General features: G+C 65.9%; 413 protein-coding genes, 4 tRNA genes, 1 other RNA gene, 4 pseudogenes and 1 riboswitch (2 of these 423 only partly in view). Of the genes and pseudogenes, 177 read left to right on the top strand and 245 right to left on the bottom strand.

Annotation, left to right across the window (positions count from 1 at the left end; genetic code table 11):
* The 7 genes from nusA to HTY51_RS07620 form a co-directional block, all read left to right on the top strand.
* Positions 1-640, top strand: partial view of a transcription termination factor NusA gene (nusA, locus tag HTY51_RS07650; RefSeq protein WP_174252186.1) — the final stretch only. The gene continues 866 nt to the left of window position 1, outside the view; the window shows 640 of its 1,506 coding nt (coding positions 867-1,506); its start codon lies off the left edge, out of view; the stop codon is at positions 638-640.
* Between the two features lie 72 nt (positions 641-712).
* A complete protein-coding gene (gene infB, locus HTY51_RS07645; protein ID WP_174252185.1) occupies positions 713-3,574 on the top strand; it encodes a translation initiation factor IF-2 in 2,862 nt (953 codons plus the stop codon).
* A gap of 3 nt (positions 3,575-3,577) precedes the next feature.
* Complete coding sequence (rbfA, locus tag HTY51_RS07640) at positions 3,578-3,952, top strand: 30S ribosome-binding factor RbfA (protein ID WP_174252184.1); 375 nt, start codon at positions 3,578-3,580, stop codon at positions 3,950-3,952.
* Between the two features lie 2 nt (positions 3,953-3,954).
* On the top strand, positions 3,955-4,905 hold the full coding sequence (gene truB, locus HTY51_RS07635) for a tRNA pseudouridine(55) synthase TruB (RefSeq protein WP_174252183.1): 951 nt from the start codon (positions 3,955-3,957) through the stop codon (positions 4,903-4,905).
* The gene (typA, locus tag HTY51_RS07630; RefSeq protein WP_174252182.1) at positions 4,902-6,731 is read left to right on the top strand and encodes a translational GTPase TypA; all 1,830 of its coding nucleotides are present in this window, start codon (positions 4,902-4,904) and stop codon (positions 6,729-6,731) included. Before truB ends, typA begins: the two co-directional genes overlap by 4 nt.
* Before the next feature lie 133 nt (positions 6,732-6,864).
* A complete protein-coding gene (locus HTY51_RS07625; protein WP_174252181.1) occupies positions 6,865-7,737 on the top strand; it encodes a DMT family transporter in 873 nt (290 codons plus the stop codon).
* Positions 7,734-8,921: an enoyl-CoA hydratase/isomerase family protein gene (locus tag HTY51_RS07620; protein WP_174252180.1), complete on the top strand. Its 1,188-nt coding sequence runs from the start codon at positions 7,734-7,736 to the stop codon at positions 8,919-8,921. Before HTY51_RS07625 ends, HTY51_RS07620 begins: the two co-directional genes overlap by 4 nt.
* A 79-nt stretch (positions 8,922-9,000) precedes the next feature.
* Here the strand turns inward: HTY51_RS07620 and HTY51_RS07615 are convergent, their stop codons facing one another.
* A complete protein-coding gene (locus tag HTY51_RS07615) occupies positions 9,001-9,390 on the bottom strand; it encodes an ATP-binding protein (RefSeq protein WP_174252179.1) in 390 nt (129 codons plus the stop codon).
* Positions 9,391-9,473: 83 nt separating this feature from the next.
* Positions 9,474-9,947: an SsrA-binding protein SmpB gene (gene smpB, locus HTY51_RS07610; RefSeq protein ID WP_174252178.1), complete on the bottom strand. Its 474-nt coding sequence runs from the start codon at positions 9,945-9,947 to the stop codon at positions 9,474-9,476.
* A gap of 63 nt (positions 9,948-10,010) precedes the next feature.
* Between smpB and HTY51_RS07605 the strand changes: the two genes are divergently transcribed.
* A complete protein-coding gene (locus HTY51_RS07605; protein WP_174252177.1) occupies positions 10,011-10,454 on the top strand; it encodes a type II toxin-antitoxin system RatA family toxin in 444 nt (147 codons plus the stop codon).
* On the top strand, positions 10,444-10,791 hold the full coding sequence (locus tag HTY51_RS07600; RefSeq protein ID WP_174252176.1) for an RnfH family protein: 348 nt from the start codon (positions 10,444-10,446) through the stop codon (positions 10,789-10,791). The genes HTY51_RS07605 and HTY51_RS07600 overlap by 11 nt, the downstream gene beginning before the upstream one ends.
* Here HTY51_RS07600 and HTY51_RS07595 read toward each other — a convergent pair whose 3' ends face one another.
* Positions 10,792-11,286: a DUF4124 domain-containing protein gene (locus HTY51_RS07595; RefSeq protein WP_174252175.1), complete on the bottom strand. Its 495-nt coding sequence runs from the start codon at positions 11,284-11,286 to the stop codon at positions 10,792-10,794.
* Between the two features lie 124 nt (positions 11,287-11,410).
* Here HTY51_RS07595 and guaB point away from each other — a divergent pair, with 124 nt between their 5' ends.
* Together guaB and guaA are read left to right on the top strand one after the other, a co-directional pair.
* Positions 11,411-12,880: an IMP dehydrogenase gene (gene guaB, locus HTY51_RS07590; RefSeq protein WP_174252174.1), complete on the top strand. Its 1,470-nt coding sequence runs from the start codon at positions 11,411-11,413 to the stop codon at positions 12,878-12,880.
* 84 nt (positions 12,881-12,964) lie between these two features.
* Complete coding sequence (gene guaA / locus HTY51_RS07585; protein WP_174252173.1) at positions 12,965-14,578, top strand: glutamine-hydrolyzing GMP synthase; 1,614 nt, start codon at positions 12,965-12,967, stop codon at positions 14,576-14,578.
* A gap of 40 nt (positions 14,579-14,618) precedes the next feature.
* Here the strand turns inward: guaA and HTY51_RS07580 are convergent, their stop codons facing one another.
* Positions 14,619-16,457, bottom strand: a complete 1,839-nt coding sequence (locus HTY51_RS07580) for a PcfJ domain-containing protein (RefSeq protein WP_174252172.1) — start codon at positions 16,455-16,457, stop codon at positions 14,619-14,621.
* Positions 16,458-16,591: 134 nt separating this feature from the next.
* Between HTY51_RS07580 and HTY51_RS07575 the strand changes: the two genes are divergently transcribed.
* From HTY51_RS07575 to HTY51_RS07560, 4 genes are read left to right on the top strand one after another with little or no spacing between them, the layout of a single operon-like run.
* A complete protein-coding gene (locus HTY51_RS07575) occupies positions 16,592-18,085 on the top strand; it encodes a diguanylate cyclase (protein WP_254607015.1) in 1,494 nt (497 codons plus the stop codon).
* Positions 18,086-18,126: 41 nt separating this feature from the next.
* Complete coding sequence (locus HTY51_RS07570; RefSeq protein WP_174252171.1) at positions 18,127-18,747, top strand: FMN-binding negative transcriptional regulator; 621 nt, start codon at positions 18,127-18,129, stop codon at positions 18,745-18,747.
* Complete coding sequence (gene tadA / locus HTY51_RS07565) at positions 18,737-20,116, top strand: tRNA adenosine(34) deaminase TadA (RefSeq protein WP_254607014.1); 1,380 nt, start codon at positions 18,737-18,739, stop codon at positions 20,114-20,116. The genes HTY51_RS07570 and tadA overlap by 11 nt, the downstream gene beginning before the upstream one ends.
* An 11-nt stretch (positions 20,117-20,127) precedes the next feature.
* Entirely contained in the window at positions 20,128-21,138 is a 1,011-nt protein-coding gene (locus tag HTY51_RS07560; protein WP_174252170.1) for an LD-carboxypeptidase, read from the top strand.
* Positions 21,139-21,156: 18 nt separating this feature from the next.
* On the opposite strand, the gene HTY51_RS07555 is transcribed toward HTY51_RS07560, so the two are convergent.
* Entirely contained in the window at positions 21,157-21,498 is a 342-nt protein-coding gene (locus HTY51_RS07555) for a hypothetical protein (protein WP_174252169.1), read from the bottom strand.
* 253 nt (positions 21,499-21,751) lie between these two features.
* Between HTY51_RS07555 and HTY51_RS07550 the strand changes: the two genes are divergently transcribed.
* Complete coding sequence (locus HTY51_RS07550) at positions 21,752-22,666, top strand: adenylate/guanylate cyclase domain-containing protein (RefSeq protein WP_174252168.1); 915 nt, start codon at positions 21,752-21,754, stop codon at positions 22,664-22,666.
* Positions 22,667-22,678: 12 nt separating this feature from the next.
* Here HTY51_RS07550 and HTY51_RS07545 read toward each other — a convergent pair whose 3' ends face one another.
* Together HTY51_RS07545 and HTY51_RS07540 are read right to left on the bottom strand one after the other, a co-directional pair.
* Positions 22,679-25,096 carry a GspE/PulE family protein gene (locus HTY51_RS07545; RefSeq protein WP_174252167.1) on the bottom strand — a complete coding sequence of 806 codons (2,418 nt, stop codon included), beginning with the start codon at positions 25,094-25,096 and terminating at the stop codon, positions 22,679-22,681.
* Positions 25,093-26,217 carry a PilT/PilU family type 4a pilus ATPase gene (locus tag HTY51_RS07540; protein ID WP_217448253.1) on the bottom strand — a complete coding sequence of 375 codons (1,125 nt, stop codon included), beginning with the start codon at positions 26,215-26,217 and terminating at the stop codon, positions 25,093-25,095. Before HTY51_RS07540 ends, HTY51_RS07545 begins: the two co-directional genes overlap by 4 nt.
* Before the next feature lie 243 nt (positions 26,218-26,460).
* Between HTY51_RS07540 and HTY51_RS07535 the strand changes: the two genes are divergently transcribed.
* Both HTY51_RS07535 and HTY51_RS07530 read left to right on the top strand, forming a co-directional pair.
* A complete protein-coding gene (locus HTY51_RS07535; RefSeq protein ID WP_174252166.1) occupies positions 26,461-27,345 on the top strand; it encodes a VC1465 family Xer recombination activation factor in 885 nt (294 codons plus the stop codon).
* Complete coding sequence (locus HTY51_RS07530) at positions 27,342-27,539, top strand: hypothetical protein (RefSeq protein ID WP_174252165.1); 198 nt, start codon at positions 27,342-27,344, stop codon at positions 27,537-27,539. The genes HTY51_RS07535 and HTY51_RS07530 overlap by 4 nt, the downstream gene beginning before the upstream one ends.
* Before the next feature lie 459 nt (positions 27,540-27,998).
* On the opposite strand, the gene HTY51_RS07525 is transcribed toward HTY51_RS07530, so the two are convergent.
* From HTY51_RS07525 to mltG, 5 genes are read right to left on the bottom strand one after another with little or no spacing between them, the layout of a single operon-like run.
* Positions 27,999-28,799, bottom strand: a complete 801-nt coding sequence (locus HTY51_RS07525; RefSeq protein WP_174252164.1) for a TatD family hydrolase — start codon at positions 28,797-28,799, stop codon at positions 27,999-28,001.
* Between the two features lie 56 nt (positions 28,800-28,855).
* Positions 28,856-29,221: a PilZ domain-containing protein gene (locus HTY51_RS07520; RefSeq protein ID WP_174252163.1), complete on the bottom strand. Its 366-nt coding sequence runs from the start codon at positions 29,219-29,221 to the stop codon at positions 28,856-28,858.
* A gap of 21 nt (positions 29,222-29,242) precedes the next feature.
* Positions 29,243-30,229: a DNA polymerase III subunit delta' gene (locus HTY51_RS07515; RefSeq protein ID WP_174252162.1), complete on the bottom strand. Its 987-nt coding sequence runs from the start codon at positions 30,227-30,229 to the stop codon at positions 29,243-29,245.
* Positions 30,226-30,861 (bottom strand): dTMP kinase, encoded by a 636-nt coding sequence (gene tmk, locus HTY51_RS07510; protein ID WP_174252161.1) that lies wholly within the window; start codon positions 30,859-30,861, stop codon positions 30,226-30,228. Before tmk ends, HTY51_RS07515 begins: the two co-directional genes overlap by 4 nt.
* Complete coding sequence (gene mltG / locus HTY51_RS07505) at positions 30,862-31,848, bottom strand: endolytic transglycosylase MltG (RefSeq protein ID WP_174252160.1); 987 nt, start codon at positions 31,846-31,848, stop codon at positions 30,862-30,864. It lies immediately after the preceding gene.
* A 47-nt stretch (positions 31,849-31,895) separates the two neighbouring features.
* On the opposite strand from mltG, the gene HTY51_RS07500 reads away from it, so the two are divergent.
* Positions 31,896-32,810, top strand: a complete 915-nt coding sequence (locus HTY51_RS07500; RefSeq protein WP_174252159.1) for a folate-binding protein YgfZ — start codon at positions 31,896-31,898, stop codon at positions 32,808-32,810.
* A gap of 7 nt (positions 32,811-32,817) precedes the next feature.
* Here HTY51_RS07500 and HTY51_RS07495 read toward each other — a convergent pair whose 3' ends face one another.
* The 3 genes from HTY51_RS07495 to HTY51_RS07485 are packed head-to-tail and all read right to left on the bottom strand — an operon-like array spanning position 32,818 to position 36,829.
* Positions 32,818-34,989 carry an O-antigen ligase family protein gene (locus HTY51_RS07495; RefSeq protein ID WP_174252158.1) on the bottom strand — a complete coding sequence of 724 codons (2,172 nt, stop codon included), beginning with the start codon at positions 34,987-34,989 and terminating at the stop codon, positions 32,818-32,820.
* Entirely contained in the window at positions 34,986-35,873 is an 888-nt protein-coding gene (locus HTY51_RS07490; protein WP_174252157.1) for a YbgC/FadM family acyl-CoA thioesterase, read from the bottom strand. The genes HTY51_RS07495 and HTY51_RS07490 overlap by 4 nt, the downstream gene beginning before the upstream one ends.
* A complete protein-coding gene (locus HTY51_RS07485; protein WP_174252156.1) occupies positions 35,870-36,829 on the bottom strand; it encodes an alpha/beta hydrolase in 960 nt (319 codons plus the stop codon). The genes HTY51_RS07490 and HTY51_RS07485 overlap by 4 nt, the downstream gene beginning before the upstream one ends.
* A gap of 70 nt (positions 36,830-36,899) precedes the next feature.
* Between HTY51_RS07485 and HTY51_RS07480 the strand changes: the two genes are divergently transcribed.
* Positions 36,900-38,036: an iron-containing alcohol dehydrogenase gene (locus tag HTY51_RS07480; protein ID WP_174252155.1), complete on the top strand. Its 1,137-nt coding sequence runs from the start codon at positions 36,900-36,902 to the stop codon at positions 38,034-38,036.
* A gap of 5 nt (positions 38,037-38,041) precedes the next feature.
* Here the strand turns inward: HTY51_RS07480 and HTY51_RS07475 are convergent, their stop codons facing one another.
* The 4 genes from HTY51_RS07475 to HTY51_RS07460 all read right to left on the bottom strand — a co-directional run bounded on the left by HTY51_RS07475 (position 38,042) and on the right by HTY51_RS07460 (position 42,647).
* Positions 38,042-38,203, bottom strand: a complete 162-nt coding sequence (locus tag HTY51_RS07475) for a DUF3012 domain-containing protein (RefSeq protein ID WP_174252154.1) — start codon at positions 38,201-38,203, stop codon at positions 38,042-38,044.
* A 23-nt stretch (positions 38,204-38,226) separates the two neighbouring features.
* Entirely contained in the window at positions 38,227-39,339 is a 1,113-nt protein-coding gene (locus tag HTY51_RS07470) for a patatin-like phospholipase family protein (RefSeq protein ID WP_174252153.1), read from the bottom strand.
* 34 nt (positions 39,340-39,373) lie between these two features.
* Positions 39,374-40,180 (bottom strand): HDOD domain-containing protein, encoded by an 807-nt coding sequence (locus HTY51_RS07465; RefSeq protein ID WP_174252152.1) that lies wholly within the window; start codon positions 40,178-40,180, stop codon positions 39,374-39,376.
* Positions 40,181-40,316: 136 nt separating this feature from the next.
* Positions 40,317-42,647 (bottom strand): Tex family protein, encoded by a 2,331-nt coding sequence (locus HTY51_RS07460; RefSeq protein WP_174252151.1) that lies wholly within the window; start codon positions 42,645-42,647, stop codon positions 40,317-40,319.
* A gap of 217 nt (positions 42,648-42,864) precedes the next feature.
* Between HTY51_RS07460 and HTY51_RS07455 the strand changes: the two genes are divergently transcribed.
* Positions 42,865-43,656, top strand: coding sequence for a hypothetical protein (locus HTY51_RS07455; RefSeq protein ID WP_174252150.1), 792 nt, complete (start codon positions 42,865-42,867; stop codon positions 43,654-43,656).
* 107 nt (positions 43,657-43,763) lie between these two features.
* Positions 43,764-46,784 (top strand): putative bifunctional diguanylate cyclase/phosphodiesterase, encoded by a 3,021-nt coding sequence (locus tag HTY51_RS07450; protein WP_371733866.1) that lies wholly within the window; start codon positions 43,764-43,766, stop codon positions 46,782-46,784.
* Between the two features lie 225 nt (positions 46,785-47,009).
* Here HTY51_RS07450 and HTY51_RS07445 read toward each other — a convergent pair whose 3' ends face one another.
* The 15 genes from HTY51_RS07445 to HTY51_RS07375 all read right to left on the bottom strand — a co-directional run bounded on the left by HTY51_RS07445 (position 47,010) and on the right by HTY51_RS07375 (position 63,894).
* Positions 47,010-47,921 (bottom strand): SDR family oxidoreductase, encoded by a 912-nt coding sequence (locus HTY51_RS07445; protein ID WP_174252148.1) that lies wholly within the window; start codon positions 47,919-47,921, stop codon positions 47,010-47,012.
* 13 nt (positions 47,922-47,934) lie between these two features.
* Positions 47,935-49,038 (bottom strand): fatty acid desaturase family protein, encoded by a 1,104-nt coding sequence (locus tag HTY51_RS07440; RefSeq protein WP_174252147.1) that lies wholly within the window; start codon positions 49,036-49,038, stop codon positions 47,935-47,937.
* Between the two features lie 14 nt (positions 49,039-49,052).
* Entirely contained in the window at positions 49,053-50,069 is a 1,017-nt protein-coding gene (locus tag HTY51_RS07435) for an NADP-dependent oxidoreductase (protein ID WP_174252146.1), read from the bottom strand.
* An 18-nt stretch (positions 50,070-50,087) separates the two neighbouring features.
* The gene (locus HTY51_RS07430) at positions 50,088-50,522 is read right to left on the bottom strand and encodes a PaaI family thioesterase (RefSeq protein ID WP_174252145.1); all 435 of its coding nucleotides are present in this window, start codon (positions 50,520-50,522) and stop codon (positions 50,088-50,090) included.
* 11 nt (positions 50,523-50,533) lie between these two features.
* On the bottom strand, positions 50,534-51,325 hold the full coding sequence (locus HTY51_RS07425; RefSeq protein ID WP_174252144.1) for an SDR family oxidoreductase: 792 nt from the start codon (positions 51,323-51,325) through the stop codon (positions 50,534-50,536).
* A gap of 26 nt (positions 51,326-51,351) precedes the next feature.
* The gene (locus HTY51_RS07420; protein WP_174252143.1) at positions 51,352-51,546 is read right to left on the bottom strand and encodes a hypothetical protein; all 195 of its coding nucleotides are present in this window, start codon (positions 51,544-51,546) and stop codon (positions 51,352-51,354) included.
* Positions 51,546-53,369: an acyl-CoA dehydrogenase gene (locus HTY51_RS07415; protein ID WP_174252142.1), complete on the bottom strand. Its 1,824-nt coding sequence runs from the start codon at positions 53,367-53,369 to the stop codon at positions 51,546-51,548. The genes HTY51_RS07420 and HTY51_RS07415 overlap by 1 nt, the downstream gene beginning before the upstream one ends.
* A gap of 16 nt (positions 53,370-53,385) precedes the next feature.
* The gene (locus tag HTY51_RS07410; RefSeq protein ID WP_174252141.1) at positions 53,386-54,561 is read right to left on the bottom strand and encodes an acetyl-CoA C-acyltransferase; all 1,176 of its coding nucleotides are present in this window, start codon (positions 54,559-54,561) and stop codon (positions 53,386-53,388) included.
* A gap of 18 nt (positions 54,562-54,579) precedes the next feature.
* Positions 54,580-56,682, bottom strand: a complete 2,103-nt coding sequence (locus HTY51_RS07405; RefSeq protein ID WP_174252140.1) for a 3-hydroxyacyl-CoA dehydrogenase NAD-binding domain-containing protein — start codon at positions 56,680-56,682, stop codon at positions 54,580-54,582.
* A 275-nt stretch (positions 56,683-56,957) separates the two neighbouring features.
* On the bottom strand, positions 56,958-57,653 hold the full coding sequence (locus HTY51_RS07400; RefSeq protein ID WP_174254200.1) for an ABC transporter ATP-binding protein: 696 nt from the start codon (positions 57,651-57,653) through the stop codon (positions 56,958-56,960).
* A gap of 10 nt (positions 57,654-57,663) precedes the next feature.
* Positions 57,664-58,437, bottom strand: a complete 774-nt coding sequence (locus HTY51_RS07395) for an ABC transporter ATP-binding protein (RefSeq protein WP_174252139.1) — start codon at positions 58,435-58,437, stop codon at positions 57,664-57,666.
* 14 nt (positions 58,438-58,451) lie between these two features.
* A complete protein-coding gene (locus HTY51_RS07390; RefSeq protein ID WP_174252138.1) occupies positions 58,452-59,744 on the bottom strand; it encodes a branched-chain amino acid ABC transporter permease in 1,293 nt (430 codons plus the stop codon).
* A gap of 3 nt (positions 59,745-59,747) precedes the next feature.
* Entirely contained in the window at positions 59,748-60,764 is a 1,017-nt protein-coding gene (locus tag HTY51_RS07385) for a branched-chain amino acid ABC transporter permease (protein WP_174252137.1), read from the bottom strand.
* A 114-nt stretch (positions 60,765-60,878) separates the two neighbouring features.
* Entirely contained in the window at positions 60,879-62,108 is a 1,230-nt protein-coding gene (locus HTY51_RS07380) for a branched-chain amino acid ABC transporter substrate-binding protein (RefSeq protein WP_174252136.1), read from the bottom strand.
* A 154-nt stretch (positions 62,109-62,262) separates the two neighbouring features.
* On the bottom strand, positions 62,263-63,894 hold the full coding sequence (locus HTY51_RS07375) for a 3-(methylthio)propionyl-CoA ligase (protein WP_174252135.1): 1,632 nt from the start codon (positions 63,892-63,894) through the stop codon (positions 62,263-62,265).
* A 123-nt stretch (positions 63,895-64,017) separates the two neighbouring features.
* Between HTY51_RS07375 and HTY51_RS07370 the strand changes: the two genes are divergently transcribed.
* The 7 genes from HTY51_RS07370 to HTY51_RS07340 all read left to right on the top strand — a co-directional run bounded on the left by HTY51_RS07370 (position 64,018) and on the right by HTY51_RS07340 (position 70,705).
* Positions 64,018-65,511, top strand: coding sequence for a YdiU family protein (locus HTY51_RS07370; RefSeq protein ID WP_174252134.1), 1,494 nt, complete (start codon positions 64,018-64,020; stop codon positions 65,509-65,511).
* A gap of 10 nt (positions 65,512-65,521) precedes the next feature.
* Positions 65,522-65,929 carry a peptide-methionine (R)-S-oxide reductase MsrB gene (gene msrB, locus HTY51_RS07365; RefSeq protein ID WP_174252133.1) on the top strand — a complete coding sequence of 136 codons (408 nt, stop codon included), beginning with the start codon at positions 65,522-65,524 and terminating at the stop codon, positions 65,927-65,929.
* Between the two features lie 42 nt (positions 65,930-65,971).
* Complete coding sequence (locus HTY51_RS07360) at positions 65,972-66,505, top strand: septation protein A (RefSeq protein ID WP_174252132.1); 534 nt, start codon at positions 65,972-65,974, stop codon at positions 66,503-66,505.
* A gap of 38 nt (positions 66,506-66,543) precedes the next feature.
* Positions 66,544-66,783 carry a BolA family protein gene (locus HTY51_RS07355; RefSeq protein ID WP_371733870.1) on the top strand — a complete coding sequence of 80 codons (240 nt, stop codon included), beginning with the start codon at positions 66,544-66,546 and terminating at the stop codon, positions 66,781-66,783.
* Between the two features lie 56 nt (positions 66,784-66,839).
* On the top strand, positions 66,840-67,625 hold the full coding sequence (locus HTY51_RS07350; protein WP_174252130.1) for a peptidylprolyl isomerase: 786 nt from the start codon (positions 66,840-66,842) through the stop codon (positions 67,623-67,625).
* A gap of 160 nt (positions 67,626-67,785) precedes the next feature.
* Entirely contained in the window at positions 67,786-68,622 is an 837-nt protein-coding gene (locus HTY51_RS07345) for a metal-dependent hydrolase (RefSeq protein WP_174252129.1), read from the top strand.
* Positions 68,623-68,707: 85 nt separating this feature from the next.
* The gene (locus tag HTY51_RS07340; protein ID WP_174252128.1) at positions 68,708-70,705 is read left to right on the top strand and encodes a U32 family peptidase; all 1,998 of its coding nucleotides are present in this window, start codon (positions 68,708-68,710) and stop codon (positions 70,703-70,705) included.
* A 19-nt stretch (positions 70,706-70,724) separates the two neighbouring features.
* On the opposite strand, the gene HTY51_RS07335 is transcribed toward HTY51_RS07340, so the two are convergent.
* The 3 genes from HTY51_RS07335 to HTY51_RS07325 all read right to left on the bottom strand — a co-directional run bounded on the left by HTY51_RS07335 (position 70,725) and on the right by HTY51_RS07325 (position 72,568).
* Positions 70,725-71,288: a hypothetical protein gene (locus tag HTY51_RS07335; RefSeq protein ID WP_174252127.1), complete on the bottom strand. Its 564-nt coding sequence runs from the start codon at positions 71,286-71,288 to the stop codon at positions 70,725-70,727.
* Positions 71,289-71,425: 137 nt separating this feature from the next.
* Complete coding sequence (locus tag HTY51_RS07330; protein ID WP_174252126.1) at positions 71,426-71,650, bottom strand: DUF1161 domain-containing protein; 225 nt, start codon at positions 71,648-71,650, stop codon at positions 71,426-71,428.
* A gap of 135 nt (positions 71,651-71,785) precedes the next feature.
* The gene (locus tag HTY51_RS07325; protein WP_174252125.1) at positions 71,786-72,568 is read right to left on the bottom strand and encodes an IclR family transcriptional regulator C-terminal domain-containing protein; all 783 of its coding nucleotides are present in this window, start codon (positions 72,566-72,568) and stop codon (positions 71,786-71,788) included.
* A gap of 131 nt (positions 72,569-72,699) precedes the next feature.
* Between HTY51_RS07325 and pobA the strand changes: the two genes are divergently transcribed.
* The 7 genes from pobA (at position 72,700) to HTY51_RS07290 (ending at position 81,100) form a co-directional block, all read left to right on the top strand.
* Positions 72,700-73,884 (top strand): 4-hydroxybenzoate 3-monooxygenase, encoded by a 1,185-nt coding sequence (gene pobA, locus HTY51_RS07320; protein WP_174252124.1) that lies wholly within the window; start codon positions 72,700-72,702, stop codon positions 73,882-73,884.
* A 286-nt stretch (positions 73,885-74,170) separates the two neighbouring features.
* Positions 74,171-75,136: a sensor histidine kinase KdpD gene (locus HTY51_RS07315; RefSeq protein WP_174252123.1), complete on the top strand. Its 966-nt coding sequence runs from the start codon at positions 74,171-74,173 to the stop codon at positions 75,134-75,136.
* Positions 75,133-75,507, top strand: a complete 375-nt coding sequence (locus tag HTY51_RS07310) for a response regulator transcription factor (protein WP_174252122.1) — start codon at positions 75,133-75,135, stop codon at positions 75,505-75,507. Before HTY51_RS07315 ends, HTY51_RS07310 begins: the two co-directional genes overlap by 4 nt.
* Positions 75,504-76,361, top strand: coding sequence for a phosphate/phosphite/phosphonate ABC transporter substrate-binding protein (locus HTY51_RS07305; RefSeq protein WP_174252121.1), 858 nt, complete (start codon positions 75,504-75,506; stop codon positions 76,359-76,361). The genes HTY51_RS07310 and HTY51_RS07305 overlap by 4 nt, the downstream gene beginning before the upstream one ends.
* A 2-nt stretch (positions 76,362-76,363) precedes the next feature.
* Positions 76,364-78,925 (top strand): PAS domain S-box protein, encoded by a 2,562-nt coding sequence (locus tag HTY51_RS07300; RefSeq protein WP_174252120.1) that lies wholly within the window; start codon positions 76,364-76,366, stop codon positions 78,923-78,925.
* Positions 78,926-78,977: 52 nt separating this feature from the next.
* The gene (locus HTY51_RS07295; RefSeq protein ID WP_174252119.1) at positions 78,978-79,550 is read left to right on the top strand and encodes a heme NO-binding domain-containing protein; all 573 of its coding nucleotides are present in this window, start codon (positions 78,978-78,980) and stop codon (positions 79,548-79,550) included.
* Complete coding sequence (locus HTY51_RS07290) at positions 79,547-81,100, top strand: ATP-binding protein (protein ID WP_371733865.1); 1,554 nt, start codon at positions 79,547-79,549, stop codon at positions 81,098-81,100. The genes HTY51_RS07295 and HTY51_RS07290 overlap by 4 nt, the downstream gene beginning before the upstream one ends.
* Before the next feature lie 12 nt (positions 81,101-81,112).
* On the opposite strand, the gene HTY51_RS07285 is transcribed toward HTY51_RS07290, so the two are convergent.
* From HTY51_RS07285 to HTY51_RS07275, 3 genes are all read right to left on the bottom strand, one after another.
* Positions 81,113-81,736, bottom strand: coding sequence for a response regulator (locus HTY51_RS07285; protein WP_174252117.1), 624 nt, complete (start codon positions 81,734-81,736; stop codon positions 81,113-81,115).
* A gap of 115 nt (positions 81,737-81,851) precedes the next feature.
* Positions 81,852-83,429 carry an ATP-binding protein gene (locus tag HTY51_RS07280; protein WP_174252116.1) on the bottom strand — a complete coding sequence of 526 codons (1,578 nt, stop codon included), beginning with the start codon at positions 83,427-83,429 and terminating at the stop codon, positions 81,852-81,854.
* Positions 83,429-84,247: an HD-GYP domain-containing protein gene (locus HTY51_RS07275; RefSeq protein WP_174252115.1), complete on the bottom strand. Its 819-nt coding sequence runs from the start codon at positions 84,245-84,247 to the stop codon at positions 83,429-83,431. Before HTY51_RS07275 ends, HTY51_RS07280 begins: the two co-directional genes overlap by 1 nt.
* 153 nt (positions 84,248-84,400) lie before the next feature.
* On the opposite strand from HTY51_RS07275, the gene HTY51_RS07270 reads away from it, so the two are divergent.
* Entirely contained in the window at positions 84,401-85,252 is an 852-nt protein-coding gene (locus HTY51_RS07270) for a CoA transferase (protein ID WP_174252114.1), read from the top strand.
* A gap of 1 nt (position 85,253) precedes the next feature.
* On the opposite strand, the gene HTY51_RS07265 is transcribed toward HTY51_RS07270, so the two are convergent.
* The 3 genes from HTY51_RS07265 to HTY51_RS07255 all read right to left on the bottom strand — a co-directional run bounded on the left by HTY51_RS07265 (position 85,254) and on the right by HTY51_RS07255 (position 91,343).
* Entirely contained in the window at positions 85,254-87,575 is a 2,322-nt protein-coding gene (locus HTY51_RS07265) for a YgiQ family radical SAM protein (protein ID WP_174252113.1), read from the bottom strand.
* An 85-nt stretch (positions 87,576-87,660) separates the two neighbouring features.
* Positions 87,661-90,486: an EAL domain-containing protein gene (locus HTY51_RS07260; protein WP_174252112.1), complete on the bottom strand. Its 2,826-nt coding sequence runs from the start codon at positions 90,484-90,486 to the stop codon at positions 87,661-87,663.
* A complete protein-coding gene (locus tag HTY51_RS07255; RefSeq protein WP_174252111.1) occupies positions 90,483-91,343 on the bottom strand; it encodes a phosphate/phosphite/phosphonate ABC transporter substrate-binding protein in 861 nt (286 codons plus the stop codon). The genes HTY51_RS07260 and HTY51_RS07255 overlap by 4 nt, the downstream gene beginning before the upstream one ends.
* 186 nt (positions 91,344-91,529) lie before the next feature.
* On the opposite strand from HTY51_RS07255, the gene HTY51_RS07250 reads away from it, so the two are divergent.
* Positions 91,530-92,312, top strand: a complete 783-nt coding sequence (locus HTY51_RS07250) for an MgtC/SapB family protein (protein WP_371733864.1) — start codon at positions 91,530-91,532, stop codon at positions 92,310-92,312.
* Between the two features lie 10 nt (positions 92,313-92,322).
* Here the strand turns inward: HTY51_RS07250 and HTY51_RS18510 are convergent, their stop codons facing one another.
* Positions 92,323-95,358: an EAL domain-containing protein gene (locus HTY51_RS18510; protein WP_217448252.1), complete on the bottom strand. Its 3,036-nt coding sequence runs from the start codon at positions 95,356-95,358 to the stop codon at positions 92,323-92,325.
* Between the two features lie 200 nt (positions 95,359-95,558).
* Between HTY51_RS18510 and HTY51_RS07240 the strand changes: the two genes are divergently transcribed.
* The 4 genes from HTY51_RS07240 to HTY51_RS07225 all read left to right on the top strand — a co-directional run bounded on the left by HTY51_RS07240 (position 95,559) and on the right by HTY51_RS07225 (position 99,814).
* Entirely contained in the window at positions 95,559-96,149 is a 591-nt protein-coding gene (locus tag HTY51_RS07240; protein WP_174252110.1) for a chromate transporter, read from the top strand.
* Positions 96,146-96,724: a chromate transporter gene (locus HTY51_RS07235; protein WP_174252109.1), complete on the top strand. Its 579-nt coding sequence runs from the start codon at positions 96,146-96,148 to the stop codon at positions 96,722-96,724. Before HTY51_RS07240 ends, HTY51_RS07235 begins: the two co-directional genes overlap by 4 nt.
* A gap of 8 nt (positions 96,725-96,732) precedes the next feature.
* On the top strand, positions 96,733-97,560 hold the full coding sequence (locus tag HTY51_RS07230) for a Rossmann-like and DUF2520 domain-containing protein (RefSeq protein WP_174252108.1): 828 nt from the start codon (positions 96,733-96,735) through the stop codon (positions 97,558-97,560).
* Positions 97,561-97,840: 280 nt separating this feature from the next.
* Positions 97,841-99,814 carry an AsmA family protein gene (locus HTY51_RS07225; protein ID WP_174252107.1) on the top strand — a complete coding sequence of 658 codons (1,974 nt, stop codon included), beginning with the start codon at positions 97,841-97,843 and terminating at the stop codon, positions 99,812-99,814.
* A 28-nt stretch (positions 99,815-99,842) separates the two neighbouring features.
* On the opposite strand, the gene HTY51_RS07220 is transcribed toward HTY51_RS07225, so the two are convergent.
* Positions 99,843-100,292, bottom strand: coding sequence for a DUF2721 domain-containing protein (locus tag HTY51_RS07220; RefSeq protein WP_174252106.1), 450 nt, complete (start codon positions 100,290-100,292; stop codon positions 99,843-99,845).
* A 134-nt stretch (positions 100,293-100,426) separates the two neighbouring features.
* Here HTY51_RS07220 and HTY51_RS07215 point away from each other — a divergent pair, with 134 nt between their 5' ends.
* Positions 100,427-102,220: a caspase family protein gene (locus HTY51_RS07215; protein WP_174252105.1), complete on the top strand. Its 1,794-nt coding sequence runs from the start codon at positions 100,427-100,429 to the stop codon at positions 102,218-102,220.
* Here the strand turns inward: HTY51_RS07215 and HTY51_RS07210 are convergent.
* The 4 genes from HTY51_RS07210 to HTY51_RS07195 are packed head-to-tail and all read right to left on the bottom strand — an operon-like array spanning position 102,217 to position 103,332.
* A complete protein-coding gene (locus HTY51_RS07210) occupies positions 102,217-102,447 on the bottom strand; it encodes a DUF3820 family protein (RefSeq protein ID WP_174252104.1) in 231 nt (76 codons plus the stop codon). The genes HTY51_RS07215 and HTY51_RS07210 overlap by 4 nt on opposite strands.
* Positions 102,444-102,755: a translation initiation factor Sui1 gene (locus tag HTY51_RS07205; RefSeq protein WP_254607051.1), complete on the bottom strand. Its 312-nt coding sequence runs from the start codon at positions 102,753-102,755 to the stop codon at positions 102,444-102,446. Before HTY51_RS07205 ends, HTY51_RS07210 begins: the two co-directional genes overlap by 4 nt.
* Before the next feature lie 41 nt (positions 102,756-102,796).
* Entirely contained in the window at positions 102,797-103,051 is a 255-nt protein-coding gene (locus HTY51_RS07200) for a hypothetical protein (protein WP_174252102.1), read from the bottom strand.
* A 38-nt stretch (positions 103,052-103,089) separates the two neighbouring features.
* A complete protein-coding gene (locus HTY51_RS07195) occupies positions 103,090-103,332 on the bottom strand; it encodes a hypothetical protein (protein WP_174252101.1) in 243 nt (80 codons plus the stop codon).
* Positions 103,333-103,464: 132 nt separating this feature from the next.
* On the opposite strand from HTY51_RS07195, the gene HTY51_RS07190 reads away from it, so the two are divergent.
* Positions 103,465-104,073: a 3'-5' exonuclease gene (locus HTY51_RS07190; RefSeq protein WP_174252100.1), complete on the top strand. Its 609-nt coding sequence runs from the start codon at positions 103,465-103,467 to the stop codon at positions 104,071-104,073.
* Here the strand turns inward: HTY51_RS07190 and HTY51_RS07185 are convergent.
* A complete protein-coding gene (locus HTY51_RS07185; protein WP_174252099.1) occupies positions 104,060-104,365 on the bottom strand; it encodes a hypothetical protein in 306 nt (101 codons plus the stop codon). The genes HTY51_RS07190 and HTY51_RS07185 overlap by 14 nt on opposite strands.
* A 63-nt stretch (positions 104,366-104,428) precedes the next feature.
* Here HTY51_RS07185 and HTY51_RS07180 point away from each other — a divergent pair, with 63 nt between their 5' ends.
* Positions 104,429-104,656: a hypothetical protein gene (locus HTY51_RS07180; protein ID WP_057676230.1), complete on the top strand. Its 228-nt coding sequence runs from the start codon at positions 104,429-104,431 to the stop codon at positions 104,654-104,656.
* A 23-nt stretch (positions 104,657-104,679) separates the two neighbouring features.
* Positions 104,680-104,946: a DUF4389 domain-containing protein gene (locus tag HTY51_RS07175; RefSeq protein WP_174252098.1), complete on the top strand. Its 267-nt coding sequence runs from the start codon at positions 104,680-104,682 to the stop codon at positions 104,944-104,946.
* 15 nt (positions 104,947-104,961) lie between these two features.
* Here HTY51_RS07175 and HTY51_RS07170 read toward each other — a convergent pair whose 3' ends face one another.
* Positions 104,962-105,810, bottom strand: coding sequence for a PA4780 family RIO1-like protein kinase (locus HTY51_RS07170; protein WP_174252097.1), 849 nt, complete (start codon positions 105,808-105,810; stop codon positions 104,962-104,964).
* A gap of 15 nt (positions 105,811-105,825) precedes the next feature.
* Positions 105,826-107,925, bottom strand: coding sequence for an NADPH-dependent 2,4-dienoyl-CoA reductase (locus tag HTY51_RS07165; protein WP_174252096.1), 2,100 nt, complete (start codon positions 107,923-107,925; stop codon positions 105,826-105,828).
* A gap of 108 nt (positions 107,926-108,033) precedes the next feature.
* On the opposite strand from HTY51_RS07165, the gene HTY51_RS07160 reads away from it, so the two are divergent.
* Complete coding sequence (locus tag HTY51_RS07160; RefSeq protein ID WP_174252095.1) at positions 108,034-108,204, top strand: hypothetical protein; 171 nt, start codon at positions 108,034-108,036, stop codon at positions 108,202-108,204.
* Between the two features lie 105 nt (positions 108,205-108,309).
* Positions 108,310-109,827 (top strand): glycine betaine ABC transporter substrate-binding protein, encoded by a 1,518-nt coding sequence (locus HTY51_RS07155; RefSeq protein WP_174252094.1) that lies wholly within the window; start codon positions 108,310-108,312, stop codon positions 109,825-109,827.
* A gap of 59 nt (positions 109,828-109,886) precedes the next feature.
* Here the strand turns inward: HTY51_RS07155 and HTY51_RS07150 are convergent, their stop codons facing one another.
* The 3 genes from HTY51_RS07150 to HTY51_RS07140 form a co-directional block, all read right to left on the bottom strand.
* The gene (locus HTY51_RS07150; protein ID WP_174252093.1) at positions 109,887-110,864 is read right to left on the bottom strand and encodes an MBL fold metallo-hydrolase; all 978 of its coding nucleotides are present in this window, start codon (positions 110,862-110,864) and stop codon (positions 109,887-109,889) included.
* Positions 110,865-111,088: 224 nt separating this feature from the next.
* Complete coding sequence (locus HTY51_RS07145) at positions 111,089-111,964, bottom strand: bile acid:sodium symporter family protein (protein ID WP_174252092.1); 876 nt, start codon at positions 111,962-111,964, stop codon at positions 111,089-111,091.
* Complete coding sequence (locus HTY51_RS07140) at positions 111,961-112,488, bottom strand: DUF962 domain-containing protein (RefSeq protein ID WP_174252091.1); 528 nt, start codon at positions 112,486-112,488, stop codon at positions 111,961-111,963. Before HTY51_RS07140 ends, HTY51_RS07145 begins: the two co-directional genes overlap by 4 nt.
* Positions 112,489-112,600: 112 nt before the next feature.
* On the opposite strand from HTY51_RS07140, the gene HTY51_RS07135 reads away from it, so the two are divergent.
* Positions 112,601-113,305 carry a Crp/Fnr family transcriptional regulator gene (locus tag HTY51_RS07135; RefSeq protein WP_174252090.1) on the top strand — a complete coding sequence of 235 codons (705 nt, stop codon included), beginning with the start codon at positions 112,601-112,603 and terminating at the stop codon, positions 113,303-113,305.
* Positions 113,306-113,321: 16 nt separating this feature from the next.
* A complete protein-coding gene (locus HTY51_RS07130; RefSeq protein ID WP_174252089.1) occupies positions 113,322-113,936 on the top strand; it encodes a hypothetical protein in 615 nt (204 codons plus the stop codon).
* Between the two features lie 22 nt (positions 113,937-113,958).
* On the opposite strand, the gene HTY51_RS07125 is transcribed toward HTY51_RS07130, so the two are convergent.
* The 3 genes from HTY51_RS07125 to HTY51_RS07115 form a co-directional block, all read right to left on the bottom strand.
* On the bottom strand, positions 113,959-115,278 hold the full coding sequence (locus HTY51_RS07125; protein WP_174252088.1) for an SH3 domain-containing protein: 1,320 nt from the start codon (positions 115,276-115,278) through the stop codon (positions 113,959-113,961).
* Between the two features lie 51 nt (positions 115,279-115,329).
* Positions 115,330-116,517, bottom strand: a complete 1,188-nt coding sequence (locus HTY51_RS07120; protein WP_174252087.1) for a PLP-dependent aminotransferase family protein — start codon at positions 116,515-116,517, stop codon at positions 115,330-115,332.
* Positions 116,518-116,590: 73 nt separating this feature from the next.
* A complete protein-coding gene (locus HTY51_RS07115; protein WP_174252086.1) occupies positions 116,591-118,348 on the bottom strand; it encodes an alkaline phosphatase family protein in 1,758 nt (585 codons plus the stop codon).
* A gap of 176 nt (positions 118,349-118,524) precedes the next feature.
* Here HTY51_RS07115 and HTY51_RS07110 point away from each other — a divergent pair, with 176 nt between their 5' ends.
* Together HTY51_RS07110 and nth are read left to right on the top strand one after the other, a co-directional pair.
* Positions 118,525-119,331 carry an HDOD domain-containing protein gene (locus tag HTY51_RS07110; protein WP_174252085.1) on the top strand — a complete coding sequence of 269 codons (807 nt, stop codon included), beginning with the start codon at positions 118,525-118,527 and terminating at the stop codon, positions 119,329-119,331.
* A gap of 67 nt (positions 119,332-119,398) precedes the next feature.
* Positions 119,399-120,037 carry an endonuclease III gene (nth, locus tag HTY51_RS07105; RefSeq protein ID WP_174252084.1) on the top strand — a complete coding sequence of 213 codons (639 nt, stop codon included), beginning with the start codon at positions 119,399-119,401 and terminating at the stop codon, positions 120,035-120,037.
* A 26-nt stretch (positions 120,038-120,063) separates the two neighbouring features.
* Here the strand turns inward: nth and HTY51_RS07100 are convergent, their stop codons facing one another.
* The 8 genes from HTY51_RS07100 to HTY51_RS07065 all read right to left on the bottom strand — a co-directional run bounded on the left by HTY51_RS07100 (position 120,064) and on the right by HTY51_RS07065 (position 129,034).
* Entirely contained in the window at positions 120,064-121,482 is a 1,419-nt protein-coding gene (locus HTY51_RS07100) for an esterase-like activity of phytase family protein (protein ID WP_174252083.1), read from the bottom strand.
* Between the two features lie 116 nt (positions 121,483-121,598).
* Positions 121,599-123,059, bottom strand: a complete 1,461-nt coding sequence (locus HTY51_RS07095; protein ID WP_174252082.1) for a cobyric acid synthase — start codon at positions 123,057-123,059, stop codon at positions 121,599-121,601.
* Positions 123,060-123,087: 28 nt separating this feature from the next.
* Positions 123,088-123,657 (bottom strand): cob(I)yrinic acid a,c-diamide adenosyltransferase, encoded by a 570-nt coding sequence (gene cobO / locus HTY51_RS07090; protein WP_174252081.1) that lies wholly within the window; start codon positions 123,655-123,657, stop codon positions 123,088-123,090.
* Positions 123,658-123,668: 11 nt separating this feature from the next.
* Positions 123,669-124,436, bottom strand: a complete 768-nt coding sequence (locus tag HTY51_RS07085) for an ABC transporter ATP-binding protein (protein WP_174252080.1) — start codon at positions 124,434-124,436, stop codon at positions 123,669-123,671.
* A complete protein-coding gene (locus HTY51_RS07080) occupies positions 124,433-125,452 on the bottom strand; it encodes an iron ABC transporter permease (RefSeq protein WP_174252079.1) in 1,020 nt (339 codons plus the stop codon). Before HTY51_RS07080 ends, HTY51_RS07085 begins: the two co-directional genes overlap by 4 nt.
* Positions 125,449-126,330 carry an ABC transporter substrate-binding protein gene (locus HTY51_RS07075; RefSeq protein WP_174252078.1) on the bottom strand — a complete coding sequence of 294 codons (882 nt, stop codon included), beginning with the start codon at positions 126,328-126,330 and terminating at the stop codon, positions 125,449-125,451. Before HTY51_RS07075 ends, HTY51_RS07080 begins: the two co-directional genes overlap by 4 nt.
* Entirely contained in the window at positions 126,323-127,144 is an 822-nt protein-coding gene (locus HTY51_RS07070) for a cobalamin-binding protein (protein ID WP_254607013.1), read from the bottom strand. The genes HTY51_RS07075 and HTY51_RS07070 overlap by 8 nt, the downstream gene beginning before the upstream one ends.
* Before the next feature lie 9 nt (positions 127,145-127,153).
* Positions 127,154-129,034 (bottom strand): TonB-dependent receptor domain-containing protein, encoded by a 1,881-nt coding sequence (locus tag HTY51_RS07065; RefSeq protein ID WP_174252077.1) that lies wholly within the window; start codon positions 129,032-129,034, stop codon positions 127,154-127,156.
* A gap of 69 nt (positions 129,035-129,103) precedes the next feature.
* Positions 129,104-129,340, bottom strand: a riboswitch (cobalamin riboswitch).
* A 50-nt stretch (positions 129,341-129,390) separates the two neighbouring features.
* Between HTY51_RS07065 and zapB the strand changes: the two genes are divergently transcribed.
* The 8 genes from zapB (at position 129,391) to HTY51_RS07025 (ending at position 136,683) form a co-directional block, all read left to right on the top strand.
* Entirely contained in the window at positions 129,391-129,621 is a 231-nt protein-coding gene (gene zapB / locus HTY51_RS07060; protein WP_174252076.1) for a cell division protein ZapB, read from the top strand.
* Positions 129,618-129,953, top strand: coding sequence for a cell division protein ZapA (locus tag HTY51_RS07055; RefSeq protein WP_174252075.1), 336 nt, complete (start codon positions 129,618-129,620; stop codon positions 129,951-129,953). The genes zapB and HTY51_RS07055 overlap by 4 nt, the downstream gene beginning before the upstream one ends.
* 371 nt (positions 129,954-130,324) lie before the next feature.
* On the top strand, positions 130,325-131,125 hold the full coding sequence (locus HTY51_RS07050; protein ID WP_174252074.1) for a sulfite exporter TauE/SafE family protein: 801 nt from the start codon (positions 130,325-130,327) through the stop codon (positions 131,123-131,125).
* A gap of 80 nt (positions 131,126-131,205) precedes the next feature.
* On the top strand, positions 131,206-132,144 hold the full coding sequence (locus HTY51_RS07045; protein WP_174252073.1) for a methionyl-tRNA formyltransferase: 939 nt from the start codon (positions 131,206-131,208) through the stop codon (positions 132,142-132,144).
* A 430-nt stretch (positions 132,145-132,574) separates the two neighbouring features.
* A complete protein-coding gene (locus tag HTY51_RS07040; protein WP_174252072.1) occupies positions 132,575-133,597 on the top strand; it encodes a tripartite tricarboxylate transporter substrate binding protein in 1,023 nt (340 codons plus the stop codon).
* A 146-nt stretch (positions 133,598-133,743) separates the two neighbouring features.
* Complete coding sequence (locus HTY51_RS07035) at positions 133,744-134,265, top strand: tripartite tricarboxylate transporter TctB family protein (protein WP_174252071.1); 522 nt, start codon at positions 133,744-133,746, stop codon at positions 134,263-134,265.
* 32 nt (positions 134,266-134,297) lie between these two features.
* Complete coding sequence (locus HTY51_RS07030) at positions 134,298-135,827, top strand: tripartite tricarboxylate transporter permease (protein WP_174252070.1); 1,530 nt, start codon at positions 134,298-134,300, stop codon at positions 135,825-135,827.
* A gap of 22 nt (positions 135,828-135,849) precedes the next feature.
* Positions 135,850-136,683: a cytidylate kinase family protein gene (locus HTY51_RS07025; RefSeq protein ID WP_174252069.1), complete on the top strand. Its 834-nt coding sequence runs from the start codon at positions 135,850-135,852 to the stop codon at positions 136,681-136,683.
* 52 nt (positions 136,684-136,735) lie between these two features.
* Here HTY51_RS07025 and HTY51_RS07020 read toward each other — a convergent pair whose 3' ends face one another.
* Positions 136,736-137,344, bottom strand: a complete 609-nt coding sequence (locus HTY51_RS07020) for a Crp/Fnr family transcriptional regulator (RefSeq protein WP_174252068.1) — start codon at positions 137,342-137,344, stop codon at positions 136,736-136,738.
* A 285-nt stretch (positions 137,345-137,629) separates the two neighbouring features.
* Here HTY51_RS07020 and oxc point away from each other — a divergent pair, with 285 nt between their 5' ends.
* From oxc to frc (HTY51_RS07005), 3 genes are all read left to right on the top strand, one after another.
* Positions 137,630-139,363, top strand: a complete 1,734-nt coding sequence (gene oxc / locus HTY51_RS07015) for an oxalyl-CoA decarboxylase (protein WP_174252067.1) — start codon at positions 137,630-137,632, stop codon at positions 139,361-139,363.
* A 37-nt stretch (positions 139,364-139,400) separates the two neighbouring features.
* A complete protein-coding gene (gene frc / locus HTY51_RS07010) occupies positions 139,401-140,672 on the top strand; it encodes a formyl-CoA transferase (RefSeq protein ID WP_174252066.1) in 1,272 nt (423 codons plus the stop codon).
* A gap of 244 nt (positions 140,673-140,916) precedes the next feature.
* On the top strand, positions 140,917-142,164 hold the full coding sequence (gene frc / locus HTY51_RS07005; RefSeq protein WP_174252065.1) for a formyl-CoA transferase: 1,248 nt from the start codon (positions 140,917-140,919) through the stop codon (positions 142,162-142,164).
* A gap of 221 nt (positions 142,165-142,385) precedes the next feature.
* Here the strand turns inward: frc (HTY51_RS07005) and HTY51_RS07000 are convergent, their stop codons facing one another.
* A complete protein-coding gene (locus tag HTY51_RS07000) occupies positions 142,386-143,657 on the bottom strand; it encodes an HD-GYP domain-containing protein (protein WP_174252064.1) in 1,272 nt (423 codons plus the stop codon).
* A gap of 298 nt (positions 143,658-143,955) precedes the next feature.
* On the opposite strand from HTY51_RS07000, the gene HTY51_RS06995 reads away from it, so the two are divergent.
* The 3 genes from HTY51_RS06995 to HTY51_RS06985 are packed head-to-tail and all read left to right on the top strand — an operon-like array spanning position 143,956 to position 148,280.
* Entirely contained in the window at positions 143,956-144,681 is a 726-nt protein-coding gene (locus tag HTY51_RS06995) for an ABC transporter ATP-binding protein (RefSeq protein WP_174252063.1), read from the top strand.
* A gap of 10 nt (positions 144,682-144,691) precedes the next feature.
* A complete protein-coding gene (locus HTY51_RS06990) occupies positions 144,692-147,055 on the top strand; it encodes an ABC transporter permease (protein WP_174252062.1) in 2,364 nt (787 codons plus the stop codon).
* A 25-nt stretch (positions 147,056-147,080) separates the two neighbouring features.
* Positions 147,081-148,280 carry an efflux RND transporter periplasmic adaptor subunit gene (locus HTY51_RS06985; RefSeq protein ID WP_174252061.1) on the top strand — a complete coding sequence of 400 codons (1,200 nt, stop codon included), beginning with the start codon at positions 147,081-147,083 and terminating at the stop codon, positions 148,278-148,280.
* 85 nt (positions 148,281-148,365) lie between these two features.
* Here the strand turns inward: HTY51_RS06985 and HTY51_RS06980 are convergent, their stop codons facing one another.
* From HTY51_RS06980 to HTY51_RS06945, 8 genes are all read right to left on the bottom strand, one after another.
* On the bottom strand, positions 148,366-149,241 hold the full coding sequence (locus HTY51_RS06980; RefSeq protein WP_174252060.1) for a formylmethanofuran dehydrogenase subunit E family protein: 876 nt from the start codon (positions 149,239-149,241) through the stop codon (positions 148,366-148,368).
* 24 nt (positions 149,242-149,265) lie between these two features.
* Positions 149,266-149,967 carry a ligase gene (locus HTY51_RS06975; RefSeq protein ID WP_174252059.1) on the bottom strand — a complete coding sequence of 234 codons (702 nt, stop codon included), beginning with the start codon at positions 149,965-149,967 and terminating at the stop codon, positions 149,266-149,268.
* Complete coding sequence (locus tag HTY51_RS06970; protein ID WP_174252058.1) at positions 149,967-150,209, bottom strand: lipoyl domain-containing protein; 243 nt, start codon at positions 150,207-150,209, stop codon at positions 149,967-149,969. The genes HTY51_RS06975 and HTY51_RS06970 overlap by 1 nt, the downstream gene beginning before the upstream one ends.
* A complete protein-coding gene (locus HTY51_RS06965) occupies positions 150,206-151,246 on the bottom strand; it encodes an alpha-ketoacid dehydrogenase subunit beta (protein ID WP_174252057.1) in 1,041 nt (346 codons plus the stop codon). Before HTY51_RS06965 ends, HTY51_RS06970 begins: the two co-directional genes overlap by 4 nt.
* Positions 151,247-151,271: 25 nt before the next feature.
* Positions 151,272-152,279 (bottom strand): thiamine pyrophosphate-dependent dehydrogenase E1 component subunit alpha, encoded by a 1,008-nt coding sequence (locus HTY51_RS06960; RefSeq protein ID WP_174252056.1) that lies wholly within the window; start codon positions 152,277-152,279, stop codon positions 151,272-151,274.
* A 136-nt stretch (positions 152,280-152,415) separates the two neighbouring features.
* The gene (locus HTY51_RS06955) at positions 152,416-152,892 is read right to left on the bottom strand and encodes a YbaK/EbsC family protein (RefSeq protein WP_174252055.1); all 477 of its coding nucleotides are present in this window, start codon (positions 152,890-152,892) and stop codon (positions 152,416-152,418) included.
* A gap of 59 nt (positions 152,893-152,951) precedes the next feature.
* Positions 152,952-153,737: an alpha/beta fold hydrolase gene (locus HTY51_RS06950; protein ID WP_174252054.1), complete on the bottom strand. Its 786-nt coding sequence runs from the start codon at positions 153,735-153,737 to the stop codon at positions 152,952-152,954.
* On the bottom strand, positions 153,730-154,746 hold the full coding sequence (locus HTY51_RS06945) for a M14 family zinc carboxypeptidase (protein ID WP_174252053.1): 1,017 nt from the start codon (positions 154,744-154,746) through the stop codon (positions 153,730-153,732). The genes HTY51_RS06950 and HTY51_RS06945 overlap by 8 nt, the downstream gene beginning before the upstream one ends.
* Before the next feature lie 145 nt (positions 154,747-154,891).
* Here HTY51_RS06945 and HTY51_RS18735 point away from each other — a divergent pair, with 145 nt between their 5' ends.
* The 3 genes from HTY51_RS18735 (at position 154,892) to HTY51_RS06940 (ending at position 155,844) form a co-directional block, all read left to right on the top strand.
* On the top strand, positions 154,892-155,020 hold the full coding sequence (locus HTY51_RS18735) for a hypothetical protein (RefSeq protein ID WP_256407165.1): 129 nt from the start codon (positions 154,892-154,894) through the stop codon (positions 155,018-155,020).
* Complete coding sequence (locus HTY51_RS18730; RefSeq protein ID WP_256407164.1) at positions 154,989-155,123, top strand: hypothetical protein; 135 nt, start codon at positions 154,989-154,991, stop codon at positions 155,121-155,123. Before HTY51_RS18735 ends, HTY51_RS18730 begins: the two co-directional genes overlap by 32 nt.
* 85 nt (positions 155,124-155,208) lie before the next feature.
* Positions 155,209-155,844 (top strand): hemolysin III family protein, encoded by a 636-nt coding sequence (locus tag HTY51_RS06940; RefSeq protein WP_174252052.1) that lies wholly within the window; start codon positions 155,209-155,211, stop codon positions 155,842-155,844.
* 12 nt (positions 155,845-155,856) lie between these two features.
* On the opposite strand, the gene HTY51_RS06935 is transcribed toward HTY51_RS06940, so the two are convergent.
* Positions 155,857-156,684 carry an HDOD domain-containing protein gene (locus tag HTY51_RS06935; protein ID WP_254607012.1) on the bottom strand — a complete coding sequence of 276 codons (828 nt, stop codon included), beginning with the start codon at positions 156,682-156,684 and terminating at the stop codon, positions 155,857-155,859.
* 127 nt (positions 156,685-156,811) lie between these two features.
* Here HTY51_RS06935 and HTY51_RS06930 point away from each other — a divergent pair, with 127 nt between their 5' ends.
* On the top strand, positions 156,812-157,987 hold the full coding sequence (locus HTY51_RS06930) for a multidrug effflux MFS transporter (RefSeq protein WP_174252051.1): 1,176 nt from the start codon (positions 156,812-156,814) through the stop codon (positions 157,985-157,987).
* A gap of 7 nt (positions 157,988-157,994) precedes the next feature.
* Here HTY51_RS06930 and HTY51_RS06925 read toward each other — a convergent pair whose 3' ends face one another.
* Complete coding sequence (locus HTY51_RS06925) at positions 157,995-158,903, bottom strand: AraC family transcriptional regulator (RefSeq protein ID WP_174252050.1); 909 nt, start codon at positions 158,901-158,903, stop codon at positions 157,995-157,997.
* Between the two features lie 240 nt (positions 158,904-159,143).
* Here HTY51_RS06925 and HTY51_RS06920 point away from each other — a divergent pair, with 240 nt between their 5' ends.
* The 3 genes from HTY51_RS06920 to HTY51_RS06910 are packed head-to-tail and all read left to right on the top strand — an operon-like array spanning position 159,144 to position 162,881.
* The gene (locus HTY51_RS06920) at positions 159,144-159,617 is read left to right on the top strand and encodes a (2Fe-2S)-binding protein (RefSeq protein ID WP_174252049.1); all 474 of its coding nucleotides are present in this window, start codon (positions 159,144-159,146) and stop codon (positions 159,615-159,617) included.
* A gap of 11 nt (positions 159,618-159,628) precedes the next feature.
* Complete coding sequence (locus tag HTY51_RS06915; protein ID WP_174252048.1) at positions 159,629-161,863, top strand: xanthine dehydrogenase family protein molybdopterin-binding subunit; 2,235 nt, start codon at positions 159,629-159,631, stop codon at positions 161,861-161,863.
* Positions 161,864-161,867: 4 nt separating this feature from the next.
* Positions 161,868-162,881: an XdhC family protein gene (locus HTY51_RS06910; RefSeq protein WP_174252047.1), complete on the top strand. Its 1,014-nt coding sequence runs from the start codon at positions 161,868-161,870 to the stop codon at positions 162,879-162,881.
* Between the two features lie 112 nt (positions 162,882-162,993).
* Here HTY51_RS06910 and HTY51_RS06905 read toward each other — a convergent pair.
* The 4 genes and pseudogenes from HTY51_RS06905 to HTY51_RS06890 all read right to left on the bottom strand — a co-directional run.
* Positions 162,994-163,251: pseudogene (locus HTY51_RS06905) on the bottom strand (IS21 family transposase); the annotation flags it as partial.
* 247 nt (positions 163,252-163,498) lie between these two features.
* Positions 163,499-164,236 (bottom strand): acetoacetyl-CoA reductase, encoded by a 738-nt coding sequence (phbB, locus tag HTY51_RS06900; RefSeq protein WP_174252046.1) that lies wholly within the window; start codon positions 164,234-164,236, stop codon positions 163,499-163,501.
* A gap of 86 nt (positions 164,237-164,322) precedes the next feature.
* Entirely contained in the window at positions 164,323-165,501 is a 1,179-nt protein-coding gene (locus tag HTY51_RS06895; protein ID WP_174252045.1) for an acetyl-CoA C-acetyltransferase, read from the bottom strand.
* Positions 165,502-165,531: 30 nt separating this feature from the next.
* Positions 165,532-167,247, bottom strand: a complete 1,716-nt coding sequence (locus HTY51_RS06890; protein ID WP_174252044.1) for an alpha/beta hydrolase — start codon at positions 167,245-167,247, stop codon at positions 165,532-165,534.
* 79 nt (positions 167,248-167,326) lie between these two features.
* On the opposite strand from HTY51_RS06890, the gene HTY51_RS06885 reads away from it, so the two are divergent.
* The gene (locus tag HTY51_RS06885) at positions 167,327-167,635 is read left to right on the top strand and encodes a hypothetical protein (protein WP_174252043.1); all 309 of its coding nucleotides are present in this window, start codon (positions 167,327-167,329) and stop codon (positions 167,633-167,635) included.
* On the opposite strand, the gene pgeF is transcribed toward HTY51_RS06885, so the two are convergent.
* Together pgeF and maiA are read right to left on the bottom strand one after the other, a co-directional pair.
* A complete protein-coding gene (gene pgeF / locus HTY51_RS06880; protein WP_174252042.1) occupies positions 167,567-168,325 on the bottom strand; it encodes a peptidoglycan editing factor PgeF in 759 nt (252 codons plus the stop codon). The two genes, HTY51_RS06885 and pgeF, sit on opposite strands and share 69 nt — an antisense overlap.
* Positions 168,326-168,340: 15 nt before the next feature.
* Positions 168,341-169,006 (bottom strand): maleylacetoacetate isomerase, encoded by a 666-nt coding sequence (maiA, locus tag HTY51_RS06875; RefSeq protein WP_174252041.1) that lies wholly within the window; start codon positions 169,004-169,006, stop codon positions 168,341-168,343.
* A gap of 170 nt (positions 169,007-169,176) precedes the next feature.
* Between maiA and HTY51_RS06870 the strand changes: the two genes are divergently transcribed.
* Both HTY51_RS06870 and HTY51_RS06865 read left to right on the top strand, forming a co-directional pair.
* Positions 169,177-171,054, top strand: a complete 1,878-nt coding sequence (locus tag HTY51_RS06870) for a diguanylate cyclase domain-containing protein (RefSeq protein WP_254607011.1) — start codon at positions 169,177-169,179, stop codon at positions 171,052-171,054.
* A 302-nt stretch (positions 171,055-171,356) separates the two neighbouring features.
* On the top strand, positions 171,357-171,659 hold the full coding sequence (locus HTY51_RS06865; RefSeq protein WP_174252039.1) for an antibiotic biosynthesis monooxygenase: 303 nt from the start codon (positions 171,357-171,359) through the stop codon (positions 171,657-171,659).
* A gap of 28 nt (positions 171,660-171,687) precedes the next feature.
* Here the strand turns inward: HTY51_RS06865 and HTY51_RS06860 are convergent, their stop codons facing one another.
* Positions 171,688-172,128: a MarR family winged helix-turn-helix transcriptional regulator gene (locus HTY51_RS06860; protein ID WP_174252038.1), complete on the bottom strand. Its 441-nt coding sequence runs from the start codon at positions 172,126-172,128 to the stop codon at positions 171,688-171,690.
* A gap of 216 nt (positions 172,129-172,344) precedes the next feature.
* Between HTY51_RS06860 and gtdA the strand changes: the two genes are divergently transcribed.
* From gtdA to HTY51_RS06835, 5 genes are all read left to right on the top strand, one after another.
* Positions 172,345-173,400, top strand: coding sequence for a gentisate 1,2-dioxygenase (gene gtdA / locus HTY51_RS06855; protein ID WP_174252037.1), 1,056 nt, complete (start codon positions 172,345-172,347; stop codon positions 173,398-173,400).
* Positions 173,397-174,092, top strand: a complete 696-nt coding sequence (locus HTY51_RS06850) for a fumarylacetoacetate hydrolase family protein (RefSeq protein ID WP_174252036.1) — start codon at positions 173,397-173,399, stop codon at positions 174,090-174,092. Before gtdA ends, HTY51_RS06850 begins: the two co-directional genes overlap by 4 nt.
* Before the next feature lie 35 nt (positions 174,093-174,127).
* The gene (locus tag HTY51_RS06845; protein ID WP_254607010.1) at positions 174,128-174,610 is read left to right on the top strand and encodes a TRAP transporter small permease; all 483 of its coding nucleotides are present in this window, start codon (positions 174,128-174,130) and stop codon (positions 174,608-174,610) included.
* An 82-nt stretch (positions 174,611-174,692) separates the two neighbouring features.
* Positions 174,693-176,012 (top strand): TRAP transporter large permease, encoded by a 1,320-nt coding sequence (locus tag HTY51_RS06840; protein ID WP_174252035.1) that lies wholly within the window; start codon positions 174,693-174,695, stop codon positions 176,010-176,012.
* A gap of 86 nt (positions 176,013-176,098) precedes the next feature.
* Complete coding sequence (locus tag HTY51_RS06835; RefSeq protein WP_174252034.1) at positions 176,099-177,142, top strand: TRAP transporter substrate-binding protein; 1,044 nt, start codon at positions 176,099-176,101, stop codon at positions 177,140-177,142.
* A gap of 70 nt (positions 177,143-177,212) precedes the next feature.
* Here HTY51_RS06835 and HTY51_RS06830 read toward each other — a convergent pair whose 3' ends face one another.
* The 4 genes from HTY51_RS06830 to HTY51_RS06815 are packed head-to-tail and all read right to left on the bottom strand — an operon-like array spanning position 177,213 to position 180,288.
* Positions 177,213-178,067, bottom strand: a complete 855-nt coding sequence (locus tag HTY51_RS06830; protein WP_174252033.1) for an alpha/beta hydrolase — start codon at positions 178,065-178,067, stop codon at positions 177,213-177,215.
* Between the two features lie 38 nt (positions 178,068-178,105).
* Entirely contained in the window at positions 178,106-178,651 is a 546-nt protein-coding gene (locus HTY51_RS06825; RefSeq protein WP_174252032.1) for a DUF1566 domain-containing protein, read from the bottom strand.
* Between the two features lie 25 nt (positions 178,652-178,676).
* A complete protein-coding gene (locus HTY51_RS06820) occupies positions 178,677-179,300 on the bottom strand; it encodes an isochorismatase family protein (protein ID WP_174252031.1) in 624 nt (207 codons plus the stop codon).
* A 10-nt stretch (positions 179,301-179,310) separates the two neighbouring features.
* Positions 179,311-180,288 (bottom strand): MDR family oxidoreductase, encoded by a 978-nt coding sequence (locus tag HTY51_RS06815; protein ID WP_174252030.1) that lies wholly within the window; start codon positions 180,286-180,288, stop codon positions 179,311-179,313.
* A gap of 105 nt (positions 180,289-180,393) precedes the next feature.
* Between HTY51_RS06815 and HTY51_RS06810 the strand changes: the two genes are divergently transcribed.
* The 3 genes from HTY51_RS06810 to HTY51_RS06800 all read left to right on the top strand — a co-directional run bounded on the left by HTY51_RS06810 (position 180,394) and on the right by HTY51_RS06800 (position 182,523).
* Positions 180,394-181,014, top strand: a complete 621-nt coding sequence (locus tag HTY51_RS06810; RefSeq protein ID WP_174252029.1) for a C40 family peptidase — start codon at positions 180,394-180,396, stop codon at positions 181,012-181,014.
* A 94-nt stretch (positions 181,015-181,108) separates the two neighbouring features.
* Positions 181,109-181,492, top strand: a complete 384-nt coding sequence (locus HTY51_RS06805; protein ID WP_174252028.1) for a DUF302 domain-containing protein — start codon at positions 181,109-181,111, stop codon at positions 181,490-181,492.
* On the top strand, positions 181,489-182,523 hold the full coding sequence (locus tag HTY51_RS06800; protein WP_174252027.1) for an alpha/beta fold hydrolase: 1,035 nt from the start codon (positions 181,489-181,491) through the stop codon (positions 182,521-182,523). Before HTY51_RS06805 ends, HTY51_RS06800 begins: the two co-directional genes overlap by 4 nt.
* Positions 182,524-182,576: 53 nt before the next feature.
* On the opposite strand, the gene HTY51_RS06795 is transcribed toward HTY51_RS06800, so the two are convergent.
* From HTY51_RS06795 to aceE, 6 genes and pseudogenes are all read right to left on the bottom strand, one after another.
* On the bottom strand, positions 182,577-182,852 hold the full coding sequence (locus HTY51_RS06795; RefSeq protein WP_174252026.1) for a hypothetical protein: 276 nt from the start codon (positions 182,850-182,852) through the stop codon (positions 182,577-182,579).
* A 107-nt stretch (positions 182,853-182,959) separates the two neighbouring features.
* Entirely contained in the window at positions 182,960-186,706 is a 3,747-nt protein-coding gene (locus tag HTY51_RS06790) for a filamentous hemagglutinin N-terminal domain-containing protein (RefSeq protein WP_174252025.1), read from the bottom strand.
* A 37-nt stretch (positions 186,707-186,743) separates the two neighbouring features.
* Positions 186,744-188,423, bottom strand: a complete 1,680-nt coding sequence (locus HTY51_RS06785; RefSeq protein WP_174252024.1) for a ShlB/FhaC/HecB family hemolysin secretion/activation protein — start codon at positions 188,421-188,423, stop codon at positions 186,744-186,746.
* A 233-nt stretch (positions 188,424-188,656) separates the two neighbouring features.
* On the bottom strand, positions 188,657-190,465 hold the full coding sequence (gene lpdA / locus HTY51_RS06780; RefSeq protein WP_174252023.1) for a dihydrolipoyl dehydrogenase: 1,809 nt from the start codon (positions 190,463-190,465) through the stop codon (positions 188,657-188,659).
* Positions 190,466-190,475: 10 nt separating this feature from the next.
* Positions 190,476-191,840, bottom strand: a pseudogene (aceF, locus tag HTY51_RS06775) (dihydrolipoyllysine-residue acetyltransferase); the annotation flags it as partial.
* Between the two features lie 23 nt (positions 191,841-191,863).
* Entirely contained in the window at positions 191,864-194,587 is a 2,724-nt protein-coding gene (gene aceE / locus HTY51_RS06770; protein WP_174252021.1) for a pyruvate dehydrogenase (acetyl-transferring), homodimeric type, read from the bottom strand.
* 149 nt (positions 194,588-194,736) lie between these two features.
* Here aceE and HTY51_RS06765 point away from each other — a divergent pair, with 149 nt between their 5' ends.
* The 5 genes from HTY51_RS06765 (at position 194,737) to HTY51_RS06745 (ending at position 201,644) form a co-directional block, all read left to right on the top strand.
* On the top strand, positions 194,737-197,298 hold the full coding sequence (locus HTY51_RS06765; protein WP_217448251.1) for a PAS domain-containing sensor histidine kinase: 2,562 nt from the start codon (positions 194,737-194,739) through the stop codon (positions 197,296-197,298).
* Positions 197,295-197,918 carry a response regulator transcription factor gene (locus HTY51_RS06760; RefSeq protein WP_174252020.1) on the top strand — a complete coding sequence of 208 codons (624 nt, stop codon included), beginning with the start codon at positions 197,295-197,297 and terminating at the stop codon, positions 197,916-197,918. Before HTY51_RS06765 ends, HTY51_RS06760 begins: the two co-directional genes overlap by 4 nt.
* Before the next feature lie 74 nt (positions 197,919-197,992).
* The gene (gene folD, locus HTY51_RS06755; protein WP_174252019.1) at positions 197,993-198,856 is read left to right on the top strand and encodes a bifunctional methylenetetrahydrofolate dehydrogenase/methenyltetrahydrofolate cyclohydrolase FolD; all 864 of its coding nucleotides are present in this window, start codon (positions 197,993-197,995) and stop codon (positions 198,854-198,856) included.
* Between the two features lie 70 nt (positions 198,857-198,926).
* Positions 198,927-200,960: a M3 family metallopeptidase gene (locus HTY51_RS06750; RefSeq protein ID WP_174252018.1), complete on the top strand. Its 2,034-nt coding sequence runs from the start codon at positions 198,927-198,929 to the stop codon at positions 200,958-200,960.
* A gap of 33 nt (positions 200,961-200,993) precedes the next feature.
* Positions 200,994-201,644 carry a glutaredoxin domain-containing protein gene (locus tag HTY51_RS06745; protein WP_174252017.1) on the top strand — a complete coding sequence of 217 codons (651 nt, stop codon included), beginning with the start codon at positions 200,994-200,996 and terminating at the stop codon, positions 201,642-201,644.
* Positions 201,645-201,689: 45 nt separating this feature from the next.
* Here the strand turns inward: HTY51_RS06745 and rpiA are convergent, their stop codons facing one another.
* Entirely contained in the window at positions 201,690-202,364 is a 675-nt protein-coding gene (gene rpiA / locus HTY51_RS06740) for a ribose-5-phosphate isomerase RpiA (protein WP_254607009.1), read from the bottom strand.
* A gap of 60 nt (positions 202,365-202,424) precedes the next feature.
* Here rpiA and HTY51_RS06735 point away from each other — a divergent pair, with 60 nt between their 5' ends.
* Positions 202,425-203,483, top strand: a complete 1,059-nt coding sequence (locus HTY51_RS06735; RefSeq protein ID WP_174252015.1) for a quinone-dependent dihydroorotate dehydrogenase — start codon at positions 202,425-202,427, stop codon at positions 203,481-203,483.
* A 12-nt stretch (positions 203,484-203,495) separates the two neighbouring features.
* Here the strand turns inward: HTY51_RS06735 and HTY51_RS06730 are convergent, their stop codons facing one another.
* Together HTY51_RS06730 and HTY51_RS06725 are read right to left on the bottom strand one after the other, a co-directional pair.
* On the bottom strand, positions 203,496-204,317 hold the full coding sequence (locus tag HTY51_RS06730; protein WP_174252014.1) for a substrate binding domain-containing protein: 822 nt from the start codon (positions 204,315-204,317) through the stop codon (positions 203,496-203,498).
* Positions 204,314-204,451, bottom strand: a complete 138-nt coding sequence (locus HTY51_RS06725; protein ID WP_174252013.1) for a LysR family transcriptional regulator — start codon at positions 204,449-204,451, stop codon at positions 204,314-204,316. The genes HTY51_RS06730 and HTY51_RS06725 overlap by 4 nt, the downstream gene beginning before the upstream one ends.
* A gap of 119 nt (positions 204,452-204,570) precedes the next feature.
* On the opposite strand from HTY51_RS06725, the gene HTY51_RS06720 reads away from it, so the two are divergent.
* From HTY51_RS06720 to HTY51_RS06710, 3 genes are read left to right on the top strand one after another with little or no spacing between them, the layout of a single operon-like run.
* Positions 204,571-205,479, top strand: coding sequence for an alpha/beta hydrolase (locus HTY51_RS06720; protein WP_174252012.1), 909 nt, complete (start codon positions 204,571-204,573; stop codon positions 205,477-205,479).
* 36 nt (positions 205,480-205,515) lie between these two features.
* A complete protein-coding gene (locus HTY51_RS06715; protein WP_174252011.1) occupies positions 205,516-206,430 on the top strand; it encodes an alpha/beta hydrolase in 915 nt (304 codons plus the stop codon).
* A gap of 4 nt (positions 206,431-206,434) precedes the next feature.
* Positions 206,435-207,412, top strand: a complete 978-nt coding sequence (locus HTY51_RS06710) for a tripartite tricarboxylate transporter substrate binding protein (RefSeq protein WP_174252010.1) — start codon at positions 206,435-206,437, stop codon at positions 207,410-207,412.
* 6 nt (positions 207,413-207,418) lie between these two features.
* Here the strand turns inward: HTY51_RS06710 and HTY51_RS06705 are convergent, their stop codons facing one another.
* Genes HTY51_RS06705 through HTY51_RS06685 form a run of 5 tightly spaced genes read right to left on the bottom strand, consistent with a single transcriptional unit; the run spans position 207,419 to position 214,848 of the window.
* On the bottom strand, positions 207,419-208,513 hold the full coding sequence (locus HTY51_RS06705; RefSeq protein ID WP_174252009.1) for an NAD(P)/FAD-dependent oxidoreductase: 1,095 nt from the start codon (positions 208,511-208,513) through the stop codon (positions 207,419-207,421).
* A 49-nt stretch (positions 208,514-208,562) separates the two neighbouring features.
* A complete protein-coding gene (locus tag HTY51_RS06700; protein ID WP_174252008.1) occupies positions 208,563-209,960 on the bottom strand; it encodes an efflux transporter outer membrane subunit in 1,398 nt (465 codons plus the stop codon).
* The gene (locus HTY51_RS06695; protein ID WP_174252007.1) at positions 209,953-213,096 is read right to left on the bottom strand and encodes an efflux RND transporter permease subunit; all 3,144 of its coding nucleotides are present in this window, start codon (positions 213,094-213,096) and stop codon (positions 209,953-209,955) included. Before HTY51_RS06695 ends, HTY51_RS06700 begins: the two co-directional genes overlap by 8 nt.
* A 6-nt stretch (positions 213,097-213,102) precedes the next feature.
* Complete coding sequence (locus HTY51_RS06690; protein WP_174252006.1) at positions 213,103-214,242, bottom strand: efflux RND transporter periplasmic adaptor subunit; 1,140 nt, start codon at positions 214,240-214,242, stop codon at positions 213,103-213,105.
* A gap of 12 nt (positions 214,243-214,254) precedes the next feature.
* Positions 214,255-214,848, bottom strand: coding sequence for a TetR/AcrR family transcriptional regulator (locus HTY51_RS06685; RefSeq protein WP_174252005.1), 594 nt, complete (start codon positions 214,846-214,848; stop codon positions 214,255-214,257).
* Positions 214,849-215,022: 174 nt separating this feature from the next.
* Here HTY51_RS06685 and HTY51_RS06680 point away from each other — a divergent pair, with 174 nt between their 5' ends.
* Positions 215,023-215,667: a protocatechuate 3,4-dioxygenase gene (locus HTY51_RS06680; protein ID WP_174252004.1), complete on the top strand. Its 645-nt coding sequence runs from the start codon at positions 215,023-215,025 to the stop codon at positions 215,665-215,667.
* A gap of 57 nt (positions 215,668-215,724) precedes the next feature.
* Positions 215,725-216,738 carry a metal-dependent hydrolase gene (locus HTY51_RS06675; RefSeq protein ID WP_174252003.1) on the top strand — a complete coding sequence of 338 codons (1,014 nt, stop codon included), beginning with the start codon at positions 215,725-215,727 and terminating at the stop codon, positions 216,736-216,738.
* Between the two features lie 72 nt (positions 216,739-216,810).
* On the opposite strand, the gene HTY51_RS06670 is transcribed toward HTY51_RS06675, so the two are convergent.
* From HTY51_RS06670 to uvrB, 10 genes are all read right to left on the bottom strand, one after another.
* A tRNA-Val gene (locus tag HTY51_RS06670) sits at positions 216,811-216,885 on the bottom strand.
* Between the two features lie 69 nt (positions 216,886-216,954).
* On the bottom strand, positions 216,955-217,656 hold the full coding sequence (gene dnaQ / locus HTY51_RS06665) for a DNA polymerase III subunit epsilon (RefSeq protein WP_174252002.1): 702 nt from the start codon (positions 217,654-217,656) through the stop codon (positions 216,955-216,957).
* 67 nt (positions 217,657-217,723) lie between these two features.
* Entirely contained in the window at positions 217,724-218,062 is a 339-nt protein-coding gene (gene fdx, locus HTY51_RS06660; protein WP_174252001.1) for an ISC system 2Fe-2S type ferredoxin, read from the bottom strand.
* Positions 218,063-218,085: 23 nt separating this feature from the next.
* Positions 218,086-219,942: a Fe-S protein assembly chaperone HscA gene (hscA, locus tag HTY51_RS06655; RefSeq protein ID WP_174252000.1), complete on the bottom strand. Its 1,857-nt coding sequence runs from the start codon at positions 219,940-219,942 to the stop codon at positions 218,086-218,088.
* Between the two features lie 30 nt (positions 219,943-219,972).
* Positions 219,973-220,500: a Fe-S protein assembly co-chaperone HscB gene (gene hscB / locus HTY51_RS06650; RefSeq protein ID WP_174251999.1), complete on the bottom strand. Its 528-nt coding sequence runs from the start codon at positions 220,498-220,500 to the stop codon at positions 219,973-219,975.
* Positions 220,497-220,820 (bottom strand): iron-sulfur cluster assembly protein IscA, encoded by a 324-nt coding sequence (gene iscA / locus HTY51_RS06645; RefSeq protein WP_174251998.1) that lies wholly within the window; start codon positions 220,818-220,820, stop codon positions 220,497-220,499. The genes hscB and iscA overlap by 4 nt, the downstream gene beginning before the upstream one ends.
* A 123-nt stretch (positions 220,821-220,943) precedes the next feature.
* Positions 220,944-221,330 carry a Fe-S cluster assembly scaffold IscU gene (gene iscU, locus HTY51_RS06640; protein ID WP_174251997.1) on the bottom strand — a complete coding sequence of 129 codons (387 nt, stop codon included), beginning with the start codon at positions 221,328-221,330 and terminating at the stop codon, positions 220,944-220,946.
* A gap of 18 nt (positions 221,331-221,348) precedes the next feature.
* Positions 221,349-222,569, bottom strand: coding sequence for an IscS subfamily cysteine desulfurase (locus HTY51_RS06635; protein ID WP_174251996.1), 1,221 nt, complete (start codon positions 222,567-222,569; stop codon positions 221,349-221,351).
* A 51-nt stretch (positions 222,570-222,620) separates the two neighbouring features.
* A complete protein-coding gene (iscR, locus tag HTY51_RS06630) occupies positions 222,621-223,157 on the bottom strand; it encodes a Fe-S cluster assembly transcriptional regulator IscR (protein ID WP_174251995.1) in 537 nt (178 codons plus the stop codon).
* A 110-nt stretch (positions 223,158-223,267) separates the two neighbouring features.
* Entirely contained in the window at positions 223,268-225,394 is a 2,127-nt protein-coding gene (gene uvrB / locus HTY51_RS06625; protein WP_174251994.1) for an excinuclease ABC subunit UvrB, read from the bottom strand.
* Positions 225,395-225,533: 139 nt separating this feature from the next.
* Between uvrB and HTY51_RS06620 the strand changes: the two genes are divergently transcribed.
* Complete coding sequence (locus HTY51_RS06620; protein ID WP_174251993.1) at positions 225,534-226,730, top strand: amino acid aminotransferase; 1,197 nt, start codon at positions 225,534-225,536, stop codon at positions 226,728-226,730.
* 72 nt (positions 226,731-226,802) lie between these two features.
* Here the strand turns inward: HTY51_RS06620 and HTY51_RS06615 are convergent, their stop codons facing one another.
* From HTY51_RS06615 to HTY51_RS06595, 5 genes are all read right to left on the bottom strand, one after another.
* On the bottom strand, positions 226,803-227,531 hold the full coding sequence (locus HTY51_RS06615) for a glutathione S-transferase (RefSeq protein WP_174251992.1): 729 nt from the start codon (positions 227,529-227,531) through the stop codon (positions 226,803-226,805).
* A 116-nt stretch (positions 227,532-227,647) separates the two neighbouring features.
* On the bottom strand, positions 227,648-228,013 hold the full coding sequence (locus HTY51_RS06610) for a hypothetical protein (protein ID WP_174251991.1): 366 nt from the start codon (positions 228,011-228,013) through the stop codon (positions 227,648-227,650).
* A 19-nt stretch (positions 228,014-228,032) separates the two neighbouring features.
* On the bottom strand, positions 228,033-230,450 hold the full coding sequence (locus tag HTY51_RS06605; RefSeq protein WP_254607008.1) for an EAL domain-containing protein: 2,418 nt from the start codon (positions 230,448-230,450) through the stop codon (positions 228,033-228,035).
* A 66-nt stretch (positions 230,451-230,516) separates the two neighbouring features.
* Positions 230,517-231,449: a patatin-like phospholipase RssA gene (gene rssA, locus HTY51_RS06600; protein ID WP_254607007.1), complete on the bottom strand. Its 933-nt coding sequence runs from the start codon at positions 231,447-231,449 to the stop codon at positions 230,517-230,519.
* Positions 231,450-231,452: 3 nt separating this feature from the next.
* Entirely contained in the window at positions 231,453-231,767 is a 315-nt protein-coding gene (locus tag HTY51_RS06595) for a DUF6172 family protein (RefSeq protein ID WP_174251990.1), read from the bottom strand.
* Between the two features lie 101 nt (positions 231,768-231,868).
* On the opposite strand from HTY51_RS06595, the gene HTY51_RS06590 reads away from it, so the two are divergent.
* Both HTY51_RS06590 and HTY51_RS06585 read left to right on the top strand, forming a co-directional pair.
* Entirely contained in the window at positions 231,869-233,110 is a 1,242-nt protein-coding gene (locus tag HTY51_RS06590; RefSeq protein ID WP_174251989.1) for a DEAD/DEAH box helicase, read from the top strand.
* A gap of 11 nt (positions 233,111-233,121) precedes the next feature.
* Complete coding sequence (locus tag HTY51_RS06585; protein WP_174251988.1) at positions 233,122-233,862, top strand: sulfite exporter TauE/SafE family protein; 741 nt, start codon at positions 233,122-233,124, stop codon at positions 233,860-233,862.
* Positions 233,863-233,871: 9 nt separating this feature from the next.
* Here HTY51_RS06585 and HTY51_RS06580 read toward each other — a convergent pair whose 3' ends face one another.
* Both HTY51_RS06580 and ygiD read right to left on the bottom strand, forming a co-directional pair.
* Entirely contained in the window at positions 233,872-234,459 is a 588-nt protein-coding gene (locus tag HTY51_RS06580; protein WP_174251987.1) for a chalcone isomerase family protein, read from the bottom strand.
* Positions 234,460-234,543: 84 nt separating this feature from the next.
* On the bottom strand, positions 234,544-235,371 hold the full coding sequence (ygiD, locus tag HTY51_RS06575; protein WP_174251986.1) for a 4,5-DOPA dioxygenase extradiol: 828 nt from the start codon (positions 235,369-235,371) through the stop codon (positions 234,544-234,546).
* A gap of 116 nt (positions 235,372-235,487) precedes the next feature.
* Between ygiD and HTY51_RS06570 the strand changes: the two genes are divergently transcribed.
* Both HTY51_RS06570 and rsxB read left to right on the top strand, forming a co-directional pair.
* On the top strand, positions 235,488-236,795 hold the full coding sequence (locus tag HTY51_RS06570; RefSeq protein ID WP_174251985.1) for a polyhydroxyalkanoate depolymerase: 1,308 nt from the start codon (positions 235,488-235,490) through the stop codon (positions 236,793-236,795).
* Between the two features lie 31 nt (positions 236,796-236,826).
* A complete protein-coding gene (gene rsxB, locus HTY51_RS06565) occupies positions 236,827-237,486 on the top strand; it encodes an electron transport complex subunit RsxB (protein WP_174251984.1) in 660 nt (219 codons plus the stop codon).
* Positions 237,487-237,493: 7 nt separating this feature from the next.
* Here the strand turns inward: rsxB and HTY51_RS06560 are convergent, their stop codons facing one another.
* The 8 genes from HTY51_RS06560 to scpA form a co-directional block, all read right to left on the bottom strand.
* Positions 237,494-238,939 carry a methyl-accepting chemotaxis protein gene (locus HTY51_RS06560; RefSeq protein ID WP_174251983.1) on the bottom strand — a complete coding sequence of 482 codons (1,446 nt, stop codon included), beginning with the start codon at positions 238,937-238,939 and terminating at the stop codon, positions 237,494-237,496.
* A gap of 187 nt (positions 238,940-239,126) precedes the next feature.
* Positions 239,127-239,594 (bottom strand): VOC family protein, encoded by a 468-nt coding sequence (locus HTY51_RS06555; protein WP_174251982.1) that lies wholly within the window; start codon positions 239,592-239,594, stop codon positions 239,127-239,129.
* Positions 239,595-239,614: 20 nt separating this feature from the next.
* The gene (locus HTY51_RS06550) at positions 239,615-241,663 is read right to left on the bottom strand and encodes an acetyl/propionyl/methylcrotonyl-CoA carboxylase subunit alpha (protein ID WP_174251981.1); all 2,049 of its coding nucleotides are present in this window, start codon (positions 241,661-241,663) and stop codon (positions 239,615-239,617) included.
* Between the two features lie 17 nt (positions 241,664-241,680).
* Positions 241,681-241,971, bottom strand: a complete 291-nt coding sequence (locus tag HTY51_RS06545) for a helix-hairpin-helix domain-containing protein (RefSeq protein ID WP_174251980.1) — start codon at positions 241,969-241,971, stop codon at positions 241,681-241,683.
* Positions 241,972-241,993: 22 nt separating this feature from the next.
* On the bottom strand, positions 241,994-243,526 hold the full coding sequence (locus tag HTY51_RS06540; RefSeq protein ID WP_174251979.1) for an acyl-CoA carboxylase subunit beta: 1,533 nt from the start codon (positions 243,524-243,526) through the stop codon (positions 241,994-241,996).
* 26 nt (positions 243,527-243,552) lie between these two features.
* The gene (gene meaB / locus HTY51_RS06535) at positions 243,553-244,554 is read right to left on the bottom strand and encodes a methylmalonyl Co-A mutase-associated GTPase MeaB (protein ID WP_174251978.1); all 1,002 of its coding nucleotides are present in this window, start codon (positions 244,552-244,554) and stop codon (positions 243,553-243,555) included.
* Complete coding sequence (locus HTY51_RS06530; RefSeq protein ID WP_174251977.1) at positions 244,544-245,152, bottom strand: PIN domain-containing protein; 609 nt, start codon at positions 245,150-245,152, stop codon at positions 244,544-244,546. The genes meaB and HTY51_RS06530 overlap by 11 nt, the downstream gene beginning before the upstream one ends.
* Positions 245,153-245,169: 17 nt before the next feature.
* Entirely contained in the window at positions 245,170-247,329 is a 2,160-nt protein-coding gene (scpA, locus tag HTY51_RS06525) for a methylmalonyl-CoA mutase (protein WP_174251976.1), read from the bottom strand.
* A 101-nt stretch (positions 247,330-247,430) separates the two neighbouring features.
* Between scpA and HTY51_RS06520 the strand changes: the two genes are divergently transcribed.
* Together HTY51_RS06520 and HTY51_RS06515 are read left to right on the top strand one after the other, a co-directional pair.
* Positions 247,431-248,066, top strand: a complete 636-nt coding sequence (locus HTY51_RS06520; RefSeq protein WP_174251975.1) for a GntR family transcriptional regulator — start codon at positions 247,431-247,433, stop codon at positions 248,064-248,066.
* Positions 248,067-248,112: 46 nt separating this feature from the next.
* Positions 248,113-250,704, top strand: a complete 2,592-nt coding sequence (locus HTY51_RS06515) for an EAL domain-containing protein (RefSeq protein ID WP_174251974.1) — start codon at positions 248,113-248,115, stop codon at positions 250,702-250,704.
* A gap of 39 nt (positions 250,705-250,743) precedes the next feature.
* On the opposite strand, the gene dusA is transcribed toward HTY51_RS06515, so the two are convergent.
* The gene (gene dusA / locus HTY51_RS06510; RefSeq protein ID WP_174251973.1) at positions 250,744-251,736 is read right to left on the bottom strand and encodes a tRNA dihydrouridine(20/20a) synthase DusA; all 993 of its coding nucleotides are present in this window, start codon (positions 251,734-251,736) and stop codon (positions 250,744-250,746) included.
* A gap of 96 nt (positions 251,737-251,832) precedes the next feature.
* On the opposite strand from dusA, the gene HTY51_RS06505 reads away from it, so the two are divergent.
* Genes HTY51_RS06505 through fabG form a run of 12 tightly spaced genes read left to right on the top strand, consistent with a single transcriptional unit; the run spans position 251,833 to position 263,108 of the window.
* Positions 251,833-252,105: a phosphopantetheine-binding protein gene (locus HTY51_RS06505; protein WP_174251972.1), complete on the top strand. Its 273-nt coding sequence runs from the start codon at positions 251,833-251,835 to the stop codon at positions 252,103-252,105.
* 22 nt (positions 252,106-252,127) lie between these two features.
* On the top strand, positions 252,128-252,655 hold the full coding sequence (locus HTY51_RS06500; RefSeq protein WP_174251971.1) for a hypothetical protein: 528 nt from the start codon (positions 252,128-252,130) through the stop codon (positions 252,653-252,655).
* An 8-nt stretch (positions 252,656-252,663) separates the two neighbouring features.
* Positions 252,664-254,844, top strand: coding sequence for a polysaccharide deacetylase family protein (locus tag HTY51_RS18840; RefSeq protein ID WP_217448250.1), 2,181 nt, complete (start codon positions 252,664-252,666; stop codon positions 254,842-254,844).
* A gap of 47 nt (positions 254,845-254,891) precedes the next feature.
* Complete coding sequence (locus HTY51_RS06490; RefSeq protein WP_174251970.1) at positions 254,892-255,644, top strand: bifunctional 2-polyprenyl-6-hydroxyphenol methylase/3-demethylubiquinol 3-O-methyltransferase UbiG; 753 nt, start codon at positions 254,892-254,894, stop codon at positions 255,642-255,644.
* Entirely contained in the window at positions 255,645-255,944 is a 300-nt protein-coding gene (locus HTY51_RS06485; protein ID WP_174251969.1) for a 3-hydroxyacyl-ACP dehydratase FabZ family protein, read from the top strand.
* Positions 255,941-256,885, top strand: a complete 945-nt coding sequence (locus HTY51_RS06480; RefSeq protein WP_174251968.1) for an acyl-CoA synthetase — start codon at positions 255,941-255,943, stop codon at positions 256,883-256,885. The genes HTY51_RS06485 and HTY51_RS06480 overlap by 4 nt, the downstream gene beginning before the upstream one ends.
* Positions 256,872-257,471, top strand: coding sequence for an outer membrane lipoprotein carrier protein LolA (locus HTY51_RS06475; protein WP_254607006.1), 600 nt, complete (start codon positions 256,872-256,874; stop codon positions 257,469-257,471). The genes HTY51_RS06480 and HTY51_RS06475 overlap by 14 nt, the downstream gene beginning before the upstream one ends.
* Positions 257,468-259,846 (top strand): MMPL family transporter, encoded by a 2,379-nt coding sequence (locus HTY51_RS06470; RefSeq protein WP_174251966.1) that lies wholly within the window; start codon positions 257,468-257,470, stop codon positions 259,844-259,846. The genes HTY51_RS06475 and HTY51_RS06470 overlap by 4 nt, the downstream gene beginning before the upstream one ends.
* Before the next feature lie 31 nt (positions 259,847-259,877).
* Entirely contained in the window at positions 259,878-261,074 is a 1,197-nt protein-coding gene (locus HTY51_RS06465; protein ID WP_174251965.1) for a beta-ketoacyl-[acyl-carrier-protein] synthase family protein, read from the top strand.
* A gap of 59 nt (positions 261,075-261,133) precedes the next feature.
* The gene (locus HTY51_RS06460; protein ID WP_174251964.1) at positions 261,134-261,934 is read left to right on the top strand and encodes a beta-ketoacyl synthase chain length factor; all 801 of its coding nucleotides are present in this window, start codon (positions 261,134-261,136) and stop codon (positions 261,932-261,934) included.
* Positions 261,909-262,361 (top strand): 3-hydroxylacyl-ACP dehydratase, encoded by a 453-nt coding sequence (locus HTY51_RS06455; RefSeq protein WP_174251963.1) that lies wholly within the window; start codon positions 261,909-261,911, stop codon positions 262,359-262,361. Before HTY51_RS06460 ends, HTY51_RS06455 begins: the two co-directional genes overlap by 26 nt.
* A 27-nt stretch (positions 262,362-262,388) precedes the next feature.
* Complete coding sequence (gene fabG, locus HTY51_RS06450; RefSeq protein WP_174251962.1) at positions 262,389-263,108, top strand: 3-oxoacyl-ACP reductase FabG; 720 nt, start codon at positions 262,389-262,391, stop codon at positions 263,106-263,108.
* Here fabG and HTY51_RS06445 read toward each other — a convergent pair.
* Complete coding sequence (locus tag HTY51_RS06445) at positions 263,105-263,728, bottom strand: phosphatase PAP2 family protein (protein ID WP_174251961.1); 624 nt, start codon at positions 263,726-263,728, stop codon at positions 263,105-263,107. The genes fabG and HTY51_RS06445 overlap by 4 nt on opposite strands.
* Before the next feature lie 140 nt (positions 263,729-263,868).
* Here HTY51_RS06445 and HTY51_RS06440 point away from each other — a divergent pair, with 140 nt between their 5' ends.
* Positions 263,869-264,570 (top strand): 1-acyl-sn-glycerol-3-phosphate acyltransferase, encoded by a 702-nt coding sequence (locus tag HTY51_RS06440; protein WP_217448249.1) that lies wholly within the window; start codon positions 263,869-263,871, stop codon positions 264,568-264,570.
* 10 nt (positions 264,571-264,580) lie between these two features.
* Here the strand turns inward: HTY51_RS06440 and HTY51_RS06435 are convergent, their stop codons facing one another.
* From HTY51_RS06435 to hemN, 6 genes are all read right to left on the bottom strand, one after another.
* Positions 264,581-265,093: a 3-hydroxyacyl-ACP dehydratase FabZ family protein gene (locus tag HTY51_RS06435; RefSeq protein ID WP_174251959.1), complete on the bottom strand. Its 513-nt coding sequence runs from the start codon at positions 265,091-265,093 to the stop codon at positions 264,581-264,583.
* Positions 265,090-266,352 carry a beta-ketoacyl synthase gene (locus HTY51_RS06430; RefSeq protein ID WP_174251958.1) on the bottom strand — a complete coding sequence of 421 codons (1,263 nt, stop codon included), beginning with the start codon at positions 266,350-266,352 and terminating at the stop codon, positions 265,090-265,092. Before HTY51_RS06430 ends, HTY51_RS06435 begins: the two co-directional genes overlap by 4 nt.
* A gap of 30 nt (positions 266,353-266,382) precedes the next feature.
* Positions 266,383-266,655: an acyl carrier protein gene (locus tag HTY51_RS06425; RefSeq protein ID WP_174251957.1), complete on the bottom strand. Its 273-nt coding sequence runs from the start codon at positions 266,653-266,655 to the stop codon at positions 266,383-266,385.
* A gap of 161 nt (positions 266,656-266,816) precedes the next feature.
* Positions 266,817-267,599, bottom strand: a complete 783-nt coding sequence (locus HTY51_RS06420) for a glycosyltransferase family 2 protein (RefSeq protein WP_174251956.1) — start codon at positions 267,597-267,599, stop codon at positions 266,817-266,819.
* Positions 267,600-267,651: 52 nt separating this feature from the next.
* Positions 267,652-268,335, bottom strand: coding sequence for a sulfite exporter TauE/SafE family protein (locus HTY51_RS06415; RefSeq protein ID WP_174251955.1), 684 nt, complete (start codon positions 268,333-268,335; stop codon positions 267,652-267,654).
* Positions 268,336-268,368: 33 nt separating this feature from the next.
* Entirely contained in the window at positions 268,369-269,766 is a 1,398-nt protein-coding gene (hemN, locus tag HTY51_RS06410) for an oxygen-independent coproporphyrinogen III oxidase (protein ID WP_174251954.1), read from the bottom strand.
* A gap of 123 nt (positions 269,767-269,889) precedes the next feature.
* Between hemN and fnr the strand changes: the two genes are divergently transcribed.
* A complete protein-coding gene (fnr, locus tag HTY51_RS06405) occupies positions 269,890-270,612 on the top strand; it encodes a fumarate/nitrate reduction transcriptional regulator Fnr (RefSeq protein ID WP_174251953.1) in 723 nt (240 codons plus the stop codon).
* 21 nt (positions 270,613-270,633) lie between these two features.
* Here the strand turns inward: fnr and HTY51_RS06400 are convergent, their stop codons facing one another.
* The 9 genes from HTY51_RS06400 to HTY51_RS06360 form a co-directional block, all read right to left on the bottom strand.
* On the bottom strand, positions 270,634-270,927 hold the full coding sequence (locus HTY51_RS06400; RefSeq protein ID WP_174251952.1) for a hypothetical protein: 294 nt from the start codon (positions 270,925-270,927) through the stop codon (positions 270,634-270,636).
* A 24-nt stretch (positions 270,928-270,951) separates the two neighbouring features.
* A complete protein-coding gene (locus HTY51_RS06395) occupies positions 270,952-271,227 on the bottom strand; it encodes a FixH family protein (RefSeq protein ID WP_174251951.1) in 276 nt (91 codons plus the stop codon).
* A gap of 12 nt (positions 271,228-271,239) precedes the next feature.
* Positions 271,240-272,697, bottom strand: a complete 1,458-nt coding sequence (ccoG, locus tag HTY51_RS06390; RefSeq protein WP_174251950.1) for a cytochrome c oxidase accessory protein CcoG — start codon at positions 272,695-272,697, stop codon at positions 271,240-271,242.
* Positions 272,698-272,713: 16 nt separating this feature from the next.
* A complete protein-coding gene (gene ccoP / locus HTY51_RS06385) occupies positions 272,714-273,631 on the bottom strand; it encodes a cytochrome-c oxidase, cbb3-type subunit III (RefSeq protein ID WP_174251949.1) in 918 nt (305 codons plus the stop codon).
* A gap of 21 nt (positions 273,632-273,652) precedes the next feature.
* Positions 273,653-273,790 carry a CcoQ/FixQ family Cbb3-type cytochrome c oxidase assembly chaperone gene (locus tag HTY51_RS06380; protein ID WP_057676371.1) on the bottom strand — a complete coding sequence of 46 codons (138 nt, stop codon included), beginning with the start codon at positions 273,788-273,790 and terminating at the stop codon, positions 273,653-273,655.
* A 15-nt stretch (positions 273,791-273,805) separates the two neighbouring features.
* Entirely contained in the window at positions 273,806-274,432 is a 627-nt protein-coding gene (ccoO, locus tag HTY51_RS06375) for a cytochrome-c oxidase, cbb3-type subunit II (RefSeq protein ID WP_174251948.1), read from the bottom strand.
* A 13-nt stretch (positions 274,433-274,445) separates the two neighbouring features.
* Complete coding sequence (gene ccoN / locus HTY51_RS06370) at positions 274,446-275,882, bottom strand: cytochrome-c oxidase, cbb3-type subunit I (protein ID WP_174251947.1); 1,437 nt, start codon at positions 275,880-275,882, stop codon at positions 274,446-274,448.
* A gap of 80 nt (positions 275,883-275,962) precedes the next feature.
* Positions 275,963-276,100, bottom strand: coding sequence for a cbb3-type cytochrome oxidase assembly protein CcoS (ccoS, locus tag HTY51_RS06365; protein WP_057676374.1), 138 nt, complete (start codon positions 276,098-276,100; stop codon positions 275,963-275,965).
* A complete protein-coding gene (locus HTY51_RS06360) occupies positions 276,100-278,439 on the bottom strand; it encodes a cation-translocating P-type ATPase (RefSeq protein WP_174251946.1) in 2,340 nt (779 codons plus the stop codon). Before HTY51_RS06360 ends, ccoS begins: the two co-directional genes overlap by 1 nt.
* 110 nt (positions 278,440-278,549) lie before the next feature.
* Between HTY51_RS06360 and HTY51_RS06355 the strand changes: the two genes are divergently transcribed.
* Both HTY51_RS06355 and HTY51_RS06350 read left to right on the top strand, forming a co-directional pair.
* A complete protein-coding gene (locus tag HTY51_RS06355; RefSeq protein ID WP_174251945.1) occupies positions 278,550-278,993 on the top strand; it encodes a universal stress protein in 444 nt (147 codons plus the stop codon).
* Positions 278,994-279,048: 55 nt separating this feature from the next.
* On the top strand, positions 279,049-279,852 hold the full coding sequence (locus HTY51_RS06350; RefSeq protein ID WP_174251944.1) for a hypothetical protein: 804 nt from the start codon (positions 279,049-279,051) through the stop codon (positions 279,850-279,852).
* Between the two features lie 9 nt (positions 279,853-279,861).
* On the opposite strand, the gene HTY51_RS06345 is transcribed toward HTY51_RS06350, so the two are convergent.
* The 6 genes from HTY51_RS06345 to lgt form a co-directional block, all read right to left on the bottom strand.
* Positions 279,862-281,397 carry a malonyl-CoA synthase gene (locus HTY51_RS06345; protein ID WP_174251943.1) on the bottom strand — a complete coding sequence of 512 codons (1,536 nt, stop codon included), beginning with the start codon at positions 281,395-281,397 and terminating at the stop codon, positions 279,862-279,864.
* A 17-nt stretch (positions 281,398-281,414) separates the two neighbouring features.
* Entirely contained in the window at positions 281,415-282,206 is a 792-nt protein-coding gene (locus HTY51_RS06340; protein WP_174251942.1) for an enoyl-CoA hydratase/isomerase family protein, read from the bottom strand.
* A 49-nt stretch (positions 282,207-282,255) separates the two neighbouring features.
* Complete coding sequence (locus HTY51_RS06335) at positions 282,256-283,254, bottom strand: tripartite tricarboxylate transporter substrate binding protein (RefSeq protein WP_174251941.1); 999 nt, start codon at positions 283,252-283,254, stop codon at positions 282,256-282,258.
* Positions 283,255-283,292: 38 nt separating this feature from the next.
* Positions 283,293-284,774, bottom strand: coding sequence for a malonyl-CoA decarboxylase (locus HTY51_RS06330; protein ID WP_174251940.1), 1,482 nt, complete (start codon positions 284,772-284,774; stop codon positions 283,293-283,295).
* Positions 284,771-285,436, bottom strand: coding sequence for a GntR family transcriptional regulator (locus tag HTY51_RS06325; protein WP_174251939.1), 666 nt, complete (start codon positions 285,434-285,436; stop codon positions 284,771-284,773). The genes HTY51_RS06330 and HTY51_RS06325 overlap by 4 nt, the downstream gene beginning before the upstream one ends.
* Before the next feature lie 162 nt (positions 285,437-285,598).
* Positions 285,599-286,411, bottom strand: coding sequence for a prolipoprotein diacylglyceryl transferase (gene lgt / locus HTY51_RS06320; protein ID WP_174251938.1), 813 nt, complete (start codon positions 286,409-286,411; stop codon positions 285,599-285,601).
* A gap of 92 nt (positions 286,412-286,503) precedes the next feature.
* Here lgt and ilvD point away from each other — a divergent pair, with 92 nt between their 5' ends.
* Positions 286,504-288,198, top strand: a complete 1,695-nt coding sequence (ilvD, locus tag HTY51_RS06315) for a dihydroxy-acid dehydratase (protein WP_174251937.1) — start codon at positions 286,504-286,506, stop codon at positions 288,196-288,198.
* A 69-nt stretch (positions 288,199-288,267) separates the two neighbouring features.
* Here ilvD and HTY51_RS06310 read toward each other — a convergent pair whose 3' ends face one another.
* A complete protein-coding gene (locus HTY51_RS06310; RefSeq protein ID WP_174251936.1) occupies positions 288,268-288,504 on the bottom strand; it encodes a TIGR04438 family Trp-rich protein in 237 nt (78 codons plus the stop codon).
* Positions 288,505-288,609: 105 nt separating this feature from the next.
* On the opposite strand from HTY51_RS06310, the gene HTY51_RS06305 reads away from it, so the two are divergent.
* Positions 288,610-288,915 carry a c-type cytochrome gene (locus tag HTY51_RS06305; protein WP_174251935.1) on the top strand — a complete coding sequence of 102 codons (306 nt, stop codon included), beginning with the start codon at positions 288,610-288,612 and terminating at the stop codon, positions 288,913-288,915.
* A 200-nt stretch (positions 288,916-289,115) separates the two neighbouring features.
* Here HTY51_RS06305 and acs read toward each other — a convergent pair whose 3' ends face one another.
* Positions 289,116-291,110, bottom strand: a complete 1,995-nt coding sequence (gene acs, locus HTY51_RS06300; RefSeq protein ID WP_174251934.1) for an acetate--CoA ligase — start codon at positions 291,108-291,110, stop codon at positions 289,116-289,118.
* Positions 291,111-291,270: 160 nt separating this feature from the next.
* Between acs and HTY51_RS06295 the strand changes: the two genes are divergently transcribed.
* The 3 genes from HTY51_RS06295 to murI are packed head-to-tail and all read left to right on the top strand — an operon-like array spanning position 291,271 to position 294,243.
* Positions 291,271-291,873, top strand: a complete 603-nt coding sequence (locus tag HTY51_RS06295; RefSeq protein ID WP_174251933.1) for a TIGR00645 family protein — start codon at positions 291,271-291,273, stop codon at positions 291,871-291,873.
* Positions 291,874-291,901: 28 nt separating this feature from the next.
* On the top strand, positions 291,902-293,455 hold the full coding sequence (locus HTY51_RS06290) for a fumarate hydratase (RefSeq protein ID WP_174251932.1): 1,554 nt from the start codon (positions 291,902-291,904) through the stop codon (positions 293,453-293,455).
* Positions 293,452-294,243, top strand: a complete 792-nt coding sequence (gene murI / locus HTY51_RS06285; RefSeq protein WP_174251931.1) for a glutamate racemase — start codon at positions 293,452-293,454, stop codon at positions 294,241-294,243. Before HTY51_RS06290 ends, murI begins: the two co-directional genes overlap by 4 nt.
* Positions 294,244-294,301: 58 nt before the next feature.
* Here the strand turns inward: murI and HTY51_RS06280 are convergent, their stop codons facing one another.
* Positions 294,302-294,796, bottom strand: a complete 495-nt coding sequence (locus HTY51_RS06280) for a thermonuclease family protein (RefSeq protein ID WP_174251930.1) — start codon at positions 294,794-294,796, stop codon at positions 294,302-294,304.
* 18 nt (positions 294,797-294,814) lie between these two features.
* Positions 294,815-294,891: transfer RNA gene (locus HTY51_RS06275), tRNA-Pro, on the bottom strand.
* A gap of 72 nt (positions 294,892-294,963) precedes the next feature.
* Here HTY51_RS06275 and aat point away from each other — a divergent pair.
* Genes aat through HTY51_RS06260 form a run of 3 tightly spaced genes read left to right on the top strand, consistent with a single transcriptional unit; the run spans position 294,964 to position 297,326 of the window.
* Entirely contained in the window at positions 294,964-295,728 is a 765-nt protein-coding gene (gene aat, locus HTY51_RS06270; RefSeq protein WP_174251929.1) for a leucyl/phenylalanyl-tRNA--protein transferase, read from the top strand.
* The gene (locus HTY51_RS06265; RefSeq protein WP_174251928.1) at positions 295,725-296,492 is read left to right on the top strand and encodes an arginyltransferase; all 768 of its coding nucleotides are present in this window, start codon (positions 295,725-295,727) and stop codon (positions 296,490-296,492) included. Before aat ends, HTY51_RS06265 begins: the two co-directional genes overlap by 4 nt.
* A gap of 42 nt (positions 296,493-296,534) precedes the next feature.
* The gene (locus HTY51_RS06260) at positions 296,535-297,326 is read left to right on the top strand and encodes an IclR family transcriptional regulator (RefSeq protein ID WP_174251927.1); all 792 of its coding nucleotides are present in this window, start codon (positions 296,535-296,537) and stop codon (positions 297,324-297,326) included.
* Positions 297,327-297,372: 46 nt separating this feature from the next.
* Here HTY51_RS06260 and HTY51_RS06255 read toward each other — a convergent pair whose 3' ends face one another.
* The 6 genes from HTY51_RS06255 to HTY51_RS06230 form a co-directional block, all read right to left on the bottom strand.
* The gene (locus HTY51_RS06255) at positions 297,373-298,377 is read right to left on the bottom strand and encodes a D-alanyl-D-alanine carboxypeptidase family protein (protein ID WP_174254191.1); all 1,005 of its coding nucleotides are present in this window, start codon (positions 298,375-298,377) and stop codon (positions 297,373-297,375) included.
* A 190-nt stretch (positions 298,378-298,567) separates the two neighbouring features.
* Positions 298,568-300,106 carry a 2-isopropylmalate synthase gene (locus HTY51_RS06250; RefSeq protein WP_174251926.1) on the bottom strand — a complete coding sequence of 513 codons (1,539 nt, stop codon included), beginning with the start codon at positions 300,104-300,106 and terminating at the stop codon, positions 298,568-298,570.
* A gap of 210 nt (positions 300,107-300,316) precedes the next feature.
* A complete protein-coding gene (gene pssA / locus HTY51_RS06245; RefSeq protein WP_174251925.1) occupies positions 300,317-301,132 on the bottom strand; it encodes a CDP-diacylglycerol--serine O-phosphatidyltransferase in 816 nt (271 codons plus the stop codon).
* Positions 301,133-301,270: 138 nt separating this feature from the next.
* Entirely contained in the window at positions 301,271-302,287 is a 1,017-nt protein-coding gene (gene ilvC / locus HTY51_RS06240) for a ketol-acid reductoisomerase (RefSeq protein WP_174251924.1), read from the bottom strand.
* 27 nt (positions 302,288-302,314) lie between these two features.
* Entirely contained in the window at positions 302,315-302,806 is a 492-nt protein-coding gene (gene ilvN, locus HTY51_RS06235; RefSeq protein WP_174251923.1) for an acetolactate synthase small subunit, read from the bottom strand.
* 112 nt (positions 302,807-302,918) lie between these two features.
* Positions 302,919-304,697, bottom strand: coding sequence for an acetolactate synthase 3 catalytic subunit (locus HTY51_RS06230; RefSeq protein WP_174251922.1), 1,779 nt, complete (start codon positions 304,695-304,697; stop codon positions 302,919-302,921).
* Positions 304,698-304,989: 292 nt separating this feature from the next.
* Here HTY51_RS06230 and HTY51_RS06225 point away from each other — a divergent pair, with 292 nt between their 5' ends.
* The 6 genes from HTY51_RS06225 to HTY51_RS06200 all read left to right on the top strand — a co-directional run bounded on the left by HTY51_RS06225 (position 304,990) and on the right by HTY51_RS06200 (position 308,272).
* Positions 304,990-305,556 carry an RNA polymerase sigma factor gene (locus tag HTY51_RS06225; protein ID WP_174251921.1) on the top strand — a complete coding sequence of 189 codons (567 nt, stop codon included), beginning with the start codon at positions 304,990-304,992 and terminating at the stop codon, positions 305,554-305,556.
* Positions 305,553-305,996: a DUF3619 family protein gene (locus HTY51_RS06220; protein WP_174251920.1), complete on the top strand. Its 444-nt coding sequence runs from the start codon at positions 305,553-305,555 to the stop codon at positions 305,994-305,996. Before HTY51_RS06225 ends, HTY51_RS06220 begins: the two co-directional genes overlap by 4 nt.
* Positions 305,997-306,005: 9 nt before the next feature.
* Positions 306,006-306,734, top strand: a complete 729-nt coding sequence (locus HTY51_RS06215; protein WP_174251919.1) for a DUF3106 domain-containing protein — start codon at positions 306,006-306,008, stop codon at positions 306,732-306,734.
* Between the two features lie 74 nt (positions 306,735-306,808).
* Positions 306,809-307,264 (top strand): RDD family protein, encoded by a 456-nt coding sequence (locus tag HTY51_RS06210; RefSeq protein WP_254607005.1) that lies wholly within the window; start codon positions 306,809-306,811, stop codon positions 307,262-307,264.
* Positions 307,265-307,292: 28 nt separating this feature from the next.
* Positions 307,293-307,691 (top strand): diacylglycerol kinase, encoded by a 399-nt coding sequence (locus HTY51_RS06205; protein WP_174251917.1) that lies wholly within the window; start codon positions 307,293-307,295, stop codon positions 307,689-307,691.
* Positions 307,688-308,272 carry a TIGR00730 family Rossman fold protein gene (locus HTY51_RS06200; protein WP_174251916.1) on the top strand — a complete coding sequence of 195 codons (585 nt, stop codon included), beginning with the start codon at positions 307,688-307,690 and terminating at the stop codon, positions 308,270-308,272. Before HTY51_RS06205 ends, HTY51_RS06200 begins: the two co-directional genes overlap by 4 nt.
* Before the next feature lie 265 nt (positions 308,273-308,537).
* Here the strand turns inward: HTY51_RS06200 and HTY51_RS06195 are convergent, their stop codons facing one another.
* Positions 308,538-308,876, bottom strand: a complete 339-nt coding sequence (locus HTY51_RS06195; RefSeq protein ID WP_174251915.1) for a P-II family nitrogen regulator — start codon at positions 308,874-308,876, stop codon at positions 308,538-308,540.
* Between the two features lie 54 nt (positions 308,877-308,930).
* On the bottom strand, positions 308,931-310,616 hold the full coding sequence (locus HTY51_RS06190; RefSeq protein WP_174251914.1) for an NAD+ synthase: 1,686 nt from the start codon (positions 310,614-310,616) through the stop codon (positions 308,931-308,933).
* Positions 310,617-310,643: 27 nt separating this feature from the next.
* Between HTY51_RS06190 and HTY51_RS06185 the strand changes: the two genes are divergently transcribed.
* Positions 310,644-311,816, top strand: coding sequence for a GNAT family N-acetyltransferase (locus tag HTY51_RS06185; protein WP_254607004.1), 1,173 nt, complete (start codon positions 310,644-310,646; stop codon positions 311,814-311,816).
* A gap of 11 nt (positions 311,817-311,827) precedes the next feature.
* Here HTY51_RS06185 and HTY51_RS06180 read toward each other — a convergent pair whose 3' ends face one another.
* The 3 genes from HTY51_RS06180 to ppa all read right to left on the bottom strand — a co-directional run bounded on the left by HTY51_RS06180 (position 311,828) and on the right by ppa (position 314,879).
* Positions 311,828-313,591 (bottom strand): methyl-accepting chemotaxis protein, encoded by a 1,764-nt coding sequence (locus HTY51_RS06180; protein ID WP_174251912.1) that lies wholly within the window; start codon positions 313,589-313,591, stop codon positions 311,828-311,830.
* An 86-nt stretch (positions 313,592-313,677) separates the two neighbouring features.
* Positions 313,678-314,160 (bottom strand): chemotaxis protein CheW, encoded by a 483-nt coding sequence (locus HTY51_RS06175; RefSeq protein ID WP_174251911.1) that lies wholly within the window; start codon positions 314,158-314,160, stop codon positions 313,678-313,680.
* A 176-nt stretch (positions 314,161-314,336) separates the two neighbouring features.
* Complete coding sequence (gene ppa / locus HTY51_RS06170; RefSeq protein WP_174251910.1) at positions 314,337-314,879, bottom strand: inorganic diphosphatase; 543 nt, start codon at positions 314,877-314,879, stop codon at positions 314,337-314,339.
* 223 nt (positions 314,880-315,102) lie between these two features.
* On the opposite strand from ppa, the gene HTY51_RS06165 reads away from it, so the two are divergent.
* From HTY51_RS06165 to HTY51_RS06155, 3 genes are all read left to right on the top strand, one after another.
* Positions 315,103-317,169: a sodium-translocating pyrophosphatase gene (locus HTY51_RS06165; protein ID WP_174251909.1), complete on the top strand. Its 2,067-nt coding sequence runs from the start codon at positions 315,103-315,105 to the stop codon at positions 317,167-317,169.
* Positions 317,170-317,485: 316 nt separating this feature from the next.
* Positions 317,486-318,001, top strand: a complete 516-nt coding sequence (locus tag HTY51_RS06160; protein WP_174251908.1) for a hypothetical protein — start codon at positions 317,486-317,488, stop codon at positions 317,999-318,001.
* A gap of 94 nt (positions 318,002-318,095) precedes the next feature.
* Positions 318,096-318,752, top strand: a complete 657-nt coding sequence (locus HTY51_RS06155; protein ID WP_174251907.1) for a response regulator transcription factor — start codon at positions 318,096-318,098, stop codon at positions 318,750-318,752.
* Positions 318,753-318,779: 27 nt separating this feature from the next.
* Here the strand turns inward: HTY51_RS06155 and HTY51_RS06150 are convergent, their stop codons facing one another.
* From HTY51_RS06150 to HTY51_RS06140, 3 genes are read right to left on the bottom strand one after another with little or no spacing between them, the layout of a single operon-like run.
* A complete protein-coding gene (locus HTY51_RS06150) occupies positions 318,780-320,714 on the bottom strand; it encodes an ATP-binding protein (RefSeq protein ID WP_174251906.1) in 1,935 nt (644 codons plus the stop codon).
* Positions 320,711-321,640: an ABC transporter substrate-binding protein gene (locus HTY51_RS06145; protein WP_174251905.1), complete on the bottom strand. Its 930-nt coding sequence runs from the start codon at positions 321,638-321,640 to the stop codon at positions 320,711-320,713. Before HTY51_RS06145 ends, HTY51_RS06150 begins: the two co-directional genes overlap by 4 nt.
* A gap of 5 nt (positions 321,641-321,645) precedes the next feature.
* Positions 321,646-323,583, bottom strand: coding sequence for a TonB-dependent siderophore receptor (locus HTY51_RS06140; RefSeq protein WP_174251904.1), 1,938 nt, complete (start codon positions 323,581-323,583; stop codon positions 321,646-321,648).
* Between the two features lie 91 nt (positions 323,584-323,674).
* On the opposite strand from HTY51_RS06140, the gene moaA reads away from it, so the two are divergent.
* The 3 genes and pseudogenes from moaA (at position 323,675) to glp (ending at position 326,855) form a co-directional block, all read left to right on the top strand.
* Positions 323,675-324,826 (top strand): GTP 3',8-cyclase MoaA, encoded by a 1,152-nt coding sequence (moaA, locus tag HTY51_RS06135; RefSeq protein WP_174251903.1) that lies wholly within the window; start codon positions 323,675-323,677, stop codon positions 324,824-324,826.
* A 115-nt stretch (positions 324,827-324,941) separates the two neighbouring features.
* On the top strand, positions 324,942-325,565 hold the full coding sequence (gene mobA / locus HTY51_RS06130) for a molybdenum cofactor guanylyltransferase MobA (RefSeq protein WP_174251902.1): 624 nt from the start codon (positions 324,942-324,944) through the stop codon (positions 325,563-325,565).
* Positions 325,566-325,578: 13 nt separating this feature from the next.
* A pseudogene (gene glp, locus HTY51_RS06125) lies at positions 325,579-326,855 on the top strand (gephyrin-like molybdotransferase Glp).
* Here glp and HTY51_RS06120 read toward each other — a convergent pair.
* The 6 genes and pseudogenes from HTY51_RS06120 to HTY51_RS06095 all read right to left on the bottom strand — a co-directional run bounded on the left by HTY51_RS06120 (position 326,852) and on the right by HTY51_RS06095 (position 336,602).
* Entirely contained in the window at positions 326,852-328,462 is a 1,611-nt protein-coding gene (locus HTY51_RS06120) for an EAL domain-containing protein (RefSeq protein ID WP_174251901.1), read from the bottom strand. The pseudogene glp and the gene HTY51_RS06120 overlap by 4 nt on opposite strands.
* On the bottom strand, positions 328,459-330,966 hold the full coding sequence (locus HTY51_RS06115; protein WP_174251900.1) for a cation-translocating P-type ATPase: 2,508 nt from the start codon (positions 330,964-330,966) through the stop codon (positions 328,459-328,461). The genes HTY51_RS06120 and HTY51_RS06115 overlap by 4 nt, the downstream gene beginning before the upstream one ends.
* A 42-nt stretch (positions 330,967-331,008) precedes the next feature.
* Entirely contained in the window at positions 331,009-334,098 is a 3,090-nt protein-coding gene (locus tag HTY51_RS06110; protein ID WP_174251899.1) for an efflux RND transporter permease subunit, read from the bottom strand.
* Between the two features lie 28 nt (positions 334,099-334,126).
* A pseudogene (locus HTY51_RS06105) lies at positions 334,127-335,257 on the bottom strand (efflux RND transporter periplasmic adaptor subunit); the annotation flags it as partial.
* Positions 335,258-335,388: 131 nt separating this feature from the next.
* Positions 335,389-335,829, bottom strand: a complete 441-nt coding sequence (gene rnhA, locus HTY51_RS06100) for a ribonuclease HI (RefSeq protein WP_174251897.1) — start codon at positions 335,827-335,829, stop codon at positions 335,389-335,391.
* Positions 335,826-336,602 carry a class I SAM-dependent methyltransferase gene (locus HTY51_RS06095; protein ID WP_254607003.1) on the bottom strand — a complete coding sequence of 259 codons (777 nt, stop codon included), beginning with the start codon at positions 336,600-336,602 and terminating at the stop codon, positions 335,826-335,828. Before HTY51_RS06095 ends, rnhA begins: the two co-directional genes overlap by 4 nt.
* 19 nt (positions 336,603-336,621) lie before the next feature.
* On the opposite strand from HTY51_RS06095, the gene gloB reads away from it, so the two are divergent.
* Together gloB and HTY51_RS06085 are read left to right on the top strand one after the other, a co-directional pair.
* Positions 336,622-337,389, top strand: coding sequence for a hydroxyacylglutathione hydrolase (gloB, locus tag HTY51_RS06090; RefSeq protein ID WP_174251895.1), 768 nt, complete (start codon positions 336,622-336,624; stop codon positions 337,387-337,389).
* The gene (locus tag HTY51_RS06085; RefSeq protein ID WP_174251894.1) at positions 337,386-338,837 is read left to right on the top strand and encodes a transglycosylase SLT domain-containing protein; all 1,452 of its coding nucleotides are present in this window, start codon (positions 337,386-337,388) and stop codon (positions 338,835-338,837) included. Before gloB ends, HTY51_RS06085 begins: the two co-directional genes overlap by 4 nt.
* Positions 338,838-338,861: 24 nt before the next feature.
* Here the strand turns inward: HTY51_RS06085 and HTY51_RS06080 are convergent, their stop codons facing one another.
* The 9 genes from HTY51_RS06080 to dnaX form a co-directional block, all read right to left on the bottom strand.
* Positions 338,862-339,707, bottom strand: coding sequence for an ABC transporter permease (locus HTY51_RS06080; RefSeq protein ID WP_371733862.1), 846 nt, complete (start codon positions 339,705-339,707; stop codon positions 338,862-338,864).
* 1 nt (position 339,708) lies between these two features.
* The gene (locus HTY51_RS06075; protein WP_174251893.1) at positions 339,709-340,530 is read right to left on the bottom strand and encodes an ABC transporter ATP-binding protein; all 822 of its coding nucleotides are present in this window, start codon (positions 340,528-340,530) and stop codon (positions 339,709-339,711) included.
* A gap of 13 nt (positions 340,531-340,543) precedes the next feature.
* Positions 340,544-341,173 carry a hypothetical protein gene (locus HTY51_RS06070; RefSeq protein ID WP_174251892.1) on the bottom strand — a complete coding sequence of 210 codons (630 nt, stop codon included), beginning with the start codon at positions 341,171-341,173 and terminating at the stop codon, positions 340,544-340,546.
* Positions 341,174-341,175: 2 nt separating this feature from the next.
* Entirely contained in the window at positions 341,176-341,736 is a 561-nt protein-coding gene (locus HTY51_RS06065; protein ID WP_174251891.1) for a hypothetical protein, read from the bottom strand.
* A gap of 149 nt (positions 341,737-341,885) precedes the next feature.
* Positions 341,886-342,932, bottom strand: a complete 1,047-nt coding sequence (locus HTY51_RS06060; protein ID WP_174251890.1) for an ABC transporter substrate-binding protein — start codon at positions 342,930-342,932, stop codon at positions 341,886-341,888.
* 136 nt (positions 342,933-343,068) lie between these two features.
* On the bottom strand, positions 343,069-343,482 hold the full coding sequence (locus tag HTY51_RS06055; RefSeq protein ID WP_174251889.1) for an MAPEG family protein: 414 nt from the start codon (positions 343,480-343,482) through the stop codon (positions 343,069-343,071).
* 53 nt (positions 343,483-343,535) lie between these two features.
* Positions 343,536-344,126 carry a recombination mediator RecR gene (gene recR, locus HTY51_RS06050; RefSeq protein WP_174251888.1) on the bottom strand — a complete coding sequence of 197 codons (591 nt, stop codon included), beginning with the start codon at positions 344,124-344,126 and terminating at the stop codon, positions 343,536-343,538.
* Between the two features lie 3 nt (positions 344,127-344,129).
* Complete coding sequence (locus HTY51_RS06045; protein ID WP_174251887.1) at positions 344,130-344,462, bottom strand: YbaB/EbfC family nucleoid-associated protein; 333 nt, start codon at positions 344,460-344,462, stop codon at positions 344,130-344,132.
* Between the two features lie 8 nt (positions 344,463-344,470).
* On the bottom strand, positions 344,471-346,315 hold the full coding sequence (gene dnaX, locus HTY51_RS06040) for a DNA polymerase III subunit gamma/tau (protein WP_174251886.1): 1,845 nt from the start codon (positions 346,313-346,315) through the stop codon (positions 344,471-344,473).
* Positions 346,316-346,399: 84 nt separating this feature from the next.
* Here dnaX and ffs point away from each other — a divergent pair.
* An RNA gene (gene ffs, locus HTY51_RS06035) (signal recognition particle sRNA small type) lies at positions 346,400-346,496 on the top strand.
* A 112-nt stretch (positions 346,497-346,608) separates the two neighbouring features.
* On the opposite strand, the gene HTY51_RS06030 is transcribed toward ffs, so the two are convergent.
* The 4 genes from HTY51_RS06030 to HTY51_RS06015 all read right to left on the bottom strand — a co-directional run bounded on the left by HTY51_RS06030 (position 346,609) and on the right by HTY51_RS06015 (position 354,447).
* Positions 346,609-346,854, bottom strand: coding sequence for a hypothetical protein (locus HTY51_RS06030; RefSeq protein WP_174251885.1), 246 nt, complete (start codon positions 346,852-346,854; stop codon positions 346,609-346,611).
* A gap of 7 nt (positions 346,855-346,861) precedes the next feature.
* A complete protein-coding gene (locus HTY51_RS06025) occupies positions 346,862-348,193 on the bottom strand; it encodes a TIGR03862 family flavoprotein (RefSeq protein WP_174251884.1) in 1,332 nt (443 codons plus the stop codon).
* 11 nt (positions 348,194-348,204) lie between these two features.
* Positions 348,205-351,438, bottom strand: a complete 3,234-nt coding sequence (locus tag HTY51_RS06020) for an exodeoxyribonuclease V subunit beta (RefSeq protein WP_174251883.1) — start codon at positions 351,436-351,438, stop codon at positions 348,205-348,207.
* Positions 351,439-351,981: 543 nt separating this feature from the next.
* The gene (locus tag HTY51_RS06015; protein ID WP_174251882.1) at positions 351,982-354,447 is read right to left on the bottom strand and encodes a PD-(D/E)XK nuclease family protein; all 2,466 of its coding nucleotides are present in this window, start codon (positions 354,445-354,447) and stop codon (positions 351,982-351,984) included.
* A 104-nt stretch (positions 354,448-354,551) separates the two neighbouring features.
* Between HTY51_RS06015 and trxA the strand changes: the two genes are divergently transcribed.
* The 6 genes from trxA (at position 354,552) to HTY51_RS05985 (ending at position 361,120) form a co-directional block, all read left to right on the top strand.
* Positions 354,552-354,884 (top strand): thioredoxin TrxA, encoded by a 333-nt coding sequence (gene trxA / locus HTY51_RS06010; RefSeq protein ID WP_174251881.1) that lies wholly within the window; start codon positions 354,552-354,554, stop codon positions 354,882-354,884.
* Between the two features lie 189 nt (positions 354,885-355,073).
* A complete protein-coding gene (gene rho / locus HTY51_RS06005) occupies positions 355,074-356,336 on the top strand; it encodes a transcription termination factor Rho (protein ID WP_174251880.1) in 1,263 nt (420 codons plus the stop codon).
* Positions 356,337-356,435: 99 nt separating this feature from the next.
* Entirely contained in the window at positions 356,436-356,693 is a 258-nt protein-coding gene (locus HTY51_RS06000; protein WP_057676441.1) for a type B 50S ribosomal protein L31, read from the top strand.
* Positions 356,694-356,768: 75 nt separating this feature from the next.
* Positions 356,769-358,484: a hypothetical protein gene (locus HTY51_RS05995; RefSeq protein WP_174251879.1), complete on the top strand. Its 1,716-nt coding sequence runs from the start codon at positions 356,769-356,771 to the stop codon at positions 358,482-358,484.
* Positions 358,485-358,488: 4 nt separating this feature from the next.
* Positions 358,489-359,835 (top strand): MATE family efflux transporter, encoded by a 1,347-nt coding sequence (locus HTY51_RS05990; RefSeq protein ID WP_174251878.1) that lies wholly within the window; start codon positions 358,489-358,491, stop codon positions 359,833-359,835.
* A gap of 112 nt (positions 359,836-359,947) precedes the next feature.
* The gene (locus tag HTY51_RS05985; RefSeq protein WP_174251877.1) at positions 359,948-361,120 is read left to right on the top strand and encodes an ABC transporter substrate-binding protein; all 1,173 of its coding nucleotides are present in this window, start codon (positions 359,948-359,950) and stop codon (positions 361,118-361,120) included.
* Between the two features lie 43 nt (positions 361,121-361,163).
* Here HTY51_RS05985 and phoR read toward each other — a convergent pair whose 3' ends face one another.
* From phoR to pstS, 7 genes are all read right to left on the bottom strand, one after another.
* Positions 361,164-362,501, bottom strand: coding sequence for a phosphate regulon sensor histidine kinase PhoR (gene phoR / locus HTY51_RS05980; protein ID WP_174251876.1), 1,338 nt, complete (start codon positions 362,499-362,501; stop codon positions 361,164-361,166).
* 34 nt (positions 362,502-362,535) lie between these two features.
* On the bottom strand, positions 362,536-363,249 hold the full coding sequence (gene phoB, locus HTY51_RS05975; RefSeq protein WP_174251875.1) for a phosphate regulon transcriptional regulator PhoB: 714 nt from the start codon (positions 363,247-363,249) through the stop codon (positions 362,536-362,538).
* On the bottom strand, positions 363,246-363,947 hold the full coding sequence (gene phoU / locus HTY51_RS05970; RefSeq protein WP_174251874.1) for a phosphate signaling complex protein PhoU: 702 nt from the start codon (positions 363,945-363,947) through the stop codon (positions 363,246-363,248). The genes phoB and phoU overlap by 4 nt, the downstream gene beginning before the upstream one ends.
* Before the next feature lie 104 nt (positions 363,948-364,051).
* Positions 364,052-364,837: a phosphate ABC transporter ATP-binding protein PstB gene (gene pstB / locus HTY51_RS05965; protein WP_174251873.1), complete on the bottom strand. Its 786-nt coding sequence runs from the start codon at positions 364,835-364,837 to the stop codon at positions 364,052-364,054.
* Between the two features lie 40 nt (positions 364,838-364,877).
* Positions 364,878-365,735 (bottom strand): phosphate ABC transporter permease PstA, encoded by an 858-nt coding sequence (gene pstA, locus HTY51_RS05960; protein WP_174251872.1) that lies wholly within the window; start codon positions 365,733-365,735, stop codon positions 364,878-364,880.
* A complete protein-coding gene (gene pstC, locus HTY51_RS05955; RefSeq protein WP_174251871.1) occupies positions 365,732-366,697 on the bottom strand; it encodes a phosphate ABC transporter permease subunit PstC in 966 nt (321 codons plus the stop codon). Before pstC ends, pstA begins: the two co-directional genes overlap by 4 nt.
* 24 nt (positions 366,698-366,721) lie before the next feature.
* Positions 366,722-367,765, bottom strand: coding sequence for a phosphate ABC transporter substrate-binding protein PstS (gene pstS / locus HTY51_RS05950; RefSeq protein WP_174251870.1), 1,044 nt, complete (start codon positions 367,763-367,765; stop codon positions 366,722-366,724).
* 188 nt (positions 367,766-367,953) lie between these two features.
* Here pstS and HTY51_RS05945 point away from each other — a divergent pair, with 188 nt between their 5' ends.
* Both HTY51_RS05945 and ppx read left to right on the top strand, forming a co-directional pair.
* Positions 367,954-369,096 (top strand): ABC transporter substrate-binding protein, encoded by a 1,143-nt coding sequence (locus HTY51_RS05945; RefSeq protein ID WP_174251869.1) that lies wholly within the window; start codon positions 367,954-367,956, stop codon positions 369,094-369,096.
* Positions 369,097-369,139: 43 nt separating this feature from the next.
* Complete coding sequence (gene ppx / locus HTY51_RS05940) at positions 369,140-370,636, top strand: exopolyphosphatase (RefSeq protein WP_174251868.1); 1,497 nt, start codon at positions 369,140-369,142, stop codon at positions 370,634-370,636.
* Positions 370,637-370,652: 16 nt separating this feature from the next.
* On the opposite strand, the gene HTY51_RS05935 is transcribed toward ppx, so the two are convergent.
* The 4 genes from HTY51_RS05935 to asd form a co-directional block, all read right to left on the bottom strand.
* The gene (locus tag HTY51_RS05935) at positions 370,653-371,318 is read right to left on the bottom strand and encodes a GDSL-type esterase/lipase family protein (protein ID WP_217448248.1); all 666 of its coding nucleotides are present in this window, start codon (positions 371,316-371,318) and stop codon (positions 370,653-370,655) included.
* Between the two features lie 86 nt (positions 371,319-371,404).
* Positions 371,405-371,650 carry a hypothetical protein gene (locus HTY51_RS05930; protein ID WP_174251867.1) on the bottom strand — a complete coding sequence of 82 codons (246 nt, stop codon included), beginning with the start codon at positions 371,648-371,650 and terminating at the stop codon, positions 371,405-371,407.
* Positions 371,651-371,768: 118 nt separating this feature from the next.
* On the bottom strand, positions 371,769-372,116 hold the full coding sequence (locus HTY51_RS05925) for a hypothetical protein (protein ID WP_174251866.1): 348 nt from the start codon (positions 372,114-372,116) through the stop codon (positions 371,769-371,771).
* Between the two features lie 151 nt (positions 372,117-372,267).
* Entirely contained in the window at positions 372,268-373,131 is an 864-nt protein-coding gene (gene asd / locus HTY51_RS05920) for an archaetidylserine decarboxylase (protein ID WP_174251865.1), read from the bottom strand.
* Between the two features lie 85 nt (positions 373,132-373,216).
* Here asd and HTY51_RS05915 point away from each other — a divergent pair, with 85 nt between their 5' ends.
* Positions 373,217-374,863 (top strand): aminotransferase class III-fold pyridoxal phosphate-dependent enzyme, encoded by a 1,647-nt coding sequence (locus HTY51_RS05915; protein ID WP_174251864.1) that lies wholly within the window; start codon positions 373,217-373,219, stop codon positions 374,861-374,863.
* Positions 374,864-374,911: 48 nt separating this feature from the next.
* On the opposite strand, the gene HTY51_RS05910 is transcribed toward HTY51_RS05915, so the two are convergent.
* Positions 374,912-375,559, bottom strand: a complete 648-nt coding sequence (locus HTY51_RS05910) for a hypothetical protein (protein ID WP_174251863.1) — start codon at positions 375,557-375,559, stop codon at positions 374,912-374,914.
* Positions 375,560-375,740: 181 nt separating this feature from the next.
* On the opposite strand from HTY51_RS05910, the gene HTY51_RS05905 reads away from it, so the two are divergent.
* Positions 375,741-376,970, top strand: coding sequence for a glycosyltransferase family 1 protein (locus HTY51_RS05905; RefSeq protein WP_174251862.1), 1,230 nt, complete (start codon positions 375,741-375,743; stop codon positions 376,968-376,970).
* On the opposite strand, the gene lplT is transcribed toward HTY51_RS05905, so the two are convergent.
* From lplT to HTY51_RS05890, 3 genes are all read right to left on the bottom strand, one after another.
* The gene (gene lplT, locus HTY51_RS05900; protein WP_174251861.1) at positions 376,944-378,191 is read right to left on the bottom strand and encodes a lysophospholipid transporter LplT; all 1,248 of its coding nucleotides are present in this window, start codon (positions 378,189-378,191) and stop codon (positions 376,944-376,946) included. The two genes, HTY51_RS05905 and lplT, sit on opposite strands and share 27 nt — an antisense overlap.
* A gap of 28 nt (positions 378,192-378,219) precedes the next feature.
* The gene (locus HTY51_RS05895; RefSeq protein WP_174251860.1) at positions 378,220-379,671 is read right to left on the bottom strand and encodes a UDP-glucose/GDP-mannose dehydrogenase family protein; all 1,452 of its coding nucleotides are present in this window, start codon (positions 379,669-379,671) and stop codon (positions 378,220-378,222) included.
* A gap of 118 nt (positions 379,672-379,789) precedes the next feature.
* A complete protein-coding gene (locus tag HTY51_RS05890; protein WP_174251859.1) occupies positions 379,790-381,610 on the bottom strand; it encodes a GGDEF domain-containing protein in 1,821 nt (606 codons plus the stop codon).
* A 241-nt stretch (positions 381,611-381,851) separates the two neighbouring features.
* Here HTY51_RS05890 and HTY51_RS05885 point away from each other — a divergent pair, with 241 nt between their 5' ends.
* A complete protein-coding gene (locus HTY51_RS05885; protein ID WP_174251858.1) occupies positions 381,852-382,253 on the top strand; it encodes a hypothetical protein in 402 nt (133 codons plus the stop codon).
* A 6-nt stretch (positions 382,254-382,259) separates the two neighbouring features.
* On the opposite strand, the gene HTY51_RS05880 is transcribed toward HTY51_RS05885, so the two are convergent.
* The 6 genes from HTY51_RS05880 to HTY51_RS05855 form a co-directional block, all read right to left on the bottom strand.
* Complete coding sequence (locus HTY51_RS05880) at positions 382,260-382,721, bottom strand: histidine phosphatase family protein (RefSeq protein ID WP_174251857.1); 462 nt, start codon at positions 382,719-382,721, stop codon at positions 382,260-382,262.
* Positions 382,722-384,800 carry a polyphosphate kinase 1 gene (gene ppk1, locus HTY51_RS05875; protein WP_254607002.1) on the bottom strand — a complete coding sequence of 693 codons (2,079 nt, stop codon included), beginning with the start codon at positions 384,798-384,800 and terminating at the stop codon, positions 382,722-382,724.
* A gap of 43 nt (positions 384,801-384,843) precedes the next feature.
* A complete protein-coding gene (locus tag HTY51_RS05870) occupies positions 384,844-385,929 on the bottom strand; it encodes a glycosyltransferase family 1 protein (protein WP_174251855.1) in 1,086 nt (361 codons plus the stop codon).
* On the bottom strand, positions 385,926-386,753 hold the full coding sequence (locus tag HTY51_RS05865; RefSeq protein WP_254607048.1) for a UDP-2,3-diacylglucosamine diphosphatase: 828 nt from the start codon (positions 386,751-386,753) through the stop codon (positions 385,926-385,928). Before HTY51_RS05865 ends, HTY51_RS05870 begins: the two co-directional genes overlap by 4 nt.
* A 44-nt stretch (positions 386,754-386,797) precedes the next feature.
* Entirely contained in the window at positions 386,798-387,622 is an 825-nt protein-coding gene (locus HTY51_RS05860) for a GNAT family N-acetyltransferase (protein ID WP_174251853.1), read from the bottom strand.
* Positions 387,623-387,699: 77 nt separating this feature from the next.
* Positions 387,700-388,245, bottom strand: a complete 546-nt coding sequence (locus tag HTY51_RS05855) for a hypothetical protein (RefSeq protein ID WP_174251852.1) — start codon at positions 388,243-388,245, stop codon at positions 387,700-387,702.
* Positions 388,246-388,322: 77 nt separating this feature from the next.
* Between HTY51_RS05855 and HTY51_RS05850 the strand changes: the two genes are divergently transcribed.
* Genes HTY51_RS05850 through arsC form a run of 5 tightly spaced genes read left to right on the top strand, consistent with a single transcriptional unit; the run spans position 388,323 to position 391,267 of the window.
* Complete coding sequence (locus HTY51_RS05850; RefSeq protein ID WP_174251851.1) at positions 388,323-388,676, top strand: helix-turn-helix transcriptional regulator; 354 nt, start codon at positions 388,323-388,325, stop codon at positions 388,674-388,676.
* Positions 388,677-388,708: 32 nt separating this feature from the next.
* A complete protein-coding gene (locus HTY51_RS05845; protein WP_174251850.1) occupies positions 388,709-389,209 on the top strand; it encodes an ArsI/CadI family heavy metal resistance metalloenzyme in 501 nt (166 codons plus the stop codon).
* A gap of 26 nt (positions 389,210-389,235) precedes the next feature.
* Complete coding sequence (locus tag HTY51_RS05840) at positions 389,236-389,742, top strand: arsenate reductase ArsC (protein WP_174251849.1); 507 nt, start codon at positions 389,236-389,238, stop codon at positions 389,740-389,742.
* Between the two features lies 1 nt (position 389,743).
* On the top strand, positions 389,744-390,826 hold the full coding sequence (gene arsB, locus HTY51_RS05835) for an ACR3 family arsenite efflux transporter (RefSeq protein ID WP_174251848.1): 1,083 nt from the start codon (positions 389,744-389,746) through the stop codon (positions 390,824-390,826).
* Between the two features lie 12 nt (positions 390,827-390,838).
* The gene (gene arsC / locus HTY51_RS05830) at positions 390,839-391,267 is read left to right on the top strand and encodes an arsenate reductase (glutaredoxin) (RefSeq protein ID WP_174251847.1); all 429 of its coding nucleotides are present in this window, start codon (positions 390,839-390,841) and stop codon (positions 391,265-391,267) included.
* Positions 391,268-391,278: 11 nt separating this feature from the next.
* Here the strand turns inward: arsC and glmM are convergent, their stop codons facing one another.
* The 4 genes from glmM to HTY51_RS05810 form a co-directional block, all read right to left on the bottom strand.
* Positions 391,279-392,610: a phosphoglucosamine mutase gene (gene glmM / locus HTY51_RS05825; protein ID WP_174251846.1), complete on the bottom strand. Its 1,332-nt coding sequence runs from the start codon at positions 392,608-392,610 to the stop codon at positions 391,279-391,281.
* Positions 392,611-392,647: 37 nt separating this feature from the next.
* Positions 392,648-393,511: a dihydropteroate synthase gene (folP, locus tag HTY51_RS05820; protein WP_174251845.1), complete on the bottom strand. Its 864-nt coding sequence runs from the start codon at positions 393,509-393,511 to the stop codon at positions 392,648-392,650.
* A gap of 62 nt (positions 393,512-393,573) precedes the next feature.
* On the bottom strand, positions 393,574-395,490 hold the full coding sequence (gene ftsH / locus HTY51_RS05815; protein ID WP_174251844.1) for an ATP-dependent zinc metalloprotease FtsH: 1,917 nt from the start codon (positions 395,488-395,490) through the stop codon (positions 393,574-393,576).
* A 165-nt stretch (positions 395,491-395,655) separates the two neighbouring features.
* Positions 395,656-396,324 carry an RlmE family RNA methyltransferase gene (locus HTY51_RS05810; protein WP_174251843.1) on the bottom strand — a complete coding sequence of 223 codons (669 nt, stop codon included), beginning with the start codon at positions 396,322-396,324 and terminating at the stop codon, positions 395,656-395,658.
* Positions 396,325-396,383: 59 nt separating this feature from the next.
* Between HTY51_RS05810 and HTY51_RS05805 the strand changes: the two genes are divergently transcribed.
* The gene (locus tag HTY51_RS05805) at positions 396,384-396,857 is read left to right on the top strand and encodes a YhbY family RNA-binding protein (RefSeq protein WP_174251842.1); all 474 of its coding nucleotides are present in this window, start codon (positions 396,384-396,386) and stop codon (positions 396,855-396,857) included.
* Between the two features lie 131 nt (positions 396,858-396,988).
* Here HTY51_RS05805 and HTY51_RS05800 read toward each other — a convergent pair whose 3' ends face one another.
* From HTY51_RS05800 to rpsB, 20 genes are all read right to left on the bottom strand, one after another.
* On the bottom strand, positions 396,989-397,423 hold the full coding sequence (locus HTY51_RS05800; RefSeq protein WP_254607001.1) for a DUF4149 domain-containing protein: 435 nt from the start codon (positions 397,421-397,423) through the stop codon (positions 396,989-396,991).
* A 17-nt stretch (positions 397,424-397,440) separates the two neighbouring features.
* Positions 397,441-397,917 carry a transcription elongation factor GreA gene (gene greA / locus HTY51_RS05795; RefSeq protein WP_174251841.1) on the bottom strand — a complete coding sequence of 159 codons (477 nt, stop codon included), beginning with the start codon at positions 397,915-397,917 and terminating at the stop codon, positions 397,441-397,443.
* A gap of 80 nt (positions 397,918-397,997) precedes the next feature.
* A complete protein-coding gene (gene carB, locus HTY51_RS05790; protein ID WP_174251840.1) occupies positions 397,998-401,240 on the bottom strand; it encodes a carbamoyl-phosphate synthase large subunit in 3,243 nt (1,080 codons plus the stop codon).
* Position 401,241: 1 nt separating this feature from the next.
* Positions 401,242-402,405 (bottom strand): glutamine-hydrolyzing carbamoyl-phosphate synthase small subunit, encoded by a 1,164-nt coding sequence (gene carA, locus HTY51_RS05785; RefSeq protein WP_174251839.1) that lies wholly within the window; start codon positions 402,403-402,405, stop codon positions 401,242-401,244.
* A gap of 186 nt (positions 402,406-402,591) precedes the next feature.
* Complete coding sequence (locus tag HTY51_RS05780) at positions 402,592-403,368, bottom strand: RNA methyltransferase (protein ID WP_174251838.1); 777 nt, start codon at positions 403,366-403,368, stop codon at positions 402,592-402,594.
* Entirely contained in the window at positions 403,365-403,982 is a 618-nt protein-coding gene (rnhB, locus tag HTY51_RS05775; protein ID WP_174254186.1) for a ribonuclease HII, read from the bottom strand. Before rnhB ends, HTY51_RS05780 begins: the two co-directional genes overlap by 4 nt.
* Entirely contained in the window at positions 403,954-405,093 is a 1,140-nt protein-coding gene (gene lpxB / locus HTY51_RS05770; protein ID WP_254607000.1) for a lipid-A-disaccharide synthase, read from the bottom strand. The genes rnhB and lpxB overlap by 29 nt, the downstream gene beginning before the upstream one ends.
* Positions 405,094-405,099: 6 nt before the next feature.
* On the bottom strand, positions 405,100-405,894 hold the full coding sequence (gene lpxA, locus HTY51_RS05765; protein WP_174251837.1) for an acyl-ACP--UDP-N-acetylglucosamine O-acyltransferase: 795 nt from the start codon (positions 405,892-405,894) through the stop codon (positions 405,100-405,102).
* Between the two features lie 13 nt (positions 405,895-405,907).
* Positions 405,908-406,348, bottom strand: coding sequence for a 3-hydroxyacyl-ACP dehydratase FabZ (fabZ, locus tag HTY51_RS05760; protein WP_174254185.1), 441 nt, complete (start codon positions 406,346-406,348; stop codon positions 405,908-405,910).
* Positions 406,348-407,331: a UDP-3-O-(3-hydroxymyristoyl)glucosamine N-acyltransferase gene (lpxD, locus tag HTY51_RS05755; RefSeq protein WP_174251836.1), complete on the bottom strand. Its 984-nt coding sequence runs from the start codon at positions 407,329-407,331 to the stop codon at positions 406,348-406,350. The genes fabZ and lpxD overlap by 1 nt, the downstream gene beginning before the upstream one ends.
* A gap of 24 nt (positions 407,332-407,355) precedes the next feature.
* Positions 407,356-407,868: an OmpH family outer membrane protein gene (locus HTY51_RS05750; RefSeq protein WP_174251835.1), complete on the bottom strand. Its 513-nt coding sequence runs from the start codon at positions 407,866-407,868 to the stop codon at positions 407,356-407,358.
* Positions 407,868-410,159, bottom strand: a complete 2,292-nt coding sequence (bamA, locus tag HTY51_RS05745; protein ID WP_174251834.1) for an outer membrane protein assembly factor BamA — start codon at positions 410,157-410,159, stop codon at positions 407,868-407,870. The genes HTY51_RS05750 and bamA overlap by 1 nt, the downstream gene beginning before the upstream one ends.
* Positions 410,160-410,205: 46 nt before the next feature.
* Positions 410,206-411,567 carry an RIP metalloprotease RseP gene (rseP, locus tag HTY51_RS05740; RefSeq protein ID WP_174251833.1) on the bottom strand — a complete coding sequence of 454 codons (1,362 nt, stop codon included), beginning with the start codon at positions 411,565-411,567 and terminating at the stop codon, positions 410,206-410,208.
* A gap of 16 nt (positions 411,568-411,583) precedes the next feature.
* Positions 411,584-412,780, bottom strand: coding sequence for a 1-deoxy-D-xylulose-5-phosphate reductoisomerase (ispC, locus tag HTY51_RS05735; RefSeq protein WP_174251832.1), 1,197 nt, complete (start codon positions 412,778-412,780; stop codon positions 411,584-411,586).
* Positions 412,780-413,634, bottom strand: a complete 855-nt coding sequence (locus HTY51_RS05730; protein WP_174251831.1) for a phosphatidate cytidylyltransferase — start codon at positions 413,632-413,634, stop codon at positions 412,780-412,782. The genes ispC and HTY51_RS05730 overlap by 1 nt, the downstream gene beginning before the upstream one ends.
* Before the next feature lie 9 nt (positions 413,635-413,643).
* Positions 413,644-414,375, bottom strand: a complete 732-nt coding sequence (uppS, locus tag HTY51_RS05725) for a polyprenyl diphosphate synthase (protein WP_174254184.1) — start codon at positions 414,373-414,375, stop codon at positions 413,644-413,646.
* Between the two features lie 21 nt (positions 414,376-414,396).
* Positions 414,397-414,957: a ribosome recycling factor gene (gene frr / locus HTY51_RS05720; protein WP_174251830.1), complete on the bottom strand. Its 561-nt coding sequence runs from the start codon at positions 414,955-414,957 to the stop codon at positions 414,397-414,399.
* A gap of 32 nt (positions 414,958-414,989) precedes the next feature.
* Complete coding sequence (pyrH, locus tag HTY51_RS05715; RefSeq protein WP_174251829.1) at positions 414,990-415,712, bottom strand: UMP kinase; 723 nt, start codon at positions 415,710-415,712, stop codon at positions 414,990-414,992.
* Between the two features lie 94 nt (positions 415,713-415,806).
* Positions 415,807-416,730, bottom strand: coding sequence for a translation elongation factor Ts (gene tsf, locus HTY51_RS05710; RefSeq protein WP_174251828.1), 924 nt, complete (start codon positions 416,728-416,730; stop codon positions 415,807-415,809).
* Between the two features lie 83 nt (positions 416,731-416,813).
* Complete coding sequence (rpsB, locus tag HTY51_RS05705) at positions 416,814-417,566, bottom strand: 30S ribosomal protein S2 (protein ID WP_057676494.1); 753 nt, start codon at positions 417,564-417,566, stop codon at positions 416,814-416,816.
* A 165-nt stretch (positions 417,567-417,731) separates the two neighbouring features.
* Between rpsB and HTY51_RS05700 the strand changes: the two genes are divergently transcribed.
* The 5 genes from HTY51_RS05700 to HTY51_RS05680 are packed head-to-tail and all read left to right on the top strand — an operon-like array spanning position 417,732 to position 423,608.
* On the top strand, positions 417,732-419,075 hold the full coding sequence (locus HTY51_RS05700) for an amidase (RefSeq protein ID WP_174251827.1): 1,344 nt from the start codon (positions 417,732-417,734) through the stop codon (positions 419,073-419,075).
* Positions 419,076-419,124: 49 nt separating this feature from the next.
* Positions 419,125-420,378, top strand: coding sequence for a D-amino acid dehydrogenase (locus tag HTY51_RS05695; RefSeq protein WP_174251826.1), 1,254 nt, complete (start codon positions 419,125-419,127; stop codon positions 420,376-420,378).
* A gap of 46 nt (positions 420,379-420,424) precedes the next feature.
* Positions 420,425-421,273, top strand: coding sequence for an HDOD domain-containing protein (locus tag HTY51_RS05690; RefSeq protein ID WP_174251825.1), 849 nt, complete (start codon positions 420,425-420,427; stop codon positions 421,271-421,273).
* Complete coding sequence (locus HTY51_RS05685; protein ID WP_174251824.1) at positions 421,270-422,157, top strand: MBL fold metallo-hydrolase; 888 nt, start codon at positions 421,270-421,272, stop codon at positions 422,155-422,157. The genes HTY51_RS05690 and HTY51_RS05685 overlap by 4 nt, the downstream gene beginning before the upstream one ends.
* A gap of 14 nt (positions 422,158-422,171) precedes the next feature.
* Positions 422,172-423,608 (top strand): NAD(P)H-hydrate dehydratase, encoded by a 1,437-nt coding sequence (locus tag HTY51_RS05680; protein WP_174251823.1) that lies wholly within the window; start codon positions 422,172-422,174, stop codon positions 423,606-423,608.
* On the opposite strand, the gene HTY51_RS05675 is transcribed toward HTY51_RS05680, so the two are convergent.
* Positions 423,605-424,336, bottom strand: coding sequence for an AraC family transcriptional regulator (locus tag HTY51_RS05675; RefSeq protein ID WP_174251822.1), 732 nt, complete (start codon positions 424,334-424,336; stop codon positions 423,605-423,607). The two genes, HTY51_RS05680 and HTY51_RS05675, sit on opposite strands and share 4 nt — an antisense overlap.
* A gap of 91 nt (positions 424,337-424,427) precedes the next feature.
* On the opposite strand from HTY51_RS05675, the gene HTY51_RS05670 reads away from it, so the two are divergent.
* The gene (locus HTY51_RS05670; RefSeq protein ID WP_174251821.1) at positions 424,428-425,357 is read left to right on the top strand and encodes an alpha/beta fold hydrolase; all 930 of its coding nucleotides are present in this window, start codon (positions 424,428-424,430) and stop codon (positions 425,355-425,357) included.
* On the opposite strand, the gene HTY51_RS05665 is transcribed toward HTY51_RS05670, so the two are convergent.
* Both HTY51_RS05665 and rnr read right to left on the bottom strand, forming a co-directional pair.
* Complete coding sequence (locus HTY51_RS05665) at positions 425,354-426,109, bottom strand: SDR family oxidoreductase (protein ID WP_174251820.1); 756 nt, start codon at positions 426,107-426,109, stop codon at positions 425,354-425,356. The genes HTY51_RS05670 and HTY51_RS05665 overlap by 4 nt on opposite strands.
* Before the next feature lie 27 nt (positions 426,110-426,136).
* Positions 426,137-428,419: a ribonuclease R gene (rnr, locus tag HTY51_RS05660; protein ID WP_254607047.1), complete on the bottom strand. Its 2,283-nt coding sequence runs from the start codon at positions 428,417-428,419 to the stop codon at positions 426,137-426,139.
* A gap of 49 nt (positions 428,420-428,468) precedes the next feature.
* Here rnr and HTY51_RS05655 point away from each other — a divergent pair.
* Positions 428,469-428,553, top strand: a tRNA-Leu gene (locus tag HTY51_RS05655).
* Positions 428,554-428,662: 109 nt separating this feature from the next.
* Here HTY51_RS05655 and rimO read toward each other — a convergent pair.
* From rimO to HTY51_RS05635, 4 genes are all read right to left on the bottom strand, one after another.
* Positions 428,663-430,063: a 30S ribosomal protein S12 methylthiotransferase RimO gene (gene rimO / locus HTY51_RS05650; protein WP_174251819.1), complete on the bottom strand. Its 1,401-nt coding sequence runs from the start codon at positions 430,061-430,063 to the stop codon at positions 428,663-428,665.
* A gap of 56 nt (positions 430,064-430,119) precedes the next feature.
* Positions 430,120-430,899, bottom strand: a complete 780-nt coding sequence (locus HTY51_RS05645; protein WP_174251818.1) for a gamma-glutamyl-gamma-aminobutyrate hydrolase family protein — start codon at positions 430,897-430,899, stop codon at positions 430,120-430,122.
* Between the two features lie 33 nt (positions 430,900-430,932).
* Positions 430,933-431,466, bottom strand: coding sequence for a polyhydroxyalkanoate synthesis repressor PhaR (gene phaR, locus HTY51_RS05640; RefSeq protein ID WP_174251817.1), 534 nt, complete (start codon positions 431,464-431,466; stop codon positions 430,933-430,935).
* A gap of 127 nt (positions 431,467-431,593) precedes the next feature.
* A tRNA-Val gene (locus HTY51_RS05635) sits at positions 431,594-431,670 on the bottom strand.
* Between the two features lie 132 nt (positions 431,671-431,802).
* Between HTY51_RS05635 and HTY51_RS05630 the strand changes: the two genes are divergently transcribed.
* The 5 genes from HTY51_RS05630 to dnaE all read left to right on the top strand — a co-directional run bounded on the left by HTY51_RS05630 (position 431,803) and on the right by dnaE (position 443,247).
* Positions 431,803-432,561 (top strand): 3-hydroxyacyl-CoA dehydrogenase, encoded by a 759-nt coding sequence (locus tag HTY51_RS05630; RefSeq protein WP_174251816.1) that lies wholly within the window; start codon positions 431,803-431,805, stop codon positions 432,559-432,561.
* Between the two features lie 23 nt (positions 432,562-432,584).
* Positions 432,585-434,450: a gamma-glutamyltransferase family protein gene (locus tag HTY51_RS05625; RefSeq protein WP_174251815.1), complete on the top strand. Its 1,866-nt coding sequence runs from the start codon at positions 432,585-432,587 to the stop codon at positions 434,448-434,450.
* Between the two features lie 35 nt (positions 434,451-434,485).
* Positions 434,486-436,348 (top strand): DNA primase, encoded by a 1,863-nt coding sequence (gene dnaG, locus HTY51_RS05620; RefSeq protein ID WP_174251814.1) that lies wholly within the window; start codon positions 434,486-434,488, stop codon positions 436,346-436,348.
* Between the two features lie 279 nt (positions 436,349-436,627).
* Positions 436,628-439,048, top strand: coding sequence for an RNA polymerase sigma factor RpoD (gene rpoD / locus HTY51_RS05615; RefSeq protein WP_174251813.1), 2,421 nt, complete (start codon positions 436,628-436,630; stop codon positions 439,046-439,048).
* Between the two features lie 725 nt (positions 439,049-439,773).
* Positions 439,774-443,247, top strand: coding sequence for a DNA polymerase III subunit alpha (dnaE, locus tag HTY51_RS05610; RefSeq protein WP_174251812.1), 3,474 nt, complete (start codon positions 439,774-439,776; stop codon positions 443,245-443,247).
* A 9-nt stretch (positions 443,248-443,256) separates the two neighbouring features.
* On the opposite strand, the gene HTY51_RS05605 is transcribed toward dnaE, so the two are convergent.
* Positions 443,257-443,598 (bottom strand): hypothetical protein, encoded by a 342-nt coding sequence (locus tag HTY51_RS05605; protein ID WP_174251811.1) that lies wholly within the window; start codon positions 443,596-443,598, stop codon positions 443,257-443,259.
* Positions 443,599-443,719: 121 nt separating this feature from the next.
* Between HTY51_RS05605 and HTY51_RS05600 the strand changes: the two genes are divergently transcribed.
* From HTY51_RS05600 to HTY51_RS18780, 4 genes are all read left to right on the top strand, one after another.
* Complete coding sequence (locus HTY51_RS05600; protein WP_174251810.1) at positions 443,720-444,457, top strand: sulfurtransferase; 738 nt, start codon at positions 443,720-443,722, stop codon at positions 444,455-444,457.
* Positions 444,458-444,579: 122 nt separating this feature from the next.
* Complete coding sequence (locus HTY51_RS05595) at positions 444,580-445,587, top strand: ABC transporter substrate-binding protein (RefSeq protein ID WP_174251809.1); 1,008 nt, start codon at positions 444,580-444,582, stop codon at positions 445,585-445,587.
* Positions 445,584-448,295: an EAL domain-containing protein gene (locus HTY51_RS05590; protein WP_174251808.1), complete on the top strand. Its 2,712-nt coding sequence runs from the start codon at positions 445,584-445,586 to the stop codon at positions 448,293-448,295. The genes HTY51_RS05595 and HTY51_RS05590 overlap by 4 nt, the downstream gene beginning before the upstream one ends.
* Positions 448,292-450,253: a methyl-accepting chemotaxis protein gene (locus tag HTY51_RS18780; protein ID WP_305791373.1), complete on the top strand. Its 1,962-nt coding sequence runs from the start codon at positions 448,292-448,294 to the stop codon at positions 450,251-450,253. The genes HTY51_RS05590 and HTY51_RS18780 overlap by 4 nt, the downstream gene beginning before the upstream one ends.
* Positions 450,254-450,283: 30 nt before the next feature.
* Here the strand turns inward: HTY51_RS18780 and HTY51_RS05580 are convergent, their stop codons facing one another.
* The 4 genes from HTY51_RS05580 to HTY51_RS05565 all read right to left on the bottom strand — a co-directional run bounded on the left by HTY51_RS05580 (position 450,284) and on the right by HTY51_RS05565 (position 452,978).
* Positions 450,284-451,165 (bottom strand): pirin family protein, encoded by an 882-nt coding sequence (locus HTY51_RS05580; RefSeq protein ID WP_174251807.1) that lies wholly within the window; start codon positions 451,163-451,165, stop codon positions 450,284-450,286.
* 24 nt (positions 451,166-451,189) lie between these two features.
* Positions 451,190-451,744: a flavodoxin family protein gene (locus HTY51_RS05575; RefSeq protein WP_174251806.1), complete on the bottom strand. Its 555-nt coding sequence runs from the start codon at positions 451,742-451,744 to the stop codon at positions 451,190-451,192.
* A gap of 81 nt (positions 451,745-451,825) precedes the next feature.
* Positions 451,826-452,236 (bottom strand): DoxX family protein, encoded by a 411-nt coding sequence (locus HTY51_RS05570; RefSeq protein WP_174251805.1) that lies wholly within the window; start codon positions 452,234-452,236, stop codon positions 451,826-451,828.
* A 40-nt stretch (positions 452,237-452,276) separates the two neighbouring features.
* Positions 452,277-452,978 (bottom strand): pirin family protein, encoded by a 702-nt coding sequence (locus HTY51_RS05565; protein WP_174251804.1) that lies wholly within the window; start codon positions 452,976-452,978, stop codon positions 452,277-452,279.
* A 128-nt stretch (positions 452,979-453,106) separates the two neighbouring features.
* Between HTY51_RS05565 and HTY51_RS05560 the strand changes: the two genes are divergently transcribed.
* Both HTY51_RS05560 and HTY51_RS05555 read left to right on the top strand, forming a co-directional pair.
* Positions 453,107-454,051, top strand: a complete 945-nt coding sequence (locus HTY51_RS05560) for a LysR substrate-binding domain-containing protein (protein WP_174251803.1) — start codon at positions 453,107-453,109, stop codon at positions 454,049-454,051.
* Between the two features lie 95 nt (positions 454,052-454,146).
* Positions 454,147-454,206, top strand: partial view of an NAD(P)/FAD-dependent oxidoreductase gene (locus HTY51_RS05555; RefSeq protein ID WP_254606999.1) — the beginning only. It continues 987 nt past the right edge of the window; the window shows 60 of its 1,047 coding nt (coding positions 1-60); the start codon lies at positions 454,147-454,149; its stop codon lies beyond the right edge, outside the window.

The following is a 454,206-nucleotide window of genomic DNA, read 5'->3' as shown; positions in this document are numbered from 1 at the left end:
GCTGGCCCCGGCCAATGTGCAGTCCATCGTGGTGGATGAAGAGAAGCACGCGATGGACGTGGTGGTGGACGAGGAAAACCTGGCCATCGCCATCGGCCGCGGCGGCCAGAACGTGCGCCTGGCGTCCGACCTGACCGGCTGGAAGATCAACATCATGGACGCGGCCGAATCGGCCCAGAAGCAGGCCGATGAAACCGGCTCGCTGCGCTCGCTGTTCATGGCCAAGCTCGATGTGGACGAGGAGATCGCCGACATCCTGATCGCCGAAGGCTTCACCAGCCTGGAAGAAGTGGCCTACGTGCCCCTCCAGGAGATGCTGGAGATCGAGTCCTTCGACGAAGACACCGTCAACGAACTGCGTGCCCGTGCCAAGGACGCCCTGCTGACGATGGAGATCGCGCGTGAGGAAAGCGTCGAGGAAGTGTCGCAGGATCTGCGCGACCTCGAAGGCCTCACGCCCGAACTGATCGCCAAGCTGGCCGACGGCGGCGTGCATACGCTGGATGACCTGGCCGACCTCGCGGTCGACGAGCTCACCGAGATCACCGGCCAGTCCGAGGACGAGGCCAAAGCCCTGATCATGAAGGCGCGCGAACATTGGTTCACCAATGAAGCCGCTGCTCAAGAGTCATCGTCATGAAAAAATAAGTTCAGTCAAGGCTGGCCCCTGCCCTCCGGGCGGGTCATGCCCTAGCTAAAGGTCCCATCACAAATGTCCAGTACGACCGTCGCCGAGTTTGCAACCGAACTCAAGAAGTCAACCGATACCCTGCTTGAGCAGCTCAAGTCCGCCGGCGTGCCCAAGGCTTCCGCCGCCGACACGCTGACCGATGCCGACAAGCAGCGCCTGCTGGGTTTCCTGCAGGCCAGCCACGGCACGGCCACGGCCGAGCGCAAGAAGATCACGCTGACCAAGAAGTCGACCACCGAGATCAAGCAGGCCGACGCCAGTGGCAAGGCCCGCACCATCCAGGTCGAAGTCCGCAAGAAGCGCACCTTCATCCGCCGTGAAGACGGCAGCGATGTGGTCGAGGGCGGCGGCGCCGAGCCGGTGGAAGAAGCCCCGGTGGTGGCCAGCGCACCGGCGCCCGCGGTGGACAACGCCGAACTCGTGCGCCGCGAGGAAGAAGCACGCCGCCAGGCCGAGCTGATCCGCCGCCAGGAGGAAGATCTGGCCGAGAAGCGCCGCCAGCGCGAGGAAAGCGAAAAGCGCGAGCGTGAAGCCGAAGAGCGCGCCGCCAGCTACGCCGCGACGGAAGACGAGAAAAAAGCCCAGGCTTCGACCAGCAAGGCCGAAGCCAGCGCCGAGGCTGCCGATGCCGCCGCCGCGCGTGCAACAGCACAGGCCGAGGCACGCGAGAAAGCCGCCGCCGAATCGAAGGCGCGTGCCGACGAAGAGGCCGCACGAGCGCTGGACCTGAACGACCGCCGCCGCAAGGCCGAGGCCGAAGCCGCGGCCATCCGCTCCATGATGGCGACACCGGCCAAGAAGGCACCGCCCCCGCCGCCGCCCAAGAAGGAAGAGCCGAAGGCTGCCATGAAGGGCACCCTGCACAAACCGGCGGCTGGCAGCACGGTCGCCAAACCGGCCAAACCCGCTGGTACCGGTGCCGCAGCACCCGCTGGCGCCGGCAAGGAAGTCAAGTCGGCCAAGCTCTCCAGCAGCTGGGCCGGAGATCCGGCCAAGAAAAAGGCCATCCCCACCCGCGGCGACACCAGTGGTGGCGTTGGCCGCAGCAGCTGGCGCGGTGGCCCGCGCGGCAAGCGCGGTCACGACCGTGATGATCAGCATGCCCAGGCCGCACCGGTCGAAGCCCGCGTCGTCGAGGTGCATGTGCCCGAGACCATCACCGTGGCCGAGCTGGCGCACAAGATGGCGGTCAAGGCCTCCGAGGTGATCAAGCACCTGATGAAGCTGGGCCAGATGGTCACCATCAACCAGCCGCTGGACCAGGACACGGCCATGATCGTGGTCGAGGAAATGGGCCACAAGGCCATCGTGGCGGCGCTGGACGATCCGGAAGCCTTCACCGACGAGGAAGTGTCGGAGCAGCACGGCGAATCGCTGCCGCGCGCGCCGGTTGTGACCGTCATGGGCCACGTCGACCACGGCAAGACCTCGCTGCTGGACTACATCCGCCGCGCCAAGGTGGCCGCGGGCGAGGCCGGCGGCATCACGCAGCACATCGGCGCCTACCACGTGGAAACGCCGCGCGGCATGATCTCCTTCCTGGACACCCCGGGTCACGAGGCCTTCACGGCCATGCGTGCCCGTGGCGCCCAGGCGACCGACATCGTGATCCTGGTGGTGGCCGCCGACGACGGCGTCATGCCGCAGACCCGGGAAGCCATCAAGCACGCCAAGGCGGCCGGGGTTCCCATCGTCGTGGCCATCAACAAGATCGACAAGCCCGATGCCAACCCGGACCGCGTGAAGCAGGAACTGGTGGTGGAAGAGGTGGTGCCGGAAGAATTCGGCGGCGACTCGCCCTTCGTGCCCGTGTCGGCCAAGACCGGCCAGGGCATCGATGCCCTGCTGGAACAGGTGCTGCTGCAGGCCGAAGTGCTGGAGCTCAAGGCCCCGGTCGATGCCATGGCCAAGGGCCTGGTCATCGAGGCCAAGCTGGACAAGGGCCGCGGTCCGGTCGCCACCGTGCTGGTGCAGACCGGCACGCTCAAGACCGGCGACGTGGTGCTGGCCGGCCAGACCTATGGCCGCGTGCGCGCCATGCTGGACGAAAACGGCAAGCCGATCAAGTCGGCCGGGCCGTCCATTCCGGTGGAAATCCAGGGCCTGACCGAAGTACCGCAGGCGGGTGACGAGTTCATGGTGCTGTCCGACGAGCGCCGTGCGCGCGAGATCGCGACCTACCGGGCCGGCAAGTTCCGCAATACCAAGCTGGCCAAGCAGCAGGCCGCCAAGCTGGAAAACATGTTCACCGACATCTCCGCCGGCGAAGTCAAGACGGTGCCCATCATCGTCAAGGCCGACGTGCAGGGCTCGCAGGAAGCGCTGGCCGCCTCGCTGCTCAAGCTCTCGACCGAGGAGGTCAAGGTGCAGCTGGTCTATGCCGCCGTCGGTGGCATCAGCGAGTCCGACGTCAACCTGGCGATCGCCTCCAAGGCCATCATCATCGGCTTCAACACCCGGGCGGATGCCGGGGCGCGCAAGCTGGCCGAAGGCAACGATGTGGAGATCCGCTACTACAACATCATCTACGACGCCGTCGATGAGTTGAAAGCGGCCATGTCGGGCATGCTGGCACCGGAGAAACGCGAAGAGGTCATCGGCATGGCCGAGATCCGGACCGTGTTCGTCGCCTCCAAGATCGGCACGGTGGCTGGTTGTATGGTCACCGCCGGTTATGTCACCCGCAGCGCGCATTTCCGCCTGCTGCGCGACAACGTGGTCATCTACACGGGCGAGCTGGACTCCCTCAAGCGCATGAAGGACGATGTGCGCGAGGTCAAGGAAGGCTTCGAGTGCGGTATCAAGCTCAAGAATTACAACGACATCAAGGAAAACGATCAGCTCGAGTTCTTCGAGGTCAAAGAGATCGCCCGTACGCTGTAAACCATGCCGGCCAAAAAGTCATCCACTCCGAACCGCGGCTTCAAGGTCGCCGATCAGATCCAGCGCGATCTGACGGAGTTGATCGCGCGCGAGTTGAAAGATCCACGCGTGGGCATGGTGACGCTCCAGGCCGTGGAGGTCACCCCCGACTATGCGCATGCCAAGGTCTACTTCAGCGTGCTGATCGGTGACCCGCAGGAAACGCAGGATGCCTTGAACCAGGCCGCCGGTTTCCTGCGCAACGGCCTGTTCAAGCGCTTGCACATCCACACCGTCCCGACCCTGCATTTCCTGTTCGATCGCACCACCGAGCGGGCTGCCGACATGAACGCCCTGATCGCGCAGGCTGTCGCGTCGCGTTCCAAAGACGAGGGGTGAGCATGCAAGCGCCACGCACCAGGGTGCAACGGCGCCCTGTGCATGGGGTGCTCTTGCTGGACAAACCGCTCGGACTCTCGAGCAACAACGCGCTGCAGAAGGCCAAGTGGCTGCTGCGCGCTGAAAAGGCGGGCCACACCGGCACGCTGGACCCGCTGGCCACCGGCGTGCTGCCGATCTGCTTTGGCGCCGCCACCAAGTTCAGCCAGCTTCATCTGGATGCCGACAAGACCTACGAGACCACCGTGCGTCTGGGTGTGCGCACCAGCACGGCCGATGCCGAGGGCGAGGTCATCGAGACCCGTGCCGTGAACTGCACCCTGGGTCAGGTGGTCGAGGTGCTGGACCGGTTCATGGGGCCGATCCGTCAGGTGCCGCCCATGCACAGCGCGCTCAAGAAGGACGGCAAGGCCCTTTACGAATATGCCCGCGAGGGCGAGACCGTGGAGCGCGAGCCGCGCGACGTGGTGATCCACGAGCTGGAACTGCTGGACGTCCAGTTGCAGGGCGACGAGCCTTTCCTGCGCCTGCACGTGAAGTGCAGCAAGGGCACCTACATCCGGACCCTGGGCGAGGACATCGGCCAGGCCCTGGGCTGCGGCGGCCACCTGGTGGCGCTGCGACGCATCGCCACGGGCCCCTTCGACCAGACCCAGTGCGTGACCCTGGAAGGGCTGGAAACGCTGGCCGAGGCCGAGCGTCCGAAGCAGCTCCAGCCGGTCGACGTGCTGCTGCCCGGTCATGCCAGCGTCACGCTGGATCCCGAGAATGCGGGTCGTTTCCTCAGCGGCCTGCGCCGGCGCGGCAGCTGGCCGGATGCCGACCTGGTGGCCGTGTACGGCGACCAACCCCATGCCCTGCTGGGCACCGCCCATGTCAAGGCGGGTGAACTCATACCCGGGCGTCTGTTGAGCCCTATCGAAATCCAACAAATCCTGGAAAGCCAACCATGAGCCATAAACAGATCCGCAACATCGCCATCATCGCCCACGTCGACCACGGCAAGACCACCATGGTCGACCAGCTGCTGCGCCAGTCGGGCACCTTCGCCGAACACGAAAAGGTGGTCGATACCGTGATGGACAACAACGCCATCGAAAAAGAACGCGGCATCACCATCCTGGCCAAGAACTGCGCCGTGACCTGGGAAGGCACGCACATCAACATCGTCGACACCCCCGGCCACGCCGACTTCGGCGGCGAGGTGGAGCGTGCCCTGTCCATGGTGGACGGTGTGGTGCTGCTGATCGACGCGCAGGAAGGCCCGATGCCGCAGACGCGCTTCGTGACCAAGAAGGCACTGGCCCTGGGGCTCAAGCCCATCGTGGTGGTGAACAAGGTCGACAAGCCGGGCGCCAACCCCGACAAGGTGGTCAACGCCGCCTTCGATCTGTTCGACAAGCTGGGCGCCAACGACGAGCAGCTGGACTTCCCCGTCGTTTACGCCTCGGGCATCAACGGCTGGTCTTCGCTGGAAGAAGGCGCACCGGGTGAGCAGTGGGGCCCCGACATGTCGGCCCTGTTCAACACCATCCTCAAGCACGTGCCGTCCCAGAAGGGCGACCCGGCCGCGCCGCTGCAGCTGCAGATTTCCGCGCTGGACTTCTCGACCTTCGTGGGCCGTATCGGCGTGGGCCGCATCAGCCAGGGCACGATCAAGCCCGCCATGGACGTGCTGGTCATGGAAGGGCCGGACGGCAAGACCGTCAAGGGCCGCATCAACCAGGTGCTGACCTTCCAGGGCCTGGAGCGCGTGCAGGCCACCGAGGCCGGCCCGGGTGAAATCGTGCTGATCAACGGTATCGACGAGATCGGCATCGGCGTGACCATCACCGATCCGGCCAAGCCGGCACCGCTGCCCATGCTCAAGGTCGACGAGCCGACCCTGACCATGAACTTCTGCGTCAACACCAGCCCGCTGGCTGGCCGTGAAGGCAAGTTCGTGACCAGCCGCCAGATCTGGGACCGCCTGCAGAAAGAGCTGCAGCACAACGTGGCCCTGCGCGTCAAGGAAACCGACGAAGAAGGTATTTTCGAAGTCATGGGTCGCGGCGAACTGCACCTGACCATCCTGCTGGAAAACATGCGTCGCGAAGGCTACGAGCTGGCCGTGTCCAAGCCGCGCGTGATGTTCAAGGAAATCAATGGTGAGAAGTGCGAGCCGATCGAGCTGGTGACAGCCGACATCGAAGAGCAGCACCAGGGTGGCGTGATGCAGGCCCTGGGCGAGCGCAAGGGCGAGCTGGTCAACATGGAGCCGGATGGCCGTGGCCGCGTGCGCCTGGAGTACCGCATCCCGGCGCGTGGCCTGATCGGTTTCTCCAACGAGTTCCTGAACCTGACCCGTGGTTCCGGCCTGATCTCCAACATCTTCGACGGCTACGAGCCGCACAAGGGCGACATCGGCGGCCGCAAGAACGGCGTGCTGATCTCCATGGACGCCGGTGAAATCTTCACTTACGCCCTGGGCAAGCTGGACGACCGCGGTCGCATGTTCGTCAAGGCCAACGACCCGGTGTACGAAGGCATGATCGTCGGCATCCACAACCGCGACAACGATCTGGTGGTGAACGCCACCCGCACCAAGCAGCTGACCAACTTCCGGGTGAGCGGCAAGGAAGACGCGATCAAGGTCACGCCCCCGATCGATTGCACGCTGGAGTACGGCGTGGAATTCATCGAGGACGATGAACTGGTCGAGATCACGCCCAAGTCGATCCGGCTGCGCAAGCGTTACCTGACCGAGAACGAGCGCAAGCGCGCCGGCAAAAATTTCTAACCCCCTGAATCGGCCTGCGACCGCTATCCCCCAAGGGGGACAACGCCAGCGGCCCGGCAAAGCCGGTTCCGCGGCGTTCCCCGACTGTGGGATGAGCGCGCCGTAGATCCTTTCGCTCCGGCAGACGGAAGACATGAAGCTCACACACCGGCGTGCCGTCTGGCTGATGGTGGCGGTGACCCTGATGTGGTCGATCGCCGGGGTCGTGACGCGCCAGCTGGAGGCAGCGCGCAGCTTCGAAGTCACCTTCTGGCGCAGCTTCTTCACGGCGCTGACGCTGCTGCTCATCCTGGCGCTTTGGCGAGGGCCCGGCGTCTGGCGTCAGCTGCGCACGGCGCCGGCGGCGCTGTGGTGGTCCGGCCTGTGCTGGGGCGCCATGTTCACCTCCTTCATGCTGGCCCTGACCATGACCAGCGTGGCCGGGGTGCTGGTGATCTCGTCCCTCAATCCCCTGTTCACCGCACTGCTGGCATGGGCCTTCCTGCGCCAGCGCATCGCCTGGTTCACCTGGGTCGCCATCGCGCTGGCCGGTGTGGGCATGGTGTGGATGTTCGGCAGCCAGCTCGAAAGTGGTAGCTGGCAGGGCATGGTGGTGGCCCTGTTCGTGCCGCTGACGGCGGCCATCAACTGGATCGTGGTGCAGCATGCGCATGCCCAGGGGCAGGACGTGGACCTGGTGCCTTCGGTGCTGGTCGGCGGCGTCCTCTCGGCGCTGGCCACGCTGCCGCTGGCCTGGCCCTTGCAGGCTACGGCGCACGACATCGGCCTGCTGGCCCTGCTGGGCGGGGTGCAGCTGGCCATTCCCTGTACCCTGCTGGTGATTTGTGCACGCGTGCTCAAGGCACCCGAGATCTCGCTGCTGGCCCAGCTGGAAATCCTGTTTGGCATCCTGCTGGTCTGGATTGGCGCGGGGGAACGGCCCGGCCTGGCCGTGCTGCAGGGCGGAGCGCTGGTGCTGTTCGCCCTGCTCGCCAATGAATGGATGGCCTGGAACAAGAAACGATGAAACATACGATCACCTACACCTGTCCCGAGGTGCAAACCGAGGTCCGCGGCCAACTGGGCTGTATCACGCTGAACCGCCCGCGTGCGCTTAATGCCCTGTCCCTGCCCATGATCCGCGCCCTGGCGGCGGCATTGCTGGCCTGGCGCGACGATCCGGCCGTGGCCGCGGTGGCGATCCGCGGCATGGGCAAGGAGGGCGCTTTTGGCGCCTTCTGCGCCGGCGGCGACATTCGCTTCTTCCACCAGGCCGTGCTGCGCGGCGACGCCGAGCTGGAGGACTTCTTCACCGAGGAATACGCCCTCAACCACCTGATCCACCACTACCCCAAGCCCTACATCGCCTTCATGGATGGCGTCGTCATGGGCGGCGGCATGGGTCTTAGCCAGGGCGGTGCCCTGGCAGACCCTGCGGGTGTATGTGAAGGCGCGGCCCGGGCAAGCCCGTCCGCGCGTGTCCCAGGCGCGAGGCTGCGCATCGTGACGCCGCGCACGAAGATGGCCATGCCGGAAACGAACATTGGTCTCTTCCCCGATGTCGGCGGCGGCTGGTTCCTGGCGCGTTGCCCTGGCCATGGCGGCGAATGGCTGGCCCTGACCAGTGAAGTCATTGGCGCCGGCGATGCGCTGGCGCTGCAACTGGCTGATGCCTGCTTCGATGCAGCGCGTATCTCCGAGGCCTGGGATACCCTGGCCGGGCTGACCCGTTTCGATGCGACCAGCCTGCAGGTCTGGCAAGCTGCGTATGGCGCTGCCGCGCCAGCAGCCGTGCTGCCGCTGGACACCATAACCCGCTGCTTCAGTCAGCCTGACGTGCTGCGTATCGTGCAGGCGCTGGAAAAGGAGCCCGGCGAGTGGGCTGCAGCCACCGTGCAGGCCCTGCGCACGCATTCACCGCTGATGCTGCAGGTGACGCTGGAGCAGATCCGCCGCGGGGCCGGCATGTCGCTTGCCGACGAGCTGCGCATGGAGCGCGACATGGTGCGCCACTGCTTCAATACACGCCACCTCGATCGCTTCATGACAGCGACCGACACCATGGAGGGCATCCGTGCCCTGGTGATCGACAAGGACCGCATGCCGAAGTGGAGCCCGGCCCGGCTGGAAGACGTAAGACCCGAGATGGTGGCCGGCTTTTTCATCTCGCCCTGGCCGGCCCACGCGCATCCGCTCAAGGGGCTTCAATAAGAAAAGCCGCGGCTGACCGCGGCTTTCTGGTGCGCGGTCTGGCGCTCTGATCCGCCGGCCCGGCTGGTGGGGGCGATGCTTACTTGGCGACGTTCCAGTTACCACCCACGCCGTCGCCCAGCTTGTCGCCCGGCTTGGTGTCTTTGGCGTAGAAATAGAGGGGTTGCCCCTTGAAAGCCCATTGCTGGCTGCCATCGGCGCGAATGACGATGGTGAATTCCTTGCTCGGGTGCTTGCCGGCGGCGACCGTCAACGGGGGCCAGTTGATGGCGCACTGGTCATAGCATTCGGACATGCCGGTGTTCTTGCCGTCCTTCTTGAAGGTATAGAGGGTCATGCCGCTGGGGCCGACCAAGGTGCCGTCGGCAGCCTGGGTGGGCATGCTGCCGGACGAGGTGCCGAGGGTGCCGCAGGCGGTCAGCAGGGTGGCAGCCGCGAGGGCGGCGAGAAGTGCTAGCGATTTTTTCATGGACATACTCCTAGGGTTGGACGACACCTCGCAGTGAGCCGAGGCGCCCCTCGTTTGTATGTCAGCAGTGTTTCAATTTCGTGTCAGCGCTGGCGTGACTTCATGGCGCGCTCCACCTCGCGCTTGCCCTCACGGTCCTTGATGGTGTCGCGTTTGTCGTGCTCGGCCTTGCCCTTGGCCAGGCCGATCTCACATTTGATCTTGCCGTTCTTCCAGTGCAGGTTGAGCGGCACCAGGGTGTAGCCCTTCTGCTCGACTTTGGCCGAAAGGCGGCGGATCTCGTCTTTTTTCAGCAGCAGCTTCTTGGTCCGCACGGCATCCGGGCTGACGTGGGTGGAGGCGGTCTTGAGGGCGTTGATCTGACAGCCGATGATGTACATCTCGCCCTCGCGGATCACGACATAACCGTCGGTGAGCTGGACCTTGCCTTCACGGGCGGCCTTGACTTCCCAGCCCTGCAGCACCATGCCGGCCTCGAAGCGTTCCTCGATGAAATAATTGAAGACGGCCTTCTTGTTGTCGGCAATGCGGGCAGATGTTTCGGGTTTTTTGGCCATGGAGATCAGGTGAGGGCAGGCGCCAAACTTACAATTCCGTTTGGGGTGCGAGCCCTGCATTCTATGAAAACCGTTCACAAGTCCGTTCTCATCTGGTACAGCCCGCAGGAAATGTACGAATTGGTCATCGGTGTGGCCGACTATCCCCAGTTCCTGCCCTGGTGCGATCACGCCCGCATCATCGAGGCCCATGAGGGAGGTGCCACGGCCGAGGTCGGCATTGCTTTCAGCGGCATCCACCAGAGCTTCACCACCCGCAACAGCCACATCCCCGGCAGCGAGGTGAAGATGGAACTGGTCAAGGGACCGTTCTCGCAACTCGAGGGCCGGTGGAATTTCCTGCCGGTGGGCGAGGGCGGGCAGCGGGCCTGCAAGGTCGAGCTGTCCCTGAGCTACGGTTTTTCCAATGCCCTGCTGGGCAAGCTGGTCGGGCCGGTGTTCGACAAGATCGCGGCCAGTCTGGTGGATGCCTTTGTCAAACGCGCCGAGCAGGTCTATGGCGCCTGAGCTGGACATCGAGGTGCTAGTCGCCTATGCGCCGCTGGCCCGTCAGGTGCGGGAGATCGCGCTGCGCCTGCCGGCGGGTGCGACCGTGGCTCAGGCACTGGAAGCCAGCGGACTGGCGGCGCTGTACCCGGAACTCGATCTGGCGCAGGTGGCGGTGGGTGTCTGGGGGCGCAAGGCGGCACGCAGCCAAGTCTTGCGCAGCCGGGACCGGGTGGAGGTCTACCGCGCCCTGAGGGTCGACCCGAAAGTGGCCCGGCGCGAACGTTTCACCAGCCAGGGCAAGGGTCGCACCGGCCTCTTCGCCAAGAAACGCGCCGGCGCCAGGTCCGGCTACTGATTACTTGCAGTTCTGGTTGATGATGGACTGAAGTCGCTCGCCCTCGGCAGCCCGGGCTGTCTCGTCCATGAACTCACGTTCACCTTTTTCGTTCAAGCGACTGATCCGCATTCCAGAGTCGAAGCTGGCCTTGGCCTGCTGTGCTCGCGCGCAGTTCTCGGCCATCGCCTTGGCAACCCGTTCCTCCTCGGCCTTGCGCTTGGCGGCTTCGGCCTCCTCGGCCTGCTTCTTCTTGTCCTGCAGGGACTTGTCCACGCCGGCTGGGGCCGTAGCGGCACCGGCGGCCGCAGGCACTGCGGCAACAGGTGGTACGGCCGTCACGGCGGGTCCGCGGTTACCCGGGCGCTTGAGGATGCTTTTTTCCGGAATATCCGCCGGTGGCGGCCGGTCGCTGAAGACCTTGCGGCCATCCTTGTCCATCCATTGCCATTGGGCACTGGCCGCGAGCGCATAGAGGCACAGGGCCATGCAGATCAGGGGGCGGATCGGTTTCATGGCAACAGTGTAGCGCTGCCAGACCCTTTTTCCGATCCGGCAAGCCCGGGCTGTGGTGTCGCCGCACCGGGCTTGCAGGAAACCGGTCGCGAGGCGGGTACAATTCTTTTTTTGGAGCTTAGACATGCGCCTTCTAGGTAAAGCGCTCACCTTCGACGATGTGTTGTTGGTGCCGGCGTATTCCCAGGTCCTGCCCAAGGACACCTCTCTCGCGACCCGTTTCTCCCGCAATATTTCCCTGAACCTGCCCCTGGTCTCTGCGGCCATGGACACGGTCACCGAAGCCCGCCTGGCGATTGCCATCGCCCAGGAAGGCGGTATCGGCATCGTGCACAAGAACCTCAGCGTGGCCGAACAGGCCGCCCAGGTGGCCAAGGTCAAGCGTTACGAATCCGGCGTGCTGCGTGACCCGGTGGTCATCCCCCCCGAGACCACGGTGCGTGAGGTGATGAAGCTCTCCGACGAGCTGGGCGTGTCCGGTTTCCCGGTGGTTGTCGCCGGCAAAGTGGTGGGTATCGTCACGGGGCGCGACCTGCGCTTCGAGACCCGATACGAGCTGCCCGTGCGCGAGATCATGACCCCGCGCGAGCGCCTGGTCACCGTGCCCGATGGCACGACCCCGGCCGAGGCCAAGGCCCTGCTGAACAAGCACAAGCTGGAGCGCCTGCTGGTCGTCAACGACGCCTTCGAACTCAAGGGCCTGATCACCGTCAAGGACATCACCAAGCAGCTCAACTTCCCGAATGCCGCGCGTGATGCCGCTGGCCGCCTGCGCGTGGGTGCGGCGGTGGGCGTGGGTGAGGGCACCGAGGCCCGCGTCGAGGCTTTGGTCAAGGCCGGGGTCGATGCCATCGTGGTGGACACGGCACACGGGCACAGCAAGGGCGTGATCGATCGCGTGCGCTGGGTCAAGCAGAACTATCCGCAGGTGGATGTCATCGGCGGCAACATCGCCACCGGCGCGGCTGCACTGGCGCTGGTGGAAGCCGGTGCCGACGCGGTGAAAGTGGGCATCGGCCCCGGCTCCATCTGCACCACCCGCATCGTGGCCGGCGTGGGTGTGCCGCAGATCATGGCCATCGACAACGTGGCCACGGCGCTCAAGGGCACGGGCGTGCCGCTGATCGCCGACGGCGGCATCCGGTACAGCGGTGACATCGCCAAGGCCATCGCGGCCGGTGCCGGCACCGTCATGATGGGCGGCATGTTCGCCGGTACCGAAGAGGCGCCGGGTGAGATCGTGCTGTTCCAGGGCCGCAGTTACAAGAGCTACCGCGGCATGGGCTCCATCGGCGCCATGCAGCAGGGCAGCGCCGACCGCTACTTCCAGGAATCGACCGCCGGCAATCCGCAGGCCGACAAGCTGGTGCCCGAAGGCATCGAAGGCCGCGTGCCCTACAAGGGCTCGGTGGTCGCCATCATCTTCCAGATGGCCGGCGGCTTGCGCGCCAGCATGGGTTATTGCGGTTGCGCCACTGTTGAAGAGATGCGCAACAAGGCCGAGTTCGTGGAGATCACCTCGGCCGGCATCCGCGAGAGCCATGTGCACGACGTGCAGATCACGAAAGAAGCGCCCAACTACCGCGCTGACTGAAACACCCGCAGCCCAGGCCCGAACCCCCATCCACGGCGTTCGGGCCTTCGCCTTTCAGATGGACCGAACCGTTCCTGTATCGCCATGCAACACCAGAAAATCCTCATCCTCGATTTCGGCTCCCAGGTCACGCAACTGATCGCGCGCCGTGTGCGCGAAGCGCATGTGTACTGCGAGGTCCATCCCTGCGACGTGACGGATGACTGGGTGCGGCAGTTCGCGGCGGACGGCCAGCTCAAGGGCGTGATCCTCTCGGGCAGCCACGCCAGCGTCTACGAGGAAACGACCGACAAGGCGCCGCAGGCGGTGTTCGAGCTGGGCGTGCCGGTGCTGGGCATCTGCTACGGCATGCAGACCATGGCGCAGCAGCTGGGGGGCAAGGTGGAAAGCGGCCACCAGCGCGAGTTCGGTTATGCCGAGGTCCGGGCCCACGGCCACACGGCACTGCTGAAAGACATTGCCGACTTCAGCACCCCTGAAGGCCACGGCATGCTCAAGGTCTGGATGAGCCACGGTGACAAGGTCACGGCCTTCCCGCCCGGTTTCAAGCTCATGGCCAGCACGCCCAGCTGCCCCATCGCCGGCATGGCCGACGAGCAGCGCCGTTTCTACGCCGTGCAGTTCCACCCGGAAGTCACGCACACCGTGCAGGGCCGGGCCATCCTGGAGCGTTTCGTGCTGGAGATCTGCGGCACCCGCGCTGACTGGGTCATGCGCGACCACGTCAAGGAGGCGGTGGAGGCGATCCGCAAACAGGTGGGCGACGAGGAGGTCATCCTGGGCCTGTCCGGCGGCGTCGACTCGTCGGTGGCCGCGGCCCTGATCCACCGCGCCATCGGCGACCAGCTGACCTGCGTTTTCGTGGACCATGGCCTGCTGCGCCTGAACGAGGGCGACATGGTCATGGACATGTTCGCCGGCAAGCTGCACGCCAAGGTGATCCGCGTCGACGCCAGCGAGCTCTTCCTGGGCAAGCTGGCCGGTGTCAGCGAACCCGAGCAGAAGCGCAAGATCATCGGCGGCCTCTTCGTCGACGTTTTCAAGGCGGAAGCCGCCAAGCTCAAGGGCGAGGGCGCCAAGGGCGCCAAGTGGCTGGCCCAGGGCACCATCTACCCCGACGTGATCGAGTCCGGTGGCGCCAAGAGCAAGAAGGCCGTCACCATCAAGAGCCACCACAACGTGGGCGGCCTGCCGGAGCAGCTGGGCCTGAAGCTGCTGGAACCGCTGCGTGACCTGTTCAAGGACGAGGTGCGCGAACTCGGCGTGGCCCTGGGCCTGCCGCACGACATGGTCTACCGCCACCCCTTCCCGGGCCCGGGCCTGGGGGTGCGCATCCTGGGCGAGGTGAAGAAGGATTACGCCGACCTGCTGCGCCGGGCCGATGCCATTTTCATCGAGGAATTGCGCTCGACCCTCGACCCGAACTCAGGAAAGACCTGGTACGAGCTGACCAGCCAGGCCTTCACGGTTTTCCTGCCGGTCAAGAGCGTGGGCGTGATGGGCGACGGCCGTACCTACGACTACGTGGTGGCCCTGCGTGCCGTGCAGACCAGCGATTTCATGACGGCCGACTGGGCCGAACTCCCCTACGCGCTGCTCAAGAAAGTGTCGGGGCGCATCATCAACGAGGTGCGCGGCATCAACCGCGTGACCTATGACGTGAGCTCCAAGCCGCCGGCCACCATCGAATGGGAGTGATGAGTCGACCGTGCCGCCTGCGGGCGGCGCGGCGGACCGTCTAGCCGGTCCAGTACTCCTGCAGGGGGGCGGCAAGCGCCGGCGATAAAGATCCGCTCGAATGCCCGTGCGCGCGCGCCTTTGCGAACTCCGCGCGCTCGCGCGAGCGCGCCGCCTCGGAATAGGCCTGGGCAACCCGGCCAGCCGCTTCCAGCAAGGCCGGATCCTGCACCACTGTATTGGCCTTGCCACGGATCTGGACCATGCGCCAGGCATCATCATGGCCACGCTGCAGTTCGAGGGTCGCGGTGCGCCGGCCTTTGTGGCGCAGGGAAAACACCCGGGTGGCGCCGCTGGCGCAGGCATTGGCATAGGTGCCGATGCAGTGGCGCTGTTCCAGGCCTTCCTCGGCCAGCAAGAAGCCGGAATCGAGCTCCACGGCGACGAAGGGGCCGGTGGCATACACCGGCAGCAGGGCGGGCCAGCGCACATCCTTGTCGGGATCGACCGTGATCAGCAGCGCCCGGTGCCACGCATCGGAGCGGCGACACAGCGAGCGCCAGGTCACCCCCTGAAGGACGGCCGCGTGGGCATAGACGAAATCGGACACGTCCTGCGCTTCGTGGGCCAGGTTGGCTTCCTCTTCCACGGACAGCCGGGCCCGCATGATGGCGCGCAGGAAGATGCGCGCGTTGTCTTCGCGCAGCGGGCCCGGACGACCACGCGTGCGGTCGAGGATGCGTTCGACGCCGCGCAAGGCCGGCTGGCAGCGCTCGATCCTGAGGGGTTCGCTTTGCAGCGCACTGGCCAGCAGGTTGATGAAATGGGTGAAGGCGCCCAGGATGCGGGCCGAAGGCGGGAAGAACTGCAACACGAAGCGCAGCACGCCCTGGTCCTGCTTGATCAGGAAGCGCCAGCCTTGTGCGCTCATGCCGGCGTCCAGGAAACGCGAGCGCACCGCGTCGAAAAAGCCCGGCCCCAAGGCCAGCTGCAGCCCGGAAGCCGCGCTCAGGCCCAGGTCGAGCAGGGGCAGACCGCCGTCGTCGGGTGCGTAGGGCAGGGCGGGCAGATGGGCCGCCACGTGGGCGACCTGCCCGAGATTCGCATCCGGCCCGTAGATGGCTTGCGCCATCGCCAGCACGGGCGGGGCCAGCGCTTCGCGCAGCAGGGCTCCACAGTGGGCATCGCCCAGCCGCAGTTCGCCGACCTGCCTGAGCTTGGCCCTGAGGGGGCCGCGCTCCAGCAACAGCCGGGCTCGGCCGTGTGCCAGCTTGAGCCTGGACTGCCACGGGCCGGGCCCGGGGAAGGGCGCCGACAGGGCATCCTGCAAGGGCAGGACCGGATCGATGCCGTCGGAGTAGGAATGCTGGTGCAGCAAGCCGTGCAGGGCCGAAAGATCGTGTGCCGTCAGCTGGCGTGCATGGGCAAGGGCAAGGGAGCAGTAGGCCGGTTGGGGATCGGCCATGTCGCTCCACTGGAAACGCGCATGCCGGTTGACAAAGATCTGCAGCGTGCCGGTTTCGAGGTCGATCAGAAAGCCCCAGGAGACGTCACCGCAGCTCTGGATGGCGGCCGCCGGCATGAATGGGAAGCCGGCATGCCAGCCTTCCAGTTCGGGCAAGGCTGCAAAGGTCTCCGCCCACGTCTGCGACGGGCAGGTTTCGCCGAAATGGTCTTCGAAGAATGCCTGGATCACGGCCTGGTCGGTTTCCCCGGGAAAGGGTCCGTGTTCCGGGCCGACCGGCTTCAGCGTGCGCGCATAGGTTTCCAGGCGGGCATCGCTGACGCGGTGCAGATAAGCCATCAATTCCGTCAGCACGCCTTCGCAGCTGCGCTCGCCATGCAGTCGCAGCAGCTTTTTCTCGCCATCGATCCGGAAGCCCACCAGTGCGCCGCTCATGCCTGTACCTGTCGTGCCTGAACTTGTCTTGATTCCAGCCTAAGATAGCAGAAGCCTGCCATGCAGGCCAGCGCGGTCATGCAGACCGATCAAGCGGGGGTGACCTTCGGGCCGGAACATGCCATCATGCGGATGTGAGCAAACGGCTGCCCGATCACGATGTCCTGCCCCTGGCCCAGGGCACGCTGGAGGCATTCCGTTCCGTGGCTTTTCGGCGGCTCTGGCAGCGAGCTTCCCGCCGCACACTTGTTGTCACGCTCGGTGGCTGGCTGCTCAGCATCGTCCTCAGCATCCTCCTGGGCCTGGCCACGGTGACCCAGCAGTGGTCCGGTCTGCCACTGTCCTTTGGCGGGGTGGACATCTACATCACCGTCTACCCACCGCTGCTGATCTGCCTCTGGTGGACCCTGAGTTTCGGCTGGTGGTGGGGGGCGATCCCGGCTTACCTGGCCACGCTCTCACTGGCACTTTATGCCGGCATGCCACTGGCCTGGTCGCTGCTGTTTGCCTGTGCCAATCCCCTGGGCTTTGCCGTGCTGGTGCTGGGCTATCGCGCGGTTGCCGTGTCGCGCAGACTGCGCACGCTGGAGTCCCTGCTGGTCTACATCCCCCTGTCGTTTGTCGCCAGTGTGTTCGGTTCCGCCGGAGCGCTGGTCTGGTGCTATACCAACCGCATCGACACCACCGCCGCACTGCCGATCTGGCAGGGCTGGTGGCTGGGGGCCTTTCTCCAGAGCGTGCTGTTGGTGGGGCCGCTGCTGTACGCCAGCCAGCCTGCCATCGTACGCTGGCAGCGGGACAACCCGGCCTACATGAACCAGGATGTACCGCAGCAACGCCGTCGGGTGCTTCAGCTCATCGCGGTCATGCTGCTGGGGGTGCTGGCCTATGGCTTTGCCACGATCGGCCTGGGCAGCAGCCGGATCGGGCAGGCGATCGAGGGCGGTGAAACCGCGACGATCGTGCAGGCAGCCGAAATCCTGCGTGCCACCGGCTGGGTGTTCTACTGGATCTTCGCGCTCATCATCCTGTTCCTGGCCTTTTTCGGCTACCGTCTTTTCATGCGTTGGCAAGCCCTGTCCAGCGAACTCATCCACAAGCTGGAACAGGCCAATGCCGAGCTCGCGGTCATGGCGCGTACCGATGCCCTGACCGGCCTGAACAACCGGCGCGTCAGCGAATCCTGCATACAGGAGCAATGGAAGCGGGCCTTGCGCGGCGAGCCCTCCGGGCTGCTGATGATCGATATCGACCATTTCAAAGCCATCAACGACCAGTACGGGCACGATGCCGGTGATGCCGTGATACGGGCGCTGGCCGGGCAGCTGCGCCTGCACTTGCGTGGCATCGACAGCGCCGGGCGCTGGGGGGGCGAGGAGTTTGTCGTGATCCTGCCCAACACCGACCTGGACGGCTTGCGCACGCTGGCCGAGCGTCTGCGGGAGCAAGCAGGGCGCAGCCCGGTCGCCTACGGCAAGCACGAGATTGCTTACAGCATCAGCATCGGCGCCAGCCTCATGGCCGCCGACGACCGCTCACCCGAGGCGGCCCTGAAGCGGGCCGATCAGGCGCTGTACGCCGCCAAGCAGCAGGGGCGCAACCGCACGGTTGTGGCGGCGCTTGCCTGAGGACTGGGGTGTGCGGTCGGGATAGACTCTCGGGGAACACCATGTACCTGCCTCCCCAATTCCGATCCGAAGATCGCGCGCATGCCCTGGCCCTGATGCGCGGGTTTCCCTTTGCCAGCCTCATCTGCCCGGATGACGAAGGCCTGCCCTATGTCACGCACCTGCCCTTGCATGTGCAGGAAGAAGGCGAGCAACTGGTACTGCTCGGGCACGTGGCCCGGCCCAACCCGCACTGGCGCTATCTGCAGGCCCGCCCGCAGGCCGTGGTGACCTTCATGGGGCCGCATGCCTATATGTCGGCCAGTGTCTATCCTGACCTGGCGCGTGTCCCCACCTGGAACTACCTGGCCGTGCACTGCACCGTGCAGGCCAGCCTGGTCGAGGGCGCCGAGGCCAAGGACGGGCTGCTGAAAAAGCTCATCGGCGACCATGAGCCGGCCTACGCAGCACAGTGGCGCAGCCTGGGGGAGGACTATGCGCACAAGATGCTGGCCGGCATCGTGGCTTTCGAGCTGCGTGTGACGGCACTGCAGTGCAAGCTCAAGCTGAACCAGCACCGTCCCGAAGCGCACGCGGCGATGAAAGCCGCTTACGCCGCGGGCAATGCCAACGAGCGCGAACTGGCGGCCTGGATGGAACGCCTGGGGCTGCATGGCCACTGAAACCGTCTTCATGGAACAGGCCCTGGCGCTGGCGCGCCAGGCCGCCGAGGCCGGCGAGGTGCCGGTGGGCGCCGTGCTGGTGCACCAGGGCGTCGTGATCGCGACCGGCCACAACGCGCCCATAGTCAGCCAGGACCCCACGGCGCATGCCGAGATCCGGGCCTTGCGCGCTGGGGCCGCCAGACTCGGCAACTACCGGCTGGAGGATTGCGAGCTCTACGTCACGCTGGAACCCTGTCCCATGTGCGCCGGCGCTTTGCTGCACGCCCGGCTCAAGCGCGTGGTGTTCGGCGCACCCGATCCCAAGACCGGCGCGGCCGGTTCGGTGCTGGACCTGTTCGCCCAGTCGCAGCTCAACCACCAGACAGCCGTGCAGGGAGGTGTGCTGGCGCAGGAATGCGGCGCGCTCCTGCAGGACTTTTTCCAGCGCAAACGGGAGGCGCAGCGTCGCCTGAGCCAGCCGGTGCGCGAAGACGCCGTGCGTACACCCGACGCGTGTTTTGTCGACCTGCCGGCGTATCCCTGGGCGCCACACTACCTCAGCGACCTGCCGGCGCTGGCCGGCCTGCGCCTGCATTACCTGGACGAAGGTCCGCATGATGCTCCGATGACCTGGCTGTGCCTGCACGGCAACCCGAGCTGGAGCTACCTCTACCGCAAGATGGTTCCGGTTTTCCTGGCGGCCGGCAACCGGGTCGTGGCGCCGGACTTGATCGGTTTCGGTCGCAGCGACAAGCCCAAGAGGGAATCCGCCCACAGCTTCAGCTGGCACCGTCAGGTGCTGCTGGAGTTCGTCGAACGGCTCGATCTGAGCAATATCGTGCTGGTCGTGCAGGACTGGGGCGGGCTGCTGGGCCTGACCCTGCCCATGGCGGCACCGCAGCGTTACCAGGATCTGCTGGTGATGAACACCCTGCTGGCCACCGGCGATCAGCCCTTGCCGGCGGGGTTTCTGGCCTGGCGCGAGATGTGCGCCAAAAAACCGGATTACAGCGTCGGACGCCTGCTGTCACGCGGCAACCCCTTGATGACTCAACAGGAAGCTGCGGCCTATGACGCACCCTTCCCGGATCGCGGCCATCGCGCGGCATTGCGGGCGTTTCCGCCCATGGTGCCGGATACGCCCGATGCCGATGGCGCCGCCATTTCGCGCCAGGCGCGTGATTTCTGGCAGCAGCAATGGCAGGGCCGTTGTCTGATGGCCGTGGGCATGCAAGATCCCGTGCTGGGCTGGCCGGTCATGCAGCCCTTGCAGCAGACGATACGAGGCTGTCCCGAGCCGATGCGCGTGGAGCGGGCTGGGCATTTCGTCCAGGAGCAGGGGGAGGCGATCGCCCAGGCGGCGCTGCGTCATTTCTCGCCGCGATAATCAGCAGCTTCATGAAGAAACACATCTACATCTATTCGCCCTCGGGTGCCGTGCGCGACAAGGCAGCTTTCCGTCGGGGCGTCAAGCGCCTGCAGGCCCTGGGCCATGAGGTCGAGACCGACGAGGCGGCACTGGCCAGCCATCAGCGCTTTGCCGGTGACGACGCGACGCGACTGGCCGCCATCGACCGGGCGGCTGCCAGTGGTGCCGACGTGGCGATGATTTCGCGCGGGGGCTACGGCCTGTCCCGTATCCTTCCAGGCATTCCCTACAAGCGCGTGGCCAAGGCGATCGAAAAAGGCACGCAGTTCGTCGGTCTGAGCGATTTCACGGCCTTCCAGCTGGCGGTTCTGGCCCAATCAGGCGCAGTGACCTGGGCCGGACCTTCCCTGTGCGAGGGTTTTGGGGTGAGTGACCAGGCGGACGCGGCTGATGGCCATGGCGCTGGGCACCATGGCGGCCCGGACGAGATCATGGAGGCCTGTTTTGAAGACATGGTCCAGGGGCAGGGGGAGGGCACGGGCTGGCGCCAGCACAAGGAGCGCGAAGCCGACATCGCCGTGGCCGGTGCATTTCACGCCCGCCGTCTGGGTGATTCGGCCAACTTCAAGGTGGACGACGGCGTGCTCTGGGGCGGCAATCTGGCCGTGTTGTGTTCCCTGCTGGGAACGCCGTTTTTCCCGGGCGTGAAGGATGGCATCCTGTTTCTGGAGGATGTGGCCGAGCACCCCTACCGGATCGAGCGCATGCTGACCCAGCTGCTGCACGCCGGTGTGCTGGCACAACAGAAGGCGATCATGCTGGGGCAGTTCACCGGCTACAAGCTGGTGCCACACGACAAGGGGTTCAAGCTGCAGACTGTCATCAACTGGCTGCGCAGCCAGCTCAAGGTTCCTGTCCTGACCAATCTGCCTTTCGGGCACGTACCCACCAAGGTGCTGCTGCCCGTCGGACAGGCCTGTGATCTGGTGGTGCAGGGACGCGATGCGCTGCTGCTGTGGGGCCATGCCCACGCGCACTGATTAGCGTGCCTGAAAAGCTCAGCGGCTCAGGGCGCCCGGCCGCGAGATCATGCCCCTGGGCAGCAGGCCCTCAAACATGCCCGTGATGATGCGTATTTTCTGGTTGGCCACGCCTTCGCCCTGCAGGGACGAGATGGCGACCATGATGTCGGCGCGCAGATACCACAGGCCTTGCAGATCCGGGGCAAAGAGCACACGCCGCTCGATGTGCGGGTAGCTGGTGCACCCCTCGTCACCGAGGGAATCCAGCATGGCCTGGCGGATGTCCTCGATGCGGACCGTGGCATGGGCTTCCTCAGCCAGCGGGCGGCCCAGCAGTCCTTGCATGCTGCTGATGAATTGACTGGCCAGTTTGTTCATGGGTTCTTGTATGTATGGATCGACCGACTCAACGACTTCCGCAGAGTAATTTCACAGCGGATTTCCCACAATCGATTTATGCCCTGAATGTCATCCTAAAACAACATATAAATCAATAATTTACCCAAGATACATCAAGCAACATCGCAGGCTGTATGCTTGTCCAGCCGACAGGTCCGAGGGTAGAGCCTCGGTATCCAAGCGATCTGCGATGCCCTAAACTATCCTCAGAAGAAATCAATCAAGTCCGCGCATGGGTGTCAACACCACCGTCGTTTTCACTGATCTGACCGGCAGCACCTCCGTTTTCGAGTCACTAGGCAATATCAGGGCCACCCGTGCCGTCACGCAGTTGACGCGCTGGATCTGTGAAGTGCTGCAAGCCCAGGGGGGGCAGGTCATCAAGACTCTGGGCGATGGCGTCCTGACCGTGTTCAAGGACGCCACCGTGGCGGTCAATGCCGTCGTGGATATGCAGCGCCAGCACCAGTTGAATCTCCTGCAGCAGCCCCTGGCTGAGCACCTGCCGATACGGGTCGGGGTGGCCACCGGAGAGGTCGAGATCGTCAATGGTGACTGCTACGGCGATGCAGTCAATATCGCTTCGCGCCTGTGTGATCTGGCCGGCCCGCATGAAATATGGGCTGAAAGTCCGGATATCGACTATTCCAGCCGTGCCAACGGCATACGCTACCGGCCATTGGGTCCGATCAGCGTACGTGGCCGGGTCGAGCCCTGCAATGTCTACCAGGTCGAGTGGCATGAGGACCAGTCCACCGATTTCATCACCATGCAGGGTGACATCGACCCCATGAGCAAGGCCGCCAAGGCCGATGCCCTGGGCCAGGAAGTCCATCTGGCCTGGGGTGATCAGCAGCGTGTTTTCCGCGCTTTTGAGCTGCCGGTACACATGGGGCGCATACGCCACTGCGAATTCGTCGTGGCTGATCCTCGGGTGTCACGCACCCATGCCCGACTGGAGTGGCGCCACGGTCGCATCATGCTGATCGACATGAGCAGCTACGGTACCTGGATCCGTTTTGTGGGTGCCCGTTCCGAACTCCTGCTGCGCCGGGAGGAGTGTGTCTTGCATGGTCGGGGTCAGATCGCATTGGGCGCCTCATTTACCGACGCCAGTGCGCCAACGGTGAGTTTCGAGGTCACCTAGCCGGCCGACGGGTCAGAGATAGGCCATGCGCGCCTGTTTCAGATCGATCCTGCCCTGCACCACCTTTTCCAGGGCATCGTGCCGCAGGCTGCGCATGCCGTGTCGCAGGGCCTCTGTCAGGATTTCACTGCTGCCGGTGCGGGTCTGGATCAGGCGCTTGATGGTGAGACTGTTTTCCAGGATTTCATAAATACCGATGCGGCCCTTGTAGCCGGTTCCCCTGCAGTACTCGCATCCGGTTGGCTCCAGAACCTGCAGCTGATCAGGGTTGGTCACATTGGCTGCCGTCAGCAGACGGGCCCAGCCGGCATCGCGTCCTATCTCGGTGCCCTCGATGTACTCCAGCATGAGCGCCTCGATTTCCGCTGCTTCGAGTTTGCGGGGCTTGGCGCAGCGAGAGCAGAGTCCGCGGACCAGTCTCTGCGCCACGATGCCCAGGAGCGAGTCGGCAAAGTTCATGGGATCCATGCCCATGTCGAGCAAGCGCACAATACTCTCGGCTGCGCTGTTGGTATGCAGCGTCGAGAGCACGAGGTGCCCCGTCAGGGAGGCCTCGATCGCGATTCCAGCGGTCTCCTCGTCACGGATCTCGCCGATCATGATGACATCCGGGTCTGCACGCAGGAAGGCGCGCATGGCCGACGCAAAAGTGACGCCGATCTTGGGATTCACGTGAAGCTGCCGCAGGCCGGGCTGGGTGATTTCGATCGGATCCTCGGCCGTCCAGATCTTGCGGTTGTCGGTATTGATATGGGCCAGGATCGAGTGCAGGGTGGTGGTCTTGCCAGAGCCCGTCGGTCCGCAGGCCAGCAGCATTCCGAACGATCGCTCGGCCAGTTTCTTGACCAGCGAGTCATCGCGCTGGGACAACCCCAGCTGCTTGAGCGGCGTGGGCTTGCTGGAAGCCAGCAGGCGCATGACCACATCCTCCAGGCCGTCATGGGTCGGCAGGATGGCGACGCGAAGCTCCAGGGAAAGAGGCGAGTAGTCGTGAAAGTTGATCTTGCCATCCTGGGGCCGGCGTTTCTCGGAAATATCGAGCCGGCTCATGACCTTGATGCGCGAGACCAGGGACGCGCGCAAAAAGGCGGGCATGCGCAAGTAGTCCTCCAGTTCTCCATCCTTGCGAAAACGAATTCGCAGGAACTCCGCGCCAGGATTGGTCTCGATGTGGATGTCCGACACCTTCTGGGCATAGGCATCCATGATCATGTGCGTGACCAGTCGCACCAAGCTGGAACTTTCATCGACGGCGACATCCCGCTCTTCGGAGCCCTGGACCTTGAACTCGGTCATGGCTGCATCAAGCAGTGCATGGATATCCTTGCCGCCCATGAAAGGGGCCGCATTGCTGTCAGTGGCCGGCGCTGCATTCGGGTGCTGCTCACGAAACAAGCGCTGCAGTATCTGCGGTTTGGCGGCCCACATGAGTTTGACAGTGCAGTTGGCCAGGACCCCGAGCTGACGCTCAAGTTGATGATCCATGGGATTGGCCGACGCAACGTAGAGCGTGCCCCCGATCAACCCGAGTGGCAGCACCTCATGGCTGCTGGCTGTCTTGAGCGGCAGGCGGTCGAACACCTGCGGTTCGAGCAGAAATTCATGTACGTTCACCTCAGGGGTGCAGGCGATGCGGGCATGAACATGCGCAAGCTGGTCGGCACTCAGCACCCCCTTGCGCACCAGCTGCTCGCCATGACCGTTCAGGGCGTCCGGTAATTCTCGCTGCAAGGTCTCGATCTCTTCCTGATCTGCAAGGTGGAGCTCCAGTAGCGACTGCTCCATCGATTTGATGGGAAGCCTGCGGCTGGATTCGAGAAGCCGGGCCAGTTCCGTGATGTTGCTGGCAGGGGGCAGATTGACCGGCTCGTCTGCCAACCTCATGGCAGGTTCCGGCGACTTGATGTCTGCCGGGTGCCGCGCTGCAGATGCCCCAGACGGATCAAAGCCGACCCTGAGCAGTGCGGATCTCGGTATCCAAACCGGCTTGAAGCTACTGTCCGGCAGGCGGACGTACAGCTGCAGACCCCTGCTGCGCATCCGGTGTCCAAGGCTCGTGCCTTTCCACTCGACGCCATCGACGAAATGCAGATGGAATTTCACGATCTCGCTGGCTTCATGGCCAGGCTCGGCCAACGTGTCCGCCTCCAGGGAATGCGGCAACGTGAACAGATGTTGCATCTCGATGGCGCGAACATCACGCAATGAAATCATCAGCTCGCTGGAGCGCAGGCGAACGGGCAGCAGCAAACCATGCGATTCGAGCTGGTCTTCACGACGTATCGTGCCGTGGAGTACCTCTCCGGTGAGCATGCGCACAAGCACTTCCACCTCGGCGCCGTGGTGGTTGTCGTGCCAGGGCAGGGGTTCCAGCGGGCTGGGGGCCGTTCCCGGAAGTTCCGGCATGGATTTGAGGTCGTCCCGTGTCACCGGATCTCCAGGCTCGAAATGTCCGGGTTCTGGTGGGTGGCCAGCCGGATACGCAGGGCAAGGTCGGTCTTGGAGTCCGCGTTTTCGATGGCTTGCTCCATGCTGATCATGCCTTTGACATACAGGTCGTACAGAGACTGATCGAAGGTTTGTACGCCGGATTCCACGCTCTTGGCGATGGCGTCCCGGATGAGGTCGACTTGCCCGCGGCGTACCAGGTCAGAGATGCGGGATGTCAGAAGCATCACTTCCACGGCGGGGACCAGTCTTTCCTGCTTGCCGCGAATCAGCCGTTGGGCAATCACGGCCCTGAGGTTCATTGACAAGTCCAGCAAGACCTGTCTGCGCGCCTCATCGGGATAGAAGCTGAGAATCCGTTCGATCGCCTCGTAGGCATTGTTTGCATGCAGGGTGGAGATGCACAGCAAGCCTGTGTCGGCGTAGTTCAGCGCGTGCTGCATGGTGTCCAGATCCCGGATTTCGCCAATCATGATGACATCTGCCGACTCCCGCAGCGCATGGCTCAGTGCCTCCTTGTAGGAATGGGTATCCAGCCCGATTTCACGCTGGTTGATGATGCATTTCCGGTGCTTGTGGAGGTACTCAATCGGGTCTTCAACCGTCAGGATGTGGCCCTCGGCGTGCTGATTCCGATACTCCAGCATGGCGGCGAGCGTCGTGGATTTGCCGGCCCCGGCAGCCCCCACGGCGAGGATCAGACCGCGTTTTTCCATCGCAAGCTCCCCAATGAGCGGAGGGAGGCAGAGTTGTTCGATGGTTGGAATCTGGAATTTCACATAGCGTACCGACATCGCAACCTGGCCACGCTGCACAAAAAGGTTGATCCGGTAGCGGCCGGTGTCCTTGAGGGCCACGGCGAAATCACATTCGAGCTCCCGCTCGAATTTCTCTTTCTGTGATCCGCTCAGGATCGATTCGGCCAGGCTTTTGACCGCGCCGGGCGGTAATGCCGGCATGTTCAGGTGGCGCAGGGCGCCCTGGATCTTCAGGGTCGGAGCCACGCCGACGCTGAGAAACAGGTCTGAGGCGCCGTGCAGTGCCATCAGCTTGAGGTAGGCGATCAGCCCGCTGTGGTGGTCCTGGGCAAGTTCGGTGGTCATTTTGTGCGTCCAGAATCTATGGATCGATTCTGGATTGGTGCGACCGGCCACCCGCATGTTCCAGCTTTACTTTTTCACATAATGAACAAATGAATTTTCGTCACCGCTTGGGCTGCCTTTGGCCAACGCGGGTTCGGGTTTCCTGTTTGCTCCGTTCGCGCGTGCAGTGCGGGCGAATCGAGAGACCCCGAAGAATTTCTTCATTTTTCACGATGTTTTAATTATTAACATAATATACATCGTATGAAGTACAGTCACAGCTCCAAACACCGCAGAACCTGCGCCCATGACCCGGACACCCGCGCCCAGCTTGGACAACGCCTCAAGGCCGCCCGTGCCCGTCTGGGCTGGTCCTTGGCCGAGGCCGCGAAATTCTTTCAGGTCACCGAACGCACCTGGCATAACTGGGAAAGCGGCTCGCACCGCATCCCGTTTGCCGTCTACAAGCTGGCCCGCGTCCTGGCTCGCTTCGAGCTGCCGTCGCCGGCTTGGGCTGGCTGGCGCTTCGAGGCCGGCATGTTGATCACCCCCGAGGGTCGCCAGATCACCGCGCAGGACGGCTCATGGTGGGCGCTGCTGGTGCGCAAGGCCGCATCTTTCAAGCCGCTCTATGACGAGGTTTGCCAACTCCGCATGGCGCTGGCCGACCTGGCTGCTGCCCGGGCGCAGCCCGGGGGGCTTGTCCCATCTAAAACAAGTCGCCAGAACACAAGTCGCCCAGCACCGGTTTGCAACCAATCTGATACCATTCAGACACCATGCAAGCCACTTTTAGACTACCTGAGGCCCTCGCCGCAACCGCCCGCGGTCGCGCCCAATACCTTGGAATCAGCCTTAACGCCCTCGTTTGCGTCGCCCTGGATGCCTACCTGCGGGGTCCGCTGGACGGTCAGACCGGCTCAGGGTCCGCACCTGGCGAACAGCCCGCAGGCCCCGGGGAGCCATCTAAAACAACTCTCCAACCGCACCCAGCCGCCGAGCCCGTCAAGCTCACCCGCGCCGAAAAGCAAGCCGCCTACGAGCGCAACAAAGCCGCCCGCCGCGCCCTGCTCAACCGACCGTAGCGCGAAGCCGCTGCCGGGGGCGAAGACCCCCGGCAAGGCCAGCGCGGCAGGGGGTGCAGCATGATCTCCATCGCTCAAGCCGTCCACATCCTTAATGACCGGCTGGTCAATGCCGAGGCCATCGGGCAAGCCTTCGAGCTGGCTTCCCCTGACGAGCCGCCCGCATGGGTGCAGGTGTACCGGGAGCAAATCCGCGCCCTGCTGGAAGCCGCCCAAGCCGTCGAGCTGGCCATGAACCACCCCGAGGTAGTCGATTGAGCGCCGCCGCCGTCCTGGCTGGCCGTCCATCGCCTCAGGCCCGGCGTTCGGGGTATGGGGCAGAGCCCCATGCCGAGCGCCGGGAGGGGTACCCGACCGGCCAAGCCCAGCCGCAGGACACCGCCCAAGGTCCTATCACCACCTGGCGCCACCCTGCCAGCCAAGCCACGTCGCGGGACGGGTCGCAGCGTGCCAAGGATGCCGCCTCGCGCCCTGAGAAGCCAGCCGCAGGCGTGCCAACCACGCCCCCTTTTTTACATAAGCCGGAAAAATCTTCCGACCGCTAACCCACGTTCAGAGGTTATACATCGTATAAAGTAAAATAAATGAAGCGATAACAGATAGCAATCGGAAAATATGGAAAATTTTCTTTTAAATCATGTGGATATATTGCATATCCATAAATGACTTTAGAAGTTCGGGCGCTGACTTATCTAAGTGCTTAGACAAGAAACTGGATCAAGCCGGCACTGTCGCAGCGCTGAAAAGTCGTTCGAAATTGCGGCTGGTCGTTTCGGCGACGGTTTCGACGGGGCAGGCGCGGAGCTGGGCAATCTGCTGGGCCACGTAGGGCACGTAGGACGGATTGTTGGTCTTGCCCCGGTACGGCACGGGGGCCAGGTAGGGGCTGTCGGTCTCGATCAACATACGGTCCAGCGGCACGAAGCTGGCCACTTCACGCAGGTCGGCGGCATTCTTGAAGGTCAGGATGCCCGAAAACGAGATGTAGAAGCCCAGGTCCAGCGCCGCGCGTGCCACCGCCATGGTTTCAGTGAAGCAGTGGAACACCCCGCCGGCCGCGCCGGGCGTACCGTCCTCGCCCTCCTCGCGCAGGATGGCCAGGGTGTCGTCGGAGGCACTGCGGGTGTGGATGACCAAGGGCTTGCCCAGCTGGCGTGCCGCCCGGATATGGGTGCGAAAACGTTGCCGCTGCCATTCCATGTCGGCCACGGTCCGCTCACCGAGGCGGTAGTAGTCCAGGCCAGTCTCGCCGATGCCGATGATCCTTGGCAGACGGCCGCGAGTGAGCAGGTCGTCGAGTGTGGGTTCGGTCACGCCCTCGTTGTCCGGGTGCACCCCGACGGTGGCCCAGAAATTGTCATAGCCCAGGGCCAGGCCGTGCACCTGCTCGAATTCTTCCAGCGTGGTGCAGATGCACAGGGCACGTGTCACCTGCGCCGCGCGCATGGCCTCACGGATGCGCGGCAGGTCCTCCAGCAGTTCCGGGAAGCTCAAGTGGCAATGGGAATCGGTATACATGGGCAAAAGACAGGGAGCGCGTCCGGCACGACGGGACGCCGCTCAAGAGGACGGCATCAGATGGTCTGCGTGGACCGGTCCGAACTCAGGTGCGAACCCAGGATTTCCTCAATCTTGTTCTTGAGCAGACGGGATTTCTCGTCCGATGGGAAACGCACCCCCACCCCCTGGGTCCGCGTGCCGGCCGCCTTGGCAGGCGTCACCCAGGCCACTTTGCCAGCGACCGGGTAGCGCTGGTTGTCGTCGGGAAGCGACATCAACACATAAACGTCATCCCCCAGACGGTATTCGCGCGTGGTCGGGATGAACACCCCGCCCTCGGCGAACAAGGGAATGTAAGCGGCATAGAGTGCGGCTTTTTCCTTGATGGCCAGCTGGATGACACTGGGCCGGGGGGTGCTGTTGGGGGCGACGGTGGACATGGGGGCGTGTGCTGGAAAGGGCTAGTTTAGAGCGGTTTGGGCGCGACTCACAAGGGCCTCGATCATCAGGCCGGTGTTGTACGGGTGCTCGGCGCTACGGCTTTCCCGTCCCAGTTCGCGTTGCCAGGCACTGAGCGCCGTCAGGTTCGTCTGCATCGGCAGGTCGCTTGCGTCGAAATAGCGCGGCTCGGCACCCACGCCCAGAGCCATCAGGTCGTGGCAGATCTTGTGCAGGGCATCGATCAGCTGGGCCGGGCTCCAGTCGGCCAGGACGGCCAGCTCACCGCGTTGCAGGGCCCGCGGCAGCTTGCGCCAGTTGGCCGGGTCGCGCCCGGAAGCCGAAAAGCGCAGGGCGTCCTCGGGGCGACCGCCGGCGGCGCGCAACAGGGTGCGGGCATCGGCAGCGGCCACGCCCTGCTCCTGCAGCCATGACAAGGCAACGGCTTGCAGAGGCCAGGTCATGGTGTGGCCCAGGCAGCGGCTGCGGATGGTGGGCAGCAACTGGTGTGCGGCCTCGCTGGCCAGCACAAAGCGCACTTCCCCGGGGGGCTCCTCCAGCGTCTTGAGCAGGGCATTGGCCGTGACGTGGTTCATGCGCTCGGCTGGATAGACCAGCACGGCCTTGCCGCGACCGCGCGCACTGGTGCGCTGGGCGAACTCGATGGCGTCGCGCATGGCCTCGATGCGGATCTCCTTGCTGGGCTTGCGCTTCTTGTCGTCGATGTCGCTCTGGGACTTCTCGTCCAGCGGCCAGCCCAGATCCAGCATCACGGTCTCGGGCATCAGCACGCAAAGATCGGCATGGGTGCGCACCTCGATGGCATGGCAGGAGTTGCAGTGGCCGCAGGCGCCCTCCTGCGTCGGCTCTTCGCACAGCCAGGCCCTTACCAGGGACAGGCCCAGGCTGTACTGCCCCAGGCCCGACGGCCCCTGTAGCAGCCAGGCGTGGCCGCGCTGGGCCAGCAACTGGCGACTTTGTGCCGCAATCCAGGGCGCCAGATCGCTCATGCCAGCCAGCCCTTGTTCTGAACAGCGGACAGAACGTCCTGCCAGACCGCTTCGCGGCTTTGCGCGGCATCGATGCGCGCGAAGCGCTGCGGATCCTGCGCCTGGCGCTGGGCGTAGCCGTCTGCCACGCGACGGAAAAACTCCACCGGCTGGGCTTCGAACTTGTCGGGCACACGGGCGCCGGCCAGGCGCTGCGCAGCGATGGCCGGGTCCAGGTCGAACCAGACCGTCAGGTCGGGCTGGCGCAGCCTGGATGTCACAGGAAGGGCCTGAACCCAGCTTTCCAGCATGCTCAATATCGCTGGCTCAAAACCGCGACCACTGCCCTGGTAGGCAAAGGTGGCGTCTGTAAAACGGTCGCACAGGACCACGTCACCGCGGGCCAGGGCCGGCTCGATCAGTTGCTGCAGATGATCGCGCCGCGCGGCAAAGACCAGCAGGGCCTCGGTCATCGCGTCCATGGGATCGTTCAGCACCAGGGTGCGCAGCTTTTCGGCCAGTGGCGTGCCGCCGGGTTCGCGCGTGAGTGTCACGCTGCGCCCGCAGGCGCGGAAAGCCTGGGCCAGGCCTTCGATGTGGGTCGACTTGCCGGCACCATCGATGCCTTCGAAACTGATGAACACACCGGGCATTCAGCGCTGCCCCAGCTGGTATTTGCGGACCGCACGATTGTGTTCTTCGAGCGTGGCGCTGAACTCGCTCGTGCCATCGCCGCGCGAGACGAAATACAGGGCCCTGGTCTGTGCCGGCTGGACGGCTGCCAGCAGCGCATCCTGCCCAGGCATGGCGATCGGGGTGGGCGGCAGGCCAGCGCGGGTGTAGGTGTTCCAGGGCGTGTCGGCCAGCAGATCGCGCTTGCGCAGGTTGCCGTCGAACTTCGGGCCCAGGCCGTAGATCACGCTCGGATCCGTCTGCAGCCGCATGCCGATGCGCAGGCGATTGTTGAAGACCCCCGAAATCTCTGCGCGATCTGTCGGGCGCCCGGTCTCCTTCTCGACGATGCTGGCCAGGACCAGTGCTTCGTCCGGGCTCTTGAGCGGGCTGTCGGGTGCGCGTTCGGCCCAGGCTGCAGCCAGGCGCTGGTCCATCTCCAGCAGGGCGCGCCGCAGCAGGGCCAGGTCGCTCGATCCCTTGGCATAGGTGTAGGTCGTCGGGAAAAAACGTCCCTCCGGGGACAAGCCCGGGCGGCCGAGTTTTTCCATGATGGCGCTGTCGCTCAGGTCCTTGATTTCAGACTTGAGCCGATCGGCCTTGCCCAGCAGTTCGCGCCACTGGGTGAAGGTCAGGCCTTCCACCAGCGTCACACTGCGTTGTGCCACTTCGCCGCGGACCAGTTTGGCCAACAGCGTGCGCGGCGTCGGGCTGCGGCTGATCTCGTAGCTGCCGGCCTTGATCTGGCGCGCCTGACCCGACAGGCGGATCCACCAGTAGAGCAGTTGCGGATCGACCTCGACACCGCCCTGGACCAGCGACTGCACAACGGCACGTGCGGACATGCCAGGCACGACGGTCAGCTCCACGGTGTCGGTTTTCAGTGCCAGGGGCTGCTGCAGCCACCATGTTGCGCTGGCGAACAGCAGGCTGGCGAGCAGGAACAAAAGCGACGCGATGAATTTCACAGCCCTACGGCTCCTATGTGTACAGTGGACGATGATAATTCACCCTCATGAACCCCATCCAGAACGGTCTGACCCCCCTGCCCCATCTGGGCGTGATCCGCGCCGAAGGCGACGATGCCGCCAAATTCCTGCATGGCCAGCTGACCCAGGATTTTTCCCTGCTGGGCCTGTCCGAAGCCCGCCTGGCGGCCTTCTGCTCGGCCAAGGGCCGCATGCAGGCCAGTTTCATCGCCTTCAAGCGCAGCCACACCGACATCCTGCTGATCTGCAGCCGCGACCTGCTGGCGCCCACGCTCAAGCGCCTGTCCATGTTCGTCTTGCGCGCCAAGGTCAAGCTCAGCGATGCGACTGCGGATTGGGCCGTGTATGGCCTGGCCGGTGAGCCTGTGCAGGCCCTGGTGCCCGGCGACCACAAGCCCTGGAGCCGCCAGGATCTCGGCGCGGCGAGCGTGGTGCATCTCTACCCGGCCGATGGCATGCCCCGCGCCCTGTGGGTGGCGCCAGCCGGCACACCGGCGCCGGCGGGAACCGTGATGAAACACGAGGACTGGCTCTGGAGCGAGGTGCGCAGCGGCGTGGCCACGCTGACCCAGACCATCTTCGAGGCCTTCGTGCCGCAGATGCTCAACTACGAGTCTCTGGGGGGCGTCAATTTCAAGAAGGGTTGTTATCCCGGGCAGGAGGTGGTGGCGCGCAGCCAGTTCCGCGGCACGCTCAAGCGCCGCGGCTATCTGGTGCACAGCGAGGCCGCGATGCAGGCTGGCCAGGAAATTTTCGACGCGGCGGAAAGCAGCCAGCCTTGCGGCATCGTGGCCCAGGCAGCTGCGGCGCCGGATGGCGGTTTCGACGCCATCGTTTCCCTGCAGACGGCGGCGGCAGAAGCCAGCCTGCAACTGGGACAGGCCGGCGGACCGGCATTGCAGCTTCTGCCCCTGCCCTACCCGCTGCTTGACGACATCTGAGGGGCTCTCAAAGCCGGTTGCGATAAGGCAGGGGGATCTGCCGGCGCAAGTTCTCCCGCTGATCCTCGGGCAGTGCCTGCAGGGCCGCACGGTAGGCCTGCAGTGCGCGCGCCGGGTCCTGCACCTGGGGTGAGTCGTGGATCTGCGCCAGCCGCAACCAGCCTTCGACGGCTGTTGCGGGCCAGCCGCGCACGCGCAGGGTCAGCGCCTCGATGGCCAGGGGCCAGTCCTGGCGCCGCACGCCCAGCTGATAGGCCTGGCTCAGCAGTTCGTAGTCGTAGATGCCCTGGGCCAGGCTGGCCCGGGCGATGTCGTGGGCCTGGGCTTCCTGGCCGGTCTGCCGCAACAGCGTTACCTGCAGTGAGCGCACTTCGACGGCACGGGGTTGCAGGGCCTGCGCCCGTTCCAGATAGGACCGGGCACGGGCCTGGTCACCCGCTTGTACGTAGGCGCGCCCCAGGTTGGTCATCAGCACCACGATGTAGGGACGCGAGACATCCACCGATTCCCAGATCCATATGGCATTGCGCCAGTCTCCCCAGCGAACCAGTTCGTCTGCCACCATGGGTGTGATCTTGCGATAGTGCGGATGGATGGCGATGCCCTCGCGCACCAGTTGCAGCATCTCTGCCTTGTGGGCGTCCCATGATGGGTCGTCCGCACGCCCCGAGGCACTGATGCTCAGGGCCAGTTGGGCCGCGCGCACCAGACGGGATTCGCTGGCCCATGCCTGGTGCAGGATCCACGCTGCCAGCAGCAGGCCGACCAGCAACAGGAGACTCGCCAGGCGCCAGCCCCAGGCCGGCACGCGCCAGGCACTGACCCTGCTGATCCAGGGGGCGGCTGTGTCCGCAGTCAACACCCGGTCCGAGGCGGCCAGCAGGGACAGGCAAATGGCAAAGAGTGCACCGGTAGCGGCCAGATGCCAGGGAAAACCGGCCAGACCGACGATTGTCAGGGCCAGCAGGGAAGCCAGGGCCAGGGCACGCCCGGGTGCCTCGGCCTCATGCGCCCCGCCCCGGAGCTGCCAAGTGCGCCATGCGGCCTGCAGCAGGTAGGCGACCAGGGCGAGCAGGAAGAGCCAGCCCACCAGTCCGTATTCGGCCACCAGCTGCAGCGGCTCATTGTGGGCGTAATAGTCTTCTTCGAGGGTCATGCCCTCGGCCTGGTAGCGCGGGATCTGGACCTCCCAGGCACCCGCACCGACGCCAGTCCAGGGGTGTGCCTGCACCAGTCGGGCATTGGCCTGCCACATGGCAAACCGGGTGCCGACTGAACCGGCAGCCGCGTATTCCTGCTGGGCAGCTATCAGTTGCACGCGCCAGAGGCTGCGTTCCAGCGTCGTGCGGCCCGGATTCTCATTTCGTAGCTGTGCATTGCCGATAGGCACCGAACCCAGGCCCAGCAGCGTTAGCGCAAAGACCGCCAGCGCCAGCGCTTTTTGCGCGCGTGACCAGCCCGGCCAGACGAACTGTGCCCGAAACAGGTAAAGCACGAGCAGCAGCACCGGAGTCAGTGCCAGCAGGGCCAACAGGGCCGAGCGTGTGCCTGTCATCAGGAGAGCCAGAAGGGTGAAGGCCAAGGTGAAGACCCGCAACACCACTTGCCCCGTCCCCTGCGACTGCGCGACCAACCAGACGGAGAACGGCAGTGCACAGACCAGGTACTCGGCCAGGAAGTTGCGGTTGGAAAAGGTTGCCCCCGGCATGGCGGCCTGTGGGAAAAGGCGCAAATCGGTCCAGAACTGCAGGGCGGCCCAGAGCGCGGCTACAACGGCCCCCCAGTGGATTCCATTGGCCAGCATGGACAGGTTGCTGCGCTGCAGGACCTGCAGGCCAAGCCAGAGCAGCAGTGCGAAGACGAACCAGCGCACCGCTTCCACGGCGGCCAGGTAGGTGTGCGACCAGGCCATGCTGCCCAGCGCCCAGGCCAGCAGCAGCAGGGGCAGCCACAGCAGGGGATGCCAGCGCAGCGTTTGCGCTGTGCGCAGGTTTTGCCAGCACAGCAGCAAAGCGGCCCCCAGCGTCCCGAAGGCCACCAGGGCCGACTTCAGCGTGTCCTGCAGCAGAAGCTCGCTGGGCACGCCGACGGCCGGCACCAGCAGCAGCATGGCCGCCAGCACGAGCACGACGCGGTCGTAGCCGCGCGGCCAGTCCGTCGCTGTCGTCAACAACTTCACGCAGCGGCTCCCGTCAGCGCCCGGCGCATCTCCAGGTGGGGGATGCCGGCTTCCTCGAAGGGCTCACCCTGCCCTTCGAAGCCGAGCTGACGGTAGAAACCCTCGGCGCTGCGCTGGGCATGCAGCACCACGGTGCGGTCGCCGCGCTGCCGGGCTGCCTGCATCAAGGCCTGCAGGATGTCGCGCCCCAGGCCGCTGCCGCGCAGCACGCGGCTGACCGCCATGCGGCCGATCCTGGCGACATCAGGTCCGTGCTGCAGCAGACGGCCCGTGGCCACCGGCATGCCCAGGCGGTTGTAGGCCACGGCGTGCAGGGCCGTGGCGTCGTCCTCGTCCCATTCCATTTCCAGCGGGATCTGCTGCTCCTGCACGAAGACCTCGGTGCGCACCCGGCGCGCCGCCTCACCCAGCTGCGCCCAGGCGCCCAGGCGGATGTCCACCATGGGCTGGCCCGCCTCAAATCCCGTCAGCGTGTCCCGCAGGGCCTGGGGCACGGGCTTCGAGGTCTGGCTGGCCGGATCGGCATACACATAGACCAGCTCGCCGCTGATCAGCAGCGCGTCCCCGCGGAAGACAGCGCCACGGAAGGTCAGCGAGGAATTGCCGATGCGTTCGCAACACAGGCCGATGTCGAGTGTGTCGTCGTAGCGCGCCGAGGCGTGGTATTCCAGCGTGGCCTTCTTGACATACAGGTCGCCGCCCAGCTGCTCCATGGCTTCCACATAGGGCATGGCCAGCGCCCGCCAGTAGTCGGTGATGGCCGTGTCGAAATACATCAGGTAATGCGCGTTGAAGACGATCTTCTGCATGTCCACTTCGGCCCAGCGCACGCGCAGGCGGTGGAAGAAACGGAAGTCGGCGCGGGTGGTGGTGTGCTTGCTCATGCGGTCTGGAAGGCGTGTTTCAGGGCGCGGGCGGCATCGGCATGCGCCTGCAGGGCTTCGGGAATGGCTCGGCCCATCTTGATGAACTCGTGCACCATGCCGCGGTAGATCTCCAGGTCCACGGCCACACCGGCGGCGCGCAGCTTGTCGGCGTACATCACGCCCTCGTCCACCAGCGGGTCGCATTCGGCCAGGCCGATCCAGGCCGGCGCCACGCCGTCCACATCGGGTGCCAGCAGCGGCGCGAAGCGCCAGTCATCGCGGTCGGCCGGGGTGTTGACGTAGTGATTAAAGAAATACGTGATGTGGGGCTCCTCGATCACGAAGCCATGGGCAAAAGTCTTGTGCGAGGGCGTGTCCTGATGGGCGGCGCAGCCCGGGTAGAACAGCAGTTGCAGGGCCAGCGGCAGGCCGGCGTCGCGCGCCTCGATGGCGCAGACGATGGCCAGCGTCCCACCCGCGCTGTCGCCGCCCACGGCCAGGTGGCTGCCGTCCAGGCCCAGCGCGCCAGCCTGCGCAGCCAGCCACTGCAGGGCATCCCAGGCGTCGTTGGAGGCGGTCGGAAACTTGTGTTCGGGTGCCAGCCGGTAATCTACCGAGACCACGGCGCAGTGCGCCAGATGGCTCAGGTGACGGCACAGGGCATCGTGCGTGGCCACACTGCCGATAGTGAAGCCGCCGCCGTGGAAGTAGACGAGCACCGGCAGCTTGTCCTGCGTCGGCGCATAAAGCCGGGCCGGGATGGACTGGCCATCCCGTACCGGGATCTGCAGGTCCTGCACCCGCGCCAGCTTGTGGCCGGGTATGTCCAGCATGCTGGAGCCCACCTCGTAGACCTGGCGCGCCTGCTGCGGGCTCAGAGCATGCAGGGGCAGCTGCCGCACCCGCGCCATGCGGTCCAGCACCTGGTGCATGGCGGGGGTCAGCAGGGCACGCGGGTTGCGTTGGTGACTCATGGAGGCGGATTTGCTTGCTAAAGTGGCCTGATTCGAAGTTTTTGATCGTACACCGCGGAGACAAAAAACCATGGCGCTTATCTACTACATCACCCAGGTCCAGTTCGATTTCGGTGCCATCAAGCTGCTGAAACAGGAGTGCGAGCGCAGCGGCATCAGCCGTCCGCTGATCGTGACCGACGCTGGAGTCAAGGCGGCTGGCCTGCTGCAGAAGGCGCTCGACGCCCTGCCCGGCATGGACCCGGCCGTGTTCGACCAGACCCCGTCCAACCCCACCGAGTCCGCGATACGGGCTGCCACCACACTCTACAAGGCCCAGGGCTGTGACGGCCTGATCGCCGTGGGCGGTGGCAGCGCCATCGACTGCGCGAAGGGCGTGGCCATCACCGCCACGCACGAGGGCCCGCTCAAGACCTACGCCACCATCGAGGGTGGATCGCCGAAGATCACGGAACGGGTGGCACCACTGATCGCCGTGCCCACCACGGCCGGCACCGGCAGCGAGGTGGCGCGCGGCGCGATTCTGATCGTGGACGACGGGCGCAAGCTGGGCTTCCATTCCTGGTTTCTGGTGCCCAAGACCGCCATCTGCGACCCCGAGCTCACCCTGGGCCTGCCCCCGAAGCTGACTGCCGCCACCGGCATGGACGCCATCGCGCACTGCATGGAAACCTTCATGGCGCCGGCCTTCAACCCGCCGGCCGACGGCATTGCCCTGGACGGCCTGCAGCGCGCCTGGGCGCACATCGAGCGCGCCACCAAGGATGGCAGCGACCGCGAAGCGCGCCTGAACCTCATGAGCGCCAGCATGCAGGGTGCCATGGCCTTCCAGAAAGGCCTGGGCTGCGTGCATTCCCTGAGCCACAGCCTGGGCGGCGTGGACCCGCGCCTGCACCATGGCACGCTCAACGCCATGTTCCTGCCGGCGGTCATCAATTTCAACGCGGGGGCGAAGTCGATCCAGAAGGAGTCGCGCCTGCTGCGTTTGGCCCAGGCCATGAGCCTGGACTCGGCCGGTGACATCGGGGAAGCGATCAGGGACATGAACGCCCGCCTGGGCCTGGCCAGCGGCCTGCGTGAACTGGGCGTGAGTGAAAGCCAGTTCGACCAGGTCATCAGCGGCGCCCTGGCCGACCACTGCCACAAGACCAACCCGCGCATCGCCAGTGCGGAGGACTACCGGAGCCTGCTGCAGCAGGCGATGTAAACCGCTTACTTGAACAGGCAGTTCTTGGCGTAGTCCGCCGCCTCGTTGGCCGTCCAGTCGCCCTTGGGCTTGGCCTGCAGCTGTTCACACCAGGCCTTGCTGCCGACTTCGGGCGAGCAGGCCGTCAGCAGCATCAGGGCCGCGATCAGGGTGAGTAGTTTGTTCATGGGCAGTTCTCCGGGTTGGAAGATCACAGGGGCTGCAGCCGCGCCGGGTCCGGCTGGTCCAGCCAGGCCTGGAACTCGTCGGCCAGCTGGCGGCTCATCTGCACGGCCTGGCTCCAGACCTGCACGCGCGCGGCCAGGTCGTTGCCGTAGTAGGTGAAGTCCTTGCGGTCGGGCAGCTTGCCGTTGGGCAGGGTCCGGATCCATTCGGGGTTCGGCGCCAGCAGCAGCATGTTGTCCAGGTGCTGCGTGGCCCGGTGCCGCCACGGCAATCCCTTGTCCAGCCAGCCCGGCACCACGGCGCGCTGGAAATGCGGGTATAGCACCAGGCCGGGCCGCTGCGCCGCATCGGGTGCCGCGGCGTAGTTCAGGTGCAGGTGGTAGTCGGTGATACCGCCGTCCCAGTAGGCGCCGGGCGGCGCGCCGGGGATGTCGTGCACGGCCTGCAGCGCAAAGGGAATGGAGCAGCTGGCCTGCAGGGCCGGGTAGAAATTGGCCTTGTCCAGAGGGAGTTGTCGGGTGCGATAGTCGTGGCTGTCAAAGGGCAGCGCTGCGCAGGGTGCGCCAGGCAAAGGCGCGCTGCGGGTGGAAAACACCACGCGTTCCAGCCAGGCGCCCATGGCCTTGCGCTGTACTGAATTGGTGAGGAAGGCCCCCAGATAACCCAGTGGCGTGCGCAGGCCGTGCTCGCGCCGCAAGATATGGCGGCCCCGCGAGGTCAGGACATGCAGGTGGTAACGCGGATGCTGCAGCACCTGCGTTTCACGGCCGCCATAAAAAGAGCGCAGGTTCTGCCCGAACATCTCGCTCACGTGGCGGGCGCTGGGCAGCTTGTTGCCGGGCCGGAACTCGTAATGCTGGCGGATGTAGTCGTGCTCCAGGCGCTCGAAGGCGGCCACCGGGTCGTCCAGGCAGGCGGTGGCCATGCGCCAGGCCCCGATGGAGGCACCGACCAGGTCGACCGGCTGGGCCGATTGCGGTAGCCATTGGCCGAAGAGGTAGCGGTCCAGCGCGCCCAGGATCAGTCCCTTGGGGCCACCGGCCGCCGCCGGGATGGTGTGGATGTGGGCCGGCAACAGGCCGTGCTGGCGGATGTGCTCGCGGGCCGCCGGCCCGGCGTACAGACTCAAGGCTTTCATGCAGGAAGAATCGGGGAAACCGGCACGCAGCCTCTCAGGTATGGGCGGACCAGTCGAAGGGGTCCTGCTGCAGCACCATGTCGATGTCCAGGTCCAGCACCTCGCCCACTTCGCCGGGAAAGGTCACGGCCAGGGCACGCTCGTTGAGCTGGGCTTCCCGGGCCCGGGCGCGCCAGGTGGCGAGGTGGATGACCCCGGCCAACGGTTCGTAGACGTTGTTGGAAAACGGCGCGTACTGGTGTTCCAGGGCGTCGACCATGGGCTGCGGGAAGCGCCACTGGCGCGCATAAGCGGCACCGACATGGGCATAGTTGTAGCCAAAGCGCAGGAACTCGGCCTTGGCGCGCTTGAGGTCCAAGGGCCCGAGTTCCTTGTTCAAGACGGCCATTTCGGCAGGCATGCCGGCATGCATGACCAGTTCACCGATGGCATGGATCAGGCCGCAGGTGAAGGCCGCACCCTGGTTCTGCCGGGTCACGCCGGCCAGCGAGCGCGCCAGCTTGGCGACGTTGAGGCTGTAGACCCAGAACTGCGGCAGGTTGATGCCGGGGATGCCCTTGAGCGAGGCGGCCGAGGCGGCCTCGGCTGCCATCTGGCGGATGTGGGAAAGCTCCAGGATGGCCAGGGCCTCGGCGGCGCTGTTGACCTTGCCCGAGAGCCGGAACAGGGGGGTGTTGGCGGTCTGCAGCACACGCGTGGTCAGGGCCGGGTCGGTGCTGATGAGCTGGGTGATGTTCTTCAGGTCGGTGACCTCGCGGTCCAGCTCGCTGAGCAGCAAGGCGACCACTTTGGGGATGCTGGGCAGCACGATGGGGGACGCCAGCAGGGCATTCAACTCCATGGCTACGGTCTCCGGGCATCGTTCTGGCTCATGGCGCCATTATGTCCTGCCCTCAGCCGCTGCGTCGAGCGGCCAGCCCCCCAGGTGACAGGGGCGTGAACCCGTTCACACCGCCCGCCGCCTCCGGCCCTGTGGCTCAGCGCTTGAGCTTGGCAAAGGCCGAGGCCATGGCCGACTGGGGTGCCGGGCCGTTGTCGCGGCGCGGCGCTTGCTGGCCCCGCCCTGCCCCTTCATAGCGGTTCTCGCGCGGCGCGTCGCGGCGGGCCGGGGCGGCGTCGAGTCTCATGGTCAGGCTGATGCGCTTGCGCGCCACGTCCACCTCCAGCACCTTGACCTTGACGATGTCGCCGGTCTTGACCACCTCGCGCGCGTCGTTGACGAACTTGTTGGCCAGCTGGCTCACGTGCACCAGGCCGTCCTGGTGCACGCCCAGGTCCACGAAGGCGCCGAACTGGGCCACGTTGCTGACCGTGCCTTCGAGCACCATGCCCTCCTGCAGGTCCTTGATGTCGTCCACGCCCTCGTTGAAGCGCGCCACCTTGAAGTCCGGGCGCGGGTCGCGCCCCGGTTTCTCCAGTTCGCCCAGGATGTCCTTCACCGTGATGACACCGAAGCGTTCGTTGGCGAACAGCTCGGGTTTGAGGGTCTTGAGCATCTCGGCGCGGCCCATGAGCTCGGCCACGGGCTTGCCGGTCTGCGCCATGATCTTTTCCACCACCGGGTAGGTCTCGGGGTGTACCCCCGTCATGTCCAGCGGGTTGTCGCCACCACGGATGCGCAGGAAACCCGCGCTCTGCTCGAAGGTCTTGGCGCCCAGGCCAGTGACCTGCAGCAGGTCCTGCCGGCTCTTGAACGCGCCATTCGATTCACGCCAGCGTACCACCGCCTTGGCCACGGACGAGGACAGACCGGACACGCGCGACAGCAGCGGCACGCTGGCGGTGTTCAGGTCCACACCCACCGAGTTCACGCAGTCCTCCACCACGGTGTCCAGGCTGCGTGCCAGCTCGCTCTGGTTCACATCGTGCTGGTACTGGCCGACGCCGATGGACTTGGGGTCGATCTTGACCAGTTCGGCCAGCGGGTCCTGCAGGCGGCGCGCGATGCTGGCGGCGCCGCGCAGGCTGACATCCACATCGGGCATCTCTTGAGAAGCGAATTCGCTGGCCGAATAGACCGAGGCGCCCGCCTCGCTGACCACCACCTTCTCTATCTGCTTGTCCACCTTGGCCGCCAGCTTGATCAGGTCGGCCGCCAGCTTGTCGGTCTCGCGGCTGGCCGTGCCGTTGCCGATGGCGATCAGGTTCACGCCATGCTTCTCGACCAGGCGGCCCAGGGTGTGCAGGGAGCCGTCCCAGTCGCATCTAGGCTCGTGCGGATAGACCGTGGCGGTATCCACCAGCTTGCCCGTGGCGTCGACCACAGCCACCTTGACGCCGGTGCGAATGCCCGGGTCCAGGCCCATGACCACGCGCGGGCCGGCGGGGGCGGCCAGCAGCAGGTCGCGCAGGTTGTCGGCAAAGACCTTGATGGCCACCTTCTCGGCTTCTTCGCGCAGGCGGGCAAACAGGTCACGTTCGGTCGAGAGGCTGAGCTTGACACGCCAGGTCCAGGCCACGCACTTGCGGATCAGGTCGTCGCCCGGGCGGGCCTTGTGGCTCCAGCCCAGGTGCAGGGCGATCTTGCCTTCGGCAATCGAGGGCTTGCCCGGCTCCGGTTCGACCGGCAAGACCAGCTTGGCGTCCAGGATTTCCTGGGCCCGGCCGCGGAACACCGCCAGCGCCCGGTGCGAAGGCACCCGGCCGATCGGTTCGTCGTAGTCGAAATAGTCGCGGAACTTGGCCACATCGGGGTGGTTCTCGTCCTTGCCACTGGCCAGCTTGCTCTGGAACAGGCCCTCCTGCCAGAGCCACAGTCTTAGCGACTGCACCAGGGCCGCGTCCTCGGCCCAGCGCTCGGACAGCAGGTCGCGCACACCGTCGAGCACGGCGGCCACGGTGGTGAAGTCGTCGCCGGCCTCGGTCTTCTCCTTCAAAACAAAGGCTACGGCCTCGGTGGCCGGGTTCAGGCCCGGATCGGCAAACAGCCGGTCGGCCAGCGGCTCCAGGCCGGCTTCCCGGGCAATCTGCCCTTTGGTGCGGCGCTTCGGTTTATAGGGCAGGTAGAGGTCTTCCAGCTCCTGCTTGGTCGGGGCGGCCTCGATGGCAGCCCGCAGGGGGGGCGTGAGCTTGCCCTGTTCTTCGATGCTCTTGAGCACCGCGGCGCGGCGCTCTTCCAGCTCCCGCAGATAGGCCAGCCGGGCTTCCAGCTCCCGCAGCTGGATGTCGTCCAGCCCGCCGGTGACTTCCTTGCGGTAGCGGGCGATGAAGGGCACGGTGGCTCCCCCGTCCAGCAAGGCCACGGCGGCCTCGACCTGCTGCACACGAACCCGGATTTCCTGCGCGATCTGCGCGACGATTTTCTGCATGACTCTTGGGTAAACCACCGGCCATGGAGGCCGGTCAAGGGAAACAAAGTCAGCGAGTGTGCCACAGGCCCGGGAGCCCCTGTCAGACAAATTCCTACATGAAGATCAGGCAAAACCCGACTCAATTTTTTAACGACAAAGGCATAAAGTGAGGCATGTCCGTTGGGGGGGCTGGACTCAGCCAGACGGGCAATAACCCTAGCCTGAGGTGCTACTGATGTCGACCAATCTTCTGGGAACTGAAGTCTCCGTTCGGTCCATGCCCATCCCGCCCGCCTATCTGGAACCCGAAGAGGACCAGCCCGTGCCGGCCAACGAGCAATACCTGCCGTTCACAGTCCGTCAGGCCAGCAATACTGACGATCTGAGGAAGGTCGTTGAAGTACGTCAACGGGCCTATGCCCGGCATTTGCCCCTGGTCGCCGAGACCCTCAAGACGCCCGAACAGGACGACACTGAAGATGGGGTGGTCCTGCTGATCGCCGAATCAAAGGTGGATGGATCTGCATTAGGGACGGTACGCATTCAGACGAATCGGGTCAATCCCTTGAATCTGGAGCAATTCGTCGCTTTACCGGATGGGTTGCGCAACAAGACGATAGCGGAAGTCAGGCGTTTGGGGGTGGCGCATGGTATGCCTGGCCGTCTGGTCAGGATGTTGCTTCTCAAAGCGGTGTACCAGTACTGCGCGCACAACCACGTGGACTGGATCCTTGTAGGTGCGAGGCCCCCCCTGGACCGCATGTACGAACAGCTCACCCTTGCAGACGTGCTTCCCGGCAAGACTTTCCTGCCCAAGCAGAACAATATTCCGCACCGCGTATTGGGACTGGAAGTCCGCGCCTTCCATGATCGGCTGGTCGCAAGCAACAATCCGCTTCTGGAATTTTTCTTCTATACGCAACACCCGGACATCCAGCGGAGTTGCCTGGAGCCGCGCAGCTGGAGTGGCGATGAGGAAAAGATGAAGTCCACTTTCGCACAACATTCAGCAGGTGCAAGGGGCTAATTTTCCTGGAAACATAGCCAAACGCGTCGAGATCGCGCTATCCTAACGCCCAGCAATCCACTGATTGACCATGTGGATTGCTTGGCCAGTCCGTTCCTGGCTTTGGAATGGAACAAAAAACAAGGGAACCGATCTTGACAGCACTGTCACAAGGGCTGATATCCGTAGCGAACGCGATTTCCCGAGGCTTGGATCGCATATCCAACGCCATCGCGTTCAATGGGATTCCTCTTGCGATTGCCCTGGTCTCGTTGGCCGCGCTGTTCCTTTGGCCCAATCTCTACCGTAGCCAATCCGAGGTTCAATTCGAACTCCAGGTGCTCGAGCCTTCAGCCACCCCGCTGGCGGTGGAAGACGCCAAGGCCCGTCTTGCCACGGCGCCAACGAGCAAGTTCTACAAAACCAACCTGTCCGAGCTTCCGATCTGGTTCGGTTTTAAGGTCCCGGACCTGGGATCAGGGCCCCAGCCCAGGTTGATCGAATTCCCGTCCAAGCATGCTGTAGAACTTCAATGCTGGGAGGGGCAGAGCCTCAGCCCTATCGGTGGCACGACGGGTCACGGCCATGAGCAGACCATCTACCGCGCCATGGCGGGGCATGCGATGCCTATCTCCCTGTCTGTCCGCGATGTGATCTGCCGCGGTTCATTTGTCGGGCCCGCCAGACTGAGTGCGGAATTGTGGGATCGCGACCGGTTCGATATAGCGATCCGGGACTACCACCGCAAGTCAGGCCTGATCGATGGCGGGATATTGGTCCTGGCCGTTTTTGTGCTGATCACCGCGATCTTGAACCGACAGCGTCTTTATCTGGTCTTCGCTGCGTGGCTGATCGTGACGGTACGGCTAAGCGCCACCGCTGGCGGCTGGGATGACCAGTGGCTCAACCATGCGGTGCCACCCGACTGGTTGCCCCAGGGACGCTCATTTACTCGCGCGGCGTGGGCCTTGTTGACGGTCACTCTATTCAAAGAGCTGTTCATCGAGGATCTTCGCAGGATGCGCTATGCGCTTCCGATCACGATACTCCAGTGGCTATGCATGGCGCTTTTCATGGCGGCCGCTTTCCTGCCGAGGCACATATTTTTGCCGACGATGTGGGCCCTGGGAGCTGTCTGGGCGCCCTTTTTCGTTTATGTCCTGGGGCGGATTGTGATCGTGAATCGCAACCGGGTTGCCATCCTTTACGCGGCGTCGCTTGGCGTCACCATGATATCGACCCTGTTCGATATCTTTGCCGCATCGATGGGGACCAAGGGGCTAGATGAATCCCTCAACACGGTCATCGTCACCTTGGCTTCGGCGCTTCTGATTTCCCTGGCGATTGCCGAACAGATGCGACAGGAGCACAAAGCACGGCTGGCGGCCCAGGCCCAGTTGCAGCATGCGTACGACGTCCTCCCCATCGGCATGTTCACCCTGGATCTGCAGGGCCGCTTCACGAGCATCAATCCCGCCTTGCGCAAGATGCTGGGGTCGCGCGCCTTCAAGACGACGCACAACACCTGGCAGCAGTATTTCGGGGCCGACATCTGGCAACAACTGCTCGACCTGGTGCAGAACCGGCAGGACGGTGATATCGAGATCCGCAGCCAGATGGACGTGACCGGCTTCGAGGCGCCGCGCCGTTACCTGGTCAAGGCGGCCCTCTCCGGTGACAAGATCGAAGGTTCCCTGCAGGATGTGACCGACAAGTCCATTGCCGCCGAGGAGCTGAACTTCCTGGCGGATAACGATGCGCTGACCAAGGTGCTGAACCGGCGTGGTGTCGAGAAGGCCTTCAACGAGGCGGTGGCGGCCGTCGATGATGCGCACCCCCTGGCCCTGGCTTACCTGGACCTGGACCGCTTCAAGCTCATCAACGATCTCTACGGCCACAATGCGGGTGACGAGGTGCTGCGGCAGGTCTGCCACCGCGTCAACAGCCTGCTGGCCGGCCATATGCGGCTGGGGCGTGTCGGCGGGGACGAGTTCGTCATCCTGCTGCCCGACACGCGCATGCCGCTGGCCACGGTGATCAGCCGCGGCATCATCGACAGCATCGACGACAAGCCTTTCCGCGTGGGAGAGAAGGCCTTCTATGTGCGCGGTTCCATCGGCCTGATCGAGGTCAGCCCGGGCACGCAGTTCAAGGAAGTCCTTTCCACCTCCGACCGCGCCTGCCGCGAAGCCAAGACCGGCCAGTACCGCGGACTGGTCGTGTACGAGCATGGTTCGCCCGCCTTCAAGGAACATCAGGCCGAGATCCGCCTCATCGGCGAGCTCTCCGCCAGTGAAAACATCGCCGGCCTCTATCTGGAGATGCAGCCCATCATGTCGCTGACGCGTCCGAACGATGCGCTCAACTTCGAGGTGCTGCTGCGCATGCGCGATACCGCCGGAGAGCTGGTGCCCGTCAGCCGCGTGATTGCAGCGGCCGAGGACAGCGGGCGCATGAGCAAGATCGACCACTGGGTCCTGACCACCACCCTGGCCTGGTTGGACCAGCACCGTGCCAAGCTGCTGCGCACCCAGTTCGTCTGCATCAACCTCAGCGGCGCCTCGCTCAACGACGAGGAGTTCATGCTGGAAGTGTTCGACATGCTGCGTCGCAACAGCCACATCTCCAGCTTCCTGTGCATCGAGATCACCGAGAGCATTGCCCTGCATGACCTGAAGAACACGCGTCGTTTCATCGACAAGGTGCGTGGTTATGGCGCCCGGGTGGCGCTGGACGACTTCGGCGCCGGCTACACCTCCTTCTCCTACCTCAAGGAGTTGCCCGCGGACCTGCTCAAGATCGACGGCAGTTTTGTCGTCAACATGAACCAGCATCCGGCCAATGTGTCCATCGTCGAGGCCATCGTCAACCTGGCACGCAACCTCGGCATGAAGACCATTGCCGAATGGGCCGAGGATGCGGCCACGGTCCAGGCCCTGGCGGAGATCGGCGTGGACTACGTGCAGGGTTATGCGGTGGCCCGCCCCATGGCGCCCGAGAAGCTGCTGGAGGTCTCCTCGGCTGCCAGCTTCATCAAGAACGTCGAACTGCTGCACTTCGTCGAGGCGCAGGACCGGCAGAACAACCCGCTGGCCCAGCTCGATCTGCTGATCGACAGCGACAAGCAGTCGCCGCCCAAGATCCACTGAGAACTTGCAAATAAATCTACTGCGCGGCCCGATCGCCGCGTTGGGCGGTGTTGGCTCCGGCCGCTGCGCTTAACTTTTGCTGCGCAAAAGTTAGCCTATGCCGCAACTGCGTTGTCGCCATCCTCACGTACAGGAAGTACGTTCCGGTGGCTGCGCTCCGTCCGCCTTGCGCTCGGGCCGCTCGCTACGATTTCTTCACAAGTTCGGAACTCCTGTCCTGCGCGCTCAGCCCGTGGCGGCACGCAGCGCCCGGCGCAGTTCCTCGCCCAGTTCGGGTTTGTGGGCAAAAGGATCGGTCGGGTTGCGCGCCTGCATGATGTCTTCCAGGCGCGTCTGCACCGAGGCAATGGCCTTGGGGTGGCTGTAGATGTAGAACTGGCCCGCCGCCATGGCATCGAAGACCTTCTGCGCCACCTCGGCCGCCGTCACCTTGCCCGAGCTCACCGCCTTGTCGCTCATGGCCTGGCCGATGAGCTGGCTGCGGGTGGGCTTGGCCATGGCCAGTTCGTCCGGCCGGTTGCGTTCGCTCTGGTGGATGCCGGTGGGCACGAAATAGGGGCACAGCACCGAGGCGCCCACCTGCTCCGTCACCAGCGCCAGGTCCTGGTACAGCGTCTCGCTGAGCGAGACCACGGCATGCTTGCTGACGTTGTAGACGCCCATATTGGGCGGGTTCAGCAGGCCAGCCATGCTGGCCGTGTTGACAATGTGGCCGCGGTAGGACGGATCCTTCTGCGCGGCCTCCAGCATCATGGGCGTGAACAGGCGCACGCCGTGGATCACGCCCCAGAGGTTGACGCCCAGCACCCACTGCCAATCCTGCACGGTGTTTTCCCAGACCAGGCCGCCTGCGCCCACGCCGGCATTGTTGAACACGAAATGCGGTGCACCGAAGCGCTCCTGAACACGGCGTGCGAGATGCTCCATCTGGGCGGCATCCGAGACGTCGACCTGCTGGGCCAGCACCTCGGCGCCGGTCGCTTTCATCTCGGCGGCGGCACGCTCCAGCGCGTCCTGCTGCACATCGGCGAGTACCAGTTTCATGCCCAGACGGGCGCCGATGCGCGCGCACTCCAGCCCGAAACCGGAACCGGCACCGGTCAGCACAGCGGTCTTGCCGGCGAAATCCTTGATCATTTTTGCTCCTCGTTTAATGTGGGCTGGCGTCCCGCGGCCTGCGTGCTGCAAAGATCTGGGTCCAGGTTTCGGCCAGGTCACGCACCTCGGCTTCATGCAAGGCGTTCTTTGCCATCAGCAACCGGTGCAGGCGTGGCAGGTTGTAATGGGGCACGGCCGGATACAGGTGGTGTTCCAGGTGGTAGTTCACGTGGTGCGGGAACAGGAAAAAACGCCCAAGCCAGTTGCCCACGCTGCCCCAGGTCCGGTTGGTGCGCGCCGCCGTCAGGGGCGATGTGAGGTCGCGCACCGCACCGTGTTCGCAAATGGCCCGCAGGCGCAGGATGGGCTGCAGCGTCGTAAGCAGCGGCAGGGTCCACAGGGCCAGGTAGATCAGCAGGCCGTCGAGGCCGCCGATCAGCGTGGCGCAGACAGGCGCCAGAAGATGGAAGGCCGCCACGCCCCAGCGATCGCGCCGGGCCGCGGCGCGCAGTTGCGGCGAGGTGTCGTCCAGCGGGGAGATGCGCCGCTTCGTGTCCTCGTTGATGGCCGGCGAGCCGAAGAAGTAGGCGTAGGTTTTCCAGGCGTTCCAGCCGATCAGATCCTGCGCCAGTTTTTTCCACAGATAGGCCTGGCCGCGCGGATAACCGCCGTGGATGGCCGTGTCCGGGTCTTCGGGGCCATAGAGGTTGTTGTGGTGCAGGCGGTGCGTGACACGGTAGGTGCACATGGAGACACCGCCGCTCATGCCGATCAGGCGGCCCAGCCCATCGTTGAGTGCACGGTTGGACAGCAGACGGTAATGCGCGGCCTCGTGCGCCAGGATGAAGAGCCCGTGCTGGGCCACACCGATCAACATCAAGCCGGCCAGGCCACCCGCCCACCACCACGGCGTTGGCCATGCGGACAGGGCCAGGACCATGCCGCATGCAGCCAGCAGCACCGTCTGCATCACGGCCAGCATCGAGCGGCTATCCGACAGGGTGGTGAGCGGTGCCAGTTCCTCGGCCGACAGCAGGCGTCGGGCCTGGGCATTACGGCTGCCCGGCGTACGCAGATCGTCGCGAAACTCCTCGCCCCTCCTGGCGATGGCCTGCCCTGCTCCAGCGCTGTTCTGCGGGTGCGGGGCATGGTCCATGGTGTGAACAGGCCCTAGATGAGCTTGACCAGCTGCTTGCCGAAGTTCCTGCCCTTGAGCAGGCCCAGGAAAGCCTCGGGCGCCGCTGCCAGGTCAGGCGCCACGCTCTCGCGCGGACGCAGCTTGCCGGTGCCGACCAGGGTGCCGAGTTCCTTGAGCGCCTCGGGCCAGATCTCCATGTGCTCGCTGACGATGAAACCCTGCACCTTGAGCCGGTTGACCAGGATCAGGGCCGGGTTGGCCAGGGGCATGGGCTGGCCATCGTAGCCGGCGATCATGCCGCAGACCGCAATGCGGCCGTGGGCGTTCATGCGCAGCAGCACGGCGTCCAGCACCATACCGCCCACGTTCTCGAAATAACCGTCGATGCCGTTGGGGCAGGCCTGCTTGAGCGCCTTGGAGAGCGAGCCCGCATCCTTGTGCTGCTTGTAGTCGATGCAGGCGTCAAAGCCGAGTTCGTTCACCACGTAGTCGCACTTGTCCTTGCCACCGGCAACGCCCACCACACGGCAGCCGCGTGCCTTGGCAAGAGCGCCGTAGGCGCTGCCGACGGCGCCCGAAGCCGCGCTGACCACCATGGTCTCGCCGGCCTTGGGGTCGATGATCTTGACCAGGCCATACCAGGCCGTCACCCCGGGCATGCCGACTGCCCCCAGGTAGTGGCTCAGCGGCACGTGCGTGGTGTCCACCTTGCGCACGGCGCCAGGCTGGTTGGCGTCGACCACGCTGTATTCCTGCCAGCCGCCCATGCCCACCACCTTGTCACCGGCGGCGAACTTGGGGTGGCGGCTTTCGACGACTTCACCGACGGTGCCGCCGATCATGACCTCGCCCAGCGGCTGGGGCTGGGCGTAGCTCTTGCTGTCGTTCATGCGGCCGCGCATATAGGGGTCCAGGCTCAGGAAATGATGACGCACCAGCACCTGGCCGTCCTGCAGCGCGGGCGTCTGGACGGTGACGAGCTTGAAATTGGCGGTGGTGGCTTCGCCCTCGGGGCGGTTGTCGAGCAGGATCTGGCGGTTTGCGGGCATGGTGTCTCTCTATCTATATCAGTCGGTGGAAATCACGTTCAGCGCGTTGCTGTCCTTGGGACCCGTGGGCAGCCGCCTGACGTACTTGAAGGTGCCGGTGGCGTGCGAGCAGGGCTTGCCCTCGGCGTCGAAAATAGTGGCCTCGGTGAAGGCCAGCGTGGCGGTACGGTGGATCAGCCGGCCTTTGGCCGTGAGCTTGCCGCGCGCGGCCTGCATGAAGCTGGTCTTCATCTCGATGGTCACCACGCCCATCTCGGGCTGCACGCTGCGCGCTGCCGTGGCCATGGCCACGTCCATCAGCGTCATGGTGGCGCCACCGTGCGTGACGGCGAAGGAGTTCAGGTGCTCGGGCCTGGCTTCGTAATGCAGCTCGGACTGGCCGTCCTCGAAGCGCTCCAGGGTGAAACCCAGGTGATCGACAAAGGGAACGCGAACGCCAAAGGGAATACTCATGTCACCCGCCTTCAGCCGCCCGTCACGCAGCTCACGCCACCATCGACGGCCAGCCACTGGCCGGTGATGTGCTTTCCGGCGTCCGAGGCGTAGAGCACGCACAGGCCCTTGAGGTCCTCGTCGTCGCCCAGGCGTTGCAGCGGGGCGTGCTTTTTCAGGTTCTCCACACCCCAGGCTTCCAGGGTGCCTGCCGTCATGCGGCTGGGGAAAAAACCCGGGCAGATGGCGTTGACATTGATGCTGTACTTGCCCCATTCGGCGGCCAGCGCGCGCGTGAAGTTGATCACCGCGCCTTTCGACGTGTTGTAGGCGATGGTGGTCATCTCGGGCGGGTTGCCACCCAGGCCGGCGATGGACGCCACGTTGATGATGCGGCCCGACTTGCGCGGGATCATGCTCTTCTTGCCGATCACCTGGCTCAGGATGAAATAGCCGCGGATATTGAGGTTCATCACCTTGTCCCAGGCGGGAATCGGGTGGTCCTCGGCCGGCGCGCCCCAGGCGGCACCGGCGTTGTTGACCAGGATGTCGACCTCGCCCATGCGCTGCATGGTTTCATCGGCCAGGCGGTGGATGTCTTCCTCCCTGGCACAGTCAGCGGCGATCCAGCGCGCGTCGATGCCGGCGGCCTGCAGGTCGGCCACCGCCACCTCCAGTTCCTCGGCCTTGCGGGCGCTGAGCATCACGCGCGCGCCGGCCTCGCCCAGCGCCTGGGCCAGCTGCAGGCCCAGGCCGCGCGAGCCGCCGGTGATCAGGGCGGTCTTGCCCTGGAGGTCGAAGAGTTGCTGGATGCTACGTGTCATGTCTCTGCCTTTGTTCCTCTGTTATTTCACTTCATGCGGGAGCGGACCCAGATCAGCAGGGCCCCGCTGCTGGCGACGATGGTGCCGACTATCTGCATGATGTCAGCCAGCAGCCGGTCGTAGCGCTGCACGAACATGCCCAGCACCAGCGCGATCAGCCCGCCATAGACAAGAATCCAGACCAGCCGCTCGATACGGAGTTTGTTGATTTCAGTTGCCATCAGAACGCCTCCTCAGGAAATTCCGCACACGTCATGTCACGGGATTCCACCACCTTAAGCCAGGCGCCGATTTTCGGCAATTCATATCGGAAGAAGTATTGTGCTGACAACAGGCGGCCGCGTTGGCTCGCGTCACGGTCGCCGGCCTGGGGGACCAGTGCCACCTCCAGCCAGATCCAGGCCAGCACGGTGTGGCCGAAAGCCTGCAGATAGGGCACGGCATTGGCCAGGGCCTCGCCGGGCTGGCCGGTGGACCAGGCGGCTTTCGTGGCTGCGCCCACCTGCTGCAGGGCCTGGGCCAGTTGGGCGGCATAGGGTGCCAGTTCGGTCTGCGCCTGGGCCCGCTGGATGGTCGCCGTCATGCGGCCGGCCAGCAGATGCAGGCCCCGGCCCTCCTCCATCAGCACCTTGCGGCCCAGCAGGTCCAAGGCCTGGATGCCGTGCGTGCCTTCGTGGATCATGTTGAGGCGGTTGTCGCGCCAGTACTGCTCCACCGGGAAATCGCGTGTGTAGCCGTAGCCGCCGTGGATCTGGATGGCCAGGGAATTGGCCTCCAGGCACCACTCGCTGGGCCAGCTCTTGGCGATCGGGGTCAGCACCTCCAGCAGCAGGCGGGCCTCGTCGGCAGCAGCCGGCGTGCCCGTGTGCTGCTCGTCGACCAGGCGCGCGCAATACAGCTGCAGGGCCAGAGAGCCTTCGCACCAGGACTTCTGGGCCAGCAGCATGCGTTTGATGTCGGCGTGTTCGATGATGCGGATCTGCGGTTTCGCGGCATCTTTGCCGTCGGGTCCAATCGGACGGCCCTGCGGGCGGTTCTTCGCGTATTCGAGGCTGGCCTGGTAACCCGCCATGCCCAGCATGGTGGCCGCCATGCCGATGCCGATGCGCGCCTCGTTCATCATGTGGAACATGCAGCGCAGGCCCTGGCCGGGCTGGCCGACGAGGTATCCGATCGCCCCACTCTCACCGCGCACCGGGTACTTGCCCTCGCCGAAGTTCAGCAGGGTGTTGGTGGTGCCGCGCCAGCCGCATTTGTGGTTCAGGCCGGCCAGCGCCACATCGTTGCGCTCGCCGGTCAGCTGGCCCTGCGTGTCCACGAGCTTCTTGGGCACGATGAACAGAGAAATGCCCCGTGTTCCGGGGATGGTCTTGCCATCCGGACCGGGGATCTTGGCCAGCACCAGGTGGATGATGTTCTCGGTCAGCTCGTGTTCGCCGGCCGAGATCCACATCTTGTTGCCCTTGAGGCGGTAACGCGGACCCAGGGGGTCGTTCTGGTAATCGGTACCGTCTGGCACAGCGCGCGTGGCGATGTCGCTCAGAGACGAGCCGGCCTGCGGCTCACTCAGACACATGGTTCCCGAGAAGCGGCCCGCGAACTCGTTCTTCGCAAAGACTTCCTTCTGCAGATCCGTGCCGTGTGCCATCAGCAGGTTGGCATTGCCCGAAGTCAGCAGGCCCGAGCCTATGCTGACCGAGGCCATGGCAAAGAATGAATTGGCCGCAGCCTCCACCGTGTAGGGCAGCTGCATGCCGCCCACCTCGTAATCCTGCGCCGCGCTGAGCATGCCCGAGGCCGCGTAGGCCTTCTGGGCATCGTAGGTCGCCTGCGGCAGAATGACCCGCTCGCCGTCGAAGCGCGGCTCCTCGATATCGACCGTGCGGTTGAAGGGCGCGTATTTCTCGCGCGCGATGCGTTCGCAGGTGTCGAGCACGGCGGCGAAGGTTTCGCGGCTGTGGTCCGCGAAACGTTCGCGCTCATTCAGCGCGTCGGCTGCGAGCCACTGGTAGAGCAGGAAATCCAGCGTCTGCCGGTAGCTCATCTTCGTCTCCGGCTTCTTACAGAACCTCGAACACGCCGGCCGCGCCCATGCCGCCACCGATGCACATGGTGACGACCACACGCTTGGCACCGCGGCGCTTGCCTTCGATCAGGGCGTGGCCGGTCAGGCGCTGGCCGCTGACGCCGTAGGGATGGCCCACGGCGATGGCGCCCCCGTTGACGTTCAGGCGATCGGCCGGGATGCCCAGCTTGTCGCGGCAGTAGAGCACCTGCACGGCGAAGGCTTCGTTGAGTTCCCAGAGATCGATGTCCGACACCTTCAGACCCAGGCGCTTGAGCACCTTCGGGACCGCAAAGACCGGGCCGATGCCCATCTCGTCGGGTTCGCAGCCGGCCACGGCAAAACCGAGGAATCGGCCCAGGGGCTTGAAGCCGCGCTTGCTGGCGAGTTCTTCGCTCATGAGCACGCAGGCACCGGCACCGTCGGAGAACTGGCTGGCATTGCCGGCCGAGATCACACCGCCCGGCATGGCCGGCTTGATGCCGCTGATGCCTTCTTTCGTGGTGCCTTCGCGCAGGCCTTCGTCCGCGCTGATGGTGACCTTCTTGGTGATCAGGCCCAGTGTCTTGTCGGCCACGCCGGCCGTCACCGTGATGGGGGCGATCTCTGCGTTGAACAGGCCCGCGGCCTGGGCCGCGCAGGCCTTCTGCTGGCTGGCGGCACCGTATTCGTCCATCACATCGCGACCGATGTTGTAACGCTTGGCCACCTGCTCGGCGGTCTGCAGCATGTTCCAGTAGATCTCGGGCTTGGCCTTGAGCAGGGCCGGATCCGTGATCATGTGGCGGTTGGCTTCGTTCTGCACGCAGGAGATGCTCTCCACGCCGCCGGCCACGTAGACATCACCCTCGCCGGCGATGATGCGTTGCGCGGCCATGGCAATGGTCTGCAGTCCCGAGGAACAGAAACGGTTGACGGTGACACCCGAGACGGTGACCGGGCAGCCGGCGGCCAGCGCGATCTGGCGCGCGATGTTGGAGCCCGTGGCGCCCTCGGGCGTGGCACAGCCCATGAGCACGTCGTCCACTTCGGCGGCGTCGATGCCGGCGCGCTGGATGGCGTGCTGCACGGCATGGCCGCCCAGGGTGGCGCCGTGGGTCATGTTGAAAGCGCCCTTCCAGCTCTTGGCCAGGGGGGTGCGTGCGGTGGAAACGATAACGGCGTTGGTCATGTCTGAATCTCCTAATGCTTAGCCGTTGAAGCTCTTGCCTTCGGCCACCAAGCGGGCCAAGAGGGGTGCCGGCTGCCAGAATTGGGCGTCGTCCAGCGGATTCTGGGCAAAACGCTGCATGCTTTGCGCCACATTGAACAGGCCCACCATGTCGGCGTACTGCATGGGACCACCACGGTGGATGGGAAAGCCGTAGCCAGTCAGGTAGACCATGTCGATGTCGCTGGCGCGGGACGCAATGCCTTCTTCCACGATGTGCGCGCCTTCGTTGACCAGGGCGTAGACCAGGCGCTGCACGATTTCCTCGTCAGAGATCTTGCGCGGGGTGATACCCATGTCCTTGCGGTGCTTCTCGATCATGTCCACCACCAGCTGGCTGGGGATGGCGTCGCGCTTGCCCGGCTTGTAGTCGTACCAGCCGGCGCCGGTCTTCTGGCCGTAACGGCCCAGCTCGCACAGCAGGTCGGCCGTCTTGCTGTACTTCATGTTCGGCTTCTCGACATAACGACGCTTGCGAATGGCCCAGCCGATGTCGTTGCCCGCCAGGTCACCCATGCGGAAGGGGCCCATGGCAAAGCCGAATTTCTCGACCGCCTTGTCGACCTGCTCGGGCGTTGCGCCCTCCTCGATCAGGAAACCGGCCTGGCGGCTGTACTGCTCGATCATGCGGTTGCCGATGAAACCGTCGCAGACACCCGAGACCACCGCGGTCTTCTTGATGGTCTTGGCCACGGCCATCACGGTGGCCAGCACGTCCTTGCCGGTCTTGGCGCCGCGGATCACTTCCAGCAGCTTCATGACGTTGGCCGGGCTGAAGAAATGCAGGCCCACCACGTCCTGCGGACGCTTGGTGAAGGAGGCGATCTTGTTGACGTCCAGCGTGGACGTGTTGGAAGCCATGATGGCACCGGGTTTCATCACCTCGTCGAGCTTCTTGAACACGGCTTCCTTGACACCCATCTCCTCGAACACGGCCTCGATCACGAGGTCGGCGTCCTTGAGGTCCGCGTAGTTCAGCGTGGTCGACAGCAGGGCCATGCGCTGCTCGTATTTGTCCTGCTTGAGCTTGCCCTTGGTGACCTGGGCTTCGTAGTTCTTGCGGATGGTGGCGAGGCCGCGGTCCAGCGCCTCCTGCTTCATCTCCAGCATCTTCACGGGAATGCCGGCGTTCAGGAAGTTCATGGTGATGCCACCGCCCATGGTGCCGGCGCCGATCACGGCGACCGACTTGATCTCGCGCTTGGGCGTGTCGTCCGGCACATCCGGGATCTTGGATGCGGCACGTTCGGCTGCGAAAATGTGGCGCAGCGCACGGCACTCGGGCGTCCACATCAGGTTGATGAAGATATCGCGCTCGAAGACCAGTCCGTCGTCGAACTTTTTCTTGGTGGCGGCTTCCACGGCGTCGACGCACTTGAGCGGCGCCGGAAAGTTCTTGCTCATGCCGCCCACCATATTGCGGGCAAACTGGAAGTAGGCGTCGCCCTGCGGATGCTTGGCCGGCAGGTTGCGCACCAGCGGCAGCGGACGCACATCGGCCTTCTCGCGCGCCAGGGCGATGGCCTCATCCATCAGGGATTCGTTGGACTTGGCCAGCTTGTCGAACAGCTTCTGGCCGGGCACCTGGGCCAGCATCTCGCTGGGCACGGGTTCACCACTGACGATCATGTTCAGTGCGGGTTCCACACCCAGGGCGCGCGGCAGGCGCTGCGTGCCGCCGGCACCGGGGATCAGCCCCAGTTTCACTTCAGGCAGTGCGACCTTGCAGCCCGGCGCGGCAATACGGTAGTGGCAGCCCAGGGGCAGCTCCAGACCGCCGCCCATGGCGATGGTGTGCATGGCGGCCACCACGGGCTTGGCCGAGTTCTCCACGGCGAGGATGACGCTGAGCAGATTGGGTTCCTGCAGGGCCTTGGGCGTGCCGAATTCCTTGATGTCGGCGCCGCCCGAGAAAGCCTTGCCGGCACCCGTGATGACGATGGCCTTGACCTTGCCGTCGGCATTGGCCTTGGCCAGCGCCTCGGTGATGCCTTTGCGGGTTTCGTAGCCCAGGCCGTTGACGGGCGGGTTGTTCAGCGTGATCACGGCGACGTCGCCATGCACCTTGTATTCAGCGCTCATGCTTGCGTTCCTCGGGTGGTTCAGAAAATAGAACGATCGTTCGATTTTTGATTGTAGAAGGTTTATGTTGCGATGCAACGAGGGTTTGTCACGGCTGGGACAAGCGCGCCACCGTGCCGGCGCTCAGCGCTCCGAACTTGTGAAGAAATCGTAGCGAGCGGCCCGAGCGCGAGGCGGACGGAGCGCAGGAACCGGAACGTACTTCCTGTACGTGAGGATTCCGAGCACCGCCCAACGCGGCGATCGGGTCGCGCAGTAGATTTATTCACAAGTTTTCAGACCTCGAGCCACTCCTTGCGGGTATAGCTGTCGTTGCGTAGCGCTTCGGGGGTGCCCTCGAAGACGATGCTGCCGTGCCCCATGACCAGGGCCCGGTCGGAGATGGCCATGGCGATGGTCAGTTTCTGCTCGATCAGCAGCACCGAGATGCCGCGGTCCTTGAGCGTCTTCAGGTACTGCCCGACCAGCTCCACGATCTTGGGTGCCAGGCCCTCGGTCGGCTCGTCGATGATGATGAGGTCCGGGTCGCCCATGAGGGTGCGGCACAGGGTCAGCATCTGCTGTTCACCGCCCGAGAGCACGCCGGCCTCGGTGTGCTGGCGCTCTTTGAGCCGCGGAAACATGCCGTACATGTCGTCGAAGCTCCAGCGGCTCTTGCGGCCCCGGCCCTTCTCTCCCAGCATCAGGTTCTGGTGCACGGTCAGGTCGGGGAAGATGTCGCGGTTCTCGGGCACGTAGCCTATGCCCAGATGCGCGATCTCGAAGGCCTTGCGGCCCTGGATCTCCTCACCTCGCCATTTGACGCTGCCGGCGCAGTCCACCAGGCCCATGACGGCCTTGGCCGTGGTGGAACGGCCCGAGCCGTTGCGCCCCAGCAGGGCCACGATCTCGCCGGGCTGGACCTCGAAATGCACACCATGCAGCACATGGCTCTTGCCATAAAAGGCGTGCAGGCTCTCAACTTTCAGCAAGGCAGTCAACTCAATGTCCTCCGGCTTGGGTGTCGGCGACGGGCGAGCCCAGATAGGCTTCCTGCACGCGCGCATTGGAGCGCACCGCCTCCGGTGTGTCGAAGGCCAGCAGCTCGCCGTAGACCACCACGGCGATCTTGTCGGCCAGGCCGAAAACCACGCCCATGTCATGCTCCACCGTCAGCAGGGTCTTGCCCTCGGTGACCTCGCGGATCAGCTTGATGAAACGCGTGGTCTCGCTCTTGCTCATGCCGGCGGTGGGTTCGTCCAGCAGGATCACGCTGGCGCCGCCGGCGATGGTCACGCCGATCTCCAGCGCTCGCTGCTCGGCATAGGTCAGGTTCATGGCCAGGATGTCGCGCTTCTTGTCGAGACGGATCATCTCCAGCAGTTCCTCGGTGCGGTCGTTGGCGTCTTCCAGGTCGGCCAGGAACTTGAAGAAGGTGTAGCGGTAGCCCAGGCTCCAGAGCACGGCGCAGCGCAGGTTCTCGAACACGCTGAGCTTGGGGAAGATGTTGGTGATCTGGAAACTGCGCGCCAGGCCCATGCGGTTGATCTCGTAGGGCTTCATGCCGTCGATGCGCTTGCCGTGCAGCAGCACCTCGCCACTGCTGGGGCCGAAGCGCCCGCTGATCAGGTTAAACAGCGTGGACTTGCCGGCGCCATTGGGGCCGATGACGGCCACGCGCTCGCCGGCCTGCACCGCCAGATCGACCCCCCGGATGATCTCCGTCTTGCCAAAACTCTTGCGCAAGTCCTTGAGCTCCAGTGCGGGCGTTTTCATGTTCGTGGCCCCGCTCATAGCGCTTCCCTCCGCTTGATTTCCTTCTCGATGTCTTCCTGGATCCCGCCCCATTCATGCACGTAGTGCCGGCGGCAGAGCTCGAACAGGCCCAGGCCCGTGAGCATGACGAAGGCGCCACCGAACCAGTGGTCCAGGCTGTGCGCATTCAGCGGGATGCCGATGAAACGCAGTTCCGGCCCCATGGTGAGATTGAGCTGCAGGTGGTAGACCATCTCGATCAGCACGGCCGCGCCCAGCAAGAGCACCAGGGCCGAGATGGCCAGGCCCAGGTAACTGACCCAGAGCTTTCGCAGGAAACCGAAGCTGGCCACACGCAGGTTCATCATGATCAGGCTGGCGATGCCACCCGGCGCGTACATCACCATGAAGAGGAAGATCAGGCCCAGGTACAGTAGCCAGGCCTTGGTGATTTCCGACAGCAGCACCGAAGCCAGCACCATCAGCACACCACCGATGATGGGCCCGAAGAAGAAGGTCGCGCCGCCCAGGAAGGTGAAGAGCAGGTAGGCGCCGGAGCGCACCCCGCTCACCACCTCGGCGGTGACGATCTCAAACAGGATGCTGCCCAGGCCACCGGCGATGCCGGCGAAGAAACCCGAGATGATGAAGGCCATATAGCGCACACGCTGGGTGCTGTAGCCGATGAACTCCACGCGCTCGGGGTTGTCGCGCACGGCATTGAGGATACGGCCCAGCGGCGTGCGCGTGAAGGCGAACATCAGCGCCACGCAGACGAAGGTGTAGACCGCGATCAGGTAATAGACCTGGGTGCCCGGACCGAAATTGATGCCGAAGAAGGGCTGGCCCACCACACGGTTGCCCGAGACGCCCGCCTCGCCGCCGAAGAACTCGGAGAACATCAGCGACATGGCAAAGACAAGTTCGGCCATGCCCAGCGTGATCATGGCAAAGGGCGTACCGGCCTTGCGCGTGGTGACGTAGCCGAAGAGCACGGCAAAGGCCATGCCGGCCAGGCCGCCAATGATGGGCAGCAGGCTCACGGGGATGGGCAGGCTGCCCTTGGTCACCATGTTAAGCGCGTGGATGGCCACGTAGGAGCCCAGGCCCGAATAGACGGCGTGGCCGAAGCTGAGCATGCCGCCCTGCCCCAGCAGCATGTTGTAGGACAGGCAGGCGATGATGGCAATGCCCATCTGCGAGAGCATGGTGACTGACAGGCCGCTGGTAAAGACCTTGGGCGCGAAGAACAGGAGCAGGCCGAAAAAGCCCCAGATGATCCAGCGACCGACGTTGTAGGGTTTGAATTCGTAGTAGTGCTTGGCCATGACTTATTCGTCCCGCGTACCGAGCAGCCCTTTGGGCCGGAAGATCAGGATCAGGACCAGGAAGAGATAAGGCAGGATGGGGGCCACCTGCGAGAGCGTGAGCTTGAGCACGGAGTTGTTGCGCGTCGCAGTGCTGAGTTCCCAGCCCAGTTGTTGCGCCAGCGTGAGGAAGGAATAGTCGAAGGCCACCGCAAAGGTCTGGATCACGCCGATCAGCACCGAGGCCAGGAAGGCGCCCGAGAGCGAGCCCAGGCCGCCCACGACCACCACCACGAAGATCACGGAGCCCACCGTGGCCGCCATGGCCGGCTCGGTCACGAAGGTACTGCCGCCGATCACGCCACCCAGGCCGGCGAGCGCGGCACCGGCACCGAAGACCAGCATGAAAACACGCGGCACGTTGTGGCCCAGGGCCTCCACCATCTCCGGATGGGTCAGCGCGGCCTGGATCACCATGCCGATGCGGCTGCGCGTGAGCATCAGCCACAGCGCGACCAGCATGAACAGCGCCACCAGCATCATGAAACCGCGGGTGGCCGGGAAGGGTGAACAGGCCGCCGCCGCGCAAAGCTCGGCGGGTGCCACGCCCCAGACCAGGCTCAGGCCAGCTTCGACCTGGTTCACCAGGGTGAACATCGGTCCCTGCAGCAGTTCGGGCGGATGGAACTCGACCGCCGTGCGTCCCCAGACCAGCTGCACCAGCTCGAGAATGATGTAGGACAGGCCGAAAGTGATCAGCAGTTCCGGCACATGGCCGTACTTGTGCACCTTGCGCAGGGCCAGGCGCTCGAACACCGCGCCCAGCAGCCCCACCACCAGCGGGGCCAGGATCAGCCCGGGCCAGAAACCGACCAGGCTGGCCACGCTGTAGCCGATGTAGGCACCGAGCATGTAGAAGCTGGCATGGGCGAAGTTGAGCACGCCCATCATGCTGAAGATCAGCGTCAGCCCGGAGCTGAGCATGAACAGCAAGAGCCCGTAGCTCAGGCCGTTGAGCATGGAGATGATGAAGAACTCCATCAGGAAACAACCTTCCGTGTCTGCACGGCAGACCTCAATACAGATTCGTCAGACATGAAAAGGGCCCGATCGTCCGAAGGCTATCGGGCCCACACACATGGCGCGACCTGGGAATCAGGGACGCTTCATCTGGCAGCTGGTGGGCGTGCTGGCGATGTAGGCCGGGAACTCCTTGACCAGGGCCAGCGTCATGCCGGTGTTTTCCGGGCTGTAGGTGAACTTCTTGTCCACCGGCTGCCACACGGTCAGGTACAGCGGCTGCTGCAACTGGTGGTCGGTCTTGCGCATCTCGACTTCACCGCTGAAACTCTTGAACTTCATGCCTTCCAGCGCCTTGGCCACCTTGACCGGGTCGGTCGACTTGGCCGCGGCCATGGACTGGCCCAGCGCGGTCAGGATGTGGATGATGGAGCCGGTATAGAAGTCGTCCTTGAACTTGGCTTTGTACTCGGCCTGCCACTTGCCCATGTCACCACCCATGTTGTAGTGGTTGTAGGACACCTGGAACACGCGGCCGGAACCGTTCTTGCCCAGGGCCGTGGGCGTGCCGGTCACACCGGTGTAGTAGGTGTAGAACTTGCCGGTGTAACCGCCTTCGTTGGCGGCCTTGATCAGCAGGGCCAGGTCGGAACCCCAGTTGCCGGTGATCACGGTGTCGGCACCGGCGGCCTTGATCTTGGCCACATAGGGGGAGAAGTCACGCACCTGGGCCAGGGGCGTCAGGTCCTCGCCGACGATCTTCACATCGGGGCGTTTCAGGGCCAGCAGCTCCTTGGCGTACTTGGCGACCTGGTGACCGTGCGAATAGTTCTGGTTCAGCAGGTAGACGTTCTTGACGTCCTTCTGGTCCTTCATGAAGGTGGTCAGGGCTTCCATCTTCATGGAGGAGTCGGCGTCGAAGCGGAAGTGCCAGTAGTTGCACTTGCTGTTGGTGAAGTCGGGGTCGATGGCCGAGTGGTTCAGGAAGATGATTTCCTTGCCCGGGTTGCGCTCGTTGTGCTTGGCCACAGCGTCGATCAGGGCGCCCGCCACGGAGGAGCCGTCACCCTGGGTGATGTAGCGGATGCCCTGGTCGGTGGCCGCCTTCAGCGCGTTCAGGCTTTCGGCCGGGCTGAGCTTGTTGTCGAAGGCCACGATCTCGAACTTGACGCCAGCCGGATTGGTCTTGTTGAACTTGTCGGCAAAGTACTGGAAGCCCTTGAGCTGGTTGCTACCGACCGGTCCCATCAGCCCCGAGAGCGGATCGATGAAGGCGATCTTGACAGTTTCGCCCTTCTGGGCAAAGGCTGCACCGGCAAAAGCCAGCATAGCGGCGGCGGTCACAAGTTTCGTGGTGAACTTCATTTGAAATCTCCTCGTTGACAAAACCATTGCAGAGTAACCAAATTCAAAGTTTGCAGCGCTAGGGATTGCCCTAGAACTATCGCCTTCGCGACTCCGGCACAAAACCGGTCCGAACCTTGCACCCAAGCAGCTCATTCAGCATGCTCGCGGGCGCTCAGGCACCGGGCAGCCTGTAGTCCTTGAGCGTCTCGCGCAGCCGCGTCTTGAGCATCTTGCCGGTGGCGCCCAGGGGGATGGCATCGACGAAGATCACATCGTCCGGGATCTGCCACTTGGCCGTCTTGCCTTCGTAGAACTGGAGCAACTCTTCCTTGCTCACTTCCGCCCCAGGCTTTTTCACCACCACGACCACAGGCCGCTCGTCCCATTTCGGATGTTTCATGCCGATGCAGGCCGCCATGGCCACGGCCGGGTGGGCCACGGCGATGTTTTCCACGTCGATGGAGCTGATCCACTCGCCGCCGGACTTGATCACGTCCTTGCTGCGGTCGGTGATCTGCATATACCCATCGGGGTCGATGGTGGCGACGTCACCGGTGGGAAACCAGCCGTCCCGGTCCAGCGGGTTGCCGCCCTCGCCCTTGAAGTACTCGCGCAGGATCCAGGGGCCGCGCACCAGCAGGTCGCCATAGGCCTTGCCGTCCCAGGGTTGCTCCTGGCCGTCGCCCCCCACGATCTTCATGTCCATGCCGTAGATGGCCCGTCCCTGCTTGAGGCGGATCTTCATCTGCTCGGATTCGGGCAGCGTCAAGTGCTTGTTCTTGAGCGTGCACAGGGTGCCCAGAGGCGACATCTCGGTCATGCCCCAGGCGTGCAGCACCTCCACGCCATATTCCTCGCGGAAAGCGGTGATCATGGCCGGCGGGCAGGCCGAGCCGCCGATGACCGTACGCTTGAGGGTGGAGAATTTCAGCCCGCCGGGTTTCATGTGGCCCAGCAGCATCTGCCAGATGGTGGGCACGCCGGCCGCATATGTCACGCGCTCGGCCTCGATCAGTTCGTAGATCGATTTCCCGTCCAGCGCCGGGCCCGGGAAGACCAGCTTGGCGCCGGTCAGCGCGGCCGAATAAGGGATGCCCCAAGCATTGACGTGGAACATGGGCACCACCGGCAGCACCGAGTCGCGCGCACTCAGGCACATCACATCGGGCAGTGCCGCGGCGTAGGCGTGCAGGATGGTGGAGCGGTGGCTGTACAGGGCCGCCTTGGGGTTGCCCGTGGTGCCGCTGGTGTAGCACATGCTCGACGCCGAGTTCTCGTCGAACTCGGGCCAGCGGTATGTCTCTGGCTGGGCGGCTATCCAGGCCTCGTAGCTTTGCAGGCCGGGAATACCGCTGTCTTTCGGCAATTTGTCGGCATCACAGAGCGCGATCCAGTGCTTCACCGTGGTGCATTTGGCAAACACGGCCTGGATGATGGGCAGGAAGGACAGGTCGAAGCACAGCACCTGGTCTTCGGCATGGTTGGCGATCCAGGCGATCTGGTCCGGGTGCAGGCGCGGGTTGAGGGTGTGCAGCACCCGGCCCGAACCGCTGACGCCGAAATACAGCTCCAGATGGCGGTAACCGTTCCAGGCCAGCGTGGCCACGCGGTCGCTGAACTGCAGCTTCAGCGCATCCAGCGCATGGGCCACGCGGCGCGCGCGCACGGCCACGTCGCGCCAGTGGTAACGGTGGATGTCGCCCTCGACCCGGCGCGAGACGATCTCGCCGTCGCCGTGGTGCCGTTCGGCAAAGTCGATCAGGGAAGAAATCAGCAGCGGCTGGTTTTGCATCAATCCGAGCATGGACAGGTCTCCTTTTGCGTTCTGTGCTCACTCTTTATCAGTATCGCGCAAGCAAATGGCCAGTCCACTGAGGGTAAGTCCCTGATCGGGACCGGAGATCGTCCACTGCGTGACAATCAGCCCATGTCTCTCGCCACCGAAGCCCCCCTGGACGGAAAAGCCGCCGTCGATGCCAGCCTGCGCTGGGTCAACCGCTACGCCAAGCTCGGTCCGGCCTTCCACACCACCCTGCCCCCGCAACCCCTGCCCCAGCCCTACTGGGTCGGCCAGAGCCGCAGCGTGGGCCAGGCGCTCGGCCTGCCCGAGAACTGGACCGAATCGGAGGACCTGCTGCAGGCGCTCAGCGGTAACCGCCCGCTGGCCGGCAGCCAACCCGTGGCCACGGTCTACAGCGGCCACCAGTTCGGCGTCTGGGCCGGCCAGCTCGGTGACGGCCGCGCCCTGCTGCTCGGTGAAACCGAGAGCGGCCTGGAGCTCCAGCTCAAGGGCGCCGGGCGCACGCCCTACTCGCGCATGGGCGACGGCCGCGCCGTGCTGCGCTCCAGCATCCGCGAATTTTTGTGCAGCGAGGCCATGCATGGCCTGGGTATCCCCACCACGCGCGCGCTGTGTGTCACCGGCTCGGACGCCGCCGTGCGCCGGGAAACCATCGAGACCGCGGCCGTGGTCACGCGCGTGGCGCCCAGTTTCATCCGCTTCGGCCATTTCGAGCATTTCGCCGCCAACGAGCAGCCCGAAGAACTGCGCCGCCTGGCCGATTTCGTCATCGACCACTATTACCCGGCCTGCCGCGGCACGCCGAAGTTTGCCGGCAACGCCTATGCCGCCCTGCTCGAAACCGTCAGCGAACGCACCGCCGCCCTGCTGGCCTCATGGCAGGCCGTGGGCTTCTGCCATGGTGTCATGAACACCGACAACATGAGCATCCTGGGCCTGACGCTGGACTACGGCCCCTTCCAGTTCCTGGACGGCTACGACCCGGCCCACATCTGCAACCACTCCGACACCCAGGGCCGTTACGCCTTTGCCCGCCAGCCCAATATCGCCTACTGGAACCTGTTCTGCCTGGGCCAGGCCCTGCTGCCCCTGATCGGCGAGCAGGAACTGGCCCTGGCCGCGCTGGAGTCCTACCGCGAGCGCTACCCGGCCGAACTGGAAACACGCCTGCGGGCCAAGCTGGGCCTGGCGCAGCAAGCGGATGGCGACCGCGAACTGGTCGAAGACACGCTGCGCCTGCTCGCCGCAGAAAAGACCGACCACACCATCTTCTGGCGCCGCCTCAGCCACTTCGCCGCCGATGGCCAGGCCGCGTCCGTGCGCGACCTGTTCCTGGACCGCACGGCCTGCGACGCCTGGCTGCACCGTTATGAGGCGCGGCTGGCACAGCAAGACCGGCAGCAGGCTTCGGCCAGCATGCTGCGTTGCAACCCCAAGTTCGTGCTGCGCAACCACCTGGGCGAACTGGCCATACGCCAGGCCCGGGACAAGGATTTTTCCGGGGTCGAGAAACTTCTGGCCCTGCTGGCGCATCCTTATGACGAGCACCCCGGCCATGAGGCCGAAGCCGGCTTCCCGCCCGAGTGGGCATCCTCCATCGAAATCAGCTGTTCATCCTGACCTTGTTCATATGAGTTACGCCATCCAGAAAACCGCCGAAGAGTGGAAGGCCCTGCTGGCCGCCAAACATGCCGAGCCCGGCGCCTACCAGGTCACGCGCCATGCGGCCACCGAACGTCCGTTCACGGGGCGCTACGAGAGCTTCTGGCAGCCCGGCCACTATGACTGCGTCTGCTGCGGCGCGCGCCTGTTCGAGGCCGAGACCAAGTTCGACGCCGGCTGCGGCTGGCCCAGCTTTTCCGAGCCGGCCGAGCCCCATGCCATCGAGGAGCGGCGCGACATGAGCCATGGCATGGTCCGTGTCGAAACGGTCTGTGCGCAGTGCGGCGCCCATCTGGGCCACGTCTTCGAGGACGGCCCTACCCCCACCGGCCTGCGTTACTGCATGAACTCGGCGGCGCTGGAACACAAGCCTTGAGGGCTGCGCCCCCGATAATCCGGGGCTGCAACTGAATTTCCCATGAAAATCCTGATCGACTTCTTCCCCATCCTGCTGTTCTTCGGCGCCTACAAGTTCTACGACATCTATGTGGCCACCGGCGTGCTGATGGCCGCCACCGTGCTGCAGACCGCCATCATGTACGCCATCGACCGCAAGCTGCAGACCATGCAGAAGATCACGCTGGCACTGATCCTGGTCTTCGGCGCGCTGACCCTGTTCCTGCAGGACGAGCGCTTCATCAAGTGGAAACCCACCGTGCTCTACGCCGCCATGGCCATCGCCCTGGCCGTGGCCCTGTGGGGCATGGGGAAGAACTTCCTCAAGCTGCTGCTGGGCAGCCAGCTGGAGCTGCCCGACGCCGTGTGGATGCGCCTGAACGTGGCCTGGATCGTCTACTGCGCCTTCATGGCCGCCCTCAACGGCTACGTGGCAGCCTTCTACAGCACCGAGGCCTGGGTCAACTTCAAGCTCTGGGGCTACGCCTTCCCTCTGGTCTTCATCGTCGGCCAGGGCCTGTACATCGCCCGCTACCTGAAGACGGACGAGGCCTGAATTCCATGACACAAGACCTGTCCGGACTGGCCGAGCGCATGGCGGCGCGGCTGCAGGAGAAACTGCAGCCCAGCGTGCTGGAAGTCATCGACGAAAGCGCGGCACATGCAGGCCACGCCGGCTCCAACGGCACGCCCTACGGCACCCACTTTCGGGTGCGCATTGCTTCACCCTTTTTTACAGAACTGTCACGCGTGGCGCGGCATCGCCTTGTGTATGATGCGCTGCAGGATTTCATAGCCCAGGGCGTGCATGCGCTCGCGATCGAGACACACTGAGCGCCCCTGGCCTGCCTTCCCCCGATGTCCCCCCGTCGTTTTCCTAGGATGCAATGATGAACAAGCTGATACTCCCGGCCCTGGCCCTTGCCACGCTGATGGGCGCCCTGGCTGCCCCGGCTCAGGCGCAAAACCTGGCCATCGTCAACGGCAAGCCGATCCCGCTGGCGCGCGTGGACGCCCTGGCCCAGCAGTTCGCCCGCTCGGGCCGCCAGATCACGCCTGACATGATGGAAGAGCTCAAGAAGGCCGTGATCGACCGCGAGCTGCTGGTGCAGGAAGCCCAGAAGCAGGGCCTGGACGCCAGCGCCGAATTCAAGGCGCAGATGGAATTCACGCGTGACTCCCTGCTGATCCGTGACCTGGTGGCGAACTTCCAGAAGACCAACGCCATCACCGACGCCGAAGTCCAGGCCGAGTACGACAAGTTCGTCGCCGCCAATGCCGGCAAGGAATACCGTGCCCGCCACATCCTGGTCGAGAAGGAAGCCGAAGCCAAGGCCATCATCGCCCAGCTCAAGAAGGGCGCCAAGTTCGACGCCATCGCCAAGAAGCAGTCCAAGGACCCGGGCTCCGGCGCCAACGGCGGCGACCTGGACTGGGCCGCGGCCGGCAACTACGTCAAGGAGTTCTCGGACGCCATGGTCGCGCTGGCCAAGGGCAAATACACCGAGACCCCGGTCAAGACCCAGTTCGGCTACCACGTGATCCGCCTGGACGACGTGCGCGAAGCGCAGCTGCCCAAGATCGACGAGATCAAGCCGCAGATCACCCAGCAGCTGGGCCAGCAGAAACTGATCAAGTTCCAGGACGATCTGCGCAGCAAGGCCAAGATCGAATAAACCCTGCCGACAGCACGGAAAAACGCGGCCCTGGCCGCGTTTTTTTATGTCCCTGTGCACACTTCGCGGGGTTTGCTCGCTTGACGCTGGCTTGTGGCCTGTGTTCAATGCAGGCAGCACACCCCGCATCCCTCATCCCCACTGCCCAGGAGAATCCCGCATGCCGACCACCCTGCTCCACCGACTCTTGAAAGCCGCCCTCGCCGCCAGCATGCTGCTGGGGGCCCTGGGCGCCAGCGCACAAAACGGCAAGACCGAAGTGCTGTGGCTGGGACAGGCCAGCGTGCGCATCACCACACCCGGCGGCAAGGTCATCATGATCGACCCCTGGCTGCGCACCAACCCCAAGACACCGGCCAGCTTCAAGAACCTGGAGGCGCTGGGCAAGATCGACCTGGTGCTGGTCACGCACGCCCACTTCGACCACGTGGCCGACGCCCCGGACCTGGCCAAGATGCACAAGGTCCCCATGTACGGCCCGGCCGGCATGAACCAGACCATCGCCACCCTGGGCGTGCTGCCGGTCGACCTGGCGCCGCGTTTCGGCAAGGGCGGCACCATCATGCCTTTCGGCCCCAATGGCGTGAAGATCACCGCCACGCATGCCGAGCATTCGTCCGAGTTCGTCTGGAAGAACCCGGCCACCACCAAGGAAGAGGTGCACGTGGGCGGCGAACCCGTGGGTTTCATCATCGAGATGGAGAACGGCTTCAAGGTCTACCACATGGGTGATACCGGCCTGTTCGGCGACATGAAGTTCATCGGCGAGTACTACAAGCCGGACCTGCTGCTGATCCCGATCGGCGGCCACTTCGTCATGAGCCCGGCCGATGCCGCCTATGCCGTGAAGAACTATCTCAAGCCCAAATACGCCCTGCCCATCCACTACGGCACCATCCCGGTGCTGCGCGGCACCACGGCCGAGTTCTCGGCGGCGCTGGGCAACGAGGCGAACAAGATGCTCAAGGTCGAGCCCGGGGAAAAAGTCGACTTCTGAGCCTTGCGGACCGGTTCCGGCGGCGCCTGCCGGCGCCGTTTTTCCTGCTGCTGCAAGGTGCTGCCGGCGCTGGGATAATCCGGGCATGTCCCTGCTCCAGCACCAGCTCGAACTCCTGTCGCCGGCCCGCACCGCCGACATCGGCATCGAAGCCATCAACCACGGCGCCGATGCCATCTACATCGGCGGCCCTTCCTTCGGCGCGCGCAGTTCGGCCGACAACTCCGTGCAGGACATCGCCCGCCTGGTGCAGCACGCGCACCGCTACAACAGCCGCATCTTCGTCACGCTCAACACCATCCTGCGTGACGACGAGCTGGAGCCGGCGCGCAAGCTGGCCTGGCAGTTCTTCGATGCCGGCGTCGACGCCCTCATCATCCAGGACATGGGCCTGCTGGAGATCGACCTGCCCCCCATCCAGCTGCACGGCAGCACCCAGACCGACATCCGCACGCCCGAGAAGGCGCGTTTCCTGCAGGATGCCGGCCTGAGCCAGCTGGTGCTGGCACGGGAACTCACGCTGCAGCAGATCCAGGCCATCCGCGACCGGATGGACCCGGCGCGCTGCACCCTGGAGTTCTTCGTGCATGGCGCCCTGTGCGTGGCCTACAGCGGCCAGTGCTACATCAGCCACGCCCACACTGGTCGCAGCGCCAACCGCGGCGACTGCTCGCAGGCCTGCCGCCTGCCCTATCAGGTGCTGGACAGCCAGGGCCGCTTCGTCGCCCACGACAAGCACGTGCTCTCGATGAAGGACAACAACCAAAGCGAGAATCTTGCCGCCCTGGTGGATGCCGGCATCCGCAGCTTCAAGATCGAGGGCCGCTACAAGGACCTGGCCTACGTCAAGAACATCACGGCGCACTACCGCAAGCTCTTCGACGAGCTGCTGGAGCAGCGCCCCGAACTGGCGCGTGCGTCGAGCGGCAAGACCACTTTCAGCTTCACGCCCGATCCGGACCAGAACTTCAACCGCGAGTTCACCGACTACTTCGTGCAGGGCCGCAAGGAGGACATCGGCGCCTTCGACACCCCCAAGAACCCGGGCCGGCACCTGGGCTACGTCAGCAAGGTCGGCCCCGATTTCGTCGAGCTCACCGTCTCCGAGCCTGGCACCGTGCTGCACAACGGCGACGGCCTGTGCTACTACGACCTGCAGAAGGAACTGGTGGGCCTGGCCATCAACCGCGCGGAACCGGCCAGTGCGCTGGCGGTGGACCAGTGGCGCGTGTACCCGAAGGACCCGATGGCCGGTTTCAAGGACCTGCGCAAGGGTACCGAGCTGAACCGCAACCGCGACATGAACTGGGTGCGGATGCTGGAGAAGAAGTCCAGCGAGCGCCGCATCGGCCTCTGGGCCCGGCTGGAGGAGACCGCCAGCGGCTTCGCGCTGGAGCTGACCGACGAAGACGGCCACACGGGTTGCGCCGCCGTCGCCGTGACCAGGGAAACCGCGAAGAACCCGGCCCAGGCCGAACACACCCTGCGCGAGCAACTGGGCCGTTTCGGCGCCACGATCTTCGAACCCCTGGACATCACGCTGGCACTGGCCCAGCCCTGGTTCGTCCCCGCCTCCACGCTCAACGCCCTGCGCCGCGATGCCGTGGCCGCGCTGGAAGCCGCGCGCGCCACCGCCTACCAACGCCCGCCACGCGCCACGCCGGTGGCGCCGCCGGTGCCCTATCCGGAAGACACGCTCACCTACCTGGCCAATGTGTTCAACGAGAAAGCGCGCGACTTCTATGCAAAACACGGCGTGAAGGTCATCGCCGCCGCCTATGAGAGCCACGAGGAGGAAGGTGAAGTCAGCCTGATGATCACCAAGCACTGCGTGCGCTTCTCGCTCAGCCTGTGCCCCAAGCAGGCCAAGGGCGTGACCGGCGTGCAGGGCACGGTGCGCGCCGAGCCGCTGACCCTGGTCAACGGCAAGGAAAAGCTCACGCTGCGCTTCGACTGCAAACCCTGCGAAATGCACGTGGTGGGCAGGATGAAAAAATCGGTGCTGAACCAAGCCGAACGCGAGGCCGAAGCCATCCCGCTGAAGTTCTACCGCACGCGCCCCCCGGCCATGGCCATGGACTGAGGCCGACCGGCCGGCCGCCTCAGCGCTGGCGCCGCGTCCCGGTGTCGTCCAGCGGCGCCATGTCGGTCTGGTATTCCCAGTCCCCCACGTGCAGCACCGGCCGTTCACCGCCTTGCCGGATGGCTTCCATCAGGGCCTGCTTTTCCTCCTCCGAGACCAGCTGGTAGTGCGGATGCGCCGGCCCCGCTGTGGCCAGGGCGGGCGATCGGGCGGACTCCAGGGTGGCCCCGGTACGCCAGTAGATGGCTTCAAGCTGCAGGCCGAAACGCTCGTATGCGCGCTTGCGGATCCAGCCTTCCGTCTCGGGATCATCCCAGGCGCGGCCGGCATGCCTGGGTTGGAAATGCCGGCCCACGTCGATCATGGCCACGAAGATATGGTGGCGCATGTCCAGCGGCATGATGCGCAAGCGATACATGCTGCTGGTCACCTCCAGGTCCTGCAGGCTCTCACGGATCACCCGGTCCAGCAGTTCACGCCGGAAAGCCTTGCGCTCTTCCAGGTCCATGCGTCGCGGCAGCATGGAATTGGGGCTGAGGGTCTCCGGGCTGGTACCGCGGCGCTTGCGGAATAGGGCAAACATGGTCGTCACCATTCTGCAGTCCCGACCGTGGCATCGGTACTTGCTTGGTGTTGATTTGTAAGCGATGCAAAACCGGTACGGGCAAAAAAAATCGCCGCCAGAGTCTGGCGGCGATGGGTGCCTGAGGCGGCGGCCGTTCAGTTGCGCACGTAGACGATCTTCTTGGTGCCGCCTTCACAGCTGCCCACCACCTTGCGGTCACCGACCTGTTCGTTGGGCACGATCTCCAGCGTGTAATTCGTGACGCCATTGGCATCGATCTTGGCCGCGATCTCGGCCTTCAGCTCGTCGCAGGGCTTGAGCTGGGCCCAGGCACTGGGCAGGACCAAAGCCAGGGCGATGAAGAGTGACAGACGTTTCATGGGGACTCCTTGTGTGTGATTTGAATCAGGCCAGCAGAATACCTTTTTCAATATATACCGCAAGCAGCGCACAAGCGCGGGCCGGATGCGGATTGTTGCAATTGCATACAGATCATAGGGACCGTGAACAGGCTCTTAGAGCAGCGGGCGCACTTCCCGCGCCGCTTCCCAGAGCATGGGCAGCAGTTCGCGCTGCATGGCCGCCCCGGACAATCGCGCCGTCGAAGCCACCACATTGAGGGCCGCCACGGTGCGGCCCTGCAGGTTGCGCAAGGGAACGGCCAGGGCATGCACGCCGAGTTCGTGTTCTTCGCTGCTGAGGCAAAAATCGTCCCGCCGCACCTGCTCGATCAGGGCGCGGAACTGGCGCGCCTCGGTCACGGTGTGCAAGGTCAGACGCTCCAGCAGGCGCCCCTTCATCCAGGCCTGAAACTCCGAGCGGGGCAAGGCTGCCAAGAGCACGCGCCCGGTGGACGTGGCGTGCGCCGGCAGCCTGGCACCCAGGTGCAAGCCATAGGCCATGAGCTGTGGCAGGCCATCGGCGGCGCTGCGCCGCACGTCGCTGCTGCGTGCCACGATCACCACCTCGTCGCCGTTGGGCACCACGGCCGAATAGGCCTGGCCGGTCTGGGCGGCCAGGCGCTCCAGCGCCGGCTGCAGCACACGCGGCAGGCGCGAGGACGCCAGGTAGCTGCCGGAAAAACGCAGCACCTTGCTCGACAACCAGAAGTGGCTGCCGTCGGTCTCCAGATAACCCAGGTGGGCCAGCGTCAGCAGATGCCGGCGCGCCGCGGCCCGCGTGATGCCGGCACGCTGCGCGGCCAGCGTGGCGTTGAGGCGCTGGCGCTCGGTGTCGAAGCTCTCCAGCACGGCCATGCCCTTGGCCATGCCTTCGATCAGGTCGGATTTGGCAATCATGCAAACTCCATCGTTTGCGCGATCATCGCACATCTATGGCGATCATCGCGCAATGATCAAGGTCAAGGACTGGACGGTGCGCGGCGATTGCCTAAGCTTGCTGCATCGAACCACCCACCAGGAGACTTTCCATGCGCACCCAGGTTGCCATCATCGGCGCCGGCCCCTCGGGCCTGCTGCTCGGCCAGTTGCTGCACAAGGCCGGCATCGACACCGTCATCCTCGAACGCCAGACCGGCGACTACGTGCTCACGCGCATCCGCGCCGGCATCCTGGAGCAGGTCTGCATCGACCTGATGGACGAGGCCGGCGTCGGCGCGCGCATGCACAAGGAAGGCCTGGTGCACGGCGGCTTCGACATGCTCTTCAAGGGCGAGCGGCACCGCATCGACATGAACAAACTCACCGGCGGCAAGAACGTCATGGTCTACGGCCAGACCGAATTGACCAAGGACCTGATGGATGCGCGCGCCGCCGCCGGCCTGAGCACCGTCTACGAAGCCGGCAACGTGCAGGTGCACGACTTCGACACCAGGAACCCGCGCGTGACCTACGAGAAGGACGGCAAGACGCACGAGATCCAGTGCGACTTCATCGCCGGCTGCGACGGCTTCCACGGCGTGTGCCGGGCCAGCGCACCGCGCAACGCGATCCGCGAGTACGAGAAGGTCTACCCCTTTGGCTGGCTGGGCCTGCTGTCGGATACGCCGCCCGTGCACGAGGAACTGATCTACGCCAACAGCCCGCGTGGCTTCGCCCTGTGCTCCATGCGCAGCCAGACCCGCAGCCGCTACTACCTTCAGGTGCCGCTGACCGACAAGGTTGAGGACTGGTCCGACGAGGCCTTCTGGCAGGAACTGCGCCTGCGCCTGGACCCGCAGGCGCGCGAGCAACTGGTCACCGGCCCCAGCATCGAAAAGAGCATCGCCCCGCTGCGCAGCTTCGTGACCGAGCCGCTGCGCTTCGGCCGCATGTTCCTGGCCGGTGACGCCGGCCACATCGTGCCGCCCACCGGCGCCAAGGGCCTGAACCTGGCCGCCACCGACGTGAAATACCTCTTCAACGGCCTGGTCGAGTACTACCAGGACAAGTCCGAGGCCGGTATCGACCGCTACTCCGAGCTGGCGCTCAAGCGCATCTGGCGCGCCGAGCGCTTCTCCTGGTGGTTCACCAGCCTCATGCACCGTTTCCCGAACGAAGGCGAGATCGCCCAGAGGTTCCAGGAAGCAGAGCTGGACTATCTGATTCACAGCGAGGCAGGCTCGCGTAGCATTGCCGAGAACTACGTCGGTCTGCCGCTGGATTTCGGCCACTGATCTGACCGCAAGGCCCAAAGCCCCGCGCATGCGGGGCTTTTTTTTTGCCTCAATAACCATGTTTTGAACATAGCCTTTATTTGATTAATACGATAAATTTGATAGTATTAATAATACCGCAACGGAACTCAGCTCCTTCAATACCATGGCTGTCAACTTCCATCAACTTTCGGTTTACGCGCTTTTCGACGCAATGCCCGCTCCACTGCTGACCTTTGCCGTCAGTGGCCTAGTGACCTACGCCAACCCGTGCGCCAAGCAGCACCCTGGGCGTCCGGTGGACACCATGAGTGGCAATCCCGTGATCAAGTCCCTGGTCGCCGCGGCCACGCTGGGCAAGCTCAAACTGCCCTACAGCGCCAAGATCGAACTGGCTGACGGACACCGGATCGAGGGGCGATTCATGTCAGGTCCGGCAGGCCTGGACATTGCCTTCGTCGGCATGGCCGATGAGACCAGAACAGCGAGCATCGGTCCGGCGCCCGGCTACATGAAACTGCAGCAGATCATGGAGTTGCTGCGGGACGAACTCACGCCGCCCATGAGCCTCCTGCAGCGCCAGTTGCAGACCTTGCCTGCCGGCAGCGGCCAAAGCGGCCTGGAACTGGCAGCGCAGGCACTGGGGCAACGCCTGACGCGTCTGACCAACCTAGTGGAAGTCTTCGGCAACGAGGTCCTCGAAATCAACGACCGCATCGAGCCCCTGGCATTGATGCAGAGCCTCTGTCGCAATCTGGGGGAGCGGGCGCAGAAGATGGGCGTGCGGCTTGAGATCATCGATCCGCAGCAGACCCTGCCTCCGATCTACGGCAACCAGAAGCTGCTCACGCGCGCCTTCCACGAGTGCCTCGAAAATGCACTGCTCCACTCACGCAAGGAGATCAGTACGGGCGGACAACTGTCCGTTGAGATCCGCTTCACGCTATCGGGAGAACATGTGCTGCTGAGTGTGCGCAACCGAGGCGTGAGCCAGCTCAAGGTGAACGGCAAGGAGACCCTGCGCCCCTTCGTCACCCCGTCCAATGGCGAAACGGTGCCCCGGCTGGGCCTGCCCCTGGTGCAGCGGATCGTCAGCCTGCATGGCGGCCAGCTGAGAATGGGAAGTGTCGACGAGGATACGGTCCAGCTCCTCATGGAGTTCCCGACAGGGTCCCCCATGCGTGGCCAGACCAAGCTGGACATGACCCAAGCCCAGCGCTACGCCAAGGACCTCGCCGAACTGATGTCGCGCCGAAAGAAGGAGAAAGTATGAAACGCCACGCCCTGATCGTGGATGACCAGCCGGACATCCGCAAGCTCATCCTGATGACCATGGAGTCGGAGGATTTCCAGCTGCACGAAGCAGACAACGGAGTCGACGCACTGCGCCTGGCCCAGAACCTGCGCCCCGCCATCGTGCTGCTGGACGTGATGATGCCCGGTGGTCTCGACGGCTACCAGGTCTGCGAAAAAATCAAGGCCGACGAGGTACTGCGGCAGACCACCAAGGTGATCCTGCTCACCGCACGCGGCCAGCGCACGGATATCGAACGAGGCCAGTCCGCCGGCTGCGATGCCTACCTGGTAAAGCCCTTCAGCCCGATCGAGCTGTTGGATACCGTCGACCGCCTGGTGGTCCGATGAGCAGCGCCGTGCAGCTGCGCAGCCCGACCCGTCGCGTCCTGCTGCGCACGCTGGCGGCGGCGACGCTGGGCGCAGGCGCTGGCACCGCCGCCCCTGCCCCTTCCCCGCGCTGGCGCCTGGCGGTGGTCCCCCAGCTGACGCCGGTGGAGATGTACGGCAACTGGCAGCCATTGGTCGAGGCGCTGTCGCGCGCCGGGATCCCGTGCGAACTGGTGATCCACCCGACCATCGCCCTGTTCGAGAGGGAGTTCCTGGCAGGCCATGCGGACCTGATCTATCTGAACCCCTACCACATGGTCATGGCGCGGAATGCCCATGGCTACATTCCACTGGTGCGCGACCAGCGAGCGCTGGAAGGGTTGCTTCTGGTGGCGCATGATGCTGCGGCCCGCTCGTTGCAGGACCTGAAGGATTCGCGCATCTCCTTTCCCGCGCCCAACGCCCTCGGGGCCAGCCTCTACATCCGAGCCGTGCTGGCGCAGGAGAAAGTTCCTTACAGCTCGCACTACGCCGGCAACCACCGCAACGCGATCCGACAGGTTCTGGCGGGCGACTCGGCAGCCGCGGGTTTGGTGCGCGCGACGTACGAACTCGAGCCGCCCGAAGTGAGACGGGCCTTGCGTGTGCTGTACACGACCCCCGCCATCGCACCCCATCCGATCGCGGCCCACCCCCGCGTCCCGCCCGCCTTGCGCCAGCAGTTGATCGACTCCCTGCTGTCGCTGGCACGCGATCCGCGTCATCAGAGGCTGCTGCAAGCCGTTCAGATGCCCGGGCCGGTGGCCGCCAGCTACCAGCGCGACTATGCGCCGCTCGGACGTTTGGGCCTCGAAAGGTTCGTCGTCAGGCAGTAGCCATGCGTATCTTCCCGCGTCTGCAGCGCTTCCTTGGTCCGCCGTACAGTCTGCGCTTCGTTCTGCTGCTCGCGCTGACAACGCTCGCCCTGGCCGTGGGCGTGACCAACGGGGCACTGTCCTACCAGCGCATCGGTCGCGATACCCTGGCAAATGCGCAACAGCAGGCCAACTCGCTCGCCCGTCTGGTTGCGTCAACCAACACCGAAGCGATGATCCTCAATGACATCGGCGCCATGGAGTCGAGTTTGCTGCAGGTGGTTCGCCTGCCCGGGGTCGACGTCATTGCCATCGTACGAGCCGATGGCCGGCGATTGACCCACGTCGAACGCGCTGGTGACGATGTTCGCAGCAGTGTCGGCGGCAGGGTGGAGATTCCCGGGCCGAGCGCCGACGGAACGCTCCCGCCGCGGATCCTCGATACCCATTACCAAGCCTGGGCCGCCATCGGCCTGCCACAACGCACGCCTTTGGGCTGGGTACGCGTCGACTACAGCCTGTCTCAACGCCAGCTCGAGCAGGATCGTCTGTGGCAACGGTCCCTCTATACTTTGCTGATCACCGGCACGGCGATCGTCACGTTGCTGCCCCTCATCCTGAACTGGGCGCTGCGGCCGCTGGAACAGCTGTCGGACATTGCCCGCAGCCTGTCGAGCCAGATCGGACGGCAGGTGGTCACCGAGTCGAACAGCGTGGAGGCCAGGACCCTTGCGCAGGCGCTGACCAAGGCCAGCCATGACGTCGCCTCGGAAGTCGCACGCACGCAGGTCATTGTGAACACTGCCGCCGTGGCCATCATCAGCCTGGATTCGCGCGGACACGTGCTCTCCGCCAACCCGGCGACCACCAGCATCTTCGGACAGGAGGAGCAGGATCTGCTGGGACGCCCGCTCGAACAATGCATACCCGGCCTGAGCGAAACGATCCTGCGCGAACTCTTTGGCGAACTCGAACAGAGCGCCAGCCGGGTCTACCGCATCGTGCGCCACGACTTCTTCGGCGTGCGCCTGGGAGGCACGCTGTTTCCGATCGAGATCACGCTCGGGCAGGCCCCGCCGGGCGGCGCGCTGCATTACGTTTGCATCGTACGCGACATCACCGACGAGCGGGCCGCGCTGGAGACGTCCGAACTGTACGAACGGGCGCTGGCAAGCAGCCACAACGGCGTGTTCATCACCAATGCGGCGCTCAACAGCCAGCCAATCATCTTCGTCAATGAAGCATTCCAGCGCATCACGGACCTTGCGGCCCACCAGGTACTGGGACGCGACATGGATTTCCTGCGTAACGACAACCGCGAGGAAGCGGGTCTGCGCGAGCTGCAGAGAGCGGTTGCCGAGGCCCGCAGCACCAGCGTGACGGTCGACTATCAACTGCCCAGCGATCGTCACATCACGGCCGAGGTCTCGCTGTCGCCCGTCCGTGCGGGTGACGGGCGCCTCACCAACTTCATCGGCATCGTCTCGGACGTAACCTCTCGTGTGCAGGCCGAAGCTGTCATTGCCGAGCGCCGGGCGCAACTGGACGCAATCTTCAGCCTGAGCCCAGACGGCTTCGTCATGTTCGACGCCCGCGGCCAACTCATCTTCGCGAACCCGGCGTTCGAGCGCATGACCGGACGTTCGTGGGTTCGCCCCGAAGACCCGCCCGGGCTGGCCGAATTCGAGCACGGCCTCGCCGCGATGTGCCATACGCAGCACCCCCTGCCGGCACTGCCCACCGGCGACGGTGGTGACGACGCCTGGCAGGCCAGGCTGGTACTGGCGCGCCCCCAGCATCGGGTGGTTCAGGCCCAGGGGCGGCGCAATGCGGCCGGCCGCGGTGAGACCATCCTCTACTTCCGCGACGTCACACACGAAGATGAGGTTGACCGGATGAAAAGTGAATTTCTAACGACTGCCGCGCATGAACTGCGCACCCCGATGGTCAGCATTTTTGGATTTACCGAGCTGCTGTTGCACAGGAAGGTTTCCGAAGAGAGACGTCGGGACATGCTGGAAACCATTCACCGCCAGACCTCGTTGCTGATTCACATGGTCAACGAACTGCTGGATTTGGCCCGGATAGAGGCACGACAAGGCAAGGACATCAAACTTGCGTCCTGCAGGATCGGCGATCTGGTGAACAGCGCCATCCAGCCGCTCAGTGCAGGCACGCGGGGGGCCGATTTTCATGCCGACCTCACCGAAGAGGATGCTGAAATTCTAGTGGACCGTGACAAGACCCAGCAAGCGCTGCTGAATGTATTGTCCAACGCGCTGAAATACTCTCCAGCAGGAGGAGATATCAGCATAACAACACACCGTGGGGAAGAGAAAGATCGTCATCTGGTTGGCGTGCGAATCACCGACAAAGGGATCGGAATGACCCCGGATCAAAAAGAGAGAATTTTTGAACGCTTCTATCGTGCGGATCCGAGTGGAAACATACCTGGAACCGGTCTGGGCATGTCCCTGGTGCGTGAGATCGTGCAACTCCACGGTGGACATGTCGAGGTGCAAAGTGAGTTTGGCTGCGGTACGTCAGTCACTTTATGGTGGCCGCTTAAACGGGATGGCGGCTAGAACTTTTCAGGCATCGAAAAGAAAATTTCATCACGAAACTACGGAGTCATTCATGTACGGACTTGTCAATCGTGCGATCGAGCAACTGGTTATTGCCAGCAAGGGAGATATCGCCTGGGAAAGAGTATGCCTGCATGCAGGCATCAGCAGCGATGGTTTCATCGCAATGTGTCCTTACGACGATGACATCACTTACCGGCTGGTGGAGGCAGTCAGCGTGGAACTTTCGATCACGCAGACACAGGTGCTTGAGGCTTTTGGCGAGTACTGGGTGCTGTACACCGCTGACGAAGGGTACGGAGAGCTTCTAGACGCCGGAGGCAATGATCTTCGTGAGTTTCTCGGCAACCTGAATCTCATGCACGGTCGAGTCGAAGGTATCTTCACGCAAATGAAGCTTCCACGATTCCGTGTTGAAGATATACGTCCAGGGGAATTTCTCCTCCACTACGATTCGGAACGTCCGACTCTGGCCCCGATGGTGATAGGACTGGTACGTGGGTTGGCCAAGCGCTTCAGGCAAACCGTCCATGTCGAGCGCCTTCTGTCGGCGGGTGATATAGCACCGGGCCACGCAGTTTTCATGGTGATCGAAAAATCACATGCTCAGACGGAAGAGCAGTGAGCACCACGACCATACCGGCAACACAATCTTGCGGTCTAGACAGGGATCGCCTGGAAAGGGCTTTTCCATTTTTCCTTGAGCTAGACGAGCGACTGAGAGTTCGCGCGATCGGAAGATCCTTGCGTAAAGCGTTGACCACATTGGAGATCGGCAGCCGACTGGAGCAGGATTTCTTGCTCGTTCGACCTTCCGAGGCGCGCAATGTCGATGACTGGCGCCAGTATGGCCCCCATGAAATCTGCACACTTCATTCACGCACAAACCCGGTTCTCCGTCTCAGGGGTAACGCTGAAATCATGGAAGATGGTTGCGTGCTTCTGCTGCTGACACCTGTTCTGCAATCGGCAGAGCAAATGCGCCAGCACGGATTGAATTTTGTAGACTTCGCGCCTCACGATGCAGTTGGCGAGATGATCCTGTTGTCCCGCTCGATGCGAACGTCGCTGGATGACAGCGAGAAGCTGGCAATGCGACTGCAGCGGCGGACAGAACAGCTCAACACGATACTGGAATTGGGGCAGGACGGGATATTGCTGCTCGATCCGTCTGGCCTCGTAAAACACGCGAATGGTGTTTTTTTGTCGATGCTCGGCCTTAGCCGAACTGATCTTTCAAGGGCAACAGCGCCAATGCTCGAGACGCATATTCGCTCGCTACTGGCCGCTGAGCAAGAAAGTCCGGACTATTTCGATCTGAGCACAAACTGCAGTTCAACTGACGAACAGCACGGTGATCCGCAGCTGATTCGACTGAAACACCCCAAACCACGAATCATTGCGATGCGCAAATGCAGCAGCCGTGATGGCAATCACGCCTTTTACCTGCGCGACGTTACCGTAGAGTTCGAAGTTGACCGCATGAAAAGCGAGTTTCTGGCTGCAGCAGCTCACGAACTGCGCACACCCATGGTCAGCATCTTCGGTTTTACAGAGCTACTGCTCAAGCGGGATTTCGGCCCAGAACGGCGCACTGACATGCTGGAGACGATACATCGTCAGTCTGGTCTGCTGGTCAAGATGATCAACGAGCTGCTCGACCTCGCGCGCATCGAGTCGCGCCGAGGGCTGGACCTGAAGATTAGCGAGCATCCGCTGGTCGAGCTGGTAGAACTCAGCGTGCGCGGCCTGATGCGAGGGGAGGACGAACGTCAGGTCGTCGTGGGTGAGATCCCCATGGTCCCGGTTCTGATCGATCCGGAAAAGATGCAACTGGCCCTCAACAACCTGTTGAGCAATGCCTTCAAGTACTCGCCGCAAGGCGGTGAAGTCACGCTCACGGCAGGCTGCATGGCGCAGGAAGGCCGCGACTACGCGTTGCTCGAAGTCCGGGACCAGGGTATGGGCATGACACCGGAGCAGCTGGCCCGCGCCTTCGAACGCTTCTACCGCGCCGACGCCTCCGGCAACATCCCGGGAACCGGTCTGGGGCTGAGTCTGGTCAAGGAAATCGCGGAGTTGCACAAAGGCCGCGTGGAACTCGAGAGCGTCGCCGGACGCGGCACGACGGCCCGGTTGTGGATACCGATGCCGGACGGCAGCCCGCTCGGCTGAAACCGCCGCCGCTCAGGCCGGCAGCGGCCGGCGCTTGCGATGCAGGTCGCGCGCCAGGGCCTCGATCTCCTGGAAGGGGACCGGCTTCTGGAACACGGCCACGCCGGCCGGCAGGCCGCCGCGGTCCTGGATGTCGCCCTTGCTCAGGGCGGTCACGGCGATCACCGCCAGATTGGCGAAGCCGGAACCAGCCTTCTTCAGCGAACGCACCATCTGGAAACCGTCCATGCCCGGCATGTTCAGGTCGGTGACGACCATGTCGGGCTGCAGCTGGCCTATGCGCACCAGGCCGTCGAAACCGTTGTTCGCCGTGCTCAACTGCACCGGGAAGTCCCAGCCCTCGACGACCAGGGTGAACAGGCGCAGCAGATCGGGATCATCCTCCACCACCAGCAGCTTCAGGGCCGCCGGTGCCGAGGGCTTGTGCTCCGACGCATGACCATCGATCACCCGGGTGCGTTCGGCCATGAGTTTTTCCACCGCGCTGCGCGCGATACGCCGATGCCCACCGGCCGTGCGCCAGGCCGGCAGCACGCCGGACTCCACCCACAGCTGCACCGTGCGCACGGCCACACCCAAGGCTTCCCCGGCCTCTCGCGTGGTCATGAGTTCATCGTTGCCGGCTATTTTTCTCATTTGTGGCAGTTTTACAGGTTTGCAGCGCAGCACATTCTATCTAGCGTGGCCGCCAGGGCGGGCAGCACCGGGCTCATGGACCCGTTTCGTGCTGCACGCTCGCAGGAGCACGGCACTAGATGTCGGACGGGCGCGAGAGTACGAAATCTGGCACCAGCGGGAACCAGAGCGTGACCGCGGTGCCCTGCTGCGGCACGCTGCTCACTTCCACATGCCCCTCCTGCAGCTCGATGATCTCCTTGACCAGGCTCATGCCCAGCCCGGTCCCAGGAATGGCCCCAGAGGGATCGGCGCGCCAGAAGCGCTCGAAGATACGTGCGAGCTGCTCGGAGCTCATGCCCATGCCGTGGTCCGTGACACGGATGCCGACATGGGGCACGTCGACCAGATCCTTGAGCCGAGTCTCGATCGTGATGTCACCGCCGTCGGGCGAGTACTTGAAGGCGTTGGAGAGGACGTTGAGCAGCGCCTGCATGGTCTTTTCGGGATCGACCATGATGCATTCGGCCCCGTGCGGCAGACGCAGTTTGACCTGGCGCTTGTCCTGGCGCACCAGCAGGCCCTTGATGGTCTGGTGCACCAGGGTCTCGACACGGTGATACTGGCGGTGGAAGTCCTTGCCTTGGCGGGCTTCGATGCGCGACAGGTCCAGCAGTTCGTTGATCAGGTTGATCAGCAGCTGTGACTGGCGGTGGATGGTGCCCAGCAGCTCCTGCTGACGCTCGGGCGACATCGTGCGCGAGATCATCAGTTCGGCAAACCCGAAGATGCTAGCCAGCGGCGTGCGCAGTTCGTGCGCGGCCGTGGACAGGAACTCGCTTTTCATGCGGTCCACCTCGGTCTCGCTGGTGATGTCGCGGAAATAGAGCACGATGTCGTGTGTTGCCGTGACGCCGGCGCTCATCTGCAGCGTCAGCCGGCGCGGTGATACCAGACGGATGCGGTGCGAGCGCCTCCCGAAACCGTCGCGGCCGACAGCCGCCCCCAGGTCGCCGAGCATGTCCGACACCGGATGGCGCGCGACTTCATCGGGCGCCAGCATCTCCATCAGGTGGCGCTCGAAATCATCCAGTGTCAAGCGGTCCACCCGGCTCTCGTCGATGCCGAACATCTGCTGCAGGGGCCGGTTGACGTGTGTGACCCGCCCGTCGGGCCCGGCATACAGGATGCCGTTGTCGCCCAATTCCAGCATGGCGCGCAGCTCCTCGCTGCGGGCAGTCAGGCGGGCGATCTTGAAATCCGCCTCCTGGGCTGCCATGAGTTGGGTGTGACTGGCCTTGATGGTTTCGGCCACCGAGTCGTGAAGGGCAAAGTCCCGAAGCCCCAGGCCGACCTGGCGCATTTCTTCGAAACTACCCATCACCGCGGTGAGTAGCAGGATCAGGCGCTGCGGCCCGTGGCGTTCGATCGCACCGCGCAGCACCAGATCGGGGTGGTGCTGCGACTTGAGGATCACGAGTTCGCCAACGCCTTCACACCACTGCCCGAAGGTCGCCGACGACTCCGGCAGGCTGACCGAAAAATGGTCGCAGAGTTGCGCGCCGGGCTGCAGGTCCGGCAGCAGCTTGCACAGGCTCGGGCCGAGGGCCTGCACCCGCAGGTCCGCATCAAGCACCAGATGGAAGGGAAAGGTGCGCGCCAGCTGGCTGGCGTCAAGCACCAGGGAAGCGGCGACCTCGCGTTCGTCGGCCATCACAGTCCCATGTCGCAGGCTAGCTGCGTCGCATCGGAGCGCAACAAGGCCGCGTGCTCGCGCTCTGCCGCGTTGATGTCGTCTCGCAGGTGGATGAATCGGTCCAGGTTGCTCACGAACAGGTCGAGCAAACCGGGATCGAACTTCTTCCCCCGTTCCGCCAGCAGCATCTGCAATGTCGTTTCGTCGCTGAAAGCCGGCCGATAGACCCGCTGCATGGTGAGTGCGTCGAAAAAATCGATGATGCTCACGACCCGTCCGCACCAGGGGATCTCGGTGCCGCGCAGCTGGCGCGGGTAGCCGGAACCATCCCAGCACTCATGGTGGGTCAACGCCACGGCGGCCGCCATATTGAAGAGCGGAATGTCCGACTGTCCGAGGATCTCGGCGCCATAGTACGTGTGGTTGTTCATGATGCGGCGTTCCTCGATCGTGAAACCGCCAGGCTTCTTCAGCACGTTGTCGGGGATGGCGATCTTGCCAATATCATGCATCGGCGCCGCCAGCCGGATCAAGCGCACCTCCTCGCTGTTGCGCCCGTCCAGCTCCGCCAGCAGGCCCGACAGCGCACCCACCCGGTCCATGTGCACCCCGGTATCGTCGTCACGGTATTCGGCCGCACGGCTCAGCAAGGTCAACGAATTGAAGTGGGCTTGCTCGATTTGCTGCAAGGCCGCCTCCTTTTCCCGGAACAGGCGCTTGAGATCATCCGTGTAGCGGCTCAGCTGCGCCATGGCGGCATTCGAATCCGAGAAGGCCAGTGCGGTGACGTGCTTGTGCACCGCACGCATCGTCCCCATTGCGCCAGAATCAGACATGGTCGCGCTCCTTGGCGCCTCGGGTACCCGATATGGCATCCGGCCAGACGCCGTGGCCATCGATTGAAAACAGGCTTCGAGCGCCGAAATTAAATTTCATAAATTGCATTTTATATATTTTTATCAATTTGTAAAATAAGGGATGAACAAAACATGAAAGCATTGCATGGGACCACGGTGATCAGTCTGGCCCTGAACCTACCCGGCCCGGCGGCATTGCAACGCCTCAAGGCCATGGGTGCGCGCTGTAGCAAGTTCGAGCCCCTTGCAGGGGACCCGATGCAAAGCTATGAAACCCGCGCCTATGAGGAACTGCACGCCGGCGTGCGCGTGCTGCAGGCCGACCTCAAGAGCGAGGCCGGCCGCAAGCTCCTGGCGCGCGAGCTGGCCCGCACCGACGTGCTGCTGACCTCCTTCCGGCCCTCGGCGCTCAAGCGCCTGGGTCTGGACTGGACCGCCCTGCACAGCCAGTACCCGGCCCTGAACCTGGTGAGCATCGTCGGCGCACCGGGCCCCCTGGCCGAAATCCCGGGCCATGACCTGACCTACATGGCCGAGCAGGGCCTGGTCCAGGGCCTGAACCTGCCGCCGACACTGTTTGCCGACATGGGTGGTGCCCTGCTGGCCAGTGAAGCCGTGCTGAGCGCCCTGATGCTGCGGCAGAAAAACGGGATGGGCACGCGGCACGAAGTGGCCCTGACGGATGCCGTGGCCTGGCTGGCCCGGCCGCGGCACTGGGGTCTGACCACGGCGAAGGGAGCGGTGGGCGGCGCCCATGCCGGCTACCGCGTTTATGCCTGCAAGGATGGCCGCGTGGCCGTGGCCGCGCTGGAGCCGCATTTCGCCCAGGCCCTGTGCGCGGCGGCCGGCCTGAAGGCAGCCAACATGCTGGCGCCGGCCACCCGCAAGGCGCTGGAAGCCTGGTTTGCGCAGCAGACGCGCCGCACGCTGGATGCGCTGGCACAGCGGCTGGACCTGCCGCTGCACACCTTGCCCAGAAACTGATTCAGCGCGGCTTGCGCGCCGGCTTGGCCCTGGCGCTGCCGTTCTCGCGCGGCGGCAGGCCGGTGTGCTGCGTCAGGATGCGGCCCTTGGCCGGTGTTTTCGCGGCCGGTTTGGCCGCCGAAGGCGTGGAATTCTTGCGCCGCGCGCTCTGGTAGCCGCCGTCGGTCAGCGGCTGGAAGGTCGGGATCAGGTGCTGCTTGCCGTTGCCGATCAGGTCGGCGCGGCCCATGGTCTTGAGCGCCTCGCGCAGCAGCGGCCAGTTGTTCGGATCGTGGTAGCGCAGGAAGGCCTTGTGCAGGCGGCGGCGTTTCTCGCCGCGCACGATGTCGACCTTCTCACCCCGCTCGTCGCGGTGCACGCCCTTGAGGGTGTTGAGGCCCGTGTGGTACATGGCCGTGGCCGTGGCCATGGGGCTGGGGTAGAAGGTCTGCACCTGGTCGGCGCGGAAACCGTTCTTCTTCAGCCACAGCGCCAGGTTCATCATGTCCTCGTCGCTGGTACCCGGGTGGGCCGCGATGAAGTAGGGTATCAGGTACTGCTTCTTGCCCGCTTCCGCGCTGAACTTCTCGAACATCTGCTTGAACCTGTCATAGCTGCCGATGCCGGGTTTCATCATCTTGGAGAGCGGGCCGCCCTCGGTGTGCTCGGGCGCGATCTTCAGGTAACCGCCCACGTGATGCTGCACCAGTTCCTTCACGTACTCGGGCGACTTCACCGCCAGGTCGTAGCGCAGGCCCGAGCCGATCAGGATCTTCTTCACGCCCTTGAGCGCGCGGGCGCGCCGGTACATGTGGATCAGCGCACTGTGGTCGGTGTTGAGGTTCTGGCAGATGCCGGGGTAGACGCAGCTGGGTTTGCGGCAGGCCGCCTCGATCTCGGGGCTCTTGCAGCCGATGCGGTACATGTTCGCCGTGGGACCGCCCAGGTCGGAGATGACGCCGGTGAAACCCGTGACCTTGTCGCGGATGTCCTCGATCTCCTGGATCACCGAATCCTCCGAGCGGCTCTGGATGATGCGGCCCTCGTGCTCGGTGATGGAGCAGAAGGTGCAGCCGCCGAAGCAGCCGCGCATGATGTTCACGCTGAAGCGGATCATCTCCCAGGCCGGGATCTTGGTGGCGGCGTCGTGCCCCCCGTTTTCGTCGGCATAGGCCGGGTGCGGGCTGCGGGCGTAGTGCAGGCCGAACACGTAATCCATCTCGGCCGTGGTCAGCGGAATCGGCGGCGGGTTGATCCAGACATCACGTGCCGTCGTGCCCTCGCCGTGCGCCTGCACCAGGGCGCGTGCATTGCCGGGGTTGGTCTCCAGGTGCAGCACGCGGTTGGCGTGGGCATAAAGCACCGCGTCGGACTTGACCTGCTCGTAGCTGGGCAGGCGGATCACGCAACGCTCACGCGGCAGGCGACGGATCGAGCCCTTGCCCATCAGCGCCGGGTTGGCCATGAAGGTCAGCGGCTGGATGGCCGGGTTCACGCCGGGCGCGGAACCGCCCTCTTCCTTGCTGCAGGACTGGCCCTGGGCCGCGGCCTGCTCGGACGTGGTCTGGTAGGGGTTGATGTGCTCTTCGACATGGCCGGGCGTGTCGACCTCGGTCGAGTCGATCTCGAACCAGCCCTCGGGGCTATGGCGCTGGACAAAAGCCGTGCCGCGCACGTCGGTGATCTGCTGCACCGGCTCGCGCGCCGCGATGCGGTGCGCCACCTCGACCAGGGCCCGCTCGGCGTTGCCGTAGAGCAGCAGGTCGCACTTGCTGTCCACCACGATGGAACGGCGCACCTTGTCGCTCCAGTAGTCGTAGTGGGCGATGCGGCGCAGCGAACCCTCGATGCCGCCCAGCACGATGGGCACCTCGGGGTAGGCTTCGCGACAGCGCTGGCTGTAGACGATGGCCGCACGGTCCGGCCGTTTGCCGCCCACGTCACCCGGGGTATAGGCGTCGTCGCTGCGGATCTTGCGGTCCGCCGTGTAGCGGTTGATCATGGAATCCATGTTGCCCGCGGTCACGCCCCAGAACAGATTGGGCTTGCCCAGCACCTTGAAGGGGTCGGCGCTCTGCCAGTCGGGCTGGGCGATGATGCCCACGCGGAAACCCTGGGCCTCCAGCACCCGGCCGATCACGGCCATGCCGAAGCTCGGGTGGTCCACATAGGCGTCGCCGGTGACCAGGATGATGTCGCAGCTGTCCCAGCCGAGTTGCTCCATCTCCTTGCGGCTCATGGGCAGGAAGGGGGCCGTGCCGAAGCGCGCGGCCCAGTACTTGCGGTAGCTGGTCAGCGGTTTGGCGGCGCGCGGAAAGAGGGAGACGTCGACGGGAGCGTTCATGGGGCGGCGGGGAGCAACCCTGAAGTGTACGTTTTTACCCGCTCGCACGAGGTGCAGGCCGATATTGCGCTTACGCCGCGCAGGCCTATGTGGCGGGCCGGTCGACCGCGGGATGCTGCTCCTGGGGTTTGTCCAGGTGGTAGCCCTGGACCATGTCGACCCCGAAACGCCGCAGCATGACCAGGGTCTCCTCGTTTTCCACGAACTCGGCCACCGTGCGTTTGCCCAGGCCACGGGCCACGTCGACGATGGACTTGACAAAGACCTGGTTGTCACGGTCATTGGGCAGGTCGCGGATGAACAGGCCGTCGATCTTGAGCAGATCGACCTTGAGGTGCTTGAGATAGGCGAAGGAGGCAAATCCGGTGCCGAAGTCATCCAGGCAGGTGCCGCAGCCGGTCTTGCGCAGGGCCTCGATGAAACGCTCCGCGTCCTGCAGGTCGGAGACCGCCGAGGTTTCCGTCAGCTCCACCAGCAGGCGCTCCGGGGCGACCCCCTGCTGCCCGAGTTCTTCCGCGATGAAATGCGGCAGGGCCGGCTGGTCGAAGGAACGGCCCGAGATGTTGACCGCCAGGGGTGGCATGTGAGGCCGTCGCGCCAGCAGGTCGATGCTCTGGCGCAGCACCCAGCGGTCGATGTCCAGGATCTTCCCGTTCTTTTCCGCGTAGGGGATGAAATGCCCGGGCATGATCAGGCGTGTGGTGTCGGTCTCGTCCACCATCCGGATCAGCACCTCCAGATGCGAGAGCTTGCCGCTGTCCGCATGGTAGACACCCTGGAAATGCAGGCGCCAGAGGTCCTTCTCGAAGGCGCGCGCAATGCGGTCATTCCAGTTCAGCCGGGTGATCATCTCGCGCGAGGCATCGCGCTCTGGCCGATAGACGCTCCAGGCGTTCTTGCCCGACTCCTTGGCCTGGTACATCGCGGCATCGGCATGGGCGATGAGCTCCTCGGCATTGGCAGCGTTTTTCGGATAGTGCGCGATGCCCAGGCTGGTCGTCAGCCGCAGGTTCTGCCCCTCCAGGCGGAACGGGATCTGCGAGACCGCACGCACGATGCGCTCGGCCAGATGGATGGCATCCTCCTCTGAAGCGTCGGGCACGAGCACGCCGAATTCATCGCCGCCGAGCCGGCTGAAAACCTCGTTCTTGCGCGTCAGCGCCCCCACCTCCCCGGCCACCCGGATCAGCACCGAGTCGCCGGCGCGGTGGCCGAAGGTGTCGTTGATGTACTTGAACTCGTCGAGGTCGAAGAACAGCAGCGCGCCCTGGCGCTGGTGCCGCTCGGAATCCTTGAGGAAACGCGCCAGCTCGTCCTCGAAACGACGCCGGTTGTACAGGCCGGTCAGCGCGTCGCGCTCGGCCAGGTAGATCAGCTGCTGGGCGGTCTGGCGTTCCCGGGTCACGTCCTCGTAGATCCACAGCCGGCCGATGAAGCGCCCGTCCGCATCGCGCACCGGGTAGGACAGCTGGGTCACCACCCGGCCGTCGCTCATGGTGATCTCGAAGCTGCTGGACATCTCGTGCGTCTCCAGCACCTCGAGCAGGTGACGCGAGAAATGGTCGGGGCGGGACAGCCGGTTGCTGGAATAGTCCAGCACCTCGTTGGCCGATTTGCCGACCAGCTCGATCTCCTCGGAGATCATCCAGATCCGCAGGAAGGTCGGGTTGTAGTACTTGACCTGGTTGTCCGCCGTGACAAACAGGATGCCCAGGTTCATGGCCCCCAGCAGGGCCAGCAGCCTGGCGCGTTCCTCTTCCAGGCCCGCCAGGTAATGGCGCCGGGATTCGTCGGCCACCTTCAGGTCCACCAGGGCTATCTGCAGCGCCTCCTCGGCCTGGCGCCGCTGCGTGATGTCCAGCATGCTGGTGCGCACCCCGATTTTTTCCTGTCGTGGCCCCAGGATGATCTGCGAGAACATGGCCACCCAGACCAGATGCCCGTGGCGGTGGCGCAGCCGGAACTCGAAGCGCTCCCCGTGCCCCTGCAAGGCGTCCTGCAGGGCATGGTCCAGCGCAAGGCGATCCCCAGGCTCGGCCAGGCAGGCCGGGAAACCCGGCATCACCATGCACTCGGCCGGCGCATACCCTGTGACGTTGACGACCGAGGGGTTCACCCAGAGCAGCCGGCCGGTCTCGTCAAACCAGCTCTCCCAGGCATAGGTGTAGTCGGCAATCGCATGGAAACGCGCCTCGCTGGCGCTCAGTGCCGCGACCCGCTCCTCCACGGCCTCGGACATCCGGTTGAAGGTCTGTGTCAACTGCCCGACCTCGTCGCCGGATTCCACCGGCAGACGGACGCTGAAATCCCCCTCGACCACGCGCCCGCTCGCCGCGCTCAGGCGGCTGAGGTGACGCGTGAGGAAATAGGCCAATACCGACAAAAGAAGCATGGACAGCGCCACGCCCCCCAGGCCGATCAGCAGGCTCTGCTGCAGCAGATGGGCCCGGGTGCGGTTCAGATGCTCGATGGACAGGCCGTAGGCCAGGGTGCCGTAGGGCAGGCTGTTAAGCCGGATGTCAAGGGCCAGGTCCAGCACCTCGCCGCGGGCCCGGGAAAAATCGAGGTGGGTCTGGACTGCTGGCAAGGCCTGGCCCACGGGCCAGCCGGCCCCGGCCACCCGCTGCCCCTTGGGGTCACTGAGCACCAGGTACGTGACCCCCCGCCCACCCTGCTGGACTTCGGTCAGGATCTCGCTCAGGGTGGCATAGTCCCGCTCGGCCATGGGGGCGGCAAGCGCCGCATTGAAGAGGGTGGCCAGTTCGGCGTTGTAGAGTTCGACGCGCTCCTGCAGGGCGTCACCGGCGATGCGCGCGCTGTTGACCACGAGCAGGCCCAGCATCAGGACCTGCACCAGCAGGCTGGCCAAAAGCAGTTTCGTGCGCAGCGATCGCGTACGAAACCAATTCATCGACCGGCTTTCATGCTTTCCCGCAGACGCGGCAGGTACTTGTCGGTGATCGCGAGCTCCGCTGCCTGCACCTCCCGCACACCCTGGTAGCCGGTGGCCTCGAAAAACGCAGCCACGCCGGCGGCAGGTTCGTTCAGCCCCAGCAGCGATGCTTTCAGCAAGGCCTGTTGCGAGGCCAGGCGCGGATGGGCCAGCCAGAGCAGGCTGGGCAGTTCGGGCAGCGTGGCAAACACGGTGACTTGCTCGCGCAGGGGCTCAGGCGTGTTTTTCATGCCCTGCGGTGTGCTGACGGCCAGCAAGCTCTGGCCGTTGACCAGCGCGTGGACGGCGCTGCTGGGGGTGGGCGTTTCGATCAGGGTGTAGTCCACCCCAGCCCGCAGCCCGCGGGCCTGCAGCCAGTTCAAGGCCTCGGTGCCGGCCAGGGTCAGCGGATCGGGCCCCGCCAGGCTGCGCCCCTTCAGTTCATCGATCTGCTTGAGCGGCCTTTCGCGCGCACTGACCAGCAGGGTCCGGTGCTGGGCCGTGTACCGGACCAGCGGCACCCATCCGGCATCCACCTGGGCCTGCCGCCCCATGTGCGAGGCCGTCACCACAAGGTCGTACTGCCCCTGCAGGGTGTTGGCGTGGAAAGTCCGGAAGTCGGCGGCCGTGACCAGTTCAACCTTCTGTCCCAGGACCCGTTCCAGATGGGCCTGCACCGGTGCGTAGTTGCGCAGCAGCACACGCGTGCTGGTGATGGGCAGCACACCCAGCTGCAAGGGCCGGCCCAATGGCCCCAGCTGGGCCTGCAGGGCAAGCGGCCAGGCACCCATGCCCAGCACGCCCATGCCCACCAGTAGTTCCCTGCGCCTCGTCATGTCCGACATGTCACGGCCTATTCCGTCTTGTTGCGGACCAGTCTCTCACAGGGGAAACAGGCCTGACAAGCGGCGCCGTCAAATCGGATGCGGTTTTGTCGACTATTCATCACTGGCGCACACCGGCCCTACACCTGCAGCAGCGGCCCGCCGCTTGGCAAGCTGCAGCTCCGGCCGCACAATGGAATGGCTCATCGGTTTGCCGCCACGGACGCCAGGATCACCATGCCCACCTTCGACACCCTCGCCGCCTTCTGGACCACGCCCATGATCAAGACCAATGTGCTGGTCTTCTTCAACCTGCTGGGCGCCCTGCTGCTGGGCCTGCTGGTGGGTTACGAGCGTGCCTACCACGGCCGCGCCGCCGGCATGCGCACCTACGGCCTGGTCTGCATGGCCTCGGCCGCGCTCACCGTCATCGGCGGCTACTCCTCGGCCTGGTTCGGCGGCAACTTCCTGCTGGGCACGGCCACCGACACCAGCCGCGTGATCCAGGGCATCGTCACCGGCATCGGCTTCCTCTGTGCCGGCGTCATCATGCGCGAGGGTTTCAACATCAGCGGCCTGACCACGGCCGCCTCCCTGTGGGCGGCCTCGGTCATCGGCATCCTGGTCGGTGTGGGCTTTTATGCCGCGGCCATCGCCCTGGCCGCGCTGTCGGCCTTCTCCATGATGTGGATCTCCCGGCTGGAGACCTGGCTGCCCTCGCGCCAGGCCGTGGCCATCACCCTGCGCTTCCGGCCCGGTTTCGCACCCAGCGAACCGGCGCTCTGCCAGATGGCTGGCGAGCGCGGCTACGACATCGCCTCGGGCACCATAGCCATCGAATGCAACGACGGCGTGCTGCAATGGTCCTTCGTCGCGGTGGCGCGCAACCGGCAGCGGATGATGCCGATCTCCACCCTGTCCGAGCAGATCGCCCGTTTCGAGGGCGTGACCGACTTCCAGCTCAACTACGCCCGCAACTGAACCGCGGCCGTCAACGGTCCAGGGCCGGATGCCGCTCCTGCGGCTTGTCGAGGTAGTAGCCCTGCACCATGTCGACCCCCATCTGGCGCAGCATGCGCAGAGTTTCCTCGTCTTCGACGAACTCGGCCACCGTGCGCTTGCCCAGCCCGCGCGCCACATCGACGATGGACTTGACGAACACCTGGTTGTCGCGCTCGTTGGGCAGGTCACGGATGAAGAGCCCGTCGATCTTCAGCACGTCCGCCTTGAGGTGCTTGAGGTAGGCGAAGGAGGCAAAGCCGGTACCGAAGTCATCCAGGCAGGTGCTGCAGCCCGTCCGGCGCAAGGCCTCGATGAAGCGCTCGGCATCCTGCAAGTCCGACACGGCGGATGTCTCGGTCAGCTCCACGATCAGACGATGCGCAGCCACGCCTTGTTGCTGGAGCTGCTGGGCGATGTACAGCGGGAAATCCGGCTGGTCGAAGGAACGGCCCGAGATGTTGATGGCCAGTGCCGGTACCTGCGGCGAGGCGGCCAGCATGGCAATACCCTGTTTCACGACCCATCGGTCGATCTCCAGGATCTTGCCGCTCTTTTCGGCATAAGCGATGAAATGCCCGGGCATGATCAGACGGGTGGTGTCGGTCTCGTCCACCATCCGGATCAGGGCCTCCAGGTGCGACAGCCCGCCACCGCTGGCGAGGTAGATCCCCTGGTAGTGCAGGCGGAACAAATCCTGTTCGAAGGCGCGCGCAATACGGTCGTTCCAGGTCAGCCGGGTGATCATCTCGCGCGAGGCATCGCGCTCGGGCCGGTAACTGCACCACGCGTTCTTGCCGGTCTCCTTGGCCTGGTACATGGCTGCATCGGCATGCGCGATCAGCTCCTCCGCGCCGCCGGCATCCTTCGGGTAGTGGGCGATGCCCAGGCTGGTGGTCAGCCGGAAATTCTGCCCTTCCAGCCGGAACGGGATCTGCGAGACCGCACGCACGATGCGCTCGGCCAGCCGCTCGGCATCGGTTTCGCTGGCGTCGGGCATGAGGACGGCGAACTCGTCGCCGCCGAGCCGGCTGAAGATCTCGTTCTTGCGCGTCAGCGCCCCTACCTCCCCGGCCACCCGGATCAGCACCGAATCACCGGCACGGTGGCCGAAGGTGTCGTTGATGTACTTGAACTCGTCGAGGTCGAAGAACAGCAGCGCCCCCTGGCGCTGGTGCCGCTCCGACTCCTTGAGAAAGCGCCCGAGTTCATCCTCGAAACGACGCCGGTTGAACAGGCCGGTCAGCGCATCGCGTTCGGCCAGGTAGATCAGCTGCTCGGCGGTCTGCCGCTCGCGCGTCACGTCCTCGTACACCCAGAGGCGCCCGATGAAACGACCGTCGGCATCGCGCACCGGATAGGACAGCTGCGTGACCACGCGACCGTCGCTCATGGTGATCTCGTAGCTGCTGGAGACCTCGTGCGTCTCCAGCACGTCCAGCAGATGGCGGGAGAAGTGGTCGGGCCGCGACAGCTCGTTGCTCGAGTAGTCCAGCACCTCGTTGGCCGAGTGCCCCACCAGTTCCAGGTCCTCGGCAATCATCCAGATGCGCAGGAAGGTGGGGTTGTAGTACTGGACCTGGTTGTCCGCCGTCACGAACATGATGCCCAGGTTCATGGCCCCCAGCAGGGCCAGCAGCCGGGCCCGCTCCTCCTCCAGGCCGCTCAGGTGCTGGCGGCGGGAGTCGTCGGCGACCTTCAGTTCGCTCACCCGCTTCTCCAGGGCCTGGTTGAGTTCCCGCACGCGGGTTTCGGCCAGCCGGCGCTCGTTCACCTCGCCCTGCAACTCGTGCGCATGCCTGAGCTGCAGGGCCCGCTGCTGATCCCGTTCCGCCACCATGGCATCAAAAGCCCGGGCCAGGCGACCCAGCTCGTTGCGCTCGGCCAGTGCGATGGGCATGGGCGTGCGGCCCTGCCCGAACTCGTCGACCGCGCGTGTCAGCTGCTGCAGCGGCTGCCGGATCAGCCCGTGGACGCGCCGGCGCATGAACCAGAGTACCGGCAGCATGCCCAGCAGGCCGATGCCGAACAGGATCGCCAGGCCCCACATCAGCACGCCGTCCACACGGGACTGCGGCAGCACCATCACCCGGTACCAGCCGGGCCCCTGGATTCGTGACCAGGCCACCCAATGGCTGCCATCGCCGGTACGGCCGACACCGCTGTCGGCGGACTGCTGGCCCAGCAGCGCCTGGACCTGGCTCAGCAGGGGGTCCTGCAGGCTGGCGATCTGCAGCTGCCCCTGGGCGGCAGCAATGCGCTCGCGCAACTCGGGATGGGCGATCAGCTCGCCCGCGTTGCCGAGGATCAGCTGCGTTCCGCCTTCCGCGCTGCGACTCTGCACGGCATCGAGCAGGGTGTCGATGGTGATGTCATGCCCGAGCGTGCCCACCCACTGGCCGCGCCAGTCCAGGGGCTGGATCACCGACACCATCCAGGCCTTGGCCTGCTCGTCGTAATAGACCGGTGTCCAGAAGCGCTTGCGCTGCGGATTGCGGGCCGGCTGCGAACCGGTCATCGTCGGGTAGGCCGCATTGCTGGCCTGGGCGTCGGCCGATCCGCCCCAGTCGATCCCGCGCGCATAGACCATCAGGCCGTCTTCGACGAAATCCATATAGACCGAAAAGAAGGGGGGTACCAGCGCCGGTCCCCGCTCGCGCAGCAGCTCGTAACTGACCACCGCGCGCCGGCGCACCGAATCATCCGGGCCCTTCGGTCCATGACGCAGATAGAGGGTCGGGGCGCGCAGGGTATCGATCTGCGCCGGCCGCAGACGCCACAAGCCATCCGGGCTGCGGACAAACAGGGCCGAAAAACGGCGCGAGACGGCATCCGGCTGCTGCGCCTCCAGCCGTTGCAGCAGCTCGTCCCGCAGGCTCTGCACACTCTGCTCGGCCTGCTGGAAGATGGCCTGTCCGGCCTGCGCCTGCAAGGCCACGGTCTGTTGCGCGAGGATAGGCACCAGCCGGTCGGCCGCCAGCCGCATGGCGATGTAGCCCAGTGCGCACAGCAGGAGCAGCAAGGCCACGAAAAGTCCCCAGATCGTCAGGGACAGCTCACGCGTTACGGAAGATCGGGACATCAAGACAGCGGCAGACAGACGTGGATGCGGAGCCTGTGAAAGTTTTTGCGGTGCCAGAAGCGGCACCCTTCCCGATACCTCCCCACGCATGCGAACCAGTCTCCCACAGTCCGGCCGCAGGGACAAGCAAGGTTGATAATCACACCATGGAATCATCGAATGCCGTGGCGCCCCGCACACAACCCAAGTCCCTGACCGACCTCTTCGTCTCCTTCACCGTGCTGGCCCTGCAGGGCTTCGGCGGCGTGCTGGCCATCGCCCAGCGCGAACTGGTGGAGCGCAAACGCTGGTTCACGAACGAGGAGTTCGTCGAGGAATGGGCCGTGGCGCAGGTCATGCCCGGCCCCAACATCGTCAACCTGGCCATCATGATCGGCGGGCGCCACTTCGGCGTGCCCGGCGTGCTGGCGGCGCTGGCCGGCATGTTCACGGCGCCCCTGATCGTGGTGCTGTCCATCGCCCTGCTCTACGCCCAGTACGCCAGCCATCCGGGTGTCATCGGCGCCCTGCGCGGCATGGGCGCCGTGGCAGCGGGCCTGGTCGTGGCCACCGGCCTCAGGCTGGCCGCATCGCTCAAGAACAGCCCCCTGAGCATCGCCCTCAACAGCACCCTGGGCCTGCTGTGTTTCGTAGCCGTGGCGCTGCTGCGCTGGCCGCTGGTCTATGTGCTGCTGGGCCTGGGCGGCGTGGCCTGCGTGCTGGCCTACCGCCAGCTGGGCAAGGGGGCGGCCGCATGAGCCCCGTGCTGGACCTCGGCTGGAGCGACTGGCTCCAGCTCTTCACACACTTCCTGACACTCTCGCTGCTGTCGGTGGGCGGCGGCATCACCACCGCGCCGGACATGCACCGCTACCTCGTGAACCAGCAAGGCTGGCTCAGCGACGCCCAGTACACCGCGTCCATCGCCATCGCCCAGTCCGCGCCCGGACCCAACATCCTGTTCGTGGCCCTGCTGGGCTGGCATCTGGGCCTGAACGCCGGCGGCATCGGCTGGGCCCTGTTCGGCGTGCTGGTCTGCATGCTGGGCATCATCCTGCCCAGTTCCATCCTGGTCTACGTCACGGCGCGCTGGAGCCATGCAAACCGCGAGCTGCGCGCCGTGCGGGCCTTCAAGCTGGGCATGGCGCCCATCGTGATCGCCCTGCTGATCGCCACCGGCTGGATCCTGGCCAGCGTGAACGGCGACCCGGCACGCCACTGGCCCTTGTGGCTGATCACCGTGCTCACCGCCGTCATCGTCTGGCGCACCCGCCTGCACCTGCTGTGGCTGCTGGGCCTCGGCGGCCTGCTGGGCTGGTTCGGCATCGTCTGAGCCCGGCCATGGCGGCGCGGCCCACACTCAACCTGCTCGGCGGCGGGCGTGTCGGCAAGACGCTGGGCCACCTGTGGCACACGCTGGGCGTGCTGCAGGTGCAGGACGTGCTGACCACCTCGCCCGCCAGCGCCCGGGCCGCAGTGGACTTCATCGGTGCCGGCCGTGCTGCCGCCACCCTGGAGGACATGCGGCCCGCCAATTACTGGCTGATCGCCGTGCCCGACCGGCAGATTGCGACCAGCGCGCAGGCCCTGGCCGGTGCGGGTCTGCCGCCGGCAACCGCCTTCCATGCCAGCGGTGCGCTGGCCGCCGCCGAACTCGCGCCCCTGCAAACCCAGGGCTGGTCCATCGCCAGCGCGCACAACATCCTGAGCTTCGCCACGCCGGCCACGGCCGTGTTGCAGTTCGCCGGCACACCCTGCGCGCTCGAAGGCGATGCAGCCGCCGTCGCGGCGCTGCAGCCGCTGCTCGGTGCCATCGGGGCGCGCTGTTTCACCCTGCACTCGGCCGACAAGCTGCGTTATCACGCGGCCGCCGTCTTCGCCACCAACTTCCTGCCCGTGCTGCAGGCCACGGCCGAAGCGCTGTGGCGGGACAGCGGGGTGCCGGCCGAACTGCTGCCGCAGTTGCGCGCTACCTTGCTGCGCAACGCGGTCGACAACCTGCTGGCCCTGGGGCCGGCCGGCGCGCTGACCGGCCCGGCCGCGCGCGGCGACACCGCACTGGTGCAGCGCCAGGGCCAGGCCGTGGCCGTCTGGGACGCACAGGCCGGCGCGGCCTACACCGCCCTCAGTGAACTGGCAGCACGCCTGGCGCGCGACGGCCAACTCTGAGAACTCGTGAATAAATCTACTGCGCGGCCCGATCGCCGCGTTGGGCGGTGTTGGCTCCGGCCGCTGCGCTTAACTTTTGCTGCGCAAAAGTTAGCCTACGCCGCAACTGCGTTGTCGCCATCCTCACGTACAGGAAGTACGTTCCGGTGGCTGCGCTCCGTCCGCCTTGCGCTCGGACCGCTCGCTACGATTTCTTCACGAGTTCAGAGTCACGCTTGTCACCGCTGCGCCGGGTAGCTGCGTTATCCTCACAGGCAACCCTGCCGAGCCGACCATAGCCATGAACAAAACCCTCAAAGCCCTCCTCATCGCCCTTGCCGCCACCGTCGTGCTGCTGCTGGCCGTGGCGGCCTTCATCGTCGCTACCTTCAACCCCAACGACTACAAGCCCGAGATCATCAAGCTGGTCAAGGAAGAGACCGGGCGCACCCTGTCCATCCCCGGCGAGATCCGGCTCACCCTGTTCCCGCGCATCGGTGCCGACCTGGGCCAGCTGTCCCTGTCCGAGCCGCGCAGCGAACAGGTTTTCGCCGCCGCGCAGCAGGTCAAGGTCTCGGTGGCGCTGCTGCCGCTGTTCTCCCGCAAGGTGGAAGTCGACCGCGTGCTGGTCGACGGCCTGAGCGTCAAGCTGCTGCGTGACCGCCAGGGCCGTTTCAACTTCGACGACCTGCTGTCCAGGGGCGCGCCGTCCGCTGCGCCATCCGGAACGCCGGCATCCACCGCCCCCGCCACCCTGCCCCTGCTAAATATCGGCGGCATCACCCTCAGCAAGGCCAGCCTGGACTACCGCGACGCTGCAAGCGGCCAGCAGCTGACGGTCTCGAATCTGAACTTCAGCACCGGCCCCATCGCCGAAGGCCAGAAAAGCCGGCTGGACTTCAGCGCCGGCATCCAGGGCACACAACCCGCGCTGGCACTGCAGCTGACACTGCAGAGCGACTTCCGGCCCGCGCTGGCCGAGCAGAAGGTCCGCTTCGAGAACCTCAGCTTCAAGCTGGGCGGCAGCGCGGCCGGCCAGCGCGAACTGCAACTCAAGCTCGGCCTGGCCGGCGTGGACGCCTCGGCGCATCGCATCGAAGCCACGGGCCTGAGCCTGGACCTCACCGCCCCCAACCCGGCCGGCGGCACGCTCAGCCTCAAGGCCCAGGGCCAGGCCTCGGTCGACCTGGCGCGCGAGGCCGTGCAGCTGGCGCTGGACGGCACGCTGGACAGCACCACGCTGGCCCTCAAGGCCGGTGTGCAGAAGTTTGCCCAGCCCGCCATCCGCTTCGACCTCGCCCTGGGCGACCTCGACGCCGATCGTTACCTGCCCAAGGGCCAGCCCGCTGCGGCCCCGGCGGCCGGCGCACCGGCCGCCGGGCCGGAGCCCGTCATCGACCTGGCGCCCTTGCGGGGGCTGGATCTGAATGGCGCGCTCAAGGTGAGCTCGCTCAAGATCATGAACCTCAAGGCCGCCAGCATCCGCCTGCAGCTCAAGGCCCAGGGCGGCCGGGCCGAACTCAAGCCCGTCACGGCCACGCTGTACGGCGGTGGCGTCAACGGCAATCTCTACGCCGACGCTGGCGGCGGGCAGCGCCTGGGCGCCAAGCTGGACCTGCGCGGCATCCAGATTGGCCCGCTTATGAAGGACGCACTGGGCCAGCAGCCGCTGGAGGGCCGCGGCAATGTCGCGCTGGACCTCACGACCGGCGGCAACACCGTGTCCCAGTTCAAGCAGAACCTCAACGGCACGGCCGGCGTGCAGCTGGCCGACGGTGCCCTCAACGGTATCGACATCGCCGGTGCCCTGCGCAACGTCAAGGCCAAGCTCGGAGGCAGTGCGCCGCAGGGACAGGCCACGGCCCAGCAGAAGACCGATTTCACCGAGTTCATCGCCAGCCTTAAGATCAGCAACGGCGTGGCGCGCAACGACGACCTGTCGGCCAAGACCCCGCTGCTGCGCCTGGGCGGCGCCGGCAACATCTACCTGGCCGAAGACCGGCTGGACTACACCGTCAAGGCCACCGTCGTGCCCACCCTGCAGGGCCAGGGCGGCCCCGAGCTGGAACAACTCAAGGGCCTGACCATCCCCGTGCGCCTCACCGGCCCCTACAGCGCCATCGCCTGGAAGATCGACTTCGGCAGCGTGGCCAGCCAGCGCAAGGCCGAACTCAAGCAGGAAACCCAGCAGAAGCTCGACGCCAAGAAGGAAGCGGCCAAGGAACAGCTCAAGGACAAGGCCGGCGACAAGCTCAGGAACCTCCTGAAGCGCTGATCAGGGACCCGGGCCAGGGCCGCGCGCCTTATTCGCCCGGCTGGCCGAACTTGAGCGCGCGCGTGGCCAGCAGGGTCTCGGCGAAGAAGCAGCACAGCGCGGCCATGAAACAGCTCACGCCGGCCAGGAAGGCGTAGATCGCCAGCCGTTCGATCTGGAACACCGTGGTCTCGCCCAGGAAGAGCACCACGATGGTCAGGCCGATCATGAAGGCGCACAGCGTCAGCAGGCCGATGGTGCTGTTGGCCAGCTTGCCGCGGGTGCGCAGCATGGCCAGCTCGGCGGTCCATTGCGGCGCCAGCAGGGGCTCGACATTGAGTCGCAGCTTCTCTTCCAGCACCCGGCCGCGGTCGATGATGCGCGAGAGACGCCCGGCCACCGCGCCGATCATGCCGGAGACGGCGGTCAGCAGGAACACCGGCGCCACGGCCAGCTGGATGCCGTGGGTCACGGTGCCGGAATCGACGAAAAGGGCCATGCGCGTACTCGTAAAGGGTCGGGAGGGAATGCGCGCCGATTATCACCCCAGGGGCCCTCCCACAAACAGGGGAAGACAGACGCCGCGTTTGTGCCTATAAAGACGCACATCCACCAGCGCGCAAGGGGGCTTCCATGAGCATCCGCATCCTGTGTCTGCACGGCGTCAACACCAACGAAAACAGCGACTGGCTGGCCCAGTGGCAGCAGGCCATACGCAGCTCTGCGGCCAGCGCCGGTGTGGCGTCCGACGCCTTCGAATTCCACGAACTGCGCTACAACGCGCGCTTCGAGCAGATCACCGCCACGCCGGCGGTCTATGCCGAAGCCGTCAAGCGCCTGTGGAACAGCTACTGGGCCAACCGGCGGGCGCTGGGCCGCCCCATGGAAAAGGGCCTGGGCACGCTGATCGACAACACCATCGGCATGGTCGCCAAGTGGACCGCCCTGCCCGCGCTGCGCCAGCAGCTCGCGGCCGACCTCGCGGCCTGCATCCAGCGTGTCAACCCGCATGTCATCTGCGCGCACAGCCTGGGCTCCCTCATCACCTACGACACCCTGGCCGCCCAGCAGGCCCTGGCGCAGGACCGGCTGCTCGTCACCCTGGGTTCGCAGATCGGCCACCCGGCCCTGGCCGAGACCTTCGGCGGTTACCTGCAGCCCATCACCACCGTGCGCCACTGGTACCACCTCTACAACCCCGAAGATGCGGTGCTGACCTGCGAGCTGGATTTCCCCGGCGCCCCCTACACCCAGCTCGACACGCGTTTCGACGAATCCGGGCCGCTGGACCACAGCCCCGACAAATACCTGGGCCACGAGGTCACGGCCGCCAACGTCTGGGCCGGCCTGGCCACGGCCCTGCCGCGCAGCACAACGCCGGCCAGGCCGAAACCGGCGCCGGCCGTGGGCGCCGGCTGGTTCAAGGCGCCCACGATCCAGCGCCGCAGCCCGCGCAAGCGCCGTGCCCTGCTGATCGGCATCAACGACTACCCGGAGCCGGAAAACCGCCTGAGCGGCTGCGTCAACGACGTGTTCCAGATGAGCGCCATGCTGCAGGAGCGCGGCTACCAGCCCGAGGAAATCCGCGTGGTGCTCGACGCGCGCGCCACTACCCGGGGTGTCAACGAGCGCCTGCAGTGGCTGCTGGAAGACGTGCGCGGCGGCGATGAGCGTGTGCTCTTCTACTCCGGCCACGGCGCGCAGGTGGCGGCCTACGACGCCGACGGCGAGCCCGACCACAAGGACGAAGCCCTGGTCACGCATGACTTCGACTGGAGCGGCAACACCGGCATCACCGACGACATGCTGGCGCGTTATTACGCCAACCTGCCCTACGAGGCGCGTTTCTCCATCATCCTGGACTGCTGCCATTCCGGCGGCATCGCGCGTGCCGGCGGCGTGGCGGTGCGCGGCATCAACCCGCCCGACGACGTGCGCCACCGCAGCATCGAATGGGACGCCGACAAGGAAATGTGGTTCCCGCGCAAGAAACTCGACCTCACCCGCCGCATGGAACGCGCCTCGGCCGAGGTGGTGCGCCGTTACCTGGGGGCCGATGGCGCCACCCAGAAGATGGGCCGTGCCGTGGGCCGCTGGAGTGACAACCCCGCCGCCTTCAAGGCCGCACGCAAGCGCCTGGGCCACCACGGCCCCTACAACCCGGTGCTGCTTGCGGCCTGCCGCGAAGACCAGTACGCCTACGAGTACACGCACGGCTCGGTGCCCTACGGCGCCCTGACCTTCATGCTGATCCAGCAGCTGCGCGCCAGCGCCGGGCGCAAGACGCTGGAAGACATCGTGACCCAGTGCAACAGCGTGCTCAAGCACAAGCTCGGTTACGAACAGCAGGCCCAGCTCTATCGCCCCCCGGCGCACAAGCAGACGCGCTTTCCCGGTACGGCGCCGAAGGCGAAGAAAAAAACCTAGGGGTTTTTCAGCTGGCGGCGCAGCGGCACCAGCAGGCCGGACAGGCCGTTGTGGTCGATCTCGTGCATCAGCGCCAGCAGGCGGCCCAGGTCACCGGGCGGAAAACCTTCGCGCGCAAACCAGTTCAGGTAGTTGCCGGGCAGATCCGCGATCAGGCAGCCCTTGTGCTTGCCATAGGGCATTTCCACCGTCAGCAGGCGCTGCAATTGCTCGGCCTCCGGAATCATCCGCCCGCTCGCTTGGCCGCATAACCCTGCGCCAGCAACAATGCCAGCAGCTTGTCGGCATGGTCCCCCTGGATCTCGATCACGCCGTCCTTCACCGTGCCGCCCGTGCCACAGGCCGCCTTGAGCTGCTTGCCCAGCTGGGTCAGCGCGGCGGCATCGAGCGGCAGGCCGCGCACCACCGTCACGGCCTTGCCGCCGCGCCCGCTGGTCTCGCGCGAGACCCGCACCTTGCCGTCACCCAGGGGCAAGGCGGCCTGCTGCGATTTGCAGGCGCACTGTGCCAAGGGATGGCGGCACACCGGGCACATGCGCCCGCCCTCGGTGGAATAGACCAGACCGCCGCTGTGCTTCACGGCTCGAACCTGGCGTTGAAGGTGGCCACATCGGCCTCGTTCTCGAAGCTCACCAGCTGGCCCTGTTTCCTGTCGGCCTCGCGGCTGGCGGCAAACAGGCTGTAGCGGCCCTTGAGTCCCATGGCCGCCAGGTCGATCAGCGCGTATGGATACGGCACGAAGACCTGGTGCTCGAACAGGATGCGATGCGTGTTGCGTGGCGAGGGATAGAGCTGGTAGTCACCGCTCGTGAAGGACTTGCTGCTGGACATGGGAGGCGTTGCGTGGAACGCCCGATTATCCCCGCTGCTCAACTCTCGAGGTTGGTGCGCGGTGCCCGGCGGCGTTCCATCTGGACCTGCCGGCGTTCCTCGGTCTCGATGGCATCCATCTGCAGGCGGGCCCGATGCAGGATTTCGTTGAGCTCGCGCGCCTTGTCGTAGGATCGGCCATGCGATTCGTTGGCGAGCTTGCGCGCCACGTCCTGCATCACCGACAACAGTTTGGACAACTGGTCGATGCGGTCCTGTCTTTCCTCGAATTCGAACGCCATATTCCACCCCCTGTCTGCTTTGAACCTACCAAGTCCTCTGCCGTCTGCCTTCTTTTGTCTTGGGTTTTGAAGAAAGCATACCGAATTCGTAACGCTTTGTCACACTTTTATTCCACATAGTGAAATAAACGCATGAACACCCAGCACCCGACGCCCAGCAAGGAGCAGATCAACCTGCTCGACCCCTTCGAACGCCTGGGGCTGGACCACATCCGCCTGGTCAGCAGCGCCAGGGATGCCGAAAAGGCCTGCGCCGAGCTGGCCGCCGCGCCCCATCTGGGCTTCGACACCGAGTCCAAACCCACCTTCCGCGTGGGCGAGGTGTCCGACGGCCCGCACATCGTGCAGCTGGCCACGCCCGAGCAGGCCTGGGTCTTCCAGCTGCACGAGCCCGGCTGCCGCGCACCGGTGGCCGAGTTGCTGGCCCTGCAGGGGGTCACCAAGGCCGGCTTCGGCCTGGGCGACGACCGCAAGCGCATCACGGCCAAGCTGGGGGTGGAACCCGGCGGCGTGCTGGAACTCAACACCGTGTTCCGCGAGCGCGGTTATCGCAAGGACATGGGCGTGAAGGGCGCGGTCGCTGTCCTCTTCAACCGGCGGTATCTCAAGTCCAAGAAGGCCGCGACCTCCAACTGGGCCAATCCGCGGCTGACCGAAGCGCAGCTGGTCTATGCGGCCAACGACGCCTGGGCTGCCATCCGCGTGTTCCACGCGCTGGGGCTGGGGGCTACGCTGGTTTGAGTTCGTACATGCCGTCGCCCATGTTGCGCAGCGGGCCGAAGACGGCGGTGATGGCGGCCGTCTCGGCCGCCTGCCACTGTTCGACGATCTCGCGCTCGGCATCGGTCAGGGCCGCGGTGTCGGGCTGTTCGCCATACACACCGGCGATGCGCTGGTAGGCCAGGTACACCGGCAGCACCAGGCTGGCGTCGCCCAAGGTGTCTTCCAGCGCGCGGCGAAAACGCAGCACGGCTTCGCGGTGCCGGGTCTCGGATTCGCCCTCGGCGTCGTACAGTTTGACGGTGTAGTTCATGAGCAGGCGAGCATACCTGCTGCCAGTGTGTACAGTTGGGCCTGAAGAACAGACAGGTGGATGATGGCAAAACAAAGTGAATGGCCGGGCAAGGTGCTCACGCTGATCAAGGGCGGCAACGCGGCGGCGGCCATTGCCCAGATCAAGGTGGCGCCCACCGTGAAGGACCTGCAGCAGCTGCAGGCCGCCATGGACAAGGCCCAGCTCAAGGGCCGCTGGCGCAATGTGGACCTCGCCATCGAGGAAAACCTGGCCCTGCTGGCCGCGCCGCGCCTGCACCGGTCACCGTGAACCACGACAACAGGAGAAGCACTATGACCGACACCCCGGAAAAACGCAGCCTCTGGGTACGCGTACTGCTCATGATCCTGATGGCCATGGCCTTCCACCTGGCCGCCACGCTGCTGGGCGTGCTGGCCCTGGTCCAGTTCGTGCTGGCCATCGTCGCCGGTGGTCCCAACGAACGCCTGCAGCAGCTGGGCCGCGGCCTGGGACGTTATTTCCGCCAACTCACCGACTTCCTGAGCTTCGCCAGCGAAGAAGCGCCCTTCCCCTTCAGCGACTGGCCTTCGGCCGACTGAAGCCGGCAGGTCTTCTCAGCGGGCCACCTGCAGGCGCAGCAGGCGCGCGGCCTCTTCGGCGCGCGCGTCGTCGATCACCCGGGTCAGGTCGGCCACATCCACCGCCCCCACCGGCAGTTCGAAACGGCCGCTCAGCGGCGTTTCGGTGTTCAGCACGCCGCGCTGGTACAGCTCCCAGATCTCCGGCCCGTAATGGGTGGCCAGCAGCTCCGGCGCGAACTGCCCGAAGAAGTCGCGCAGATTGGCCACATCCCGCAGCAGCATGCGCGCGGCGTGGTTGTTGCCCGCCGCGTCCACCGCCTGCGGCAGGTCGATGATCACCGGGCCATCCGCCGCCAGCAGGATGTTGAACTCCGACAGGTCGCCGTGCACGATGCCCGCACACAGCATGCGCACCACCTCGGTCAGCAGCGTGGCGTGGTGCTGGCGCGCTTCTTCGGGCGTGAACACCACGTCGTTCAGGCGCGGGGCCGCGTCGCCGTGTTCGTCCGTCACCAGCTCCATCAGCAGCACACCTTCGTGGAAGTTCCAGGGCTTGGGCACGCGCACGCCGGCCGCGGCCAGGCGGTACAGCGCATCGACCTCGGCACTCTGCCAGGCCGCCTCGATGGCCTGACGGCCATAACGCGAGCCCTTGGCCATGGCGCGGGCCTGGCGTGTGTTCTTCACCTTGCGGTTCTCGGTGTAATCCACCGCCTGGCGGAAGCTGCGTTGCGTGGCTTCCTTGTAGATCTTGGCGCAGCGCGTCTCCTCACCGCTGCGCACCACGAAGACCTGCGCCTCCTTGCCGCTCATGAGCTGACGCACCACCGTGTCGATCAGGCCTTCTTCCACCAGCGATAACAGTCTTTCGGGTACTTTCATGAGGGCATTCTGCGCTCAGAGTCTTGCCGCCAGCCGCGCAGCCTGGTCGATGGCGCGTTTGGCGTCCAGCTCGCCGGCTTCCAGCGCGCCGCCGATCAGGTGGGCTGTTTTGCCCAGCGCCTGCAGTTCATCCGCCAGCGTGCGCAGCGGCAGCTGGCCCGCGCACAGCACCACGGTGTCGCACGGTATCCAGGTGGGGCTCTCGCGCTGCTCGCCATAAGAGACCAGCAGCCCCCAACCTTCAGTCGTCCCTTCGGTAAACGCACCGATGCGCTCGTAGTTCACGCCGCCAATCATCTTCACCTGCTTCATCTTGAGCGCCGCACGGTGGATCCAGCCCGTGGTCTTGCCCAGGCCCTCGCCCAGCTTGCCGGCCTTGCGCTGCAGCAGCGTCACCTGGCGACCGGGCGGGCCCACCTGCGGGCCCTCGGCACTCAGGCCACCACGTTGCTGCGCCGGGTCCGTCACGCCCCACTCGGCCAGCCAGGACGGCAGGTCCACCGTGGTGGAGTGGCCCTCGCTCACCAGGAACTCGGCCACGTCGAAACCGATGCCGCCCGCGCCGATGATGGCCACCTTCTGGCCCACCGGCTTCTTGTGGCGCAGCACGTCGATGTAGCTCAGCACCTTGGCATGGTCCTGCCCCTCGATCTTCGGGTCGCGCGGGGTCACGCCCGTGGCCACGATCATCTCGTCGAAACCCAACAGGTCGGTCGCCTGCACCTTGGTGCCGAGATGCAGGGCCACGCCCGTGGTCTGCACACGCCGCGTCAGGTAACGCAGCATCTCGTGGAACTCTTCCTTGCCCGGCACCACCTTGGCCATGTTCAGCTGGCCGCCGATCTCGCTCGCTGCGTCGTACAGATGCACCTCGTGCCCGCGCTCCGCGGCCAGGGTGGCTGCCGTCAGGCCGGCCGGGCCGGCGCCCACCACGGCGATGCGTTTGCGCTGCAACGTGGGGCGGTAGACCAGCTCGGTCTCGTGGCAGGCACGCGGGTTCACCAGGCAGCTGGTGAGCCTGTTCTTGAAGATGTGGTCCAGGCAGGCCTGGTTGCAGGCGATGCAGGTGTTGATGTCCGCCGCGCGGCCCTGCGCCGCCTTCTTCACGAAATCCGCGTCGGCCAGCAGCGGGCGCGCCATGGACACCATGTCGGCGCTGCCCTCGGCCAGCAGCTGCTCGGCCACCTCGGGCGTGTTGATGCGGTTGGAAGTCACCAGCGGTGTCGTGAGGCCCGCCGCCGCAAACTCGGCCTTCATCTTTTTGGTCACCCAGGCAAAGGCCGCGCGCGGCACGCTGGTGGCAATCGTCGGCACGCGGGCCTCGTGCCAGCCGATGCCGGTGTTGATGATGCTCGCGCCACCCTGCGCCACCGCCTTGCCCAGGGTCACCACCTCGTCCCAGGAACTGCCGCCGGGCACCAGGTCGATCATGGAGAGGCGGTAGATGAGGATGAAGTCGCGCCCCACGGCCTCGCGCGTGCGCGCCACGATCTCCAGCGGCAATCGCATGCGCTGGCTGTAGTCGCCGCCCCACTGGTCGTCGCGGTGGTTGGTGTGCTGGGCCAGGAACTGGTTGATGAAATACCCCTCGCTGCCCATGATCTCCACGCCGTCGTAACCCGCCTCGCGGGCTTTCACGGCGCAGTTCACGAAGGCGCGGATCTGCCGCTCCACGCCGCGCGCGGACAGCTCGAAGGGCTTGAACGGGGAAATGGGCGACTTGATGGCCGAGGGCGCCACCGCCAGCGGGTGGTAGGCGTAACGCCCCGTGTGCAGGATCTGCAGCGCAATCTTGCCGCCGGCCTCATGTACGGCGCGGGTCACCACCTGGTGCCGTCTGGCTGCGCCCGAGGTGGACAGCGTGCCCGCAAAAGGCTTGGCCCAGCCCGCGATATTGGGCGCAAAACCGCCGGTGACCATGAGGCCCACGTCGCCCTCGGCCCGCTCGCGGAAATAGGCGGCCAGCTTGCTGAGGTCGCGCCCGTCTTCCAGGCCCGTGTGCATGGAGCCCATGAGCACGCGGTTCTTGAGCTGCGTGTGCCCCAGGTCCAGCGGGGCCAGCAGATGGGGGTAGAGAGTCTGGCCGGGAAGCGTGGCGCTGGCGGGTGTGGGCATGGCGGCTTTTTGTGGGGGGTGACGGTGTGGGCTTGATCATAGGCCCCGGGGCCGGAAAGCCAGATGGGCTAACATTACGGTTTTATCGTTTGTCAGAAGGAGCCCCAGATGGGCAACAAGATCGTTACCGAAGCCGACCGCAAGGCCACCCCCGCCCCCAAGCCCCTGCCCGGCATGGTCCGCCCCACTGGCGGCCGCGGCCAGCGCGTCAGCCTGGAGCGTGGTGTCTCCACCCGCAGCAAGAAGAACCCGGGCAAGCGCCCCTCCAAGGGCGGCTGATCCCGCGCTGGCTTCGGCCAGCGTCAGCCCCGAACAAAGGCCCTCATCGAGGGCCTTTTGTTTTGCCGGGGTGACAATGCAGCGGTGCCCCAACCGACCCGCCGCATGACCTTGATCAAAGCCATCACCGCCGGCCTGCTCGCGCTGGCCAGCGTGTTGCCGGCCGCGGGCGAAACCCTCACGGTCGGCTCCAAGCGTTTCACCGAAGCCTACATCCTGGCCGAGATCGTCAGCCAGACGGCCCAGGCCGCCGGCGAGGCCCGGGTGACACACCGGCAGGGCCTGGGCAACACGGCCATCCTGCTGGGCGCCCTGCAGGCCGGCAGCATCGACGTCTACCCGGAATACACCGGCACCATCGCGCGCGAAATCCTGCGCCTGGACCATGTGCCACCCCTGCCCGAACTCAATGCGCGGCTCGCCCCGCTGGGCCTGCGCGCCTCGGTGCCGCTGGGTTTCAACAACAGCTACGCCCTGGCCATGCGCGCCTCACAGGCGAGCGCGCTCAAGATCACCCGCCTGTCCGACCTGAAAAACCACCCGGATCTGCGCCTGGGCCTTTCGCAGGAATTCATCGGCCGTGCCGACGGCTGGCCCGGCCTGCAGTCGGCCTACGCGCTGCAGCAGGCCCGCCCGCGTGGCCTGGACCACGGCCTGGCCTATGAAGCCCTCGCGCAGCAGCAGGTCGACCTCATCGACGTCTACACCACCGACGCCAAGATCGGCCCCTACCAGCTGCAGGTGCTGGTCGACGATGCCGGCTACTTCCCCCGCTACGAGGCCGTGCTGCTGCACCAGGCCGATCTGCCCGCGCGCCTGCCCCGCATCTGGGCGGCCCTGGCCCGGCTGGAAGGCCGCATCGACGAGGCGGCCATGCGCCAGTTGAACGCCAGCGCGGAATTGCAGGGCCAGAGCTTCCAGCGTGTGGCTCAGGCCTTTGTAGCGGGTGAAGGGGCCGCACCGGCACAGACGGCAAGCAACCGCCCCGGCTGGCTGGCCAAGCTCCTGGCCCCCGACCTGCTGCGCCTCACGCTGGAACACCTGGCCCTGGTCTTCCTCTCGCTGGGCGCCAGCATGCTGGTGGGCATTCCGCTGGGCATGCTGGCGGCCCGTCACGCGCTGGCGCGGGCCCTCATCATCAACACCACCAATGTGCTGCAGACCATCCCCTCGCTGGCCCTGCTCGCCATCCTCATCCCCCTCACCGGCAGCATCGGCCTGCTGCCCGCCTTCATCGCCCTCACCGTGTACGCCCTGCTGCCCATCGTGCGCAACACCCACGCCGGGCTCAGCCAGGTTCCCGCCGGTTTGAAGCAGGCGGCCCTGGCGCTGGGCCTGGGCCCGGGCGCGACGCTGCGCCTGATCGAACTGCCGCTGGCGCGCACCACCATCCTGGCGGGCATCAAGACCTCGGCGGTTTTCAATGTCGGCACCGCCACCATTGCGGCCTTCATCGGCGCCGGCGGTTTCGGCGAACGCATCGTCACCGGCCTGGCCCTGAACGACAACGCCACCCTGCTGGCCGGCGCCATTCCCGTGGCGCTGCTGGCCCTGTTGATCGAAGCCGCGTTCACGCTGGCCGAGCGCGGCCTCTTTCCCGACAACTGGCGGAAAACGGCCTGAGCCGGTCCCAAACAAAAGGCCCTCGTCGAGGGCCTTTGTTGTGTCAGCGTGCGGGGGTTTCAGCAGCCAGCAGCGCACTTGCCGCTGCTGTCGAACTCCATCAGCTTGCCGCTGAGCGGAATATGCACCGGCACCTTGCTGGCTTTCATGAAACGGTCGGTCTTGCTGCCCGGCACCACCTGGCCGCCCTTGGTGGCGACCTCGTTCACGTGCGAGGCGATCACCGCCGCGGGCTGCACCAGGTCGTTGATCACATAGGCCGCTTCCGCCGGGCCGGTGGAGAAACCGTCGCCGATGTTCATCACGGCCAGGCGGGCCTTGTAATAACCGCGCACCACCTTGTCCTGCGCCGCCGTGATGCCCGTGTCACCCGAGAGGTAGACCACCAGGCCGTTGCTGAAGGTCAGCACGTAACCGGTGGCCTCGCCCACGTAACCGGCGATGCCGGCGTCCTTCATGTGCTTGCCCAGGTCGCCGCCGATGTAGTCCGGGTCCAGGCCATTGCTGTGCACGGCCGGCACCGTGGCGATCTTCACGCCGGCAATGGTCACGCTGCCGCCGAAGCGCGCGAGGACGGAATCACGCGGGTCGCCGCCATTGGCCTTGAGCTTGCCGGCGAAAAAAGGCGGCATCTCGCTACCCGTCACGATCTTGGCCTTCTTGGCCAGCGCTATGTTCACCGTGTTCGAATTCGGCAGCGCCGACACCGACACATCGGGTTTGTCGCAGCTGCCCGAGTTGGGCGCCGCATTGTGCGCATTGCCCACGTGGTCACCGTGCATGTGGCTGACCAGGATGATGTCGATCTTGCCCAGGCGCGGGTCGCCGGCGCCGGCCACCGTGCGGCCCACGTCATAGAGGATGCGTGTGCCGTTGGGGTCCTCGAAGATCATGGCGCGGTCCTGCGGGCACAACTCGCCCTGCTGACCGCCCAGCGGCGTCACCTTCACGTTCTGGGCCAGGGCTGGCTGTGCCAGCAGGGTGATGGCGGCCAGGCAACCGGCCGCCGCGAAACTGGATACTGATGTCTTGCGCATGCGTCTGCTCCTCTACTGATGGTTCGGCAGGTACGAGCGCAGCAGTGCATGCGGCGCTCATCTTCATGGGGAAATGCCCTGGGCCGGAAAGACGTGTCCCGGCCACCTGCCCGACCATGATGACCCGGGCGCGCAGCACGCGCAATGGGGCTCACCCCCGCACGCTCGGAAACAACAAGGGCCCTCAGTGAGGGCCCTTGTTTTGGTTGGATTTGGTTCAGCGTTCAGGCTGCGGCGGCCTGCATCTGCCGTCGGCGCAGCACCAACACACCAAACAGCGTGGCCGTGAGGTACATGCTGACCGAATAGATCGCCGCCGGCAGCGCCAGCTGGAAGTTCTGCAACACCGACAGCGCCACGAAGATGGCCAGCGTGGAGTTGTGGATGCCGATCTCGAAACTCACGGCCGTGGCCATGGGCTTGTCCAGCCCGGCCCAGCGCGAGAGGTAATACCCCGAGAGCAGGCTCAGCAGGTTGAAGGCCAGCACCACCGGCCCCAGGCTGCTGAAAGACTGCGTGAGCGCCGTCCATTCCTTGGCAATCGCAATCACCGCAAAGGCCGCCAGCACCAGGGCACTGAAAGCCTTCATGGGCCGCTCCATGCGTGCGGCAAAGGCCGGGCGCCGGCTGCTCACCGCCATGCCGATCAGCACCGGCACCAGGATCACGCCCACCACCTCGAACACCTTGCCGAACTGCAGGGGCACCACCTGGCCCGTCTGCGCGAAGGTGGCGATGGCCCAGTTGGTGATGAGCGGCAGGCTCACGATGGACAGCACCGTGTTGATGGCCGTGAGCGAAATGTTCATCGCCACATTGCCGCCGAACAGGTGGCTGAACAGATTGGCCGACACCCCGCCCGGCGAGGCCGCCAGCAGCATCAGCCCCACGGCATACACCGGCGCCACGCCCAGGCCCACGATGAGCCCCCAGGCCACGGCCGGCAGCAGCAGCATCTGCATGCCCAGGGCCAGCAGCACGGCCCGGGGGTGCTGGCGCAGGCGCACGAAATCACCCACGCTGAGCGACAGGCCCAGGCCGAACATCACCAGGGCCAGGGACCCGAGCAAGAGCGCAGGAAGCGCAGCGGTAAAGCTCATGCCGTGGCCACCCGGCGGGCACCGTGCGCGCCCTCACCCAGGCGGCGCTGCATCTCGGCGTGCACGTCCTGGCGCATCTTCAGCGCAAACGCCACCTCGGCCGTCAGGAACAGCGGGCCCACCAGCAGGCCCACCAGGTCATCTACAAAAGCCGGCTTGCGCCCCTCCCAGTAATGCCCCAGGAACTGGATGGCCCAGCCCACCACAAACAGGCCGATGCCCCAGCCCAGCCAGGTGGCCGTGCTCTGCGCGGCGATCCACTGGCTGATCCACAGGCTCACGATCAATTGCGCCACCATGGCCAGGCCGAAACGCAGGTCCAGCCGCAGGTAGAACAGCGAGGACAGGATGGCCAGCAGCAGGGCCGGCGTGGCCGGCAGGCCGCCTAGTTCCCAGGCCGGGCGCGAGAGCAAGGTGGTCACGGCCAGCACGATCATGGGGATGCCCACGAAATGCGTGGCCACGTTGCGCTGGTCCTGGTGGTAGGCCGCGTACTGGGTGAGATGGTCGGTCAGTGTTTTCATGGTGGTCTCCTCTTCGGTGTCAGGCACAGATTGACAGACGTCAATGATCGACCTACCCTCGCCCACAGTCTGTCAGGTACCCGACACAAGCCCTCGCCCCCGTACAAACCCCATGAACGATCCGCAACACTACCTGCCCGTGCTGAACGCCGGCCGCTGGTACGCCCAGCTGCCGCCCGACTTCGCCCAGGCCCTGCTCAAGATGGCCAAGGTGCGCACGCTGCAGGCCGGCGAAGCGCTCTTCCTGCGCGACAGCCCGCCTTGCGGCCTCTACGCCGTGGTCTCGGGTTCCATCCGCATCTCGGGCCAGAGCGGCCGCGGCGACGACGCACGCGAAGCCCTGCTGGTGGTGCTGCCGCCGCCCCAGTGGTTCGGCGAGATCACCGTTTTCGACGGCGCCACCCGCACCCACCACGCCCACGCCGCCGAGCCCAGCACCCTGCTGCAGGTGCCGCAGGCCGAGCTGCTGGCCTGGCTGCACGAGCACCCGCAGCACTGGCGCGACCTGGCCGTCTTGATGGCCGACAAGCTGCGCCTGGCTTTTTTGACGATGGAAGAACAGACCGTGCTCAGCGCCCCGCTGCGCCTGGCGCGGCGCCTGGTGGGCATGGCCGAGGGTTATGGGGTGCAGAGCGGCAAGGGGGGCACACGGCGGGTGCTGGCCGTGACGCAGCAGGAACTGGCGCTGATGATCGGCGTGTCACGGCAGACGACGAACCAGATCCTCAAGGAGCTGGAGGCGCAGGGGATTTTGCGGGTGCAGCGGGGGGGGATGGAGATTGTGGATTTGCCAAGACTGAGGGCAATGTCGCAATGACTCATATGGCCCAGACATGAGTACCAAATCAAAAGAAGTACGGCCACGCCCCTTCGCCCCCCAAATCTCGCTGCTGGTCGTAAGTGGCGCATGTGCCTTCATGCTGATCAGCTTCTGGTTTTTTTATCCCAGCTGGGAGCGCGCGTTTCGCTCGGACGCTTCACCCGTGTCGTGGCTATCCGGTGCACTGCTACTGACGCTTAGCGTCTTGTCGCTGCGTTTGTGGTCTGACGGCGGACTACCACCGCGACTGGGCGGGTGGCTGGCGCTGGCTGCGTTCGTACTCGCGCTGGATGAGCAATTCATGTTGCATGAGCTGTGGAAGTACCGGTGTCACGAACTGACTTCTCTTTGCGAAGCCAAGTGGGTTCGTGAGCTACCGATGCTGGCTGTGGCCGTAGTCGGCCTCATCACCACCGTGTTTTTGCATCGCGCGTTGCCGGCGCGATTGACACGCTGCCTCCTCTGGGCAGGTATCGCCACCGGACTCTGGGCAATTCTTGTAGACCAAGTGCCCATGCCTTACATGATTGCAACTCTGGAAGAGGCTTTTGAGGTCCTGGCCGAGGCGCTGGTGCTGGCGGCTTTGCTGACGGTGCAGCCCGACAGACACGCATCAATGGGCGACTAGGAGTCCATGACTCTCGTCATCATCACGTGCAGTCTTGGTCTTCCCAGTCACCGGCCTTGAACCACTCGCCATTGATGTTGAGGTACCAGCTGCGGTGCCGGACGATGTCCAGAGTCACCTCGCCAAATCGCATGGGTTTTTCTAGCAGCATCACGTCCGTAACACCGTCACCGTCCAGGTCGACCTCATAAAGGATAACCTTGGGCCCCAGCTCCCGGATCCGTTCGGGATTGACTTCGAATTCTTGTTTCGGAAGTTTGGTCAAAGCCTGCGACTGAGTCTTGATCTTCGCACTTTGGCGCTGGAAGGTTTGCGGCACGGCAAAGCTCGTCAAGACGTCGACTCCTTTCTCAAGAGCCGGATAACCTGGGACGGGGTCGTACTCCAGATGGTCCAACGGGGCACTCCACACCATATGCGCCATCGAGGGCAGACTTTTCCCGGTGTACCGCGACCCACAGCCTTCGGGCGGCTCGCCAACCGCGAAGGGTAGTTTGCGCACGGCCTTGGCCCCCACCAAGCCATTGCTTGCCACTGAATAGATGATCAAAGGCTGCGCAAAACTCAAACTCGCGCTCCCCACGTCCCAGAAGCCGGAAACACCGTCAATTTCAGGCCCACTGTGATTCTGGAACCATCCCCTGGGCAATCCCTCCGGAACCAGGCTCACTTTCTTGCGTGCGATGGCGGCAAGCCCATCGGCATCGGCTTCGGACACCAGGGCCACGCTCTCATGCGTGCGAAAAAGCGAAGGGCGTATCGGCGCGGGCCTCACGCTGTACGCGCTCATTTCCTGAGCGATGTCGATGGAGGTGCCTCTGTTGGTTTCGTGTGCCGGATTCAGGAGCACGCCGTCTTTCATCACCTTCTTCGCCGCGTCAAACTCGGGGATCGGCGGGTAGCGCACCACATCGCCAGCTTGAACTCTTTTTCTCAGCTCGCTCAAGCGAAATGCGGGAGGTATCGGCAACGATTGCCCGTAAGCAACCAACCGGTTGGGCGAAGGCGCAACCCAAAAGGCTCGGGCAGGTTGCGTGGCGGTTTGGGCCAACGTAAGTGCGCTGCCTCCGAGCAGATCGCAGGACACATGGCCATTCTTTCCCTCTCCGTAGTTAATCTGGCACCAGCTGCCCTGCCTGTCGACCACATTGACAGGTGTGTTGGTTACCAGTTTGTCGATGACGCGGGCGCTCGGATCCCCCGCCTCTCGCACATTTACCCACGAACCGTGGATGAAATGCGAACCTGTCTGGTCCGCGGCTTGAGCCACGGTTTGCCCAGCCATCAAAGAAATTAAGCCAAGGTAAGTAATCTTGCTTACGTGATAGATAACTGCTCGCATTTTTTATATCCCCCTACTTGCTCGCTGGTTCTATACAACCAATACCTTCGACTAGATCGCCTTCCCCAACCTCTCCACCCCCTCCCGTATCTTGTCCTCCCCCACCGTCGCAAAACTCAGGCGCAGGGTAGCGGCATCGGGGTTGGTCGCATAAAACGGCGCCCCCGGCACAAAGGCCACGCCCTTCTCGATGGCGCGTTTGGCCAGTTCACCCGCATCCTTGAGCTTGCCGCCCGCACCCGTGAGCCGGGCCCAGAAGAACAGGCCGCCGCCGGGCTGGGTGAATTCGATGGCGTCGCCCAGTTCCTTCTTCAGGCATTCGCCCATGGTCTTCGCGCGGCCGGCGTAGACCTCACGCACATGGGCCAGGGTGGCGGGCATGCGCCCGGCCTTGAGGTATTGCGCGGCCGTGGCCTGGGCAAAGGTGCTGGTGTGGGCGTCGCTGAACTGCTTGCACATCGTGGCTTTGGCCAGCAGCTCGGGCGGGGCGATCATCCAGCCCACGCGCAGGCCCGGAGACAGCACCTTGCTCAAGCTGCCGCAGTGCACCAGCCAGTCGCGGCTGCCGGGCACCTGGGCCGTGAGGGCCATGAGGCTGGCCGGCGGGGCCTTGCCGAAATAGAGGTCACCATAGGGATCGTCCTCGATCACCACGGTCTGCGTTTTCACGGCCAGTTCCAGGATGCGCTTGCGGCGCTCCAGGCTCAGGGTGGCGCCGCTGGGGTTGCCGAAGGTGGGGATGAGGTAGACGAAACGCGGTTTGTGTTCGGTTATCAGCTGTTCCAGCTTGTCGACCTGCACGCCGTCGGCGTCGATGGGCGCGCCGATGACCTGGGCGCCATAGAGGCGGAAGCACTGGATGGTGGCGAGGAAGGTGGGCGCCTCGACGATGACCTTGGCGCCGGGATCCACCAGGGTCTTGCCGATCAGGTCCAGCGCCTGCTGGCTGCCGGTGGTGACGATCAGCCCGTCTGCGGCGACCTGCACACCCTTGCTGCCCATGAAGGCAGCCAGCTGTTCGCGCAGGGGGTTGTAGCCTTCGGTGGCGCCGTACTGCAGGGCGGCGCCGGGTTCTTCGCTCAGCGCTTTCATGGACGCTTCGCGGATGCCGTCCACGTCGAACATGGCGCTGTCGGGGAAACCGCCGGCAAAGGAGATGATGCCGGGCTTGCCCAGCAGCTTGAAGAGTTCGCGGATGGCGGAGGTTTCGACGTTGTTGAGGCGGTCGGCGAATTGCATGGAGGTCTTGGGGGTAGGAAGTGACTCCCCCCGATTCTCCGTCAAACCGCCCCGCCCTCCCCGGGCCCAGGCCTTAGCGGGGCAGCGGCAGGGGCTTGCCTTCGGAGGCGGCGGGCACGGCCACGCCCAGCCACTGCGAGACGGTGGGCGCGATGTCCACGATCTCCACGCGCGTCTCCACCTTGCCGGGTTTCACCCAGCGCGGGCCCCAGGCCAGCAGGGGCACGTTGGTGTCGTAGGGGTAAGGCGAGCCATGGGTGGCGATGCTGCTGCTGGAAAGGAACATCCAGTAGGGCTTGATGATGTACTGCACGTCACCCGAGAGGTCGGCGTGCCAGCTGCGCCGCACGGCCGTGAAAAAGGGCCCGTCGATGCGGCTGCCTTCGGCGAGCTCGCGCCGGGTGTAGGCGGCGGCGATGCCGGGTTCCTCCAGCAACAGGTTGCGCGCCTCGTCGGCCACTTCGTCGGGGTCCACGCGCTGCTGGCTGATGAGCTGCTTGTTGAGCAGCAGGGTCGAGCCCGAGAAGCTGACCCACTTGCCCGCGCCGAACTCTTCTTCCAGCGCACTGTTGATGCGCGTGAGCAGCTGGCTGCCGATGATGCGGCCCGAGCGCAGGCCCTGCTGGGCGGTGAACTCGGGCGCGGGCATGAAACCGTGGTCGGCGGTGAGCGCGGCGATGTAGTGGTCACGGCCCACGGTGGTGTCCAGGTGCTTGAAGAAATCCTGCAGCTGGCGGTCGAGCTGCAGCAGGTGGTCGTGCGAGAAACGCGACTCGGCGCTGTAGCGGTGGTTGATGTAGTCGTGCGCCGAGAGGCTGATGGCCAGGATGTCGGGCACCTCGTCCTGGCCCAGGCCCTCGCCGGCGATGGCGGCGCGCGCGAAGTCCAGGGTGAGCTGGTCGGCAAAGGGGCTGCGCAGCAGCTGGCTGTAATAGGCCGGGCCCGGGGCTTCGTCGGCCGGTGCGCCCATCATCATGGGCAGGGCTGCGGCCTTCTGGCCGAACCAGGGCTGGCGATCGGGGATGGAACGGGCGTAGGCTTCTTCGGGCAGCAGGGCCTTCCATTCCTGCTTGAACCAGCGGTCGGCCGGTTTGGTCGCGTTGAAGTCGGTGACCCAGGCCGGGTGCTGCGGCATGTAATACGTGCTGCTGGCGAACTGGCCGCTTTGCGTCATGTACATGTAGGCGGTGCCGGCCTGGCCCGCGGGCAGGATGGCGCCGCGGTCCTTGCCCGAGATGCCGATGACCTTGGCACGCGCATCGGCGCGGCGCAGCACGTCGCCCACGGTCTCCACTTTCAGGTTGCGCGGGCTGGTGCCGTCCAGCGGCTGTGTCTTGTGGCCGATGTACTGGGCCGTGGTGTCGCCGGTGCAGTACTGCGGCTCGCCCGTGAGGGCGTCGCGCCATTCGTTGGCGATGATGCCGGTGCGGTGCGGGTAGGCGCCGGTGAGCACGGTGGCATGGCCGGCGGCCGTGACGGTGAAGGCGTGGCCGTAGTGTGCGTCGCTGAACCAGGCGCCGCGGTTCAGGAAACGGGCCAGGCCGTCGGGGGCGAGCTGGTCGCGGTAGGCCAGCAGCTGGCGCTGCGGGAAACCGTCCACCACCAGCAGGACCAGCAGGCGCGGCCGGTTCGAGACCGCAGCCGGCGCGGCGGGCACAGCAGGCCTGGCCGGCTGCGCGAGCACCGGGCCCGGCAGCACGGCAGCCGGCACGGGCGGGCTGGATGCGGGCTGCTCCGCCTCAGGCCGCAGGGCCTGGCAGCCGGCCAGCACGAGGGCCAGCAGGCCGGCCAGGCACAGGCGCAGGAGGTGCGGAAGGAAACGGGGCTTCATGGGCAGCGGTGAAACAGTGGGCGGTGAGCGATGGCAGGCATCATCCCATGAAATTTGCAGGCCGCCGGGGCGGGCCGGCCGACCTGATGGACAATGCTGTAACCGGAGATTTCCGCCCTTGCCGCTGGCGTGACCTGCCGTCACACTGGCCCCACCCGCGACACCAGGATGCCCCCATGTCCGACCTTTCCGCCTTCTTCCAGTCCGTCAAGCTGCCGGTGATGCCGGAGGTGGCGCACGCCCTGATCCGCACCCTGCACGACGAGGACGTGTCCATCACCCAGGTGCGCGACCTGGTGGCCAAGGACCCGGTGCTCACCGCCAAGCTGCTGCGCACCGCCAACAGCGCGGCCATGGGCATGCGCCGCGAGATCGGCACGCTGGACGCGGCCATCTCCATGGTGGGCCTGTCGCAGGTGCGCACGCTGGCGCTGACGGCCTGCATGAACGTGGCCTTCCCCGTGGTGCCCGGCCTGGACCGCACCGAGTTCTGGCGCAACAGCATGGCCTGTGCCGGCTACGCGCAGTGGCTGGCCGGCGGCATCGGGCTGGACGCCCAGCAGGCCTGGCTGACCGGCATGATGCTGCGCCTGGGCGAGCTGCTGATCGTGCAGGCCAAACCCGACAGCCTGGCCGTGCTGGAACGCCAGCCGCAGATCCCGGGCGACCGCTGGGCGCGCGAGTTGCAGTTGCTGGGTTTCACCGAGGCCCAGGTCACGGCCGAGCTGGCGCACCGCTGGCACTTCCCGGCCGAGATCGTGCGCGGGCTCAACACCGCCTCCGCGCCGCTGGCCTCGCAGCCGCTGTCGCAACTCGGCGGCGTGTTGCACCTGGCCAGCCGCCTGGCCGACATGGCCTTCGGCGAGCCCGAGATCGTGGACGCGCTGCCGCAGGACGTGGTGTCCGCGCTGGACCTGAACCTGGACTGGATGCGCAGCAAGCTGCCCTCGCGCGACAGCTTCCTCGACATCTCCACGCTCTGATTTCCCCGGTGCGCCTCGCGCCCTTCGACTTTGCCCAGGACAGGCCTGCCGCAAGGCCCGCTGTGACATGACCCCCGCCGCCATCCGCTCCTTCTTCGCCACGCTCCAGGCGGCCAACCCGCAACCCGTCACCGAACTCGAATACACCTCGGTTTTTGAGCTGCTGACCGCGGTGCTGCTCTCGGCCCAGGCCACCGACGTGGGCGTGAACAAGGCCACGCGCAAGCTCTTCCCGGTGGCGAACACGCCGCAGCAGATCCTGGACCTGGGACTCGAAGGGCTGGAGGGCTACATCAAGACCATCGGCCTGTACCGCAGCAAGGCGAAACACCTGATGGAAACCTGCCGCATGCTGGTGGAACGCCACGGCGGCCAGGTGCCGCGCACGCGCGAGGCGCTCGAAGCCCTGCCCGGCGTGGGCCGCAAGACCGCCAACGTGGTGCTCAACAGTGCCTTCGGCGAGCCGACCATGGCGGTCGACACGCACATCTTCCGCGTCGGCAACCGCACCGGCCTGGCGCCGGGCAGGAACCCGTACGAGGTGGAGATGCAGCTCCTGAAGCGCGTGCCGCCCGAGTTCCTGGTGGACGCGCACCACTGGCTGATCCTGCACGGGCGTTATGTGTGCCAGGCCCGCAAGCCGCAGTGCTGGGTGTGCAGCGTGTCGGCGTATTGCGACTTCAAGGACAAGACGCCTGCGCCCTGAGCGCCCTGGTCCGGGCGCTCAGGCCTTCAGAACAGGGGGATGAGCGGCTGCACCACGTAGAGCATGTTGCGGTCGACCTGGCCGTCGTGCAGCTTCTTCTGTTCCACACCGCCCTTGCCGTCGGGCGCGAGGGTGAAGTCGTCGTCGTTGAGCAGGCCCAGGCGCTGGCTGTCGATGACCCACAGGCCTTCGAGCTTGTCGTGCGGGTACTTCAAGGACGCGACCGCGTCGTAGACCAGGGTCTTGTTCACCGGGCGCATGCCCAGCGCAGCCAGCTGGGCCCAGCCCGCGGCAAAGTTGTCGGCCGCGCCGCCGTCCTTGACGAGCTGTTCCAGCGTCTTGCCGTTCACCAGCAGGCCGTGGGCGGCACTGCTGCTCAGGGCCGTGTTGCCGTACTGCAGTTGCACATTGGAGCGGTCCACATTCGTGGCCCCGGTGAGATCCAGCCGGTAGACGTTCTTGCGCACCTGGCCGGCACTGAGGCCGAAGAACTTGGTGTCACGCTCGATCACGAGGAAGCGGGTGGCGCTCAGGGCCACGATCTCCGAGTTGGCCAGGCCGGCGGCGTCCTGGCGGTAGAGGTACTGGGCGGTGGCGCCGGTGTCGAGGTGGACGGTGACGATGCGCGTGAGGTTGATGCTGCCCACGGCCTTGTTCGGGTTGTGCAGGTTGGACTGCATCAGGCCCACCAGGGTCTTGCCGTCGGGGGTGATGGCCAGGCCTTCCATGCCGCGGTTGGGCCAGCGCGTGGCCAGCTCGGCCGGCAGCGTGCGCCCGGGCTTGTTGCGGGCGTCGGCGGCAAAGGGGTTGATGCGCTCGATCTCGCGGCCGCTGGCGTCGAAGTGCACCATGTGCGGGCCGTATTCGTCGCTGACCCAGAAGCTGCCGTCCTTCAGGGCCACCAGGCCTTCGGAGTCGATGCCGCTTTCGTCGTAACCGGTCACGCCGTCGCCGTCCGGGTCCAGGGTGACGACGCTGCCGTCCATGGCGTAGGGGGTTTCACCGGTGGCGCCGTAGTTCTTGTTGGGCAGGCCCGTGACGGGGCGGCCCTTGGGGTCCTTGAGCACGATGCTGTCCACCAGCTCGACGGCGCCCGAGTTGCTCAGACGGTAGAGGTGGATGCGCGGGTTATAGGCCGGCATGGGAAAGATGATGCCCGAGGGCTTGCGCCCGGCTTCGGTGGCGGCGTTCGGGCCGCGGTCGCTCATGGCATAGAAGTGGCCGGGCAAGGTGGGGTGCGGTGCCAGCGCCGAGCCGACCCCGCCCAGGCGGATTTCGCTGCCTTCGGCGTTGGGCAGCTTGCCCATCACCGTGTAGGGCAGGCGCGTGCCCTCGGGGCCCGGATAGCGAACGTTTGAGGCGGGGCTGCCGGCAGGGCCCAGGCTGCCGCAGCCAGCCAGGCCCAGTGCCAGGGCGGACGTCAGGAGTGCGATCGTTTTTTTCATCGGGGGTGGTGCGTGACAGCAGAACCCTCGATCATCCGTGGCGGATGTGACGGTGATGTGACGCCGCATGCGCAGCGCGGCGGCTTGTGCGACATCAAACCGAAGACGGCCGCGCCTCAAGACCGGATCAGCGCGTCGAGCACACCGGGCTCGAAGTGCCGTTCGATGTAATCGGCCAGGCCTTCGAACACCGACTCCAGCGTGGGCACCTGCGCCGCACCCTGCCGCCCGAACAGGGCCTGCAGCACGGCCGCTTCCTCGAACAGGCCGTGCAGGTACACACCCAGCACATGGCCCTGCGCGTTCTGCCAGCCCAGGCCGGGCAGCACCTCGCGCGCCACATCACCCCTGGCCGCCATGGCCGGGTGCTGGGCGGTCTGGCCGTGGTGGATCTCGTAACCCTGCACCGCTACACCCGAGAGCGCGGCCCACGGTCCCTGCAGCGTGGCGAAGCTGGCCTGCGTGTGCCGCACGGTCTTGGCCGGCTCGAAGCTGGTGACCAGGGGCAGAAGGCCCAGGCCGGGCGCGTTGCCGTCGATGCCGTGGGTGTCGATGAGCGCCTCGCCCAGCATCTGCAGGCCACCGCAGATGCCCAGCACCGCCCTGCCCTGCGCCGCATGGGCGGCGATGGCGTGGTCCAGGCCCTGGGCGCGCAGCCAGGCCAGGTCACCACTCGTGTGTTTGGAGCCGGGCAGGATGACCCAGTCCACGCCCTGCAGTTCGGCCGGTGTGCGCGCCCAGCGCAGATGCACGCCGGGCACGTTCTTGAGAGGCTGGAATTCGTCGAGGTTACTGATGCGCGGGTAGGCGATGACGGCGATGCGCGTATGGATCTCGCCCGTGGCTGTGTGTCTGTCATCGAACACGCCGTCCTCTTCGGGCAGGCCGTGCGCGCGCCACATGGGCAGCGTGGCCACAGTGGGCACGCCGGTCAGGTCCTGCAGCATCTGCGGGCCGGGCGCCAGCAGCGCGGCGTCACCGCGGAAGCGGTTGAGCACGAAGCCACGGATCAGGGCGCGGTCGGCCTCGGGTATCAAAGCCCAGGTGCCGTAGAGATGGGCGAAGGCGCCGCCGCGGTCGATGTCCGTCACCAGCAGGCAGCGCGCCTGCGCGTGGCGCGCGATGCGCAGGTTGACGATGTCGCTGCTCGCCAGGTTGATCTCGGCCGGCGAGCCGGCGCCTTCGATCACCACCACCTCGTTCGCGGCCATCAGCTCGTCGAGCGCACGCGCCACGGTGGGCCACACCTTTTCGCTGCGGCCGCGCCAGTCCATGCGCGTGAGTTCCTCGTTCACCTGGCCCAGCAGCACGACCTGGCTGTGCGTGTCGCGCTCGGGCTTGAGCAGCAGCGGGTTCATGCGCACCTCGGGCTCGGCGCGTGCAGCCAGGGCCTGGAAGTACTGGGCTGAACCGATTTCACCGCCGGTCACCACGCGGGCGTTGTTGCTCATGTTCTGCGCCTTGTAGGGCGCGACCTTCAGCCCCTGGCGCGCGTAATGCCGGCACAGGGCCGTGGCCAGCCAGCTCTTGCCGGCGCCACTGGTGGTGCCCAGCACCATGACGGCACGTGCGCTCATCGTTGGATTCCTCGGGGCTGCTGCATCGTCAATCTTCTATCCCGCGCTGGGCCGGGATGCCGGCGCGGAAGGCGTGTTTGACCAGGGTCATCTCGGTCACGGTGTCGGCCAGTTCGATCAGCTCCGGTGGGCAGCGCCGGCCGGTCAGCACCACGTGCACGTCTTTGGGACGTTCCCGCAGCGTGGCCAGCACCTCGTCCAGAGGGAGCCAGCCGTAGATCAGCGGGTAGGTGATCTCGTCGAGCGTGACCATGAAATATTGACCGCCCAGGATGTCGGCCCGCGCACGCAACCAGCCGGCACGCGCCAGCTCGGCGGAATGGTCGAGGTCACGGCTCTTCCAGCTGAAGCCGTCGCCCAGTCCTTCGACGGGAATGCCCAGCTGCTCGAACACGCGGTGCTCTCCAAAGCGCGCGCCGTCGGGCTTGATGAACTGGTAAACCTTGACCGGCTTGCCGCGGCCGTGGGCGCGCAGCGCCAGGCCGAAGGCGGCCGTGCTCTTGCCCTTGCCGTCGCCGGTGTTGACGATGAGCAGGCCGCGGCGCTCGCCGGTGCGCGCTTCGTAAGGTTTGTCGGTGGGCGGGGTTTCGATCTGCATGCGTGTTCTTTCTACATGCGCGGCAGCGAGACCCACAAGCCATCGACCGCGGCAATACGGATGCGCTGGTCGAACACCCGCTCCAGCGCACGGTGGGTTGCCGCATCGGCGCAAGCGCCCTGGTGACACACGCGGCCGGCGGCCATGATGACCATCTCGTCGGCCTGCAGGGCCAGCGAGAGTTCGTGCAGCACGCTGACCACGGTCTTGCCCTGGGCCACCAGTTCGCGCATCAGCAGCATCCAGTCGACCTGGTGCGGCGGGTCCAGGTTGGCAAGCGGTTCGTCCAGCAGCAGCACCTCGGCCTGCACGGCCAGCGCGCGGGCCAGCAGCACGCGCTGGCGCTCGCCGCCCGAGAGCTGGCCCAGGGGCCGGCCGCGCCAGTCCCAGGCCTGGGTGGCGCGCAGGGCCTGCTCCACCGCGGCCAGGTCGGCCGCGCCGGGCGGCGCCAGCCAGGCCTGGTGCGGCAGGCGGCCCAGCAGGGCCACGTCGAACACGGTGAGGTCGTCGCCCGCACTGCCGTTCTGGCCCAGCCAGGCCAGCTGCCGCGCGCGGGCGCGACGGTCCAGGCTGTCCAGCGGCTGGCCCAGCAGGCTCACGCGGCCTTCGGCGGGCAGCAGCTGCGCCAGCACCTTGAGCAGAGTCGATTTGCCCGCGCCATTGGGGCCGACGATGCTGGTCCAGCGGCCCACCGGCAAATCGAGGTCGATGCCGTGCAGCACCTCGGCCTCGCCCAGGCGGGCCTGCAAGGCGCGGGCACTGAGCGCGTGCGGCTTCATGCGCCCCTCCCCTGCACGCCCTGGCGGTGCATGAGCCAAAGCAGATAAGCACCACCGAGCACGGCGGTGAGCACGCCCACGGGCAGCTCCTGCGGCGCCAGCAGGCCACGGGCCAGGGTGTCGGCCGTCATCAGCAGCACGCCGCCCATCAGGCTGGACAAGAGGATGAGGCGGCCATGCGTGGTCCTGGTCACGGAGCGCACCAGGTGCGGTGCGGCCAGGCCGACGAAACCGATCAGCCCGGTCTGCGCCACGGCCGTGCCTGTGGCCAGGGCCAGCACCACGACCAGCACCGCGCGTTGCGTGGCCACCGGCAGGCCCAGGCTGGTCGCGGTCGCCTCGCCCAGGCTCAGCGCGTCCAGCACACGGCTGCCGGCCCAGGCCAGCAGCAGGCCCGGCAGCAGCACACCGGCCATCAGGGCACAGGCCGCCCAGTCGACGAAGGCGGTCGAGCCCAGGATGAAGGCCTGCAGGGTCTGCATCACTTCGGGCACCAGCAGCATGATGAGCGAACTCAGGGCGCCCAGCACCACACCCACCACCACGCCTGCCAGCAGCAGGCGCAGGGTGTGCTGCACGCCGCGTGCCAGCAACAGCGTGAGCAGCACGGCGGCGGCGGCGCCGATGAAGGCGGCACCGGTCAGGCCCAGCTGGCGCAGCCAGGGCGCGAGCAGCGGCGCACCGGCGCCGAGCAGGACCAGCGCCAGCGCCACGCCCAGGGCGGCGCCCGCAGCGCTGCCCAGCAGGTAGGGGTCGGCCAGCGGGTTGCGGAACAGGCCCTGGGCGATGGCGCCGGCCAGGCCCAGCAGGGCCCCGGCCAGCCAGGCCCCCAGCGTACGCGGCACACGGATGTCCCAGACGATCTGCCAGGCCAGCGCATCGCTGCGCATGCTGTGCAGGCTCTCCAGTCCGGTACTGCCCACGCTGGCACCCAGCAGCAGCAGAACCGCGGTGAGCAACAGCAGCACCATGCCCAGCACCAGGGCACGGCGCTGCTGGCGCGTGTTCTCGGTCATGGTTGCACTCCCCGGCCGCTCAGGCACGCGGCCATGAGGCGCGCGCCTTCGGCCATGCGCGGACCGGCGCGCACCAGCACGTCGGACTGCTGCGGCGTGTAGGCGCAGATGCGCTGGGCGCGGATGGCGCGCAGGCCGGCCCAGCCCGGGCGGCGCATCATGGCTGCCGCATTGCTGTCGCCGACCATGATGAGGTCGGGATCGGCACGCACCACGAATTCGGGATTGAGCTTGGGGAAAGGCCCCAGTTCGCCCGGCACGATGTTGCGCGCGCCCAGGCGCGCCAGGGTCTCGCCGATGAAGGAGGCTTCGCTGGCCGCATAGGGGCCGCTGTTGACCTCGAAATAGACACGCGTGCCGCGGGCGGCAGCAGGCAGCGACTGCGCGGCGGCATTCATCTCGGCCTCGATCTCACGCCAGACGCGCTGCGCCCCGCTCTGCGAGGGCACGCCCAGCAGCTGGCCCACCTGCTCCAGCACGCGCAAGACGCCGGCGTGATTGCGCGGCTCGAAGGCGGCCACGGCCAGCCCCAGAGACTGCAGGCGCTGCGCGGCACGCGAGGACGTGGCCAGCAGCACCAGGTCGGGCTGGAGGGCCACGACCGCCTCGACGCTGGGGTCGAGGCCGCCGCCGACCCGTGGCAGCGCACGCACACTGGCCGGGTGGTTGGAATAACGGTCCACCCCCACCAGGCGCTGGCACTGGCCCAGGGCGCAGACGGTCTCGGTCAGCGAGGGCAGCAGGCTGACGATGCGCTGCGGCGGCCGCTCCAGGGTGACGCGTTCGCCGCGGTCGTCGGTGAGCTCGATGGCGGCGTGCGCCATCTGCGCCGCCAGCAGCAGGGCCAGGAGGAGCCAGAGGCGCAGGCCTTCACGCATGAGACTCGCCCCAGGCTATGACGAGGCGGTGCAGCTGCTCCACACCGTCGCTGAGCGCGGCCGGGCCGGGCTGCAGGATGTCGGCGGACTTGATCTCGAAGAGCTGCCGGTCCAACACGGCCGGCACGCTTTGCCAGCCGGCGCGGGCGGCCACCTTCTCGGGGCGGAATTTCTTGCCACACCAGGAGCCGATGATGATGTCGGGCGCGCGGCGCACGATCTCCTGCGGGTCGGCCACGATGCGGTCCTTGCCCAGGGCCTGCACGGCCAGCTCGGGAAAGATGTCGTCGCCGCCGGCGATGGCGATGAGTTCGGACACCCAGCGGATGGCGCTGATGGGGGGCTCGTCCCATTCCTCGAAAAAGACACGCGGCCGGCGCGGCAGGGCGGCGGTGGCCGTGCGGATGGCGTCAAGCCGCGCCTGCAGGGCTGCGATGCGCTGCAGCCCCTGCCCGGCCTGCCCCACCATGGCGGCGACCTGGTACATCATGGAAAAGATCCCGGCCACGCTGCGCTGGTTGAACACCGTGACCGGCACGCCGTGGCGGATCAGCGCGGCGGCGATGTCGGCCTGCAGGTCGGAGAAGCCGAACACGCAGTCGGGCTGCAGCGCGAGGATCCTGTCGATCTTCGCGCTCAGGAAGGCGCTGACGCGTGGTTTCTCCTGGCGCGCACGCGGCGGGCGCACCGTGTAGCCCGAGATGCCCACGATGCGCCGCTCCTCGCCCAGCAGGTAGAGCCACTCCGTCGTCTCCTCGGTCAGGCAGACGATGCGTTGGGGGCCGAGGTCCGGCGGGGCGGCGGCTGGGTTCACACGCGAGCTTCAGTGTTGCTGGTAGGCCAGCGTAACCCAGACCCCGGACGGCGGGGTGTTGTAGCCATAGGCCAGCTGGTAGGTGCGGTCAAAGAGGTTCTCGGCCTTGACGCGAACCGTCCAGTCGCGACTCAGGGGCCGCGACGCATAAAGCGCGACGGTGGCGTAGCCGGCCAGCGTACGGCCGGGCGCCCCGCTGTCGTAGCGGTCACCGAAGGCGTTGAACCGCATGCCGGCCGTGGTGGCCCCGATCAGGCGGGAGACCTCCAGCGAGCCGTAGTCACGCGCGCGTCGCGCCAGCCGCGTGCCGTCGCTTTCGTTCCAGGGGTCCTGGCTGACCAGGGCATAACGGATCTGGTTGCCCAGCCATAAGGCGCGGCCACTGAGCTCCACGCCGCTGTTGCGCACCTTGCCGATGTTGACCGGCGTCCAGGGCGAGACGCTCTGCCAGTAGATCGCGTCGTCGGTGCGGGTCTGGAAGGCCACCAGGCGCAGGCTGTCGGTGCCCCGCGCCCAGGCCACGCCGGCTTCGCTGCTGCGGTGCGTCTCGGGCTTGAGGTCGATGTTGTTGGAGAGCTCCCCCGCGCTGGGCGCGCGAAAGCCCGTGGACACGCTGCCGGTCAGCCGCCAGGCATCGGACAGCCGCCAGCCCAGACCGAGCAGGCCCGAGGTGGCTTCCCAGCGACGTGCGTAGATGGTGTCGAGCTTGTTCACCTCCACGCTGTCCATGCGCAGATTGCCCTGCAGCGATAACGCGCCGAAAGTCTGGTTGACGCCGGCGAAGGCACCGAACATGCGGCGCTGGGCGCGGTAGCCGGAGCTCGTGGCGTCCGAGGTATAGGCCTCGTCGCCGGACTCGACGCCGAAGTTGAACACCCGGTCCGCCCCCTGGGCGTAGCTGTTGAACCAGCGCAGCGCGTTCTGCTGCCCGGTGCTGCGCCCTGCCGTGTAGGCCCCCTGATTGGGCTGGCCATTCAGTTCGTCCAGCAGGGTCAGGGTGGTGCGGCTCAGGTCGATCCGGCTGCGCCAGTCGGGGCTGAGCCGGCCTTCGGCATAGACATTGAGCAAGGCGGTCTCGCGCTGCAGCTGCTGGACGTCGGTGGCCACGGCCGGGCTGCTGCCATCGTCAAAATCCACCTTGGTGCGAACCACGTTGGCATACACGCCCAGCGTGAGGTCGCGCGAAACCTGTTGGGTCAGCTTGCCAGAAAAATGCTGGCGGTCGATCGCATCGCGATCCGGGTTGACACGCGTGTTCTGCGCCGGGTTCATGGCCGAAAAACCATCGGTGTGCTCGGCGCCTGCGTCCAGGCGCAGGCCCAGGTCGCCGTCCCGGGCGGCGTAGCCGGCGGTCAGGCCACGGCTGCCGCGGCTGCCGGCCGTGACCGTGCCGTAGGCCCCGGGCTGGTCGCCGACCTCACGGGTGAAGATCTGGATGACGCCGCCCACGGCGGCCTCGCCGTAAAGGGCGCTGGCATTGCCGCGCAGCAACTCGATGCGCTCGATCTGCGACAGCGGCAGGTCGATGGCCGAAAGGTTGCCCCAGCCGTCGACCAGGGTGCGCACACCGTCGATCATGATCACGAGGTTGGTGCTGGCCGCGCCGCGCAGGAAGAAGGAGGTCACGTTGCCGGGGCCGCCGTTGCGGCCGAATTCGAAACCGGCCTCGCCCTGCAGCAGGTCGGCCAGCGAGGCGGCCTGCGCGCGGTCGATATCCTCGCGCGTGATGACGGAGACCGAGGGCAGGACCTCGGCCAGGGGCTGTTCGACCCGGGCGGCGGTCACGACGGTGACACCGAGCTGGGCCACGGTTTGCGCCGGTGAGGGCAGGTGCAGGACGGCAAGGCAGGACAGGACGGCAAGGCGCGTCGGCTGGAGACGGATTTTCATGATGATGGATACGGACACAAGCCCTCCCCGGCTTCCCCGCCAGGGCATGGACGTCACGGTTGCGCGCAGGCGCACAACCACCTCATTGGCCGGTATCCGGGCTGATGGAAACAACCTTCATCGCCTTCCCGGCTGCTTGTTCAGGGCATCCAGTGGCTAAGTGATGAAAGCGGTGTCTGGCGACACGTCCACTTACCGTTGCGGGGGCAGCGCAGGTTAGGTTTGCCGGGTTGGCTCTCCCTCCTGCTTCCCGTTGAACTGCGGCATGTGAACCACACCGCGAGCACCAACGATCGTGATTTTACTTTCGAAATCTTGCGTAAACCCTACAATTGCAAGACAAATTTGAAAGCCCCATGACAAATCCGTCCCAAATCGAACAACTGGTCGAGCGTGTCGAGCGCCTGCTGGTGCGCCATGCGGAACTGCAGCGCACCAACGAACTGCTCACCGACCAGCTCGATGCGCTGACGGCGGAGCGCGACCAGCTCAAGTCGCGCCTGGGGGCGGCACGGTCACGCGTGGATGCGCTGCTGGAGCGCCTGTCCGAGCCGGCCGAGTCCGACAGCCACAAGGACGCCGCATGAGCACGAAACAACTCGAAGTGCAGATCATGGGGCAGAGTTATCTGCTGGGCTGCCCCGAAGGCGGCGAGGCCAGCCTGCTCGAAGCCGTGGAGCGCGTGGACACCGCCATGTGCAAGATCCGTGATGCCGGCAAGGTCAAGGCGCGCGACCGCATCGCCGTGCTGGCCGCGCTGAACCTGGCCTTCGACCTGAGCGACCGCGGCACGCCGGCGGTGGCAGCGGCCCCGCGTGCGGCCAGCGCCATCGTCCCCCGCGCCGACGACAACGCCGTGCTGGGCACGCTGATCGAGCGCCTCGATGTCGCGCTGGGCCAGGACGGCCAGCTCATCTGACCCCCCCGTGGCTGGCCCACTGCGTGTGGCCAGGCCTCCCACCCTCAAGGGGGCGACACCGGTGGCCCGGCCGAGCCGGTTCCACGGTGTCCTGCGTCAAAGCCCCGCGTACGTCGCGTTGCGCAAAAGTCGCCAGCATCTTTCTGGCATCCCACTACAATGGCCTGGTCTGCAATGCCATCGGGCTTTAAATTCCTTGAACCAATGCTCATTGAGCCCGGGCTTGGAAATTGCCTGGCTAGCGTGATCGTCTCGCGTCAGATGAACCCAAAGCCAACGCTGACCTCGCCCACCTGAACCCCGGTTCAGGATGCGGCCTGGTGGCACTTGCAGACACCTACACTCCGCGCGCCCTTTCTCGAAATTCCCCGATGTTCCTTGAACCCCAGTTGATCGTCGAACTGGCCCTGATGGGCGTGTGTGCCGGATTCCTGGCGGGCCTGCTGGGCATCGGCGGGGGCATGATCATGGTGCCCTTCATGACCATCATCCTGGAGTCCCAGGGTTTTGCCGAGGAATACGTGGTCAAGATGGCGGTGGCCACCTCGCTGGCCACGATCTGCTTCACCTCCCTGTCCTCGGTGCGCGCGCACCACCAGCACGGCGCGGTGCTGTGGCCGGTGGCGCGCCTGCTGGCGCCGGGCATCCTGGTGGGCGCGCTGGTCGGCGCGCAGATCGCCGCGGCCCTGCCCACGCGCATCCTGGGCCTGGTGTTCTCGCTCTTCATCGCCTATTCGGCCACGCAGATGTTCATCGATCGCAAGCCCAAACCCTCGCGCACCCTGCCCGGCGGCTGGGGCATGTTCGGCATGGGCAATGTGATCGGCCTGCTGTCCTCGGTGGTGGGCGCGGGTGGCGCCTTCGTCTCGGTGCCTTTCATGACCTGGTGCAACGTGAAGATCCACCAGGCCGTGGCCACCTCGGCGGCGCTGGGTTTCCCGATCGCGCTGGCCGGCACGCTGGGCTACATCTGGGCCGGGCGCGGCCTGCCCGACATGCCGCCGGGCGCCTTCGGTTACCTCTACCTGCCCGGCCTGCTGGTGATCGCCACGGCCAGCATCATCACGGCCCCGCTGGGCGCGCGCACCGCGCACCGCATGGACATCCGGCCGCTCAAGCGCGCCTTCGCCGTGGTGCTCTACCTGCTGGCGGCCTATTTTCTGATGCGTTAGGTTCCAGGACCTGATGGATCAGGCCCGATAATCCGTGGGATAAATAAGCCCGCACTGAACCATCGAGGGGACCCCACCACATGCGCATCACCATCATCGGCCAGCAGGATTTCGGCAAGGCCGTACTCGAAGCCTTTCTGGCGCGCGGCGACGAAGTCGCCGGCGTGTTCTGCAAGCCGGAGAAGCCGGGCGAGAAGCCCGACGCCCTGCGCGCCGCTGCCGAAGCGGCCGGCCTCAAGGTCTTCCAGTTCGCCAGCCTCAAGAGCCCCGAAGCCGAACAGGCCCTGCGCGAGCTGAACGTGGACCTCGGCATCATGGCCTACGTGCTGCAGTTCGCGCCACAGTCCTTCGTGAGCATCCCCAAGCACGGCACCATCCAGTACCACCCCTCGCTGCTGCCGAAATACCGCGGCCCCTCCTCCATCAACTGGCCGATCGCACGCGGCGACAGCGAGACCGGCCTCACCATCTTCCGCCCCACCGACGGCCTGGACGAGGGCCCGGTGATCCTGCAGAAGCGTTGTCCCATCGGCCCCGACGACACGCTGGGCGATGTCTACTTCAAGCACCTCTTCCCCCTGGGCGTGGCCGCCATGCTGGAGGCCGCCGACCTGGTGCTGGCCGGCAAGCACCAGGAAGTGGAGCAGGACGAAGCCCAGGCCAGCTATGAAGGCTGGTTCAAGGCGGAGGAGTCGAGGATCAACTGGGCCAACCACGTGGACCAGGTCTACAACCTGATCCGCGCCTGCAACCCGGCGCCCGGCGCCTGGTGCGAGCTGGACGGTGTGAAGGTCTCGATCTACGACTGCCGCAAGCATCCCGTGCGCACTTTCGGTGCAGTACGCGGCAAGCCCGGCGAGGTGGTGCAGATCACGGAGCAGTCTCTCTTCATCAACGCGCAGGGCGGCACCATCGAGGTGCTGCGCCTCAAGCCCGAAGGCGGCAAGAAGGTCGATGCCGGTGAGTTCGCCCGCAGCCAGGGCCTGCAGGCGATAGCCGGGAAAAAGAGCGGCGGCTGAAGCCTGCCTGCGTGGCCGTCCCCATGGATCACAAGGGCAGCCGATGGCTGCCCTTGTGTTTTGTGCCCACGGGCGTACCATGGGCCCGGACACAAAAGCATAAGCACTCCTTGATGCATGCGCGAATGAAAGTGAGTGTTCAAAAGACGGTCCGCGCAGTAGCATCCGCGCTTGCGTTCTGCACGCGAAGACGAAGAATTTCCCTCGGAAAAACGCGTCCGAACCAGCCCGAAAGCCGGTCGCGGGCATACGCAATATCCCCACTCGTAGAAACCCTAGGGCTCGCGAAAAATTCTGAAAAGTTGACCGCAATCAAGAGCAATTTCGCGAGAAAATTTCACAGTAGCCCAAGTCGATTGCTGCAAAGTGATCGAGAGGCTATCGCAGAGTGGTCTTAATCGACAAACGTTCCATCAACAGGAGACAAGAGATGAAGAGCTTTCAAGCCAAACTGAAAACCAAGGTGGTGGCCGCGGCCACCGCCGTAATCGCAGCTTCTGGGCTGAGCGCCTCGCTGCCGGCGCTGGCCTGGGAGCCGACCAAGCCGGTTGAGTTCGTGGTGCCTGCCGGTACCGGTGGCGGTGCTGACCAGATGGCCCGCCTGATGCAGGGCATCATCGTCAAGCACAAGCTGATGAACCAGTCCCTGATCGTCGTGAACAAGTCGGGCGGCGCCGGCGCCGAGGGCTTCCTCTCGGTCAAGGAAGCCAAGGGCGATCCGCACAAGATCATCATCACCTTGTCCAACCTGTTCACCACGCCCCTGGCCACCGGTGTTCCCTTCAACTGGAAGGAAATGACGCCCGTCTCCATGATGGCGCTGGACCAGTTCGTGCTGTGGACCAATGCCGAGAAGCCGTACAAGACCGCCAAGGAATACATCGAGGCCGTCAAGGCCGCCGGCCCGAACAAGATGAAGATGGGCGGCACCGGCTCCAAGCAGGAAGACCAGATCCTGACCGTGGGTCTGGAAAAGGCCACCGGCACCAAGTTCATCTACGTGCCCTTCAAGGGCGGTGGTGAAGTCGCCGTGCAGCTGGTCGGCGGTCACGTCGATTCCAGCGTGAACAACCCGGCCGAGGCCGTGGCCCAGTGGCGCGCCGGCAAGCTGCGCGCCCTGTGCGTGTTCGACGACACCCGCCTGCCCTACAAGGCCAAGGTGACCGACACCCAGTCCTGGAACGACATCCCGACCTGCAAGGAAGCTGGCGTGCCGGCCGACTACGTCATGCTGCGCGGCATCTTCGCCGCCCCCGGCATCAGCGCCGACCAGGTCAAGTACTACGTCGACCTGATGAACAAGATCCGTGCCACTCCGGACTGGAAGGAGTACATGGAAAAGGGTGCCTTCAACCAGACCTTCATGACCGGTGCTGACTTCAACAAGTGGCTCGCCGCCGCCGAAGACAACCACCGCAACCTCATGAAGGAAGCCGGTTTCCTGGCCAAGTAAAACAAGAACAGCGGGTCCGGCATTCGCGCCCGGACCCGCATTTCCCCGACCCTGAGCAACTGCATAGTGGGACGGTAGCCAGTCGAAACTGGCGCTGACCCGAGTTTTTTGCCGCCTGAAATTACCTTATCAGCACTTAATTCGTCATGGAATCGAACATGGAATCACACGAAGGCGAACGCACCGGCGTAGCCACCAATATCATCGATGCGGTCGTCGCGGTTTTGGTCATCATCATGGGCGGCGTCGTGATTTACGGTAGCCGCAAGCTGGGTTCCGAGTGGACCAGCGATGGCCCCGGTTCCGGTTACTTCCCCTTCTACATCGGCCTGATCCTCTGCATCTCCGGCATCGGCGTGCTCTATCAGGCCCTGGCCGGCAAGGTCAAGAACACAGAGGTGTTCGTCGACGGCGAGTCCTTCCGGCGCGTGCTGTCGGTGCTGATCCCGGCGGCTGTCTACGTCGGCTTCATCCAGCTGATCGGCATCTACGTGGCCTCGGCGCTTTACATCGCCCTTTTCATGATCATCCTGGGCAAATACAGCTGGCTCAAGAGCGCCATCATCGCCCTGGCGGTCAACGCCATCTTTTTCATGATGTTCGAAGTCTGGTTCAAGGTGCCGCTGCACAAGGGTGCCCTGGATCCGCTCGCCTTCCTGGGCTATTGAGCACATACGCAGAATAACGGAGATCAGAAAAAATGGAAGAAATCAACGCACTGTTCCAGGGCTTCGCCACAGTGATGACGCCCATGAACTTCTTGCTCATGGTGATCGGCATCGTGCTCGGCGTGCTCATCGGCGTGCTGCCGGGTCTGGGCGGCGCCAACGGCGTGGCCATCCTGCTGCCGCTGACCTTCAGCATGAATCCGACCTCGGCCATCATCATGCTGTCCTGCATCTACTGGGGCGCGCTCTTCGGTGGCGCCATCACGTCGATCCTGTTCAACATCCCGGGTGAACCCTGGTCGGTGGCCACCACCTTCGACGGTTATCCCATGGCCCAGAAAGGCCATGCCGGCGAAGCGCTGACCGGCGCCTTCACCTCCTCCTTCATCGGCGCCTTCGTGGCGGTGGTGATGATCACCTTCATGGCACCGCTGGTCGCCAAATTCGCCCTGAAATTCGGCCCGCCCGAGTTCTTCTCGGTCTACCTGCTGACCTTCTGCAGCTTCGTGGGCATGGGCAAGGGCTCGCCCTTCAAGATCCTGGCCTCCATGACCATCGGCTTTGCCCTGGCCTCGGTCGGCATGGACACGGTGACCGGCCAGCTGCGCCTGACCTTCGGCTTCTCCGAACTGATGCGCGGCTTCGACTTCCTGATCGCGGTGATCGGCCTGTTCGGTATCGGTGAAATCCTGCTGTCCATGGAAGAAGGCCTGGCCTTCTCCGGCAAGAGCGCCAAGATCGATCCCAAGATCGTCTGGCAGACCTGGAAGAAGCTGCCCGCCTACTGGGCCACGTCCCTGCGCAGCTCGGTGATCGGCATCTGGATGGGCATCACCCCCGGCGGTGCCACCCCGGCCTCCTTCATGAGCTACGGCATTGCCAAGAAGATGTCCAAGAACGGCGCCAAGTTCGGCACCGGCGAGCTCGAAGGCATCGTGGCACCGGAAACCGCGGCCCACGCCGCCGGTACCGCCGCCCTGCTGCCCATGCTGGCCCTGGGCATCCCGGGTTCGCCCACCGCCGCTGTGCTGCTGGGTGGCCTGCTGATCTGGGGCCTGCAGCCCGGTCCGCTGCTCTTCGTCGAGCAGAAGGACTTCGTCTGGGGCCTGATCGCTTCCATGTACCTGGGCAACCTGGTCGGCCTGCTGGTCGTGCTGACCACCGTGCCGCTGTTCGCATCGATCCTGCGCATCCCCTTCTCGATCATTGCCCCGGTGATCATCGTGATCTGCGCCATCGGTGCCTACACCGTGCACAACGCCATGCTCGACATCTGGTTCATGCTGCTGTTCGGTGTGGTCGGTTATGTGTTCAAGAAGCTCGACTACCCGATCGCGCCGCTGGTGCTGGCCCTGGTGCTGGGCGACAAGGCCGAGGACTCCTTCCGCCAGGCCATGCTGGTCTCGCAGGGTGAGATGTCGATCATGTTCTCCAACCCGCTGGTGGGCTCCATCACCACGCTGGCCCTGCTGCTGCTGTTCTGGCCGGTCATCTCCAAGCTGATCGCCCTGGTCAAGCCGCCCAAGAAGGACGAGTTCGCCGACCAGCGCGGCGTGGACTGATACAAGACAGGAGAAATACAACATGCCCGTAATTGCACTGACCCAAGGAATGGGCTCGCTGGCCCAGGATGTCGCCGAGAAACTCGCGGCTGACCTCGGCCTGCAGAACCTGGAGCACGAAGTGGCGGCCCGGGTGGCTGACAAGATGCACGTCTCCAAGAGCCTGATCAACCGGCTGCGCAGCGGCAAGGCCGGCCTGATCGAAGGCCTGCGCGCAGACAAGGAAGCCATGGCGATCTACACCGCCGAGGAAGTGCTCGACGCTGCCGCGCGCGGCAACGTCGTCATCCGCGGCTGGGGTGCGACGCAGCTGCTGCGCGCGGTGCCCCACGTCCCGTGCATCCGCATCATGCGTCCGCTCGAGCAGCGGGTCGACTGGCTGATGAAAAAGCTGGACACGGATGACCGCGACCTGGCCCGGGCCGAGATCCAGCGCAGCGACCAGGCCAATGCCGCACGCATGCACGATCAGTTCGGCGTGAACTGGGGTGACCCGGTGCTGTTCGACATGGTGCTCAACACCGAGCGCCTCTCTGTCGAGAGCTGCGTCGAGCAGATCAAGAACCTGCTCAAGCGTCCCGAGTTCGCCGAGACCCAGTCATCGAAGACGCTGCTGCAGTGCATGGCACTCAGCACCCGGATTCGGGTCGCCCTGAGCAACCACGCGGACACGCATGCTGTCGATATCGCCACCGAGTGCGTGGACGGCAACGTCACGCTGCGCGGCATCGTGGCCGACGACGCCGAGAAAGCCGCTGCCGTCCGTGTGGTCCAGGGTGTGACAGGTGTGAAATCCGTCGACAACCAGTTGCGCGCGTTCACCGACGCACGGCACTTCCCCACCAACCGTCGTTGACATACGGTCCGCCGTGCCGACCTTGCGTCGGCACGGCGCAGACCGGAACCCCTCAGATCTTGCCGCGCTGCTTGAGCCGGCTCAGCGTCTCGGCCGACAGGTTCATGTAGGCCGCCAGTTCCTTTTTCGGTATCCGGTCGAACAGCTCCGGGTGCTTGCGCAGGAAGCGGTGCACCCGGCCGGGGGCATCCAGCAGGTGCAGCGTGATGGTGTGCGCCATGATCTCGCTCATGAGGTTCATCACGCAGTATTCAAAGATGCGCTTTTCCTCCGGGTGGCTCTCCAGGAAGGCGATCCACTCGGGCATGGGCAGCTTGACCACCCGTGCCTTGGTCACCGAGACGATGCTGTAGGGCGTGGGCGTCTTGAGAGACCATGCTGCATAGCTGGTTTCCATCTCGCGCTCGGCGGCGAAGCGCAGGATCATCTCCTTGCCCTGGGCATTGGCCACCACCCGCTTGAGCACGCCATCGAGGATGAAATACTGCTCCATCTCGTGCACGCCCTGGTGCAGCAGGAAGTCGCCCTTGTTGCAATCCACCACGGTCAGATGCTGCTCCAGCTCCTCGTGCGACGCCACACTCATGCCCTTGAGCACGTTGTTTTGTCGGAGCTGAACCCGAATGATGTTCTTTTCCGGATGGTTCTCGATGGATGTCATGGGCCAGGGATCGCGCGTTCGCGCCGGTAGCGGGCCGGTTTCCTGCGGGAAGCCGGTTATTTGTCCCGAAAATTGACCGTGGTCAATGGCGGAACCTGAATCGTTTTCTATCATAACCCGTCGCTGCAAACAGGCCCTGCCGACGCTGGTCGTACCAGGGCTCTCTGCACCACCGGCACCCCCGATTGCGCGCTCCCGGGGCCAGCCGGATTCGAGGAGCCGCAGATACTTGCCAGCCGGGTCGCCCGACTTCCAAAGACGTCAAAAACCGAGAGAGACTACACCATGTCCAACGACGCTCAATCCAGAGAACTGACTGACGGTTTCCACCTGGTCATCGATGCCCTGAAGCTCAACGGCATCACCAACATCTACGGCCTGCCGGGCATTCCGGTCACGGACCTGACCCGCATGATGCAGGCTGAAGGCATGCGCGTGATCTCCTTCCGCCACGAGCAGAACGCCGGCAACGCCGCCGCCATCGCCGGCTTCATGACCGGCAAACCCGGCGTCTGCCTGACGGTGTCCGCCCCCGGTTTCCTCAACGGTCTCACGGCTCTGGCCAACGCCACCACCAACTGCTTCCCCATGATCCTGATCTCCGGCTCTTCCGAGCGCGAGATCGTCGACCTGCAGCAGGGCGACTACGAGGAGATGGACCAGCTGGCCATCGCCAAGCCCCTGTGCAAGGCCGCCTTCCGCGTGCTCAACGCCGAAGACATCGGCGTGGGCATCGCCCGCGCCATCCGCTCCGCCGTCTCCGGCCGCCCGGGCGGTGTCTACCTGGACCTGCCGGCCAAGCTGTTCGGCCAGGCCATGGACGCTGCAGCCGGCAAGGCTTCGCTGATCAAGGTGGTCGACCCGGCCCCGCGCCAGATCCCCGCACCCGACGCCGTCAAGCGCGCGCTGGACCTGCTCAAGGGCGCCAAGAAGCCCCTGATCCTGCTGGGCAAGGGTGCCGCCTACGCCCAGGCCGACGCCGACATCAAGGCCCTGGTCGAGAAGTCCGGCATCCCCTACCTGCCCATGTCCATGGCCAAGGGCCTGCTGCCCGACACGCATGAGCAGTCGGCCTCGGCCGCCCGCTCCTTCGTGCTGCCGGAAGCCGACGTGGTGATGCTGGTGGGTGCGCGCCTGAACTGGCTGCTCTCGCACGGCAAGGGCAAGACCTGGGGTGGCAAGGACCACAAGAACGCCGGTGGCCAGAAGTTCATCCAGATCGACATCTCGCCCACCGAAGCCGACAGCAACGTGGCCATCGACGCCCCGCTGGTCGGCGACATCGGCTCCTGCGTGTCCGCCCTGCTGAGCGGCATGGGTTCCAACTGGGCCAAGCCCCCGGCCGAATGGACCACTGCCGTCGCCGAGCGCAAGAACAAGAACATCGCGAAGATGGCCGAGACCCTGGCCAAGGATCCCTCGCCGATGAACTACCACAGCTCGCTGAACGTGGTGCGCGACATCATCAAGGCCAACCCGGACGCCATCCTGGTCAACGAAGGCGCCAATGCGCTGGACTTCACCCGCTCCATCGTCGACATGTACAAGCCGCGCAAGCGCCTGGACGTGGGCACCTGGGGTGTGATGGGCATCGGCATGGGTTTTGCCGTGGCCGCCGCCGTCGAATCCGGCCAGCCGGTGATCGCCATCGAGGGTGACAGCGCCTTCGGTTTCAGCGGCATGGAAGTCGAGACCATCTGCCGCTACAACCTGCCGGTCTGCATCGTCATCATGAACAACAACGGCGTGTACCGCGGCGACGAAGTCAACGTGACCGGCGGCAAGGATCCCTCGCCCCTGGTGTTCGTCAAGGGCGCCCGCTACGACATGCTGATGCAGGCCTTCGGCGGCGTCGGCGTGCAGGCCACCACCCCGGCCGAATTGCGCCGCGCGATGGAAGAAGCCATCAAGTCGCGCAAGCCCACCCTGATCAACGCCATCATCGACGAGAAGGCCGGCACCGAAAGCGGCCGTATCACCAGCCTCAACCCGACCAGCGCCGCTACCAAGAAGCACTGATTTTTCTAGCGCAACAACCCACAAGGAGAACTGCAACATGTCCAACAAACCCCTCAAGGGCATCAAGATCATCGACTTCACGCACGTGCAAGCCGGTCCCGCCTGCACCCAGCTGCTGGCCTGGTTCGGCGCTGACGTGATCAAGGTCGAGCGCCCGGGCGCCGGCGACGTCACCCGCAGCCAGCTGCGCGACATCCCCGATGCCGACGCGCTGTACTTCACGATGCTCAACAGCAACAAGCGTTCGCTGACGCTGGACACCAAGACGGCCGAGGGCAAGGAAGTGCTCGAGAAGCTGATCAAGAAGTCCGACGTCATGGTCGAGAACTTCGGTCCCGGCGCGCTCGATCGCATGGGCTTCACCTGGGAGTACATCCAGAAGCTCAACCCCGGCATGGTCCTGGCTTCGGTCAAGGGCTTCAGCGACGGCCACCACTACGAAGACCTGAAGGTCTACGAGAACGTGGCCCAGTGCGCCGGCGGCTCCGCCTCGACCACCGGCTGGTGGAAGGGCGAGAACTCGCAGCCCACCATCTCCGCAGCAGCGCTGGGTGACTCCAACACCGGCATGCACCTGGCCATCGGTATCCTGACCGCCATCATCGGCCGCCAGCAGACCGGCAAGGGCCAGAAGGTCGCCGTGTCCATGCAGGACGCCGTGCTGAACCTGTGCCGCGTGAAGATGCGCGACCAGCAGCGCCTGGAGCGCCTGGGCTACCTGGAAGAGTATCCCCAGTACCCGCACGAAATGGACGCGTTCAAGGACCGCGTCACCCCGCGCGGCGGCAACGCCGGCGGCGGCGGCCAGCCGGGCTGGATCCTGAAGTGCAAGGGCTGGGAGACCGACCCCAACGCCTACATCTATTTCACGGTGCAGGGCCACGCCTGGGAGCCGATCTGCGACGCGCTGGGTAAACCCGAGTGGAAGACCGATCCGGCCTACACCACCCCGAAGGCCCGCCAGCCGCACATCATGGAAATCTTCGCCACCATCGAGGACTTCATCAAGGACAAGACCAAGTTCGAAGCGGTGGACATCTTCCGCAAGTTCGACATTCCTTGCGCCCCTGTGCTGTCCATGAAGGAACTGCTGGTTGACGAGTCGCTGCGCAAGAGCGGCTCCATCGTGGAAGTGCCGCACCCGGTGCGCGGCAGCTACTTCACCATCGGCAGCCCGATCAAGTTCTCGGACCTCAAGCCCGAAGTCACGGCCTCCCCGCTGCTGGGTGAGCACACCGACGAGGTGCTGGCCGAGCTGGGTTACAGCAAGGACCAGATCGCGGCCATGCACGGCAAGAAGGCCGTCTGAGCCCCTGCCCTCGCACATGAAAACGGCGCCTTCGGGCGCCGTTTTTTTTGGCACTGCGACAGCAGCACCATCAACCGTATGACGCCGGCTTTCTCCTCTGTGGGCATGTATCAGTGGGGCCGGTCGACTACATAAAAAACGACAATGTTTCGAGTCGGTGAAACCCCTATAATGACCAAGTCATATAGAAGACCCGTGTCTTCTATTCATAAGAATTTTTTATCATTAGAACCAGGAGTTTTTCATGACCAAGGCCCTCGAAGGAGTGCGCATTCTCGACTTCACGCACGTGCAGTCGGGACCCACCTGCACACAGCTGCTGGCGTGGTTCGGCGCCGACGTGATCAAGGTGGAGAAGGCCGGTGAAGGCGATGCCACGCGCGGACAGCTGCGTGACGTCGAAGGCGCCGACAGCCTGTACTTCACCATGCTCAACCACAACAAGCGCTCCATCACCCTGGACACCAAGAACCCCAAGGGCAAGGAAGTGCTGGTCAAGCTGATCAAGGAATGCGACGTGATGGTCGAGAACTTCGCGCCCGGCGCGCTCGACCGCATGGGTTTTCCCTGGGAGAAGATCCAGGAGATCAACCCGCGCATCATCCTGGCCTCGGTCAAGGGCTTCGGCCCCGGCCCCTATGTCGACTGCAAGGTCTACGAGAACGTGGCCCAGTGCACGGGCGGCGCCGCCTCCACCACCGGCGATCCCGACGGCCTGCCCATGGTGACGGGCGCGCAGATCGGCGACAGCGGCACCGGCCTGCACCTGGCCCTGGGCATCGTCACCGCCCTGTACCAGCGCGAGAAGACCGGCCGCGGCCAGAAGGTGCTGGCCGCCATGCAGGACGCCGTGCTGAACCTGTGCCGCGTCAAGCTGCGCGACCAGCAGCGCCTGGAGCGCACCGGTGAACTGCGCGAGTACCCGCAGTACCCCGACATCGAATTCGGCGAAGCCGTGCCGCGCGCCGGCAATGCCTCGGGTGGCGGCCAGCCGGGCTCCATCCTCAAGTGCAAGGGCTGGCAGAAGGACCCCAACGCCTACATCTATTTCATCACCCAGGGCGCCGTCTGGCCCGCGATCTGCAAGATCATCGGCGAGGAGGACTGGATCACCAACCCGCACTTCGCCACGCCGCAGGCCCGCCTGCCGCACCTGAAGATGATCTTCGCGCGCATCGAAGAGTGGACCAAGACCAAGACCAAGTTCGAGGCCATGGACATCCTCAACGAGTTCGACATCCCCTGCGGCCCCATCCTCTCCATGAAGGAGATCGCCGAGGACCAGTCCCTGCGCGAGACCGGCACCATCGTGGAAGTCGACCACCCGGTGCGCGGCAAGTACCTCAGCGTGGGCAACCCCATCAAGCTGTCGGACAGCCCGACCGAAGTCACGCGCTCGCCGCTGCTGGGCGAGCACACCGAGGAAGTGCTGATGCAGATGGGCTACAACAAGGCCCAGCTCGACGAACTGCGCGCCGCCAAGGCGATCTGATCCCTGCCCGCCCCGTGCGGGTAGACGAAAAAAAGCCGCTGCAGCGCAGCGGCTTTTTCATTCCGGTGGGAAGAACTCAGAACTTGTGAAGAAATCGTAGCGAGCGGGCCGAGCGCAAGGCGGACGGAGCGCAGCCACCGGAACGTACTTCCTGTACGTGAGGATGGCGAGCACCGCCCAACGCGGCGATCGGGTCGCGCAGTAGATTTATTCGCAAGTTCTCAGGCGTCTGCCAGCGGCGCCGGGCCTGAACTCTCGAAGTAATAGGCGATCCGCTGGCGCGGACCCAGGTATTCCAGGGCGTCGGGCGGCAGGCTGGCCGGCTTGAGGCTGCGGCGGATCCCGATACCGGGCTGGCTTTCCAGGTCCAGGATCAGGGCCTCGTGCTTGGCCACCGAGGGCTCGTGCACGATCACGCGGGGCTTGAGCGGTCGCACCGAGTTGACCGACACCACCAGCGCATAGCGCCCGTCGATCAGCTGCACCACCGAGCCCGGCGGGTAGACGCCCATCATGCGGATGAAGGCGCTCAGCACGATGTTGTCGAAACGCGCCTTGTGCTGTGCAAACAGCAGGGACAGGGCCTCGTGCGGGGTGAGCGCCGTCACCAGGCGCACCGGGTTGCACAGGTTGTCGTAGCGGTTGACCAGGGCCAGGATGCGCGCCGGCAAGGTCAGGTCGCCACCGGGCGGACGCATGGGGAAGCCGGTGCCGTCCATCAGCTCATGGTGCTGGGCAATGGCCATCAGCGCGCCTTCGCTGAGCTGCATGAGGTTGGCAATGGCCACGCCCTTGTTGACGTGTTCCTGGTACTGCTTGAAGTCCTCGATCGAGAAACCATCCTCGAACCAGCGCACGCGTTGCGGCAGTTGCAACTTGCCCACATCGTGCAGGAAAGCCCCCACCCCCAGATCGATCAGGTCCTGGCCGTGCAGGCCCATGGCCTTGCCCAGCAGCAGGCTCATCACCGTGACGTTGACCGGATGCATGGCCGCGCGCTCACCCACGCCCTCGGACAGCAGGCGGATGGCCGCCTCACCGTCGCACTCCATCTCCTGGACGAAGGCCGCAATCATGGCCACGCAGGCGTCGCGCACGGCCAGGGGCTGCTCCAGCACCTGCTCCTGCACGCGCCGGTATTGCTGCTGGGCCTGGCCAAACTTCTGCTCGCAGGCTTTCAGCGTCTTCTGCTGGGATTCGATCAGGGCGGCGCGGCGCCGGCGGAATTCGTTCTCCTGCGCCAGGGCACGCGCTAACGAGGCCTCGTCCAGGGCCGAGCGGCTGTCCAGTCCGTCCGATGGCGGGTCGCTCTTGTCCGGCACGTAACGCACCTGCTTGAGGCCCAGGCCGCGGATGGTCTCGATCTGGCGCAGGGACGTGATCTTGAAACTGCCGGTCGGAAAGGGGTGCGCCATCCAGCCCAGCTCGAGCTCGACGTAGAGCCCGACGCGCAGTTCGGAAATATCGATCAGTTCGGAATCAGAAGACTTCATGGAATTTAGCGTCTGCCACCACCCTGGAATCCGGCAGACGCGCCGATTCTAGTCCAAGGTTTAGGCCCGTGCAGCGCCAGACCCTTGAAGAATCAACAACTTTGCTACAAATCCTGCAGCAGCACCTGAACTTGTTACCGTTCCACCTTGACCTGACCGGCCCCGGGTCGGCCGGCTGGCCCCAATCGGGTGCACCACGGCAGCCCAGGCCCGCAAGGATCATGACCGGGATCAAGACACCCGCCCCCGTTACGGACGAATATCATGGCCAGAAGCCCGCCATGAACGCCGTCAGGATATGAACCCGAGCACCGAAGCCAGCCCCCCCGTTTTCATCGCCCGCGACCTCTGCAAGACCTACCAGATGGGCGAGGTCCAGGTGAAGGCCCTGCAGGACGTGAACCTGGAGATCCGGCGCGGCGAGTTCATCGTGCTGCTCGGCCCCTCGGGCAGCGGCAAGTCCACCCTGCTCAACATCCTGGGCGGGCTGGACCGGCCCAGCAGCGGCAGCGCGCGCTTTGCCGAGCACGAACTCACCGGCGCCAGCGATGCCGAACTCACCCGCTACCGGCGCGAGCACGTGGGTTTCGTCTTCCAGTTCTACAACCTCATCCCCAGCCTGACCGTGCGCGAGAACGTCGAGCTGGTCACCGACATCGCCCACCACCCCATGCCGGCGGCCGAAGCGCTGCGCCTGGTGGGCCTGGAAGAGCGCCTGGACCACTTCCCCTCGCAGCTCTCGGGCGGCGAGCAGCAGCGCGTGGCGATCGCGCGCGCCATCGTCAAGCGCCCCGAGGTGCTGCTGTGCGACGAGCCCACCGGCGCGCTGGACTACGTCACCGGCAAGCTGGTGCTGGAGGTCATCGAGCGCATCAACCGCGAGCTGGGCACCACCGCCATCGTCATCACGCACAACGCGGCGATCGCGGGCATGGCCGACCGCGTGCTGCACCTCGGTGGCGGGCGCGTGCAGCGCGTGGACGTCAACCCCCACAAGATCAGCCCCTCGGAGCTGTCCTGGTGAAAGCCCGAGCATGAAAGCGCTCGACCGCAAGCTGCTGCGCGACCTGCGGCTCATGTGGAGCCAGGCCATCACCATCGCCCTGGTGGTGGCCAGCGGCGTGGCCGGTTTCATCGCCAGCTTCAGCGCCTACGACGCGCTGTCCTGGTCGCGCGAGGTCTATTACACCGAATCGCGTTTTGCCGACGTCTTCGCCAGCCTCAAGCGTGCACCGCTGGCGCTGGAACGCCAGCTCGCCGCCCTGCCAGGCGCGGCGCACATCGAAACCGCGCTCACGCAGATCGTGCAGGTGGACATTCCCCAGGTGTCCGATCCCATCATCGGCCGCCTGATCGGCATCGACCTGCAGGCCCTGCCGCGCCTGAACCGCCTGCACCTGCGCGACGGCCGTATGCCCGTCACGCAGCGCGGCAGCGCGCTGGAGGTACTGGTGTCGGAAGGTTTTGCCATCGCCCGCAAGCTGCAGCCCGGCGACCGCATCCATGCGCTGATCAATGGCAAGCGCGAGGAGCTGTTGATCACCGGCATCGCGCTCTCGCCTGAGTACATCTTCGCCGGCATGGGCGGCTCACCCGACCTGCGCGGCTTCGGCGTCTTCTGGCTGGACCGCCACGCCCTGGCTGCGGCCTACAACATGGAAGGCGCCTTCAACCAGGTCTCGGTGCGCCTGGCCCCGGGCGCCAGCGAGGGCCGCGTGATCGACGGCCTGAACCGGCTGCTGGCGCCCTATGGCGGCATCAGCGCGCACGGGCGCGACGAGCAGATGTCGCACATGATCCTGAACTCCGAGATCAAGGAACAGCGTGTCATGGGCACCGTGCTGCCCAGCATCTTCCTGGCGGTGGCCGCCTTCCTGCTCAACGTGGTGCTGAGCCGCCAGATCGCCACCCAGCGCGAGCAGATCGCCGCGCTCAAGGCCCTGGGCTACGGCAACGGGGACATCGCCGCGCACTACGTCAAGCTGGTGCTGCTCATCGTCATTCTCGGCGTGCTGCTCGGCATCGGCGTGGGCGCCTGGCTGGGCAACTGGTTCGCCGGGCTGTATGCCGAGGTGTTCCGCTTTCCCGAGCTGCGGCACCGCGTGCGGCCCGAGCTGGCCCTGGCCGCCACCGCCATCACCCTGGCTGCCGCCCTGGGCGCCACCTGGCGCGCGATAAGCGCCACCGTGCAGCTGGCGCCGGCTGAAGCCATGCGCCCGCCGGCACCGGGGCGCTTCCGGCCCAGCTTCGTCGAGACCTGGGGCCTGCGCGACTTTTTCAGCCCGGCCGTGCGCATGGTCCTGCGCACCATGCAGCGCCGCCCGCTGCGCACAGCGCTCACCATCCTGGGCATCGCGGCTTCCATGGCCATCGTCATCAGCGGCACCTTCTGGCGCGACACCATCGACCTGCTGCTGCACACCCAGTTCCGCCTGGTGCTGCGCGGCGACGTCATCGTCAGCCTGGTGGAAGCTGCGCCCGCGCCCATTACCTTTGAGGTGGCACGGCTGCCGCACGTGACAGCCGTCGAAGGCGTGCGCAGCGTGCCGGCGCGCCTGGTGCACGGGCAACATCACTGGCGCGGCAGTGTGCAGGGGCGGGCTGCCGAACCGCAGCTGCAGCGCATCGTGGACGTGGCCCACAAGAGTTTTGCCCCGCCGCAGGACGGCCTGCTGCTGACCGACCGCCTGGCCGAGCGCCTGCACATCCAACCCGGCCAGACCGTACGCGTGGAACTGCTGGAAGGCCGGCGCCAGGTGCTGGAGCTGCCGGTGATGGGCACGGTCCAGGAGATGATGGGCATGGGCGCCTACATCGAGCGGCGCAGCCTCAACCGCCTGCTGCAGGAAGGCGACCACGTCAACGTCATCGCCCTCTCGGTGGAGCGCGGCTTTGAACCCGAGCTGCTGGAGCGGCTCAAGAACCTGCCGCGCGTGGCGGCGGCCTTCAGCAAAGCCGTGATGCTGCGCAACATCGAGGAGATCACCGCGCGCAACGTGCTGGTCTTCAGCGCCATCCTCACCGTCTTCGCCAGCATCATCGCCGTGGGCGTGGTCTACAACCATGCGCGCATCGCGCTGGCCGAACGCGCCTGGGAGCTGGCCAGCCTGCGCGTGCTGGGTTTCACGCGCGGCGAGGTCTCCACCTTCCTGCTGGGCGAGCTGGCGCTGGAGATATTGCTGGCCATCCCGCTGGGCCTGGTGGCCGGCTACTGGCTGGCCGCCGGCATCGTGCAGCTGATCAAGACCGACGAATTCTTCTTTCCGCTCATCATCCAGCCACCCACCTACGCCTATGCCGCCATCGTCGTGGTGGCCGCCGGCGTGGCCAGCGCATTGATCGTGCGCCGGCGCATCGACACGCTGGATCTGGTGGGCGTGCTGAAGACACGAGAATAGAAACATCAAGCCAGGGAAAACAAATATGAATCTCTCCAGGAAAAAACTGTGGATCGGTGGCAGCCTGCTGCTGGCCGTCCTGCTGCTGGTCTGGGCCTTCTGGCCCCAGGCCACGGAAGTGGAACTGGGCGCGGTGAGCCGTGGCCCCTTCGAGCGCGCTGTGCAGGAAGACGGCAAGACCCGCCTGCGCGAACGCTACGTGGTGTCCACGCCGCTGACCGGTCGCGTGCAGCGCATCGCGCTCAAGCAGGGCGACAGCGTGGCGCGCGACGCCGTGCTGGCCACGCTGTGGCCCGTCATGCCCGGCCTGCTGGACGAACGCGCCCGCCAGGAACAGAACGAGCGCATCGGCGCCATGGAAGCCGCCGTGCGCCGCGCCAGCGCCAATGTGGAGCGCGCCAAGGCCGCACTGGACCAGGCCGTGGCCGACCTCAAGCGCAGCGAGACGCTGGCGCAGCAGGGTTTTGTCTCGCCCACGCAGAACGAGACCGGGCGCCTGACCGTGCGCCTGCGCCAGAAGGAACTGGACAGCGCGCGCCAGGAAGAAGACGCCACCGGCCACGAACTGGCACAGGCGCGCATCGCCATCCGCACCTTCAGCACCGGTGTCACAGCGCAGCGCAGCTGGGCCATCAAGGCCCCGATCGCCGGCAAGGTGCTCAAGATCAACCAGCAGAGCGAAGGCCTGGTGCAGGCCGGCACGGCGCTGCTGGAGCTGGGCGACCCCGGCGATCTGGAAGTGGTGGTGGACCTGCTGACCGAAGATGCCGCCCAGGTCCAACCCGGCACGCCGGCCCTGCTTTCCAACTGGGGCAGCCCGCAGCCGCTGCCCGCTCGCGTGCGCCTGGTGGAGCCGGCCGCCTACACCAAGGTCTCGGCTCTGGGCGTGGAGGAGCAGCGCGTCAACGTGGTGCTGGACATCCTCGCGCCGCGCGAGCAGTGGAACGCCCTGGGTGACGGCTACAAGGCCGATGTGCGCATCGTGGTGCAGACCGAGAAGGATGCGCTCAAGGTGCCGGTCAGCGCCCTCTTCCCCTCCGGCGCCCGTGCCGCCCTCTACGCCATGGAAAAGGGCCGCGCCCGCCTGCATGAGGTGGAAGTGCTGGCGCGCAACGGCAGTGAGGCCTGGATCAGGGGCGAACTGGCACCGGGCACCGAGCTCATCCTCTTCCCGCCGAGTTCGCTGAAGGACGGCGAACGGGTCAAGAAACTGGTGGGCGGCTGAACGTCGGTACGGCGCACGATGCCATCCTGCGCGGGACCGACGCCAGATGGTCGGTCAAGGCAGGACACGACTCCGGCACACCCCGCTACCTGGGGCCCTCGATTGGCCGGGTCCGGTTCGGGTAGTTCTTCAAGCGGGTGTCGGACCGGGCCTGGGGCTTGGCGACCGTCCTGGCCGGATCGATCCAGTCGGCCCACCTGAAATTCTCGATCACCCTGGCCTGGTAGCTCTCCTCCAGAGGCCGGCCGAGGATGTCGTTCAGATGGCTCCATTGCTGGTAGCGCATCTGGTCGACCTGGTAGGGCGTCGGCTCGCCACCCGCCGTCTTCACCGCCGCCTTCAGGCGCTCGACATCCGCCATCGTCATCTTCGGCCGCCAGGTGATCGCTTCCGGCAGCACCACGGGTTCGCCTGGAATATTGTTGATGCCCTGCTTCCAGGTTGCCAGCACCGCCACCCCGGTGTCCTCGCGGTACAGCACGATCGCGTGGCCGTAGTCCTTGTTGCGGAAGTAGCCGAGGTTGCCGTATTGCAGTCGTGCGCCGGTGAGAAAGGCGACTGCGTCCGACCAGCAGGGAGACTCGCCGCTGATACCCCACAGGACGCTGCGGTCGACGATGCCATCGGGGAACAGGATCCTGAACGCCACATGCGCCGCATTCGCCGCGTGGGTGAGCCCCTCGCAGTCGTGCCCGTGCCAGCGGATGATGTCCTTGAGCGTGACGGGATAGGTGTAAGGGTAGTAACGGCCCTGCGTTCCTCTGGTGGCGAGCATCTCGAAAACGGGCGCATACGGTCTGGCCACCACCGAGGCGTACCAGGTCGGCGAACGGTCGGGTGCCTCGACCCCGGTTTCGATGAAGATGTCTTCACCCTGCCGGTAGGTGGGCTCCGCGGCCATCGCAGGCGCCCCGCACAGTGCGAGCGTAGCTGCAAGCAGCCACCGGTTCCATGAATTCATGCTTCTCTCCTTGAGTGGTGATCTTTATCCCAGCGCCTGCGCCAGCCGGCCTGCCAGGGTCTCGCGCCAGGTCGCGGGTGCCAGGACCCGTCCCAGCAGCTGTTCACAGGCGACCGTACGCTGCCGCAGCAGCGTCGCGGCGTGGGGCTGGCCCATGGTCTCGCACAGCAGACCCCAATCCGGCGGCGCCAACAGCGTGCCCGCCACCAGCAGCACGCCCTGCCGCCTGCGCCGCTGCGCCAGGCCCACGAGCTTGCGGCCCCCGGCATCCACCACCTCCCAGGGTGAGAGGCTGCCGAAGCAGGCCCAGTCCGGCGCGGGCGGGCCTTGCTTGGCGAGCGCGTCCTGCAGGTCCGGGATTTGCGCCGGCGGTAGCGCCGATGCGGCCACGCCCAACTCCGCCAAGGCATCGGCATGCAGCTGGCCCAGCCGGCGGTAGCTTTCCAGCAGGCCCTGTCCCAGCCAGGCGTGACCCGGTGGCAGCACAAGCGAGACACTCACCAGCCAGGGCCCGGTGAGCACGGCGCCGCCGCCGGACTCGCGCAGCAGCACCTCCACGGATCGGGCACCGGAGGCCGCGCGCTCGTACAGCGCGCGCTGCGAACAGCCCAGCACCAGTGCGGGCTGCTCGTAGGTCCAGACGCGCCACAACGGCGCCACCACCGGCTGTTCCAGCTGCTGGCGGTTCCAGGCCTGCTCCTGGGCAGCGGTGCTGGTGATGGGCATCAGGCCAGCGTGGCGATGGGCTTGCCCCGGGCAAAGGTGCCGCCGGCCGGCACCAGGATCTGCGCGATGCGGCCGTCGGCGGGTGCGGTGATCTCCAGGCTGGCCTTGACCAGCACCACAGTGGCCAGCGGCTGGCCGGCGCGCACGGTGTCCCCCGCCTGCACCAGCCACTTGTCCACCAACGCCTCCACCGCTTCGTCCACGCCCTGCCAGGCCTCGGCCGCCAGCGTGATGTCCGTCATGCGGGTTGCCCTTCGGCCACGCGCCCCTTCATCAGCGCCTGCGAGGCCGCCACGATGTTTTCCACCTGCGGGATCACGAACTTCTCCAGCGGCCGGCTGTAGGGAATGGGCACGTCGGGCACGGCCAGCCGCTTGACGGGCGCCTTCAGGGCCACGGTGTCCAGGTTCTCCGCCACGAGGGCCGCGATCTCGCCGGTGAGGCCGAAGCTGAGGTAGTCCTCGTCCGCCACCAGCAAGCGACCGGTCTTGGCCACCGACTTGAGCACGGCCTTGCGGTCCAGCGGCACCAGGGTGCGCAGGTCCAGCACCTCGGCGCTGATGCCCTGCTTCTTCAGCTCTTCTGCTGCCAGGAGAGACTTCTGCACCATCTGGCTGAGCGTGACGATGGTCAGGTCCGTGCCCTCGCGCACCACCTTGGCCACGCCGAAGGGAATGGTGTACTGCGCCTGCGGCACCTCGTTGCTGCTGCCTTCGAAGTAGGCCATCCAGGGCAGGCCCATGATGCCCTTGTGGTACATGAAGAGCACGGGGTTGTCGTCGCGGATGGCCTGGGTCATCAGGCCCTTGGCGTCGTAGGCGTTGGACGGCACCACCACCTTGAGTCCCGGCATGTGGGCGAAGGTGCCATAGAGGCACTGCGAGTGCTGCGCTGCGTCGCTGTAGCCGCCGCCGATGGCCGTGGTCAGCACCACCGGCAGCTTGATGTTGCCGCCGGCCATATAGGTGTTCTTGGCCAGGTGGTTGTAGATCTGGTCCATGCAGACGCCGAAGAAGTCGACGAACATCAGCTCGGCGATCGGGCGCAGGCCGGCCGCCGCCGCACCGGTGGCGGTGCCGATGAAGGCGGTCTCGGAAATCGGCGTGTCCATGATGCGCTCGGGGCCGAACTTGTCGAGCAGGCCGCCGGTGGCACCGAAGATGCCACCGTACTTGCCGATGTCCTCGCCCATGACGAAGACCTTGTTGTCGCGCTCCATTTCCTGGCCGATCGCCTCGGCAATCGCCTGCGCCATGGTGAGTTTGCGTGTCGTGGTCATCTGGTGTTCCTCCTGGGGAATCGGGTCAGGCAAAGACATGCTGCAGGGCTTCCTGCGGCGCGGGGTAGTCGCTCTTGCGCGCGAAGGCGAAGGCATCGGTCACGCGCTGTCTGGCGCGTGCCACGATGGCGGCCTCTTCCGCATCCGTCATCTGCCCGGCGCTCTTGAGTTGTGTGGCCAGCTTCGGGATGGGATCGTTCTTGCGCAGATTGGCCACTTCGTCCTTGGGTCGGTAGACCTCGGGGTCACCCTGGAAGTGACCCAGGTAGCGATCGGTCTTCACCTCGATCAGGCTGGGGCCCTTGCCGCTGCGCGCGCGCGCTATGGCCGGGGCCACCGCCTCGTACACCTCGACCGCGTCGTTGTGGGCCACCTTGATGCCGGGCATGCCGTAGGCACTGGCGCGGTCCGCCACCCACTCGATGGAGGTGGCGCTGGTCTTGGGCACCGAGATGGCCCACTTGTTGTCTTCACAGACGAAGATCACCGGCAACTGCCACAGCGCCGCCAGGTTGAGCGACTCGTGCACTGCACCCTGGTTGGCCGCGCCTTCACCGAAGAAGGCCACCGCCACCCAGTCCTTGCCCATCTTCTTGGCCGCCAGTCCCGCGCCGCAGGCCGGCGGCAGGCTGGCGCCGATCAGGCCGCTGCAGCTGAACTTGTGCACCGGGTCGAACAGGTGCATGTGGCCGCCCTTGCCCTTGCCCAGGCCCGTCACCTTGCCGAACATCTCGGCCGTCATCGGGGTCAGCGGCACGCCCTTGGCAATGGCGAAATGGTGCGGGCGGTGCGTGCCGACCACCGTGTCCTCCTGCTTCAGGTGGGCGCAGATGCCCACCGCCACCGGCTCCTGCCCGGCCGCCAGGTGCATCTCACCCGGCACGGGCCCCGAGCCGATGTCGAAGGCCAGGCCCTGCTGGATGTTGGGCGGCAGTTTGCCTTCGAGGTAGACACTGGCCATGGTCTCCTCGTAGTTCCGGATCTCGACCATCTTCTCGTACATCCAGAGCAATTTTTCTTTATTGGCTTGCATCTCTGATACCTCCTTGTAAGGATCGGGTGGATCCGATGCCCCGGCTCGGCGAGCCACGGGCAAGCGGAAGACTCAGAATAGGAAGCCATCCCCGTTTTTCGTTGACGCAGGTCAACTCCGGGACGGTTAGCCGATATCAGGGCGGCGGCCCTGCCGCTTGGCCGACATCCACCCACGACCCCTGGGTCAGCTCGGCCAGTTGTGCCGGCGTGATGCGCACCGCGGCGTGGATGTCGCCGGCCGCCGGCAGCACCTCGTCATAAGCCTGCAGCGAGGCATCCAGATACACCGGCAGCGGCTGGGCCAGGCCGAAGGGGCAGACCCCGCCCACCGGGTGGCCGGTGAGTTGCACCACTTCCTCGGGCGGCAGCATCTTGCCGCGGCCGAAGGCGTCCTTGAACTTGCGGTTGTCGACGCGCAGGTCGCCGCTGCACACCAGCAGGATCACCTGTCCGTCGCCCAGACGGAAGGCCAGGGTCTTGGCGATGCGCCCGGGCTCGACCCCATGCGCCTGCGCCGCCAGCGCCACGGTGGCGGTGCTGACCTCGAGCTCGATGATGGGAATGTCCAGCTGGCGGGACGCGAAGAATTCACGGACGGACTGCAGGCTCATGTGCTTGGTTCACCTAGTGCGTGGCGCCGACTTTAGCAAGCGGGAACAGCCGCAGGCGCTCAGGCCCCGGGCCCGGACGCGCGATCACCCAGCCAGCGCTGCACCTGCGCGATCACCCAGGCCGGGTCGTCCAGCGGCAGGTCGTGCCCGGCCGCCGGATGCAGTTGCAGCGGCAAGCCCCAGTGCCGCGCCACCGCGCGCGAGCAGCGCACGTCCACCAGGCCATCCTGCTCGCTGGCCAGCAGCAACACGGGACAGGCCGGTGGCTGCGCACGAACCCGGTAGCGCGCCGCGGCCAGCAGCTGGCGCAGCGCATTGCCTGTGCTCACCGGGCGCAACTGGCGCACGGCCATCCAGCCGGGCAGCACCGCAGCGAGTTCATCGGCGCGGTTGCTCGTCATGCGCAGGATGGCCTGCTCCCAGGCCTGCGGCGTGGCGCGGCCCAGGACCAGGCGCAGCAGGCGGCCATAGTTGCGCGGGCGCAGGCGGTGGTGGACGGGACTGCAGGGCCGGAAACTGGTGTTGATCAGCACACAGCCGGTTATCTGCTCCGGGGCCTGGCAGGCCCACTCCGCGGCGACCATGGCCCCCAGCGACATGGCCAGCAGATACACGGGGCCCGGCACGCCGCGCCGCGCCAGTTCGGCCCGGCACGCGGCCACCATGGCCGCGACGTTGGCGGGGCTGCGTTGTCCATGCCACTGGCCATTGCCCGGCAGATCCAGGACCAGCACGCGCGCCTGCGGCAGGGCCTGCTGGAAGGCCGCGACGAAACCGCCCCAGTGCGCGGCCTCACGGCTCAGGCCGCGCAGCAGGATCCAGGTCGGGCCCGCCAGCTCAGGCATACCACTCCTCCAGGGCCTGTGCGCGCTGGCTGGCGCGGTCCTGTGCTGCGGGCTGCCACAGCGCATGGCTGGCAGCCGCACGCGCCAGGAAGTCCATCAGCGAGAGATGCCGGCGCAGCACCCGCTGCTGGCGATGCTCGATCAGCGGGTTGAAGATGCCCTGGATCGAGAACAGCTGGCGCGGGTTCTTCTTGATCCACAGCCACGAGCCCATCTCTAGTGTCAGCGGCAGGAACACGCGCGCCGGGTCCTCGCCGGCCTGGCGGTACAGGTGGTCCCAGAGATCACCATGCGCCAGGTACTGCAGGCTCTGCGGCTCGAAGACGTAAGGGTGGTGGCTGTAGGTCTGGAAGAAGATGTCCTTGAGCGCACGCATCTCGGCCAGGTGTTCGATGGGCTGGCGCGTATGGGCATAGGGGAACCAGATCCGGTCGCGCACGCCGAAACCGGAGTGGCAGTCCAGGGCGATGCTGAACCTGCGCGACAGCAACTCGGCATGGACCAGGTCGCACAGGGCCTGGCTCTCCGCCTCCATCGGGGCACCGGGCCGGCCGCGGTACCAGGGCAGGCCGCGGCTGAGCCGCTGGCCACCAACCAGGAAGGGCACCGCATCGCTCGCGTCCACGGGGGCGTTGCGCATCAGGTCCACGCCGTTGGGGTTGGCGCGTGTGCCCAGCAGCATGCCGCCCGGATTGACGATGGGCACGAACACCAGGCGGACCGATTCCAGCTGCTGCCGGAAGGGCCGGTCCCACTGCAGCCGTCGTACCACGTGCTGCAGATAGGCCAGCACCACCTCCGAGCCGATGCGCTCCAGCCCGTGCACGCCACCGAAAAAACCCACGGCCGGCACCGCCGGGTCGGGATTGCCCAGCGCAATGGCATGGACGGGAAGGCACCGACCACCGGGCGCCGCCACCTGCTGCAGCACCCGCACGTCGAGCTGCGCACCACCCTGTTCGATGATCTTCTCGAGTGCTTCCAGCTCGGGGAGTACTTGCGTGGACACGTGAAGGCAGTCGCTGGTATCGGGGGCCTGGGTGGTGCGGTGAGCATAGCGCAGCCCAGCGGTGTGGCGTCATGCGCACATGACATCAAACCGTCACGGTGGCACGCTAATGTCACGTCATTGTCATTCCTTGCAGGAGCAAGACATGTTCTGGAAACTGTTCCGCCTCCAGTCCCTGCTGGACTCGCTCTTCGACGACGCCTGGCTCAGCCTCGGGCTGGACGACCTCGATGCCCAGGACCATGAAACACCCGCTGCGCTCCAGCAGGCTTAATCCCTTGCGCTGGCTGCCGCTGTGCGCGGCCATCGCCTGGGGCCTGGTCGAATTCCTGGCGCTGCAGCGCTCGCGCTACAGCAGCTGGCGCATCCGTTCCTGACTCTTTCCGCGCAGCGCTTGATCTGGCGCAATCCGGTTCCGGCGGGACCGAACAACGACGCAGCCGCAGTGCGACAATTCCAATCATGACCGAACGTCCCCAGACCCCGGGCGAGGAAATCGCCAACAGCGTGAGCCACGGCTTGGCCCTGCTGGCCGCCCTGATCGCGGCCCCCATCCTGCTCGTGGCGGTCAGCCCGCACAGCGCCGCCAACATCGTGGGCGCGGCCGTGTTCGCGGCCACCATGGTGCTGCTGTATTTCACCTCCACGCTCTACCATGCCCTGCCGCCGGGGCGCGCCAAGCGCGTCTTCCTCAAGCTCGACCACGGCGCCATCTACCTCTTCATCGCCGGCAGCTACACACCCTTCGCGCTGGGGGTCATGGGCGGCGCCTGGGGCTGGACGCTGTTCGGCCTGGTGTGGGCCATGGCGGTGATGGGCATCGCGCTCAAGGCCTTTGACCGGCTCTCGCATCCCTGGCTCTCCACCGGCCTCTACCTGGCCATGGGCTGGCTGGTGCTGATCGCGGCGGTGCCGCTGGTGGAACGGGTGCCCTCGGCGGGTCTGGCCCTGCTGGTCGCGGGCGGCCTGGCCTACACCGTGGGGGTCGTCTTCTTCATGCTGGATTCGCGCCTGCGTTATGCACACGCGGTCTGGCACGCCTTCGTCGCCACCGGCACGGGCCTGCACTACTTCGCGGTGCTGGGCTACGCGGCCTGAGCTGTCGCGCGCCTAGTCGAGGAACAGCCGCGCTTCCTGGCTGGAGGCCCAGTCGACCGGCGCGTGGGCCAGCACCACGCCCACGTCCAGACCCAGGGCCAGGGCGGTCTTGTCCGGAAAGCTCACGGCGAGCTTGCGTTCCGTGTAGCCCATCTCGTGCGCGCGGCAGCGCCAGGAGGCCACATGCAGGATGCCGGCCATGGGCTCGTAACCCTCGCGCTCGAAGGGCGCGTCCTGATGCTCCAGCGTCTCCACCAAAGCCTCGGGCAGATGCCAGGCGCGCGCGAATCCGGCACCGACCTGCGCATAACAGTAGCCCAGCAGTTCGTGCTCGGCACGTGCCCGCTGGGGCGCAAAAACGTCGACGCGCTGGTTCAGCTGCTCCATCTCCTTGGGCATGCCGCGATGCATGACAAGTTCTCCCAGGGCGTGGACCAGACCCACCGTATAAGGCGAGACCTCCACCTTCCTGGCCCGGGTCAGGATCTGTGTAAGCCTCGCAGTGTCCAGGCTGTAGCGCCAGAACTGCTTCATGTCCACACCACCCACCTTGCGAAAGGCGCTGCTCATGGCCGCCTCGATGGTCATGTCCCGAACCGGCCGCAGGCCCAGGATGGCCAGGGCCTCGCTCACGGTGCCGACGCGGCGGCTGAGCTGGAAGCGCGCGGAATTGGCCGCCATGAGCAGGCGCGCGGTCATCACCGGCTCCATGCTCAGCAAGCTGCTCACACGCAGGGCGTCGGGCTCCGCAGCGTTGAGCTCGGTCAGCGCCAGTGCAATCACACGGGGAATGCTGGGCAGGGCCACCGGCGAGGCAAGCAGGGACTGGATGTCCATCATCTCCAAAGCTTAACGCCTATCCCTGCGCCGCAAGACAACTGTGGCCAACTATCATCGCGTGATCACGCCCAAACGTGAAAATTTTCATCATTCCACGACTCCCCGGTCGACCGCTCCACAGGTTTTCATGACCACCAGCTTCCTGCGCGCCGCCCTCATCCTGGGCCTGCTCTCGGCCATCGGCCCTTTCGCCATCGACATGTACCTGCCGGCTCTGCCCTCCATCGGGCAGAGCCTGAACGCGTCCATCGGCGCGGTGCAGGGCAGCCTGATGGCCTTTTTCATCGCCCTGGGCCTGGGCCAGCTCATCTACGGCCCGGCCGCCGACATGCTGGGTCGCAAGCCGCCGCTGTATTTCGGCCTGGGCCTGTTCGCCATCGGCAGCGTGGGCTGCGCGCTGGCGCCCGACATCCACACCCTGGTGGCCATGCGTTTCGTGCAGGGCCTTGGGGCCTGCGCCTGTACCGTGGTGCCGCGCGCCGTGGTGCGTGACCTCTACACCGGCCACGAGGCCCTGCGCCTCATGTCCACCCTCATGCTGGTCTTCAGCGTCTCGCCCATCCTCGCGCCGCTGGCCGGCAGCCTGCTGATCGAGTGGCAGGGCTGGCGCAGCGCCTTCTGGTTCATGCTGGTGATCGGCCTGCTGGGCCTGGTCCTCATGGCCACGCAGATGCACGAAACCCGCCCGCCCGCGCAGCGGGCCGCCAGCAGCTGGGGCCAGGCCTTCCGGGCTTACGCCACCCTGCTGCGCGACCGCCATTTCATGGGCCTGGTGCTGATCGGCGCCTTCGGCATCGCGAGCTTCTTCGCCTACCTGGCCAACTCCTCCTTCGTGCTGATCGACCACTACGGCCTCACGCCGCGGCAGTACAGCATCGTCTTCGCGGCCAACGCGGCCTCCTTCATCGGCATGTCGCAGCTCACGGGCCGCCTGGGCCAACGCTACGGCCTCAAGCCCATGGTACGTGTCGCCTCGCATGCTTACGCCGCTGTCATGGCCCTGCTGCTCCTGTGCTTCCTGCTGGGCGCGGACCACCTGCCCGTGCTGCTGGTCCTGCTCTTCGTGGGCTACGGCTTCCTCGGGCTCATCATCCCCACCTCGGCCATCCTGGCGCTGGAAGACCACGGCCCCATCGCCGGCACCGCTTCGGCCCTGATGGGCACGCTGCAGTTCGCCACGGGTGCGGTCGTGATGGCGATCACGGGTCTGTTCGTGGACGGCACGGGCCTGCCCATGGTGGCCGGCATCGCGGGCTCGGCGGGCATGACCTGGCTGTTTGTGCGCGGAACCTTGCGCCGTTGAGTGCGGTTCAGCTCAAGGACTGCACCACTCCACCGCCCGGTAGCTCGCGCATGCGCCTGATGTCGCGCTGCGGCGGCGCGCCGAACTGGCGGCTGTACTCGCGGTTGAACTGCGAGACGCTTTCGTAACCCACCCGCGCGGCCGTGCTGCTGGCGTCCAGCGCCTGGGTCAGCATGAGCTGGCGTGCCTCCTGCAGGCGCAGCTGCTTCTGGTACTGCAGCGGGCTCATGCCCGTGAGGCCGCGGAAGTGCTGGCGGAAAGTCGAAGGACTCATGTGCGCGCGCTCGGCCAGCTCGTCCATCAGCACATCACGGCTGAAGTTCAGCTTGAGCCAGGCGATGGCCTGCGCGACCTGGTGGCTCGGGGAGCCCGCGGCGATCAGATGCCGCAGGTAGGGGCCGTGCGGACCGGTCAGCAGGCGCACCATGATCTCCTGCTGGATCAGCGGTGCCAGCCGCGCGATGTGCTGTGGCTCCTGTAGCAGCCGCACCAGGCGGATCACCGCGTCCAGCAGCGGCTCCTCCAGCGGGCCCAGCGATATGCCGCGTGCGGCCTGGTCGCGCGGCAAAGGCGGCAGTTCCATGTCCGCGGCCAGTTGCACCAGCGCGCGCGTATCCAGCGTGAGCAGCATGCCGAGAAACGGTTGGGCCAGATCGGCCTGCGTGACCTGCGAGACCACGGGCAGGTCCACCGTTGCCAGCAGGGACTGGCCGGGCCCGTAGTTCACGACCTGGTCGCTCATGGTCACCTGCTTGCCGCCCTGCGCCACGACGGCCAGGCCCAGCATGTAGATGCAGGCCAGCGGCTCCGTGCGGCCGCTGCGCCGGGCCATCAGCAGCTGGGGGATGGCCGTCTGGTAATCGCCGTCATTTCGGGCAATCCGGCCGATTTCCTGGGCCAGGGTGGCGATGCTCATGCTGAAACCTTCAAGGCAGTTGGAACGGGCGCGGTCACGACTCTGTCACAGAGCGGATGGTTGCGTGGTGCGCCATGGTCCGCACTGTACCTCCCCCGGTTTAGCGGCGATGATTTTTGATGACAGTCGATCAGAAAAGGCAAAAAATAGATCGGAAACGGCAAGCCCGCCGCCGGACCAGGGCGGACACTTCCAGCACCGATCCCCGACCGACCTTTACCCAAGGAGCATCGCCCCATCATGAACACCCTGCACGTCAACGGCCGCGAGCATGCGCTCAGCACCGCCCCCACCACCCCCATCCTCTGGGCCCTGCGTGACAACCTGGGCATGACCGGCACCAAGTTCGGCTGCGGAGCGGCACTGTGCGGCGCCTGCACCGTGCACCTGAACGGCCAGGCCATCCGCTCCTGCGTCACCCCCATCTCGGCGGCCCAGGGCGCGAAGATCACCACCATCGAAGCCGTCACCGATGGCAAGGACCGCGTCGGTGCCGCCGTGCACGCCGCCTGGGTCAAGCACGACGTCGCGCAGTGCGGCTACTGCCAGAGCGGCCAGATCATGAGCGCCACCGCCTTCCTCAAGTCCCTGCCGCGCGGCAAGCAGCCCGCGGCCGCCGAGATCGACAGCGCCATGGCCGGCAACATCTGCCGCTGTGGCACCTATGCCCGCATCCGCGCCGCCGTCACCGACGCCGCCAAGACCCTCGCCTGAAGGAGCACCCCATGTTGCCCAACACCCTCTCCCGTGAAATGCCGCGCGCCCTGCAACACCTGCTGGCCCGCAACGAACCCGCCGACATCGCAACCCTGCCCCGGCGCAGCTTCCTCAAGCTCGCCGGTGCCGGCGGCCTGGCGCTCGGCGTCTACCCCGGCCTGGCCACGGCACAACAGGCCGCAGCTGCCGGCCTCAAGCCCACCGAACAACCCTCGGCCTTCGTGCAGATCGCGGCCAACGGTGAGGTCACCGTCACCGTCAACCGCCTGGACTTCGGCCAGGGCGTGCAGACGGCCCTGCCCATGATCCTGGCCGAGGAGCTGGACGCCGACTGGAGCAAGGTGCGCAGCCAGCACGGCACGAACAACCCCGCTTATGCCGACCCGCTTTTCGGCATGCACCTCACCGGTGGCTCCAACTCGATCAAGAACAGCTATACGCAATACCGTGAGCTTGGCGCCCGCGCCCGCGCCATGCTGCTGGCCGCCGCCGCCATGCGCTGGAGCGTGGACGTGCAGAGCCTGCGCACCCAGGCCGGCTGGGTGCTCGGCCCCGGCGGCCGCAAGATGGGCTACGGCGAACTGGCCGAAGCCGCCATGACCCAGCCCGTGCCCGAGAAGGTGACGCTGAAGAACCCCAAGGACTTCCGCATCATCGGCAAGCCCACCGGTCGCCTGGACGCCAAGGCCAAGAGCAGCGGCCGCCAGGACTTCGGCATCGACGTGCGCCAACCCGGTCAGCTCACCGCGGTCATTGCGCGCCCGCCCGTGTTCGGCGCCAAGATCGCTGCGCTGGACGACAGCGCAGCCCGCGCCATCCAAGGCGTGAAGGCCGTGCTGCGCGTGCCGCTGGACCGCGGCGCCGAAGGTGTGGCCGTGATCGCCGAGGGCTACTGGCCCGCCAAGCAGGGGCGCGACGCGCTCAAGCTGCAGTGGGACACCAGCGGCGTCGAGAAGGTGGACAGCGAAAAACAGCTGGCCCAGTACCGGCAAATGGCCCAGGAAAGCGGCCCGCGCCACTTCGACGCCGACATGGCGCCCCTGGCCAGCGCCCCGAAGCAGATCGAGGCCGAATTCCATTTCCCCTACCTGGCCCACGCGCCCATGGAGCCGCTGAACTGCACGGTCCAGATCAGCGACCAGGGCGCCGAACTCTGGGTCGGCTCGCAGATGCCGGGCCTGGACGGCATGGCCGCAGCCCGTGTGCTGGGTCTCAAACCCGAGCAGATCAAGGTCCACGTACAGGCTGCCGGCGGGGGTTTCGGCCGCCGCGCCATCCCCACCAGCGAATACGTGGTGGAAGCCTGCACCATCGCCAAGGCCGCGCGCACCGCCGGCCTGAACGTCCCCGTGCGCACGCTCTGGAGCCGCGAGGACGATATCAAGGGCGGCTACTACCGCCCCATGCACCTGCACCGCGCGCGCATCGGCTTTGATGACAAGGGCCAGGTGCTGGCCTGGGACCACACCATCGTGGGTCAGTCCATCATCTCCGGCACCTTCTTCGAAGGCATGATGGTCAAGAACGGCATCGACGCCACTGCCGTCGAAGGCATGCGTGAGCCCTACGCCGTGCCCATGCGCCTCACCGTGCACCACCCCAAGCAGAACGTGCCCGTGCTCTGGTGGCGCAGCGTGGGCAGCACCCACACGGCCTATGTGATGGAAACGCTGATCGACGAGATCGCTCGCGCGACGAAGCAGGACCCGGTGGCCTACCGCCTCAAGCTCATAGCCGACAAGCACCCCCGTCACCGCGCTGCCTTGCAGCTGGCCGTGGCCAAGAGCGGCTATGGCAAGAAGGCCCTGCCCAAGGGCCACGCCTGGGGCGTGGCCGTGCATGAATCCTTCAGCACCGTGGTGGCCTATGTGGTGGAAGCCTCGGTCAAGGACGGGCAGCCCGTGCTGCACCGTGTGACGGCCGGCGTGCACTGCAACCTGGTGGTGAACCCGCGCACCGTGGAAGCCCAGGTGCAGGGCGCAGCGCTCATGGGTTTGTCCATGTGCCTGCCCGGTGCGGCCATCACGCTCAAGGACGGCGAGGTGCAGCAGAGCAACTTCGGCGACTACGCTGTGCCCCGCATCACCGACATGCCGCAGATCGCCGTGCACGTGGTACCCAGCGCCGACGCGCCCACCGGCATGGGCGAGCCCGGCCTGCCCCCGCTGGCGCCGGCCTTCGCCAACGCCATCGCGCGCCTGACCGGCAAGACGCCGCGCGAACTGCCCTTCAAGCTGGCCTGAGCCCATGGAGGATCTCGACACCCTGGTGCTGCGCACGGCGCAGCGCTGGTGGACCGAGGGGCAGGCCGTGGTGCTCGTCACCGTGGCCCGCACCTGGGGCTCCTCGCCGCGCCCGCCCGGCTCGCTCATGGCCATCAACGGCCGGGGCGAGACCGTGGGCTCGGTTTCGGGCGGCTGCATCGAAGACGACCTGATCCACCGCATCCGCGAGGGCGGCGTTGAAGCGGCCATGACCGGCGCCGCACCCACCGTGCAACGCTACGGCATCTCGGCCGACCAGGCGCATCGCTTCGGCCTGCCCTGCGGCGGCACGGTGGAGCTGGTGCTGGAACGCGTGGCGCCGCACAGCCGGCTGGACGAGCTGCTGCTCGCCTGCGAACAGCGGCAAAGCACCGAACGTGTGCTGGACCTGAAGAACGGTGCCGTCACCCTGCGCCCCGGCCGGCGCGACGGCGTGCCCTTGCTCGATGAACACACGTTGACCACCTACCTGGGTCCGCAAGCCCGGCTCATCGTCATTGGCGCTGGCGACCTCTCGCGTTTCCTCAGCCAGATGGCCCTGAGCCTGGGCTTCGAAGTCTTCGTCTGCGATCCACGCGAGGAACACCGCGCCAGCTGGAGCCTGGCCGCCGGCGTGACCCTCACACACGAAATGCCCGACGACCTGATCCTGCGCCTGAAGCCCGACACCCGCACCGCGGTGGTGGCCCTCACACACGACCCCAAGCTCGACGACCTGGCCCTGATCGACGCCCTGCAGTCCGAGGCCTTCTACGTCGGCGCCATCGGCTCACGCCGCAACAGCGCCACGCGGCGTGAACGGCTGCACGAGCACTTTGAGATTCCGTATGAGGTGCTGGACCGCCTGCACGGCCCGGCCGGGCTGTACATCGCCAGCAAGACACCGGCAGAGATTGCGCTGTCCATCATGGCTGAGGTGGTGGCGGTGAAGAATGGGGTTGGAACGCTTCGGCTCCCCCATGACAGCGGGATCGCCGTACCGGCGGAGATGACGTAGGTTCTTATGCGATATACGTCGACATAGACCCCATCAGGGCACTAGCGGCGAACTCGCTGCATGCCCCGTCGCCCGCTACGTGCCCTTCTCGGTCAATTGGTCTGCCGGGTGTGTAGATCTGCTTCAGATTGCGCCGCTGTTTCCGCGATTTTGTTGCCTCGATTCCTAGCCAGGTGGCCAGCTTCTCAGCGTAGGGATCGAGCTTGCTTGGGCTGATCCGCTTTGCGTATGTCGGCTCGGTCTCATCGGACCGCAGGTACTTCTTCACCGTGTTGCGAGCCAGGCCTGTACGCCTGGAGATCTCGCGGATGGACATCTGTTCTCGCAGTGCCCAACGCCTGATGACATTCAATGTCGCCACGTCTATCACTCCTAATTTCCCCCTGCCTTTAAAACTTGCAGGGTAGGGCCTACGTGGGTCAACTTTGGATGGAAAGCTCTGTCCTTAGTGGGTCAGATTTCGGCGGAATTCAACACCTTGAAGCAGTCCCACACAACACGCTCGCGAGGGACAGCTTCTGGCCGCAAGCCGCCAGTCAGCTGAAACAACCCCGCGCTGGGCATCCTGCACAAAAAACCCCGCCGCAGCGGGGTTTGTCTTCGGAGAGCCAGAAACCTCAGCCCATGTGCAGCCCACCATTGACCGAGAAATCCGCCCCGGTCGAATACCCGCTCTCCTCGCTCGCAATCCACGCAATGATGGACGCGATCTCGCCCGGCTCGCCCAAGCGCTTGACCGGGATGGTGCCGACGATCTTGTCGAGCACGTCCTGGCGGATGGCCTTGACCATGTCGGTGCCGATGTAACCCGGGCTCACGGTGTTGACGGTCACGCCCTTGCTGGCCAGCTCCTGTGCCAGCGCCATGGTGAAGCCGTGCATGCCGGCCTTGGCGGCCGAGTAGTTGGTCTGGCCGGCCTGGCCCTTTTCGCCGTTCACGCTGCTGATGTTGATGATGCGGCCCCAGCCTTTTTCCACCATGTCGCCCACCACCTGCTTGGTGACGTTGAACATGGAGTTGAGGTTGGTCTCGATGACGGCGTCCCAGTCCTCGCGGGTCATCTTGAGGAACATGCGGTCGCGCGTGATGCCGGCGTTGTTGACCAGCACGTCGATGGGGCCGTGTTCGGCCTTGGCCTTGCTGAAGGCTTCCACGGTGGATTCCCACAGGCCCACATTGCCGACCGAGGCGTAGAAGGTGTAGCCCAGGGCCTTCTGCTCGGCCAGCCATTTGTTGAAATCGCGCGTGGGGCCGCAGCCGGCGATGACCTTGAAACCATCCTTGTGCAGGCGCTGGCAGATAACGGTGCCGATGCCGCCCATGCCGCCGGTGACGTAGGCTACTTTCTGACTCATGATGAACTCCTCTTTGAACTCGCTACCAATCTAATCCTTGTCGTCTGCCTGGAGCCCTAGGCAAAACCCGCGTCCGGCCAAACGGCTCAACGCTCGATGGTCAATGCAACCCCCATGCCACCACCGATGCACAGGCTGGCAATACCTTTCTTCGCATCACGACGCTGCATCTCGTGCAGCAGGGTGACCAGGATGCGGCAGCCGGAGGCACCGATGGGGTGCCCGATGGCAATCGCCCCGCCGTTGACGTTGACCTTGCTCGTGTCCCAGCCCATTTCCTTGTTGACCGCGCAGGCCTGGGCGGCGAAGGCCTCGTTGATCTCCAGCAGGTCCAGGTCGGCGGCCTTCCAGCCGGCACGCTGCAGGGCCTTGGTGGAGGCCGGCACCGGGCCCATGCCCATGGTGGCCGGGTCCAGGCCGCTGGTGGCGTAGCTGGCAATGCGGCCCAGGGGCTTGAGCCCCAGCGCCGCGGCCTTCTTGGCCGTCATCACCATCACGGCGGCCGCGCCGTCGTTGATGCCGGAGGCGTTGCCCGCCGTCACGCCGCCGGCCTTGTCGAAGGCGGGGCGCAGGCCGGCCAGGGCCTCGGCATTGGTCTTGCGGTTGATGAACTCGTCGGCATCGAAGACCAGCGGGTCGCCCTTTTTCTGCGGCAGCAGCACGGGCACGATCTCGTCCCTGAAGCGGCCGGCGTCCTGCGCGGCGGCGGCCTTCTGCTGGCTGGCCAGGGCCAGCGCGTCCTGCATCTCACGCGTGATGCCGTATTGTTTGGCCACGTTCTCGGCGGTGATGCCCATGTGGTACTGGTTGTAGACGTCCCACAGGCCGTCGACGATCATGGTGTCGATCAGCTTCCAGTCGCCCATGCGCTGGCCGTCACGCGAACCGGGCAGCACGTGGGGCGCGGCGCTCATGTTCTCCTGCCCGCCGGCGATGACAATCTCGCTGTCGCCCGTGGCCACGGCCTGCGCCGCCAGCATCACGGCCTTGAGGCCGGAGCCGCAGACGGCGTTGATGGTGAGCGCCGGGATCTCCTTGGGCAGGCCGCTTTTCATCAGGGCCTGGCGCGCGGGGTTCTGGCCGGCGCCGGCCGCCAGCACCTGGCCCAGGATGACTTCGCCCACCAGGCCGGCATCGACCTTGCTGCGTTCCAGCAGGGCCTTGATGACGATGGACCCCAGCTCGGTGGCCGGGGTCCTGGCCAGGCCGCCGCCGAACTTGCCGACCGCGGTGCGTGCCGCGGCCACGATGACGATGTCTTCCATGCTGTGTCTCCTGTTGCGTTGCGAGGCCGTTCAGGCCTTCTGTTTCACATAACGGCCCGGGGCCGCTTCAATCACCTTGTATTTGCTGCCCTTGCCGTACTTTTTCGGTGCAGCAATTTTCTTGCCAGCCTGTTTCTCAAGCCAGGCGGCCCAGTCGGGCCACCAGCTGCCGGCGTGTTCTTCTGCACCTTGTTGCCATTCGTCCAGGGTCCTGGGCAGCTTGCCGTCGGCACGGATCCAGTGGCTGCGCTTCTTTTTCTCGGGCGGGTTGATGACACCCGCGATGTGGCCCGAGGCGCCCATGACAAAGCGCTTCTTGCCCGGCAGCAGCTGGGTGCTGGCGTAGGCGCCGGGGATGGGCACGATGTGGTCTTCGCGCGAGCCGTAGATGTAGACGGGCAGGTCCACCTTGCGCAGGTCCACCTTCTCGCCGCAGACGGTGAGCTTGCCCGGCTTGACCAGGTTGTTTTCCAGATAGGTGTTGCGCAGGTACCAGGCGTAGAAGGGGCCCGGCAGGTTGGTGCTGTCGCTGTTCCAGTAAAGCAGGTCGAAGGGCGGCGGGGTCTCGCCCTTGAGGTAGTTGCCCACCACGTAGTTCCAGACCAGGTCGTTGGGGCGCAGGAAGCTGAAGGTGGAGGACAGGTCGCGCCCGGCCATCAGGCCGCCCTGCCCCATCTGCTGCTCGCGCAGGTGCACCGAGTTCTCGTCGATGAAGACGTCGAGGATACCGGTGTCGCTGAAGTCGAGGAAGGTGGTGAGCAGGGTGAGGCTGTGCACGGGTAGCTCGCCCCGCGCCGCCAGCACGGCCAGGGCCGTGCCCAGCAGGGTGCCGCCCACGCAGAAACCCAGGGCGTTGATCTGTTCGGCGCCGCTGATCTCGCACGTGACCGCTATGGCCTGGATCACGGCGTCCTCGATGTAGTCGTCCCAGGTGGTGTGGGCCAGGGATTCGTCGGGGTTGCGCCAGCTCACCACGAAGGTGCGGTGGCCCTGGGCCACGGCATAGCGGATCAACGAGTTCTCGGGCTGCAGGTCGAGGATGTAGTACTTGTTGATGCAGGGCGGCACCAGCAGCAGGGGGCGCTCGTAGACCTGAGCGGTCAAGGGCTTGTATTCGATCAGCTGGAAGAGCTCGTTCTCGTAGACCACCGCGCCCTCGCTGGTGGCCACATTGCGGCCCACCTCGAACTGGCTTTCGTCGGTCATGCTGACATGGCCCTGCTGGAGATCGTGCAGCATGTTCTGCAGGCCCCGGGCGATGCTTTCGCCCTTGCTGTCGATGGCCTTCTTCTGCGCCTCGGCATTGAAGGCCAGGTAGTTGCTGGGCGCGCTGGCCGCCACCCACTGTTCCACGCCAAAGCGGATGCGCGCGCGCGTCTTGGCGTCGGCCTGCACGGCATCGGCCATCTCCATCAGCAGGCGGGCGTTGAGCAGGTAGGTGGAGGCGGCCATGGCCGCCAGCGGGTTCTCGCCCCAGGCCGGCGCGGCGAAACGCCGGTCACCGGTGACGGCCGCGCCAGCGCCCTGTTGCATGAGTTGCGCCAGGTCCTGCACGTACTGCTGCTGCAGGGCCTGCAGCTTGTCGGGCGGGATGCTCACTGGATGTTCCATCGCCGGGAGTGCGGCCGTGCCCTGGCCGGGATGCCCACCCTGGAAGGACTGGAAAAGCTTGAGCCAGCTGTCACCGTAGGCCTGCTGGAACTGCTGCGCCGCTTGGGCCCAAAATTCGGGGGTATCCTGTGTCACGCTGGGTCCTCGTGCTGGAAATGCGCATCCAGTATGTCAGGATTGAGCCTTCGATATCCTGACACCGATCAATTTACTCATGTTTCTGATCCTGATCGCCATCGGCTGGCTCTATGTGGCCCTGCTCATGGCCGTGGCCGAAGCCACCAGCCCCATCGGCACCGTGTTGGGCGCGATCATCACCTTCCTGCTGTATGGCGTGGGGCCGGTGGCCCTGCTGCTCTACATCCTGGGGACACCGGCGCGCAAGAAGCTGCGCCGGCAGCGCGAGGCCGAGGAACAGGCCACCTGGCAACTGGCCCAGGATGCGCAGCCCGGCTCAGCCCAGCCAGATACAGGCGGCCAGTCGGCCGCTGACGCGGTCGCGCCGGTGCGAAAAGAACCGTGAAGGATTCATGACAGTGCACCAGGATGGTGAGCCGTCGTTGCCATAAACCTGGCGGATGTCCAGCGCTGCCAGGCGCCCTCTGGCCAGGGCCGGCAGGTCGGCCAGCCATTTGCCCGGCGCCGCTGCCGGGCGGAAACAGGCCGCAGCCTGCGGGTCGTGCGCCTCGAAAGCGCGCTTGACCTCGGGCCCCACCTCGAAGGCCTGCGGGCCGATGCAGGGGCCCAGCCAGACCATGAGTTCGCGCGCGTCGACCTGCAGGGCAGCGTACAGGGTTTCGATCACGCCCACCCCGCCCTCACCCGCCAGGCCACGCCAGCCGGCATGGGCGGCGGCCACGACACTGCCGCGGGCGTCGGTGAGCAGCAGGGGCAGGCAGTCGGCCACCATGATGGTGCAGGCCACGCCACGCTCGCGCGTGAGGCAGGCATCGGCCTCGGTGCCCTGGGGCGTGTGCGCATCCAGCGCCACCACGCCACGGCCATGCACCTGCTGCAGGAAAACCGGCCGCGCGCCCAGGGCCTGCGCCAGCACGGCGCGGTTGCTGCCCACGGCCAGCGCGTCGTCGCCGACGTGGTCACCGAGGTTCAGGCTGTCATAAGGCGGCAGGGAACGGCCGCCGGCACGCGTGGTGCAGACCGCACGCACCCCAGGCGCTGCGGGCCATTTGGGGACGAGCCAGTCGGGATGCACCTGATCACGCTCCGTTCAAGGCTCGTTGTCAGGGCAACTGGAAGGCTGCGCCTGCTGGAAGGCCGGCAGCGCCATGCAGGCATCGAAGGCGGCCATGGTCAGCGGCAGGCCGTCGAGGCTCACCTCGAAGCGCTGGCCGTTGAAGATCTGCGGCACCAGGCAGCAGTCGGCCAGGCTGGGCGTGTCGCCCCAGCAGTAGACCGAGGGCGGCAGGCCGGCCTGCTGGCGTTGAGTGGCCAGGGTGGCCAGCTGGCGCTCGAAGCTCTCCAGACCCTCACGCACCCAGTGGCGGTACCAGGTGTTCTTGGCGTCCTCGCTGACCTTGAGTTCGCGCACCAGGTACTTGAGCACACGCAGGTTGTTGAGCGGATGGATCTCGCAGGCGATGGACTGAGCCAGGGCGCGCACCTTGGCGCGGCCGGCCGCGTCGGCGGGCAGCAGCGGCGGCTGGGGATGGGTCTCGTCCAGGTACTCGATGATGGCCATGGACTGCGAGAGGCGCTCGCCGTCCACTTCGAGCAGGGGCACCAGGCGGTCGGCCGAAACCTCGGCGTAGCCGGGCAGCTTGTGGTCGCCGCGCGCCAGGTGCACCGGGATGTAGTCGTAGCCCAGGCCCTTGAGCGCCAGCGCGATGCGCACGCGGAAGGAAGCGGAGGAGCGGAAGTAGTTGTGCAGCTTCATGCCCCAGAGGATAAACCGTAACGCGTGAATTGTTGGCACCCATGGGGCACTGCGTGCGCGCACGGCAACCTACAATTGCGCCAGCTGCTGGACAAAACCAAAAATAAAAAGTCGTTGCGATGCCCCACGAAAAACAAGACGTCCATCACCGGGCACATGCCGGGGGCCCCTTGCCTCGCCGGGGCCGGCTGCTGTACACCCCCAGGCTGCAGCTCGCCCTGTTCGGCGCCCTCTTGCTGTGCCTGATCTGGGCCACCGTGCTGTGGGAGTCCCGGCGCATCCACCAGGACCACCTGGACAAGTTCCGCAATGAGCTGGTGCACTTGTCGGAGGTTCTGGACGTCACCCTGGTACGACAGATCGGGAGCCTGGACAACGCCCTGCTCTTCCTGCGCGCCGAATACCTGGACCATCCCGAAGACATCAAACGCACGATCCGCCTGCTGCGCGAGGGACCGTTCCGGGATTTCGAGGTCCACGTGACCGTCATCGGCAAGGATGGCTACCCGAAATTCACCGACATACCGGGCCAGCCGGCCCCCGCCTATCTCGGCGACCGCGAACATTTCCGCGTGTTTGCCGACGGCGGCCCGGACCAGCTGTATATCAGCGATCCGGTCCTGGGACGCCTGAGCAAGCGCTGGGGGCTGCAGCTGGCCCGCCCCCTGCTGGGCAAGGACGGGCGCTTTCTCGGCGTCATGGTCATCTTCCTGCCGCCCGAGCAGTTGACCCGCTTCATCCAGACGCTGGACATCGGCACCGACACCATCATGTCGGTGCTGTCGGCACGCGGCGCGCTGATCAGCCGCTCGGTCGACCTGGAGAAATACCGGGACAGCCGGCTGGATGCTGCACAGCTGGCCGAGTACCAAAACCAGCGTGCGGGTTACTCACTGCGCCACTCGATACTCGACCAGGTTGAACGCGGCATCGCCCACCGCTGGGTCAGCACCTACCCGCTGCTGCTGGTGGTGTCACGTTCACCGGAAACCGCCCATGCAGAGATCCGCGGACTCAAGGAGGTGCTGTTCGTGCTGGGCGGCATGATCAGCCTGGTCGTGATCGGCGCCCTGTGGCTGCTGGGCCGGGCCATGCAGCAGCACCGCAAGGACGAGGTCGAGCTGCGGATTGCCGAAAAAGCCTTCCAGACCCAGGAAGGCATGTTCGTCACCGACGAGAACGGCATCGTGCTGCGCATCAACAGCGCCTTCACGGAGATCACTGGGTACACCGCCGGGGACATCGTGGGCAAGAACCCGCGCCTGCGCAGTTCCGGCCGCCACGACGCCGCCTTCTACAGCGCCATGTGGGCGCGCATCAGGACGACCGGCAGCTGGAAGGGCGAAATCTGGAACCGGCGCAAGAACGGGGAAATCTACCCTGAATCCGTCACCATCACGGCGGTCAGGGGCGCGGATGAGACGGTCACGCATTACGTGGCGACGATGCACGACATCAGCGAGCGCAAGGCGGCCGAAGACCAGATCCACACGCTGGCCTTCTACGACGCCCTGACCCTGCTGCCCAACCGCCGGCTGCTGCAGGACCGGATACAGCAGACCATGCTGGCCTCGATGCGCAGCGGGCACCACGGCGCCCTGCTGTTCATCGATCTGGACCGGTTCAAGCAACTCAACGACACCCTGGGGCACGATTACGGCGACCTGCTGCTGCAACAGGTGGCGCAGCGCCTGAAGGAGTGCGTGCGACAGGCCGATACCGTGGCGCGCCTGGGCGGCGACGAATTCGTGGTCCTGCTCGAAGAGCTCAATCCCGATGCCACCGTGGCCCGGGAGGAAACCATGGCCGTCGGCCAGAAAATCCTGGCCAGTCTGAACCGCCCCTATGACCTGAACGGCCATGCCCACCTGAGCACGCCCAGCATCGGCGCCACGATCTTCTGTGGCCTGCAGAACAGCCGCGAAGAACTGATCAAGCAGGCCGATCTGGCCATGTACAAGGCCAAGAGCGCCGGCCGCAATACGCTGTGTTTCTTCGACCCCGCCATGCTGCAACAGGATGGTGAGGCCACGTCCGACGGACGCTAGGGCCTGTTCACACTAATTTCTCAAGTGCGAACGTACTTAAAACCGCGCCAATCTAGGCGCGCGACGACGCCCAGGCTGGCCGCCTGGGCTAGGAGTGCAACGACGAGTGGCGCGGTTTTAAGCACGTTCCCTCCGGGTTGCGGCCAAAAAAGCCACGCGGGGTGTTGCGCGGACTTGCCGGGGGCGACCCCGGCTGCGTCCACGCGCCTACCGCATGACTTTTTTGATCCGCAACGCATCCTGAGAATGAACAGGCCCTAGTAGACTGGCGGCCTGCCCAGCACCCGTATCAGGAGACCCGCATGATTCTCGAAATAGCCGACATCCGCATCCACGCCGATCAGCAGACCGCCTTTGACGAAGCCATCCAGCGCGGCTTGGCCACGGTCATCAGCAAGGCACAGGGTTATCGCGGCTTCAAGGTGAACAAAGGGGTCGAGCACCCGGACCGCTACATCCTGATGATCTTCTGGGACACGCTGGAGGACCACACCGTGCACTTCCGCCAGTCGCCGGCCTTTGCCGACTGGCGCGCCATCGTGGGCCCCTTCTTCGCGGCGCCACCGCAGGTGGAGCACTTCACGCTGCTGGCGAAGTCGAGCTGAAGCCCTAAGCCGGCAGGCGCAGAGCTGCTCAGCCCTGCTTGTCGTGGCCGGCCACGAGCTTGGTCAGCAGGCGCATCATCTGCTCGCGCTCGGTGGCATTGAGCGGCCCCAGGATGCGGGTCTGCACCCGCGCCACGGCGCGTTTCATCTGCTGCACGGTCGCCTCGCCCTCGGGCGTGATCCAGAGCAGCTTGCGGCGGCGGTCGTTCTGGTCGGCCTCGCGCCGCACCCAGCCCTTGGCCTCAAGACGACCGATCACCGAGCCCGAGGTGGCGGGATCGAAAGCCACGCGTGCGGCCAGCGTGACCTGGTCTGCCCCCGGGGTGTCCATGAGCGCGTTGAGCAGGGCGAACTGCACGGGCGTGACGTCGTAGCCGGCCGTCTCTTCCATGAAGGCGGCCACCGAAACCTGGTGCGCCCGGCGGATCAGGTGACCTGGGGCGTGGGGAAAGTCGTAACTCTTGCTCATGGGGTTCGTCGTCCTGGTGGGCAAGTGTATTCGGCTGGCGCAGGGGCCGGCCGCCCCCGGGAAAACCCGGGCGGCGCCCCGGCTTGCTAATATGTATGCTTATTAAACAGCAGCTCTCCTTGATCTGCCTGATGGCCGGCCGCGTTCACGCGCCATCCTTACCCCGGCCCGATGTGCGCGCGGCATTACCATCGGCTTCACCATCAGGAACCGGCCATGAACGCCCCCCACCCTTCCGCCACCGCCCGCCAGTCGCTCTACCGCGACATGTCGCCGCTGAACCTGAGCCCCTTGTGGGAGGTGCTGCATGCCCTGGTGCCACTGCAGCCGGCTTCGCCCTGCGTGCCGGCCCACTGGAAGTACGAGGAAGTGCGGCCCTACCTGAAACGCGCCGGCGAACTCATCACCGCCGAGGAGGCGGTGCGGCGTGTGCTCATCCTGGAGAACCCGGCGCTGCGCGGCCAGTCGGCCGTGACGCAGTCGCTCTACGCCGGCCTGCAGCTCATCCTGCCGGGCGAGGTGGCGCCCAGCCACCGCCACACGCAGAGTGCGCTGCGTTTCATCGTGGAGGGCACGGGCGCCTACACGGCCGTGGACGGCGAGCGTTGCACCATGCACCCGGGCGACTTCATCATCACGCCCAGCTGGACCTGGCACGACCATGGCAACGAGGTGGACGAGCCCGTGGTCTGGCTCGACGGCCTGGACATCCCCATGATCCGCTTCTTCGATGCCGGCTTCGCCGAGAACGGCGCGGCCAAATCGCAGACGGTCACGCGGCCCGAGGGCAGCAGCTTCGCGCGCTACGGCCACAACATGGCCCCGGTGCGCAGCGATGCGCCCTTCGGCAGCACCTCACCCCTCTTCAGTTATCCCTACGAGCGCAGCCGCGAAGCCCTGCACCAGCTCGAGCGTTGCGCGCCCATCGACCCCTGGGACGGCTACAAGCTGCGCTACATCAACCCGCAAACCGGCGGCACGCCCATGCCCACCCTCCAGCCTTTCCTGCAGCGCCTGCCCGCCGGCTTCGAGGGCCAGGCCTGGCGCCAGACCGATGGCGCGGTCTATAGCGTGGTGGAAGGTGCGGGGACTGCGTACATCACCGGCCCGCAGGGCCCGGTACGATTCGACTTCCAAGCCCGCGACCATTTCGTCGTGCCCTCCTGGCAGACGCTGCGCCTGCAGTCGACGACCGGTTGCGTGCTCTTCAGTTTTTCAGACCGCCCGGTGCAAGAGGCCCTGGGCATCCACAAGGAAGAAAGGCTCGCATGAGTTTTGTCATCACCGCCCCGGCCCAGGTCTCCGTGCCCGTGGTCGGCAGCAAGGACCGTTTCCCCGTTGGCCGCATCTACTGCGTGGGCCGCAACTACGTAGCGCACGCCCAGGAGATGGGTTTCACCGGCCGCGAGCCGCCCTTCTTCTTCATCAAGCCGGCCGACAACTGCCTGGTGATCGAGCCGGGCCAGACCCCGGATCTGCACTACCCGAGCCTGACCAAGGACTTCCACCACGAGATCGAACTCGTGGCCTGCATCGGCACCGGCGGCAAGAACATCAAGGCGGCCGATGCGAAGAAACACATCTGGGGCTATGCCGTCGGTCTGGACATGACCCGGCGCGATCTGCAGGGCGAGCAGAAGAAACTGGGCCGCCCCTGGTGCATCGGCAAGACCTTCGATGAGGCCTGTCCCATCGGCGCCATCACGCCGGCCGCGCAAGCCGGCGACGTGGAGAAGGCCGGGATCTGGCTGCAGGTCAACGGCCAGGACCGCCAGCGCAGCGATGTCAGCAAGCTGATCTGGAACATCGGCGAGATCATCGAACACCTGAGCACCGCCTGGGAATTGCGCCCCGGCGACCTGATCTACACCGGCACGCCCGAGGGTGTGGCCGCGGTGGTGCCGGGTGATGTCATGGAAGGTGGCGTGGCCGGCCTTACGGCCATCAAGCTCAAGGTCGTCTGACAAGCCGCACAGCAGCACCCCTACAATTCCCGGCCATGATGCACAAGTTGTTGGGGAAGCTGGCCGGGCTCTGCGCCATCCTGGCCGGGGTGCTGCTGACCGTCATCACGCTGATGACCTGTCTCAGCGTGCTGGGGCGCAACACCACCGGGACCACCCTGGTCGGTGACTTCGAGCTCACGGGGGTAGCGGCCGGCGCGGCCATCGCCCTCTTCCTGCCCTGGTGCCAGTTCCGCCGCGGCAACATCATCGTGGACTTTTTCACCTCGGGCGCCAGCCCGCGCACCAACGCCGGGCTCGACCGCCTGGGCGCCGGGCTGCTGGGCCTGGTCATGGCCCTGCTGGCCTGGCGCACGGTGCTCGGCGGCCTGAGCGCGTGGAACACGCAGTCCACCACCATGATGCTGGGTTTTCCCGAGTGGATCGTCTACACGCTGATGGTCCCGCCGCTGGTGCTGACGGCCTGCATCGGCTTGTGGCAGGCCCTGCAGGGCTTCGAGCCGGAGGCCGCAGCATGAGCGCCGCCGGGCCGTCCCAAGGCGCGAGGGCCCCCTCGGGGGGCAGCGCAGCACACGCAGTGGCAAGCGTGGGAGCCTGTATATGAGCCCGCTGCTGCTGACCCTGCTGATCTTCGGCGTGATGCTGGGGCTGATGGCCGTGCGCATCCCGATTGCCATCGCCATGTTCGCGGCCGGCTGTGCCGGTTACCTGCTGCAGGCCGGCTGGCTGCCGCTGTCCAACTTCCTCAACACCCAGGCCTTCGCGCGTTTCGCCAGCTACGACCTGTCGGTGATCCCGCTGTTCATCCTGATGGGGCACTTCGCCACCCAGGGCGGCATCTCCAAGGCCCTGTTCGCCTTCGCCAGCGCCCTGATGGCGGGCGTGCGCGGCGGCCTGGCCATGGCCTCGGTGATGGCCAGCGCGGCCTTCGGCGCCATCTGCGGCTCCTCGGTGGCCACGGCGGCCACCATCACCTCGGTGGCCCTGCCCGAGATGAAACGCCACGGTTATTCGGGCCGCCTGGCCACCGGCACGCTGGCCGCCGGCGGCACCCTGGGCATCCTGATCCCGCCTTCGGTCCCGCTGGTGATCTACGCCATCCTGACCGAACAGAACATCGCCAAACTCTTCGCCGCAGCCATGGTGCCCGGCATCATCGCCATGCTGGGCTACATGGCGGCCATCGCCGTCTACGTGCGCCTGGTGCCGGGCCATGCCCCCGAACACGACACCGTGACCGAACGCATCAACCTGCAGTCGCTGCTGGGCGTGATCCCGATCGCGCTGATCTTCCTGATCGTCTTCGGCGGCATCTACGGCGGCATCTTCACGCCCACCGAAGGTGCAGCCGTGGGCACGGCGGCCACCTTCGTGGCCGCCCTGTTCAAGCGCGAGCTGAGCTGGGCCAAGCTCAGGCACTGCTTCTACGCCACGGCCGAAGGTTCGGCCATGATCTTCATGATCTTCATCGGCGCCGACCTGATGAACGCCGCGCTGGCCCTGACCCAGGTACCAGCCCAGCTGGCCAGCCTGGTCGGCAGCTGGGGCCTGCCGCCCCTGATGGTGGTGTCCGCCATCCTGCTGGTGTATGTGGTACTCGGCGCGGTGATGGACGAGCTGTCCATGATCCTGCTGACCATCCCGATCTTCTTCCCCCTGGTCATGGGCCTGGATTTCGGCCTGCCCGCTGAATCGGTGGCGATCTGGTTCGGCATCATGGTGCTGATGACCGTGGGTTTCGGCCTGCTGGCACCGCCCGTGGGCCTGAACGTCTACGTGGTCAATGGCATGGCCAAGGACGTGCCCATCAGCGAGAGCTACCGGGGTGTCATGCCCTTCCTGGCCAGCGACGTGCTGCGCACCCTGCTGCTGCTGTTCTTCCCGGCCATCTCCCTGTGGCTGGTGAAGTACGTGGGCTAGGGGATCGGGTGTTTTGAGGGAAAGCCCCAGCATGTACCGGGGCAGATTTCAGCTAAGGTGCCGACTGACCATCTCAGGAGACCCCCATGATTCAACGCCGTACCCTGCTCAAGTCCAGTGCCGCCGTCGCCGCGCTGGGTGTCCCCACCCTGGGCCTGACCCAGCAGAGCGTGACACTCAAGTTCCACACCTTCATGTCGCCCATGTCGGCCGTCTGGAACACCATGCACAAGCCCTGGATGGACAAGGTCGAGAAGGATTCGGGTGGCCGCATCAAGTTCGAGGCCTATCCGGCCATGCAGCTGGGCGGCACGCCGGTGCAGCTGTATGACCAGGCCCGCGACGGCGTGGTCGACGTGGTCTGGACCCTGCCGGGCAACACGGCCGGTCGTTTCCCGCGCATCGAGGTGTTCGAGCTGCCCTTCATGCTCAACAATGCCGAGGCCACTTCCAAGGCCTACTGGGAATACGTGCAGACCGTGGCCGTGGACGAGTTCAAGGACACCCACCCCCTTGCCCTGCACGTGCACGGCCCGGGCATGTTCCACACCAAGGCCAAGCAGATCAAGAGCCCGGCCGATCTCAAGGGTCTGAAGATGCGCGGCCCGACCCGCCAGGTCACCAAGCTGCTGCAGGCCGTGGGTGCCACGCCGGTGGGCATGCCGCTGCCGCAGATTCCGGACGCCCTGTCCAAGGGCACGATCGATGGCTGCGTGATCCCCTGGGAAGTGGTGCCGGCCGTCAAGGTGCACGAACTCACCAAGTTCCACACCGAATTCCCGGCCGGCCACACGGGCCTGTACACCACGACCTTCGTCATGACCATGAACAAGGCCAGGTACGAGTCGCTGGCACCCGACCTCAAGAAGGTCATCGACAACAACTCCGGCCTGGCCACCTCGGGCTGGCTGGGCAAACAACAGCAGGAAAGCGACATCCCGGGCCGCAAGCCCTCGGTGGAGCGCGGCAACACCATCTACACGCTGAGCAATGCCGAAGCCGCCGAGTTCGTGAAACTCTCCGCCCAGGTGGATGACGAATGGGTCAAGGACATGGACAAGCGCGGCTTCGACGGCAAGAAACTGCTGCAGAGCGCCAAGGACCTGATCGCCAAACACGGCAAGGCCTGAACGCCTGAGCGATCGACGCCCCATTAAAAAAGCGCCCGCCGGGCGCTTTTTTTACGTCTGGGCGCAAGGCCTAGTAGCGGGCACCGCCGATGAAACGCACGATGCCCGCGGCCACCTCGGCCTCCTGCTCCAGAAAGCCATGCGGCGAACGCCCTTCGCAAGCCTCCACGGCCGACAGGCCGGCGCGCCCCGGCCCGCCATCCAGCAGGACGAGCTGCTCGCGCACGCCCTCGGTGCGCGCCGTGATGCGTTCGTTCTCCGCGGCCGGGGAACGCAGGCACTTGTCCTGCGCGTGGCCGATCACGAGCACGGGCATGCGGATGGCTTCCAGGGAGAGGTCGAACACGGTCTGCGCCACCCAGGACTTCTGGCCCTTGGGATTGCCCGAGGTGACGGGCGAGGTCAGCACCAGGCCGTCGGGGGCGGCCGGGCCGCTGAGCCGGCTCGCCGCATTGGCGGCCGAGATGGCGCCGCGGCTGGTGCCGACCAGCCAGACGGCGGCCGCGCGGCTGCGTGCGCGCAGATCGCTGATGACACGGCCCAGATCCTGCGCGTGCTCGGGCGAGGCCCGGAAGCCGGCCAGGCCATCGCCGCCCCGGTGATCGGAGGGCGCATCGACCAGTGCCGTGGCCAGACCGGCGGCGTGGAACAGCGGCAGCGAGCGCACCAGGGAGTTGCCCGCCAGGGCCCGCGGACAGCCCTGCTCATCGAGTTGCAGATGACCACCGCCGCCCGCCAGCAGGACCAGCGCCACCCTGGGGCCCGGCGACGCCGCTGCGGGAACGTAGGCATAAGCAGTGCGCGTGTCGCCATGGGTGGTGAGCGTGACGACGTCGCCGCAGCGCGCGGCCCATGCTGCGCTGCCGGCCAGCAGCAGACCGGCGGCCAGACAGCCGGCACGGCTGGCAGAGGGGAAGTTCGGCATGACGGTCCTCCAAACTGGCAAGGCAAGACGCCCGGAACTCAGAACTGCGGGCGCACCAGCCTGACCATGAGTGGCGTGCGCCGCCCGACATCACCCCGGGCATCGCCCGTGCCCATGTGCACCGCCCAGCCCTGCTGCACGCCCAGCCGGTCCTGCGTGCCCGAACCGCTCGTGATGTTGTTGTAGTTGTAAGGGTTGGCCTGCGTGCTGTCGATGCGTGAGGTGCTGGTCCAGTGCCAGTCCAGGGGCGCGGCCGGGAACAGGGCCAGTCCCTGCTCGCTGGCGGCCCAGCGCCGCAGTTCCGTCAGGCGCGGCAAACGCCAGGCCACCCCCTCGGCCTTGAAACGCGCACTGGCCAGGGCCAGCGCCTCGCCATGGGTCATCAGGCGCGGCTGGCCGGTGCAGGTCCGGCCGTTCCAGGCCATGCCCTCCACGCAGCGGGGCCAGGCCAGCTTGCTGCGCGGATCGACCACGTACTGGCCGTCGGCCGTCGGGACCGGGACGGCGGCGGCCGGCGGTGTGGCCTGCGCCGCGGCCAGACCGGCCAGCAGCATCAACAGGGCCGACGACAGCACTCGTTTCATGATCCGCTCCTGCGCGCGCGGGGCATCAGGCACCCGCCTTCACCAGCTGGAGCACCTCGGCAAAAGCCGGGTGCTCGGCCGAACGCAGCCACTCGAAGGCCACCATTTCGGTGGTGACCAGTTCGGCACCGGCGCCGGCCAGGCGGTCGAAGGCGGCGTCGCGGTTGCGCTCGCTGCGCGAGCCGCAGGCGTCTGTCACGACCCAGACCTCGAACTCGTCGTCCAGCAGGTCCAGCGCCGTCTGCAGCAGGCAGACATGCGCCTCGCAACCGGCCAGCACGATGGTGTTGCGCCCCTCCGCTGGCTGGGCCGGTTTCTGCAGGTGCTTGGGCAGGCTGCGCGCGTTGCCCTGCGGGGCCCGGGCCGGCGGGCGCAGCAGCTCGGCCAGGCCATCGGCCACGGCGCTGAAGCTCATCTTGGCAAAGGTCTTGCCACCGGCCTGCGTGATCAGCGCCTGCAGTTCGGCGACCGTGCCGCCCAGGCTCTCGGGGTTTTCCTCGGTGACGAAAGCCGGCACCTTGAGCAGGCGTGCCATCTGGACGAGGCGCCGGGCATTGGCCAGCACGGCGTGCCCTTCGTGGATGGCGGGCATGAGCCGGGCCTGGAAGTCGACCAGCAGCAGTTGGGAGTCTTCGAGTTCGAGCAGCATCCTGTTTCCTTCAAGCGATGCGGACCACGACACGACCGCGTACCTGGCCTGCCATGAGTTGCTGGGCCTTGGTGATGACGTCTGCCAGCGGCACCTCCTCGACCATGCGCTCCAGCAGGGCCGGGTCCAGGTCGCGCGCCAGGCGGTCCCAGGCGCGCTGACGCTTGGGCAAAGGGGCCATCACCGAGTCTATGCCGGCCAGCGTGACGCCACGCAGGATGAAGGGCATCACCGTGGTGGGCAGGTCCATGCCCTGGGCCAGGCCGCAGGCGGCCACCACGCCGCCGTAACGCGTCTGCGCCAGCGCATTGGCCAGGGTGTGCGAGCCCACGGCATCGACCACCGCAGCCCAGCGCTCTTTCTGGAAAGGCTTGCCGGGCTTGGCGAGTTCCTCGCGGTCGATGATGGCGCTGGCACCCAGCGCTTTCAGATAGTCGGCCTCGGCCACCTTGCCGGTGGCCGCGACCACCTGGTAACCCAGCTTGCCCAGCAGGGCGATGGCCACGCTGCCCACGCCGCCGGTGGCGCCGGTCACCAGCACCTCGCCCGTGCCGGGTTTCACGCCGTGATCTTCCAGCGCCAGCACGCAGAGCATGGCGGTGTAGCCGGCCGTGCCGATGGCCATGGCCAGTCTCGGCGTGAAAGCCGCCGGCAGTTTGACCAGCCAGTCGCCCTTGAGGCGCGCTTTTTCGGCCAGGCAACCCCAGTGCGTCTCGCCCACCCCCCAGCCGTTGTGCACAAAGGCGTCACCCGCCTTCCAGGCCGGGTGGCTGGACTCCAGCACGGTGCCGGCGCCATCGATGCCGGCCACCATGGGCCAGCTGCGCACCACCGGGCTCTTGTTGCAGATGGCCAGCCCGTCCTTGTAGTTGAGCGTGGAGTACTGCACGGCCACGGTCACATCGGCGGCAGGCAGGCGGGCTTCGTCCACGGACTGCAGAGTGGCCTGGAATCCGTTGGCATTGTCCAACACGAGGGCTTTGAACATGGATAGATTTATTGGTATAAATTTATTTAAAATCAATGACTTATCGTGTTTATCACGAAAAAGCTTTAATTGACAGCAGCAAGCGCATCGCCCTATGCTAACCGCATGCGTCACGCTTGTGTTGCCCTCCTGCTGAGTCTGTTCGCCTGCGCGCGCGCAGGCGCCAATGGCGCGGGCGACGACCTGGACCGTTTCCTCAGTGCCCGCGGGCTGGTAGAGCAGCAGCCTGCCGGCACGTCCGCGGCCAGGCCCCTGCCCTCGGCCCCGCAGCTGGGCGACAGCCGGCCCCAGTCCTCCGCCGAGGACGGGACGCAGCACATGTCCGGCCTGGTGGTGGCCGCCATGGGCGCCCTGGGCGTGGCTTACCAGCGCGGCGGCAACAACTACGGTTCCGGTTTTGACTGCAGCGGTTTTGTGCGCGCACTCTATGAGCAGAATTTCGGTCTGCAACTGCCACGCCGCGCCGCCGAGCAGGCCGCCGCGACGCAGGCCATCGCCCGTGACGACCTGCAGCCGGGTGATCTGGTCTTCTTCAACACCCTGGGCCCGGCCCACAGCCATGTCGGGATCTACGTCGGGGACCACCGTTTCATCCATTCGCCCAAGTCCGGCGCGGTGGTGCGCATCGAGGACATGCGCGTGAACTACTGGAACCGGCGTTTTGACGGCGCCCGCCGGGTCGTCCAGACCGCCACCGCGGCGGGACCGCGCGACACCGGCTACTGAAGCAGCCGGGCGGCGTGTGCTGCCAACTTGCAGATACCTTGGGGGGAATGCGGCACAATGCCGCGTCCCCGTCACTCACCCAAGAGGAATCCCCATGTTCTATACCGTCGACACCGCCAAATCCTTCGAACAGGCCGCCGCCGATCTGGACGCCTCCGTCAAACGCCACGGCTTCGGCGTGCTGCATGTCCACGACATCGGCAACACCCTGCGCAGCAAGGGCCTGAGCTTCACCGAGAACTGCCGCGTCTTCGAGGTCTGCAACCCGGCCCAGGCGGCCAAGGTGCTGGCCAGCGACATGCAGATGAACATGGCCCTGCCCTGCCGCATTTCCGTCTACACTGAAAAAGGAAAAACGAGGATCGGCATGATCAAGCCCACCGACATGCTGGCCATGCTCTCCCAGGACCCGGCCCTGAGCCAGGTGGCCCGGGAAGTCGACGAGAAAACCACCCTGATGATCAACGAGGCGAAATGACTCCACCTGCCCTGCACCGATTCCTGCGCCAGACAGCAGCCCTGCTGCTGGCGGGCAGCTGCCTCTGGGCCCAGGCCCAGGACAGCAGCCCCAGCTATACCGGTGCAGAGCCGCTGGGCACGGCCATGGAAAACTGGGCCTACCCCTACCCGGTGCAGATGCTGCAGTTCGAAGTAGAGGGCCGGCCGGTGCGCATGGCCTATATGGACGTCAAGCCGCAGAACCCCAACGGCCAGACCGTCGTGCTGCTGCACGGCAAGAACTTCGGCGCCGACTACTGGGCCAACACCCTGCGCGCCATGTCGACCTACGGCTTTCGCGTGATCGCCCCGGACCAGATCGGCTTCGGCAAGTCGTCCAAGCCCGAGATGCGCTACACCTTCGGCATGCTGGCCGAGAACACGGCACGGCTGCTGGACCACCTCAAAGTCGGCCGGACCACGGTCATCGCCAACAGCATGGGCGGCATGCTGGGCGTGCATTTCGCGCGCCGTTACCCCGAGCGTGTGGTGGCCCTGGTGCTGGAGAACCCGCTGGGCCTGGAAGACTACGTGGCCAGCATTCCGCCCCAGCAGACGCCCACCCTCGTGAATCTGGAAATGGCGCAGACACCGGCGAGCTACCGCAACTTCGTCAAGAGCTACTTCCCGACCTGGAAACCCGAGTACGAGCGTTTTGTCGAGCAGTTCGCGCGGGTGCAGCTCAGCGGCGACTACCCGCGCTACGCGCAGGTCTCGGCCCTGACCTACCAGATGATCTACGACGGGCCGATCTACAACGAACTGCCCCAGCTCAAGGTGCCCACGCTACTGATCATCGGCCAGAGCGACCGCACCGTGTTCGGCCGCCGTTTCGCGCCGCCCGAGGTGGTCCGGCCCATGGGCAATTTCCCCGTGCTCGGCCGTGCCGCGCAACAGCGTATCCCGGGTGCCGTACTCAAGGAGTTCAACGGCGTGGGCCACGTACCGCACCTGGAACAACCCGAGCGCTTCCACGCGGTGATCCTGGACTTCGTCTACGGAAAAAAATAAAACCCTGAAGGCCGGGGCCCTCAGGGTTGTGGTGTGCGGTTCGCAAGGGCGGCTTATTTGCCGGCCGGTTTCTCCGCGCTGCCTTTGTTGCCCACTTTGTCCTGGATCCAACCGTCAGCGGGCTTGAACACCTTCTCGTTCACGACCTCGAAAGCCTTGGTCACACCCTTGTTGGTGGCCGAGGCACCTTTCTGGATGCCCTGCTCGGCCACCTCACCGGTCTTCTTGGTCGTGCGCGCGGCCTTGTCGACGAAGCGCTCTTCCTCGGCATGCACCGCCGGCCAGGCCAGAACGGCCAGCAGGCCACAACACCATCCCAGTTTTTTCATCACGATCTCACTCCAGTATCAAGAGGCCAGGTCCACAGTGACCCTGTTGCGGAATCTAGCACCATTGGTGCTGGTACTCCGAGCCATGACCATTGGAGCGGTCGGGACTACTTTGGTTCCTTGTCGTGACCGGGCGACAGGTCGATCTCCACCGACTGGCCGCGGTCGATCGCACCACCGGCCTGGGCCGGCGAGCCGCGCGCGATCTGCACTTCGCCCAGCTGGGCCAAGATGCTCCCCGGTCCTGGCCTGCGGTCGGAGGGCGTGTCAGGCAATGCGCCCTCCGACAGCGCTGAGCGGCCGGGCAGGACGCGATTGTTGTCGGCGTTCTGCGCCAGGTTCTGGCTCAGCTCGGGCCGGCCATTGACGGTGACGACACCCTCGCCGGTGTTGCTGACCTGGCCGAAATTGCCGCTGACACTGCCACCGGATGCATCCAGGCTGAGACTCGACGAGTCACCGGACAGGATGACCGGCCCATCGGCATGCACCGTGGCCGTCTGGGTCTGCAGTTCCAGCTGAACGCTGCCCCCGGCGTCCACCACGAGCGCAGGCGCACTGACGGAGCCGCTGACCGACTCGGCCGCCAAAGTGGCCGTCTGCGTGGCCACGACGTCCACATTCGCATTTCCCTGCGCCGTCACGGCCACGTCCGCACCGGCGATCGTGCCCGTGATGTTGTTGCCGGCAACCAAAGCATCGCCGCCGGCGCTGACACTCACCGAAACATCACCACTGCTCTGCACCGCCACGTTGCCCAGGCTGATGGTGCTGCCCGTCACGTCGCCGTTGGTGGTCAGCGTGCTGTTGCCAGTGGCATCCAGCGCGCGCAGGGTATGGTCGCTGAGGGCCACCAGGCCCAGGGCGTTGATCTGGTAGCGCTGGACCCACAGGGTGTCACTCAGGCTGTAGCGGTTTGCGCTGACGTCGAACTGTTCCAGCGGGCTGCTTTCCGTCCCACCGCTGCGCATGCTCACGTTGCCGCGGTTGCTGCCGGAACCTGCGACCAGGCTCAGGCTGTAGGAGCCGCCAGCGGCATTGCTGATGTGGCCGTCAAGGTTGATGTCGGCGCCGGTCGTGGCCAGCCGGGTGTCGGCCAGCAACTGGAGTGCCGCATCGGCACGGATGCCACCCGCTCCGGTGGCCGTCACCTGGCCGCCGATACCGCTGTCCGCAGCGCCCACCTGGAACACCAGCCCCTGCAGGGTGGCATCGGCAAAGCGCAGGTTGCGCCGACCGGCCAGACTGACGGTTTCGTTGTAGCTGCCGGCCCCGATCGTGATCTGCGCGCCACTACCGGACTGGCTGAGCGCACTGGCAATCGACATGGCCTGCGTGCCGCCACCCGCCAGCTGACCGACACCGACCGCGTAGTCCTGCGTCGCACCTGCGCCATCCCAGCCCTGGATGAAACTCGCCCCAGCGCCGGGCAGGTTGACGGCAAAGTCGTAGGCCGGCTGCAGCGCCGCCTGCAGCCAGGTGTACTGGCTGCTGCCGGTGCTGGCCGCATTGCGCACCGCGTAATCGAAGCCGGCAATGTCCAGCGTACCGAAGTCGTGCAGCGCCGACTCGTCCTGCAGGTAGACCGGGTTGACTTCATGGAACTGGTTGTCGGCCGCGATGCTGATGGCGTTGACTTGCTGGTTGTAGCTGCGGTTGGCCTGGTACAAGGCCAGCCCGCCCCAGGCGTTGTTCAGCGTGGTGCTGTCACGCACCGTGACGTTGGCGCTGTCGGTGAGCTGCAGGCCCGCGCCCTGCGTGCTTCCCGCGTCGTTGCCCACCGGCGCGCCGTTGAGGGTGACATGGTCGATGAGGGCCCCATTGACCCCGTTGAGGTCGAGTTCGGCCTTGCCGGCACCCCGGCTGGTGACGTTCATGATGGTGAAGTTGCGCAGGCGCGCATCCGCCGTTCCCGAGGGCGAGACCTTGATGCCATAGGCCGAGGCGTAGAAAGCCGACGGGCCATAAAAGGTGAAGTCGCGCAGGGTGACGTCATCGGCGGTGACGAGCATGCCGTAGCCGGCAGTGATGCTGCGCGCATCGAGGGTTGTTGCCACCTCGCCGGCACCGAGCAGGGTCAGCGGCTTGTTGACGTTGAGCGTCGCCGCCTGGGTGTAGCTGCCGGCCGCCACCTTGACCGTGCCGCCGCTGACCGCCGCGTTGATGCCGCCCTGGACGGTGTCGATCGGCGTGAGCCGGCTGCCCTGGTGGCTGGCCGCCCCGCTGCCGGCCACCTGCACATGCGTTCGGTTGGACGCGGTGTAGCCCTGGTCCTGCACTGTCCAGCCGTTGTTGGCACTGCTCAGGTCCAGCAGGCTCTGCTGCCAGCCCGGCGTGGGCGCAGTCGAGATGGGCGTGCTGTTGCTGACGATCGTGCCGCCCACGAGGTGCCCGTTGAGGTGCAGGTTCAGGCCCCACTCGTTGCCGCTGGCCCCCTGGCTGTTGCCGCTGATGGCGATGCCGCTGGCATCGGTGTATTGCACCGAGATGCCGCTCTTGGTGTTCTCGATGCGGTTGCCGCTGACGCTGCCCGTGCTGTTGCGGCCGTGGATCAGGATACCGGTGCGCAGGTCGTGCAGGTTGTTGTTGCGCAGCGTGAAGCCGGTGACCCCGTCGGCCACCGCGATGCCGCGGCTGATGTTGGACCGCGGGGTGGCGTAGTAGTCGTAGTACGGCTGGTTCAGCGGCCCCACGATCTCCAGGTTTTCCACGGTCACGTTGGCGGCGCTGAGGGTGATACCGTTGACCTCGGCCGCATCGGGCACCAGCAGCCTGGCACCTGCCTCCCCCGACAAGCTCAGGTTAGCCTTGTTCAGCAAGATCTGTTCGGCATGGTCGCCGGCCTTGAGCACGACCGTCGCCCCGTCGCCAGGCGAGCCGGTCCTGGCAATGCTGATCGCGTCATGGACGCGGGCCCCCGGACTGACCTCGATGCGATTCGAACTGCCGCTGACGCTGGGTGCATCCAGCGCGGACTGGAGCAGCACGACGTCGCCGTTGACCACCAGGGTGCTGCTGGCCTGCTGCATCCCCGCTAGGTTGATGACGCCGGAGACGAGATCGGCGGCGTCCCCCGTGGTCATGAGCAGCTGTGCCCCTTCCAGGCTGGCACCGGCGTCGTTGGACACGCTGGTGCCGATGGCGCCCGCAGGCAGGGCGAATTCGAAGAGGCCGCCGTTGAGCGTCACCGTGGCCCGGTCGGTCCCCGCCAGGGCGATCCGCCCCCCCGTGGCGACGATGCTTCCCTGGTTGAGCACCGAAGGCGCCACCAGGGCCACCAGGCCCGCGTTGTGGGCGGTGATACTGCCCTCGTTGCGCACGCTGCCGGTGGCGCCGGTGATGGCGATGACACCGTCGTTGACATCGTCCATGAAGCGGCTGACGTTGACCGTGCCGGTCGTGGCGATCAGGGAGCCGACGTTGACCGTCGCGCCGTTGCCGAACAGCACGCCGTTCGGGTTCATCAGCAGCACCATGCCGTTGGCCGAGAGGGTGCCGTAGATTTCCGACAGGCCGGCACTCGCCGAGACGCGGTTCAGCACGGCGGCGCTGGCACCGGGCTGCACGAAGACCAGCGTTTTCCCGCTGTCGATGTTGAAGGATGTCCAGTCGAGGATGGCGCGGTTGCCGGTCTGGGTGATGGTGAGGGTGTTGCCCACCAGGTTGCTGGCCACGCTGCCGGCCGCCACCGTGCCGCCCATGGGCAAACCGGCCGTGTCGGGGTTGATATCGGCCCGCACAGTCGACCCGAAGCACAGGGCCACAGCCAGTGGCAGGGTCTTGAGCACCAGGCGCTCGGGCCTGCCGGCAGGGTGCCGGCCAGGAGAAGGGTGAGAAAGTCGTCTGCTCGTCATGATGAACCTTTCAAGGGTTGGTTCGCAAGCACGTGTCCTAGAACTGGATCAGCAGCGAGGCCAGCAGGCGCACGGCCCGGCCGTCCTCAGGCTGGCTGGCCACCGGTTTGGTCAGGGGCCAGGCGGCTTCGAGCTGCGCCGATGCCGTACCGGCCAGGAAAAGGCGGGTTCCGAAACCGGCCGAGGCCAGGCTCTGGCGGGACGTGGTGCCGGCCGACGGTGGGCCAACCCGGCTGACCTCGCCGATGTCGTAGAAGCCGTAGAGGTGATAGGCACGCAGCCCATGGCCGCCACCGCCCGGCACGGCATAACGGGGCTCCAGCCGCAAGGCCAGCCCCCGGTCACCGACCAGTTCCGCCGCCTCGTAAGCCCGCCCATAACGCCGCCCGCCCAGGGCAAACTGCTCGGAGGACAGCAGCGGCGTGTCCTGGGTCCACTGCCCCGCCAGCCCGAAGCTCAGGCCCCAGCGGGCCCCCAGGGGCTGGTAGCGCGCGTAGTCGAAGGTCAGCTTGTTGAACTGTCCATCCGCACCGACACGGCTCTTGAGCAGATCGCTGGCCTTGGTCCCGCCCAGGCCCCGGCTGAAATCGACGTCGAGACTGTTCTGCCCTTCCAGCACATCGAGCCGGCGCCAGGTCAGCCCGGTGCGCAGGACGCGGATCTGGTCGTCGCTCACGCGCGCGCCCAGGATGTCACTGCGGATGTCGGCATGGTCGTAACTCAGACGCGCCAGCAGGCTGTGGTTGCGGGTGCGCAACCAGGGTGCGCTCAAGGTCAAGGAGGCCGCATCGGAATAGCCCCGGATATCGTAGGCACGCAGGCTGTCGCCCGGTTGGGTGCGTGCCTGCGACGCCAGCAGCGCCAGTGTCAGCCCCTCGGCATTGAGCACCTGGCTGTAGGAGATCTGGGCATAGGCCATCTCCGTGTTGCCGGTACCGGCAGCGATGACACGCCACTGGTCGTTGACACCCAGCAGCTGGTTGCCCGTCAGGCCCAGCGTGGCCTGGCCGGGGCCCAGGTAGCGGGTGCCGTAGTTGTCGAAGGAAACAAAACCCTCGACGTCCTTCACGCTGGCGATCAGCGTGAGGTCGGCCGCCCCCACCGTTTGCGAGGGCGACAGCACGCTGCGCAGCCGCACGCCGGGGAAATCGTTGGCGATCAGCAGGTAGCGCTCCAGCACCTGTGCCGACAGGGGCCGCGCAGCCTGGATCTTCCCGGCGATCTCCTCCAGCCGGGAACGCAGGCGCGGGTCGCCTTCGATCACGACGCGGGCGACGTGGCCTTCGATGGCCCGCAGTGTCACCGTGCCCTCGGCCAGCGACTGCGGCGGCACGATCACCCGCGAAAGGAAATAACCGTCGTTGCGATAGCGCACCGTCAGTGCCTGCGCCAGTGCAAAGATGTCGGCGCCGCTGATTTCGCGACCAAGGTAGGGCCCGGTATACGCCTGCCATTGCGCGTCGCTGTAGACAGTACTGCCCTCGACCCTGATGGCACGCAGCGTGACACGCAAGGCGCGGACGGCTTGCGGCAGCACGTCCTGGGCCGCGCCATTGGGTTCGGGCAGGCTGGCTTCGGATGGCGCTGTCGCCGGTGCGTCGAAGCGTTCGCGCAGGCGGCCCGGGTCGGCTGTTGCAGGCACTTGCGTCGGCTGGGCCAGCGCAGCACACACCGACAAAATCCCGGCGCCTGCGATGAGGCAACGTAAGTTTTTCATCTTCCCCCTTCCGGTCAGCCCACAAGAGCAACTCGTTTTCAGGCCTCTCGTGCCACAAGGGCCCGTTCACCCTCCTGTCGCTTTTCTATTTGTAACCTGATGTAACCCAGTGTAATCTTTTGTAACATAAAGGCAAGACCACCCCTCAAAACCTTCGGTGGTGGCTCAAAACGCCGGAAAAAGGCAAAAAAAGGGCGCCATCAAGGCGCCCGTTGGGTGTGCAGGAGGAAAACTCAGCGTCGTGCCGGCGGTACGTCCGTGCAGCTGCCATGCGCCACTTCCGCGGCCATGCCGATGCTTTCGCCCAGCGTGGGATGCGGGTGGATGGTCTTGCCGATGTCCACGGCGTCGGCGCCCATCTCAATGGCCAGTGCGATCTCGCCAATCATGTCGCCCGCATGCGTGCCCACGATGCCACCGCCGACGATGCGATGCGTCTCTTCGTCGAACAGCAGCTTGGTGAACCCCTCGTCACGGCCATTGGCAATGGCGCGGCCCGAAGCCGTCCAGGGGAACAGGCCCTTCTTGACCTTCAGCCCTTGGGCCTTGGCTTGGTCTTCGGTCAGGCCCACCCAGGCCACTTCCGGGTCGGTATAGGCCACGCTGGGAATCACGCGGGCGTTGAAGGCGGCAGAAGCCAGTTCCTTGTTGCCCTGCAGTTCACCGGCGATCACTTCGGCCGCCACATGCGCCTCGTGCACCGCCTTGTGCGCCAGCATGGGCTGGCCCACGATGTCGCCAATGGCGAAGATGTGCGGCACGTTGGTGCGCATCTGGATGTCGACGTTGATGAAACCGCGGTCGGTCACGCTGACACCGGCCTTGTCGGCGGCGATCTTCTTGCCGTTGGGGGTGCGGCCCACGGCCTGCAGCACCAGGTCGTAAGTCTGCGGTGGCGGGACCGCCCCACCCGGCTCGGCACTTTCGAACGTCACCTCGATGCCCTTGGGCGTGGCCTTGGCGCCCACGGTCTTGGTCTTGAGCATGATGTTGTCAAAACGCGGGGCGTTCATCTTCTGCCAGACCTTGACCAGGTCACGGTCGGCGCCCTGCATCAGGCCGTCCATCATTTCCACCACGTCCAGGCGTGCGCCCAGGGTGCTGTAGACCGTGCCCATTTCCAGGCCGATGATGCCGCCGCCCAGGATGAGCATGCGCTTGGGCACTTCCTTGAGCGCCAGCGCACCGGTGCTGTCCACCACACGCGGATCGTCGGGCATGAAGGGCAGGCGCACGGCCTGGCTGCCCGCAGCGATGATGGCCTTCTTGAAAGCCACGACCTGCTTCTTGCCGGTCTTGTCTTGCGCGCTACCCGTGGTCTCTTCCACTTCCACGTGCTTGGGGCCGACGAAAGCACCGTAACCGCGCACGACCGTGACCTTGCGCATCTTGGCCATGGCGGCCAGGCCGCCGGTCAGCTTGCCGATCACCTTTTCCTTGTGGCCGCGCAGCTTGTCGATGTTCACCACCGGCTTACCGAAGTCCACCCCCAGGTCACCCAGGTGGCTGACCTCGTCCATCACGGCGGCTACGTGCAGCAGGGCCTTGGACGGAATGCAGCCGACGTTCAGACAGACGCCGCCCAGCGCGGCATAACGCTCGACCAGCACGACCTTGAGGCCGAGGTCGGCCGCGCGGAAGGCGGCCGAATAACCGCCGGGGCCACCGCCGAGCACGAGCACATCGCAGTCGAGGTCGGCGCTGCCGCCGAAGCTCGCAGCAGCCGGAGCTGGCGCCGCGACCTTGGGTGCGGCGGGAGCTGCAACGGCAGGCGTAGCCGCGGCGGGAGCCGGTGCTGCAGTTGCAGATGACTCGAGTAGCAGCACGACGCTACCTTCTTTAACTTTGTCACCGATCTTGACCTTGAGTTCCTTGACCACCCCACCCTGGCTGGCCGGGATTTCCATGGAGGCCTTGTCGCTCTCCACAGTGATCAGGCTCTGCTCGGCCTTGATGGTGTCGCCGGGCTTGACCAGCAGCTCGATCACTGCGACCGATTCGAAGTCGCCGATGTCCGGGACCTTGATTTCTACCAATGCCATTCGGTTCTCCTTAGAGCATCACGCGGCGGAAGTCGCCGAGGACCTGGGCCAGGTAGGCGTTGAAACGTGCGCCAGCGGCGCCATCGATCACACGATGGTCGTAGGACAGCGAGAGCGGCATGAGCAGGCGAGGCTGGAAGGCCTTGCCGTCCCAGACCGGCTTCATCGCACTCTTGGACAGGCCCAGGATGGCCACTTCGGGCGCGTTGATCAGCGGCGTGAAGTAGGTGGTGCCGATACCGCCCAGCGAGGAGATCGAGAAGGTGCCACCCTGCATGTCGGCGCCGCCCAGCTTGCCGTCACGCGCTTTCTTGGACAGCTCGGCCATCTCGGCGGAAATCTCCACCAGACCCTTCTGGTCGGCGTTCTTGAGCACGGGCACGACCAGGCCGTTGGGCGTATCGGCCGCAAAGCCGATGTTCCAGTAATTCTTCAGGACCAGTTGATCGCCGTCGAGGCTGGCATTGAACTCGGGGAATTTCTTGAGTGCCGCCACCGCCGCCTTGATGACAAAGGCCAGCATGGTGAACTTGATGCCTGCCTTCTCGTTTTCCTTGTTGAGCTGCACGCGCAGGGCTTCCAACTCGGTGATGTCGGCATCTTCGTAACTGGTGACGTGCGGGATCATCACCCAGTTGCGGTGCAGGTTGGCGCCGCTGATCTTCTTGATGCGCGAGAGATCCTTGCGCTCGATGGGGCCGAACTTGGCAAAGTCCACCTTGGGCCAGGGCAGCAGGCCCAGGCCGGCGCCATCACCACCACCGGACGAAGCCGCGCCCATGGCCTGGGTGCGCGCCGCGCCGCTCATGACGGACTTGGTGAAGTTCTTGATGTCTTCGTCCACGATGCGGCCCTTGGGGCCGCTGCCCTTGACCTCTTCCAGCGGCACGCCGAGTTCGCGCGCGAACTTGCGCACCGACGGACTGGCATGCGGCAGCTGGCCCCTGGGGGCCGTGGGATCGTGAGCGGGAACGGCAACAGACGCCACCGGAGCGGGTGCAGCAGCCGGCTTGGCGGCTGCAGGTGCCGCAACGGGTGCAGCGGCAACAGGAGCTGGCACGGGCGCCGGGGCTGCAGCAGGTGCAGGCGCAGGTGCCGCACTGGCGCCAGCCTCGGCCGCATCCAGCATCAGCACCACGGACCCCATGGCGACCTTGTCGCCCATCTTGACCTTGAGTTCCTTGACCACACCAGCGTGGCTGGAAGGGATCTCCATCGAGGCCTTGTCAGACTCGACCGTGATGAGGGACTGCTCGGCCTTCACCGTGTCGCCGGGTTTGACCAGCAGTTCGATGACCGCAACCGATTCGAAGTCACCGATGTCCGGGACCTTGATTTCTATGAGTGCCATGTTCTGTCTTCCTTGTTCTGCGCTGCAAAGTGAGTCCCGCTCTGCGCTTAAGCGTAGAGGGGATTCACTTTGTCCACCTTGATCTTGTACTTGGCGATGGCCTCGGCCACCTTCTCCATCGGCACCGTGCCCTCTTCGGCCAGGGCCTTGAGCGCGGCGACTACGATGTAGTGGCGGTTGACCTCGAAGTGCTCGCGCAGCTTGCTGCGGAAGTCGCTGCGACCAAAACCGTCGGTGCCCAGCACCTTGTAGGTCCGGCCCTTGGGGATGTAGGGACGGATCTGCTCGGAGAAGGTCTTCACGTAGTCGGTGGAGGCAATCACCGGGCCGGCATACGGCTCCAACTGCTGCGTGACAAAGGCCACGCGCTGCTTCGCTGTCGGGTGCAGCAGATTCCAGCGCTCGACGTCCTGGCCGTCGCGCGCCAGTTCGTTGAAACTCGGGCAGCTCCAGACATTGGCGCTCACGCCCCAGTCCTTCTCCAGCAGTTCCTTGGCGAACATCGATTCGCGCAGGATGGTGCCCGAACCCAGCAGGTTGACCTGCGGGGCCTTCTTGGCCGCCTTGGCTTCCTGCAGCAGGTACATGCCCTTGATGATCTGCTCTTCCGTGCCGGCCTTCAGGCCTGGCATGGCGTAGTTCTCGTTGAGCAGGGTCAGGTAGAAGAAGACGTTGTCCTGCTTCTCGACCATGCGCTTGAGGCCATGGTGCAGGATGATGCCCACCTCGTGCGCGAAGGTCGGGTCGTAGCTCACGCAGTTCGGGATGGTGCTGGCCAGGACCTGGCTGTGGCCGTCCTCATGCTGCAGGCCTTCACCGTTGAGCGTGGTGCGCCCGGAGGTGCCGCCCAGCAGGAAACCGCGTGCCTGCATGTCGCCAGCCGCCCAGGCCAGGTCGCCCACGCGCTGCAGGCCGAACATCGAGTAATAGATGTAGAACGGGATCATGATGCGGTTGTTCGTCGAATACGACGTTGCCGCGGCGATCCAGCTGCTGATGCCGCCCGCCTCGTTGATGCCTTCCTGCAGGATCTGGCCGGCCTTGTCTTCCTTGTAGTACATGACCTGGTCCTTGTCGACCGGGGTGTACTTCTGACCTTCGGGGTTGTAGATGCCGATCTGGCGGAACAGCCCTTCCATGCCGAAGGTGCGAGCCTCGTCCACCAGGATGGGCACCACACGCGGGCCCAGGGCCTGGTCACGCAGCAGCTGCGTGAGGAAACGCACATAGGCCTGGGTGGTGGAGATTTCGCGGCCCTCGGCCGTGGGCTCCAGCACCGACTTGAAGGTCTCCAGCGGAGGCACGGTGAATTTCTCGCTCGACACGGTGCGGCGCTTGGGCAGGTAACCGCCCAGGGCCTTGCGGCGCTCGTGCAGGTACTTCATCTCCGGTGTGTCGTCGGCCGGCTTGTAGAAGGGGATCTTGGCCAGCTCGCTGTCGGGGATCGGGATGTTGAAACGGTCGCGCATGTAGCGGATGTCGTCGTCCGAGAGCTTCTTGGTCTGGTGCGCGGTGTTCTTGCCCTCGCCGGCCTTGCCCATGCCCCAGCCCTTGACGGTCTTGACCAGCAGTACGGTGGGGCCGCCCTGGGAGTTGTGGGCCTTGTGGAAGGCTGCATAGACCTTCTGCGCGTCGTGGCCGCCGCGGCGCAGGCCCCAGACTTCCTCGTCGCTCATCTTGGCCACCATCTCCAGCGTGCGCGGATCGCGGCCGAAGAAGTTCTTGCGCACGAAGGCACCGTCATTGGCCTTGAAGGCCTGGTAGTCACCGTCCAGCGTGTCCATCATGACCTTGCGCAGGATGCCTTCCTTGTCCTTGGCCAGCAGGCCATCCCATTCCCGGCCCCAGATCAGCTTGATGACGTTCCATCCGGCACCGCGGAACTCGCCTTCGAGCTCCTGGATGATCTTGCCGTTGCCGCGCACCGGGCCGTCCAGGCGCTGCAGATTGCAGTTGACGACAAACACCAGGTTGTCCAGCTTCTCGCGCGCGGCCAAGCCAATGGCGCCCAGGCTTTCGGGTTCGTCCATCTCGCCATCGCCGCAGAAGACCCAGACCTTGCGCTGGCTGGTGTCGGCAATGCCGCGGGCGTGCAGGTACTTGAGGAAACGCGCCTGGTAGATCGACATGATGGGCCCCAGGCCCATGGACACGGTGGGGAACTGCCAGAAGCCGGGCATCAGCTTGGGATGCGGGTAGCTGGACAGGCCCTTGCCGTCGACTTCCTGGCGGAAGTTCAGCATCTGCTCTTCGCTGATGCGGCCTTCCAGGAAAGCCCGGGCATAGATGCCAGGCGAGGAATGGCCCTGGATGTAAAGCAGATCGCCCCCGTGGGTGCCGCCCTCGTCGGTGTTGTCACCGTGCCAGAAATGGTTGAAGCCGGCCGCGAACATGTGCGCCAGCGACTGGAAGGAACTGATGTGACCACCGAGGTCACCACCGTCGGCCGGATCCAGGCGGTTGGCCTTGACCACCATGGCCATGGCGTTCCAGCGCATATAGGCGCGCAGGCGGCCTTCCAGGTCCAGGTTACCTGGGCTGTGCGCCTCCTGGGCCGGCTCGATGGAGTTGACGTAGCCGGTGGTGGCCGAGAAGGGCAGGTCGATGCTGTGCTCGCGCGCATGCTCCAGCAATTGCTCCAGCAGGAAATGGGCACGCTCGGGGCCCTCCTGCGCGATCACGGCCTCCAGGGCGTGTTTCCATTCCTGGGTCTCCTGGCTGTCGAGATCCTCGGCATTGAGTCCTGGCAGGTTCTGGGGTTGGGCTGACATGCGTGCTCCTCGGTTTCAGGCTGATGGCCAATTTAGAACGATTCGCGAGTTTCTCATAATTTCCAGAAAATTTTAAGCTGTGCTTTTCTATTTCATATTGTGAATTTCACAAAAGACCCGAAAACGCACTCCGAATACACTAGCCAAACATGCAAACACGCCTGAGCCAACTGCTTCCTTCCCTGCGCGAACTGCCTGCGCTGGTGCGCCTGCGGCAGTGGTGGCGCCAGCAGTCCCCGCACCGTCAGGACCGCTACGCCATGTTGGCACCGCTGGTGGCCGTACTGCTCTTTTTTGCCGCCATCGTCGCCGCCTTCGGTTATCTGCGCCTGGAGGAAATGGAGCGGGAACAGGAGGCCGTGCGCCGCGACGTGGAATATGCCCAGCAGCGCATGCGCCTGCGGCTGCTGGAGCGCCAGGAAGAGCTGGTGCGTCTGGCCCAGGAGATCTCCGGCCAGGAGCTGGACACCGAGCAGTTCCGCACCCGTGCCAACGCCCTGGTCGGGCAATACCCGGAGCTGCAGGGCCTGAGCTGGATCGACGACCGCAAACGCATGCGGGCCAGCCAGGGCCATGCCACCCTGGCCGCCGGTCTGGTCAACAGTCCGGCACACAGCGCCGACGCGGTGGAGAAACCCAGCGAAACCGAGAATGCCTTCGCCCTGGCGCGTGAGCTGCGCCAACCGATTTATGTGCAGCGCGCCGCTTCGCCCGACGGCAGCGCCCTGCTGGAACTGCACCTGCCCCTGCACAGCCGCACCCGCTTTGTCGGCGTGCTGCTGGCCGAATACTCGCTGGACGCGCTCTACCGCTACGGTGTGCCCTCCGAGGTGTCGGCGCGTTATGCCGTCTCCCTGCGTGACTCGCGGGGCGATGTGCTGGCAGGCAGCAGCGCGCCCAAGCGCAACCGGGCCGGCCAATGGCTGGGCTGGGCCTCGCATGCCAATGAATACGAGGTACCGGTCTCGCCGGTAGGCAACGGGCTGGTGCTGCACGCCCAGGCCTACCGCGCCTCGCTGGGCGTGATCGGCAGCGGCCTGTTCTGGCTGGTGGGCACGCTCAGCGTGATGACGGCCTGGATGCTGATCGCCAACTGGCGTCACACCCGTCGGCGCATGCAGGCGCAGCAGGCCCTGGTGCTGGAGACCAACTTCCGCCGCGCCATGGAGAACTCCATGCCCACGGGCATGCGCGCACTCGACCTGCAGGGCCGCATCACCTACGTCAACGCAGCCTTCTGCCAGATGACGGGCTGGAGCGAACGCGAACTGGTCGGCTGCACCGCCCCCTTCCCCTACTGGCCGGAAGAAGACCGCGACATGCTGATGGGGCGCCTGGAGGACGAGCTGACGGGTCGCGTGACCCCGGGCGGCTTCCAGGTCCGCGTCAAGCGCAAGGACAGCACGCTGTTCGATGCCCGCATCTACGTCTCCCCGCTGATCGACGCGCGCGGCCTGCAGACCGGCTGGATGACCTCGATGACCGACATCACCGAGCCCAACCGTGTGCGCGAGCAGCTGTATGCGTCTTATGAACGTTTCACCACGGTACTGGAGGCGCTGGACGCCTCGGTCTCGGTGGCACCGCTGGGCACGGATGAGCTGCTGTTCGCGAACAAGCTGTACCGGCTCTGGTTCCATGAACAGAGCAGCGGCCATGTGCGCCTGTCCACCCAGGCCGGCCTGCCGGCGCGCGTGAGCAGCGAGGACAGCCAGGACCACGTCGACAACCTGGTCGGCATGCCCACCAGCGCCCTGCCCGACGCCGACGCCGAGAACGCCGAGCTCTATGTGGAGGAACTGGGCAAGTGGCTGGAGGTGCGCACGCGTTACCTGACCTGGGTAGATGGCCGCCTGGCCCAGATGGTGATCGCCACCGACATCACGCCGCGCCGCCTGGCCGAGGCCCAGTCCGCGGCCCAGGCCGAGCGCGCCCAGACCGCCAGCCGGCTGATCACCATGGGCGAGATGGCCTCCAGCGTCGCGCACGAGCTGAACCAGCCGCTGACCGCCATCAACAACTACTGCAACGGCATGGTCTCGCGCATCAAGGCGCAGCAGATCTCCGAGGAGGACCTGCTGGGCGCGCTGGAGAAGACCGCCAAGCAGGCCCAGCGCGCCGGCCAGATCATCCAGCGCATCCGTTCCTTCGTGAAGCGCAGCGAGCCCAACCGCACGCTGTCGGAAGTCGCCGTCATGGTCAACGAGGCGGTCGAGCTGGCCGAGATCGAGCTGCGCCGCTACAACGTGCGCCTGAGCTACTTCATGGCCGACCTGCCCCCGGTGCTGGTCGATCCCATCCTGATCGAGCAGGTGCTGGTCAACCTGCTGAAAAACGCTGCCGAATCCATCGTCCATGCCCAGCGCCCGCCCCCGCATCGCCGGGTGGAACTGCACGTGCTGCCTGCGACCGTGGAGGGCCGGCCGGTGGTGGAATTCACCGTCACCGACACCGGCCAGGGCATTGCGCCCGAGGTCATGGCACGCCTGTACGAGGCCTTCCACACCACCAAGGCCGAAGGCATGGGCATCGGCCTGTCCCTGTGCCGCTCCATCGTCGAGTCGCACCAGGGCCGGATGAAGGCGGAGAACCTCTACAATGGCTCCGAAGTCGCAGGCTGCCGGTTCACCTTCTGGCTGCCGGTGGACGGACCAACAGCGGCGTCAGCCCCTCCACAACTGCAAGCAGAAAAACCTCAGGTTAGAGCATGAGTCTGATTCCGAAAAAAGGCACGGTGTATGTGGTCGACGACGACGAGGCCGTACGCGATTCACTGCAATGGCTGCTCGAGGGCAAGGATTACCGGGTGCGCTGCTTCGACTCGGCCGAGTCCTTTCTCAACCGCTACGACCCACGCGAGGTGGCCTGCCTGATCGTCGACATCCGCATGGAAGGCATGACCGGGCTGGAGCTGCAGAACCGCCTGCTCGAAAGCCACTCGCCCCTGCCCGTCGTTTTCATCACCGGCCACGGCGACGTGCCCATGGCGGTGGACACCATGAAAAAGGGTGCCATGGATTTCATCCAGAAGCCCTTCAAAGAAGACCAGCTGGTCAGCCTGGTCGAGCGCATGCTCGAGCGCGCCCGCGAGACCTTCAGCGTGCACCAGCAGGCCGCCAGCCGGGACGCCCTGCTGGCCAAGCTGACGCTGCGCGAAAGCCAGGTGCTTGAGCGTATCGTCGCCGGCCGCCTGAACAAGCAGATCGCCGACGACCTGGGCATCAGCATCAAGACGGTGGAGGCGCACCGCGCCAACATCATGGAAAAGCTCAACGCCAATACCGTGGCCGACCTGCTGAAGATCGCCCTGGGACAAGCCGCCAAAGCCTGACCGAACCCACACCCCTGCGACGCCCGCCTCGTTCGTTCCAGCGGGCGTTTTTACTTGACCGACGGAAATACAGCATGACGCAGACCACCGGCCGCCTCATCGACGGCAACGCCCTCTCTCAACAACTGCGCGGTGACGTCGCCCGGCGCGCCGCCGCCCTCAAGGCGCGTGGCGTCACGCCAGGCCTGGCCGTGGTCCTGGTCGGTGACAACCCGGCCTCCCAGGTCTATGTGCGCAACAAGGTCAAGGCCTGCGCCGATGCCGGACTGCACTCCGTGCTGGAGAAATACGAGGCCTCGATGACCGAAGCCCAGCTGCTGGCCCGCATCGAGGCCCTGAACAGCGACCCGTCCATCCACGGCATCCTGGTGCAGCTGCCCCTGCCGGCCCACATCGACGCCCACAAGGTCATCGAATCCATTTCCCCGGCCAAGGACGTGGACGGCTTCCACGTGGCCAGCGCCGGCGCGCTGATGGTGGGCCAGCCCGGTTTCTGGCCCTGCACGCCTTATGGCTGCATGAAGATGCTGGAGAGCATCGGCTACGAGCTCAAGGGCAAGCACGCGGTGGTCATCGGCCGCTCCAACATCGTGGGCAAACCCATGGCCCTGATGCTGCTCCAGCAGAACGCCACGGTGACGATCTGCCACAGCGCTACCCGGGACCTCAAGGCCATGACGCTGCAGGCCGACGTGATCGTCGCCGCCGTGGGCAAGCGCAAGGTGCTGACGGCCGACATGGTGAAACCCGGCGCGGTGGTGATCGATGTGGGCATGAACCGCAACGAGGAAGGCAAGCTCTGCGGCGACGTGGACTTCGAAGGCGTCAGACAGGTGGCCGGCTGGATCACCCCGGTACCTGGTGGCGTGGGCCCCATGACCATCACCATGCTGCTGGTCAACACCCTGGAAGCCGCCGAACGGGCGGCGACGGGTTGAATCGGCATCATCAGCAAAAGCTATGGGGACATGACTTGAATCGGAAGCCGCAGACTGCACAATGAGAGACATGAGCAACCCCCTCCTCGACACCTCCGCCCTTCCCCTGTTCGACCGCATCCGCCCGGAGCACGTCGCCCCGGCCATGGATGCCTTGCTGAGTGCAGCCGACGCCGCCCTGGAACATGTCACCGCAACGGACTTCCCGGCCGACTGGTCGGCCATTGCGCGCGAACTGGACGTGGCGACTGAAAAACTCGGCCGGGCCTGGGGTGCCATCAGCCACCTCAACAGCGTGGCCGACACGCCCGAGTTGCGCGCCGCCTACAACGAGGCCCTGCCGCGTGTCACCGAGTTCTGGACCCGTCTGGGCGCCGACGAGCGCCTGTACGCCAAGTACAAGGCCATCGACGCCTCGACACTCAACGAAGAGCAGCGCCAGGCGCATCGCAATGCCCTGCGCAATTTCGTGCTGGGCGGGGCTGATCTGCGTGGCGCGGCCAAGCAGCGTTTTGCCGAGATCCAGGAACGCCAGGCCGAACTGAGCCAGAAGTTCAGCGAAAACACGCTGGATGCCACGGATGCCTGGTCCTACTACGCGACGACCCAGGAACTCGACGGCGTGCCGGCCGACGTGCAGCAGGCGGCGCGCGCTGCGGCAGAGGCCGAAGGCAAGAACGGCCACAAGCTCACGCTCAAGATGCCCTGCTATCTGCCGGTGATGCAATTCGCGAAAAGCAGCGAACTGCGGCACAAGCTCTACCGGGCCTACACCACACGTGCCTCCGAACAGGCCGAAGGCGATGGCGCCAGGTTCGACAACAGCGCCATGATCCGCGAGATCCTGGCCCTGCGCCAGGAAGAAGCCCGGCTGCTGGGCTACCTGAACTTCGGTGAAGTGTCGGTGGTGCCCAAGATGGCCGAGTCGCCCTGGGAGGTGATCCGCTTCCTGCGCGACCTGGCGGTCAAGGCCCGCCCCTACGCCGAGCAGGACGTGGCCGATCTGCGCGCCTTTGCCCGCAACGAACTGGGCCTGGCCGACCCTCAGCCCTGGGACTGGCCCTACATCTCCGAGCGCCTGAAAGAAGCGCGTTATGCCTTCAGCGAGCAAGAGGTCAAGCAGTACTTCACGGCGCCGCGCGTGCTGGCCGGCCTGTTCAAGATCATCGAGACCCTGTTCGAGGTCAGCATCCGCCGTGACACGGCCCCGGTCTGGCACCCGGCCGTGGCGTTCTACCGCATCGAGCGGGACGGTCATCTGGTCGGCCAGTTCTACCTGGACCAGCCGGCCCGCCCGGGCAAACGCGGCGGCGCCTGGATGGACGACGTGCGTTCCCGCTGGCTGCGCCCGGACGATGGCCGCCTGCAAATGCCCGTAGCCCACCTGGTCTGCAACTTCGCCGACGGTGTGGGCGACAAGCCCCCGCTGCTGACGCACGACGACGTCATCACCCTCTTCCACGAATTCGGCCACGGCCTGCACCACCTGCTCACGCAGGTGAACGAGCGTGATGTCTCGGGCATCAGCGGGGTGGAATGGGACGCGGTGGAACTGCCCAGCCAGTTCATGGAGAATTTCTGCTGGGAATGGGACGTGCTCAAGCACATGACGGCCCATGTCGAGACCAGCGAGCCCTTGCCGCGCGACCTTTTCGAGAAGATGATCGCCGCCAAGAATTTCCAGAGCGGCTTGCAGACCCTGCGCCAGATCGAGTTCGCCCTCTTCGACATGCTGCTGCACACCGAACACGATCCGGCCCAGGACTTCATGCCGCTGCTGGACATGGTGCGCGCCGAGGTGGCCGTGCTGCAGCCCCCGGCCTGGAGCCGGACGGCACACACCTTCAGCCACATCTTCGCCGGCGGTTATGCGGCCGGCTACTACAGCTACAAATGGGCCGAGGTGCTGAGCGCCGACGCCTACGCCGCCTTCGAGGAAACAGCCGGACAGGACGGCTTGCCCAGCGTGCAAACCGGGCGAAAATACCGCCAGGCCATCCTGGAGGCCGGCGGCAGCCGGCCGGCCATCGAGTCCTTCAAGGCCTTCCGCGGACGGGAGCCCAGCCTGGACGCCCTGCTGCGGCACCAGGGCATGGCCCGTTGATAGGGAAACTGGACATAGGGAATAATGAGGCGCATGAAGACCACACACCGTCCCCGCCACGCAGCCCTGCTGGCTGCTGCTGCCTTGCTGGCAGTCATCCCCCTGCTGGCCCCGGCCCAGGGCATCTACCGCATCGTCGGCCCGGACGGCCGGATCACCTTCTCCGACAAACCGCCGGCCAGCAACGAAAAGGCCACGGCCCTGGGGCCGGGTGGCCGTTCTGCGCAGAACGACGCCGCCGGTGAACTGCCTTTCGAACTGCGTCAATTGATCAGCCGTTATCCGGTGACCCTCTACACGGGTGATGACTGTGCTCCGTGCATTGCCGGACGCAATCTCCTGAACAGCCGGGGGATTCCATACACCGAGCGCACTGTCAAGACCCCGATGGATGTGGACGCTCTGCAACAGCTCAGTGGCGGCTCAACTGTTCCGATACTCACCATCGGTGGCCAGAGACTCAAGGGTTTCCTGAACGCTGAATGGAACCAATACCTGGACGCGGCCGGTTACCCCGCCAGCTCCCGCTTGCCGGCCGGCTATCGGAATCCAGCACCTAGCCCGCTGACAAGCTTGCCCGAAGCCCCGGCTCCAAGTGCACAGCCAGCGCCCGTGCCTGTGCAGGAAGCACCTGCAAGCCCACCACCCCCGGCACCCAGTAATCCGACCGGTATCGTGTTCTGAATCACAAGGGGCCCCGCGGGGCCCCTTGTCATTGGGAGATGTTGCTCAATACGTCAGCGTCTTCACGCCGCTTGCCGTGCCCAGCAGACAGACCTGGGCCCGCTGGTGCGCGAACACCCCGACCGTCAGCACGCCCGGCCACTGGTTGACCTCGGATTCGAAAGCCAGCGGATCGCGGATCTGCAGGCCCGTCACATCCAGGATGTGCTGGCCGTTGTCGGTCACCAGCGGCTCTGAACCCTTCATTCGCACCCTGGCCGTGCCACCCAGGGCGGCGAACTGGCGGATCAGGCGCTGCGTGGCCATGGGTATCACCTCCACCGGCAGCGGGAACCTGCCCAGCACCGCGACCAATTTGGACTCGTCGGCGATGCAGACAAAACGGCGCGACTGCGCGGCGACGATCTTCTCGCGCGTGAGGGCCGCACCGCCGCCCTTGATCATGTGGCCCAGGCCGTCGATCTCGTCGGCGCCGTCGATGTAGACCGAGATCTCGCCTACTTCGTTGGCATCGAACACCGGGATGCCCAGCGCCAGCAGGCGCTCGGTGCTGGCCACCGAACTCGACACCGCCCCCTGGATCTGGCCCTTCATCGAGGCCAGCGCATCGATGAACTTGTTGACCGTGGAGCCGGTGCCAACCCCGACGATTTCGCCGGGAACCACGTAATGCAGGGCGGCCTGGCCGACCAGGGTCTTGAGTTCGTCTTGGGTCAGCATGTCGCTATCCATAAGGTGGGGGTTGATCTGGGAGAATTACGGAAAGACTGGAATTATGCGATGTCCCTGATCCCCTACGCCCTCTCCCGCGCCATGCTGTTCCGCCTTGACCCGGAAACCGCCCACGACGTGACCATCGCCATGCTGGCGCGCACGCAGAACACGCCGCTGGCCTGCACCTACAGCAGCCCGCGCGTGGAGGACCCCGTCACCGTGGCCGGCCTGCGCTTCCCCAACCGCGTGGGCATGGCCGCCGGCCTGGACAAGAACGCCCGCTGCATCGACGGCCTGGGCGCCATGGGCTTCGGTTTCGTCGAAGTCGGTACCGTCACGCCGCTGGCCCAGCCGGGCAACCCCCAACCCCGCATGTTCCGCCTGCCGGCGGCGAACGCCCTGATCAACCGTTTGGGCTTCAACAACGACGGGCTGGACGCCTTCCTGGCCAATGTGCAGCGCGCCACCTTCCGCCGCAGGAGTGGCACGCCCCTGCTGCTCGGCCTGAACATCGGCAAGAATGCGACCACGCCCATCGAGCGTGCCACGGATGACTATCTGATCGGCCTGGCCGGCGTCTACCCGCACGCCGATTACGTCACCATCAACATCTCCAGCCCGAACACCAAGAACCTGCGCGCGCTGCAAAGCGACGAGGCGCTGGACGCCCTGCTCGGGGCGATCGCGACCCGACGCGAGCAACTGGCCCAGCAGCACGGCAAACGTGTCCCCGTCTTCGTGAAGATCGCGCCCGATCTGGACGAGGAACAGGTCAAGGTGATTGCGACCACCTTGCAGCGGCACGGGATGGACGGCGTGATCGCCACCAACACCACGCTCAGCCGCGAAGCCGTGTCGGGCCTGCCGCATGCGCAGGAGGCCGGCGGCCTCTCGGGCGCCCCAGTGCTGGAGGCCAGCAACCGCGTGATCCGCCAGCTGCGTACCGCGCTCGGACGGGACTATCCCATCATCGGTGTGGGTGGCATCCTGAGTGCAGCCGATGCCGTGAGCAAGATCGAGGCCGGCGCCGACCTGGTGCAGATCTACACCGGCCTGATCTACCAGGGGCCGACGCTGGTGAAAGAAGCGGCCCTGGCCATCCGGGCCCGCAACGCAAACCGCTGAGCCACGCCGCGCTCAGGCCGCGGAACGGGCGTTGCGGCCCTCCCTGGCCAAGGGGTTCTTGGGCAGCGGCTGGTCCCAGGCAGGCTCACCGGCAAAACGCTCCGCCAGGAACTGCACGAAATTGCGGATGCGCTCCGGCAGGCGACGATCCGGCAGAAACACGGCGTACAGCGTGCTCTCCTGCAGCGCGTATTCAGGAAAGAGCTGGACCAGGCGTCCGGCCACGATGTGTTCACTGGCCGCGAAGGACGGCAGCATGGCAATGCCCACGCCCGCCACGGCGGCGTCCACCAGGCCTTCGGCCACGTTCGCGCGCAGATTGCCCGACACGTTCAGGGACAGCTCGCCATCGCGCCCGCGAAAGCGCCATTCATTGCCCTTGGGCCTGTCATAGACCAGGCAGTTGCAGGCCAGCAGGTCGCGCGGCGTGCGAGGCGTGGCATGGGCGGCCAGGTAGGCTGGCGAGGCCACCACGATCCAGCGGCACGGCGCCAGCCGGCGCGCCACCAGATTGCTCAGGCGCGGCTCCTCCGCCAGCCGCACCACCAGGTCGGCATTGCCGGAGATCAGGTCGGCAAAGCGCTCGGAGAGCGTCACATCGATCTGGATCGAGGGGTTCAGCGCCAGGAAATCACTCACGGCCGGCAGCAGATGCAGACGACCGAAGGTGATGGCAGTACTGATGCGGATCAGGCCATGCGAACCGCGCGAAAGCTCCTCGACATCACGCACGGCATCACCGGCATCGGCGACGATGCGTGCGCAGCGCTCGTAGAAACGCTCACCGGCCTGGGTCAGGCCCAGCTTGCGGGTGCTGCGATTGAGCAGCTTCACCCCAGCGATTCCTCGAGTTCCTGGATATGGCGGCTGGCCAGCGCCTTGGAGATGCCGCAGCGATCGGCGGCGACGGTGTAGCTGCCGGCATCGACGACGGCCACGAAGGTGGCCAGGGCGTTCAGGTCGCGCATGGCGGAACCCTCTGCACCACGCCCGTAAACAATGAATTCACAAAAGCCCGTTTCATAACCGATGGCTTAAAAGTATATTCGTCCAGCTGCCTTCTGGCCCTGCTGTTTTCCCCATTCCCTTGAAAGAAGTCATCGTGATCTGGAGCGAAGAATATTTTGTGACCCGCGAGGGCGTGCAACTCTATGTGTACCGCAAGCGCGCCCAGGCGCCCGTGGCCGGCGAAGCGCCGCTGCCCGTGCTGATGCTGGTGCACGGCTCCACCGTCTCGGGCCGCAACACCTACGACCTGCAGGTGCCCGGCGGCAAGGACTACTCGGTGATGGACTACTTTGCCGAGCGCGGCTACGACGTCTGGACCATGGACCACGAAGGCTACGGCCGCTCGGGCTGGTCGGGCCGCGGCAACAGCGACATCAAGACCGGCGCGCTGGACCTGGCCACCGCCATCCCCTTCATCCTGCAAAAGACCGGCGCGCAGAAGCTCAACCTGTTCGGCTCCTCCTCCGGCGCGCTGCGCTCCTGCCTGTACACGGCCGCCCACCCGGAGACGGTCGAGCGGCTGGGCCTCTCGGCCCTGGTCTATACCGGCGCCGGCTCGCCCACGCTGGAACAGCGCCGCAAGAAGCTGCCCGAATACTCGGCCAGCCCGCGCCGCAAGGTGGACCTGGCCTTTTATGAGGGCATGTTCAACCGCGACAAGCCCGGCAGCAGCGAGGACATCGTGCCCAAGGCGATTGCCGCCGCGGAACTGCCGCTGGTCAGCGAAGTGCCGACCGGCACCTATGTGGACATGTGCGCCAACCTGCCGGTGGCGGCCCCCGAGGCCATCCCCTGCCCGACCCTGGTGATCCGCGGCGAATACGACGGCATCGCGGCCGAGCCCGACCTGCTGGACTTCTTCGCGCGCCTGCCCACCAAGGACAAGGAATTCGTGGTGCTCTCGGGCATTGCCCACAACCCCATGATGGGTGTGCAGCGCTACAAGTTCCATTTCGCGCTCGAGACCTTCCTGCGCCGCCCCGTCTGAATCGCAGATCACAGATCAACCCGAGGAAACAAGACCATGGCAAACGTGCAGTGGACCGGTGGCATCGAGCACTGGACCCATAAGGGCGACATCAAGCTCTTTCTCTGGCAGAAACCGGCCAACCCCAAGGTGCCCCACGCCGGCACGATACTTTTCGTCCATGGCTCGTCCATGGCCTCGCAGCCGACCTTCGACCTCACCGTCCCGGGCCGGCCGCATTCCTCGGTGATGGACTGGTTCGCCGAGCGCGGTTTCGACACCTGGTGCATGGACAACGAAGGCTACGGCCGCTCCGACAAGCACCGGCCCATCAATTTCGACATCAGCAACGGTGCCGACGATCTGGCCGCCGGCAGCGAGTACATCCTGAACAAGACCGGTGCCGGCAAGCTGATGGTCTACGGCATCTCCTCGGGCGCGCTCAAGGCCGCACTGTTTTCCGAGCGCCACCCGGAACGTGTCGCGCGCCTGGCGCTGGATGCCTTCGTCTGGACCGGCGAGGGCAGCCCGACCCTGGCCGAACGCAAGAAGAAGCTGCCTGAATTCCTGGCCAGGAACAGCCGCCCCATTGACCGCGCCTTCGTGCACAGCATCTTCAACCGCGACCATCCGGGCTGTGCCGACGAAGCCACCAAGGAAGCCTTTGCCGATGCCATCCTGACGCTGGACAGTTCCATGCCCACCGGCACCTATGTGGACATGTGCTCGCGCCTGCCGGTGGTCGAGCCGCGCAATATCCAAGCACCGACGCTGATCATGCGCGGCGAGTTCGACGGCATCGCCAGCCTGGACGACCTGCTGAAGTTCTACCAGCTGCTGCCCACCACCAGCAAGCAGTTCAGCATCATGCAGGGTATCTCCCATGCCAGCTTCCAGCAGAAAAATTATCTAATGGTCTACGCCATCCTGCACGGCTTCTTTGCCATGCCCGAACCATCCTACAAGGGGTAATACGATGACTCTCAAAACCAATTTCCGTCGTCTGTTCCTGGCTTCCGTTCTGGGCCTGTCGGCCTTCGGCGCTGCCGCACAAAACTATCCCAACCGCCCCGTGAAGATCATCGTGCCCTTCGGTGCCGGCGGTTTCACCGACGTGGTTGCGCGTATCGTGGGCCAGAAACTGGGCGCTGCCATGGGCGGCTCCTTTGTCATCGAGAACAAACCCGGCGCCGGCTCCACCATCGGCGCCGACATGGTCGCCAAGGCCGCCCCTGACGGCTACACCCTGGTCATGATCTCCTCGACCCACACGATCAGCCCCTCGATCTACAAGTCGATTCCCTACGACCCGATCAAGAGCTTCACCCCCATCAGCAAGCTGGTGGACTCGGCCTACGTGCTCGTGGTCAACCCCAACAAGGTGGCCGCCACCAATGTGAAGGACTTCATCGCACTGGCCAAGGCCAAGCCCGATGTCCTGCACTACGCTTCCTCGGGCAACGGCAGCACGCAGCACCTCATGGGCGGCCTGTTCGTCTCCATGACCGGCGCGCAACTCAAGCACGTCCCCTACCGCGGCAGCAATGGCGCCATGACCGACCTGATCGCCGGTGTGGTGGACAGCAGCTTTGCCGGCATCACCAATGCACTGCCCCATCTGGCCACTGGCAAGCTCAAGGCCCTGGCCGTGACCACGGCCACCCGGGCCCCGCAAATGCCGGACGTGCCGACCCTGCAGGAAGCCGGCGTGGCGGGTTATGACGCCAGCAACTGGCTCGCGCTGCTCGGGCCGGCCGGCATGCCCAAGGAGATCGTGCAGCGCCTCAACAGCGAGATCGCCAAGCTCATGGCCCAGCCCGACACCCAGAAAGCCCTGTTCGACGCGGGCGTCCAGGTCGGTCTGTCCACGCCTGAAGGTTTGACCCAGCTCATGCAAGGCGACATGGTCAAGTGGGCCAAGATCGTCAAGGATGCGGGCATCGAGATCCAGTAAGAGGCTTCACAGCAATTCGACCACCTTCGATGCGATCGCCAGGCAACTCGTCAGCCCTGGTGACTCGATGCCGAAGAGGTTGACCAGGCCCGGCACGCCATGCGTGGCCGGGCCTTCTATCTTGAAGTCGGCAGCAGCAGCCCCCGGGCCGCTGATCTTGGGCCGGATGCCGGCATACCCCGCCTGCAGCACGCCGTCGGCCAGCGCCGGCCAGTACTTGCGGACCTCGGCGTAGAACGCTTCGCCGCGCACGGGGTCCACCACCAGATCCTCGGGCGAGTCGACCCACTGCACATCGGGGCCGAACTTGGCCTGTCCACCGAGATCGATGGTGAGATGCACCCCCAGGCCGGCAGCCTCGGGCACGGGGTAGATCAGGCGGCTGAAGGGTGAGCGGCCGGCGAGCGTGAAGTAGTTGCCCTTGGCGTAGTACGCGCCGGGGATATGTGTGGGGTCCAGCCCCTCGAATCGGCGCGCCAGCGTCGGCGCCTGCAAGCCGGCGGCATTGACCACCGTACGGGCGCGCAGTTGGGTTCCATCCAGGGCTTCGAGTTCGATGCCCGCCGGCGTCACCCGCGCATGCGACAGCGGCGAATTGAAGGCCACCAGGCCGCCGGCGTTTTCCAGATCGCCCTGCAGCGCCAGCATCAGCCCATGGCTGTCAACGATGCCGGTGCTCGGGGAATGGATGGCGGCCACACAATCCAGCGCCGGCTCCAGCGCCAGCGCCTGCTCGCGTGCCAGCAAGACCAGGTCGTTGACGCCGTTGGCCGCGGCTTTCTGGATGATGCCCTGCAGTTCAGCCACCTGTGCAGGCGCGGTGGCGACGATCAGCTTGCCACAGCGACGGTGCCCGATACCCCGCTCCGCGCAGTAGGCGTACAGCATCTGCTTGCCCTGCACGCACAGGTGCGCCTTCAGCGAGCCCTTCGGGTAGTAGATGCCGGCGTGGATGACCTCGCTGTTGCGCGAACTGGTCTGCGTGCCGATGGCCTCGGCAGCTTCCAGCACCAGCACCTCACGCCCGCTCAGCGCCAGCGCACGCGCCACCGCCAGACCGACAACCCCGGCTCCCACCACCACCGCATCGACCTGCTCCACAAGCTGACCTTTCGCATCGGCAAATCTGCGAGCATAAGCGAGCGTCGCCTCAGCCCTCCTCGCCGCCCAGCGCCCTGTAGAGCTGGGCCGCGGTGGCCCACTGGCTGCGGCGCAACTGGATCAGGCCCTGGCGCACTGTAAAGAGCTGGCGCTGGGCGTCCAGCACCTCCAGGAAGCTGCCCACGCCCTGGCGGTAGCGCGCCTCGGCGATGTCGGCCGCACGCTGCTGTGAACGTTCCTGGGCCTCCACAGCCTTGAGCTGCTCAGCCAGCTGCTCGCGCGCCACCAGCAGATCGGCCACCTCACGGAAAGCCTGCTGCACGGTGCGCTCGTATTCCGCCACGGCGATGTTCTTGCGCACCTCGGCCAGGTCCAGATTGGCGCTGCGCCGCCCGAAGTCGAAGATGGGCAGGGTGATGCTGGGTGAGAAACTCCAGGCCTCGGAGCCGTCCTTGAACAGGCCGTCGAGCTCGCGGCTGGCGGTACCGGCCGAGGCCGTCAGCGCGATGCGCGGGAAAAAGGCCGCACGCGCCGCGCCGATGTTGGCGTTGGCCGCCAGCAGGCGCTGCTCGGCCACCAGCACGTCAGGGCGGCGTACCAGCACCTGCGCCGGCAAATCGGCCTGCTGTTCCAGGTTGATGCCCTGCTCGGCCAGCGTCTTGCCGGCCGGCAAATCACCGGGCTCGGTTCCCACGAGCGCACGCAGGTAGTTGCGTGCTGCGGATAACTGGCGCCGCAAGGCCGCGAGTTCGGCACGCGCGCCCTCGTAGGCGGCATCGGCCTGCAGGAAGTCCAGATCGCCCGCCAGGCCGGCCTGGCGCCGGCGGTCCACCAGCTCTCGCGTCCGGGCCCGTGTCTCCAGCGTGGCCTGGGCCAGCACGACACGCTCTTGCGCCTCGGCCTGCGCCAGGTAGGCATCGGCCACGCTGGCGATCAGCGACAGCCTGAAGCTGCGCTCGGCCTGCTCGGTCGCCAGATAGCTGGCCTTGGCCGCTTCGCTCAGGCTGGCCACGCGGCCCCAGAAGTCCAGCTCGAAAGCCGGCAGGCTGGCGTTGACGTCGGCACGCTGGCCGACGCTGGAGACGCCCGTGCCCGACAGATCACCCGGCGTGCGGCTGCGCGCCAGCGAACCGCCGACGTTGACCGTGGGCAGGCGATCGGCGCGCTGGATGCCGTACATGGCCTGCGCCTCGGCAACGCGGGCCGTAGCGATGCGCAGGTCGCGATTGTGCTCCAGCGAGAGCTTGATCAGCGCGCGCAGGCGCTCGTCCGGGAAGAAGCTGGCCCAGTCCACAGGCTTGCTCTCGATCCCCGTGGTCTTGACCTCATCCGGCCAGGCTTCGGGCACGGACAGGGCCGGACGCTGGTACTCGGGCGTCATCACGGAGCAACCGGCCAGCAGCAGCGCGGTGACCAGGGCCGTGACGTAAGGTATCAGTTTAGCCATGGTGGCCTCCTTCGCCTGTGGTCGGCGCATGACCGCGGCTGTGGCCGGGGAACAGGCGGCTGACGACCAGATAGAACACGGGCACCAGGAAGATGGCCAGCACGGTGGCGGCGATCATGCCGCCCATCACGCCGGTGCCGATGGCATGCCGGCTCTGCGCGCCGGCACCGCTGGAGATGGCCAGCGGCAGCACGCCCACGATGAAGGCGATCGAGGTCATCAGGATGGGGCGCAGCCGCAGGCGGCAGGCTTCCAGAATGGCGTCCTTGAGCGCCATTCCCTGGTCCTGCAGGGTGCGTGCGAATTCGATGATCAGGATGGCGTTTTTCGAGGACAGGCCGATGGTCGCGATCAGGCCCACCTTGAAGTACACATCGTTGGGCAGGCCGCGCAGATAGACCGCCAGCAGCGCGCCGAAGATGCCCAGCGGCACCACCAGCATGACCGAGAAGGGAATCGTCCAGCTCTCGTAGAGCGCCGCCAGGCACAGGAACACCACGATCAGCGAGACCGCGAACAGCAGCGGTGCCTGCGAACCCGAGAGGCTTTCCTCGAAGGAGGTGCCGGACCACTGGTAGCCGATGCCGTTGGGCATCTGCTTCGCCACCTCACCCATGGCCAACATGGCCTCACCCGTGCTGTGGCCTGGCGCCGGGTTGCCCGAGAGCTTGACCGAGGGCACGCCGTTGTAGCGGTCCAGCCGGGGCGCGCCCACCATCCACAGCGGCTTGACCACCTCGGACAGGGACACCATGCCGCCGCTGCGGTTGCGCACCTGCACGCGCATCATCGCCTCGGGGCTGGTGCGCACCGAGGGGTCGGCCTGCATCTGCACGCGCAGGATGCGGCCCTGGCGCTCGAAGTCGTTGATGTAGGACACGCCGAAAAGGGTCTGCAGCGTCTCGTTGAGCGTACCGATGTCCACGCCCAGGGTCTGGGCCTTCTCGCGGTCGATCTGCAGCAGCAGCTGCGGACCGGGCGCCATGCCTTCCATGCGAACCCCGGCCAGGGCCGGGTTGGCACCGGCCACCTGCACGGCCAGGGCCTGTGCCGCAGCCAACTGGTCGCGTCCCAGGCCACCACGGTCCTGCAGTCGGAAGTCGAAACCACCGACAGCCGCCAGCTCGGGAATGGGCGGCGGATTGACGCTGAAGATGAAGGCCTGCTTGATACCGAAGAGCATCATGTTGGCGCGCTGCACCACGGCTGTGGCACTGCTTTCCCTGGCCTTGCGTTCATCCCAGTTTTTCAGGCGCGTGAAGATCAGGCCCGCATTCTGGCCGCGGCCGAAAAAGGAGAAGCCGACCACACCCACAGTGTGTTCCACCTCGGGCTGCGCCAGGAAAAACTGCTCGGCCTGCTGGATCACCTCCACCGTGCGCTCCTGGGTCGCACCTGGCGGCAGCATCACCATGCTGATGAAATAACCCTGGTCTTCCTCGGGCAGGAAGCTGCCCGGCAGCTTGGCGAACATCCAGACCGTGGCCACCAGAATGGCACCGTAAACGATGAGCCAGCGGCCCGGGCGACCCAGCATGCCTGTCACCTTGCGGATGTAGCCACGCGTGGCCGCCGCGAAGCCGCGGTTGAACCAGCCGAAAAAGCCGGTGGTAGGCAGCACGCCCGCCTCGCCCGGCTTGTGGGGCTTGAGCAGCGTGGCACACAGGGCCGGCGTCAGCGTCAGGGCCATCAGGGCCGAGAACAGCATGGTCAGCACCAGGGTCACGGCGAACTGGCGGTAGATCGCGCCCACCGAGCCCGAGAAAAAGGCCATGGGGATGAACACCGCCGACAGCACCACCGTGATGCCGATGATGGCGCCCACGATCTGGTCCATGGCCTTGGCCGTGGCGTCACGTGGCGAGAGATGCTCCTCGCTCATGATGCGTTCGACGTTCTCCACCACCACGATGGCGTCGTCCACCACGATGCCGATGGCCAGCACCATGGCGAACAGCGTGAGCACGTTGATGGAGTAGCCCAGCACGTACAGGCCCAGCGCCGCACCGATCAGCGAGATCGGCACCACGATGGTGGGGATCAGCGTGGCACGCCAGTTCTCCAGGAAAAGGTACATCACCACGAAGACCAGCAGCACGGCCTCGAACAGGGTCTTGATCACTTCATTGATCGAGATCTCGATGAAGGGCGTGGTGTCGTAGGGCACGTCCCAGGCCACCCCCTTGGGGAAGTAGCGCTCCAGCTCCTGCATGCGCAGGCGCACGGCCTTGGCCGTGTCCATGGCGTTGGCGCCCGGCGAGACCTTGACGCCCACTGCGGCAGTCGGCTGGCTGTCTAGGCGTGCGAAGACGGAATAGTCCTGCGCACCCAGCTCAACCCGGGCCACGTCGCGCACGCGCACCAGCGAGCCGTCGGCCTGCGCACGCACCACCACATTGCCGAACTCCTCGGTCGTGGTCAGGCGGCCCCGCGTGATCACGGTGGCAGCGTATTCCATGCCCTTGGGCGCGGGCGGCTGGTTCACCTCGCCCACGGCCAGCAGCACGTTCTGCGTCCGCACCGCACTGATGACCTCGCCCGGCGTCAGGCGGTAGGCCGCGAGCTTGTCAGGGTCGACCCACAGACGCATGGCGTATTCGGAGCCGAAAAGCTGGGCCTCGCCCACGCCCGGCACACGACGCAGCTCGTCGATCACGCTGGCCGCCACATAGCTCCCCAGGTCCACGCCATTGAGGCTCTTGTCCGGCGAGTACAGCGTGATGAACATCAGGTAGTTGCGCCGTGTCTTGGTCACGGTCACACCCAGGCGCTTGACTTCGTCGGGCAGACGGGCCTCCACGCGCTTGATGCGGTTTTGCGTCTCGACCGAGGCAATCTCGATGTTGGTGCCGGTTTTGAAAGTCAGGTTGATGGTGCCCGTGCTCTGCTCGGAAGTCGAGTCCATGTAGAGCAGGTTTTCGATGCCGTTCATCTCCTGCTCGATCAGGGCCACCACGGTGTCCTCGACCACCTTGGCGGAGGCACCGGGATAGGTCACGTTGACGGCCAGCGCCGGCGGCGCGACCTCGGGGTACTGGGCCACGGGCAACTGGCGCAGGGCCAGCGCCCCAGCCAACAGGATGACCAGGGCGATCACCCAGGCAAAGACCGGACGGTCGACAAAGAATTTGGCCATGGTGTCTTACTTCCCTTGTGTGGCAGGGGCAGCAGGCGCAGCCGGTGTCCAGGGCACGGGTTTGACCACGCTGCCCGGATAGGCCTTCATATGCCCCTCCACCATGACCTGTTCACCGCCATTGAGGCCGCTGGTGATGGTCCACGTGCTGCCGCTCATGCCGCCGAGCTTGACCGGGCGCGGCGCGACCTTGCCATCCTCACCCACGACCAGCACCGAAGCGCCGGCGGGCGACAGCTGCACGGCGCGCTGCGGCAGGACGATGAGCTTGTCGGCCTTGGCCTGGGCATAACGCACCCGCACGAACATGCCCGGCAGGAGATCCTTCTTCGGGTTCGGGAACTCGGCGCGCATCGAGACAGCGCCGGTATTGGGGTCCACCGCGAGGTCCGAGAACAGCAGCTTGCCCGGCAGCGCATAGACCGTGTCGTTCTCCAGCACCAGTTCCATGCGCCGGGTGTCGGCCTTTTTCCAGCGGCCGCTGGCGATGGCCTCGCGCAGGGCCAGCAGCTCGGTGCTGCTTTGCGTGAAGTTCACGTAGATCGGGTCGATCTGTTCGATGGTCGCCAGTTGCGTCGCCTCGCCACGCCCGACCAGGGCCCCTTCGGTCACCAGGCTGCGGCCGATGCGGCCCGAGATCGGGGCCGGCACGGTGGTGTTCTCCAGGTCCTGCTCGGCCCGTGACAAGGCCGCTTCGGCCTGGCGCAGGCGCGCCTCGGCGCTGTCGAGTTCCTGCTGGCTCACGGCCTTCATCTCGACCAGCGGCCGGTAGCGGTTCACCACGGCGCGCGCAGCGGCGGCATCGGCCTTGGCCGCCTCGAAGCTGGTGCGATAGGTACGCGCATCGATGCGGTACAGTGGTGCCCCGGCCTTCACGTCCGAGCCCTCCACAAAATGGCGCTGCTCGACGATGCCCTCCACGCGCGCCCGCACCTGGGCGGTGCGCCAGGCCTGCAGACGGCCGGGCAATTCCTTGGTCAGCAGGGCTTCGCCCTGGCGCGCCACGACCACGGCCACTTCGGTCGGCGGTGGTGCGGCGCCCGGACCGCCGGCAGCGGGCTTGGGCGCCTCGGATTTGCCACAGGCGCTCAGTAACAGCGCCAGGAAGGCCGCCAGGGCCGGAGCGCGGTAGTCAACAACTTTCATTCGGTACTCCCTTCAAGACTTCGCGGCGCCCGCCAGGGGTGCGTACGCCTGCAAAAAACAATCGACGATCCGGGCCATGCGTCCGCTCTGCTGCGGGCACTCCACCGGCATGCCCAGCAGGAGCAGATCCCGTTGCGTTCCGGTCAGCAGGCTGATCAGCATCTCGGCCGCGAACTCGGGATCGTCCTGGCGCAGTTCGCCGCGGTCCATGGCCTCACGCAACAAGCGCGCCAGCTCGGTGCCGGCCAACTGCCAGGTTTCGAACACCGCCCGGGCCAGTTCCGGAAAACGGGGGGACTCTGCCACCAGCATGCGGTGCAGGGCCAGGCCCTGCTCGCTCATGGCCTGGGCCTGGAAGGATTCGGCAAAGCGCAGCAGATCCTCACGCAGGGAGCCGGAACGAGTCCCCAGATCGACCAACAGCACGTTGACCAGGCCGGTCAGCGCCTCGCGGAACAGGCTCTCCTTGCTGCCGTAATGGTGATAAAGCGTCTGCTTGACCACGCCTGCACGGCGGGCGATATCGTCCACACAGGCGCTGTAACCCTTCTCGCAAAAGGTGTCCAGGGCTGCTTCAAGGATGCGGGCGCGGGTATCGCTGGTCATGAGGCTGAGGATCGATGCTGGATGGCGGCCAAACCTGCGGAATCGCCAGGCTGGCATGTACGGCATCATACTAGACTCATCAGTCTAGTGCTGACCCCCCACCGTAATTTGGGTGAAGCCGGTGGGCAAGGGAACCGGACTTGGACTAGAGTTCGTCATCAACGGAGCTTTCTCATGCCCGAACCGACATCCTCCCTGCGCCGCCGACTGCTGAACCTGGGCCTGGCTTCGGCCGTGGCCGCCCCGATCTGGCTGCCCCCGGTGTGGGCCAGGCCCGCGACCGGCCGCCTGCTGCCCACGCCTTCACAGACCGAAGGCCCCTTCTACCCGCTCGATCTGCCCGACGACACCGATGGCGACCTCTTGCGCAACGGCAGCGTGGACTATCGGCAGGGCCGGCCCGCCTGGATCGAGGGGCAGGTGAGCGACACGGCGGGCGTGCCGGTGCGCGGCGCACAGGTCGAGATCTGGCAATGCGATCACCAGGGGCATTACCACCATCCAGGTGACAGTGGTCGCGCCGACCCGGCCTTCCAGGGTTACGGCCGCGTGACAGTCGATGGCGAAAGACGTTACCGTTTCCGCACGCTGCGACCCGTGGCCTACAGCGGGCGCACGCCGCACATCCACGTCAAGGTCAGGCTCGGCCAGCGCGCCCTGCTGACCACCCAACTCTATGTAGCCGGCGACCCGGGCAATGAAAGCGACGCCCTCTGGCGGCGCTTGCGTAGCGCCGAGGACCGCGCCGCCCTGACCATTCCCTTCGTCTCCGGCCGGCAGGGCCTGCAGGCAAACTTTCCCATCGTGCTGGCGCTCTGAGCGGCGGGCATGGCCCCACGGCCTGCGGGCCCGGGCTGCCTCTGCCATCATCCGGGCATGGATTCACTCTCACAACTGGCGCTGGGCGCCGCCGTCGGCGTGGCCGTCATGGGACGGCACACGGCCTTGCCCAAGGCGGCGGGCTGGGGCGCACTGCTGGGCACCCTGCCCGACCTCGATGTGTTCATCGACCATGGCGACGCGCTGCTCAATATGACGCTGCATCGCGCGGAAAGCCATTCACTCTTCTGGCTCAGCGTGGCCGGGCCCCTGCTCGGGGCCGGCATCGCCCGCCTGCATGGCGAATGGGCACAGTGGCGACGCTGGTGCCTGGCGGCCTGGCTGATGCTGGTCACGCACCCGCTGCTCGACGCCATGACGGTCTATGGCACGCAACTCGCGCTGCCCTTCAGCAACCATCCCTACGGCGTCGGCAGCATCTTCATCATCGACCCGCTCTATACCCTGCCCCTGCTCTTCGGCCTGCTGCTGGCGCTGGGCTGGCGCCGCCGTCCCGACTGGGCATTGCGTGCCAATGCCCTCGGGCTGACGCTCAGCACGGCCTACCTGGCCTGGGGGGTGGCGGTGCAGGCGCACGTAAGCGCCCTCGCCCAGGCCTCGCTGGCACGCCAGGGTGTGCAGGCGCAGGCCCTGCTGGTCACGCCCACCGCGTTCAACAGCGTGTTGTGGCGCGTGGTGGCAACCACACCCACGCATTACCACGAGGGTTTCTATTCGCTGCTGGACGATGGCCAGGAACCGCTGTGGGAGCTGCACGATCGCGGCCCGGCGCTGCAACAGGCTTATGCGGGCACACCCGCTTACGAAAGATTGAACCGTTTTGCCAAGGGACTGGTGGCCATGCGCAGCGTGGACGGCCGCGCCCACCTGAGCGACCTGCGCATGGGCCAGACGCCGAGCTTCAGCTTCACCTTCGACATCGGCCCTGCGCAGGGACCGGCGCCCGAGCCACAAGCCGCACTGGCACGTGGCAGCCGGCCTGACCTCAAACAGGCACTGTCCTGGTTGTGGGCGCGTCTGGGTGGCCAGCCACTGCCACCACCCCGCTGATTTTCGGAACCAGAATAGAAAAAGCCCGCCGTCTTGGGGACTGGCGGGCTTTCTGGCGCCGAAGCGCTGTGTTGGTGGGCGATACATGGATCGAACATGTGACCCCTGCAGTGTGAATGCAGTGCTCTACCGCTGAGCTAATCGCCCTGAATGCTTGCTGAAAGCGTTTGCGTTTTCAGGAAAAACGAGATTATGCCACAAGTGGCCGCGCCATGGTCAGGCCTGGGCCCGCCAGACTGTCTTGCCGCCGCTGGCCTTGTCGAGCTGGGCCAGCAGATCTTCGTGCGCCGCCAGTTCCTGCTCGGAAGCGCTCAGCACGGGCAGCTCGAAACGGCTCAGGTCCACACGCTCGAAGCTGCCCGTGGCCGTCGTTGTGTCAGCGGTGTCGATCAGCAGCGCGTCCTGGCCGCGCGTGAGGTTGATGTAGACGTCGGCCAGCAGCTCGGCGTCCAAGAGCGCGCCGTGCAGGGTGCGGCCCGAGTTGTCCACGCCCAGGCGGTCGCACAGCGCGTCCAGTGAATTGCGCTTGCCCGGGAACATCTCCTTGGCCATGACCAGGGTGTCGGTCACGCTGGCGACGAACTGGGCAAAACGCGGCTTGCCCACCAGTTCCAGCTCCTTGTTCAGGAAGCTCACGTCGAAGGCCGCGTTGTGGATGATGATCTCGGCGCCCTGCAGATAGGCCAGGATTTCCTCGTGCACCTCGGCGAACCTGGGCTTGTCGCGCAGGAATTCGTTGCTGATGCCGTGCACCCGCAGCGCGTCCTCGTGGCTGTCGCGCCCGGGGTTCAGGTAGAAGTGCAGGTTGTTGCCGGTGAGCTTGCGGTTGAGCAGCTCCACACAGCCGATTTCAATGATGCGGTCGCCGCCTTCGGCGGACAGGCCCGTGGTTTCGGTGTCGAGGACGATCTGGCGCATGGTCCTGATCATAGCGGCCCCGGAAACGAAAACAGCCCCGCATGGGGGCTGTCGAAGGACAAAACGTTCAGTGGTTTTCCTTGGCGTGATTGATGGAGTACTTGGGGATCTCCACCACCACGTCCTGCTGCGCCAGGATGGCCTGGCAGCTCAGGCGCGACTGCGGCTCCAGGCCCCAGGCACGGTCCAGCAAGTCTTCCTCGTTCTCGTCCGGCTCATTGAGCGTGTTGTAGCCTTCACGCACGATGACGTGGCAGGTCGTGCAGGCGCAACTCATGTCGCAGGCATGCTCGATATTGATGTGGTTGTCCAGCATGGCCTCGCAGATCGAGGTGCCGGCCGGCGCCTTGATCTCGGCGCCCTGCGGGCAGTATTCGGGATGAGGCAGGATCTTGATGACGGGCATGCGGGTTCTCGAAAAGATTTGTCTCAGACGTTGGCGATGTTCTTGCCGGCCAGGGCCTGCTGGATGCCACGGTTCATGCGCAGCGCGGCGAAGGCTTCGGTGCCCTTGGCCAGGGCTTCGGTGGCGGCGTCGATGGCGGCCGCGTCATCCTGCGTACGGATGGCCTCCAGCGCGTCCATCAGGCTGGCCATGGCATTGCGCTCGGGGCCCGACAGTAGGTCGCCATCGGCGGCCAGCGCCGTGCGAGTGGCCATGAGCATGCGGTCGGCCTCGACCCGCGCCTCCACCAGCGCGCGGGCCTTCATGTCTGCTTGCGCGGTCGTAAAGCTTTCCTGCAGCATCTTCGCGATCTGCTCATCCCCGAGACCGTAGGAAGGCTTGACGGTGATGCTGGCTTCCACACCGCTGGTCTGCTCGCGCGCGCCCACCTGCAGCAGGCCGTCGGCATCGATGGTGAAAGTCACGCGGATGCGCGCGGCGCCGGCTGCCATGGGCGGGAAACCACGCAGTTCGAAACGCGCCAGGCTGCGGCAGTCGGCCACCAGGTCGCGCTCGCCTTGCACCACGTGCAGGGCCAGGGCGGTCTGGCCGTCCTTGTAGGTTGTGAAGTCCTGCGCCATCGCGGTGGGGATGGTCTGGTTGCGCGGCACGATGCGCTCCACCAGGCCGCCCATGGTCTCGATGCCCAGCGACAAGGGAATCACATCCAGCAGCAGCAGGTCGCCGGAGGGGTTGTTGCCGGCCAGCTGGTTGGCCTGGATGGCCGCGCCCAGCGCCACCACTTCGTCCGGGTTCAGGTTGGTCAGCGGCTCGCGGCCGAAGAACTCTCCCACGGTGCGGCGGATCACCGGCATACGGGTGGAACCGCCCACCATGACCACACCCTGCACCTCGTCCACGGTGAGCTTGGCGTCGCGCAGCACCTTGCGCACGGCCGCCATGGTGCGCGCCGTCAGCGCCGTGGTGCAGGCCTCGAACTGGTCGCGGTTGAGGGACAGATCCACCGCACCACTGGAGAGCTCCAGTTCGGCGGTGACGATCTCCTCGTCCGACAGGGCTTCCTTGGCTTGCCGCGCCTCGGCCATGAGGCGGGCCTGGTCCTCGGGGGTATCGGCGCTCAGGCCCGTTTCCGTCAGCATCCACTCGGCCAGGGCCCGGTCGTAATCGTCGCCGCCCAGGGCCGAGTCGCCGCCGGTGGCGATCACCTCGAACACACCCTTGGACAGACGCAGGATGGAAATGTCGAAAGTACCGCCACCCAGGTCGTAGACCGCGTAGATACCCTCGCTGGCGTTGTCCAGGCCGTAGGCAATGGCCGCGGCCGTGGGCTCGTTGATCAGGCGCAGCACGTTGAGGCCGGCCAGTTGGGCCGCGTCCTTGGTGGCCTGACGCTGAGCGTCGTCGAAATAGGCCGGCACCGTGATGACGGCACCGTAGAGATCGTCGTTGAAGCTGTCTTCGGCACGGTAGCGCAGCGTGGCCAGGATCTCGGCACTCACCTCCACCGGCGTCTTCTCGCCAGCGATGGTGCGCACGCGCACCATGCCGGGCGCATCGACCAGGGTATAGGGCAGCTTGGCGGCCTGGTGCACATCGGCCAGACCACGTCCCATCAGGCGCTTGACCGAGGCGATGGTATTGCCCGGGTCGTTGATCTGCTCTGCCAGCGCCTCATGGCCAATCTGCCGGCCGCCCTGGGGCAGGTAGCGCACCACGGAAGGCAGGATCACACGGCCCTGCTCGTCAGGCAGACATTCGGCCACGCCGCTGCGCACAGCGGCGACCAGGGAATGGGTGGTACCCAGGTCGATGCCCACCGCGATCCGCCGCTGGTGCGGGTCGGGGGCCTGGCCGGGTTCGGAAATCTGCAGCAGTGCCATCGTTGTTCTGTTCTGGTTCAGGTTGAATTGTCACCCGAGCCGGCTCTCCATCATCTCGTAACGGGCTTCGATGTCACGGGCAAAACGCTCGATGAACATCAGCGCCCTCACCTGCGCCACGGCGCCGGCATAGTCCCGGGCCTGGTCCAGCAGCTGCTCGCAGCGCTGCAGCAGCACCCTGCGGCTGCGACCGACCTCGTCATTCAAGGCATCGAGGGCATCGATGTCCCGGGCGTCGTCCAGCGCCTCGCGCCATTCCATCTGCTGCATCAGGAACTCGGCCGGCATGGCCGTGTTGTTCTCGGCGTTCACTGGCACACCGTGGAGCTCGCAGAGGTAGGCGGCGCGCCTGAGGGGATCTTTCAGGCGCTGGTAGGCCTCGTTGATGCGCACCGACCACTGCATGGCCACACGCTGCGCGGCTGCCCCCTGGGCGGCGAACTTGTCCGGATGGGCTTCGCGCTGCAGGTCCTTCCAGCGCGCATCGATCGCGGCGCGGTCCTGGGCGAACTGCTGCGGCAGGCCGAACAGTTCGAAGTCGTCGGACTGGAGATTCACACCCGGAACGATTCACCACAACCGCAACGATCTCGCTCATTGGGGTTGTTGAAACGGAAGCCCTCGTTCAGGCCCTCGCGCACATAGTCGAGTTGGGTGCCGTCGATGTAGGACAGGCTCTTGGGGTCGATCAGCACCTTGACACCGTGGTCTTCGAAGACAACGTCCTCCGAGGCGATTTCGTCCACGTACTCCAGCTTGTAGGCCAGGCCCGAGCAACCCGTGGTCTTGACGCCCAGGCGCACGCCCACACCCTTGCCGCGCTTGGAAAGGTAGCGGGTCACATGCCGGGCCGCGGCTTCAGTCAGGGAAACTGCCATTTCAGTCTTTCATACCCAACACCCCTATCCCAAGACCAGGGCACCCGCGGAACCGGCTTTGCCGGGCCGCTGGGTGCGCCCCCTTGAGGGGAAAGCGCCAAAGGCGCCTCGGGGGTGCGTCATTTAATGCGCGTTTTTCTTGCGGTAGTCGTCCACCGCGGCCTTGATGGCGTCTTCGGCCAGGATCGAGCAGTGGATCTTGACCGGCGGCAGGGCCAGCTCTTCGGCGATCTGGCTGTTCTTCAGCGCAGCAGCCTCGTCCAGCGTCTTGCCCTTCACCCATTCCGTCACCAGCGAGCTCGACGCGATGGCCGAACCGCAACCGTAGGTCTTGAAGCGTGCATCCTCGATGACACCGGTGCTCGGGTTCACCTTGATCTGCAGCTTCATCACATCGCCGCAGGCCGGTGCGCCCACCATGCCGGTGCCGACGGTGTCGTCGCCCTTGTCGAAGGAGCCGACGTTGCGCGGGTTTTCGTAGTGGTCTACGACTTTTTCACTGTATGCCATGATTTCTCTCCTTCGGCCTCAGTGGGCCGCCCATTGAATCGTGCTGATGTCCACACCGTCCTGGAACATCTCCCACAGGGGGCTGAGCTCGCGCAGCTTGGCCACGTTGTGCTTGATGGTGGTGATGGCGTAATCGATTTCTTCTTCGGTCGTGAAACGGCCGATGGTCATGCGCAGGCTGCTGTGCGCCAGTTCGTCGCTACGGCCCAGGGCACGCAACACATAACTGGGTTCCAGGCTGGCCGAGGTGCAGGCCGAGCCGCTGGACACCGCCAGGCCCTTGATGCCCATGATCAGCGACTCGCCTTCGACGAAGTTGAAGCTCATGTTGAGGTTCTGCGGCACGCGTTTTTCCAGGCTGCCGTTCACGTACACCTGTTCGATGTCCTTCAGGCCATCAAGCAGACGCTGCTGCAGCTTGCGGGCCTTGGCCAGGTCCTGGGCCATCTCCAGCTTGGCAATGCGGAAGGCCTCGCCCATGCCCACGCACTGGTGGGTCGGCAGGGTGCCCGAGCGCATGCCACGCTCATGGCCACCGCCGTGGATCTGCGCCTCGATGCGCACACGCGGCTTGCGACGCACGTAGAGAGCGCCGATGCCCTTGGGGCCGTAGGTCTTGTGGGCCGTCATGCTCATCAGGTCGATGGGCAGCTTGTTCATGTCGATCTCGACCCGGCCCGTCGCCTGTGCGGCATCCACATGGAGCAGGATGCCCTTTTCACGGCAATACGCACCGATGGCGGGAATGTCCTGGATCACGCCGATTTCGTTGTTCACGAAGAGGATGCTGATCAGGATGGTGTCGGGACGGACGGCCGCCTTCAGCGCGTCCAGATTCACCAGGCCGTCTTCCTGCACGTCCAGGTAGGTCACCTCGAAACCCTGGCGCTCCAGCTCGCGCATGGTGTCCAGCACGGCCTTGTGCTCGGTCTTCAGGGTGATCAGGTGCTTGCCCTTGCCCTTGTAGAACTGGGCAGCCCCCTTGAGGGCCAGGTTGATGGATTCGGTAGCGCCGGAAGTCCAGACGATCTCGCGCGGGTCGGCGCCGATCAGCTCGGCCACCTGGACCCGTGCCTTTTCCACGGCCGCTTCGGCCTCCCAACCCCAGGCGTGGCTGCGCGACGCCGGGTTGCCGAAATGCTCGCGCAACCAGGGAATCATGGCGTCCACCACGCGCGGATCGCAAGGCGTGGTGGCACCGTAATCCATGTAAATCGGAAAGTGGGGCGTCATGTCCATACAGGTCTAGAAAAACGAACAGTCAATAAAAATGGCGCAGGTGCGGCCGGATCAGGACTTGGAGAACGCGTTGCCCAGGGCAAACACCGAATTGGGTGCGTTCACACGCACCGGCTTGACCACCGGGGCGCTGGAAATGGCGCGCTTGACCATGGGCTTGTCCTCGATGGTGATGCCCTTGGCCAGCTGGTCGTCGACCAGCTTCTGCAGGGTGACCGAGTCCAGGAACTCGACCATGCGGGTGTTCAGGGAAGCCCAGAGCTCGTGTGTCATGCAGCGACCACCATCGCCCAGGCAGTTCTCCTTGCCACCGCACTGGGTGGCGTCGATGGGCTCGTCCACCGACAGGATGATGTCGGCCACGGTGATCTCGGCCGCCTTGCGCGCCAGGGTGTAGCCGCCGCCCGGACCCCGGGTGGATTCGACCAGCTCATGACGACGCAGCTTGCCGAAGAGCTGCTCCAGATAAGACAGGGAAATCTGCTGCCGCTGGCTGATGGCAGCCAGGGTCACAGGGCCATTGCTCTGGCGCAGGGCCAGATCAATCATGGCGGTGACCGCAAAGCGGCCTTTGGTGGTGAGGCGCATGGCAAGCTCCTTTTCCGAGTAATTGGCTCAAGTTTACCAAAAAACCAAGTTGGGCGCTCGGGATAGCGGCGGTGCAGCGTCAGCACCGGCCTGGTACCGAGCCTCCCGACTCAGCGGGCGGGTGGCACGCCTTGCGGATGGTCGGGCACCGCCGCACCGAAGGCCCGGGTCTTGAGCAGGCCGAGCTGGTCACGCACCCGGGCAGCCAACTCGAACTCCAGGTTGCGGGCGTGCTCCAGCATCTGCTTTTCCAGCCGCTTGATCTCGCGGGCGATGTCCTTTTCGCTCATTTCCTCCACCTGGGCGCGGGCCATGGCCTCCTGCTCCAGGCGCTCGGCTTCGCGGCCGGCCTTTTCGCTGTAGACACCGTCGATCAGGTCGCGCACCTGCTTGACGATGGCCCGCGGCGTGATGCCGTGGGCCAGGTTGTGCTCGATCTGCTTGTGGCGGCGGCGATCCGTCTCGCCGATGGCCTTGGCCATCGAGTCGGTGACACGGTCGGCATACAGGATGGCCCGTCCGTTCAGGTTGCGCGCCGCCCGGCCTATGGTCTGGATCAGCGAGCGCTCGGAGCGCAGGAAACCCTCCTTGTCCGCGTCCAGGATGGCCACCAGCGAGACCTCCGGGATGTCCAGCCCCTCGCGCAGCAGGTTGATGCCCACCAGCACGTCGAACTGCCCCAGGCGCAGGTCGCGCAGGATCTCCACCCGCTCCACCGTGTCCACGTCGCTGTGCAGGTAGCGCACCTTGACGCCGTTGTCGGTCAGGTAATCGGTCAGCTGCTCGGCCATGCGTTTGGTCAGAGTGGTGATCAGCACACGCTCATGTTTCTCCACGCGGATGCGTATTTCCTGCAGCACGTCGTCCACCTGGTGCGTGGCAGGACGCACCTCCACCTGCGGGTCGACCAGCCCGGTGGGCCGCACCAGCTGTTCCACCACGTGGCCGGTATGCTCGTTCTCCCAGTTGCCCGGGGTGGCCGAGACGAAAACCGCCTGGCGCATCTTGGTCTCGAACTCCTCGAACTTCAGGGGCCGGTTGTCCAGCGCGCTGGGCAGGCGAAAACCATACTCCACCAGCGTGGTCTTGCGCGCCCGGTCGCCGTTGTACATGCCGCCGAACTGGCCGATCAGCACATGGCTCTCGTCCAGGAACATCAGCGCGTCCTTCGGCAAATAGTCGGTCAGCGTGGGCGGCGGCTCACCCGGTGCAGCGCCGGAGAGATGGCGCGTGTAGTTCTCGATGCCCTTGCAGTGCCCCACCTCGCTGAGCATTTCCAGGTCGAAGCGGGTGCGCTGCTCCAGGCGCTGGGCTTCCACCAGCTTGCCCATGCCCACCAGCTCCTTGAGGCGCTCGCTCAGCTCGATCTTGATGGTCTCCACCGCTGCCAGCACCTGCTCGCGCGGCGTCACGTAATGGCTGCTGGGGTAGACCGTGAAACGCGGGATCTTCTGGCGGATGCGACCGGTCAGCGGGTCGAAGAGCTGCAGGCTCTCGATCTCGTCGTCGAACAGCTCGATGCGCAGGGCCAACTCGCTGTGCTCGGCCGGAAAGACGTCGATGGTGTCGCCGCGCACGCGGAACTTGCCGCGCCCGAAGTCCATGTCGTTGCGCTGGTACTGCATGCGAACCAGCTGGGCGATCACATCGCGCTGCCCCATCTTGTCGCCGGCGCGCAGGGTCATCACCATCTGGTGGTAGGCCTCGGGCTTGCCGATACCGTAGATGGCCGAGACCGTGGCCACGATGACCACGTCGCGCCGCTCCAGCAGGCTCTTGGTGCAGCTCAGGCGCATCTGCTCGATGTGCTCATTGATGGCGCTGTCCTTCTCGATGAACAGGTCGCGCTGCGGCACATAGGCCTCGGGCTGGTAGTAGTCGTAATAGCTGACAAAGTACTCCACCGCGTTCCTGGGGAAGAACTCGCGGAACTCGCTGTAAAGCTGGGCCGCCAGGGTCTTGTTGGGTGCGAAGACGATGGCGGGCCGCCCCATGCGGGCGATCACATTGGCCATGGTGTAGGTCTTGCCCGAACCCGTTACGCCCAGCAGGGTCTGGTAGACCTCGCCGTTTTCCACCCCCTCCACCAATTGCTTGATGGCCTCGGGCTGGTCACCGGCCGGCGGATAGGGCTGGTAGAGCTCGAAGGGCGAGCCGGGGTAGCTGACAAAACGGCCCTCAGCGGGGCTGTCGGGGACGCCGGCCTCGGGGGTGGGTGCTGCTGATACGTCTTGCATGTCGACCTGATGTGGACGGGTACCGGAGCCCGGTAAAATTAGGGCTAACCCGAAAGAATACGTCATTCCGGTACCGTGCGTTGCCCCTTACCGGCGTGGGAAGAATCCGCAACTTCATTACTCTCTCAAGGAACCCGTCATGTCCATGTTTTCCGCCGTCGAAATGGCACCGCGCGACCCCATCCTGGGTCTGAACGAGCAGTTCAACGCCGACACCAACCCCAAGAAGGTCAACCTGGGCGTGGGCGTGTATTTCGACGACAACGGCAAGCTTCCCCTGCTGCAGTGCGTGCAGGCCGCCGAAAAGGCCATGATGGACAAGCCCACCGCCCGTGGTTACCTGCCCATCGACGGCATTGCCGCCTATGACGCCGCCGTCAAGGGCCTGGTCTTTGGTGCAGATTCCGAGCCGGTCAAGAGCGGCCGTGTCGCCACCGTGCAGGGCATCGGCGGCACCGGCGGCCTGAAGATCGGCGCCGACTTCCTGAAGAAGCTCAACCCGAGCGCCAAGGTGCTGATCTCCGACCCGAGCTGGGAAAACCACCGCGCCCTGTTCAGCAGTGCCGGCTTCACGGTCGAGAGCTACCGTTATTACGACGCCGCCAAGCGCGGCGTGGACTTCGCCGGCATGCTGGCCGACCTCCAGGCCGCCCCGACCGGCACCATCGTGCTGCTGCACGCCTGCTGCCACAACCCGACCGGTTACGACATCACCCCAGCCCAGTGGGACCAGGTGATTGCCGCCATCAAGGCCAAGAACCTGGTCGCCTTCCTCGACATGGCCTACCAGGGCTTCGGCCACGGCATCCAGGAAGACGGTGCCGTGATCGGCAAGTTCGTCGCCGCCGGCCTGGACTTCTTCGTCTCCACCAGCTTCTCCAAGAGCTTCAGCCTTTATGGCGAGCGCGTCGGCGCCCTGAGCGTGCTGTGTGCCAGCAAGGATGAAGCCGACCGCGTGCTGAGCCAGCTCAAGATCGTGATCCGCACCAACTACAGCAACCCGCCCACCCATGGCGGCGCCGTGGTAGCTGCTGTGCTGAACAACCCCGAGCTGCGCGCCCTTTGGGAAAAGGAACTGGGCGAGATGCGCGTGCGCATCAAAGCCATGCGCCAGAAGCTGGTCGACGGCCTCAAGGCCGCCGGCGTGAAACAGGACATGAACTTCATCACCAGCCAGATCGGCATGTTCAGCTACTCAGGCCTGAGCAAGGACCAGATGGTGCGCCTGCGCAGCGAGTTCGGCATCTACGGCACCGACACTGGCCGCATGTGCGTGGCCGCACTCAACAGCAAGAACATCGACTACGTCTGCCAGGCGATTGCCAAGGTGGTGTAAGCGGGACTTCTCCAGTGAAAAAGCCGCTTGTGGGCGGCTTTTTTCTCGCCCGCGACTTCGACCCGCAAGCTCTCAGCCATCGAGTTCCGGATAACGCCGGAAGATGCCGTCCTCGTTGAACGGAATACGTCGTTCGCTGCGCAGGTAGGCCGAGACACGACGATGCCGGGCGACGCGGTCGTGCAGCGCCAGCACCAGCGGCGTCTTCTTCAAGGCGCGCCGGGTCGCCTTGGGGAAGGCGTAAAGCAGGCCCTCCACCAGTTGGAACAGCGACAGGTCTGCATAACTCAGCCGCGCGCCCACCAGGTACTGGTTGCCCTTGGGGTTGCGCGCCAGCACGGTCTCCAGCCAGCCCAGAAATTTCGGGATGCGCTGGCTACGGAACTCTTGGGCGGCCCGCAAGGCCTCCGGCTTCTGCTCCTCGTAGTACAGACCGGAGCCGACCGGGTGGTGCGTGTTGTGCGCCTGGTCCACGGCATCGGCAATGGTGAGCTGGATCTGATGCGCCCACAGGCGATCCGCTTCGCTCGCCGCCACCAGCTTGAGCCGCGGGCCCAGGTACAACAATATGGCAGCGGTCTGACCGATCACGCGCTTGCCGTGCACCAGCACGGGGCAGGCAAACGGCAGCCGCGCGTTGGACTCGTCCTGCAGGCAGTGGCGCAAGGCCGGGACACCCTGGCCCGCCGCCGCGTCTCCACGCGCCACATCGACATAGGGCACGCCGGCAGCCTCCAGCGCCAGGCGGACAAATTCGCCACGGCCCTGGATACCGGGCCAGTAATGGAGTTGGTAAGGCATGAGGTGATCGAATGGACCAGGAGACAGCCATTTTGTACGGCGGACGGACCATCGACAAGCCTACCCCGCTCCCGACCACACCCGCCCGACCAAGCGCTGCGCCTGGAGAATTTCCATCACACGCCAAAGCGCTGTCTGAACGCCTGACAAAACTGGGCGCTGCCGCTAAGCGCCAGCGTCACCGTGTGCCGCGGGGGACCGGCCGAACCCGGCTGGCTGCTGAAGCGTCGCGTCAACTCGTCGTAGGCGAGGGTCTCCGGCACCGTCCACTCCTGCTGCCCTTGCAGCAGATAGTCCCACTCCCCGCCCTCCTCCAGCGGCGCGCGCTGATGGGGAAAGGTGGCATGGGCCCAGTCCAGCACCAAGGCGATCTCGGCCTGCAGGACGGTCAGGCGCGCCGCCGGCACCGAGGCCATGGCCTCGAACGTGCCGTAGCCGTGCTCGTCTTCGCAATAGTCGAAGTCCAGGTACTGCAGGGTCATGGATGTGCTTGCCGCGCGATCAGGCGGAAAGGGCGCCCGACAGCTTGTCCCGCAGGTACAACTCGAATTGCGCAGCCGGCATGGGACGGGCAAAGTGGTAACCCTGAACTTCATCACAGCCGAACACGCGAAGTCGGGCCAGCATGTCGGCGGTCTCGACACCCTCGGCGAGGGTCTTGAGGCCCAGGCTGTGGGCCATCTGGATGATGGCCCGCACGATGGCGGCGTCATCGGAATCCACCGCCAGGTCGCGGATGAAGGACTGGTCGATCTTCAGCTTGTCGATGGCAAAGCGTTTCAGATAGGACAGGCTGGAGTAGCCCGTGCCAAAGTCGTCGATGGAGAACCTGACACCCTGCTGCTTGAGCCGCTGGACCGTGGCCAGCACGCTCTCCGTCTCGTGGATCAGGGTGGATTCGGTCAGTTCGAGTTCCAGATGCTGCGGGTTGAGCCCCGAGGCCCCCAGGGCGTTCACCACCGTCTGTTCGACATCGCCGCGCCTGAACTGCACGGCCGAGAGGTTCACCGCCATCAGCAGATCGGGCAGGCCCGCCTGCCGCCAGCGCATGGCCTGGCGGCAGGCCTCGCCCATCACCCACTCGCTGATGGGGATGATGAGACCGCTCTCCTCGGCGACGGGGATGAAACGCCCCGGGGGCACCAGGCCGCGGTCCGGGTGATTCCAGCGGATCAGGGCTTCGGTGCCGACCACCTGGCCGCTCGCCAGATCGATCTGCGGCTGGTAATGCAGCACGAACTCGCCGCGCTCCAGCGCCCGGCGCAGGTCGTTGCGCAGGGCCAGATGCTCGACCGCCTCCACATTCATCTGCTCGTCGAAGTAGCGGTAGGTGTTGCGCCCGGCATCCTTGGCCCGGTACATGGCCGTGTCCGATTTCTTGAGCAGGGTGTCGAAATCGGCACCGTCGTCCGGGTAGATGGCGATCCCGATCGACACCGAGGTCGAGAGTTCGTGTCCCTCGACCAGGATGGGCTGGCGCAGGCGCTCCAGCAGCTTGGCCAGCACCGGCGCCGTGTCATCGGGGCTCTGCAGGGCCGGCAGGACAATCAGGAACTCGTCGCCGCCCTGCCGGCTGATGGTGTCGGAGTCGCGCACGCATTCGGCCAGCCTCATCGCAATCTGCCTGAGCAAGGCGTCCCCCACGGTATGGCCGAGGGAGTCGTTGATGGTCTTGAAGCTGTCGAGATCAAGAAAGAGCAGTGCCACCTTGTAGGCCGCGCGGTCCGCGTAGGCCCTGGCCTGCTCGAAACGGTCCTGCACCAGTGCCCGGTTCGGCAGGCCGGTCAGCGTGTCGTGGTGTGCCAGGTATTCCATCTGATGCTCGGCCACCTTGCGCCAGACGATCAACTGGTTGAAGTCATCGACCAGGGCGCCGATTTCGTCCTGGCGCACGATGGGTATGGGTGCAAACGGCTCCTTGCCCTCGGTCATGCGCCGGATGCGCATGCCGGTCTCCTCGATCGGCGCCCACTGCCGCCCCAGGATATGGCGCAGCACCAGAACCATGACCACCGTCAGCAACAGGGCCGCGAAGTAGATCTGCCGCTTCAGCGTGGCGACCGGCGCGAACGCCTCGGCGGTGGTGACCCCGGCCAGCACAAACCAGCCCGTGGTCTTCATGCCGCGGCTGACCGTGAAGGTCTCGATGCCCAGGGAGTTGAACGAGACCCCAGGCCCTTCGTAGCCTTCCGCCACCCGCCTGTCGAGCAGGGTGTTCAGGCCTTGGGCCGGCAGCGGCTGCATGACCCGTTTCTGGTCCGAGGCCGAGACGATCAGCTTGTCCTGGGGCGACATCACGAAGAAGTAACCCGTCTTGCCCAGCTTGGTCGCCTCCAGCTGGCCAAACAGATTGCTGTCCGAGGGGTACATCGCCGCCGACAGGACGCCCACCGCCCTGCCGGTCGCATCCCTCACCGGCGCCGTCATGAACACGATGGGCTTGTCGGCGACCTGGCCCAGCCTGGGTTCGCTGATCCAGGGCTTGCCGGTCTTCATGGTCTGCATGAAGTAGGAACTGCCCTTGATGTCGCCCCCCAGCCGTCCTTTCAGGGTGATCTGCTCCGCCACGATGACCCCTTGCGCATTGGCCACATAGACGCCGGTCGGAAAGATGCCACGCGGCACTGTCTTCTGCTGCAGATAGGTGGCAAGCCTGGCAGGCGCAGCCAGCATGGCCGGCGTGATGCCGTCGGCCATCTCGGCCATCATGTCCTGGCGCAGCTGGATCTTGCTGTCCAGATCGGTGGTGACATAGTTCACCGTGGCAGACATCTGGGCGGCCAGCATCTGCTCCAGCTCGTCCTGCATCACGCTGGCCACCCGCACCGCCAGCAGCCACAAACCGGCCACCACCATCGACAGGACGATGAGCAGGAGGCGCGCCTTGAAACTCAGCTGTGTGAAATACGTGGCCATCATGGATACCTGTGCCTCATTACCCGACCGGGTCAGCCGTTCAAGCCAGCCGGCGGGGCCAGCCGTCGCTCAGGCCAGCACGTCGCGTATGTGCGGCAGAGCATACTCGGCCGCACGTTCGCCTTCGGCAATGGTGGGCGCGGCAAGGTGGTAGTCCATGGCGGCCACGTCGTTGAGGCGCGGCCGGATCACCACATCGGCCGGCTCGCCAGCCAGGCGGCTTTGCGTGATGCGCATCTGCATGATGTTGATGCTGGTGGTCAGCACGTCCAGCATGGAGGGCATCTGCGGCCCGTTGTCGCGGCCGTTGCCCGCCTTGGCCGGCCGCAGGCGCGACATGATGGCCTGCATCAGGCCACCCTGCGCAGAGGCCTCGGCCTCGATCTCGGGCGCCTGGGCGTGGCTGGCCACGCGGCTGTGGCGCAGCATGATGTCCCAGTTCAGGTCCACGGCGATGACGACGTCGGCCCCCATGGCGCGGCACAGCGACACCGGCACCGGATTGACCAGGCCGCCATCCACCAGCAGACGGCCTTCGTGCTGGGCCGGGGTGAACAGGCCCGGCAGGGCGATGGAGGCGCGCACCGCGTCGATCACCGGTCCCTCACGCAACCAGATCTCGCGCCCGGTGTAGAGCTCGGTGGCCACGCAGGCGTAGGCCTTCTTCAAGCCGCTGATGCCGCGGTCTTCGTAGCGGCCGCGGAAAAAATCGGTCAGCTTGCTGCCCTCGATCAGGCCGCCACCCATCCGGAAATCCATCAGGCCCAGCACGGACTTCCAGCTCAGGCTCTTGACCCAGGGCTCCAGACGATCCAGCTCACCGGCCGCATAAACCGCACCGACCAGGGCACCGATGGAGGTGCCGCAGACGATGTCGGGAACGATGCCGGCGCGCTCCAGCGTACGGATCACGCCGATGTGCGACCAGCCGCGCGCCGCGCCGCTCCCCAGGGCCAGGCCGATGCGGGGAGGCTTCTGGTTCATGCCCAGGCTGGCGGCCATCGTTCAGTCCTGCCCTTCTTGCGCCTCTGACTGCGGGCGGGCCTTGCGGTGGCCGCTCTTGGCCAGCACTTCCACATAAACCGCCGTGGCACCGTCCTTGGCGGCAGCGTCGATCTGCTCGATGAGGTTGCCGAAATGGATGGGTGCAGCCGTGTCAGAACTGAGGCCGAACCTGCAGTCGAAGTCCCAGAAGTCGACCCCTTCGGGCAGGGCCACGCGCCGCTGGCGTTTGACGTATTTGCGGATGTCGTGCTTGACAGCGTCGAGCACGCGGTCCGGGTGTTTGCCCTCGATGTGGAGCGGATAGGTTTTGCGCACGATGGGCCTTGGTAAATTTCGCGAGGGGCTTGATTATCGTCGTCCCACGCCGGTCCTGGCAGCGTAGCGCTTAAACTGGGTGCCCCTTCCTGAAGCTGTCCATGCCATTTTCCTCCCTGGGCTTGTCGCCCGCCCTGCAGCGCGCGCTCAGCGCCCGGGCCTACACCGCCCCCACGCCCATCCAGGCTGCAGCCATTCCGGCAGTGCTGCAGGGCCGCGACGTGCTGGGCTCGGCGCAGACCGGATCGGGCAAGACCCTGGCCTTCGCACTGCCGCTGCTCCAGCAGCTGGCCGGGGCTGCGGCAGACCCTGCCCGGCGTGCCCGCGTGCTGGTGCTGGTGCTGGTGCTGGTGCCCACGCGTGAACTGGCCGCCCAGGTCGGTGACGAGTTCCGCAGCCTGGCGCAGCACCTGGGCGTGGCGCTGAAAGTCACTGTGGTGTTTGGCGGTGTCTCGATCAACCCGCAGATGATGGGCCTGCGCGGCGGCACCGACATCGTGGTGGCCACACCCGGGCGCCTGCTGGACCTGCTGGACCATAACGCGCTGAGCCTGGCCGGCGTGCAGACGCTGGTACTGGACGAAGCCGACCGCCTGCTGGACCTGGGTTTTGCCGAAGAGCTGGCGCGCATCCTCTCGCTGCTGCCCCGCCAGCGCCAGAACCTGTTTTTCTCGGCCACCTTCCCGCCCGCCGTCCAGGCCCTGGCGCACACCCTGCTGCAGGACCCGCTGCGCATCGACGTGCTGCCTGAGTCGGGCCCGCCCGACATCGTGCAGCGCGCCCTCGCCGTCGATGCGGCCCGCCGCACCCAGTTGCTACGCCAGCTGATCACCCAGGAGCACTGGAGCAGGGTCCTGGTCTTCGTGGCGACCAAACACGCCGCCGAGATCGTGGCCGACAAGCTGCGCAAGGCCGGCATCGACGCCGAACCCTTCCACGGCGAACTCAGCCAGGGCAAACGCACGCAGGTGCTGGCCGACTTCAAGGCCGAGCGCCTCACCGTGGTGGTCGCCACCGATGTGGCGGCACGCGGCCTGGACATCACGCAACTGCCGGTGGTCGTCAATTACGACCTGCCGCGCTCGACCAGCGACTACACCCACCGCATCGGCCGCACCGGCCGGGCCGGGCAGAGCGGCCTGGCCGTGAGTTTCGTCAGCGCCGGGACCGAAGCGCATTTCCGCCTGATCGAAAAGCGCCAGGGCCTGCAGCTGCCGCGCGAAGTGATCCCCGGGTTCGAGCCCACGCAGGCGGCCCCGCCGGCTGCCGCCGGCACGGGCGGCATCAAGGGCAAACATCCGAGCAAGAAGGACAAGCTACGCGCCGCCGCACGCGGCGACTGAACACTCCGACCATGCCGGATCTCCTGACCCTGCTGTTTGCGGAACCCGTCATCACCATGGCCTATGTGGTCTTCGGCCTGGTGGGCTTCGGCTCCACCCTGGTCAGTGCGCCGCTGCTGGCCCACCTGCTGCCCGTCTCCACCGTGGTACCCACGCTGGCGCTGACCGACATGGTGGCCTCCTGGTCCAACGGCTGGCGCCTGAGCGAGCATGTGGCGCGGCGCGAACTCTGGCGTCTGGTGCCGGCGCTGCTGGCCGGCAGCGCGCTGGGCGCCTGGCTGCTCTTTACCCTGCCTGTCACGCTGCTGATGCCGCTGCTGGGTGCCTTCGTAGTGCTGTACGCACTCAACGGCCTGCGGCCCAGGACGTCCCCGACCACGCCACTGTCGCCACGCTGGGCCTGGTGGTACGGCAGCGTGGGGGGCGTGTTCAGCGCGCTGTTCGGCGCCGGCGGCTGGGTCTATTCGCTCTACCTGCTGCGCCGCCTGGACGATGTGCAGCAGATCCGCGCCACGCAGACGGCCGTCTTGATGTTCAGTTCGGTGGTGCGCGTGGCGCTGTTCCTGCTGGCCGGCCGCCTGCTGGACCCCGAACTGCTCTGGCTGGTGCTGTGCCTGCTGCCGGCCGTGGCGCTGGGCCTTTACATTGGCCACCATGTCAGCCTGCGGCTGGACAAGCGGCGCTTCCTGCTGGTGCTGCACGGCGTGCTGCTGCTCACGGGCAGCAGCCTGCTCTTGCGTTCGCTGCTCTGAGCGGGCGGCTTACCTGCGCGAGGACTGCCCCAGCAGCGCCTCTTTCAGCGTCCAGTCGGCGGCGTCCTGGCCCAGCCAGATGCGCAACAGGGCACCGTAGAACTCAGGCTCGGGAAAGGGCTCGCCGACCGGTACCCCGCGGATGGTGATCACCGTCCCCTTGCCCGGCACCCAGTCCATGTTGATGACCTCACCTACCTTCATCTTGCGTGCATCGTAGAAAACCTGGCTCATGCGCATCACGCTGCCGACGATGCGCGTGTATTCCTCATTGGGGGTATTGGACTTGATGCCCTTGATGAACAGCCGGCCCAGTTCCTCGGAGGCGATCTCGCGCACAAAGGTCAGCGTCAGGCGCTTCGGGCCGGGGGCCGCGAGCACCTCGGCCGTGGTAGATGCCGGCCGGCTCAGGTACAGACCCGCCGTATAGACCTTGAACACCGCCTTGTAGCGCGTGCCGGCGCCGTTGAGCTGCAACTTCGCTGCGGCCAGTTCGATGCTCTCTTCGTATTTCACGCCATCGACCTCGCGGGCCTGGACCGGCCAGGCCAGCAAGCCCAGGGTGCACAGGAGCAGCGCTTTCAGGATTCGACTCATTTGTTCCTCTGTTTTTTGGTGGGGGAGCTGCGGCATTGTCGCTGCCTTACAGAGGCTTACAAATGGGCTTATGCAAACGATAACCTATCCCCAGATGACCGAGCGCATGGAGATCGAGGCCCCCTGGAAACTGTCGTTGAAAAAGCGCACGGTCTCGCCCGGGTCCGCGGCACCCGCCGCGTACAACAAGGGCAGCAGATGCTCGTGCGTGGGATGGGCCAGGCGGGCCAGTTCACCCTGTTGCAGGAAGTGCTGCAAGTCGTCCAGCTGCCCCTGCGCGATCTGCTCGCCGATCTGGCGGTCGAAGGCTATGGCCCAGTCGTAGGCCTGGTGGTTCGCCGCCTCACGCCGCATGGTGCGCAGGTTGTGCACGATGTTGCCGCTGGCCACGATGAGCACGCCCCGCTCCCGCAGGCGGCGCAACTGCTGCCCCAGGGCGTAGTGATCGGCGGGCGGGCGCGCATAGTCCATGCTGAGCTGGATGACCGGGATGTCGGCCTGCGGGAACATGGGCTTGAGCACGCCCCAGCAGCCGTGGTCGTAGCCCCAGTCCTGTTCGTCCACCCCCAGCGGGGTGTCCGTGCCGGGCTGGCGCAACTCGGTGGCCAGCACATGCGCCAGGGCCGGCGCCCCGGGCGCCGGGTAGCGCTGCTCGAACAGCTCGCGCGGGAAGCCGCCGAAGTCATGGATGGTGCGCGGCTGCGCCATGCCGGTCAGCCACCAGCCCTGCGTGAGCCAGTGCGCCGAGATGCACAGGATCAGTTGCGGCCTAGGCCAGGTGGCACCGAATTCGCGCCCCAGGGCTTCCCACCGGGGGCGAAAATCATTGGGCTGGATGACGTTGAGCGGACTGCCGTGGCCGATGAAAAGCACGGGTTGGCGCGGTCCTGGGGAGAGAATCGGGGCGGGCATGGGCCGATTGTCGCGTTGGCGGCAGTTGGCCGCCCGGATTAGGTGCAATTACCCAGGTCAAATGCCTGTGCAACTGCTATATTGCACTGCAGCAATCCGCTGAAAGCGAGTCCCTCATGCTGTACCAGCTCTACGAAACCCAGCGCTCCCTGATGGAGCCTTTTGCCGATCTGGCCGAGACCACGGCCAAGGCCTTCAACAACCCGCTGTCACCGCTGGCCCACCTGCCCCATGCCCAGCGCATGGCGGCCGGCTACGCGCTGCTGCACCGCCTGGGCAAGGACTACGAAAAACCCGAATTCGGCATCCGCACGGTGGGCGTGGACGGCGTCAACGTGGCCATCCACGAGCGCGTGGAACTGGACAAGCCCTTCTGCGAGCTGCGCCGCTTCAAACGTTTCACCGACGATCCGGCCACCCTGACCAAACTCAAGGCCCAGCCTGTGGTGCTGGTCGTGGCGCCGCTCTCCGGCCACTACGCCACCTTGCTGCGCGACACCGTGCGCACCATGCTCAAGGACCACAAGGTCTACATCACCGACTGGAAAAACGCGCGCATGGTGCCGCTCTCGCAGGGTGAGTTCCACCTGGACGACTACGTCAACTACGTGCAGGAGTTCATCCGCCACATCCAGGCCGAATACGGCAACTGCCACGTGATGAGCGTGTGCCAGCCCACGGTGCCGGTGCTGGCGGCGGTGTCGCTAATGGCCAGCCGCGGCGAGACCACGCCGCTGACCATGACCATGATGGGCGGCCCGATCGACGCGCGCAAGTCGCCCACGGCGGTGAACAACCTGGCCATGACCAAGAGCCACAGCTGGTTCGAGAACAACGTGATCTACCGCGTGCCGAGCAACTTCCCCGGTGCGGGCCGGCGCGTCTACCCGGGCTTCCTGCAGCACGCGGGTTTCGTGGCCATGAACCCGCAGCACCACGCCAAGAGCCACTACGACTACTTCGAGCACCTGCTCAAGGGTGACGACACCAGCGCCGATGCGCACCGCCAGTTTTACGACGAGTACAACGCCGTGCTCGACATGGACGCGCACTACTACCTTGAAACCATCAAGACCGTGTTCCAGGATTTCAGCCTGGTGCAGGGCAGCTGGGATGTGAAAAGCGTGGACGGTGCCACCGAGCGCGTCAAGCCGCAGGACATCAAGACCACGGCGCTGATGTCGGTCGAAGGCGAACTCGACGACATCTCCGGTTCGGGCCAGACCGAAGCCGTGCACGAGATCTGCAGCGGCGTGCCCAAGGCCCGCCAGCAGCACCTGGAAGCCAAGGGCGCTGGCCACTACGGCATCTTCTCGGGCCGGCGCTGGCGCGACATCGTCTACCCGGCGGTCAAGGCCTTCATCCTGCAGCACAACACACCAACCAGGGCCGGCGGCAAGAAAACGACGAAGTCGGCGGCCTGAGCCTGCTGGGCATGCCGCGATAATCGGCGCCATGCCCGCGACTGCCGACCAGATCCTCGCCGCCCTGCCCCAGACCCAGTGCACGCGCTGTGCTTACCCGGACTGTGCGGCTTATGCGCAGGCGATCGCCGCGGGTGAGGCGGCCATCAACCAGTGCCCGCCCGGTGGTGCCGAGGGCGTAGCCCGCCTGGCGGCGCTGACCGGTCAGGCCCCGCTGCCGCTGAACCCCGCGTTTGGTACCGAAGGCCCGCTGACCGTGGCCGTGATCGACGAGGACTGGTGCATCGGCTGCACGCTCTGCCTCGCGGCCTGCCCCACCGACGCCATCCTGGGCGGCAACAAACGCATGCACACCGTGATAGCACCGCACTGTACCGGCTGCGAACTGTGCATCCCGGTCTGCCCGGTGGACTGCATCCAGATGGAGAACGTCAGCGGCAAGCGCACCGGCTGGGCCGCCTGGTCGCAGCCGCAGGCCGACACCGCACGCCAGCGTTATGCCTTCCACGTGCTGCGCCTGCAGCGCGAACAGCAGGAAAACGAGTTGCGGCTGGAAGGAAAAGCCCGTGCCAAACTGGCCGATCTGCCGGCCCACAGCCAGCACACCGACCCGACCGTGCTGGACCAGAAACGCGCCGTGATCGAGGCGGCCCTGGCGCGCGCGCGCGCGCGCCGCGCGGGCAGCCCTTGAACCCGACTCAGCTAGCAACCAGGTTCTTGTACACGCCGCAGCCGACATAGACGTCGTCGACCTGCTGCACATAGGACATCTTGGTCTGCACCGCACCCGTGGCGGGGTTGGTGATGTCGTACTCCACCCAGCCCGGCTCGTGCTCGGCCTGCGCGACGATGGATTGGAGCAGGCCCTGGCCGTCGATGCCCGGGATGTCCTGCACGCGTGTCCCCACCTTGGCCGGGTTACCGCCGAAGGCCAGGTAGGCGCCGTTGCGGTCCAGCGCAAACACATACATGTCGCGGTCGTGGAAGCCCTGGGCAGGATCGGTCAGGCCGCGCAGGAAGCTGTCGCGGCCGCTCTGCTGCCGAAAGGCGATGGCGCGCTGCACCAGCGCAAGCGCCTCGTCGGCCGTGCCCTGCTGCAGCCGGAAGGCCGCCACCGCCTGGGCCAGCGTGGAGGCGCGCTGCTCCAGCTTTTCGGCCTGCTCGACCGCATGCTCCACCATGGCCGCATTACGCTGGGTGATCTCGTCGAGCTGGCGGATGGCGGCCGTGATCTCGTTGAGCGAGGTGCTCTGCTCGGCACTGGACACCGAGATGTGGGACATGCTTTCGGCCACGCCACGGATGCCCGGCACGATTTCTCCGATGCTGCTGCCCGCCGTGCGGATCTGCGTCACGCTGGTCGCCACCTGGCTCGACGAAGCGCCGATGAGCTGGCGGATCTCCTTGGCCGACTCGGCCGAGCGTTGCGCCAGCGAGCGCACTTCGGCCGCCACCACGGCAAAACCACGCCCGGCTTCCCCAGCCCGCGCGGCCTCGACAGCGGCATTGAGCGCCAGGATGTTGGTCTGGAAAGCCAGGCTGTCGATCACGCCGATGATCTCGTTCATGCGCTGCGCGCTGCTCTGAATGGCCTCGACCGACTGCACGGCCTGCACCATGCCCTGGGCACCGCGGTCGGCCACGTCCCGCACCTGGGCGGCCTGGCTGTTGGCCTGCTGCGTGGTCCGTGCATTGCCCTGCACCGTGCTGGAGAGCTCCTGCACACTGGCCGAGGTCTGCTCCAGATTGGCGGCCTGCTGTTCGGTGCGGTCCGACAGCTCGCGGTTGCCCGCGGCCAGGCTCTGGCCGGCATGCGCCACCAGGGCAGAGTTGCTGCGGATGCTGGCCACCATGCCCGAGAGACTGGCCACCATGCCCTGCATGGCCTGGGCCATGGCGCCCAGCTCATCGCGACCGCGGATTTCCACCTTCTCGCGCAGATTGCCGTGCGCCGTCTGCTCCATGAAATGCATGACCCGGCGCAGGTCGGCCATGAAACTGAAATAGAAGGCCAGCATCAGGTAGATCAGGAGCGCCAGGGCGCAGACGCCCGTGACGATGCCGACCCACTCCATCGCGACGTAGGCCAGCAGCATGACCACAATCAGCAGGATCAGCTTGCCGGCCAGGGACAAGCGGCGCATGAGCCATGCGCCGGGTCCAAAAATCTGTTTGATGATGCCCATGACGGATCCCAATGACGTATCTCTCTCAACTGGGGTGGGTCTGATCACAATTCAAGATCGACTGAATCGAACCCGAACTGAAGCGCCCTATACCCTGTTCAGTATAGGGAGACGTCCTTCAGGGACCTTACGGGGTTTGCCCCTATCAAGAAAGCGCGGCCACCACCTCGGGCGGCGCCTGCACCAGTTCGATCAGCACGCCTTCACCGGCAATCGGAAACTCATCGTTCGACTTGGGATGCAGGAAACAGATGTCGTAACCGGCCGCGCCCTGGCGGATACCGCCCGGGGCGAAACGCACGCCCTGGGCGCTCAACCACTCGACGGCCCGGGGCAGGTCGTCGATCCACAGTCCCACATGGTTGAGCGGGGTCGTGTGCACGGCCGGCTTCTTTTCCGGATCGAGTGGCTGCATCAGGTCCACCTCGACCTTGTAAACCCCCTGCCCCATGGCGCAGATGTCCTCGTCCACGTTCTCGCGCTCGCTCCTGAACGTGCCGGTGACCTGCAGGCCCAGCATGTCGACCCAGAGCCTCTGAAGCCGGGTCTTGTCGGTGCCACCAATGGCGATCTGCTGGATGCCCAGCACCTTGAAGGGACGCGCTTGACTCATCTGGTACCCCGCCTTGGCATTCATGCAAATTCGATGATGGGCTGGTCGACGCTGAGCGACTCGCCCTTGCCCGCCAGCACCTTGGCCACGATGCCATCAGCCGCGGCGAACAGCACGTTCTCCATCTTCATGGCCTCGATCACGGCCACGCGCTCACCGGCCTGCACCTTCTGGCCCGGCTGCACCGCCACGTCCACCAGCAGGCCCGGCATGGGCGAGAGCACGTAACGGCTCATGTCCGGCGGCGCCTTGTGCGGCATGAGCTGGTGCAGCTCGGCCATGCGCGGCGAGATCACCAGCGCTTCGATCAAGGTGCCGTTGTGCTGCAGCTTCAAGGCCAGCGGGTTCCGGGTGGTGCCACGCTCCACCTGGGTCGTGAAGGACCGGCCGTCCACCGTGCCGGCGATGATGATGTCGTTCAGGCGCGAGGTGCTGCAGATCTCGTAGCTCTTGCCGTCCACACGCACCCTGGCCTTGCCGGTCTCGCCCACGAACTCGTCCACGTGCACGGGGGTGTGCGCGTGCTGGCCATCCGCCCCCAGGGTGATGACCACGTAGTCCTTGCCAACATCCACGGAATAACCCGGCAACTGGCCGGAGATCGTCGTCGTGCGCTCGCGCGATTTGCGGCGCACAAAAGCCGCCAGTGCCACGAGGAAGTTCGGATCTTCGTGCGGCACGTCTTCGGACGAAAAACCCTTGCCGTAATGCTCGGCGATGAAACCGGTGTTGAAATCACCCGCCACAAACTTCGGGTGCGCCAGCAGCGCGGCCTGGAAAGGGATGTTGGAGCTGATGCCGCGGATGACAAAGCCGTTGAGTGCCTCGCGCATCTTGGTGATGGCGTCCAGGCGGTCCTTGCCGTGCACGATGAGCTTGGCGATCATCGAGTCGTAATACATGGGGATCTCACCGCCGTCCTGCACGCCGGTGTCCACACGCACGCCCTGCAGGTGCTTGGTGTCGGACTGCCACATGCTCTGCGCCGGCGGCGTGAAACGCACCAGGCGGCCGGTGGAGGGCAGGAAGTTGCGGAAGGGATCCTCGGCGTTGATGCGGCACTCGATAGCCCAGCCATTGCGCTTCACATCCGCTTGCGCCAGTGGCAGCTTCTCGCCGGCCGCCACACGGATCATGAGCTCCACCAGGTCCAGGCCGGTGATGCATTCGGTCACCGGGTGCTCCACCTGCAGGCGGGTGTTCATCTCCAGGAAATAGAAGTCCTGGTTCTTCCCGACCACGAACTCCACCGTGCCCGCGCTCTGGTACTTCACCGCCTTGGCCAGGGCCACGGCCTGCTCGCCCATGGCCTTGCGGGTAGCTTCGGAGATGAAGGGGCTGGGCGCCTCCTCGATCACCTTCTGGTGGCGACGCTGGATCGAGCACTCGCGCTCGTTCAGGTAGATCACGTTGCCGTGGCTGTCGCCGAGCACCTGGATCTCGATGTGGCGCGGTTCCTGCACGAACTTCTCGATGAAGATGCGGTCGTCGCCGAAGCTGTTGCGCGCCTCGTTGCTACAGGAGGTGAAACCCTCCAGCGCTTCCTTGTCATTGAAAGCCACACGCAAGCCCTTGCCGCCGCCGCCGGCCGAGGCCTTGATCATCACCGGGTAACCGATGCCCCTGGCGATCTCCACGGCGCGCTCGGCCGATTCGATGGCCTCGTTCCAGCCCGGGATGCAATTGACCTTGGCTTGACCCGCCAGCTTCTTGGACGCAATCTTGTCGCCCATGGCGGCAATGGAATAGTGCTTGGGGCCGATGAAGACCAGGCCCTCCTCCTCCACGCGCTTAGCGAAGTCCTCGTTCTCGGACAGGAAGCCATAGCCGGGATGGATGGCCTGCGCGCCGGTCTGCTTGGCCGCGGCGATGATCTTGTCGGCCACCAGATAGGACTCGCGGCTGGGCGCCGGGCCCAGCAGCACGGCCTCGTCGGCCAGCAACACATGACGCGCGTCACGGTCGGCTTCGGAATACACCGCCACAGTGGCGATGCCCATTTTCTTGGCGGTGGCGATCACTCTGCAAGCGATCTCTCCGCGGTTGGCAATCAAGATTTTTTTGAACATGATGACGTCCTGTCTTCCTAATTATTCTCTGCCAGCATGGCTTTGCGCCGGCTCGTGAAATTCCACCACGGCTGGCTCGGCCCGCCGTTCATGAAGTCGTGCGCGGCCAGAAAGGTGTCCAGCACGCAGGGGTCGTGGCGCTTGCCCATGGGGTCGCGCAGCTGCTCGTAGGCCGCCACCGGATCCATCTCGCGCACCTGCAGGGGTGTCGTGATGCCCAGGCCGCGCAGATCGGCAGCCAGCGACTTCCCGATGTTAGGGATGTCGGTCAGCGTGCGCGCCTGCTCGGCGTGGTGGGCTTTGGGCATGGCCAGACTCGTCAAAACCGGTTCAGAGCGGGATGTTCCCGTGCTTGCGCCAGGGGTTGTCCAGCTTCTTGTCCTTGAGCATGACCAGCGAGCGGCAGATGCGCTTGCGCGTCTCGTGCGGCAGGATCACGTCGTCGATGTAACCCCGCGCACCAGCCACGAAGGGATTGGCAAAACGGGCCTTGTACTCGGCTTCCTTGGCCGCGAGCTTGGCGGGGTCACCCTTGTCCTCGCGGAAGATGATCTCCACCGCGCCCTTGGCGCCCATCACGGCGATCTCGGCATTGGGCCAGGCGAAGTTGACGTCACCACGCAGGTGCTTGGAGGCCATCACGTCGTAGGCGCCGCCGTAGGCCTTGCGCGTGATCACGGTGATCTTGGGCACCGTGCACTCGGCATAGGCGTAAAGCAACTTGGCGCCGTGCTTGATGATGCCACCGTACTCCTGCGAAGTCCCAGGCATGAAACCGGGCACGTCGACGAAGGTGACGACGGGGATGCTGAAGGCATCGCAGAAACGCACGAAACGCGCTGCCTTGATGCTGCTCTTGATGTCCAGGCAGCCCGCCAGCACCAGCGGCTGGTTGGCCACGATGCCCACGGTCTGACCGTCCATGCGGGCGAAGCCGATCAGGATGTTCTTGGCGTACTCGGGCTGGATCTCGAAGAAGTCGCCGTCGTCCACCGTCTTGACGATCAGCTCCTTCATGTCATAGGGCTTGTTCGGGTTGTCCGGCACCAGGGTGTCCAGACTCAGCTCCATCCGGTCGATCGGGTCGCCGCTCTTGCGTATCGGGGCCTTCTCGCGGTTGTTGAGCGGCAGGTAGTTGTAGAGGCGGCGCAGCATGAGCAGCGCCTCCACGTCATTCTCGAAGGCCAGGTCGGCCACGCCGCTCTTGGTGGTGTGGGTGATGGCGCCGCCCAACTCCTCAGCGGTGACTTCTTCGTGGGTCACGGTCTTCACCACATCGGGGCCGGTGACGAACATATAAGAAGAGTCCTTCACCATGAAGATGAAGTCGGTGATGGCCGGGCTGTACACGGCGCCGCCCGCGCTGGGGCCCATGATCATGCTGATCTGCGGAATCACCCCCGAAGCCATCACATTGCGCTGGAACACCTCGGCATAACCGCCGAGTGACGCCACACCTTCCTGGATGCGCGCGCCGCCCGAATCGTTGAGGCCGATCACGGGCGCGCCCACTTTCATGGCCTGGTCCAGGATCTTGCAGATCTTCTCGGCGTGAGGCTCGGAGAGCGAACCACCAAAGACCGTGAAGTCCTGGCTGTAGACGAAAACCAGGCGACCGTTGATCATGCCGTAGCCCGTGACCACGCCGTCGCCCGGCACCTTCTGCTCCTCCATGCCGAAGTCCACACAACGGTGTTCGACGAACATGTCCCACTCTTCAAAAGTGCCTTCATCCAGCAGCACCTCCAGGCGTTCGCGCGCCGTGAGCTTGCCCTTGGCATGCTGCGCGGCGATACGTTTCTCGCCGCCGCCCAGGCGGGCCGCAGCGCGTTTTTGCTCCAGTTGTTCCAGGATGTCGTGCATGGTTCGTCCTTCTTTGACTTGATCGCTTATGGTTTTTGCTCGTAGGCCTGCAGCAGCTGCCGCGCGGCGGTGGAGGCGGCCAGGCGGCCGGCCGTGACTTCGGCCCCCAATGCGGGAAGCAGCTTGCGCACCTGCGGGTGCGCACGGAAGGCTTGCCTGAGCCCCGACTCGATGCGCTCCCACATCCAGGCCTGGGCCTGGCCCTCGCGCCGCGCCGCCAGCTTGCCGCTGGCAGTCTGCAGCGCGCGGAACTGCGTCACCGCGGCCCAGAAGCTGTCCACGCCCTGGCCCAGCAGGGCACTGAGCTGGACCACCTTCGGGTGCCAGATCTTTTCGTCATGGTGTGCATGCTCGGGGTTGCCATGCAGGCCGAGCAGCCGCAGGGAGGAAGTGATCTGCGCCTGCGCGCGGGTAGCGGCTGCCGCGTCGATGTCGGCCTTGTTGATCACCACCAGGTCGGCCAGCTCCATTACCCCCTTCTTGATGGCCTGCAGGTCGTCCCCGGCATTGGGCAATTGCATCAGGCAGAACATGTCGGTCATGCTGGCCACCGCCGTCTCGCTCTGGCCCACGCCCACGGTCTCGATGATGACGATGTCGTACCCGGCAGCCTCGCAGACCAGCATGGCCTCGCGCGTCTTCTCGGCCACGCCACCCAGGGTGCCGCTGGAGGGACTGGGGCGGATGTAGGCCTTTTCGTGTACGGAGAGTTTCTCCATGCGGGTCTTGTCGCCGAGGATGGAGCCACCGGACACGCTGGACGAAGGATCGACGGCCAACACCGCGACACGGTGCCCATGGCCGATGAGGTACAGCCCCAACGCCTCGATGAAGGTGGACTTGCCCACGCCGGGCACGCCGCTGATGCCCAGACGAAAGGCCCCGCCGGTGTGCGGCAGCAGGGCCGTCAGCAGCTCGTCGCCCTGGGCGCGGTGATCGGCCCGTGTGGATTCCAGCAGCGTGATGGCCTTGGCCATGGCACGGCGCTGCTGGGCCGGTGTTCCCTGCAGGATAGCGTCAAGCAGCATTCAGGGATTCCAAATATTCGACCTTTTGTCCTGCAAGCTTGATATGGCCCTGCTTAACCAAGCCCTCGATAACTACTTTGATCGTTTCTTCGTCAAGACGATCTGCAAAAGCAACTTTCTTCAAGCTATTTGCCAGCGTCTTTTGACTAGCAGGACGATTGCCGGCCCGCTCCCTCAACCACTCTATTGCCGCTGAGATTTGCTCGCTCGGAGTCTTCGCCAGTGCACGCTTGAAAAGGGGGATCGACTCCAACGAAGGAGATTTAGAGCAAAAGATATCGCGAGATTTCAAATGCTCCAGCAGCGAGTCATAGTCACGATCCTTAGCCACGATATGGAAGAACGCCCCAGGAAACTGCTGCGACAACTCACCAAGATAGAACGCAAGATGCATATCCAAAGCGTCCGGGCCTTGCTTATGGACCTTCACATACTTAGCACGATCACCCAACTCCTGCATCGGGATGACGGTACTTGTCGCAAGTCGAACTTGATGGGGTCCGATAAACACACGGATATGAATATCCTCAAGAGCAAGAGCCGGCAACAGGTCAGGCTGCACATTCTCGAAATCAACCAGAATGACTTGCGTCCTCATGCTTTACCTTAAGTCGCTCAAGCCTTCGAGGCTTTTTTGATCTGCTCCAGCACATCCTTGGCGCTGGCCGGGATCGGCGTGCCTGGGCCGTAGATGCCCTTGACGCCCGCCTCGTAGAGGAAGTCATAGTCCTGGCGTGGGATCACGCCGCCAACGAAGACGATGATGTCGTCCGCACCCTGCTTCTTGAGCTCGGCGATGATGGCCGGCACCAGGGTCTTGTGGCCGGCGGCCAGGGTGGAAACACCCACGGCGTGGACGTCGTTTTCGATGGCCTGGCGCGCGCACTCTTCGGGAGTCTGGAACAGCGGGCCCATGTCCACGTCGAAGCCCAGGTCGGCAAAGGCCGTGGCCACCACCTTGGCGCCGCGGTCGTGGCCGTCCTGGCCCAGCTTGGAGATCATCACGCGCGGGCGGCGGCCATGCTGCTCGCCGAAGGCGGCAATCTCCTTCTTCAGGGTTTCCCAGCCCTCGGCCGAGTCGTAGGCAGCTGCGTACACACCGGTCACCTTTTGTGTATCGGCGCGATGGCGCCCGAAAACCTTCTCCAGCGCATCACTGACTTCGCCCACCGTGGCGCGTAGCCGGATGGCCCGGATGCTCAGGTCGAGCAGGTTACCACTGCCGGACTCGGCGGCGACGGTCAGCGCATCGAGCGCGGCCTGCACCGCCTTGCCGTCGCGCTTGGCGCGGATGGCCTGCAGGCGGGCGATCTGACCATCGCGCACCTTGACGTTGTCGACCTCCAGGATGTCGATCGGATCTTCCTGCTTGAGCTTGTACTTGTTGACGCCGACGATCACGTCACGGCCAGAGTCGATGCGCGCCTGCTTCTCCGCGGCCGCGGCCTCGATCTTGAGCTTGGCCCAGCCGCTGTCCACGGCCTTGGTCATGCCACCCATGGCGTCGACTTCCTCGATGATGGTCCAGGCGGCATCCGCCATGTCCTGGGTGAGCTTTTCCATCATGTAGCTGCCGGCCCAGGGGTCGATCACGCTGGTGATGTGGGTCTCTTCCTGGATGATGAGCTGGGTGTTGCGCGCGATGCGCGAACTGAACTCGGTGGGCAGGGCGATGGCCTCATCAAAACTGTTGGTATGCAGGCTCTGCGTGCCGCCGAAGACCGCAGCCATGGCCTCGATGGTGGTGCGCACCACATTGTTGTAGGGGTCCTGCTCGGTCAGGCTCCAGCCGCTGGTCTGGCTGTGCGTGCGCAGCATCAGGCTCTTCGGTGCCTTGGCGTTGAAGCCCTTCATGATGCGGCACCAGAGCAGGCGCGCGGCGCGCATCTTGGCAATCTCCAGGTAGAAGTTCATGCCGACCGCCCAGAAGAAGGACAGGCGACCGGCGAAGTCGTCCACGTCCATGCCCTTGGCGATCGCCGTCTTCACATACTCCTTGCCATCGGCCAGGGTGAAGGCCAGTTCCAGCGCCTGGTTGGCGCCGGCTTCCTGCATGTGGTAACCCGAGATCGAGATCGAGTTGAACTTCGGCATGTGCTTGGCCGTGTACTCGATGATGTCGCCGATGATGCGCATGCTCGGCTCGGGCGGGTAGATGTAGGTGTTGCGGACCATGAACTCCTTGAGGATGTCGTTCTGTATGGTTCCGCTCAATTGGTCCTGCTTCACGCCCTGCTCTTCCGCCGCCACCACATAACCCGCCAGCACCGGCAGCACGGCCCCGTTCATGGTCATGGAGACGCTGACCTTGTCCAGCGGAATCTCGCTGAACAGGATCTTCATGTCTTCCACCGAGTCGATGGCCACACCGGCCTTGCCCACGTCGCCCGTGACACGCGGATGGTCGCTGTCGTAGCCGCGGTGCGTGGCCAGGTCAAAGGCTACGCTCACGCCCTGCCCGCCGGCTGCCAGGGCCTTGCGGTAGAAAGCGTTGGATTCTTCGGCCGTGGAAAAACCGGCGTACTGTCGGATGGTCCAGGGCCGCACGGCGTACATGGTGGCCTGGGGGCCGCGCAGATAGGGCTCGAAACCCGGCAGCGTGTCGGCGTGCGGCAGGTTTTGCGTGTCGGCTGCGGTGTACAGCGGCTTGACCGTGATGCCGTCGGGCGTGAGCCAGTTCAGGGCATCGACATCGCCGCCGGGAGCGGACTTGGCGGCGGCTTTGTGCCAGGCCTCGAGGCTGGCATTCTGGAATTCAGTTTTTTTCTGGCTCATGGCAAAGCGGCGGCCCCAGGAGGCCCTTTAATTTGTTGCGCGGAGTTTACATCATTCATAATTATTGATGCAAAATATTCTTTGCACCTACAATCCCGTCCATGTCCGCCGTTTCCCTCTCCCCCCGCGCACTTTACGAAGAAGTGGCCGAGTTGTTGCGCCAGCGCATTTTCAGCCGAGAGCTGGAGCCCGGCAGCTGGATCGACGAACTGAAGATTGCCGAAGACTACGGCATCAGCCGCACCCCCCTGCGCGAGGCGCTCAAGGTCCTGGCCGCCGAAGGCCTGGTGACCATGAAGGTGCGCCGCGGCGCCTACGTCACCGAGGTCAATGAAAAGGACCTGGTGGACATCTACCACCTGCTGGGCCTGCTGGAATCCGACGCGACCGGCGTGGTGGCCCAGCACGCCACAGACGAGCAGTTGCGCGAACTGCACAGCCTGCACGAGGCACTGGAAGCCAGCACCCAGGACCGGGATCGTTTCTTCGAGATCAACGAACGCTTCCACATGCGCCTGCTGGAGATCGCCGACAACCGCTGGCGCAACCAGATGGTGGCCGACCTGCGCAAGGTCATGAAGCTCAACCGGCACCACTCCCTGCTCAAGTCCGGTCGCATCGAGGAATCGCTGGCCGAACACCGCGCCGTCATGACCGCGCTGCAGGCACGCGATGCCGCGGCCGCCACGCAAAGGATGCTGGAACACTTCCGCAACGGACTGGAAGCGGCAACCTGAGACTTTTGCACTGGCCGCCCGGCCTGAATTGCCCTATCCTGAGTTCATGGCCCCAACGCCCGGCGACACCTTCGAACCCGGCATCCAGCAGACCTTGCTGGAGTACCAGGCCATTCTGGAAAACGCCTCGGTCGGCATCCTGTTCACGCGTGACCGCAAGGTCCTGCACTGCAACCCGCGTTCCTCCGAGATCTACGGCTGGCCGCACGGTGAACTGGTGGGCCAGCCGGGTTTCGTCTTTTATCCCAGCCAGGAAGCCTATGAAGCCATGGGCCGCCAGGCCGGCCCGCTGCTGGCACGCGGCGAACTGCTGGACGTGGAACAGCCCATGCGCCGCAAGGATGGCAGCCAGGTCTACTGCCACATGCGGGCCAAGGCCATCAACCCGGCCAACACGGCCGAGGGCACGATCTGGATCATCGAGGACATCAGCGAACGCAAGCGCGAGCAGGCCAGCCTGGACGAACTGCTGCAACGCCAGCAGGCCATCCTGGAAAACGCCTCGGTGGGCATCCTCTTCACGCGCAACGGCCAGATCGTGCACTGCAACCCGCGCATGGAAGCCATCTACGGCTGGGCCCCGGGCAGCCTGATCGGCGAGTACGCACGGGCCTTTTTTGCCGACGACGAGGACTACCGGGCCTTTGGCGCCGCCGTGGGCCCCATGCTCGCGCGCGGCGAACTGGTCGACATCGCCTGGCGCCATGCCCGCCGCAGCGATGGCGTCATGATCTGGAGCCGGCACCTGGCCAAGGCCCAGCCCAACCAGGACGGCAGCCAGGGCGCGATCTGGATCAGCGAGGACATCAGCGCGCAAAAGTCTGCGCAGCAAGCCCTGGCCGAGGCGCGCGATGAACTCGAACGCCGGGTCGAGGAGCGCACCCAGGAACTGGCCCGGATGAACGCGCAACTCCAGCATGAAATCCTTGAACGCGCCGCCGCCGAGCAGCACCTGCGCGCCGAGGAAGCGCGCTTTCGCGACCTGTCGGAAATGTCCTCCGACTGGTTCTGGGAAATGGATGCCAAGCTGTGCTTCACGGAGATATCCGGGGGTCACCTTACCGCCCCTCCCAGCAAGGAAGGCAGCGGATTGGGCAAACACCGCTGGGACCTGCCCATCGTGGGGGTGACACCGGAACAGTGGGCCGAGCACCGCCGCGTACTCGACGCGCGCCTGCCCTTCAAGGATTTTGTCTACCAGTTGCGGAACCGCGCAGGCGAACTGCGCTGGTGCGTGATCAACGGCAAGCCGGTGTTCGAGGACGGCGTCTTCAAAGGCTACCGCGGCACCGGTTCGGACATCACGCAGCGCAAGCAGGCCGAGCAGAAAGTCGAGTTCCTGGCCTACCACGATCCGCTGACCGGCCTGCCCAATCGACTGCTGCTCGAAGACCGGCTGCAGCAGGCCATCACCCAGGCCGAGCGCAGCCGCAGCGGCCTGGCCCTGGTCTTCCTGGACCTGGACAACTTCAAGAAGATCAACGACTCGCTGGGCCACGCCACCGGGGACGCCCTGCTCAAGGAAGTCGCGGCACGGCTCAAGCATTGCGTGCGCGACAGCGACACCATCAGCCGCCAGGGGGGCGACGAGTTCGTGCTCATCCTGCGCGAGCAGCACGGCACCGAGAGCTGCCTGCCGGTGCTGGCCAAGATCATGGAAACCCTGCAGGAACCCTTCTTTTCAGATGGCAACGAGCTCTCCACCTCGGCCTCGATCGGGGTGGCGCTGTACCCGCAGGACGGCAGCGACTTCGACATCCTGCGCAAGAAGGCCGACATGGCCATGTACCGCGCCAAGGAAGCGGGCCGCAACACCTATCGCTTCTTCGACGAAGCCATGGACGAGGAGGCGGTGGAACACCTGCTGATGCGCAGCGGCCTGCGCCGCGCGCTGGAACGCGGCGAGTTCGTGCTGCACTACCAGCCGCAGATCGAACTGGGCAGCGGCCGGGTCATCGGCGTCGAAGCCCTGCTGCGCTGGGAACACCCGGAGTTCGGCCTGGTCGCGCCGGGCCGCTTCGTGCCGGTGGCCGAGGACAGCGGCCTGATCGTTCCCATCGGCGCCTGGGTGATCCAGGAAGCCTGCCGCCAGGCCCGGGCCTGGCAGCGCGCCGGCTTGCCCGCCATGATAATGGCGGTCAACCTCTCGGCCGTGCAGTTCCAGCGCGGCAGCATCGAGGATACCGTGGTGCAGGCGCTGGCCGGCACGGGCCTGGACCCGTCATGGCTGGAGCTCGAACTGACCGAATCCACCCTGATCCAGGACGTCGAGCAGGTCATGGCCACGGTCCGTCGCCTCAAGCAGCTGGGCGTGAAGCTGGCCATCGACGACTTCGGCACCGGCTACTCCAGCCTGTCCTATCTGAAGCGCTTCGACATCGACAAGCTCAAGATCGACCAGAGTTTCATCCGCGACCTGGCCAGCGACCCGGACGATGCAGCCATCGTGCGCGCCATCATCCAGATGGCGCGCAGCCTGGACCTGCTCACCATCGCCGAGGGCGTGGAATCACCGGACCTGCTGCGACAGCTGCAAAGCTTCGGCTGCGACGAAGCCCAGGGTTACCATTTCGCCCGCCCCATGCCGGCCGCGGAGCTCGAACGCTACCTGGCCAGCCGCAAGAACGGCCTGCACTGACCCCGCTGCCGCACGGCAGGCAAGCGCGCGCGACGCGCCTTATGCAGAGGCACCCTGGTGCGCCAGCGCCATCACCTCGCGCGGATCGCGCGGCTTGAGCTTGTGGTCGCTCCAGACCTGGCGCCAGCGCCGCGCGCCCGGCAGGCCGTGGCGCAGGCCCAGCATGTGGCGCGCAATCGCGTACCAGGGGCAACCGTCCTCGGCTGCGGCGCGCAGCATGTAGTCCACCATCTGCTGCTCCACCGTCTCGCGCGTTTGCGTCGCGGGTGCCGCACCGTGATACTTTTCATCCCAGGAGGCCAGCCACCAGGGGTTGTGGTAGGCCTCGCGCCCGATCATCACACCGTCGAGCAGGCGCAATTCCCGCGACACCTGCTCGTCGGCGGTGAGGCCACCGTTGATGACGATATTCAGCTGCGGAAAGTCGTGTTTGAGCCGGTGCACCAGCTCGTAGCGCAGCGGCGGGATCTCGCGGTTTTCCTTCGGGGACAGGCCCTGCAGCCATGCATTGCGCGCATGCACGATGAAGGTGGCGCAGCCGGCCTCGGCCACAGTCCCGACGAAATCGCGCACGAAGTCGTAGCTCTCGGTCCGGTCGATGCCGATGCGGTGTTTCACCGTCACAGGCACGGACACCGCGTCCACCATGGCCTTGACCCCCTCGGCCACCAGCCTGGGCTCGGCCATCAGGCAGGCACCGAAGGCGCCGCGCTGCACCCGCTCGCTGGGGCAGCCGCAGTTCAGGTTGATCTCGTCGTAACCCCACTGTTCGCCCAGCTTCGCGCAGCGGGCCAGCTCGGCCGGTTCGCTGCCGCCCAGTTGCAGAGCCACGGGGTGTTCCTCGGCGTTGAAGCGCAGGTGGCGCGCCACGTCGCCATGCAGCAGGGCACCGGTGGTGATCATCTCGGTGTAGAGCCGCGCGTGGCGGCTCAGGAGGCGGTGGAAATAACGGCAGTGGCGGTCGGTCCAGTCGATCATGGGCGCGACCGACAGGCGCCAGGGCCCGGGGGCGGCAGACTGGGGGATGGACATGCGCTGATTATCTCAGGCAGACCGGTAGAATGACGGGCTGTCCCGCAAGCACCTCTCGTGGCGCTGCCCACTCCCCCGCCTGTCACACGCCCTCTCATGAGCACCACCGACACCCAGACCGAATTCGAACGCGAGATCGCCGGCTTCATCGTCACCGCCCTGAACCTGGACGTCAGCCCCGAACAGATCGCGCCCCTGGACCCTCTTTATGGCGACGGCCTGGGCCTGGACTCGATCGACGTGCTGGAGATCGCCCTGGCCGTCTCCAAGCAATACGGCTTCCAGATGCGTTCGGACGACCCCGACAACGCCAACATCTTCAGCTCCCTGCGCAGCCTGGCCGCGCACATCGCCACCCACCGCGTCTGAAGACCGGCGGCACGCCCTCGCCATGAAGATCGGGCTGTGGCTCAAGCTGGCACTGGCAGCACTGGTGGTGCTGGGATACCCGCTGGGCATGCACTGGCTACTCACCGCCTCGACCTGGTCGCATGAGGCCCTGGCCTGGTTCAGCCTGTTGCAGAACGTGGGCATGCAGCTGCTGCTGGCCCTGTTCTTCGGCCTCACCCTGCGCACGGGACATGAGCCCCTGATCGCACGTTTTGCGCGCCGCATCCACGGCGCCGACTACAGCCCACGTATCGCACGCTACGCGCGCCAGGCCACCTGGGCCTGGACCCTGTTCTTCGTAGCCATGGTCCTGGTCCCCATCCTGCTCTTTGCCTGGACCCCGGTCGAGACCTTCTCCTTCTTCGTCAACGTGCTCTCGCTGCCCCTGCTGGGTCTGATGTTCGTGGCAGAGTACGCGGCACGCCGCTGGTGCCTGCGCGGCATCCCGCACGTGCCGCTCTCGCGCAGCTTTACCCTCTACCGCGAGGAGCGCAGCGCAGCCGACGCCCGCCCCGCATCCAAACCCTGACCCCTCCCATGCCCGCCCTGATCTCGCACCCCTCGCCCCAGGCCCTGATGGCCTGGTCCAAGGGCCGTGGCATCACGGCGCTGGACTACCTGGCGGCCGTGCGCCACATGGCGGCTCTGCTGCCCCCCGGCGCACCGGTGATCAACCTGTGCAGCCGACGCCACCACTTCGCCGTGATCCTGGGCGCCGCCCTGCTGCGCGGCGTGCCGCTGCTGCTGCCCTCCACCCGCACCCCCGAGATGCTGCAGCGCCTGGGCCAGCGTTACCCCGGCCTCCACGCCGTGGTGGACAACCCGGGCGACAGCGGCGGCCTGCCGCAGATCGTCTACGAGCGCGGCCCCATCCCCGCCGCCGATGCGCCCTTCGAGGTGCCCGACATAGCCGGGGAGCAGATCGCTGCCTACGTTTTCACCTCGGGCTCCACCGGCGAGCCCGTGGCGCACGCCAAACACTGGGGCCCGCTGGTGCAGAACGCACAGGGCGCCGGGCGCCGGGTGCGCGAATGGCTGGGCACGGACCAGCCCTTCACGGTCACCGGCACCGTGCCGCCCCAGCACATGTACGGCTTCGAATCCACGGTGCTGCTGCCCCTGCTCAACGCGAGTCTGATCGACGCCAGCCATCCTTTCTACCCGGCCGACATCGCCGCCGCGCTGCAGGACACGCCTGGCCCGCGGGTGCTGGTCAGCACACCCTTCCATCTGCGCACCCTGGTCGAAGCGAAGCTCGAAGTGCCGCCGCTGGGCCTGCTGCTGTGCGCCACCGCGCCGCTGGCGCCGCAATTGGCACGCCAGGCGGAAGAAACACTGGGTGCACCACTGCTGGAGATCTACGGCAGCACCGAAACCGGCCAGATCGCCGCGCGCCGTTGCGCCGCCGGTGATATCTGGCAGACCCTCGACGGCATCGAAGTACAGGCCGAGCCGGTGGTGGATGGCGAGCCGCGTTTCAGCGCGCATGGCGGCCATGTGGAAGGCGTGGTGCCGCTGGGCGACGTGCTGGAACTGCAATCCCCCACCCGCTTCGCCCTGCTGGGCCGCCACGCCGACATGGTCAACATCGCCGGCAAGCGCACCTCGCTGGCCTACCTGAACCATCAACTCAACAGCATCCCGGGGGTGGTGGATGCCGCCCTCTACTGGCCGCAGGACGCGACCCAGGACGCGCAGGGCCGCATCCAGCGCCCGGTGGCCTTCGTCGTGGCGCCCACACTGGACGAAGCCGCACTGCAGCACGCCATGCGCGAGCGCATCGACCCGGCCTTCCTGCCGCGCCCCATCCATTTCCTGCCGGCCATGCCACGCAACGCCACCGGCAAGCTGCCGCAGCAGGTGCTGGCCGGCCTGGCCACGCAGGTGGCCCAGGCCCGCAGCGCCGCCCGGGCCCACGCCACCGAATCCGCCCCCCCCGCCCGCTGGCAACGCCCTCCCTTCGTCCAGGCCACGCTGGGCCTGCATGCCCTGGCCGGGGTGGGCCTGCTCACGCCGGCCTGGCCCTGGAGCCTGGGCGCCCTGGCCGTCAACCATGCCTTGATTGCCGCCACCGGCCTGTGGCCGCGCAGCAGCTGGCTGGGCGCCAACCTGACCCACCTGTCGCGCCAGCGCCCGGAAGTCGCGATCACCATCGACGACGGCCCCGACCCCCAGGTCACACCGGCCGTGCTGGACCTGCTGGACGAACTGCAGGTCCAGGCCACCTTCTTCTGCATCGGCGACCACGTGCAGCGGCACCCGGCCCTGGCGCGCGAGATCGTGCGGCGCGGCCATGCCCTGGGCAACCACAGCCAGCATCACCGGCACCACTTTTCCCTCATGGGGCCGGCCCAGCTGCGCCGTGAAATCAGCAGCGCGCAAACCACGCTGGAAGACATCACCGGCGTACGCCCGCGTTTTTTCCGCGCCCCGGCCGGCCTGCGCAACATCTTCCTCGACCCGGTGCTGCACGAACTGGGCCTGCAACTGGCCAGCTGGACACGGCGCGGCTTCGACACCCGCACCGGTGATACGGGCCTGGTGCTGCGCCGCCTCACCCGCCAGCTCGGTGCCGGCGACATCCTGCTGCTGCACGACCACCACGCCGCCCTCAGCCCCGCCGGACGCCCCGTGCTGCTGGAGGTGCTGCCGCCCCTGCTGGCCGCCATCCGCGCGCGCGGGCTGCAACCGGTGCGGCTGGACGCGGCCTCGCGCTGAGCCGCCCCTTAAAATGCGCCACCCTGCTGCCTGAACCCTGCCGTTTGATGCCTTCCGTTCTCCTGCCACCTGAGCTGCTCGACCAAGCCACGGCGCCCTACCGCCCCCTGGGGCAGTTCGCCTGGCGTTTCGCCCGCGGCAAACTCAGCGGCGACCCGGCCTTTGCCGGACTGTTGCAGCGCGGCCTGATTCCGGCGAACGCACGCCTGCTCGACATCGGCTGCGGCCAGGGCCTTCTGGCGTCGCTGCTGGGCAGCCTCACGGGCCAGTCGCCGGCCGAAGGCGCCTGGCCCACCGGCTGGGCCGCGGCGCCCCACGGCGTGCAGGTGCACGGCATCGAACTGATGCCGCGCGACGTGGAGCGTGCCCGGACGGCGCTGGCGCACCTGGGCGAACGCGCCCGCTTCACGCTGGGCAATATGTGCACGGCGGATTTCGGCCAGGCCGATGTGGCGGTGATCCTCGACGTGCTGCACTACGTCGACTACCAGGCCCAGGAGGACGTGCTGCGCCGTGTGCAAGCCGCCCTGGCGCCCGGCGGCACCCTGCTGCTGCGGGTGGGCGATGCCTCGGCCGGCCTGCCCTTCCGGATCAGCAACTGGGTCGACGCCGTGGTCACCTTCGTGCGCGGCCACCGGCTCACACGCCTGTACTGTCGCCCGCTGGGCGACTGGCAAGCCCTGCTAGGCCAACTCGGTTTCAGCGTGGAGACCATCCCCATGCACCAGGGCACACCCTTCGCCAACATCCTGCTGGTGGCCCGGCTGGCGCCGCCCGCGGGCGGTGCGGAAAGACACTGAATGGCCACCCTGCCCCTGCCGGTGGCCACCGATCACCCCGCCTACGCCGGCCACTTCCCCGGCCACCCCATCCTGCCGGGGGTGGTCCTGCTCGACCGGGCGCAGCGCGCCGTCGAGCAGGCTTGCGGCATCGTCGTCACCGGCATCGCCATGGCCAAGTTCCTCAGCCCCGCCCTGCCCGGCGATGCCCTGGCGCTGGACTACGAGCCCGGCGCCTCTGCGGTGCGCTTCGAGATCCGCTGCGGTGAACGGCGCATCGCCAGCGGCCGCTTCACGCTGAGCACGGCCAGCCCGGTATGACATCCCCGTCCCCCCGCAGCACCGCCGAGACCGATACGCCGGCCTGGCTGCAGCGCAAGGAGCGCGGCAGCCTCGCCATGCTGCGCTTCATGACCTGGCTGTCGCTGACGCTGGGGCGCCGCCTGACCCGGCCCATCGTCTACGGCATCGCGCTCTATTTCCTGCTGGCCGTGCCTGCCGCGCGCGCGGCCTCGCGTGGCTACCTGTTGCGTGTGCTGGGCCGTCCCGCCGGCTGGCGCGACATGTACCGCCACATCCTGGCCTTTGCCAGCACCATCCATGACCGCGTCTACCTGCTCAACGACCGGCATGAACTGTTCGACATCCGCGTTTTTGGTGAAGAACTGTTGCCGGCGCCCGAGGACGCCTCGGGCGGCCTGCTGATCTTCGGTGCGCACCTGGGCAGCTTCGAGGTGTTGCGCGCGCTGGCCCGCAAGAACGCCAGGCACAAGGTCTGCGCCGCGATGTACCCGCAGAACGCCCGCCTGCTCAACAGCATGCTGGCCCGGGTCAACGCCCAGGTCGTGCTGGACATCATTCCCCTGGGCCGGCTCGACGCCATCTTCACGCTCAACGAGCGGGTCCAGGCCGGCGCCTGGGTGGCCCTGCTGGCCGACCGCGCCGTAGGGCCGGACACGCATCTGCAGGTGCCCCTGTTCGGCGAACCGGCCCCTTTTCCGCTGGGACCGTTCCGGCTGGCTGCCATCGTGCGCCGTCCGGTGTATTTCATGACGGGCCTGTACCGCGGTGGCAACCGTTACGACATCCACTTCGAGCGCCTCGCCGATTTCAGCCAGACATCCCCGGCCGACCGGGAGGCAACGCTGCGCACCGCCATCGGGCGTTATGCCCAGCTGATCGAGTTGCATTGCCGCCAGGCACCGTATAACTGGTTCAATTTTTATGACTTCTGGAAAGAGCCCAGCCGTGCGCCCCGCTGAAATCCGCCTGCGTCGTGGCCTGCTGGTGCTGCTGGGCACTGTGCTGCTGGCCGGCACCTCCGTCAGCCAGGCTGCGGAATGGCAGTTGGGCGAGCTGATGCAGCTGCTGGCCCAGACGAAAAACGGCCAGGCCCGTTTTGTCGAGCGCAAGTACATCGCCATGCTGGACAGGCCGGTGGAGTCCTCGGGTGAACTGTCCTTCACCGCGCCGGACCGCATGGAGATGCGCACGCTCAAGCCGAAAAAGCAGGCCATGCTGCTGGACGGCAACCGCCTCACCCTGGAGCAGGACGGCCGTCAGAAGACCGTGAGCCTGCAGTCCTACCCCGAGGTGGCGGCCTTCGTCGAAGGCATACGCGGCACCCTGGTGGGCGACCGCCAGGCCCTCGAGAAAGTCTACAAGGTGCACCTGATCGGCACCCCGGCCCGCTGGCAGCTCATGCTGGTGCCGCGCGATGCCGGCATGGGCCGCATCATCAGCCGCATCCGCATCGGGGGCAGCCAGGGCGAGGTGACGCAGGTGGCCTATGACCACGCTGATGGCGACCGCTCCGAAATGCAGATCACCCCGGTGACCCGGCCATGAGCTTCTGGCGCCGTCACCTGCCCACCCTGCTCTGGCTGGTCACCCTGCTGGCCTGCGCGATCGTGATCGCCCGCACGACCTTCGTGGCCGATCTCTCGGCCTTCATGCCGCGCGCGCCCAGCGAACGCCAGCAGATGCTGATGGACCAGTTCAAGGACGGCATCATTGCGCGCCTGATCGTGGTCGGCATCGAAGGTGGCGACGCCACCGAGCGGGCCCGGCTGTCGAAGGCGCTTTCCGCGGCCCTGCGCCAGCAGCCGGATTTCATCGGCGTGCAGAACGGCAGCGCCACCGACCTGGCGCTGGACCGCGCCTACGTTTTCGACAACCGCTACCTGCTCAGCCCCGCCGTGGACGCGACACGCTACACGGAAGACGGCCTGCGGCGCGCCATCGGCGCCACGGTGGACGACCTCTCGGGCAGCGCCGGCATGCTGCTCAAGCAGCTGCTGCCGCGCGACCCGACCGGCGAGACCCGGGAACTGCTGGCCCAGTTCGAGGGCAGCGAACAGCCGCCCAGCACCGAAGGCGTCTGGTCCACCCGCGACGGCGCGCGCGCCCTGCTGCTGCTGCAGACCCGGGCCGAAGGCTCGGACATCGATGCACAGGCCCGCACACTCGAGACGGTGCGCAGCGCCTTTGCCGCCATCCCGGATCGCCAGGCCGACACCCGGCTGCTGATGACGGGCACCAGCGTGTTCTCGGTGTCCTCCCGCGCCCTGATAGAAAGCGAAGTGCACCGCCTCGCCTTCGCCAGCCTGGTGCTGGTCGTCGGCCTGCTGCTGCTGGTCTACCGCTCCATCCTGCTGCTGGGCCTGAGCCTGCTGCCCATGCTGACCGGCACATTGGCGGGCATCACGGCGGTGAGCCTGGGTTTCGGGCAGGTGCACGGCATCACGCTGGGTTTTGGCACCACGATGATCGGCGAGGCGGTCGACTACGCCATCTATCTTTTTGTGCAACGACCGGCCACACCCCAGCAGGCACGCCTGTTCTGGCGCACGCTCTGGCTGGGCCTGCTGACCTCGATCGCGGGTTTCCTGGCGCTGCTGGGCTCGGGTTTCCCGGGCCTGGCGCAACTCGGGCTGTATTCCACCGTGGGCCTGGTGGCTGCCGTGCTGGTCACGCGCTTTGTGCTGCCCCGGCTCATGCCACAACACCTGCCAGCGCCGGACCTGCCGCGCACCGGCGACCTGCTGCTGGGCCTGCTGCGGCAGGCACCGCGGCTGCGCTGGCTGCTGCTGGCGCTGATGCTGGGCATGCTGCTGGTGGTGGGCCTGCATACGGACCGCATCTGGAACCGCAGCATCTCCGCGCTCAATCCGGTGACCCAGGCCGACCAGCAGCTGCACGAGGAACTGCGTCGCGACCTGGGCGCCTCGGACCTGCGTTACCTGGCCGTACTGACAGCGGCGAACCCCGAACAGGCCCTGCAGCAGGCCGAGCGCGCCGGCAGCGTGCTGCAGGCCCTGAGCCGGGACGGCGTGCTCGCCGGCTACAGCTCACCGGCCCAGGTGCTGCCCAGCCTGTCCAGCCAGCAGGCCCGCCAGGCCGCGCTGCCGGAACCCGCGCCCTTGCGCCAGCGCCTGGAGGCTGCACTGAAGGACCTCCCCCTGCGGCCCGAGCGCCTGCAAGGTTTCCTGGCCGATGTGGAAAACAGCCGAACCCGGCCCCTGCTCACGCGCAACGATCTGGACGGCACCGCCTCGGCCCTGCTGTACGACTCGCTGCTGATCCCGCGCGGGCGCGACGTCCTGCTGCTGATGCCGCTGCGTGCACGTAGCGTTGATGCGGTGGAGCAGGACATCGCCATCGAGCGCGTCGATGCGGCCTTGAAAGCCGGCGGCGTGGCCAACATCACCGTGATCGACCTGCTGGCCGAGACCAACGCCCTGTTCGACAGCTATTTGCAGGAAGCCCTGGTGTTTTCCGGCCTGGGCTGCCTGGCCATCCTGGCCCTGCTGCTGCTGACGCTGCGCTCCGTCAAGCGCGCGCTGCGCGTGGCCCTGCCGCTGGTCTGCGCCGTGGTCTGCGTGACCGGCACCCTGCTGCTGGGCGGCACCTCGCTGACCATCCTGCACCTGGTCGGCCTGCTGCTGGTGGTGGCGATCGGTTCGAACTACGCCCTGTTCTTCGACAGCGCGAACACCGGCCACAGCGCGCAGGAACAACGCCAGACCACCCTCTCCCTGGTGACGGCCAACCTCACCATCGTGACCAGCTTCGGCATGCTGGCCCTGTCCAGCGTCCCGGTGCTGGCCATCCTGGGCACGACCGTGGGCCTGGGCACGGTGCTGGCCCTGGTGTTTTCAGCGGTGCTGGCCCGCCCGCAGCCCGGCACGGAACAGGCCCGCCCGGTAAAATCGCCTGCCTGATCCCGGCTCTCCCGCCCCTCCCCTGTCCCCCATGCCGTCGCCGCTCCACCTCTCCGCCTACACCATGACCAGCGCCCTGGGCGCCGGACTCGCACCGACGCTGGAGGCCCTGCGCCAGCAGCGCAGCGGCGTGCGGTCCACGCGCTGGGAAACGGTGGACCTCGACACCTGCCTGGGCGAGGTGCAGGGCCTGGACGACTTCAGGCTGCGCGAGGACCTGGCCGCTTTCGACTGCCGCAACAACCGCCTGGCCCAGTGGGGCCTGGAACAGGACGATTTCGTCCTGGCCGTGCGCGAGGCCATGCAGCGCCACGGCGCGGAGCGCATCGGCGTGTTCCTGGGCACCAGCACCTCGGGCATCCTGAGTTCCGAGCTGGCCTATCGCCAGCGCGATGCGGCCACCGGCGCCTTCACCGTGCCGCTGGACTACCAGCACACGCACAACAGCTACTCGGTGGCCGATTTCGTGCGCTCCTATTTCGGCCTCACGGGACCGGCCTTTGTCGTCTCGACCGCCTGCTCGTCGAGCGCCAAGGTCTTCGGCAACGCGCAGCGTCTGATGGACTGCGGCCTGATCGATGCGGCCATCGTCGGCGGGGTCGACTCGCTCTGCCTGACCACCCTCTACGGCTTCAACTCCCTGCAACTGGTCTCGGCCCGGCCCTGCCGCCCCTTTGACGCCGGGCGCGACGGCATCTCCATCGGCGAGGCCGCCGCCTTTGCCCTGGTCGAGCGGACCGAGCGGGCAGCGCCCGGTGCCATCGTCATGAGCGGTATCGGTGAATCCAGCGATGCGCACCACATGTCTTCTCCCCACCCCGAAGGCCTGGGCGCACGCGCGGCCATGCAGCAGGCGCTGGCCATGGCCGGCCTGCAGCCTTCGCAGATCGACTACATCAACCTGCACGGCACGGCCACGCCCAGCAACGACGCGGCCGAAGACAAGGCCGTGAGTGCCATGTTCGGCACGGCCACCCCCAGCAGCTCCACCAAGGGCCACACCGGCCACACGCTCGGCGCGGCCGGTGGCATCGAAGCGGTCATCTGCGCGCTGGCCCTGCAACACGGCCTGGCCCCGGGCGGTTGCGGCACCGAGACGCTGGACCCGAAGCTGCAGTCCCGCTACCTGCTGAGCAATCTGGAACAGCCCCTGCGCCATGTCCTGAGCAACTCCTTCGGTTTTGGCGGCAGCAACTGCAGCATGGTGCTGTCGAGGGTCGAGGCATGAGCGTCGCACGGCCGCCAGCAGACGCTCGCACCGCAGTCCGCCAGGACGAAGGTATTCAAATGAGTCAGCTGCAAGTGCACGTGCAGGGCGTCGGGGTCTACGGCCCCGGCCTGTCCGGCTGGCAGCAGGCCGCCGAGGTGCTGGCCGGGCGCATGCCCTTCGGCATGACGCCCATCAGCCTGCCGCCCGCAGAGGCCCTGCCGCCGGCCGAGCGCCGGCGTGCCGGCGTGTCGATCAAACTGGCCTTCGCCGCGGGTTTCGACGCCATCCGCCAGGCCGGGGCCGACCCGGCCCGCCTGCGCTCGGTCTTCACCTCGACCGGCGGCGACTGCGACAACTGCCACGCCATCCTGGAAACCCTGGCCTCGGCCGACCGGGCGGTCTCGCCCACGCGTTTCCACAACTCGGTGCACAACGCCCCCTCGGGCTACTGGGGCATCGCCACGGCCTGCCGGGCCACGTCCACCAGCCTGTGCGCCTACGACGGCTCCTTTGCCGCCGGCCTGCTGGAAGCCGCCTCCCAGGTCGTGAGTGCAGGCGAGGCCTGCCTGCTGCTGGCCTACGACAGCCCCTACCCCGATCCCCTGGGCCAGGTGCGCGGCATCCCCTACCCCTTCGGCGTGGGCCTGGTGCTCAGCCCCGCTCCGGTAGCCGCCCACGCGGCCACGCTGCGCCTGAGCCTGGGCCGCCAGGAACCCAGCCGCCTGCCGGATCCCGCGCTGGAAGCCATGCGGCACAGCGTCCCTGCGGCGCGTTGCCTGCCCTTGCTGCAGCACCTGGCGCAAGGCCGTAGCGGCCGGGTGAGCCTGGACTACCTCGACGGGATGGCCCTTGATGTCGACATCCGGTACGCTGCCTGACCACGCCTGGATCGCGGCGCGCATCCCGCACCAGGGCAGCATGTGCCTGCTCGATGCAGTGCTGCAGTGGGATGCCGGGCACATCGTCTGCCGTGCCAGCAGCCACACCCGGGCCGACCACCCGCTGCGCGCGCACGGCAGCCTGGGCATGGCCAACGGCATCGAGTACGCGGCCCAGGCCATGGCCGTGCACGGCGCCCTGCTGGCCGGCAGCGACCGCGCGCCAGCCGCCGGTTTCCTGGCCAGCGTGCGCGACGTGCAGTGGCATGCTCCGCGACTCGACACGCTGCCGCCCGAACTGCACGTGCTGGCCCAGCGGCTCTCGGGCGACGGCAACACCCTGCTCTACAGCTTCCGCCTCGAAGCGGCGGGCGCCACCGTGCTGAGCGGTCGCGCCAGCGTCATGCTCGACGCCAGCCTGGCCTGATCCCTTTCCACCCGCACTGGACACCGCATGAAACACGCACTCGTCACCGGCGGCAGCGGCGCCATCGGCGCGGCCATCTGCCGCAAGCTGGCGGCCGACGGCCTGCACGTCATCATCCACGCCAACCGCAATGCGGCCGCCGCCGAACAGCTGCGCGCCGACATCGTGGCCGCGGGCGGATCGGCCAGCACCGTCACCTTCGATGTGGCCGACGAGGCGGCAACGCGCGCGGCACTCGAACCCCTCGTGGCGCAGCAGCCCATCCAGGTGCTGGTCAACAACGCCGGCATGCACGATGACGCGGTCTTCCCCGGCATGAGCAGCGCGCAGTGGCACCGCGTGATCGACGTCTCGCTCAACAGCTTCTTCCACGTCACCCAGCCATTGACGATGCCCATGATCCGCACGCGCTGGGGCCGCATCATCACGATCACCTCCATTGCCGGCATCACCGGCAACCGCGGGCAGACCAATTACGCGGCGGCCAAGAGCGGCCTGCACGCGGCCAGCAAGTCGCTGGCACAGGAGCTGGCCAGCCGCGGCATCACGGTCAACGCGGTCGCGCCCGGCATCATCACGTCGGACATGAGCAAGGACGCCTTCGACGCCGAATCGATCAAGCAGCTGGTGCCCATGAAACGCGCCGGACGCCCCGAGGAAGTGGCCGCCCTGGTCAGTTTCCTGGCCTCGGAGCCCGCGGCCTACATCACCGGTCAGGTGATCTCGGTCAACGGCGGGATGATCTAGGCCCTGAACCCGCCGAAGCAGCGCCGATAGCCGGCCAGGGCCAGCCAGGCGCCGACCGCCCCCAGCAGCACCCCGCCCAGCACATCGAGCAGCACGTGCTGCTTGGTTGCCAGCGTCGAATAGACGATGAGCAGACACCAGCCCCAGTTGAGCCGATGCCAGCCCCGGCCGGCCTCCACGCCCCGCAGTTGCGCGTGCAACCAGATCGCCGAATACACCGCAATGGCCACGTGCAGCGAGGGACAGGCATTGCCCGCCATGTCCACGCCCTCCAGGAGGGCCAGACTGGCGCCCGGCGGTCGCTCAAAGGGCGGGATGGCCGTGGGCCAGAGGTAGAAACAGAGCAGGCCCAGCCCACAGACTGCGGCCACGGCCACACCGTAGTAGATCAGCGGACGCAGGCCTGGCGTGATGGCTGGCGGCAGGCCCGTATAGAACCAGAGCGAAAGATAGGGAATCCAGGCCCACCACTGCATGGGGATGGCCGTGTCCAGCCAGCTCAGCGGCATGGTGGTCACCTGCGCATGCGGATAACGCAGCAGGAAAAAATAGGCGATGAAAAATACCCAGATGAAAACCGTGATGCCTGACGCCTTGAGCCACCACAGACGCCAGAACAAGCGGTTCAATTCGCGCGCCGGGGACTGTCGGGAAAGAGGCATGGTCAATAATCGCTGTCTTCTGGGCAATGGTACCAACTCTGTCTATGCAATCGCGACGATCCGGCAACCCGCTGTGGCGACTCTACGAAGTTTTTGTGATGGTTTTCGGGCTCGGCCTGCTCGCGGTGATATGCCTGCTGTCGATCCCGCTGTTCCTGCTGCTCTTCATCACGCTGCCGCGCCGCTGGCACCGCGCGGTTTCACGCCGCATCATCCGTTTCGGCTTCCGGGCCTATCTCTGGACCCTGCACTGGGTCTGCCAGATCCGAACCGATCTGCGTGAACTGGATGGCCTGCAGGACGAAGGGCCGCTGATCATCATCGCCAACCACCCCTCCCTGCTCGACGCGGTCATGCTGCTGAGCTGCTCGTCCAAGGCCACCTGCGTGCTCAAGGCCAGCCTGCTGCACAACCCCCTCTATGGCGTGGGCGCGCGCATGGCCAGGTACGTCAGCAACGAAGACCCGCGCCGCATGATCGAAGGCGCCTGCCGTGAACTGGCGCATGGCGCCCATTTCATCCTGTTCCCGGAAGGCGGACGCAGCCGCGAGTTCCCCATCAGCGGCCTCTCCAGCGCCTGCATTCTGATGTCGAAGAAAAGCCAGGTGCCCATGCAGGCGGTCATCCTCGAGTTTTCCACGCCTTATCTGGGCAAGCACTGGGGCCTGTTCACCCCGCCTGTCCTGCCCCTCACCATCCGGGCCCGCCTGGGCCGGCGCTTCGAGCCGCCGGCGGTCACGGCCCAGGCGCTGAGCGAGCTGGACAGCTATTTCCGCAGCGAACTGCCGCCGAAAGACTGAAGCCCGCAGCTCAGGCGCTGCGCTGGACGAGGCCGGCCAGGCCTTCCAGAACCGCCTGGCGCGGGGAGTTGATCACCAGGATCTCGATCTGGGCCGCTTCCTCGCCGCCCACGCTGAGCAGGGCCGACACCGCCGCTGCCGTTTCCGACATGGGCCGCGTGCGCACATCCACCAGGACGGTTTCACGCGGCAACACCGGGCGCTTGAAGCTGCATTTGCGGATACCGGCCAGCAAACCCAGGTAATCGCCTTCCAGGCGACGCGCCGCCGGGGAGCCCGCCCGCATGCCGGCACCGGCCACCTGAGCCACCAGCTCGACCAGCATCACGCCGGGTACCAGCGGCAGGCCGGGAAAGTGGCCACGCAGGATGGCACCATCCTCAGACCAGCGCGCGCTGGCCTGGAAATGATCATGGTCCAGCACCGTGAGGGCCTCGATCAGCTGCATATCGCCCCGGTGCGGCAGCAGGCGGTAGACGCCCGCCGCATCGAGTTCGATCGGGTAGTTGAGCGTTTCGCTCATGCGTACTGGCGTGCGATCAGCGAGACATTGCTGCCGCCGAAGGCGAAGGAGTTCGACATCACGGCCCCCAGGGTCTGGCCGTGGCGCGCCTGCCGCGGCACGTAGTCCAGGGTGCAACGCGGATCGGGGTTCTCCAGAAAAGCCGTCGGCGGAATGATGCCGCTTTGCATGGCCAGCAGGCTGATGGCGAATTCCGTGGCGCCAGCCGCGCCGATCAGGTGCCCGTGCTGGGACTTGGTGGAGCTGACCGGCAGGCGGTCGGCATGGTCGCCAAACACCTGGCGTATGGTCTCGCTCTCCACCACATCGCCGGCATCGGTGGCCGTGCCATGGGCATTCAGGTAATGGATGGCAGCCGGTCCCATGCCCGCCTCGTCCAGCGCCATGCGGATGGCGCGGTACTGGCCTTCGCTGGAGGGCAGGGTCAGGTGCTGGGCATCGCTGCTGCTGCCATAACCGCAGATCTCGCCGTAGATCGTCGCTCCGCGCCGCAGCGCGGACTCCGCCGTCTCCAGCACCAGGGCGGCGGCGCCCTCGCCCAGCACAAAACCGCTGCGCTGTGTGTCGAAAGGCCGGCAACTGGCCGCAGGATCGGCGGCATGGGGCTTGGCCATCACGCGCAGCGCATTCCAGGCCATGAAGACACCCGGCACATTCATGGCTTCGGCGCCGACGGCGACAATGGCATCGGCATAACCGTGGCGGATGGTGCGACAGGCCTCGCCCACGGCCATGGCCGAGGAGGAACAGGCCACGCTGTAGGTATGGGTGGGCCCGCGAAACTGGTGGGCCATCGAGATGGCGGCCGTGGCGGCGTTGGGCATGAGCCGCGGCACCGACAGGGGGTGCATCACCGTCGGGTTGCGGCCGGCCTGCAACTGCTCGTGCATGCGGGTGTAGAGGGCCTCGCCGGTGGTGGCGCCGCCCAGACCGATGCCGGCAAACACGCCCACGCGCTCGGGCTTGATATCCCATTCAGACGCCCGGGCGTCAGCCAGGGCTTCGCGACTGGCCAGCAGGGCGAACTGCGTGGCGCGGTCCAGGCCAGCCTCGTTGCGGTCGAGTTGCTGTGCAAAGGCGGGATCGACATCGGCCGAGAGGGCCTGCGGCAGCCAGCGGGTGATCTCCGGCGTGGCCGGCCGGATGGCGCTGTGGCCCTGGATCAGGCGCTCGAAACTGCTGGTGCGCGTCAGGCCCAGCGGGTTCAGCAGGCCGATGCCGGTGACGACAACACGCGGCGCGGTGCGGACAGCAGACATGGGCCGTAGTCAGCGCGACGCGTCGATCACTCAGGCCTTGGAGACCGGCACCGGGATCTGGCCCTGGTTGGCCGCCCGGATGGTGGCTTCCATGTCGGCCACCATCTCGTCGAAACTCATGCTGCTGTAGCGCGCGGGATCTTCGACCTGGAAGCCATAGAGGTCCTCGACCTCGAACAGCATTTCGACCACCCCCAGGGAATCCAGGCCCAGATCGGCCACCTGGAGCCCGGGCTGGTCGAACACGGCCGGGGCCACGTTGAACTGTTGGATGACGAAGTCTTTGATGATCTGACGCAGCATATGGGCTCGATGTCCTCGTGGGCTCCCGCGGTCTGCGGGCAGCAGACACCCCAGGGAATATTCTTGTCGGGGCCGACCAGCAGTCCCGCCTCGGAGTGCAAATTGTACCCAGATAGGCGCGGGTCCAGCCCGGCCGAGAGGCCTGCGCCAGGGGGTGGTGCTCAGCCGGAGCGGCCCCGGAAACGGCGAGCCAGCAGCAGCGGCAGACGCAGCACAAAACCCAGCATGAGACGCGTGTGCATCCAGGTCAGCAGGACGTTGTCGCGCAGGTACTTGAAGTGCGAGACACCGCCCTCCCCGGCCTGCAGGTACTTGACCGGCGCATCGAGATTGACCGGCCAGATGCCGGCCCAGCACAGGCGCACTGCCGCTTCGATGTCGAAGTCGAAACGGCGCATCCAGCGCTGCCCGCGCATGATCTGCAGCAGCGGCGAGACCGGGTAGACGCGAAAGCCGTAGAGCGAGTCGCCGATGCCCATCCACAGCGTCTCCAGGTTGGCCCAGGCATTCGAGACCTTGCGTCCCTGCACACGCAGCGCCGGGGCGCTGGCGTCGAACACCGGCTTGCCCAGGATCATGCAGGCCGGCTGCGCCTGTGAAGCCTGCATGAAGGCCGGGATCAGCCAGGCCGGATGCTGACCATCGGAGTCCATGGTCAGCACGTGGGTGTAGCCGGCGGCCTCGGCCTGCACCAGCCCGTGCAGCACGGCGGCACCCTTGCCCTGGTTCTGTGCCAGCACCATGACCTTCAGGTTCGGCTCGCTGCGGGCCAGGGCCTGCAGCTGCTCACCCGTGCCATCCGTACTGCCGTCCACCACCACCCACACCGGGGCCCACTGGCCCAAGGCCTCGCGCACGGTCTCCAGCACCTTGGGGCCGGCGTTGTAGGTGGGGATCAGGACGAGATGGGTGCGCGAAGGCGCGGCGCCGGAGGGACGTGACATGGGGCTGGATTATGGCAAACGACCATGACAGACCGGGCAGCCCGCCGCGACATCAGCCGGCCGGCGTGACACACCACGGTGCGGTGTCATGCACCAGGCCCATCCACAGCGCCCAGGCCGAACTCGCGGCCAGTGCGAGGCCAGCCAGGCGCACCCCCCAGTCGCCCGAGCCGCTGCCACGCAGGCGCAGCCAGAGCCAGGGGCCCGCCAGCATGGAGACCGCCGTGCCCGTGGCAAACAGGGCCATGACTGCCGCACCCTCGACAGCGCTGCCCGTCATGGCCGCCACCAGCAGCGCCGAGTACAGGAGGCCGCAGGGCAGCAGGGCCCACAGCATGCCCACCACCATCGGGGCACCGCGCCCGCGGCCGGCGGCCAGTGCACGGGCGCCGTTCCAGAGCCGGCGCGCGGCGCTCTCCAGCCAGACCGGCTGCTGCGCGCGGACCAGCAGCAACAGGCCCAACGCGAGGGCCGCCACGTGAAAGAGGGTCCAGACCGGGCGCAGCGCGGCCGACTGGATGGTGAGCCAGCCCAGGCCCTGGATGGAGGCGGCAGCCAGGCCGCCGAGCAGGGCGTAGCCGGCCACGCGACCGAGCTGGAACACCCACAGGGCCTCGTTGCGCCGCGCCCCCGCCGCCTGGCCGATGCCGGCGCAGGCCGCGCCGCACATGGCGATGCAATGGGGGCCACCAGCCAGGCCCATGAGCAGGGCCGTAACGGCCAGGGAAGTCTGCATGGATCGAGTGTAGTGCCGGCTCGGCCGGCCCGCTCAGATGATCTTGGAGAAGCGCGCCCGGTTGCGGTCGGCCTGCAGGTAGCGGTCGAAAGCCATGGCCACGGCGCGCACGAAGTACCAGCCCGTGGCGCTGACCTGGATGCCGCTGTCATCCAGCGTCACCAGGCCCTGCTCGGCCAGTTCATGCATGGCCTCGAGCTCGGGGGCGAAGTAGGACTTGAAGTCGATCAGGTAGGCCAGGTTGACCGATTCGAACAAGACCTCTCCCTGGCACATCAGCGCCATGATGACGGCACGGCGCACGAGATCATCGCGCGAGAGCGCCAGGCCGCGCACCACCGCAAAGCGGCCGTGGTCGATGGCGTCGTAGTACTCCTCCAGCGTCTTGGCGTTCTGGCTGTAGGTGGCGCCGATGCGGCCGATGGACGAGACGCCCAGGCCGATCAGGTCACAGTCGGGCTGGGTGCTGTAACCCTGGAAATTGCGGTGCAGCCGGCCCTGGCGCTTGGCCACGGCCAGGGCATCGTTGGGCAGGGCGAAGTGATCCATGCCCACGTAGACATAACCCGCCCCCATGAAACGCGCCATGGCATCGGTCAGCATGGCCACCTTGCCCGCCGCGCCCGGCAACTCGGCGATGGCGATGCGGCGCTGCGGCTTGAAGCGCTCGGGCAGGTGGGCATAGGCGTACAGGGCGATGCGGTCCGGCCGCAGTTCGTTGACCTGCTGGATCGTGCGGGCGAAGGATTCCGGCGTCTGCTGCGGCAGGCCGTAGATCAGGTCCACGTTGACCGAGTCGAAGCCGCGCTCGCGCGCGGCCTGCACCAGGGCAAAGACCTGCTCGGCCGGCTGCACGCGGTGCACCGCCTTCTGCACGGCCGGGTCGAAATCCTGCACTCCGAAACTCAGACGGTTGAAGCCCAGCTCCGCCAGGGTGTCCAGGCGCCTGGCATCGATGGTGCGCGGGTCGACCTCGATCGAGTATTCGCCGCCTGGCGCCAGGTTGAAGCTGCGCCTGAGCATGGCCATGAGTTCGCGCAACTCGGCGTCGCTCAGGAAGGTCGGGGTGCCGCCGCCCAGGTGCAGCTGGGTGACGGTCTGGCCCACGCCCAATTGGGCCGTGTGCAGGTCCACCTCGCGGCCCAGGTAACGCAGGTACTCGGCCGCGCGGTCATGGTGTTTGGTGATGATCTTGTTACAGGCGCAGTAGTAACACAGCGACTCGCAAAAAGGAATGTGCACGTACAGCGAAAGCGGCAGCACCAGCGCCGCGGCGCCGGAGCGGCGCTGTTGCAGGGCGCGCACGTAGTCGTCGGCACCGAATGCCTCGACAAAACGGTCCGCCGTCGGATAGGAGGTGTAGCGCGGTCCGGCCACGTCGTGGCGACGCAGCAGTTCGGCAGAGACGGGCTCGACGGTAGCGACATTCATGGATGCCACTGTGCCGGGAATGGGCAAAATTCATCTTGATGTGCATCAAATGCTGCTAAGGTAGCGGCTGCAAGTCCGAACCTGCTCCAGGGAGCCACGATGTCCGATGTCAAAATACAGAGCATGAATCCGCAAACGATCAAAGTTGCCTGCTCCAACTGCAACCTGCGCGAGCTCTGCATGCCCATGGGCCTGAGCAACGATGAAATCGACCGCCTCGACGCCATGGTGGCCAACCGCCGCAAGATCAAGCGCGGCACCGCCCTCTTCCGCAACGGCGAGAAATTCAACTCGCTCTACGCCATCCGGACCGGCTTTTTCAAGACCTGCGTCGCCTCGGAAGACGGGCGCGACCAGGTGACCGGCTTCCAGATGGCCGGCGAGATCATCGGCCTGGACGGCATCGTCAACGACCACCATACCTGCGATGCCGTGGCGCTGGAGGATGCCGAGGTCTGCGTCATGCCCTTCGACCGCATCGAGGACCTGTCGCGCGAGATCAATGGCCTGCAGCGCCATGTGCACAAGATCATGAGCCGCGAGATCGTGCGCGAGCACGGCGTCATGCTGCTGCTGGGCAGCATGCGCGCCGAGGAACGGCTGGCGGCCTTCCTGCTGAACCTGGTGCAGCGCCTGCACGCGCGGGGGTTCTCGCAGTCCGAGCTGATCCTGCGCATGACACGGGAGGAAATCGGCAGCTACCTGGGTCTGAAACTCGAGACCGTCAGCCGCACTTTCTCAAAGTTCGTGGAAGACGGTATCGTCGAGGTCAAGCAGCGCCATGTGCGCATCCTCGACACCGAAGCCCTGACCCGTCTGGTCAACCACCAGACCGAGTGCCACTGAGGCCGCACGGTCCCCGCTCCTTCAGCAGCAGCCTTCCTGTTTGGGGCAGCCCTCGGGCCGCTCGTCCTGCGGCAGCGGGCACTGGTTGAGCTCGAAGGGCGACATGGCCAGCAGCGTCGTGAGCGCGCTGGACAGCATGGTGATGCCCCAGAAGACGAAGAAGGCAATGGTGTAGATGCCCTGGCGCGACAGCTCGACCGGCTGGCCGAACCAGTGCAGGTCATGCGGATCGACCATGGCGAACACCAGCATTTCCAGCAGCCCGGCGACCAGAAAGGCCGGCCAGGCAATCCACATGAACTTTTGCAGTTTCATCGTGCCCTCCTCATGTGAGCGCCTTCAAGGCTTGGTGACCGCTGGCGGTGTGCCGGTGGCCGCGTGGTTGCGTGCCTGCACGGCCGGCGCCAGGCTGGCCGGATCGGTGGCCAGCGTCTTGTTGATCTCGATGCCCTGGCGGTAATAGTCCGGGCTGAGCACGGGGTCGGGGCGGCTCACGGCCAGGTAGAGCGTGATGAAACCGGCGATCACCACGATGACCGGGCCGGCCAGCACCAGCCAGACATGGCCAAACTTCCACCAGGGTTCGGGTGGTGTCGTGCGGCTTTGATCGTTCATGCGCTTGGCTCCTCAACGGGGTACCAGGAACACCGACTTCTCGCGCAATTTCGCCGAGCTGTCGCGTGCCGTGATCTCGAAATGAATGGGGTGGGTACCGGCCGCCGCCGCCTCGTAGGGCAGCTGCAGGCGCACCGCGACCCAGCGTGACTGCGTGGAGTCGACCACGACCTCTTCCTCGGAGGCCAGCGCCAGGCCCGGCAGGCCGCTGACCGTCAGGCGGTAGTGCTGGTCGGATTCGGTGGCGTTCATGATCTGCAGGCGGTAGACGTTCTCGATCATGCCACCGGCCACGATGCGCGCCATCACGCCGCGGTCGCGCACCACGTCCACCTTGAAGGGCGTGCGCATCGCCAGGCTCACCAGCATGGCGATGCAGACCCCGGCCAGGATGGAGGTGTAGACCAGCACCCGCGGACGGAACACGTGTTTCCAGGTCTCGGCCTGCGTCCACTTGTTCTTGATGGCGTTCTGCGTCGAGTACTTGACCAGGCCACGTGCGTAGCCCATCTTGTCCATCACGGTGTCACAGACGTCGGCGCAGGCGCCGCAGCCTATGCACTCGTACTGCAGTCCCTTGCGGATGTCGATACCGGTCGGGCAGACCTGCACGCACAGGCTGCAGTCGACACAGGCGCCCAGCTGGAGCGCGGCCGGGTCGGCCTTGCGCGAGCGCGCGCCACGGGGTTCGCCACGTTCCGTGTCGTAGCTGACAATCAGCGTGTCCTTGTCGAACATGGCGCTCTGGAAACGCGCATACGGACACATGTACTTGCAGACCTGCTCGCGCATGAAACCGGCATTGCCGTAGGTGGCAAAGCCGTAGAAGATCACCCAGAACACCTCCCAGGACCCCATGCGCGACTGGAGGAACTCCTGGCCCAGTTCGTGGATGGGCGTGAAGTAGCCGACGAAGGTGAAACCGGTCCACAGCGCCACGGCCAGCCAGACCAGGTGCTTGCCGCCCTTGCGCGCGATCTTGTTCAGGGACCACGGAGCGGCGTCAAGCCGCATGCGGGCCGAGCGGTCGCCTTCGATGCGGTGCTCGATCCAGAGGAAGATTTCGGTATAGACCGTCTGCGGGCAGGCGTAGCCGCACCACAGGCGCCCGGCCACCGCCGTGAACAGGAACAGGGCGAGCGCCGAGATGACCAGCAGGCCGGTCAGGTAGATGAAGTCCTGCGGGTACAGGACCAGGCCGAAGATGTAGAAGCGCCGCGCCCCCAGGTCGAACAGCACCGCCTGGCGCTGGCCCCACTCCAGCCAGGGCAGGCCGTAGAACACCAGCTGGGTCAGCCACACAAAAACCCAGCGCCAGCGGCTGAAGAGGCCACTGACGCTGCGGGGATAGATTTTCTTGTGGGCCTCGTAGAGCGAGACCAACTCCGCATCCTCCGCGATGGCGGCCGCATCCGGCGCCTGCGCGGTGATGGGGATGACCTTGCGGCCAGCGCTATCAGGATCGCTCAAATCAACTCCCCGGCCCTTACTGGGCCGCTACTTTCGTGCCGCCCGAGCGGCTCCAGACATAGGCGGACAGCACATGGATCTGGGCGGCGCTCAGCTTGCCCTCCTGGGCCGGCATCTGGTTGACCTTGCCGTTGTTGACGATGCTGATGATGGCGTTTTCGCCCCAGCCGTGCAGCCAGGTGTCGTCCGTCAGATTGGGGGCGCCCAGGGCCACGTTGCCCTTGCCGTCCATGCCATGGCAGGCGGCACAGGCACCGAACTTGGCCTTGCCCAGCGAGGCGCGCAGCGTGTCATGCGGGCTGTTGGACAGGCTCAGCACGTAGTGGGCCACGTTCTTGACGTCGTCCGGGGTGCCCACGGCCGCGCCCATGGGCGGCATATTGCCGACGCGCCCCTTGGTGATGGACTCCTTGATCTGCTCGGGTGCGCCGCCATACAGCCAGTCGCCGTCGCTCAGGTTGGGGAAACCCTTGCTGCCGCGTGCATCGGAACCGTGGCATTGCGAGCAGTTGTTCATGAACACGCGCTCGCCGATGGCCATGGCCTGCGGATCACGCGCCATGTCCTGCACGCTCATGGCAGCAAAACGGGCATACAGGGGGGCGACTTCCTTCTCGCCCTTGGCCATCTCGGCCTCGTACTGGCCCAGCTGGCTCCAGCCCAGCTTGCCCGGGCTGCTGCCCAGACCCGGGTACATGGCCAGGTAGATCAGGCTGAAGACCACGGTGATGATGAAAAGCCAGACCCACCAGCGTGGCAGGGGGTTGTTCATCTCGCGCAGGTCGCCGTCCCAGACGTGGCCGGTGGTGTTGTCGTTGGCGGTCATGGCCTTGGCCTTGCCGCTGACCCAGAGCAGCACCAGGCAGGCAATGATGCCCACGATGGTGACCGCCGTGACGAAAACCGACCAGAAGTTGCTTGTGAAATCACTCATTTTTCTTCCTTTGACGGCGCGTTAATCCTGCTCGAAGGGCAGCTGGGCCGCCTTTTCGAAATCAGCCGCGTTGCGGCTTGACCAGGCCCACAGCACGATGCCGATGAAGCAGATCAGGCCTGCGACGGTCACGGCGGAACGAAGGGTGTTGACGTCCATGATGGGGTCTCCGTCTTATTTGAGGGCCGTGCCCAGGACCTGCAGGTAGGCGATCACGGCGTCCATTTCGGACTTGCCCTTGACCTCCTCGCCCGCCTTGGCGATCTGCTCGTCGGTGTACGGCACGCCCACGGTGCGCAACGCCTTCATGTGGCGCGGCATGGAGGCCGCATCGACCATGTTGGCGGCCAGCCAGGGGTAGGCCGGCATGTTCGATTCGGGCACGAGGTCACGCGGATTGACCAGGTGCAGGCGATGCCATTCGTCGCTGTACTTGCCGCCCACGCGCGCCAGGTCCGGACCGGTGCGCTTGCTGCCCCACTGGAAGGGGTGGTCGTAGACCGACTCGCCTGCCACCGAGTAGTGGCCGTAACGCAGGGTCTCGGCGCGGAAGGGACGGATCATCTGCGAATGGCAGTTGTAACAGCCCTCGCGCACATAGACGTCGCGCCCGGCCAGCTGCAGCGCGGTGTAGGGCTGGATGCCCTTGATCGGCTCGGTGGTGGACTTCTGGAAGAACAGCGGGACGATCTCGACCAGACCGCCGACCAGCAGCACCAGCAGGATGAGCACGATCATCAGGAAGTTGTTGGTCTCGATCTTCTCGTGCGAGATGCCGCCGGATTTGGTGTTGTTAGCCATGGTGTGTTCCTTCTCAGGCGTGGGCGGCGGCGGCCGGGATGGTGACCTGGGTCGCACGGCCGGCGGTGGCGGTCTTGATCACGTTCCACAGCATCAGGCACATGCCGCCCAGGTAGAGCAGGCCGCCCAGCAGACGCAGCACGTAGAACGGGAAGGTGGCCTTGACCGACTCGACAAAGGTGTAGGTCAGGGTGCCGTCGGGGTTGATGGCGCGCCACATCAGGCCCTGCATCACGCCGGCAATCCACATGGCCGCGATGTAGATCACGATGCCGATGGTGGCGGTCCAGAAGTGGACCTCGATCGCTTTCACGCTGTACATCTGCTTCTGGCCGAACAGGCGCGGGATCAGGTAGTACATGGAGCCCATGGTCACCAGGCCGACCCAGCCGAGGGCGCCGGAGTGCACGTGGCCCACGGTCCAGTCGGTGTAGTGGCTCAGGGCGTTGACGGTCTTGATCGACATCATCGGGCCCTCGAAGGTGCTCATGCCGTAGAAGGACAGCGAGACGATCAGGAAGCGCAGGATGGGGTCGTCACGCAGCTTGTGCCAGGCACCCGACAGGGTCATGATGCCGTTGATCATGCCGCCCCAGCTCGGCGCCAGCAGGATCAGGGAGAACACCATGCCGACCGACTGGGTCCAGTCCGGCAGCGCGGTGTAGTGCAGGTGGTGCGGACCCGCCCACATGTAGGTGAAGATCAGGGCCCAGAAATGCACGATGGACAGGCGGTAGCTGTACACCGGGCGCTCGGCCTGCTTGGGGATGAAGTAGTACATCATGCCCAGGAAGCCGGCCGTCAGGAAGAAGCCCACGGCGTTGTGGCCGTACCACCACTGCACCATGGCGTCCTGCACGCCGGCGTAGGCCGAGTAGGACGTGAACCAGCCGGACGGGATGGCCGCGCTGTTGACCAGGTGCAGCAGGGCCACGGCGATGATGAAGGCGCCGAAGAACCAGTTGGCCACGTAGATGTGGCGCACCTTGCGCGTGCCCACGGTACCGAAGAAGACGATGGCAAAGGAGACCCAGACCAGGGTGATCAGGATGTCGATCGGCCACTCCAGTTCGGCGTACTCCTTGCCCTGGGTGTAGCCCAGCGGCAGGGAGACGGCCGCCAGCACGATGACCGCCTGCCAGCCCCAGAAGGTGAAGGCCGCCAGCTTCTCGCCGAACAGGCGCACCTGGCAGGTCCGCTGCACCACGTAATAGGCGGCGGCGAACAGGCCGCAACCGCCGAAGGCGAAGATCACGGCGTTGGTGTGCAAGGGTCGCAGGCGACCATAGCTCAGCCAGGAGATGCCGAAATTGAGTTCAGGCCAAGTCAGCTGGGCGGCGATGATCACGCCGACCAGCATGCCGACCACCCCCCAGACCACCGTCATGATGGCGAACTGTCGAACAACGGTGTCGTTGTAGACGGTCGCCTGTTGGTTTGCAAATGCCATGTGCACCTCTCTTCTTGAAATTAACCTTACTGAGTGTCAGCGTATATCCCTGCCGCCGGTTTGACGCATGTCAACCGGTTTCAAGAATCCCGCAGAATCCGCTCGCCCTCGGCCTCGATGTCCTCGAACTGGCCGCGCTCTATGGCCCACCACAGGCCCCCGAGGATGAAAAACACCAGCGCCACCGAGAGCGGGATCAGCAAATACAGTATGTCCATCAGATGGCTTCCTTGTGACTTGGGGCTACGGCCAACCGCAGGGCGTTGAGCACCACCAGCAGAGAACTGGCCGCCATGCCCAGGCCGGCCAGCCAGGCCGGCAGCCAGCCCGCCACGGCCAGCGGCACGCAGGCGGCGTTGTAGACGACGGCCCAGGCCAGGTTCTGGCGCACGATGCGCAGGGTGCGGCGCGCCAGCAGCAGGGCGCGGCCGACCGCGGCCAGACTGTCCCCCAGCACGACAAAATCGGATTGCGCCTGGGCCAGCGGCACCGCCTGGCCAAAGGCAAAGGAGACATGGGCGCCGGCCAGGGCCGGGCCATCGTTCAGGCCGTCGCCCACCACGGCCACGCGGCGCCCCTGTCGCTGGGCCGCCTGCAAAAAGGCCAGCTTGTCCTGCGGCGTGCAGCCACCACGGGCCTCGCGGATGCCCAGCCGGTCGGCCACACGGGCCACGGCCGGCGCCGCATCGCCCGAGAGGATGCGCACCTCGATGCCCTGGGCCTGCAAGGCGGCCACGGTGGCGGCTGCATCCGGGCGGATGTCTTCGCCGAACTCGAAGATGGCCAGCCAGCCCTGGGCATCACTGAGCACGGCGTGCGGGCCGGCCGGTGCGGCAAGGCTGACACCGCAGTGCGCCCGGGAACCCAGGCGCAGTTCCTGAGTGACGCCGCCCTGCCCCGGCGGGGGGCTGACCAGCCCCCGCAAGCCCTGGCCCGCAAGCTCATGCACCTGCTCGGACCGCCAGGCCAGCACACCCTCGCCCTGCCCGGCCGCGAACAAGGCCCGCGACACCGGGTGCAAGGACTGTTGCGCCAGCGCCATGGCCATGGCCAGCGCCTCGTTGCGATCCACGCCTGCGCGGGTCGACACGGACTGCAGCACCATGGCGTCACGCGTCAGGGTGCCGGTCTTGTCGAACAGCACCGTGTCCACTTCAGCCAGCGCCTCCAGCCCCCCCAGGCGGCGCACCAGCACCCCCTGGCGCGCCAGCGTGCCGGCGGCGGCCAGCATGGCCGCCGGCGTGGCCAGCGAGAGGGCACAGGGACAGGTCACCACCAGCACCGCGACCGCCACCATCAGGGCGTGGCCCGGATCATGCGACCACCAGAAAGCCGCGGCACCGCCCGCCGCCAGCAGGACACCGATCAGGAAGGGCCGGGCCAGACGGTCCACCAGTTGCGCCAGTTGCGGCCGGCTGGTGGCGGCCTGCTCCATCAGCGCCACGATCTGGGCAAAACGCGTGTCCTCCCCCGTGCGCTCCACCCGCACCTGCACCGCGGCGTTCAGGTTGTGGCTGCCGGCAATGACGCTGGCGCCGACGCCACGCAGCAGCGGACGGGACTCGCCCGTGAGCAGGGCCTCGTCGGCCAGAGTTTCACCGTCGATCACCACACCATCTGCCGGGAAGGCTTCGCCCGGCAGCACGCGCAGCACGTCGCCAGGCAACACGCGGCGCACCGCCACACGCTCGAACTCGCCGTCGGCACGCTGGCGCAACACGCTGTCGGGCAGGCGGTTCATCAGGGCGTCGAGGGCGCCGGCGGTGCGCTCGCGCAGGCGCTGCTCCAGCCAGCGCCCGGTGAGCAGGAAAAAGACGAACATGGTCAGCGAGTCGAAGTACACCTCTCGGCCAAAGATGCCCTGGGGCTCGAAGGTGCCGGCCGTGCTGACCACGAAGGTGATGCCCATGCCCAGGGCCACCGGCAGGTCCATGCTGATGCGCCGCTGCAGGATGTCGCGCAGGGCGGCGGAGAAGAAGGGCCCGCAGGAAAACAACATGACCGGCAGCGTCAGCACCCAGGAGGCCCAGCGCAGCAGCTGCTCCATCTCGGCCGTCAGGTCACCGGGCTCGGCCACATAGGCCGGCCACGCGTACATCATGACCTGCATCATGCAAAGGCCTGCCACCGCCCAGCGCCACAAGGCCTTGCGGGTCTCCTGGCGCCGGCGTTCGCTGGCAAAGGCGTCGTTGGCCGGCACGGCCCGGTAACCGGCACGGCGCACGGCTTCCATCCAGCCCGAGGGCAACACGGCATCGGCCTGCCAGCGCACACGGGCGCGCCGGCTCCCGGCGCTGACGCTGGCGGACGCCACGCCCGGCACACTACGCAAGGCATCCTCGACGCTCAGCGCGCAGGCGGCACAGTGCATACCTTCGATCACCAGATGAGACTCCCAGCTGTCCGCCTGCCCGTCCACCGGGCGGCTGAAGGCGGACCAGGCCGCCGGATCATCGAGCAGTGGCCCAGCCTCGAGCTGAGCCCCGCCGGACAGCAACGGGCGCTCCCCGGACACCGGCAGGAGTTGCGCAGACACGGCAAGACTGGCAGATTGCATGAGGGCCAAGCGTAGCGGGCAGAACCCGCCTGCGGCTTGATATGGATCAAGACCATACCAGAACCCCGTGGAGTAATCTAGAGGCGCTCGAACAACCCAAGGAGATCACCATGTACCAACGCATCCTCGTCGCCACCGATGGCAGCACCCTGTCCAAGAAGGCCGTGAGCAGTGCCATCGCCCTGGCCAGGCTCAGCGGCGCCGAACTGGTCGCCCTGAAGGTGGTGCCACGTTATCCGCAGAGCTATTTCGAAGGCGGCCTGGCCCTGGCGCCCAGCGACATTGCCAAGATCGAAAAACAGTGGGCGACCCACGGCCAGGCCGTGGTGGACGGCGTCGCCAGGTCGTCTGCGGCCAAGGGACTCAGCGTCAAGGCCGTGGTGGTCAAGTCCGATCTGGTCAGCGAGGCCATCATCGCCACCGCCAAGAAGAACAAGTGCGACCTCATCGTCATGGCCTCCCACGGCCGCAGGGGTGTCAAGCGCCTGCTGCTGGGCAGCGAGACCCAGCAGGTGCTGACGCACTCGAGCATTCCGGTGCTGGTGCTGCGCTGAGATCGCGCGTCGGGGGAACTGTTAAATTCCCGTGGAACGACCGCCACGGGAACCCATGAACGCACACCCCCTCCTTTTTCCCTTGCTGCTCCTGCCACTGCTCGTGCAGGCGCAGCCGGTCTCGCTGCGCTCTTCCGACAGCAGCGAACTCGGCGTCGAGGTCATGAGCCAGCGCTACGAGGCCGGCAGCGGCACTGCCGCCTATAGCCAGGCAGGCAACAAGGTCGGCCTGGTGTTCCGCTTCACCCAGGCCCTGGACGACAACTGGTACTGGGGCGCCGATGCGCGCCAGTCCCACGGCAACATCAACTACAGCAGCGTCAGCCGTGGCGACAAGGGCGGCAACGCAGAGGTGCTCACCGAGGTGCGCATCACCGGCGGCAAGGACTACCCGCTAGGGACCCAGTTGCTGGCGCCCTACTTCGGCCTGGGTTACCGCGAGCTCAGGACCGACCTGCGCGGCCTTACCAGCACCGGTGACGAAGGGTACCGGCGCCGCAGCCAGTATGTTTACCTGCCGCTGGGCCTGACGCACCGCCTGCAACTGCAGGCCCAGGCCCGGCTCTCGACCAGCCTGGAATACGACCTGCTGCTGGATGGCCAGCAGAGCTTTTTGCTCTCGGACACCGACCCGAGCTCCAACGACCCGGTCACCAGCCAGCGCAGCGGCCATGGCCTGCGCCTGACCAGCAGCTACGAAACCCACGACTGGTCTTTCGGCTTCTTCGTGCATTACTGGCGCGTCGCCGCCTCCGACCAGGCTCGTCAGGCGCTGGCCGGCGTCCCCGCTGCGCTGGTCGAGGAACCCCGCAACAGCACGCGCGAAGTCGGCGTGCAGTTCCGGCTGCGCTTTCACTAGGACAGCAGATCAGGCGCCGAACAGCGCCTTGTACTGGTCCCGCAGCAGGTTCTTCTGCACCTTGCCCATGGTGTTGCGCGGCAGGTCGTCAACCACGAAGCACTTCTTGGGAATCTTGAAGTTGGCCAGCCTGGACTTCAAGCTGGCAATGATCTGCTCGCCATCCAGCGTTGCGCCGGGTTTGCGCACCACCACGGCGACCCCCACCTCACCGAAGTCCGGATGCGGCACGCCCACCAGCGCGCTCTCGGCCACACCGGGCATTTCATTGACATAACCCTCGATCTCGGCCGGGTAGACGTTGTAGCCGCCGCTGATGATCAGGTCCTTGCTGCGGCCGACGATGGCCACGTAACCACGCTCATCGATCTTGCCCACGTCACCGGTGCGGAAGTAGCCGTCGGCGGTGAACTCTTCTTTTGTCTTCTCGGGCATGCGCCAGTAGCCCTTGAACACATTGGGGCCCTTGACCTGGATGCCGCCGATCTCGCCCACGGGCAGGGCTTGGTCGGCCTGATCGCAGACACGCAGGCTCACGCCCGGCAGCGGGAAACCCACGGTGCCGCCACGGCGCTCGCCGAGCCTGGCGTCATAAGGATTGGAGGTCAGCATGATGGTCTCGCTCATGCCGTAGCGCTCCAGGATGGTGTGGCCGGTGCGCTGCTGCCAGGCCTGGAAGGTTTCGATCAGCAAGGGTGCCGAACCGGCAACGAACAGGCGCATGTTACGCACCGCCTCGCGGGTCAGGCCCGGCTCGGCCAGCAGGCGCACGTAGAGCGTGGGCACGCCCATGAAGACGGTCGCCTCGGGCATCTTCTCGAGCACGCGTTTCGGGTCGAACTTCGCCATCCAGAACATCTTGCTGCCGTTGAGCAGCGCACCGTGCAGGGCCACGAACAGGCCATGCACGTGGAAGATGGGCAGCGCATGGATCAGCACGTCACCGGTTTTCCAGCCCCAGTAGTCTTTCAGAACCCGGGCATTGCTCAGCAGGTTGCCATGCGTGAGCATGGCGCCCTTGCTGCGGCCGGTGGTGCCGCTGGTGTAGAGGATGGCCGCCAGGTCATCGGCCTGGCGTTCGACCGGCACATGACGGTCCGAACAGTGCGCGGCACGTTCCAGCAGCGAGCCGCTGCGGTTGTCATCCAGGGTGTAGACGTGCTGGGTGCCGGCCTTGAAGACCAGCTTGCTGACCCAGCCGAAGTTCCTGGGGCTGCACACCACCACGGCCGGCTCGGCATTCGCGATGAAATACTCGATCTCGGCACTCTGGTAGGCCGTGTTCAGCGGCAGGAAGACGTAGCCGGCGCGCAGCGTGGCCAGGTAGAGCATCATGGCCTCGACCGACTTCTCCACCTGCACGGCCACGCGCGACCCCTCGGGCAGGTTCAGCGACTGCAGCAGGTTGGCCAGCATGGCCGTGGCGCGCTCCAGGTCGCGCCAGGAATACTGCAGGCCGTTATCGGTCTCGATGGCGACGGCATCGAGATCGGCGGGGAAAGCCGCACGCAGTGCGGAAAACAGGTTGGTGTTGGTTCGGGACATGATGCGGATCACCAGGGTCAGGAAGTCGGATGTGAAAATTCGGCGGGCCGCTTGGCCAGGAAAGCGGCGATGCCTTCGCGGTGCTCGGCGCTGTCGGCATAGGCATAGGCCCCGCCCAGCAAGGCCTGCAGCGCCGGCGCAGCGACGGACGACTGCAGGGTGCGCAAGGCCTGCTTGTTCAGGCGGGCGGCCTGCGGAGCCAGTGCCTGGATGCGCTGCGTGCTGGCCTCGATCTCATCGGCCAGTTGCGCCGCTGGCAGCACGCGCTGCACAAAACCGCGCGCCTGCATCTGCTGGGCCGTCAGCACGGCGCCTTCCAGCAGCATCTCGCGTGCCGTCGTGGCACCGGCCTCGCGCAGGACCAGGGCGGCCTCACGCGGCGCCATGGGAAAACCGAGGCGGCCGATCGGCGCACCAAAACGCGCCGTCTCGGTGGCGATCCGGATGTCGCAGCAGCAGGCGATCTCCACGCCTGCCCCCATGCAGTTGCCCTCGATCTGGGCGATCACGGGCACGTCGCAGTCCAGCACGGCCTGCAGGCCACCCCAGACCTCGTTCTCGTGGAAGTCGCGCAGGCTGGCCTCGCTAAAGCGGAAGCCCTCGTACTCGGAGATGTCGCCCCCTGCACAGAAATGACCGCCCTCCCCGCGCAGCACGATGCAGCGCAGGGAAGGATCGGCCTGCAGGGCCAGGAACACCGCGCGCAGCTCACGCCACATCGCACAGGACATGGCGTTGAACTTGCCGGGGTGGCTGAGGGTGACCAGGGCCAAGGTGCCCTGCCGCTGCAGCTGGATACGGCCGCTCATGGTCGAAACAGGTGCATCAGGCGTGGGGCGACAGGACCTGGACGCACGGTCAGTCGAGCTTGGCGCCCGAGAGCTTGACCACCTGGGTCCAGCGCTTGACTTCGGCACTCACGAACTGGCCAAACTGCTGCGAGGTCATGCTGCTGAATTCAGCGCCCTGGTTGGCCCAGACGGCCTTGGCCTCGGGGGTATTGCCGGCCTTGCGGATCTCCTCGGAGGCACGCGCCTGCACATCCGCCGGGGTACCCTTGGGCGCCCAGATGCCGTACCAGGTCTGCACCGTGTACTCGGGCAGGCCCAGCTCGGCCGCGCAGGGCACATCCGGGAAAGCGGCGTTGCGCTTGGGCCCGGCCACCATCAGGGCCTTGATACGACCGCCCTTGATGTGGGCAGCCGAGGAACCCAGGCCGTCGAACATCATGTCCACGTTGCCGGCAATCAGGTCCTGCAGGGCCGGGCCGGCGCCACGGTAGGGGATGTGGGTGATGAAGGTCTTGGTCTGCTGCTTGAAGAGCTCGCCGGCCAGATGGTGCGAGGTGCCGCTACCGGCCGAGCCATAGTTCAGCTTGCCCGGGCTCTTGCGCAACATCTCCAGGAAGGACTTGAAATCACCCTCGGTGACCTTCTTGGGGTTGACCACCAGCACCTGCGGCACCGTGGCCACCAGCGCCAGCGGCACGAAATCCTTCTCGATGTCGTAATCGAGCTTGGGATACATCGAAGGCGCGATGGTGTGGTGCACCGCCCCCATGAACAGGGTGTAGCCATCCGGCTGGGCCTTGGCTGCAATGCTCGCACCCAGCGTGCCACCGGCACCGCCGCGGTTGTCGATGATGAGCTGCTTGCCGGTCAACTTGGAAAAGGAAGCCGACAGGGGGCGGGCAAAGGCATCGGTGCCGCCGCCGGCGGGAAAGGGCACGACCACGGTGACCGGCTTGGCCGGCCAGCCGGACTGGGCCTGCGCCCACAGAGGACCAGTGGCCAGTCCGGCCGCAGCCAGGCGCAGCACGTCGCGTCGCTTGCTGCTGAAAGTGAATGCTGTAGTCATGTTGTCTCCTTTAGTTGAATGAATCAGCGATCATGCCGTCAGAACTGCATGTCCTCAATGGAGGGCGCCACCGCTATTTTGCCCTCTGCCAGCTGGTCCCGCTGCCGGTCCAGGCGCTTGAGATCGTAGAGGTAGTTGACCATCAGGCCAAACGACTGCTTGATGCCTTTGGGCGAGGGATCACCCATCCAGTTCAGGCGCTCGACACGTGCCCCGTTGCCCAGGTGGAAACGCGCGACGGGATCGGCGGGTTTGCCCTCGACCAGCTCGCGTCCCAGGTAATGTGCCGCGCAGTGCAGCAGCCAGCGGCGCAGGACCGGCCTGGCCTCCAGCGACTCGGCCTTGTCCAGGGCCTGCAGCACGTGGGCTGCGGACGGCGGCTCGAAACCCACGGCCCGCCCCAGTTCTGCCCGTTCTTTTTCAGGCGTCAGCTCCAGCATGCGCGCCGCATTCTGCGTCAGCCAGGACCGCAAGCCGGGTATCGGCGACAGGGTGGCGAAATGCCTGAGCCGGGGGAATTCGGCACTCAGCGTCTCCACCACCCGCTTGATGAGCGAGTCGCCGAAGCTCACCCCCCGCAAGCCGTTCTGGGTGTTGCTGATGGAGTAGAAGATGGCCGTGGTGGCCTTGCCGAGATCGGACGCGGCGGCCTGCTCATCGAGCAGGGGCGTGATGCTGTCAGCCATGTGGTCGATCAGTGCCACCTCGACGAAGATCAGGGGTTCGCCGGGCAGGCGCGGGTGGAAAAACCCGTAGCAGCGGCGGTCGGAGTCCAGCCGGTTCTTGACGTCGGCCCAACTGCGGATGTCATGCACCGCCTCGTACTTGATCAGCTTTTCGACCAGGGAGGCCGGCGAATCCCAGCTGATGCGCTGCAACTCCAGGAAACCGACGTCGAACCAGGTGGAGAACATGTATTCCATCTCCACGTCCAGCGCCTGCAGCCGCCTGTCCTTCTTCAGGTAGGGCTGCATCTCGGCCCGCAGGTCCACCAGGAAACGGATGCCTTCGGGCAGCACGCTGAAACGCTGCAGCAGGCGCCGGCGCGGCGACACCGTGGCCCGCCGGTACTGCACCTCGGCCGCTGCCTCGTCCGGCGTGCCGACCGCGGCTGCAAACTTGGCCTGGGCGCTTTTGACCTTGTCGGGATCGGCCGTGAACATCTCGCTCATCAGCAGCCACATGTCGCGCCGCCGGGCCACCGTGGCGCCGGCGTAACGCTCGATCAGGACCTGGGCCCGCCGCCCCCCCTCGACTTCGCTGATCCGTGGATCGATCGTGGCCTTGAGCTCATCCAGCACGAGGCGCAGCATGCGCGGCGACATGGCCTCTTCCCTGTGGCGCCGGCTCGCCGCCAGGCGTTCGCGCGTGGGCCGCTCACTGGCCGGCCCCGCCGTTGCACCCCCACCGGAGCCGGCAGGGGTCTGCAGGGAACCTGCCGCGTCCATTACCAGCAGACCCTTGCGGTCCAGCGGGAAAAGATACGCGACCTTGCGGCTGATCCAGCTCGTTGCGCTCATGCCAGTCTCCGGCTGTGTTGACGGGTCAGTTCGCGTAGCGCTTCGCGCTGGCGCGTCAGGTGGGTACGCATGGCCGCCTCGGCACCGTCGGCATCACGCGCCTTGAGCGCGGCAAACACGGCCATGTGCTCGCTCAGGCTCTGCTCCAGCCGTCCCGGGGCATGCAACTGCTGCAGCCGGGCCAGTTTGAGGATCTTGCGCAGGTCGCCGATGACCTGGGCCAGCCAGCGGTTATTGGCCAGCGTGATGATGGCCTCGTGGATGGCGAAATTGGTCTCGTAGTAGTCGACGATGCGCTTGCCCCGGGCCGCCTTCTGCAGCCGCTCGTGCAGGGTCTCCAGGGCCACCAGGTCGGCATCGCTGGCATGGACTGCGGCTTCGTGTGCACAGCGCCCCTCCAGCAGCGCGATCACCGGGAAGATCTCGTCGAGATCCTGCTCGGTCACCTCGTTGACGAAACAGCCGCGCCGTGGCTCGTGCCGCACCAGGCCCTCCGCGGTCAGGACCTTGAGCGCCTCGCGCAAAGGTGTACGCGAAATCTCCAGCCGCACACACAGCACCGCCTCGTCCACGAAACTGCCCGGCGCCAGGGTGCCATTGAAGATCTCCTGCCGCAGGGTATCTGCAACCTGTTCGTGCAAGGAGTTATGGACAACACGCATGGGCAGACCATCGCTTGGGAGGACGACACCCGCCACTTCCGTCGGGATGCAGCAGGACCATGGCTGTAATTTTACGTAATTACGCATAATTACGAAACCGGGGATAACCCTGAGTTTCAGTCGCACCACAGAAAAAAGCGGCCCGCAGGCCGCCCGGCTGACTCAGGGCCGCTGCGGCAGGCGGCCGAACCACCACCAGAGACCCGCCCCCAGGGCGATCATGGGCAGGCACAGCCATTGCCCCATGCTGAGGTTCAGGGCCAGCAGGCCGAGATAGTCATCCGGCTCCCTGAAGTATTCGGCAATGAAACGCAGCAGCCCGTACCCCACCAGGAAGGCAGCGGCCACCTGCCCGGTGCGGCGCGGCCGGCGCGCGTAGAGCCAGAGCAGCACGAAGAGCAGCAGGCCCTCCAGCAGGAACTGGTACAGCTGCGAGGGATGGCGCGGCGCATCGCCAGCACCGCGAAACACCATGGCCCAGGGCAAGGCGGGATCCGCCACGCGCCCCCAGAGTTCGCCGTTGATGAAGTTGCCGATGCGCCCGGCCGCCAGGCCCGTGGGCACACAGGGCGCCACGAAATCGGCGACCTGCAGCCAGTGCTTGTGGCGGGCACGCGCGAACCAGAGCATGGCCACGACCACGCCCAGCATGCCCCCGTGGAAACTCATGCCGCCCTGCCACAGGGCAAAGACCTCCAGCGGATGGCTCAGGTAATAGGCTGGTTTGTAGAAGAGACAGTAGCCCAGCCGCCCGCCGATCACGACGCCGATCACGCCATAAAACAGCACGTCCTCGACATCGCGCCGACTCCAGGCCCCGTCGCCCCGGATCGAGGCATAGGGCTCGTGCCGCAGGCGGCGCAGGCCCAGCCAGAAAAACAGGCCAAAGGCGACCAGATAGGTGATGCCGTACCAGTGGATGGACAGCGGACCCAGACGCAGGGCGACCGGATCGATGGCGGGATGGATCAGCATGGCCGCCATTGTGCCGCAGCCAAACCCGGTCCAGCCACGGCTTACACTCTCGGTTTGCATTGATTTTCCGGCTCACCTGCCGCACACGAACCATGGCCACCAAAGTCATCCAGATCAACCGCCGCTCGGCCAACATCACCGAAGGCAAGTCGCGCGCACCCAACCGTTCCATGTACTACGCCATGGGCTACGAGGAAAGCGATTTCAAGAAACCCATGGTCGGCGTCGCCAACGGCCACAGCACCATCACCCCCTGCAACTCGGGCCTGCAGAAGCTGGCCGACGCCGCGATCGCCGGCATCGAGGAAGCCGGCGGCAACGCCCAGGTCTTCGGCACCCCCACCATCAGCGACGGCATGGCCATGGGCACCGAGGGCATGAAGTACTCGCTGGTCTCGCGCGAAGTCATCTCCGACTGCATCGAGACCTGCGTGCAGGGCCAGTGGATGGACGGCGTGCTGGTGGTCGGCGGCTGCGACAAGAACATGCCCGGCGGCATGATGGGCATGCTGCGCGCCAACGTGCCTTCCATCTACGTCTACGGCGGCACCATCCTGCCTGGCCACTACAAGGGCCAGGACCTCAACATCGTCAGCGTGTTCGAGGCCGTGGGCCAGAACGCGGCCGGCAACATGAGCGACGCCGACCTGCGCGAGATCGAGATGCGCGCCATCCCCGGCACCGGCTCCTGCGGCGGCATGTACACCGCCAACACCATGTCCAGCGCCTTCGAGGCCCTGGGTATGTCCCTGCCCTATTCCTCCACCATGGCCAATCCGCACGACGAGAAGCAGAACTCGGCCAAGGAATCCGCCAAGGTGCTGATCGAGGCGATCAAGAAGGACCTGAAGCCGCGCGACATCGTGACGCGCAAGAGCATCGAGAACGCCGTAGCCGTCATCATGGCCACTGGCGGCTCCACCAATGCCGTGCTGCACTTCCTTGCCATTGCCCATGCGGCGGATGTGGAGTGGAGCATCGACGACTTCGAGCGCGTGCGCAAGAAGACCCCGGTGCTCTGCGACCTCAAGCCCAGCGGCAAGTACCTGGCAGTGGACCTGCACAAGGCGGGCGGCATTCCCCAGGTCATGAAGGTCCTGCTGAACGCCGGCCTGCTGCACGGCGACTGCATCACCATCACCGGCCAGACCATCGCCGAAGTGCTCAAGGACGTGCCGGACCAGCCGCGCGCCGACCAGGACGTGATCCGCCCCATCAGCAAGCCCATGTACGAAGAAGGCCACCTGGCCATCCTCAAGGGCAACCTCTCGCCCGAAGGTGCGGTGGCCAAGATCACCGGCCTGAAGAACCCGGTCATCACCGGCCCGGCACGGGTGTTCGACGACGAGCAGTCGGCCCTCAAGGCCATCCTGGACGGCAAGATCAAGGCCGGCGACGTCATGGTGCTGCGCTACCTCGGCCCCAAGGGCGGCCCCGGCATGCCCGAGATGCTGGCCCCCACCGGCGCCCTGATCGGTGCCGGCCTGGGCGAGAGCGTGGGCCTGATCACCGATGGCCGCTTCTCCGGCGGCACCTGGGGCATGGTGGTCGGCCACGTGGCGCCGGAAGCGGCTGCCGGCGGCACCATCGCCTTCGTCAAGGAAGGCGACAGCATCACCATCGACGCCCATGAACTCAAGCTGGAACTGAATGTGCCGGCAGCGGAGCTGGCCAAGCGCCGCGAAGGCTGGACGCCGCCGCAGCCGCGCTACACACGTGGTGTGCAGGCCAAGTTCGCCTTCAACGCCTGCTCGGCCAGCAAGGGCGCGGTGCTGGACAACTACTGATCCGGCCCGGCCCAGCGAAAAAGCCCCGGCATGCCGGGGCTTTTTCATTCCCAAGAAACTCCAGCTGGATCAGCGACGGCGCTTGAGGCCCATGGCATCACGCTGCTTGTTGAGCCGGTCCAGACGCCGTTTGTCCTCGCGTTCCATGGCCTTGCGCCGCGTATAACCGCTGGCATCGGCCCAGGCCCACCAGGCGGCCGCCATGCCAAAAGGCGCCAGGACCACCCACCAACTCCAGCCCACGACCGGATCGATATCGAGATATTTCATCAGCAGCAGGATGATGCCCAGTCCCAGAAAATACATGGATAGCCCTCATTCTTGATGCGGCAGGCCCGCCACGCAGGTCAACCACAGCCATTACAATCACGTTCATTGATTATGTACTTAACCCTAGCCTAGAGGAAATCGATGAAACGCGCCCTTTTCGTCCTGTTTGCCGCCGCCACCGTCAGCGCTCCCGTGCTGGCCGACCAGGCTCTGGCCACTTCCAAGAACTGCATGGCCTGCCACGCCGTCGACAAGAAGCTGGTGGGCCCGTCCTTCAAGGACGTTGCCAAAAAATACGCTGGCGACAAATCCGCAGCCGACAAGCTCGCCACCAAGATCGTCAAGGGTGGTTCCGGCGTCTGGGGCCCCGTGCCCATGCCGGCCAATCCGCAGGTCAGCGAAGCCGAGGCCAAGAAACTGGCCGCCTGGACCCTGGCTGCCAAGTAAACCCGCAGCCAGCCCGTCAAAAAGCCCGCACCAGCGGGCTTTTTTCATTGGGGCTGAACCGCAAGGTCGCCCCTCGAAGACCGGATCAGTTGTTCTGCGACAACTGATCCAGGATGGCCGGATTCTGCCGGCACATCACATCGGCTGCGCCGATATGAGTGCCGTCCAACCCCGCATAGCGCCTCACGGCGCTTTCTTGATCAGTTGTTCTGCGACAACTGATCAAGAATTGCGGGGTTTTCCAGCGTCGAAGTGTCTGAGGTGATGGCCTCGCCCTTGGCGATGGAACGCAGCAGGCGACGCATGATCTTGCCGCTGCGGGTTTTGGGCAGGTTGTCGCCGAAGCGGATGTCCTTCGGTTTCGCAATCGGCCCGATCTCCTTGGCCACCCAGTCACGCAACTCCTTGGCGATGGCCTTGGCTTCCTCGCCGGTCGGGCGGGAGCGCTTGAGCACCACGAAGGCGCAGATGGCCTCACCCGTCAGGTCGTCGGGGCGACCCACCACGGCGGCCTCGGCCACCAGATCGGTCTTGGACACCAGGGCGGACTCGATCTCCATCGTGCCCATGCGGTGGCCCGACACGTTGAGCACATCGTCAATGCGGCCCGTGATGCGGAAGTAGCCGCGGTCGACACTGCGCACGGCGCCATCACCGGCCAGGTAATAGCCCTTGAGTTCCTCGGGGAAGTAGCTCTTCTTGAAACGTTCGGGGTCGCCCCAGATGGTGCGGATCATCGAGGGCCAGGGTTTCTTCACCACCAGGATGCCGCCGGAACCGTTGGGCACGTCATGGCCCGCCTCGTCGACGATGGCAGCCGCAATGCCCGGCAGGGGCAAGGTGCAGGAACCCGGCACCAGGGGCGTGGCGCCCGGCAGCGGGGTGATCATGTGGCCGCCGGTCTCGGTCTGCCAGAAGGTGTCGACGATGGGGCAACGCTCGCCGCCCACGTGCTTGTGGTACCACATCCAGGCTTCCGGGTTGATGGGCTCGCCCACCGAGCCCAGGATGCGCAGGCTGCTCAGGTTGGAGCGGGCCGGATGCACCTTCTCGTCGCCCTCGGCCGCCTTGATCAGCGAGCGGATGGCCGTGGGCGCGGTGTAGAAGATCGTGCACTTGTGCTTCTCGATCATCTGCCAGAAGCGGCCGGCGTTCGGGTAGGTCGGCACGCCCTCGAAGACGATCTGCGTCGCACCGGCGGCCAGCGGGCCGTAGGCCACGTAGGTGTGGCCGGTGATCCAGCCGATGTCGGCCGTGCACCAGAACACGTCCTTGGGCTGGAGGTCGAAGGTCCAGTCCATCGTGAGCCGGGCCCACAGCAGGTAACCACCGGTGGAATGCTGCACGCCCTTGGGCTTGCCGGTGGAGCCCGAGGTGTAGAGGATGAAAAGCGGGTGCTCGGCGCCCACGACCGTCGGTGCGCACACGGTGCTCTGCCCGGCCAACGCCTCGGCAAAGGTCTTGTCGCGCCCGGCGACCATATTGCAGGCCGTGGCCGTGCGCTGGTAGACCAGCACGGTCTTGATGGACTCGCAGCCGCCCATGGCCAGGCCCTCGTCCACGATGGCCTTCAGCGGCAATTCCTTGCCGCCGCGCATCTGGTAATTGGCGGTGATCACGGCCACGGCGCCGGCGTCGATGATGCGTTCCTGCAGCGACTTGGCCGAGAAGCCGCCAAAGACCACCGAGTGGGTGGCGCCGATGCGGGCGCAGGCCTGCATGGCCACCACACCCTCGATGGTCATGGGCATGTAGATCAGGACGCGGTCGCCCTTTTTGATGCCCTGGGCCTTGAGCGCGTTGGCGAACTGACTGACCTTGGCCAGCAGCTCCTTGTACGTCACCTTGGTCACCGCGCCGTCGTCGGCCTCGAAGATGATGGCCGTCTTGTTCTCGGCAGACGTGCCCATGTGCTTGTCCAGGCAGTTGGCCGAGGCGTTGAGTTCGCCGTCGTCGAACCACTTGTAGAAAGGCTTTTTGGAGGAATCCAGGGTGCGGGTGAAGGGTTTGGTCCAGACCAGGTTCTCGCGTGCCAGCCGGGCCCAAGTGCCCTCGAAATCCTTGTCGAAGGCGTCACACATGGCCTGGTACTGCGCCATGCCGGAGATGCGCGCCGCCTTGACGACCGCGTCCGCCGGGGGAAAGACACGGTTCTCGACCAGGACGGATTCGATGGCAGACGTTGGTGAACTCATGGCATGTTTCCTCAGATGGTTTTTTGGATCGCCCCGCAATGTCAGGGCTGGCGCTTACAAGTCACTGACTGGACACAAAGGGCCAATGTACCGAATCCCGGGGCGCTTTGAAATGCGGCCTAAAATCCGCCGTCTAGATAGAAACCCGGATTTTCAGACCATGTCCAGCCCCGAACCGTCCAAAGCCTCCCCCCTGCGCCCCCTGCCCGCCCTGATTTTTTCCAGCCGCTGGCTGCAGTTGCCCCTGTACCTGGGCCTGATTGCCGCGCAGGGCGTTTACGTCTTTCACTTCCTGGTCGAACTGCTGCACCTGATCGAGGCTGCCTTTGGCAGCCAGACCGCCCTGCAGGCCCTGGTCACCAGCATCGGCTACAAGACGACGGCACCGATCACCACCCTGAACGAAACGGTGATCATGCTGGTGGTGCTGGCACTGATCGACGTGGTCATGATCTCCAACCTGCTGATCATGGTCATCGTCGGCGGCTACGAGACCTTCGTCAGCCGCATGGACCTCGAAGGCCACCGCGACCAGCCCGAATGGCTGAGCCACGTCAACGCCTCGGTGCTCAAGGTCAAGCTGGCCACCGCCATCATCGGCATCAGCTCCATCCATCTGCTCAAGACCTTCATCAACGCCGACAACTACACCGACCGGGTGCTGATCGCCCAGACTGTCATCCACATCACCTTCCTGCTGTCGGCCATCGCCATCGCCTACACCGACAGGCTGATGTCGGCCCCGGCCGCAGAACACCACTGAACCCCCACTTTCCAGCTTACGTTTTGCCATGACCACCCACATCAAGCAAGCCGACCTGATCGAATCGGTCGCCGCCGCCCTGCAGTACATCAGCTACTACCACCCGGCCGACTACATCGCCCATCTGGCCCGCGCCTATGCGCGCGAGCAGAGCCCGGCCGCCAAGGATGCCATTGCGCAGATCCTGACCAACAGCAAGATGAGCGCGGTGGGCCATCGTCCGATCTGCCAGGACACCGGCATCGTCAACGTCTTCCTCAAGGTCGGCATGGACGTGCGCTGGGACGGCTTCACCGGCAGCCTGGAGGATGCCGTCAACGAAGGCGTGCGCCGCGCCTACAACCACCCGGACAACACCCTGCGCGCCAGCGTGCTGGCCGACCCGCAGTTTGCCCGCAAGAACACCGGCGACAACACCCCCGCGGTCATCTTCACCGAGATCGTGGCCGGCGACAAGGTCGAGGTCACCGTGGCCGCCAAGGGCGGCGGCAGCGAGAACAAGAGCAAGATGGTCATGATGAACCCCAGCGACAACCTGGTCGACTGGGTGCTCAAGACCGTGCCCACCATGGGCGCCGGCTGGTGCCCGCCGGGCATGCTGGGCATCGGCATCGGTGGCACCGCCGAGAAGGCCGTCCTGATGGCCAAGGAAAGCCTGATGGACGACCTGGACATGTACGAATTGCAGGCCAAGGCAGCCAAGGGCGAGAAGCTGAGCCAAGTGGAAGAGTTGCGCCTGGAGCTGTACGAGAAGGTCAATGCGCTGGGCATCGGCGCCCAGGGCCTGGGCGGCCTGACCACTGTGCTCGACATCAAGATCAAGATGTACCCCACGCACGCGGCCAGCAAGCCCGTGGCCATGATCCCCAACTGCGCTGCCACGCGCCATGCGCACTTCGTCATGGACGGCTCGGGTCCGGTCTACCTGGACCCGCCCAGCCTGGACCTCTGGCCCAATGTGAACTGGACACCCGACACCCAGAAGAGCAAGCGCGTGAACCTGGACAAGCTCACCCGTGAAGAAGTGGCGAGCTGGAAACCGGGTGACACCCTGCTGCTCAACGGCAAGATGCTCACCGGCCGCGACGCCGCGCACAAGCGCATTGCCGACATGCTGGCCAAGGGTGAGAAACTGCCGGTGGACTTCAGCAACCGCGTCATCTACTACGTGGGCCCGGTCGACCCCGTCAAGGGCGAGGCCGTCGGCCCCGCCGGCCCCACCACCGCCACCCGCATGGACAAGTTCACCGAGACCATGCTGGGCCAGACCGGCCTGATCGCCATGATCGGCAAGGCCGAGCGCGGCCCCGAGGCCGTCGAGGTGATCCGCCAGCACAAGAGCGCCTACCTCATGGCCGTGGGCGGCGCCGCCTACCTGGTCAGCAAGGCCATCAAGACCGCCAAGGTGGTGGGTTTTGCCGACCTGGGCATGGAAGCCATCTACGAATTCGACGTGGTGGACATGCCGGTCACCGTGGCGGTGGACGCCGGCGGCACCAATGCCCACGTCACCGGCCCGGCCGAGTGGAGCAAGCGGATTGCCAGCGGCGAGTTCAAGGGCATCTCGCTCACAACCGCGTGACACGACCGGTCGGCGTCTTCGACAGCGGCATCGGGGGCCTGAGCGTCCTGCAGGCCTTGCGCGCCGAGCTGCCGCACCAGTCCTTCGTCTACGTGGCCGACAGCGGCCACGCCCCCTACGGGGAGCGTGAGCCCGGCCACGTGATCGAGCGCTCGCAGGCGCTCACCAGGCACCTGATCCAGGCCTACGACGTCCAGGCGCTGGTGGTGGCTTGCAACACGGCCACGGCGGCGGCCATCGCCCTGCTACGCCAGCAGCACCCCGAGTTGCCCGTCGTGGGGGTCGAGCCGGCGCTCAAACCCGCCGCCCAGGCCAGCCGCACGCACCGTGTGGGGGTGCTGGCCACGCGCGGCACCCTGGAAAGCGCCAAGTTCCAGGCTCTGCTGGCCTCCCAGCAGGGGCAGGCCGACTTCGTGCTGCAAGCATGCGACGGCCTGGCCGACGCCATTGAGCATCAGGACAGCGAGCGCATTGCGGCCCTGGGCCGTCGTTACGTCCAGGCGCTGGGTTCCTGTGGTCAGGATGAAGGCAAGATCGACACCGTGGTGCTGGGCTGTACCCATTACCCCCTGGTCGCCGACACCTTGCAGGCCCTGCTGGGTCCGGAGGTGGAACTGCTTGCCAGCGGCCCCCCGGTCGCGCGGCAAACCCGCCGTGTGCTGCCGCAAGTCGCCGGCAGCGGCCACCCTACCCTGCGCTGGCTGACCACGGGCCCGGCCGATCAGCTACAGGCTGCAGTACAGCGCTGGCTGCAAGCGCAGGCGCATGTCGGGACTCTGAAAATCTGAAAGAGACCTGCACACCGCATGCGAGCACGCACCGGATGCAGGCCAGGCCCAGCCCCGTCTATTTGCGGCGGCCAGCCCGATATTCCCAGGGAGGGATGGGCTTGCTGTCACGCCAGAGTCCGGCACGCCGCTGGCGTGCGTCCGCCTGTGCGGCCGCATAGGCTTGGCGATCCTGCTCCGCCAGGTCCTGCGCGCGGGATGGGTCGTACCAGGCAGCGCCGTCGGCAAGCAGTTCCAGGCTGATATCCCGCCCTGCAGCCACCACCTTGCCCAGACGCGGTGAGCCGCCCTGGCGCGGCACCTCCACCGTCACGTATTTCTGAAACACGAACTCGCGCAAGGCATCCTCCGAGCGCTGGGCATGCTTCTGGAACTTTTCCGGTGCATCGATACCCGCCAGCCGCACGGTGTGCTGGACCTTGCGCTCATCGCGCACGCGGATGGTGTCAGCATTGACGATGGCGACCACCTGGCCCTGCAGGGTCCAGGCCACTGCCATCGGGCTCGACAGCAAAAGGAAGAGGAGCGCGAAGTGAGTGAGGATGGATCTCATCGAGATCAGACAGAAAGATGGTCGGGGCGATACGATTCGAACGTACGACCCTCTGCTCCCAAAGCAGATGCGCTACCAGGCTGCGCTACGCCCCGACAAGCTGCGTATTCTACCGGCACGTCCCTGCCATTCCCCGCTGGCTTGCGTCCATGCGATAAAGTTTCTCCATGCGCACACGCTCCCTTCCCCTGCCCTGGCTCGAGCCGGGTGAAGCATTTCCGCCTGTCAGCCAGGCCTGGGGACCCGGCTCCGAGGCCCCAGGCCTGCTGGCTGCCGGTGGCAGCCTGGATGTCGACAGCCTGCGCCGTGCCTATGCGCATGGCATCTTCCCCTGGTTCAGCACGGGACAACCCATCCTCTGGTGGAGCCCGGAGCCGCGCATGGTGCTGGAGGTGCACCGGTTCCGGCTGCATCGCTCGCTGCGCAAGGCCCTGCAGAAGTTCATCTCGACCCCCGGCTGTGAGATCCGCTTCGATTCGGCTTTCGAGCAGGTGATCACGGCCTGCGCCGGCAGTCCGCGCGAAGGCCAGGACGGCACCTGGATCGTGCCGCCCATGGTGCAGGCCTACAGCGAACTGCACCGTGCCGGCCACGCCCACAGCGTGGAGACCTGGATCGACGGCCAGTTGATGGGCGGGCTGTACTGCGTGGCGCTGGGGCAGGCGGTGTTCGGCGAATCCATGTTCACGAGGGCGACCGACGCCTCGAAGATCGCATTGGCCGCCCTGGTGGCCTTCAGCCGCCAGCACGGCATCACCATGATCGACTGCCAGCAGAACACGCAGCACCTGGCCTCGCTGGGCGCCCATGAAATCCCGCGTGTGGATTTTTTGCGCCACATCACGGCCAGTCAGGCGCAAGCCGGGCCCCGCTGGCACTTCGACCCCCTATACTGGCGTGAACTGATGATGGCCCCAGCGGAGTCGACGTGACGCACCTCAAGGACCTGCCCCTCCAGAGTCTGCAGTTCTATGCCACGGCCCCCTACCCGTGCAGCTACCTGAGCGGGCGCCAGGCGCGCTCCCAGGTGGCCACGCCCAGCCACCTGATCAACAACTCCACCTACTCGGAGCTGGTGTCCCAGGGCTTTCGCCGCAGTGGCATGTTCACCTACCGGCCGCACTGTGATGGCTGCCAGGCCTGCATCCCGCTGCGGGTGCGGGTCCAGGACTTCCTGCCCTCTCGCAGCCAGAAACGAGCCTGGAAACAGCATCAGAACCTGCAGGCCCGCGTCTCCCGCCTGTGTTTTGTGCCCGAGCACTACCAGCTGTACCTGCGCTACCAGAACGGCCGGCACGCCGGCGGCGGGATGGACCAGGACAGCATCGACCAGTACACCCAGTTCCTGCTGCAAAGCCGGGTCAATTCGCGCCTGGTCGAGTTTCGCGAAACACTGGAAGACGGCTCGCCCGGCCCGCTACGGGTGGTGTCCGTGCTGGACGTGCTGGATGACGGCCTCTCGGCGGTCTACACCTTCTATGAGCCAGGGCGTGACGCCAGTTACGGCACCTACAGTGTGCTCTGGCAGATCGAACAGGCGCGCCTGCTAGGGCTGCCGCATGTCTACCTCGGCTACTGGATCGAGGACAGCCCGAAAATGAATTACAAGGCGCGCTTCGGTCCGCACGAACGGCTGGTACAAGGCCAGTGGCTGGCGGTCGGCCCCGACGGTGAAATGTCGCCGGCCAGAGAGTGATTTCACGAGGTAAAATCGGGCTTGTTTGCAGGAGCGTACCCGATGAAGAAAAAAGACCCGGATGCCGTCGTCACGCCCACCGTGCAGGTGATCGAACGCATGTTCACCCTGATGGACGTGCTGGCCTCGCGTGAAGAAGCGATTTCACTGAAGGAAATCAGTGAGAAGACCGGGCTGCATCCTTCCACTGCCCACCGTATCCTCAACGACCTGGCCACCGGCCGTTACGTCGACCGGCCGCAGCCCGGCACCTACCGCCTGGGCATGCGCCTGCTCGAATTGGGCAATCTGGTCAAGGCGCGGCTCAATGTGCGTGACGCTGCCATCGCGCCCATGCGCGAACTGCACCGCTTGATCCAGCAGCCCGTCAACCTGAGCATGCGCCAGGGCGACGAAATCGTCTACATCGAACGCGCCTACAGCGAGCGCTCCGGCATGCAGGTGGTGCGCGCCATCGGCGGACGGGCGCCCCTGCATCTGACTTCAGTGGGCAAGCTGTTCCTGGCCGCCGACGACCCGCAGCGCGTGCGCGCCTATGCCACGCGCACCGGCCTGACCGGCCACACCAAGAACAGCATCACGCAATTGCCCGTCCTTGAGCGCGAACTGGGCAAGGTGCGCCAGTACGGCACGGCGCACGACGACGAGGAACTGGAGCTGGGCGTGCACTGCATGGCGGCCGGCATCCATGACGACCAGGGCAAGCTGGTAGCCGGCTTGTCGATCTCGGCGCCCACGGGCCGGCTGGACAAGGAGTGGCTGCCCAAGCTGCAGACCGTGGCCAGCGAGATCTCGCGCATGCTGGGTTATCAGGCAGGGCCCGAGAAACGCTAAGGGGCGCCGTAGCGCCCCTTTTCCGATCGGCCAAGAGCCCAGGCTGTCAAAGGAAACGCGGCTGATCCGTATCAGTCTCGTTGTCAGTGACCGGCACAACGTCCAGGGACTTGACCGGAATCGACTCCACCCAGCGCCGCACGCGCTCAGCATCACCCAGGCGGCTGAGCTTGCCGGCGGAATCCAGGAACACCATGATCAGGTTGCGGCCTGCCACCCTGGCTTGCATGACCAGGCACTGACCGGCCTCGGAGATGTAACCCGTCTTCTGCAGGCCGATCTCCCAGGTCGGGTTCTTGACCAGCCGGTTGGTATTGCTGAACATGAGCTTGCGGCGGCCCACGGCGACCTGATGGGCCGGCGAAGTGGAATATTCACGCAACAAGCTGTCGTCGGACGCCACATTGACCAGCACGGCCAGATCCTTGGCACTCGAGCGGTTCTTGCTGGACAGGCCCGTGGGCTCGACAAAGCTGGTGTCCTGCATGCCCAGCAACTGGGCTTTGGCATTCATCATTTCGACAAAAACCTGCAGGCCACCCGGATAAGTTCTTCCCAGGGCATGCGCCGCACGGTTCTCGCTGGCCATCAGGGCCAGATGCATCAACTCGCCACGGCTCAGCGTTGAGCCCACGCGCAGGCGCGAAGCGCTCCACTTCTCCGTGTCGACATCGGCCTGGGTGATCGTGATCATCTCGTCCAGGGACAATTCGGCCTCGCTGATCAGCAAGGCCGTCATGATCTTGGTGAGGGAGGCAATCGGCAGCACGGCCTCTTCATTCTTGCTCAGCAAGACCTCCTGGGTCTCCTGATCAATGACATACGCCACGCTGGAGCGCAGGGACAGGGGATCGGGCGCACCATGCAGGCCGGCGCGCATGCCGTCGGACAGCCGGGCCGGTCGCACGACGCGGGCCGCCGGGCGTTTGGCATAGGCCTTGCGCTTGGTTTGCTGCTTGGCCTGGTAAGCGGCCTTCACCACCGTGGGTTTGGCCGCGTTCTGCGCGCCATTGCCAGCAGCGGACGCCAGCCCGGATGCCCCGGCCAGCATCACGAACAGCGACGCGGTCCCAACCCAGATAAAACGATGTAAGTGACGCACCAGTCCAACCTTGCAAAGAAGAAAACGGTGCCATCGGCCCATGACACCCTCTGAAGCAAGGTTATACAGAAAATATCAAGCTGGATCAACCACTTGTGTGGCTTTTCTCAACAAACTCTTACATATATACGTAATAACCCTAGCCCTGGGCCGCCACCCGATCAGCTTTGCTCTGCAACTTGTTGAGTGCACTCAGATAAGCCTTGGCCGAGGCAACCACGATGTCGGGATCCGAGCCAACCCCATTGACTACACGGCCGCTATTCTGCAGGCGCACGGTCACCTCCCCTTGGCTTTCGGTCGAGCCACTGATGGCGTTGACCGAATACAGCACCATCTCGGCGCCGCTCTTGACATGCGACTCGATGGCCTTGAGCGAGGCGTCCACCGGACCATTGCCATCCGACTCGCCATGCACCTCCTTGCCTTCCACCGTGAAGACGATGGCAGCGTGCGGGCGCTCGCCGGTTTCGCTGTGCTGCGCAAGCGAGACAAAACCGTACTGCTCCTTCTCGCTGGTGACGCTCTCGTCGCTGACCAGAGCCAGGATGTCCTCGTCAAAGATCTCGCTCTTGCGGTCGGCCAGTTCCTTGAAGCGGGCAAAGGCGGTGTTGAGCTCGCCTTCGCTCTCCAGCGCCACGCCCAGGTCCTGCAGGCGCTGCTTGAAGGCGTTGCGGCCTGACAGCTTGCCCAGCACGATCTTGTTGGCGCTCCAGCCCACGTCCTCGGCACGCATGATCTCGTAGGTGTCACGCGCCTTGAGCACGCCGTCCTGATGGATGCCGGAGGCGTGGGCAAAGGCATTGGCACCGACCACGGCCTTGTTCGGCTGCACCACGAAACCCGTGGTCTGGCTGACCATGCGGCTGGCCGGGACGATCTGGGTCGTGTCGATGCCAACGTCCAGGTTGAAGTAGTCGCGGCGTGTCTTCACCGCCATGACGATCTCTTCCAGGCTGCAGTTACCAGCACGCTCGCCCAGGCCATTGATAGTGCACTCGACCTGACGCGCACCGCCGATCTTCACGCCGGCCAGGGAATTGGCCACCGCCATGCCCAGATCGTTGTGGCAATGCACCGACCAGATCGCCTTGTCCGAGTTGGGGATGCGCTCACGCAGGGTCTTGATGAAGTTGCCATACAGCTCGGGAACGGCATAACCCACGGTATCAGGGATGTTGAGGGTGGTGGCGCCCTCCTTGATCACCGCCTCCAGCACCCGGCACAGGAAGTCCACATCGCTGCGATAGCCATCCTCGGGACTGAATTCGATGTCTTCCACCAGATTGCGCGCATAACGCACGGACAGTTTGGCCTGCTCCAGCACCTGCTCCGGGGTCATGCGCAGCTTCTTCTCCATGTGCAGGGCCGAGGTGGCAATGAAGGTGTGGATGCGGGCCCGGTTGGCGCCCTTGAGCGCTTCAGCGGCACGCGAGATGTCACGGTCATTGGCACGTGAAAGCGAGCAGATCGTGGAGTCCTTGATGGTGTTGGCAATGTTCTGGATCGCCTCGAAGTCCCCATTGGAGCTGGCAGCGAAGCCGGCCTCGATCACGTCCACCTTGAGGCGCTCCAGCTGGCGGGCAATACGCAGCTTCTCGTCCTTGGTCATGGAAGCGCCAGGCGACTGCTCGCCGTCACGCAAGGTGGTATCGAAAATGATCAGTTTGTCAGCCATCTCAAACTCCTGTTCGCCTGCAATTCAGAAACAACAACCGTAAAACACAAAAGGCCCGCTGCGTCTGCATACGGGCCTTTGCTGGGAATGTGCGCGCGCTACCGATTCCGCCCGTGTTGGCATCCAAGCAGTAGGGTTAGCGCAAAGAAATTCATGACATCAATGTATCACAAATGAAGCGGATGTCCATAGATGCTCCCTATGCGCGCCTTAGTGGTGCAGACCACGCTCTTCGGGCTCGTCCTTGGACGTACTGATCACGCTGACCGGCTGCCCCTTGACCTTGCGCCAGGCATAGACCATGTAGCCACTGATGCCGTAAAGAACGAACACCCCGAACAGCACTGCCGCCGGATCGATCGTCACGACGGCAAAACCCAGCACGATCAGGATGACCACGGCAAACGGCACACTCTTTTTCATGCTCAGGTCCTTGAAGCTGTAGAACGGCACGTTGGTGACCATGGTCAGACCGGCATACAAGGCCAGTGCAAACATGAACCAGGCCACGCGCGCACCATCCACGCCGAAGTCCGACATGATCCAGATGAAACCCGTCACCAGCGCCGCGGCAGCAGGCGATGGCAGCCCCTGGAAATAACGCTTGTCAACCACGCCGGTATTGACGTTGAAACGCGCCAGCCGCAAGGCGGCACAGGCGCAGTAGACGAAGGCCGCCACCCAGCCCCAGCGCCCCAGCCCCTTCAAGGCCCACTCATAGGAAATCAGTGCAGGAGCGGCACCGAAGGACACCATGTCCGAGAGCGAGTCCATCTGCTCGCCAAACGCGCTCTGGGTATTGGTCATGCGGGCCACCCGCCCGTCCAGGCTGTCGAGCACCATGGCGCAGAAAACGCCGATGGCGGCCAGGTCGAAACGACCGTTCATCGCCATCACGATGGCATAGAAGCCACCGAACAGCGCCGCCAGCGTGAACAGATTGGGCAGGATGTAGATACCTTTGCGGCGCTTGCGCACCACCACGGCTTCCGCTCCATCAGGACGGGCGTCGTCACCATCATGCATCGCAAACCTCCGCCATGCACGGGCAGGTCTCTGGGTACAGGTCTTGAATATCCATGGCGACAAGTGTAAGGCAGGCCCAGCCTGCCGAGGAAAAAAACAAGGCCACCGAAGTGGCCTTGTGGCAAGCGGCAGGACCGATCAGTTGCGGGTCTGGTCGACCAGCTTGTTCTTGGCAATCCAGGGCATCATGGCGCGCAGCTGTGCGCCCACCTTCTCGATGCTGTGGTCGGCCGTATTGCGGCGACGGGCCGTCATGCTCGGATAGTTGGTACGGCCTTCCAGGATGAACATCTTGGCGTAGTCGCCGTTCTGGATGCGCTTGAGGGCATTGCGCATGGCCACGCGCGACTGCTCGTTGATGACCTCGGGACCAGTCACGTACTCGCCGTACTCGGCGTTGTTCGAGATGGAGTAGTTCATGTTGGCGATGCCGCCTTCGTAGATCAGGTCCACGATGAGCTTGAGCTCGTGCAGGCACTCGAAGTAGGCCATCTCGGGGGCGTAGCCGGCCTCGACCAGGGTCTCGTAACCCATCTTGATCAGCTCGACGGCGCCGCCGCACAGCACGGCCTGCTCGCCGAACAGATCGGTCTCGGTCTCTTCCTTGAAGTTGGTCTCGATGATGCCGGCCTTGCCGCCACCGTTGGCCATCGCATAGGACAGGGCCAGGTCACGGGCCTTGCCGCTCTTGTCCTGGTGCACGGCCACCAGGTGGGGCACGCCGCCACCCTGGGTGTAGGTGTTGCGCACGGTATGGCCGGGGGCCTTGGGCGCCACCATCCACACGTCCAGATCGGCGCGCGGCACGACCTGGTTGTAGTGCACGTTGAAGCCGTGGGCGAAGGCCAGCGAAGCGCCCTTCTTGATGTTGGGTGCCACGTTGTTGGTGTACACCTCGGCGATCTGCTCGTCGGGCAGCAGGATCATGACCACGTCTGCGGCCTTGACGGCGTCATTCACTTCCATCACGGTCAGGCCGGCCTTGCCGACCTTGTCCCACGAGGCACCGCCCTTGCGCAGGCCAACCACAACCTTCACGCCGCTGTCGTTCAGGTTCTGGGCGTGGGCATGGCCCTGGCTGCCGTAACCGATGATGGCCACGGTCTTGCCCTTGATCAGGCTCAGGTCACAGTCCTTGTCGTAGAAAACTTTCACTTCTTTCTCCTTGGTAAAACTTGAAAATCAGACGCGCAGAATGCGCTCGCCGCGGCCGATGCCGCTGCTGCCGGTACGCACCGTCTCCAGGATCGCGCCGCGATCAATCGCCTCGAGGAAGGCGTCGTTCTTGGACTGATCACCGGTCATCTCGATGGTGTAGCTCTTGTCGGTGACGTCGATGATACGGCCGCGGAAGATGTCGGCCATGCGCTTCATCTCCTCGCGCTCCTTGCCCACCGCACGCACCTTGACCATCATGAGCTCGCGCTCGATGTAGGCGCCTTCGGTCAGGTCGACCACCTTGACCACCTCGATCAGGCGGTTCAGGTGCTTGGTGATCTGCTCGATCACGTCATCGGAACCGGTGGTCTGGATGGTCATGCGCGAGAGGCTCGGGTCCTCGGTCGGCGCGACGGTGAGGGATTCGATGTTGTAACCGCGGGCCGAGAACAGGCCCACCACGCGGGAGAGCGCGCCAGGCTCGTTCTCCAGCAATACTGCAATGATGTGTTTCATATGAGTGGATTCCTCTTTTCGCCGCCCTCCCCCGGTCGCGGTAACAACCGGGCTTGGCGGGCAATAGATTCGTCTTCGGTTGAGGTGGTACGGCCTGGGCGGCCGCACCCGCTTACAGGTCTTCGGCCCCCAGCAGCATCTCGGTGATGCCCATGCCGGCCTTGACCATCGGGAACACGTTCTCGGTGGGGTCGGTACGGAAGTCCATGAAGACCGTGCGGTCCTTGAGCTTGCGTGCCTCGCGCAGCGCCGGCTCCACATCCTCGGGCTTTTCGATCAGCATGCCGACATGGCCATAGGCCTCGGCCAGCTTCACGAAATTGGGCAAGGCATCCATGTAGCTGTGGCTGTAGCGGCCGGAGTATTCGATCTCCTGCCACTGGCGCACCATGCCAAGGTAGCGGTTGTTCAGCGACAGGATCTTGATCGGCGTGTTGTACTGCAGGCAGGTCGAGAGTTCCTGGATGCACATCTGCACCGATCCCTCGCCGGTCACACAGTAGACCTCGCTCTCGGGCTTGGCCAGCTTGATGCCCATGGCATAGGGGATGCCCACGCCCATGGTGCCCAGGCCACCGGAGTTGATCCAGCGGCGCGGCTCGTTGAACTTGTAGTACTGCGCTGCCCACATCTGGTGCTGGCCGACGTCGGAGGTGATGTAGGCCTCGACATCCTTGGTCATGTTCCAGAGGGTCTCGATCACGTACTGCGGCTTGATCACGTCCAGATTGCCGCGGTCGTACTTCAGGCAGTCGCGCTTGCGCCAGCCATCGATCGCCTCCCACCAGGAACCCAGCGCACTTGCATCGGGCCGCAGCGGGCTTTCCTTGATCATGGCGATCATCTCGGTCAGCACATCCTTGACGTCGCCCACGATCGGGATGTCGACCTTGACACGCTTGGAGATGCTCGACGGATCGATGTCGATGTGGATGATCTTGCGCTCGTTCTGGGCGAAGTGCTTGGGGTTGCCGATCACGCGGTCGTCGAAGCGCGCACCCACGGCCAGCAGCACATCGCAGTTCTGCATGGCGTTGTTGGCCTCGATCGTGCCGTGCATGCCCAGCATGCCCAGGAACTTGGGGTCCGTGGCCGGGTAGGCGCCCAGCCCCATCAGGGTGTTGGTGCAGGGGTAGCCCAGCATGTCCACCAGGGTGCGCAGCTCGGCCGTTGCATTGCCCAGCAACACGCCGCCGCCGGTGTAGATGTAGGGCCGTTTGGCCGCCAGCAACAGCTGCAGCGCCTTGCGGATCTGACCGGCGTGGCCCTTGCGAACCGGGTTGTAGGAGCGCATCTCCACCGACTCCGGGTAGCCCGCGTAGGGAACCTTCTTGAAGGAGACGTCCTTCGGGATATCCACCACCACCGGGCCGGGACGGCCGCTGCGGGCAATGTGGAAGGCCTTCTTCATGGTCTCCGCCAGGTCCTTGGCGTCCTTGACCAGGAAGTTGTGCTTGACGATGGGGCGGGTGATGCCCACGGTGTCGCACTCCTGGAAAGCATCCAGACCGATGGCAGCGGTGGGCACCTGGCCGGTGATGATCACCATCGGGATGCTGTCCATGTAGGCCGTGGCGATGCCGGTGATGGCGTTGGTCACGCCGGGACCGGAGGTCACCAGCGAGACGCCGACGTCACCGGTCGCACGGGCATAACCGTCGGCGGCATGCACGGCAGCCTGTTCGTGGCGCACCAGGATGTGCTGGATGGTGTCTTGCTTGTAGAAAGCGTCGTAGATGTGGAGGACGGCGCCGCCGGGATAACCCCAGACGTACTTCACGCCCTCGGCCTGCAGCGCCTTGACCAGGATCTCGGCGCCACGCAGCTCTTCGGCCTGGCCGCCAGCACTGGCTGCCGCGGCGGAAGTCATTTCAGCCTTGGAAATTTCCATGATGAACCTTTGTGAATTTCTCTAACGAAAAACCTTGGGTGCCCCTTCACAAACGCTTGTGGCATCGTGTCGGGACTTGAGGTCAAGGCCATGGGCGCCATGGATAGCCGCGCCGGACCGTGACCCGTTTGCTTTTTGATTCGCAGCCGGCATTATCGCACCGCAGCAATTGAAATTGGCGGCTGCCCCCCATAAATGTGCGGACTCGATGCCATAATCCAGCCCAAAAGCGGTCCTTCAGGACCACCTTGCCCTCACAGAGAGCCTCTCCTGCGCCCCCTGGTTCCAGCCCTTGGCCACCGAACAAGAACTGTCCGAATTCCTCAAAAGCGTGGAAAAACGCGCTTTCAAGCGTTCGGTCTACCACGTGCGCAACGACGAGTCGGCGCTGGACATCGTGCAGGACAGCATGATGAAACTGGTGGAGCACTACAGCCACAAGCCGGCCGATGAACTGCCCATGCTGTTCCAGCGCATCCTCTCCAACACCACCCTGGACTGGTTTCGCCGGCAAAAGACACGCAACGCCCTGTTCTCGAACCTGAGCGACTTCGAATCCGACGGCGAGGACGGTGAATTCAATCTGTTGGAAAATCTCGACAGTTCGGACAGTGCCACCCGGGTGGAAAGTGCGGAAAATTCGACCCAGCGGGCCCAGATCCTGCGGGAAATCGAACTGGAAATCCAGGAATTGCCGGCTCGTCAACGGGAAGCCTTCCTCATGCGTTACTGGGAGGAGTTGGACGTGGCGGAAACCGCCGCGGCCATGGGCTGTTCCGAAGGCAGTGTGAAAACGCACTGCTCCAGGGCGGTCCAGGCTCTTAACAAAGCCTTGCGGGCCAAGGGAATACAACAATGAAACAGACGCCTATCAACAGCCATCTGTCCGCTCAGGACCGCTACGGTCGCCAACTGGCGGCCCGCTTGGATGCGTCCGCAGCGGCCCTGCCCCACGACATCAGTGAGCGACTGCGCTTTGCCCGCCTGCAAGCCCTGGAAAAATACCGTGTCATCCAGGCCCGGGAGACCGCCAGCCTGGCCCTGGGCGGGGGTGTGGCGGCCCTGGGCGGGGGCGAGGACGAGCGGGGGCTCTGGCCTCGCCTGGTGTCCCTCATCCCCTTGCTGGCCCTGATCGCGGGCCTGGTGGCCATCCAGATGGTGGGAAGCGACCAGATCGCCGAAGAACTGGCCGAGATCGACGCGGCCATCCTCACCGACGATCTGCCACCTGACGCCTATGCCGACCCCGGCTTTGCCCAGTTCCTCAAGGCCCGCATCGATCAGTTGCAACAGAACTGAGGCCTCATCATGAAAACGATGCCCCTTCTCCCACTCTGCCTGCGGCACTCGGCCAGCGTGGTGGCTTTGCTGCTGCTCGCCCCGTGCCTGCCAGCCCAGGCAGCGCCGTCCGAGGGGACGGCCGGGCAGACCGTCACTGGGCGCTCCATCGACCGGCTCGACAACAGAGCCCGCAGTACCGCCACCGTCGTGGCCGCAGCCCCTACCCACGGCAAGCCGTCCTGGAAGGACTTGAGCCCGGCCCAGCGCCAGGCCCTGCAACCCCTGGCCCCGCACTGGGACCGGCTGAATGAACAGCACAAGCTCAAATGGCTGGCGCTCTCCAAAAACTACCCGACCCTGAGCTCCGAGGAGCAGGCCAAGCTGCATCTGCGCATGAGCAAGTGGGCGACCCTCAGCCAGCAGCAGCGCACCCAGGCCCGCCAGAATTTCCAGGAAATCAAAAAACTGAGTCCTGAGCAGAAAACCAGCCAGTGGGAGGCCTACCAGGCCTTGAGCGCCGAAGAAAAGCGCAAGCTCGCCAGGCAGGCCCGGCCCCAGTCGACCGGCGTCTCCACGGTCAGGCCCGGCACCACCCCGAAACTGAACCAGGCCCCCCGCCGGGCCGCAGCAGGGCGCCCGCACATGGCAGAGGTCACTTTGCCGATCCACCAGCACACCCTGCTGCCGCGCTCCGAACCTGCGCCCGATACAACCGAACGCTCGCCTTACGAAGACGAGCCCGCCGAAGCGCAGTGAACCCGGACCGCAGGACAGCGCCCGAAAACACGGGCTCAGGGATTGCGCTTGCCACCCCGGGCTTGGCCCGGCGCATGGCTTGCTGGCTTTATGAGGGCATGCTGCTGTTCGGCGTGGTGTTCATCGCCGCCTATCTGTTCAGTGCCCTGTCCCAAACCCGCCATGCCCTGGACAACCGGCCCATGCAGCAGGCCTTCCTGTTTGTCGTGCTGGGCATCTACTTCACCTGGTTCTGGGCCAAGGGGCAGACCCTGGCCATGAAGACCTGGCATATCCGTGTGGTGGATCGAAAAGGCCAGCCCCTGACGCAAGGTCGCGCACTCCTGCGTTACGGGTTGAGCTGGCTCTGGTTTCTGCCGCCGCTGGCAGCGCTGGCGCCCTTCCGTCTTTCGGGTGCCGAGTCCGCAGTCATCGTGCTCGGCTGGGTGCTGGTCTGGGCACTTTTGAGCCGCTTCCATCCGGGCCAGCAATTCTGGCATGACGTCCTGGCCGGCACGCGGCTGGTCGATGCCCGCCCCCGGCAGGGCTGATGTCACCGGGCTGGTGGACAATCAGCACATGCCCGATTTATCCAAGCACAACGTCAACCCGCAAAAAGCCCGCCGTGGCCTGAGTCGCATATGGCACGCCCTGGGCTACTCCTTCGAGGGCCTGCGCGCCGGCTGGCATGAAACCGCCTTTCGGCAGGAGACCTTGGCCGCCGTCGTCCTGCTGCCGCTCTCGCTGTGGATCGGGCGCCACTGGGTGGAAACCGCACTGCTGGCCGGCTCTGTGCTGCTGGTGATGATCGTCGAATTGCTCAACACCGGCATCGAGACCGCCATCGACCGCATCGGCCCCGAATGGCATGACCTGTCCAAACGCGCCAAGGACATGGGCAGTGCCGCCGTGTTGCTGAGCCTGTTGCTCTGCGCCGGCATCTGGGCTGCCGCCATTTACCAACACCTGCTCGCATGAATCCGAATTTCTCGCTTTGTGTCTATTGCGGTTCGCGACCCGGCCTGGACCCGCGCCATGCGGATGTCGCCAGCACCGTCGGCCGGTGGATCGGCCGCCATGGCGGCCAGCTCGTCTACGGCGGCGGTAAGGCCGGCCTCATGGGGGTGGTCGCCCAGGCCACCCTGGACGCCGGTGGCCGCGTCGTCGGCATCATCCCGAAGGCCCTGGTGGAAAAGGAATGGGCCCTGCACGACTGCACGGAACTGCACATCGTGGACACCATGCACGACCGCAAGCGCATGATGGCCGAGCGTTCCGATGCTTTTGTGGCCTTGCCGGGTGGCATCGGCACCTTCGAGGAACTGTTCGAGGTCTGGACCTGGCGCCAGCTGGGTTACCACGACAAGCCGGTCGGCATCCTCAACTGCGCAGGCTACTACGACGGCCTGCTGGCCTTCCTGGCACATACGGTCGAGCAGCAGTTCCTCAGCGATTGGCAGATGAGCCTGATCCAGACCGGCGACGAGCCAGCGGCCCTGCTCAGCAGCCTGGTACAGGCCGCCGGCCTGGCGCCGGCACCCCGGCTCGAAGAGATATAGAGCCTGTTCGCGGTCTCACAGGGGTCGCGTTGGGGCGCAATCGGGATGAGTTGGCCGCCAACATTCCGCAGCATGGGCTGATGCCCATGCAAGGGATTTGGTGGTCAAATCGCCCGATGTCGCCCCAACCCGAAGGGCAAGCGCCTTGCCAGGCGGTCTGCTGCGTTACAAAGCCTCGCCGGGCATGGGCCCGGCTTCGTTTTGCGCCTTGCATCCCATCCCGGCAAGGCGCTTGCGCGGCCCCTGTGAGACCGTGAGCAGTCTCTTAGATCGCCGAGTTGTCGAGCTCGCCGGTGCGGATGCGCAGCACACGCTCGACCGAGGTGATGAAGATCTTGCCGTCGCCGATCTTGCCGGTACGGGCCGCCTTGACGATAGCATCGACGCAGCGATCCACGTCATCGGACTTCACCACCACCTCGACCTTGACCTTGGGCAGGAAGTCCACCACGTACTCGGCACCGCGATAGAGCTCGGTGTGGCCCTTCTGGCGGCCGAAGCCCTTGACCTCTGTGACGGTAAGACCCGTCACGCCGCACTCGGCCAGGGCCTCGCGCACTTCCTCGAGCTTGAAGGGCTTGATGATGGCGGTAATCTGCTTCATGAATATTCTTCCTGTCGATGGCTAGGGTAAAGAGCAGCCCGTTTGCGACGCAAATCAGGCCCTGAACTTGTTGGTAATAGGATAACGCCAATCCTTGCCGAAACTGCGGTGGGTCACGCGGATGCCCACCGGCGCCTGGCGGCGCTTGTACTCATTGAGCTTGATCAGGCGCGTGACCCTCTCCACATCGGCCCGCGCATAACCCTGGGCGACGATCTCCTCGAGGCCCAGGTCGTTTTCCATGTAGCGCTCGACGATGGCGTCCAGCACCTCGTATTCGGGCAGGCTGTCCTGGTCTTTCTGGTCGGGTCGCAATTCGGCGCTGGGGGGGCGCGTGATGATGCGCTCGGGGATCGGGTTGGCACCACTCCCATGCGGATCGTGGGCGTTGCGCCAGCGCGCCAGCCGGAACACCGCCGTCTTGGCCAGATCCTTGATGACGGCAAAACCACCGGCCATGTCACCATACAACGTGCAGTAGCCCGTGGCCATCTCGGACTTGTTGCCCGTGGTCAGGACGATACGCCCGCTCTTGTTGGACAGGGCCATCAGCAAGGTCCCCCGGATGCGGGCCTGGATGTTCTCCTCGGTGGTGTCCTCGGGCAGCCCCTGGAACTCCCGCGCCAGGGAAGCCTTGAAAGCCTCGAACTCGGGCACGATGGAGATCTCGTCGTACTGCACCCCCAGCCGCTGCGCCATGTCACGCGCGTCGATCCAGCTGATGTCGGCCGTGTAGGGTGAAGGCATCATGACCGTGCGCACCCGATCGGCCCCGAGGGCATCGACCGCGATGGCCAGCACCAGGGCGGAGTCGATGCCACCGGACAGGCCGATGATGGCGCCAGGAAAGCCGTTCTTGTCCACGTAGTCGCGCACGCCCAGCACCAGGGCATCCCAGAGGTCGGCATCCGCACTACGATCTGGCTCGATCGTTCCCTGCAATTGCAGGCCTGCTGCGCTAGGGCGCAGGTCCACAAGGAATGCATCCTCGGTAAAACTCGGCGCCCGTGCCGCCAGCACACCATCGGCCTGCAGGGCGAAGGAGTGCCCTTCGAAGACCACCTCGTCCTGCCCACCGACCAGATGGGCATAGACCAGCGGCAGGCCACAATCCCGGGCACGCAGGCGCATCATGGCCTCGCGCTCGCCACCTTTACCTACGTGGAAAGGAGAAGCATTGATCACGGCCAGCAGCTCGGCACCGGCTGTGCGGGTCTCGCGGGCCGGTGTCTCGTACCAGGCGTCCTCGCAGATCAGCAGGCCGACCTTGACGCGCGCACCGGCCTCACCCGCCTCGAAGATGCAAACGTCACGGCCTGGAACGAAATAACGCCGTTCGTCAAACACCTGGTAATTGGGCAACTCGCGCTTGGCGTAGGTGGCGATCAACTGCCCCTCGCGCAGCACGCTGGCGGCGTTGACCCGGTTCGGCACGGTGACCGAGCGCGTGCGCAGTCCGCCCGCCTCGACAGCAGCCGGGTGCCCCACCACCACCGTCATGTCCTTTAACCCGGCCAGCTCGCGGGCCACTGTTTTCACGGCATCATCACAGGCAGCGATGAAGGAGAGGCGGAAAAACAGGTCTTCCGCCGCATACCCGCAGATGGAGAGTTCGGGCGTCAATAGCAGGCGCGCACCGGCTGCATGGGCTGTACGGGCCGCCGCAATGATTTTTTGTGCATTGCCCGCCAGGTCGCCGACGACAAAATTGAGCTGGGCAACGCAGATACGCAAGGTCATGGAAAGCAAGGGAAGTCGGGAAGCAGCGTGAGCAAAAGCAATTATGTCATCCGGGTGCTCGACTCACCGCTGCAGGTCGACGCTGACGCCTGGAACGGATTGCTGGCACAACAGGCCCAGCCCATCCCTTTCATGCGGCACGAGTACCTGGCCGCGCTGCACCGCAGCGGCAGTGCCTGCCCGGCCACGGGCTGGACACCGCGCTTCGTCACACTATGGGACGCCGCAGGAATCCTGCAGGCGGCCTGCCCGCTTTACCTCAAATCCCACTCGCGGGGCGAATACGTGTTCGACTGGGCCTGGGCCGATGCCCACCTGCGCCACGGCATCGCCTACTACCCCAAGGCCGTGGTGGCTGTCCCCTTCACCCCGGTACCAGGCAGCCGCCTGCTGGCACGCGACGCGGCCTCCCGTTCGGCACTGGTGGAAGCGGTACTGGACCTGTGCCGTGACAAGGAACTGTCCTCACTGCACCTGCTCTTCGGACATCCGCAGGATCTCCAGGCCTGCCAGCAGGCCGGCCTGATGCAGCGCCACACCGTGCAATTTCACTGGGAGAATCGGAAACCTGAACCCTACCGTGACTTCGATGATTTCCTCTCCGCGCTGAGCCAGGAGAAACGCAAGAAGATCCGGCAGGAACGACGCAAGGTCCTGGCGGCCGGCGTCACGCTGCGTGAGTTGCGCGGGGCTGACATCCGCCCCCGGGATTGGGACTTCTTCTACCGCTGCTACGAACGCACCTACCTCGAACATGGCAACCCGCCTTACCTGAGCCGCGCCTTTTTTGCCGGGATCGCCGACACGCAGCCGCAGCACTGGCTGCTTTTCATCGCCGAACGCCAGGGGACACCCATCGCCAGCAGCCTCATCGCCATCAGCGACGAAGGTCCGGAAAAAGTGGCCTGGGGACGTTACTGGGGTGCGCTGGAGCGGATCGACTGCCTGCATTTCGAAGCCTGCTATTACAGCCCTCTGCAATGGTGCATGGCCCACGGTTACCAGCGTTTCGAGGGTGGCGCGCAAGGGGAACACAAGCTGGCCCGGGCCCTGCTCCCCGTGCGCACCAGCAGCGCCCACTGGCTCTCGCATCCGGAATTCGCCCTGGCCATCGAACGCTTCCTCGAACGCGAAGCGCAGGGCATCAGCGAGTATGTGGATGAACTGGAGCGGCACGCCCCGCTACGACAGGGAAGTTAGTAGCGGCGGACTCAAAAGCTTTCCCAGTCGCCGTCACCGCCCCCGGCCTTGGTTTCCAGTCTGGGGGGCTCGCCTCGCGCTGGTGCTTGTGGGGCGGCGGCTCGGGCCCGGGTGGCCGCAGGTGCCAACGCACGGGCAGGCTGTCCCGCCGGTTTCACCGGTCGCGGGGTGGCAGGGCTCGTTGCCCGCATCGCAGCGGTTACCGGGGCCGCCGTCCTGAATTCCTGCGGCTGGGCATCCACCTTGAACACGGCGACCGTGCTGACCAGGTCCTGTGCCTGACTCTTCAAACTGCTGGCCGCCGCCGCCATTTCTTCCACCAGGGCAGCGTTCTGCTGCGTGGCCTGGTCCATCTGCGTGACGGCCTCGCCGATCTGCGACACCCCAGAACTCTGCTCCGAGCTGGCCGCGCTGATCTCGCCCATGATGTCGGTCACCCGTCGGATGCTGGCCACCACCTCGTTCATGGTGGCGCCCGCCTGGTCCACCAGGGCTGTGCCCTGTCCCACGCGCTCCACACTGTCGGTGATGAGGGTCTTGATTTCCTTGGCGGCTTCGGCTGAGCGGCTCGCCAGAGAGCGCACTTCGGCTGCCACCACGGCGAAACCGCGGCCCTGTTCGCCGGCACGTGCGGCTTCCACGGCCGCATTCAAGGCCAGGATGTTGGTCTGGAAGGCGATGCCGTCGATCACGCTGATGATGTCGGCAATCTTGCGCGAGCTGTCGTTGATGCCCTTCATGGTGTCCACCACCTGGGCCACCACCTGGCCGCCCTGCACAGCCACGGTGGACGCGCTCTGCGCCAGCTGGTTGGCCTGGCGGGCGTTGTCGGCGTTCTGCTTTACCGTGGAAGACAACTCTTCCATCGAAGCGGCCGTTTCCTCCAGCGCGCTGGCCTGGCTTTCGGTGCGAGCGCTCAGGTCCTGGTTGCCCTGGGCAATCTCGGCGCTGGCCGTGGACACCGACTCTGAGCCCGAGCGCACCCGGCTCACGATCTGCGCCAGGTTGTGCTGCATGGCGGCCAGCGATTGCAACAACTGCGCCACCTCATCGGAGCCACGCGCCGGGATATGCGTCGTGAGATCACCTTCGGCGATATGGCGTGTCGATGTCGCCGCCTGGCGGACCGGCTGGACGATGGAACGCGTGACCAGATAGGCCAGGACCATGCCCAGCAGCACCGCCAGCACAGTGCCGCCCGTCTGGGCCAGCTGGCTTCTGGCTGCGGTGGCCTGCGCATGTGCCTGCGTCTCGCTCAGGATCTGCCGAGCATGGACGGCGACCTGATCCACCGCCTTGAGGTAAGTCTCCGCCAGCGGACGCAATTCGCTATCGACGGCACCGAGTATGTTCTCACCGTCCTTTTGCCGCTTGATCAGTGCTGCACGCGCATCGACATAGGTCTTGCGATCTTTGGCAACGACCGCCAGCAGCGCCTTGCCCGCGTCGTCTTCCATCAGACTTTCGAGCTGCTTCTGGTCGTCGCTGATGGCCTTGGACGTGGCGGCCATGTCCTTCTGCAGGGCATCGATGTAGGCCGTATCACTCGTCTTGAGCGCCGCCGAGGCTCGCACCCAGTTGATCGCAATCTGCGAGGCCCAGCGCTGGGCCAGCAGGCTGCGCTGCAGCTCGATCGTGGCAATCTGGTGGCTGGTGTCTTTCAAGGTACCGAGGCGCCAGACCCCCAGTGCCGAGACGGTCGTCGTGATGACCAGCACTGCGGCAAAGGCCAGGGCCAGCCGGGTACCAATACGGAGTCGAAGCCAGAAATCCATGCGAGTCTCCTGTTATCGTCACGCCCCCTGCCTCTTCATCGGGCCTTCAAGCGCCATGCCCGTCAGTGCGGGCTGTGTCCTGCCACTCAGCTGATCGCCGTGGCCAGCATGCCCATTTCGGAATTGCTCATCAGGGCTTCCATGTTCATGACGATCAGCATGCGTTCGCCCACATTGGCCAGCCCGGTGATGAACCGGGTGTCGAGCGTGGTCTCGAACTGCGGCGCCGGCTTGATCGCATCAGCGCCCAGCGTCACCACATCGGACACCGAATCCACGACCGCACCGATCACGGTGCCTCGCACGTTGAGGATGATGACCACGGTGAATTCGTTGTACTCGACCTTGTCCAGGTCGAGTTTCATGCGCAGGTCGACGATGGGCACGATGACGCCACGCAGGTTGACCACCCCCTTGATGAAGGCCGGCGCATTGACCATGCGGGTCGGCTCCTCGTAGGAGCGGATCTCCTGCACGCGCAGGATATCGATGGCGTACTCTTCCTGGCCCAGGCGCAAGGTCAGGTACTGGCCGGAAGCCGCTGTGGGGGTGTCGCTGCTGGTCTGCATGATCTTTGCTCCTTCCTGGCGTGGTACGCCGGATAAACCTTCAGGTCATGATACACGCGGGGGTTCACGAGGTGTAGCTCAAATTGAACCGGAAAAACCCTGCGATTCTCTCGCGCACGCATGAAAAAACGCCGGCAGGCCCATGGGCCTGCCGGCGTTGTTGTCCGTGAAGACTGTCAGCCTTTGGAGAGCTTGCTGTTGTAGCTGGCAATGCCGTCCATGATTTCCTTCCTGGCCGACTCCGGGCCTTCCCAGCCCAGCACCTTGACCCACTTGCCCGGCTCCAGATCCTTGTAGTGCTCGAAGAAGTGCTGGATGGTATTCAGGCGCATCGGGTTCAGGTCTTCGGGCTTCTGCCACTGGGTGTAGATCGACAGGATCTTGTCGATCGGCACCGCCAGCACCTTGCCGTCCTCGCCGGCCTCGTCCTGCATCTTCAGGATGCCGATGGCGCGGCAGGGCACGACCACACCGGGGATCAGCGGCACCGGGGTGATGACCAGCACGTCGACCGGATCGCCGTCGCCCGAGATGGTCTTGGGCACGTAGCCGTAATTGGTCGGGTAGTGCATGGCCGTGCTCATGAAACGGTCCACGAAGATGGCGCCGGTTTCCTTGTCCACCTCGTACTTGATGGGATCGGCGTTCATCGGGATCTCGATGATCACGTTGAAGGCTTCAGGGACGTTCTTGCCGGGGGTGACGTTGTCGAGGGACATGGTTGCTTCTTGCTAAGTTGAGACAGAAAGTGATCGGTATTAACCCTGATTTTACTTGCTCCGCCCTGACGCCTACCTGAAACAGGCTGTTTTCACGTTACAGTCCGCCCGTTGGCCAATCGTCCTGTCAGACCTGTGGGCTGTCGCGGCGAGGAAGCAACGCATCGGTGGCTCCGCCCCCTGCGTTGCCACCCCTACGCGATACAACACACAGGAGTTTGATATGACAGGCAATTCAGCGCTGATACTGGCGCTCGTATGCGGACTGATCGCCGTGGCCTACGGCATCTGGGCCCGCAGCTGGATCCTCTCGCAAGACGCCGGCAACGCCCGCATGCAGGAGATCGCGGCTGCCATCCAGACCGGCGCGGCCGCCTATCTGGCGCGCCAGTACAAGACCATCGGTATCGTCGGCGTGGTGCTGGCCATCCTGATCGGCCTCTTCCTCGACGGCCAGACCGCCATTGGCTTCATCATCGGCGCCGTACTCTCCGGTGCCTGCGGCTTCATCGGCATGAACGTGTCGGTGCGTGCCAACGTGCGCACCGCGCAGGCCGCCACCCGCGGCATTGGCCCGGCGCTGGACGTGGCCTTCCGCGGCGGCGCCATCACCGGCATGCTGGTCGTGGGCCTGGGCCTGCTGGGCGTGACCGCCTTCTACTGGTTCCTGGTCGGCAACGGCAACCTGAACGCCGGCAGCAACCTGGCCAAACTGCTCAACCCGCTGATCGGTTTTGCCTTCGGCTCCTCGCTGATCTCCATCTTCGCCCGTCTGGGCGGCGGCATTTTCACCAAGGGTGCCGACGTCGGCGCCGACCTGGTGGGCAAGGTCGAGGCCGGCATCCCCGAGGATGATCCGCGCAACCCGGCCGTGATCGCCGACAACGTGGGCGACAACGTGGGCGACTGCGCCGGCATGGCCGCCGACCTGTTCGAGACCTATGCCGTCACACTGATCGCCACCATGGTGCTGGGTGCCCTGCTGGTCACCGGCGCCGGCACCAGTGCGGTGATCTACCCGCTGGCCCTGGGCGCGGTGTCCATCATCGCCTCCATCATCGGCTGCTTCTTTGTCAAGGCTGCGCCGGGCATGAAAAACGTGATGCCCGCCCTCTACAAGGGCCTGGCCGTGGCGGGTGTGCTGTCGCTGATCGCCTTCTTCTTCGTGACGATGTGGCTGATGCCGGACAACACCATCACCGCCTCCGGCAGCCAGTTGCGCCTGTTCGGCGCCTGCGCCGTCGGCCTGGTGCTGACCGCCGCCCTGGTCTGGATCACCGAGTACTACACCGGCACGCAGTACGCCCCGGTGCAGCACATCGCACAGGCCTCGACCACCGGTCACGGCACCAACATCATCGCCGGCCTGGGCGTGTCGATGCGCTCCACAGCCTGGCCCGTGATCTTCGTGTGCATCGCCATCTGGGTCTCCTTCCAGTTGGCCGGTCTCTACGGCATCGCCATTGCCGCCACCTCCATGCTGAGCATGGCCGGCATCGTGGTGGCCCTGGACGCCTACGGCCCCATCACCGACAACGCCGGCGGCATCGCCGAGATGGCCGAGCTGCCTTCCAGCGTGCGTGACATCACCGACCCGCTGGACGCCGTGGGCAACACCACCAAGGCCGTGACCAAGGGTTACGCCATCGGCTCGGCCGGCCTGGCCTCGCTGGTGCTGTTCGCCGACTACACCCACAAGCTGGAGTCCTTCGGCAAGGTCATCAGCTTCGACCTGAGCAACCCGATGGTCATCATCGGCCTCATCATCGGCGGCCTGATTCCCTACCTCTTCGGCGCCATGGCCATGGAAGCCGTGGGCCGCGCCGCCGGTGCGGTGGTGGTCGAAGTGCGTCGCCAGTTCCGCGACATCAAGGGCATCATGGACGGCTCGGGCAAGCCCGAGTACGACACCGCGGTCGACATGCTGACCACGGCCGCCATCAAGGAAATGATGATCCCCTCGCTGCTGCCGGTGGTCGTGCCGGTCCTGGTGGGCCTGCTGCTCGGCCCGGCCGCGCTGGGCGGCCTGCTGATGGGCACCATCGTGACCGGTCTTTTTGTGGCCATCTCCATGTGCACGGGCGGCGGTGCCTGGGACAATGCCAAGAAGTACATCGAAGACGGCCACCACGGCGGCAAGGGCAGTGAAGCGCACAAGGCGGCCGTCACCGGTGACACCGTGGGCGATCCCTACAAGGACACCGCCGGCCCGGCCATCAACCCGCTGATCAAGATCATCAACATCGTGGCCCTGCTGATCGTGCCGCTGATGATGAAATTCCACGGCTGAAGAACCTCACACTTCCTGCAAGCCCGCCATCCGGCGGGCTTTTTTTTGGCAGCAAGACCGCCTGCTGGTGCCGGGAATCGACATGGGTCGAGAGCACCGCCACCGCTGGCTGCGAGCATGACCATCACACCATAAGAAACACCAATGTCGCAGCCGAGGCGATAGCACAAGCGCTATACATGCACAGAACCAGATCGCCTACCCTGCGTTTCCTTCCCCCCACCTGCCCGGAGTACCTATAATGATTTCATCGGTGGTGGAGAGCCCGGGCATAACGGGCGAGATTGGTCCCGTATCTGTCTTTCGGAGTGTCCCCATGTTCGATCTATTCCGCTCATCGCGCAGCCCCGCATCCACAAGCCCGTCGGCCGACAGTCCGTCGACGCTGGGGGTCTCCAGCCTCTCCCAGAACCCGATCAATTACCGGGATCTGGTGCGCATGGTCTTGCGCGACACCCTGCGTCTCAATGGCATCCCGATCGACTGGGTGGGTTGCGAAGTCATTTCGCGACCGCATAGCGGCCAGGTCCAGACCTTCCAGATCAATCTGATCGTCTACACATGGCACGAGGGGCTGTTGCGTTATGCGCCCCTGCTCAAGCAGCAGGTCCTGCAAGGCCTGCAGCACTTCGATCCGGCCAACAACCACAGTTCTCACGTGATGGCCTGGGTGTTCGCGCCGACCTGTGGCTTTCCCCATACCCGCATGCCGGGACCGGCCTACTGGCGGGTCTCCGCAGAACTGGGAAAATTCGACCTTCCTCCCTCGCAAAACGATCTGCGTCGCGACGACCAGGACCACATTCCCACGGTCCCGACCCCCCTGCGCTGAGTCCCTCCCGGTTTCTGCCTGCCCGGGCCTTGCGGGTCCAGGCCTGCGCTACCATGCCCCCTATGGACCCTAGCGCCCCTCCTCGGAAGAACCCTTGAAGATACTGGTTGTTGATGATCATGCCCTGATCCGGGAAGGCCTGCGCCAGGTCCTGCGCGGACTGGAGGATGACGTGGAGGTCCTGGAGGCCGGCTCCTGCGCACGCGCCTTCGAACTGGCCCGGCAGGCGCCCGAACTCGATCTGGTCCTGCTGGACTACCACCTGCCCGACATGAACGGCCTGGAAGCGCTGGATGTCTTTGCGCGCCAGCACCCGGCCCTGCCCATCATCGTGCTGTCGGGCTCCGTCAACCCGCGTGTGATGCAGCTGGTCATGCAAAAAGGCGCAGCCGCTTTCCTGACCAAGTCCGGCATGAGCGATGAACTGCTCTCGGTCACCCGCCTGGTGCTGGCCGGCGGGGTGCACATGCCGGCCCTGCCCCAGATCTTGAACGACGAGATCGCCCTTGAAGTGCCGGCACCGCTGCTGACCCCGCGTCAGGAAGAGGTGCTGCAACTGCTGCTCGACGGGTATACCAACAAGGAGGTCGGGCGCATGCTCTACCTCTCCGAAGAGACGGTGAAAAACCACGTGAGCAGCATCCTGCGGAGTTTTGGCGTCACCACGCGCACGCAGGCGGTGCTGGCCGCCAACCGCCACGGTTATGCCGGCTCGGGCCGGCCACAACTCAGCCCCGACGACAGCGCCTGAGCGTGTCCCGCGTCCGCAGGGCTGGCCTCACCCGTCCTGGGGCAACAGGGGTCGCGCCAGCCGCCGGATCAGGGTGCGCAGCTTGGCGGGCCGCACCGGCTTGTGCAACAGCGGCAAGCCGGCGTCGCGGCAGGACTGGATCAGTTCCGGATCGGTGTCTCCACTCATCAGACAGGCAGGCAAGGGCCGGCCCAGGGCCGTGCGCAACTGCTGCAGGGTCTGGATGCCGCTCTCACCGGCCCGCAGGCGGAAATCACTGAGGACGAGGTCCGGCACAAAACCGCCGCCCACCGTGGTCAGGGCCCCCTGCAGGCCTTCGACGACGGCCACCACGCAACCCCAGGAGTCGAGCAGGCCGCGCAGGGCCTGGGCCGACTGGCGGTCGTCCTCGATCACCAGGATGCGCAGGCCGCGCACATCGTCCACGGGCGGGGGATCGGCGGCGGCCAGCAGGGCCTGCAGGTCGCCGGGCTGCGCCAGCGGCAATTCGATGCGAAAGCGCGTGCCGTGGCCAGGGACGGAGCACAGCTGCAGGGTATGACCCAGCAGGCGTGCCGTGCGGTCCACGATGTTGAGCCCCAGCCCCAGGCCCTTGCTGCGGTCCCGCTCGGGATTGCCGATCTGGTAGAACTCCCGGAAGATGTCCTGCTGATGCTCGGGTGCAATGCCCACGCCCGTGTCCCAGACCTCGATCCACAGAGACTCACCGCCACGGCTGCACCGGCAGCCCACCAGCACGCCACCGTTCCCCGTGTAGCGCAGGGCATTGCTGACCAGGTTGAGCAGGATGCGATGCAGCAGCGTCGGGTCGCTCTGCACCCAGAGTCTGCTGCTGCGCACACGCAGGCGCAGTCCCTTGTCGGCGGCCACCGGTTGCAGTGCGCCACGCAACTGCTCGAACAGCGGCGCCAGCGGCACCGGCTGCAACTGCACCCGAACGGCATCGGCATCGAGACGGGAAATGTCGAGCAGGGCGTCCAGCAGGTCCTGCATGGCGCGCACCGAAGCCTCCAGATTGCTGATGAGGTGACGCGTCTCCCGGTCATGCGGCAACTGGGCCAGGCGGGCCACGAACATGCCCAGGGCATGGATGGGCTGGCGCAGGTCGTGGCTGGCTGCCGCCAGGAAGCGCGACTTGGCCCGGGTGGCGGTCTCGGCCTCCTCCTTCTTGGCACGCAGCTCCGACGTGGCCAGGGTCACACGCCGCTCCAGCTCTTCGCGTCCCTGCTGCAAGTGCTCGGCCATCTGGTTCAAGCCCTGCTGCAGGTCGCGCAGAGGATCATCAGCCCTCACATCCCCCCGCACCGACAATTCACCGCGCCCGATGCGCGCGATCATGTCGGACACACGCAGGATGGGCTGGATCACCCCCCGCCCGATGCGTACCGCCAGCACCCCGCCGAAAAGGAGCCCGCCCAGGGTCACGGCCAGGCCGATGGCCAGCATGTCGTGGCTGCGCGAGACCACGGCGGCGCGCGAAATCTCCAGCACCACATGCCCCAGGGGGAGGGTCTCACCCCGATCCTCGACCGTGCTGCCCTCGAACAGGTCATCGAGCCGTATCTGCGAGGGACTGACCGGCTGCACCAGCAGCTCGTGTCCGCTCGTCGCATCCACCCAGCGCTGTTCCTGGGCGCCGAGGGCAGGCAGCGCGGCCTGGCCGGTCGAGCCGGCCATGGCCAGCGTCTCGCCCTGCGCATCCAGGATCAGGACCGAGCGCACGTCGGGCTCGCGCAGGGCGCCAATCGCAATTGCCTGCAGACTGCCCGTGTTGGCGGAGAACAGGCCGTATTCGCTGGCGCTGGCCAGCTGGCGCGCCAGGGAGCGGGCCCGCTGCTGATGGGCTTCGTCGAGGTCGGCATAGCGCCCGGCCAGGAAAACACTGGAGAGCAGGACGGCCACCAGCGTCACCGGCAGCAAGGCCGCCAGCAGCATGCGATCCCGGATATCGAAAAACTTCATGAGCCCCGCTCCTGTCGACGCAGACGCTCGGCCAGGCTGCCGGCGTCCAGCCTGAGCCCCAGGGAGCGAGCCACGTGCTCGTTGACGCTGACCTCGAACTGCAGCGGGTACTGCGGCACCCCCAGCGGCTGCCCCTGCAGCACGCCGCGGGCCATCAGACCGGCCTGCTGTCCGATCTGGGCCGGTGTCGAATAGACCGCCATCAGGGCGCCAGCGCGCACATAGGCCGGCGAAAAGGCGAGCATCGGTACCTGGGCGCGGAAGGAGGCGAGCAGGATGTTCTGGATGCTGTTGCTGTTGTAGATCTGCGGATCAGCCAGCGCCAGCAGCAGGTCCGATTCGTCCAGGATCTTCTTGAGTCCGTTGAACACCGGTTCGTCCGGCTTGACCGGCACGCCCACCACCCTGAGTCCGCGCGCCTGGGCCGCCGACTCCAGCTGCGCCTCATTGGCCAAGGAGTCCGGTCCCCACAAGACCCCCACGCGTCGCGCCTGCGGCAGGGCCAGACGCATCAGGTCGAGCTGGCGGCCCAGCGGCTGGTTCAGGTACAAAGCCGAGAAGGAAGCCCCGGCACGCCGGCCGGTCTCGCGCAGGACGCGTTCGAAACTGGCACGCGGCAACAGGGTGCACAAGACAGGTGCTGCCGCTGCCGGCCGCCCCAGTGCCCTGCAGGCCTCGGCCCCGAGGGTGATGTAGAGGCGCGGCGCCGGCCCGCGGTAGGCCGCAAGATCCTCCAGCGTGAGCTGCACCAGCTCCCGCCGGGGCTCTGCCTGGCGAAGCACCTCAGCCGCCACGGCAGCAGCAGCTTCCAGGTAGGCCGGGCTGCGCTCGCTGCTGACCACCATCACGGCTGGCTCAGCAGCCCGTGTCAGACCCATCCAGCCGGACAACAGAAGCAATAGCAGGAACAGGCGGGAAACCGTCATGACCCTCAGTTCTCCACCTTCAGCATCACATAGGCCTGCGTCCGGACCAGGAATTTCGGCATGAAGTCCTGATAGGACGCGCCCATGTTCTGGCCGACCACGGAAATCTCGGCGCGCCGCCCTGCCAGGCGCAGCGCCTTGGCGATCCGCAGATCGGTCCGGCTGTAGGCAGGTGCTGCCGCATCAAAGCCGGGAAACCGGCTGGCATCCGCCTCGTAGTGACTCAGGCTCATGTCCCAGCCCGCCGGCAGCTGCTGCATGAACATCAGGCTCTGGGTCCCGTAGCGCCCCACCAGGTTGGCGCTGCCGTAAGACTGCGTGCTTTGCAACTCGGAGAAGCCGTAGATCAGCTGGCCACCCGACCATGGCTTCCAGCGCAACTGGGCCTCATAACCCCGGATATCGAAATCCTCATTGTTGGTGTAGTCATTGACATCGCCAGTGCCACCGCTTGTGGGGTCGTTGTAGGTGATCTGGCCGATGAGATCACGGACCCGCTCATCAAACACGCGCAGATCCAGGCTCAGCCGGGAACCGGGGAGTTCCGCCAGATAGCCCAGCTCACGCACCTCGACCTTCTCCGCCACGACATTGCCGCGCGCCACATCCGTGGAATCGGCCAGCACGCCCCCCAGGTAATAACGCACATTGGCATATTTTTCGTAGGTACTCGGTGGCCGGAAGGCCCTGGACACGCCAGCACGCAGGGTGTGCCCATCGGCCGCTCGCCAGTTGAGCATGACCCGCGGGGAAACGTGCTCGCCGGCGATGCTGCTGTGCTCGAAGAGAGCTCCCGCGTTGAGCAGCAGGTCGGGGTGCAAGCGCCATTCGGCATTCGTGAACAGGCGGGAGAAGTCCGTGACAAAGGCGGCGTCGGTGTTGTACTGGGGTCGCGATTCGATGGTTTCACGCCTCAGTTCACCGCCCCAGACCAGACGCAGCGCGGAATCGATCCGCACCGTGTGCTGGGCCATCAGGTTGGAGTTGCTGGCGCGGCCGCCGAAATCGATCGTCAGGCTGGGCGCCGGCGTATAGACAAAATTGTCCCGGATGTTCTCGACGGTATGGGACAGCTGCAGCGCCAGGTCCTGGTCCGGGTCCAGATTGCGCCGCCAGTCCAGTTGCACAAAACTGGTATCGAGACGCCGGGTCCGTGCATTGTTGTTGGTATCGCCAGCGAAACCCACCCCGGCATCGATCAGGCTCTGTCCGGTACGGAACTCCAGCACATCACGCGGCCCGGCACGCAGATCGGCGCGCAGGTTGACACGCTGCACACGATTCGATCCGCTGGTGCCGCTCAGGCCATCGTCATTGCGGCCATCGGCGCTGAGCCGGAAACGCGCCTCGTCATCGCCCCAGCCCAGGCGCAGCATCTGGTCCTCGATGCCGTTGCCGCCGCGGGCCAGCTGGACCAGAGCCCCCTGGGTGTCCATCAGGTCGCGAGTCACGATGTTGATGCTGCCCAGGAAGGCTCGCGCACCGTAGGCGGCAGAATTCGAACCCCGATAGACCTCGATGCGCTCGATGTCCTCCAGCGCCACGGTCTGCAGCCCCGGACCGGTGCTGCCCCGCAGGTAGGTGGAATACACCGAGCGCCCGTCGACCATGACCTGGATATGGTTCGAGAAATCGCTCAAGGTAGTGTGATAACTGCCCTGGGGCGTATTGCTCTCAAAGGAGTTGCTGACCCGGAAACCCGGCACCAGGCGCAAGAGGTCGGCCACGTCACGCGCGCCGCTCATGCGGATCATGTCGCGATCGATGAGGGTGACCGCACCGGGCGTTTCGTCCAGCCGCTGGGGCAGGCGCGAGACCGAGAGGACGATGGGCACCTCGTCCAGGTAATCCTTTTCCGACACGGCTGGCATCTGCTGGGCCGCGGCGGTGCCGGCCAGTCCGCTAAGGACAGCGAGCCAGGTGAACTTGTAGGTGTGCTTCATGGCGAGGTTTTCGGGGATCAGTTTTTTTTCTTGTCCCTGCCCCGATTCTGCCTTGCCATCGGGGGTATGCCGGCTGGGTCACAATAAGGGTATGTCCGAACGTGTCATCCCCCTGGTCGACCAGCGCATCCCGACGCTGAGTGCTCCCGCGGCCGCCTTCGACCCGGCCACCCGTGTTGCGGCCACCGGCCTGCTGGCTGACCGCCTGGGCCGGCCCCTGCGTGACCTGCGCATCAGCGTGACCGACCGCTGCAATTTCCGCTGCAGCTACTGCATGCCCAAGGAAATCTTCGACAAGGACTATGCCTACCTGCCGCACAGTGCCCTGCTGAGTTTCGAGGAAATCACCCGGGTGGCACGCCTCTTTGCCGCCCACGGCGTGCGCAAGATCCGCCTGACGGGCGGCGAGCCCCTGCTGCGCAAGAACATCGAGGTGCTGATCGAGCAGCTGGCCGCCCTGCGCACCGTCGATGGTGAGCCACTGGACCTGACGCTGACCACCAACGGCTCCCTGCTGGCGCGCAAGGCGCGGGCACTCAAGGCCGCCGGCTTGCAGCGTGTGACCGTCAGCCTGGACGGGCTGGACGATGCCGTGTTCCGCCGCATGAACGATGTCGACTTCCCCGTGGCCGATGTGCTGGAGGGCATCCAGGCCGCCAAAGAAGCGGGCCTGGGACCGATCAAGATCAATATGGTGGTCAAGCGCGGCACCAACGAGCACGAGATCCTGCGCATGGCGCGCCATTTCCGCGGCTCCGGCATGGTGCTGCGCTTCATCGAGTACATGGACGTGGGCGCCACCAACGGCTGGTGCATGGACGAGGTGCTGCCCTCGGCCGAGGTCGTCAAGCTGATCCACGCCGAACTGCCCCTGGTGCAGCTCGGGCACAGCGCGCCGGGCGAAACCGCCGAACGCTGGGGTTATGCCGATGCGAATGGCAAGCATGACCCGGCCGCCGGCGAGATCGGTGTCATCAGCAGCGTCACGCACGCCTTCTGCGGCGACTGCAACCGCGCCCGCCTGTCCACCGAAGGCCGGCTCTACCTCTGCCTCTTCGCGACCCAGGGCCACGACCTGCGCAGCCTGATCCGCGGCGGCGCCAGCGACGCCGACATCGAATCGGCCATCGCCCACATCTGGGGCGCGCGCGACGACCGCTACTCCGAACAGCGCGGTGCCCAGCCGCCCGACAGCGGCCACGGCGGCCAGCGCCGCGTCGAGATGAGCTACATCGGCGGATAGGGATGTGGCCCCCACGGTCGCTCACTGCGTGTAGCTCCCTGCCCCCCGAGGGGGCCGCATTTTGCCTTGGGGCGGCCCGGCGGCAAAACATTCCCCTCCTTAAAGAGACTGTTTAATGATCGACTCTTCTGAAATCACCGGCCTGATCCTCGCCGGCGGACGTGGCAGCCGCATGGGGGGCGTCGACAAGGGCCTGCAGAACTTCAATGGCATGCCCATGGCCCTGCACACGCTGATGCGCCTGCAGATGCAGGTGGGCCAGGTCATGATCAACGCCAACCGCAACCTGGCGGCCTACGAATCCTTCGGCGCCGAGGTCTGGCCCGACGTGCTGGCCGACTATCCCGGCCCGCTGGCCGGTTTCCTGACCGGACTGGAGCGCTGCGAGACGCCCTACCTGGTCACCGTGCCCTGCGACTCGCCGCGCTTCCCGCTGGACCTGGTGGCCCGCCTGGCAGAGGCCATGGACCGCGAGCAAGCCGAGATCGCCATGGCCGCCGCCCCCGAGAAGGATGAGCAGGGCCAGGTGAAAGTACGAACCCAGCCGGTGTTCTGCCTGCTGCGCATCGAGTTGCTCGAAAGCCTGGTCCAGTTCACCCAGGGCGGTGGCCGCAAGATCGACGCCTGGACCGACTTGCACAAGACCGTGGTTGTCCCCTTCAATGCCCCGGGCGACGACCCGCTGGCCTTTGCCAACGCCAACACCCTGGCCGAGCTCAAGCAACTCGAAAACTCCTGACCCGGCCCCCCGCATGAAAAGCATCGAGCAGATCGCCGCCGAACTGCAGGGCTACGACCCGCAGGCCCTGAGCGCCGCCTCCGTCAACGACTTCCTGGCCCGCCTGGTCGAGCCGGTCACGCAGGCCGAAGAACTGCCCCTCTTCGACGCGCTGGACCGCGTGCTGGCGCAGGACGTGGTCTCCCCCGTCAGCGTGCCGCCGCACGACAACTCGGCCATGGACGGCTACGCCTTTGACGGCTCCCAGCTGCGCGCCGATGCTCCGCTCACGCTGACCCCGGTCGGCACCGCCCTGGCCGGCAAGGCCTGGACCGGTGTAGTCGGCCCGGGCCAGTGCCTGCGCATCATGACCGGCGCCATCATGCCGGCAGGCCTGGACACCGTGGTGCCGCAGGAGTTTGCGAAGGCCGAGGGCGAGACCATCACCATCCCGCCCGGTCTGCTGCAGCCCGGCGACAACCGCCGATTCAAGGGTGAGGACGTGATGCAGGGCCAGCCCGCGCTGCGCCAGGGCACGCGACTCTCGCCGGCGGCACTCGGACTCGCGGCCAGCCTGGGCATCCCGACCGTGCGCGTCTGGCGCCGCCTGCAGGTCGCCTACTTCTCCACCGGCGACGAGATCCTGAGCCTGGGCGAAGCGCCACGCGAAGGCGCGGTCTACGACAGCAACCGCTACACCGTCTTCGGACTGCTCAAGCGGCTGGGCATCGAGGTGCTGGACTATGGCGTCGTGGGTGACAACCCGGAAAAGCTCGAAGCCACCTTCCGCCGTGCGGCGGCCGAGGCCGACGCCATCATCACCAGCGGCGGTGTCAGCGTAGGTGAGGCCGACTACACCAAGGCCATGATGAAAAAGCTGGGCGACGTGGCCTTCTGGCGTATCGCCATGCGCCCGGGCCGCCCCATGGCGGTAGGCCGCATCAGCGCCGAGAGCCGCTCTTGCGTGCTTTTTGGATTGCCCGGCAACCCGGTGGCCGTGATGGTGACCTTCCTGGCCTTCGTGCGCCCCGCCCTGTTGAAGATGATGGGCTGCACCGCAGCACCGCCCCCCTGCTGCGCGCACGCTGCCTGGAAGCCATGCGCAAGAAACCGGGGCGTACCGAGTACCAGCGTGGTTTCGTCAGTTCCGCCCCCGACGGCAGCCTGCAGGTGCGCACCACCGGCAACCAGGGCTCGGGCGTGCTCAGCTCCATGGTGCAGGGCAACGGGCTCATCGTGCTGCACCACGGCCAGGGCAACGTCGCCCCGGGCGATGAGGTCGACGTGATGATGTTCGACGGCGTGATCTAGGGCCGCGGCAGCGCGCCGGCCTGCTCCAGCCAGGCCATGAACGCGTCGATCGCCATCGGCCGGGCGAACAGATAACCCTGCCCGTAATCCACCCCGAAGGCGATCAGGCGCTCTCGCTGAGCCTCGTTCTCGATCCCCTCGGCCACCACCCGGGCCCCGACGGCGCGGGCAATGCCCACGATCTCGGGGATCAGAGAGGAGCGCACGCTGGCATCCTCCATCTCGAAGACAAAGGACTTGTCGATCTTCAGGGTGTCGGGCGCCAGCGCCTTCACGCTGGACAGGTTCGAATAGCCGGTGCCGAAGTCGTCGATCGACACCTGGTAGCCGGCCCGCCTGAGGCCGGCCATCTCGGCCGCCAGGGCCCCCTGCTCGGACTGCTCGGTCACCTCGATGTCGAGGCGCAGCGCGTGGTGCGGGTACTGCGCCCGTGCCGAGCCGATCAGGGCTGTGAGGCGCTGGCACTGGATGTTTCCAGGGAAAAAATTGAAAGAGATTTTCAGGTCGCTGGAAGCCGGCAGGCGGGCGCACAACTCGCCCAAGCCCTGGCGCACCACGACCTCGTCGAGCGCCCACCACAGGCCGCAGCGCGCCACAACAGGCAGCACACGATCGGGGGTCAGGACGTCGTCGCCGTCACGCAGGCGCATCAACACCTCGCAACCGACGGGCTTGCCGCTGCGCATCTCGACGATGGGCTGGTACAGGCAGAGGATGTTGCGTGCATTCAGCAGGCCGGCAATCCGGTGATCCAGTTCTCCCCAGCGCCTCAGCACGGGCAGCAGCGCCGCGTACAGCAGCGCGCCCGCCAGCATGGACAGCACGAGGCCCAGGGCCAGGTACTGCGCATGGTCCTGCACGAAACGCGTCAGGGGCACCACGAACTGGCTCACGTACGGCGTCCCCTCGATCCGGCGCGACGATACAAACGCCCGGTCGCGCCAGCTGTAGCCGTGCCAGGACTGCTCGAACCATTGCGCCTGGGCCAAACGCTCCAGCAGCGCCGGAGGCGTTGCCGGGTCCGCATGGGCCAGTTGCAAGCTGCCATCGAGACGCTGAACCCGCAAGGTGCCCTCCTCGACAGCGTAGAGCTCCTCCAGGACCAGCGGGATCACCACCACGTTGTAGCGCCCGGAACGGGCCACCATGGCCCGCACGCGCATATCGGCCACCAGCAGGGGCAGGTTGAAATACAGGGCGTGCTCCTCGCCCTGGGGGGTGCGCACGATGGCGTCCGGCGGCGGCAGGCGCACCGGCCGTGGCAGCACCCCCATGACCGTGGTGCAGACCAGCCGCTGCTGCTCGTCGAAGACACCCAGGTCGCCGAGGTGGGTCGAGTGGAAGATCTCCTGGCGCAGCAGCCGCAGATTGGCGTCGCTGCAGTCGGGGGAGTGGTGCTCGTTGAGCCGGCGCAGGACGTTGCGGGTGTCGTTGGTGATGCCCTGGATCTTGCGGCTCAGGGACCACTGGGTCTCGTCGATCTGCTGCAGCTGGCCCCGCGCCAGGAACAGGACAAAGACCAACAGGCCCAGGCCTGCGCCCACACCGGCCACGATGAAGGCATGCAGGCGCGGGCGCCGGGCCAGCCTGGGCCGGTAGCGTTTCATGGGCCTCGCACGCGCAGGTTCTTCATGAGGTGGTTCAGTCCCTGAAACCATACCACACAGGCTGCGGCCGCAGCGGCCGCCAGGGCCAGCAGCCCCGCTGACAGCGGCGCCATGTGCAACACGCCGGTCAGTGGCGGCAGGTAGAGCGCGAGGGCCAGCAGCCCCAGCGTGAAGACCATGACGCCCCACAGCATGCCGTTGGGCACCCACAACGAGGCCAGCAAGCCGCGCGGGCCGGCGCGGTTGGAGACGATCAGCGCCAGGTTGCCCAGCACCAGGGTGCTGAAAGCCAGCGAACGCGCCTGCGCTTCGTCCAGTTCCCGCGTCCCCCAGAGGTAGGCACCCAGCACCGCAGCCAGCACACCCAGGCCCTGCAGCACCGCCTGCACCAGCGTGCCGCCGGCGAACAGCGGGGCGGCCGGGTCGCGTGGCGGATGCTGCATCACGTCCTCGTCGGCCGGCTCGTTCTCGAACACCATGGCGCAGGCCGGGTCGATGGCCAGCTCCAGCAGCGCGATGTGCATGGGAAACAGCACGATGGGCCAGCCCAGCAAGAGCGGCAGCAGCGCCATGCCGGCGATGGGCACGTGCACCGCCATGATGTAGCTCATGGACTTGCGCAGGTTGCCGAAGATGCGCCGGCCCTGGCGCACGGCACGCACGATGGAGGCAAAGTTGTCGTCCACCAGCACGATGGCCGCCGCCTCGCGCGCCACATCCGTACCGCGTGCCCCCATGGCCACGCCCACGTGCGCCGCCTTGAGGGCCGGCGCATCGTTGACGCCGTCGCCCGTCATGGCCACCACCGCACCCGTGGCCTGCAGGGCCTGCACGATGCGCAGCTTCTGGGCCGGTGTGATGCGCGCGCAGATGCTGGCCGTGCGCAGGCGCTGCTGCAGTTCGGCATCCGGCAAGCGCTCGAGTTCGTCGCCGCTGAGCACCTCCTGCGCATCCAGTCCGGCCTGGCGTGCAATGGCGCGCGCCGTGACCGGGTAGTCGCCGGTGATCATCACCACGCGGATGCCGGCCTCGCGGCATTCGCGCACGGCCTGCGGGATTTCCTCACGCAGCGGGTCCGCCAGGCCCAGCAGGCCGATGAACTGGAAGTTGAAGTCATGCTCGCCAGCCGGCCAGGGCGGGCCGGGATGCCGGGCCTGCGCCACGCCCAGCACGCGCAGGCCGCGTGCGGCCATGGCATCGGCGGCAGCGGCCACCTCAGCCCGACGTGGCGTATCGAGATGGCAGAGATCGACGATGGCCTCGGGTGAGCCCTTGGCCGCCACCACGTGGAAATCCTGCGCTTCGCCTTTCCAGACATGGGCCATGGCCCGCAACTCCGGTGTCAGCGCGTATTCATGCACCAGTGACCAGCGGGCGTGCAGATGCTCGGTCTGCGCCAGAAACTGCCGGCCCAGGGCATGGAAGGCCTGCTCCATCGGATCGTAGGGGTCGATGCGGCTGGCCAGGATGGCGTATTCCACGAGTTCATGGAAGTCCTCGGGCAAATCGCTGCGCGGCACTCCGTCCAGCACCAGTTCGGCGCCGCCCGCATGCAGACTGGCCACGCGCATGCGGTTCTGGGTCAGCGTACCGGTCTTGTCCACGCACAGCACCGAGGTCGCGCCCAGGGTCTCGATGGCCGCGATACGGCGCGTCAGCACCTGCTGGTGCGAGAGTCGCCAGGCCCCCAGCGCCGGCAACACGGTCAGCACCACCGTGAACTCCTCGGGCATCATCGCAATGGCCAGGGCAATGCCGGCCAGCAGGGCCTGCAGCCAGTCACCGCTGGACAGCCCCTGGATGAGCACCAGCAGCAGGCACAAGCCCAGGCCCAGCCAGGCCAGCCGGTGCACCAGGCTGCGGGTCTGGCGCCGCAGCGGCGATTCCTCGGCCTGCACGGTCTGCAGCGCGTGACCGATCTGGCCCATCTGGCTGCGCGGCCCGGTGGCGCTCACACGCGCCAGACCCTGCCCCTGCACCACCAGCGTGCCGGCATGCAGCGCCGGCGCCTGCGCGTTCTTGCTGACCGGCACCGACTCGCCCGTGAGCAGGGATTCGTCCACCTGCAACTCGCCGGTCGAGAGCAACTGGGCATCGGCTGCCACGCGGTCGCCTTCGGCCAGCAGCAAAAGGTCACCGCGTACCAGTTCACGGCCGGCCAGGGTCTGCGCCTGGCCGTCGCGGATGACACGTGCGCGCGGGCTGGACAGGTCGCGCAGCGCCTGGATGGCGCGCTCCGTCTTGCCTTCCTGGTAGAGCGTCAGGCCGATCACCACGCACACCATGAGCGCCAGGCTCAGGCTCTCCTGCAACTCGCCCAGCAGCAGGTAGAGGCCGGCGGCGGCCAGCAGCAGGGAGAACATGGGGTCGCGCACGGTCTCGCGCACGATGTGCAACCAGCTGCGGCCGCCGTCGCCCGGCAGGGCATTGGGGCCGTCTTCGGCCAGGCGACGCGCGGCTTCGGCGGAACTCAGGCCGGGGTCATCGGTGGAGGGCAGGCTCATGCCGCTGATTGTGCGGCATGGCCCGGGGCGCTGACTCGCTGACTACTTGGCGACCAGCTCGGCTTCGTGCGCTGCGGCCTCGCTGACCGTGCGCTTGTCGGCCCCGGGCGCGTGCTTGCGCGCCAGCAGGGTGTACATGGTGGGCACGACGAAGATGGTCAGCAGCGTGCCCAGCGTCATGCCGCCCACGATGACCCAGCCGATCTGGATGCGGCTCTCGGCCCCTGCCCCGGTGGACAAGGCCAGTGGCAGGGCACCGAGCACCATGGCGCCGGTGGTCATCAGGATGGGACGCAGGCGCTGGCTGGAGGCCTTGACCACGGCCTCGACCATGTCCAGGCCCTGCTCGCGCATCTGGTTGGCGAACTCGACGATCAGGATGCCGTGCTTGGTGATCAGTCCCACCAGCGTGATCAGGCCGATCTGCGAATAGACGTTGAGCGAGCCGTTGCTCAATTTCAGCGCCAGCAGCGCGCCTATCATGGACAGCGGGACCGAGAGCATGATGACCAGCGGATCGACGAAGCTCTCGAACTGCGCGGCCAGCACCAGGAAGATGAACAGCAGGGCCAGCACGAAGACGATGGTGAGCGAGCCCTGCGAGTTCCTGAACTCGCGCGAGGTGCCGTTCAGATCGGTGGTGTAACCGGGCTTGAGCACCCGGGCACTGACCTGGTCCAGGAAATCGAGCGCCTGCCCCAGGGAGTAGTCAGGCGCCAGATTGGCGGTGATGGTGACTGCACGGCGCTGGCTGAAGTGGTTGAGCTCGCGCGGCGACACCGATTCACGCACCGTGACCAGCGAGGCCAGCGGGATCATGGTGTCGTTGCGGCCGCGCACGAAGATGCGCTCGATGTCATCGGGTGTGTCGCGCCCCAGGGACTGGGTCTGCACGATCACGTCGTACTGGTCACCGCCCTTCTTGTAACGTGTCACCAGGCGACCGCCCAGCATGGTCTCGACGGCGCGCGCCACGGCATCCACGCCGACCCCCAGGTCCGAGGCCTTTTCGCGGTTCACGTCGATCTTCAGTTCGGGCTTGTTCAGCCGCAGATCCACGTCGGCCCCCTGGATGCCCGGATTCCTGGCGATCTCGTCGAGGAACTGGCGCACCACCTGGTTCAGGTTCTCATAACTCTCGGAGGTCAGGATGACGAAGTTCACCGGCCGCTCGCGGAAACCCTGGCCCAGCGAAGGCGGGGTGATGGGAAAGGCCGCCACCCCCGGCAGCGCGGCAATGCGGGGCTGCATCTCGCGCGCCATCTCCAGCGTGGTGCGCTTGCGTTCGTCCCAGTCGACGGCGCGCAGGGTCACGTTGGCCTGGCTGACGGTCGGATTGCCGAGCACGACAAAAACCCGGTCGAACTCCGGGTACTGGCTGCCGATCTTCTCGATGGCACTGGCGTACTTGTCGGTGTAGGCCATGGTGGCGCCGTCGGGCGCATTGATCACGTTGAGGATCACACCGCGGTCTTCCAGCGGCGCCAGCTCGCGTTTCATGCCCGGCAGCACGGCAGCGATGGCCAGCACCACACCGGCCATCACCGCCAGCACCAGCCAGCGCATGCCCAACACGCGCCGCAGCAGCCGCTCGTAGCCATTGCTCAGCGCCGTCAGACGCAGCTCCATCCAGCGGTCGAAGAAGGAGGGGTTGGGATTGTGCTTGAGCAGCCGCGAGCACATCATGGGCGAGAGCGTCAGGGCGATGAAGCCCGAGACGATCACCGCACCCGCCAGCGCGAGGGCGAATTCGACGAACAGACGGCCGGTGCGCCCCGGCGTGAAGGCCAGCGGCGCGTAGACGGCGGCCAGCGTCAAGGTCATGGCCACCACGGCGAAGCCCACCTCTTTGGCCCCCTTGATGGCGGCACTGAAGGGCTCCATGCCTTCCTCGATGTGGCGGTAGATGTTCTCCAGCACCACGATGGCGTCGTCCACCACCAGGCCAATGGCCAGCACCAGGGCCAGCAGGGTCAGGGTGTTGACGGTGAAACCGGCCAGCGCCATCAGGGCGAAGGTGCCGATCAGGCTGACCGGGATGGTGACGATGGGAATGATGGAGGCGCGCAGGGTGCGCAGGAAGACAAAGATCACCAGGGCCACCAGCAGCACCGCTTCCAGGATGGTGGTGAACACGTTCTTGATCGAGCGGTCGATGAAGACCGAGTTGTCGTTGGCAATGGTGATGGTGATGCCCTTGGGCAGGTCGGCCTCCAGCCTGGGCAGCATCTCGCGCACGCCCTGGCTGAGCTCCAGCGGGTTGGCCGTGGCCTGGCGGATCACACCGGCGGAGATGGCCGGGCGACCGTTGATGCGCACCGAGGTGCGCTCCTCGGCGGCACCCTCCTCGATGCGCGCCACGTCACGCAGCTTGACCGGGAAGCCGTTGACGGTGCGGATCACGATCTCGCCGAACTGGGCCGGTTTCATCAGATCGGTGTTGGAGGTCACGGAGAACTCGCGCTGGCGGCTTTCGATGCGACCGGCCGGCACTTCCAGATTGCTGCGGCGAATCGCGTCCTCGGCGTCCTGCGTGGTCAGCTTGTAGGCGGCCAGGCGGTCCGGGTCCAGCCAGACCCGCATGGCGTACTTGCGCTCGCCGAAGATGCGCACGTCGGCGGCGCCGCTGACCGTCTGCAGACGCGGCTTGACCACACGGTTGATCAGTTCGTTGAGCTGCAGCGGCGTGTGCGTGTCGCTGGAGAAGGCCAGCCAGATGACGGGGAAGGCATCGGCCTCCACCTTGGCGATGACCGGCTCGTCGATGGCCTGCGGCAGCTTGTTGCGCACGCGCGCGGTGCGGTCGCGCACCTCGGCGGCGGCGGCATCGGCGTCTTTTTCCAGACGGAAACGCACGGTGATCTGCGCCTGCTCGGCACGCGAGATCGAGGTGAGGACGTCCACCGCGTCGATGCCAGCAATCGAGTCTTCCAGCGGCTTGGCCACCTGGGACTCCACCACCTCGGCCGAGGCACCGGCATAACGCACCGTGACGGTCACCACCGGTTCGTCGATCTTCGGGTACTCGCGCACCGGCAGCTTGGTGAAGCTCACCGCGCCGATCAGCAGCACCAGCAGCGAGAGCACGGTGGCGAACACCGGGCGGCGGATCGCAATTTCGGGCAGTTGCATGGTGACTCCAGAGGCCTGTTCAGTTCACCGGGCGGTTCAGTTCCATCACCCGGACCGGACTGCCGTCGCGCTGCAGGCGCTGCTGGCCGGCCGTGACCACGGTGTCCCCCTCCTTGAGCCCTTCGAGGATCTCGACCTGGCCCGGACGGCGGATACCGACCTTGACCGGCACACGCTGCGACACCAGGGTGTCGTTGTCGGGACCCGGCACCAGCTTCATGACGAACTGCCGTCCCGCCTGCGGCACGATGGCCTCCTCCGGGATCACCAGGGCCTTTTCGCGCACGCCGAACACGGTGCTCACCCGCGCAAACATGCCCGGACGCAGCTGGAGTTGCTGGTTGGTGATGCTGGCGCGCACGCCGACGGAACGCCCATTGGCATCGATCAGCGGATCGACGGCCTGCACCCGCGCCTCGAACCTGCGCCCCGGCAAGGCGTCCAGCTCGACCGTGGCCCGCTGCCCGGAGCGGACCTGCGTCTGGTAACGCTCGGGCAGGCGGTAGTCGACGTAGACGGTGTCGATGTCTTCCAGGTTGACGATGTCGGTACCGTCTTTCAGGTAGTCGCCCACGTTGACGTTGCGGATGCCGGCGATGCCGTCAAAAGGCGCCAGGATCTTCAGGCGTGCCGCCGTGGCCTGCGCCAGCGCCAGCTTGGCCTGCGCCACCTCCAGGTTGGCCGCGCTCTCGTCCAGGGAGCGCTGGCTGACGAAGTTCTGCGCCAGCAGCTCCTGGTTGCGCTTGTGGTTGGCCTGGGCAATGGACAGCTCGGCCTGGCTCTGCTTGATCTGCGCCAGTTGCAGCTGGTCGTCGAACTGCACCAGCAACTGGCCCTTGCGCACGCGCTCGCCGTCACGGAAATTGAGCTGGGTGATGCGCCCGCTGACCTCGGGGCGCAGCATCACGCCCTGGCGCGAACGCAGGCTGCCCACGGCCTGCACATCATTGACCAGCTTCACCACCTGGACCTTGGCCACCTCCACCGTGACCGGCCGCGCGGGGCCCCCGGCAGCGGGCGCGCCCCCTGCGGCCGGGCCGGCACTGGCGCGGCTGGCTGCCGCCGGCGCCGATGGTTTGCTCTGGTACCACCAGGCGGCCGTGGACGCCGCAGCGATGCCGACGACGGCAACCACAGGGTAGAGATATTTGGAGGCCATGGATGAATCGACTATCGTTCGGTCACCCGCTCGACAGAGCAGGACTGCTGCTGAATGTAACAGTCCCGCGCTGCTTCTGCATGCGCAATACCCGCAGGTCTTCTCCCCGGCAGGGACGCTTTGCAGGAACTTTACAAAACCCGGGCCACGCCGCGGTTGGCCAGCGCATCGGCCCGCTCGTTGCCCGGATCGCCGTCATGGCCCTTGACCCAGCGCCACTCGATGCGGTGGCCCGCCCCCGCCACCAGTGCATCGAGCCGCTGCCACAGGTCCACGTTCTTCACCGGCTGCTTGGCCGCCGTTTTCCAGCCTCGGGCCTTCCAGCCGGCCAGCCACTCGGTGATGCCCTTGAGCACGTACTGGCTGTCGGCGTGCAGGATCACGTGGCAGGGCCGCTTGAGCGACTCCAGCGCCATGATCACGGCCAGCATCTCCATGCGGTTGTTGGTGGTTTCGCGCTCACCGCCGAACAGCTCCTTCTCCACGCCGCCGGATTTCAGCAGCACGCCCCATCCGCCCGGGCCGGGGTTGCCCTTGCAGGCGCCATCGGTATAAATCTCGACTGTGTTCACTCGTGGTTTCCATTGCTCGTGTGGACGTGATTGTCGCTGCTGCGGCGCACCAGCGGCACCGTGCCCGTGGCCTTGCTGCCGACCTTCTTCCAGGCTGGCTCCAGCAGGCGCACACCGTGCACGCGCTTGACCGCCACCAGGAAGTAGGCCGCACCGAAGTAAGGCCACCAGCGCGCACCGGCTCGGTCCATCCAGCTCCAGCGCTTGAGCCACTTGTCGCTGCCCAGCAGCGGCCGGTAGGCACCGTGATGACTGACCTCGACCTCGAAATCCAGCAGGCGCAACCAGTCGCGCTGGCGCCAGTAGCCGATGAACTCCAGCGGCTCAGGCAGCAGGCAGGTGCCCAGATTGAAACGCCGGCACAGGCGCTCGCGCCGCTGTCGCAGCCCCCACAGACTGAGGGGATTAAAACCGCTGAGCACGACGCGCCCGCCCGGCACCAGCACCCGCGCCACCTCGCGCAAGGTGGCATGCGGGTCGGGGTGGCTGTCCAGTGTGTGCGGCAAGGCCACCAGGTCCAGGCTGGCCTCGGGAAAGGGCAAGGCCGCATAGTCGCTCAGCAAGGCTGAGCGCGCATTCGCGGCCCCGGGGGGCACGGCATGGCTGGTGGCCAGCCAGCGGTGCGACATGCGGTTGGCTGCCAGCGCATCCAGCGCGGGCAGGCCCAGCTGCAGGGCGTGGTAACCGAAGATGTCGACCACCAGGCGATCGAACTGCTGTTGCTCCCATGCCAACAGATAAGACCCGGCCGGGGTCTCAAACCAGTCCTGCAAACCTATAATTCCCTCATTCATGACACTGCTTCCATTGCCCGCCTTCGACGACAACTACATCTGGATGCTGCATGACGGGCGCCAGGCTCTGGTCGTCGACCCCGGTGATGAGCAACCGGTGTTGCAGGCGCTGCAGACCCTGGGCCTGCAACTCAAGGCGATTCTAGTCACCCACCACCATGCCGACCACGTCGGCGGCGTGGACGAGCTGCGCGCGGCCACCGGTGCCGTCGTCTACGGCCCGGCGGGCGAGCAGATGCCCGAGCCCTTGCAGCGCTTCCAGGACGGTGACACGCTGGACCTGCTGGGCCTGCACTTCACCGTGCTCGATGTGCCCGGCCACACCGCCGGCCACATCGCCTGGTACACATCAGATTGCGATGGCCAGCCCCTGCTGTTCTGCGGCGATACGCTGTTCTCCGGTGGCTGTGGCCGCCTGTTCGAAGGCACGCCGGCGCAGATGCTGGCCTCGCTGGACCGCCTGGCCGCCCTGCCCGGCAGCACACGCGTGTGCTGCGCCCATGAATACACGCTGGGCAACCTGCGTTTTGCGCGCGCCGTCGAACCCGACAACGCCGCACTGCAGGACTACAGCCGGCAGTGCGAAGCGCTGCGGGCACGCCAGCAGCCCACCCTGCCCTCGACCATCGCCGTCGAACGCGACATCAACCCCTTCCTGCGCTCGCGCCAGCCTGCTGTCACCCGTGCCGTTCTGGCCAGAGCGGCAGCCAGCGACGAGATCAGCATCTTCGCCGCCCTGCGCGAATGGAAAAACCAGTTCAAATGAAGCTTTTCAGTTACGCCGCCCTGGCCGGTCTGTTCCTTGCGCTGGGTGGTTGCGCCAGCATCGGCCCCGGCGACACCTCGGCCAACCCGGCCCAGGAAACGCCCCCCACCGCCGCCGTCAGTCCTGCGTACAGCCCGCCGCCGTCGCCCAGCCATCAGCCCGAATACCCGGCGGGTGCCCTGACGCCCATCGACTCGCAGGAGCCCGCACCCCGTCCGGTGGCGGCGATGACGGCGCCCACCGACCTGTGGGAGCGCATCCGCCGCGGTTTTGCCATGAGCGACCTGGAAAGCGAGCTCGTGCCGGGCCGCGAGCAGTGGTACGCCGCCCGCCCCGCGGAGCTGGAGAACATGGCCGAGCGCTCGCGCAAGTACCTGTTCCACATCGTCGAGGAACTGGAACTGCGTGGCCTGCCCACCGAGCTGGCCCTGCTGCCCTTCATCGAGAGCGCCTACAACCCGCAGGCCTACTCGCACGCCCGCGCCGCCGGCATGTGGCAATTCATCCCCAGCACCGGCAAGCTCTACCAGCTCAAGCAGAATGCGTTTCGCGACGACCGGCGCGATGTGCTCGCCTCCACCCAGGCCGCGCTGGACTACCTGGAGCGCCTGTACGGCATGTTCGGCGACTGGCATCTGGCGCTGGCCTCCTACAACTGGGGGGAAGGCAGCGTGGGACGCGCCATCGCCAAGAACCAGCGCAGCGGCAAAGGTACCAGCTACCTGGACCTGAAGATGCCCATGGAGACGCGCTACTACATCCCCAAGCTGCAGGCCATGAAGAACATCGTGGCCCGGCCGGACGCCTTCGGCGTCAAGCTCCCGGTGATCGAAAACCACCCTTACTTCGACAGCGTCACCATCACGCGTGACATCGACGTCGCGCTGGCCGCCAAGCTGGCCGAGGTGCCACTGGAAGACTTCAAGGCGCTCAACCCCTCGATGCACCGGCCGGTGATCCTGGCCGCGGGAACGCCGCAGATCCTGCTGCCCTGGGACAACGCCGCCATCTTCCAGCGCAACCTGGACGCCTACGCCGGTACACGCCTCTCCAGCTGGACGGTCTGGATCGCGCCCACCACCATGAAACCGGACGAAGCGGCCCGACGCGTGAAGATGAGCGAAGCCGACTTGCGCTACGTCAACCGCATCCCGCCGCGCATGCTGATCCGCGCCGGCTCCACCCTGCTGGTGCCACGCCCAGCCAGCCAGGTGCGCGACGTGACCGAGCGCATCGCCGACAACGGTCAACTGCATCTCGCGCGAGAGCAGACTGCGCGCACGGCCAGCGGAACACGCCGTACCGTGCTCAAGGTCGGCCGGCGCGGTGACACGGTGGCCAACATTGCCCAGCGCTACCGCCTGCCCGTCAGTGCCGTGGCCCGCTGGAACAAGGTCAGCGAGAAAGCCAGCTTCAAGCCCGGCGACAAGGTCGTGGTGTTCATGTAGGCCACCAGCCGCAGCCCAGGCCGCTCAGAGTTTCTGCGTCTCGCCTGCGCGCGGCTGCCACTTCATGAGGTGGCGCTCGATGCGCCCCACCAGGCCGTCGAGCAGGAGCGCAAATGCGGTCAGCACCACGATGCCGGCGAACACCGTGTTGACATCAAAGGTTCCCTCGGCCTGCAGGATCAGGTAACCCACCCCCCGCGCCGAACCCAGGTACTCGCCCACCACCGCCCCCACGAAAGCCAGGCCCACCGAGGTGTGCAGGCTGGAGAAGACCCAGGCCGTGGCACTGGGCAGGTAGACGGTGCGCAGCAACTGGCGCTGGTTGGCACCCAGCATGCGCGCATTGGCCAGCACCACCGGGCTGACCTCGCGCACGCCCTGGTAGACGTTGAAGAAGACGATGAAAAACACCAGGGTCACGGCCAGCGCCACCTTGCTCCAGATCCCCAGGCCGAACCACATGGCGAAGATGGGCGCCAGGATCACGCGCGGCATGGCATTGGCCGCCTTGATGTAGGGATCGAGGATGGCGCTGGCCAGGGGCGACAGCGCCAGCCACAGGCCGCAGGCCAGGCCCAGCACGGTGCCGATGCCGAAGGCCAGAAAGGTCTCCAGCAGCGTGGTGCCCAGGTGTCGGTAGATGTCGGCGTTGCCATTCAAGCCATCGGGGAAGAGCACATTTGGGGGCACAGCCCAGGGCAGGAACCAGGACCAGATGCGCCCGGCCACCTTGATGGGCTCCCCCAGGAAAAAGGCCAGTTGCGCATCGCTTGAGGCCAGCTGCCACAGGCCCAGGAACAGCAGCAGCACGCCCAACTGCCACAGGCGCAGGTTGCCGGCGTGGGGCTTGAAGCGTTGCCACACCGTCATCTCAGGCCGCTTTCTTCAATTGCTGCTGGTAGCCCTTGAGAACCTCCTCGCGCAACACGTTCCAGATCTGCGTGTGCAGCTCGATGAAACGTGGTGTCGCCCGCACCTCGGCCACATTGCGCGGACGGACCAGGTCGATGCTGAACTCGCCGATCGGCCGCGTGGCCGGCCCGGCCGACAGCACCACCACGCGGTCGCTCATGGCGATGGCTTCGTCCAGGTCGTGCGTGATGAACAGCACCGCCTTCTTCTTCGCGCTCCACAGCTCCAGCACCTCGTCCTCCATCAACTGGCGCGTCTGGATGTCCAGGGCGCTGAAGGGCTCGTCCATCAGGATGATGTCGGGGTCCAGCGCCAGGGTCTGGGCCAGCGCGGTGCGCTTGCGCATGCCGCCCGAGAGCTGGTGCGGGTATCGGTCGCCGAAACCGCCCAGTCCCACCCGGGCAAGCCAGTCCAGCGCCTGCGCGCGGGCCTCGGCGTCCGGCACTCCACGGTACTGCAGGCCCAGCATCACGTTGTCGAGCGCGCTGCGCCAGGGCAGCAGGGCCTCGGTCTGGAACATGTAGCCGGCGCGCCGGTTCAGGCCTTGCAAGGGCTGACCGAACACACGCACTTCGCCGGCACTGGGCGCCAGCAGACCGGCACCGACGTTGAGCAGGGTGGACTTGCCGCAGCCGGTGGGCCCGACCACGGAGACAAACTCACCGGCGGCCACGCGCAAGGTGGTGTCGGCCACGGCGGTATAGGACGGCCCGCCTGCTGCACCCGCAAAGGTGCAGCTGATGTCCAGCAACTCCAGCGCGTGGGGAGAACCTGGGGACATGCGATCCGGCGTCTCAGCGTCGGGCCACAGGAACGGCCAGGGACTTGCGCAGGCTCAGACCCGTGCCGAAGCGACGCTGGAATTCGGCGTTGGCGGCAGCGTGATCGTCGCGGACCACCACTTTGGTGGTGCCAAAGAATTCATCGCGGTGGTAGCGGATGGTGCCGATGTACACCGCCTTGTCGCCTGGCCGCACGTCGACCCGAAAAAGGCCTTGCAGGGGCGCAAGAGGGTCTTCCATGCGCGCATTGGGGGACTGGACCTTGATCTCGGCCTGCATCACGACCCAGGACTTCAGGATGTAGAAAGGCCGGGCCGGATGATGGACAAAGAAATTCTGGCCCAGGGGCGCGTTGATGCGCTGTTTCATGTCACCCAGGCCCAGGCGGTCCATCTCGCGCGGCTCCTCGTCCACGATCACCAGGGCCAGGCGCTCGTACTCCGCATAACGTTTGCTCAGCTTCTGCTCCCCGGCTTTGAGGGGGGGATCGAGTTCGATGCGGCCGACCAGCACGACGTCACCGGAAGGCAGATCGGCCAGCTTCTCGACCGGCTGGATGCGGCTGGTCGGCACGCAAGCCGTCAGCAGCAGGGCGGCGACGCCGGCCCAGGCCAGGCGGTACACAGATGACATGCGGTTCATGCTCATTTCCTGCCCAGCTCCGCGATGCGGTTGCGCAGGCGGGCCTCCCACTGCGTGCCCTTGACCCAGTCCTCTTTCTGCAGGCGCTGCAGCAACTCGACCTCAGAAGGCGAATTGACCCGCTCGATGGCGAACTTGCCCGCCTCGAACATGCCGGTCTTGACCTTGGCATACCGGTAGGCCCCCATGAAGTAGATGCCGGGTTTCTGGATCCGCACGGCGGTCTGGTTGCGGCCGTAGGTCGGGAAGCTGTAGACGTTGTTGCCCGCAAAAAAGCCCGAGCCTTCGAGGGAGGCCATCTGGTACGAACCCGGCGGCAGGTAGGGCTGGCTCAGCAACTGGCCGTCCTTGGCCACGTTCATGTGCCAGTACCCCGGTTCCCCCTGGGGCTTGAGGCTGGCGCCATCGATCTTGGTGGGCGCCTCGGACATGTCGACGTAGGCGAAGACCAGTGAATTGCCCGGGTCGTTGATATCGCGCTCCGGTCCGATGGAGCCGGACCCGCAAGCGACGAGACATGCAGCTGATGCAAGCAAAAACAGGCGCCGAACACGTTCGACCATGGAAATCCCCCTGCTGACGGTAGATGCACAGACAGGGCAACGGCGACCGTCAATCACACGCCTGCGCCCCACCGAAAAACCCGTGAACGATATACCAGAAAACACCGGCCGGGAAACACGCCTGCGCCCGGCCGTGGGCTGCGACCAGTTCAGGCCTTGAACCTGGCCTTGGCCTGGGCGGCGAACTGGTTGGTCCAGGTCCTGGACAGGTCGATCTTGTCGGCCTTGAGCGTGGCGTCGAAGCTGGCCAGCGCACGCAGCGCCGTCCTGCCGCCTTCTTCGGGGAAAACACCGTCGAGGGCGATGGCCTCGCGCACCTTCTCGAAGGAGGCCAGGTAGAGCCCGCGGTCACCCAGCAGATAGGCCTCGGGCACGGTCTTGATGATGTCGCTGGGGCCGGCCGTCTGCAGCCACTTGAGCGCATGCACCATGGCATTGGTCAGGGCCTGGGCGGTGTTCGGGTGCTTCTGCAGGAAAGCCATCGGCGCATACAGGCAGCCCGCCGGCATGGGGCCGCCAAAGACCGCCCGTGTGCCCTTGAGCGTGCGCGTGTCCACGACGATGCGCACATCCCCCTTCTGCTCCAGCATGGTCATGACCGGGTCGATGTTGCTCATGGCATCGATCTGTCCCGAGCGCAGTGCCGCCAGTGCCCCGGCCGAAGTTCCCACGCCGATGAAACTCACGTCGCTCGCCTTGAGGCCGGCACGCGAAAGCACCAGGTTGGCCATCATGTTGGTGGACGATCCCGGCGCCGTCACGCCGATCTTCTTGCCACGCAGATCGGCCACCGACTTGTAGTTGGGCAGGGTCTTGGTCGACACGCCCAACGCGATCTGGGGCGCGCGCCCCTGCAGCACGAAGGCCTGGAACATCTGGCCCTTGTTCTGCAGGTTGATGGTGTGCTCGTAGGCACCGCTGACCACGTCGGCCGAGCCGCCCACCACGGCCTGCAGCGCGCGTGCGCCCCCCGAGAAGTCGCTGATCTCGACCTCCAGGCCCTCGGCCTTGAAGTAGCCCAGCTGCTCGGCGATGGTCAGCGGCAGGTAATAAAAGGAGGCCTTGCCACCAACGGCGATGGCCACCTTGTTTTTTTCCAGGGGGCCCTGGGCCCGCAGGGCCGGTGCGGCCAGCGAGGAGGCCGCCAGGGCGGCGGCGGCCGTGAACTGACGGCGGTTGATGTGATGTGTGCTCATTTTGATGACTCCCGGAACTCGAACAGGTTTCTTGGTGTTCCCAGCCTATCAAGACGCAAAAAAACCCGCATCGGGAAACATCCCGAGCGGGTTTACACCTAAAAAGAAAAACCGGGCAGCGCCGCCGCCCTGCAACTCAGCGATAACCCAGGAAAAGGATGGCCACGTTGACGGCCAGACCCACGGCCCAGACCACGGAACGCACCGTGCCCATGCCCGCGACGTAGGCCATGATGTAGAACAGGCGCAGGAAGACGAAGAGAAAGGCCAGCACGTCCAGCCGCGCCTGGTGGGCGCCCAGCTGGTGGGCGATGATGACCGCCCCGATGAAAAGGGGCAGCGCCTCGAAGCTGTTCTGCTGCGCTGCATGCGCACGGGCCCGCCAGTCGGTCTGCTTCGCCAGCCAGGCCCGCGGGTTGTCGTTGTCGTAACCGCCTTCGCGCCGGGGCTTGCCCACCATGCCGGACTTGGCGATCCAGGCACAGACGATGGGCAGCAGCGCGGCGATCAGGACACACCAGTAGGCCAGGGTGAAGCGGGCAAAAGTCATGATGTTTTTGTCGGAAGGGGATGGGTCGCAGGGCTTTCGAAATCTGCGGCGGATTATCGCCGGTCCACCAGGGCATGGGCGATGGTGCCCAGGTCCACGTACTCCAGTTCGCTGCCGATGGGTACACCGCGTGCCAGCCGCGTGAAGGCCACACCGCGCACCTTGAGCGCCTCGGCGATCACGTGCGCCGTGGTCTCGCCCTCGGCCGTGAAGTTGGTGGCCAGGATGACCTCGCGCACCGAGCCGTCGCTGGCACGCTCGAACAGCTGCTTCAGCCCGATGTCGCGCGGACCGATGCCGTCGAGCGGACTGAGCTTGCCCATGAGCACGTAGTACAGGCCCTTGTAGGCCCCGGTGCGCTCCAGCGCCATCTGGTCGGCCGGTGTCTCCACCACACAGAGCTTGCTGGCGTCGCGTGCCGGGTCCAGGCAGGTCGGGCAGACCTCGGCCTCGCTGAAGGTATGGCAACGCGTGCAGTGGCGCACGCTGCTGGCCGCCTCCTGCAAGGCCCGCGAGAGGAGCTGCGCGCCCTCGCGGTCATGCTGCAGCAGGTGAAAGGCCATGCGCGAGGCCGACTTCACGCCCACGCCCGGCAACCGGCGCAGGGCCTGGATCAGCGCGTCGAGGGAGTGGGCGTCGGACACGAATCAGAAGGGGAATTTCATGCCGCCCGGCAATCCGGGCATCCCTGCCGTGAGTTTGCCCATCTTCTCCTGGCTGGTTTCCTCGGCCTTGCGCACCGCTGCGTTGAAGGCCGCGGCCACCAGGTCTTCCAGCATGTCCTTGTCCTCGGCCAGCAGGCTGGGATCGATGGTGATGCGCTTGACGTCGTGCTTGCAGGTCATGACCACCTTGACCAGGCCGGCGCCCGACTCACCCGTGACTTCGATGAAGGCCAGTTCGTCCTGCGCCTTCTTGAGGTTGTCCTGCATGGCCTGGGCCTGTTTCATGAGGCCGGCGAGTTGTCCTTTGTTGAACATGGTGTTCCTTATTTCGGTTGACTATTCGGTTCGATGGGCTTGATGCTGCCGGGCACGATTTTCGCGCCGAAGTCGCGCATCATGGCCTGCACAAAGGGGTCTTCCTGGATGAGCTTTTCCGCTGCCAGCTGCTTCTCTTCCGCGATGGCGGCATTGCGCCGGGCCGGGCTGTCGCCCACGCGGCCGATCTCCACGGCCAGGGTCACGGCATGCCCGGCGGCCTGCAGGGCCGCCTGCAGGCGTTCACGGCTGGAAGCCGAGTTGAGTGACTCGCGTTCCACACGCAGCAGCCACTGGTCGGCATCGCGCGCCACCAGCTGTGATTGCAAGGCCAGTTCGCGCACCAGGGCCGTCACGGCCTCGCTGGCCACGAGGCCGCGCACCACCTGGTGCCAGTAGCCCCCCTCCTCGGTCGGCACCAGGGGCGCACCGGGCGCGGGCAGGTCGGCGCGCGATTCGGGGGCCACCCGCACGGGCACGGCCACCACCTGGGCGGACTGCATGGCGGTCACAGGCTTGGCAGGCTGCGCGGGATGTTCGTCATCCGCCACGGACAGCACCTGGCCCGGCGGCGTGGCGCCGGCTGGGCGGGCGGCGGGTGCTGCGATGGGACGTGCTGCCACCGGCGGTGTCGGCGCAGCAGACAGCGGCCTGGGCGCGGCGGCCTGCGCTGCCGCCATCACGGGCTGGGGCCGCGCGGCGGCCTCAGGCGTTTTCAGTGTTTTTTTTTCAGCCGTTCCGCCAGGCGGCAGCGCGCCGGGCTTGAAGGCCAGCAGGCGCAGCAGCACCATGGTCAACGCGGCATATTCGTCGGGCGCCAGGCCCAGTTCGCCGCGTCCGTGCAGGCACAGGCTGTAGAGCAGCTGTGTCTCGTCGGCCGGCAGCAAGGCGGCCAGGCGCGCGGTCTCGGCCGCCTCGGGATCGGATTCATCGGCACTGTCGGGCACAGCCTGCAGCACGGCCATGCGCTGCAGCACCACACTCATCTCCTCCAGCGTGGAGGCGGCACTCAGGCCGTTGACGCGCAGCGTCTCCGAGGTTTCCACCACGGACTTGCCATCGCCCTGCGCCAGGGCATCGATGAGCTTGAAGACGTGCGAGCGGTCCACGCTGCCCAGCATCTGGCGCACCGTGTCGACCTGCAGCTGGCCCGAGCCGAAGGCAATGGCCTGGTCGGTCAGGGAGAGCGCATCGCGCATGGAGCCACGCGCCGCGCGCGCGATCAGGCGAAGCGCCGCCGGCTCGGCATGCACGTTCTCGGCGGCCAGCACCTTGACCAGATGCTCCAGCACGGTCTCGGGTGCCATGGGCCGCAGGTTGAACTGCAGGCAGCGCGACAGCACCGTGACCGGCACTTTCTGCGGGTCGGTCGTGGCCAGCACGAACTTGAGGTACTCGGGCGGCTCTTCCAGCGTCTTGAGCATGGCGTTGAAAGCCGTGTTCGAGAGCATGTGGACTTCGTCGATCATGAAGACCTTGAAGCGGCCCTGCACCGGCTTGTAGACCGCCTGCTCCAGCAGGGCCTGGACCTCGTCCACACCGCGGTTGGAGGCGGCGTCGAGCTCGGTGTAGTCCACGAAACGACCTGAATCGATGTCGGTACAGGCCTGGCAGACGCCGCAGGGCTGGTCGGTGATGCCGCCTGAGCCGTCCGGGCCCACGCAGTTGAGCGACTTGGCCAGGATGCGCGAGACCGTGGTCTTGCCCACGCCACGCGTGCCGGTGAACAGGTAGGCATGGTGCAGGCGTCCCGTCTGCAACGCATTGCCCAGCGCCCGCACCACGTGCTCCTGCCCCACCATTTCGGTGAAGCTTTTCGGCCGGTATTTGCGCGCGAGCACGAGATAGGACATGCGCTGGATTCTACGTGTGGGCCGTGCCGATTTTTCTGGACTGGCGGCCTTTAAGTTCGGCCCCCAGCCCTTACAATACAAAGCGACGGGCCTTCCCGCATGGTGAAGCGGCCAACCGGGTCAGGTGGGGAACCAAGCAGCCCTAACTGTGGAGCCAGTGCCGGGGTCGAGGTCCGTCACCTCATTCAGAGGGAACCCCATGTTGATGAGGGTTTCCCGCACATTGGACCGATGGGTCGTCCGATTTCTGTCACCTGGAAGTCTTCCCTGCAGGTGACGCAGAAATTCCCGGCCTACGTGATCTTGAAGACGGTCCGGATCTTCCTGCCCCCCGCCTTCTCCTCGTAGGCTGCCCACTGCTTGATGCCTTTCACCAGCACGGCCGCACTGACATCCTTCACGGGTGACTTCGCCTTGAGCCGGCTGGTCACCCAGTCCTGGACATGGGGCAGGGTCGGCCCCTGCTCACCCGTGGGGATCAGCAGTTCCTTGCCGGCCACCACACCGGCCGAGGTCACCTTGATTTCGTTGGCGGGCATGGTCGTCCTAAGTTGAACGTGGGGAGGCCAGGTAACGCCGCACGCCCTCGCCCGCCTTCCTGCCGCTGGCCAGACAGGCCGTGAGCAGGTAACCGCCGGTGGGCGCCTCCCAGTCCAGCATCTCGCCCGCGCAGAACAGACCCGGCAGGGCCTCGCACATCAGGTGTTCGTCCAGCACCTCGAACAGCACGCCACCGGCACTGCTGATGGCCTCGTCGATGGGGCGAGCGGCCACCAGCTGCAGCGGCAAGGCCTTGAGGGCAGCCGCGAGCTTGTGGCTGTCGTGCATGTCCTCCTTGCCCAGCAGCTCGTGCAAGACGGCCGCCTTGATGCCCTCGATGCCCAGCCGGCTCTTGAGGTGGCTGGAGAGCGACCGCGAACCGCGCGGGTGCATCACCTCGGCCAGCACGCGTTCGGCCGTCATGTCGGGCAGCAGGTCCAGCGTCAGCGTGGCGTGGCCGCTGCGGATGATCTCCTCGCGCAGCAGGCTGGAGGCGGCGTAGATCAGGCTGCCTTCCACGCCGGTGGCCGTGGCGACGAACTCGCCCTTGCGCTGGAAGGTCTGACCCTGCGTGTTCCTGAAGGAAATGGACACCGTCTTGAAGGGCTGGCCCGCATACCGGCTGGCAAAAAATTCGCTCCAGCCTGCGGGGACGGGCACCGCCTGCACGGGCAGCACCTGCCCCTGGGGCGGCAGCTCACGCTGCACGCTCACGTCGAAACCGCAATTCGCCGGCAAAAGCGGCGCCACCGCCACACCACGCGCGGCCAGCAGGGGCACCCAGGCGCCGTTCGAGCCCAGCCGGGCCCAGCTGCCACCGCCCAGGGCCAGCACCACGGCATCGGCCTGCACGGCCACGTCTCCCTCGGGCGATTCGAAGCGCAAGGTACGGCCATCGTCGGCCCAGCCGATCCAGCGGTGCCGCATGTGGAAAACCACCCCCGGCCCGCCTTGGGACGGATGGCGCAGGCGCTGCAGCCAGGCGCGCAGCAGGGGCGCGGCCTTCATGTCCTTGGGGAACACGCGGCCCGAGCTGCCGACGAAAGTTTCGATACCCAGCCCCTGCGCCCACTCGCGCAGCTGCAAGGCACCGAAACTGCCCAGCAGGCCCTCGATCTGCGTGCGGCGTGTGCCATAACGCTCGGCAAAACGGTCGACCGGCTCGGAGTGCGTGAGGTTCAAACCGCCCTTGCCGGCCAGCAGGAACTTGCGCCCGACCGAGGGCATGGCATCGAAGAGGTCCACGGCCAGACCCGCCTCGACCAGGACCTCGGCCGCCATCAGGCCGGCCGGGCCGCCACCGATCACCACCACGCGTTTTTTCTGTTCTGTTGTCATTCGTTCTCTTGTCATTCAATCTCTTCCAGGGTGCCCAAGGCGCTCAGGAACGCCGCCCGCACCGTCTCGCCCGGGCTGGCCGCCTGCACCGCCAGGCGGTAATCACGCAGTTGCGACTGCAAGTCCTCGCGGCCCTGCGGCTGCGCTGCCGACTTGTAGTCCAGCACCCACCAGCTGCCATCCTTGCGCTGCACCAGGCGGTCGATGCGGCGCACGTTGCCCTGCAGGGTCACCGGTACCTCGTTGCCCTGCCAGAACAGCTCGGCAGAACGCCAGGCCCAGGCGCCCTCGCCTTGCAGGATGCGCCGCGCCATGGACGCGGCCCGGCGGGCCTCCTCAGTATTGAGCAGGAACTCTGCCATGACCCGCTCCACCTGGCCCGGGTCCACATCCCGGGCATCGAGCACGGCCCATTCGAGCAGGCGGTGCATGGCCGAGCCGACGCGCGCCTCGGGACTGTCGTCGACCTCGGCGGCCGGCACACGGGGCGCTTCGAAATACACGTCGGGCAGCACGGACAGGGTGATGGCCGTGTCTTCGACATGGGGCGTCCCGCCCGTCACGGCCAGCGCCTCCACAGGCAGGGCGGTGCAGCCCGGCAACAGTCGCTGCCACCAGCTGCGGCCGCTGTCCCGATGCGGCGCCACGGACGACAGCACCAGACCCCGCCGGGCGCGCGTCAGCGCGACATACAGGGCATTGAGCTCTTCACGCTGACGCTCACCTTCTTCCCGCGCCAGGGCAGTCCGCACGCTGGCCGGCACCCTGCTTTCGCTGGCGAGAAATACAAAACCCTGCGGCACTTCGGCTTCCCCCGGCCAGTCGAGCAGCACGCCCATGGTCTCGGCCGGCGGCGGCGGCGCATCGGTGTCCAGCAACAGCACCAGCTCGGCCTCCAGGCCCTTGGCGCCATGCACGGTCAGCAACTGCACGGCCTGCGGCGCCGCCATCTGCGGCGCCGGCACCCCGCCCGCGCGCAAGGCGCGGACCAAGGCGTAGGGCGTGGCGTAACGTCCGCCATCGATCTGCAGTGCCGCGTTCAGCAGGGCCAGCAGGCTGGCACGCACCCCGGCGCGCAGCGTCGCCGGTGCCGCCGCGACAAAACGGGCCAGCACGTCGCCGTCCTCGAAAATGGCGTGCAGGGCATCGTGCGGCGGCAGGCTGGCCACCCACTGCTGCCAGCGTAACAGCCGCACCCCCACGCCTTCGAGCTCGGACGACCAACCCTCTTGTTGCAGCAATTCGAACCAGGGCCGGCGTTGTGTCCGCTGGCGCAAGGCGATTTCGACCAGGGCCACATCCCCCAGGCTGAACAGCGGTGACCTGAGCGCACGGGCCAGCGAGAGGTCATGCGCAGGCGAGACCAGTACATCCAGCAGGGCCACCAGGCCCTGCACCTCGGGCGCTGCACCCAGATCGGTTTTCAAGGGCTGCAGGGCCGGGATGCCCAGGGTGCGCAATTCGGCCTCCATGGCGCTGAGGCGGTCGCGCTTGCGGGCCAGCACCATGATGTCCTGCGGCAACACACCGGCCCCGATCTGCGTGGCGATCCAGCGCGCCGCCTGGCGGCATTCGAGTTCACGCAGTGTGTCTTCCAGGGTGTGGCGCGGGGTCACGAGGCTGTCGCGCCACTCGGTGGCCGCCTCTTTTTTATCCTTCTCGGGCCGCAGGATCACGGGCAGGGCCAGCACGACACCGGCCTGGTCCGACTCGGTGCTGTGCGCGCGGAAGTCCTCGTACTCGCCGGCCTCGCGCGCCTGGCCCAGAGTGGTGTTGACCAGGTCCAGCACGGCGGGGGCATTGCGCCGGGTGTGGTCGCAGCTCAGCAGTTCACCGCCCAGTTCACGCACAAAGGACTGCGCGGCCTTGAAGACCTGGGGCTCGGCGCGGCGGAAACGGTAGATGCTCTGCTTGGGGTCGCCCACGATGAAAAGCCGGGGCGCCTCGGCGCCGCCGCCGCTGCCCGCGTAGCCGCCGAGCCAGGCATGCAGGGCCTGCCATTGCAGGGGGTTGGTGTCCTGGAACTCGTCGATCAGCAGGTGGCGCGTGCGCGCGTCCAGCCGCTCCTGGATCCAGCCACTGAGCTCGGCATCCTTGAGCAGGTACAGCGCCGAACGCTCCACATCGCTCATGTCCACCCAGCCGCGCTCGCGCTTGAGGGCGGCGTACTCCTGAATCAGGATCCGGCTCAGCCTTGTGAGGCGCTGCTGGTACAGCCAGGCCTCGTGCTGCTGCTGGGCCGCACAGAGGCGCTGCAGTTCGGGCTCGGCCTCCTGCGCCGCGCCCACTTTCAGCAGATGCTGCGTCAGGCGGTCTTCATCCTTGACAAAAAAGCCGGCTCGCAGGGTCTGCAGGGCCTCGTCCAACTGCTCAGGACTCGCCGCGGCATCCAGCAAGGCATAGGCATCGACCACCGCTGCCGCGGCCTTTTGCGGCGTCTTGTTCTTCTCCTGTCCCAGAAGGCTGGCGCGCGTCAGCCAACGTTCGCGCACAACCGCCTGCAGCAGCCATTGCGCCGGTGTGTCGAGGCCGCCAAATTCAATGTACAGCTCACCCGCCGGTGGCACCGACGCCGCGGGCACCCCGGCCGCATCGGCCAGCGTGAACTCCACCCGCCGCTGCAAGGCCCCCTCCAGCGCCTTCTCGGTCTGGCTGCGGCCGTGGGTGGCGACCAGGGCCTCGTAGTCGGCCCGTGCCTCGGGCTCACGCAGCAAGCGGGCCTGGAAGGGACGCCAGACCTGGGCGATGGCCGGCGCATCCTGCTCCAGCAGGTCGTAGGCCGCCGGCAAGCCGAGCTGGTCGAGCACCGACAGCGGCGCGTTGCGCAACAGGGCCGCGAACCAGCTGTGAAAGGTGCGGATCTGCACCGTGCGGCCCTGGCCCAGCAGTTGCCGGTGCAAACCGCGCAGAGGCTCGATCAGCGCAGGAATGCGCCTGGCATCGACGCCGCGGATGCGCAGTTCTTCCTGCAGCTCTTCATCACTCCCGTGAGCGAATTGTTCGAGCCATTCCATCAGGCGCTGGCGCATCTCGCCCGCGGCCTTTTTGGTGAAGGTGATGGCCAGGATCTCCTGCGGCGCCGCACCTTCGAGCAGGGCCCGCAGGATGCGCGAGACCAGCATCCAGGTCTTGCCGGCGCCGGCACAGGCTTCGACCGCGACGTGACGGTTCGGGTCGCAGGCGATTTTGTAGAAGTCTTCTCTGACGACTGAGGTGCCGTTGTGTTCGTAGGCGGGTTGGCTCATTTTGTGTTGCCTCCCGCAGGGGTGATTCTTCCCCCCCCTATCCCCCCCGCCCCAAAGCACGCGCTTTGCGCGTGCGGGGCGTATCCCCACCCATTGGTGCGCAACGGCAGTGCCGTTGCTTGGCACCCCCGCCGGGGCGGGAAGGGGAGCCCGATTTTGTTTCGTCGCGCCGGCCACGCTCCTACAACGCCAGCGCCGCGGCCTGCATCTTCACGCCGAGACTTCAAGGCGACGGTCGTAGTCAAGGGCTCGATCGCTGGCGCACAGCGACCAGCCCTTGGTGTGCCAAGCACTTCATGTTTACTACGACCGTTGGCCTGGAGTGCAGGCGAGCAAGAAGCGGTGGCGACCTTGGCGTCATAGAAGCGTATCCAGAAACCAGAAGCCAAATCCGGCTCCCCCTTCCCGCCCCGGCGGGGGTGCCAAGCAACGGCACTGCCGTTGCGCACCAATGGGTGGGGATACGCCCCGCACGCGCGACCGCGCGTGCTCAGGGGCGGGGGGGATAGGGGGGGGTTACAAAACTGCGCAAGCAATCAACCTTCATGACCCACCACCCCAAAAATCCTTACGACACAAACCACGCGCCGCACAAGTCTCACAAACCTTGCCTTCACCAAGCGCCGGCAAAACCGCGCCTGCAGCAATGCGTCCCAGCTCACCAAGCAAGCCCTCAATCAAGGCATCCCGCACCGCCACCACATCCTCCTGCTCATAAGTGCGACAACCCTCACGCTCACCCACATTGACATAGGCCGCACGCAAGGTGTCCTCCGACCGCAGGGCCGCATAAAACGCCAGTTGTGTGTCCTCCAGGGGCTCGCCGATACGCCCGCGTGTGACCTGCTGGGGCTCGGTCTTGTAGTCGATCAGCAGGCTCACGCCGCCCTGCCCCTGGTCGATGCGGTCGATGCGGCCGAAAAGCGTCAACGAGCCCAGCGGCTGCTCGGCATCGCTTTCGCCATCGACATAGGACCAGCCATCGAGCTCGTGTCCGGCCAGCCAGTCCAGGTAGCCCTCGCGCATGCGGGGCCAGGCCGCCTGGTAGGGCAGGAACTCGTCCTCGGCCAGGCGCTGGGCCTGCGCTTCCTCGGTGGCCGCGGCATCGAGCCAGAGGCGGCGCTGCGCCCGGTCGGCACCCGACCGGTCCAGTTCAGCATGGAACCGCTGCAGCACGCCGTGCAGCCAGAGACCGAAGTCGCGCTTGTCGAGCTCACCCTCGATCTCCTCGGCTTCGCGCAATCCCAGCAGGCGCAGGCCGAAATAACGGTAGGGGCAGTGGCGCAAGTCCTGGTAGGCGCTGGCCGAGATCCGGCTCAGAGCCAGCCCGGCAGCAGCCGGTGCGGGTTGATGCACGGGCGCAGCGCTCAGCGTGCGCGTCATCAGCGGGTCTGCGGCGGGCAGCGTGCTTTCCTGCCCGGCCTGCGCCAGCTGGACCAGCGGGCTTGCGAGCAGAGGCTCGCCGCCGTCGTCGCTGCGCCGCCAGAGCACATCCACTTGGGGTCGCGACAAGGCGTCGTGCCAGGCTGCACGCAGGGCGGCCTCCAGCGCCTCGCGCACAGGCAGGCCCAGCGCGGCACGCTGCGCCGCCGTCCACAAGCCACCCGGGTCGGGCGAGGTCGGCAGGCGCTGCTCATCGCAGCCGGGCAGGACCACGGCCGCAAATTCACGTCCCAGCATCTGTGCCAGCGGCAACAGCACCACCTGCTCCTGCGCCGGGTACTCGGGCTTGAAGCTCGCGGACTCCAGCACCTGGTCCACCCAGCGCGTGAAATCGCTCAGGCCCAGGCGGCGGCGCGCCCAGGGCGCCTCCGCGGGCAAGGCCGCGACGGCGTCCAGCCGCAAGGCGACCAGCACCCCGGCGCCGGCCAGGTCATCCTGCAGCAGCGCCCACTGCCCCGTAGCCTGCAGCAAATCACGCAAGACCGGCAGCCACTGGGCCAGGGTGCGCGTGCCCTGCAGCGGTGCGCGCCAGGCTTCGATGCGCTGCAGCAGTTCGGGCAGGGCCGAGGGCGCGCGTACGTCCAGCGTGTCCGGCACATGGCGCCAGGCCCGCTGGGGCCGGCGGCGCAGCGCGGCTTCGAGTTCACGCAGCGCCTGCGTTTCACAGGCCGGCGCATGCTTGAGCCAGTCCAGCACCAGGTCGCTGCTCGCGTTCCAGGCTGCGGCGCGCAAGGCGCCCATGAGCTGCGCGCCGGCACGGCTGGTGGAGAGCTTCCAGCCCGTCTCGTCACGCATCTGCACACCATGGCTCGCCAGCATGGCGCGCACGCGGCGTGTGAGCGCACGGTCGATCACGGCAACGGCCACAGGGGTACGGCCGGCTTCGAGATGACGCAGCACACAGGCCGCCGCACGCAGCGCCTCGTCCGGCGCGTCCTCGGCCTCATGAAAGGCCAGCAACGGTGCCGTCGTCTGGCTGACCGCCAGATCCAGGACCAGCAGGCGCTCGCCCCAGACCGGCAACAGGCCCGCCGGCAAGGGATCGGGCTGCAAGCCCGGCACCACGATGAGGGCGTCCACGGATTCGATCACACGCGATGAAAAAAGCACATCACTGGGATAGGAAGAATTGGCAGCCCAGGCCACCGCCACCTGGGCCACGCGCGCTTCGAGCGCCAGCGCGTCAGCCTCCAGCCCCGTCAAGGCGGCCGCACGTGCACGCTGCCCCCAGGCAGCGCGCTGCGGGGGCGGCACGGCCGCAGCCAGCGACGCCAGTTCGCGCGCCGAGTCCAGCAGGAGCGGCGTGGCCACCTCGGCCTGCTCGCGCAGACCGCTCTGCTCCAGCAGGGCATGCGCCGTGAGCACGTCGAGTGCGGGATCGAAGCTGAGGTCAGTGGGCGCCGGGCTGTGCCCGCCCAGGCTGCGGCACCAGTTCTGCGTGGTCTCGAAACGCGGCGCGAAGCCGTCGGGGTGCAGTCGGGCCCACAGGCGCGTTGCCTGCGGCATGAGCTGGGCATAGGGCAGCAGGACCACGGTGCGCGCCGGATGCGCGCCACGCGCACGCATGTGCGAACTGATGCCGGAAAGCCACTGCTGCCAACGGAATTCCGTGGTTTCTGTCACAATCCCGCAACTGTAGCCGCATTGCCTCATAGACCAAGGAGCCCTCAATGGCCAGCGACCTGATCAAGCATGTTTCCGACGCGTCCTTCGAAAGCGACGTCCTCAAATCCAGCCAACCCGTGCTGGTCGACTACTGGGCCGAGTGGTGCGGCCCCTGCAAGATGATCGCCCCCGTGCTGGACGAAGTGGCCGGCACCTACCAGGGCAAGCTGCAGGTCGCCAAGATGAACGTGGACGAGAACCGGGACATCCCGGCCAAGTTCGGCATCCGCGGCATTCCCACGCTGATGATCTTCAAGGGTGGCCAGCTCGCCGCCACCAAGGTCGGCGCCATGAGCAAGGCCCAGCTGACCGCCTTCATCGACCAGCAACTGGCCTGAAGCCGCCCAACCCGCGCTCAACAGGGGCCGCCGACGCAATACTGCGCGGCGGCCCTTTTTCCTGTCATAATCACCAGCAATCGCCGGTTCCGTCCTGAACCGGTTCGAGTTCCCGGCTGGCAAGACCCCGGCGTCTGCTCAGTCCCACCTCCCCCCGATCGATAGCCACTCCCCACTGGGGCTCCATCCATGCACTTAAACGAACTCAAGGTACTGCACGTCTCTGAAATCCTCAAGCAGGCCGAAGAGCTTGAGATCGAGAACACCGGCCGCATGCGCAAGCAGGAGCTGATGTTCGCCATCATCAAGAAGCGCGCCAAGACCGGTGAACAGGTGTTTGCCGACGGTGTGCTGGAAATCCTGCCCGACGGTTTCGGTTTCCTGCGCAGCCCGGATTCGAGCTACACCGCCAGCACCGACGACATCTACATCAGTCCCAGCCAGGTGCGCCGTTTCAACCTGCACACCGGCGACATGATCGAAGGCGAAGTCCGCACCCCCAAGGACGGCGAACGCTACTTTGCCCTGAACAAGCTGGAGAAGGTCAACGGCGGCTCGCCCGAGACCAACAAGCACAAGGTGATGTTCGAGAACCTGACGCCGCTGTTCCCCAAGGTGCAGATGAAGCTGGAACAGGACATCAAGGGCGAGGAAAACATCACCGGCCGTGTCATCGACATCATCGCCCCCATCGGCAAGGGCCAGCGCGCCCTGATCGTGGCGCAGCCCAAGAGCGGCAAGACCGTGATGATGCAGCACATCGCGCACGCCATCTCGGCCAACTACCCCGACAGCTACCTGATGGTGCTGCTGATCGACGAGCGTCCGGAAGAAGTGACCGAGATGCAGCGCACCGTCAAGGGCGAGGTGATTGCCTCCACCTTCGACGAACCCGCCGCCCGCCACGTGCACGTGGCCGAGATGGTGATCGAGCGGGCCAAGCGCCTGGTCGAGCTGAAGAAGGACGTGGTGATCCTGTTGGACTCCATCACCCGCCTGGCCCGGGCCTACAACAACGTCGTGCCCTCCTCCGGCAAGGTGCTGACCGGTGGTGTGGACGCCAACGCCCTGCAACGCCCCAAGCGTTTCCTGGGCGCGGCGCGCAACGTGGAAGAAGGCGGCTCGCTGACCATCATCGCCACGGCCCTGGTCGATACCGGCAGCCGCATGGACGAAGTGATCTTTGAAGAATTCAAGGGCACGGGCAACAGCGAAATCCACCTGGACCGCCGCCTTTACGAAAAGCGCGTGTTCCCCTCCATCCAGCTCAACCGCAGCGGCACCCGCCGCGAAGAGCTGCTGCTGCAGCCCGAAATCCTGCAGAAAACCCGCATCCTGCGCCAGTTCCTCTACAACATGGACGAGATCGAATCCATGGAAATGGTGCTCAAGCAGATGCGCGCCACTAAGAACAACAACGAGTTCTTCGACATGATGCGCCGCGGCGGCTGATCAGATTGCGCAAGTCCTTGATTTGCTTGTATAATTCTCGTTTTTCGCGGAAAGTAGTCTGGATGGTCCAGGCCGGCTCCCGCACCTAGAGGAAGAATCATGAAAGAAGGCATCCACCCGAACTACCGCGAAGTCTGCTTCGTGGACCTGTCCAACGGTTTCAAGTTCGTGACCCGTTCCTGCGCCAACGCCAAGGAAATGATCAAGATGGAAGACGGCCGCGAACTGCCGCTCTTCAAGCTGGACACCTCCAGCGAGTCGCACCCCTTCTACACCGGCACCCAGAAGTCGGTGGACAACATGGGCGGCCGCGTGGAGAAATTCCGCAACCGCTTCGGCAAGACCGCCGCCAAGTAATCTGGCCGCTGTTTTCCAGCCCAGGGCAGCCCGGTACGCCGTGCTGCCCTTGTTTTTTTCCGGCATGATCCCAGCGTGAACCAGCCCAGCCCCGCCATCGTCCCCCAGGGCGCCGTGCGCCGCCTGCCGCACTTCGCGCTCTGGCTCTTCGCCCTGGCCTATGTGCTGCCCGGCTTCATCGGGCGCACTCCCTGGCGCAGCGCCGACATCACGGCCTACGGCTACATGGCCGAACTGGCCGCCGGTCGCACCGACTGGCTGGCGCCCACCCTGCTGGGCATGCCGCCCGACGTGGACGGCCTGCTGCCCTACTGGCTGGGGGCCTGGGCCCTGCAACTCGCGCCGGGCTGGATCCAGCCAGGTTTCGCGGCCCGCCTGCCCTTCATCGCCCTGCTCGCGCTCACGCTGCTGGCGGTCTGGTACGGCATCTACTACCTTGCGCGCAGCCCGCTGGCCCAGCCCGTTGCCTTCGCCTTCGGCGGCGAAGCGCGCCCCAACGATTACGCCCGCGCCATGGCCGACGGCGGCCTGCTGGCCTTCATCGCCAGCCTGGGCCTGGCCCAGCTTTCGCACGAGACCACACCGGCGCTGGCCCAGCTCTGTTTTGTCGCGCTGAGCTTTTATGCCTTCGCCGCCCTGCCTTACCGGCGCTGGACACCGGCCCTGGCGGCCCTGGCCGGACTGACCGGCCTGACACTCTCGGGCGGCCCGTCCATGGCCCTGCTGCTGGCTGTGGGCGGCCTGGCCACCCATGCGATGGACCGCCGCCAGGCGCAGGAAGATCCGCGCCGGCACCGTCGCGGCCTGTGGCGATTGTTCGCGCTGACGGTCTTCATCACCGTGCTGGCCTCGGCCCTCGATCTCTGGCGATGGCGCATCGGCCTGCCGGCCAGCGCGACGTCCTGGCAAAGCCTGGGCCGCCTGCTGCTGTGGTTCACCTGGCCCCTCTGGCCCCTGGTGCTGTGGACCCTGTGGCGCTGGCGCCGCCAGCTCTTCGACCGCCGCCCCAGCCGCCACCTTTCGCTGCCGCTGTGGTACACGCTGATCACCGTGGGTGCCATGCTCATCACCCCGGCCGGCGACCGTGCCCTGTTGCTGGCCCTGCCGGCCCTGGCCACGCTGGCCGCCTTTGCCCTGCCCACGCTGGGCCGCAGCCTGTCGGCGCTGATCGACTGGTTCACGCTGCTGTTCTTCACCGGCTGCGCCCTCGTCATCTGGGTGGTATGGATCGCCATGCTGACCGGCACGCCGCCGCAACCCGCGGCCAACGTGGCCAAGCTGCTGCCTGGCTTCGAACCGCGTTTCATCATCCTGCCCTTCCTCTTTGCCACCCTGGCCACCCTGGCCTGGGGCTGGCTGGTGAAATGGCGCATCGGCCGGCACCGTGCCGCCCTCTGGAAAAGCATGGTGCTGCCCGCGGGCGGCGCGGCCCTGTGCTGGCTGCTGCTCACCACGCTGTGGATGCCAGCGCTCAACCACGCACGCAGCTACGCCCCCCTGGTGCAGCGCCTGCAACACGTCATCCAGCCCTCGGACTGCCTGGCCTACTTCGGCCTCACGCGCGCCCAGCTGGCGGCACTGCAGATGCATGCCCCGCAAAGGCTGGAGCCGATGTCGGACAGCGCACGCTGCGACTGGCTGGTGGTCAACCATGACATCCTGCGCCAGACCCCGGAAATCGTCAGCGCCAGCCAATGGCAGACCCGGGCGGCACTGGACCACCCGCGTCCGGGTGACGACGGCGTGGTGGTCTTCCGCCGGCTGAGCGCCGAGCCCCCCGCCCCGCGCTGAGCCCGTGCCCGAGTTCAAGACCATCGCGCGCCATGCCGGCACCGTGCTGGTGGGCCAGCTGGCCACCATGGCCTATGGCGTGACCGACACCATCGTCGCCGGCCGTTATGCCGAGGCCTCGCTGGCCGCGCTCTCCGTCGGTTCGGCCATCTACATGAGTGTGTACGTCGGGCTGATGAGCGTGCTGCAGGCCCTGCTCCCTGTCTTTTCGGAACTGCACGGGGCGCGCCAACCGGCGCAACTAGGACACTCCTTGCGCCAGGCGCTGTACCTCTGGCTGGCGCTGGTGCTGGTCGGCCTGTCCATCCTGCTCAACCCCGGTTTCCTGCTCGACTGGGCCGACGTGCCGGTGGCGCTGCGTGCCGAGGTGCTGGCCTACCTGGGCGTGCTGGCCCTGGCCCTGCCGGCCGCGCTGATGTTCCGGCTCTACAGCACCTTCAACCAGAGCCTGGGCAAACCGCAGCTGGTCACCTGGCTGCAACTGGGTTCGCTGGCCGTCAAGGTGCCCCTCTCCATCTGGTTCGCCTTCGGCGGCCTGGGCCTGGAGGCCCGGGGTGCCGAAGGCTGCGCCTGGGCCACCCTGGCCGTGCACCTGGCCATGCTGTCCCTGGCCCTGTGGCTGCTGCGCACACGCCCCCTGTATGCGCCTTACCGGCTGTGGTCATCGCCCGGCCGGCCCGACTGGAAAGTGCTGGCCGCCTTTGCCCGCCTGGGGGTGCCCAGCGGCCTGACCATCCTGATCGAGGTCACCTCCTTCACGCTGATGGCCCTGTTCGTGGCCCGCCTGGGCACCACGGCCGCGGCCAGCCACCAGATCGCCGCCAACCTGGCCGCCGTGCTCTACATGGTGCCGCTGGCCATCGGCATTGCCACCAGCGCGCGCACCAGCTACTGGCTGGGCGCGGGCCAGCCGGCGCGGGCGCGTCATGCGGTGGGCGTGGGCTTCGGGCTCGTGGCGGGCAGTGCGGTCCTGCTGGCCGCCACGCTGATCGCCGTGCGCGCCCCGCTGGCGGCGGTGTATGCCAGCAGCCCGGAGGTGGTGGCCCTGGCCGTGCCCCTGCTGTTCTGGACCGCGATCTACCACCTCTTCGACGGCCTGCAGGCCTTGGCCGTCTTCGTGCTGCGCTGCTGGCGCATCACCTTCACGCCGTTCCTGATCTACGGCGTGCTGCTCTGGGGCCTGGGCCTGTACGGCGGTTATCTGCTGGCCTACCGCGGCCTCGGCCCCTGGCCGGCACTGCAGACGCCAGCCGCCTTCTGGATGGCCGGTGCCGCCGCGCTGGCCCTGGCGGCCCTGACCTTCTGGACCATGATTTGGCAGGTGCTGCGCCGCGAGCGCCGGCCCGGCTGAGACCCGGGGCCCCGGCCTGTGGGCGGCCCGCGTTATGCTCTGCAAGCGCGGGGCGGAAGATGCCGGATCCGCACAACCGCCCCCGCTCATCACAACGATCAGGAGACGCAACATGGACAAACGCCATTTCCTTTCCGCACTCGCCGCACTGGGCCTGAGCTGTGGCGCCGGTAACGCGCTGGCGCAGGACAACAGCTTCAGGATCGGCCTGCTGCTGCCGCTGACCGGCCCCTTCACGTCCACCGGCAAACAGCTTGAATCCGCGGCGCGCCTGTACATGGCCCTGCACGGCAGCACCGTGGCCGGCAGGAAGGTGGTGCTGATCGTGCGGGACGACACGGGCGTGCCGGACATCACCAAACGCCTGGCCCAGGAGCTGATCGTCAACGAGAAAGTCCACGTGCTGGCCGGCTTCGGGCTGACGCCCCAGGCCTTCGCGACTGCGCCGATCGCTACCCAGGCCAAGACACCCATGGTGGTCATGTCGGCGGCCACCTCCAGCATCACGAACGCTTCGCCCTATATCGTGCGCAGCAGCTTCACCGTGCCCCAGGTGGTGACCGCGCTGGCCGACTGGGCCTGGAAAAACAACATCAGAAAAGTGGTGAGCCTGGTCACCGACTATGCGCCCGGTGTCGACTCCGAGAAATACTTCAAGGATCAGTTCATGGCCAACGGCGGCACCGTGATCGAGACCCTGCGCGTGCCGCTGCGCAACCCGGACTTCGCGCCTTTCCTGCAGAAGGTGCGCGACCTCCAGCCCGACGCCCTCTTCACCTTTGTCCCCTCGGGCGTGGGCTCGGCCCTGATGAAGCAGTTCGCCGAGCGCGGCCTGGACAAGGCCGGCATCCGCATGATCGCCGAGGGCAGCGTGACCGACGACGACCTCCTCAACAGCATGGGCGACGTGGCCCTGGGCGTGGTCACCGCGCACCACTACTCGGCCGCGCACGACTCGGCGGTCAACCAGAAATTCGTCGAGGCCTACCAGAAGGCCTACAACGGCGCGCGGCCCAATTTCATGGCCGTCGGCGCCTACGACGGCATGCGCGTGATCTACGAAGCGCTCAAGGCGACCAAGGGCGACACCGGGGGCGATGCCCTGCTGGCAGCCATGAAGGGACAGATCTTCGAGAGCCCGCGCGGCCCCATGTACATCGACGCCCAGACGCGTGATGTCGTGCACAACATCTACATCCGCCGCGTGGAACGGCGCAAGGGCCAGCTCTACAACGTGGAGATCTCCACCCTGCCCGACGTGAAGGACCCCGGCAAGTCCCGGTGACAGTTGCCCATGGGCCGGCCTGCGGCGGCGGCGCTGCCCGGCGCTAGGACAACGGGCGCACCCGGCTGGCCGGAAAGACGATGGCAAAACGCGAGCCCTTGCCCGGCGTGCTCTCGATGCGCAGCTCCGCGCCATGGCGCTGCGCCACGTGCTTGACGATGGCCAGGCCCAGGCCGGTGCCGCCGGTGTCGCGCGAACGGCTGCGGTCCACGCGGTAGAAGCGCTCGGTCAGGCGCGGAATGTGTTCGGGCGCGATGCCCGGGCCGCTGTCCTGCACGTAGAACTCGATGCGGCCGTCCCCGTGCTCGAGCCAGCCGCAGCGCACCTCGCCGCCGGCCGGCGTGTAACGCACGGCATTGCTGACCAGGTTGGACAACGCGCTGTGCAGCTCGCTGGGCATGCCCGACAGTTCGCGCGGGGGTGCCGCCTCGAAGTTCAGGCACTGGGCCGGGCCGGTCATGGGCGGGTTGAGCACGGCCGAGAGCACTTGCGCCTCCTGTTCCACCTGGCCCGTCAGTACGGGCAGCGACGACCATTCGCCGGCCCCGGGCAGCGGGCTGCCTTCGAGGCGCGAGAGCATCAGCAGGTCGCTCACCAGGGACTGCATGCGGCTGGCCTGCTGCGCCATCAGGTCCAGGTAACGGGCGCGCTCGGTGGCGTCCAGCGTCAGGGTCTGCAGGGTCTCGACAAAACCCGAGAGCACGGTCAGCGGCGTGCGGATCTCGTGCGAGACGTTGGCAACGAAGTCGCGTCGCATGGCCTCGGCCTGCTCGAACATGGTGACATCACGCGACAGGAGCAGACGCCGGCCTTCGCCGTAGTCGTGCAGGTGCACCGAAATGCGCGACGGGTGGGCGCTGCTGTGGGCGCGCCCCTGCATGACGACACTGGCCTCGTGGCTGGTCCCGCCCACATAGGCCGTGAACGCCGGATTGCGCACCAGATTGACCATGTGCTGCAGCAGGTCCCGCCCGGTCTCCAGGCCGAAGTGGCTGGCGGCCGTCTGGTTGAACCATTCGATCCGGCCCTGCGCGTCCAGCAGCACCACCCCGTTGGGGGATGCCTGCAAGGCCGCCAGGAAATTCTGCAGGCGGCGATCGCTGTCGCGCGTTTCCTGCTCGCGCTGGCGCACCAGCCGGCGCGCGCGCTCGGCCACTTCACCCCACAGGCCCAGCTTGAGCGGCACATCCGAGACGTCGCCGTTGCGCAACCACTGCAGCACCCGCAGGCCGCGCGTGAAATCGACCAGCACCCAGAGCAGGCCGGCGACCAGCATGCCGGCCAGGGCCCCGCGGATCTGCAGGGCCTCGGGCGCCAGCCACATGCCGACGACAGCGCCCAGGCACTGGATCAGCAGAAAAAGAACGAGCTGCAGGAGCATGAAACCGGCGTCCCCACGGACGGGTGCTTGATCCTCAGCCCCGCAGCGCGACGGTTGCCGGTGCGGGTTGTGCCGACAGGCGGTAACCGGCGCCACGCACGGTCTCCACCATGGCAGCGGCTTCGCCCAGCGCCTCGCGCAGGCGCTTGATATGCACGTCCACCGTGCGCTCCTCGATGAACACGTGGTCGCCCCAGACCTTGTCGAGCAGCTGGCCGCGGCTGTGCACGCGCTCGGCGTGGCTCATCAGGTACTGCAGCAGCTTGAACTCGGTCGGCCCGAGCTTGAGCGCCTGCTCCGCATAACTCACACGGTGCGTAGCCGTGTCCAGCTTGAGGCGGCCGATCTCCAGCGTCACGGCCCCCTGCTCGGGGGCGCGCCGGCGCAGCACGGCACGGATGCGTGCCAGCATTTCCTTGGTGGAAAAGGGCTTGGCCATGTAGTCGTCGGCTCCGGCATCCAGGCCGGCCACGCGATCTGCCTCGTCGCCGCGGGCGGTCAGCATGATGATGGGGACGGCCTTGGTCCGCGGATCATTGCGCCAGCGGCGTGCCAGGGTCAGGCCGCTCTCGCCGGGCAGCATCCAGTCCAGCAGCACCAGGTCGGGCAGCACCGCGTCGATCTCGCGCTGCGCCACCTGGCCATCGGGGGCCACCGTCGGCTGGAAACCGTTGTGGCGCAGGTTGACAGCGATCAGCTCGGCGATCGCCGGCTCGTCTTCCACCACCAGGACCGCAGGTTGCTTCATTTGAGTACCGACTCGATTTCTTCGATGGAGGCGTGCCGCACGTCAGCCCCCTTGACGATGTAGATGATGAGTTCCGCAATATTCTTGGCATGGTCGCCGACACGCTCGATGGCCTTGGCCAGGAACAGCAGGTCCAGGCTGGGCGAGATGGTGCGGGGGTCTTCCATCATGTAGGTGATCAGCACGCGCACGAAGCTGTCGAACTCCTTGTCGATCAGATCGTCTTCCTTCAGGATGGCCACCGCAGTGGTCGTGTCGAGCCGGGCGAAGGCGTCCAGCGCCTTGCGCAGCTGGCCCGCGGCCAGATCGGAGGCCGTGCGCAGCTCGGAGGCCGGCATGGCGCGCGGCGCACCGGCATGGATGATGGACAGCACCATGCGCGCCATCTTCTCGGCCTCGTCGCCGGCGCGCTCCAGGTTGGCGACCGTCTTGGAAATGGCCATCAGCAGGCGCAGATCGCGCGCGGTGGGCTGACGGCGCCCGATGATGGAGGAAATCTCGTGGTCGAGCTCGATCTCCATGGCGTTGACACGGTGCTCCAGCTCGACCACCTGCTGGGCCGATTCGATATTGAGCCGGGCCAGGGCCTGGACGGCCTGTTGCAGCTGGGCTTCGACCAGGCCGCCCATCTCCATGACGCGGCTGGAAACGGAACTCAGTTCGCTGTCGAACTGCGTGGATAGGTGTTTGTCGGGCATTTCATTTCCTCCTTAACCGAAGCGGCCGGTGATGTAGTGGTTACGGCCGCTGCGCTTAACTTCGCTGCGCGAAGTTAGCCTGCACCGCTGCATAACTGCTCGGTTCATCCGAACCTCCCGGTTATGTAGTCCTCGGTCTCCTTGCGCGTGGGCTTGAAGAACATCTGCTCGGTGGAGCCGAACTCCACCAGGTCGCCCAGGTACATATAGGCCGTGTAGTCGCTGCAGCGGGCCGCCTGCTGCATGTTGTGCGTGACGATCACCACGGTGTAGTCGTCCTTGAGCTCGGTGATCAGCTCCTCGATCTTGGCAGTGGAGATCGGGTCCAGCGCGGAACAGGGCTCGTCGAGCAGGATCACCTCGGGCTTGATGGCAATGCCGCGTGCGATGCACAGGCGCTGCTGCTGGCCACCCGACAGGCTGGAGCCGCTCTGCTTGAGCTTGTCCTTGACCTCGTTCCACAGCGCGGCCTTGCGCAGCGCCCATTCGACGCGCTCTTCCAGATCGGTGGCGCTGAGCGATTCGAACAGCTTGATGCCGAAGGCGATGTTGTCGAAGATGGACATGGGAAAGGGCGTCGGCTTCTGGAACACCATGCCCACCTTGGCGCGCAGCAGGGCCACGTCCTGCTTGCTGGTCAGCAGATTCTCGCCGTCGAGCAGCACCTCGCCCTGGGCACGCTGGTCCGGGTACAGCTCGAACATGCGGTTGAAGACCCGCAGCAGGGTGGACTTGCCGCAGCCGGACGGGCCGATGAAGGCCGTCACCTTGTTCTGCGGGATGTCCAGGTTGATGTTCTTGAGCGCGTGGAATTTCCCGTAGAAGAAATCCAGCTTGCGCACCGAGATCTTCGGGGCAGGCGTGTCGGCCGGGTTGGAAATCGGTTCCATGTTTTGCCTTGCAGGAGAGTATTCGCTGGTGTACACGTCGTCAGCCCTTGTGGCGCGTCAGCACGCGCGCAATGATGTTGAGTCCGAGCACGGTCACGGTGATCAGCAGCACGCCGGCCCAGGCCAGCTGCTGCCAGTTTTCGTAAGGACTCATGGCGAACTTGAAAATGGTGACCGGCAGGCTGGCCATCGGATCCGACAGATTCGAGGTCCAGAACTGGTTGCTCAGCGCCGTGAACAGCAGCGGCGCCGTCTCGCCCGAAATGCGCGCCACGGCCAGCAGCACACCGGTGACCACACCGGCGCGCGCGGCGCGCAGGGTGATCATCAGGATCACCTTCCACTTGGGCGTGCCCAGCGCATAGGCCGCCTCGCGCATGGCGGCGGGCACCAGCTGCAGCATGTTTTCGGTGGTGCGGATGACGACCGGGATCACGATCAGCGCCAGCGCCATCACGCCGGCCCAGCCGGAGAAGGACTTGAAACGCGTCACCACCACCGCATAAACGAACAGGCCGATCACGATGGAAGGCGCCGACAGCAGGATGTCGTTGACAAAACGCGTCACCTCGGCCAGCCAGCCCTTGGGCTCGTACTCGGCCAGGTAGATGCCTGCCATGATGCCGATGGGCGTGCCCACGAAGGTGGCGAGCATGACCATGAGGAAGGAGCCGTAGATGGCGTTGGCGATGCCGCCCGCCTCGTTGGGCGGCGGGGTCATCTGCGTCACGGTGGCCCACACCAGGCCATCCAGGCCCAGGCGGAAGGTTTCCCAGAGGATCCAGAACAGCCAGAACAGGCCGAAGGCCATGGCGCCCATGGACAGCGCCAGGGCCAGGAAGTTGACACGCTTGCGGCGCTGGAAGGCGCGGCTGCGGATCTGGTCTTGCGCGTTCATGACTTGGCGCCTTCGCTCTTCTTGAGTTGTTGCAGCAGCAGCTTGGACAGGGTCAGCACGACAAAGGTGATGAAAAACAGCACCAGGCCCAGGTAGATCAGCGAAGCCTGGTGGATGCCGGCGGCGGCCTCGGCGAACTCGTTGGCCAGGGCCGAGGTGATGCTGTTGGCCGCATCGAACAGGCTCAGCGTGTCGAGCTGGTTCATGTTGCCAATGACGAAGGTGACCGCCATGGTCTCGCCCAGGGCGCGGCCCAGGCCGAGCATGATGCCGCCGACCACACCGGCCTTGGTATAGGGCAGCACCACCTTGGAGACCACCTCCCAGGTGGTGGAGCCCAGGCCGTAGGCCGACTCCTTGAGCAGGGGTGGCGTGACCTCGAACACATCGCGCATCACGGCGGCGATGAAGGGAATGATCATGATGGCCAGGATGATGCCGGCCGACAGGATGCCGATACCCACCGGTGGCCCCGACACCAGGGCGCCCAGGTAGGGGACGCCGGCGAACAGCTTCTGCAGCGGCACCTGTACATAGGTGGCCAGGATGGGACCGAAGACCAGCAGGCCCCACATGCCATACACGATGGAGGGCACGGCAGCCAGCAATTCAATGGCGGTGCCCAGCGGGCGCTTGAGCCAGGCCGGACACATCTCGGTCAGAAACAGGGCGATGCCGAAACTCACCGGCACGGCGATCAGCAAGGCGATGAAAGAGGTGGCCAGGGTGCCATAGATCATCACCAGGCCGCCAAAATTTTCCTGCACCGGGTCCCATACCGGGCTGGTCAGGAAACCCAGGCCATAACGTTCGATGGCCGGCCAGGCGCCGACCATCAGGGAGGCAATGATGCTGGCCAGCAGCGCCAGAGTCACCCACGCCGCCCCCTGGGCCAGCCAGCCGAACAGGGCATCGAACCAGGCACCGGTGCGGGACCGGGGAGCGGACGGGAGTGAACTCATGGCGTACTGGCGCTTTCTCTCTGCTTACTTATAGGCGACGGGCTTGCCCGAGGCGTCCTTGATCTGGCTCCAGGACTTCTCGATGGCGGCCTTCACGCTGGCGGGCATGGGCACATATTCCAGGTCGCTGGCCATGGTGTCGCCGTTCTTGTAGACCCACTGGAAGAACTTCAGGGTCTGGGCGGCATTGGCCGGCTTGTCCTGCACCTTGTGCATCAGGATGAAGGTGGCGCTGGTGATGGGCCAGGCATTCTTGCCCGGCTTGTTGCCCAGGATCTGGAAGAAGGTCTTGTCCCAGTCGGCGCCGGCAGCGGCAGCCTTGAAGCTGTCGTCGCTGGGCTGGACGAACACGCCATCGCGGTTCTGCAGCTGGGTGTGCGCCATCTTGTTCTGCTTGGCGTAGGCGAACTCGACGTAACCGATGGAGTTGGGCAGACGGCCGACGAAGGCGGAGACGCCCTCGTTGCCCTTGCCGCCGGCGCCCACTGGCCAGTTCACGGCGGTGCCTTCACCGACCTTTTCCTTCCACTCGGGGCTGACCTGGCTCAGGTAGTTGGTGAAACCGAAGGTGGTGCCGGAACCGTCGGCGCGGCGCACCGGGGCGATGGCGGCGTCAGGCAGGTCCACGCCGGGGTTCAGGCTGGTGATGGCCTTGTCGTTCCACTTGGTGATCTTGCCCAGGTAGATGTCAGCCAGCACCGTGCCGGTCAGCTTGAGCTGGCCCGGGGCGATGCCCTTGATGTTCACCACGGCCACGGTACCGCCCATGACGGTGGGGAACTGCATCTGGCCCTTCTTGGCCAGCACGTCGTCGGTCAGCGGCATGTCGGAGGCGCCGAAATCAACGGTCTTGGCGTCGATCTGGCGGATGCCGGCACCGGAGCCGACCGACTGGTAGTTGATCTTGATGCCGGTGGCCTTGTTGTACTCGGAAGCCCACTTGGCGTAGACAGGCGCCGGGAAGCTGGCGCCGGCACCGGTCACGTCCTGGGCGGAAGCCAGGCTGCTACCGGCCAGCAGGGCCACAGCCGACAGGCTGAGCAGGGCTTGCTTGAAAGTCGTTGTCATCAAAAGCTCCTAAAGGGTTGGTTGGAGATGGGCAAACTTTAAGAAGCTTTTATGTCAACCGTGTGACATCAACTGCAACAACCCCAAGCTGGCGCATTCGCAATTCTGTCATGAAAAAGACATGAAGTATTCGCGAAAAAGTCATGAGGCCTGCCTAAGCTGGGCCGCTTTCCCCTCTGCCAAACACGATGCCCTCACCCACCTGCCCGCCACGGCGCCGGCTCCTGCTCGGCGCCACGCTCGGCGCCCTGCTGCCCGCGCTGCCCGTCCAGGCCCAGAAAGTCGCCACGCCCTCCCCCCGCGCCCCGGAAATCGTCCAGATCGTGGATATTTCGGCCAGCCAGCTGGACGTCTCGCGCGACTTCCTGATCGGTTCGCGCGCCGCCTGGCAGGACTTCAATGCCCGCGGCGGCATGCGCGGCCGCCCCGTCCAGCACACCGTGCTGGAGGTCGATGGCAGCCCGGCCAGCCTGCGCCAGGCCCTGGACAGCGTGCGTGCCAGCCCCCAGTGCCTGGCCTTGTGCGGCACGGCCGGCGACCGCACCGCGGCCAGCCTGGTCCAACTGCTGGGCCAGGAGGCGCTGGACATCGCCCACGTCGCGCCCTGGCTGCATCAGGACGTGATCGCCGGCGCCGAGCGGACCTTTCCCATCTTTGCCTCCCGCCAGGAGCAGATCGCCCACGCCCTGCGCTCGCTGTCGGTGATCGGCGTGGCCGAGCTGGGGGTGGTCTACGCCTCGGCCCCGGAGCAGGTGCTCTACCACCCGGAAGTCAGCCGCATTGCCCGTGACCTCGGCTTGCGGCTCGCCCCCTACGCCCCCAATGGGCCCCTGCAGCAACTGGGCCGCAGGCTCACGCCGCAGACCCCGGCCATCCTGCTCTTCATCGGCGGCACGCCGGAGCTGGCCCAGTTCACCCTGGGACTGGAACAGCAGGACCGCCAGCGTTACGTCATCGGCCTGGCCGACGTCAACCTGCAGACCCTCAACCAGCTGGGCCAGTCGCGCAACACCCCCGTCATGGCCACCCAGGTCGTGCCCATGGTCACCTCCAGCCTGCCCATCGTGCGCGCCTACCGCGAAACGCTGACGCGCCTGTTCGACGAACCGCCCACCCCCCAGAGCCTGGCCGGCTACATTGCAGCGCGTTATGCCCAAGAGGTGCTGCTGGGCCTGGAGCCCGCGGCCACACGGGCCCAGGTGCTGCAGGCCTTCCAGAAGCGCAGCGTGCTGGACCTGGCCGGCTTTCGCATCAGCTTCCAGTCGCAGCGGCGTACCAGCGCCTACGTGACACAAAGCATGCTGGGCGCCAACGGCCGTATCCTGGGATGACCCGGGACAAGGTACGATCCCTGCGTCCCCAAAAGCCTCGCGCATGAAAAACGGAACCGAACTCGCCGCCATCGACCTGGGCTCCAACAGCTTCCGGCTTGAAATCGCACAACTCGACCACGGCCTGCTCAAGCGCCGCGAATACCTCAAGGAAACCGTGCGCCAGGGCAACGGCCTGGATGAAGACCGCAACCTGGGCGAAGAAGCCATGCAGCGCGGCTGGGACTGCCTGGGCCGTTTTGCCGAACGCCTGGCCGGTTTCAGGAAAATCCAGGTGCGCGCCGTCGCCACCCAGACCCTGCGCGAAGCGCGCAACCGCGAGGTCTTCTTGGAGCGCGCCCAGAAGATCCTGGGTTTTCCCATCGACGTCATCTCCGGCCGCGAGGAAGCGCGCCTGATCTACCAGGGCGTGGCCCACCTGCTGCCGCAATCCGACGAGCGCCGCCTGGTGGTGGACATCGGCGGGCGCTCCACCGAACTCATCCTGGGCCAGGGTTACCGCCCGCGTTTCATGGACTCCTACCGTGTGGGCAGCGTGGCCTGGTCCATGCGTTATTTCCCCGCAGGCGTTTTCAGCGCCGAGGCCTTCGAGACCGCCGAGGTGGCGGCCCAGGCCGTGCTCGATGAAGCCCTCACCAGTTGCCGCCGCGAAGACTGGGATGTGGCCTACGGCTCCTCCGGCACGGTGGGCGCCGTGGGCGACGTGCTGCAGGCCGCCGGCTGGGCCGAGGGCCTGATCACGCAGGAGGGCCTGGACTGGCTGCTGGAGCGCCTGCTCAAGGCCGGCAGCGCCGAGCGCCTGCGCATCGACGGCATGAAGGACGACCGGCGCGCCGTCATCGGCGGCGGTGTCAGCGTGCTGCGCGCCCTCTTCTCGCTGCTGGGCATCGAGGAAATGCACGTGGCCCAGGGCGCGCTGCGCCACGGTGCCCTGTACGACCTGCTGGATCGCGAGCACGAACAGAGCGACCAGCGCAGTACCAGCGTGCTGCGCCTGGCGCGCAACTTCAACGCCGACCCGACCCAGGCCCAGCGCGTGCGCAAGGTGGCGCACCACCTGCTGCGCCAGCTGGCCGGCCCGGGCGAACCCGAGGAACTGGAACGCGCCCTGCGCAAGCTGGGCTGGGCCGCGCAGCTGCATGAGATCGGCAGCGCCATCTCGCACAGCGACTACCACAAGCACGGCGCCTACATCCTGGACAACGCCGACGCCGCCGGTTTCACTATGAACGAACTGCACCGCCTGGGCCAGCTCGTGCTGGGCCACCGCGGCAAGCTGCGCAAGCTGGACCTGGCGTTCGACGACGCAGCCTTCGTGCTGCAGCTGCTGGCCCTGCGCCTGGCCGTCATCCTCTGCCACGCCCGGCGCGACCCGGACCTGCAGGGCCTGCGGATCGAGTGGGATGGCGGGCATGCGGTGCAGCTCGACTGCCGCACCGACTGGGTCGCCAAGTACCCGCAGTCGGCTTACCTGCTGATGGAGGAAGTGCAGGCCTGGCAGAAGACGGCGTGGGCCTTGCGGGTGGAGTGCGCGGGCTGAACCGCACCCCCTGCCGTCAAACCAGCCACCCGACTTGGCGCAGCGCCTGCGCCAGCCCTTGCGCGAACTGGCGATAACCTTGGGCGTTGGCGTGCACGGTGTCGGCGCGCAGGCCGGGCTGGGACAGCACGCTGGCCCAGCCGTCCGCGTGCAGCGGCAGTTTCAATTCCTCCGCCAGTTCGGCGTACAGCGGGTGGTCTTTCAGGCTACCCGTGCCGGCCGCCAGCAGCGAGACCTGGGGCACCGCCACCAGCAGCACCTGGGCACCACTGGCGCTGGCGGTTCGGCTGATCTCTCGGATCGTTTCCTTGGCCCCGGCCGCGCTCATCTGGCGCAGCAAGTCATTGCCGCCGATGCTCACGATGACCAGCGCGGGCTGGTGCTCCTGCAGCAGGCCAGGCAGTCGTGCCAGCGCCTGGGCTGTGGTGTCGCCCGAGACGCCGCCGTTCACCACCTGCCAGCCCGTGAGGGACTGGAGCACTGCGGGGTAAGCCGTGTCTGGCGTGGCACCGACGCCGGAGGTCAGCGAATCGCCAAGGGTCAGCACGGTGCTGCCTGCGGGCAGTGACTGGGCCTTGGGGGTGCGCTTGCTGCAGGCGGGAATCAAAATGGCGGCGGCTGCCATGGCCGTCAACATGGCCAGCAGGCGACGGCGCGGCAAAGAGGTAGGGGATAAGGTCATAGAGAAAGCCGTCAGGAAATGGGGGCGCTGCAGTCTAGTAGCGACTCACGATGCGAGGCAAAACCCGCACTTCGCGATACAGGGACTCACCGCCCCGAAGACCCGCTCAGCGAGATCGCAAACACCAGGTAGGCGATGGCCGTTGGCAGGGGCAGCAGATGCCACCCGTAGGTGCACGCCGATGCGCCCGACAGATACCCGTGGATCATCAGACCTGCGCTGATGAAACACAGGAGGGGCGAAACATACAGCAATACGTCGAGCAGCAGGATCACATTTTTGCTGATGTTGTCCTGGTTGGCGATCCCGCCACCAGAGAACGCCACCAGCAAAACAGCAACATGGCCAAGCCCAGCTGGGCCACCACACTGCAGACCACCCAGAACAAAGACATAACCGCTTCCGAACCTCAGCGATGGAAAGCAACACCCGGTTTTGAACGGCAGAGAATCAGAACTTGTTTTCTGCCTTCCGGCATGTGCCCTTTGCTTCGTCGAATCCGTTGCGATTGACGCCATAGATCACGTTGAAGCTCATGCTCACCCTGTTCACACTGTAGGTGGTGACTCCTCGGCCCCGTTCGTCGTGGGCAATGATCTCCGAACCGACGACATCGTATCCCGTCAATTCAACGTCATTGACCACCATCAACCGATCGGAGAGCCAGATGCGGACAACCCACTCGGAGATCCCGCGGCCGCTTGTCTTCGTGCAAAGCAGCTGTACGTCAGTGGCGAGGGCAGACAGTGGGCTGAGAAGCAATCCGAGGCAGAAGATTCGAATGTATTGGTGAATCATCGGGTTGACCCAAGAGTTCATCGGGGCATAGGAAATTCAAACCCCATTTTGGCGACTATAGCGCAGGGCAACGCGACGAACAAACCGCGAAACCCCGCAATGTAACGTTGCCGTCATACTAGGCAGTACTCGGACAGCGGCCGGAACCTCCTCAAACCCGCCGCAGCAAGGCCTGTCCCGCCCTCACCTCCGTTCCCGTCTCCAGGCCCTCCACCAACTCCATCCCCTTCGGCGCCAGCACCACGATGGTCGAGCCGTGTTCGAACCAGCCCATCTCCTGCCCTCGCTTCAGGGTCGCATCGCAATCGATCACCTGCTCGCCCCGGTAGTCATGGTGCAGGTTCAGGTCCAGGAAATGCAGGCGTACGCTGGCCACCAGGATGGCACCCACGGGGACGATGGTCAGCGCCTGGCCTGAAGGCAACTCAGCCTCAATCACGGCACGGTCGTTGCGGCAGTAGAGGCTGGGCACGCGCTTGAGCGCGATGGGGTTGACGTTCCACATATCGCCCTGGATGTGCGTGACGCGTTTCACGGTGCAATCGGTCGGCGCATGGAAGCGGTGGTACATGCTGGCGCGCAGGCGCAGAGTGACGTAGCTGCCGCCCTGGTGCTGCGCGGCCAGTTCCTTGCTGCCCAGCAGCTCGGTGAGGCTGTAGGGCATGCCCTTGATCTGCAGCAGTTCGTCGCCTTCGATACGGCCATGGCCGCCCACGATGCCGTCGCTGGGGCTACACACCACCCGGGGATCGGCGTTGAAGGGCCGGGCACCGTCCTTGAGTTCACGTACAAAACAGTCGTGCAGGCTGTCGAAGCTCTGTTTTTTCGCCTCGCTCAGGTCCAGGTCGCCGAAGAACTTGAACAGAGCAATGGAGGCATCACGCACCAGTGGCTGGCGGATCTTGCTGAAACGGCCCATGAAGCGGGTCAGCGCCACGCGGGGCAGGCGGTTGGTAAGCACGAAGTTCAGGCCTTCCTGCTGCAGGAGGCGATCGCGGAATGTTTTGAATGTCATCTGGTTTTCACAAGGCTGTCAAATGGTTTGAATACAAAGAGTCATCGTCGTTACACACGGCGGCCCAAAAGGAAACCGAAAGACCATGACTTACGAACTTGCCTGGATCGCCGGCGCTGCCGGTGCCACACTGCCCTGGCTCAAACGCCGGCTCGAACTCTCGCGCGCCAAGCACCCGTCCCTGGCCGGGCATTCGCGCATGGCCAAGCGGCTGGCGCGCTGGATCCCGGGTTACGCCTATGACGAGGCCACCTTCTACGCCTGCGACGGCGCGCCCGACACGGTGGCGCAGCAGCGCCGCGCCAGCTTTCTGGCGCTGGCCGGCCGCTTGCAGGCCAAGGCGCCTTTGTCTGTCGCGATGACCAAGGAGGCGCGCGAGGGCCTGCCGGACCTGCGTTTCACCGGCGCCTACCGTGTGCCCTACCAGTTCAGCCCTTACCTGCGCCAGCACCTGCAGGTAGGCGGTTTTGTGCAGGCCAGCGAGGGCGTGAGCGTGACGGACATCGACGGCAACCGCTACATCGACCTCACCGGCTCCTACGGCGTGAACGTCATGGGCATGGACTTCTACAAGTCCTGCATCGCGGCGGGTGCGCGCATTGCGCAGGACCTGGGCCCCGTGCTCGGCGCCTACCACCCCTGCGTGGCTGACAACGTGACGCGGCTGCAGCAGATCAGCGGGCTGGACGCCGTGTCTTTCCACATGAGCGGCACCGAGGCCGTGATGCAGGCCGTGCGCCTGGCGCGTTACCACACGGGCAAACGCCACCTGGTGCGTTTTTGCGGCGCCTATCACGGCTGGTGGGAAGACGTACAACCCGGCCCGGGCAACCCCCTGCCCCCGCGCGAGACCTACACCCTGCGCGACATGCATGAAGCATCCCTCAAGGTGCTGCGCACGCGCCGCGACATCGCCTGCGTGCTCATCAACCCCCTGCAGGCCCTGCACCCCAACAAGAACGCACCCGGTGATTCCACTTTGCTGGACAGCAGCCGCAGCGCGGGCTACGACCGGGCGGCCTACACGCGCTGGCTGCAGCAGCTGCGCGAGGTCTGCACCGAGCGCGGCATCGTGCTGATCTTCGACGAGGTGTTTCTGGGTTTCCGCCTGGCGGCGCGCGGCGCGCAGGAATACTTTGGCGTCAAGGCCGATCTGGTCACCTACGGCAAGACCCTGGGCGGCGGCCTGCCGGTGGGTGTGGTCTGCGGCAAGAAGGCGCTGATGCAGCGCTTCCGCGAGGACAAACCCGCTGACATCTGCTTTGCGCGCGGAACCTTCAACGCCCACCCCTATGTGATGGGGGCCATGAACGAGTTCCTGCGCCGGCTGGATACACCCGAGGTGGGCGCGATCTATCAGGATCTGGACAGCACCTGGGACGGACGGCGCGAACGCTTCAACAACCGCATGCTGGCCGAGGGCCTGCCCCTGCAAGCGGCGAACATGAGCAGCGTCTGGACGCTGAGCTACACCCGCCCCTCGCGCTACAACTGGATGCTGCAGTACTACCTGCGCGATCATGGCCTGGCCCTGAGCTGGGTGGGCACGGGCCGTTTCATCTTCAGCCTGAACTTCACGGATGCCGATTTCGAAGACATGCTGGAACGTTGTGTGGCAGCTGCCCGCCAGATGCAGCAGGACGGCTGGTGGTGGCAGGCGCCGGGCCAGACGAACAAGTCCATCAAGCGCGGGCTGTTGCGGGAGATGCTGCGCCATCTGTGGCGGCGCTGAGGACGAGACAAGAACCTGGTGCGGGGACACCGCACCAGGTTCAAGGTTTCAGCCCTGCTGGCGGGCCAGTTCGGCCTCGTGCTCGGCACGTTCCTCGAGCAGGTACTCGGGCTTGGCGATCAGTTCGCCCTGCAGCAGGTACAGCGGCGACTTCCAGTAGAGCAGGATGTCGTGGAAGGGGTCGGTGATGATCTTGGTGGCCCAGACGATGCCGGTGTAAAGGCTCTGGCTCACGGCCAGTTGCAGCACGCGGAAGGCCAGACCGCCCACACCCAGCCAGAGCCAGAGCCAGCCGACGTTGAGCACGTAGCCGCTGGGCTGGGTGTGCGCCTCCAGCAGGCCGAAGAAGTCCGGCTGCAGCCAGAGCACCACGGGCAGGCCGGCCCAGACGGCCATGAGCACCACCTTGCGCTGCAGGTTGTAGCCCACCTTGATCTCTTCCTTGTACTCGTGCGTGGCCTGGTTCACCTCGTCGTAGCCCTTGGGCTCGAAGAAGAAGTGGCCCGACTGGCGCGAGACCATGGAAACCAGCCAGGCGATGAGCGCGGCCACCGGCGGCTGGATGAAGAGGAAGGCATAGGCCACCAGGAAGGAGATGGCGCTCAACAGGTGCAGGGACTGGTTGATGCGGCTGTGGTGGTAGTAGCGGTGGTCGTCCCAGCGCTGGACCTTGAGGGCTTGCAGGAATTGGCTCACAAAGACTCCTTGGTGTGTCGTGAAAACGGAAGGGCAGCAAGGCTGCGCCTGGGGGCATGGTCGGGCCAGCACATGAAAGAACGATGACAGTCGGTGACTCGTCATCAAAATTTCACAGGCCTGCGACGCCGCGATACCACGCTGTCATCGAACTGAGATAAACGCGACGCAAGATGGGCGCATGAAACCCGACACCACCGACATCCTGGTCGAAGACCTGCCACCGGCGCAGACCCATCTGCGCATCGCCGTCGTCACCGAGACCTACCCGCCGGAGATCAACGGCGTGGCCCTCACGCTGCAGCGCGTGGTCGAGGGCCTGCGCGAGCGCGGCCACCAGGTGCAACTGGTGCGCCCACGCCAGGCCAGCGAAGCCCCGCCGGGTGCTTCGGGCGACGTGCTGATGCGCGGCATGGCCATCCCGCGTTACCCGCACCTGCAGCTGGGCCTGCCTTCGCGCCGCCAGCTGGAACCGCTGTGGACGCTCAAGCGGCCGGACCTGGTGCACATCGCCACCGAAGGGCCGCTGGGCTGGTCGGCGCTGCGTGTGGCGCGCAAGCTGCGCATCCCCGTCACCTCGGACTTCCGCACCAATTTCCACGCCTACAGCAGCCACTACGGCATGGGCTGGCTGAGCAAGCCCATCATGGCCTACCTGCGGCGTTTCCATAACCAGACCCTGTGCACCATGGTGCCCACACGCGGCCTGGCCGAACGGCTGAACGAAGCCGGCTTCGAACGCCTGCAGGTGGTGGCGCGCGGCGTGGACACCGGCATCTTCGACCCGGCCCGCCGTGACGAGGCGCTGCGCGCGACCTGGGGCGTAGGGCCCGACACCCCCGTGCTGCTCTGTGTGGGCCGTCTGGCACGCGAGAAAAACCTGCCGCTGCTGGTGCGCGCCTATGCCCAGGCCAGGCTGGTGCAGCCCGAGCTGAAGCTGGTCCTCGTGGGTGACGGCCCCATGCGCGCCGAGCTGCAGGCCCTGGCGCCCGACGCCATCCTCACGGGCCAGCTGGACCGGCTGGAACTGGCACGGCACTACGCCAGCGCCGACATCTTCGGTTTCCCCAGCCAGACCGAGACTTTCGGCAATGTGGTGCTGGAAGCCATGGCCAGCGGCCTGGCCGTGCTGGCCTATGACTACGCGGCCGCTTCGGAAAACATCACACCGGGTCGCAGCGGCCTGCTGGCCGTTATGGACGACGAGGAAGCTTTTGTACGCCAGGTCGCCGAACTGGCCCAGGATGCCGGCCTGAGGCAGCGCCTGCGCGCCGCCGCACGCGACGCGGCACGGCAGAACGACTGGGCCGGCATCGTGGGGCAGATCGAGAGTGTCATGAAGCTGGCCATCGCCGGCAGCATGGCCGGCAACGAGCGCCTGCCCTCAATCGCGCCGCAGCAGATGGCCTAACAGCGAACGGCGCCCGCGCGCACCGCGACGACGCCAGAGATTGCGCCCGATGAAGACCGCCAACCCCAGGCCGGCCAGCACCATGACGAGTTGCACCGGTACCTGCAGGGCGATCAGCCCGGCGTAGAGCCCCAGCATGACGAGGACACTGAGGTTCTCGTTGAAGCCCTGCACGGCGATCGACTGGCCCGCCGTCAGCAGGCGGTGGCCGCGGTGCTGCAGCAGGGCGTTCATGGGCACCACCAGCATGCCGCCCAGCGCACCCACCATCAGCAGCGAGGGCACGGCCCAGGTCCAGTCCGGCACCCAGACGGAGAGCGCCATCAAGCCGCCCATGAGCAGGCCCAGGGGCAGCACACTGGTGGCATGGCGCAGGCGCAGGCGGCTGGCCACCAGCACCGCACCCGCCACCACCCCGACGGCGACGATGGCCTGCAGGTAGGCGGCCTGGTCCAGGCTCAGGCCCAGCACCTGCACGCCCCAGTGCAGCACGGCGAACTGCAGCATGGCCCCGATACCCCAGAAGGTGGTGGTGACCGCCAGCGACAGGCCGCCGCTGCGGTCGCGCCAGAGCAAGGCGTTGGCATGGCGGAAGTCGGCCAGCATGCGCGCGGGCGCGCGGTCACGCGCCGGGTAGGACCGGCCGCTGGGCACGATGGCCAGATTGCACAGCGAGGACAGGACATAGAGGCACACGACCAGCAGCAGGGAAACGTTCAGGGCGGGCGAGGAGGCGCCGGCCGCCACCGGCCACAGGGTGGTGGCCCAGCCAACCGGGCCCGAGCCCAGCCACAGCGGCGAGATCAGCACGCCGCCCAGCACCGTGCCCAGCAGCACGGAGAGCACCACCGTCGATTCGACCCAGCCATTGGCCGCCACCAGCGCGGCCGGTGGCACGCTTTCGGTCAGCAGCCCGTACTTGGCCGGCGCATAGGCCGAGGCACCCAGGCCCACCAGGGCAAAGGCCAGCATGGGATGCACGCCATACAGCAGGGCCAGTGCGCCCAGCAGCTTGAGGGCGTTCATCCAGGCCATCAGGCTGCGCTTGCAGACGGCGTCGGCCAGGGCGCCGATGAAGGGCGCCAGGAAGACGTAGGACAGGGTGAAGGCGAACTTGAGCAGCGGCGCCCACCACAGCGGCGAGCCCAGGTGCTGCAGGTGGGCGATGGCGACGATGAGCAGCGCGTTGTCGGCCAGCGAGGAAAGGAACTGGGTGGCCATGAGCCACCCGAAGCCGCGCGGTAACTGCCTAGACATGCACCATGGCGCGGGCCGGCGCAGCGGGCCGGGCCAGGCTCTCCATGCCGACCGCGCCGGCGATGGCCTGTTCTGCCAGCGCATTGCGCCGGCCTATGCCCTGGTAGGCGATGCCCAGCGCCTGCAGCTGCTGCGGGTCGTAGAGGTTGCGGCCGTCGATGATGAGCGGATGGCGCAGGGCCTGGCGTATCAGGTCGAAGTCGGGGTTGTGGAAGAGCTTCCACTCCGTCACCACCAGCAGGGCGTCGGCGCCGTCCAGGGCGGCGTTCGCGTCACCCACGAGCTTGAGGCGTGAGAGTCCCTGCGGAATGTCGGCCAGGTCCTCGGCCAGCACGGCCTGCGCCGCCTCCATGGCCACGGGGTCGTGCGCCACCACCTCGGCGCCGCGCAGGATGAGCTGGCGGATCAGGTGGCGGCTGGGCGCCTCGCGCATGTCGTCGGTCTGCGGCTTGAAGGCCAGGCCCCAGAGGGCAAAACGGCGTCCGTGCAGATCACTGCCGAAATGCGCGATGACACGGCGCGACAGCACCTGGCGCTGCACCTGGTTGACACGCTCGGTGGCGTCCACCAGCTGCATCTGGCTGCCGTGCTGCTGCGCGGTCTGCATCAGGGCGCGGGTGTCCTTGGGGAAACAGCTGCCGCCGTAACCCGTGCCCGCGTAGAGGAAACTCGGGCCGATGCGGCTGTCGCTGCCGATGCCGCGGCGGATGGCGTCCACGTCGGCGCCCACCAGATCGGCCAGGTTGGCCATCTCGTTCATGAAGGAGATGCGCGTGGCCAGCATGGCGTTGGCGGCGTACTTGGTGAGCTCGGCGCTGCGCACGTCCATCCAGACCGTGCGCTCGTGGTGGCGGTTGAGCGAGGCGTAGAGCCGTGTCATGGCGGCACGCGCCATCTCGCCGGGGGCCCCGGTGGGCAGGCCGATGACGATGCGATCCGGACGCATGAAGTCGTCGATGGCTGCACCTTCCTTGAGGAACTCGGGGTTGGAGATCACCGCGAAAGGCAGTCCGGAGCGGTCCCGCTCCTGCAGGGCTTCGGTGATCAACGCCTCGACCCGCTCGGCCGTGCCCACGGGCACCGTGGATTTGTTGACGATGACCAGGGGCCGCGACATGGCCTGGCCCACCTGGCGCGCCACGGCCAGCACGTGGACCAGATCGGCCGAGCCATCTTCCTTCGGCGGTGTGCCGACGGCGATGAACAGCACCTCGCAGGCCTCCAGCGCATCGGGCAGGCGGGTGGTGAAGAACAGGCGCTGGTCGCGGGTGTTGCGCTGGATCACGGCGTCCAGCCCGGGCTCGTAGATCGGCACCACGCCCGAGCGCAGCAGCTCCACGCGCCGCGGGTCGCTGTCCATGCAGACCACCTCATGGCCCATGTCGGCCAGACAGCTTGCCGTCACCAGGCCCACATAACCCGCACCGATCACTGATACTTTCATGGTCACCCCGCTAGTGTTGTTCACCCGATCATGGAAGCGTCATGTGACTGCGGCATGTCGGCGCCGTGAACAATCAGTGACCGGCCCGGGCTGCGGGCCGGCACCGCACGCCCGCCGCTCAGGCGGGAACGGGCGCGCGCCGCGGCATCACGAACAGGCCGTTGCCCGCAGCCTTGGCCTCGCGCTTGGCGAGCGCGGCCTGGGTGGCCACCTCCTCCGCGTCGCGGTAGGCCTGGCGCCCGACCTGCACCGCGCCGATGGAGACCGTGGTGCAGGGGAAAAAGCGCATGACACCATGCCGGTCCTCGGCATGGATGCCGTCGCACAGGCGGGCGGCCTCGTCGAAGAGCTCGCGCGCCTGCTGGGCGAACTCCTGAACGATGCGCTCGCAGCGCTGCGCCCAGTCGTCGCTCTGGAACAGGATCATGAAATCGTCGCCCCCCACATGGCCGACGAAGTCGCGCTGCGGATCGCTGTGCGCCACGGCCAGTTGCGCCAGCAGGCGGATCATCTCGTCGCCGCGCCAGTAGCCATACTGGTCGTTGAAGGGCTTGAAATTGTTCATGTCGATGTAGCAGGCGACGAACTCGCCCTGGCTCTCGATCAGGCGCTTGATGTGCAGGCTGATCGGGATGTTGCCCGGCAGCGAGGTCAGCGGGTTGGCGTGGCGGGCCGCCTCCAGGCGCAGTTCGGTGACCGAGCGCACCAGCTGTTCGCCGGTGCCCAGGCCCACGTAGCGGCCGTTCTCGGTGACGATGAAGCCGTCGCTCAGGTAGCGCTGGTCCTGCGAGGTCAGGATGCCGACCAGCTCCTCGATGTCGTGATTGCGTTCGATCAGCCGCGGCTGCTGGTTGGCGTGCAGCAGGCAGGACTTCTTGCCGAAGATCTCGCGGAAATACAGGGTGGCGTAATGGTCCATGAACTGCTGGCGGTTGATGATGGCCAGCGGGCGCTCATCGTCCACCACGGCCAGGGCATGCAGCTCGGGATAGGCCTGGAAGAGGGTGGCCACCTCGTCGTTGTTGGCGTGGCGTCCGACCGCGGGCGCATGGATGAGGGAGAGATGGCGCAGCTGCCCCATGCGGGCCACGTAACGCTGCTCGGGCATCACCGCCACCCGCGTGTCGTGCAGCACCTGGGCGGCGGCGGGCAGCATGTCGGACGGCACGTCCCGGTCGGGCCGGCCCAGGAAATAACCCTGGCCGTAGCTGAAACCGAGATCGCGGATGACGCGCAGGTCGGCCTCGTTCTCGATGCCCTCGGCCACCAGGGCCGTGCCGAAGACATCGGCGATCTGCAGCAGGGCCTGCAGGGTCTTGAGCTTGTCGGCGCTGCAGCTGATGTCGCGGCTGAAGTACTTGTCGATCTTGACGATGTCGGGCCGGATCTGCGACCACAGGCGCAGGCTGGAGCGGCCGTCGCCAAAGTCGTCGAGTGCCAGCGCCAGGCCCACGGCGTGCAGCGCCCGGGCCACCTCGACCAGCCCGTCCATGTCGTGCACGCGCTCGTGCTCGGTGATCTCCAGCACCACCATGCGCGGCGACACCTCCAGGGTGCGCATGGCCCGCGCCAGCGTCTGGGTGCCGTCCACAGCCACCAGCCGCTCCAGTGCATGGGCGCTGATGTTGAGGAACAGCCGCCCCGGCTGGTGCTGCTGTCCCCACTGTCGCAGCGCCACGTAGACGCAGTACAGCTCGAATTCGTAGAGCAGGCCCTCGGCCTGGGCCGCGCACAGCAGCGCATCGGCCGACTGCAGCAGGCTGCCCTGGGGACCGCGGATCAGCGCCTCGTGCGCGTGCACCGTGGCGCTCTTGAGATCGACGATGGGCTGGAACACCGGATGGAGGGCATCGCTGCGCATCAGGCGAGCCAGCGGGCCGTCCCGTCCGCTCAGGGCGGACAGGAACTGATGGGTGAAAAGGCGGACGTGATCAATCATCGGCGGGCGCTGCGCAGCATGCGCATGCTGCGTCGCAACGTACAGGGTTTCCAGCATTCCATTTCAGAGGCGATGCCCCAACAACAGGCAAGGGGCCACTGTGCGGGCTTCCCATGTCAGACGCGTGACAAAAGTATTTCTCTTTTGTGACTTCGTGAAAATTGCACGCATCGGCAGTGATTGCGCCGGGTCATCAAACTATATAAACTGTTTTTGTCCCAACTCGTACGACTTCAAGCTCATGCAAGAATCTGCCTCGCCCTCCTCTTCCGCAGCCCGCAAAAAGACCCCGACGGTCAGCAAGTCCGCCAGGAAAGTAGCGCCTACCAAATCCGCGGCCGGCAAGGCTGCGTCCAAGGCCGGCAGCGCCAAAACCGCTGCGCCCAAGAAAGCAGCCCAAGCCGCCAAGGCGCTCAAGCCCAAGAAACCCAAGCTGGTGCGGGACAGCTTCACCATTCCCAAGGACGAATACGCGGCGCTGGCCGAACTCAAACAGCGTTGCACCAAGCTGGCACAGCCTTGCAAGAAGAGCGAGTTGCTGCGTGCCGGCATCAAGGCACTGACGGCCATGAGCGACAAGACCCTGCTGTCTGCACTCAAGGCGGTGCCCTCGATCAAGACGGGCCGCCCGAAAAAGGATTGAACAGACCTACAGCACGTCGGGCGACTGCACCGACACCAGCGTGGTCTGTGACACGCCGTCGCGCAGGCGATGGCGCAGCCACCAGACCGCGCCTTTTTTCACGCTGCATTCGCTGCCGTGGATGGCCAGCAGGCGGGCGATGGTCTGGCCCAGTACGGGCTGGTGCCCGACCACCACGGTGACACCGCGGCCATCGGGCCACTGCACGAGCTGCAGCAGCTGCTCCACCGTGGCTTCGGGCCCCAGCTCCTCGCGCAGCTTGTACTTGCGCCCCAGTGCCATGGCGGTCTGTTCGGTGCGCCGTGCCGGGCTGGCCAGGATGCGCGCGCCCTCGGGCAGCTGGCGGTCCAGCCAGGCCGCCATGCGGGCCGCCTGTTTCTCGCCGCGCGGCGTCAGCACGCGCGCAAGGTCATCCCCACCCGGCTGGGCCTCATGCGCTTCCGCGTGACGCCACAGCAGCAGGTCCATCTAGCGGAGTTCTCTCAGTGCGTAGCGCGCCATCAGGGCATCCTGGGCGCTGACGGCCGGACGACCCGTCGCTGGCGCCACTTTGGTGTAGCGGCCGTCCGGCTGCAACTCCCAGCTGCCCTGGGTGTCGCCCATGGCCGCCACCAGGCACTCGTCGACGATGCGCTGACGCAGCAGCGGGTCCAGCACCGGCCAGGCCAGTTCGACCCGGCGCAGCATGTTGCGGTTCATCCAGTCGGCACTGGAGAGGTAGAGGTCCTCGGTCTCGCCGGCGCGGAAATAGAAGACGCGGGCATGTTCGAGGAAACGCCCGATCAGCGAGCGCACACGGATGTTCGTGGTCTGGCCCGGCAGCTGCGCGGGCAGCATGCAGGCGCCGCGCACGATCAGGTCGATCTTCACGCCCTGGCGCCCGGCGGCGATGAGGGCGCGGATCAGGGCCTCGTCGGTCAGGGCGTTCATCTTGGCGACGATGCGCGCCGGCTGGCCGGCCGCGGCGGCGACGCCCAGGCTTTCGATCTTTTCCAGCAGCTTGCGATGCAGCTGGAAGGGCGCCACCCACAGGTGCTTGAGGCGCGGCAGGCGGCTCTGGCCGGCCAGGTGCACGAAGACGTGTTCGATATCAGCCGTCAGCCCCACGTCCGCCGTGAGGTGGCTGAGGTCGGTGTAAAAACGCGCCGTCATCGGGTTGTAGTTGCCGGTGGAGAGGTGGGCGTAACGCCGGAAGTGCCGGCCTTCGCGGCGTGTCACCAGCATCATCTTGGCGTGGGTCTTGAGGCCGACCACGCCGTAGAGCACCTGCACGCCGATCGATTCGAGTTGCTCGGCCCAGTTGATGTTGACCTCTTCGTCGAAGCGCGCCTTGAGCTCCAGAACCACCGTCACTTCCTTGCCGCGGCGCACGGCCTCGCGCAGCAGATCCATCAGCACGGAGTTGGCACCGGTGCGGTAGATGGTCTGCTTGATGGCCAGCACCTGCGGGTCGTTGATGGCCTCGCGCAGGAAATCCAGGACGCCGTCGAAGCTTTCGTAGGGCTGGTGGATCATCACGTCGCCACGCCGCAGCTGCTCGAAGATGGACTGCCCGCTCACCAGCTGGCCGGGGTAGGAGGGCTTGTAGGACGGGAAGCGCAGGCGCGGTTCATCCACCAGGTCGACCAGCTGGTTCAGGCGCACCAGGTTCACCGGGCCGTGCACTCGGTAGAGCGCCCCTTCGGGCAGTTCGAACTGGCGCAGCAGGAAGTCGGACAGGTACTCCGAACAGCCGGCGGAAACCTCCAGCCGCACCGCCTGGCCGTAATGGCGGTGCTGCAGGCCCTGGCGCAGCGCGGTGCGCAGGTTCTTGACGTCGTCCTCGTCCACCGCCAGGTCGGAGTGGCGCGTGACGCGGAACTGCGAGAACTGGCTCATCTCGCGCCCGGGGAACAGCTCGGCCAGGTGGGCGCGGATCACGCTGGAGAGCGAGACAAACAGCCGGCGCTTGCCGCACAGGGAATCGGGCAGGCGGATCAGGCGCGGCAGGGCCCGCGGCACCTTGACGATGGAGATGTCGTTCTCGCGACCGAAGGCGTCGTGCCCGCCCAGGCGCACGATGAAGTTGAGCGACTTGTTGGCCACCTGCGGGAAGGGGTGCGAGGGGTCCAGCCCCACCGGGATCAGGAGGGGCCGCACCTCCTGCTCGAAATACTGCTTGACCCAGCGCCGCTGGGCGGTGTTGCGCTCGCCGTGCGAGATGATCTTGATGCCCTGTTTCTCGAAGGCTGGCATCAGTTCGTCGTTGTAGAGGGCGTACTGGCGCTCCACCAGGGTGTGGATGGCTGCCGACATGGCGTCGAAGGAGGCCGCGGTGTAGACCCCCTGCTGGTCCTGGCCCTGCTTGGCGCTCAGATGGGGTTCGGCCCGCACCTCGAAGAATTCGTCCAGGTTGGACGAGACGATGCACAGGTAGCGCAGGCGCTCCAGCAGCGGCACCTCGGGCCGGCAGGCCCAGTCGAACACGCGCCAGTTGAAGGCCAGGATGCTCTGGTCCCGGTCCAGCAGGACCGGGACGGTGATGCGTAGCGCGCTTTCGGCAGACATGGCGGGATCCAGGCTGGAAGATTGCAAAGTCATGACAGATTGTTTACAGCATAGATGACAATGGTGTGACAGTGTTTTTCTGCGGCCCGTTCAGGGGCCCGGCCTGCCGGACCGGCACCAGGCTGGCCAGGAACTGTTCTGCCGCCTGTTCCCAGCTGAACACCTCGGCCCGCTGGCGTGCCGCATGGCGCGGCACGGCCTGGGCCTGGTACCAGGCCTGCTGCAGATCCTCGTCCAGCACCCCGCCCTGGGCCGGGCCGGCGTGCTGGCCCAGCACCTCCAGCGGGCCATCCACAGGGTAGGCCGCCACGGGCGTGCCGCAGGCCATGGCCTCCAGCATGACCAGGCCGAAGGTTTCGGAGCGGCTGGGCATGACAAACACATCGGCCGCAGCGTACACCTGTGCCAGCTCGGCCCGCGGCAGGATGCCCAGCCAGTGCACCTGCGGGTAGCGCGCCTTGAGCGCGGCTTCCAGCGGCCCCACGCCGCAGACGATCTTGGCGCCCGGTACGTCGAGCTGCAGGAAGGCCGCGATGTTCTTTTCATACGAGACGCGCCCGACGAACAGTGACACCGGTCGGGGCAGATCCTGCAGCCCGGGATACGGTCGCACCTCGTCCTGGTAGGGGAAGAGGCGCAGGTCCACGCCGTGCGTCCAGGACCGCAGGTTCCGGAAACCACGCTGTTGCAGCAGGTTCAGAACACCCTGCGTGGGCACCAGCACCCCCGAGGACGGACGGTGGAAGTGGCGAAAGAGCGCGTAGCCCCAGGACAAGGGGACACGCAGCGCGGCCTGCAGGATTTCCGGGAAACGGGTGTGGTACGCGGTGGTGAAGGCCAGGCCGTGCTTCAGGCAATAGGCCCGTGCCGCCCAGCCCAGCGGGCCTTCGGTCGCGATGTGGATGGCCTGCGGCGCCAGCGCGTCCAGCCGCTGGCCCAGCGCCTTGCGCGGCCGCACCGCCAGGTCGATACCAGCGTAACCCGGGCAGGGGCGCGTGCGGAACTGGCCGGGGTGGATGACCTCGACCTCATGCCCCGCCTGGCGCACCTCACGCACCAGTTCCACCAGCGTGGTGACCACGCCGTTGACCTGGGGCTCCCAGGCATCGGTAACCAGCGCAAGCTTCATGCGGTGGCAGCGCGCACGGCCGCCTGCAGGGCCTGGGTCGGTGCCGCCTCGCCCCAGCGCAGCAGCTCCAGCCGGCCGTCGTGGTGCTCGACCAGCGCCGTCAGGCTTTCGACCCAGTCACCGTCGTTGCAGTAGAGCACGCCTTCGATCTCGCGGATCTCGGCGTGGTGGATGTGGCCGCAGACCACGCCCTGGTGGCCGCGTTTCCTGGCCTCGTGCGCCACCGCCTGCTCGAAGTCGCTGATGAAGTTCACCGCCTTCTTGACCTTGTGCTTGAGGTAGGCCGAGAGCGACCAGTAAGGCAGGCCGAACTTCGCGCGCAGGTGGTTGAGATAGCGGTTGAGCTTGAGCGTGAACTCGTAGAGGTTGTCGCCCACATAAGCCAGCCACTTGGCGCACTGGATCACGCCGTCGAAGTAGTCGCCGTGCGTGACCCACAGGCGCTTGCCGTCGGCCGTGACGTGCACGGCATCGTCCACCACCTCGATGCCGCCGAACTGGTGACCGATGAAACCGCGCGCGAACTCGTCGTGGTTGCCCGGTACGAAGACCACACGACAGCCCTTGCGCGCGCGGCGCAGCAGCTTCTGCACCACGTCGTTGTGCGCCTGCGGCCAGTACCAGCGCCGGCGCAACTGCCAGCCGTCGATGATGTCGCCCACCAGGTAAAGGTGCTCGCTGGAGCTGGCCTTGAGGAAGTCCAGCAGGTCCTCGGCACGGCAGCCGGGGGTGCCCAGGTGCAGGTCGGAGATGAAGACGGCGCGGTAGCGCTTGCCGCCGCCCTTCTCGTCGTCATGGTCGTCTTCATGCCCCTGGCGCGCCATGGCCTGTCCCAGCCAGCTGCTGCGGTGATCGAGCGCGCTCTTCATCAGGCGCCGAAGAAGTGCTTGCGGTAACGCGCCGGCAGATCAGCGATGCGCATCAGCATGGGCAGGTCAGCGCTGTTGAAGTCCGGGTCCCAGGCCGGGGCACCCAGCACCTTGGCGCCCAGGCGCAGGTAACCCTTGATCAGGGCCGGCGGCTCCACGTCCAGCTGGCTGTCGAGTTCGTCGACCGGCAGCGGCAGGCGCGGCCAGACCTGGTGCTCGATGGGTGCCATATGGGTCTCGCGCACCTGGCGCCAGATGCTGGCCGCCACGTCACCGCTGATCACGCCGTTGTGCAGCATGGGGATGCTGGCGCAACCGATCATGGTGTCGAGCTTGTTGCGCACCATGAACTCGGCCAGTGCCCCCCACAGGGCCATGATGACGCCGCCATGGCGGAAATCCGGGTGCACGCAGCTGCGACCCAGTTCCACCATGCGTTCGCGCAGGGGGCGCAGGCGCGTCAGGTCAAACTCCAGCTCGCTGTAGGTGCTGCCGATGCGCTGGGCCTGCTCGGGCGTGAGCACGCGGTAGGTACCGATGACCTGCTGCGTCTCCTGGTCACGCACCAGCAGGTGCTCGCAGTAGTCGTCGAACAGGTCCACGTCGTGGCCAGGCACCGTGGTGGACAGGCGCGCGCCCATTTCGCCGGCGAAGATGTCGTGCCTCAGGCGCTGCGCCGCACGGACTTCATCGAGGTGGCGCGCCCACGAAACTTCAATGCCGCCGCGCTCTTGCGCAGGGACCGGTTGATCAGGGCGGTGAAGCGACCCCCGAGGCATGGCAACGGGAGACAGCGGGAAGGTGGGGTTGGGCAGTTCTTTCATTTTTTCTCTCCTTTTGTGATGTCTGTGAATCGGGTTGGCGTGTAAAAAAGCCCCGGCTCAGCGGGGCTCGCAAGAGGTCAGGTGACGACGGTGCCTCCATCGCGGCGCCGCTCGACCAGGGTGGCCGTGCCGCCGTCGCCCTGGGTGTTGAAGAAGATGAAGCGCCGGTCCGGTGTGCCCACCAGGCTGGAGCGCAGCGAGGACGGTCCCCCTGAGCGCGCCATGGCCGCCACGGCCAGGGTACGGGCGCGCAGGCCGTCGGGCATGACCAGCCAGCGCCCCTGGCGCTCCACGATCTCAATGGCGCCGTGCAGCTCGCCCTCGTCCACGAACAGGGCCAGCACACCGTGGCGGGGGTTGCCATCCAGCGGCTGGAACAGCAGGCCGGCGGCGCGCTGCCCGGGGCTCAGCGCCCAGTGATGCAGCACCTGGGTGCGTGCAGGCTGCGGCAGCGCCTGGCCCCCCGGGAACACGGGCCACCAGCCGGCATCGCGCAGGCGGCCGGCCTCCCGGCCCATGGCCGGGCCAGGCCGGGTCTCGCCAGCTTCGCGGGGGGTGGGGATGCCGTAGTCCTGCATGGCTTGCAGTGTGAGCAGGCTTGATGACGTCTTTGTGGCACCCACATGACATCTCCATGACATCCATCACCCGGATCCGGAGAGTCTTGCCATTCATTCAATATTTCAAGTATTATTGAAACATGAAAAAAACCAAGGCCACCGAAAACGAAGCCCTGCGCTCTCTGGCGGCGCTGGCCCAGGCCCAGCGCCTGCGCGCCTTCCGCGCGCTGGTGGTGGCCGGCCCCGCCGGGCTCACGCCCGGCCTGCTGGCGGTGCAGCTGGACATCAGCCCGAGCGCCCTCTCCTTCCACCTCAAGGAACTGGTGCATGCCGGCCTGGCCAGCAGCGAGCCCGATGGCCGGCACCTGGTGTACCGCGCGAACTTTGCGCAGATGGACGCCCTGCTGGCCTATCTGACCGAGCACTGCTGCCAGGGCGCCGCCTGCGAGATCAGCCCCAAGCGCAGCAAGAAGGCCGCCTGCGCCACCTGCTGATCGACACCCACCTACTTTTCCCAGGAGCCCCCATGAAACGCTTTCACGTCCACCTCCATGTCGAAGATCTCGCCAGGAACATCGCTTTCTATTCGGCCATGTTCAAGCAGACCCCGGCCCGCACCGAAGACGATTACGCCAAGTGGATGCTGCAGGATCCGCCGGTGAATTTCGCCATCTCCACACGCGGAGACAAGCCGGGTCTCGACCACCTGGGTTTCCAGGTCGAATCGACCGAGGAGCTGCAGGCCCTCAAGACCCAGGCCGAGCAGGCCGACATGGCCCTGCTGGACGAGGGCGAAACCACCTGCTGCTATGCGCGCAGCGACAAGTACTGGGTGACCGACCCGCAGGGCATCGCCTGGGAGCAGTTCCACACCCTGGACAACATCCCGGTATTCAGCCAGAAGAATCAAGCCGCGCCGCAAGCCGGTGCCTGCTGTGCGCCGAAGAAGGTGATCGAAGTGGCGAGCGCCGGCTGCTGCGCACCGACATCCGCCCAGGTGGCCAACGGCGCCAAGGCCTGCTGCTGAAACCCAGTTTTCCCATCGGAACCGACATGAACCACAAGACGCCCCTGAACGTCCTCTTCCTCTGCACACACAACTCGGCACGCAGCATCCTGGCCGAAGCCACGCTGAACCACATCGGTGGCAGCCGCTTCAAGGCCTGGTCCGCCGGCAGCAGCCCGCGCGCTAACCAGCAGCCCAACCCGCTGGGTCTCAAGGCGCTACAGGCCGTGGGCATCAGCACCGATGGCCTCTACAGCAAGAGCTGGGACGAATTCGCCCGGCCGGATGCACCGCAGATGGACCTGATCATCACCGTCTGCGACAACGCCGCCGGCGAGGTCTGTCCCATCTGGCCCGGCCACCCGGCCACGGCGCACTGGGGCTATGCCGACCCGTCCGAGGTCCAGGGCACGGAGGAACAGCGGCTGGAAGCCTTTCGCCTGACCCTGCAGGCGATCAAGCGCCGCCTTGACCTGCTGGTCAGCCTGCCGCCGGAGAAACTGGCCAGCCAGCTGATTCAGACCTCCGCCCGCGCACTGGCCCGGGATGCCTGAGATGAGTGCGCAATGTGAAGTGACGGCCAAGCAGGCCGCCGGCGCACCCATGAGCGTATTCGAGCGCTACCTGACGATCTGGGTCTTCCTGTGCATCGTGGCCGGCATCGCGCTCGGCCAGCTGCTACCGCAACTGTTCCAGGCCATCGGCCGCATGGAAGTGGCGCAGGTGAACCTGCCCGTTGGGCTGCTGATCTGGGTCATGATCATCCCCATGCTGGTCAAGGTGGACTTTGGCGCGCTGCACGAGGTGCGCCAGCACGTGAAGGGCATCGGCGTCACGCTGTTCGTCAACTGGCTGGTCAAGCCCTTTTCCATGGCTCTGCTGGGCTGGATCTTCATCCGGCAACTCTTTGCGCCCTGGCTGCCGGCCGACCAGCTCGACAGCTACATCGCCGGCCTGATCCTGCTGGCGGCCGCGCCCTGCACGGCCATGGTTTTTGTCTGGAGTCGATTGACCGGCGGCAATCCGCTGTTCACGCTGACGCAGGTGGCCGTGAACGACAGCATCATGGTCTTCGCGTTTGCGCCGCTGGTCGCGCTGCTGCTGGGCCTGTCGGCCATCACGGTGCCCTGGGACACGCTGCTGACCTCGGTCGTGCTCTACATCGTGGTGCCGGTCATCATCGCCCAGCTCTGGCGCCGAGCCCTGCTGGCGCGCGGCCAGGCCGACTTCGATGCGGCCATGGCGCGCATCGGTCCCTGGTCCATTGCCGCCCTGCTGGCCACCCTGGTGCTGCTGTTCGCCTTCCAGGGCGAGGCCATCCTGCGCCAGCCGCTGGTCATCGCACTGCTCGCCGTGCCCATCCTGATCCAGGTCCTCTTCAACTCGGCCCTGGCCTACTGGCTGAACCGTGCCGTGGGGGAGAAGCACGAGATCGCCTGCCCTTCGGCCCTGATCGGCGCCTCCAACTTCTTCGAGCTCGCCGTGGCCGCAGCCATCAGTCTGTTCGGCTTCCATTCAGGCGCCGCGCTGGCCACTGTCGTGGGCGTGCTGATCGAGGTACCGGTGATGCTGCTGGTGGTGCGCGTCGTCAACCAGTCCAAGGGCTGGTATGAGCGGACCGAGCGTACGGGCGCGTGAAAGGAAGGCGTCATGAGCGACATCACGATCTATCACAATCCGAATTGCGGAACGTCCCGCAACACACTGGCCCTGATCCGCAACACGGGCACCGAACCCCGCGTCATTCACTACCTGGAGACACCGCCGAGCCGGGCCGAACTCGTGCAGCTGATCGCTGCACTGGGCAAGCCGGTACGGGATGTGCTGCGCCGCAAGGACACTCCTTACGAGGAGTTGGACCTGGACCATGTGAAGTGGACCGACAACGCGTTGATCGACTTCATGCTGGCCCACCCGATCCTGATCAACCGGCCCATCGTCGTCACACCGCTGGGCACCCGGCTATGCCGGCCCTCCGAACAGGTGCTCGACATCCTGCCTCAGCCGCAGCAAGGCGCGTTCAGCAAGGAAGACGGCGAAGTGGTGATTGACGCGCAGGGTCGGCGCGTCAATTGCTGAATCCCTGAACCTCAGGCGCGCAGCGTCTGGGCCAGCCGTTCGGCACAGGCCTGGGCCTGCGCCGCATCGCGCGCCTCCACCATCACGCGCACCAGCGGCTCGGTGCCGCTGGCACGGATCAGTACACGGCCTGTCTGCCCCAGTTCGGCTTCGACAGCCTGGGTTTCCGCGGCCAGGCGTGTGTTGGCCTTCCAGTCCTGCCCCGGCTGCAGGCGCACATTGATCAGGGTCTGCGGGAACAGCGTGACACCCGCCAGCAGCTGCGCCATGCTCTGGCCGCTGCGCACACAGGTCTGCAGCACCTGCAAGGCCGAGACCAGGCCGTCACCGGTGGTCTGCTTGTCCAGCGCCAGCAGGTGGCCCGAACCTTCGCCGCCCAGCAGCCATTTGTGCTTGTGCAGCTCTTCCAGCACATAGCGGTCGCCGACCTTGGCGCGCACGAACTGCACACCGCGTTTCTTCAGCGCCACTTCCACCGCCATGTTCGTCATCAGCGTCCCCACCACGCCGGGCACATGCTCGTCACGGCCCAGGCGGTCGTCGGCCATCAGGTAGAGCAGCTCGTCGCCGTTGTACAGGCGGCCGGTGGCATCGACCATCATCAGGCGGTCGGCATCGCCGTCCAGCGCCACGCCGTAATCGGCGTGGTGGGCTTTCACGGCAGCCACCAGCGCGTCGGTATGGGTGGCGCCGACCTCGCGGTTGATGTTCAGGCCGTCCGGCGCGCAACCGATGGCCACCACTTCGGCGCCCAGTTCGTGGAAGACCTTGGGGGCGATGTAATACGCCGCGCCATGCGCGGCATCGACCACGATCTTCAGGCCCTTGAGCGTGAGGTCGCTGGCAAACGTACTCTTGCAGAACTCGATATAACGGCCCGCTGCGTCGTCCAGCCGGCGTGCGCGGCCCAGGCTGGCCGAGTCAACCCAGACCGGCGGCTCGTCCACCGCAGCCTCCACCGCCAGCTCCCAGGCGTCCGGCAGCTTGGTGCCCTGGGCACTGAAGAACTTGATGCCGTTGTCGGGATAGGCGTTGTGGCTGGCGCTGATGACCACGCCCAGCGAGGCGCGCTGCGCGCGCGTGAGGTAGGCTACACCCGGCGTGGGCAGGGGGCCCAGCAGCACCACCTCCACCCCGGCCGAATTGAAACCCGACTCCAGCGCGCTCTCCAGCATATAGCCTGAAATACGGGTGTCCTTGCCGATCAGCACCACGGGCTTGTCCTCGCTGCGCTTGAGCACGCGACCTACCGCATGCGCCAGGCGCAACACGAAGTCGGGCGTGATGGGGGCCTGCCCCACCGTGCCGCGGATGCCATCGGTGCCAAAGTATTTCCTGCTCATGAACCTGTCCCCTGGAATTCCGTTTTTTGAATGCTATTCATTTTATAGCTGCCAGCACCTGTAGCGCCTGCACGGTTTCCCGCACATCATGCACGCGCACGATGGCCGCGCCCCGCTCCACGGCCAGCAGCGCCGCCGCCACGCTGGGCGCCAGACGCTCGTGCTGCCCCGGCGGCGTCGTGCTGCCCGGTGGCAGGCCGGCCACGGCACCCAATGAAGACTTGCGCGACCAGCCGGCCAGCAGAGGATAACCGGCTGCCAGCAGTTCGCCCTGGCGCGCCAGCAGCGAGAAATTCTGCGCCACTGTCTTGCCGAAGCCGATACCGGGGTCGAGCACGATGCGCTCCCTGGCCACTCCGAGTGACTGCAGCGCCTGCGCGGCCTCTTGTAGGAAGGCCTGCACGGCCGGCAACACGTCACCGTCCATGGGGCTGATCTGCATGGTGCGCGGCTCACCGTGCATGTGCATCAGGCAGACGCCGCAGTTCGGGTGCTGGGTGACGACCTGGCGGCCGTCCAGCGGATCGGCCGCATCCGACCAGCGCAGGGCCCAGATGTCGTTGACGATGTCGGCACCCAGGTCGAGGGCGGCCTGCATGACCCGCGGCTTGTAGGTGTCGATGGAAAGCGGCACACCCAGTTTCACGGCCTCGCGCAGCACCGGCAACAGTCGGGCCAGCTCCTCGTCCCGCGGCACCTGCACGGCGCCCGGACGCGTCGATTCCCCCCCCAGGTCCAGGATGTCGGCGCCGTCCTTGAGCAACTGCTCGCAGTGCAGCAAGGCGGCATGCGTGGAGGCGTGGCGGCCGCCATCGGAGAAGGAGTCGGGGGTGATATTGACGATGCCCATGACCTGCGGCCTGGACAGGTCGATGGCGTAGCGGGTGGTCTGCCAGATCATGCGAAATCGGAGGGGGTCAAAACAAAACGGGGCACTGGGCCCCGTTTGTGATGATCGCTGGATCAGGCAGCCGATGGTGAAGGATCGGTCTTGACCGCCGGTGTGCCGCCGGCATCACCGCCGCCGGAGTTCGGCGTGCGCGGCGACCAGTCCTTGGGCGGACGCGGCTCCTTGCCGGCCATGATGTCGTCGAGCTGCTCGGTGTCGATGGTTTCCCACTCCAGCAGGGCCTTGGCCATGGCGTGCATCTTGTCGGCATTGTCCTCGATCAGCTTGCGCGCCTGGGCGTACTGCTGGTCGATGATGCGGCGCACCTCGGCGTCGACCTTCTGCATGGTCTGCTCGCTGATGCTGGTGGTCTTGGTGACCGAACGGCCCAGGAAGACCTCGCCCTCGTTCTCGGCGTAGACCATGGGGCCCAGTGCATCGGTCATGCCATAGCGCATGACCATGTCACGTGCGATGTGGGTGGCACGCTCGAAGTCGTTGGAGGCGCCGGTGGTCATCTGGTTCATGAACACTTCTTCGGCGATGCGGCCGCCGAACAGCATGCTGATCTGGTTCAGCATGTACTCGCGATCGTAGCTGTAACGGTCCTTCTCGGGCAGGCTCATGGTCACGCCCAGGGCGCGGCCACGCGGGATGATGGTGACCTTGTGTACCGGATCGCACTTGGGCAGCATCTTGCCGATCAGGGCGTGGCCGGACTCATGGTAGGCCGTGTTGCGGCGCTCTTCCTCGGGCATGACCATGCTCTTGCGCTCGGGGCCCATGAGGATCTTGTCCTTGGCCTTCTCGAAGTCCTGCATCTCGACCACCCGCGCATTGCGACGTGCAGCCATCAGCGCAGCCTCGTTGCACAGGTTGGCCAGATCGGCGCCGCTCATGCCGGGCGTGCCGCGGGCGATGATGGCCGGAGCCACGTCCTGGCCGATCGGGATCTTGCGCATGTGCACATTGAGGATCTGCTCGCGGCCACGGATGTCGGGCAGCGTCACGTAGACCTGGCGGTCGAAACGGCCCGGGCGCAGCAGTGCGGCGTCCAGGATGTCGGGGCGATTGGTGGCGGCCACCACGATCACGCCCAGGTTGGTCTCGAAGCCGTCCATCTCGACCAGCATCTGGTTGAGGGTCTGCTCGCGCTCGTCGTTGCCACCGCCCAGGCCGGCACCACGCTGGCGGCCGACGGCGTCGATTTCGTCGATGAAGATGATGCAGGGCGCGTTCTTCTTGGCGTTCTCGAACATGTCGCGCACGCGGGCCGCGCCCACGCCGACGAACATTTCAACGAAGTCGGAGCCCGAGATGCTGAAGAAAGGCACCTTGGCCTCGCCGGCGATGCCCTTGGCCAGCAGCGTCTTGCCGGTGCCCGGGGGGCCGACCAGCAGCAGGCCGCGGGGGATGCGCCCGCCGAGCTTCTGGAATTTCTGCGGGTCCTTCAGGAAGTCCACGACCTCCTTGACCTCTTCCTTGGCCTCGTCGCAACCGGCCACGTCCGCGAAGGTGACCTGGTTGTTGTTCTCGTCGAGCATGCGCGCCTTGCTCTTGCCGAAGCTGAAGGCGCCGCCCTTGCCGCCGCCCTGCATCTGGCGCATGAAGTAGATCCAGACGCCGATCAGCAGCAGCATGGGGCCCCAGCTAACCAGCAGGGTCATGAGCAGGGAGCCTTCCTCACGGGGCTTGACGTCGAACTTCACGCCGTTGGCGATCAGGTCGCCGACCAGGCCGCGGTCCAGGTAGGTGGCAGTGGTGCGCACCTTGCGGTCGTCGGTGGTGGTGGCAATGATTTCGGTGCCGCCGGGGCCTTCCTGGATCAGCGCGCTCTTGATGCGGTTGCTGCGCACTTCCTCCAGGAAGTCGGAATAGCCCAGCGTGCCGGTTGCGGCGCCACTGCGGGTGTCGAACTGCTTGAACACCGTGAAGAGCACAAGCGCGATCACCAGCCAGACGGCCACTTTAGAAAACCACTGATTATTCAAGTGCAACTCCAGTACGGATGCCAGGGAAAAACATAGCTTGTAGCCATTTTAGGCGTTTCAAGCCTGCGCCCGATTGATTTTGCCTGCGACAGCCATTGATGATGGAGGGGATTTGGGGGCGATTTCGCCCTTTACACGCCGAGCCTCAGCGCCACAGGCGAAAGATCAGTCGGCCGCCACCTGCTTCAGACCCACACCCACCAGGAAAGTTTCAGACGAACGGTCGCGCGACGCCTTGGGTTTGACGGGTTTGACGGTCTGGAAATTCGTCCGGAAGTGCTGGATGATCTCTTCGTAACCCCGGCCATGGAAGACCTTGGCCACCAGGGCGCCCGAGGGCTTGAGATGGTGCTGGCAGAAATCAATCGCCAGCTCGATCAAATGCTCCATCCGGGCCGCATCGACCGAGGACACGCCCGAGAGGTTGGGGGCCATGTCCGAGACCACCACGTCGGCCTGGCGGCCCTGCAGCAACTCTTCCAGCCGGGCCAGCACCTCGGGTTCGCCAAAGTCGCCCTGGATGTACTGCACGCCCTCGATCGGCTCCATGGGCAGCAGGTCCAGGCCGATGATGGTGCCCTTGAGTTCACCCACGGCGGCCCCGCCGGGTGCCATGCGGCGGCGCAGGTACTGGCTCCAGGCGCCGGGCGCGCAGCCCAGGTCCACCACCACCTGGCCGGGCTTGATCAGGCGCAGGGTTTCGTCGATTTCCTTGAGCTTGTAGGCCGCCCGCGCCCGATACCCCTCCTTCTGCGCCAGCTTGACGTAGGTATCGTTGACGTGGTCGTTGAGCCAGGCCTTGTTGACCTTCTTGCTCTTGGTGTTGACTTTCATTTCTTTCCTTAGGGAGGGCACAGGTGGCCGTATCCCAACAATCCAACGATAATACCGACATGCCAGCGATACAACTGACCCCCGCCGAGCGCAAGGAATTCCGCGCCGAAGCCCATCACCTGGACCCCGTGGTCATGATCGGCGGCGACGGCCTGACGGCCGCCGTCAAGAAGGAAACCGACTCTGCCCTCAAGGCCCATGGCCTGATCAAGGTGCGCGTCTTCTCGGACGACCGCGCCGAGCGCGAGACCATCTTCCAGACCCTGGCCGAGGAGCTCGACGCGGCGCCTATCCAGCACATTGGCAAGCTGCTGGTGCTCTGGCGTCCCAAGCCGGAAAAGGTCCGCACCGAGGACGAGGACCGCAAACCCGGTCCGCGTGACGTCAAGGTGCTCAAGTTCAGCAAACGCGGCGGCCAGCGCCCCGAGGTCAAGCTGCTGCGCGTGCTGGGCAACCAGCGCCTGACGCCGGGTGGCAAGGTCAAACGCGCCAAGCCCAAGCAGACGAGCGTGAAGAAACGCAGCCAGACCTGAGAGCCTGCGAATAAATCTACTGCGCGGTCCGATCGCCGCGTTGGGCGGTGCTCGCTCCTCGCCTATCGTCTTGATATGTCTCGTCGCTGTGCTCCGTCCGCCTTGCGCTCGGGCCGCTCGCTACGATTTCTTCACAAGTTCTCACGTTTCGTCAGCCGCCAGAAAGTGATGGCGGCACAGAACCACTGCAGGACATAAAGCGCGCTGCCGGCCCGGTGCCACAGCGCCAGGTTCTCGCGCGCCACGATGCGCGGCGCCACCGCGAACTCCACCAGCAGGGCCAGCAGCAGGCCGCCCACGACGGTAAGCCGCACGGCCTGCAACGGGCTCTCCCCGGCCCCCTCTTCCCCATCGTCACGCGGGCGGGAGGCCAGCAGGAGCAGGACGGTACAGGCCACGGTCACCCAGGTCTGGGCGGTAAAAAGCCTGGCGGCCATGCCGCCGGCCAGGGCCGGACTGGGCAGGTGCACAAACAGCAGAGGCACCACGAGAAAACCGATGGTCGTGAGGCTGCCCCACCAGAGCGCGGCTGCCCAAAGCGGCAGCCTGAGCAGGAAAGCACGCACCGTCCTGGCCCCGGTTGTCAGCGGTAGCTGACGGCCACGATCTCGTAGCGCTTGACGCCAGCGGGCGCCTGCACTTCGGCCGTGTCGCCCTCTTCCTTGCCGATCAGGGCGCGGGCAATGGGGCTGCCGACGTTGATCAGGCCCAGCTTGAGATCGGCCTCGTCCTCGCCGACGATCTGGTAGGTCACCGCGTCCCCGGTGGACTCGTCTTCCAGCTCGACCGTGGCACCGAACACCACCTTGCCACCGGCATCCACGGCCGATGGGTCGATGACCTGGGCGGCGGAAAGTTTGCTCTCGATTTCCTGGATCCGGCCTTCGATGAAACCCTGGCGATCCTTGGCGGCGTCGTATTCGGCGTTTTCGCTCAGGTCACCCTGGGCGCGCGCTTCGGCAATGGCATTGATCACCCCTGGGCGATCCACCGTCTTGAGACGATGCAATTCGGCCTTGAGCTTTTCGGCGCCGCGGGTCGTGATCGGAATGGTGGCCATGTCTCTGTGGTTCTTAAAGGGTAAAAGTAAAGGGGGCAGACCAGCGCATAACGCGGGCCTGCCCCAGGGGGTTCGGAAGATTATGCCAGTTGGGCGTGCAGTTCCTGCACCGAGTACACGTCCAGGTTGTCCATGTACTTCATGCCCTCGACGGCGGCTTCCGCGCCGGCGATGGTGGTGAAGGTGGTCACCCGGGCCAACAGCGCCGAGGTACGGATGTAGCGCGAATCGGCGATGGCGTTGCGGCGCTCCTCCACCGTGTTGATGACCAGGGCGATGTCCTCGTTCTTGATCATGTCCACGATATTGGGGCGGCCCTCGGTCACCTTGTTGACGACCTCGCAGGCCAGGCCGGCGGCCTCGATGGCCGCCGCCGTGCCCTTGGTGGCCACGATGGTAAAGCCCAGGGCAAGCAGCCCCCGGGCCACGGCCACGGCGCGCGGCTTGTCGCTCTGCTTGACCGACAGGAAGACCCGTCCGGACCTGGGCAGGCGGGTGCCAGCGCCGAGCTGCGACTTGACGAAGGCTTCGCCGAAAGTCTTGCCCACGCCCATGACCTCGCCGGTGGACTTCATCTCGGGGCCGAGGATGGTGTCCACACCGGGGAACTTGACGAAGGGGAACACGGCCTCCTTCACGCTGAAGTAGGGCGGTGTCACTTCCTTGGTGATGCCCTGCGCGGCCAGGGTCTGGCCGGCCATGCAGCGTGCCGCCACCTTGGCCAGCTGGATGCCGGTGGCCTTGGAGACGTAGGGCACGGTACGCGAGGCCCGCGGGTTCACCTCCAGCACGAAGATCACGTCCTGGCCATCCTGTTTCTGGATAGCAAACTGCACGTTCATCAGGCCGACCACGTTCAGGGCGCCCGCCATGGCAGCCGACTGGCGCTTGAGTTCGTCGACGGTGGCCTTGGACAGCGAATACGGCGGCAGCGAACAGGCGGAGTCGCCGCTATGCACGCCAGCCTGCTCGATGTGCTCCATCACGCCGCCGATGAATGTCTTGCCCTCGGGGTCGCGCAGGCAGTCCACGTCGCACTCGATGGCGTCGTTCAGGAAGCGGTCCAGCAGCACCGGGCTGTCATTGCTGACCTTGACCGCCTCGCGCATGTAGCGCTCCAGGTCGCGCTGCTCGTGCACGATTTCCATGGCACGGCCGCCCAGCACGTAACTGGGGCGCACCACCAAGGGGTACCCCAGGGTCGCGGCCTTCTCCAGGGCTTCCGGCTCGGTACGCGCGGTGGCGTTAGGCGGCTGTTTCAGGTTCAGCGTACGCAGCAAGGCCGAGAAACGCTCACGATCTTCGGCCGCGTCGATCATGTCCGGGCTGGTGCCGATGATCGGCACGCCTTCGGCCTCCAGGCCCAGGGCGAGCTTGAGCGGCGTCTGGCCGCCGTACTGCACGATCACGCCGGTCGGCTTTTCCTTGTCCACGATCTCCAGCACGTCTTCCAGCGTCAGCGGCTCGAAGTAGAGGCGGTCCGAGGTGTCGTAGTCGGTGGACACGGTCTCGGGGTTGCAGTTGACCATGATGGTCTCATAGCCGTCCTCACGCATGGCGAGTGCGGCATGCACGCAGCAGTAGTCGAACTCGATGCCCTGGCCGATGCGGTTGGGGCCACCGCCCAGCACCATGATCTTCTTCTTGTTGGTCGGCTCAGCCTCGCACTCGTCCTCGTAGCTCGAATACATGTAGGCGGTGTTGGTCGCGAACTCGGCGGCGCAGGTGTCCACGCGTTTGTAGACCGGCCGCACCTTGAGAGCGCGGCGCGTATCGCGCACGGCCTTCTCGCTGGTCTTGAGCAGCTTGGCCAAGCGGCGGTCGGAGAAACCCTTCTTCTTCAGGGCGCGCAGCGTGACGGCGTCCAGCGCAGCCAGGGCCTGCTCGCCCTTCTCGGCGGTCAACTTGTCCAGATCGAGTTCGATCTTCACGATCTCCTCGATCTGCACCAGGAACCACTTGTCGATCTTGGTGAGGTCATACACCTCGTCCACCGACAAGCCCATGGCAAAGGCATCGCCCACGTACCAGATGCGCTCGGGGCCGGGCTCGCCCAGCTCCTTCTCCAGCACCTCGCGGTCCTGGGTCTTCTCGTTCATGCCGTCCACGCCGACTTCCAGACCGCGCAGGGCCTTCTGGAAAGACTCCTGGAAGGTGCGACCCATGGCCATGACCTCACCCACGGACTTCATCTGGGTGGTCAGGCGGCTGTCGGCCGTGGGGAATTTCTCGAAGGCAAAACGCGGGATCTTGGTGACCACGTAATCGATGCTGGGCTCGAAGCTGGCCGGCGTGGCGCCGCCCGTGATGTCGTTGCGCAACTCGTCCAGCGTGTAACCCACGGCCAGCTTGGCCGCGACCTTGGCGATCGGGAAACCCGTGGCCTTGGACGCCAGAGCGGAAGAGCGGCTGACGCGCGGGTTCATCTCGATCACGATCATGCGTCCGTCTTTCGGGTTGATCGAGAACTGCACGTTGGAGCCGCCGGTGTCGACCCCGATCTCGCGCAGCACCGCCAGCGAGGCGTTGCGCATGATCTGGTATTCCTTGTCGGTCAGGGTCTGGGCCGGGGCCACGGTGATGGAGTCACCGGTGTGCACACCCATGGGGTCCAGGTTCTCGATCGAGCAGACGATGATGCAGTTGTCGGCCTTGTCGCGCACGACTTCCATCTCGTACTCTTTCCAGCCCAGCAGCGACTCCTCGATGAGCAGCTCCTTGGTGGGCGAGGCCTCCAGGCCGCGCTTGCAGATCACCTCGAACTCTTCCGGGTTGTAGGCGATGCCGCCGCCGGTGCCGCCCAGCGTGAAGCTGGGGCGGATGACGGTGGGGAAACCCACGGTCTTCTGCACGCCCCAGGCCTCTTCCATACTGTGGGCAATGCCCGAACGTGCCGAACCCAGGCCGATCTTGGTCATGGCCTGCTTGAACTTCTGGCGGTCTTCGGCCTTGTCGATGGCCTCGGGCGTGGCGCCGATCAGCTCGACCTTGTACTTGTCGAGCACACCCTGGTGCCACAGGTCCAGCGCGCAGTTCAGCGCGGTCTGGCCACCCATGGTAGGCAGGATGGCGTCGGGCTTTTCCTTGGCGATGATCTTCTCGACCGTCTGCCAGGTGATGGGCTCGATGTAGGTGACGTCGGCCGTGGCCGGGTCGGTCATGATCGTGGCGGGGTTGCTGTTGATCAGGATGACCTTGTAACCCTCTTCGCGCAGGGCCTTGCAGGCCTGTACGCCGGAGTAGTCGAACTCGCAGGCCTGGCCGATGATGATCGGGCCGGCGCCGATGATGAGGATGCTCTTGATGTCTGTGCGCTTGGGCATGTTATTTCTTCTCCATCAGTGCCGTGAAGCGATCAAACAGGTAGGCGATGTCGTGCGGGCCGGGCGAGGCTTCCGGGTGGCCCTGGAAGCAGAAGGCCGGCTTGTCGGTACGGGTCAGGCCCTGCAAGGTGCCGTCGAACAGGCTGACGTGGGTGGCGCGCAGATTGGCCGGCAGGGTTTTCTCGTCCACGGCGAAGCCGTGGTTCTGGCTGGTGATGCTCACGCGGCCGGAATCCAGGTCCTTGACCGGGTGGTTGGCGCCGTGGTGACCGAACTTCATCTTGAAGGTCTTGGCACCGGAAGCCAGGGCCATGATCTGGTGGCCCAGGCAGATGCCGAAAGTCGGGATGCCGGTTTCGATCAGCTCGCGTGCCGCCTGGATCGCGTAGTCGCAGGGCTCCGGATCCCCCGGGCCGTTGGAGAGGAAGATACCGTCCGGCTTGTGCTTGAGCACCTCGGCCGCCGGCGTCTGCGCCGGCACCACGGTGACCTTGCAGCCGCGCTCGGCCAGCATGCGCAGGATGTTCTTCTTGACACCGAAGTCGTAGGCGACAACATGGAATTTCGGCTGACTCTGCGTGCCGTAACCCGAACCCAGTTGCCATTCGGTCTGGGTCCAGTCGTAGGGCTTGCTGACGCTGACCACCTTGGCCAGGTCCAGGCCGGCCATGCTGGGCGCGCCCTTGGCGGCGGTGATGGCTTGGTCGATCAGCGCCTGGCTGACCTGCTGACCGGCAGCCAGCGCGATGATGGCGCCGTTCTGCGCACCCTTGCTGCGCAGGTGGCGGGTCAGCTTGCGGGTGTCGAGGTTGGCGATGGCCACGGTCTTCTCGCGCACCAGGTAAGCCGAGAGCGTCTCGGTACAACGGAAGTTGGACGCCAGCAGGGGCAGGTCCTTGATGATGAGTCCGGCGGCATGGACCTTCTCGGCTTCGATGTCCTCGGGATTGATGCCGTAGTTGCCGATGTGCGGATACGTGAGGGTCACGATCTGCCGGCAGTAGCTCGGATCAGTGAGGATTTCCTGGTAGCCGGTCATGGCGGTGTTGAACACCACCTCGCCGACCGTGGTGCCGGCGGCACCGATGGAATTGCCGAGAAAGACCGTGCCGTCTGCGAGCGCCAGGATGGCGTGAGGGGTGGTTCCCTGGAGAGACAAAAGCACTGGGTACTCCGTTGGTTACGGGCGCGCCCACGCATTTACAGGAACGGGTCCTGGCTGCTGCTTTAAAGAGGGATTGTTCGGCCTGAAATGCGCTGGGGCGGCTGGATTTCTGAACAGTTCAAGATTATAACCGAGAGGACCATCCCTCTCCCTGCCCCTCGCCTGAAGCCACCCAAAAAAGCGGGGTCAGACAGCAGCAGCCACGGCGCTGGTGTGCAGGCAAATGGCCGCGGCGGCGGCGACGTTGAGCGACTCCTCCCCCCCGGGCTGGGCAATGCGCACAAAGAGCGCGGCTCGGGCCATCAACTCGACGCCCACACCCTGCCCTTCGTGCCCCAGCGCCCAGGCACAGGGCCAGGGCAGCGGCTGCCGGTGGATCAGTTCACCCTGGTGCGAACTGGTGACGATGATGGGCAGCGCCAGTGCATCGAGCGCATCGGGGACCACACCTTCGACCAGCCGCAGCCCGAAATGCGCGCCCATGCCGGCGCGCAGCACCTTGGGACTCCAGAGTGCCGCCGTGCCCTTGAGCGCGATCACCTGCTGGAAACCGAAGGCCGCCGCACTGCGCAGGATGGAGCCGACATTGCCGGCGTCCTGCACACGGTCCAGGATGACCGAGGCCAGGCCGGGCTGGACGGTGGCCTCCACCGGCAGGTCGAACACCAGGCCCAGACGCGCCGGCGATTCCAGGCCGCTGATGCCGTCGAACAGCACATCGGGCACCAGCAGGGTCTTGGCCGCACAGCGACCGAACTCGGCCGCAAACAGCGGCCAGGCTGATTCGGCCAACACGGCAATGGCTGGCTGGCGCCCGCGTTGCAGGGCAGCACGGCAGAGATGGTCCCCCTCGACCCAGAAACGTCCGGCCTTGCGATAGGCCGTACTGTCCTGTGCCAGACGACGCAGCTCCTTGAGCAGCGGGTTGTCGCGCGAACTGATGGTGATCGGCTCTTGACTCACCTCAAGACCTCCGTCACCGGCGCAAAAGTCTTGCGGTGCTGCGGACAGGCGCCATGCGCGCGCAAGGCCGCCAGGTGCTCGGCCGTGCCATACCCCTTGTGGGCGGCAAAACCGTATTGCGGAAACTCGCGGTCGTATTCGGCGCACCAGCGGTCGCGGTGCACCTTGGCCAGGATGGAGGCCGCCGAGATCGCCGGCACGGTGGCGTCGCCCTTGACGATGGCCTCGGCCAGCACGTCCAGCACCGGCAGGCGGTTGCCGTCCACCAGCACCTTGGCCGGCTTGAGACGCAGGCCCTCGACAGCGCGGCGCATGGCCAGCAGCGTGGCCTGCAGGATGTTGAGCCGGTCGATCTCCTCCACGCTGGCTTCGGCGATGGAACAGCACAGGGCCTTGGCGCGGATCTCGTCATACAGCCTCTCGCGCCGGGCGGCCGTGAGTTTCTTGGAGTCCGCCAGGCCCTCGATCGGGTGCAGGTCGTCCAGGATGACGGCGGCCGCCACCACGGGGCCGGCCAGCGGGCCGCGGCCGGCCTCGTCTACCCCGGCCACCAGGCCCGGGGTGTCCCACAGCAGCGTGGCCTGCTCAGCCAGCAAGAACTTGCGCGATCGCATCGGCAGCCAATCGGGGGGTGTCACGCAGCAGCTCTGCGTGCAGCGCCGTGAACGTTTTTTCCACGGCCGCCGCGCGGGCCGGTTCGTCGAACCACAGGAGGGTGGCCGCGGCCAGCTGCTCGGGGCTGGCCTCGTGCTGGATAAGCTCGGGCACCACGAAATCGCGGCACAGGATGTTGGGCAGGCCGATCCAGGGCTGCAGGTGCTTGCGCTTCATGAGCTGGTAGCTCAGCCAGTGCATGTTGTAGGCGATCACCATGGGGCGCTTGAACAACGCAGCCTCCAGCGTCGCGGTGCCGCTGGCAATCAAGGTCACGTCGCAGGCCGCCAGCACGGTGTGCGACTGGCCATCGACGATCTGCAATACCCCTGCCATGCCGGCCGCCTGTGCCGCACGCTCGATGGCGGGGCGCAGGACGGGAATGGCCGGCACGACAAAAAGCAGCTCCGGGCGTGCACGCCGCATGGCTTGCGCTGCACGGAAAAAACGTTCGGCGAGGTACTGGACCTCGGACGCCCGGCTGCCTGGCAGGATGGCCACCACAGGCGCATCGCCCGGCAGGCCCAGCGCCGCACGTGCCGCAGCACGGTCGGGTTTCATCGGGATCACATTGGCCAGGGGATGTCCCACATAGGTGGCGGCGATGCCGTGCTGCGCCAGCAGCTCGACCTCGAAGGGGAAGATGCAAAGAACGTGGTCGACACTGCGTTTGATCTTCTCGATGCGCTCGGGCCGCCAGGCCCAGATGGCGGGACAGACGAAGTGCGCGGTCCTGACACCCCCAGCCTTCAGGTCACGCTCCAGGTCGAGGTTGAAGTCCGGTGCGTCGACGCCGATGAACACATCCGGCTTGTCCTGCAGCAGGCGCGTCCTGAGCTGAGCACGTATGCCGACGATCTCACGGTAATGGCGCAGCACCTCGACGTAGCCGCGCACAGCCAGCTTCTCGCTGGGCCACCAGGCTTGAAAACCACGTTTGGCCATCTGCGAGCCACCAATGCCCAGGGTCTGCACCCCGGGCCAGCGGCTCTTCAGGCCATCGAGTAAAAGGCCGGCCAGCAGATCACCGGAGGTTTCCCCGGCAACCATGGCCACGCGGGGAGTGTCCATGATGCGTCAGCGGATGATGCCGCGCTGCGGCGTGGTCTGGGACAGGAAGTCCTGCATCAAGGCCACGTCCGGTGCCGCCTCAGGGTAGCGCTCGGTCAGCGTCGCGATCTGGGCTTGCGACTGCTCCATGGTCAGCCCGTCGCGGTACAGGGCCTTGTGCATGGCCTTGACGGCACTGATGCGTTCGGGCGAAAAACCGCGCCGACGCAGGCCCTCGAAATTCATCGAGCGTGCTTCGGCCGGCTGGCCCTGGCACATGACAAAGGGCGGCAGGTCGCCGAACAGCAGCGAACACATGGCCGTCATGCTGTGCGCACCGATGCGTACGAACTGATGTGATACGGTAAAGCCGCCCAGGATGACCCAGTCGCCCACGACGACATGGCCGGCCAGTTGGGTGTTGTTGGCAAAGGTACAGTGGTTGCCCACCAGGCAGTCGTGCGCGAGATGGGTGTAGGCCATGAGCCAGTTGTCGTTGCCCAGGCGGGTCACACCGCCACCCTGCACGGTACCTATGTGGTAGGTGCTGTATTCGCGGATGGTGTTGCGGTCACCGATGACGAGTTCACAAGGTTCACCCTTGTATTTCTTGTCCTGGTTGTCCGAACCGAGGGAAACAAACTGGAAGATGCGGTTGTCGCGGCCGATGGTCGTATGCCCCTCGACCACGCAATGCGAGGCAATGCGCGTACCGGCGCCGATCTTCACGTTCGGACCGATTACCGTGTACGGCCCCACCGTCACCGTGCTGTCCAACTCGGCCTTCGGATCGACCATGGCCGTCGGGTGGATAAGGCTCACGTCCCCTCCCCGCTCAGGCTATTTTGCGCATGGTGCACATGAGTTCGGCTTCCACCGCCAACTCCTCGCCCACCATGGCCCGGGCCTTGAACTTGAAGATGCCGGCCTTCATGCGATCAAGATCGACTTCCAGGATCAGCTGGTCGCCCGGCTCCACCGGCCGCTTGAAACGCGCGCCGTCGATGCCGGCAAAGTAGTAGACGGTGTTGTCATCGGGCACGCTGTCCAGCGTCTCGAAAGACAGCAGCGCCGCCGCCTGCGCCAGAGCTTCGAGCATCAGTACACCAGGCATCACCGGGCGGTGCGGAAAGTGGCCGTTGAAGAACTGCTCGTTGATGGTGACGTTCTTGAGCGCCTTGATGCGCTTGCCCTTCTCGACTTCCAGCACCCGGTCCACCAGCAGGAAGGGGTAGCGGTGCGGCAGTTTCTTGAGGATCTGGTGGATGTCCATCATCATTTTTTCGTTTCCTTCAGTTCTTTTTCCAGCGCGCGCAGGCGCTCGCGCAGGGTGGAGAGCTGCTTGAGCGTGGCAGCGTTCTTTTCCCAGGACGCATTGTCTTCCAGCGGATAGAAGCCGGTGTAATGACCCGGCTTGTTGAGCGAACGCGTGACCAGCGAGAAGGAGGACACGTTCACCCCGTCGGCGATGCTCAGATGGCCCAGCACGCCGGCGCTGCCGCCGATGGTGCAATTGGCCCCGATGGTGGCACTGCCGGCCACACCGACGCAGCCGGCCATGGCGGTATTGCGTCCCACACGCACGTTGTGGCCGATCTGGATCAGGTTGTCCAGCTTCACGCCGTCCTCGATCACCGTGTCATTCAGCGCGCCGCGGTCGATGCAGGTGTTGGCGCCGATCTCGACGTCGTTGCCGATACGCACGGCGCCGAGTTGTTCGATCTTCTCCCAGCGCTCGCCATCCTTCGCAAAGCCGAAACCGTCGGCCCCGATCACCACACCGGGATGCAGCACGCAGCGCTCACCGATCACGCAATCCTCGCTGACCGTGACACGGGACTTGAGCACGGTGTGCGCCCCGATACGTGCACCGCGTTCGACCACACACAGCGGTCCGATCAGGGCGGAGGGATCGACCTGGGCCCCGGGATCGACCACGGCGCTCGGATGGATACGCGGCCCGGCCGGACGCTGGCGCGCACGCTGCCAGAGCTGGGTCACGTGGGCGAAATAAAGGTAGGGATTGTCGGCGACGATGCAGGCACCGCGTGCACGTGCTTCGTCCCGCATGGCCGGCGCAACGATGACGCAACCGGCTTTCGAAGCGGCCAGCTGCTGGCGGTATTTGGGGTTGCTGAGAAAACTCAGGGCCTGGGGTCCGGCCGCTTCCAGCGGGGCCAAAGCCTGGATGTCGAGTTCGGGATTGCCGAACAACTCACCCCCGAGCTGCTCAACGATGGTGCCTAGACGCAAGACCACATGCACTCTGCCCGCAAAGCAGCCTTACTTGACCACCGTGGCATTCAGGGCCTTGATCACCTTGTCGGTGATGTCGTGCCGCGGATTGACGTAGACCGCTTCCTGCAGGATCAGGTCGTACTTCTCGGCATCGGCCACCTGCTTGACCACGCGGTTGGCGCGCTCGAAGACCTGCTGCAACTCCTCGTTGCGGCGGGCATTCAGGTCTTCCTGGAATTCGCGGCGCTTGCGCTGGAAATCGCGGTCCAGCTCGACCAGCTGTTTCTGGCGCGACACACGCTGGCTTTCCGACAGCGTAGGCGCCTCGCGCTCCAGCTGTTCGGCCGAACTCTTGATGCTGGCACCCTGTGCCTGGAGGTCTTTTTCGCGCTTGGCAAACTCCTGCTCCAGCTTGGCCTGCGCATTCTTGGCGGGCACCGCCTCCTTGATGATGCGGTCCAGGCTGACGAAGCCAAGCCGGAATTCCTGGGCCAGCGCCGGTACAGCCAGCAGACTCAGGCCCAGCAACAGAGTGGCAGGACGTATGAAGTACTTCATCAGAATGTGGTCCCAATCTGGAATTGCAGAAACTGGATTCTATCGCCATCGAATTTGCGCAGGGGCCGCGCAACGGCCAGTCGCAAGGGGCCCATGGGAGACACCCAGCTCAGACCGATACCGCCCCCCACCCGGAAATCGGACGGGTCGATCGATTCGTCCGCACCGTAGACATTGCCGGTATCGATAAAAGTGTACAAGCGCAGGGTACGGTCATTGCCGGCCCCCGGGAAAGGTGCCTGCAGCTCGAAGTTGAAATTGATCTTCTTCGGACCACCGTAGGACAGGTTCGTGGTCGCGTCACGCGGACCCAGGCTGCCGGCTTCGAAACCGCGCACCGACCCCAGGCCGCCGCCATAGAAATTCTTGAAGAGCGGATAAGGCCGCCCACCGATGGCCTTGCCCAGTCCCAGGTCGGTGTTGAAGGCAAAGGTGTACTGCTTGGTCAGCGGAACATAGTGCTGGTACTGGTAGGTCGCGCGGAGATAACGCACCTCGCCTGCCGTGCTCCATTCGGCAGAGGCGCGCTGCAGGGTACCGCTGGTCGGCACCAGCGCACTGTCACGGCCGTCACGCCCCCAGCCCAGTGTCAGCGGAAAGGCCGTGCTGGAATAGCCGAACTGATCGGCATAGGTCTGGTAGGCCACCGGCAGATAGGTCCCGGGCACGATGGTCGTGCGCTCGATCCCGCCGCCGAGATAGATGGTATCCCGTTCGGTCAGGGGGATGCCGAAGCGCAGACTGGCCCCCAAGGTCTCCAGCGCATAACTCGCAGTTTCCACGTAGGGGCGAGACGTCCGCTGGTAGAGATCGATGGTGCGCGACACGCCATCCTGCGTGAAATAGGGGTCGGTCGTGTTGAGCAGGATGAGGCGATTGACATCGCTGGTATTGACCTGGAAACCCAGCGAGTTGCCGCTTCCGAAAGCGTTCTGCTGGCTGACGCCGAACTGCAGGCCAAGCCCCTCGCTGCTGGAGAAACCGGCGCCCAGGGTCACACTGCCCGTCGGCCTTTCGGTGACCTTCAGGGTCAGGTCGACCTGGTCCGGGATGCCTGGCACCTCGCTGGTCTCCACCGCCACCTCACTGAAATAACCCAGCCGGTCGACCCGGCTGCGCGACAACTGGATCTTGTCGCTGTCGTACCAGGCCGACTCGTACTGGCGAAATTCGCGACGGATCACCTCGTCGCGCGTGCGGCTGTTGCCGGTCACGTTGATGCGCCGCACATAGGCACGCCGCGAGGGCTCGGCCCGCAGTTCGAGGGCCACCCGGTTGGTGCTGCGGTCGATGTCGGGCACCGACTGCACGCGGGCAAACGCATACCCAAAACGGCCGAAATGTTCGGTGAAGGCCTTGACGGTCTCGGCCACCCGGTCGGCGTTGTAGGCCTCGCCCGGCTGGATCGAGACCAGGGCCTTGAACTCGTCCTCGCGGCCGAGGTAATTACCCGCCAGACGCACGCCCGCCACCACGAAGCGCTCGCCCTCGATGACATTGAGGGTGATGGACATGTCCTGCTTGTTGGGAGCGATCGCCACCTGCGTCGACTCCACCTGGAACTCCAGATAACCGCGTGTCAGGTAATAGGAGCGCAAGGTCTCGATGTCGGCATTGAGCTTGGCACGCGAATAGCGGTTGGACTTGGTATACCAGCTCATCCAGTTGCCGGTGTCCAGATCGAAGAGGTTGCGCAGGGTGGATTCGGAAAATGCCTTGTTGCCGACAATGCGGATCTCGCTGATCGTGGCCGGCTCGCCCTCGCTGACGGTGAAGGCCAGGTTCACGCGGTTGCGCTCTACCGGCGTCACCGTCGTCACCACCTCGGCCGCATAAAGGCTCTTGTTGATGTACTGACGCTTGAGCTCCTGCTCGGCGCGGTCCAGCAGGGCCTTGTCGAAAGGCCGCCCTTCGGCCAGGCCGATGCCCCTCAGCGCCTTGGCCAGAACATCCTTGTCGAACTCGCGGGTCCCGATGAACTCGACGCCCGCCACGCTGGGACGCTCTTCGACCACCACCACCAGCACATCACCATTGATTTCCAGGCGCACGTCGGTGAACAGGCCCAGCGCGAACAAGGACCGGATCGAGGCCGTGCCCTTCTCGTCGTTGTAGGTGTCTCCCACGCGCAGCGGCATGGAGGCGAAGATGGTGCCGGGTTCGATGCGTTGCAGCCCCTCGACCTGGATGTCACGGATCTTGAAAGGTTCGGCGGCCCAGGCGGCATGCACGACCAGCAGCAAGGCGGCCAGCAGGGAGGCGGCACGCAGGCCATATCGTTTGAATTGCATCGATCAACTTGAAATTTGGCTGGGGCACACTTGCAAGGTCAGGTGGTCAGCCCAGGAGACGGCTCAGGTCATTGAACAGCGCGATGGACATCATGAGCGCCAGCACGGCCACGCCGGCACGCTGCAGGCGCTCCAGCCAAGCTTCCGACACGGGCCTGCCTGTGACGCCTTCCCAAAGATAATACATCAGGTGTCCGCCATCGAGTACGGGCAGCGGCAGCAGGTTGAGCACCCCCAGGCTGACGCTGATCAAGGCCAGGAAGACCAGGTACTGCGTCAGGCCCAGGCTGGCGGAGCGGCCGGCATAGTCGGCAATGGTCAGCGGACCGCTGAGGTTCTTCAGCGAAGCTTCGCCGATGACCATGCGCCCCAGGGTGCGCAGCGTCAGCACCGAGACCTCCCAGGTCCGCACCAGCCCTTGCCACAGGCCCTCCACCGGGCCATAGTGCACCGTCACCATCTCTGGTGCCGCCCCGACGTAGGCGCCGATGCGGCCGATCACCGCCTCCCCCTGCTGCACCGCTTCGGGCCTGACGGTGAGCGTCAGCTGCTCGCCCGCACGCTCGATACGCCAGTTCTTGCTGAGCGGCTGGCCCTCACGCACCGAGGCCCGGATCGCCTCGCGCAGCTGGCGCGCATCCACCAGGGTCTGCCCTTCGATGCTGAGCACCCGGTCACCGGCGCGCAGGCCCGAACGCTCGGCAGCGCTGCCGGGCGAGATGTCACCGATCAGCGGCAGGCTCATGGGCGTCACGATGCCGATGCGTTCGAACAGTTGGGCGTCGGCGTCACGCGCCTCCATGCCCGCCAGCGGCAGCACGACTTCGCTGGCGGCATGACCCGGACGGCCCACCAGCGCCAGCCGTACATCGTGCCCCTCCAGGGCGCCACGCGTGAGCAGCCAGCGCACATCCTCGTAGGAAGCCACCGGCTGCAGTTCACTGCCCGCGAAACCCGCACGCTCGACACGCTCGCCCCCGACCAGCCCGGCGCCCTCGGCCACCGAACCGGCGACCGGACGGCCCAGCACGGGGCTGGCCAGTTGCACACCACTCCAGTTCACGACGGCATACAGCAAGACGGCCAGCAGCAGATTGGCCAGCGGGCCGGCCGCAACGATCAGGGCGCGCGAGCGCAGCGGCTGGGTATTGAAGGCCAGGTGCCGCTCCTTCGGATCCACGGGTGCTTCGCGTTCGTCCAGCATGCGGACATAACCGCCCAGCGGGAAAGCCCCCAGCACGAACTCGGTCGCCGAGCCCCTGGGCTGCCAGCGCAGCAGGGTGTGGCCAAAACCGACCGAGAAGCGCAGCACCTTGACGCCACAGGCCACGGCCATGCGGTAGTGCCCGTATTCATGGATGGCGATCAGCAGCCCCAGGGCCACGATGAAAGCGACAACGGTCAGCATGTCTGTCCTTCGGGGTTCAGGCCGCCAGCCCACGCAGGCACTGCGTCGCCGCCGCGCGCGACTGCGCGTCCAGCGCCAGCAGGTCGTCCAGCGAACCGGGGGCTGCCGGCACAACGGCTTGCAGCGTTCCCAGGTTGACCGCATGGATCTGGTCGAAGCGGATGCGTCGCTCCAGGAAGGCCGCCACCGCCACTTCGTTGGCGGCATTGAGCACCGCCGTGGTGCCCGCCGGGCCGCGCAAGGCATCCCAGGCCAGGCCGATGCCAGGGAAACGCTGTGCGTGTCCGGGAGCGTCCATGGGCTCGAAGGTCATGGCCGCCAGCTTGTGGAAATCCAGTGCGGCAGCGCCCGAAGCCATGCGCTCGGGCCAGGACAGACCGTAGGCGATCGGCACGCGCATGTCCGGCGTGCCCAGTTGCGCCACCACCGAGTGGTCGCTGTACTGCACCATGGAATGGATCACGCTCTGCGGGTGGATCACCACCTCCAGCTGCTCGGGCGGCAGGCCAAACAGGTAACGCGCCTCGATCACCTCCAGCGCCTTGTTCATCATGGTGGCCGAGTCGACCGAGATCTTGCGCCCCATCACCCAGTTCGGGTGGGCGCAGGCCTGCTCGGGTGTGACTTCGCGCAGGGTCAACGGATCACGCGTACGGAAGGGCCCACCCGAGGCGGTCAGGATGATCTTGTGCACGCGCTGCGACCAGGTGAGCGGGTCTTCGGGCAAGGACTGGAAGATCGCCGAATGCTCGCTGTCGATCGGCAGCAGCGTGGCGCCGCCAGTTCGCACCGCCTGCATGAAGAACTCGCCGCCCACTACCAGGGCTTCCTTGTTGGCCAGCAGCAGTCGCTTGCCGGCGCGCGCCGCCGCCAGGCAGGGCGCCAGGCCGGCGGCGCCGACGATGGCGGCCATCACGGCGTCGACCTCCTCGTGCGCCGCGATGTCGGCCAGCGCCTGCGGACCGCCGAGTACCTGGGTGCGCGAACCGGCCGACTTCAGGCGCTCGGCCAGCTGGGTGGCGTGGACCGGGCTGGCCAGAACAGCGTAGCGCGGGGTGAACTGCAGGCATTGCTGCAACAGCAGGTCCACCTGGGTAGCCGCGGTCAGGGCAAATACTTCGAAACGCTGCGGATGGCGCGCCAACACGTCCAGCGTGCTCGTGCCGATGGAGCCGGTGGCGCCGAGAATGGCAACGCGCTGTTTCAGTTTCATCAACGCAGCACGGAATGGAACATCATGGCCAGGGGCAGCGTGGGCAGCAGGGCATCCACGCGATCGAGCACGCCGCCATGGCCGGGCAGCAGGCGGCTGCTGTCCTTGGCGCCAGCGCTGCGCTTGACCAGCGACTCGACCAGATCGCCGACCACGCTCATGGCCGCCAGGAACAGCACGGCCAGCAGCAGCAGGACCCAGCCGCCCTGCGACTGCAGATGACCATACAGGCTGGGCGGCGGCAGCACGCCGGCACGCTCCAGCGCCAGCCAGACCAGCGCCAGCAGCAGCACACCCAGCATGCCGCCCCAGACCCCTTCCCAGCTCTTGCCGGGACTGATGGCGGGCGCCAGCCTGACCGCGCTGAACCGCCCGCCCCAGGCCTTGCCGGCAAAATAGGCAGCGACATCCGCCATCCAGACCAGCAGCAGGATGGACAACAGGAAGGTGATGCCAACCTCACGCGCCTGCACCACGGCCAGCCAGGCCAGCCACAGGGCGAGCCAGCCCCCGCCCAGACGCAGCAGGCGAGGCAGCTGGCCCCAGCGGCCCACGCCCGTCTTGATCAGGGCGGCCCCGACGAGCACCCAGGCGCCGCCGGCCGTGATCCACAGCAGCGGCTGACGGCTGGCCAGCAAGCCCAGGTCCCAGGCCATGACACAGGCCACCAGGCAGGCAAAAGCGCCGATCCAGGCGCCGTAGAGGCTCAGGCCATTGAGCCGCGCCCACTCCCAGGCCGCGGCGGCGATCAGCACCAGCGTGACCAGGCGCCAGTAGAGCGTGTCGGAATGAAACAGCGCCGGCAGCAGGATCAGCAGCAGGACAATGGCGGTGATGATGCGCTGCTTGAGCATGGTGATTCCTCAGGCCAGCTTGCGCTCGTCGGCTGCTGGCAGCAGTTGCTCGGAAGTCTGGCCGTAGCGGCGTTCGCGCCGGTTGAATTCGGCGATGGCACGGTCGAGTTCGGCTTCGTCGAAGTCGGGCCAGAGCTTGTCGCTGAAAAAGAGTTCGGCATAAGCTGCCTGCCAGAGCAGGAAGTTGCTCAGACGCAATTCGCCGCCAGTGCGGATGATGAGGTCCGGGTCGGGGACATGGGACATGGCCATGGCCTGGTGCAAGGCCAGTTCTGTGATGGGCTGACCCTGTGCCGCCAGCCGGGCAGCCGCCTGGGCAATGTCCCAGCGGCCGCCATAGTTGAAGCAGACATTCAGCACAAGCCGGCTGTTCGATGCCGTCGCCTGCTCGGCCTGGTCCAGGCCGGCCCGGACATTGTCTGACAGGCCGGCGCGCTCACCGACAAAATGCAGGCGCACACCATCCTTGAGCAGTTGCGGGACTTCCTTGGCCAGGGCCGTGGCCAACAGCTCCATCAGCCCTGAAACCTCGTCGGCCGGGCGGTTCCAGTTCTCGGAAGAGAAGGCAAAGACGGTCAGCACAGGCACACCACGGTCCAGACAGGCCCGGATGCAACGGCGCAGACTCTCCATGCCCTGGCGGTGGCCCGCCAGGCGCGGCAGGAAGCGTTTGGTGGCCCAGCGGCCATTGCCATCCATGACGATGGCGATGTGTTGCGGCAAGCCGCCAGGCGCAGTCATTGTTGCGGTCACGATGGCGGTTTATACCGCCATCACTTCCTGTTCCTTACCGGCGACGAGCTGGTCGATCGTGGCGACGTGCTTGTCGGTCAGTTTCTGGATGTCGGCTTCGGAACGTTTCTGGTCGTCCTCGGACGCGGTCTTGTCCTTGACCAGCTTCTTGACGGCCTCGTTGGCGTCGCGACGCAGGTTGCGCACGGCGATCTTGGCGTTCTCGCCCTCGGTGCGCACCAGCTTGGTCATCTCCTTGCGGCGCTCCTCGCTCATGGGCGGCATGGGCACACGGATCAGGTCACCCATGGAGGCCGGATTCAGGCCCAGGTCGCTCTCGCGGATGGCTTTCTCGATCTTGGCGCCCATGCCCTTTTCCCAGGGCTGCACGCTGATCGTGCGGGCGTCGAGCAGGTTCACGTTGGCGACCTGGCTCAGCGGCACCGTGGAGCCGTAGTACTCGACCTGCACGGAATCGAGCAGCGACGGATTCGCGCGGCCGGTACGGATCTTGGACAGGTGGTTCTTCAGGGCCTCGATGGACTGGTCCATCTTGGTTTCCATGGTTTTCTTGATGTCTGCAATCGTCATGCTTTGCTCCTCTGCGGCATCAGCGGCTGCGCTCAGGCGTAGACCAGCGTGCCCTCGTCCTCACCCATCACGACGCGCTTGAGCGCGCCATGCTTGAAAATGGAAAACACCTTGATCGGCAGCTTCTGGTCACGGCACAGCGCAAAGGCCGTGGCGTCCATGATGCCGAGATTCTTGGCGATCGCTTCGTCGAAGGATAGCTTGCTGTAGCGGGTGGCGCTCTTGTCCTTGTTCGGGTCGGCGCTGTAGACGCCGTCCACCTTGGTGGCCTTGAGCACCATCTCGGCCCCGATCTCGGCCCCGCGCAGCGCGGCCGCGGTATCGGTGGTGAAGAAGGGGTTGCCCGTGCCGGCCGCGAAGACCACGACCTTGCCCTCTTCGAGGTACTGCAGGGCCTTGGGACGCACATAGGGCTCGACCACCTGCTCGATGGCAATCGCCGACATCACGCGGGCGGTGAGGCCGGCCTTGTTCATGGTGTCAGCCAGGGCCAGCGCGTTCATCACGGTGGCCAGCATCCCCATGTAATCGGCGGTGGCCCGGTCCATGCCGACCGAACCGCCGGCCACGCCGCGAAAGATGTTGCCGCCGCCGATGACGACAGCGACTTCCACCCCCAGGCGCGTGATCTCGGCCACCTCCTGCACCATGCGCTGGATGGTCGCATGGTTGATGCCGAAAGCATCGTCGCCCATCAGGGCCTCCCCGGACAGCTTAAGCAGAATACGCTTGTAGGCTGGCTTGGGGTCGGACATGAAGGGCTCCTTGCAGATGATGGTGATACGCGATCCGGACAGACGGAATTTACAGGATTTCGCCTGGCCGAACCGTCGCTCGGCCAGTGGACTGTCAGCCCGCCTGCTTGGCAGCGGCCACCTGGGCAGCCACTTCGGCGGCGAAGTCGTCGACCTTCTTCTCGATGCCCTCGCCCACCACGTACAGGGTGAAACCCTTTACGCTGGTGCCGGCGGCCTTGAGCATCTGCTCGACGGTCTGCTTGTCGTTCTTCACGAAGGGCTGGTTGAACAGCGAGACTTCCTTCAGGAACTTCTGCACACCGCCCTCGATGCGCTTGGCCACGATGTCGGCGGGCTGCACGGGCTTGCCAGCCGCCTCAGCGGTCTTGCGATCCTCTTCGGCCTTGCCGGCGGCCACGGCACGCTCTTTCTCGATCAGTTCGGCCGGCACATCGGCGCTGGTCAGCGCGACCGGCTTCATGGCGGCCACGTGCATGGCCACGTCCTTGGCGGCGGTCTCGTCACCGTCGAACTCGACCACCACGCCGATGCGCGTACCGTGCAGGTAGGCGGCCAGCTTGGCGCCCGAGGAGAAGTGCTTGAAGCGACGGAAGCTCATGTTCTCGCCGATCTTGCCGATCAGGCCCTTGCGCACGTCTTCCAGGGTGGGGCCGAAGCCGTCCTGGCTGTAGGGCAGCGCGCCCAGGGCGGCCACGTCGGCCGGATTGTGCTTGGCGATCAGATCGGCAGCCGCCTTGGCCAGGGCCAGGAAGCTGTCGTTCTTGGTCACGAAGTCGGTCTCGCAGTTCACTTCGATCAGGGCGCCGGTGCTGCCGCTGATGGAGCTGGCCACCACGCCTTCGGCGGTCACGCGCGAAGCGGCCTTGCCGGCCTTGGTACCCAGCTTCACACGCAGCAACTCTTCGGCCTTGGCCATGTCGCCATCGGCTTCGGTCAGCGCCTTCTTGCATTCCATCATCGGGGCGTCGGTCTTGCCGCGCAGTTCGGCGACCATGCTTGCGGTAATTGCAGCCATTTTCTTACTCCGTCATCAATTCAAAATCAGATTGGGACTAAAAAAAAGGGGCACAGCGCCCCTTTCTTCGGGTCGGGCGTGGATCAGGCGGAAGCTTCGTTCACTTCCACGAACTCGTCGCCGCTCTCGGACGCCACGGCCTTGACCACGTCATCCACGGCGTTGGCACGGCCTTCCAGGATGGCGTCGGCAATGCCGCGGGCGTACAGCGTGACGGCCTTGGACGAGTCGTCGTTGCCGGGGATCACGTAGTCGATGCCTTCGGGCGAATGGTTGGAGTCGACCACGCCGATCAGCGGGATGCCCAGCTTCTTGGCTTCGGCAATGGCGATCTTGTGGTAACCGACGTCGATCACGAAGATGGCGTCCGGCAGGGTGTTCATGTCCTGGATGCCGCCGATGTCCTTCTCGAGCTTCTCGAGTTCACGGGCGAACATCAGCTGCTCTTTCTTGCTCATGGCGTCCAGGCCGGTTTCCTGCTGGGCCTTCATGTCCTTCAGACGCTTGATCGAGGTCTTGACGGTCTTGAAGTTGGTCAGCATGCCGCCCAGCCAGCGCTGGTCGACGTAGGGCACGCCGGCGCGCTGGGCTTCAGCGGCGACGGTCTCGCGGGCGGTGCGCTTGGTGCCGACCATCAGGATGGTGCCGCGCTTGGCAGCCAGCTGCTTGGCGAACTTGGCTGCGTCCTGGAACATCGGCAGCGATTTTTCCAGGTTGATGATGTGGATCTTGTTGCGATGGCCGAAGATGAAGGGGGCCATCTTGGGGTTCCAGAAGCGGGTCTGGTGACCGAAATGGACACCGGCTTCCAGCATTTGACGCATGGTCACGGACATGTGAATAACTCCGAAGGTTGGGTCTAAAATCCGGTCCTCTTTGCAGTGGGCGTCTGGCGCCGGCTGCAACACCTGGATGGACCGGTTTGCGATTTGCTCTGCGGCTGCTTGCGCGAGATGCGCAGGCCCTTCCAGCAAAGCCCGACGAGTATAGCACAGCCCCCTATGACACCCGCCGCAGACCTCCACGCCACCCGCCAGCGCCTGCTGGGCGGCCAGGGCAGCGCCCAGACTGAAATCGAGTCGGCCATTGAACGCGCCCAGGCACCGGCCTGCGCCCATGCCTTCCTCCAGACCGACTTCGACGGCGCCCGCGCCCAGGCCGCGGCGGCCGACCCGACCCGCCAGCCCCTGGCCGGTCTGGCCGTCTCGGTCAAGGACCTGTTCGACGTGGCCGGCCAGGTCAGCCGCGCCGGCTCCGTGGTGCTGACAGACGCAGCGCCGGCCCGCCAGGACGCCGTGGCCGTGGCCCGGCTGCGCGCTGCCGGTGCCGCCCTGATCGGTCGCAGCAACATGAGCGAGTTCGCCTATTCCGGGGTCGGCGTCAACCCGCACCACGGCACCCCGGCCAATGTGGTGGCCACCGACGTGCCGCGCGTGCCCGGCGGCTCCTCCAGCGGTGCGGCCGTCTCGGTCGCTGCGGGCGCCGCCTTCGTCGGCCTGGGCTCGGACACCGGTGGCTCCATCCGCATTCCCGCCGCCCTGCAAGGCCTGGTCGGCTTCAAGAGCACCCAGCGCCTGGTGCCGCTGGACGGTACGGTCCCCCTGTCCTTCACACTGGACACGGCCTGTGCCATCACACGCTCGGTGCGCGACGCCATCACGGTGCACGGGATCCTGGCCGCACGACGCGTCACCCGCAGCCATGCGCCGCTCTGCGCCTACCGGCTGGCCGTGGTGCCGCAGGTGATGTTCGATGGCATCGACACCACCGTGGCGCGCGCCTTCGAGCGCACCCTGCAGGCCCTGCGCGCCGCCGGCGCCCGCATCGAAGAACTCGCCCTGCCTGCGCTGGGCGAGCTGGCTGGCCTGCAGGCCAGCGGCGGTTTTGCCGCGGCCGAGAGCTACGCCTGGCACCGCCACCGGCTGGCTGGCCATGCGGACCAGTACGACCCGCGCGTCCTGTCGCGCATCCAGCGCGGCGCCGCCATCAGCGCGGCCGACTACATCGACCTGCTGCAGGCACGGCACGGCTGGATCGCGCGCGTCGAGCTGGCCCTGGCCGGTTTCGACGCGGTGCTCTCGCCGACCGTGCCCGTCGTGGCCCCACCGCTGGCCGATGTGTTACCGGGTCAGGCGCGCGACGAGGCCTTCTTCCGCATCAACGGTCTGCTGCTGCGCAACCCCAGCGTGGTCAATATGCTCGACGGCTGCGCCATCTCCCTGCCCTGTCACGCGCCGGACGAGCTGCCGGTGGGTCTGATGGTCTGGCAGGGCGCGATGCGCGATGATGCGGTCCTGAACATCGCACAGCAGATCGAAACCCTGCTGCGCCCACAACAACCATAATCCCCCATCCCGCTGGTTAACCTGACCCGCGGGCACCATCTCCCCATTCATGAAAATTGCAGTCATCGGCGCCGGCATCATCGGCGTCACCACCGCCTGGGAACTCGCCCGCGACGGCCACGAGGTCACGGTCTTCGAACGCCGCATTGCCGCAGCCGAGGAAGGCAGCTTCGCCAACACCGGCATCCTCGCACCCGGCTACACCGCCCCCTGGGCCGCCCCGGGCATGCCTTTCAAGATCCTGCGCCACCTGCTGCTGCGCCACGCGCCGGTGCACTTTTCCCTGCCCCTGAGCGGCAGCGACCTGGCCTGGATGTGGAAGTCCTGGCGCGCCTGTGCCAGCGACACCTATCTGCGCAACCGCCAGAGTCTGCTGGGCCTGGCCCGCTACAGCCACACCCGGTTGCATGAACTCGCTGCTGAACTCGAGTTCGAATTCGACCGCAGCCAGGGCCTGCTGGTGCTGCTGCGCTCGGAGCACGACCATGCCCTGCTGCGCCACGGCCTGCAACTGCTGCGCGACCAGGGCCACGCGCATCGCGAGCTCAAGCCCGAGGAAGCGCGTGCCATCGAGCCGGCCCTCAATCCCGACACCGCTTTCCACAGCGCCCTGCACCTGCCCGATGACGAGGCGGGCAACTGCCGGCAGTTTGCCCTGCTGCTCAAGAACGCGGCGCTGGCCCGCGGCGTGCAATTCGCCTTCGGCGCCACGGTCGAACGCCTGACACCTGGCCAGGGCATGGACGTGCAACTGGCCGGCGAGCCGCAGCCGCGCCGCTTCGACGCAGCCGTGCTCTGCGCCGGTGCCGACTCGGCCCGACTGTTGCGCCCGCTGGGCATGAAGATTCCGCTGGCCGCCGTGTATGGCTATTCGGTCAGCGCCACGGTACGCGAACCGCTGAACGCCCCGCGCAGTGCCGTCATGGACGAGCGCTACAAGGTGGCCATCGCACGCCTGGGCAACCGGGTGCGCGTGGGTGGTGGGGCTGAACTGGGGGGGCGCCCCGAGCGCCAGCGCAAGGACGCCCTGCAGACCCTCTACAAGGTGCTGCACGACTGGTTCCCCGGCGCGGCCGTGCTCTCCAGCGGCGTGCAGACCTGGAAAGGCGCACGCCCCATGCTGCCCGACGGCCCGCCCCTGCTGGGCGCCAGCGGCATTCCGGGCCTGTGGCTGAACTGCGGCCACGGTGACAGTGGCTGGGCCCTGGGCTGTGGCTCGGCCCGTGCCCTGGCCGACCTCGTGGCCGGCCGCCCACCCGAACTCGCGCTGGACGGCTTCGGCATCGAACGGCTGCAGACCTGAGGGGGGATTGTGTACAGTAGGCGCTCTCCCGGTACACAATGCAATCATGAGTCCTGAACTGTCGCAAAAACTGGCAGCTGCCGTCGAAGGCATGCCCGCTTTCCCCAAGAGCGTGCAGGCCATCCTGGACCTGACACGCGACGTGAACTGCACCCCCAAGGACCTGGTGCAGGTGATCGACAAGGACCCGGTGGTCACGGTCAAGATCCTCAAGGTCATCAACTCGGCCTACTACAGCCTGCCCAAACAGGTCACCTCGATCAACCACGCCGTGGTCTTCCTGGGCTTCAACACCATCAAGAACCTGGCCCTGGGCATCGCCGCCATCGGCATGCTGCCCAAGAGCAATGCCGCCGGCTTCGACGTCCAGCAGTACCTGCTGCACTCGCTGGCCACGGCCAATCTCGCCAAGAAGATCGCCAGCGACGTGGACGGTGCCGACCCGATGGACTGCTTCATCGCCGGCCTGCTGCACGATTTCGGCAAGGTGGTCTTCGCCCAGTTCATGCCCGACGAGTTCCGCCAGGCACTGGAGGCCAGCAAGCAGGACGGCAGCTCGCTGCACGAAGCCTTGCGCAAGACCATCGGCGTGGACCACACGGTGGTGGGCGGCATGCTGGTGCAGAAATGGCGCTTCGCCCCCAATCTGGTCGAAACCATCCAGAACATGCACGGTGCCGACCTGAAGGACACGCCCATGGTGGCCTGCGTCTTCGCGGCCAACCAGATCAGCAAGAAGCTGCAGTTCGGCTTCGGTGGCAACTGCCACATCGACGAACTCACGCTGCCGATGGCCGTGCGGCTGGGCGGCAACCTGGATGATTTGATAGCCCGCCTGGGCGACCTCGACGCCCTGTTCGAGGAAGCCAAGGTCTTCTCCAAGCTCGAATCATGAAAGTCAAGTTCTGGGGTGTGCGCGGTTCGATCGCCTCGCCGGGGCCGCACACGGTGCGCTATGGCGGCAACACCACCTGCATCGAGGTGCGCACCGACAACAACGAGCTCATCATCCTGGACGCCGGTACCGGCATCTTCCCGCTCTCGCAGACCCTGCTGGCCGAACTGCCGGTGCAGGCCAACGTCTTCATCAGCCACTCGCACTGGGACCATATCCAGGGCCTGCCTTTTTTCATCCCCAACTTCATCCCCGGCAACGTGCTGCGTCTGCATGGTGCCCACGACCCGGTGTCGGGCCAGGGGGTGGAGCAGGTCATGTCGGTGCAGCTGCAGTACAGCTATTTCCCGGTGCGCGAAGCCGAGATGAAGGGCACCATTGAATACGTGACGCTGATGCCCGAGCAGAGCATCCAGGTGGGCAGCGCCACCATCACGCCCTACCTGCTGAATCACCCGGTCATCAACTTCGGCTACCGCATCGAGGCGGGCGGCAAGTCGGTCTTCTTCACCGGCGACCACGAGCCGCCCTACAACATCTACGCGCCGGACGACGCCGAATACGCCGAGTACCAGTCCTTCGTCGACGACAAGCAGGCCGCCATCATCCAGGGCATGCAGGGCGTGGACGTGCTGATCGCCGACACCTCCTACACGGCGCAGGAATACCCGGCCAAGGTCGGCTGGGGTCACGGCACCTTCGCAAGCAGCATCGAATACGCCAGACAGGCCAGGGCCAAGGTGCTCTACTGCACGCACCACGAGCCCACGCGCAGCGACGATGCGCTGGAGGCCGCTTTCGCCCAGGCGGTAGCAGACAACCCGGTGCCCGCCGGCGGGCCCGAGATCCGGCTGGCCTTCGAAGGCCACAGCTACGAATTCTGAGCCGGGCCGGCTCCATGCAACGCGTCCCCTCCGGCCAGCCCCACCCCCTGTACAGCGCAGACGCCACGCGCGCGCTGGAAGCAGCGCTCGCCAGCACGCTGGCGCCCCATGCCCTGATGCAGCGCGCCGGCCTGGCCACGGCCCGGCTGGCCCTGGCCATCGCTCCGCACGCGCGCCGCTACTGGATCGCCTGCGGTCCCGGCAACAACGGCGGCGACGGCCTGGAAGCGGCCATGCACCTGCAGCAGTGGGGCAAGACACCGCTCGTAACCTGGCTCGGCACCGCTGACACCGCCCCCACCGACGCCCGCGCCTCGCACGCACGCGCCGTGGCGGCCGGTGTGCGCTTTGTCGACGCCCCGCCCGCGGACTGCGATATCTGCATCGACGCCCTGCTCGGCACTGGCGCGAACCGTGCGCCCGAAGGCCGGCTGGCCGACTGGATCACACACATCAACAGCCTGGCCGTGCCGGTGCTGGCGGTTGACCTGCCCTCCGGCCTGAACGCCGACACCGGCGCCACGCCTGGCCCTTGCGTACGCGCCAGCCACACGCTTTGCCTGCTCACACTCAAACCCGGTCTCTACACGGCGCAGGGCCGCGACCAGACCGGTGCGGTCTGGTACGAGTCCCTCGGCGCAGACCTGGGGTCCACCGCCCCCCAGGCGAGGCTGGGGGGGGCACCCGCTACGGCTCGCCGCCGGCATGCCACACACAAGGGCAGTTATGGTGATGTGGCCGTCATCGGCGGCGCACGCGGCATGAGCGGTGCCGCCCTGCTGGCTGCCAGTGCAGCGCTGCACCATGGCGCCGGTCGTGTTTATGTCGGCCTGCTCGATGACGACGACATGACGGTGGACCCCACGCACCCTGAGCTGATGTTCCGCGTGCCCACGGCACTGGACGTCGCCGCAGGGACCGTGGTGGCCGGCTGCGGCGGCGGCCAGGCCATCGCCGCACATCTGCCACGCCTGCTGTCAACCGCGCCGCGCCTGGTGCTGGATGCAGACGCTCTTAATTCGATAGCAAACGACAGCCAGTTCGCAACCCTCCTGGCGGCGCGCGGCGCGCGTCAGCGGCAGACCGTGCTGACCCCGCATCCGCTGGAGGCGGCGCGCCTGCTGGCCTGCACGACGGCGGCCGTGCAAGCCGACCGGCTGGCAGCCGCGCAAAAGCTGGCGCAGCAGTTCGGCTGCACCGTGGTCCTGAAAGGCTCGGGCACGGTGATGGCCGCACCGGGCCGGCTGCCCGTCATCAACCCGACCGGCAATGCACGCCTGGCCACCGCCGGCACCGGCGACGTGCTGGCCGGGCTGATCGGTGCGCGCCTGGCGCAGGGCGAACACGCGTTTGAGGCCGCTTGCGCCGCCGTCTGGCTGCACGGCCTGGCTGCCGACGCCTGGCCGCCGGACCAGCCGCTGACCGCCGACGCCCTCGCGCGGCGCGGCTAGACCCGACGGACCTCGCGCAAGGGCTTGAGCACGCTGGACGGTGTCATGCCGAACGTCTGGCGGAACATGCGGCTGAAGTGCGAGGAATCGACGAAGGCGCCACTCAGGGCTGCATCGGTGAGACGCGGGCTCGTCCCCAGGGCCGACATGGCGCTGCGCACCTGGGACCAGATGCGATAGTCGCGGAAACTCACGCCCACCTCGTCGCGGAACAGGTGGTTGAAACGCGAGGCCGACAGATGCACGGCGGCCGCCGCGATCTCGCGCGACAGCGGTCCCTCCGCTCCCTGGCGCATCAGTCTCAGGCTGCGCGCCACGCGTGCGTCCATCGGCGTCACGCCCGGCAGACTGGGGCGTAGCAGGGCCGGCAGGTCGAAGGCCCGCAGACGCGTCTGGCTGGCACTGCGTGCGAGCACAGGCCGGGCCGGATCCAGGATCACGCCGCCCTGCTGCTGGAAGAGGGCGCGCAGACTGCGCGCCTCGGGCGCATCCGGCTCCAGATAGACCAGGGCCACGCTTTCTCCGCAGGGGTCGAAGACATGTTCGATGCCGGTATCGATCAGGGCACTGTGGCAGGTCTCGACCCGCCCCGCCAGGTGCAGGGCGAACCGGCCCGACAGCCCCTGCAGGAACACCGGCGAGGCATGACGGTGCCAGCCGGTGGCGGGCAGTTCACCGAGGTACAGGGCCCGATCGGCACCCAGCGTCAGGCTGTTCTGTGCAGGCATAGCCCAATCGTACAAGTCTTTTTCGGCTCCCGGGACTAGTCTTGCGCCTCGGCGACTGGATGGACCGGCCGCCAGATTCAAGGAGTTCCGATTGAAGCGTCTCGCCCTCGCCCTGGCCGTCCTGGCCTTGCTCGCTCCCGCCGCCTGGTACGGCATACCGGAAGCGTTCCGCCCCGCCCTGGTCGATCTGCATCGCCGGTCCGCCGGCCTGGAAGAGCGCAGCATCCAGGTCGGATCACACCGCATCTCCTATCTGGAAGGCGGCCGCGGCGAGACCGTGGTGCTGCTGCACGGCCTCTTTGCCGAAAAGGACCACTGGGTGGACTTCGCACGCAGCCTGACCGCGCACTACCGCGTCATCGCGCCGGACCTGCCGGGTTTTGGCGCCAGCACGCGCCTGGAGCACGAACCCTACGACTATGCCGCGCAGACACAACGCCTGGCCGCGCTGCTCGATGCCCTGGCGGTCCGCACCGTGCACCTGGCAGGCAGTTCCATGGGCGGTACGCTGGCCGCCCTGCTGGCACTGGAGCAGCCCGGACGCATCACCAGCGTGGCCTTCATCGGCGCCCCGCATGGCATCCGCACCCCGCTGCCCAGCGACATGGATCTGCAAATCGAGGCCGGACGGGCGCCCCTGGTCGCCCGCAATGCGCAGGAATTCGAAGGGATGATGGCCTTGCTTTTCGCGCAGCCACCCTTCCTGCCCTATCCCGTCATGCGGGCCGCACAGGCCCAGGCGCTGGACCGCGCGCCCTCGAACCTGCGCCTGTGGCGCGAACAGCTCAAGGATCGCCACCTGCTGCACGAGCGCATTGCCGGGCTGAAAAGCCCGCTGCTGGTGCTGTGGGGCGGACAGGACCGGGTCTTCGACGCCACGGGTGCAAAGGTGCTGCGCGACCTGAACACACGAGCCGGAATCGAGGTGCTGCCACAAGCGGGGCATCTGCCCATGATGGAAGCGCCGGACGTGGCGGCGCAACGTTATGCAGTTTTCCTGCAAAGCCTGGTGCGACGCTAGCCGCGGCCGACAAAAGGCATCTTGGTGGCCATCACCGTATGGAACAGCACATTGACTTCGAGCGGCAGATTCGCCATGTAGAGCACCGACTGGCCCACGATGTCCACGTCCATCAGCGGCTCCACGGCGATCTGGCCATTGGCCTGCGGCACGCCCCTGGCCATGCGCGCCGCCAGATCGGTGGCGGCATTGCCGATGTCGATCTGTCCCACGGCGATGTCGTAGGGGCGGCCGTCCAGCGAAGCCGCCTTGGTCAGGCCCATCACGCCATGTTTGGTGGCGGTGTAGGCAATCGAGTTGGGGCGCGGTGCATGCGCCGAGATCGAGCCGTTGTTGATGATGCGGCCGCCGCGCGGGCTCTGCGCCTTCATCACGCGAAAGGCGTTCTGGATGCACAGGAACATGCCCGTGAGGTTGATGTCCACCACGGACTGCCACTTCTCCAGCGGCAGCTCTTCCAGCGGCACCCCGGGCGCGTTGACGCCGGCGTTGTTGAACAGCACATCGACCCGCCCCCAGACCTGCACGGTGGCATCGAACAGGGTCCGCACGGCCTGCGGCTGCGACACGTCGGTCGGCAGCACCAGGACACATGGGCCCGCCCCGCTGGCGTCGGCCACGGGCTGCAGCGGTTCACGCCGGCGACCGGCCAGCGCCACGCAGTAGCCGTCCTTCAGCAGGGCAAGCGCCGCCGCCTTGCCTATGCCCGTGCCGGCGCCGGTCACGACGGCAACCTTTTTCGCTCCGCTCATGCGCTTCGGTCTCCCCGGATCGATATCTCAACGACGCGTCTTGCGTCCCTTGCCCCGGGCCTTGTCGGTGACCTTCTTGGCTGCCGCCTTGACCGAGGCCTTCAGGGCCTGGATCGGCGAGGGCAAGGCACGCAGGCCTGCATCGCCGGCCTTTTTGCTGCGCGCCGCCCGCTTGAGCGAGGCCTTGCGCGGCGCCCCGGTGGCCTCATCGGCCTCCTCGTTCGCCAGCCCCTTGTCGCGCAGGGCGCGACTGGTCAGCTCCTCGCCCTCACGCACCAGGCGGAAGTCGATGCGCCGGCCATCCAGGTCCACCCGGCTGACCTGCACCCGCACCCGCGTGCCGATGGCGTAGCGGATGCCGGTGCGTTCGCCGCGCAATTCCTGGCGCGCCTCGTCGAAGCGGAAGTACTCGCCACCGAGTTCGGTGATGTGGATGAGCCCTTCGACATACATGGCGTCCAGCGTGACGAACAAGCCGAAGCTGGTGGCCGACGTGACGATGCCGCCGAACTCCTCACCCAGGTGCTCACGCATGTACTTGCACTTGAGCCAGGCCTCCACGTCGCGGCTGGCTTCGTCGGCGCGGCGCTCGTTGGCACTGCAGTGCAGGCCGGCGGCCTGCCAGGCCATCAGTTCGGCACTGACCTTCTTGGGCTTCTCACCCGAGATCTTCATCTTGGCGGCCTCGCTCTTCTCGATACGCTTGGAGAGCTTGGCATGCGCCTCACCCGGCGTGGGCAGGGCCGGCAGGTGGTACCGCGTCTTGTTGAGAATGGCCTTGATCACCCGGTGCACCAGCAGGTCCGGGTAACGCCGGATCGGGCTGGTGAAGTGGGTGTAGGCCTCGAAAGCCAGGCCGAAATGGCCACTGTTGTGCGGTGTGTAGATGGCCTGCTGCATGGAGCGCAGCAGCATGGAGTGGATCTGCTGCGCGTCGGGCCGCTCCTTGGTGGCGATGGCGATGGCCTGGAACTCCGCGGGCGTTGGGTCTTCGCTGATGGTCAGCCCAACGCCCGTCACCTTGAGGTAGTTGCGCAGCAGCTCGTTCTTCTCGGGCGTCGGCCCCTCGTGCACGCGGAACAGGCCGGCGTGCTTGCTCTGGCCGATGAAGTCGGCACTGCAGACGTTGGCCGCCAGCATGGCCTCCTCGATCAGGCGATGCGCGTCATTGCGCGTGCGCGGCACGATCTTCTCGATGCGGCCGCTGTCGTCGCAGATGATCTGCGTCTCGGTGGTCTCGAAGTCCACCGCACCGCGCTTGGCGCGCGCGGCCAGCAGGGCGCGGTAGACGTCGTGCAGGTTGAGCAAGTCCTGGATGCGCTCCTTGCGCTTGGCTGCTTCCGGCCCGCGCGTGTTGGCCAGGATGGCCGCCACCTCGGTGTAGGTGAAGCGTGCATGGCTGTGCATCACGGCCGGGTAGAACTGGTAGGCCGTGACCTCGCCCTCGCTGCTGACGAACATGTCGCAGACCATGCACAGGCGGTCCACGTCGGGGTTCAGCGAGCACAGGCCGTTGGAGAGTTTCTCCGGCAGCATGGGAATCACGCGACGCGGGAAGTAGACACTGGTGGCCCGTTCGTAGGCATCCACGTCGATCGGCGAGCCGGTCTCCACGTAATGGCTGACGTCGGCAATCGCCACCAGCAGGCGCCAGCCTTGCTGAGCGCTCCGGCCGCGGCCCTGGGTGGACGGCTCGCAGTAGACGGCATCGTCGAAGTCACGCGCATCCTCGCCGTCAATGGTGACCAGCGGCACGTCAGTCAGGTCGACGCGGTGCCGGCTGTCCTGCTCCCGCACCTTGTCGGGCAGCCCGCGCGCCTGCGCGATGCAGGCCTCGGAGAACTCGTGCGGCACGCTGTACTTGCGCACCGCAATCTCGATCTCCATGCCGGGGTCGTCGATCTCGCCCAGCACTTCCTTGATGCGGCCCACGGGTTGTCCGTAGAGCGCGGGCGGCTCGACCAGTTCGACCACCACCACCTGGCCGGCCTTGGCCTGCCCGGTGGCACTCTTGGGGATCAGGATGTCCTGTCCGTAGCGCTTGTCCTCGGGGGCCACCAGCCAGACACCGCTCTCCTGCAGCAGGCGGCCGATGATGGGTTGCGCCGCGCGCTCCATGATCTCGACCACACGGCCCTCGGGCCGACCCTTGCGGTCGAAGCGCACGATGCGCGCCTTGACGCGGTCCTTGTGCAGCACGGCACGCATCTCGTTGGGCGGCAGATAGATATCCGGTTCGCCGTCATCACGCGTCACAAAACCATGACCATCACGGTGTCCGTTGATGGTCCCTTCAATTTCTTCCAGCAGGCCGCTGGAGCGTTCTAAATTTCTGATATACTTCTCGCTTTCCTGAGATGCCCAGATGGCGGAATTGGTAGACGCACTAGTTTCAGGTACTAGCGAGTAACATCGTGGAGGTTCGAGTCCTCTTCTGGGCACCACCAATATAAGGCATAACCACCTGGTTCATGCCAACTGAAAGCCGCTGAGACCTCAGCGGCTTTTTTATTTCCCGGCCCGCATGGCGCCGGGTGTGTGCGCAAAGGCCGGTCACACCGGCACCGCCACCAGATCGTGGCCCTGCGTGCCGACGATGCGCGCCCGTGTGAACTCCCCGACCTTCAGCGTCTTGCTGATCTTCTCCGGCGGCAGCAACTGCACCAGGCCGTCGATCTCGGGCGCGTCGGCGTAGCTGCGACCCACCCCGCCCTTGCGGCCCAGGGCCGGGGCCGAGTCCACCAGCACCTGCATGGTGGCACCGATGCGGCGCTGCAGGCGCTGCGTCGACACCTCTTCAGCGACCGCCATGAACCGGGCCCGGCGCTCCTCGCGCAGGGCCTCGGGCAACATGCCCGGCAATTCGTTGGCCGCCGCACCCTGGACCGGGCTGTAGGCAAAACAGCCGGCACGGTCGATCTGCGCCTCGCGCAGGAAACCCAGCAGGTGCTCGAATTCCTCTTCGGTCTCGCCCGGGAACCCAGCGATGAAGGTGCTGCGGATCACCAGCTCGGGGCAGATCTCGCGCCAGCGCTGGATGCGCTCCAGATTGCGCTCGCCGCTGGCCGGGCGTTTCATGCGCCGCAGCACCTCGGGGTGGCTGTGCTGGAACGGCACATCCAGATAAGGCAGCACCTTGCCGGTGGCCATCAGCGGCAGGATGTCGTCCACATGGGGGTAGGGATAGACGTAATGCAGGCGCACCCAGGCGCCGTGCGCCTCGGCCAGCTCACCCAGGGACTGCACCAAGTCCAGCATACGCGTCTTGACCGGCTTGCCGTCCCAGAAACCGGTGCGGTACTTCACATCCACACCGTAGGCCGAGGTGTCCTGGCTGATCACCAGCAGTTCCTTCACACCACCTTCGAACAGGGCCTTGGCTTCCTTCAGCACATCACCCACCGGTCGCGACACCAGGTCACCGCGCATCGAAGGGATGATGCAGAAGGTGCAGCGGTGGTTGCAGCCCTCGCTGATCTTCAGGTAGGCATAGTGGCGCGGCGTGAGCTTGAGCCCGGCCTCGCCGAAGGCGCCCGGCACCAGGTCGATGAAGGGGTCGTGCGGCTTGGGCAGATGCGCGTGCACCGCGTCCATCACCTCCTGCGTGGCATGCGGGCCGGTCACGGCCAGCACGCTGGGGTGCATCTGCTTGACCATGTTGCCGCCGTCCTCACCGGTCTTGGCGCCCAGGCAGCCCGTCACGATGACCTTGCCGTTCTCGGCCAGGGCCTCGCCGATGGTGTCCAGGCTTTCCTTGACGGCATCGTCGATGAAACCGCAGGTGTTGACGATGACCAGATCCGCCCCCTGGAAGGTCTTGGAGGTCTGGTAACCCTCGGCACTGAGCTGGGTGAGGATGAGTTCGGAATCGGTCAGCGCCTTGGGGCAGCCCAGGCTGACAAAACCGACTTTGGGAGGCTGCGTACCGGCAGCTGGAGACAGGACATCGTTCATGCCGCTATTGTCCCAGTATTCGCCCCGCCGGTCCGCCCCCCGAGCGGGCGGCCGTCTCAGCGCCGCGCCGCGGACAGGAAAGCCTCCAGCAGCGGGTTGCAGTCCAGCAGGCCGCCCTCCGGCAGACCGCCGTGAAACTCCGGGTGCCATTGCACGCCACAGACAAAGCTGCCGCCGTTCCAGCGGATGGCCTCGATCACGCCATCCTCGCTCACGGCCTCGACCGCGATGTCGCGGCCCAGGCGGTTGATGGCCTGATGGTGGATGGACACCACCTTGCCACCGGGCAGGCCACCGAACCAGCCGGCCATCTGGCCCTCCGGCTCAAAGCGCACGCTGTGCACATGCTGGTCGTAGTGGCCGCTCTCGTGGTCGTCGGTTTCAGGACGCTGCGTGCGCAGGTCCTGGTAGAGCGAGCCCCCCAGCGCCACGTTGAGCAACTGCATGCCGCGGCAGATACCCAGGACAGGCTTGCCGGCTTCCATGAACTCGTGCACCAGTTCCAGTTCGTAGGCGTCGCGCACCGGGTCGCCACTCCACTCGGGTCGCAGCGGCTCCTCACCATAGGCCCGCGGGCTGACGTCGGCCCCCCCCTGCAGGATCAGGCCGTCGAGGTACTCGGCGTAATTGCGCAACCGGATGTTGCTGCGCATGAGCTCGCCGCCCTGCACCACCGAAGGCACCATGAGCAGCAGCACGTCGCGCGCCATGGCCCACTGGGCCACCGACTGCTCGAACACCAGCAGGGTCTTGGTCTTGAGGCCGCTGGCGCCGGGCTCAGGATGGAAGAGCCGCGCCGACAGGCCGATGCGCAGGGGTGGACGACCGGCATTCATGTGGCCATTGTCGCCGCATCCGCGGCCCGCAGTTCAGCGCTTGAGGCCAAAGGTCTCCAGCATCTGCTCGGTCTGCTTCTGCATCTGCTCCTGCATCTGTGCGAACAGGTGCTGGGACTGCTCCAGGTTCTGCGTCACCAGGCCCTGCATCACGGGTGTCTGCATGGCCATGAACTGCGTCCACATCTCAGGGCTCAGCCCCTTGGACTGCTCGGCGAGCCTGGTCTGCACGTCCTGCAGGGACTGGATGTTCTTCTCAAGATAACCGCCCATGAAGCCCTGCATGGCATGGCCGTAGAAGCGGATGATGTTGGACAGCACCGAGGTGCTGAACATGGGCGAGCCGCCCGCCTCTTCTTCCAGGATGATCTGCAGCAGGATGCTGCGCGTGAGGTCTTCGCTGGTCTTGGCGTCGCGCACCACGAAGGGGGCGCCTTCCATGACCAGCTGCTTGATTTCCGTCAGCGTGATGTAACTCGACGTGCGGGTGTCGTACAGACGGCGGTTGGGATATTTCTTGATGATCCGCTCAGCGCCTGCAGCAGCCTCACCCTTTTTTTCTTTCATACCCTGATCTCCTCGGTCCTGTGAACCGTTTTCATGTATTGCGCTGCAACACATTCTAGGAAGCCGCCTGCGCCACCGCCCCAAGGTTTACCCTGAGAGCGGATGGCAACAAGACGGAAAGGGATTTTGGTAGGCGCGATTGGACTCGAACCAACGACCCCCACCATGTCAAGGTGGTGCTCTAACCAGCTGAGCTACGCGCCTGAGAATTCGTTCGAGACCGCGAGTATAGCAGCAAACTTCGTCCCACCTTTCACTTCGCGATCAGAACGCGAGAGAAAAGGGGGCTGCGCCATAATTGACGTGAACGTCAACGTCACAATACAGGAGCTTTTCATGCAGATCGCAGGCAAGGTATTCATCGTCACCGGCGGCGCCTCGGGCCTGGGCGAGGGCACGGCACGCATGCTGGCAGCCAATGGCGGCAAGGTCGTCATCGCCGACATGCAGGCTGACAAGGGTGAGGCCGTCGCGAAGGAAATCGGCGGTGTCTTCGTCAAGTGCGACGTCAGCCAGGAAGCCGACGCGCAGGCCGTGGTGACCCGGGCCGTCTCGCTGGGCAAGCTCATGGGCTTGGTCAACTGCGCCGGCATCGCCCCGGCCGAGAAGACCGTGGGCAAGAACGGCGCGCACGCGCTGGCCACCTTCAGCAAGACCATCACGGTCAACCTGATCGGCAGCTTCAACATGATCCGCCTGGCCGCCGACGCCATGTGCAAAAACGAACCCGAGTCCACCGGTGAGCGTGGTGTCATGATCTCCACCGCCAGCGTAGCTGCCTATGACGGGCAGATCGGCCAGGCCGCCTACAGCGCTTCCAAGGGTGGCGTGGTCGGCATGACGCTGCCGATCGCGCGCGACCTGGCCCGCAACGGCATCCGCAACATGACCATCGCCCCAGGCATCTTCGGCACACCCATGCTGTTCGGCATGCCTCAGGAGGTGCAGGACGCGCTGGCCGCCAGCGTGCCCTTCCCCAGCCGCCTGGGCACACCCGAGGACTACGCCAAGCTGGCGAAACACATCTTCGAGAACGACATGCTCAATGGCGAGGTGATCCGCCTGGACGGCGCCATCCGCCTGGCGCCACGCTGAGCCCGCACGCCACAGGAGCCTCCATGCGCAGCACACGGCATCTCACGGGCCTGCTGCTGGCGGGCCTGCTGCTGGCGGCACATCCCGCCAACGCGAAATCACCGGCCCCGTCGGCAGGCGTCCCGCGCCAGCCCGAAGCCGCCAGCGGCCAGCGTGCCCAGGCCGGCTGGGCCAGCAAGAAGTTCTCGGTGGCCGCCGCGCATCCACTGGCAGTCGATGCCGGCTACCAGATCCTCCAGGCCGGTGGCAGCGCCGTCGATGCGGCCGTGGCCGTGCAGATGGTGCTGACCCTGGTCGAGCCCCAGTCCAGCGGCCTCGGCGGCGGCGCCTTTTTGCTGCACCACGACGGCCAGCTCACCGAGGCCTACGATGGCCGCGAAACCGCGCCGAGCGAGGCTGACGAAGACCTCTTCCTAGACGACCAGGGCAAGCCCCTGTCCTTCCAGGCTGCCGCCATCGGCGGGCGCGCCGTCGGCACCCCTGGCGTCCTGCACATGCTGGCGCTGGCCCACCGCCAGCACGGCCGCCTGCCCTGGCAGCAGCTCTTCGAGCCGGCCATCACCCTGGCCGAAGAAGGTTTCCCGGTCGGTCCGCGCCTGCATGCCCTGCTCTCGGGCGCCACCGCCCTGCGGCAGGACCCGGTGGCTGCTGCGCATTTCTTCGACGACAGTGGCCGGCCCTGGCCCGTGGGGCATCGCCTGCGCAACCCGGAGCTGGCGGCGGTGCTGCGCCGCATCGCCATCGAGGGTGCACGCAGCTTCTACGAGGGCGAGCTGGCCGAGGCCATGGTGCGCAAGGTGCGCGAGCACCCGGCTAATCCGGGCCGTCTCACGCTGGCCGACCTGGCCGGCTACGAGGCCCTGGTGCGCGCCCCGCTGTGCTTCGTACACAGTGCGCGCCCCGTGCATCCCAAGGGCGCGCGCCAGCGCGACGTCCGCATCTGCGGCATGCCGCCACCCAGCTCGGGCACGCTGGCCATGGGCCAGATCCTGGGCCTGCTGGCCCACACGCCGGCCGCCAGGCTGCCGCCCCAGCGCAGCCCGCAAGGCTTGCGACCCGGCTCCGACTGGCTGCACCTCTACACCGAAGCCTCGCGCCTGGCCTTTGCCGACCGCGCCGTCTACGTGGCCGACCCCGACTACGTGCCATCGCCGGGAGCCAGCTGGATGAGCCTGCTCGACGAGGACTATCTGGCGCAGCGCGCCAGGCTGATCGGCAGCGGCCCGCGGGCCCGGCGCATGCCGGACGCGCCAGCCGGCATCCCCGCCGGCGTGCAGCAAAGCCTGGGGCCCATGCCCGAGCAGGCCGAATACGGCACCTCGCACATCAGCATCGTCGATGGCCAGGGCCGGGCCCTGGCCATGACCAGCAGCATCGAAGCCGCCTGGGGCGCCCACCTCATGGTCAACCGCGGCCAGGGACTGCGCGGCGGCTTCCTGCTCAACAACCAGCTGACCGACTTCAGCTTCACGCCACGCAGCGAATCCGGCGCGCCCATCGCCAACCGTGTCGAGCCGCGCAAACGGCCGCGCTCGTCCATGACCCCGGTGCTGGTGTTCGAGCGGCCCCGCGGCGACTTCCTGCTCAGCGGCGGCAGCCCCGGGGGCGCCTACATCATCCATTACACGAGCAAGCTGCTCTATGGCACGCTGCACTGGGGGCTGGACGTGCAGCAGGCCATCAACCTGCCCAACTTTGCGGCTTTTGGCGGACCGGTGCTGCTGGAGCCGGAACGCTTTCCGGCCACCACCCTGCGAGCCCTGCGTCAGCGCGGCCATGATGTGAAAGAACAGCCGCTGACCAGCGGACTGCAAGCCATCCAGGTGCGTGGCAAGGGCCTGTATGGCGGCGCCGACCCGCGGCGCGAGGGCACGGTCAAAGGCGACTGATTCCCCGCGCGGCCGGTGTTTCTACAATCGGCACCATGGCCATCCCCCAGTCCTTCATCCAGGAGTTGCTTGCGCGCGCCGACGTCGTCGAGATCGTCGGGCGCACCGTGCAGCTCAAGAAGGGCGGCGCCAACTTCATGGGCCTGTGCCCCTTCCACGCGGAAAAGTCCCCCTCCTTCACGGTCAGCCCGACCAAGCAGTTCTATCACTGCTTCGGCTGCGGCAAGCACGGCGACGCGATCAACTTCCTGATGGAACAGACCGGCATGAGCTTCATCGAGGCGGTGAAGGATCTCGCCCAGCACTACGGTCTGCAGGTACCGGAGGACGACGCCAGCCCGCAGGACCGAGCACGTGCCGCCGAGCAGCGGCAGAAGCAGGCTACGCTCTCCGACGTGCTGGAGAAGGCCGGCGAGGCCTGGCGCAAGCAGCTCAAGACCTCACCGCGTGCCGTCGACTACCTCAAGGGCCGCGGCCTGTCCGGCGAGATTGCCAAACAGTTCGGCCTGGGTTACGCCCCCGAAGGCTGGCGCAGCCTGGCCAGCGTTTTCCCGCAATACGACGACCCGCTGCTGGTGGAGTCCGGCCTGGTCATCACCAGCACGGACGACAACAGCGGCGAAGAGAAGCGTTACGACCGCTTCCGCGACCGCATCATGTTCCCCATCCGCAACGTCAAGGGCGAGTGCATAGGCTTTGGCGGGCGCGTGCTGGGCGACGAGAAACCCAAGTACCTGAACTCGCCGGAAACGCCAGTCTTCAGCAAGGGCCACGAACTCTACGGTCTCTTCGAGGCGCGTAACGCCATCCGCGACGCGGGCTACGTGCTGGTCACCGAGGGTTATATGGACGTGGTGGCCCTGGCGCAGCTCGGTTTCCCCAACGCCGTGGCCACGCTGGGCACGGCGTGCACCACCGACCATGTGCAGAAGCTGTTCCGCTTCACCGACTCGGTCGTCTTCAGCTTCGACGGCGACAGCGCTGGCCGGCGTGCCGCACGGCGCGCGCTCGACGGTGCCCTGCCCTATGCCAGCGACGTGCGCAGCATCAAGTTCCTGTTCCTGCCGGCCGAACACGACCCGGACAGCTACGTCCGGGAGCACGGCAAGGAAGCCTTCGCCCGCTGCGTCAGCGAGGCCGTGCCGCTGAGCCGTTTCCTCATCGAAGCCGCCCGCGAGGGCTGCGATCTCTCCAGCGCCGAGGGCCGGGCCCGCCTGGCCAGCAATGCCAAGCCGCTGTGGAGCCAGTTGCCCGACGGCGCACTCAAGCGCCAGTTGCTGGGCGAGATCGCCGGACTGGTGCAACTGGATGTGCAGGAACTGTCTTCCCTCTGGCTGGCCCCGTCCCGCGGCGGCGGCGCCCCCCGCCAGGGCGAGCGGGCGGCTGCCGGCAGCGCCGCATCGGCCGACTACAGCCCCCGGCCCAGCCGGCCGTCAGCCACCCGGGCGGCACGGGGCCTGCCCGTCAACCGCTCCGACCACGCCGCCCGTCTGCTGCTGGCGCACAGCCAGCTTTGGGAACAGCTCTCCAGCGAGGACCACGCCCTGTTGGGCGGCCTGCCGGGGGCCCATGGCGAGCTCCTCAGCTGGCTGGAAGCCCAGTTGCACGAACACGGCCCCTTGCCATGGGGGGCACTGCGCGAGGCCCTGCAGGGCCACCCGGCCGAAGCGCTGGCCCACAAACTCATGCACGGCTCGGACCTCAGCGCCACCGAAGACCATGCCGAAGCCCGGATCGAGCTGCGCAATCTGCTGCAGCGCATGCTGATCGAGCAGCTCAAGGCCGAGGAGACCGTGGCCATCGCCGCGGCCAGCGACAACCCGGCCGCCCTGGAGCGCTACCGCGAGCTGCAGGCCCGCCGGCGGGCCCTGGAAACCGGTCCCACGACGACCGAATAGCCTTGCAAAGGCCGCCGCAAACGCGCGCCAGCATTGAATTTTCAGCTTTGCCGGGTATAATCCACGTCTGAGTTTCGGCAAGAGCGACAGCAGCACCTCCGGGCCAGGCCAACCGTAGCCTACGCGCACGACCGGCCACCTTACCGCAAGGACTGCATTCCAAATGTTCGCCCTCCCATCTTGCCCCTGAGGATTTCTCCTCTGTCCCCCAACTGCGCCGGTTTTGTCGGTGCTGTGTTTGTTTCTTTGTGCCAGTTTTTGATGTTCCGAGGTTGATCCATGCCCGCTCAAAAGTCCAAGAAGCCTGCAAAGCCCGCCGCCAAACCCGTCGCGAAGGCTGTATCCAAGCCCGCAAGCCAGGCCAAGCCCGCTGCCAAAGCCGCCCCCAAGGCGGCAAGCAAGCCAGCAGCCAAGCCTCTTGCCAAGGTGCAGCCCGCCACGAAAGCCAAGACAGTGCCCGCTTCCAAGACCCCCGCCAAGACTGAAAAAGCCGAGAAGGCCACCAAGCCGACCGCCGCCGAACTGAAAAAAGCCGCCGCCCCCGCCACCGACGTGGTCGTGGCCAAGAAGAAGCCGGGCCGTCCGCCCAAGGCTGCCAGCGCTGAAGCCGGCGCACCGGCCAAGACCGGCGCCAAGCGCGGCCGCAAGCCCAAGAACGCCACCGACAAGCCCGAAGGCGACCTGGACCTGTCGGACATCGAAGCCGAATTTGCCGAAGAGCCGACCGAAGCCGTCGCTGGCGAAAAGGTCAAGCCCCTGCGCATGAAGATCAGCAAGGCCAAGGAACGGGCCTTGATGAAGGAATTCGGCCTGGACGAGACCGTGCTGTCCGAAGAGGACATGGCCAAGCGCCGCCAGCGCCTCAAGCAGCTGATCAAGCTGGGCAAGACCCGCGGCTACCTGACCCACGGCGAGATTTCCGACCACCTGCCCGACAAGCTGGTCGATGCCGAGACGCTGGAAGTCGTGATCTCCATGCTCAACGACATGGGCGTGGCCGTCTACGAGCAGACCCCGGACGCCGAGACCCTGCTGCTGAACAACACCGGCCCGACCGCTGCGACCGAAGAGGAAGCGGAAGAGGAAGCCGAAGCCGCCCTGTCCACCGTGGACAGCGAATTCGGCCGCACCACCGACCCGGTGCGCATGTACATGCGCGAGATGGGCACGGTCGAGCTGCTGACGCGCGAAGGCGAAATCGAGATCGCCAAGCGCATCGAAGGTGGCCTGATGGACATGATGGAGGCCATCAGCGCCTCCCCCGCCACCATCGCCGAGATCCTGCGCCTGGGCGAGGAAATCCGTGAAGGCAAGATCGTCATCTCCACCGTGGTGGACGGTTTCGTCAACGCCCAGGAAAGCGACGACTATGTGGCCGAAGAGGACTTCGACGAGTACGACGAAGCCGACGACGACGACGGCAAGGGCGGCTCCAAGGCCCTGACCAAGAAGCTCGAGGAACTGAAGAACCAGGCGCTGGAGCGTTTCGACCGCCTGCGCAGCCTGTTCGAGAAGGTGCACAAGGTCTACGACAAGGAAGGCTACGGCACCCCGGCCTACCAGAAGGCCCAGAAGGCCCTGTCCGACGAGCTGATGACCATCCGCTTCACGGCCAAGACCATCGAGAAGCTGTGTGACCTGGTGCGTGCCCAGGTGGACGACATCCGCAAGAAGGAGCGCGAACTGCGCCGCATTATCGTGGACAAGTGCGGCTACCCGCAAGACCACTTCATCGCCGACTTCAGCGGTCGCGACAAACACGGCCACCCAGCCAAGTCGCACCTGCTCGACCTCAAGTGGATCGAGAAGCAGGCCAACGCCGGCAAGCCTTGGAGCGCCATCATGGCGCGCAACGTGCCGCCGGTGCAGGACCTGCAGCAAAAGCTGATGGACCTGCAGTCGCGTGTGGTGGTGCCGCTGGACCAGCTCAAGGACATCAACAAGCGCATGAACGAGGGCGAGGCCTCCTCGCGCGCGGCCAAGAAAGAGATGATCGAGGCCAACCTGCGCCTGGTGATCTCCATCGCCAAGAAGTACACCAACCGCGGCCTGCAGTTCCTGGACCTGATCCAGGAAGGCAATATCGGCCTGATGAAGGCGGTCGACAAGTTCGAATACCGCCGCGGCTACAAGTTCTCGACCTACGCCACCTGGTGGATCCGCCAGGCCATCACCCGCTCCATCGCGGACCAGGCCCGCACGATCCGCATCCCGGTGCACATGATCGAAACCATCAACAAGATGAACCGTATCTCGCGCCAGCACCTGCAGGAGTTCGGCTTCGAGCCTGACGCCAGCCTGCTCGCGCAGAAGATGGAGATCCCTGAGGACAAGATCCGCAAGATCATGAAGATCGCCAAGGAGCCGATCTCGATGGAAACCCCCATCGGCGACGACGACGACAGCCACCTGGGCGACTTCATCGAGGACACGGCCAACACCGCCCCGGTGGAAGCCGCCATGCAGGCCGGCCTGCGCGACGTGGTCAAGGACATCCTGGACAGCCTGACGCCGCGCGAAGCCAAGGTGCTGCGCATGCGCTTCGGCATCGAGATGACCAGCGACCACACGCTGGAAGAGGTGGGCAAGCAATTCGACGTGACCCGAGAACGCATCCGCCAGATCGAAGCCAAGGCCTTGCGCAAGCTCAAGCATCCCTCGCGTTCGGACAAGCTGCGCAGCTTCACAGACAACATCTGATCTGTTGTCTTCAGGCTCAATTTGAAGAGGCCCGCTGTGTGCGGGCTTTTTCTTTTTCTGCGTTGTGTTGTTGCTTGCGTGGCAGGCCGGGTCTCGCCCCGGCGGGCGACTCACTTTCTCTTGCTTCGCCAAGAGAAAGTAAGCAAAGAGAAGGCGAGCCGGGTTCGTCGCCCCTCCGCTACGCTGCGGGCACGCTGCGTTGCTCGGCCAGTGCGGGAAGTGCAGAAACTCGCCCTGCGGGCTCAGACATCTGCACTTCTTTTTCCGCCCTGTCCTGCGCTACTCGCCTCCTCTCACGGCAGTGGAAACCAGAGGCCAGAGACCCAGAGCCAAAGCCCACAAGGACGCGCCATGGCGCGTCCTTGTGGGCTTTGGCTCTGGGATTTCCGGGTTCCCTTGTGTATGTGCCGAGAAGCGCAGCGGCAGGCGGATCAAGATCCGCGCATGTTTGAGCGCAGCGAGTTTGCGCGGATCCCGCCTGACGCGAGCATCGCAGGGTGCCCCGGCACAGCCGGGGTCACAGACACCAGGGTCGCCTTTTGGCCTTTGCGTAACTTCGCTGCGCGAAGTGAGCAAAGTCCCACTCCGTGACCTTTGGTGACTTTCTTTTGGCGAAGCAAAAGAAAGTTACTGCCCTGCCGGGGGCACATCCCGGCATGCCGCGCAAGAAAAAACATCTCCGAGGAACCGGGGTCGGTCTGACGGCAGCGCACTAAAATCATCCCATGTTTGCCCATCTGCGCCTGCACACCGAGTTCTCCGTCGTCGACGGCACCGTCCGCATCGAGGACATCGTCAAGGCCGCAGCCAGGGATGGTCAGCCAGCGCTGGCCATCACCGACCTGAACAACCTGTTCGGGGCCATCAAGTTCTACAAGGAAGCGCGCGGCAAGGGCGTCAAGCCCCTGATCGGCGTCGAGATCATGCTCGAGGGCCTGGGCCAGGACCCGCTGGCGACCTCGCGCCTGTTGCTGCTGGTGCAGAACAAGCAGGGTTACCTCAACCTTTCCGAAATCATCGCGCGGGCCTGGACCGGCAATGTGGTGAAGGCCCAGGCCGTGGTCAAGCTGGCCTGGCTGAAGGAACTGCACGAGGGGCTGATCGCGCTTTCCGGCGCGCAGGCCGGTGCCGTGGGCCAGGCCCTGGTGCAGGGCGATGCCGAGCGCGCGCACGAGGCGGCGCTGCAACTGTCCACCATCTTCCCGCACCGTTTTTACCTGGAACTGCAGCGCGCCGGGCGATCGGACGACGAGGCCCATGTGACGGCCGCCGTGCAATTGGCCGCGCGCATGAAGCTGCCGGTGGTGGCCAGCCACCCGGTGCAGTTCGCCACGCCCGACGACTACGAGGCACACGAGGCACGCGTCTGCATCTCCGAAGGCGAGATCCTGGGCAACCCGCGGCGGGTGCGCAAGTTCACGCGCGAGCAGTACTTCAAGACCGCCGGGCAGATGCAGGCGCTGTTTGCCGACCTGCCCAGCGCCGTGGCCAACACGCTGGAGATTGCCAAGCGTTGCAACCTGACCCTGGTGCTGGGCAAGCCGCAGCTGCCCAACTTCCCCATCCCCGGCGGCCTGAGTATCGAGGAGTACTTCCGCAAGGTCTCCTTCGAGGGCCTGGAGGAGCGGCTGACCCACCTCTACCCGGACGCCGTCAAACGCGATTCCGAGCGGTCGCGCTACGTGGAACGCCTCGAATTCGAGATCAACACCATCCTGAAGATGGGCTTCCCGGGTTATTTCCTGATCGTGGGTGACTTCATCCAGTGGGCCAAGGCCAACGGCTGCCCGGTCGGCCCGGGCCGCGGCTCGGGCGCCGGCTCGCTGGTGGCCTATGCGCTGAAGATCACCGATCTGGACCCGCTGGAATACAAGCTGCTGTTCGAGCGCTTCCTGAACCCGGAACGCGTCTCGATGCCGGACTTCGACATCGACTTCTGCCAGGCCAACCGCGACCGCGTGATCGACTACGTGAAGGACAAGTACGGCAAGGAGGCGGTCAGCCAGATCGCCACCTTCGGCACCATGGCCGCACGCGCCGCCATCCGTGACGTGGGACGCGTGCTCGACATGAGCTACACCTTCTGCGACGGCATCTCCAAGCTCATCCCCAACAAGCCGGGCCAGCACATCACGATTGCCGACGCCATCCAGGCCGAGCCCATCCTGGCCGAACGGCTGGAGAAGGAGGACGAGGTCAAGACCCTGCTGGCACTGGCCCAGAAGCTCGAAGGCCTGACGCGCAACGTCGGCATGCACGCCGGCGGCGTGCTGATCGCCCCGGGCAAGCTGACTGACTTCTGCCCGCTCTACCAGCAGCCCGGCAGCGACGCGGCGGTGAGCCAGTACGACAAGGACGACGTGGAGGCCGTGGGCCTGGTCAAGTTCGACTTCCTGGGCCTGGCCACGCTGACCATCCTGGAGATCGCGCGCGAGTTCATCATGGCGCGCCACCCGGGCCAGGAAAACTTCGCCTTCGAGAACATTCCGCTCAAGGACAAGCCCACTTACCAGCTGTTCCAGGAAGGCAAGACCGAGGCCGTGTTCCAGTTTGAAAGTCGCGGCATGCAAGGCATGCTGCGCGACGCCAAGCCCACGCGCCTGGAAGACCTGATCGCCCTCAACGCCCTGTACCGCCCGGGCCCCATGGACCTGATCCCAAGTTTCGTTGCACGTAAACATGGGCGAGAAGAAGTCGAGTACCCGCACCCGGCGGTGGCCGAGATGCTGTCCGAGACCTACGGCATCATGGTCTACCAGGAGCAGGTGATGCAGACCGCGCAGATCCTGGGCGGCTACTCGCTGGGCGGCGCCGACCTGCTGCGCCGTGCCATGGGCAAGAAGAAGGCCGAGGAGATGGCCGAGCACCGGGAGAAATTCCGTGCCGGCGCACTGGCGACCCACAACATTCCCCAGAACAAGGCCGACGAGGTCTTCGACCTGATGGAGAAGTTCGCCGGCTACGGCTTCAACAAGTCGCACGCCGCCGCCTACTCCCTGCTGGCCTACCACACGGCCTGGCTCAAGGTGCACTACACGGCCGAGTTCTTCTGCGCCAACATGACCGTGGAAATGGACGACACGGACAAGCTCAAGGTGCTGTTCGAGGACGCGATCAAGATGGGCATGGCCTTCGAGGCGCCGGACGTCAACCGCGGCCATTACCGCTTCGAGCCCATTTCCGACAAGGCCATCCGCTACGGCCTGGGTGCGGTCAAAGGCACGGGCCAGCAGGCCATCGAGGCCATCGTGAAGGCGCGTGCAGAAGGTGGCCCCTTCACCAGCCTGTACGACTTCTGCGTGCGCGTGGACCGCACGCGTTTGAACAAGCGCAGCATCGAGGCGCTGATCAAGGCCGGCGCCTTCGACTCCCTGCAGCTCAACCGCGCGTCGCTGGTCGCCTCGATCGACCGCGCCTTTGACTTTGCCAATGCCACCGCGGCCAACGTCAACCAGGGTGGCCTGTTCGACCTGGGTGACGACAGCCACGGCGCCAGCACGCAGGAGCCCGAGCTGGTGGAAGCCCTGCCCTGGGGCGTGAAGGAACGCCTCACGGCCGAGAAGACCGCCGTGGGTTTCTACCTCTCGGGCCATCTGTTCGACGAGGTATCCATGGAGGTCCGCCGCTTCGCCAAGCGCGAACTGGCCGACCTGATCGACACGCGCGAGCCCCAGTTGCTGGCCGGCATCGTCAGCGATTTCCGTGTCATCAACGGCCAGCGCGGCAAGCTGGCCCTGTTCAAGCTCGACGACAAGACAGCCGTGCTCGACGCCCGTGTGGACGAGGCGCTGATGAACGCCAACCGCAACCTGCTCAAGGACGACGAGCTCATCATCGTGATGGCCAAAGCCATGCCGGACCGTTTTTCCGGCGGCCTGCAGCTCAACATCAACCAGGTCTGGAGCCTGGAGGCAGCGCGCTGCCGCTTCGGCAAGTACCTGCGCGTCGCGGTCAACGGCCGCGCACCGGATGTGCAGCGCCTGGTGGCCGAACATCCGCCCAAACGGGAGATGACCGAACAGGGTGAATTGCTGCGGGGCCTGGGCGTGCGCCTGTCCCTGCGCCGCCATGGCGCGGACATTGCGGCGGCGGCTGAACTGCAGCTGGGAGAGGATGCGAAGTTCTATCCCAGCGATGCGGCGCTGGCCGGCTGGATGGCCCAGGCCGACCAGGGCCGCGCCGTCATCGTCTACGAGTGAGGCCCGGCCTCACTTCCTGGAGGCCAGGCCCACGTCCGACAGGCTGACCGTGATGATCTCGTAGATGCTGGTGGCCAGGATGGCAACAAAAGCCAGCATGGCCGTATGCAGGATCATCACGCCGGTTCGGGTTGCGGTCAGGTGCACGGCCGCTGCCGCCTGCACCGCCAGCGGCATGACCAGCCAGCCCAGCAGGGTGGCCAGGATGACGGCAAACAGCACACGTATCTTGTTGGCCCGTGCGCCGCTGAACAGGCCGAACACGAAGACGGCCACCGCCAGCACCAGCGCCGCGATGGACACGGTGTTGCCCAGATCCGGCCAGTAGAACACCAGGTTGCCTGAGGGCATGCTGCATCTCCTTGTAGTTGGCGCATGGACGGGATGCCCGGGGTGCTGCGCCAGCACACGCTGGCTTTATAACCGCATTCCGTTCGCAGCCGATGCAGAAGCAAAAACCTAAAATCAAGCCGTGAACGACATCCTCAACATCTCCGCCTACAAATTCGTCCCCCTGCCCGACGCGCAGGTGCTGCGCGAACGCCTGCACCAGCGTGCCAGCGACCTGGGGCTCAAGGGCACGGTGTTGCTGGCCGAGGAAGGGATCAACCTGTTTCTGGCCGGCCCGGAACCGGCGGTACGTGCCTTCGTGGCGGCGCTGCACCAGGACCCGCGCCTGGCCGACCTGGTGCCGAAGGAAAGCTGGTCGGCCCGCCAGCCCTTTCGCAAGATGCTGGTCAAGGTCAAGCGCGAGATCATCCGCATGAACCACCCGACGATCCGCCCGGCCCAGGGGCGCGCGCCCGCGGTGCCGGCCGCCACCGTGCGGCGCTGGCTGGACCAGGGGCATGACGACAACGGACGCCCGGTCGTGACGCTGGACACACGCAACGCCTTCGAGGTCGACCACGGCAGCTTCGAGGGCGCCATCGACTGGCGCATCCACAAGTTCTCCGATTTCCCGCAGGCACTGCAGGACCACCGCGCCGAGCTGGAGGGCAAGACCGTGGTGAGTTTCTGCACCGGTGGCATACGCTGCGAAAAAGCGGCCATCTTCATGCAGGAGAGCGGGCTGGCACACGTCTACCAGCTCGAAGGCGGCATCCTCAAGTACTTCGAGGAGACCGGCGGCGCCCACTTTCGGGGCGAATGCTTCGTCTTTGACGAACGCGAGGCTCTGGGTGCCGACCTGCGCGCCCGACGGGAATAGCGCCGGCCCGGAACTATTGCCACAAATCGCCCCCTGGATCCATCCTGGCCTTTCGTGCAGCGTAAAGGTCGATTACGATGTCAGCACACCTGCCGTGCGGGAACCCGCCGGCAGACCACCCCATGCGCAACCAGCGGCCCGACTCCTCTCCTCCATCCTGCCAGGCGATCGGCAGGCGCCGGGCCTTGCAGGCCGCGTCCCTGCTGCCGCTGCTGGGCTCACTCGCTGCCTGCAAGGCCCAACGTCCGCTGGTCCTGGCCGGCCGTCCCTGGCCAGGTTACGAACCCTTGTTCCTGGCCCACAACCTGGGATACCTGCCCGCACAGGTTGAGTTGAGGGAGCCCCCGTCGCACGAGGCCATGATCGATCTGCTCAAGGCGGGACAGATCGATGGTGTCATGTTGACGCTGGACCAGATTCTGAAACTGCGCGATCAGGGTACGGATCTGACGATCGTGCTCGTCTTCGACATCTCCAAGGGCGCGGATGTATTGCTGGTACGCCCCGGCCTGTCGCGCCTGACTGCATTGCGAGGCCGTCGCATCGGGCTGGTCGACAATGCACTGGGTTACCTGATGCTGTCGATGACCCTGGAAAAGGCCGGGCTCGGGCAGCAGGATGTCCAGACCCGCCTGATTCCCTATGAGAGCCATGATGTGGCCTGGGCCCGCGGCGATGTGGACGCCATCCTCACGTATGAGCCGATGGCGACCAAGATCAGGAAACTCGGCGCCACCCCCCTGCTGAGTACACGCGAGCTTCCCGACACGATCTTCGATGTGCTGGCCGTCCGGCCGGCCGCGTTGCTCTCCCATGGCGCACCGCTGCGCGCTGCGCTGCTTGCCCACTTCCGGGCCTTGACCTACCTGCGGCAAAACCCCTGGGACTCGGCCTACCGGATCGCCACCCGCCTGGAGATTTCGGCCGAAGAACTGATCTCCTCGCTGCGCGGCATGGAGCTGCCGGACCTGATCGGCAACCAGCGCTATCTCTCGGCCCAGGATGGTGACCTGCAACGCGTCACGACCAGGCTCTCGGCCATCATGCTGCAGGCCGGCATCATCCGCCAGCCCGTGGACTTTGACAGGCTCTATACCGGCGCCTACCTACCGGCCAACTCCACCTCATGATGAAGCGGCGCCTGCAAAGTGCATTGACCGGACTGTTGCTGGCCCTGGCCGCCACGTCGCTGCGGGCCAACCCTGAAACCATCGTGGTGGGTGTCCTGTCGTTCCGTCCCGAAGCCCTCGCCCTGGCTCAGTGGAAGCCCCTGACCGACTACCTCAACCGCTCGGTCCCCTCGGCGCACTTCGAACTCAGGGTGCTCGAATACGGGCCCATGCAGGAGGCCGTGCGCCAGCAGGCGGTGGACCTGGTGATCACCCAGCCCGGCGAGTACGTGCGCATGGTGCATCAGAACGGCCTCTCCACCCCCCTGGCCTCCCTGATCAATCTGGAGAACCGCCAGCCGGTACGTGCCATGGGCGGCGTCATCCTGGCACGCAGCGAACGCCAGGACCTGCGCAACCTGAAGGATCTGCAGGGCCAGCGCATCGCCACGGTCTCGCGCCTGTCCTTCGGCGGCTACCAGATCCAGGCCACCGAACTGGCGCGCCAGTCGATCAGCCCGGGGCGCCTGGTGGAAACCGGCTTGCCGCAGGACCGCGTCATCGATGCACTGCTGGCCAACGAGGCCGACGTCGCCTACGTACGTACCGGCCTGCTCGAAACCCTGGTGCGCGAGGGGCGGCTCAAGCCGGGTGAGCTGAAGGTTCTGGGGCAGCAGAACTACCCCGGTTATCCCTATGCCCTGTCCTCGCGGCTTTATCCGGAATGGCCGGTCGTTGCCATGTCGCACCTGCCGGAAGATCTCTCGGTGCGCATCGCCGGCGCCCTGCTTTCGCTGCCGCACGGCGGCGACACGGCGCGGCGCATGGGCATCTACGGCTTCACCGTGCCGGCCGACTACGAGCCGGTACGCGCCATGATGCGCGAGTTGCGCGCCCCGCCCTTCGACAAACCGCCGGTCATCTCCTGGTCCGACATCTGGCAGCAGTACGGCCTGCTGGTCGCCAGCGCGGTGCTGACCCTGCTGCTCATGCTGCTCATGGCGCTGCGCGAGACCTGGCTGCGCCAGCGCATGGACTCGTTCAGCAATGCCATGGGTGAAGGCATGTTCGTGCTGGACCGCCAGGGCTACGCGACCTACGTCAACCGCGCCGCCTGCCGCCTGCTCGGCTACCAGCGCGAGGCCCTGCTGGGCAAGCAGTTGCTGCCGCTGATCCTCTCGCCCGCGAACCAGCCCCCCTACCTGGGCGGCGTGAACCCGCTGCTCGACCCGCAGCGCTGGCAGCAGCCCTACGAAGGAGAAAACGTCTTCGTCAGCGCCAGCGGCAAGACCTTCCCGGTCGAGGTCAGCAGCCGGCCGGTGCGGCGCAAGGACCGTTTCGTGCGCACCGTGACCGTGTTCTCCGACATCTCCGAGCGCAAGGCCCACAGCGAACACGTCTACCACCTGGCCTACCACGACGCCCTCACCGGCCTGCCCAACCGCCGCCTGCTGTTCGAACGCCTGCAGGAGAGCCTGGGGCGCAACAGCGGCGGCAGCCGCGGCGCCCTGCTGTTCTCGGACCTGGACCGCTTCAAGCAGATCAACGACACCCTGGGCCACAAGGTCGGCGACGCACTGCTGCAGGCCGTGGCCGGACGCATGCTGCGCGTCATCGGCGACCAGGGCCTGGTGGCGCACACCGGCGGTGACGAATTCGCGGTGCTGCTGGAAGGCCTCGACCCCGATGCCGAGCGCGCCAGCGCCCAGGCACGCAATCTGGCCGAAAAGCTGCGCAGCAGCATGCACGAGCCCTTCGGCATCGACAGCCAGTATCACCAGATGTCGGTCAGCATCGGCGTGGCACTGTTCGATGGCCCGGACACGGGCGCGGACGAGCTGCTCAAGCGCGCCGACATCGCCATGTACGAAGCCAAGGCCAGCGGGCGCAACGCCATCCGCTTCTTCGACCACGACATCGCCATGCACCTCAGCCAGCGCGTGGCCCTGGAAGCCGAACTGAACCAGGCCCTGGCCCTGCAGCAGTTCCGCGTCTTCTACCAGCCGCAGTTCGACAGCAGCGGCCGCATGGTCGGGGCCGAGGCCCTGGTGCGCTGGTTGCATCCGCAGCGCGGCCTGGTCATGCCGGGGCAGTTCATCCCCCTGGCCGAGGAAACCGGCCTGATCCTGCCGCTGGGCCAGTGGGTGCTCGACCACGTCTGCCAGCAGATCGAGCGCTGGCGCGGCCAGCCCGTGCTGGGCGAGCTGGTGATCTCCGTCAACCTCTGCGCGCACCAGCTGCTGCAAGCCAACTTCGTCGAAAGCGTCACCTCGGTGCTCATGGCCACCGGCGCCGATGCCAGCCGCCTGCAGCTGGAGCTGACTGAAAGCGTGCTGGCCCACAACATCGACGACGCCACGCACAAGATGCGCCGGCTGGTGGCACTGGGCGTGCAGTTCGCGCTGGACGACTTCGGCACTGGCTACTCCTCGCTGAGCTACCTCAAGCGCCTGCCCATCCAGCAGCTCAAGATCGACGCCTCCTTCGTGCGCGACCTGCAGACCGACCCCAACGACGTGGTCATCACCCAGACCATCATCGCCCTGGGCCAGAGCCTGGGGCTGGAGGTGATCGCCGAAGGCGTGGAAACCGAAGCCCAGCGCGACATCCTGCGGCAACAGGGCTGCCAGCTCTTCCAGGGTTATTTTTACGCCCGGCCTCAAGCTTTGGCCGATCTGGTCGATCTAGTCCATAAAGTCCATCCGCTTTCCCAGGAGTCTCCCCCATGACCGGTTTTTTCGGGCCCGCCACGGCCCTGATGGCGCGCCTGCGCTTCAGCTACAAGTTCGCCCTCTCCGGCCTGGTCGCCCTGGCCCTGCTGGTCTACATGGGCATCTCCCAGCTCTCGGCCCTGCAGTCCCGCGTGAGCATGATCGCCTCGGAACGCGCCGCCGTCGCCCTGATGGCCGACCTGGTGGAATGGAACAAGGTGCTGATCGAGAGCCGGCGCATCACCATCACGGCTGCTCCGGGGGACCAGGCCGTGCGCCAGCGTTTCAAGGACAACGCCAAGGCCGTGGATGCGGTGCTCAAGCGCATCGAGGACGGCGTGAAGGCCTCCTCCCCCTGGTTCGACATGGGCAAGGAATTCAAGGGCCTGCAGGACGGCTGGGCCGAGTTGCAGAAGAAGGTCGACGCCCTGCCGCTGGACGCCGACTTCGCCCAGAAGGCCTTCGGCGCCCATGCACCGGAGTACGGCCGCCTGTACGCCTTCATGCGCGACATGGGCAACCGCTCGCGCATGTCGCTGGACCCGGACCTGGACCTGTTCTACCTGGGCTACCCCCTGGCCAACAACACGCCCAGCACGGCCGGCATCGCCGTGCGCATGGCCGCCTATTCCACGCTCAACGTCTCGCGCGGCGAGATCAAGCCTGCGGACAAGGTGTTCTACGAGGTGACCGAGGCGCGCCTGAGCGACACCTTCGGCACGGTCGAAACCATGCTCTCCCAGGCCATGAAGGCCAACCCCGAGGTGGAGAAGAAGCTCAGCAAGAACTTCGACACGCTCAAGTCCAGCGCCAAGGAGTTCATCGCCTACACGCGCAAGAACTTCACGACCCAGGACAGCGTCAGCGTCACGCAGCAACAAGCCGGCCAGGCGGCCCAGGCCACCATCGACGCGGCCTGGGCGCTGGTCGAGCAGAACCGCAAGGTCATGGATGATCTGCTGGCCGAGCGCTCCAGCAGCGCCGCCACCAAGCGCACCCTGCTGGGCCTCGTGCTGGGCCTGGGCATCCTGGTCTCGATCTACCTCTACATGGGCATGTACTACGGCATCACCGGCGCCATGCAGCAGGCCAAGCAGGCCGGCCGCGCGATTGCCGCGGGCGAACTGGGCACGGTGCCCGAGCCGAGCACCAGCGACGAATTCGCCGACCTGATGGACGACCTGCGCCGCGCCGACCGCTCCCTGGTGGGCATCATCAGCAACGTCAAGGGGGCGGCCGAATCCATCGCCACCGCCTCCTCGGAAATCGCCCAGGGCAATGCCGATCTCAGCCAGCGCACGGAACAGCAGGCGGGCTCGCTGGAGCAGACCGCCTCGGCCATGGGCAGCCTCACGCAGACGGTGCAGCACAGTGCCGACAATGCGCGCCAGGCCTCGCAACTGGCGGCCACCGCCTCCGAGGTGGCCGCGCGCGGCGGCCAGGCCGTGGGCGAGGTCGTGAGCACCATGGCGGGCATCCAGCACGCCTCGAAGAAGATCAACGACATCATCGGTGTCATCGACGGCATCGCCTTCCAGACCAACATCCTGGCGCTCAATGCAGCGGTGGAAGCCGCACGCGCCGGCGAGCAGGGCCGCGGTTTCGCCGTGGTGGCCGGTGAAGTGCGCTCGCTGGCGGGTCGCAGCGCCGAGGCGGCCAAGGAGATCAAGGCCCTGATTTCCGACAGCGTGGGCCAGGTCGACAACGGCACGCGCCTGGTCGGCGACGCCGGCCAGACCATGGGCGAGATCGTGGCCCAGGTCCGGCGCGTGACCGACCTGATCGGCGAGATCAGCGCCGCCACGGTGGAGCAGTCCTCGGGCATTGCCCGCGTCAACGACTCGATCACCGGCATCGACCAGATGACGCAGCAGAACTCCGCGCTGGTCGAGGAATCGGCCGCTGCGGCGGCCAGCCTGCGCGATCAGGCCAACCGTCTCAACGAGATGGTCAGCGTGTTCAAGATCACCAGCTGATCAGCGGCCGCGCGGCCCGGGCCTCGTTCCTCAAGCCAGGAAACGCCGCTCGGGCAGGGGAATGAACTCGGTCTCGCCCGGCACCTGGCCCAGGCGCTGGGCCTCCCAGTCGTCGGCCGCCTGCGTGATGCGCTCGCGGCGAGCGGAGACGAAGTTCCACCACATGTGGCGCGGCGCATCCAGCGGCGCGCCGCCGATCACCACCAGGCGCGTGTCCTCGCCGGCGACCAGCGCCGCGCCCGCCGGGCCCAGCACGGCCATCTGCAAGGCCGGCACGGCCTTACCATCGAGTGCCAGCGCACCCTGCACCACATAGACCGCCATCTCGGGCGCCAGCGCGGGCAGCTGGATGCGGCCGCCGGCCGGCAGCTGCACATCCAGGTAAAGCGTGGGCATCAGCGTGTGCACCGGCGAGCGCAGGCCGAAAGCCTGCCCCACCAGCACACGCACGGACGCATCGTCCACCCGCGCTTCGGGAATCGCCGCCGCCGGGGTGTGCTCGAACGATGGTTCGGCCTCCTCGTGTTCGCGCGGCAGTGCCACCCAGAGCTGCAGGCCATGGTTGGTGTAGGTGCTGCTGCGCAGAGACTCGGGGCGGCGCTCGGAATGCACGATGCCGCGCCCGGCCGTCATCCAGTTGATGGCGCCCGGCTCGATCAGCTGCGAGGAGCCCAGGCTGTCGCGGTGCATCATGGCGCCCTCGAACAGATAGGTCACCGTGGCCAGGCCAATGTGCGGATGCGGCCGCACATCGTGCTCGGTCTCGGGGGTTTCCAGTGCAGGACCGAAATGGTCGAAGAAGATGAAGGGCCCGACCGAACGCTGCGCCGCCGCCGGCAGCAGGCGCCGCACCACGAAACCGCCCCCCAGGTCTTTCTGGTGGCCGGTGAGGATGTGCGGTGGTGTGGTCATAAGGCCCTCCTGGGCCTCAATGTATCAGCCGCGGATCTTGGCGGTGACGGCAGCCACGCGCTGGCCGAACTGCTTGGCGGTCTCCAGGTCACCCGGCAGCATCTCGGCCACAGAGGCGTCCGACGGCGTGGCGGCCATGGCGCCTGCCGAGGAACCCACGTAATTCAGGTCATTGCGCTGCGAGGCCTTGGCGTTGCTGGGCATCATGCCGGTGCCGACCCAGATGCCGCCATGCTGCATGGCCAGGGTGATCAGGTAATGCAGGGTGGAATGCTTGTCGCCGTTCATGGTGGCGCTGTTGGTGAAACCGGCCATGACCTTGTCTTTCCAGGCCTGGCTGAACCATTGCTTGCTGGAAGCATCGGCAAACTTCTTGAACTGCCAGCTCACGGAACCCATGTAGGTCGGGCTGCCCATGATGATGGCATCGGCGGCGGCCAGCGTCTCCCAGCCGCCCTCGGGCAGGTTGCCCTCGGCGTCAATCGCGACCAGCTGCGCATTCGCGCCCTCGGCCACAGCTTGCGCCATGCGCTGGGTGTGACCATAGCCCGAATGAAAAACAACAGCAACTTTTGCCATGAGATAACTCCAGTGAAAAACGATAGTGAGATTTAAAAGACTTGTGTCGGGCCCCGTGCGTCACGCGGCCCGGCCAGAGGATCAGCGCTGACGCTTGGCGTCCAGGCTCCAGGCACCGGCGCCGTGCGCGGCCAGCACCAGCAGGCCGCCGACCACCGCGATGTTCTTGTAGAACATCAGCTGCTGCACGAAGGCCTGGTCGGCCGGCACGCCCCAGTAGTTGTGGAAGATGAAGGTGGCCACCAGCGTGAACAGCGCCAGGGCCAGGGCCGCCAGACGGGTGCCGAAGCCGGCGATCAGCGCCAGGCCGCCCACGATCTCCACCACGACGGCGATCGCAGCGCCTACTTCGGGCAGGGGCAGGCCCTTGGAGGCGATGTAACCGGCGGTCCCGGCAAAGCCGCCGATCTTGCTGATGCCGGCGGGCAGGAACAGGGCGGCCAGCAGCAGGCGGCCAACGAGGGTCAGGGGGTTTTGCAGTGTGTTGAACATGGGAAGCTCCTAGGGTGAAATGAAACAGGGTGAGAAAAAATCAGTTGGCCAGGTCGAAAACCAGCACTTCGGCATCGCGGCCGGCCTTGAGCTCGACCCGGCTTTCACCGGCCAGCAGGGCGGCATCACCGCCGCTCAGGCGCTGGCCGTTGACGTCCAGCTCGCCGCGTACCAGGTGCACATAACTCTTGCGCGCCGGGTCCAGGGGCAGCGTGGCGCTTTCGCTGCCATCGAAGAGGCCGGCGTACAGGCGCGCATCGGCGTGCACGGTCACCGAGCCCTGCGCCCCGTCGGGCGAGGCCACCAGGCGCAGCGCACCGCGCTTCTCGGGCGTGGCAAAGGTCTTCTGCTCGTAGCTGGCCGGGATGCCGCGCACATTGGGCTCGATCCAGATCTGGAAGAAATGCGTGGTGTCCTGCGGCGCGTGGTTGTACTCGCTGTGCATCACGCCGTTGCCGGCACTCATGCGCTGCACGTCGCCCGGCGGAATGGCGCGGCCGTTGCCCATGTTGTCCTTGTGCGCCAGCTCACCCGAGAGCACGTAGCTGATGATCTCCATGTCGCGGTGGCCGTGCGTGCCGAAACCCGTGCCCGGGGCGATGCGATCCTCGTTGATCACGCGCAGATTGCCCCAGCCCATGTGCTGCGGGTCGTAATAACCGGCAAAGGAAAAGCTGTGGAAGGACTTGAGCCAGCCGTGGTCGGCGTAGCCGCGGTCCTGAGATTTGCGTAGGGTCAGCATGGTGGGCTCCTTCCAGGGTTCAGCAGGACAGGCCTGCGATGGGATGAACTTTAGGCCGGGCCACGGGTTTTGCGCTCCATGCGCTTTGATGGCATCATTCAAATAAATTGAATTTAAGACAACCCACCATGCAAACTGCCCGTGACGTGCTGACCCCCGATGCCCTGGCCATGTTGCAGGCCATCGACCACGCCGGCAGCTTTGCCGCCGCCGCGCGCGCCCTGGGCGTGGTGCCCAGCGCCCTGACCTACCGGGTGCGCCAGATCGAGGACGCGCTGGACGTGCTGCTCTACGACCGCAGCTCGCGCCAGGCCCGGCTCACCGCCGCCGGCGCCGAGCTGCTGCGCGAAGGGCAGCGCCTGCTGGCGGAAATCGACGCCGTGGCCAACCGCGTCCAGCGCGTGGCCACGGGCTGGGAATCGCAGTTCACGGTAGCCCTGGACGGCATCATCCACCGCAGCACGGTGATGGAGCTGTGCGAAAGCTTCTTCGCCCTGGGCGCACCGACCCGCCTGAAACTGCGCGAGGAAACCCTCTCCGGCACGCTGGAGGCGCTGACCGCCGGCCAGGCCGACCTGGCCATCGGCGTGGTCCTGGAACCCACCACCAGCCCCGGCGTGCACGGCAAGGTCCTGGGGACGGTCAGCTTCGTCTACGCCGTGGCGCCGCACCACCCGCTGGCGGTCGCGCCCGAGCCGCTGACCGACGAGATGCTGCTGCGCCATCGCGCCGTGGCGGTGGCCGACTCCGTGCAGCGCGGCAGCGGCCTGACCATCGGCCTGCTGGCCGGGCAGGACGTCTTCACCGTCGCCAACATGCCGGCCAAGCTCGACGCCCAGTTGCGCGGCCTGGGTGGCGGCTTCGTGCCCGAGTGCCTGGCGCGTCCGCACATCGACGCCGGCCACCTCGTGGTCAAGAGAACCGAACGGCCGCCGCGGGTGGTGCGCGTGAGTTACGCCTGGCGTGGCGGCACCGAGCACCAGCAGGGCCGTGCCCTGCAATGGTGGCTGCAGCAGCTCGAAAGCCCGGCCACCCGCCGGGCCCTGCTCGGGCCGGTACACGCCAGTTTCTGAAGCCCGGCGGCGGGTTCCAGGGGGGCCGGCCGCCGCTCCGGTACAGTGGAAGCGAAGCCGCAATTGAAATATCGACAAGAACGGAGACTGCCGACATGAAAAAACCCGCGCAACATTACGCCGTCATCGGCGCCGGCATGGCCGGCGTGGCCTGC

Origin of the sequence: Rhodoferax sp. BAB1 (assembly GCF_013334205.1) — a bacterium.
Taxonomy (GTDB): domain Bacteria; phylum Pseudomonadota; class Gammaproteobacteria; order Burkholderiales; family Burkholderiaceae_C; genus Hylemonella.
Note: the sequence above shows the minus strand (reverse complement) of the source record. Positions and strands in the feature narration are given on the sequence as shown.

Excerpts from the sequence above, each read along its gene's own strand:
- infB (WP_174252185.1), top strand. The coding sequence starts at position 713 with ATGTCCAGTACGACCGTCGCCGAGTTTGCAACCGAACTCAAGAAGTCA.
- rbfA (WP_174252184.1), top strand. The coding sequence starts at position 3,578 with ATGCCGGCCAAAAAGTCATCCACTCCGAACCGCGGCTTCAAGGTCGCC.
- truB (WP_174252183.1), top strand. The coding sequence starts at position 3,955 with ATGCAAGCGCCACGCACCAGGGTGCAACGGCGCCCTGTGCATGGGGTG.
- typA (WP_174252182.1), top strand. The coding sequence starts at position 4,902 with ATGAGCCATAAACAGATCCGCAACATCGCCATCATCGCCCACGTCGAC.
- HTY51_RS07625 (WP_174252181.1), top strand. The coding sequence starts at position 6,865 with ATGAAGCTCACACACCGGCGTGCCGTCTGGCTGATGGTGGCGGTGACC.
- HTY51_RS07620 (WP_174252180.1), top strand. The coding sequence starts at position 7,734 with ATGAAACATACGATCACCTACACCTGTCCCGAGGTGCAAACCGAGGTC.
- HTY51_RS07615 (WP_174252179.1), bottom strand. The coding sequence starts at position 9,390 with ATGAAAAAATCGCTAGCACTTCTCGCCGCCCTCGCGGCTGCCACCCTG.
- smpB (WP_174252178.1), bottom strand. The coding sequence starts at position 9,947 with ATGGCCAAAAAACCCGAAACATCTGCCCGCATTGCCGACAACAAGAAG.
- HTY51_RS07605 (WP_174252177.1), top strand. The coding sequence starts at position 10,011 with ATGAAAACCGTTCACAAGTCCGTTCTCATCTGGTACAGCCCGCAGGAA.
- HTY51_RS07600 (WP_174252176.1), top strand. The coding sequence starts at position 10,444 with ATGGCGCCTGAGCTGGACATCGAGGTGCTAGTCGCCTATGCGCCGCTG.
- HTY51_RS07595 (WP_174252175.1), bottom strand. The coding sequence starts at position 11,286 with ATGAAACCGATCCGCCCCCTGATCTGCATGGCCCTGTGCCTCTATGCG.
- guaB (WP_174252174.1), top strand. The coding sequence starts at position 11,411 with ATGCGCCTTCTAGGTAAAGCGCTCACCTTCGACGATGTGTTGTTGGTG.
- guaA (WP_174252173.1), top strand. The coding sequence starts at position 12,965 with ATGCAACACCAGAAAATCCTCATCCTCGATTTCGGCTCCCAGGTCACG.
- HTY51_RS07580 (WP_174252172.1), bottom strand. The coding sequence starts at position 16,457 with ATGAGCGGCGCACTGGTGGGCTTCCGGATCGATGGCGAGAAAAAGCTG.
- HTY51_RS07570 (WP_174252171.1), top strand. The coding sequence starts at position 18,127 with ATGTACCTGCCTCCCCAATTCCGATCCGAAGATCGCGCGCATGCCCTG.
- tadA (WP_254607014.1), top strand. The coding sequence starts at position 18,737 with ATGGCCACTGAAACCGTCTTCATGGAACAGGCCCTGGCGCTGGCGCGC.
- HTY51_RS07560 (WP_174252170.1), top strand. The coding sequence starts at position 20,128 with ATGAAGAAACACATCTACATCTATTCGCCCTCGGGTGCCGTGCGCGAC.
- HTY51_RS07555 (WP_174252169.1), bottom strand. The coding sequence starts at position 21,498 with ATGAACAAACTGGCCAGTCAATTCATCAGCAGCATGCAAGGACTGCTG.
- HTY51_RS07550 (WP_174252168.1), top strand. The coding sequence starts at position 21,752 with ATGGGTGTCAACACCACCGTCGTTTTCACTGATCTGACCGGCAGCACC.
- HTY51_RS07540 (WP_217448253.1), bottom strand. The coding sequence starts at position 26,217 with ATGACCACCGAACTTGCCCAGGACCACCACAGCGGGCTGATCGCCTAC.
- HTY51_RS07535 (WP_174252166.1), top strand. The coding sequence starts at position 26,461 with ATGAAGTACAGTCACAGCTCCAAACACCGCAGAACCTGCGCCCATGAC.
- HTY51_RS07530 (WP_174252165.1), top strand. The coding sequence starts at position 27,342 with ATGATCTCCATCGCTCAAGCCGTCCACATCCTTAATGACCGGCTGGTC.
- HTY51_RS07525 (WP_174252164.1), bottom strand. The coding sequence starts at position 28,799 with ATGTATACCGATTCCCATTGCCACTTGAGCTTCCCGGAACTGCTGGAG.
- HTY51_RS07520 (WP_174252163.1), bottom strand. The coding sequence starts at position 29,221 with ATGTCCACCGTCGCCCCCAACAGCACCCCCCGGCCCAGTGTCATCCAG.
- HTY51_RS07515 (WP_174252162.1), bottom strand. The coding sequence starts at position 30,229 with ATGAGCGATCTGGCGCCCTGGATTGCGGCACAAAGTCGCCAGTTGCTG.
- tmk (WP_174252161.1), bottom strand. The coding sequence starts at position 30,861 with ATGCCCGGTGTGTTCATCAGTTTCGAAGGCATCGATGGTGCCGGCAAG.
- HTY51_RS07500 (WP_174252159.1), top strand. The coding sequence starts at position 31,896 with ATGAACCCCATCCAGAACGGTCTGACCCCCCTGCCCCATCTGGGCGTG.
- HTY51_RS07490 (WP_174252157.1), bottom strand. The coding sequence starts at position 35,873 with ATGAGCAAGCACACCACCACCCGCGCCGACTTCCGTTTCTTCCACCGC.
- HTY51_RS07485 (WP_174252156.1), bottom strand. The coding sequence starts at position 36,829 with ATGAGTCACCAACGCAACCCGCGTGCCCTGCTGACCCCCGCCATGCAC.
- HTY51_RS07480 (WP_174252155.1), top strand. The coding sequence starts at position 36,900 with ATGGCGCTTATCTACTACATCACCCAGGTCCAGTTCGATTTCGGTGCC.
- HTY51_RS07475 (WP_174252154.1), bottom strand. The coding sequence starts at position 38,203 with ATGAACAAACTACTCACCCTGATCGCGGCCCTGATGCTGCTGACGGCC.
- HTY51_RS07470 (WP_174252153.1), bottom strand. The coding sequence starts at position 39,339 with ATGAAAGCCTTGAGTCTGTACGCCGGGCCGGCGGCCCGCGAGCACATC.
- HTY51_RS07465 (WP_174252152.1), bottom strand. The coding sequence starts at position 40,180 with ATGGAGTTGAATGCCCTGCTGGCGTCCCCCATCGTGCTGCCCAGCATC.
- HTY51_RS07460 (WP_174252151.1), bottom strand. The coding sequence starts at position 42,647 with ATGCAGAAAATCGTCGCGCAGATCGCGCAGGAAATCCGGGTTCGTGTG.
- HTY51_RS07455 (WP_174252150.1), top strand. The coding sequence starts at position 42,865 with ATGTCGACCAATCTTCTGGGAACTGAAGTCTCCGTTCGGTCCATGCCC.
- HTY51_RS07450 (WP_371733866.1), top strand. The coding sequence starts at position 43,764 with ATGGAACAAAAAACAAGGGAACCGATCTTGACAGCACTGTCACAAGGG.
- HTY51_RS07445 (WP_174252148.1), bottom strand. The coding sequence starts at position 47,921 with ATGATCAAGGATTTCGCCGGCAAGACCGCTGTGCTGACCGGTGCCGGT.
- HTY51_RS07440 (WP_174252147.1), bottom strand. The coding sequence starts at position 49,038 with ATGGACCATGCCCCGCACCCGCAGAACAGCGCTGGAGCAGGGCAGGCC.
- HTY51_RS07435 (WP_174252146.1), bottom strand. The coding sequence starts at position 50,069 with ATGCCCGCAAACCGCCAGATCCTGCTCGACAACCGCCCCGAGGGCGAA.
- HTY51_RS07430 (WP_174252145.1), bottom strand. The coding sequence starts at position 50,522 with ATGAGTATTCCCTTTGGCGTTCGCGTTCCCTTTGTCGATCACCTGGGT.
- HTY51_RS07425 (WP_174252144.1), bottom strand. The coding sequence starts at position 51,325 with ATGACACGTAGCATCCAGCAACTCTTCGACCTCCAGGGCAAGACCGCC.
- HTY51_RS07420 (WP_174252143.1), bottom strand. The coding sequence starts at position 51,546 with ATGGCAACTGAAATCAACAAACTCCGTATCGAGCGGCTGGTCTGGATT.
- HTY51_RS07415 (WP_174252142.1), bottom strand. The coding sequence starts at position 53,369 with ATGAGCTACCGGCAGACGCTGGATTTCCTGCTCTACCAGTGGCTCGCA.
- HTY51_RS07410 (WP_174252141.1), bottom strand. The coding sequence starts at position 54,561 with ATGACCAACGCCGTTATCGTTTCCACCGCACGCACCCCCCTGGCCAAG.
- HTY51_RS07405 (WP_174252140.1), bottom strand. The coding sequence starts at position 56,682 with ATGAGCGCTGAATACAAGGTGCATGGCGACGTCGCCGTGATCACGCTG.
- HTY51_RS07395 (WP_174252139.1), bottom strand. The coding sequence starts at position 58,437 with ATGAAAACGCCCGCACTGGAGCTCAAGGACTTGCGCAAGAGTTTTGGC.
- HTY51_RS07390 (WP_174252138.1), bottom strand. The coding sequence starts at position 59,744 with ATGGCCAAGCACTACTACGAATTCAAACCCTACAACGTCGGTCGCTGG.
- HTY51_RS07385 (WP_174252137.1), bottom strand. The coding sequence starts at position 60,764 with ATGGAGTTCTTCATCATCTCCATGCTCAACGGCCTGAGCTACGGGCTC.
- HTY51_RS07380 (WP_174252136.1), bottom strand. The coding sequence starts at position 62,108 with ATGAAGTTCACCACGAAACTTGTGACCGCCGCCGCTATGCTGGCTTTT.
- HTY51_RS07375 (WP_174252135.1), bottom strand. The coding sequence starts at position 63,894 with ATGCTCGGATTGATGCAAAACCAGCCGCTGCTGATTTCTTCCCTGATC.
- HTY51_RS07370 (WP_174252134.1), top strand. The coding sequence starts at position 64,018 with ATGTCTCTCGCCACCGAAGCCCCCCTGGACGGAAAAGCCGCCGTCGAT.
- msrB (WP_174252133.1), top strand. The coding sequence starts at position 65,522 with ATGAGTTACGCCATCCAGAAAACCGCCGAAGAGTGGAAGGCCCTGCTG.
- HTY51_RS07360 (WP_174252132.1), top strand. The coding sequence starts at position 65,972 with ATGAAAATCCTGATCGACTTCTTCCCCATCCTGCTGTTCTTCGGCGCC.
- HTY51_RS07355 (WP_371733870.1), top strand. The coding sequence starts at position 66,544 with ATGGCGGCGCGGCTGCAGGAGAAACTGCAGCCCAGCGTGCTGGAAGTC.
- HTY51_RS07350 (WP_174252130.1), top strand. The coding sequence starts at position 66,840 with ATGAACAAGCTGATACTCCCGGCCCTGGCCCTTGCCACGCTGATGGGC.
- HTY51_RS07345 (WP_174252129.1), top strand. The coding sequence starts at position 67,786 with ATGCCGACCACCCTGCTCCACCGACTCTTGAAAGCCGCCCTCGCCGCC.
- HTY51_RS07340 (WP_174252128.1), top strand. The coding sequence starts at position 68,708 with ATGTCCCTGCTCCAGCACCAGCTCGAACTCCTGTCGCCGGCCCGCACC.
- HTY51_RS07335 (WP_174252127.1), bottom strand. The coding sequence starts at position 71,288 with ATGTTTGCCCTATTCCGCAAGCGCCGCGGTACCAGCCCGGAGACCCTC.
- HTY51_RS07330 (WP_174252126.1), bottom strand. The coding sequence starts at position 71,650 with ATGAAACGTCTGTCACTCTTCATCGCCCTGGCTTTGGTCCTGCCCAGT.
- HTY51_RS07325 (WP_174252125.1), bottom strand. The coding sequence starts at position 72,568 with ATGATTGCCAAATCCGACCTGATCGAAGGCATGGCCAAGGGCATGGCC.
- pobA (WP_174252124.1), top strand. The coding sequence starts at position 72,700 with ATGCGCACCCAGGTTGCCATCATCGGCGCCGGCCCCTCGGGCCTGCTG.
- HTY51_RS07315 (WP_174252123.1), top strand. The coding sequence starts at position 74,171 with ATGAGTGGCAATCCCGTGATCAAGTCCCTGGTCGCCGCGGCCACGCTG.
- HTY51_RS07310 (WP_174252122.1), top strand. The coding sequence starts at position 75,133 with ATGAAACGCCACGCCCTGATCGTGGATGACCAGCCGGACATCCGCAAG.
- HTY51_RS07305 (WP_174252121.1), top strand. The coding sequence starts at position 75,504 with ATGAGCAGCGCCGTGCAGCTGCGCAGCCCGACCCGTCGCGTCCTGCTG.
- HTY51_RS07300 (WP_174252120.1), top strand. The coding sequence starts at position 76,364 with ATGCGTATCTTCCCGCGTCTGCAGCGCTTCCTTGGTCCGCCGTACAGT.
- HTY51_RS07295 (WP_174252119.1), top strand. The coding sequence starts at position 78,978 with ATGTACGGACTTGTCAATCGTGCGATCGAGCAACTGGTTATTGCCAGC.
- HTY51_RS07285 (WP_174252117.1), bottom strand. The coding sequence starts at position 81,736 with ATGAGAAAAATAGCCGGCAACGATGAACTCATGACCACGCGAGAGGCC.
- HTY51_RS07280 (WP_174252116.1), bottom strand. The coding sequence starts at position 83,429 with ATGGCCGACGAACGCGAGGTCGCCGCTTCCCTGGTGCTTGACGCCAGC.
- HTY51_RS07275 (WP_174252115.1), bottom strand. The coding sequence starts at position 84,247 with ATGTCTGATTCTGGCGCAATGGGGACGATGCGTGCGGTGCACAAGCAC.
- HTY51_RS07270 (WP_174252114.1), top strand. The coding sequence starts at position 84,401 with ATGAAAGCATTGCATGGGACCACGGTGATCAGTCTGGCCCTGAACCTA.
- HTY51_RS07265 (WP_174252113.1), bottom strand. The coding sequence starts at position 87,575 with ATGAACGCTCCCGTCGACGTCTCCCTCTTTCCGCGCGCCGCCAAACCG.
- HTY51_RS07260 (WP_174252112.1), bottom strand. The coding sequence starts at position 90,486 with ATGAATTGGTTTCGTACGCGATCGCTGCGCACGAAACTGCTTTTGGCC.
- HTY51_RS07255 (WP_174252111.1), bottom strand. The coding sequence starts at position 91,343 with ATGACGAGGCGCAGGGAACTACTGGTGGGCATGGGCGTGCTGGGCATG.
- HTY51_RS07250 (WP_371733864.1), top strand. The coding sequence starts at position 91,530 with ATGGCTCATCGGTTTGCCGCCACGGACGCCAGGATCACCATGCCCACC.
- HTY51_RS07240 (WP_174252110.1), top strand. The coding sequence starts at position 95,559 with ATGGAATCATCGAATGCCGTGGCGCCCCGCACACAACCCAAGTCCCTG.
- HTY51_RS07235 (WP_174252109.1), top strand. The coding sequence starts at position 96,146 with ATGAGCCCCGTGCTGGACCTCGGCTGGAGCGACTGGCTCCAGCTCTTC.
- HTY51_RS07230 (WP_174252108.1), top strand. The coding sequence starts at position 96,733 with ATGGCGGCGCGGCCCACACTCAACCTGCTCGGCGGCGGGCGTGTCGGC.
- HTY51_RS07225 (WP_174252107.1), top strand. The coding sequence starts at position 97,841 with ATGAACAAAACCCTCAAAGCCCTCCTCATCGCCCTTGCCGCCACCGTC.
- HTY51_RS07220 (WP_174252106.1), bottom strand. The coding sequence starts at position 100,292 with ATGGCCCTTTTCGTCGATTCCGGCACCGTGACCCACGGCATCCAGCTG.
- HTY51_RS07215 (WP_174252105.1), top strand. The coding sequence starts at position 100,427 with ATGAGCATCCGCATCCTGTGTCTGCACGGCGTCAACACCAACGAAAAC.
- HTY51_RS07210 (WP_174252104.1), bottom strand. The coding sequence starts at position 102,447 with ATGATTCCGGAGGCCGAGCAATTGCAGCGCCTGCTGACGGTGGAAATG.
- HTY51_RS07205 (WP_254607051.1), bottom strand. The coding sequence starts at position 102,755 with ATGTGCCCGGTGTGCCGCCATCCCTTGGCACAGTGCGCCTGCAAATCG.
- HTY51_RS07200 (WP_174252102.1), bottom strand. The coding sequence starts at position 103,051 with ATGTCCAGCAGCAAGTCCTTCACGAGCGGTGACTACCAGCTCTATCCC.
- HTY51_RS07195 (WP_174252101.1), bottom strand. The coding sequence starts at position 103,332 with ATGGCGTTCGAATTCGAGGAAAGACAGGACCGCATCGACCAGTTGTCC.
- HTY51_RS07190 (WP_174252100.1), top strand. The coding sequence starts at position 103,465 with ATGAACACCCAGCACCCGACGCCCAGCAAGGAGCAGATCAACCTGCTC.
- HTY51_RS07185 (WP_174252099.1), bottom strand. The coding sequence starts at position 104,365 with ATGAACTACACCGTCAAACTGTACGACGCCGAGGGCGAATCCGAGACC.
- HTY51_RS07180 (WP_057676230.1), top strand. The coding sequence starts at position 104,429 with ATGGCAAAACAAAGTGAATGGCCGGGCAAGGTGCTCACGCTGATCAAG.
- HTY51_RS07175 (WP_174252098.1), top strand. The coding sequence starts at position 104,680 with ATGACCGACACCCCGGAAAAACGCAGCCTCTGGGTACGCGTACTGCTC.
- HTY51_RS07170 (WP_174252097.1), bottom strand. The coding sequence starts at position 105,810 with ATGAAAGTACCCGAAAGACTGTTATCGCTGGTGGAAGAAGGCCTGATC.
- HTY51_RS07165 (WP_174252096.1), bottom strand. The coding sequence starts at position 107,925 with ATGCCCACACCCGCCAGCGCCACGCTTCCCGGCCAGACTCTCTACCCC.
- HTY51_RS07160 (WP_174252095.1), top strand. The coding sequence starts at position 108,034 with ATGGGCAACAAGATCGTTACCGAAGCCGACCGCAAGGCCACCCCCGCC.
- HTY51_RS07155 (WP_174252094.1), top strand. The coding sequence starts at position 108,310 with ATGACCTTGATCAAAGCCATCACCGCCGGCCTGCTCGCGCTGGCCAGC.
- HTY51_RS07150 (WP_174252093.1), bottom strand. The coding sequence starts at position 110,864 with ATGCGCAAGACATCAGTATCCAGTTTCGCGGCGGCCGGTTGCCTGGCC.
- HTY51_RS07145 (WP_174252092.1), bottom strand. The coding sequence starts at position 111,964 with ATGAGCTTTACCGCTGCGCTTCCTGCGCTCTTGCTCGGGTCCCTGGCC.
- HTY51_RS07140 (WP_174252091.1), bottom strand. The coding sequence starts at position 112,488 with ATGAAAACACTGACCGACCATCTCACCCAGTACGCGGCCTACCACCAG.
- HTY51_RS07135 (WP_174252090.1), top strand. The coding sequence starts at position 112,601 with ATGAACGATCCGCAACACTACCTGCCCGTGCTGAACGCCGGCCGCTGG.
- HTY51_RS07130 (WP_174252089.1), top strand. The coding sequence starts at position 113,322 with ATGAGTACCAAATCAAAAGAAGTACGGCCACGCCCCTTCGCCCCCCAA.
- HTY51_RS07125 (WP_174252088.1), bottom strand. The coding sequence starts at position 115,278 with ATGCGAGCAGTTATCTATCACGTAAGCAAGATTACTTACCTTGGCTTA.
- HTY51_RS07120 (WP_174252087.1), bottom strand. The coding sequence starts at position 116,517 with ATGCAATTCGCCGACCGCCTCAACAACGTCGAAACCTCCGCCATCCGC.
- HTY51_RS07115 (WP_174252086.1), bottom strand. The coding sequence starts at position 118,348 with ATGAAGCCCCGTTTCCTTCCGCACCTCCTGCGCCTGTGCCTGGCCGGC.
- HTY51_RS07110 (WP_174252085.1), top strand. The coding sequence starts at position 118,525 with ATGTCCGACCTTTCCGCCTTCTTCCAGTCCGTCAAGCTGCCGGTGATG.
- nth (WP_174252084.1), top strand. The coding sequence starts at position 119,399 with ATGACCCCCGCCGCCATCCGCTCCTTCTTCGCCACGCTCCAGGCGGCC.
- HTY51_RS07100 (WP_174252083.1), bottom strand. The coding sequence starts at position 121,482 with ATGAAAAAAACGATCGCACTCCTGACGTCCGCCCTGGCACTGGGCCTG.
- HTY51_RS07095 (WP_174252082.1), bottom strand. The coding sequence starts at position 123,059 with ATGAGCGCACGTGCCGTCATGGTGCTGGGCACCACCAGTGGCGCCGGC.
- cobO (WP_174252081.1), bottom strand. The coding sequence starts at position 123,657 with ATGCAGATCGAAACCCCGCCCACCGACAAACCTTACGAAGCGCGCACC.
- HTY51_RS07085 (WP_174252080.1), bottom strand. The coding sequence starts at position 124,436 with ATGAAGCCGCACGCGCTCAGTGCCCGCGCCTTGCAGGCCCGCCTGGGC.
- HTY51_RS07080 (WP_174252079.1), bottom strand. The coding sequence starts at position 125,452 with ATGACCGAGAACACGCGCCAGCAGCGCCGTGCCCTGGTGCTGGGCATG.
- HTY51_RS07075 (WP_174252078.1), bottom strand. The coding sequence starts at position 126,330 with ATGCGTGAAGGCCTGCGCCTCTGGCTCCTCCTGGCCCTGCTGCTGGCG.
- HTY51_RS07065 (WP_174252077.1), bottom strand. The coding sequence starts at position 129,034 with ATGAAAATCCGTCTCCAGCCGACGCGCCTTGCCGTCCTGTCCTGCCTT.
- zapB (WP_174252076.1), top strand. The coding sequence starts at position 129,391 with ATGACAAATCCGTCCCAAATCGAACAACTGGTCGAGCGTGTCGAGCGC.
- HTY51_RS07055 (WP_174252075.1), top strand. The coding sequence starts at position 129,618 with ATGAGCACGAAACAACTCGAAGTGCAGATCATGGGGCAGAGTTATCTG.
- HTY51_RS07050 (WP_174252074.1), top strand. The coding sequence starts at position 130,325 with ATGTTCCTTGAACCCCAGTTGATCGTCGAACTGGCCCTGATGGGCGTG.
- HTY51_RS07045 (WP_174252073.1), top strand. The coding sequence starts at position 131,206 with ATGCGCATCACCATCATCGGCCAGCAGGATTTCGGCAAGGCCGTACTC.
- HTY51_RS07040 (WP_174252072.1), top strand. The coding sequence starts at position 132,575 with ATGAAGAGCTTTCAAGCCAAACTGAAAACCAAGGTGGTGGCCGCGGCC.
- HTY51_RS07035 (WP_174252071.1), top strand. The coding sequence starts at position 133,744 with ATGGAATCGAACATGGAATCACACGAAGGCGAACGCACCGGCGTAGCC.
- HTY51_RS07030 (WP_174252070.1), top strand. The coding sequence starts at position 134,298 with ATGGAAGAAATCAACGCACTGTTCCAGGGCTTCGCCACAGTGATGACG.
- HTY51_RS07025 (WP_174252069.1), top strand. The coding sequence starts at position 135,850 with ATGCCCGTAATTGCACTGACCCAAGGAATGGGCTCGCTGGCCCAGGAT.
- HTY51_RS07020 (WP_174252068.1), bottom strand. The coding sequence starts at position 137,344 with ATGACATCCATCGAGAACCATCCGGAAAAGAACATCATTCGGGTTCAG.
- oxc (WP_174252067.1), top strand. The coding sequence starts at position 137,630 with ATGTCCAACGACGCTCAATCCAGAGAACTGACTGACGGTTTCCACCTG.
- frc (WP_174252066.1), top strand. The coding sequence starts at position 139,401 with ATGTCCAACAAACCCCTCAAGGGCATCAAGATCATCGACTTCACGCAC.
- frc (WP_174252065.1), top strand. The coding sequence starts at position 140,917 with ATGACCAAGGCCCTCGAAGGAGTGCGCATTCTCGACTTCACGCACGTG.
- HTY51_RS07000 (WP_174252064.1), bottom strand. The coding sequence starts at position 143,657 with ATGAAGTCTTCTGATTCCGAACTGATCGATATTTCCGAACTGCGCGTC.
- HTY51_RS06995 (WP_174252063.1), top strand. The coding sequence starts at position 143,956 with ATGAACCCGAGCACCGAAGCCAGCCCCCCCGTTTTCATCGCCCGCGAC.
- HTY51_RS06990 (WP_174252062.1), top strand. The coding sequence starts at position 144,692 with ATGAAAGCGCTCGACCGCAAGCTGCTGCGCGACCTGCGGCTCATGTGG.
- HTY51_RS06985 (WP_174252061.1), top strand. The coding sequence starts at position 147,081 with ATGAATCTCTCCAGGAAAAAACTGTGGATCGGTGGCAGCCTGCTGCTG.
- HTY51_RS06980 (WP_174252060.1), bottom strand. The coding sequence starts at position 149,241 with ATGAATTCATGGAACCGGTGGCTGCTTGCAGCTACGCTCGCACTGTGC.
- HTY51_RS06975 (WP_174252059.1), bottom strand. The coding sequence starts at position 149,967 with ATGCCCATCACCAGCACCGCTGCCCAGGAGCAGGCCTGGAACCGCCAG.
- HTY51_RS06970 (WP_174252058.1), bottom strand. The coding sequence starts at position 150,209 with ATGACGGACATCACGCTGGCGGCCGAGGCCTGGCAGGGCGTGGACGAA.
- HTY51_RS06965 (WP_174252057.1), bottom strand. The coding sequence starts at position 151,246 with ATGACCACGACACGCAAACTCACCATGGCGCAGGCGATTGCCGAGGCG.
- HTY51_RS06960 (WP_174252056.1), bottom strand. The coding sequence starts at position 152,279 with ATGCAAGCCAATAAAGAAAAATTGCTCTGGATGTACGAGAAGATGGTC.
- HTY51_RS06955 (WP_174252055.1), bottom strand. The coding sequence starts at position 152,892 with ATGAGCCTGCAGTCCGTCCGTGAATTCTTCGCGTCCCGCCAGCTGGAC.
- HTY51_RS06950 (WP_174252054.1), bottom strand. The coding sequence starts at position 153,737 with ATGCCTGAGCTGGCGGGCCCGACCTGGATCCTGCTGCGCGGCCTGAGC.
- HTY51_RS18735 (WP_256407165.1), top strand. The coding sequence starts at position 154,892 with ATGTTCTGGAAACTGTTCCGCCTCCAGTCCCTGCTGGACTCGCTCTTC.
- HTY51_RS18730 (WP_256407164.1), top strand. The coding sequence starts at position 154,989 with ATGAAACACCCGCTGCGCTCCAGCAGGCTTAATCCCTTGCGCTGGCTG.
- HTY51_RS06940 (WP_174252052.1), top strand. The coding sequence starts at position 155,209 with ATGACCGAACGTCCCCAGACCCCGGGCGAGGAAATCGCCAACAGCGTG.
- HTY51_RS06935 (WP_254607012.1), bottom strand. The coding sequence starts at position 156,684 with ATGATGGACATCCAGTCCCTGCTTGCCTCGCCGGTGGCCCTGCCCAGC.
- HTY51_RS06930 (WP_174252051.1), top strand. The coding sequence starts at position 156,812 with ATGACCACCAGCTTCCTGCGCGCCGCCCTCATCCTGGGCCTGCTCTCG.
- HTY51_RS06925 (WP_174252050.1), bottom strand. The coding sequence starts at position 158,903 with ATGAGCATCGCCACCCTGGCCCAGGAAATCGGCCGGATTGCCCGAAAT.
- HTY51_RS06920 (WP_174252049.1), top strand. The coding sequence starts at position 159,144 with ATGAACACCCTGCACGTCAACGGCCGCGAGCATGCGCTCAGCACCGCC.
- HTY51_RS06915 (WP_174252048.1), top strand. The coding sequence starts at position 159,629 with ATGTTGCCCAACACCCTCTCCCGTGAAATGCCGCGCGCCCTGCAACAC.
- HTY51_RS06910 (WP_174252047.1), top strand. The coding sequence starts at position 161,868 with ATGGAGGATCTCGACACCCTGGTGCTGCGCACGGCGCAGCGCTGGTGG.
- phbB (WP_174252046.1), bottom strand. The coding sequence starts at position 164,236 with ATGAGTCAGAAAGTAGCCTACGTCACCGGCGGCATGGGCGGCATCGGC.
- HTY51_RS06895 (WP_174252045.1), bottom strand. The coding sequence starts at position 165,501 with ATGGAAGACATCGTCATCGTGGCCGCGGCACGCACCGCGGTCGGCAAG.
- HTY51_RS06885 (WP_174252043.1), top strand. The coding sequence starts at position 167,327 with ATGTTTCTGATCCTGATCGCCATCGGCTGGCTCTATGTGGCCCTGCTC.
- maiA (WP_174252041.1), bottom strand. The coding sequence starts at position 169,006 with ATGAAGCTGCACAACTACTTCCGCTCCTCCGCTTCCTTCCGCGTGCGC.
- HTY51_RS06865 (WP_174252039.1), top strand. The coding sequence starts at position 171,357 with ATGATTCTCGAAATAGCCGACATCCGCATCCACGCCGATCAGCAGACC.
- HTY51_RS06860 (WP_174252038.1), bottom strand. The coding sequence starts at position 172,128 with ATGAGCAAGAGTTACGACTTTCCCCACGCCCCAGGTCACCTGATCCGC.
- gtdA (WP_174252037.1), top strand. The coding sequence starts at position 172,345 with ATGAACGCCCCCCACCCTTCCGCCACCGCCCGCCAGTCGCTCTACCGC.
- HTY51_RS06850 (WP_174252036.1), top strand. The coding sequence starts at position 173,397 with ATGAGTTTTGTCATCACCGCCCCGGCCCAGGTCTCCGTGCCCGTGGTC.
- HTY51_RS06845 (WP_254607010.1), top strand. The coding sequence starts at position 174,128 with ATGATGCACAAGTTGTTGGGGAAGCTGGCCGGGCTCTGCGCCATCCTG.
- HTY51_RS06840 (WP_174252035.1), top strand. The coding sequence starts at position 174,693 with ATGAGCCCGCTGCTGCTGACCCTGCTGATCTTCGGCGTGATGCTGGGG.
- HTY51_RS06835 (WP_174252034.1), top strand. The coding sequence starts at position 176,099 with ATGATTCAACGCCGTACCCTGCTCAAGTCCAGTGCCGCCGTCGCCGCG.
- HTY51_RS06830 (WP_174252033.1), bottom strand. The coding sequence starts at position 178,067 with ATGCCGAACTTCCCCTCTGCCAGCCGTGCCGGCTGTCTGGCCGCCGGT.
- HTY51_RS06825 (WP_174252032.1), bottom strand. The coding sequence starts at position 178,651 with ATGAAACGAGTGCTGTCGTCGGCCCTGTTGATGCTGCTGGCCGGTCTG.
- HTY51_RS06820 (WP_174252031.1), bottom strand. The coding sequence starts at position 179,300 with ATGCTGCTCGAACTCGAAGACTCCCAACTGCTGCTGGTCGACTTCCAG.
- HTY51_RS06815 (WP_174252030.1), bottom strand. The coding sequence starts at position 180,288 with ATGTTCAAAGCCCTCGTGTTGGACAATGCCAACGGATTCCAGGCCACT.
- HTY51_RS06810 (WP_174252029.1), top strand. The coding sequence starts at position 180,394 with ATGCGTCACGCTTGTGTTGCCCTCCTGCTGAGTCTGTTCGCCTGCGCG.
- HTY51_RS06805 (WP_174252028.1), top strand. The coding sequence starts at position 181,109 with ATGTTCTATACCGTCGACACCGCCAAATCCTTCGAACAGGCCGCCGCC.
- HTY51_RS06800 (WP_174252027.1), top strand. The coding sequence starts at position 181,489 with ATGACTCCACCTGCCCTGCACCGATTCCTGCGCCAGACAGCAGCCCTG.
- HTY51_RS06795 (WP_174252026.1), bottom strand. The coding sequence starts at position 182,852 with ATGAAAAAACTGGGATGGTGTTGTGGCCTGCTGGCCGTTCTGGCCTGG.
- HTY51_RS06790 (WP_174252025.1), bottom strand. The coding sequence starts at position 186,706 with ATGACGAGCAGACGACTTTCTCACCCTTCTCCTGGCCGGCACCCTGCC.
- HTY51_RS06785 (WP_174252024.1), bottom strand. The coding sequence starts at position 188,423 with ATGAAAAACTTACGTTGCCTCATCGCAGGCGCCGGGATTTTGTCGGTG.
- lpdA (WP_174252023.1), bottom strand. The coding sequence starts at position 190,465 with ATGGCATTGGTAGAAATCAAGGTCCCGGACATCGGCGACTTCGAATCG.
- aceE (WP_174252021.1), bottom strand. The coding sequence starts at position 194,587 with ATGTCAGCCCAACCCCAGAACCTGCCAGGACTCAATGCCGAGGATCTC.
- HTY51_RS06765 (WP_217448251.1), top strand. The coding sequence starts at position 194,737 with ATGCAAACACGCCTGAGCCAACTGCTTCCTTCCCTGCGCGAACTGCCT.
- HTY51_RS06760 (WP_174252020.1), top strand. The coding sequence starts at position 197,295 with ATGAGTCTGATTCCGAAAAAAGGCACGGTGTATGTGGTCGACGACGAC.
- folD (WP_174252019.1), top strand. The coding sequence starts at position 197,993 with ATGACGCAGACCACCGGCCGCCTCATCGACGGCAACGCCCTCTCTCAA.
- HTY51_RS06750 (WP_174252018.1), top strand. The coding sequence starts at position 198,927 with ATGAGCAACCCCCTCCTCGACACCTCCGCCCTTCCCCTGTTCGACCGC.
- HTY51_RS06745 (WP_174252017.1), top strand. The coding sequence starts at position 200,994 with ATGAAGACCACACACCGTCCCCGCCACGCAGCCCTGCTGGCTGCTGCT.
- rpiA (WP_254607009.1), bottom strand. The coding sequence starts at position 202,364 with ATGCTGACCCAAGACGAACTCAAGACCCTGGTCGGCCAGGCCGCCCTG.
- HTY51_RS06735 (WP_174252015.1), top strand. The coding sequence starts at position 202,425 with ATGTCCCTGATCCCCTACGCCCTCTCCCGCGCCATGCTGTTCCGCCTT.
- HTY51_RS06725 (WP_174252013.1), bottom strand. The coding sequence starts at position 204,451 with ATGCGCGACCTGAACGCCCTGGCCACCTTCGTGGCCGTCGTCGATGCC.
- HTY51_RS06715 (WP_174252011.1), top strand. The coding sequence starts at position 205,516 with ATGGCAAACGTGCAGTGGACCGGTGGCATCGAGCACTGGACCCATAAG.
- HTY51_RS06710 (WP_174252010.1), top strand. The coding sequence starts at position 206,435 with ATGACTCTCAAAACCAATTTCCGTCGTCTGTTCCTGGCTTCCGTTCTG.
- HTY51_RS06700 (WP_174252008.1), bottom strand. The coding sequence starts at position 209,960 with ATGGCTAAACTGATACCTTACGTCACGGCCCTGGTCACCGCGCTGCTG.
- HTY51_RS06695 (WP_174252007.1), bottom strand. The coding sequence starts at position 213,096 with ATGGCCAAATTCTTTGTCGACCGTCCGGTCTTTGCCTGGGTGATCGCC.
- HTY51_RS06690 (WP_174252006.1), bottom strand. The coding sequence starts at position 214,242 with ATGAAAGTTGTTGACTACCGCGCTCCGGCCCTGGCGGCCTTCCTGGCG.
- HTY51_RS06685 (WP_174252005.1), bottom strand. The coding sequence starts at position 214,848 with ATGACCAGCGATACCCGCGCCCGCATCCTTGAAGCAGCCCTGGACACC.
- HTY51_RS06680 (WP_174252004.1), top strand. The coding sequence starts at position 215,023 with ATGCCCGAACCGACATCCTCCCTGCGCCGCCGACTGCTGAACCTGGGC.
- HTY51_RS06675 (WP_174252003.1), top strand. The coding sequence starts at position 215,725 with ATGGATTCACTCTCACAACTGGCGCTGGGCGCCGCCGTCGGCGTGGCC.
- dnaQ (WP_174252002.1), bottom strand. The coding sequence starts at position 217,656 with ATGCGCCAGATCGTCCTCGACACCGAAACCACGGGCCTGTCCGCCGAA.
- fdx (WP_174252001.1), bottom strand. The coding sequence starts at position 218,062 with ATGCCCGTCATCAAGATCCTGCCTCATCCCGAATACTGCCCGCAGGGC.
- hscA (WP_174252000.1), bottom strand. The coding sequence starts at position 219,942 with ATGGCACTGCTGCAGATTTCCGAACCCGGCCAGGCCCCCGACCCGCAC.
- iscA (WP_174251998.1), bottom strand. The coding sequence starts at position 220,820 with ATGGCAGTTTCCCTGACTGAAGCCGCGGCCCGGCATGTGACCCGCTAC.
- iscU (WP_174251997.1), bottom strand. The coding sequence starts at position 221,330 with ATGGCATACAGTGAAAAAGTCGTAGACCACTACGAAAACCCGCGCAAC.
- HTY51_RS06635 (WP_174251996.1), bottom strand. The coding sequence starts at position 222,569 with ATGGACATGACGCCCCACTTTCCGATTTACATGGATTACGGTGCCACC.
- iscR (WP_174251995.1), bottom strand. The coding sequence starts at position 223,157 with ATGCGCCTCACCACCAAAGGCCGCTTTGCGGTCACCGCCATGATTGAT.
- uvrB (WP_174251994.1), bottom strand. The coding sequence starts at position 225,394 with ATGCAAGACGTATCAGCAGCACCCACCCCCGAGGCCGGCGTCCCCGAC.
- HTY51_RS06620 (WP_174251993.1), top strand. The coding sequence starts at position 225,534 with ATGTCCATGTTTTCCGCCGTCGAAATGGCACCGCGCGACCCCATCCTG.
- HTY51_RS06615 (WP_174251992.1), bottom strand. The coding sequence starts at position 227,531 with ATGCCTTACCAACTCCATTACTGGCCCGGTATCCAGGGCCGTGGCGAA.
- HTY51_RS06610 (WP_174251991.1), bottom strand. The coding sequence starts at position 228,013 with ATGACCCTGCAGTACCTGGACTTCGACTATTGCGAAGACGAGCACGGC.
- HTY51_RS06605 (WP_254607008.1), bottom strand. The coding sequence starts at position 230,450 with ATGATGGCCACGTATTTCACACAGCTGAGTTTCAAGGCGCGCCTCCTG.
- rssA (WP_254607007.1), bottom strand. The coding sequence starts at position 231,449 with ATGGCCGCCAGCCTGGGCATGAACCAGAAGCCTCCCCGCATCGGCCTG.
- HTY51_RS06590 (WP_174251989.1), top strand. The coding sequence starts at position 231,869 with ATGCCATTTTCCTCCCTGGGCTTGTCGCCCGCCCTGCAGCGCGCGCTC.
- HTY51_RS06585 (WP_174251988.1), top strand. The coding sequence starts at position 233,122 with ATGCCGGATCTCCTGACCCTGCTGTTTGCGGAACCCGTCATCACCATG.
- HTY51_RS06580 (WP_174251987.1), bottom strand. The coding sequence starts at position 234,459 with ATGAGTCGAATCCTGAAAGCGCTGCTCCTGTGCACCCTGGGCTTGCTG.
- ygiD (WP_174251986.1), bottom strand. The coding sequence starts at position 235,371 with ATGCCCGCCCCGATTCTCTCCCCAGGACCGCGCCAACCCGTGCTTTTC.
- HTY51_RS06570 (WP_174251985.1), top strand. The coding sequence starts at position 235,488 with ATGCTGTACCAGCTCTACGAAACCCAGCGCTCCCTGATGGAGCCTTTT.
- rsxB (WP_174251984.1), top strand. The coding sequence starts at position 236,827 with ATGCCCGCGACTGCCGACCAGATCCTCGCCGCCCTGCCCCAGACCCAG.
- HTY51_RS06560 (WP_174251983.1), bottom strand. The coding sequence starts at position 238,939 with ATGCGCCGCTTGTCCCTGGCCGGCAAGCTGATCCTGCTGATTGTGGTC.
- HTY51_RS06555 (WP_174251982.1), bottom strand. The coding sequence starts at position 239,594 with ATGAGTCAAGCGCGTCCCTTCAAGGTGCTGGGCATCCAGCAGATCGCC.
- HTY51_RS06550 (WP_174251981.1), bottom strand. The coding sequence starts at position 241,663 with ATGTTCAAAAAAATCTTGATTGCCAACCGCGGAGAGATCGCTTGCAGA.
- HTY51_RS06545 (WP_174251980.1), bottom strand. The coding sequence starts at position 241,971 with ATGCCCAAAGCCCACCACGCCGAGCAGGCGCGCACGCTGACCGACATC.
- HTY51_RS06540 (WP_174251979.1), bottom strand. The coding sequence starts at position 243,526 with ATGCACGACATCCTGGAACAACTGGAGCAAAAACGCGCTGCGGCCCGC.
- meaB (WP_174251978.1), bottom strand. The coding sequence starts at position 244,554 with ATGCTGCTTGACGCTATCCTGCAGGGAACACCGGCCCAGCAGCGCCGT.
- HTY51_RS06530 (WP_174251977.1), bottom strand. The coding sequence starts at position 245,152 with ATGAGGACGCAAGTCATTCTGGTTGATTTCGAGAATGTGCAGCCTGAC.
- scpA (WP_174251976.1), bottom strand. The coding sequence starts at position 247,329 with ATGAGCCAGAAAAAAACTGAATTCCAGAATGCCAGCCTCGAGGCCTGG.
- HTY51_RS06520 (WP_174251975.1), top strand. The coding sequence starts at position 247,431 with ATGTCCGCCGTTTCCCTCTCCCCCCGCGCACTTTACGAAGAAGTGGCC.
- HTY51_RS06515 (WP_174251974.1), top strand. The coding sequence starts at position 248,113 with ATGGCCCCAACGCCCGGCGACACCTTCGAACCCGGCATCCAGCAGACC.
- dusA (WP_174251973.1), bottom strand. The coding sequence starts at position 251,736 with ATGTCCATCCCCCAGTCTGCCGCCCCCGGGCCCTGGCGCCTGTCGGTC.
- HTY51_RS06505 (WP_174251972.1), top strand. The coding sequence starts at position 251,833 with ATGAGCACCACCGACACCCAGACCGAATTCGAACGCGAGATCGCCGGC.
- HTY51_RS06500 (WP_174251971.1), top strand. The coding sequence starts at position 252,128 with ATGAAGATCGGGCTGTGGCTCAAGCTGGCACTGGCAGCACTGGTGGTG.
- HTY51_RS18840 (WP_217448250.1), top strand. The coding sequence starts at position 252,664 with ATGCCCGCCCTGATCTCGCACCCCTCGCCCCAGGCCCTGATGGCCTGG.
- HTY51_RS06490 (WP_174251970.1), top strand. The coding sequence starts at position 254,892 with ATGCCTTCCGTTCTCCTGCCACCTGAGCTGCTCGACCAAGCCACGGCG.
- HTY51_RS06485 (WP_174251969.1), top strand. The coding sequence starts at position 255,645 with ATGGCCACCCTGCCCCTGCCGGTGGCCACCGATCACCCCGCCTACGCC.
- HTY51_RS06480 (WP_174251968.1), top strand. The coding sequence starts at position 255,941 with ATGACATCCCCGTCCCCCCGCAGCACCGCCGAGACCGATACGCCGGCC.
- HTY51_RS06470 (WP_174251966.1), top strand. The coding sequence starts at position 257,468 with ATGAGCTTCTGGCGCCGTCACCTGCCCACCCTGCTCTGGCTGGTCACC.
- HTY51_RS06465 (WP_174251965.1), top strand. The coding sequence starts at position 259,878 with ATGCCGTCGCCGCTCCACCTCTCCGCCTACACCATGACCAGCGCCCTG.
- HTY51_RS06460 (WP_174251964.1), top strand. The coding sequence starts at position 261,134 with ATGAGTCAGCTGCAAGTGCACGTGCAGGGCGTCGGGGTCTACGGCCCC.
- HTY51_RS06455 (WP_174251963.1), top strand. The coding sequence starts at position 261,909 with ATGTCGACATCCGGTACGCTGCCTGACCACGCCTGGATCGCGGCGCGC.
- fabG (WP_174251962.1), top strand. The coding sequence starts at position 262,389 with ATGAAACACGCACTCGTCACCGGCGGCAGCGGCGCCATCGGCGCGGCC.
- HTY51_RS06440 (WP_217448249.1), top strand. The coding sequence starts at position 263,869 with ATGGTTTTCGGGCTCGGCCTGCTCGCGGTGATATGCCTGCTGTCGATC.
- HTY51_RS06435 (WP_174251959.1), bottom strand. The coding sequence starts at position 265,093 with ATGAGCGAAACGCTCAACTACCCGATCGAACTCGATGCGGCGGGCGTC.
- HTY51_RS06430 (WP_174251958.1), bottom strand. The coding sequence starts at position 266,352 with ATGTCTGCTGTCCGCACCGCGCCGCGTGTTGTCGTCACCGGCATCGGC.
- HTY51_RS06425 (WP_174251957.1), bottom strand. The coding sequence starts at position 266,655 with ATGCTGCGTCAGATCATCAAAGACTTCGTCATCCAACAGTTCAACGTG.
- HTY51_RS06420 (WP_174251956.1), bottom strand. The coding sequence starts at position 267,599 with ATGTCACGTCCCTCCGGCGCCGCGCCTTCGCGCACCCATCTCGTCCTG.
- HTY51_RS06415 (WP_174251955.1), bottom strand. The coding sequence starts at position 268,335 with ATGCAGACTTCCCTGGCCGTTACGGCCCTGCTCATGGGCCTGGCTGGT.
- hemN (WP_174251954.1), bottom strand. The coding sequence starts at position 269,766 with ATGAATGTCGCTACCGTCGAGCCCGTCTCTGCCGAACTGCTGCGTCGC.
- fnr (WP_174251953.1), top strand. The coding sequence starts at position 269,890 with ATGAATCCGCAAACGATCAAAGTTGCCTGCTCCAACTGCAACCTGCGC.
- HTY51_RS06400 (WP_174251952.1), bottom strand. The coding sequence starts at position 270,927 with ATGAAACTGCAAAAGTTCATGTGGATTGCCTGGCCGGCCTTTCTGGTC.
- HTY51_RS06395 (WP_174251951.1), bottom strand. The coding sequence starts at position 271,227 with ATGAACGATCAAAGCCGCACGACACCACCCGAACCCTGGTGGAAGTTT.
- ccoP (WP_174251949.1), bottom strand. The coding sequence starts at position 273,631 with ATGAGTGATTTCACAAGCAACTTCTGGTCGGTTTTCGTCACGGCGGTC.
- HTY51_RS06380 (WP_057676371.1), bottom strand. The coding sequence starts at position 273,790 with ATGGACGTCAACACCCTTCGTTCCGCCGTGACCGTCGCAGGCCTGATC.
- ccoO (WP_174251948.1), bottom strand. The coding sequence starts at position 274,432 with ATGGCTAACAACACCAAATCCGGCGGCATCTCGCACGAGAAGATCGAG.
- ccoN (WP_174251947.1), bottom strand. The coding sequence starts at position 275,882 with ATGGCATTTGCAAACCAACAGGCGACCGTCTACAACGACACCGTTGTT.
- ccoS (WP_057676374.1), bottom strand. The coding sequence starts at position 276,100 with ATGGACATACTGTATTTGCTGATCCCGCTCTCGGTGGCGCTGGTGTTT.
- HTY51_RS06360 (WP_174251946.1), bottom strand. The coding sequence starts at position 278,439 with ATGCAATCTGCCAGTCTTGCCGTGTCTGCGCAACTCCTGCCGGTGTCC.
- HTY51_RS06355 (WP_174251945.1), top strand. The coding sequence starts at position 278,550 with ATGTACCAACGCATCCTCGTCGCCACCGATGGCAGCACCCTGTCCAAG.
- HTY51_RS06350 (WP_174251944.1), top strand. The coding sequence starts at position 279,049 with ATGAACGCACACCCCCTCCTTTTTCCCTTGCTGCTCCTGCCACTGCTC.
- HTY51_RS06345 (WP_174251943.1), bottom strand. The coding sequence starts at position 281,397 with ATGTCCCGAACCAACACCAACCTGTTTTCCGCACTGCGTGCGGCTTTC.
- HTY51_RS06340 (WP_174251942.1), bottom strand. The coding sequence starts at position 282,206 with ATGAGCGGCCGTATCCAGCTGCAGCGGCAGGGCACCTTGGCCCTGGTC.
- HTY51_RS06335 (WP_174251941.1), bottom strand. The coding sequence starts at position 283,254 with ATGACTACAGCATTCACTTTCAGCAGCAAGCGACGCGACGTGCTGCGC.
- HTY51_RS06330 (WP_174251940.1), bottom strand. The coding sequence starts at position 284,774 with ATGAGCGCAACGAGCTGGATCAGCCGCAAGGTCGCGTATCTTTTCCCG.
- HTY51_RS06325 (WP_174251939.1), bottom strand. The coding sequence starts at position 285,436 with ATGCGTGTTGTCCATAACTCCTTGCACGAACAGGTTGCAGATACCCTG.
- lgt (WP_174251938.1), bottom strand. The coding sequence starts at position 286,411 with ATGCTGATCCATCCCGCCATCGATCCGGTCGCCCTGCGTCTGGGTCCG.
- ilvD (WP_174251937.1), top strand. The coding sequence starts at position 286,504 with ATGGCCACCAAAGTCATCCAGATCAACCGCCGCTCGGCCAACATCACC.
- HTY51_RS06310 (WP_174251936.1), bottom strand. The coding sequence starts at position 288,504 with ATGTATTTTCTGGGACTGGGCATCATCCTGCTGCTGATGAAATATCTC.
- HTY51_RS06305 (WP_174251935.1), top strand. The coding sequence starts at position 288,610 with ATGAAACGCGCCCTTTTCGTCCTGTTTGCCGCCGCCACCGTCAGCGCT.
- acs (WP_174251934.1), bottom strand. The coding sequence starts at position 291,110 with ATGAGTTCACCAACGTCTGCCATCGAATCCGTCCTGGTCGAGAACCGT.
- HTY51_RS06295 (WP_174251933.1), top strand. The coding sequence starts at position 291,271 with ATGTCCAGCCCCGAACCGTCCAAAGCCTCCCCCCTGCGCCCCCTGCCC.
- HTY51_RS06290 (WP_174251932.1), top strand. The coding sequence starts at position 291,902 with ATGACCACCCACATCAAGCAAGCCGACCTGATCGAATCGGTCGCCGCC.
- HTY51_RS06280 (WP_174251930.1), bottom strand. The coding sequence starts at position 294,796 with ATGAGATCCATCCTCACTCACTTCGCGCTCCTCTTCCTTTTGCTGTCG.
- aat (WP_174251929.1), top strand. The coding sequence starts at position 294,964 with ATGCGCACACGCTCCCTTCCCCTGCCCTGGCTCGAGCCGGGTGAAGCA.
- HTY51_RS06260 (WP_174251927.1), top strand. The coding sequence starts at position 296,535 with ATGAAGAAAAAAGACCCGGATGCCGTCGTCACGCCCACCGTGCAGGTG.
- HTY51_RS06255 (WP_174254191.1), bottom strand. The coding sequence starts at position 298,377 with ATGCTGGCCGGGGCATCCGGGCTGGCGTCCGCTGCTGGCAATGGCGCG.
- HTY51_RS06250 (WP_174251926.1), bottom strand. The coding sequence starts at position 300,106 with ATGGCTGACAAACTGATCATTTTCGATACCACCTTGCGTGACGGCGAG.
- pssA (WP_174251925.1), bottom strand. The coding sequence starts at position 301,132 with ATGCATGATGGTGACGACGCCCGTCCTGATGGAGCGGAAGCCGTGGTG.
- ilvN (WP_174251923.1), bottom strand. The coding sequence starts at position 302,806 with ATGAAACACATCATTGCAGTATTGCTGGAGAACGAGCCTGGCGCGCTC.
- HTY51_RS06230 (WP_174251922.1), bottom strand. The coding sequence starts at position 304,697 with ATGGAAATTTCCAAGGCTGAAATGACTTCCGCCGCGGCAGCCAGTGCT.
- HTY51_RS06220 (WP_174251920.1), top strand. The coding sequence starts at position 305,553 with ATGAAACAGACGCCTATCAACAGCCATCTGTCCGCTCAGGACCGCTAC.
- HTY51_RS06215 (WP_174251919.1), top strand. The coding sequence starts at position 306,006 with ATGAAAACGATGCCCCTTCTCCCACTCTGCCTGCGGCACTCGGCCAGC.
- HTY51_RS06210 (WP_254607005.1), top strand. The coding sequence starts at position 306,809 with ATGGCTTGCTGGCTTTATGAGGGCATGCTGCTGTTCGGCGTGGTGTTC.
- HTY51_RS06205 (WP_174251917.1), top strand. The coding sequence starts at position 307,293 with ATGCCCGATTTATCCAAGCACAACGTCAACCCGCAAAAAGCCCGCCGT.
- HTY51_RS06200 (WP_174251916.1), top strand. The coding sequence starts at position 307,688 with ATGAATCCGAATTTCTCGCTTTGTGTCTATTGCGGTTCGCGACCCGGC.
- HTY51_RS06195 (WP_174251915.1), bottom strand. The coding sequence starts at position 308,876 with ATGAAGCAGATTACCGCCATCATCAAGCCCTTCAAGCTCGAGGAAGTG.
- HTY51_RS06190 (WP_174251914.1), bottom strand. The coding sequence starts at position 310,616 with ATGACCTTGCGTATCTGCGTTGCCCAGCTCAATTTTGTCGTCGGCGAC.
- HTY51_RS06180 (WP_174251912.1), bottom strand. The coding sequence starts at position 313,591 with ATGGATTTCTGGCTTCGACTCCGTATTGGTACCCGGCTGGCCCTGGCC.
- HTY51_RS06175 (WP_174251911.1), bottom strand. The coding sequence starts at position 314,160 with ATGCAGACCAGCAGCGACACCCCCACAGCGGCTTCCGGCCAGTACCTG.
- ppa (WP_174251910.1), bottom strand. The coding sequence starts at position 314,879 with ATGTCCCTCGACAACGTCACCCCCGGCAAGAACGTCCCTGAAGCCTTC.
- HTY51_RS06165 (WP_174251909.1), top strand. The coding sequence starts at position 315,103 with ATGACAGGCAATTCAGCGCTGATACTGGCGCTCGTATGCGGACTGATC.
- HTY51_RS06160 (WP_174251908.1), top strand. The coding sequence starts at position 317,486 with ATGTTCGATCTATTCCGCTCATCGCGCAGCCCCGCATCCACAAGCCCG.
- HTY51_RS06150 (WP_174251906.1), bottom strand. The coding sequence starts at position 320,714 with ATGAAGTTTTTCGATATCCGGGATCGCATGCTGCTGGCGGCCTTGCTG.
- HTY51_RS06145 (WP_174251905.1), bottom strand. The coding sequence starts at position 321,640 with ATGACGGTTTCCCGCCTGTTCCTGCTATTGCTTCTGTTGTCCGGCTGG.
- HTY51_RS06140 (WP_174251904.1), bottom strand. The coding sequence starts at position 323,583 with ATGAAGCACACCTACAAGTTCACCTGGCTCGCTGTCCTTAGCGGACTG.
- moaA (WP_174251903.1), top strand. The coding sequence starts at position 323,675 with ATGTCCGAACGTGTCATCCCCCTGGTCGACCAGCGCATCCCGACGCTG.
- mobA (WP_174251902.1), top strand. The coding sequence starts at position 324,942 with ATGATCGACTCTTCTGAAATCACCGGCCTGATCCTCGCCGGCGGACGT.
- HTY51_RS06120 (WP_174251901.1), bottom strand. The coding sequence starts at position 328,462 with ATGAAACGCTACCGGCCCAGGCTGGCCCGGCGCCCGCGCCTGCATGCC.
- HTY51_RS06115 (WP_174251900.1), bottom strand. The coding sequence starts at position 330,966 with ATGAGCCTGCCCTCCACCGATGACCCCGGCCTGAGTTCCGCCGAAGCC.
- HTY51_RS06110 (WP_174251899.1), bottom strand. The coding sequence starts at position 334,098 with ATGCAACTGCCCGAAATTGCGATCCGCCGCCCGGTGTTCGCCACCGTG.
- gloB (WP_174251895.1), top strand. The coding sequence starts at position 336,622 with ATGACACTGCTTCCATTGCCCGCCTTCGACGACAACTACATCTGGATG.
- HTY51_RS06085 (WP_174251894.1), top strand. The coding sequence starts at position 337,386 with ATGAAGCTTTTCAGTTACGCCGCCCTGGCCGGTCTGTTCCTTGCGCTG.
- HTY51_RS06080 (WP_371733862.1), bottom strand. The coding sequence starts at position 339,707 with ATGACGGTGTGGCAACGCTTCAAGCCCCACGCCGGCAACCTGCGCCTG.
- HTY51_RS06075 (WP_174251893.1), bottom strand. The coding sequence starts at position 340,530 with ATGTCCCCAGGTTCTCCCCACGCGCTGGAGTTGCTGGACATCAGCTGC.
- HTY51_RS06070 (WP_174251892.1), bottom strand. The coding sequence starts at position 341,173 with ATGAACCGCATGTCATCTGTGTACCGCCTGGCCTGGGCCGGCGTCGCC.
- HTY51_RS06065 (WP_174251891.1), bottom strand. The coding sequence starts at position 341,736 with ATGGTCGAACGTGTTCGGCGCCTGTTTTTGCTTGCATCAGCTGCATGT.
- HTY51_RS06060 (WP_174251890.1), bottom strand. The coding sequence starts at position 342,932 with ATGAGCACACATCACATCAACCGCCGTCAGTTCACGGCCGCCGCCGCC.
- HTY51_RS06055 (WP_174251889.1), bottom strand. The coding sequence starts at position 343,482 with ATGACTTTTGCCCGCTTCACCCTGGCCTACTGGTGTGTCCTGATCGCC.
- HTY51_RS06045 (WP_174251887.1), bottom strand. The coding sequence starts at position 344,462 with ATGTTCAACAAAGGACAACTCGCCGGCCTCATGAAACAGGCCCAGGCC.
- dnaX (WP_174251886.1), bottom strand. The coding sequence starts at position 346,315 with ATGTCCTATCTCGTGCTCGCGCGCAAATACCGGCCGAAAAGCTTCACC.
- HTY51_RS06030 (WP_174251885.1), bottom strand. The coding sequence starts at position 346,854 with ATGCCCGCCAACGAAATCAAGGTGACCTCGGCCGGTGTGGTGGCCGGC.
- HTY51_RS06025 (WP_174251884.1), bottom strand. The coding sequence starts at position 348,193 with ATGACAACAGAACAGAAAAAACGCGTGGTGGTGATCGGTGGCGGCCCG.
- HTY51_RS06020 (WP_174251883.1), bottom strand. The coding sequence starts at position 351,438 with ATGAGCCAACCCGCCTACGAACACAACGGCACCTCAGTCGTCAGAGAA.
- HTY51_RS06015 (WP_174251882.1), bottom strand. The coding sequence starts at position 354,447 with ATGCGTGCGCGTGGCGCGCATCCGGCGCGCACCGTGGTCCTGCTGCCC.
- trxA (WP_174251881.1), top strand. The coding sequence starts at position 354,552 with ATGGCCAGCGACCTGATCAAGCATGTTTCCGACGCGTCCTTCGAAAGC.
- rho (WP_174251880.1), top strand. The coding sequence starts at position 355,074 with ATGCACTTAAACGAACTCAAGGTACTGCACGTCTCTGAAATCCTCAAG.
- HTY51_RS06000 (WP_057676441.1), top strand. The coding sequence starts at position 356,436 with ATGAAAGAAGGCATCCACCCGAACTACCGCGAAGTCTGCTTCGTGGAC.
- HTY51_RS05985 (WP_174251877.1), top strand. The coding sequence starts at position 359,948 with ATGGACAAACGCCATTTCCTTTCCGCACTCGCCGCACTGGGCCTGAGC.
- phoR (WP_174251876.1), bottom strand. The coding sequence starts at position 362,501 with ATGCTCCTGCAGCTCGTTCTTTTTCTGCTGATCCAGTGCCTGGGCGCT.
- phoB (WP_174251875.1), bottom strand. The coding sequence starts at position 363,249 with ATGAAGCAACCTGCGGTCCTGGTGGTGGAAGACGAGCCGGCGATCGCC.
- phoU (WP_174251874.1), bottom strand. The coding sequence starts at position 363,947 with ATGCCCGACAAACACCTATCCACGCAGTTCGACAGCGAACTGAGTTCC.
- pstB (WP_174251873.1), bottom strand. The coding sequence starts at position 364,837 with ATGGAACCGATTTCCAACCCGGCCGACACGCCTGCCCCGAAGATCTCG.
- pstA (WP_174251872.1), bottom strand. The coding sequence starts at position 365,735 with ATGAACGCGCAAGACCAGATCCGCAGCCGCGCCTTCCAGCGCCGCAAG.
- pstC (WP_174251871.1), bottom strand. The coding sequence starts at position 366,697 with ATGAGTTCACTCCCGTCCGCTCCCCGGTCCCGCACCGGTGCCTGGTTC.
- pstS (WP_174251870.1), bottom strand. The coding sequence starts at position 367,765 with ATGACAACGACTTTCAAGCAAGCCCTGCTCAGCCTGTCGGCTGTGGCC.
- HTY51_RS05945 (WP_174251869.1), top strand. The coding sequence starts at position 367,954 with ATGCCCTCACCCACCTGCCCGCCACGGCGCCGGCTCCTGCTCGGCGCC.
- ppx (WP_174251868.1), top strand. The coding sequence starts at position 369,140 with ATGAAAAACGGAACCGAACTCGCCGCCATCGACCTGGGCTCCAACAGC.
- HTY51_RS05935 (WP_217448248.1), bottom strand. The coding sequence starts at position 371,318 with ATGACCTTATCCCCTACCTCTTTGCCGCGCCGTCGCCTGCTGGCCATG.
- HTY51_RS05925 (WP_174251866.1), bottom strand. The coding sequence starts at position 372,116 with ATGATTCACCAATACATTCGAATCTTCTGCCTCGGATTGCTTCTCAGC.
- asd (WP_174251865.1), bottom strand. The coding sequence starts at position 373,131 with ATGACATTCAAAACATTCCGCGATCGCCTCCTGCAGCAGGAAGGCCTG.
- HTY51_RS05915 (WP_174251864.1), top strand. The coding sequence starts at position 373,217 with ATGACTTACGAACTTGCCTGGATCGCCGGCGCTGCCGGTGCCACACTG.
- HTY51_RS05905 (WP_174251862.1), top strand. The coding sequence starts at position 375,741 with ATGAAACCCGACACCACCGACATCCTGGTCGAAGACCTGCCACCGGCG.
- lplT (WP_174251861.1), bottom strand. The coding sequence starts at position 378,191 with ATGGCCACCCAGTTCCTTTCCTCGCTGGCCGACAACGCGCTGCTCATC.
- HTY51_RS05895 (WP_174251860.1), bottom strand. The coding sequence starts at position 379,671 with ATGAAAGTATCAGTGATCGGTGCGGGTTATGTGGGCCTGGTGACGGCA.
- HTY51_RS05890 (WP_174251859.1), bottom strand. The coding sequence starts at position 381,610 with ATGATTGATCACGTCCGCCTTTTCACCCATCAGTTCCTGTCCGCCCTG.
- HTY51_RS05885 (WP_174251858.1), top strand. The coding sequence starts at position 381,852 with ATGCAAGAATCTGCCTCGCCCTCCTCTTCCGCAGCCCGCAAAAAGACC.
- HTY51_RS05880 (WP_174251857.1), bottom strand. The coding sequence starts at position 382,721 with ATGGACCTGCTGCTGTGGCGTCACGCGGAAGCGCATGAGGCCCAGCCG.
- ppk1 (WP_254607002.1), bottom strand. The coding sequence starts at position 384,800 with ATGTCTGCCGAAAGCGCGCTACGCATCACCGTCCCGGTCCTGCTGGAC.
- HTY51_RS05870 (WP_174251855.1), bottom strand. The coding sequence starts at position 385,929 with ATGAAGCTTGCGCTGGTTACCGATGCCTGGGAGCCCCAGGTCAACGGC.
- HTY51_RS05865 (WP_254607048.1), bottom strand. The coding sequence starts at position 386,753 with ATGGCGCGCCAGGGGCATGAAGACGACCATGACGACGAGAAGGGCGGC.
- HTY51_RS05860 (WP_174251853.1), bottom strand. The coding sequence starts at position 387,622 with ATGAAAGAACTGCCCAACCCCACCTTCCCGCTGTCTCCCGTTGCCATG.
- HTY51_RS05850 (WP_174251851.1), top strand. The coding sequence starts at position 388,323 with ATGAAAAAAACCAAGGCCACCGAAAACGAAGCCCTGCGCTCTCTGGCG.
- HTY51_RS05845 (WP_174251850.1), top strand. The coding sequence starts at position 388,709 with ATGAAACGCTTTCACGTCCACCTCCATGTCGAAGATCTCGCCAGGAAC.
- HTY51_RS05840 (WP_174251849.1), top strand. The coding sequence starts at position 389,236 with ATGAACCACAAGACGCCCCTGAACGTCCTCTTCCTCTGCACACACAAC.
- arsB (WP_174251848.1), top strand. The coding sequence starts at position 389,744 with ATGAGTGCGCAATGTGAAGTGACGGCCAAGCAGGCCGCCGGCGCACCC.
- arsC (WP_174251847.1), top strand. The coding sequence starts at position 390,839 with ATGAGCGACATCACGATCTATCACAATCCGAATTGCGGAACGTCCCGC.
- glmM (WP_174251846.1), bottom strand. The coding sequence starts at position 392,610 with ATGAGCAGGAAATACTTTGGCACCGATGGCATCCGCGGCACGGTGGGG.
- folP (WP_174251845.1), bottom strand. The coding sequence starts at position 393,511 with ATGATCTGGCAGACCACCCGCTACGCCATCGACCTGTCCAGGCCGCAG.
- HTY51_RS05810 (WP_174251843.1), bottom strand. The coding sequence starts at position 396,324 with ATGAAAGTCAACACCAAGAGCAAGAAGGTCAACAAGGCCTGGCTCAAC.
- HTY51_RS05805 (WP_174251842.1), top strand. The coding sequence starts at position 396,384 with ATGCCAGCGATACAACTGACCCCCGCCGAGCGCAAGGAATTCCGCGCC.
- greA (WP_174251841.1), bottom strand. The coding sequence starts at position 397,917 with ATGGCCACCATTCCGATCACGACCCGCGGCGCCGAAAAGCTCAAGGCC.
- carB (WP_174251840.1), bottom strand. The coding sequence starts at position 401,240 with ATGCCCAAGCGCACAGACATCAAGAGCATCCTCATCATCGGCGCCGGC.
- rnhB (WP_174254186.1), bottom strand. The coding sequence starts at position 403,982 with ATGCGATCGCGCAAGTTCTTGCTGGCTGAGCAGGCCACGCTGCTGTGG.
- lpxB (WP_254607000.1), bottom strand. The coding sequence starts at position 405,093 with ATGGACACTCCCCGCGTGGCCATGGTTGCCGGGGAAACCTCCGGTGAT.
- fabZ (WP_174254185.1), bottom strand. The coding sequence starts at position 406,348 with ATGATGGACATCCACCAGATCCTCAAGAAACTGCCGCACCGCTACCCC.
- HTY51_RS05750 (WP_174251835.1), bottom strand. The coding sequence starts at position 407,868 with ATGAAGTACTTCATACGTCCTGCCACTCTGTTGCTGGGCCTGAGTCTG.
- bamA (WP_174251834.1), bottom strand. The coding sequence starts at position 410,159 with ATGCAATTCAAACGATATGGCCTGCGTGCCGCCTCCCTGCTGGCCGCC.
- rseP (WP_174251833.1), bottom strand. The coding sequence starts at position 411,567 with ATGCTGACCGTTGTCGCTTTCATCGTGGCCCTGGGGCTGCTGATCGCC.
- ispC (WP_174251832.1), bottom strand. The coding sequence starts at position 412,780 with ATGAAACTGAAACAGCGCGTTGCCATTCTCGGCGCCACCGGCTCCATC.
- HTY51_RS05730 (WP_174251831.1), bottom strand. The coding sequence starts at position 413,634 with ATGCTCAAGCAGCGCATCATCACCGCCATTGTCCTGCTGCTGATCCTG.
- uppS (WP_174254184.1), bottom strand. The coding sequence starts at position 414,375 with ATGACTGCGCCTGGCGGCTTGCCGCAACACATCGCCATCGTCATGGAT.
- frr (WP_174251830.1), bottom strand. The coding sequence starts at position 414,957 with ATGACGATTGCAGACATCAAGAAAACCATGGAAACCAAGATGGACCAG.
- pyrH (WP_174251829.1), bottom strand. The coding sequence starts at position 415,712 with ATGTCCGACCCCAAGCCAGCCTACAAGCGTATTCTGCTTAAGCTGTCC.
- tsf (WP_174251828.1), bottom strand. The coding sequence starts at position 416,730 with ATGGCTGCAATTACCGCAAGCATGGTCGCCGAACTGCGCGGCAAGACC.
- rpsB (WP_057676494.1), bottom strand. The coding sequence starts at position 417,566 with ATGTCCGTGACCATGCGTCAAATGCTGGAAGCCGGTGTCCATTTCGGT.
- HTY51_RS05700 (WP_174251827.1), top strand. The coding sequence starts at position 417,732 with ATGACACCCGCCGCAGACCTCCACGCCACCCGCCAGCGCCTGCTGGGC.
- HTY51_RS05695 (WP_174251826.1), top strand. The coding sequence starts at position 419,125 with ATGAAAATTGCAGTCATCGGCGCCGGCATCATCGGCGTCACCACCGCC.
- HTY51_RS05690 (WP_174251825.1), top strand. The coding sequence starts at position 420,425 with ATGAGTCCTGAACTGTCGCAAAAACTGGCAGCTGCCGTCGAAGGCATG.
- HTY51_RS05685 (WP_174251824.1), top strand. The coding sequence starts at position 421,270 with ATGAAAGTCAAGTTCTGGGGTGTGCGCGGTTCGATCGCCTCGCCGGGG.
- HTY51_RS05680 (WP_174251823.1), top strand. The coding sequence starts at position 422,172 with ATGCAACGCGTCCCCTCCGGCCAGCCCCACCCCCTGTACAGCGCAGAC.
- HTY51_RS05675 (WP_174251822.1), bottom strand. The coding sequence starts at position 424,336 with ATGCCTGCACAGAACAGCCTGACGCTGGGTGCCGATCGGGCCCTGTAC.
- HTY51_RS05665 (WP_174251820.1), bottom strand. The coding sequence starts at position 426,109 with ATGAGCGGAGCGAAAAAGGTTGCCGTCGTGACCGGCGCCGGCACGGGC.
- rimO (WP_174251819.1), bottom strand. The coding sequence starts at position 430,063 with ATGAACGATGTCCTGTCTCCAGCTGCCGGTACGCAGCCTCCCAAAGTC.
- HTY51_RS05645 (WP_174251818.1), bottom strand. The coding sequence starts at position 430,899 with ATGAATGCCGGTCGTCCACCCCTGCGCATCGGCCTGTCGGCGCGGCTC.
- phaR (WP_174251817.1), bottom strand. The coding sequence starts at position 431,466 with ATGAAAGAAAAAAAGGGTGAGGCTGCTGCAGGCGCTGAGCGGATCATC.
- HTY51_RS05630 (WP_174251816.1), top strand. The coding sequence starts at position 431,803 with ATGCAGATCGCAGGCAAGGTATTCATCGTCACCGGCGGCGCCTCGGGC.
- HTY51_RS05625 (WP_174251815.1), top strand. The coding sequence starts at position 432,585 with ATGCGCAGCACACGGCATCTCACGGGCCTGCTGCTGGCGGGCCTGCTG.
- dnaG (WP_174251814.1), top strand. The coding sequence starts at position 434,486 with ATGGCCATCCCCCAGTCCTTCATCCAGGAGTTGCTTGCGCGCGCCGAC.
- rpoD (WP_174251813.1), top strand. The coding sequence starts at position 436,628 with ATGCCCGCTCAAAAGTCCAAGAAGCCTGCAAAGCCCGCCGCCAAACCC.
- dnaE (WP_174251812.1), top strand. The coding sequence starts at position 439,774 with ATGTTTGCCCATCTGCGCCTGCACACCGAGTTCTCCGTCGTCGACGGC.
- HTY51_RS05605 (WP_174251811.1), bottom strand. The coding sequence starts at position 443,598 with ATGCCCTCAGGCAACCTGGTGTTCTACTGGCCGGATCTGGGCAACACC.
- HTY51_RS05595 (WP_174251809.1), top strand. The coding sequence starts at position 444,580 with ATGCGCAACCAGCGGCCCGACTCCTCTCCTCCATCCTGCCAGGCGATC.
- HTY51_RS05590 (WP_174251808.1), top strand. The coding sequence starts at position 445,584 with ATGATGAAGCGGCGCCTGCAAAGTGCATTGACCGGACTGTTGCTGGCC.
- HTY51_RS18780 (WP_305791373.1), top strand. The coding sequence starts at position 448,292 with ATGACCGGTTTTTTCGGGCCCGCCACGGCCCTGATGGCGCGCCTGCGC.
- HTY51_RS05580 (WP_174251807.1), bottom strand. The coding sequence starts at position 451,165 with ATGACCACACCACCGCACATCCTCACCGGCCACCAGAAAGACCTGGGG.
- HTY51_RS05575 (WP_174251806.1), bottom strand. The coding sequence starts at position 451,744 with ATGGCAAAAGTTGCTGTTGTTTTTCATTCGGGCTATGGTCACACCCAG.
- HTY51_RS05570 (WP_174251805.1), bottom strand. The coding sequence starts at position 452,236 with ATGTTCAACACACTGCAAAACCCCCTGACCCTCGTTGGCCGCCTGCTG.
- HTY51_RS05565 (WP_174251804.1), bottom strand. The coding sequence starts at position 452,978 with ATGCTGACCCTACGCAAATCTCAGGACCGCGGCTACGCCGACCACGGC.
- HTY51_RS05560 (WP_174251803.1), top strand. The coding sequence starts at position 453,107 with ATGCAAACTGCCCGTGACGTGCTGACCCCCGATGCCCTGGCCATGTTG.